The 449,265-nt window shown below is 71.1% G+C and carries 430 protein-coding genes, 4 tRNA genes and 1 pseudogene (2 of these 435 running past the window's edge); 260 read left to right on the top strand and 175 right to left on the bottom strand.

Annotated elements, in window-relative coordinates; all coding sequences use genetic code 11:
• Positions 1-129, bottom strand: the start of a protein-coding gene (locus ACZ32T_RS09140; protein ID WP_467366051.1) for a sigma factor. Its footprint begins 453 nt before the window's first position; the window shows 129 of its 582 coding nt (coding positions 1-129); its start codon is at positions 127-129; its stop codon lies off the left edge, out of view.
• Between the two features lie 290 nt (positions 130-419).
• Here ACZ32T_RS09140 and ACZ32T_RS09135 point away from each other — a divergent pair, with 290 nt between their 5' ends.
• The 3 genes from ACZ32T_RS09135 to ACZ32T_RS09125 all read left to right on the top strand — a co-directional run bounded on the left by ACZ32T_RS09135 (position 420) and on the right by ACZ32T_RS09125 (position 2,468).
• On the top strand, positions 420-794 hold the full coding sequence (locus ACZ32T_RS09135) for an STAS domain-containing protein (protein WP_467270290.1): 375 nt from the start codon (positions 420-422) through the stop codon (positions 792-794).
• Between the two features lie 82 nt (positions 795-876).
• Positions 877-1,413 (top strand): EF-hand domain-containing protein, encoded by a 537-nt coding sequence (locus tag ACZ32T_RS09130; protein WP_467366049.1) that lies wholly within the window; start codon positions 877-879, stop codon positions 1,411-1,413.
• 593 nt (positions 1,414-2,006) lie between these two features.
• On the top strand, positions 2,007-2,468 hold the full coding sequence (locus tag ACZ32T_RS09125) for an ATP-binding protein (RefSeq protein WP_467270294.1): 462 nt from the start codon (positions 2,007-2,009) through the stop codon (positions 2,466-2,468).
• Positions 2,469-2,490: 22 nt separating this feature from the next.
• Here ACZ32T_RS09125 and ACZ32T_RS09120 read toward each other — a convergent pair whose 3' ends face one another.
• Positions 2,491-3,480: a GlxA family transcriptional regulator gene (locus ACZ32T_RS09120; protein WP_467270296.1), complete on the bottom strand. Its 990-nt coding sequence runs from the start codon at positions 3,478-3,480 to the stop codon at positions 2,491-2,493.
• A gap of 76 nt (positions 3,481-3,556) precedes the next feature.
• Between ACZ32T_RS09120 and ACZ32T_RS09115 the strand changes: the two genes are divergently transcribed.
• Together ACZ32T_RS09115 and ACZ32T_RS09110 are read left to right on the top strand one after the other, a co-directional pair.
• Positions 3,557-3,967 (top strand): ribosomal maturation YjgA family protein, encoded by a 411-nt coding sequence (locus ACZ32T_RS09115; protein WP_467270298.1) that lies wholly within the window; start codon positions 3,557-3,559, stop codon positions 3,965-3,967.
• Between the two features lie 66 nt (positions 3,968-4,033).
• Complete coding sequence (locus ACZ32T_RS09110) at positions 4,034-5,353, top strand: MFS transporter (protein ID WP_467366296.1); 1,320 nt, start codon at positions 4,034-4,036, stop codon at positions 5,351-5,353.
• A 10-nt stretch (positions 5,354-5,363) separates the two neighbouring features.
• On the opposite strand, the gene ACZ32T_RS09105 is transcribed toward ACZ32T_RS09110, so the two are convergent.
• The 5 genes from ACZ32T_RS09105 to ACZ32T_RS09085 form a co-directional block, all read right to left on the bottom strand.
• Positions 5,364-6,551 carry a flavin-containing monooxygenase gene (locus ACZ32T_RS09105; RefSeq protein ID WP_467270300.1) on the bottom strand — a complete coding sequence of 396 codons (1,188 nt, stop codon included), beginning with the start codon at positions 6,549-6,551 and terminating at the stop codon, positions 5,364-5,366.
• Between the two features lie 89 nt (positions 6,552-6,640).
• The gene (gene pspAB, locus ACZ32T_RS09100; RefSeq protein ID WP_467270302.1) at positions 6,641-7,231 is read right to left on the bottom strand and encodes a PspA-associated protein PspAB; all 591 of its coding nucleotides are present in this window, start codon (positions 7,229-7,231) and stop codon (positions 6,641-6,643) included.
• A gap of 9 nt (positions 7,232-7,240) precedes the next feature.
• The gene (htpX, locus tag ACZ32T_RS09095; RefSeq protein ID WP_467366046.1) at positions 7,241-8,152 is read right to left on the bottom strand and encodes a zinc metalloprotease HtpX; all 912 of its coding nucleotides are present in this window, start codon (positions 8,150-8,152) and stop codon (positions 7,241-7,243) included.
• A gap of 67 nt (positions 8,153-8,219) precedes the next feature.
• A complete protein-coding gene (locus ACZ32T_RS09090; RefSeq protein WP_467270305.1) occupies positions 8,220-8,885 on the bottom strand; it encodes a pyridoxine/pyridoxamine 5'-phosphate oxidase in 666 nt (221 codons plus the stop codon).
• A gap of 144 nt (positions 8,886-9,029) precedes the next feature.
• A complete protein-coding gene (locus ACZ32T_RS09085; protein ID WP_467270307.1) occupies positions 9,030-9,677 on the bottom strand; it encodes a TetR family transcriptional regulator in 648 nt (215 codons plus the stop codon).
• A gap of 355 nt (positions 9,678-10,032) precedes the next feature.
• Here ACZ32T_RS09085 and ACZ32T_RS09080 point away from each other — a divergent pair, with 355 nt between their 5' ends.
• Both ACZ32T_RS09080 and afsK read left to right on the top strand, forming a co-directional pair.
• Positions 10,033-10,827, top strand: a complete 795-nt coding sequence (locus ACZ32T_RS09080) for a VOC family protein (protein ID WP_467270309.1) — start codon at positions 10,033-10,035, stop codon at positions 10,825-10,827.
• Between the two features lie 194 nt (positions 10,828-11,021).
• The gene (afsK, locus tag ACZ32T_RS09075) at positions 11,022-13,397 is read left to right on the top strand and encodes a protein serine/threonine kinase AfsK (RefSeq protein WP_467270310.1); all 2,376 of its coding nucleotides are present in this window, start codon (positions 11,022-11,024) and stop codon (positions 13,395-13,397) included.
• 4 nt (positions 13,398-13,401) lie between these two features.
• Here the strand turns inward: afsK and ACZ32T_RS09070 are convergent, their stop codons facing one another.
• The gene (locus ACZ32T_RS09070) at positions 13,402-14,073 is read right to left on the bottom strand and encodes a hypothetical protein (RefSeq protein ID WP_467270312.1); all 672 of its coding nucleotides are present in this window, start codon (positions 14,071-14,073) and stop codon (positions 13,402-13,404) included.
• Positions 14,074-14,295: 222 nt separating this feature from the next.
• Here ACZ32T_RS09070 and ACZ32T_RS09065 point away from each other — a divergent pair, with 222 nt between their 5' ends.
• Entirely contained in the window at positions 14,296-14,823 is a 528-nt protein-coding gene (locus ACZ32T_RS09065) for a hypothetical protein (protein WP_467366044.1), read from the top strand.
• Positions 14,824-14,978: 155 nt separating this feature from the next.
• On the opposite strand, the gene ACZ32T_RS09060 is transcribed toward ACZ32T_RS09065, so the two are convergent.
• The 3 genes from ACZ32T_RS09060 to ACZ32T_RS09050 form a co-directional block, all read right to left on the bottom strand.
• A complete protein-coding gene (locus ACZ32T_RS09060; RefSeq protein ID WP_467271341.1) occupies positions 14,979-15,152 on the bottom strand; it encodes a hypothetical protein in 174 nt (57 codons plus the stop codon).
• 193 nt (positions 15,153-15,345) lie between these two features.
• Complete coding sequence (gene afsR, locus ACZ32T_RS09055; protein WP_467271343.1) at positions 15,346-18,312, bottom strand: SARP-family global regulator AfsR; 2,967 nt, start codon at positions 18,310-18,312, stop codon at positions 15,346-15,348.
• Positions 18,313-18,696: 384 nt separating this feature from the next.
• Positions 18,697-18,900 carry a cold-shock protein gene (locus ACZ32T_RS09050; protein WP_003967102.1) on the bottom strand — a complete coding sequence of 68 codons (204 nt, stop codon included), beginning with the start codon at positions 18,898-18,900 and terminating at the stop codon, positions 18,697-18,699.
• A 283-nt stretch (positions 18,901-19,183) separates the two neighbouring features.
• Here ACZ32T_RS09050 and ACZ32T_RS09045 point away from each other — a divergent pair, with 283 nt between their 5' ends.
• The 4 genes from ACZ32T_RS09045 to ACZ32T_RS09030 all read left to right on the top strand — a co-directional run bounded on the left by ACZ32T_RS09045 (position 19,184) and on the right by ACZ32T_RS09030 (position 24,122).
• The gene (locus tag ACZ32T_RS09045) at positions 19,184-20,062 is read left to right on the top strand and encodes a menaquinone biosynthetic enzyme MqnA/MqnD family protein (RefSeq protein ID WP_467271345.1); all 879 of its coding nucleotides are present in this window, start codon (positions 19,184-19,186) and stop codon (positions 20,060-20,062) included.
• Between the two features lie 459 nt (positions 20,063-20,521).
• Complete coding sequence (locus tag ACZ32T_RS09040; protein WP_467366042.1) at positions 20,522-22,195, top strand: serine/threonine-protein kinase; 1,674 nt, start codon at positions 20,522-20,524, stop codon at positions 22,193-22,195.
• A gap of 72 nt (positions 22,196-22,267) precedes the next feature.
• Positions 22,268-23,467, top strand: a complete 1,200-nt coding sequence (mqnC, locus tag ACZ32T_RS09035; protein ID WP_467271349.1) for a cyclic dehypoxanthinyl futalosine synthase — start codon at positions 22,268-22,270, stop codon at positions 23,465-23,467.
• A 7-nt stretch (positions 23,468-23,474) separates the two neighbouring features.
• Positions 23,475-24,122, top strand: coding sequence for an imidazolonepropionase-like domain-containing protein (locus ACZ32T_RS09030; protein WP_467366040.1), 648 nt, complete (start codon positions 23,475-23,477; stop codon positions 24,120-24,122).
• A gap of 68 nt (positions 24,123-24,190) precedes the next feature.
• On the opposite strand, the gene ACZ32T_RS09025 is transcribed toward ACZ32T_RS09030, so the two are convergent.
• Positions 24,191-25,132: a DUF3152 domain-containing protein gene (locus tag ACZ32T_RS09025; RefSeq protein ID WP_467271352.1), complete on the bottom strand. Its 942-nt coding sequence runs from the start codon at positions 25,130-25,132 to the stop codon at positions 24,191-24,193.
• A 296-nt stretch (positions 25,133-25,428) separates the two neighbouring features.
• Here ACZ32T_RS09025 and ACZ32T_RS09020 point away from each other — a divergent pair, with 296 nt between their 5' ends.
• On the top strand, positions 25,429-26,121 hold the full coding sequence (locus ACZ32T_RS09020; protein WP_467271354.1) for a demethylmenaquinone methyltransferase: 693 nt from the start codon (positions 25,429-25,431) through the stop codon (positions 26,119-26,121).
• Positions 26,122-26,133: 12 nt separating this feature from the next.
• Here the strand turns inward: ACZ32T_RS09020 and ACZ32T_RS09015 are convergent, their stop codons facing one another.
• Entirely contained in the window at positions 26,134-26,652 is a 519-nt protein-coding gene (locus ACZ32T_RS09015) for a GNAT family N-acetyltransferase (RefSeq protein WP_467271356.1), read from the bottom strand.
• Between the two features lie 97 nt (positions 26,653-26,749).
• On the opposite strand from ACZ32T_RS09015, the gene ACZ32T_RS09010 reads away from it, so the two are divergent.
• Positions 26,750-28,033: a geranylgeranyl reductase family protein gene (locus tag ACZ32T_RS09010; protein WP_467271357.1), complete on the top strand. Its 1,284-nt coding sequence runs from the start codon at positions 26,750-26,752 to the stop codon at positions 28,031-28,033.
• 49 nt (positions 28,034-28,082) lie between these two features.
• The gene (gene mptB, locus ACZ32T_RS09005) at positions 28,083-29,570 is read left to right on the top strand and encodes a polyprenol phosphomannose-dependent alpha 1,6 mannosyltransferase MptB (protein ID WP_467366038.1); all 1,488 of its coding nucleotides are present in this window, start codon (positions 28,083-28,085) and stop codon (positions 29,568-29,570) included.
• A 64-nt stretch (positions 29,571-29,634) separates the two neighbouring features.
• Here the strand turns inward: mptB and ACZ32T_RS09000 are convergent, their stop codons facing one another.
• Complete coding sequence (locus ACZ32T_RS09000) at positions 29,635-30,462, bottom strand: C40 family peptidase (RefSeq protein ID WP_467271360.1); 828 nt, start codon at positions 30,460-30,462, stop codon at positions 29,635-29,637.
• Positions 30,463-31,364: 902 nt separating this feature from the next.
• Between ACZ32T_RS09000 and ACZ32T_RS08995 the strand changes: the two genes are divergently transcribed.
• The 15 genes from ACZ32T_RS08995 to recQ all read left to right on the top strand — a co-directional run bounded on the left by ACZ32T_RS08995 (position 31,365) and on the right by recQ (position 49,549).
• Complete coding sequence (locus ACZ32T_RS08995) at positions 31,365-31,724, top strand: NADH-quinone oxidoreductase subunit A (protein WP_003992243.1); 360 nt, start codon at positions 31,365-31,367, stop codon at positions 31,722-31,724.
• Between the two features lie 18 nt (positions 31,725-31,742).
• Positions 31,743-32,297, top strand: a complete 555-nt coding sequence (locus ACZ32T_RS08990; RefSeq protein WP_014154689.1) for a NuoB/complex I 20 kDa subunit family protein — start codon at positions 31,743-31,745, stop codon at positions 32,295-32,297.
• A complete protein-coding gene (locus ACZ32T_RS08985; protein ID WP_467366036.1) occupies positions 32,294-33,010 on the top strand; it encodes an NADH-quinone oxidoreductase subunit C in 717 nt (238 codons plus the stop codon). The genes ACZ32T_RS08990 and ACZ32T_RS08985 overlap by 4 nt, the downstream gene beginning before the upstream one ends.
• Positions 33,010-34,344 (top strand): NADH-quinone oxidoreductase subunit D, encoded by a 1,335-nt coding sequence (locus ACZ32T_RS08980; protein ID WP_467271365.1) that lies wholly within the window; start codon positions 33,010-33,012, stop codon positions 34,342-34,344. The genes ACZ32T_RS08985 and ACZ32T_RS08980 overlap by 1 nt, the downstream gene beginning before the upstream one ends.
• Positions 34,345-34,373: 29 nt before the next feature.
• Complete coding sequence (gene nuoE, locus ACZ32T_RS08975; protein WP_467271367.1) at positions 34,374-35,192, top strand: NADH-quinone oxidoreductase subunit NuoE; 819 nt, start codon at positions 34,374-34,376, stop codon at positions 35,190-35,192.
• Positions 35,192-36,565: an NADH-quinone oxidoreductase subunit NuoF gene (gene nuoF / locus ACZ32T_RS08970; RefSeq protein WP_467271369.1), complete on the top strand. Its 1,374-nt coding sequence runs from the start codon at positions 35,192-35,194 to the stop codon at positions 36,563-36,565. The genes nuoE and nuoF overlap by 1 nt, the downstream gene beginning before the upstream one ends.
• On the top strand, positions 36,562-39,069 hold the full coding sequence (locus ACZ32T_RS08965; protein WP_467366034.1) for an NADH-quinone oxidoreductase subunit G: 2,508 nt from the start codon (positions 36,562-36,564) through the stop codon (positions 39,067-39,069). Before nuoF ends, ACZ32T_RS08965 begins: the two co-directional genes overlap by 4 nt.
• Positions 39,066-40,514 carry an NADH-quinone oxidoreductase subunit NuoH gene (gene nuoH / locus ACZ32T_RS08960; RefSeq protein ID WP_467271371.1) on the top strand — a complete coding sequence of 483 codons (1,449 nt, stop codon included), beginning with the start codon at positions 39,066-39,068 and terminating at the stop codon, positions 40,512-40,514. Before ACZ32T_RS08965 ends, nuoH begins: the two co-directional genes overlap by 4 nt.
• Positions 40,507-41,103: an NADH-quinone oxidoreductase subunit NuoI gene (gene nuoI, locus ACZ32T_RS08955; protein WP_467271372.1), complete on the top strand. Its 597-nt coding sequence runs from the start codon at positions 40,507-40,509 to the stop codon at positions 41,101-41,103. Before nuoH ends, nuoI begins: the two co-directional genes overlap by 8 nt.
• Positions 41,100-41,972: an NADH-quinone oxidoreductase subunit J gene (locus tag ACZ32T_RS08950; RefSeq protein ID WP_467366032.1), complete on the top strand. Its 873-nt coding sequence runs from the start codon at positions 41,100-41,102 to the stop codon at positions 41,970-41,972. Before nuoI ends, ACZ32T_RS08950 begins: the two co-directional genes overlap by 4 nt.
• Positions 41,969-42,268: an NADH-quinone oxidoreductase subunit NuoK gene (gene nuoK / locus ACZ32T_RS08945; protein ID WP_014154680.1), complete on the top strand. Its 300-nt coding sequence runs from the start codon at positions 41,969-41,971 to the stop codon at positions 42,266-42,268. Before ACZ32T_RS08950 ends, nuoK (ACZ32T_RS08945) begins: the two co-directional genes overlap by 4 nt.
• Positions 42,269-42,280: 12 nt before the next feature.
• Complete coding sequence (gene nuoL / locus ACZ32T_RS08940) at positions 42,281-44,176, top strand: NADH-quinone oxidoreductase subunit L (protein ID WP_467366030.1); 1,896 nt, start codon at positions 42,281-42,283, stop codon at positions 44,174-44,176.
• A 4-nt stretch (positions 44,177-44,180) separates the two neighbouring features.
• Positions 44,181-45,752: an NADH-quinone oxidoreductase subunit M gene (locus tag ACZ32T_RS08935; RefSeq protein WP_467271379.1), complete on the top strand. Its 1,572-nt coding sequence runs from the start codon at positions 44,181-44,183 to the stop codon at positions 45,750-45,752.
• Positions 45,749-47,413 carry an NADH-quinone oxidoreductase subunit NuoN gene (gene nuoN, locus ACZ32T_RS08930; RefSeq protein WP_467271380.1) on the top strand — a complete coding sequence of 555 codons (1,665 nt, stop codon included), beginning with the start codon at positions 45,749-45,751 and terminating at the stop codon, positions 47,411-47,413. The genes ACZ32T_RS08935 and nuoN overlap by 4 nt, the downstream gene beginning before the upstream one ends.
• 117 nt (positions 47,414-47,530) lie before the next feature.
• Positions 47,531-49,549 (top strand): DNA helicase RecQ, encoded by a 2,019-nt coding sequence (gene recQ / locus ACZ32T_RS08925; protein ID WP_467366028.1) that lies wholly within the window; start codon positions 47,531-47,533, stop codon positions 49,547-49,549.
• 13 nt (positions 49,550-49,562) lie between these two features.
• Here recQ and ACZ32T_RS08920 read toward each other — a convergent pair whose 3' ends face one another.
• From ACZ32T_RS08920 to ACZ32T_RS08905, 4 genes are all read right to left on the bottom strand, one after another.
• Positions 49,563-50,171: a Uma2 family endonuclease gene (locus ACZ32T_RS08920; protein WP_467271384.1), complete on the bottom strand. Its 609-nt coding sequence runs from the start codon at positions 50,169-50,171 to the stop codon at positions 49,563-49,565.
• Positions 50,172-50,323: 152 nt separating this feature from the next.
• Positions 50,324-51,553, bottom strand: a complete 1,230-nt coding sequence (fahA, locus tag ACZ32T_RS08915; protein WP_467366026.1) for a fumarylacetoacetase — start codon at positions 51,551-51,553, stop codon at positions 50,324-50,326.
• Between the two features lie 110 nt (positions 51,554-51,663).
• Positions 51,664-53,658, bottom strand: a complete 1,995-nt coding sequence (locus tag ACZ32T_RS08910; protein WP_467366024.1) for a CocE/NonD family hydrolase — start codon at positions 53,656-53,658, stop codon at positions 51,664-51,666.
• Positions 53,659-53,667: 9 nt separating this feature from the next.
• On the bottom strand, positions 53,668-55,167 hold the full coding sequence (locus ACZ32T_RS08905; protein WP_467271390.1) for a peptide MFS transporter: 1,500 nt from the start codon (positions 55,165-55,167) through the stop codon (positions 53,668-53,670).
• 156 nt (positions 55,168-55,323) lie between these two features.
• Here ACZ32T_RS08905 and ACZ32T_RS08900 point away from each other — a divergent pair, with 156 nt between their 5' ends.
• From ACZ32T_RS08900 to ACZ32T_RS08880, 5 genes are all read left to right on the top strand, one after another.
• Positions 55,324-56,334 (top strand): polyprenyl synthetase family protein, encoded by a 1,011-nt coding sequence (locus tag ACZ32T_RS08900; protein ID WP_356707760.1) that lies wholly within the window; start codon positions 55,324-55,326, stop codon positions 56,332-56,334.
• A 189-nt stretch (positions 56,335-56,523) separates the two neighbouring features.
• Positions 56,524-57,762 (top strand): LolA family protein, encoded by a 1,239-nt coding sequence (locus ACZ32T_RS08895; RefSeq protein ID WP_467366022.1) that lies wholly within the window; start codon positions 56,524-56,526, stop codon positions 57,760-57,762.
• 138 nt (positions 57,763-57,900) lie between these two features.
• A complete protein-coding gene (locus ACZ32T_RS08890; RefSeq protein ID WP_467366020.1) occupies positions 57,901-58,887 on the top strand; it encodes an ABC transporter ATP-binding protein in 987 nt (328 codons plus the stop codon).
• Positions 58,874-59,761 carry an ABC transporter permease gene (locus tag ACZ32T_RS08885; protein ID WP_467271397.1) on the top strand — a complete coding sequence of 296 codons (888 nt, stop codon included), beginning with the start codon at positions 58,874-58,876 and terminating at the stop codon, positions 59,759-59,761. The genes ACZ32T_RS08890 and ACZ32T_RS08885 overlap by 14 nt, the downstream gene beginning before the upstream one ends.
• Before the next feature lie 197 nt (positions 59,762-59,958).
• Complete coding sequence (locus tag ACZ32T_RS08880) at positions 59,959-60,600, top strand: TetR/AcrR family transcriptional regulator (RefSeq protein WP_467366018.1); 642 nt, start codon at positions 59,959-59,961, stop codon at positions 60,598-60,600.
• Here the strand turns inward: ACZ32T_RS08880 and ACZ32T_RS08875 are convergent.
• The 6 genes from ACZ32T_RS08875 to ACZ32T_RS08850 form a co-directional block, all read right to left on the bottom strand.
• Complete coding sequence (locus ACZ32T_RS08875) at positions 60,593-61,138, bottom strand: flavodoxin family protein (RefSeq protein ID WP_467271401.1); 546 nt, start codon at positions 61,136-61,138, stop codon at positions 60,593-60,595. The two genes, ACZ32T_RS08880 and ACZ32T_RS08875, sit on opposite strands and share 8 nt — an antisense overlap.
• A gap of 125 nt (positions 61,139-61,263) precedes the next feature.
• Positions 61,264-62,073, bottom strand: a complete 810-nt coding sequence (locus ACZ32T_RS08870; protein WP_467366016.1) for an HAD-IIB family hydrolase — start codon at positions 62,071-62,073, stop codon at positions 61,264-61,266.
• A gap of 102 nt (positions 62,074-62,175) precedes the next feature.
• On the bottom strand, positions 62,176-62,625 hold the full coding sequence (locus tag ACZ32T_RS08865; protein WP_467271405.1) for a hypothetical protein: 450 nt from the start codon (positions 62,623-62,625) through the stop codon (positions 62,176-62,178).
• 12 nt (positions 62,626-62,637) lie between these two features.
• Positions 62,638-64,260, bottom strand: a complete 1,623-nt coding sequence (locus ACZ32T_RS08860) for an FAD-dependent monooxygenase (RefSeq protein WP_467366014.1) — start codon at positions 64,258-64,260, stop codon at positions 62,638-62,640.
• A 69-nt stretch (positions 64,261-64,329) separates the two neighbouring features.
• Complete coding sequence (gene rarD, locus ACZ32T_RS08855) at positions 64,330-65,319, bottom strand: EamA family transporter RarD (protein WP_467271408.1); 990 nt, start codon at positions 65,317-65,319, stop codon at positions 64,330-64,332.
• A gap of 118 nt (positions 65,320-65,437) precedes the next feature.
• Positions 65,438-66,298: an SDR family oxidoreductase gene (locus ACZ32T_RS08850; protein WP_467366012.1), complete on the bottom strand. Its 861-nt coding sequence runs from the start codon at positions 66,296-66,298 to the stop codon at positions 65,438-65,440.
• 107 nt (positions 66,299-66,405) lie between these two features.
• Here ACZ32T_RS08850 and ACZ32T_RS08845 point away from each other — a divergent pair, with 107 nt between their 5' ends.
• Positions 66,406-66,828: a winged helix-turn-helix transcriptional regulator gene (locus ACZ32T_RS08845; RefSeq protein WP_467271412.1), complete on the top strand. Its 423-nt coding sequence runs from the start codon at positions 66,406-66,408 to the stop codon at positions 66,826-66,828.
• 7 nt (positions 66,829-66,835) lie between these two features.
• Here ACZ32T_RS08845 and ACZ32T_RS08840 read toward each other — a convergent pair whose 3' ends face one another.
• From ACZ32T_RS08840 to ACZ32T_RS08820, 5 genes are all read right to left on the bottom strand, one after another.
• Positions 66,836-67,837 carry a 2-oxoacid:ferredoxin oxidoreductase subunit beta gene (locus ACZ32T_RS08840; protein WP_467271508.1) on the bottom strand — a complete coding sequence of 334 codons (1,002 nt, stop codon included), beginning with the start codon at positions 67,835-67,837 and terminating at the stop codon, positions 66,836-66,838.
• A 55-nt stretch (positions 67,838-67,892) separates the two neighbouring features.
• Positions 67,893-69,848, bottom strand: coding sequence for a 2-oxoacid:acceptor oxidoreductase subunit alpha (locus tag ACZ32T_RS08835; RefSeq protein WP_467271413.1), 1,956 nt, complete (start codon positions 69,846-69,848; stop codon positions 67,893-67,895).
• A gap of 282 nt (positions 69,849-70,130) precedes the next feature.
• Positions 70,131-70,790 carry a LuxR C-terminal-related transcriptional regulator gene (locus ACZ32T_RS08830; RefSeq protein WP_467271510.1) on the bottom strand — a complete coding sequence of 220 codons (660 nt, stop codon included), beginning with the start codon at positions 70,788-70,790 and terminating at the stop codon, positions 70,131-70,133.
• Between the two features lie 212 nt (positions 70,791-71,002).
• Positions 71,003-72,355, bottom strand: a complete 1,353-nt coding sequence (locus ACZ32T_RS08825; protein WP_467366010.1) for a sensor histidine kinase — start codon at positions 72,353-72,355, stop codon at positions 71,003-71,005.
• Positions 72,356-72,542: 187 nt separating this feature from the next.
• Complete coding sequence (locus tag ACZ32T_RS08820) at positions 72,543-73,742, bottom strand: sensor histidine kinase (RefSeq protein WP_467366008.1); 1,200 nt, start codon at positions 73,740-73,742, stop codon at positions 72,543-72,545.
• A gap of 192 nt (positions 73,743-73,934) precedes the next feature.
• Between ACZ32T_RS08820 and ACZ32T_RS08815 the strand changes: the two genes are divergently transcribed.
• The 13 genes from ACZ32T_RS08815 (at position 73,935) to ACZ32T_RS08755 (ending at position 85,981) form a co-directional block, all read left to right on the top strand.
• Positions 73,935-74,336, top strand: a complete 402-nt coding sequence (locus tag ACZ32T_RS08815) for an NADH-quinone oxidoreductase subunit A (protein ID WP_099173887.1) — start codon at positions 73,935-73,937, stop codon at positions 74,334-74,336.
• Positions 74,327-74,962 (top strand): NADH-quinone oxidoreductase subunit B, encoded by a 636-nt coding sequence (locus ACZ32T_RS08810; protein ID WP_467271417.1) that lies wholly within the window; start codon positions 74,327-74,329, stop codon positions 74,960-74,962. The genes ACZ32T_RS08815 and ACZ32T_RS08810 overlap by 10 nt, the downstream gene beginning before the upstream one ends.
• Entirely contained in the window at positions 74,959-76,152 is a 1,194-nt protein-coding gene (locus ACZ32T_RS08805) for an NADH-quinone oxidoreductase subunit C (RefSeq protein WP_467366006.1), read from the top strand. Before ACZ32T_RS08810 ends, ACZ32T_RS08805 begins: the two co-directional genes overlap by 4 nt.
• On the top strand, positions 76,149-77,117 hold the full coding sequence (locus ACZ32T_RS08800; RefSeq protein ID WP_356707743.1) for a complex I subunit 1/NuoH family protein: 969 nt from the start codon (positions 76,149-76,151) through the stop codon (positions 77,115-77,117). The genes ACZ32T_RS08805 and ACZ32T_RS08800 overlap by 4 nt, the downstream gene beginning before the upstream one ends.
• Entirely contained in the window at positions 77,117-77,728 is a 612-nt protein-coding gene (locus ACZ32T_RS08795; RefSeq protein WP_467271422.1) for a NuoI/complex I 23 kDa subunit family protein, read from the top strand. Before ACZ32T_RS08800 ends, ACZ32T_RS08795 begins: the two co-directional genes overlap by 1 nt.
• On the top strand, positions 77,725-78,387 hold the full coding sequence (locus ACZ32T_RS08790) for an NADH-quinone oxidoreductase subunit J family protein (RefSeq protein ID WP_467271424.1): 663 nt from the start codon (positions 77,725-77,727) through the stop codon (positions 78,385-78,387). The genes ACZ32T_RS08795 and ACZ32T_RS08790 overlap by 4 nt, the downstream gene beginning before the upstream one ends.
• Positions 78,387-78,821, top strand: a complete 435-nt coding sequence (nuoK, locus tag ACZ32T_RS08785) for an NADH-quinone oxidoreductase subunit NuoK (RefSeq protein WP_467271426.1) — start codon at positions 78,387-78,389, stop codon at positions 78,819-78,821. The genes ACZ32T_RS08790 and nuoK (ACZ32T_RS08785) overlap by 1 nt, the downstream gene beginning before the upstream one ends.
• Positions 78,818-80,818 carry an NADH-quinone oxidoreductase subunit 5 family protein gene (locus ACZ32T_RS08780; RefSeq protein WP_467271427.1) on the top strand — a complete coding sequence of 667 codons (2,001 nt, stop codon included), beginning with the start codon at positions 78,818-78,820 and terminating at the stop codon, positions 80,816-80,818. Before nuoK (ACZ32T_RS08785) ends, ACZ32T_RS08780 begins: the two co-directional genes overlap by 4 nt.
• 27 nt (positions 80,819-80,845) lie before the next feature.
• Positions 80,846-82,396, top strand: a complete 1,551-nt coding sequence (locus tag ACZ32T_RS08775; protein ID WP_467271512.1) for a complex I subunit 4 family protein — start codon at positions 80,846-80,848, stop codon at positions 82,394-82,396.
• The gene (locus ACZ32T_RS08770; protein WP_467366004.1) at positions 82,393-83,928 is read left to right on the top strand and encodes an NADH-quinone oxidoreductase subunit N; all 1,536 of its coding nucleotides are present in this window, start codon (positions 82,393-82,395) and stop codon (positions 83,926-83,928) included. Before ACZ32T_RS08775 ends, ACZ32T_RS08770 begins: the two co-directional genes overlap by 4 nt.
• A 117-nt stretch (positions 83,929-84,045) precedes the next feature.
• Positions 84,046-84,510, top strand: a complete 465-nt coding sequence (gene mscL, locus ACZ32T_RS08765) for a large conductance mechanosensitive channel protein MscL (RefSeq protein WP_401512964.1) — start codon at positions 84,046-84,048, stop codon at positions 84,508-84,510.
• A 218-nt stretch (positions 84,511-84,728) separates the two neighbouring features.
• Positions 84,729-85,592, top strand: a complete 864-nt coding sequence (gene htpX, locus ACZ32T_RS08760; protein ID WP_467271432.1) for a zinc metalloprotease HtpX — start codon at positions 84,729-84,731, stop codon at positions 85,590-85,592.
• Positions 85,589-85,981, top strand: coding sequence for a YccF domain-containing protein (locus ACZ32T_RS08755; RefSeq protein ID WP_467271433.1), 393 nt, complete (start codon positions 85,589-85,591; stop codon positions 85,979-85,981). The genes htpX (ACZ32T_RS08760) and ACZ32T_RS08755 overlap by 4 nt, the downstream gene beginning before the upstream one ends.
• A 19-nt stretch (positions 85,982-86,000) precedes the next feature.
• Here the strand turns inward: ACZ32T_RS08755 and ACZ32T_RS08750 are convergent, their stop codons facing one another.
• Entirely contained in the window at positions 86,001-87,014 is a 1,014-nt protein-coding gene (locus tag ACZ32T_RS08750; protein WP_467366002.1) for an NADPH:quinone oxidoreductase family protein, read from the bottom strand.
• Between the two features lie 46 nt (positions 87,015-87,060).
• Entirely contained in the window at positions 87,061-87,426 is a 366-nt protein-coding gene (locus ACZ32T_RS08745; RefSeq protein ID WP_467366000.1) for a MerR family transcriptional regulator, read from the bottom strand.
• A gap of 181 nt (positions 87,427-87,607) precedes the next feature.
• Between ACZ32T_RS08745 and ACZ32T_RS08740 the strand changes: the two genes are divergently transcribed.
• Positions 87,608-87,880, top strand: coding sequence for a GlsB/YeaQ/YmgE family stress response membrane protein (locus tag ACZ32T_RS08740; protein ID WP_467271439.1), 273 nt, complete (start codon positions 87,608-87,610; stop codon positions 87,878-87,880).
• Positions 87,881-87,981: 101 nt separating this feature from the next.
• Here the strand turns inward: ACZ32T_RS08740 and ACZ32T_RS08735 are convergent, their stop codons facing one another.
• Positions 87,982-88,470 (bottom strand): YajQ family cyclic di-GMP-binding protein, encoded by a 489-nt coding sequence (locus ACZ32T_RS08735; RefSeq protein ID WP_467271441.1) that lies wholly within the window; start codon positions 88,468-88,470, stop codon positions 87,982-87,984.
• 162 nt (positions 88,471-88,632) lie between these two features.
• On the opposite strand from ACZ32T_RS08735, the gene ACZ32T_RS08730 reads away from it, so the two are divergent.
• Both ACZ32T_RS08730 and ACZ32T_RS08725 read left to right on the top strand, forming a co-directional pair.
• Positions 88,633-88,714, top strand: a tRNA-Tyr gene (locus ACZ32T_RS08730).
• Positions 88,715-88,857: 143 nt separating this feature from the next.
• Entirely contained in the window at positions 88,858-89,151 is a 294-nt protein-coding gene (locus ACZ32T_RS08725; RefSeq protein ID WP_467271442.1) for a hypothetical protein, read from the top strand.
• A gap of 31 nt (positions 89,152-89,182) precedes the next feature.
• On the opposite strand, the gene ACZ32T_RS08720 is transcribed toward ACZ32T_RS08725, so the two are convergent.
• From ACZ32T_RS08720 to ACZ32T_RS08705, 4 genes are all read right to left on the bottom strand, one after another.
• Positions 89,183-90,382: an MFS transporter gene (locus ACZ32T_RS08720; RefSeq protein WP_467365998.1), complete on the bottom strand. Its 1,200-nt coding sequence runs from the start codon at positions 90,380-90,382 to the stop codon at positions 89,183-89,185.
• Positions 90,383-90,497: 115 nt separating this feature from the next.
• A complete protein-coding gene (locus ACZ32T_RS08715; RefSeq protein WP_467365995.1) occupies positions 90,498-91,160 on the bottom strand; it encodes a DedA family protein in 663 nt (220 codons plus the stop codon).
• A 216-nt stretch (positions 91,161-91,376) separates the two neighbouring features.
• A complete protein-coding gene (locus ACZ32T_RS08710) occupies positions 91,377-92,033 on the bottom strand; it encodes an SDR family oxidoreductase (RefSeq protein ID WP_467271448.1) in 657 nt (218 codons plus the stop codon).
• A gap of 34 nt (positions 92,034-92,067) precedes the next feature.
• Positions 92,068-93,291 (bottom strand): amidohydrolase family protein, encoded by a 1,224-nt coding sequence (locus tag ACZ32T_RS08705; RefSeq protein ID WP_467365993.1) that lies wholly within the window; start codon positions 93,289-93,291, stop codon positions 92,068-92,070.
• Between the two features lie 305 nt (positions 93,292-93,596).
• On the opposite strand from ACZ32T_RS08705, the gene ACZ32T_RS08700 reads away from it, so the two are divergent.
• The 8 genes from ACZ32T_RS08700 to ACZ32T_RS08665 all read left to right on the top strand — a co-directional run bounded on the left by ACZ32T_RS08700 (position 93,597) and on the right by ACZ32T_RS08665 (position 98,326).
• Positions 93,597-93,669 (top strand) — tRNA-Thr (locus ACZ32T_RS08700).
• A 45-nt stretch (positions 93,670-93,714) separates the two neighbouring features.
• Positions 93,715-93,787: transfer RNA gene (locus tag ACZ32T_RS08695), tRNA-Met, on the top strand.
• Between the two features lie 89 nt (positions 93,788-93,876).
• On the top strand, positions 93,877-94,041 hold the full coding sequence (gene rpmG, locus ACZ32T_RS08690) for a 50S ribosomal protein L33 (RefSeq protein ID WP_003956487.1): 165 nt from the start codon (positions 93,877-93,879) through the stop codon (positions 94,039-94,041).
• Between the two features lie 110 nt (positions 94,042-94,151).
• Positions 94,152-94,604, top strand: a complete 453-nt coding sequence (locus tag ACZ32T_RS08685; protein WP_467271452.1) for an FAS1-like dehydratase domain-containing protein — start codon at positions 94,152-94,154, stop codon at positions 94,602-94,604.
• A complete protein-coding gene (locus tag ACZ32T_RS08680) occupies positions 94,604-95,032 on the top strand; it encodes a MaoC family dehydratase (RefSeq protein WP_467271454.1) in 429 nt (142 codons plus the stop codon). Before ACZ32T_RS08685 ends, ACZ32T_RS08680 begins: the two co-directional genes overlap by 1 nt.
• Positions 95,033-95,149: 117 nt before the next feature.
• The gene (locus ACZ32T_RS08675) at positions 95,150-95,695 is read left to right on the top strand and encodes a TetR/AcrR family transcriptional regulator (protein WP_467271456.1); all 546 of its coding nucleotides are present in this window, start codon (positions 95,150-95,152) and stop codon (positions 95,693-95,695) included.
• A gap of 80 nt (positions 95,696-95,775) precedes the next feature.
• Complete coding sequence (locus ACZ32T_RS08670) at positions 95,776-97,206, top strand: DHA2 family efflux MFS transporter permease subunit (protein WP_467365991.1); 1,431 nt, start codon at positions 95,776-95,778, stop codon at positions 97,204-97,206.
• A 64-nt stretch (positions 97,207-97,270) separates the two neighbouring features.
• Complete coding sequence (locus ACZ32T_RS08665) at positions 97,271-98,326, top strand: UDP-N-acetylmuramate dehydrogenase (RefSeq protein ID WP_467365989.1); 1,056 nt, start codon at positions 97,271-97,273, stop codon at positions 98,324-98,326.
• Positions 98,327-98,345: 19 nt separating this feature from the next.
• Here the strand turns inward: ACZ32T_RS08665 and ACZ32T_RS08660 are convergent, their stop codons facing one another.
• Entirely contained in the window at positions 98,346-98,981 is a 636-nt protein-coding gene (locus ACZ32T_RS08660; protein ID WP_467365987.1) for an NAD(P)-dependent oxidoreductase, read from the bottom strand.
• Between the two features lie 88 nt (positions 98,982-99,069).
• On the opposite strand from ACZ32T_RS08660, the gene ACZ32T_RS08655 reads away from it, so the two are divergent.
• Positions 99,070-99,651: a TetR/AcrR family transcriptional regulator gene (locus ACZ32T_RS08655; RefSeq protein ID WP_467271463.1), complete on the top strand. Its 582-nt coding sequence runs from the start codon at positions 99,070-99,072 to the stop codon at positions 99,649-99,651.
• Here the strand turns inward: ACZ32T_RS08655 and ACZ32T_RS08650 are convergent.
• Complete coding sequence (locus tag ACZ32T_RS08650) at positions 99,644-100,657, bottom strand: adenosine deaminase (protein WP_467365985.1); 1,014 nt, start codon at positions 100,655-100,657, stop codon at positions 99,644-99,646. The genes ACZ32T_RS08655 and ACZ32T_RS08650 overlap by 8 nt on opposite strands.
• Before the next feature lie 123 nt (positions 100,658-100,780).
• Positions 100,781-102,007, bottom strand: a complete 1,227-nt coding sequence (locus ACZ32T_RS08645) for a pyridoxal phosphate-dependent aminotransferase (protein ID WP_467365983.1) — start codon at positions 102,005-102,007, stop codon at positions 100,781-100,783.
• A 213-nt stretch (positions 102,008-102,220) separates the two neighbouring features.
• Between ACZ32T_RS08645 and ACZ32T_RS08640 the strand changes: the two genes are divergently transcribed.
• The 9 genes from ACZ32T_RS08640 (at position 102,221) to ACZ32T_RS08600 (ending at position 114,631) form a co-directional block, all read left to right on the top strand.
• Positions 102,221-102,293, top strand: a tRNA-Trp gene (locus ACZ32T_RS08640).
• A gap of 106 nt (positions 102,294-102,399) precedes the next feature.
• Complete coding sequence (gene secE / locus ACZ32T_RS08635; protein WP_356707718.1) at positions 102,400-102,687, top strand: preprotein translocase subunit SecE; 288 nt, start codon at positions 102,400-102,402, stop codon at positions 102,685-102,687.
• A 74-nt stretch (positions 102,688-102,761) separates the two neighbouring features.
• Positions 102,762-103,658 (top strand): transcription termination/antitermination protein NusG, encoded by an 897-nt coding sequence (gene nusG, locus ACZ32T_RS08630; protein WP_467271469.1) that lies wholly within the window; start codon positions 102,762-102,764, stop codon positions 103,656-103,658.
• Positions 103,659-103,836: 178 nt separating this feature from the next.
• Positions 103,837-104,271: a 50S ribosomal protein L11 gene (rplK, locus tag ACZ32T_RS08625; RefSeq protein ID WP_467271470.1), complete on the top strand. Its 435-nt coding sequence runs from the start codon at positions 103,837-103,839 to the stop codon at positions 104,269-104,271.
• A gap of 82 nt (positions 104,272-104,353) precedes the next feature.
• Complete coding sequence (gene rplA / locus ACZ32T_RS08620; RefSeq protein ID WP_356707715.1) at positions 104,354-105,076, top strand: 50S ribosomal protein L1; 723 nt, start codon at positions 104,354-104,356, stop codon at positions 105,074-105,076.
• 395 nt (positions 105,077-105,471) lie between these two features.
• Positions 105,472-106,035 carry a 50S ribosomal protein L10 gene (gene rplJ / locus ACZ32T_RS08615; RefSeq protein WP_356707714.1) on the top strand — a complete coding sequence of 188 codons (564 nt, stop codon included), beginning with the start codon at positions 105,472-105,474 and terminating at the stop codon, positions 106,033-106,035.
• A gap of 86 nt (positions 106,036-106,121) precedes the next feature.
• Positions 106,122-106,505, top strand: coding sequence for a 50S ribosomal protein L7/L12 (gene rplL / locus ACZ32T_RS08610; protein ID WP_356707713.1), 384 nt, complete (start codon positions 106,122-106,124; stop codon positions 106,503-106,505).
• Positions 106,506-107,116: 611 nt separating this feature from the next.
• Positions 107,117-110,602, top strand: a complete 3,486-nt coding sequence (rpoB, locus tag ACZ32T_RS08605) for a DNA-directed RNA polymerase subunit beta (protein ID WP_467271473.1) — start codon at positions 107,117-107,119, stop codon at positions 110,600-110,602.
• Positions 110,603-110,731: 129 nt separating this feature from the next.
• Entirely contained in the window at positions 110,732-114,631 is a 3,900-nt protein-coding gene (locus ACZ32T_RS08600; RefSeq protein ID WP_014154600.1) for a DNA-directed RNA polymerase subunit beta', read from the top strand.
• 72 nt (positions 114,632-114,703) lie between these two features.
• Here ACZ32T_RS08600 and ACZ32T_RS08595 read toward each other — a convergent pair whose 3' ends face one another.
• The 11 genes from ACZ32T_RS08595 to ACZ32T_RS08545 form a co-directional block, all read right to left on the bottom strand.
• A complete protein-coding gene (locus ACZ32T_RS08595; protein WP_467271475.1) occupies positions 114,704-114,964 on the bottom strand; it encodes a hypothetical protein in 261 nt (86 codons plus the stop codon).
• On the bottom strand, positions 114,951-115,202 hold the full coding sequence (locus ACZ32T_RS08590; RefSeq protein WP_467271477.1) for a hypothetical protein: 252 nt from the start codon (positions 115,200-115,202) through the stop codon (positions 114,951-114,953). Before ACZ32T_RS08590 ends, ACZ32T_RS08595 begins: the two co-directional genes overlap by 14 nt.
• A gap of 13 nt (positions 115,203-115,215) precedes the next feature.
• Entirely contained in the window at positions 115,216-116,133 is a 918-nt protein-coding gene (locus ACZ32T_RS08585) for a peptidoglycan-binding protein (RefSeq protein WP_467271479.1), read from the bottom strand.
• A 75-nt stretch (positions 116,134-116,208) separates the two neighbouring features.
• Positions 116,209-117,666: a phage tail protein gene (locus ACZ32T_RS08580; RefSeq protein ID WP_467365981.1), complete on the bottom strand. Its 1,458-nt coding sequence runs from the start codon at positions 117,664-117,666 to the stop codon at positions 116,209-116,211.
• 51 nt (positions 117,667-117,717) lie between these two features.
• Positions 117,718-118,434: a hypothetical protein gene (locus tag ACZ32T_RS08575; protein WP_467365979.1), complete on the bottom strand. Its 717-nt coding sequence runs from the start codon at positions 118,432-118,434 to the stop codon at positions 117,718-117,720.
• 3 nt (positions 118,435-118,437) lie between these two features.
• Positions 118,438-119,544: a hypothetical protein gene (locus tag ACZ32T_RS08570; protein ID WP_467365977.1), complete on the bottom strand. Its 1,107-nt coding sequence runs from the start codon at positions 119,542-119,544 to the stop codon at positions 118,438-118,440.
• Between the two features lie 8 nt (positions 119,545-119,552).
• Entirely contained in the window at positions 119,553-120,752 is a 1,200-nt protein-coding gene (locus tag ACZ32T_RS08565; RefSeq protein WP_467271486.1) for a hypothetical protein, read from the bottom strand.
• 49 nt (positions 120,753-120,801) lie between these two features.
• Positions 120,802-121,746: a phage distal tail protein gene (locus tag ACZ32T_RS08560; RefSeq protein WP_467365975.1), complete on the bottom strand. Its 945-nt coding sequence runs from the start codon at positions 121,744-121,746 to the stop codon at positions 120,802-120,804.
• A 42-nt stretch (positions 121,747-121,788) separates the two neighbouring features.
• Positions 121,789-123,072 carry a tape-measure protein gene (locus ACZ32T_RS08555; protein WP_467365973.1) on the bottom strand — a complete coding sequence of 428 codons (1,284 nt, stop codon included), beginning with the start codon at positions 123,070-123,072 and terminating at the stop codon, positions 121,789-121,791.
• The gene (locus ACZ32T_RS08550; protein ID WP_467271492.1) at positions 123,069-124,268 is read right to left on the bottom strand and encodes a phage tail protein; all 1,200 of its coding nucleotides are present in this window, start codon (positions 124,266-124,268) and stop codon (positions 123,069-123,071) included. The genes ACZ32T_RS08555 and ACZ32T_RS08550 overlap by 4 nt, the downstream gene beginning before the upstream one ends.
• Before the next feature lie 47 nt (positions 124,269-124,315).
• Positions 124,316-125,131 (bottom strand): hypothetical protein, encoded by an 816-nt coding sequence (locus tag ACZ32T_RS08545; RefSeq protein ID WP_467365971.1) that lies wholly within the window; start codon positions 125,129-125,131, stop codon positions 124,316-124,318.
• Positions 125,132-125,208: 77 nt separating this feature from the next.
• Between ACZ32T_RS08545 and ACZ32T_RS08540 the strand changes: the two genes are divergently transcribed.
• Together ACZ32T_RS08540 and ACZ32T_RS08535 are read left to right on the top strand one after the other, a co-directional pair.
• Positions 125,209-125,595, top strand: coding sequence for a DUF3592 domain-containing protein (locus tag ACZ32T_RS08540; protein ID WP_467271496.1), 387 nt, complete (start codon positions 125,209-125,211; stop codon positions 125,593-125,595).
• A 148-nt stretch (positions 125,596-125,743) separates the two neighbouring features.
• On the top strand, positions 125,744-126,214 hold the full coding sequence (locus ACZ32T_RS08535) for a DUF3592 domain-containing protein (protein ID WP_467365968.1): 471 nt from the start codon (positions 125,744-125,746) through the stop codon (positions 126,212-126,214).
• 31 nt (positions 126,215-126,245) lie between these two features.
• On the opposite strand, the gene ACZ32T_RS08530 is transcribed toward ACZ32T_RS08535, so the two are convergent.
• The 4 genes from ACZ32T_RS08530 to ACZ32T_RS08515 all read right to left on the bottom strand — a co-directional run bounded on the left by ACZ32T_RS08530 (position 126,246) and on the right by ACZ32T_RS08515 (position 128,172).
• Positions 126,246-126,584 (bottom strand): hypothetical protein, encoded by a 339-nt coding sequence (locus tag ACZ32T_RS08530; RefSeq protein ID WP_467271500.1) that lies wholly within the window; start codon positions 126,582-126,584, stop codon positions 126,246-126,248.
• Positions 126,585-126,649: 65 nt separating this feature from the next.
• Positions 126,650-126,940, bottom strand: a complete 291-nt coding sequence (locus ACZ32T_RS08525) for a hypothetical protein (RefSeq protein WP_467365966.1) — start codon at positions 126,938-126,940, stop codon at positions 126,650-126,652.
• A 79-nt stretch (positions 126,941-127,019) separates the two neighbouring features.
• Positions 127,020-127,622, bottom strand: coding sequence for a phage tail tube protein (locus tag ACZ32T_RS08520; RefSeq protein WP_467271504.1), 603 nt, complete (start codon positions 127,620-127,622; stop codon positions 127,020-127,022).
• 139 nt (positions 127,623-127,761) lie between these two features.
• Positions 127,762-128,172, bottom strand: a complete 411-nt coding sequence (locus tag ACZ32T_RS08515; protein ID WP_356707696.1) for a hypothetical protein — start codon at positions 128,170-128,172, stop codon at positions 127,762-127,764.
• Positions 128,173-128,469: 297 nt separating this feature from the next.
• Between ACZ32T_RS08515 and ACZ32T_RS08510 the strand changes: the two genes are divergently transcribed.
• The gene (locus tag ACZ32T_RS08510; RefSeq protein ID WP_356707695.1) at positions 128,470-128,730 is read left to right on the top strand and encodes a hypothetical protein; all 261 of its coding nucleotides are present in this window, start codon (positions 128,470-128,472) and stop codon (positions 128,728-128,730) included.
• Between the two features lie 80 nt (positions 128,731-128,810).
• On the opposite strand, the gene ACZ32T_RS08505 is transcribed toward ACZ32T_RS08510, so the two are convergent.
• Positions 128,811-129,005, bottom strand: coding sequence for a MerR family transcriptional regulator (locus ACZ32T_RS08505; protein WP_356714153.1), 195 nt, complete (start codon positions 129,003-129,005; stop codon positions 128,811-128,813).
• Positions 129,002-129,754 carry a hypothetical protein gene (locus ACZ32T_RS08500; protein WP_467365964.1) on the bottom strand — a complete coding sequence of 251 codons (753 nt, stop codon included), beginning with the start codon at positions 129,752-129,754 and terminating at the stop codon, positions 129,002-129,004. Before ACZ32T_RS08500 ends, ACZ32T_RS08505 begins: the two co-directional genes overlap by 4 nt.
• A 197-nt stretch (positions 129,755-129,951) precedes the next feature.
• On the opposite strand from ACZ32T_RS08500, the gene ACZ32T_RS08495 reads away from it, so the two are divergent.
• From ACZ32T_RS08495 to tuf, 6 genes are all read left to right on the top strand, one after another.
• Positions 129,952-130,392 (top strand): helix-turn-helix domain-containing protein, encoded by a 441-nt coding sequence (locus ACZ32T_RS08495; protein WP_467266749.1) that lies wholly within the window; start codon positions 129,952-129,954, stop codon positions 130,390-130,392.
• Positions 130,393-130,695: 303 nt separating this feature from the next.
• Positions 130,696-131,316, top strand: a complete 621-nt coding sequence (locus tag ACZ32T_RS08490) for a hypothetical protein (protein ID WP_467365962.1) — start codon at positions 130,696-130,698, stop codon at positions 131,314-131,316.
• A gap of 281 nt (positions 131,317-131,597) precedes the next feature.
• Positions 131,598-131,969 carry a 30S ribosomal protein S12 gene (rpsL, locus tag ACZ32T_RS08485; protein WP_003948652.1) on the top strand — a complete coding sequence of 124 codons (372 nt, stop codon included), beginning with the start codon at positions 131,598-131,600 and terminating at the stop codon, positions 131,967-131,969.
• 2 nt (positions 131,970-131,971) lie between these two features.
• Positions 131,972-132,442 (top strand): 30S ribosomal protein S7, encoded by a 471-nt coding sequence (gene rpsG, locus ACZ32T_RS08480; RefSeq protein ID WP_018101248.1) that lies wholly within the window; start codon positions 131,972-131,974, stop codon positions 132,440-132,442.
• Between the two features lie 38 nt (positions 132,443-132,480).
• Positions 132,481-134,610 carry an elongation factor G gene (gene fusA / locus ACZ32T_RS08475; RefSeq protein ID WP_467266745.1) on the top strand — a complete coding sequence of 710 codons (2,130 nt, stop codon included), beginning with the start codon at positions 132,481-132,483 and terminating at the stop codon, positions 134,608-134,610.
• A gap of 147 nt (positions 134,611-134,757) precedes the next feature.
• Positions 134,758-135,951 (top strand): elongation factor Tu, encoded by a 1,194-nt coding sequence (gene tuf, locus ACZ32T_RS08470; protein ID WP_467266743.1) that lies wholly within the window; start codon positions 134,758-134,760, stop codon positions 135,949-135,951.
• 215 nt (positions 135,952-136,166) lie between these two features.
• Here the strand turns inward: tuf and ACZ32T_RS08465 are convergent, their stop codons facing one another.
• From ACZ32T_RS08465 to ACZ32T_RS08400, 14 genes are all read right to left on the bottom strand, one after another.
• Entirely contained in the window at positions 136,167-136,559 is a 393-nt protein-coding gene (locus ACZ32T_RS08465; protein ID WP_467266741.1) for a hypothetical protein, read from the bottom strand.
• Positions 136,556-137,233: a DUF5825 family protein gene (locus ACZ32T_RS08460; protein ID WP_467266739.1), complete on the bottom strand. Its 678-nt coding sequence runs from the start codon at positions 137,231-137,233 to the stop codon at positions 136,556-136,558. The genes ACZ32T_RS08465 and ACZ32T_RS08460 overlap by 4 nt, the downstream gene beginning before the upstream one ends.
• A 14-nt stretch (positions 137,234-137,247) precedes the next feature.
• Positions 137,248-139,203: a RiPP maturation radical SAM C-methyltransferase gene (locus ACZ32T_RS08455; RefSeq protein WP_467266737.1), complete on the bottom strand. Its 1,956-nt coding sequence runs from the start codon at positions 139,201-139,203 to the stop codon at positions 137,248-137,250.
• A gap of 18 nt (positions 139,204-139,221) precedes the next feature.
• Positions 139,222-140,355, bottom strand: a complete 1,134-nt coding sequence (locus ACZ32T_RS08450) for a hypothetical protein (RefSeq protein ID WP_467365961.1) — start codon at positions 140,353-140,355, stop codon at positions 139,222-139,224.
• A 118-nt stretch (positions 140,356-140,473) separates the two neighbouring features.
• Complete coding sequence (locus ACZ32T_RS08445) at positions 140,474-140,626, bottom strand: thiocillin/thiostrepton family thiazolyl peptide (RefSeq protein ID WP_078651956.1); 153 nt, start codon at positions 140,624-140,626, stop codon at positions 140,474-140,476.
• 102 nt (positions 140,627-140,728) lie between these two features.
• Positions 140,729-140,884 carry a thiocillin/thiostrepton family thiazolyl peptide gene (locus ACZ32T_RS08440; RefSeq protein WP_078651955.1) on the bottom strand — a complete coding sequence of 52 codons (156 nt, stop codon included), beginning with the start codon at positions 140,882-140,884 and terminating at the stop codon, positions 140,729-140,731.
• 93 nt (positions 140,885-140,977) lie between these two features.
• The gene (locus ACZ32T_RS08435) at positions 140,978-141,955 is read right to left on the bottom strand and encodes a lantibiotic dehydratase C-terminal domain-containing protein (RefSeq protein ID WP_467365960.1); all 978 of its coding nucleotides are present in this window, start codon (positions 141,953-141,955) and stop codon (positions 140,978-140,980) included.
• Entirely contained in the window at positions 141,936-144,596 is a 2,661-nt protein-coding gene (locus tag ACZ32T_RS08430) for a lantibiotic dehydratase (RefSeq protein ID WP_467365958.1), read from the bottom strand. Before ACZ32T_RS08430 ends, ACZ32T_RS08435 begins: the two co-directional genes overlap by 20 nt.
• Positions 144,597-144,624: 28 nt before the next feature.
• Positions 144,625-146,544: a YcaO-like family protein gene (locus ACZ32T_RS08425; protein WP_467266728.1), complete on the bottom strand. Its 1,920-nt coding sequence runs from the start codon at positions 146,542-146,544 to the stop codon at positions 144,625-144,627.
• Positions 146,541-148,298: a hypothetical protein gene (locus ACZ32T_RS08420; RefSeq protein WP_467365956.1), complete on the bottom strand. Its 1,758-nt coding sequence runs from the start codon at positions 148,296-148,298 to the stop codon at positions 146,541-146,543. Before ACZ32T_RS08420 ends, ACZ32T_RS08425 begins: the two co-directional genes overlap by 4 nt.
• Positions 148,299-148,326: 28 nt before the next feature.
• Entirely contained in the window at positions 148,327-149,031 is a 705-nt protein-coding gene (locus ACZ32T_RS08415) for a tpaF (protein ID WP_467266724.1), read from the bottom strand.
• Positions 149,032-149,034: 3 nt separating this feature from the next.
• Positions 149,035-150,648, bottom strand: a complete 1,614-nt coding sequence (locus tag ACZ32T_RS08410) for a tpaE (RefSeq protein WP_467266722.1) — start codon at positions 150,646-150,648, stop codon at positions 149,035-149,037.
• A gap of 41 nt (positions 150,649-150,689) precedes the next feature.
• Positions 150,690-151,280, bottom strand: a complete 591-nt coding sequence (locus ACZ32T_RS08405) for a cyclodehydratase (RefSeq protein WP_467365954.1) — start codon at positions 151,278-151,280, stop codon at positions 150,690-150,692.
• A gap of 35 nt (positions 151,281-151,315) precedes the next feature.
• Entirely contained in the window at positions 151,316-152,560 is a 1,245-nt protein-coding gene (locus tag ACZ32T_RS08400) for a YcaO-like family protein (protein ID WP_467266718.1), read from the bottom strand.
• A 541-nt stretch (positions 152,561-153,101) separates the two neighbouring features.
• Between ACZ32T_RS08400 and ACZ32T_RS08395 the strand changes: the two genes are divergently transcribed.
• The 3 genes from ACZ32T_RS08395 (at position 153,102) to nshR (ending at position 156,005) form a co-directional block, all read left to right on the top strand.
• Positions 153,102-153,734, top strand: a complete 633-nt coding sequence (locus ACZ32T_RS08395; RefSeq protein ID WP_467266716.1) for a class I SAM-dependent methyltransferase — start codon at positions 153,102-153,104, stop codon at positions 153,732-153,734.
• A 197-nt stretch (positions 153,735-153,931) separates the two neighbouring features.
• The gene (locus tag ACZ32T_RS08390; protein ID WP_467365952.1) at positions 153,932-155,131 is read left to right on the top strand and encodes a cytochrome P450; all 1,200 of its coding nucleotides are present in this window, start codon (positions 153,932-153,934) and stop codon (positions 155,129-155,131) included.
• Between the two features lie 70 nt (positions 155,132-155,201).
• Positions 155,202-156,005 (top strand): NshR/TsnR family 23S rRNA methyltransferase, encoded by an 804-nt coding sequence (gene nshR / locus ACZ32T_RS08385; protein ID WP_467266713.1) that lies wholly within the window; start codon positions 155,202-155,204, stop codon positions 156,003-156,005.
• Between the two features lie 99 nt (positions 156,006-156,104).
• Here nshR and ACZ32T_RS08380 read toward each other — a convergent pair whose 3' ends face one another.
• The gene (locus tag ACZ32T_RS08380) at positions 156,105-158,243 is read right to left on the bottom strand and encodes a PIG-L family deacetylase (RefSeq protein WP_467365950.1); all 2,139 of its coding nucleotides are present in this window, start codon (positions 158,241-158,243) and stop codon (positions 156,105-156,107) included.
• 184 nt (positions 158,244-158,427) lie between these two features.
• Positions 158,428-159,369, bottom strand: coding sequence for a nitroreductase/quinone reductase family protein (locus tag ACZ32T_RS08375; RefSeq protein ID WP_467365948.1), 942 nt, complete (start codon positions 159,367-159,369; stop codon positions 158,428-158,430).
• A gap of 420 nt (positions 159,370-159,789) precedes the next feature.
• Between ACZ32T_RS08375 and ACZ32T_RS08370 the strand changes: the two genes are divergently transcribed.
• Positions 159,790-160,995, top strand: a complete 1,206-nt coding sequence (locus ACZ32T_RS08370; protein ID WP_467266706.1) for a serine/threonine-protein kinase — start codon at positions 159,790-159,792, stop codon at positions 160,993-160,995.
• Between the two features lie 12 nt (positions 160,996-161,007).
• Here ACZ32T_RS08370 and ACZ32T_RS08365 read toward each other — a convergent pair whose 3' ends face one another.
• The 4 genes from ACZ32T_RS08365 to ACZ32T_RS08350 all read right to left on the bottom strand — a co-directional run bounded on the left by ACZ32T_RS08365 (position 161,008) and on the right by ACZ32T_RS08350 (position 164,095).
• Positions 161,008-161,460: a GNAT family N-acetyltransferase gene (locus ACZ32T_RS08365; protein ID WP_467365946.1), complete on the bottom strand. Its 453-nt coding sequence runs from the start codon at positions 161,458-161,460 to the stop codon at positions 161,008-161,010.
• Positions 161,461-161,493: 33 nt separating this feature from the next.
• Positions 161,494-162,372, bottom strand: a complete 879-nt coding sequence (locus tag ACZ32T_RS08360) for a hypothetical protein (protein WP_467266702.1) — start codon at positions 162,370-162,372, stop codon at positions 161,494-161,496.
• 32 nt (positions 162,373-162,404) lie between these two features.
• Positions 162,405-163,370 (bottom strand): helix-turn-helix domain-containing protein, encoded by a 966-nt coding sequence (locus ACZ32T_RS08355; RefSeq protein WP_467365944.1) that lies wholly within the window; start codon positions 163,368-163,370, stop codon positions 162,405-162,407.
• A 299-nt stretch (positions 163,371-163,669) separates the two neighbouring features.
• Entirely contained in the window at positions 163,670-164,095 is a 426-nt protein-coding gene (locus ACZ32T_RS08350) for an ATP-binding protein (RefSeq protein WP_467266696.1), read from the bottom strand.
• A 163-nt stretch (positions 164,096-164,258) separates the two neighbouring features.
• Here ACZ32T_RS08350 and ACZ32T_RS08345 point away from each other — a divergent pair, with 163 nt between their 5' ends.
• A complete protein-coding gene (locus ACZ32T_RS08345; RefSeq protein WP_467266694.1) occupies positions 164,259-165,140 on the top strand; it encodes a helix-turn-helix domain-containing protein in 882 nt (293 codons plus the stop codon).
• Positions 165,137-165,346, top strand: a complete 210-nt coding sequence (locus ACZ32T_RS08340; protein WP_467266692.1) for a DUF397 domain-containing protein — start codon at positions 165,137-165,139, stop codon at positions 165,344-165,346. Before ACZ32T_RS08345 ends, ACZ32T_RS08340 begins: the two co-directional genes overlap by 4 nt.
• Positions 165,347-165,349: 3 nt before the next feature.
• Here the strand turns inward: ACZ32T_RS08340 and ACZ32T_RS08335 are convergent, their stop codons facing one another.
• Positions 165,350-167,521, bottom strand: coding sequence for an RNA repair domain-containing protein (locus ACZ32T_RS08335; protein ID WP_467365942.1), 2,172 nt, complete (start codon positions 167,519-167,521; stop codon positions 165,350-165,352).
• Positions 167,521-169,191, bottom strand: a complete 1,671-nt coding sequence (locus ACZ32T_RS08330) for an RNA ligase family protein (RefSeq protein ID WP_467365939.1) — start codon at positions 169,189-169,191, stop codon at positions 167,521-167,523. Before ACZ32T_RS08330 ends, ACZ32T_RS08335 begins: the two co-directional genes overlap by 1 nt.
• Positions 169,192-169,695: 504 nt before the next feature.
• On the opposite strand from ACZ32T_RS08330, the gene rpsJ reads away from it, so the two are divergent.
• The 31 genes from rpsJ to truA all read left to right on the top strand — a co-directional run bounded on the left by rpsJ (position 169,696) and on the right by truA (position 186,936).
• Complete coding sequence (gene rpsJ, locus ACZ32T_RS08325) at positions 169,696-170,004, top strand: 30S ribosomal protein S10 (RefSeq protein ID WP_003948644.1); 309 nt, start codon at positions 169,696-169,698, stop codon at positions 170,002-170,004.
• Between the two features lie 14 nt (positions 170,005-170,018).
• Positions 170,019-170,663 (top strand): 50S ribosomal protein L3, encoded by a 645-nt coding sequence (gene rplC / locus ACZ32T_RS08320; protein WP_014154591.1) that lies wholly within the window; start codon positions 170,019-170,021, stop codon positions 170,661-170,663.
• Between the two features lie 4 nt (positions 170,664-170,667).
• On the top strand, positions 170,668-171,318 hold the full coding sequence (rplD, locus tag ACZ32T_RS08315; protein WP_033297600.1) for a 50S ribosomal protein L4: 651 nt from the start codon (positions 170,668-170,670) through the stop codon (positions 171,316-171,318).
• On the top strand, positions 171,318-171,641 hold the full coding sequence (rplW, locus tag ACZ32T_RS08310) for a 50S ribosomal protein L23 (RefSeq protein ID WP_014154589.1): 324 nt from the start codon (positions 171,318-171,320) through the stop codon (positions 171,639-171,641). Before rplD ends, rplW begins: the two co-directional genes overlap by 1 nt.
• 39 nt (positions 171,642-171,680) lie before the next feature.
• On the top strand, positions 171,681-172,517 hold the full coding sequence (gene rplB / locus ACZ32T_RS08305; protein ID WP_099173848.1) for a 50S ribosomal protein L2: 837 nt from the start codon (positions 171,681-171,683) through the stop codon (positions 172,515-172,517).
• Between the two features lie 12 nt (positions 172,518-172,529).
• The gene (rpsS, locus tag ACZ32T_RS08300; RefSeq protein ID WP_015610726.1) at positions 172,530-172,811 is read left to right on the top strand and encodes a 30S ribosomal protein S19; all 282 of its coding nucleotides are present in this window, start codon (positions 172,530-172,532) and stop codon (positions 172,809-172,811) included.
• A gap of 42 nt (positions 172,812-172,853) precedes the next feature.
• Positions 172,854-173,201 (top strand): 50S ribosomal protein L22, encoded by a 348-nt coding sequence (rplV, locus tag ACZ32T_RS08295; RefSeq protein WP_073733141.1) that lies wholly within the window; start codon positions 172,854-172,856, stop codon positions 173,199-173,201.
• Positions 173,201-174,037 (top strand): 30S ribosomal protein S3, encoded by an 837-nt coding sequence (gene rpsC / locus ACZ32T_RS08290; protein ID WP_014047784.1) that lies wholly within the window; start codon positions 173,201-173,203, stop codon positions 174,035-174,037. Before rplV ends, rpsC begins: the two co-directional genes overlap by 1 nt.
• A gap of 5 nt (positions 174,038-174,042) precedes the next feature.
• Positions 174,043-174,462 (top strand): 50S ribosomal protein L16, encoded by a 420-nt coding sequence (gene rplP, locus ACZ32T_RS08285; protein ID WP_014154587.1) that lies wholly within the window; start codon positions 174,043-174,045, stop codon positions 174,460-174,462.
• On the top strand, positions 174,462-174,686 hold the full coding sequence (rpmC, locus tag ACZ32T_RS08280) for a 50S ribosomal protein L29 (RefSeq protein WP_014047786.1): 225 nt from the start codon (positions 174,462-174,464) through the stop codon (positions 174,684-174,686). Before rplP ends, rpmC begins: the two co-directional genes overlap by 1 nt.
• Positions 174,686-174,970: a 30S ribosomal protein S17 gene (rpsQ, locus tag ACZ32T_RS08275; protein ID WP_356714188.1), complete on the top strand. Its 285-nt coding sequence runs from the start codon at positions 174,686-174,688 to the stop codon at positions 174,968-174,970. Before rpmC ends, rpsQ begins: the two co-directional genes overlap by 1 nt.
• Before the next feature lie 100 nt (positions 174,971-175,070).
• Positions 175,071-175,439 carry a 50S ribosomal protein L14 gene (gene rplN / locus ACZ32T_RS08270; RefSeq protein ID WP_003974257.1) on the top strand — a complete coding sequence of 123 codons (369 nt, stop codon included), beginning with the start codon at positions 175,071-175,073 and terminating at the stop codon, positions 175,437-175,439.
• A gap of 2 nt (positions 175,440-175,441) precedes the next feature.
• On the top strand, positions 175,442-175,765 hold the full coding sequence (rplX, locus tag ACZ32T_RS08265) for a 50S ribosomal protein L24 (RefSeq protein WP_014047788.1): 324 nt from the start codon (positions 175,442-175,444) through the stop codon (positions 175,763-175,765).
• Entirely contained in the window at positions 175,765-176,322 is a 558-nt protein-coding gene (gene rplE, locus ACZ32T_RS08260; protein WP_014047789.1) for a 50S ribosomal protein L5, read from the top strand. The genes rplX and rplE overlap by 1 nt, the downstream gene beginning before the upstream one ends.
• Positions 176,323-176,324: 2 nt before the next feature.
• Positions 176,325-176,510 carry a type Z 30S ribosomal protein S14 gene (locus ACZ32T_RS08255; protein WP_003948630.1) on the top strand — a complete coding sequence of 62 codons (186 nt, stop codon included), beginning with the start codon at positions 176,325-176,327 and terminating at the stop codon, positions 176,508-176,510.
• Between the two features lie 221 nt (positions 176,511-176,731).
• Positions 176,732-177,130: a 30S ribosomal protein S8 gene (gene rpsH / locus ACZ32T_RS08250; RefSeq protein ID WP_356714189.1), complete on the top strand. Its 399-nt coding sequence runs from the start codon at positions 176,732-176,734 to the stop codon at positions 177,128-177,130.
• A gap of 21 nt (positions 177,131-177,151) precedes the next feature.
• Entirely contained in the window at positions 177,152-177,691 is a 540-nt protein-coding gene (gene rplF / locus ACZ32T_RS08245) for a 50S ribosomal protein L6 (RefSeq protein ID WP_404107226.1), read from the top strand.
• Between the two features lie 2 nt (positions 177,692-177,693).
• Positions 177,694-178,077, top strand: coding sequence for a 50S ribosomal protein L18 (rplR, locus tag ACZ32T_RS08240; RefSeq protein ID WP_033297607.1), 384 nt, complete (start codon positions 177,694-177,696; stop codon positions 178,075-178,077).
• A gap of 47 nt (positions 178,078-178,124) precedes the next feature.
• Positions 178,125-178,724 carry a 30S ribosomal protein S5 gene (gene rpsE / locus ACZ32T_RS08235; RefSeq protein ID WP_356714190.1) on the top strand — a complete coding sequence of 200 codons (600 nt, stop codon included), beginning with the start codon at positions 178,125-178,127 and terminating at the stop codon, positions 178,722-178,724.
• Complete coding sequence (gene rpmD, locus ACZ32T_RS08230; RefSeq protein WP_003966943.1) at positions 178,724-178,906, top strand: 50S ribosomal protein L30; 183 nt, start codon at positions 178,724-178,726, stop codon at positions 178,904-178,906. Before rpsE ends, rpmD begins: the two co-directional genes overlap by 1 nt.
• Before the next feature lies 1 nt (position 178,907).
• Entirely contained in the window at positions 178,908-179,363 is a 456-nt protein-coding gene (gene rplO / locus ACZ32T_RS08225) for a 50S ribosomal protein L15 (RefSeq protein WP_014047794.1), read from the top strand.
• A gap of 224 nt (positions 179,364-179,587) precedes the next feature.
• The gene (gene secY, locus ACZ32T_RS08220) at positions 179,588-180,907 is read left to right on the top strand and encodes a preprotein translocase subunit SecY (RefSeq protein WP_356714191.1); all 1,320 of its coding nucleotides are present in this window, start codon (positions 179,588-179,590) and stop codon (positions 180,905-180,907) included.
• Entirely contained in the window at positions 180,907-181,566 is a 660-nt protein-coding gene (locus ACZ32T_RS08215; protein WP_467266675.1) for an adenylate kinase, read from the top strand. The genes secY and ACZ32T_RS08215 overlap by 1 nt, the downstream gene beginning before the upstream one ends.
• A gap of 124 nt (positions 181,567-181,690) precedes the next feature.
• A complete protein-coding gene (map, locus tag ACZ32T_RS08210) occupies positions 181,691-182,527 on the top strand; it encodes a type I methionyl aminopeptidase (RefSeq protein ID WP_104788307.1) in 837 nt (278 codons plus the stop codon).
• 189 nt (positions 182,528-182,716) lie between these two features.
• On the top strand, positions 182,717-182,938 hold the full coding sequence (gene infA, locus ACZ32T_RS08205) for a translation initiation factor IF-1 (RefSeq protein WP_003956442.1): 222 nt from the start codon (positions 182,717-182,719) through the stop codon (positions 182,936-182,938).
• Positions 182,939-182,998: 60 nt separating this feature from the next.
• Complete coding sequence (gene rpmJ / locus ACZ32T_RS08200; RefSeq protein ID WP_003956441.1) at positions 182,999-183,112, top strand: 50S ribosomal protein L36; 114 nt, start codon at positions 182,999-183,001, stop codon at positions 183,110-183,112.
• Between the two features lie 197 nt (positions 183,113-183,309).
• Positions 183,310-183,690, top strand: a complete 381-nt coding sequence (gene rpsM, locus ACZ32T_RS08195) for a 30S ribosomal protein S13 (RefSeq protein WP_014154579.1) — start codon at positions 183,310-183,312, stop codon at positions 183,688-183,690.
• Between the two features lie 105 nt (positions 183,691-183,795).
• The gene (gene rpsK / locus ACZ32T_RS08190; protein ID WP_003956432.1) at positions 183,796-184,200 is read left to right on the top strand and encodes a 30S ribosomal protein S11; all 405 of its coding nucleotides are present in this window, start codon (positions 183,796-183,798) and stop codon (positions 184,198-184,200) included.
• Positions 184,201-184,336: 136 nt separating this feature from the next.
• Positions 184,337-185,359 (top strand): DNA-directed RNA polymerase subunit alpha, encoded by a 1,023-nt coding sequence (locus ACZ32T_RS08185; protein ID WP_003966937.1) that lies wholly within the window; start codon positions 184,337-184,339, stop codon positions 185,357-185,359.
• A gap of 140 nt (positions 185,360-185,499) precedes the next feature.
• The gene (rplQ, locus tag ACZ32T_RS08180; RefSeq protein ID WP_031096406.1) at positions 185,500-186,003 is read left to right on the top strand and encodes a 50S ribosomal protein L17; all 504 of its coding nucleotides are present in this window, start codon (positions 185,500-185,502) and stop codon (positions 186,001-186,003) included.
• Positions 186,004-186,081: 78 nt separating this feature from the next.
• Complete coding sequence (gene truA / locus ACZ32T_RS08175) at positions 186,082-186,936, top strand: tRNA pseudouridine(38-40) synthase TruA (protein WP_467365937.1); 855 nt, start codon at positions 186,082-186,084, stop codon at positions 186,934-186,936.
• Here the strand turns inward: truA and ACZ32T_RS08170 are convergent.
• Together ACZ32T_RS08170 and ACZ32T_RS08165 are read right to left on the bottom strand one after the other, a co-directional pair.
• On the bottom strand, positions 186,905-188,791 hold the full coding sequence (locus tag ACZ32T_RS08170; protein ID WP_467365934.1) for a hypothetical protein: 1,887 nt from the start codon (positions 188,789-188,791) through the stop codon (positions 186,905-186,907). The genes truA and ACZ32T_RS08170 overlap by 32 nt on opposite strands.
• Before the next feature lie 70 nt (positions 188,792-188,861).
• Positions 188,862-189,713 carry a hypothetical protein gene (locus ACZ32T_RS08165; RefSeq protein WP_467365932.1) on the bottom strand — a complete coding sequence of 284 codons (852 nt, stop codon included), beginning with the start codon at positions 189,711-189,713 and terminating at the stop codon, positions 188,862-188,864.
• A 67-nt stretch (positions 189,714-189,780) separates the two neighbouring features.
• Here ACZ32T_RS08165 and ACZ32T_RS08160 point away from each other — a divergent pair, with 67 nt between their 5' ends.
• The 4 genes from ACZ32T_RS08160 (at position 189,781) to glmM (ending at position 194,225) form a co-directional block, all read left to right on the top strand.
• Positions 189,781-191,400: an ABC-F family ATP-binding cassette domain-containing protein gene (locus ACZ32T_RS08160; protein ID WP_356714198.1), complete on the top strand. Its 1,620-nt coding sequence runs from the start codon at positions 189,781-189,783 to the stop codon at positions 191,398-191,400.
• Between the two features lie 226 nt (positions 191,401-191,626).
• Positions 191,627-192,070 carry a 50S ribosomal protein L13 gene (gene rplM, locus ACZ32T_RS08155; RefSeq protein WP_401513061.1) on the top strand — a complete coding sequence of 148 codons (444 nt, stop codon included), beginning with the start codon at positions 191,627-191,629 and terminating at the stop codon, positions 192,068-192,070.
• Between the two features lie 46 nt (positions 192,071-192,116).
• On the top strand, positions 192,117-192,644 hold the full coding sequence (rpsI, locus tag ACZ32T_RS08150) for a 30S ribosomal protein S9 (protein WP_356714199.1): 528 nt from the start codon (positions 192,117-192,119) through the stop codon (positions 192,642-192,644).
• A gap of 222 nt (positions 192,645-192,866) precedes the next feature.
• On the top strand, positions 192,867-194,225 hold the full coding sequence (gene glmM / locus ACZ32T_RS08145; RefSeq protein WP_467266664.1) for a phosphoglucosamine mutase: 1,359 nt from the start codon (positions 192,867-192,869) through the stop codon (positions 194,223-194,225).
• A gap of 7 nt (positions 194,226-194,232) precedes the next feature.
• Here the strand turns inward: glmM and ACZ32T_RS08140 are convergent, their stop codons facing one another.
• The 5 genes from ACZ32T_RS08140 to ACZ32T_RS08120 all read right to left on the bottom strand — a co-directional run bounded on the left by ACZ32T_RS08140 (position 194,233) and on the right by ACZ32T_RS08120 (position 199,633).
• Positions 194,233-195,798, bottom strand: a complete 1,566-nt coding sequence (locus tag ACZ32T_RS08140) for a PH domain-containing protein (protein WP_467365930.1) — start codon at positions 195,796-195,798, stop codon at positions 194,233-194,235.
• Between the two features lie 96 nt (positions 195,799-195,894).
• A complete protein-coding gene (locus ACZ32T_RS08135) occupies positions 195,895-196,863 on the bottom strand; it encodes a DUF389 domain-containing protein (RefSeq protein WP_467266660.1) in 969 nt (322 codons plus the stop codon).
• Between the two features lie 18 nt (positions 196,864-196,881).
• Positions 196,882-197,874, bottom strand: coding sequence for a type I pantothenate kinase (gene coaA, locus ACZ32T_RS08130; RefSeq protein WP_467266658.1), 993 nt, complete (start codon positions 197,872-197,874; stop codon positions 196,882-196,884).
• Positions 197,875-198,065: 191 nt separating this feature from the next.
• Positions 198,066-199,037: a CU044_5270 family protein gene (locus ACZ32T_RS08125; protein ID WP_467365928.1), complete on the bottom strand. Its 972-nt coding sequence runs from the start codon at positions 199,035-199,037 to the stop codon at positions 198,066-198,068.
• Positions 199,025-199,633, bottom strand: coding sequence for an RNA polymerase sigma factor (locus ACZ32T_RS08120; RefSeq protein WP_467266654.1), 609 nt, complete (start codon positions 199,631-199,633; stop codon positions 199,025-199,027). Before ACZ32T_RS08120 ends, ACZ32T_RS08125 begins: the two co-directional genes overlap by 13 nt.
• Positions 199,634-199,909: 276 nt before the next feature.
• Here ACZ32T_RS08120 and glmS point away from each other — a divergent pair, with 276 nt between their 5' ends.
• The 8 genes from glmS to ACZ32T_RS08080 all read left to right on the top strand — a co-directional run bounded on the left by glmS (position 199,910) and on the right by ACZ32T_RS08080 (position 207,419).
• Positions 199,910-201,757: a glutamine--fructose-6-phosphate transaminase (isomerizing) gene (gene glmS / locus ACZ32T_RS08115; protein ID WP_356714208.1), complete on the top strand. Its 1,848-nt coding sequence runs from the start codon at positions 199,910-199,912 to the stop codon at positions 201,755-201,757.
• Positions 201,758-201,771: 14 nt separating this feature from the next.
• Positions 201,772-202,140, top strand: a complete 369-nt coding sequence (locus ACZ32T_RS08110) for a holo-ACP synthase (protein WP_467266652.1) — start codon at positions 201,772-201,774, stop codon at positions 202,138-202,140.
• A 4-nt stretch (positions 202,141-202,144) separates the two neighbouring features.
• Positions 202,145-203,590 carry an NAD(P)H-hydrate dehydratase gene (locus ACZ32T_RS08105; RefSeq protein ID WP_467266650.1) on the top strand — a complete coding sequence of 482 codons (1,446 nt, stop codon included), beginning with the start codon at positions 202,145-202,147 and terminating at the stop codon, positions 203,588-203,590.
• A 38-nt stretch (positions 203,591-203,628) separates the two neighbouring features.
• Complete coding sequence (locus ACZ32T_RS08100) at positions 203,629-204,012, top strand: DUF488 domain-containing protein (protein ID WP_467266648.1); 384 nt, start codon at positions 203,629-203,631, stop codon at positions 204,010-204,012.
• Positions 204,013-204,073: 61 nt separating this feature from the next.
• Positions 204,074-205,228, top strand: a complete 1,155-nt coding sequence (gene alr / locus ACZ32T_RS08095) for an alanine racemase (protein ID WP_467365926.1) — start codon at positions 204,074-204,076, stop codon at positions 205,226-205,228.
• Positions 205,229-205,279: 51 nt separating this feature from the next.
• On the top strand, positions 205,280-206,506 hold the full coding sequence (locus tag ACZ32T_RS08090; RefSeq protein WP_467266644.1) for an alpha/beta fold hydrolase: 1,227 nt from the start codon (positions 205,280-205,282) through the stop codon (positions 206,504-206,506).
• A 19-nt stretch (positions 206,507-206,525) separates the two neighbouring features.
• Positions 206,526-207,068, top strand: a complete 543-nt coding sequence (gene tsaE / locus ACZ32T_RS08085) for a tRNA (adenosine(37)-N6)-threonylcarbamoyltransferase complex ATPase subunit type 1 TsaE (RefSeq protein WP_467266642.1) — start codon at positions 206,526-206,528, stop codon at positions 207,066-207,068.
• A 168-nt stretch (positions 207,069-207,236) separates the two neighbouring features.
• A complete protein-coding gene (locus tag ACZ32T_RS08080) occupies positions 207,237-207,419 on the top strand; it encodes a hypothetical protein (protein ID WP_467266640.1) in 183 nt (60 codons plus the stop codon).
• Between the two features lie 5 nt (positions 207,420-207,424).
• On the opposite strand, the gene ACZ32T_RS08075 is transcribed toward ACZ32T_RS08080, so the two are convergent.
• A complete protein-coding gene (locus ACZ32T_RS08075; RefSeq protein WP_467266637.1) occupies positions 207,425-207,982 on the bottom strand; it encodes a hypothetical protein in 558 nt (185 codons plus the stop codon).
• Between the two features lie 168 nt (positions 207,983-208,150).
• Between ACZ32T_RS08075 and tsaB the strand changes: the two genes are divergently transcribed.
• From tsaB to ACZ32T_RS08040, 7 genes are all read left to right on the top strand, one after another.
• Positions 208,151-208,798, top strand: coding sequence for a tRNA (adenosine(37)-N6)-threonylcarbamoyltransferase complex dimerization subunit type 1 TsaB (gene tsaB / locus ACZ32T_RS08070; RefSeq protein ID WP_467266635.1), 648 nt, complete (start codon positions 208,151-208,153; stop codon positions 208,796-208,798).
• Positions 208,795-209,286 (top strand): ribosomal protein S18-alanine N-acetyltransferase, encoded by a 492-nt coding sequence (rimI, locus tag ACZ32T_RS08065; protein ID WP_099173822.1) that lies wholly within the window; start codon positions 208,795-208,797, stop codon positions 209,284-209,286. The genes tsaB and rimI overlap by 4 nt, the downstream gene beginning before the upstream one ends.
• Positions 209,286-210,410, top strand: coding sequence for a tRNA (adenosine(37)-N6)-threonylcarbamoyltransferase complex transferase subunit TsaD (tsaD, locus tag ACZ32T_RS08060; protein WP_467365924.1), 1,125 nt, complete (start codon positions 209,286-209,288; stop codon positions 210,408-210,410). The genes rimI and tsaD overlap by 1 nt, the downstream gene beginning before the upstream one ends.
• Positions 210,407-210,676: a hypothetical protein gene (locus ACZ32T_RS08055; protein ID WP_467266631.1), complete on the top strand. Its 270-nt coding sequence runs from the start codon at positions 210,407-210,409 to the stop codon at positions 210,674-210,676. Before tsaD ends, ACZ32T_RS08055 begins: the two co-directional genes overlap by 4 nt.
• 98 nt (positions 210,677-210,774) lie before the next feature.
• Positions 210,775-211,236, top strand: coding sequence for a VOC family protein (locus tag ACZ32T_RS08050; protein ID WP_467365922.1), 462 nt, complete (start codon positions 210,775-210,777; stop codon positions 211,234-211,236).
• 78 nt (positions 211,237-211,314) lie between these two features.
• On the top strand, positions 211,315-211,587 hold the full coding sequence (locus ACZ32T_RS08045; RefSeq protein ID WP_356714222.1) for a DUF1876 domain-containing protein: 273 nt from the start codon (positions 211,315-211,317) through the stop codon (positions 211,585-211,587).
• 67 nt (positions 211,588-211,654) lie between these two features.
• The gene (locus tag ACZ32T_RS08040; RefSeq protein ID WP_467365920.1) at positions 211,655-212,293 is read left to right on the top strand and encodes a hypothetical protein; all 639 of its coding nucleotides are present in this window, start codon (positions 211,655-211,657) and stop codon (positions 212,291-212,293) included.
• On the opposite strand, the gene ACZ32T_RS08035 is transcribed toward ACZ32T_RS08040, so the two are convergent.
• A complete protein-coding gene (locus ACZ32T_RS08035; protein WP_467365918.1) occupies positions 212,280-213,503 on the bottom strand; it encodes a THUMP-like domain-containing protein in 1,224 nt (407 codons plus the stop codon). The two genes, ACZ32T_RS08040 and ACZ32T_RS08035, sit on opposite strands and share 14 nt — an antisense overlap.
• Before the next feature lie 90 nt (positions 213,504-213,593).
• On the opposite strand from ACZ32T_RS08035, the gene ACZ32T_RS08030 reads away from it, so the two are divergent.
• From ACZ32T_RS08030 to groL, 3 genes are all read left to right on the top strand, one after another.
• A complete protein-coding gene (locus ACZ32T_RS08030; protein ID WP_467266622.1) occupies positions 213,594-214,547 on the top strand; it encodes a polysaccharide deacetylase family protein in 954 nt (317 codons plus the stop codon).
• A 273-nt stretch (positions 214,548-214,820) separates the two neighbouring features.
• Entirely contained in the window at positions 214,821-215,129 is a 309-nt protein-coding gene (gene groES / locus ACZ32T_RS08025) for a co-chaperone GroES (RefSeq protein WP_003966899.1), read from the top strand.
• 98 nt (positions 215,130-215,227) lie between these two features.
• Positions 215,228-216,853: a chaperonin GroEL gene (gene groL / locus ACZ32T_RS08020; protein ID WP_356714226.1), complete on the top strand. Its 1,626-nt coding sequence runs from the start codon at positions 215,228-215,230 to the stop codon at positions 216,851-216,853.
• A gap of 76 nt (positions 216,854-216,929) precedes the next feature.
• Here groL and ACZ32T_RS08015 read toward each other — a convergent pair whose 3' ends face one another.
• A complete protein-coding gene (locus ACZ32T_RS08015) occupies positions 216,930-217,703 on the bottom strand; it encodes an SDR family NAD(P)-dependent oxidoreductase (RefSeq protein ID WP_467266619.1) in 774 nt (257 codons plus the stop codon).
• A 171-nt stretch (positions 217,704-217,874) separates the two neighbouring features.
• On the opposite strand from ACZ32T_RS08015, the gene ACZ32T_RS08010 reads away from it, so the two are divergent.
• Together ACZ32T_RS08010 and ACZ32T_RS08005 are read left to right on the top strand one after the other, a co-directional pair.
• On the top strand, positions 217,875-218,732 hold the full coding sequence (locus ACZ32T_RS08010) for an ABC transporter ATP-binding protein (RefSeq protein WP_467365916.1): 858 nt from the start codon (positions 217,875-217,877) through the stop codon (positions 218,730-218,732).
• Entirely contained in the window at positions 218,729-221,230 is a 2,502-nt protein-coding gene (locus tag ACZ32T_RS08005) for an ABC transporter permease (protein WP_467365914.1), read from the top strand. Before ACZ32T_RS08010 ends, ACZ32T_RS08005 begins: the two co-directional genes overlap by 4 nt.
• Here ACZ32T_RS08005 and ACZ32T_RS08000 read toward each other — a convergent pair.
• Positions 221,225-221,905, bottom strand: coding sequence for an MOSC domain-containing protein (locus ACZ32T_RS08000; protein ID WP_467266613.1), 681 nt, complete (start codon positions 221,903-221,905; stop codon positions 221,225-221,227). The genes ACZ32T_RS08005 and ACZ32T_RS08000 overlap by 6 nt on opposite strands.
• 82 nt (positions 221,906-221,987) lie before the next feature.
• Here ACZ32T_RS08000 and ACZ32T_RS07995 point away from each other — a divergent pair, with 82 nt between their 5' ends.
• On the top strand, positions 221,988-222,878 hold the full coding sequence (locus ACZ32T_RS07995) for a LysR family transcriptional regulator (protein WP_467266611.1): 891 nt from the start codon (positions 221,988-221,990) through the stop codon (positions 222,876-222,878).
• An 85-nt stretch (positions 222,879-222,963) separates the two neighbouring features.
• Here ACZ32T_RS07995 and ACZ32T_RS07990 read toward each other — a convergent pair whose 3' ends face one another.
• Positions 222,964-223,293, bottom strand: coding sequence for a WhiB family transcriptional regulator (locus tag ACZ32T_RS07990; protein WP_356714231.1), 330 nt, complete (start codon positions 223,291-223,293; stop codon positions 222,964-222,966).
• A 424-nt stretch (positions 223,294-223,717) separates the two neighbouring features.
• Here ACZ32T_RS07990 and ACZ32T_RS07985 point away from each other — a divergent pair, with 424 nt between their 5' ends.
• The 4 genes from ACZ32T_RS07985 (at position 223,718) to ACZ32T_RS07970 (ending at position 228,338) form a co-directional block, all read left to right on the top strand.
• Positions 223,718-224,329, top strand: coding sequence for a response regulator transcription factor (locus ACZ32T_RS07985; RefSeq protein ID WP_003948568.1), 612 nt, complete (start codon positions 223,718-223,720; stop codon positions 224,327-224,329).
• Between the two features lie 335 nt (positions 224,330-224,664).
• On the top strand, positions 224,665-225,240 hold the full coding sequence (locus ACZ32T_RS07980; protein ID WP_030123887.1) for a sigma-70 family RNA polymerase sigma factor: 576 nt from the start codon (positions 224,665-224,667) through the stop codon (positions 225,238-225,240).
• A 136-nt stretch (positions 225,241-225,376) separates the two neighbouring features.
• Positions 225,377-226,879: an IMP dehydrogenase gene (gene guaB / locus ACZ32T_RS07975; protein WP_467266608.1), complete on the top strand. Its 1,503-nt coding sequence runs from the start codon at positions 225,377-225,379 to the stop codon at positions 226,877-226,879.
• Positions 226,880-227,213: 334 nt separating this feature from the next.
• Positions 227,214-228,338, top strand: a complete 1,125-nt coding sequence (locus ACZ32T_RS07970; protein ID WP_365934571.1) for a GuaB3 family IMP dehydrogenase-related protein — start codon at positions 227,214-227,216, stop codon at positions 228,336-228,338.
• 70 nt (positions 228,339-228,408) lie between these two features.
• Here ACZ32T_RS07970 and ACZ32T_RS07965 read toward each other — a convergent pair whose 3' ends face one another.
• Together ACZ32T_RS07965 and ACZ32T_RS07960 are read right to left on the bottom strand one after the other, a co-directional pair.
• Positions 228,409-229,050 carry a hypothetical protein gene (locus ACZ32T_RS07965; RefSeq protein WP_467365912.1) on the bottom strand — a complete coding sequence of 214 codons (642 nt, stop codon included), beginning with the start codon at positions 229,048-229,050 and terminating at the stop codon, positions 228,409-228,411.
• A 122-nt stretch (positions 229,051-229,172) separates the two neighbouring features.
• Positions 229,173-230,435, bottom strand: coding sequence for a nucleotide sugar dehydrogenase (locus ACZ32T_RS07960; RefSeq protein ID WP_467266604.1), 1,263 nt, complete (start codon positions 230,433-230,435; stop codon positions 229,173-229,175).
• 255 nt (positions 230,436-230,690) lie between these two features.
• Here ACZ32T_RS07960 and ACZ32T_RS07955 point away from each other — a divergent pair, with 255 nt between their 5' ends.
• The 6 genes from ACZ32T_RS07955 to ACZ32T_RS07930 all read left to right on the top strand — a co-directional run bounded on the left by ACZ32T_RS07955 (position 230,691) and on the right by ACZ32T_RS07930 (position 243,528).
• Positions 230,691-232,397, top strand: a complete 1,707-nt coding sequence (locus tag ACZ32T_RS07955) for a glycerol-3-phosphate dehydrogenase/oxidase (protein ID WP_467266602.1) — start codon at positions 230,691-230,693, stop codon at positions 232,395-232,397.
• 415 nt (positions 232,398-232,812) lie between these two features.
• Positions 232,813-234,897, top strand: a complete 2,085-nt coding sequence (locus ACZ32T_RS07950) for a serine/threonine-protein kinase (RefSeq protein WP_467365910.1) — start codon at positions 232,813-232,815, stop codon at positions 234,895-234,897.
• A 177-nt stretch (positions 234,898-235,074) separates the two neighbouring features.
• The gene (locus ACZ32T_RS07945) at positions 235,075-237,945 is read left to right on the top strand and encodes a protein kinase (RefSeq protein ID WP_467365908.1); all 2,871 of its coding nucleotides are present in this window, start codon (positions 235,075-235,077) and stop codon (positions 237,943-237,945) included.
• Positions 237,946-238,060: 115 nt separating this feature from the next.
• Entirely contained in the window at positions 238,061-239,740 is a 1,680-nt protein-coding gene (locus tag ACZ32T_RS07940; protein ID WP_467365906.1) for a serine/threonine-protein kinase, read from the top strand.
• Positions 239,741-240,011: 271 nt separating this feature from the next.
• Complete coding sequence (locus tag ACZ32T_RS07935; protein ID WP_467365904.1) at positions 240,012-241,646, top strand: succinic semialdehyde dehydrogenase; 1,635 nt, start codon at positions 240,012-240,014, stop codon at positions 241,644-241,646.
• Between the two features lie 46 nt (positions 241,647-241,692).
• Positions 241,693-243,528 carry a GMC oxidoreductase gene (locus ACZ32T_RS07930; RefSeq protein WP_467365902.1) on the top strand — a complete coding sequence of 612 codons (1,836 nt, stop codon included), beginning with the start codon at positions 241,693-241,695 and terminating at the stop codon, positions 243,526-243,528.
• Positions 243,529-243,598: 70 nt separating this feature from the next.
• Here ACZ32T_RS07930 and ACZ32T_RS07925 read toward each other — a convergent pair whose 3' ends face one another.
• A complete protein-coding gene (locus tag ACZ32T_RS07925; protein ID WP_467266590.1) occupies positions 243,599-243,736 on the bottom strand; it encodes a hypothetical protein in 138 nt (45 codons plus the stop codon).
• Between the two features lie 204 nt (positions 243,737-243,940).
• Here ACZ32T_RS07925 and ACZ32T_RS07920 point away from each other — a divergent pair, with 204 nt between their 5' ends.
• Positions 243,941-245,683: a COG1361 family protein gene (locus ACZ32T_RS07920; protein ID WP_467365900.1), complete on the top strand. Its 1,743-nt coding sequence runs from the start codon at positions 243,941-243,943 to the stop codon at positions 245,681-245,683.
• A gap of 304 nt (positions 245,684-245,987) precedes the next feature.
• On the opposite strand, the gene ACZ32T_RS07915 is transcribed toward ACZ32T_RS07920, so the two are convergent.
• The gene (locus ACZ32T_RS07915; RefSeq protein WP_467365898.1) at positions 245,988-246,290 is read right to left on the bottom strand and encodes a chorismate mutase; all 303 of its coding nucleotides are present in this window, start codon (positions 246,288-246,290) and stop codon (positions 245,988-245,990) included.
• A 315-nt stretch (positions 246,291-246,605) separates the two neighbouring features.
• Between ACZ32T_RS07915 and guaA the strand changes: the two genes are divergently transcribed.
• The 5 genes from guaA (at position 246,606) to ACZ32T_RS07890 (ending at position 251,887) form a co-directional block, all read left to right on the top strand.
• Positions 246,606-248,192 (top strand): glutamine-hydrolyzing GMP synthase, encoded by a 1,587-nt coding sequence (gene guaA, locus ACZ32T_RS07910; protein ID WP_467266584.1) that lies wholly within the window; start codon positions 246,606-246,608, stop codon positions 248,190-248,192.
• 259 nt (positions 248,193-248,451) lie between these two features.
• Complete coding sequence (locus tag ACZ32T_RS07905) at positions 248,452-249,207, top strand: SAM-dependent methyltransferase (protein ID WP_467365896.1); 756 nt, start codon at positions 248,452-248,454, stop codon at positions 249,205-249,207.
• 129 nt (positions 249,208-249,336) lie between these two features.
• On the top strand, positions 249,337-250,605 hold the full coding sequence (locus ACZ32T_RS07900; RefSeq protein WP_467365894.1) for a hypothetical protein: 1,269 nt from the start codon (positions 249,337-249,339) through the stop codon (positions 250,603-250,605).
• A gap of 76 nt (positions 250,606-250,681) precedes the next feature.
• A complete protein-coding gene (locus tag ACZ32T_RS07895; RefSeq protein ID WP_467365891.1) occupies positions 250,682-251,191 on the top strand; it encodes a DoxX family protein in 510 nt (169 codons plus the stop codon).
• A 231-nt stretch (positions 251,192-251,422) separates the two neighbouring features.
• Positions 251,423-251,887 carry a hypothetical protein gene (locus ACZ32T_RS07890; protein WP_467365889.1) on the top strand — a complete coding sequence of 155 codons (465 nt, stop codon included), beginning with the start codon at positions 251,423-251,425 and terminating at the stop codon, positions 251,885-251,887.
• 10 nt (positions 251,888-251,897) lie between these two features.
• Here ACZ32T_RS07890 and ACZ32T_RS07885 read toward each other — a convergent pair whose 3' ends face one another.
• Positions 251,898-252,146 (bottom strand): hypothetical protein, encoded by a 249-nt coding sequence (locus tag ACZ32T_RS07885; protein ID WP_467365887.1) that lies wholly within the window; start codon positions 252,144-252,146, stop codon positions 251,898-251,900.
• Positions 252,133-253,467 (bottom strand): PspC domain-containing protein, encoded by a 1,335-nt coding sequence (locus ACZ32T_RS07880; protein WP_467266572.1) that lies wholly within the window; start codon positions 253,465-253,467, stop codon positions 252,133-252,135. The genes ACZ32T_RS07885 and ACZ32T_RS07880 overlap by 14 nt, the downstream gene beginning before the upstream one ends.
• Before the next feature lie 165 nt (positions 253,468-253,632).
• Between ACZ32T_RS07880 and ACZ32T_RS07875 the strand changes: the two genes are divergently transcribed.
• Both ACZ32T_RS07875 and ACZ32T_RS07870 read left to right on the top strand, forming a co-directional pair.
• A complete protein-coding gene (locus ACZ32T_RS07875) occupies positions 253,633-254,931 on the top strand; it encodes a PspC domain-containing protein (RefSeq protein ID WP_467266570.1) in 1,299 nt (432 codons plus the stop codon).
• Positions 254,928-255,623 carry a LuxR C-terminal-related transcriptional regulator gene (locus ACZ32T_RS07870; protein ID WP_033297692.1) on the top strand — a complete coding sequence of 232 codons (696 nt, stop codon included), beginning with the start codon at positions 254,928-254,930 and terminating at the stop codon, positions 255,621-255,623. Before ACZ32T_RS07875 ends, ACZ32T_RS07870 begins: the two co-directional genes overlap by 4 nt.
• 13 nt (positions 255,624-255,636) lie before the next feature.
• Here ACZ32T_RS07870 and ACZ32T_RS07865 read toward each other — a convergent pair whose 3' ends face one another.
• Positions 255,637-256,392, bottom strand: a complete 756-nt coding sequence (locus ACZ32T_RS07865) for a GNAT family N-acetyltransferase (RefSeq protein ID WP_467365885.1) — start codon at positions 256,390-256,392, stop codon at positions 255,637-255,639.
• A gap of 12 nt (positions 256,393-256,404) precedes the next feature.
• Entirely contained in the window at positions 256,405-257,475 is a 1,071-nt protein-coding gene (locus ACZ32T_RS07860; RefSeq protein ID WP_467365883.1) for a C40 family peptidase, read from the bottom strand.
• A gap of 356 nt (positions 257,476-257,831) precedes the next feature.
• Here ACZ32T_RS07860 and ACZ32T_RS07855 point away from each other — a divergent pair, with 356 nt between their 5' ends.
• Complete coding sequence (locus ACZ32T_RS07855; RefSeq protein WP_467266564.1) at positions 257,832-258,185, top strand: hypothetical protein; 354 nt, start codon at positions 257,832-257,834, stop codon at positions 258,183-258,185.
• A gap of 61 nt (positions 258,186-258,246) precedes the next feature.
• Here ACZ32T_RS07855 and ACZ32T_RS07850 read toward each other — a convergent pair whose 3' ends face one another.
• Positions 258,247-259,407: a C40 family peptidase gene (locus tag ACZ32T_RS07850; RefSeq protein ID WP_467365881.1), complete on the bottom strand. Its 1,161-nt coding sequence runs from the start codon at positions 259,405-259,407 to the stop codon at positions 258,247-258,249.
• 326 nt (positions 259,408-259,733) lie between these two features.
• Between ACZ32T_RS07850 and pcrA the strand changes: the two genes are divergently transcribed.
• The gene (gene pcrA / locus ACZ32T_RS07845; protein WP_467365879.1) at positions 259,734-262,172 is read left to right on the top strand and encodes a DNA helicase PcrA; all 2,439 of its coding nucleotides are present in this window, start codon (positions 259,734-259,736) and stop codon (positions 262,170-262,172) included.
• Between the two features lie 51 nt (positions 262,173-262,223).
• On the opposite strand, the gene ACZ32T_RS07840 is transcribed toward pcrA, so the two are convergent.
• Positions 262,224-263,906: a peptidoglycan DD-metalloendopeptidase family protein gene (locus ACZ32T_RS07840; protein WP_467365877.1), complete on the bottom strand. Its 1,683-nt coding sequence runs from the start codon at positions 263,904-263,906 to the stop codon at positions 262,224-262,226.
• Positions 263,907-264,144: 238 nt separating this feature from the next.
• Positions 264,145-265,128 (bottom strand): esterase/lipase family protein, encoded by a 984-nt coding sequence (locus tag ACZ32T_RS07835; protein ID WP_467365875.1) that lies wholly within the window; start codon positions 265,126-265,128, stop codon positions 264,145-264,147.
• A 343-nt stretch (positions 265,129-265,471) separates the two neighbouring features.
• On the opposite strand from ACZ32T_RS07835, the gene ACZ32T_RS07830 reads away from it, so the two are divergent.
• Positions 265,472-265,885 carry a cobalamin B12-binding domain-containing protein gene (locus ACZ32T_RS07830; protein ID WP_356714259.1) on the top strand — a complete coding sequence of 138 codons (414 nt, stop codon included), beginning with the start codon at positions 265,472-265,474 and terminating at the stop codon, positions 265,883-265,885.
• Positions 265,886-265,935: 50 nt separating this feature from the next.
• Here the strand turns inward: ACZ32T_RS07830 and ACZ32T_RS07825 are convergent, their stop codons facing one another.
• Together ACZ32T_RS07825 and ACZ32T_RS07820 are read right to left on the bottom strand one after the other, a co-directional pair.
• A complete protein-coding gene (locus ACZ32T_RS07825) occupies positions 265,936-267,564 on the bottom strand; it encodes a DUF5691 domain-containing protein (protein ID WP_467365873.1) in 1,629 nt (542 codons plus the stop codon).
• A gap of 133 nt (positions 267,565-267,697) precedes the next feature.
• Positions 267,698-269,095, bottom strand: coding sequence for an SWIM zinc finger family protein (locus tag ACZ32T_RS07820; RefSeq protein ID WP_467365871.1), 1,398 nt, complete (start codon positions 269,093-269,095; stop codon positions 267,698-267,700).
• A gap of 136 nt (positions 269,096-269,231) precedes the next feature.
• Between ACZ32T_RS07820 and ACZ32T_RS07815 the strand changes: the two genes are divergently transcribed.
• From ACZ32T_RS07815 to sucD, 6 genes are all read left to right on the top strand, one after another.
• Positions 269,232-269,663 carry a hypothetical protein gene (locus ACZ32T_RS07815; protein WP_467266548.1) on the top strand — a complete coding sequence of 144 codons (432 nt, stop codon included), beginning with the start codon at positions 269,232-269,234 and terminating at the stop codon, positions 269,661-269,663.
• Positions 269,664-269,823: 160 nt separating this feature from the next.
• Positions 269,824-270,936: an ATP-binding protein gene (locus ACZ32T_RS07810; RefSeq protein ID WP_467266546.1), complete on the top strand. Its 1,113-nt coding sequence runs from the start codon at positions 269,824-269,826 to the stop codon at positions 270,934-270,936.
• Positions 270,933-273,242 (top strand): DUF5682 family protein, encoded by a 2,310-nt coding sequence (locus tag ACZ32T_RS07805; protein ID WP_467365869.1) that lies wholly within the window; start codon positions 270,933-270,935, stop codon positions 273,240-273,242. The genes ACZ32T_RS07810 and ACZ32T_RS07805 overlap by 4 nt, the downstream gene beginning before the upstream one ends.
• The gene (locus ACZ32T_RS07800; RefSeq protein WP_467365867.1) at positions 273,239-274,462 is read left to right on the top strand and encodes a VWA domain-containing protein; all 1,224 of its coding nucleotides are present in this window, start codon (positions 273,239-273,241) and stop codon (positions 274,460-274,462) included. The genes ACZ32T_RS07805 and ACZ32T_RS07800 overlap by 4 nt, the downstream gene beginning before the upstream one ends.
• Positions 274,463-274,752: 290 nt before the next feature.
• Entirely contained in the window at positions 274,753-275,934 is a 1,182-nt protein-coding gene (gene sucC, locus ACZ32T_RS07795; RefSeq protein ID WP_356717169.1) for an ADP-forming succinate--CoA ligase subunit beta, read from the top strand.
• A gap of 21 nt (positions 275,935-275,955) precedes the next feature.
• Entirely contained in the window at positions 275,956-276,840 is an 885-nt protein-coding gene (gene sucD, locus ACZ32T_RS07790; protein ID WP_099173770.1) for a succinate--CoA ligase subunit alpha, read from the top strand.
• Positions 276,841-276,985: 145 nt separating this feature from the next.
• Here the strand turns inward: sucD and ACZ32T_RS07785 are convergent, their stop codons facing one another.
• Complete coding sequence (locus ACZ32T_RS07785; protein ID WP_467266539.1) at positions 276,986-278,302, bottom strand: helix-turn-helix domain-containing protein; 1,317 nt, start codon at positions 278,300-278,302, stop codon at positions 276,986-276,988.
• A 131-nt stretch (positions 278,303-278,433) separates the two neighbouring features.
• On the opposite strand from ACZ32T_RS07785, the gene ACZ32T_RS07780 reads away from it, so the two are divergent.
• On the top strand, positions 278,434-280,245 hold the full coding sequence (locus ACZ32T_RS07780) for a cell division protein PerM (RefSeq protein WP_467366294.1): 1,812 nt from the start codon (positions 278,434-278,436) through the stop codon (positions 280,243-280,245).
• 25 nt (positions 280,246-280,270) lie between these two features.
• On the opposite strand, the gene ACZ32T_RS07775 is transcribed toward ACZ32T_RS07780, so the two are convergent.
• Entirely contained in the window at positions 280,271-281,233 is a 963-nt protein-coding gene (locus ACZ32T_RS07775) for a hypothetical protein (protein ID WP_467266537.1), read from the bottom strand.
• A gap of 238 nt (positions 281,234-281,471) precedes the next feature.
• Here ACZ32T_RS07775 and purN point away from each other — a divergent pair, with 238 nt between their 5' ends.
• The 3 genes from purN (at position 281,472) to ACZ32T_RS07760 (ending at position 285,312) form a co-directional block, all read left to right on the top strand.
• Positions 281,472-282,128 carry a phosphoribosylglycinamide formyltransferase gene (gene purN, locus ACZ32T_RS07770; protein ID WP_467266533.1) on the top strand — a complete coding sequence of 219 codons (657 nt, stop codon included), beginning with the start codon at positions 281,472-281,474 and terminating at the stop codon, positions 282,126-282,128.
• Positions 282,115-283,686, top strand: a complete 1,572-nt coding sequence (gene purH / locus ACZ32T_RS07765) for a bifunctional phosphoribosylaminoimidazolecarboxamide formyltransferase/IMP cyclohydrolase (RefSeq protein WP_467365866.1) — start codon at positions 282,115-282,117, stop codon at positions 283,684-283,686. The genes purN and purH overlap by 14 nt, the downstream gene beginning before the upstream one ends.
• A 168-nt stretch (positions 283,687-283,854) precedes the next feature.
• Positions 283,855-285,312, top strand: coding sequence for a DUF2079 domain-containing protein (locus ACZ32T_RS07760; protein WP_467365864.1), 1,458 nt, complete (start codon positions 283,855-283,857; stop codon positions 285,310-285,312).
• Between the two features lie 61 nt (positions 285,313-285,373).
• Here the strand turns inward: ACZ32T_RS07760 and ACZ32T_RS07755 are convergent, their stop codons facing one another.
• Positions 285,374-285,982: a hypothetical protein gene (locus tag ACZ32T_RS07755; protein WP_467365862.1), complete on the bottom strand. Its 609-nt coding sequence runs from the start codon at positions 285,980-285,982 to the stop codon at positions 285,374-285,376.
• Positions 285,983-286,216: 234 nt separating this feature from the next.
• On the opposite strand from ACZ32T_RS07755, the gene ACZ32T_RS07750 reads away from it, so the two are divergent.
• The 4 genes from ACZ32T_RS07750 (at position 286,217) to ACZ32T_RS07735 (ending at position 290,390) form a co-directional block, all read left to right on the top strand.
• Positions 286,217-287,095, top strand: a complete 879-nt coding sequence (locus tag ACZ32T_RS07750) for a bifunctional methylenetetrahydrofolate dehydrogenase/methenyltetrahydrofolate cyclohydrolase (protein ID WP_467365860.1) — start codon at positions 286,217-286,219, stop codon at positions 287,093-287,095.
• A gap of 19 nt (positions 287,096-287,114) precedes the next feature.
• On the top strand, positions 287,115-287,747 hold the full coding sequence (locus ACZ32T_RS07745; protein WP_467266526.1) for a DUF3017 domain-containing protein: 633 nt from the start codon (positions 287,115-287,117) through the stop codon (positions 287,745-287,747).
• 422 nt (positions 287,748-288,169) lie between these two features.
• Complete coding sequence (locus tag ACZ32T_RS07740; RefSeq protein ID WP_467365858.1) at positions 288,170-289,228, top strand: helix-turn-helix domain-containing protein; 1,059 nt, start codon at positions 288,170-288,172, stop codon at positions 289,226-289,228.
• A 172-nt stretch (positions 289,229-289,400) separates the two neighbouring features.
• Positions 289,401-290,390, top strand: coding sequence for a malate dehydrogenase (locus ACZ32T_RS07735; RefSeq protein WP_467266522.1), 990 nt, complete (start codon positions 289,401-289,403; stop codon positions 290,388-290,390).
• 81 nt (positions 290,391-290,471) lie between these two features.
• Here ACZ32T_RS07735 and ACZ32T_RS07730 read toward each other — a convergent pair whose 3' ends face one another.
• Positions 290,472-291,212, bottom strand: a complete 741-nt coding sequence (locus ACZ32T_RS07730; RefSeq protein WP_467365856.1) for an isocitrate lyase/PEP mutase family protein — start codon at positions 291,210-291,212, stop codon at positions 290,472-290,474.
• Between the two features lie 38 nt (positions 291,213-291,250).
• The gene (locus ACZ32T_RS07725) at positions 291,251-291,763 is read right to left on the bottom strand and encodes a carboxymuconolactone decarboxylase family protein (RefSeq protein ID WP_467365854.1); all 513 of its coding nucleotides are present in this window, start codon (positions 291,761-291,763) and stop codon (positions 291,251-291,253) included.
• 46 nt (positions 291,764-291,809) lie between these two features.
• Between ACZ32T_RS07725 and pdxR the strand changes: the two genes are divergently transcribed.
• The 3 genes from pdxR to ACZ32T_RS07710 all read left to right on the top strand — a co-directional run bounded on the left by pdxR (position 291,810) and on the right by ACZ32T_RS07710 (position 294,801).
• Complete coding sequence (gene pdxR / locus ACZ32T_RS07720) at positions 291,810-293,210, top strand: MocR-like pyridoxine biosynthesis transcription factor PdxR (RefSeq protein ID WP_467365852.1); 1,401 nt, start codon at positions 291,810-291,812, stop codon at positions 293,208-293,210.
• Positions 293,211-293,330: 120 nt separating this feature from the next.
• Complete coding sequence (locus ACZ32T_RS07715) at positions 293,331-293,606, top strand: hypothetical protein (protein WP_467266512.1); 276 nt, start codon at positions 293,331-293,333, stop codon at positions 293,604-293,606.
• A gap of 7 nt (positions 293,607-293,613) precedes the next feature.
• The gene (locus tag ACZ32T_RS07710) at positions 293,614-294,801 is read left to right on the top strand and encodes a glutathionylspermidine synthase family protein (protein ID WP_467266509.1); all 1,188 of its coding nucleotides are present in this window, start codon (positions 293,614-293,616) and stop codon (positions 294,799-294,801) included.
• A gap of 24 nt (positions 294,802-294,825) precedes the next feature.
• Here the strand turns inward: ACZ32T_RS07710 and rocD are convergent, their stop codons facing one another.
• Positions 294,826-296,031, bottom strand: coding sequence for an ornithine--oxo-acid transaminase (gene rocD / locus ACZ32T_RS07705; protein ID WP_467266506.1), 1,206 nt, complete (start codon positions 296,029-296,031; stop codon positions 294,826-294,828).
• 294 nt (positions 296,032-296,325) lie between these two features.
• Here rocD and trpS point away from each other — a divergent pair, with 294 nt between their 5' ends.
• Positions 296,326-297,339 carry a tryptophan--tRNA ligase gene (trpS, locus tag ACZ32T_RS07700; RefSeq protein WP_467266503.1) on the top strand — a complete coding sequence of 338 codons (1,014 nt, stop codon included), beginning with the start codon at positions 296,326-296,328 and terminating at the stop codon, positions 297,337-297,339.
• Positions 297,340-297,428: 89 nt separating this feature from the next.
• A complete protein-coding gene (locus ACZ32T_RS07695) occupies positions 297,429-298,019 on the top strand; it encodes a 2'-5' RNA ligase family protein (protein ID WP_467266501.1) in 591 nt (196 codons plus the stop codon).
• Between the two features lie 26 nt (positions 298,020-298,045).
• Here ACZ32T_RS07695 and ACZ32T_RS07690 read toward each other — a convergent pair whose 3' ends face one another.
• Positions 298,046-298,804 (bottom strand): decaprenylphospho-beta-D-erythro-pentofuranosid-2-ulose 2-reductase, encoded by a 759-nt coding sequence (locus ACZ32T_RS07690; protein ID WP_467266499.1) that lies wholly within the window; start codon positions 298,802-298,804, stop codon positions 298,046-298,048.
• Between the two features lie 160 nt (positions 298,805-298,964).
• Between ACZ32T_RS07690 and ACZ32T_RS07685 the strand changes: the two genes are divergently transcribed.
• Positions 298,965-299,897: a YihY/virulence factor BrkB family protein gene (locus ACZ32T_RS07685; RefSeq protein ID WP_467266497.1), complete on the top strand. Its 933-nt coding sequence runs from the start codon at positions 298,965-298,967 to the stop codon at positions 299,895-299,897.
• On the opposite strand, the gene ACZ32T_RS07680 is transcribed toward ACZ32T_RS07685, so the two are convergent.
• Positions 299,845-301,092 (bottom strand): D-alanyl-D-alanine carboxypeptidase family protein, encoded by a 1,248-nt coding sequence (locus tag ACZ32T_RS07680; RefSeq protein WP_467266495.1) that lies wholly within the window; start codon positions 301,090-301,092, stop codon positions 299,845-299,847. The genes ACZ32T_RS07685 and ACZ32T_RS07680 overlap by 53 nt on opposite strands.
• 121 nt (positions 301,093-301,213) lie before the next feature.
• Here ACZ32T_RS07680 and ACZ32T_RS07675 point away from each other — a divergent pair, with 121 nt between their 5' ends.
• The 3 genes from ACZ32T_RS07675 to ACZ32T_RS07665 all read left to right on the top strand — a co-directional run bounded on the left by ACZ32T_RS07675 (position 301,214) and on the right by ACZ32T_RS07665 (position 304,530).
• A complete protein-coding gene (locus ACZ32T_RS07675) occupies positions 301,214-301,459 on the top strand; it encodes an SCO4848 family membrane protein (protein ID WP_356712784.1) in 246 nt (81 codons plus the stop codon).
• 54 nt (positions 301,460-301,513) lie between these two features.
• The gene (locus ACZ32T_RS07670) at positions 301,514-302,842 is read left to right on the top strand and encodes a metallophosphoesterase (protein ID WP_467266490.1); all 1,329 of its coding nucleotides are present in this window, start codon (positions 301,514-301,516) and stop codon (positions 302,840-302,842) included.
• A gap of 134 nt (positions 302,843-302,976) precedes the next feature.
• The gene (locus ACZ32T_RS07665; protein ID WP_467266488.1) at positions 302,977-304,530 is read left to right on the top strand and encodes an ABC transporter substrate-binding protein; all 1,554 of its coding nucleotides are present in this window, start codon (positions 302,977-302,979) and stop codon (positions 304,528-304,530) included.
• Here ACZ32T_RS07665 and ACZ32T_RS07660 read toward each other — a convergent pair.
• From ACZ32T_RS07660 to ACZ32T_RS07630, 7 genes are all read right to left on the bottom strand, one after another.
• The gene (locus ACZ32T_RS07660; RefSeq protein WP_467365850.1) at positions 304,517-305,224 is read right to left on the bottom strand and encodes a TetR/AcrR family transcriptional regulator; all 708 of its coding nucleotides are present in this window, start codon (positions 305,222-305,224) and stop codon (positions 304,517-304,519) included. The two genes, ACZ32T_RS07665 and ACZ32T_RS07660, sit on opposite strands and share 14 nt — an antisense overlap.
• 57 nt (positions 305,225-305,281) lie before the next feature.
• Positions 305,282-305,872 (bottom strand): hypothetical protein, encoded by a 591-nt coding sequence (locus tag ACZ32T_RS07655; protein ID WP_467266484.1) that lies wholly within the window; start codon positions 305,870-305,872, stop codon positions 305,282-305,284.
• Positions 305,873-306,063: 191 nt separating this feature from the next.
• Positions 306,064-306,831 carry a succinate dehydrogenase iron-sulfur subunit gene (locus ACZ32T_RS07650; RefSeq protein ID WP_467266482.1) on the bottom strand — a complete coding sequence of 256 codons (768 nt, stop codon included), beginning with the start codon at positions 306,829-306,831 and terminating at the stop codon, positions 306,064-306,066.
• On the bottom strand, positions 306,831-308,585 hold the full coding sequence (gene sdhA, locus ACZ32T_RS07645; RefSeq protein ID WP_467266479.1) for a succinate dehydrogenase flavoprotein subunit: 1,755 nt from the start codon (positions 308,583-308,585) through the stop codon (positions 306,831-306,833). The genes ACZ32T_RS07650 and sdhA overlap by 1 nt, the downstream gene beginning before the upstream one ends.
• Before the next feature lie 30 nt (positions 308,586-308,615).
• Entirely contained in the window at positions 308,616-309,095 is a 480-nt protein-coding gene (locus ACZ32T_RS07640) for a succinate dehydrogenase hydrophobic membrane anchor subunit (RefSeq protein WP_356712797.1), read from the bottom strand.
• Positions 309,096-309,100: 5 nt separating this feature from the next.
• Positions 309,101-309,481 carry a succinate dehydrogenase, cytochrome b556 subunit gene (gene sdhC / locus ACZ32T_RS07635; RefSeq protein ID WP_356712799.1) on the bottom strand — a complete coding sequence of 127 codons (381 nt, stop codon included), beginning with the start codon at positions 309,479-309,481 and terminating at the stop codon, positions 309,101-309,103.
• A 166-nt stretch (positions 309,482-309,647) separates the two neighbouring features.
• Entirely contained in the window at positions 309,648-310,208 is a 561-nt protein-coding gene (locus tag ACZ32T_RS07630; RefSeq protein ID WP_467366292.1) for a 2-oxo-4-hydroxy-4-carboxy-5-ureidoimidazoline decarboxylase, read from the bottom strand.
• A 371-nt stretch (positions 310,209-310,579) separates the two neighbouring features.
• Between ACZ32T_RS07630 and ACZ32T_RS07625 the strand changes: the two genes are divergently transcribed.
• From ACZ32T_RS07625 to ACZ32T_RS07605, 5 genes are all read left to right on the top strand, one after another.
• Entirely contained in the window at positions 310,580-312,169 is a 1,590-nt protein-coding gene (locus ACZ32T_RS07625; protein ID WP_467266476.1) for a beta-N-acetylhexosaminidase, read from the top strand.
• Between the two features lie 202 nt (positions 312,170-312,371).
• Positions 312,372-312,878 carry a hypothetical protein gene (locus ACZ32T_RS07620; RefSeq protein ID WP_467365848.1) on the top strand — a complete coding sequence of 169 codons (507 nt, stop codon included), beginning with the start codon at positions 312,372-312,374 and terminating at the stop codon, positions 312,876-312,878.
• Positions 312,879-313,006: 128 nt separating this feature from the next.
• On the top strand, positions 313,007-313,597 hold the full coding sequence (locus tag ACZ32T_RS07615; RefSeq protein ID WP_467266472.1) for a hypothetical protein: 591 nt from the start codon (positions 313,007-313,009) through the stop codon (positions 313,595-313,597).
• 264 nt (positions 313,598-313,861) lie between these two features.
• Positions 313,862-314,545, top strand: a complete 684-nt coding sequence (locus tag ACZ32T_RS07610) for an RNA polymerase sigma factor (RefSeq protein ID WP_467266470.1) — start codon at positions 313,862-313,864, stop codon at positions 314,543-314,545.
• The gene (locus ACZ32T_RS07605) at positions 314,545-315,636 is read left to right on the top strand and encodes a hypothetical protein (protein ID WP_467365846.1); all 1,092 of its coding nucleotides are present in this window, start codon (positions 314,545-314,547) and stop codon (positions 315,634-315,636) included. Before ACZ32T_RS07610 ends, ACZ32T_RS07605 begins: the two co-directional genes overlap by 1 nt.
• Positions 315,637-315,837: 201 nt before the next feature.
• On the opposite strand, the gene ACZ32T_RS07600 is transcribed toward ACZ32T_RS07605, so the two are convergent.
• The gene (locus tag ACZ32T_RS07600) at positions 315,838-316,752 is read right to left on the bottom strand and encodes a L,D-transpeptidase family protein (protein WP_467365844.1); all 915 of its coding nucleotides are present in this window, start codon (positions 316,750-316,752) and stop codon (positions 315,838-315,840) included.
• Positions 316,753-317,010: 258 nt separating this feature from the next.
• Here ACZ32T_RS07600 and ACZ32T_RS07595 point away from each other — a divergent pair, with 258 nt between their 5' ends.
• Together ACZ32T_RS07595 and leuE are read left to right on the top strand one after the other, a co-directional pair.
• The gene (locus ACZ32T_RS07595) at positions 317,011-318,591 is read left to right on the top strand and encodes an acyl-CoA mutase large subunit family protein (protein ID WP_467365842.1); all 1,581 of its coding nucleotides are present in this window, start codon (positions 317,011-317,013) and stop codon (positions 318,589-318,591) included.
• A gap of 109 nt (positions 318,592-318,700) precedes the next feature.
• Positions 318,701-319,360, top strand: a complete 660-nt coding sequence (gene leuE, locus ACZ32T_RS07590; protein WP_467274504.1) for a leucine efflux protein LeuE — start codon at positions 318,701-318,703, stop codon at positions 319,358-319,360.
• A 12-nt stretch (positions 319,361-319,372) separates the two neighbouring features.
• Here leuE and ACZ32T_RS07585 read toward each other — a convergent pair whose 3' ends face one another.
• Together ACZ32T_RS07585 and ACZ32T_RS07580 are read right to left on the bottom strand one after the other, a co-directional pair.
• Positions 319,373-319,831 carry a MarR family winged helix-turn-helix transcriptional regulator gene (locus ACZ32T_RS07585; RefSeq protein ID WP_467274503.1) on the bottom strand — a complete coding sequence of 153 codons (459 nt, stop codon included), beginning with the start codon at positions 319,829-319,831 and terminating at the stop codon, positions 319,373-319,375.
• Between the two features lie 18 nt (positions 319,832-319,849).
• Positions 319,850-321,274 (bottom strand): FAD-dependent monooxygenase, encoded by a 1,425-nt coding sequence (locus tag ACZ32T_RS07580; protein ID WP_467365841.1) that lies wholly within the window; start codon positions 321,272-321,274, stop codon positions 319,850-319,852.
• A gap of 38 nt (positions 321,275-321,312) precedes the next feature.
• Here ACZ32T_RS07580 and ACZ32T_RS07575 point away from each other — a divergent pair, with 38 nt between their 5' ends.
• The 6 genes from ACZ32T_RS07575 (at position 321,313) to ACZ32T_RS07550 (ending at position 329,245) form a co-directional block, all read left to right on the top strand.
• The gene (locus ACZ32T_RS07575) at positions 321,313-321,957 is read left to right on the top strand and encodes a TetR/AcrR family transcriptional regulator C-terminal domain-containing protein (RefSeq protein ID WP_467365839.1); all 645 of its coding nucleotides are present in this window, start codon (positions 321,313-321,315) and stop codon (positions 321,955-321,957) included.
• A gap of 128 nt (positions 321,958-322,085) precedes the next feature.
• Positions 322,086-323,051: a glycosyltransferase family 2 protein gene (locus ACZ32T_RS07570; RefSeq protein WP_467365837.1), complete on the top strand. Its 966-nt coding sequence runs from the start codon at positions 322,086-322,088 to the stop codon at positions 323,049-323,051.
• 3 nt (positions 323,052-323,054) lie between these two features.
• The gene (locus ACZ32T_RS07565; protein ID WP_467274494.1) at positions 323,055-324,401 is read left to right on the top strand and encodes a polysialyltransferase family glycosyltransferase; all 1,347 of its coding nucleotides are present in this window, start codon (positions 323,055-323,057) and stop codon (positions 324,399-324,401) included.
• Positions 324,402-324,459: 58 nt separating this feature from the next.
• Complete coding sequence (locus ACZ32T_RS07560) at positions 324,460-325,749, top strand: hypothetical protein (protein ID WP_467365835.1); 1,290 nt, start codon at positions 324,460-324,462, stop codon at positions 325,747-325,749.
• Complete coding sequence (locus ACZ32T_RS07555) at positions 325,746-328,094, top strand: polysaccharide pyruvyl transferase family protein (protein WP_467365833.1); 2,349 nt, start codon at positions 325,746-325,748, stop codon at positions 328,092-328,094. Before ACZ32T_RS07560 ends, ACZ32T_RS07555 begins: the two co-directional genes overlap by 4 nt.
• 56 nt (positions 328,095-328,150) lie before the next feature.
• Entirely contained in the window at positions 328,151-329,245 is a 1,095-nt protein-coding gene (locus ACZ32T_RS07550; RefSeq protein ID WP_467365831.1) for an acyltransferase, read from the top strand.
• Here ACZ32T_RS07550 and ACZ32T_RS07545 read toward each other — a convergent pair whose 3' ends face one another.
• Complete coding sequence (locus ACZ32T_RS07545) at positions 329,246-330,589, bottom strand: polysialyltransferase family glycosyltransferase (protein ID WP_467365829.1); 1,344 nt, start codon at positions 330,587-330,589, stop codon at positions 329,246-329,248.
• Complete coding sequence (locus ACZ32T_RS07540) at positions 330,586-331,569, bottom strand: glycosyltransferase family 2 protein (RefSeq protein ID WP_467365827.1); 984 nt, start codon at positions 331,567-331,569, stop codon at positions 330,586-330,588. Before ACZ32T_RS07540 ends, ACZ32T_RS07545 begins: the two co-directional genes overlap by 4 nt.
• Before the next feature lie 208 nt (positions 331,570-331,777).
• Between ACZ32T_RS07540 and ACZ32T_RS07535 the strand changes: the two genes are divergently transcribed.
• From ACZ32T_RS07535 to ACZ32T_RS07515, 5 genes are all read left to right on the top strand, one after another.
• Positions 331,778-333,163 (top strand): DUF6716 putative glycosyltransferase, encoded by a 1,386-nt coding sequence (locus ACZ32T_RS07535; protein ID WP_467268363.1) that lies wholly within the window; start codon positions 331,778-331,780, stop codon positions 333,161-333,163.
• Positions 333,164-333,183: 20 nt separating this feature from the next.
• Entirely contained in the window at positions 333,184-334,425 is a 1,242-nt protein-coding gene (locus tag ACZ32T_RS07530; RefSeq protein WP_467268360.1) for a cytidylyltransferase domain-containing protein, read from the top strand.
• A gap of 12 nt (positions 334,426-334,437) precedes the next feature.
• Complete coding sequence (locus ACZ32T_RS07525) at positions 334,438-335,373, top strand: N-acetylneuraminate synthase family protein (RefSeq protein WP_467268358.1); 936 nt, start codon at positions 334,438-334,440, stop codon at positions 335,371-335,373.
• 11 nt (positions 335,374-335,384) lie between these two features.
• Positions 335,385-336,425: a hypothetical protein gene (locus tag ACZ32T_RS07520; RefSeq protein ID WP_467268356.1), complete on the top strand. Its 1,041-nt coding sequence runs from the start codon at positions 335,385-335,387 to the stop codon at positions 336,423-336,425.
• 365 nt (positions 336,426-336,790) lie between these two features.
• The gene (locus ACZ32T_RS07515) at positions 336,791-337,702 is read left to right on the top strand and encodes a hypothetical protein (protein WP_467365825.1); all 912 of its coding nucleotides are present in this window, start codon (positions 336,791-336,793) and stop codon (positions 337,700-337,702) included.
• A gap of 84 nt (positions 337,703-337,786) precedes the next feature.
• On the opposite strand, the gene ACZ32T_RS07510 is transcribed toward ACZ32T_RS07515, so the two are convergent.
• The 4 genes from ACZ32T_RS07510 to ACZ32T_RS07495 form a co-directional block, all read right to left on the bottom strand.
• On the bottom strand, positions 337,787-339,496 hold the full coding sequence (locus ACZ32T_RS07510; protein ID WP_467365823.1) for a serine/threonine-protein kinase: 1,710 nt from the start codon (positions 339,494-339,496) through the stop codon (positions 337,787-337,789).
• Between the two features lie 122 nt (positions 339,497-339,618).
• Positions 339,619-340,446, bottom strand: a complete 828-nt coding sequence (locus ACZ32T_RS07505; RefSeq protein ID WP_467365821.1) for an SGNH/GDSL hydrolase family protein — start codon at positions 340,444-340,446, stop codon at positions 339,619-339,621.
• A complete protein-coding gene (locus ACZ32T_RS07500) occupies positions 340,433-341,002 on the bottom strand; it encodes a PadR family transcriptional regulator (protein ID WP_467268348.1) in 570 nt (189 codons plus the stop codon). The genes ACZ32T_RS07505 and ACZ32T_RS07500 overlap by 14 nt, the downstream gene beginning before the upstream one ends.
• Before the next feature lie 88 nt (positions 341,003-341,090).
• Positions 341,091-341,441, bottom strand: a complete 351-nt coding sequence (locus ACZ32T_RS07495; protein ID WP_467365819.1) for a DoxX family protein — start codon at positions 341,439-341,441, stop codon at positions 341,091-341,093.
• A gap of 141 nt (positions 341,442-341,582) precedes the next feature.
• Between ACZ32T_RS07495 and ACZ32T_RS07490 the strand changes: the two genes are divergently transcribed.
• The 12 genes and pseudogenes from ACZ32T_RS07490 (at position 341,583) to ACZ32T_RS07435 (ending at position 354,200) form a co-directional block, all read left to right on the top strand.
• Positions 341,583-342,566, top strand: coding sequence for a LysR family transcriptional regulator (locus tag ACZ32T_RS07490; protein WP_467365817.1), 984 nt, complete (start codon positions 341,583-341,585; stop codon positions 342,564-342,566).
• A gap of 61 nt (positions 342,567-342,627) precedes the next feature.
• A complete protein-coding gene (locus tag ACZ32T_RS07485) occupies positions 342,628-343,512 on the top strand; it encodes an NAD(P)-dependent oxidoreductase (protein WP_467268343.1) in 885 nt (294 codons plus the stop codon).
• 369 nt (positions 343,513-343,881) lie between these two features.
• Positions 343,882-344,862 carry a MarR family transcriptional regulator gene (locus tag ACZ32T_RS07480; protein WP_467365815.1) on the top strand — a complete coding sequence of 327 codons (981 nt, stop codon included), beginning with the start codon at positions 343,882-343,884 and terminating at the stop codon, positions 344,860-344,862.
• A 163-nt stretch (positions 344,863-345,025) separates the two neighbouring features.
• Positions 345,026-346,240 carry an amidohydrolase gene (locus tag ACZ32T_RS07475; RefSeq protein WP_467268340.1) on the top strand — a complete coding sequence of 405 codons (1,215 nt, stop codon included), beginning with the start codon at positions 345,026-345,028 and terminating at the stop codon, positions 346,238-346,240.
• Positions 346,241-346,448: 208 nt separating this feature from the next.
• On the top strand, positions 346,449-347,498 hold the full coding sequence (locus tag ACZ32T_RS07470) for a BMP family lipoprotein (protein WP_467268338.1): 1,050 nt from the start codon (positions 346,449-346,451) through the stop codon (positions 347,496-347,498).
• A gap of 230 nt (positions 347,499-347,728) precedes the next feature.
• Positions 347,729-349,312 (top strand): ABC transporter ATP-binding protein, encoded by a 1,584-nt coding sequence (locus ACZ32T_RS07465; protein WP_467366290.1) that lies wholly within the window; start codon positions 347,729-347,731, stop codon positions 349,310-349,312.
• Positions 349,312-350,430 carry an ABC transporter permease gene (locus ACZ32T_RS07460; protein ID WP_467268336.1) on the top strand — a complete coding sequence of 373 codons (1,119 nt, stop codon included), beginning with the start codon at positions 349,312-349,314 and terminating at the stop codon, positions 350,428-350,430. Before ACZ32T_RS07465 ends, ACZ32T_RS07460 begins: the two co-directional genes overlap by 1 nt.
• A complete protein-coding gene (locus tag ACZ32T_RS07455; protein WP_467268334.1) occupies positions 350,427-351,692 on the top strand; it encodes an ABC transporter permease in 1,266 nt (421 codons plus the stop codon). The genes ACZ32T_RS07460 and ACZ32T_RS07455 overlap by 4 nt, the downstream gene beginning before the upstream one ends.
• On the top strand, positions 351,689-352,087 hold the full coding sequence (locus tag ACZ32T_RS07450; protein ID WP_467268332.1) for a cytidine deaminase: 399 nt from the start codon (positions 351,689-351,691) through the stop codon (positions 352,085-352,087). The genes ACZ32T_RS07455 and ACZ32T_RS07450 overlap by 4 nt, the downstream gene beginning before the upstream one ends.
• 138 nt (positions 352,088-352,225) lie before the next feature.
• A complete protein-coding gene (locus ACZ32T_RS07445) occupies positions 352,226-353,503 on the top strand; it encodes a thymidine phosphorylase (RefSeq protein WP_467268330.1) in 1,278 nt (425 codons plus the stop codon).
• 86 nt (positions 353,504-353,589) lie between these two features.
• A pseudogene (locus ACZ32T_RS07440) lies at positions 353,590-353,801 on the top strand (Uma2 family endonuclease); the annotation flags it as partial.
• A 54-nt stretch (positions 353,802-353,855) separates the two neighbouring features.
• Positions 353,856-354,200 (top strand): STAS domain-containing protein, encoded by a 345-nt coding sequence (locus ACZ32T_RS07435; RefSeq protein WP_467268329.1) that lies wholly within the window; start codon positions 353,856-353,858, stop codon positions 354,198-354,200.
• A gap of 7 nt (positions 354,201-354,207) precedes the next feature.
• Here the strand turns inward: ACZ32T_RS07435 and ACZ32T_RS07430 are convergent, their stop codons facing one another.
• From ACZ32T_RS07430 to ACZ32T_RS07415, 4 genes are all read right to left on the bottom strand, one after another.
• Entirely contained in the window at positions 354,208-354,510 is a 303-nt protein-coding gene (locus ACZ32T_RS07430) for a hypothetical protein (RefSeq protein ID WP_467268328.1), read from the bottom strand.
• A complete protein-coding gene (locus ACZ32T_RS07425) occupies positions 354,507-355,493 on the bottom strand; it encodes a sigma-70 family RNA polymerase sigma factor (protein WP_467268327.1) in 987 nt (328 codons plus the stop codon). The genes ACZ32T_RS07430 and ACZ32T_RS07425 overlap by 4 nt, the downstream gene beginning before the upstream one ends.
• Positions 355,494-355,589: 96 nt before the next feature.
• Positions 355,590-356,306: a L,D-transpeptidase family protein gene (locus ACZ32T_RS07420; protein WP_467365813.1), complete on the bottom strand. Its 717-nt coding sequence runs from the start codon at positions 356,304-356,306 to the stop codon at positions 355,590-355,592.
• A gap of 88 nt (positions 356,307-356,394) precedes the next feature.
• Positions 356,395-357,702 (bottom strand): MFS transporter, encoded by a 1,308-nt coding sequence (locus ACZ32T_RS07415; protein WP_467268324.1) that lies wholly within the window; start codon positions 357,700-357,702, stop codon positions 356,395-356,397.
• 62 nt (positions 357,703-357,764) lie between these two features.
• Between ACZ32T_RS07415 and ACZ32T_RS07410 the strand changes: the two genes are divergently transcribed.
• Positions 357,765-358,718, top strand: a complete 954-nt coding sequence (locus tag ACZ32T_RS07410) for a LysR family transcriptional regulator (RefSeq protein WP_467268322.1) — start codon at positions 357,765-357,767, stop codon at positions 358,716-358,718.
• 16 nt (positions 358,719-358,734) lie between these two features.
• On the opposite strand, the gene ACZ32T_RS07405 is transcribed toward ACZ32T_RS07410, so the two are convergent.
• Positions 358,735-359,493 carry an alpha/beta hydrolase gene (locus ACZ32T_RS07405; protein WP_467268320.1) on the bottom strand — a complete coding sequence of 253 codons (759 nt, stop codon included), beginning with the start codon at positions 359,491-359,493 and terminating at the stop codon, positions 358,735-358,737.
• Between the two features lie 103 nt (positions 359,494-359,596).
• Here ACZ32T_RS07405 and ACZ32T_RS07400 point away from each other — a divergent pair, with 103 nt between their 5' ends.
• On the top strand, positions 359,597-360,751 hold the full coding sequence (locus tag ACZ32T_RS07400; protein ID WP_467268317.1) for an adenosine deaminase: 1,155 nt from the start codon (positions 359,597-359,599) through the stop codon (positions 360,749-360,751).
• A 134-nt stretch (positions 360,752-360,885) separates the two neighbouring features.
• Positions 360,886-361,182 carry a hypothetical protein gene (locus ACZ32T_RS07395; protein ID WP_467268315.1) on the top strand — a complete coding sequence of 99 codons (297 nt, stop codon included), beginning with the start codon at positions 360,886-360,888 and terminating at the stop codon, positions 361,180-361,182.
• Between the two features lie 76 nt (positions 361,183-361,258).
• Here the strand turns inward: ACZ32T_RS07395 and ACZ32T_RS07390 are convergent, their stop codons facing one another.
• The 5 genes from ACZ32T_RS07390 to afsQ1 all read right to left on the bottom strand — a co-directional run bounded on the left by ACZ32T_RS07390 (position 361,259) and on the right by afsQ1 (position 365,124).
• A complete protein-coding gene (locus tag ACZ32T_RS07390) occupies positions 361,259-361,462 on the bottom strand; it encodes a PspC domain-containing protein (RefSeq protein WP_104788518.1) in 204 nt (67 codons plus the stop codon).
• 91 nt (positions 361,463-361,553) lie between these two features.
• Entirely contained in the window at positions 361,554-362,108 is a 555-nt protein-coding gene (locus ACZ32T_RS07385; protein ID WP_467268313.1) for a VanZ family protein, read from the bottom strand.
• 177 nt (positions 362,109-362,285) lie between these two features.
• Positions 362,286-362,930: a hypothetical protein gene (locus tag ACZ32T_RS07380; RefSeq protein ID WP_467365811.1), complete on the bottom strand. Its 645-nt coding sequence runs from the start codon at positions 362,928-362,930 to the stop codon at positions 362,286-362,288.
• Entirely contained in the window at positions 362,927-364,450 is a 1,524-nt protein-coding gene (locus ACZ32T_RS07375) for an ATP-binding protein (protein ID WP_467268309.1), read from the bottom strand. Before ACZ32T_RS07375 ends, ACZ32T_RS07380 begins: the two co-directional genes overlap by 4 nt.
• Entirely contained in the window at positions 364,447-365,124 is a 678-nt protein-coding gene (gene afsQ1, locus ACZ32T_RS07370) for a two-component system response regulator AfsQ1 (RefSeq protein ID WP_176724363.1), read from the bottom strand. Before afsQ1 ends, ACZ32T_RS07375 begins: the two co-directional genes overlap by 4 nt.
• 181 nt (positions 365,125-365,305) lie before the next feature.
• Between afsQ1 and ACZ32T_RS07365 the strand changes: the two genes are divergently transcribed.
• Positions 365,306-366,052, top strand: coding sequence for a SigE family RNA polymerase sigma factor (locus ACZ32T_RS07365; RefSeq protein WP_467268306.1), 747 nt, complete (start codon positions 365,306-365,308; stop codon positions 366,050-366,052).
• A gap of 141 nt (positions 366,053-366,193) precedes the next feature.
• On the opposite strand, the gene ACZ32T_RS07360 is transcribed toward ACZ32T_RS07365, so the two are convergent.
• Positions 366,194-366,898, bottom strand: a complete 705-nt coding sequence (locus ACZ32T_RS07360; RefSeq protein WP_356712905.1) for a uridine kinase family protein — start codon at positions 366,896-366,898, stop codon at positions 366,194-366,196.
• Between the two features lie 63 nt (positions 366,899-366,961).
• On the opposite strand from ACZ32T_RS07360, the gene ACZ32T_RS07355 reads away from it, so the two are divergent.
• Positions 366,962-367,387, top strand: coding sequence for a hypothetical protein (locus ACZ32T_RS07355; protein ID WP_467268304.1), 426 nt, complete (start codon positions 366,962-366,964; stop codon positions 367,385-367,387).
• Between the two features lie 61 nt (positions 367,388-367,448).
• On the opposite strand, the gene ACZ32T_RS07350 is transcribed toward ACZ32T_RS07355, so the two are convergent.
• Genes ACZ32T_RS07350 through deoC form a run of 3 tightly spaced genes read right to left on the bottom strand, consistent with a single transcriptional unit; the run spans position 367,449 to position 370,728 of the window.
• Complete coding sequence (locus ACZ32T_RS07350) at positions 367,449-368,345, bottom strand: aldehyde dehydrogenase family protein (RefSeq protein WP_467268302.1); 897 nt, start codon at positions 368,343-368,345, stop codon at positions 367,449-367,451.
• Entirely contained in the window at positions 368,338-369,774 is a 1,437-nt protein-coding gene (locus ACZ32T_RS07345; protein WP_467365809.1) for an aldehyde dehydrogenase family protein, read from the bottom strand. The genes ACZ32T_RS07350 and ACZ32T_RS07345 overlap by 8 nt, the downstream gene beginning before the upstream one ends.
• Before the next feature lie 6 nt (positions 369,775-369,780).
• Positions 369,781-370,728, bottom strand: a complete 948-nt coding sequence (deoC, locus tag ACZ32T_RS07340) for a deoxyribose-phosphate aldolase (protein ID WP_467268402.1) — start codon at positions 370,726-370,728, stop codon at positions 369,781-369,783.
• 125 nt (positions 370,729-370,853) lie between these two features.
• Between deoC and ACZ32T_RS07335 the strand changes: the two genes are divergently transcribed.
• Positions 370,854-371,492 carry a PH domain-containing protein gene (locus ACZ32T_RS07335; RefSeq protein WP_467365807.1) on the top strand — a complete coding sequence of 213 codons (639 nt, stop codon included), beginning with the start codon at positions 370,854-370,856 and terminating at the stop codon, positions 371,490-371,492.
• A gap of 149 nt (positions 371,493-371,641) precedes the next feature.
• On the opposite strand, the gene ACZ32T_RS07330 is transcribed toward ACZ32T_RS07335, so the two are convergent.
• The 4 genes from ACZ32T_RS07330 to ACZ32T_RS07315 all read right to left on the bottom strand — a co-directional run bounded on the left by ACZ32T_RS07330 (position 371,642) and on the right by ACZ32T_RS07315 (position 375,375).
• Positions 371,642-372,040: a GNAT family N-acetyltransferase gene (locus ACZ32T_RS07330; protein ID WP_467365805.1), complete on the bottom strand. Its 399-nt coding sequence runs from the start codon at positions 372,038-372,040 to the stop codon at positions 371,642-371,644.
• Positions 372,041-372,282: 242 nt separating this feature from the next.
• A complete protein-coding gene (locus ACZ32T_RS07325) occupies positions 372,283-373,926 on the bottom strand; it encodes a phospho-sugar mutase (protein WP_467365803.1) in 1,644 nt (547 codons plus the stop codon).
• An 81-nt stretch (positions 373,927-374,007) separates the two neighbouring features.
• Complete coding sequence (locus tag ACZ32T_RS07320) at positions 374,008-374,832, bottom strand: purine-nucleoside phosphorylase (protein ID WP_356712929.1); 825 nt, start codon at positions 374,830-374,832, stop codon at positions 374,008-374,010.
• Positions 374,833-374,937: 105 nt separating this feature from the next.
• Complete coding sequence (locus ACZ32T_RS07315) at positions 374,938-375,375, bottom strand: gamma-glutamylcyclotransferase family protein (RefSeq protein ID WP_033297850.1); 438 nt, start codon at positions 375,373-375,375, stop codon at positions 374,938-374,940.
• Between the two features lie 251 nt (positions 375,376-375,626).
• Here ACZ32T_RS07315 and ACZ32T_RS07310 point away from each other — a divergent pair, with 251 nt between their 5' ends.
• Together ACZ32T_RS07310 and ACZ32T_RS07305 are read left to right on the top strand one after the other, a co-directional pair.
• Positions 375,627-377,066 (top strand): NAD(P)H-quinone dehydrogenase, encoded by a 1,440-nt coding sequence (locus ACZ32T_RS07310; protein ID WP_467268289.1) that lies wholly within the window; start codon positions 375,627-375,629, stop codon positions 377,064-377,066.
• Positions 377,067-377,189: 123 nt separating this feature from the next.
• Positions 377,190-378,158 (top strand): DeoR/GlpR family DNA-binding transcription regulator, encoded by a 969-nt coding sequence (locus ACZ32T_RS07305; RefSeq protein WP_467268287.1) that lies wholly within the window; start codon positions 377,190-377,192, stop codon positions 378,156-378,158.
• A gap of 23 nt (positions 378,159-378,181) precedes the next feature.
• Here ACZ32T_RS07305 and ACZ32T_RS07300 read toward each other — a convergent pair whose 3' ends face one another.
• Together ACZ32T_RS07300 and ACZ32T_RS07295 are read right to left on the bottom strand one after the other, a co-directional pair.
• Positions 378,182-378,796 (bottom strand): TetR/AcrR family transcriptional regulator, encoded by a 615-nt coding sequence (locus ACZ32T_RS07300; RefSeq protein ID WP_467268399.1) that lies wholly within the window; start codon positions 378,794-378,796, stop codon positions 378,182-378,184.
• Between the two features lie 98 nt (positions 378,797-378,894).
• A complete protein-coding gene (locus ACZ32T_RS07295; protein WP_467268285.1) occupies positions 378,895-380,649 on the bottom strand; it encodes an acetyl/propionyl/methylcrotonyl-CoA carboxylase subunit alpha in 1,755 nt (584 codons plus the stop codon).
• A gap of 381 nt (positions 380,650-381,030) precedes the next feature.
• Between ACZ32T_RS07295 and ACZ32T_RS07290 the strand changes: the two genes are divergently transcribed.
• Positions 381,031-381,468, top strand: coding sequence for a hypothetical protein (locus ACZ32T_RS07290; protein WP_467268397.1), 438 nt, complete (start codon positions 381,031-381,033; stop codon positions 381,466-381,468).
• A 4-nt stretch (positions 381,469-381,472) separates the two neighbouring features.
• On the opposite strand, the gene ACZ32T_RS07285 is transcribed toward ACZ32T_RS07290, so the two are convergent.
• From ACZ32T_RS07285 to ACZ32T_RS07270, 4 genes are all read right to left on the bottom strand, one after another.
• Positions 381,473-382,084 (bottom strand): nucleoside triphosphate pyrophosphatase, encoded by a 612-nt coding sequence (locus tag ACZ32T_RS07285; RefSeq protein WP_467365802.1) that lies wholly within the window; start codon positions 382,082-382,084, stop codon positions 381,473-381,475.
• Positions 382,085-382,112: 28 nt separating this feature from the next.
• Positions 382,113-382,241: a morphogenic membrane protein MmpB gene (gene mmpB, locus ACZ32T_RS07280; protein WP_099174806.1), complete on the bottom strand. Its 129-nt coding sequence runs from the start codon at positions 382,239-382,241 to the stop codon at positions 382,113-382,115.
• 69 nt (positions 382,242-382,310) lie between these two features.
• Positions 382,311-382,517, bottom strand: coding sequence for an acyl-CoA carboxylase epsilon subunit (locus ACZ32T_RS07275; RefSeq protein WP_356712939.1), 207 nt, complete (start codon positions 382,515-382,517; stop codon positions 382,311-382,313).
• 15 nt (positions 382,518-382,532) lie between these two features.
• Positions 382,533-384,113: an acyl-CoA carboxylase subunit beta gene (locus tag ACZ32T_RS07270; RefSeq protein ID WP_467268280.1), complete on the bottom strand. Its 1,581-nt coding sequence runs from the start codon at positions 384,111-384,113 to the stop codon at positions 382,533-382,535.
• A gap of 168 nt (positions 384,114-384,281) precedes the next feature.
• On the opposite strand from ACZ32T_RS07270, the gene ACZ32T_RS07265 reads away from it, so the two are divergent.
• The 5 genes from ACZ32T_RS07265 (at position 384,282) to hutH (ending at position 390,278) form a co-directional block, all read left to right on the top strand.
• Complete coding sequence (locus tag ACZ32T_RS07265; RefSeq protein WP_467268278.1) at positions 384,282-385,151, top strand: biotin--[acetyl-CoA-carboxylase] ligase; 870 nt, start codon at positions 384,282-384,284, stop codon at positions 385,149-385,151.
• A 151-nt stretch (positions 385,152-385,302) separates the two neighbouring features.
• Positions 385,303-386,493, top strand: a complete 1,191-nt coding sequence (locus tag ACZ32T_RS07260) for an adenylate/guanylate cyclase domain-containing protein (protein WP_467268276.1) — start codon at positions 385,303-385,305, stop codon at positions 386,491-386,493.
• Between the two features lie 76 nt (positions 386,494-386,569).
• A complete protein-coding gene (locus ACZ32T_RS07255) occupies positions 386,570-387,382 on the top strand; it encodes an enoyl-CoA hydratase/isomerase family protein (RefSeq protein WP_467268274.1) in 813 nt (270 codons plus the stop codon).
• Between the two features lie 94 nt (positions 387,383-387,476).
• Positions 387,477-388,661 carry a GGDEF domain-containing protein gene (locus tag ACZ32T_RS07250; protein ID WP_467365800.1) on the top strand — a complete coding sequence of 395 codons (1,185 nt, stop codon included), beginning with the start codon at positions 387,477-387,479 and terminating at the stop codon, positions 388,659-388,661.
• A gap of 66 nt (positions 388,662-388,727) precedes the next feature.
• Positions 388,728-390,278: a histidine ammonia-lyase gene (gene hutH, locus ACZ32T_RS07245; RefSeq protein WP_467268270.1), complete on the top strand. Its 1,551-nt coding sequence runs from the start codon at positions 388,728-388,730 to the stop codon at positions 390,276-390,278.
• 55 nt (positions 390,279-390,333) lie between these two features.
• On the opposite strand, the gene ACZ32T_RS07240 is transcribed toward hutH, so the two are convergent.
• Positions 390,334-390,633 carry a hypothetical protein gene (locus tag ACZ32T_RS07240; RefSeq protein ID WP_467268268.1) on the bottom strand — a complete coding sequence of 100 codons (300 nt, stop codon included), beginning with the start codon at positions 390,631-390,633 and terminating at the stop codon, positions 390,334-390,336.
• A gap of 108 nt (positions 390,634-390,741) precedes the next feature.
• On the opposite strand from ACZ32T_RS07240, the gene ACZ32T_RS07235 reads away from it, so the two are divergent.
• The 6 genes from ACZ32T_RS07235 (at position 390,742) to ACZ32T_RS07210 (ending at position 396,856) form a co-directional block, all read left to right on the top strand.
• The gene (locus tag ACZ32T_RS07235) at positions 390,742-391,143 is read left to right on the top strand and encodes a hypothetical protein (protein WP_467365798.1); all 402 of its coding nucleotides are present in this window, start codon (positions 390,742-390,744) and stop codon (positions 391,141-391,143) included.
• Between the two features lie 181 nt (positions 391,144-391,324).
• Positions 391,325-392,590, top strand: coding sequence for a L,D-transpeptidase (locus ACZ32T_RS07230; protein ID WP_467268264.1), 1,266 nt, complete (start codon positions 391,325-391,327; stop codon positions 392,588-392,590).
• Positions 392,591-392,760: 170 nt separating this feature from the next.
• Complete coding sequence (locus tag ACZ32T_RS07225) at positions 392,761-394,221, top strand: ABC transporter permease (protein ID WP_467365796.1); 1,461 nt, start codon at positions 392,761-392,763, stop codon at positions 394,219-394,221.
• A 37-nt stretch (positions 394,222-394,258) separates the two neighbouring features.
• Positions 394,259-394,942, top strand: coding sequence for an ABC transporter ATP-binding protein (locus ACZ32T_RS07220; RefSeq protein WP_467268260.1), 684 nt, complete (start codon positions 394,259-394,261; stop codon positions 394,940-394,942).
• A gap of 294 nt (positions 394,943-395,236) precedes the next feature.
• Positions 395,237-396,616: an NADP-specific glutamate dehydrogenase gene (gene gdhA, locus ACZ32T_RS07215; RefSeq protein ID WP_467268258.1), complete on the top strand. Its 1,380-nt coding sequence runs from the start codon at positions 395,237-395,239 to the stop codon at positions 396,614-396,616.
• Positions 396,617-396,709: 93 nt separating this feature from the next.
• The gene (locus ACZ32T_RS07210) at positions 396,710-396,856 is read left to right on the top strand and encodes a hypothetical protein (RefSeq protein ID WP_467365794.1); all 147 of its coding nucleotides are present in this window, start codon (positions 396,710-396,712) and stop codon (positions 396,854-396,856) included.
• 21 nt (positions 396,857-396,877) lie between these two features.
• Here ACZ32T_RS07210 and ACZ32T_RS07205 read toward each other — a convergent pair whose 3' ends face one another.
• Positions 396,878-397,261 (bottom strand): YrdB family protein, encoded by a 384-nt coding sequence (locus tag ACZ32T_RS07205; RefSeq protein ID WP_467365792.1) that lies wholly within the window; start codon positions 397,259-397,261, stop codon positions 396,878-396,880.
• 137 nt (positions 397,262-397,398) lie between these two features.
• Between ACZ32T_RS07205 and ACZ32T_RS07200 the strand changes: the two genes are divergently transcribed.
• Positions 397,399-397,749 (top strand): helix-turn-helix domain-containing protein, encoded by a 351-nt coding sequence (locus tag ACZ32T_RS07200; RefSeq protein ID WP_467268254.1) that lies wholly within the window; start codon positions 397,399-397,401, stop codon positions 397,747-397,749.
• 49 nt (positions 397,750-397,798) lie between these two features.
• Here the strand turns inward: ACZ32T_RS07200 and msrA are convergent, their stop codons facing one another.
• The 3 genes from msrA to ACZ32T_RS07185 all read right to left on the bottom strand — a co-directional run bounded on the left by msrA (position 397,799) and on the right by ACZ32T_RS07185 (position 399,881).
• Complete coding sequence (gene msrA / locus ACZ32T_RS07195; RefSeq protein WP_467268252.1) at positions 397,799-398,509, bottom strand: peptide-methionine (S)-S-oxide reductase MsrA; 711 nt, start codon at positions 398,507-398,509, stop codon at positions 397,799-397,801.
• Between the two features lie 69 nt (positions 398,510-398,578).
• On the bottom strand, positions 398,579-398,737 hold the full coding sequence (locus ACZ32T_RS07190; RefSeq protein WP_467268250.1) for a hypothetical protein: 159 nt from the start codon (positions 398,735-398,737) through the stop codon (positions 398,579-398,581).
• A 40-nt stretch (positions 398,738-398,777) separates the two neighbouring features.
• Complete coding sequence (locus tag ACZ32T_RS07185) at positions 398,778-399,881, bottom strand: hypothetical protein (protein ID WP_467268249.1); 1,104 nt, start codon at positions 399,879-399,881, stop codon at positions 398,778-398,780.
• A 79-nt stretch (positions 399,882-399,960) separates the two neighbouring features.
• On the opposite strand from ACZ32T_RS07185, the gene ACZ32T_RS07180 reads away from it, so the two are divergent.
• Entirely contained in the window at positions 399,961-401,106 is a 1,146-nt protein-coding gene (locus ACZ32T_RS07180) for a cystathionine gamma-synthase (RefSeq protein WP_467365790.1), read from the top strand.
• A 58-nt stretch (positions 401,107-401,164) separates the two neighbouring features.
• On the opposite strand, the gene ACZ32T_RS07175 is transcribed toward ACZ32T_RS07180, so the two are convergent.
• The gene (locus tag ACZ32T_RS07175) at positions 401,165-401,356 is read right to left on the bottom strand and encodes a DUF1059 domain-containing protein (RefSeq protein ID WP_356712974.1); all 192 of its coding nucleotides are present in this window, start codon (positions 401,354-401,356) and stop codon (positions 401,165-401,167) included.
• A gap of 79 nt (positions 401,357-401,435) precedes the next feature.
• A complete protein-coding gene (locus ACZ32T_RS07170) occupies positions 401,436-401,966 on the bottom strand; it encodes a MarR family winged helix-turn-helix transcriptional regulator (RefSeq protein WP_467268246.1) in 531 nt (176 codons plus the stop codon).
• A 158-nt stretch (positions 401,967-402,124) separates the two neighbouring features.
• On the opposite strand from ACZ32T_RS07170, the gene ilvA reads away from it, so the two are divergent.
• From ilvA to ACZ32T_RS07155, 3 genes are all read left to right on the top strand, one after another.
• Complete coding sequence (gene ilvA / locus ACZ32T_RS07165) at positions 402,125-403,354, top strand: threonine ammonia-lyase (protein ID WP_467268244.1); 1,230 nt, start codon at positions 402,125-402,127, stop codon at positions 403,352-403,354.
• Positions 403,355-403,499: 145 nt separating this feature from the next.
• Positions 403,500-404,504, top strand: a complete 1,005-nt coding sequence (locus tag ACZ32T_RS07160) for an ATP-binding cassette domain-containing protein (RefSeq protein ID WP_467268243.1) — start codon at positions 403,500-403,502, stop codon at positions 404,502-404,504.
• Positions 404,505-404,512: 8 nt separating this feature from the next.
• Complete coding sequence (locus ACZ32T_RS07155) at positions 404,513-405,364, top strand: ABC transporter permease (protein ID WP_467268394.1); 852 nt, start codon at positions 404,513-404,515, stop codon at positions 405,362-405,364.
• Here ACZ32T_RS07155 and ACZ32T_RS07150 read toward each other — a convergent pair.
• The gene (locus ACZ32T_RS07150; protein WP_467365788.1) at positions 405,309-407,306 is read right to left on the bottom strand and encodes a BTAD domain-containing putative transcriptional regulator; all 1,998 of its coding nucleotides are present in this window, start codon (positions 407,304-407,306) and stop codon (positions 405,309-405,311) included. The genes ACZ32T_RS07155 and ACZ32T_RS07150 overlap by 56 nt on opposite strands.
• Before the next feature lie 110 nt (positions 407,307-407,416).
• Between ACZ32T_RS07150 and ACZ32T_RS07145 the strand changes: the two genes are divergently transcribed.
• The gene (locus ACZ32T_RS07145) at positions 407,417-408,295 is read left to right on the top strand and encodes an alpha/beta fold hydrolase (RefSeq protein ID WP_467268239.1); all 879 of its coding nucleotides are present in this window, start codon (positions 407,417-407,419) and stop codon (positions 408,293-408,295) included.
• Positions 408,296-408,366: 71 nt separating this feature from the next.
• Here ACZ32T_RS07145 and greA read toward each other — a convergent pair whose 3' ends face one another.
• Together greA and ACZ32T_RS07135 are read right to left on the bottom strand one after the other, a co-directional pair.
• Complete coding sequence (gene greA / locus ACZ32T_RS07140) at positions 408,367-408,864, bottom strand: transcription elongation factor GreA (protein ID WP_033297886.1); 498 nt, start codon at positions 408,862-408,864, stop codon at positions 408,367-408,369.
• A gap of 191 nt (positions 408,865-409,055) precedes the next feature.
• Positions 409,056-409,457, bottom strand: a complete 402-nt coding sequence (locus ACZ32T_RS07135; RefSeq protein ID WP_467365786.1) for a DUF4307 domain-containing protein — start codon at positions 409,455-409,457, stop codon at positions 409,056-409,058.
• 97 nt (positions 409,458-409,554) lie between these two features.
• Here ACZ32T_RS07135 and mca point away from each other — a divergent pair, with 97 nt between their 5' ends.
• Together mca and ACZ32T_RS07125 are read left to right on the top strand one after the other, a co-directional pair.
• Positions 409,555-410,436 carry a mycothiol conjugate amidase Mca gene (mca, locus tag ACZ32T_RS07130; RefSeq protein WP_467268234.1) on the top strand — a complete coding sequence of 294 codons (882 nt, stop codon included), beginning with the start codon at positions 409,555-409,557 and terminating at the stop codon, positions 410,434-410,436.
• A 1-nt stretch (position 410,437) separates the two neighbouring features.
• Positions 410,438-410,710 (top strand): hypothetical protein, encoded by a 273-nt coding sequence (locus tag ACZ32T_RS07125; RefSeq protein ID WP_467268232.1) that lies wholly within the window; start codon positions 410,438-410,440, stop codon positions 410,708-410,710.
• A gap of 56 nt (positions 410,711-410,766) precedes the next feature.
• Here the strand turns inward: ACZ32T_RS07125 and ACZ32T_RS07120 are convergent, their stop codons facing one another.
• Both ACZ32T_RS07120 and ACZ32T_RS07115 read right to left on the bottom strand, forming a co-directional pair.
• Entirely contained in the window at positions 410,767-411,426 is a 660-nt protein-coding gene (locus tag ACZ32T_RS07120; protein ID WP_467268230.1) for a response regulator, read from the bottom strand.
• Positions 411,414-412,688, bottom strand: coding sequence for a sensor histidine kinase (locus ACZ32T_RS07115; protein WP_467365784.1), 1,275 nt, complete (start codon positions 412,686-412,688; stop codon positions 411,414-411,416). Before ACZ32T_RS07115 ends, ACZ32T_RS07120 begins: the two co-directional genes overlap by 13 nt.
• A gap of 172 nt (positions 412,689-412,860) precedes the next feature.
• Between ACZ32T_RS07115 and ACZ32T_RS07110 the strand changes: the two genes are divergently transcribed.
• Positions 412,861-413,100, top strand: coding sequence for a hypothetical protein (locus ACZ32T_RS07110; RefSeq protein WP_467268225.1), 240 nt, complete (start codon positions 412,861-412,863; stop codon positions 413,098-413,100).
• Positions 413,097-414,014 (top strand): CPBP family intramembrane glutamic endopeptidase, encoded by a 918-nt coding sequence (locus ACZ32T_RS07105; RefSeq protein WP_467268223.1) that lies wholly within the window; start codon positions 413,097-413,099, stop codon positions 414,012-414,014. Before ACZ32T_RS07110 ends, ACZ32T_RS07105 begins: the two co-directional genes overlap by 4 nt.
• On the opposite strand, the gene ACZ32T_RS07100 is transcribed toward ACZ32T_RS07105, so the two are convergent.
• From ACZ32T_RS07100 to ACZ32T_RS07090, 3 genes are all read right to left on the bottom strand, one after another.
• Positions 414,015-417,233 carry a tetratricopeptide repeat protein gene (locus ACZ32T_RS07100; protein ID WP_467268392.1) on the bottom strand — a complete coding sequence of 1,073 codons (3,219 nt, stop codon included), beginning with the start codon at positions 417,231-417,233 and terminating at the stop codon, positions 414,015-414,017. It abuts the gene before it with no gap.
• A 138-nt stretch (positions 417,234-417,371) separates the two neighbouring features.
• Positions 417,372-418,520 carry a GNAT family N-acetyltransferase gene (locus tag ACZ32T_RS07095; RefSeq protein ID WP_467268222.1) on the bottom strand — a complete coding sequence of 383 codons (1,149 nt, stop codon included), beginning with the start codon at positions 418,518-418,520 and terminating at the stop codon, positions 417,372-417,374.
• 185 nt (positions 418,521-418,705) lie between these two features.
• Entirely contained in the window at positions 418,706-419,941 is a 1,236-nt protein-coding gene (locus tag ACZ32T_RS07090) for an ATP-grasp domain-containing protein (protein ID WP_467365782.1), read from the bottom strand.
• Positions 419,942-420,250: 309 nt separating this feature from the next.
• Between ACZ32T_RS07090 and ACZ32T_RS07085 the strand changes: the two genes are divergently transcribed.
• The 6 genes from ACZ32T_RS07085 (at position 420,251) to ACZ32T_RS07060 (ending at position 428,424) form a co-directional block, all read left to right on the top strand.
• Complete coding sequence (locus ACZ32T_RS07085; RefSeq protein ID WP_467365780.1) at positions 420,251-421,414, top strand: SIS domain-containing protein; 1,164 nt, start codon at positions 420,251-420,253, stop codon at positions 421,412-421,414.
• A 13-nt stretch (positions 421,415-421,427) separates the two neighbouring features.
• Complete coding sequence (locus ACZ32T_RS07080; protein WP_467268216.1) at positions 421,428-422,240, top strand: SDR family NAD(P)-dependent oxidoreductase; 813 nt, start codon at positions 421,428-421,430, stop codon at positions 422,238-422,240.
• 36 nt (positions 422,241-422,276) lie between these two features.
• Complete coding sequence (locus tag ACZ32T_RS07075) at positions 422,277-423,578, top strand: ATP-grasp domain-containing protein (protein WP_467268214.1); 1,302 nt, start codon at positions 422,277-422,279, stop codon at positions 423,576-423,578.
• Between the two features lie 22 nt (positions 423,579-423,600).
• On the top strand, positions 423,601-424,863 hold the full coding sequence (locus tag ACZ32T_RS07070) for an MFS transporter (RefSeq protein WP_467268212.1): 1,263 nt from the start codon (positions 423,601-423,603) through the stop codon (positions 424,861-424,863).
• 48 nt (positions 424,864-424,911) lie between these two features.
• A complete protein-coding gene (locus ACZ32T_RS07065; protein ID WP_467365778.1) occupies positions 424,912-426,264 on the top strand; it encodes an MFS transporter in 1,353 nt (450 codons plus the stop codon).
• A gap of 135 nt (positions 426,265-426,399) precedes the next feature.
• Positions 426,400-428,424: a thioredoxin domain-containing protein gene (locus ACZ32T_RS07060; RefSeq protein WP_467365776.1), complete on the top strand. Its 2,025-nt coding sequence runs from the start codon at positions 426,400-426,402 to the stop codon at positions 428,422-428,424.
• Positions 428,425-428,489: 65 nt separating this feature from the next.
• Here the strand turns inward: ACZ32T_RS07060 and trhA are convergent, their stop codons facing one another.
• Positions 428,490-429,173, bottom strand: a complete 684-nt coding sequence (trhA, locus tag ACZ32T_RS07055; RefSeq protein WP_467268206.1) for a PAQR family membrane homeostasis protein TrhA — start codon at positions 429,171-429,173, stop codon at positions 428,490-428,492.
• 207 nt (positions 429,174-429,380) lie between these two features.
• Between trhA and ACZ32T_RS07050 the strand changes: the two genes are divergently transcribed.
• Entirely contained in the window at positions 429,381-431,216 is a 1,836-nt protein-coding gene (locus tag ACZ32T_RS07050; protein ID WP_467268204.1) for a phosphoenolpyruvate carboxykinase (GTP), read from the top strand.
• Positions 431,217-431,400: 184 nt separating this feature from the next.
• On the opposite strand, the gene ACZ32T_RS07045 is transcribed toward ACZ32T_RS07050, so the two are convergent.
• The 5 genes from ACZ32T_RS07045 to ACZ32T_RS07025 all read right to left on the bottom strand — a co-directional run bounded on the left by ACZ32T_RS07045 (position 431,401) and on the right by ACZ32T_RS07025 (position 435,605).
• Positions 431,401-431,799, bottom strand: a complete 399-nt coding sequence (locus ACZ32T_RS07045; RefSeq protein ID WP_467268202.1) for an SCO4983 family protein — start codon at positions 431,797-431,799, stop codon at positions 431,401-431,403.
• 84 nt (positions 431,800-431,883) lie between these two features.
• Positions 431,884-433,095, bottom strand: coding sequence for a pyridoxal phosphate-dependent aminotransferase (locus ACZ32T_RS07040; RefSeq protein WP_104788609.1), 1,212 nt, complete (start codon positions 433,093-433,095; stop codon positions 431,884-431,886).
• Between the two features lie 201 nt (positions 433,096-433,296).
• Positions 433,297-434,109, bottom strand: a complete 813-nt coding sequence (locus ACZ32T_RS07035) for an arylamine N-acetyltransferase family protein (RefSeq protein ID WP_467365774.1) — start codon at positions 434,107-434,109, stop codon at positions 433,297-433,299.
• 219 nt (positions 434,110-434,328) lie between these two features.
• Complete coding sequence (locus ACZ32T_RS07030) at positions 434,329-434,772, bottom strand: hypothetical protein (protein WP_467268198.1); 444 nt, start codon at positions 434,770-434,772, stop codon at positions 434,329-434,331.
• 68 nt (positions 434,773-434,840) lie between these two features.
• Complete coding sequence (locus ACZ32T_RS07025) at positions 434,841-435,605, bottom strand: hypothetical protein (protein WP_467365772.1); 765 nt, start codon at positions 435,603-435,605, stop codon at positions 434,841-434,843.
• 490 nt (positions 435,606-436,095) lie between these two features.
• Between ACZ32T_RS07025 and ACZ32T_RS07020 the strand changes: the two genes are divergently transcribed.
• Positions 436,096-437,064, top strand: coding sequence for an AraC-like ligand-binding domain-containing protein (locus tag ACZ32T_RS07020; RefSeq protein WP_467268194.1), 969 nt, complete (start codon positions 436,096-436,098; stop codon positions 437,062-437,064).
• 79 nt (positions 437,065-437,143) lie between these two features.
• On the opposite strand, the gene ACZ32T_RS07015 is transcribed toward ACZ32T_RS07020, so the two are convergent.
• Positions 437,144-438,769 carry an N-acyl-D-amino-acid deacylase family protein gene (locus ACZ32T_RS07015; protein WP_467365770.1) on the bottom strand — a complete coding sequence of 542 codons (1,626 nt, stop codon included), beginning with the start codon at positions 438,767-438,769 and terminating at the stop codon, positions 437,144-437,146.
• Positions 438,770-438,883: 114 nt separating this feature from the next.
• Positions 438,884-440,215: an alanine racemase gene (locus ACZ32T_RS07010; RefSeq protein ID WP_467268390.1), complete on the bottom strand. Its 1,332-nt coding sequence runs from the start codon at positions 440,213-440,215 to the stop codon at positions 438,884-438,886.
• 108 nt (positions 440,216-440,323) lie between these two features.
• On the opposite strand from ACZ32T_RS07010, the gene ACZ32T_RS07005 reads away from it, so the two are divergent.
• The 5 genes from ACZ32T_RS07005 to ACZ32T_RS06985 all read left to right on the top strand — a co-directional run bounded on the left by ACZ32T_RS07005 (position 440,324) and on the right by ACZ32T_RS06985 (position 445,679).
• Positions 440,324-441,376 carry a sugar kinase gene (locus ACZ32T_RS07005; protein ID WP_467268190.1) on the top strand — a complete coding sequence of 351 codons (1,053 nt, stop codon included), beginning with the start codon at positions 440,324-440,326 and terminating at the stop codon, positions 441,374-441,376.
• Entirely contained in the window at positions 441,373-442,131 is a 759-nt protein-coding gene (locus ACZ32T_RS07000; RefSeq protein WP_467268188.1) for an IclR family transcriptional regulator, read from the top strand. Before ACZ32T_RS07005 ends, ACZ32T_RS07000 begins: the two co-directional genes overlap by 4 nt.
• Before the next feature lie 6 nt (positions 442,132-442,137).
• Positions 442,138-442,548: a RidA family protein gene (locus ACZ32T_RS06995; protein ID WP_104788630.1), complete on the top strand. Its 411-nt coding sequence runs from the start codon at positions 442,138-442,140 to the stop codon at positions 442,546-442,548.
• Positions 442,549-442,683: 135 nt separating this feature from the next.
• Positions 442,684-444,156: a GntP family permease gene (locus ACZ32T_RS06990; RefSeq protein WP_467268185.1), complete on the top strand. Its 1,473-nt coding sequence runs from the start codon at positions 442,684-442,686 to the stop codon at positions 444,154-444,156.
• Positions 444,157-444,374: 218 nt separating this feature from the next.
• Positions 444,375-445,679 carry an Nramp family divalent metal transporter gene (locus ACZ32T_RS06985; RefSeq protein WP_203182199.1) on the top strand — a complete coding sequence of 435 codons (1,305 nt, stop codon included), beginning with the start codon at positions 444,375-444,377 and terminating at the stop codon, positions 445,677-445,679.
• Between the two features lie 75 nt (positions 445,680-445,754).
• On the opposite strand, the gene ACZ32T_RS06980 is transcribed toward ACZ32T_RS06985, so the two are convergent.
• Positions 445,755-447,488, bottom strand: a complete 1,734-nt coding sequence (locus tag ACZ32T_RS06980; RefSeq protein WP_467365768.1) for a chitinase — start codon at positions 447,486-447,488, stop codon at positions 445,755-445,757.
• A 558-nt stretch (positions 447,489-448,046) separates the two neighbouring features.
• Between ACZ32T_RS06980 and ACZ32T_RS06975 the strand changes: the two genes are divergently transcribed.
• Together ACZ32T_RS06975 and cpaB are read left to right on the top strand one after the other, a co-directional pair.
• Entirely contained in the window at positions 448,047-448,913 is an 867-nt protein-coding gene (locus ACZ32T_RS06975; RefSeq protein ID WP_467365766.1) for a hypothetical protein, read from the top strand.
• A gap of 84 nt (positions 448,914-448,997) precedes the next feature.
• Positions 448,998-449,265, top strand: partial view of a Flp pilus assembly protein CpaB gene (gene cpaB / locus ACZ32T_RS06970; RefSeq protein ID WP_467268177.1) — the beginning only. 437 nt of this gene lie beyond the right edge of the window; only the first 268 of its 705 coding nucleotides appear in the window; its start codon is at positions 448,998-449,000; its stop codon lies off the right edge, out of view.

Below are 449,265 nucleotides of genomic sequence, written 5' to 3'. Positions count from 1 at the left end.
CATGCGGTGGGCCTGGCTGTGCACGAGGGCGGCGAACCGGTCGTAGAGCTCACCGAGGGCGGCCGCCTCGCCACGCGCCAGCCGCTGCTGCATCCGGCGGTCCCAGCGCGGTGGTGCGTCCTTCGCCATCCAGCCCCCAGCCCTGTGCCTCTCGTCATGTCGAATGTAGTCGGCGGCCTGGTCCGGGCACGTACCTTTGGGGCAAGTACGTCCCTCAAGTGCCACCGAATGATAAGGAATGCTTCGCCCCTTGCCTTTTCCTGACCGCGTAAACGATCCTGAAGTGATCATTTCTGGATGAATCCTGTGCCAGGCCGGTGGGCGGAAAGGCGTTTCACGAGGCGGGTACGCGGGCAGCCGCGAGGAGGAACGGAAACTTCCGGATCCTCCGGAGCCCCCGGAACGAGAGGCCGAGTCGCGTGACGCTGAAGGTGTACGAGACCGAGCAGGACGCGTGGACGGTGCTGCGGATCCACGGTGAACTCGACCTCGTGAGCTCACCCGTCGTGCGTCAGTCCGTCCACGGGGCGGTGGCCGAGGGCCGGCACGACGTGGTCCTCGACCTCTCCGGAGTCCTCTTCTGCGACTCCAGCGGAGTCGGCGTCCTGATCGCCTCCCGCCGCCTCATGAAGTCCTGCGGCGGCCGGCTGCGGATCGTCCTTCCGGCCCGCGGCGCGGTCGACGGCTCGCACGTCAACAAGGTGCTCGGCGCCCTGGGAGTACGCCGGCTCTTCGAGGTCTACCCCGACTCAAACGCCGCCACCGACGACGAGTCCCAGCCGCTCACCGCCTGACACGCCGGGCCGGGGCGAAATCGTCACACCCCTGCCGACCATCGGTGACACGTGACGCCGCCCGGCGTCGTACGCTCCCCGCATGGACAGCGCAGAGTACGAGCGCAAGATCGCGCACCGCTTCGCCGCCTTCGACCAGGACGGCAACGGCTACATCGATCGCGCCGATTTCAACGCCGCCGCGGCCCGTCTGCTCGCCGAGTTCGGTACGACGGCCCGCTGCGACCGCGGCCAGTCCCTCTACACGGGCGCCGAGGCCTTCTGGCAGGGCATGGCGGGCATCGCCGACGTGGACGGGGACCAGCGCGTCACCCGGGAGGAATTCGTCGGCGGGGCCGTGAAGCGGCTGCGGGACAACCCCGAACGCTTCGCGGAGATCGCGCGCCCCTTCTTGCGCGCGGCGCTCACCGTCGCCGCCGGCAGGGACCCCGAGGGCGCCGGACCCGCCTCGGCGCCGGTCGCCGCGGTGGAGCGCGCCCTGCGGGTGCTGGGCGCCGCGGACGACATCGCGAGCGTCGCGGCCCGGAGCCTGGACACCGACCAGGACGGCCGGATCGCCGAGACGGAGGCGGTCGCCGCCTTCTCCGCGTACTTCACGGTGATCGAGCCCGACGCGTAGCAGCGCGGGCACAACCGGTGCGCGGTCACCGTGATCGCGCGCGACCGTGCGTCAACACGCCCAACGACATGAGCAGTTCGTGCCCTTCCGCGGCCCGGCTCGGGGAGCGCCCCGGCCGGGCCGCTGTGCACCGTCAGGGGTGGTCGTGGCTGACCGGAGGCGTACGGGACGCGCGGGGCGGGTGACGCACCGCATCCGGATCGGGGGTGCGCCGCAGAGGCGGGCTGTCACCGGGCGGAGTCGCGGGCCCGCGCTCGGGTACGCTCCGTTGGATGCGAGTGGTACTGGAACCGGAGGATCCGGGTACGGCCCCTGTGGCCGCCCCGGGCGGTGCGCGGTGCCCTGCTCGTGACCCACGGAGCTGCGACGGGCCTGGCGGGGACTCGGTCCCCGGGGTGCCGCTGCGCTTCTGTTCGACTCTCCGCAGCACGCGTCGCACAGTATGGACCACGCGTACTCCTTCGCGCTGGAATATGCCCGAAGCGCTTGTTGCGGTGACTGTACGTCAACCATGCTGTCTCGCAGTGGAGTCACGTTCCGTGACCCCGAGGAGGCGCTAGGCGATGTGTCCGCCGGTTCGGATGGTGTGAGCGGTGCAGGTGCTTCAGGTTCAGCTGGAGGTCGGGCCGGATCCCGCGGAGGTGGGACGGGCCCGTAGATGGGCGCGGTCGCGGCTGATCGGGTCCGGGATGGAGGACGACGAGCCGCTCGCGGAGACTCTGATCCTGCTGATCTCGGAGCTCGTCACCAACGCGGTGGTCCACACGGGCTGTCCGGCCGTGCTGCGGATGCTCTTCGGCCCGGCGAACCCGGCCGGTTCGGCGGGGACGGTGCGGGTCGAGGTGGCCGACACAAGCTGCCGTCCGCCGCAGCCGCGCCACGCGGAAGGCGAGGACACCAACGGCCGCGGCCTGGAGCTGGTGGACGGTCTGGCGGACCGCTGGGGCTGGCAGCCGGAGGGCGCGGGCAAGCGGATCTGGTGCGAGGTCGACCGGAGCGGCCCGGTGATGGTCCCGGTGATCCAGGAACAGCCCGGCGACCGGGCCAGCGCCTGAGGACACCCGGCCGGGGCGCCGCTCAGCGTCCCGGGACCGCCGAGCGGAACGTCCGCCGGTAGACCGTGGGCGACACCCCCAGCGCGGCCTGCACATGCTGCCGCAGGGAGGTGGCCGTACCGAAGCCCGCGTCCCGTGCCACCTGGTCGACCGACAGACCCGTGGACTCCAGCAGGTGCCGCGCCCGCTCGACCCGCTGCTGCGCGAGCCACTGCCCGGGGCTCACGCCGACCTCCTCGCGGAAGCGGCGGGTGAAGGTGCGCACGCTCATCGACTCCTGCCGCGCCATGTCGCGCAGCAGGATCGGCTGGTCCAGCCGGCCGAGCGCCCAGGTCCGTGCGGCGGTCGTCGTGGCGAGCCCCGCCTCGGGCAGCGGACGCAGGACGAACTGCGCCTGGCCGCCGTCGCGGTGCGGGGGCACGACCGTGCGGCGGGCGATGTCGTTGGCGACGGCGGTGCCGTGGTCGCGGCGCACGATGTGCAGGCAGAGATCGATCCCGGCGGCCACACCGGCCGAGGTCAGGACGTCCCCGTCGTCGATGAAGAGGACGTCCGGGTCGACGCGGACCTTCGGGAAGAGCCGCTGGAAGTGGTCGGCCGACGACCAGTGGGTCGTGGCGGGCCGCCCGTCGAGATACCCGGCGGCGGCGAGGACGTATCCGCCCGTGCAGATGGAGACCATCCGGGCCCCGGGCCTGATGTACGCGAAGGCCGCGGCCAGTTCGTCGGTGAGCCGGCCCTCCTCGTGGACGGGACCGAGTTCGTACGAGGCCGGGACGACGACGGTGTCGGCGGTGGCGAGCGCCTCGGGGCCGTGCTCGGCCAGGATGCTGAAGTCGGCGTCGGTGCGGACCGGGCCCGGCGGGCGCACGGAGCAGGTCACGACGTCGTACAGCCTTTCCTCGGCGCCGGGCGTCTCCGCGCCGCGTGTGCGGCCGAAGATGCGCTGCGGGATGCCCAGTTCGAAGGGGATCACCCCGTCCAGGGCGAGCACGACGACGCGATGGGACATGCGGACTCCTGCTCTCCCGCGGAGAGTCTCCCGCGGATTGGGTGCGGCCGTCTCCGGCCTGATAAACGTAACGGCCATGAAGGAGAAGCCGGCCGTCCGCGCGTCCATTCCCCGGGCCGCCGCCGTCCGCGCGGGGGCCGCCGCTGCCGCGCTCGTGACCGTGGCGGCGGGGCTCGGCGTGCGCTCGGCTGCGAGCGGGGACGTGGCGAAGTACGCGGGCGACGCGCTCTACACCGTACTGATCCACGCCCTGGTGGTCCTCCTCGTGCCCCGCGTGCGGCCGCCGGTGGCCGCGGGCGCCGCGCTGGCCTTCAGCTGGGCGGTGGAACTGGCCCAGCTCACCGGCGTACCGGCCGAGTTGGGCCGGCGGAGCGCCGCTGCACGGCTGGTGCTCGGCTCGACGTTCAACGCCCCGGATCTCCTGTGGTACGGGGTGGGCGCGGCCCTGGCCTGGGCCGTCCAGAGCGGTTTGCGGGCCCGCTCCTGACCCGGTGGCCCGATTCCTGCGATGAGTGGCCTCCCGGCCACTCGTCCGGGGGTGGCCGCCGGCCGGATGCTGGGCGGCGTGACCCCGACAACCGACAGCGTGACGTTCGAGCACGCCCCTCGCCGACGCTCCCGCCCGCGGATCCACCGCGCCTGGATCGTCGCCGCCGTCACCTTCGTGACGATCATCGGCGGCGCGGCCTTCAACTCCCTGCCCGGCCTCCTCATCGGGCCCCTCAACGAGGACTTCGGCTGGACGTACGGCGAGATCGGTTTCGCGGTCTCCCTCGACATGGCGCTGTACGGCCTGTCCGCGCCGTTCGCGGCGGCGCTGATGGACCGGTTCGGTATCCGCCGGGTCGTGGTGGTCGCGCTCAGCACGGTCGCGACCGGGGCGCTGGCGAGCGTCTGGATGACGGCGTCCTGGCAGCTGATGCTCTACTGGGGCCTGCTCGTCGGGCTGGGCACCGGTTCGATGGCGATGGCGTTCTCGGCGACCGTCACCAACCGCTGGTTCGTGGCCAGGCGTGGTCTGGTGACCGGAATCCTGACCGCGGCCGGCGCCTCCGGCCAGCTGGTCTTCCTGCCGCTGTGCGCCTGGATCGTCGACAGGCACGGCTGGCAGCCGGCCTCGGTGACGGTGGCGCTCGCGGCGCTCGTCGTCGTCCCGTTCGTCTGGCTCCTGATGCGCGACCACCCGGCCGACGTGGGCCTCGCCCCGTACGGCGGCACGTATGTGGAGAAGCCGGCACCCGCCACGGGCGCCGCGGCCCGCACCGTACGCGTCCTGTTCGAGGCGGCCCGCACGGGCCCGTTCTGGCTGCTGGCCGGCTCGTTCGCGATCTGCGGCGCCTCCACGAACGGCCTGATCCGCACCCACTTCGTGCCCTCGGCCCACGACCACGGCATGGAGATCACCGCGGCGGCCTCGCTGCTGGCCGCCATCGGTGTCTTCGACATCATCGGCACGATCTTCAGCGGCTGGCTCACGGACCGCTTCGACGCCCGCAGGCTGCTGGCCGTCTACTACGCCCTGCGCGGGATCTCGCTGCTGTTCCTGCCGATGCTGATGGCGCCGACGGTGCGGCCGTCGATGGTCTTCTTCATCGTCTTCTACGGACTGGACTGGGTCGCGACGGTCCCGCCGACGCTGGCCCTGTGCCGGGAGCAGTACGGCGATGACAGTGCGATCGTCTTCGGATGGGTCCTGGCCTCGCACCAGGTCGGGGCGGCCCTGGTGGCGTTCCTCGGCGGCGTGGCCCGGGACGTGACCGGCTCATACGATCTGGTCTGGTACGCCGCGGGGGCCCTCTGCGCGTCGGCGGCCCTGATGGCCCTGGTGATCCGGCGCAAGCGGACGGACCCGGTGCCGGCGGCCGTCCGCTGAGGGGCGGCGGTCAGCCGGTCCTCGCCACGCGGGCGGCGATCTTCCGCGCGTCCAGCGCCATCTCCCGGAGCATCCCGCTGATCGGGTTGGTGAAGCCCGTGAAGTAGAGGCCCGGTGCTCCGGCCGGGGTGCGGGCACCGTGCGCCACAGGCCGGCCCCGCGCGTCCAGTACGCCGAGGTGGCCGACCAGGTCCTCCAGGGCGCGCTCGTATCCGGTGGCCGCGATCACGGCGTCCGGGGTGATGCGGGTGCCGTCGGACAGTGCCACGGCGTCCCCTTCGAACGACTCGACCGCTGCCACCGGCACCACCCGGCCGCGCCTCACCGCGTCGATCAGCCCGACGTCCTGGACGGGGATCGCACCCTCCTTGACCCGGGAGTACAGGCCGGTGTCCGGGCGGGGGAGGCCCTGGGCCGCCAGATCGGGGACGGAGACGCGGCACAGCACGCTCCCCGCCCGGTCGACGAGTCCGACCGGCAGCCTGCGGACGAGGACGGCGGTGGCCTGGGCGGGCCAGCCCGCCGTGGAGCGGCGCACGATGTGCGGGGCCGTGCGGACCGCGATCCGCACCCGGGACGCACCGCCCTCGACCAGGTCGACGGCGATCTCCGCGCCCGTGTTGCCGATGCCGACGACGAGGACGTCCTTGCCGGCGTACGGGGCCGGGCCGCGGTAGCGTGCGGCGTGCGCCAGTTCGCCGGTGAAGTCCTCGCGCCCCGGCCACGGCGGGATCCGCGGGGTGTGGTTGAAGCCGGTGGCCACCACCACCGCCCGTCCGGTGAGCACCCGGCCGCCGGTCGCGCTCAGCTGCCAGCCCGTGCCGTCGGCGGTCCGCTCGATCCGGGAGACCTCGACGCCCGTCACCACCTCCAGCTCGTGGTGCTCGGCGTACTTCTCCAGGTAGCGCACCATGTCGTCGCGCGACACCCAGCGCCCGAACCGGCGGGGCATCGCCAGCCCCGGGAGCGCCGACCAGCGCCGGGTCGTGTGGAGGTGCAGCCGGTCGTAGTGGTTGCGCCAGGACGTCCCGACGCCGCCGGACCTCTCCAGCACCACCGCTCGTACGCCCTGCTCCCGCAGGGCCGCCGCGGCGGCGAGGCCGCCCGGGCCGCCGCCGATCACATAGACCGGCCGGCCGTCGGTGCGGTCGACGGGGGCGGGCGGGGCTTCACCGGGGGCGGGGGTCGATTCGGGCATGGTCCGGAGCGTAATAGGACATGGACATGATGGGTCCCGGTCCGGACGGGAATCGGTTGCGAAATGATCACGAGCCGTGGCGGCGGCCCTCACAGCCCCGGAGCGCCCCACACCGGGAACCAGCGTGAGAGGTCCCCCTCGACCCGGAGGTCGTCGCCGAGCGTGGCACGCACCTGGAGTTCCAGCTGGTTGTCGCGCTTCTCGCCGCCGCCGGGTGCCGGGGCGAAGGGGTAGAACGTCCCCCGCTTGTAGAGGTAGACCAGCGCCAGCGCACGCCCCTCCGCGTTCCGGAACCCGATCATCGAGCAGAGCAGATGGGGGCCGAAGCCGCCGTCCTGGAGCAGGGTGTTGACCGCGTGCAGGTCGTTGACCAGGGCGGCCATGCCGTCGGCACCGGGCTCCCGGCGGGCGAGCAGCCAGGTGTAGCCGTAGGGGTCCCGGCTGAACTCGACCGGGACCCCGCCCCGCCCGGTGTCCGCGTCGAGCAGCTCCCGGACGTCCTGCTGGATACGGGCGAACGTGCCGCCCTCCACCCCGGCGAAGCACACGGACCCGAGCCCGGTCGGCGTGAAACCGGTGCCGGCCTGGAGGGTGAGCGCGGCCGACGGCACGGCGAAGAGCTGGTCGAGGTCGGGGCGGACCGGTTTGCTGCGGCCCAGGATGCTGTCGAGCAGGCCCACGGAAGCTCCTCAGGGGTGGGACAGGCCCGCGGAGATGCGGGCCAGCTGGTCCAGACGCTGTTCGAGGGTCGGGTGGGAGGAGAGCAGCCGGCCCAGGCTCTCCTCGGCGGCGAACGCGGGCACGAAGTAGAAGGCGTTGTACGGCTCCGCCTTCCGCAGGTCCTCCGTCGGGATCCTGGCCATCTGTCCGCTCACCTTGGTGAGGGCGGAGGCCAGCGCCGAGGGCCGCCCGGTGAGCAGGGCGGCCGTACGGTCGGCGGAGAGCTCGCGGTAGCGGGAGAGCAGCCGGGTCAGCAGGAAGCTCAGGGCGTACACCACCGCGCTGATCAGCGGGATGAGCATGAGGATGACGCCCGCGGGGTCGTTGCCCCGGCTGTTGCGGGCGAAGCCGCCCCACAGGGCGACCCGGGTGACGATGCCGGCGAGGACCCCGAGGAACGACGCGATGGTCATCACGGCCACGTCGCGGTGCGCCACGTGCGACATCTCGTGGGCCAGGACGCCTTCGAGTTCCTCGGGCTCCAGTCTGCGCAGCAGGCCGGTCGTGGCGCAGACCAGGGCGGTCCTCTCGCTGCGGCCGGTCGCGAAGGCGTTCGGGACGTCGCTCGGCGCAATGGCCACCCGGGGCTTCGGCATGTCGGCGAGGGCGCAGATCCGGTCGATCGCGCCGTGCAGCGCCGGCGCCTCCTGCGGGGCGACCTCCCTGGCGCCCATGCCGTACGCCGCGATGCGGTCGCTGAACCAGAACTGGGCGACGAACATTCCGCCCGTGATGACCAGGACGACCGGCCAGGAGCCGCGCAGGGCCGCGAGCAGTATGCCCACGAGGACCACGTACAGCAGGCCGATGAAGAACATCGTGCCCACCATGCGGGTGGTCAGACCCCGGTCCGGGGCGTAACGGGAACGCGTGTGCGCCATGGGTGCCTCCAGCAGCTCACCTGCCTCCCATAGTGCCCCTTTCCGGCAGGAACCGTATGAAGAGTGCTCAGGGCCAGAGGAGCTCGCGGGTCCAGCCCGCCCCGTCCCGGCGGTAGCGCAGCCGCACGTGCCGGCGGCGGCCGTCGCCCTGGAAGAACTCCACCTCCCGGGGCTCGACGACATACCTCGTCCAGGTCTCCGCCTCGGCCTCCGGTTCCGCCCGCGCCCGCTCCCAGGCCGCCTCGGAGGCCCGTACGAGGTCCTCGTGGGCGGGCAGCACCTCGCTCTGCGAGCCGGTCAGCGCGGCGGCCAGCGCGCCGGTGGACCGTGCGTGCAGGTCGGCCCGGCTCTCCTCCCGGCTCGCGGGGGCGGCCGCGCCGCGGACGCGCACCTGGCGGCCCTGCGCGGGCCAGTAGAAGCCGAGCGCCGCGTACGGCCGGGCGGCGAGCTGCCGGCCCTTGGCGCTGGTGGCGTGCGTCGCGAAGTGCCAGCCGCGCTCGTCCGCGTCGTGCAGCATCAGCGTGCGTACGTCGGGCAGGCCCTCCGCGTCCGCCGTCGCCAGGGTCATGGTGTGCGGCTCGCTCTGCCCGGCGGCCACCGCTTCGGCGAACCAGGTGCGGAAGAGGGGGAGGGGTGCGGCGGGCGCGGCGGACGGGTCGAAGCCGGGCAGGGGCACGTCCCAGACGCGCTGCGCGTGGAGCAGGTCGCGGAAGTCCTTCTGTGCATCGCTCATGGGCCCATTCCACAGCGTCCCGCGCCGGTGCGGAAACGCCGACGGCGGACCACAGGGGGTGGTCCGCCGTCGGTGAGACAGGACGTGGGGAGCCGCGAAGGGCGCGGCGCCCGGCGTGTGCGGGGGAGGCGGAGCTGCCCGGGCCTACCTGACCGGCTTCTTGCCGGTGATGCCCAGGTGTACCAACAGGGCGAGGGTGGGCCGGACTTCGGCCTGCTTGACGCCCCAGGTGGAGAAGCTCTTCTGGTGCGAGGCGACCCCCGCCATCATGACGACCAGGGAGCCCGCCACCGCGCCGGGGCTGACGTCCTTGTCCACCTTGCCCTTGGACTGGAGCTCCTTGACCGAGTCCGTCAGGGAGTTGGTGACGGAGCTCAGGACCTTCATGCGGATCTTGTAGAACCGCTTGTCGCCCTCGGCCGCGCCGAGCTCGACGACGCGGAGGATCGCGTCATGGCGCCGCCAGAAGTCGAGGAATCCCTCGACGAGTTCCTCGGAGGCCTGCCAGCCGGCCTTGCCGACCCAGGAGCGGTCACCGACCAGTTCGGTCAGTCCGGCACCTTCCTTGGCCATTTCCTCGGCGAGTTCGAGAACGGCGCCCTCGACGTCGGGGAAATACTGGTAGAAAGTCGCGGGTGAAGTCCCCGCCTTCCGTGCGACGTCGATGACTTTGACGTCCCGGTACGGCGAGGAGCTGAGCATCTCGCTGAGGCAGTCGAGCAGCTTCTGCCGCGTCGCCTGACCTCGCCGACCAGCCACGCGGCCGTCGACGGTGCGTACTTGTCCTGTCATGCCGTCAGCTTACCGAGGGGTGATCCGGGCGCGATCTGACCGACTGCAAATGGGGAACGACCCAGTGCGGGCGGGGTGAACAGAGCAATTCCGGGAGCGGCGTGATCCATTTTCCGTGCGGTCTCACCTGTTTATGGAATTGCTCCTCGATCCCGCGCGGCGGGGGTCCGGTGCGATGTTGTTATCAACAGCCTGTGGATAACTTCGGTGGACAACCCTGTCCACGCGGGTCGCAGAACCTTCACGATCCGGGCAAAGGTTCTATTCACCCCCTCGGGGCGCGCTGGAAGGCCCTCGACGCTACGTTGAGTGTGACGGGCGTCACGGCGATCCATGTGAAGGAAGGACCCGGGCCATGGCCGTATTCGCGCACTCCGCGCCGTGCTGGGTGGACGTGCAGCTCTCCGACCTGGAGGCCGGCAAGCGCTTCTACGGAGGGCTCTTCGGCTGGACCTTCCGGGCGGGTGACGGCATGCCCTTCGCGGATGCGTACAGCGAAGGCGAGCTCGTCGCCGCGCTCGCGGCCAAGCGGGACGGCCGCCTGCCCACGACCTGGGGCGTCTACTTCTCGACCGACGACATCCGCGCCACCGTGGCCCTGGTCAGGAAGGCGGGCGGCCAGGTGATCACCGATCCGGTGCGGGCCGGTGGGGCCGGGGTCCTCGCCCAGGCGGCCGACCCGGGCGGCGCGGTCTTCGGCCTCTGGCAGGCGGGGGAGCGCGCGGGTTTCGAGAAGCAGAACAGGCCGGCGGCCTTCTGCTGGACCGAGGTCTACACCCGGCAGCCGGAGCGCGTGGACGCCTTCTACGAAGAGGTCTTCGGCTTCCGGGGGACGGACATCGAACTGCCGGGTGAGACGGGGGCGGCCGAGCCGTTCCGCGTCTGGTCCCCGGCCGGGACCGAGCCCGGCGAGGACACCGCCGTCGGCGGACGCGCGGTCCTCACGGACGCGTTCCCCGCGATGCTGCCCAGCTACTTCCTCAGCTACTTCGCCGTCGTCGACTGCGACGGCACCGCCGATGCCGCCGTGCGACTCGGTGGCCGGATCACGGCCCCTCCCCTGGACATCCCGTACGGGCGCATGGCGGTCCTCCAGGACGATCAGGGTGCGGCTTTCGCCGTGCTCCAGCCGACCGAGCTGTTGCCGTAGCCCTTTCGGGAGGTGTCCTGAAAGGGATGGAGTGCCACACAACACTCCGTTCCGCCCCCGGGTTCGCAACCGGGCCCCGAGCCAGGAAGAATCAGGGTGCGCACCGCCAAGTGGTGCCCAGTGGTGAGACGCTGCACAGGGCGGGATTTCGCGGGCTTCTGTTCCTGAGGTCCGTACGGGGAGGTGGCAGGCAAGTGGAGCAGCTGACGCAGCATGACCCGAGGCGGATCGGCCCGTTCGAGGTGCTGGGACGGCTCGGGGCCGGCGGCATGGGGCTGGTCTATCTGGCGCGGTCGGCGTCGGGCCGACGGGTGGCGATCAAGACGGTCCGTACGGAACTGGCCGAGGACCAGCTGTTCCGGGTCCGCTTCACGCGTGAGGTGGAGGCCGCTCGCGCGGTCAGCGGTTTCTACACCGCCGCGGTGGTCGACGCCGACCCGAGGGCGGCCGTGCCCTGGCTCGCCACCGCCTACGTCCCCGCCCCCTCCCTCGAGGAGATAGTGAATGAGTGCGGGCCGATGCCGACGCAGGCCGTGCGCTGGCTGGCCGCCGGGATCGCCGAGGCCCTGCAGTCGATCCACGGGGCGGGTCTCGTCCACCGCGACCTGAAGCCGTCCAACGTCCTGGTCGTCGAGGACGGACCGCGGGTGATCGACTTCGGTATCGCGTCCGGCGTCTCCAACACCCGGCTGACCATGACGAACGTCGCGGTGGGGACGCCCGCGTACATGTCTCCGGAGCAGGCCCGCGACTCGCGCAGTGTGACGGGTGCCAGCGACGTGTTCTCGCTCGGCTCGACCCTCGTCTTCGCGGCGACGGGACACGCGCCCTTCCACGGGGCGAATCCGGTCGAGACCGTGTTCATGCTGCTGCGGGAGGGTCCGGACACCGAGGGGCTGCCCGACGACCTGCGCCCGCTCATCGAGTCCTGCATGCAGATGGACGCGGCCCGCCGGCCCAGCCCCGCCGACCTGCAGTCGCAGCTGGCCCCGCATCTGTTCGCCTCCGGCGGCGACGACAGCGGCACGGCGTCGGCCTGGCTGCCGGCAGCCGCGACCGCGATGATCGAGCAGCGCCGCGGCGGTGGCCGTGCCGTGGCCGTCGCACCCGCGCCCGTGGTCGTGCCGCCGCCCCCGTCGCAGCCGCCGCCCGGCGCCGACCGGTACGAGGCGTGGCGCGGCGGCGGCGATCTGCGGACCGCGCCGGCCCCCGCGCCGGTGTCGGCGCCCGCACCCGACGGCGGCCCCGTGCGGCTGCCCAACGCCAAGGTGCCGATCGGTCCCGGGCCCCGCCCCGTGGACGTACGGGGCCCCGCGGCCGCGCACGCCGACCCGGCCACCGGGTGGGTCCGGGCGCCCGGGCAGACGTCGGCCGTGCCGGTCGCTCCGGTGCCCGCCCCGACCCAGGCCCCGGACGCGGCACCAGCCGCGCCGGACCGCTGGCGGCCGTGGCGGTTCCGTATGTCGAACGACGTGTGGGGCACGCCCGTCGTGGTGGGCGACCTGCTCTATGTGACGTCCTTCGAGGTCCACGCCCTGGACGTGGGCAACGGCCGCCGCCAGTTCAAGACCCGCGACGTCGCCTGGTCGATGGCGGTCGACGGCGGCCGGATCCACGCCTCGGACGGCCCGTCCCTGTACGCCCTGGACGCGGCGACCGGCACCGAGCGGTGGCGGCTGCGGACCGACGCCTGGGTGTACGCCCTGAAGGCCGACCGGGGAACCGTGCTCACCGCGACGCGAGGCGGCGGCGTACAGGCGTGGGAGGCGTCCGGCGGCGAGAAGCTGTGGGAGACCTCCGGGGTCCAGACGGACTTCGAGACGCCGGAGGCGGGCCCCGTCCTCCACGACGGCACGGTGTTCCTGTGGCAGGACGCCCGGCTGCGCGCCGTCGACGCGCGCACCGGCACGGAGCGGTGGTCGTACCCCATCGGCGACGCCGCCTCCTGCGGCGGGGTCCCGGTCCGGGTCACGCCCGCGCCCGACGGCTTCGTGTACGTCGCGGCGGGGACCCGGGTGCTGGCGGTGGACACGGTCTCGGGCCGGGTGCGCTGGCACTTCGAGTCACCGGCCGCCTTCCTCTCCCCGCCCGCCTTCGCGCCGGGACCGGCGGTCACCGGCGGCGGGGTGTACCTCGCCGACTACCTCGGCACGGTGTACGCCCTGGACGCGTCCACCGGCAAGGACCGGTGGCGGATCGCGACGGAGGCCCGGCAGTCCATCGAGCCCGTGCTGGTCACGGCGGGCAACGTGCACGTCGGCAGCGGCAGCGCGCTCTACACCCTGGACGCGGTGACCGGCACCCCGAAGTGGCGTTTCGCGGCCGGCGGCGACGTCGTCGGCGCACCGGTGGTCGCGGACGGCCGGGTCCACTTCGGCTCGGCGGACCACGTCCTCTACACCCTGGACGCGGCAGGCGGCCAGCTCCGCTGGAAGCTGGCCACGGGCGGCGAGATCACGGGCTCCCCGGTGGCACAGGCGGGCGTCGTGTACGCGTGCAGCAAGGACCGCTGCGTGTACGCCCTGGACGCCCTCAAGGGCACCGGGACGGGGAACAGGGCCCGCGCCTGACGCCTCAGGGGTGGGGCGGGTGATACCGGTCCCGGTCCTGCTGGTCCCCCTCGTCGGGGTGCTGGACGGGGTACGGGGCGGTGTCCTCGTCGGCGGGGGACGCCCGGTGCCGGCCCGGCCCGGTGTACGGATCCGCCTCGGGCTCCGGCCCGGGAGACGTGTACGCGGCCGGGCCCGGCTCCTGCGTCGGCGGCCAGGTGTCCGGGCGGTCGTCCGGCGGCACGGGATACGGCTCGGAGGTACGCCTCGTCCGTGCCGCCGACCGATGCCGCCCCGACATCAGCAGTGCGCCCAGCAGGAGCAGGAGACCGCCCGCCAGCGCCTGCGCCACGCCCCACCCCAGCCCGTTGCCGTCACCGTCGACCGTGAGGCCGCCCGCCTCCTGGCCCTGCCGGACCATCCACAACACGGTGAAGCCGATCACGATCAGGCCTGCGAGGGCCACGACCCAGCGCGAGCGGAACACGACCCCGACGAGGGTGACCAGGGCGGCGAAGAGGAACGGCAGCAGGATCGAGCCCATCACGGACGACGAGACGCCGCTGATGCCGTCGAACAGGTCCTGGATGCGGTAGTCCCGACCGGGACGGCCGTCGAACCAGCTGTGGAAGGGACTCTGCACGGCCGCCGCCGCCCCCACCAGCGCGACGACGGAGCCGAGGACATTGCGGATCATCGACAGCCTCCCGGGCCAAGGCGCACGGCTGTGCGCACCGCTCCCCGCGCTCGACGCTACGCCCGGCCGACGCCCCCTGCCATCGGAGACGACGGAGGCGATGACGAGACCGTGACAGGGTCATGACGGAACCATGGGTGAGCGCCCGGGATGCTGTGCGTTACGGTGTCGCGCGGCCGTGCGACGGCCGGGAAGCCGACTACAGCAAGGGGGGCTGCGTCGATGATGCGGCGACAGATGAGGTTCGCGGCGGTACTGGTCGTGGTGGTGCTCGCGCTCACCGGGTTCTCCACGTCCAGCAGCGGCGGCAAGAGCGGGAAGAGCCGCAGCGGTGGCGGCTCGGACGGGGGCGGCTGCTCCAGCTCGAAGAAGAGCAACGGCAGCTACCACGACTACGACGACGACGACTACGACAGCTCGTCGAGTTCGTCCGGCGGCTCCACGTACGAGTCGGCCACTCCCGCCTCGGAGTCCCCCTCCCTGCGTGTCATCCGCTGCGCCCAGCCCAAGAAGGGCAAGCGCAGGGCGTACACCGCCTCGTCGGTCGAGATCCGCTCGACGACGACGGAGGCGCACACGTACGAGGTGGACGTGACGTTCCTCGACGCCAAGGGTCTGACCGTCGACACGGGCGAGGCCGACATCGATCTCGAGCCCGGCGAGAAGCAGATCATCTCGGTCCCCATGGACAGCCCGCGCTCGGTCTCCCGTGTGAAGCGCTGCCAGGTGACGACGGAGCTGCGCTACTGACGGCGCGTACGGCACGCATGCCATGGAGAGTACGGAGGAGGGCCCGAGCCGACCGGCTCGGGCCCTCCTCCGTGTACGTCCGTGTGCGCGGACATGCCGCGGCCGCGACGGCTCCCCCTCCGCGCCGCCGCGGCCGCTCCCCCGTCCCGGCGGCCTCAGCGAAGGTCGCCCCCGGTCATGTGACTGTCCAGAGTGGTGATCTCGGGCTCGCCCGTCATGTGGCTGTCCGTCGGCTTGATCGCGGGCTCGCCCGTCATGTGGCTGTCCGTCGGCTTGACGTCCCCCACCGAGTCGGCCTTCGGGACCTCGGGCTTCTTGACGTCGCTCATGTGAACTCCGTTTTCCGGTGCATGGATTGGCGGCAAAGCCCGCCCGGCTGTTCCCCCGTGGACTGCCGGGCGGGCTGTTCAGAGCCGTTCACCTTAGTGCGCGGTCCGACCGTCGAATCGTCTGCCCCCCGACGCGACGCTCCGACAGGAACCAGAGTGCAGGGCAGTGATAAACGAACGATGAACGGGGCTGTCAGCGACCGGTGGGCGCCGGAGCGGGCGACAGCAGGAGGCGGACGGCGTCCGCCTCGGGAGCCTTCAGCTGTTCGAGGGTCGACAGTGCCTCGTGCCAGCACACCTTCGCCCGGTCGACCTGCCCGATCCGCATCAGCGCCTTGCCCAGCACGGTCAGGATGTTGGCGCGCCGCCACTCACCACCTATGTGGAGAAGGACCGCGAGTGCCTGCTCGGACAAGGCCGCGGCCTCGCCGGGACGTCGGGCGTCGAGGTGGACCTCCGCCAGCCGGAAGAGCGTCATGCCCTCCCACAGCCGCTGACGGCTCTCCCGGAAGACGGCGAGCGCCTCCTGCAGTCTCTCCTGGGCTTCGTCCTGGCGGCCCGCGCGTGCGAGCGCGAGTCCGAGCGCGTACCGTCCGTTGGCCAGGCGCAGTGTGAGTCCCAGACGGTTGTAGAGAGCGACCCCTTCGCCGGCGAGCTGCACCGCGCTGTCCGTGTGACCGATGGCGAGCTGGATCCGCGAGAGGTTGCAGAGCGCGCTGGCTTCACCGGGCCGGTTCCCGTCGGCCCGGAACGCGGCGATGGTCTGCTGCAGGAGAGGCTCCGCCTCACCGAGCCGGTTCTGGTAACCCGCGATGATCCCGAGCTCGTTCGGGGCGTTGCAGTGCGTCCAGACGTCATCGATCTCCGGCGCCAGCAGCAGGGCGCGGCGCGCCTCGTCCTCCGCCTGTCCGAAGCGGCCGGCGATGCTGTGCACCTGAGCGAGGGTCGTGCGCGCACGCGCCTCGGAACGCGGATCCCGCGCCGCGACGGCGGCGTCTCTCACCGCGATGGCCGCGGACTCGAACTGGCGGGAGTTGGCGCCCGACTCCGCGAGGTCCTTGGCCGCCAGCATGAGATCGACGCCGCGCCGGACCCTCCCCGACACAGCCGCCTGCCGCGCGCAGGCCAGGAGCGAACCCGCCTCGGTGTAGAGCCAGTCCAGTGCGGTCCGCTGCTCGGCGAATCCGAGGCCGGGGTAGTCGGTGGCGTCCAGGTGATCGACCGTCCGGTCCCCCGGCCGCTCCAGCGCGTACACCCCCGCCGCCGTGGCCAGGTAGAAGTCCAGCAGCCGTGACAGCGCCAGCTCCCGTCCCGACGCCGGGTGTTCGTCGCGCTCCGCGCATGCACGCGCGTAGAGCCGCACCAGGTCGTGGTAGCGGTAGCGGCCCGGGGCGGCGGACTCCAGGAGGCTGGTGTCGACCAGGGTCTCCAGGAGGTCCTCCGCCGTGTGGGGGTCGAGGTCGAGGAGGGCGGCCGCCGCGGCGAGGGAGATGTCCGGGCCGTCCGCCAGGCCCAGGAGGCGGAAGGCGCGGGCCTGGGCCGGTTCCAGCTGGCCGTAGCCGAGCTCGAAGGTGGCCTTCACCGCGAGGTCGCCCGCCTGGAGTTCGTCGAGGCGGCGGCGTTCGTCGGCGAGCTTCGCGGCCAGGACCGACACCGTCCAGGTGCGGCGGGCGGCCAGCCGGGAGGCGGCGATGCGGATGGCCAGCGGCAGGAAGCCGCACGCGGCCACCACGTCCAGGGCCGCTTCGCGCTCCGACCGGACGCGTTCGTCGCCGACGATGCGGGTGAAGAGCTGCAGGGCCTCCTCGGGGGACATCACGTCCAGGTCCACGAGGTGCGCACCGGCCAGGTCGACCATGCGTACGCGGCTGGTGACCAGGGCCGCGCAGCCCTCCGTGCCGGGGAGCAGGGGCCGGATCTGGGCCGCGTCGTGGGCGTTGTCGAGCAGGACCAGGATGCGGCGGCCGTCCAGCGTGGAGCGGTAGAGCGCGGACCGCTCGTCCAGGGAGTCCGGGATCGCGGAGTCGGGTGTGCCCAGGGCGCGCAGGAACGCGCCGAGGACGGTCTCGGGTTCGGCGGCCCGCGCGCCCGCGCCCTGGAGGTCGACGTACAGCTGTCCGTCCGGGAAGTGCGGGCGGGCCAGGTGGGCGAGGTGCACGGCGAGGGTCGTCTTGCCGACGCCGCCGATGCCGGCGAGCGCGGAGACCGCCATCACGGAGCCCTCGGCGGTCGCCAGCCGGGCGCCCAGCTCGCGTACGAACGCGGCGCGGCCCGTGAAGTCCGGGACCGTGGCAGGGAGCTGGGCCGGGCGGACGGCGGCGGTGACGGGCGCCGGCTCGTCCTCGGGGCGGGCCAGCTCCTCGTCGGCCCGGAGGATCCGCTGCTGGAGCTGGGCGAGTTCGGGGCGCGGGTCCACGCCCAGCTCCTCCGCGAGGAGGCGGCGGGTGTCGGCGTACACCGCGAGGGCCTCGGCCTGCCGGCCGCTGCGGTAGAGCGCGACCATCAGCAGTTCGCGCAGCCGTTCGCGCAGCGGATGGGCCGCTGTGAGGGCGGTGAGTTCGGAGACCGCCGCCGCGTGGCAGCCGGCCTCCAGGTCCAGGTCCAGCCGGGTCTCGGTGAGCTGGAGGCGCCACTCCTCCAGGCTGGTCCGCTGGTTCTCCGCGTACGGGCCGGGCAGGGAGGCGAGCGCCTCGCCGTCCCAGAGTCCGAGCAGCTTGTTGATCAGGGCGCGGGCCTGACCGCGGTCCCCTCCGCCGCGTGCCTTCTCCGCCTCCGACGCCAGGTCCTGAGCCAGCGTGAGGTCGAGCGCCTCGCGCGGGACCCGGACCGCGTAGCCCCCGGACTCGCTGACCAGGGTGTCCTGGCCCAGGGTCTTGCGGAGCCGGGAGGCGTACGTCCGTACGGTGGCCAGCGCCTGGGACGGGGGGTCGTCGCCCCACAGGGCGTCGATGAGTTCGCCGGCGGTGGCGGTGCGGCCGTCGCGCAGGAGGAGGGCCGCCAGCAGGGCACGCTGCTGCGGGGACCCGGACGGCAGGAGCTCGCTGCCGCGCCAGGCGCGTACCGGGCCGAGTACGGTGAAGCGCAGTGCGGTGCCGGCCGGCCGTTCCCGTGGAGCGCGCTGCTCCGGAACGCGCACACCGGGTCCGTTGTCGCGGTCCATGATGCCCCCTGTCCTGCTTGCCCCGCCGGTCCTGCCGATCGATCCCGCTCTGCTTCATACCGTTGGTATCGCGGTCAACAGTCTGCCTTGTTATGGGCGGGCTCGTCAGTATCGGGTGGTGCTCTGCACAGGCCCTCGACAATGAATGGGGGGCGAGGAGCTGTGCGGGTGGTGAGGCCGGGTCACGGGCCGAGGGGCGGCTGGAGGTCTGTGGCCCTTTTGCCGGGGTTTCTCCCGGCACTCCGCCGTGGCCTCGAGGGTGTGACCGTCGGGACGTCGCGCCTCGAACGCGGAAAAAGGCAGGAGCCCCGTTCCTCCGCCGGAGCGGGGGAGCGGGGCTCCTTGGGTACTGCTCACTCGGCCGCGATCGGCCGACCCGGGCAACTAGGCCGGGGTGACGTTCTCAGCCTGCGGACCCTTGGGTCCCTGAGTGACGTCGAAGTTCACGACCTGGTTCTCCTCGAGGGAGCGGAACCCGGACGCGTTGATCGCGGAGTAGTGGACGAAGACATCCGGGCCGCCGCCGTCCTGGGCGATGAAGCCGAAGCCCTTTTCAGCGTTGAACCACTTGACGGTTCCGGTAGCCATAAGCCCTCCTTGGGCCAAAGGGTTGCCCTGCTCCAGAACCTGCAAACAAGTCTGAAAACTACAAAAGCCTGCGGGTTACATGCTCCGCAGGCTCTGTACTGCAAGGGAAACCAAACTGCAACTTGCGGCGAGCCTAGCACGCACTCTGCGGGGAGCGGTAGAGGGAAAGATCACTTCACCCGGATGTTTGATTGGGCCGTCGGAGAGCTGACGGACAGCCCCCGCGGAGCACTCCGGGAGCCCCGATGGTGCCGGCCGGGAGGGGCGGGTCTAGCCTCGCGATGTGGACAATTCAACCGTCTCTCCCGCAGAAGGCGACGACCGTCGCAGCAGGCCGCGCGTCGGCCACATCCAGTTCCTGAACTGCCTCCCCCTCTACTGGGGCCTGGCGCGGACCGGAACCCTGCTCGACCTGGAGCTCTCCAAGGACACCCCGGAGAGACTCAGTGAGCAGCTGGTCAGGGGGGACCTCGACATCGGTCCCGTCACCCTGGTCGAGTTCCTGCGCAACGCCGACGACCTGGTCGCCCTCCCCGACATCGCCGTCGGCTGCGACGGCCCCGTCATGTCGTGCGTGATCGTGTCCCAGCTGCCCCTGGAGCAGCTGGACGGGGCCCGGGTGGCACTCGGCTCGACCTCGCGCACCTCCGTACGGCTGGCCCAGCTGTTGCTCTCCGAGCGGTACGGCGTCGCCCCCGACTACTACACCTGCCCGCCGGACCTCGGCCTGATGATGCAGGAGGCCGACGCCGCCGTCCTCATCGGCGACGCCGCGCTGCGCGCGAACCTGCACGACGCCCCCAGGCTCGGGCTGCAGGTCCACGACCTGGGCCAGATGTGGAAGGAGTGGACGGGGCTGCCGTTCGTCTTCGCCGTCTGGGCCGCCCGCAAGGACTACCTCGCCTCGCACCCGGACTACGTGGAGAAGGTGCACGAGGCGTTCCTGGCCTCCCGCGACGTCTCGCTGGAGGAGGTCACCAAGGTGGCCGAGCAGGCCGCGCGCTGGGAGTCCTTCGACGCCGAGGTGCTGGAGCGCTACTTCACCACCCTGGACTTCCGCTTCGGCCCGGACCAGCTGGCGGGCGTGCGCGAGTTCGCCCGGCGTACCGGTCCGACGACCGGCTTCCCGGCGGACGTCAAGGTCGAGCTGCTCGGCGGCTGACCCGGGGCCCACGGGAATGGTGCGGGAGAGAAGGTGAATCCCGTACCTTCCCGGGCCTTCCCGCGTGTTCCCCGGACCTTCCCCCACGGGCCTTCCCGCGCGTTCCCGGGGCTTCCCCGCGGGCCCTCCTTCCCCGGCCGCCCTTTCCTCCCGGCGGACCCTGATGCGGGACTGCTCCATTCCGTTCCCTTGAAAGGGCGCGAATGCCCGGAGTTCTGTCGCGGAGGTCCTCTCCGAGGACGCGTGGGGGAATAGCGGACGTCCTCCGTAACGCCTTCCGGTTTCCCTCCGGTGAACCCCCGGGCGGTACGGACGAACGACGTATTCACGCCTTTCCGTGTGGCGAAATCCCTGCTTCGTGCCCATAGGGGCGATATCGGCGGAAGGGGTCTCCGTGACCGTGCGACCCCGGCCGCCTAGGCTGCCGTCCGAGTCCCGGGGACCACAGGGGGAGACCGAATGCAGCCGCTGGAAGCCGGCGAACCGCACACCATCGGCGCCTACCGGCTGCTCGGCAGGCTCGGCGCCGGCGGCATGGGCAGGGTCTATCTGGGCCGCAGCGCGGGCGGACGTACCGTCGCGGTCAAGGTCGTGCACCCCCACTTCGCGCTCGACGAGCAGTTCCGCGCGCGCTTCCGCCGCGAGGTGGACGCGGCCCGGCGCCTCGGCGCGCAGTGGACCGCCCCGGTCCTCGACGCCGACCCCGACGCGCCCGTGCCGTGGGTCGCGACCGGTTACGTGGCCGGGCCGCCGCTCTCCGACGCGGTCACCCGCCACGGCCCCCTGCCCGAATACGCGGTACGGACCCTGGGAGCCGGGCTCGGCGAGGCGCTCGACGCCGTACACGCGCACGACCTGATCCACCGTGACGTGAAGCCGTCCAACGTCCTGCTCGCCCTCGACGGCCCCCGGCTGATCGACTTCGGCATCGCCCGGGCCCTCGGCGCCACGGTCTCCCTCACCTCCACCGGCGTCTCCGTCGGCTCGCCCGGCTACATGGCGCCGGAGCAGATCCGCGGCCTGGACATCTCCGGCGCGGCCGACGTCTTCTCCCTCGGCGCGGTCCTCGCCTACGCCGCCACCGGCACCGCGCCCTTCCCCGGCGACTCCTCCGCCGTACTCCTCTACAAGGTGGTGCACGAGGAACCCGAACTCGGGGAGATGGAAGGCGAACTGCGGGAGCTGGTCGCCGGGTGCCTCGCCAAGGACCCCGCCGACCGGCCCGACCCCGCCGAACTCGCCCGCAGGCTGGCGCCCGGCGGGGCCGCCGCGCTGGTGGCGCCGGGCTGGCTGCCGGGCCCGCTGGTGCGTGAGGTCAGCGCCTCGGCGGTGGCCCTGCTGGACCTGGAACCACAGGACGCCCCGGTGCGGTCAGGGCCGGTGCCGTTCAGCAGCGCCTCGCTGGGGAGCGCGGCGCTCGGCGCCTTCGGCCCGCCGCCACCGCCTCCGCCGGCCGAGCCGCCGGCCACCGCCGGTGCGCCGGGGGAGCGGGACCCCGACGCCCGGATCGCCGTCACCGTGGACACCGGCCGGCAGCCCGGCGCGCGGCGGGGGCGGCGGCGGGTCAGCTGCACCGTCGCGCTGGCCGTCGCCGGGGCTCTCGCCGTGGTGACCGTGGGGGCCGCGATGATGGGGGACCTGTTCCCGGGCGGCGGCGGGAGCAACGACCACGGCAACGACGCCGCGGAGCCCCCGGCGTCCGGCCGGTCGCAGAAGCCGACGGACGCCGCGTCGAAGAGCCCCGCGCCCTCCACACCGGTGAGCGCGCTGCCCAAGGCGTTCGCCGGTACGTGGAAGGGCTCCGCCACCGAACGCAGCGGCGCGCCGCACGGCACGGTGACCGCGGTCTTCGTCGAGGGGAAGAAGAGCGAGGAGGTGGTCCGGCTGTCGTACAGGTTCGACGCGCTGGGAACGACCGTCGTCTGCAAGGGCATCGGCACGCTCGTCTCCGGCACGGCCACCGAGCTGAAGATCCGGGAGCGCGCCGACCCGGACGCCCGCACCGGCGCCCTGTGCACCGGGGGCGAGGCCGACCTCGTCTTCACCCTCACCTCCGACGACACCCTGCGCTACGAGTCCCACGAGGAGGCGGCGGGCACCCCGCGGGGCACCCTCAGCCGGTCCGGCGGCTGACCCCGGCAAGGGCTGGCGTACGCTGGATCGGTCCGTAGATCCGTTGAAAAACCGCCGAAAGGTGACAGCCCGGTGACCGAGAAGGCCGACCTCCAGCCCATCCTCGACCGAGCCGCCGAAGGCGGCCGGATCACTCCGGAAGAGGCCCTCGACCTGTACCGGTCGGCTCCGCTGCACGCCCTGGGATCCGCCGCGGACGCCGTGCGCCGACGCCGTTACGCCGGTACGGAGCACATCGCGACGTACATCATCGAGCGCAACATCAACTACACCAACGTCTGCGTCACGGCCTGCAAGTTCTGCGCCTTCTACGCGCCGCCCAAGGACACCGCCAAGGGCTGGTCCCGCGACCTCGACGACATCCTGCGCCGCTGCGCGGAGACGGTCGAGCTGGGCGGCACCCAGATCATGTTCCAGGGCGGCCACCACCCGGACTACGGCGTCGAGTACTACGAGGAGCACTTCTCCGCGATCAAGAAGGCGTTCCCGCAGCTGGTCATCCACTCGCTCGGCGCCTCCGAGATCGAGCACATGGCCCGCATCTCGGGCGTCTCCGCCGAGGAGGCCGTCAAGCGGATCCACGCCGCCGGACTCGACTCGTTCGCCGGCGCCGGCGCCGAACTCCTGCCCGCCCGGCCGCGCACGGCGATCGCCCCGCTCAAGGAGTCCGGCGAGCGCTGGCTGGAGATCATGGAGATCGCCCACGGCCTCGGTGTCGAGTCCACCTCCACCATGCTGATGGGCACCGGCGAGACCAACGCCGAACGCATCGAGCACCTGCGGATGATCCGTGACGTGCAGGACCGCACCGGCGGCTTCCGCGCCTTCATCCCCTACACCTACCAGCCGGAGAACAACAAGCTGAAGGGACAGACGCAGGCCACCCTCTTCGAGTACCTGCGGATGATCGCCATCGCCCGGCTCTTCCTCGACAACGTCGCCCACATCCAGGGCTCCTGGCTGACCACGGGCAAGGAGGTCGGCCAGCTCTCCCTGCACTACGGCGCGGACGACCTCGGCTCGATCATGCTGGAGGAGAACGTCGTCTCCTCGGCCGGTGCCAGGCACCGCTCCAACCGGCTCGAGATCATCGACCTGATCCGCAAGGCGGGCCGGGTACCCGCCCAGCGCGCCACGACCTACGAGCACCTGGTCGTCCACGACGACCCGGCGAACGACCCGGTCGACGAGCGCGTCGTCTCGCACATCTCGTCGACGGCGATCTCGGGCGGCACGGCGCATCCGGAGCTGAAGCTCCTGAGCGCCAACTGAGCCGACCGTGCTGACCGTTCACGCCGCGCCGCTGGTCCTTCCGGTCGGCGCGGCACCCGTCGCCGGGGGCGCGGTAGCGGTGGACGGCGGCCGGATCGCGGCCGTCGGGCCGTACGAGCGCGTCAGGGACGCGCACCCGACGGCCCGGGTCCGGCAGTGGCCGGGCGTCCTCACTCCCGGGCTGCGCCAGTGGGACTGCGTCCCCCTGCTGACCCGCCTCTACCACCCCGACCCGCGTGAGGCGGACGAGCTCGGCGGACAGCCGCTGACCGGGGCGGAGTTCGCGCGGCTGGCCGGGCGGATGGACGAGACCCGCCGGGCCGGCAGCGTACGCCGCGGGCTGCAGCGCATGCTGAGCCACGGCACCACCCATGTCGCGGGCCCGTTCGACGACCCCGCCGTACGCACCGCCGTGGCCCGTTCGGGGCTCACGGCGGTGGCCGGAGCCCCCGGTGGCCTCCCCGGCTCTCCGGACCTCGATCCGCTCGCCCGCGGAGGCGACCTCCCGGGCTCCGTGCACGCCCCGCTCGCGGTCGGGGGCCGCGCCGACCTCGCGGTCTTCGACGTGCCCGACGAGGCGGCGCTGGTGGCGGCGGGCGCCGGGACCTGCGTCGCCACGGTGCTCGGCGGACGGCTGGTCCACCGGCGGCGGTGAGGACGGCCCCGCGAGGACGGCCCGGGGAGGACGGCCCCGCGATCGCGGGAACGCCGGGCCGACGCGGTCTACGGCACGGACGGGCCGCTCAGGTAGCGGCCGTTCTCGTCGTACGGCCAGGCGTTCGACACACACCCCTTGAGGCCCTTGATCTGCTGCATCATCGCGGGGGCCGGCTTTCCGGCGCCGGGGCAGGTCTCGTGGCCGTGCCCGAGCCAGTGGCCCACCTCGTGGTTGATGATCAGCGCGCGGTACTCGGTCGCCGGACCGTCGAACGTGGGTGAACCCAGCTGCCACCGGTCCAGATTGACCATGACGTTCTTCCCGCCGCGGCAGTTGACCTCGCCCCCGGTGTTCAGCCCGTACTGCCCGCAGAGCCGGTCGGTGGTCTTCGCCGTCCCTATCTTGATCACCAGGCCGGCCGAGTCGTCGTCGACCTGGGTGAAGGTGCGGGTCCCGCCCTTGCTCCAGCCCCGTGGGTCGGCGAGTATCTCCGCCACGTCCTCGGCGGCGCTGTCCGGGTCCACACCGATGCCGTCCTCCACCTCCACCCGGTAGCGGCTGCCGGAGCCGCCGGACGAGACGCCCTCGTCGGCCACGGTGAAGGTGCCGGACCCCGACTTGGGCACCGAGTCCGGATCGACGGACTCCTCGGCGCTCGGTGAGGCCGAGGGGGACTTCGACGCCTCGGGGCTCACCAGGGCCTTCGGCGAGGCGGAAGCCTTCGGTGCGGGCGTGGCCGGCGCGGTCGTCCTGTCCGCCTCCTCGCCTGCCGCGACGGAGGCGCCGTCGTCCTGCCACGGCGGGTCGACGTAGAGGAACGCCGCGGCCGCGGCCACCGCGACCACCGCACCGGCGAAGACCGCGCGCCGTCTCCGGGCCCGTTTTCGGCGGGCCGCGGAGCGCTTGCGGGCCTGCGCGCGCGAGGGCCTGGGTCCTGGAGCGGGTGTCCCGGCCCCCCGCCGGTGGCCGTCGGCGTTCCGTATTCGATGTGTGTCGTCACTGTGCATGTTGTGGTGAGTATCCGTGGTCTCGGTGTGGCCGTCCAGGGCGGCCGATCACCCGCCCCGCACGCTGACCTGCTCATCGAGCACCGCGTGCCCGTCCGCCGTACCGCACGACGTCCAGCGGTCGCTCTCCCGTACGCGGTCCAGGAGTTGCTGGGAGTCACCGGGGCGGAAACCCCTTTCTTCTCGTCGGAAGAGACGCCGATCGAGGCGTTGCTGTTCCCGAATTCGAAAGACCGTTCCACGCGTCGCTCCACGCCGCCGCCGGATACCGGGGGCGGGACTGCTTGAATGGGAGGGTGACCCGAGCATCCCTGGACAAGCAGCCGCACGAAGTCGCCTCGATGTTCGACGACGTGGCGGCGAACTACGACCTCACCAACGACGTGCTGTCGCTCGGACAGGCGCGGCTCTGGCGCAAGGAGGTCGCCCGGGCCGTCGACGCCCGGCCGGCTCAGAAGATCCTCGACCTGGCGGCCGGCACGGCCACCTCCTCGCAGCCGTTCGCCCGGGCCGGCGCCTATGTGGTGCCCTGCGACTTCTCCATCGGGATGCTGCGCGTCGGCAAGGCGCGCCATCCGTGGATGCCGTTCACCGCGGGTGACGGCACGAGGCTCCCGTTCAAGGACGAGACCTTCGACGCCGTGACGATCTCCTTCGGACTGCGCAACATCCAGGACACCGGCGCCGCGCTCAGCGAGCTGTACCGGGTCACGAAGCGCGGCGGCCGGGTCGTGATCTGTGAGTTCTCCCAGCCGACCTGGACGCCCTTCCGGACCGTCTACACCGAATACCTGATGCGCGCGCTGCCGCCGGTGGCGCGGGCGGTGTCGTCCAACCCGGACGCCTACGTCTACCTCGCCGAGTCGATCCGCGCCTGGCCCGACCAGGCCGGCCTCGCGACACTGCTCCAGAAGGCCGGCTGGTCCAAGGTGGCCTGGCGCGATCTCACCGGGGGAGTGGTGGCGCTCCACCGGGGCGTACGCGACTGAGACCGGCCGGGTTCAGAGCTCCAGCCGGAAGCAGTACGCCTCCTGCTTCGACACCGGGGTCGTGTACGTCTCGGCCTGCCGCATGCCGAGGCGTACGGCCACCGCCACCGAGCGGGCGTTCCGCGTGTTGATCATCGCGACGACCTCCCGCACCCCCAGCGCCCGTATCCGCTCCAGCGTGGCGCGCGCGGCGGCGGTCGCGTAACCGTGTCCCCAGGCGGCCCGGCCCAGCCGCCAGCCGATCTCGATCTCGCCCACCGGCCCGAACGACTCGTGCGGCCACGGCTGGGCGCCCGTGAAGCCGAGCACCTTCCCGTCGTCGTCCAGGACCGTCCACAGACAGTGGCCGAGCTCCGCGTCATGGCGTCGCTGGCGCGCGGTCAACTCCTCGTACACGGAGTACTCCGCCGGCCGGCCGCCGTGGAACTCCATGACCTCCGGGTCGTCGAACACCCGGTGCCAGGCCAGGGCGTCCTCATCGGTGGGGACACGCAGACGGACGGACGGGGTCGTGTCAGGCACGTGCGTCATCGGGGAGCCCTTCGGGAGGTTGATCAGCAGGCACCCATAGACTGCACGGGACATGTGCCGCGCGGCACGCGAATTCGAGTCTTCGGGAGATCCGACCGTGACCGAGCCCCTCTCCGAGCACAGCGCGGACGTGATCGTCGTCGGAGCGGGCCCAGCCGGCTCCACGACCGCGTACCACCTCGCCAAGTCCGGACTCGACGTCCTCCTCCTGGAGAAGACGGCCTTCCCCCGGGAGAAGGTCTGCGGCGACGGCCTCACCCCGCGCGCCACCAAGCAGCTGGTGTCCATGGGCATCGACATCTCCGAAGAGGCCGGCTGGCTCCGCAACAAGGGCCTGCGCATCATCGGCGGCGGCGTCCGCCTCCAGCTGGACTGGCCGGACCTCGCCTCGTACCCGGACTACGGCCTGGTCCGCAAGCGCGACGACTTCGACGAGCAGCTCGCCCGCCAGGCCCAGAAGGCGGGCGCCCGGCTGTACGAGCGGTGCAACGTCGGCGAGCCGGTCAAGGACGAGCGCACCGGACGCATCACCGGCGTCCACGCCAAGCTCGGCGAGGAGAAGACCCCGGTCACCTTCCACGCCCCGCTCGTCGTCGCCGCCGACGGCAACTCCACCCGCCTCTCCCTCCACATGGGCCTGCACCGCCGCGAGGACCGTCCGATGGGCGTCGCGGTCCGTACGTACTTCACCTCGCCCCGCCACGACGACGACTACCTGGAGTCCTGGCTGGAGCTGTGGGACCGCCGCGGCGCCGAGGACCGTCTGCTGCCGGGGTACGGATGGATCTTCGGCATGGGCGACGGCACGTCCAACGTCGGCCTCGGCATCCTCAACTCCTCGTCCGCCTTCAAGGAGCTCGACTGGCGCGAGGTGCTGAAGGCGTGGTGCGCCTCCATGCCGGAGGACTGGGGCTACACCCCCGACAACATGACGACGCCGATCCGCGGCGCCGCGCTTCCCATGGCCTTCAACCGCCAGCCGCACTACACCAAGGGCCTGCTGCTCGTCGGTGACGCGGGCGGGCTCGTCAACCCGTTCAACGGCGAAGGCATCGCGTACGCCATGGAGTCGGGCCAGATCGCCGCGGACGTCATCGTCCAGGCCCACGCCCGCGCCACGCCCGCCCAGCGGGAACTGGCCCTGCAGAACTACCCGAAGACCCTCAAGGACACCTACGGCGGCTACTACACGCTGGGCCGGGCCTTCGTGAAGATGATCGGGAACCCGAAGGTCATGAAGATCGCCACGCAGCGCGGTCTGACCCACCCCGTCCTGATGAAGTTCACGCTGAAGATGCTCGCCAACCTCACCGACCCGACCGGTGGCGACGCCATGGACCGCATCATCAACGGCCTCTCGAAGGTCGCGCCGAAGGCCTGAGCGCCCGGACCGGGGGGCCGCCCGGGCCCCTGCGATAGGTTTGCGGACCATGCGGGCAACGGGGACAGGGAACGGCAGGAGACTCCGCCTGCTCGGCGCGGCGGGGGCGACGGCGGCCGTCGCGGGCGGCTGGGCCGTGGGGACGCTGCCCGCGCACGACCCGTGGGGGCTCTGGGTGCCGCACGGCACCGCCGTCACGGCGGTCGGCTACGCCCTGGCGTACGGCGGACTGACGGTGCTCGTCGTCGCCTGGTGGCTGTACGGCAGGACGGGCGCCGGTGTACGCGACAGCCTGGTCACCCTGGGATGGTGGACCGCGCCGTTCGTTGTGGCGCCGCCGCTCTACAGCGCCGACGTCTACAGCTACATCGCCCAGGGCGCGATGGTCCTCGAAGGCCATGACGTCTACGAGGTGGGGCCGTCCGTCCTGGACCCCGCCGGGCCGGGCGGGGACGCCGCCGCGAGCGTCGGCGGCCACTGGACCGACACCCCGGCGCCGTACGGCCCGTTCTTCCTCGTCCTGGCGCGGGGCGTGGCCTGGGCGACGGGCGGCACGATCGTGCCGGCCGTGCTGGGGATGCGTCTGATCGCCCTGGGCTCGCTGGTGCTGATCGTGTGGGCCCTGCGGCATCTCGCCCGGGAGCACGGCCGCGACGAGGGCGCCGCACTGTGGCTCGGGGCACTGAACCCGCTGCTGCTCATCCATGTGGTCGGGGGCGTCCACAACGACGGGCTGATGACCGGCCTCATGCTGGCCGGCGTGCTGCTCGCCCTGCGCGGACGGTGGATCGCCGGATCGGCGCTCGTCGGACTCGCCATGATGGTCAAGTCGCCCGCGGCCGTGGCGCTGCTCTTCGTCGGCGTCATGGTGGGCCGGGCGGCGAGGGGCCCGGTCGTACGGCGGGTGGCCAAGGGCCTGCTGGCGCCGGGGCTGGTCGCCGGGGCGGTCGTGGTCGGGGTGACGTTCCTCGGCGGCACGGGCTTCGGCTGGATCGGGACCCAGAGCGTCGCGGGGCGCATCCACACCGCACTGTCCGTCAGCAGCGACCTCGGCCTGGGGCTGGGCGAACTCCTGCGGCTGCTGGCCGGGACCGACCCGGATCCGGTCAAGTCCGCCGTGCAGAACCTCGGCCTGCTGGTCGCCCTTGTAGTGATCGCCCGCCTCGCGTGGCAGGCGACGACCGGGCGTACGCGACCCGTCCCCGCCCTGGGCCTGGCGCTGCTGGCCCTGGTCGCGCTCTCGCCGATGGTGCAGCCGTGGTACCTGCTGTGGGCGACGGCGGTGCTCGCCGCCACCGTGAGCGGCGGCCGGGCGGTGGCCGCGGTGACGGTGCTGTCGGCCGCGCTCGTCTACGAGACGCAGCCCAAGGGCTCGACCCCGCCGTACGGCTTCGTGCTGGCCGCCGTCGTGTGCGTGGTGGGCCTGGTCCTCCTGCGCAGGGAGGGGGCTGATGCGGCGCGCGGCCGCGTGCCGGGCCAGCGCCTCCCGGCGGGAGCCGGCGTGGAGGCGGACGTGGACATCACCCGGGCACGATGACGGGCCGTCACCCCTGGCGGAGGAGTGACGGCCCGCGGTCGTGCTCGCGTGCGGAGCTTGTGAATCAGAGAACGCGGACGGCGCCCGACGGCGGGTCGTAGTCCAGGGACTTCTGCACGACGCCGGTGCTGGAGTTCTGCGCGCCGACGAACTCGCCGCCGCCCACGTAGATCCCGACGTGGTACGCGCTGCCGGCGCCGCCCCAGTACAGGATGTCGCCGGGCTGGAGGTTGTCGAGCGAGACCTGGGTCCCGGCGGTCGACTGGCTCTGCGAGACGCGCGGCAGGTCGATGCCGACCGAGCCGAAGGCGGCCTGGACCAGGCCGGAGCAGTCCCACGAGTTCGGGCCGGTGCCGCCGGAGACGTACGCGTCACCGACCTGGGACTGCGCGAACGCGATGACGGACGCGGCGGAGCCGGTGGCGTTCGACGACGAAGAGGACGAGGAGGAGGAAGCGGACGACGAGGAGTCGGAGGCCGCGCTGAGCGTGGTGCGCTCGGCGGTGCGGGAGGCGCGCTCGGCGGCCTCCGCCTTGGCCTTGGCGGCTGCTTCGGCCTTCTTCTCGGCCTCGGCCTTGCGGACCGCCTCGGCCTTGGCCTTCTTGGCGGCCTTGGCGGCGGTTTCGGCGGCGGCGTCCTCCTGGGCCTGGGTCTCCAGGTCCAGGGCGACCGCCTGGGTTGCCTGCGCGGACGCGGCGACGGAAGTGGAGAGCCCGGCCGTGATGGTGGGCATCTCGATGGTCTGGGTCACCGGCTCGGCCTGAGCCGGACCGGCGGCACCCGCGACCGCGATGGTGCTGAGGACGCCACCGGCAACTCCTGCCCGCAGCGCCGTCTTCGAGGCACTCTGGCGGGGCTTCCGGTGGCTGGGTATGTGAGCGGTGTGGGACATGAGTACTAGCGCTATCAGGGCCGTAGGGGTCCCATCAAGAAACGTGTGTTGCGACACAGTTACGTTCGGAATCTATGAATCCGCTTGTTACGGGCCTTTATTGACGCCCTAACGGGCAAAACGGGCAGGCCGATGCACAGCTGTGATCACGGTGTTCTTTCAATACGCCCGAATTGCCCGTCGCTTACCATCCGTTCACACGGTTGGCCAAGCCCGCTTGTCTTGAAGCGTCCATGGAGTGATGCAGGTCACGGCATGAGTCTCCCGTGAGAGGCAACCGCGCGGTCGCGCGCCGCGTGAGATCCGGGGCCGGCTGCCATCTCGGGGTGGCGTGCCCCATTGGGGCGTCATGTCCGCTTCCATGGCCGCCCGTCGGTGGCCGCGCGCCCCGTCCGCCGGTGGCCGGCCGAGGGAGGGCTCCGCGGCCCCGCGCATCCGGACGCCCTGCTCCGGGCCGGCCTTCTCCGGCCGTCCGGAACTTCGTGAATGCGTGCACATTGTCCACATCGGTCCCGGAAGCCCCCCGTCCGAGTGTCCGACGCCTGAGGCCGATCCCTATATCACCACTCCGGCGTCCACCGCCAATTTGCTTGTAGGGTCCGTCGATTGATAGAGCCGCGTGCCTTTGACCAGCGGTAACGGCGCGAGATGTCACGTCTCGTAACCGCACGGCCGCTTCGCGTACGAAGATCACCGCTCATCCGACTTCATGATCGTTCGTCAGGTGGTGGAGATCACAAAGACGTTGGCGTACCCCGTGTCGCAGATCACAGGACGGCAGGCATAGGATGCGGGGCAGTCGGGCTTGTGAACTGCCTCACATGTGCACGATCTTGATGAGGTGGCGAGCCGGTCGCCCGATGCGGTCCAACGGTCAAGGACGACTGGAAGGAGCGAGGAGCGTGAATGCCTACGCGCCCATCCTCGTGCTCGGCGCCCTCGGGGCAGGGTTTGCGATCTTCTCCGTGGTCATGGCCACGCTAATCGGCCCGAAGCGGTACAACCGAGCAAAGCTCGAAGCGTACGAGTGCGGTATCGAACCCACCCCCACTCCAGCCGGAGGCGGCCGTTTCCCCATCAAGTACTACCTGACGGCGATGCTGTTCATCGTCTTCGACATCGAGATCGTCTTCCTCTATCCCTGGGCGGTCACCTTCGACGCCCTGGGGATCTTCGGGCTCGTGGAGATGCTGCTCTTCGTGCTCACCGTCTTCGTCGCCTACGCGTATGTGTGGCGCCGGGGCGGCCTGGAATGGGACTGAGGGGCTGAGGGGCACACCATGGGACTCGAAGAGAAGCTGCCGAGCGGCTTTGTTCTGACCACTGTCGAGCAGGCCGCCGGCTGGGTACGGAAGTCGTCCGTCTTCCCCGCCACCTTCGGCCTCGCCTGCTGCGCCATCGAGATGATGACGACCGGCGCCGGGCGGTACGACCTGGCCCGTTTCGGGATGGAGGTCTTCCGCGGTTCGCCGCGGCAGGCGGACCTGATGATCGTCGCCGGGCGGGTGAGCCAGAAGATGGCCCCCGTCCTGCGGCAGGTCTACGACCAGATGCCCAGCCCCAAGTGGGTCATTTCCATGGGGGTTTGCGCGTCATCAGGCGGAATGTTCAATAATTACGCCATTGTTCAGGGTGTTGATCATATTGTCCCGGTAGACATCTATCTGCCGGGATGCCCGCCGCGTCCCGAGATGCTGATCGACGCCATCCTCAAGCTCCACCAGAAGATCCAGGGCTCCAAGCTCGGGGTCAACGCGGAGGAGGCCGCCCGCGAGGCGGAGGAGGCGGCGCTCAAGGCACTTCCCCTGATCGAGATGAAGGGGCTGCTGCGATGAGCGACGAACCCAACAGCAACAGCGGCCAGGTGCCCGTCCCGCGCGACGACGCCGGTGAGGTCATCGGCGTACGCAAGGGCATGTTCGGCGCCGACAACGGCGGTGACACCTCCGGCTACGGCGGACTCGTCCGCACGGTGACCCTGCCGGGGGCCACCTCCCGTCCGTACGGCGGCTGGTTCGACGAGGTGGCGGACGAGCTGGAAGGTGCCCTGGAGGAACAGGACCTCCTCCCGGACAACGCCATCGAGAAGACGGTCGTCGACCGGGGCGAAGTCACCTTCTTCATCGCCCGCGAGCACCTGGTCCAGGTCGCCCGCACCCTGCGCGACGACCCGGCCCTGCGCTTCGAGCTCTGTACGGGCGTCAGCGGTGTCCACTACCTGGGGGACAAGGGACGCGAGCTGCACGCGGTCTACCACCTGCGCTCGCTCACCCACGGGCGGCTGATCCGCCTGGAGGTGTCGGCGCCGGACAGCGACCCGCACATCCCGTCCCTCGTCGAGGTCTACCCGGCCAACGACTGGCACGAGCGCGAGGCGTACGACTTCTTCGGGCTGGTCTTCGACGGGCACCCGGCCCTGACCCGGATCATGATGCCGGACGACTGGCAGGGCTTCCCGCAGCGCAAGGACTACCCCCTCGGCGGCATCGCCGTCGAGTACAAGGGCGCCCAGATCCCGGCTCCGGACCAGCGGAGGTCGTACAGCTGATGACCACTCCCCACGCAACTCCCCGTGCGACGCCCCGCGCCACGACCGAGGGGACTGTATATACAGTCACCGGCGGCGACTGGGACGAGGTCGTCGAGTCCGCCGCGAAGTCGGACGACGAACGCATCATCGTCAACATGGGTCCCCAGCACCCCTCCACCCACGGCGTGCTGCGGCTCATCCTGGAGATCGACGGCGAGACCGTCACCGAGGCCCGCTGCGGCATCGGCTATCTCCACACCGGCATCGAGAAGAACCTCGAATTCCGGAACTGGACGCAGGGCACCACCTTCGTCACCCGCATGGACTACCTGACGCCGTTCTTCAACGAGGCGGCGTACTGCCTCGGGGTCGAGAAGCTGCTCGGCATCGAGGACCAGATCCCGGACCGGGCCACCGTCCTGCGCGTGCTCCTGATGGAGCTCAACCGGATCTCCTCGCACCTGGTGTGCATCGCCACCGGCGGCATGGAGCTCGGCGCCACGACGATCATGATCTACGGCTTCCGGGATCGTGAACTCGTTCTCGACCTGTTCGAGCTGATCACCGGCCTGCGCATGAACCACGCGTTCATCCGCCCCGGCGGCCTCGCCCAGGACCTGCCCATGGGCGCGCTCGACCGGCTCCGCGAGTTCATCAGGACCATGAAGAAGAACCTGCCGGAGTACGACAAGCTCGCCACCGGCAACCCCATCTTCAAGGCCCGTATGCAGGACGTCGGGTACCTCGACCTGACCGGCTGCATGGCGCTCGGCGCCACCGGCCCGGTCCTCAGGTCCGCCGGACTCCCGCACGACCTGCGCAAGACCGATCCGTACTGCGGGTACGAGACGTACGACTTCGACGTGCCCACCGCGGACACCTGCGACGCCTACGGCCGCTTCCTCATCCGGCTCGAGGAGATGCGCCAGTCGCTGAGGATCGTCGAGCAGTGCCTGGAACGGCTGGAGCCAGGGCCGGTCATGGTCGCCGACAAGAAGATCGCCTGGCCCGCGCAGCTCGCGCTGGGACCCGACGGTCTCGGCAACTCGCTCGACCACATCAAGAAGATCATGGGCACCTCCATGGAGGCGCTGATCCACCACTTCAAGCTGGTGACCGAGGGCTTCCGGGTCCCCGCCGGGCAGACGTACACCGCCATAGAGTCCCCCAAGGGCGAACTCGGCGTGCACGTCGTCTCGGACGGCGGCACGCGCCCCTACCGGGTCCACTTCCGCGACCCGTCCTTCACCAATCTGCAGGCCATGGCGGCGATGTGCGAGGGCGGCCAGGTCGCCGACGTCATCGTCGCCGTCGCGTCCATCGACCCCGTGATGGGAGGCGTCGACCGGTGACCGCGTCCAACCAAGAAGTCAGCCTGGGGATGCCGCAGCTCCCCGCCCCCGCCTACCCGGCCGAGGTGCTCGCCCGGCTCGAAGCGGACGCGAAGGAGGTGATCGCCCGCTACCCCGGCAGCCGCTCCGCGCTGCTGCCGCTGCTGCACCTGGTGCAGTCCGAGGAGGGGTACGTCTCCCGTACGGGCATGGCCTTCTGCGCCGACCAGCTCGGCCTCACCACCGCCGAGGTCACCGCGGTCGCCACCTTCTACACGATGTACCGCCGCCGTCCGAGCGGTGAGTACCAGGTCGGCGTCTGCACCAACACCCTGTGCGCGGTCATGGGCGGCGACGCCATCTTCGACCGGCTCAAGGACCACCTGGGCGTCGGCAACGACGAGACGACCGAGGACGGCAAGGTCACCCTCGAACACATCGAGTGCAACGCGGCCTGCGACTTCGCGCCCGTCGTGATGGTCAACTGGGAGTTCTTCGACAACCAGACGCCGGAGAGCGCCACCCGGCTCGTCGACGACCTGATCGCCGGCCGCACCGTCGAGCCCACCCGGGGCGCCCCCCTCTGCACGTACAAGGAGACCGCCCGGATCCTGGCCGGCTTCCCCGACGCACGCCCCGGCGCCGTCGAGGCGAGCGGTGGGGCGGGCGCCGCCTCCCTGGTCGGTCTGAAGCTGGCCAAGGGCGAGGGCGCGCCGCACGCGCGCGTGGTCGGACAGCGGGGCGAGGCGCCCCGGGACGCACAGCCGCAGAAGGGCGCCGAGCACCTCAGCTCGCACGACGCACCGCAGCAGACCTCGGCCTCCGACCCGGAGCACCCGGCCGGGCCCGCAGCCGAGGAGGGGGAGTGATGACCTTGGCAGCCGAGATCGACAAGAACGGGACCAGCCCGGAGAAGCTCCTGGTGCCCGTCCTCTCCTCCTTCTGGGACGAGCCGGAGTCCTGGACGCTGGACACCTACCGCCGTCACGACGGATACGAGGGGCTGCGCAAGGCCCTGGCCATGGACCCCGACGACCTCATCGCGTACGTCAAGGACTCCGGTCTGCGCGGGCGCGGGGGCGCGGGCTTCCCCACCGGGATGAAGTGGCAGTTCATCCCGCAGGGTGACGGCAAGCCGCACTACCTCGTGGTCAACGCCGACGAGTCGGAGCCGGGGACCTGCAAGGACATCCCCCTCCTCTTCGCCAATCCGCACAGTCTCATCGAGGGCATCGTGATCGCGTGCTACGCGATCCGCTCCTCGCACGCCTTCATCTACCTGCGCGGCGAGGTCGTCCCCGTGCTGCGGCGGCTGCACGAGGCCGTGCGGGAGGCGTACGAGGCGGGCTACCTGGGGACGAACGTCCTGGGTTCGGGACTCGACCTGGAACTCACGGTGCACGCGGGCGCGGGTGCCTACATCTGCGGTGAGGAGACCGCCCTGCTCGACTCGCTCGAAGGACGGCGTGGCCAGCCCCGGCTTCGCCCGCCCTTCCCCGCGGTCGCCGGTCTGTACGCCTGCCCCACTGTCGTGAACAACGTCGAGTCCATCGCCTCGGTTCCCGCGATCCTGAACAAGGGCAAGGACTGGTTCAAGTCGATGGGCAGCGAGAAGTCCCCGGGCTTCACGCTGTACTCGCTCAGCGGACACGTCACCAGCCCCGGGCAGTACGAGGCCCCGCTCGGCATCACCCTGCGGCAGCTGCTCGACATGAGCGGCGGCATCCGGGCCGGGCACCGCCTGAAGTTCTGGACCCCGGGCGGCTCCTCCACCCCGATGTTCACCGAGGAGCACCTCGACGTCCCGCTGGACTACGAGGGCGTCGGCGCCGCCGGGTCCATGCTCGGCACCAAGGCGTTGCAGTGCTTCGACGAGACCACCTGCGTCGTGCGCGCCGTCACCCGCTGGACCGAGTTCTACGCCCATGAGTCCTGCGGCAAGTGCACGCCGTGCCGCGAGGGGACGTACTGGCTGGTCCAGCTGCTCCGCGACATCGAGGCGGGCAAGGGCCAGATGGCCGACCTCGACAAGCTCAACGACATCGCGGACAACATCAACGGCAAGTCGTTCTGCGCCCTCGGCGACGGCGCCGCCTCGCCGATCTTCTCCTCGCTGAAGTACTTCCGCGAGGAGTACGAGCAGCACATCACCGGCAAGGGCTGCCCCTTCGACCCGGCCAGGTCGACCCTCTGGGCCGACGACAAAGACGACAAGAACGCTCACCGGGGGGTGAACGCATGACAGTCACCACGAGTGCGCCCTCCGGGGGCGGCGAGGCGGCCCTTCCGCCCGAGGACCTCGTCACGCTCACGATCGACGGCATCGAGATCAGCGTCCCCAAGGGCACGCTGGTCATCCGTGCCGCCGAGCTCCTGGGCATCGAGATCCCGCGCTTCTGCGACCACCCGCTCCTCGACCCGGCCGGCGCCTGCCGGCAGTGCATCGTCGAGGTCGAGGGCCAGCGCAAGCCGATGGCCTCCTGCACCATCACGTGCACCGACGGCATGGTCGTGAAGTCGCAGATCACCTCGCCCGTGGCGGAGAAGGCCCAGAAGGGGGTGATGGAGCTCCTGCTCATCAACCACCCGCTGGACTGCCCGGTCTGCGACAAGGGCGGCGAGTGCCCCCTGCAGAACCAGGCGATGTCGCACGGCGGCGCCGACTCCCGCTTCGACGGGAAGAAGCGCACCTTCGAGAAGCCCGTCCCCATCTCCACCCAGGTGCTGCTGGACCGCGAGCGGTGTGTGCTCTGCGCGCGCTGCACCCGGTTCTCCAACCAGGTGGCGGGCGACCCGATGATCGAGCTGATCGAGCGCGGCGCGCTCCAGCAGGTCGGTACGGGCGAGGGCGACCCCTTCGAGTCGTACTTCTCCGGGAACACCATCCAGATCTGCCCGGTCGGGGCGCTGACCTCGGCGGCGTACCGCTTCCGCTCACGGCCCTTCGACCTGGTGTCGACGCCCTCGGTGTGCGAGCACTGCGCCGGCGGCTGCGCCACCCGGACCGACCACCGGCGCGGCAAGGTCATGCGGCGGCTCGCCGCCAACGACCCCGAGGTCAACGAGGAGTGGCTCTGCGACAAGGGCCGCTTCGGCTTCCGCTACGCCCAGCAGCGCGACCGGCTCACCACACCGCTCGTACGCAACGCGGAGGGCGTGCTGGAGCCCGCGAGCTGGCCGGAGGCGCTGGAAGCCGCGGCGGCGGGACTCTCGGGTGCGCGCGGCAGGACCGGCGTGCTCACCGGAGGGCGGCTGACCGTCGAGGACGCCTACGCGTACAGCAAGTTCGCGCGGGTCGCCCTCGACACCAACGACATCGACTTCCGGGCCCGGGTCCACAGCGGGGAGGAAGCCGACTTCCTCGCCGCGCGGGTGGCCGGGCGCGGCCGTGACCTGGACGGCAGCGGGGTCACCTACACCGCGCTGGAGAAGGCGCCGGCCGTCCTGCTGGCGGGCTTCGAGTCCGAGGAGGAGGCGCCCGGAGTCTTCCTCCGGCTCCGCAAGGCCTTCCGCAAGCACGGGCAGCGGACGTTCGCGCTCGCCTCGCACACCAGCCGGGGCCTGGAGAAGGCGGGCGGCACCCTGCTCCCCGCGGCTCCCGGCACCGAGACCGAATGGCTGGACGCCCTCGCGGGCGGGGTCGGCCTGGAGGCCGAAGGCGCCGCTGCGGCCGAGGCGTTGCGCGGCGAGGGCGCCGTGATCGTGGTGGGCGAACGGCTCGCCGCGGTGCCCGGCGGACTGACCGCCGCCCTGCGCACCGCCACCGCGACCGGTGCCGCACTGGTGTGGATCCCGCGCCGGGCCGGCGAACGCGGCGCGCTGGAGGCGGGCGCGCTCCCGTCCCTGCTGCCCGGCGGCCGTCCCGCGACGGACCCCAGGGCCAGGGAAGAGGTGGCGTCCGTCTGGGGTGTCACCGAACTCCCCGCCCGCTTCGGCCGTGACACCGGCCAGATCGTGGAGGCCGCGGCCACCGGCGAGCTGGGCGCGCTGCTGGTCGCCGGGGTCGACCCCGAGGACCTGCCGGACCCGGCCCGCGCGATCGAGGCGCTGGACAAGGTCGGTTTCCTCGTCTCGCTGGAGCTGCGGCCCGGCGCGGTGACCGAGCGCGCCGACGTGGTGCTCCCGGTCGCGGCCGTCGCGGAGAAGCCCGGCACCTTCCTCAACTGGGAGGGCAGGGCGCGGATGTTCGAGGCCGCGCTGAAGCCCGAGCAGCTGCCGAGGACGCTCTGCCCGACCGACGCGCGGGTGCTGCACATGCTGGCCGACGCCCTCGACGTACCGCTCGGACTGCCCGATCTGAGGGCGGCCCGCCGCGAACTCGACCGCCTCGGCGGCCGGCAGGGCGGTCACGCCGACGACCCGCGGGCGACGTCCCGTCCGGTGCCCCGGCCCGGGGACGGCGAGGCGGTCCTCGCGGGCCACCGGATGCTGCTCGACCGGGGCCGGCTCCAGGAGGGCGACGAGGCGCTGACCGGCACCCGGCACGCCGCCGTCGCCCGGCTCTCCCCGGCCACCGCCGCCGAGTCCGGGGTGAAGGACGGCGACCTGCTGGCCGTCACCGGACCCGCGGGCACCACCGAACTCACGCTGGCGGTCACCGAGATGCCGGACCGGGTGGTGTGGGTGCCGCTCAACTCCGTCGGCCGGGGCGTCCCGGCCGACACCGGCGCCCAGCCGGGCGGACTCGTCCGGATCGGTCCGGCCGCCCCGGGCTCCCACGTCGTGACTACGGAGGTAGGAGAGTGACCGGCCTCGCCCAACTCGCCGCGGCACCGCAGGGCACCGTCCTCGCCGCCGAGGACCTCTCCATGTTCGGCACGGACCCCTGGTGGCTCGTCGTCGTCAAGGCGGTGTTCTGCTTCGCGTTCCTGATGGTGACCGTGCTGTTCTCCATCGTGTGGGAACGCAAGGTCGTCGCCTGGATGCAGCTGCGCATCGGCCCGAACCGGCACGGCCCCTGGGGCATGCTCCAGTCGCTCGCCGACGGCATCAAGCTGATGCTGAAGGAAGACGTCGTCGTCAAGCGGGCCGACAAGGTCGTCTACATCCTGGCCCCGATCGTCGCCGCCGCACCGGCGTTCATGGCGATCGCGGTGATCCCGTTCGGCCCGTCCGGCAACGAGGTCTCGATCTTCGGCCACCGTACGACGATGCAGCTGACCGACCTGCCGATCGCGATGCTGTACATCCTCGCGGTCGCCTCCGTCGGCATCTACGGCATCGTGCTGGCGGGCTGGTCCTCCGGATCGACGTACCCGCTGCTCGGCGGACTGCGCTCCTGCGCCCAGATGATCAGCTACGAGATCGCGATGGGCGCCGCGTTCGCCTCGGTGTTCCTCTACTCGGGCTCGATGTCGACGTCGGAGATCGTGGCGGCGCAGGAGGACCGCTGGTTCGTCCTGCTGCTGCCGGTCTCCTTCATCATCTACATCGTCACGATGGTCGGTGAGACCAACCGCGCCCCGTTCGACATGCCGGAGTCCGAGGGCGACCTGGTCGGTGGCTTCAACACCGAGTACTCCTCGATCAAGTTCGCGATGTTCATGCTCGCCGAGTACGTCAACATGGTCACCGTCTCCGCGGTCTCCGTGACCCTCTTCCTGGGCGGCTGGCGGGCTCCGTACCCGGTCAGCACCTTCTGGGAGGGCGCGAACCACGGCTGGTGGCCGATGCTCTGGTTCGTCATCAAGGTGCAGCTCCTCCTCTTCTTCTTCATCTGGCTGCGCGGCACGCTGCCACGCGTGCGCTACGACCAGCTGATGAAGCTCGGCTGGAAGGTCCTGATCCCGGTCTCCGTGGTCTGGCTGATGCTGGTCGCCACCGTGAGGGCGCTGAACAACGAGGGCTACGACTACTCGAAGATCCTGCTGTACGTCGCCGGAGCCGTGATCGCGGTCCTGCTGATCTCCTTCGTCGCCGACACGTTCCGCGACCGGAAGGCCAGGGCCGCCGAGGAGGCGGCCGGACCGGAGCCGGCGTTCGACCCGATGGCGGGCGGATATCCCGTGCCGCCGCTGCCCGGACAGTCCCTGCCGCCGGTGCCGCGCCGCACGCCGCGACGCGAGCGTGAGCTCGTTGTCAGTGGCGGGCCGGACACTCGGAGTGACGATCAGGTGGGTGCCGGAAGTCCCAGTGCCGGAAGTCCCAGCGCCGGAAGTTCGAGTGACGGAAGGGAGGCTGACGGTGTCTGAGTCATCAGAACCCTCAGGGGAGAAGTTCCAGAATCCTGTGGCCGGCTTCGGCGTGACCTTCAAGGCCATGTTCAAGAAGCGGCTCACCGAGCAGTACCCGGAAACGCAGAAGGTGACAGCGCCGCGCTTCCACGGCCGGCACCAGCTCAACCGCCACCCGGACGGGCTGGAGAAGTGCGTCGGCTGCGAGCTCTGTGCCTGGGCGTGTCCGGCGGACGCGATCTACGTCGAGGGCGCGGACAACACGGACGAGGAGCGCTACTCCCCGGGCGAGCGCTACGGCCGCGTCTACCAGATCAACTACGCACGCTGCATCCTGTGCGGGCTCTGCATCGAGGCGTGCCCCACCCGGGCACTGACCATGACCAACGACTTCGAGCTCGCCAACACCACCCGCGAGAGCCTCATCTACACCAAGGACGAGCTGCTCGCGGGGCTCGAGGACGGCATGGTCGACAGCCCGCACGCGATCTTCCCCGGCATGGACGAACAGGACTACTACCGCGGTCTGGTGACCGAGGCCGCTCCCGGCACGGAGCGCCAGGTCGCCGTCTCCAAGGGAGAAGCGGACAAGGAGGCGGACGTATGAGCGCCACCCTGGCCGCGGCGGCCACCGCCACCTCGACCGGCGAGGCCGTCCAGTTCTGGATCCTCGGCACCGTCGCCGTCGTCGGCGCCCTCTCCACCGTCCTCATGAAGAAGGCGGTGCACAGCGCGCTGTCGCTCGCCGGCACCATGATCGTGCTGGCGGTCTTCTACCTCGCCAACGGTGCCTACTTCCTGGGCATCGTCCAGGTCGTCGTCTACACCGGCGCGATCATGATGCTGTTCCTCTTCGTGGTCATGCTCGTCGGCGTCACGGCGGCGGACTCGCTGAAGGAGACGCTCAAGGGGCAGCGCTGGCTGGCCGCCGCCTGCGGACTCGGCTTCGGCATCCTGCTGATCGCGGGCATCGGGCAGGCGTCCCTCGCGTCCTTCAACGGTCTGGGAGCGGCGAACGCCCGGCACGGCGGAAACGTCGAGGGCCTCGCCAACCTCATCTTCACCAAGTACGTCTTCGCGTTCGAGATCACCGGCGCCCTGCTGATCACGGCGACCGTCGGCGCGATGCTGCTCACGCACCGCGAGCGCACCGAACGCGCCAAGACGCAGCGCGAGCTCTCCCAGGAGCGGGTGCGCAGCAGCCACCTGCCGCCGCTGCCGGCCCCCGGCGTCTACGCCCGGCACAACGCCGTGGACATCGCGGGACTGCTCCCGGACGGCACCCCGTCCGAGCTCACCGTCATGGGGACACTCCGGCAGCGCGGTCAGATCCGCGACGTGTCCGAGAAGTCGCTCGCGGACCTCAAGGCGCTGGAACAGCGCTCCGGCGAGCGGCTCGGCCGTGCCCGCGGGCCGGCCGGAGCCGCCGGACCATCCCGTGACCAGGCGGAAGAAGAGGAGGAGGTCGCCAAGTGAATCCCGTCAACTACCTCTACCTCGCGGCCCTTTTGTTCACGATCGGCGCCTCCGGCGTGCTGATCAGGCGGAACGCGATCGTGGTGTTCATGTGCGTCGAGCTGATGCTCAACGCCTGCAACCTCACGCTCGTCGCGTTCTCCCGGATGCACGGCAACCTCGACGGCCAGATCATCGCCTTCTTCACGATGGTCGTCGCCGCCGCGGAGGTCGTCATCGGGCTCGCGATCATCGTGTCGCTGTTCCGCTCCCGCCACTCGGCCTCGGTCGACGACGCCAGCCTGATGAAGCTGTAAGGGGTCGGAATCGTGGAAAACCTGATTGCGCTGCTGGTCGCGGCGCCCCTGCTCGGAGCGGTGGTCCTGCTCTGCGGCGGCCGCCGGCTGGACCGGGCCGGTCACTGGATCGGCACGGTGCTCGCCGCCGCGTCGTTCGTCATCGGGGCCGTGCTCTTCGCCGACATGCTCGGCAGGGGCGCGGAGGACCGCGCCCTGCACCAGAAGCTGTTCAGCTGGATCCCCGTCGAGGGTTTCCGGGCCGACGTGGCCTTCCAGCTCGATCAGCTGTCGATGACGTTCGTCCTGCTGATCACGGGTGTGGGCACGCTGATCCACATCTACTCCATCGGCTACATGGAGCACGACGAGCGCCGCCGCCGCTTCTTCGGCTATCTGAACCTCTTCCTCGCGGCGATGCTCATCCTGGTCATCGCCGACAACTACCTCCTGCTGTACGTCGGGTGGGAAGGCGTCGGTCTGGCGTCGTACCTGCTCATCGGCTTCTGGCAGCACAAGCCCAGCGCGGCCACCGCCGCCAAGAAGGCCTTCCTGGTCAACCGGGTCGGCGACATGGGCCTGTCCATCGCGATCATGCTGATGTTCACCACCTTCGGTACGTTCGCCTTCGGGCCGGTGCTCGAGGCGACCGGCGACACGGGCGAGGGCAAGCTCACCGCGATCGGCCTGATGCTGCTCCTCGCCGCCTGCGGCAAGTCGGCCCAGGTGCCGCTGCAGTCCTGGCTCGGCGACGCGATGGAGGGCCCGACCCCGGTCTCGGCCCTCATCCACGCCGCCACCATGGTGACCGCGGGCGTCTACCTCATCGTCCGCTCCGGCGCGATCTTCAACGCGGCGCCCGACGCGCAGACGGTCGTCGTGGTCGTCGGAGCCGTCACGCTCCTCTTCGGTGCGATCGTCGGTTGCGCGAAGGACGACATCAAGAAGGCTCTCGCCGGCTCGACGATGTCGCAGATCGGCTACATGATCCTCGCCGCGGGCCTCGGCCCCATCGGGTACGTCTTCGCGATCATGCACCTGGTGACGCACGGCTTCTTCAAGGCCGGGCTCTTCCTCGGCGCCGGTTCGGTCATGCACGGCATGAACGACGAGGTGGACATGCGGAAGTACGGCGGCCTGCGGAAGTACATGCCGGTCACCTTCGTCACCTTCGGCCTCGGCTATCTCGCGATCATCGGCTTCCCCGGTCTCTCCGGCTTCTTCTCCAAGGACATGATCATCGAGGCGGCCTTCGCCAAGGGCGGCACCCAGGGCTGGATCCTCGGCTGCGTCACCCTCCTGGGCGCCGCGATCACCGCGTTCTACATGACGCGCGTGATGCTGCTGACGTTCTTCGGCGAGAAGCGCTGGCAGCCCGACGCGGACGGCCACGAGCCGCACCCGCACGAGTCACCCAGGTCGATGACGATCCCGATGATCGTGCTGGCCTTCGGGTCGGTCTTCGCGGGAGGGTTCTTCTCCATCGGCGACCGGTTCATGCACTGGCTGGAGCCCGTCACCGGACACGACCACGGGCACGCCCCGGTCAGCGCGACCACGGTCACCGCCGCCACCATGGTGGTGCTCGTCATCGGCGTCGCGATCGCCTGGGTGATGTACGGGCGCAAGCCCGTACCCGCCGTGGCCCCCCGCGGCTCCCTGCTCACCAGGGCGGCCCGCCGGGACCTCCTCCAGGACGACTTCAACCACGTGGTCCTGGTCCGCGGCGGCGAACACCTCACCCGCTCCCTGGTCTACGTCGACCACACCCTGGTCGACGGTGTCGTCAACGGCACGGCCGCCTCGATGGGCGGGCTGTCCGGCCGGCTGCGCAAACTGCAGAACGGCTATGCCCGCTCCTACGCGGTCTCGATGTTCGGCGGTGCGGCGGTCCTCATCGCCGCGACCCTGCTGATGAGGGCGGTCTGATCCCATGTCCTTTCCCCTCCTGACAGCGACGGCGGCGCTCCCGGCGATCGGTGCGATCGCCACCGCGGCCGTCCCGGCCGCCCGGCGCACCGCGGCCAAGTGGCTCGCCCTGCTCGTCTCGCTGGCGACACTCGTGCTGGCCGGGATCGTGTTCGCCCGCTTCGAGCCGGGCGGTGACCGCTACCAGCTCACCGAATCACACGCCTGGATCAAGGACTTCGGAGTCCGGTACGAACTGGGCGTGGACGGCATCGGGGTGGCGCTCCTCGCACTCACCGCGCTGCTGATCCCCTTCGTCATCCTGGCGGGCTGGCACGACGCCGACCCCCTGGAGACGAGCTCCTCGCGCTGGCGCCCCACCCAGGGCTTCTTCGCCCTGATCCTGATGGTGGAAGCGATGGTGATCCTCTCCTTCGTGGCCACCGACGTCTTCCTCTTCTACATCCTCTTCGAAGCCATGCTCATCCCGATGTACTTCCTCATCGGCGGCTTCGGGGACCGGGCGCACTCGGGCAGCGACGAGAACGCCGCGGCGCAGCGCAGCTACGCGGCGGTGAAGTTCCTCCTCTACAACCTGGCCGGCGGACTCATCATGCTGGCCGCCGTCATCGGGCTCTACGTCGTCGCGGGGAGCTTCTCGCTCTCGGAGATCGCCGAAGCCCGGGCCAACGGCTCGCTGGACATGGCGACCTCCACCGAGCGGTGGCTGTTCCTCGGATTCTTCTTCGCGTTCGCGGTGAAGGCCCCGCTGTGGCCGCTGCACACCTGGCTGCCCAACGCCATGGGCGAGGCGACCACGCCTGTGGCCGTCCTGATCACCGCGGTCGTCGACAAGGTCGGCACCTTCGCGATGCTCCGCTTCTGCCTCCAGCTGTTCCCGGAGGCCAGCAAGTGGGCGACGCCGGTGATCATCGTCCTGGCGCTGATCTCCATCGTCTACGGCGCCCTGCTCGCCGTCGGCCAGCGCGACATCAAGCGGCTCATCGCCTACGCGTCGATCTCGCACTTCGGCTTCATCGTGCTCGGCATCTTCGCGATGACCAGCCAGGGCCAGTCGGGCGCCACGCTCTACATGGTCAACCACGGGCTCTCGACGGCCGCGCTGATGCTGGTCGCCGGATTCCTGATCACCCGGCGGGGCTCCCGTCTCATCGCCGACTACGGCGGGGTGCAGAAGGTGGCGCCCGTCCTGGCGGGCACCTTCCTCATCGGGGGCCTGGCCACGCTCTCGCTGCCCGGCCTCGCGCCGTTCGTCAGTGAGTTCCTGGTCCTGGTCGGAGCGTTCAGCGCGTATCCGGTGGCGGGCGTCATCGCCACCGTCGGCATCGTGCTCGCCGCGCTCTACGTGCTCGTCCTCTACCAGCGGACGATGACGGGGCCGGTCAGGGAGGGGATCGGGGGCATGCCCGATCTCAGGGTCCGTGAACTGGCGGTGGCCCTTCCGCTGATCGCCCTGCTGATCTTCCTGGGCGTCTTCCCGAAGCCGCTCACCGAGGTCGTCAATCCGGCGGTCCAGCACACCATGCACGACGTACAGAAGAAGGACCCCCAGCCCGAGGTGGAGGCCGCCAAGTGAGCGCAACAGCTGTCCACAGCCTGTGGACGACGGCGGGCGAGGTGACATCGGCTGCCCCGGGCGACAGGTTCACCGCGCCGACCATCGAGTACGCCCAGCTGGCACCCGTCCTGATCGTGGTCGGTGCCGCCGTCCTCGGCATCCTGGTGGAGGCGTTCGTCCCGCGACGGGCCCGCTACACCACCCAGGTGCTCCTGACGGTCGTCGCGATCGCCGCCGCGTTCGCCGCGGTGGTGGGACTCGCCGCCGACGGGTACGCCACGAAGAACGCGCACATCGCCGCGATGGGCGCCGTCGCCGTCGACGGGCCCGCCCTGTTCCTCCAGGGCACCATCCTGCTGGTCGCGGTGGTCTCCGTCTTCACGTTCGCCGAGCGGCGCCTCGATCCGGCCTCGCACGGCAACCGCGTGGACTCCTTCGCCGCCCAGGCCGGCTCGGTGCCCGGCAGCGACGGGGAGAAGGCCGCGGTCAAGGCCGGCTTCACCACCACTGAGGTCTTCCCGCTGGCCCTCTTCTCCGTGGCCGGCATGCTGGTCTTCCCGGCGGCCAACGACCTGCTGACCCTCTTCGTGGCGCTCGAGGTCTTCTCCCTCCCGCTCTACCTCCTCTGCGCCGTCGCCCGCCGCAAGCGGCTGATGTCGCAGGAGGCCGCCGTGAAGTACTTCCTGCTCGGCGCCTTCTCCTCGGCCTTCCTGCTCTTCGGGATCGCCCTGCTCTACGGCTACGCGGGCACCGTCTCGTACGCCGGCATCGCGAACGTCGTGGACGGCAGCGTCCAGCAGATCGACCCGGCGCTGGCCTCCACCATGGGCAACGACGCGCTGCTGCTGATCGGCGGCGCGATGATCCTCATGGGCATGCTCTTCAAGGTCGGCGCGGTCCCGTTCCACATGTGGACCCCGGACGTCTACCAGGGAGCGCCGACCCCGGTCACCGGCTTCATGGCGGCCGCCACGAAGGTCGCCGCGTTCGGCGCGCTGCTGCGCCTGCTGTACGTGGTGCTGCCCGGCCTCACCTGGGACCTGCGTCCCGTCATGTGGGGTGTCGCGATCCTCACCATGTTGGGCGGGGCGATCGTCGCGATCACCCAGACCGACATCAAGCGGCTCCTGGCCTACTCCTCGATCGCACACGCGGGCTTCATCCTCGCCGGTGTCATCGCGGCCAGCCCGGAGGGCGTCTCCTCGGTCCTCTTCTACCTTGGGGTGTACTCCTTCGTGACCGTCGGCGCCTTCGCCGTCGTCACCCTGGTGCGGGACGCGGGCGGCGAGGCGACCCATCTGTCGAAGTGGGCCGGTCTCGGCCGGCGCTCGCCGCTGACCGCGGCGGTCTTCGCCGTCTTCCTGCTGTCCTTCGCCGGTATCCCGCTCACCTCGGGATTCTCCGGCAAGTTCGCCGTCTTCAAGGCGGCGGCGGACGGCGGCGCGGGCGGCCTCGTCGTGATCGGTGTGATCTCGTCGGCCATCGCGGCGTTCTTCTACATCCGGGTCATCGTCCTGATGTTCTTCAGCGAGCCGAAGGCGGACGGCCCCACGGTCGCCGTCCCGTCCCCGCTGACGATGACCACGATCGCCGTCGGAGTCGCCGTGACCCTGGTCCTCGGCCTCGCCCCGCAGTACTTCCTCGATCTGGCGAGCCAGGCGGGAGTGTTCGTGCGGTAGCGGCCCGCGGACGCGCTGCGACGCCGGACGGCCTTGGAAAGTCAAGGCCGTCCGGCGTTGTCGTAGGCGGCGCCTATGGTTGCCGTGACGGGTGAAGACGGACGGACGGGCGCGACCATGAGTGTGACGACCGAGAGCGCTGCACAGCAGACGCTGCACCGGGTGTTCGGTTACGAGGCGTTCCGCGGCGAGCAGGGCGCGGTGATCGAGCATGTCGTCGAGGGCGGTGACGCGGTGGTGCTCATGCCCACCGGCGGCGGCAAGTCCCTCTGCTACCAGATCCCCGCCCTGGTCAGGCCCGGCACCGGCGTCGTGATCTCCCCGCTGATCGCGCTCATGCAGGACCAGGTGGACGCCCTGCGCGCCCTGGGGGTCCGCGCGGGCTTCATGAACTCCACGCAGGACTTCGACGAGCGCCGCTCGATGGAGGCCCAGTTCGTCGCCGGTGAGCTCGACGTGCTGTATCTGGCCCCCGAGCGGCTGCGCCTGGATTCGACGCTCGCGCTGCTGGCCCGCGGCGAGATCTCCGTCTTCGCCATCGACGAGGCCCACTGCGTCGCGCAGTGGGGCCACGACTTCCGCCCCGACTACCTGGCCCTGTCCGTGCTGGGTGAGCGCTGGCCCGACGTACCCCGTATCGCGCTGACGGCCACGGCGACCGACGCCACGCACCGGGAGATCACCCAGCGCCTCGGCATGCCCGAAGCCAGGCACTTCGTGGCCAGCTTCGACCGGCCGAACATCCAGTACCGCGTCGTGGGGAAGTCCGACCCGAAGAAGCAGCTGCTGACCTTCCTGAAGGAGGAGCACGCCGGGGACGCCGGGATCGTCTACTGCCTCTCGCGCAACTCCACGGAGAAGACCGCCGAGTACCTCTGCCGCAACGGCATCGAGGCCGTGCCCTACCACGCGGGCCTGGACGCAGGCACGCGCGCCACCCACCAGTCGCGCTTCCTGCGGGAGGAGGGCCTGGTCGTCGTGGCGACCATCGCCTTCGGCATGGGCATCGACAAGCCCGACGTGCGTTTCGTCGCCCACCTCGACCTGCCCAAGTCCGTCGAGGGGTATTACCAGGAGACCGGCCGCGCCGGCCGTGACGGGGCACCGTCCACGGCCTGGATGGCGTACGGCCTGCAGGACGTCGTCCAGCAGCGCAAGCTGATCCAGGGCGGCGAGGGCGACGAGGCCTTCCGGCGGCGCGCGGCCGCGCACCTGGACTCGATGCTGGCGCTCTGCGAGACCGTCCAGTGCCGCCGGGCCCAGCTCCTGACGTACTTCGGCCAGGAGCCCGGCGCCGAGAGCTGCGGCAACTGCGACACCTGCCTGACCCCGCCGGAGACCTGGGACGGCACCGTGGTCGCCCAGAAGCTGCTGTCCACCGTGGTCCGGCTGAAGCGGGAGCGGAACCAGAAGTTCGGGGCCGGCCAGATCATCGACATCCTGCTGGGCCGCAAGACCGCGAAGGTCATCCAGTTCGACCACGACCAGCTCTCGGTCTTCGGTATCGGCGAGGAGCTCGCCGAGGCGGAGTGGCGGGGCGTGGTGCGCCAGCTCCTCGCCCAGGGGCTCCTCGCGGTCGAGGGGGAGTACGGCACGCTGGTGCTGACCGAGGAGAGCGGTTCCGTGCTCGGACGGGAGCGCGAGGTGCTGCTGCGCAAGGAGCCGAAGAGGCCCACGACGCGGACCGGCGGCTCGGGCGAGCGCAAGGCCAAGTCGGCGGCGGCCGTGGCCGACCTTCCCGCCGAGGCCGTCCCGGTCTTCGAGGCGCTGCGCGCCTGGCGCGGCGCCCAGGCGAAGGAGCTGGGCCTCCCGGCGTACGTGATCTTCCACGACGCGACGCTGAGGGAGATCGCCGCGCTGCGCCCGGGCTCCCTGGCGGAGCTGGGCGGGGTCAGCGGGCTGGGGGAGAAGAAGCTCGCGACGTACGGCGAGGGCGTGCTGGAGGTTCTGGCGGGGCTGGGGGACACGGCCCTCGCCGCGGCTCCGGAACCGAAGGCGACCCCCGCACCGGCGACCCCCGCACCGGCGACCCCCGCACCGGCGACCCGGTCCTCGGTGCCGGCCGCCCGGCCCGCCGCCACTCAGTACGCCGACCCGGAGTTCGGCTGGGACGAGGAGCCGCCCGAGTTCGAGTGAGCCGGGGCCGGGTCTACTCCGGCTTCGCCGCCCGGCGGCGCGAGACGATCGCGCTCAGATCCAGGTCGACGGGAAAGGGCGTGGAGACCTTCATCCGGTCGTGGAAGATCCCCGTGGACGTGTACGCGCCCGTCGCGGGCTCCAGCTCGAAGACGTACACGACCGCCCGGCCGTCCTGGTTCTCCACACGCCAGTAGTGCGGGATCCTCGCTCGCGCGTACTTGACGGGCTTGGTCTCCCGGTCACGGGTGACGGACTCGTCGGAGACGACCTCGATCGCCAGCAGCACACTGCTCGCGGGGAACCGTGTCTGCCGCAAGGTCTCGATCGCGTCCGCGCGCACGACGACGACATCGGGCTCGGGCCGGTTCTGGAAGTCGATGTCGATGGTGAACTCCCGCACGACCTCCAGCTCAGACGGTGCGAGTGACTGCAGCTGCCAGTTGAAGAAGTCGACCGCCCGTGTACGGAACAACGTCTGCGGACTCACGAAAACCAGGCTCCCGTCGATCAGCTCCGTATGCGGAGGCAGATTCGGGAGTGTGTCCAGGTCATCGGCGGTCCAGCCGCCCACGGGCGGGACCGCCCACCGCGGCTGGGGTGCCTCGGGTTCGATGCTCATCAGTGCTCCCATGGGGAGAGTCTCGCGGGCCCGTTCAGCGTATCCGGCGAGAACCGATCATGGCCGCTCACACGTGTGAGCGAGTCACGCGCCGTTGACCACTGCCCCGACCGGTTCCGCCCGCCCCGCGTCCCCCGCCCCGGCCACAGGGTTCACGGCGAGGGCGTGATCCGTCCGGTGACCTCGCCGAGCCCCACCCGCGTGCCGTGCGGGCCGGGCGCCCAAGCGGTCAGGGTGACCGTGTCGCCGTCCTCCAGGAACGTCCGCTTGCCGTCGGCCAGGTCCAGCGGATCGCGGCCGTTCCAGGTCAGTTCGAGCAGGGAGCCGCGCTGCCCGGGCTCCGCCCCGCTGACGGTGCCCGACCCGTACAGGTCGCCCGTGCGCAGCGACGCGCCGTTCACCGTCATCTGCGCCAGCTGCTGGGCCGCCGTCCAGTACATGGAGGCGAACGGGGGCTCGGAGACGGTCTGTCCGTTGATCTCCACCGAGATCCGGATGTCGAAGCCGCCCGGCTCCTCGTCGTCCGCGTCCTCCAGATAGGGGAGCAGCTCGGCGTCACGGGCCGGAGGCGCCGTGCGGGCCGCGTCCAGGGCCTCCAGCGGAGTCACCCACGCCGAGACGGACGTCGCGAAGGACTTGCCGAGGAAGGGGCCCAGCGGCACGTACTCCCAGGCCTGGATGTCACGCGCCGACCAGTCGTTGAGCAGGGAGAGCCCGAAGACGTGCTCGCGGAAGTCACCCAGCGCCACGGGGGAGCCCTGCTCCGAGGGGACACCGACGACGAAGCCGACCTCGGCCTCGATGTCCAGCTTCACCGAGGGGCCGAAGACGGGGGCGGGGTCGGCCGGCGCCTTGCGCTGCCCGGAGGGGCGCACCACGTCCGTGCCGGAGACGACGACCGTGCCGGCCCGCCCGTGGTAACCGATCGGCAGGTGCTTCCAGTTGGGGGTGAGGGCCGCGCCGTCGGGACGGAAGATCCGCCCCACGTTGGTGGCGTGGTGCTCGCTGGCGTAGAAGTCGACGTAGTCCGCGACCTCGTACGGCAGGTGCAGGGTCACCGAGTCGAGCGGGTACAGCAGTGGTTCCAGGTCCGGGCGGTGGGACGGGACCGTCACCCACGCCGTCAGGGCCCGCCGCACGTCCCGCCACGCGGTGCGCCCCGCCGCCAGCAGCGGCATCAGGCTCGGCTGCGCCAGCAGCCGGGCGTACGGCGAACCCAGGGCGTGCGCCGCCGCCCCGGCGTCCAGCACGTGTTTCCCCACACGGACTCCGACCCTTCGGTCCCCGGGGTGTCCAGGGGTGGAGAACACGCCGTACGGAAGGTTGTGCGGACCGAAGGGATCGCCTTCGGCCAGGTCGAGCGGGCTGCTCTGCTCGGGCATCTGTCGCTGCCCCTTTCCAGTCGCTTGAGGAACACGGTACGTGGCCGCCGTCGGCGGGCGGCAGCGCCTCAAGTAGGCGTAATGCCCGGAAAGTTACGCGATAACCCTGGTCAGCCCGCCGTGCGGGGGATCCTCTTCTCCCAGGTCCGGTGGAAGACGATCTCGGCGCCGTCCCTGCACACGACCTCGTTGGACGTGATGAAGTCGTCCGCGTCCGCGCTCGTCTCCGAACGCGTCTCGATCCGCACGTCCCAGGCCATCTCGGGCCGGTGCAGCCGGATCGTCCAGTCCGAACGGGCCCGTGCCGACAGCGGGTCGTCCTCCTGGATCGTGTACGTCTCCAGGGCGTCCTCGGTGAACTCGAGACCGTCCGGGTAGACACGCGTGCCGCCGTAACGCGGATCGACCTCCAGACGCCACTCGCCCTTGGCGACGTCCCGGACCACCAGACGCTCCGGGCGCTGCTCGTCGAGTGTGACCGGGTACACGACGCCGAGCGGCTCCGACTGCTCCGGCTCGCCGAAGGTGATGCCCGGGTCCTCCGTGTGCCGGCGCACCGGGAGCTCGACGAGGCTGCCCTCCGCCTCGAGCGTGAAGCCCGCCGAGCCGGCCTGCGGCCAGATCCACGGCCAGTACGAGGAGGAGAGGGCGACCCTGATCCGGTGGCCGGGCGGGAAGGTGTGCCCGATGCCGTTCAGCTCGAAGGTCACGTACTCGGTCTCCCCGACGGGCCAGTCCTCCGCGCGGTCGCGCCCGTGACGGGTGGCCAGGTTGAGGGTCCCGCGGGTCACCAGGGTGGAGGCGCCGTCCGGGGCCACGTCGCAGAGCCGGGCGATCACCTGGCCGCGCGGCACGTCCATCCGGACCAGGAGCGTCACCCGTGGACGGCCGAGGATCTCGATCGGGGCGTCCTCGACGGGGAACTCGAAGCACACCGATTTGGCGTCCTCGTCCCGCTGGTCGGGCGGCAGGTCGGCGTCGTTGCCGAACGGGAAGAAGCGGCCGGCGTCCAGCCCGGTCTGCTGCGGTGAGCGGACGGTCTGCGCTCCGCCCTCCAGGGCGTACGTCACCGGGGCGACGTTCGCGGACGGCCAGCTCGCGTCGCCGACCCAGCGGCCGGGCAGCGTCTCGTACACCGTGGCGGGAGGGTGCGAGCCGCTGATCCAGGACCTCAGGAGGGGCTCGTTCATCACCCCGGTGTCCTCGTCCTTGAGGTGCTGGTCCCACCAGCGCAGCGTCTCCTGGAGGAAGCCGATCGCGGGCCCCGGGGGGAGCCCCCGGTCCGGGTACTGGTGCGACCAGGGGCCGATCAGTCCGCGTACCTGCCCGGGGTCCAGGTGCTCGACGAGCCTCAGGACGGTGTCGCGGTACGGGTCGTGCCAGCCGCCCACCGCGAGGACCTTCGCCTGGATCGCGCCGTAGTCCTCGCAGACGCTGCCGTGCTTCCAGTAGTCGTCGCGGGTCTGGTGCGCCAGCCACGTGTGGATGAACGGCTCGACCTTCTCGAGCCGCCGCAGCCACATGTCCCGCCAGTCGTCGCCGACGTCCGCCGGGTCCGGGGGCCGGGAGACGAAGGCCAGCATGGTGGAGGCCCAGGCGTGCATGTCCACGCCGAGGACGGAGCCGCCCATGTAGTGGACGTCGTTGTCGTAGCGGTCGTCGGCCGAGCAGACGGTGACGACCGCCTTCAGGGGCTCCGGTGCGAGCGCGGCGATCTGGAGCGAGTTGAAGCCGCCCCACGAGATGCCGAACATGCCGACCCGCCCCGAGCACCACTCCTGCCGCGCCAGCCAGTGCACGACCGCGACCCCGTCGGCGAGCTCCTGCGCGTCGTACTCGTCGCCCGGCATGCCCTCGCTGTTGCCGTGCCCGCGGACATCGACCCGTACGGAGGCGTAGCCGTGGCCCGCGTACCAGGGGTGGCGCTGCCAGTCGCGCGGCGCCGTCCAGTCGCTGAGCCGGTAGGGCAGGTACTCCAGCAGGGCGGGCACCGGTTCGTCGGTGACCGGCCGCCAGATCCTGGCGTACAGCTGGGTGCCGTCCGTCAGGGGGATGTAGAGGTCCTCGTGGGTGGTCTCGTACGGGAAATCGGTGCGGATCTGCATGGCGGTACCTCAGTGGACGGGGTGCATGGTGCGCTTGAGCCAGGGAGCGGCGGCGATGACGGCCACACCGGCCGCCACCGCGATAGCGCCATTGACACCGAAGTAGGCGGGGTTGGAGACCTCGCCGTAGAGCTTCACGATCTGTGCCTGGATGCCGTTGGCGAGGGCCAGCGACAGGAACCACAGCGCCATCGTCTGGCTGGCGAACGCCTTGGGGGCGAGCTTGGTGGTGGCGGACATGCCGGAGGTCTCCAGCAGGATGTCGCCGAGGCCGAGCAGCAGGTAGGAGCCGACGATCCACCAGGCGGCCATCTCGTACGCGTCGTCGGCGTGACCCGAGGTGGGGATGACCATCAGGAGGAAGGACAGACCGCCGAGGATCACCCCGATCGCGATCTTGTTCGAGGCGTGCGGCTGGCGTGGCCCCATCCGGGCCCAGACGGCGGCCACGACGGGCGCCAGCGCCACCTCGAAGGCGCCCAGCGCGGAGGCGTACCAGCTCGCCGGGAAGTGGAAGCCGAAGATCTCCGTACGGGCGTTCGTCGACGCGAGCAGCATCATCGTCGAGTACGCCTGGAAGAGGATGAAGTTGAAGACCACGGAGGCCAGGAACAGCACGACGTACGGCCGGAGCCTGCCGCGCTCCTCCTGGGTGACCCGGGGGCTCCTGAACATCACGGCGAAGTACACGACGGGCGCGATCACCGAGACGAGGGTGAGCACGTCGACGAACCGGTCCATCGTGAGCCAGCCGGCCAGCGCCAGGGCGGTCGCCACCAGGGCGGCCACCACGACGCCGGCCACGATCGTCAGCACGGCCCGGCGCATCGGGCCGGGCGCCAGGGCGTACTCCGCCGTGTGCTTTCGCCCGGCCAGGTGACGCCGGCCGGCGACGTACTGGATCAGGCCGAGTGTCATACCGACGGCGGCGGCCGAGAATCCCCAGTGCCAGCCCGCGTGCTCGCCGAGCCACCCGGTGATCAGGGGGCCGGCGAAGGCGCCGATGTTGATGCCCATGTAGTAGAGCGCGAAGCCGGCGTCGCGGCGCTGGTCCTCCGTGCGGTAGAGCTTGCCGACCATCGAGGCGACGTTGGGCTTGAGCAGGCCCGTTCCCGCGCTGATCAGGCCGAGGCCCACCCAGGTCATCGTGGCGGTCGGCACGGCCATGGCGTAGTGGCCGCAGGCGATGAGGATGCCGCCGTACAGGACGGCGCGGTACGAACCGAGGATCCGGTCGGCCAGCCAGCCGCCCGCGACGGAGACGAGGTAGACGAGGGTGCCGTAGGCGGCGGACACGGACGCGGCGGTGCCCGGGTCCATGCCCATGCCGTCGTTCGCGACCGTGTCGGCGAAGAAGAGGACCAGGATCGCCTGCATCCCGAGGAATGAGAAACGCTCCCAGACCTCCAACCCTGACAGGGTCATCAGGCCCCGTGGCTGGCCGAAGAAGGCCTGATCGTCTCCGGGCGGTGGCTGGGCCGGTTCGGTACCGGTCGGGGCGTGGGACAAAGCGACAACTCCTGATCGTATGAGCTGATGCCGAACATACCGGCGGTGGCGGGAAGGCGCCCACGGTGATCCAAAGGGGACCGGATACGCTGACTTGAGTGAGGACAACGACACATCGACATTCCGTGTGATCGTCAGCAGACAGGAGATCCCCTCGTGACCGTCGTCGGGCCGTTCGGACTGAGCGTGCGGGACCAGGCTCTTGAGGCCGATGTCCAGGCCGGTTTGGCCGCTGTCGAGGCGGGGCTGCTCGATGCCACCAAAAGCGAGGTCCCTTTCATCACGGAGGCGGCGCAGCACCTCGTCAGCGCGGGGGGCAAGCGTTTCCGGCCGCTGCTGGTGATGCTCGCGTCCCAGTTCGGTGACCCCGACGCGCCGGGCGTCGTCCCGTCGGCCGTGGTCGTCGAACTGACGCACCTGGCGACGCTGTACCACGACGACGTGATGGACGAGGCGGACGTGCGCCGCGGGGTGGACAGCGCCAACACCCGCTGGGGCAACTCCGTCGCCGTGCTGACGGGCGACTTCCTCTTCGCCCGCGCCTCGCACATCCTGGCCGACCTCGGGCCGGAGGCCGTCCGTATCCAGGCGGAGGCGTTCGAGCGCCTGGTCACCGGTCAGATCCTGGAGACCGCGGGCCCGCGGGACGGACGCGACCCCGTCGACCACTACATGGACGTGCTGGGCGGCAAGACCGGCTCGCTGGTCGCCGTGTCCGGCCGGTTCGGCGCCCTGATGGCCGGGGCCGACGAGTCGGTCGTGGACATCCTCACCCAGTACGGCGAACGCCTCGGCATCGCTTTCCAGCTCGCCGACGACGTCCTGGACATCGCCTCCGACTCCCACGAGTCGGGCAAGACGCCCGGTACCGACCTGCGGGAGGGCATCCCCACCCTGCCGGTCCTCCACCTGCGCGCCAGGGCGGCGGCCGAGGGCCGTCCGGAGGACAAGGAGCTCGTGGAGCTGCTCGACGGCGACCTCGCCGACGACGCCACGCTCGCGGAGGCGCTGCGCAGGCTCCGCGCCCACCCGGCCCTCGAACAGGCGCGGCGGGACACCGTCCGCTACGCCGAGGAGGCCCGGGCGACACTGGCCCCGCTGCCCGAGTGCTACGCGAAGGCCGCGCTCGAAGAGCTGTGCGACGCCGTGGTGCACCGCGCCGGCTGACCCCTAGGGACTTCTGTCTCGGGTCATCCCCGAGAGGTACGCACAGTTGCTCCCGGGGGCTGACGCTTGTCGCCGCCCGATTTGGTCAGATGGAGAACAACCACTCCTGACCACATCGGGTGAGAATGGCGGCGGGGAGTGGAAACGTGCAACGGGATGGCAGCCGCCGACCACGGAGGTAGAGCACACATGGCACCGAACGACAGCGCAGAGACCAACGGCGAGGCCACGGGCACTGTCGTGGGCCGCCGGAAGGCGGCGCGCTACATCGTCCCGTTCGCGGTGGCGGGAGTGGCGGCGGCGACGATCGGACTCGTCCCGGCACTCGCGGACTCAGGAGACCCGGAGCTCCCGAAGATCACCGCGCAGGAACTCATCGAGAAGATCGCCTCATCGGACCAGGAGCAGCTGTCCGGCACGGTGAAGGTCAGCACCGACCTCGGCATCCCGTCGCTCGGCGGGCTCGCGGGCTCCTTCGCGCCGGACGCCGCGTCCGGACCGGGCGGGTCGAGCGCCTCCCCCGACGCCAAGCTGATGGAGCTCGCCTCCGGGACCCACACGCTCCGGGTCGCGGCCGACGGCCCCGACAAGCAGCGTCTCTCGATCCTCGGCGAGGGCTCCGAGTACAGCCTCGTCCACAACGGGGACGACGTCTGGGGATACGACAGCGAGAGCAACGAGGTCTACCACGCGGAGTCCGACGGGGACGGACGTCCGGGCGGCAAGGCCGGGGACCACAAGGCACCCGAAGGTGTGCCGGCCACTCCGAAGGAGCTCGCCGAGGAGGCACTCGCCGCCGCGGACGACACCACGTCCGTCACCGTCGGCGGCACGGCGCAGGTGGCGGGACGCGACGCCTACAAGCTCGTGATCAAGCCGAAGCAGTCCGGTTCGACGATCGGCTCCGTCACCGTCGCGGTCGACGCCTCGACCGGCGTACCGCTGAAGTTCACGCTGGCCCCGAGCAGCGGCGGGAAGGCGGCGGTCGACGCCGGCTTCACGGAGGTCGACTTCGGGAAGCCCGACGCCTCCTCCTTCTCCTTCACCCCGCCCAAGGGCGCGAAGGTGACCGAGGCCGACGAGCTGAAGACCGAGGCGGAGAAGCAGGGCGCGGCGGACAAGGCGCACAAGGAGCTGGGCGCGCTGGAGGGCTTCAAGGGCCTCGACGTCATCGGCGAGGGCTGGAACGCCGTCGCCGAGATCGAGCTGCCGGGCGGGGCGGGCCTGCCCGCCCAGGGCTCGGGTGACGTACCCCCGCAGGCGCAGCAGTTCCTCGACGCGCTCGGTGACAAGGTCACCGGCGACTTCGGCTCGGGCACGGTCTTCAAGACGCGCCTGGTCAACGCGCTGATGACGGACGACGGCAAGCTCTACGTCGGCGCGGTCACCAAGGACGCGCTGGTCAAGGCGGCCGACACCGCGAAGTAGGAGATACCGCCTGCCCGCCCCGTCGTACGCTCCGTGCGCCCCGCCCCGTCGTACTCTCCGTACGGCGGGGCGGTCCGTGCGACGGGCCGCAGGCGGACGCGGGGTGCCGGGCACGGCGGGAGGGAACCGGGAGTACGCATGACCGACACAGCGGCCGCTACGGCCGGACCGGACACGGGGCGGGAGCCCGGCGCGGTGATCGAGACGCGGGGGCTCACCAAGCGCTACCGCGGCGGACAGCTGGCCGTCGACGGGCTCGACCTCGCCGTCCCCGCCGGAAGCGTCTTCGGCTTCCTGGGGCCCAACGGCTCCGGCAAGACCACCACGATCCGGATGCTCATGGGGCTCATCGAGCCGACCTCCGGCACCGCACAGGTCCTGGGCCGCCCCATGCCGGCGGCCGCCCGGTCGGTGCTCCCGCACGTCGGCGCGCTCATCGAAGGGCCCGCGCTGTACGGCTTCCTGACGGGCCGCGACAATCTCGTACGCTTCGACTCCGCCGACCCGGCCGCCGACCCACGCACCCGGCGCGTGCGCGTGGGTGACGCCCTGGAGCGGGTCGGGCTCGCCGCCGCGGCCGGCAAGAAGGCCAAGGCGTACTCACTCGGGATGAAGCAGCGGCTCGGGCTCGCCGCCGCCCTTCTGCAGCCGCGCCGACTGCTCGTGCTGGACGAACCCACCAACGGCCTCGACCCGCAGGGCATGCGCGAGATCCGCTCCCTGGTGCGGGAGCTGGCGGGCGAGGGCACCACCGTCTTCCTCTCCTCCCACCTGCTCGACGAGATCGAGCAGGTCTGCACCCACGCCGCGGTGATGGCACGCGGCCGGCTCATCGTCCAGGGCCCGGTCGCCACGCTCGCCGCGGGCGCCCGGGGCCGGCTCGCCGTGACCACGCCCGACCCCGGTGACGCGGCGCGGATCCTCGCGGAACAGGGGGCGACGGGCCTCGTGACCGATGGGGACCGGGTGAGCGCCGACGCGCCGCCCGGCGAGGTGGAACCGGCGGACCTCAACGCGGCCCTGGTGCGCGGCGGTGTCCGCGTACGCGCCTTCGGCGTCGAACGGGCCTCGCTGGAGGACGCCTTCGTCGCGCTTACCGGAGAGGGATTCGATGTCGCAGGCTGAACTCACGGCGCGCCCGGTGCCCCCGGCGCCGCGCCGTGCGCTGTGGACCTTCGGGATCCTGCGCTCCGAACTGACCACCACGCTCCGCCGGTGGCGCACCCTGGCCCTGCTCGGGGTCCTGGCGGCCGTGCCCGTCCTCATCGGGATCGCCGTCCGCATCGAGACGGGTGACGGCTCCCAGGCCGGTCCCGGCGGCGGGGGCGGGCCCGCCTTCCTCTCCCAGATCACCAACAACGGACTGTTCCTGGTCTTCGCGGCCCTCTCCGCGACACTGCCCGTCTTCCTGCCGATGGCCGTCGGCGTCGTCGCGGGGGACTCCGTCGCGGGTGAGGCGAGCGGCGGCACCCTGCGCTATCTGCTGGTGGCTCCGGCGGGCCGCACCCGGCTGCTCCTCGCCAAGTACGCGTCCGTGCTGGTGTTCTGCCTGGTCGCCACCCTGGTCGTGGCGGCGTCGGCGCTCGCGGCCGGGGCGCTGCTCTTCCCCGTCGGGGAGGTCACGACGATCTCGGGCACCCGGATCGGCTTCGGCGAGGGTCTCCTGCGGGCCGGACTGATCGCGGTCGCGGTCGCGGTGTCACTCGTCGGTTTCGCGGCGCTGGGTCTTTTCGTCTCGACGCTCACCACCAGCGGGATCGCGGCGATGGCGGCCACGGTCGGGGTGCTGGTCACCGTGCAGATCCTGGACACCATGCCGCAGCTGCACGCGATCCATCCGTATCTCTTCCCGCACTACTGGCTGTCCTTCACGGACCTGCTGCGCGACCCGGTCTACTGGGACGAGATGGTCGGGAACCTGGGTCTGCAGGCGGTGTACGCGGCGGTTTTCGGCTCCGCGGCCTGGGCGCGCTTCACCACGAAGGACGTCACCGTCTGAGGGGCCCGGTACGGGCCGTCCGTACCGTCGGCCGGTCGAGCCGTCCCCCGATCGGCTCGTCGCGGCACGAACGGCACGAACGGTGTACTGCACGGTACGTCACGACACGGTACGTTCCGTTTCCAGCCTGGTCATTGTTCGACTTTTGGCGACGACCTGTCAATAAGCGGTGGGCGGAATACCCCTATGCTCACCGAATGATCACATCGCCGAGTACCCTGCGCCGCAGCGAGAGGTCGCGACGGGCGACGCTGGACGCCGCCCTGGAGCTGTGTACGGAGAAGGGGTACGGCCGGGTCACCGTCGAGGCCATCGCGGCCCGCGCCGGCGTGAGCAAGAAGACGATCTACCGCTGGTGGCCGTCGAAGGTCGCGGTGATGCTGGAGGCCTTCGCCCAGGTGCTCGCCGTCGCCACACCGTTCGTGGAGACGGGCGACATCGAGGCCGACCTCCGCACGCACATCAACGGTCTGGTGAGGCTGATCTCGACGCCGCCGTACGGCCCGGCCTACTCCGGGATCCTGTCGGAGATGCACCACGACGACGCGCTCGCGCTGGCCGTACGCGAACAACTGGTCGATCCCCGCTTCGAGGCCGCCGTGGGGCGCCTGCGGCGCGCCCAGGAGCAGGGGCAGATACCCGCCGGCGCGGATCTGTCGTTCGCGGTGGAGATGCTCTACGGGCCCGTCTACTACCGCCATGTGCTGCGGAAGCCGCCGCAGGACGAGGCGACGGTCGCCACGCTGGTGGCCCATGTCCTGCGCTCCCTGTCCGGCGCCGGTGCGCCCGGGGGCGGACCCGGCGATGGGGGCGCCCCCGGGGCGGGGCGCGTCAGCTGAAGAAGACCTTCGCCCGGGCCGCGGCCTCGGTGTCGGTCAGCACGTCACCGGGCCTGCTGCCGTTGCCCAGCAGCACCCCGCCCCACCGCATGCCGAGGTACCGCGCCGAATTGCGCAGGGTGCCCGTGAGCGGTTCGGCGACCGCCGGGTCGTCGTCCGCGAGCGCGGTGACCCCCCACAGCGTCTTCCCGGCCATCCGCCGCTGGAAATCGACACCGGGGGCCTCCAGCCAGCCCGACCAGTGGTCGAGGTAGCGCTTGGTGGAGGTGGACACGGAGTACCAGTAGAGCGGTGAGGCGACGACCACGTCGGTGGCGGCGAGCGTCGCCTCGAGCAAGGTCGCGGAGTTGCCTGCCGGGACGGGGTGGCCGTCCGTGTGCCGCCGGTCCTCGAAGTCGGGCAGCGGGAGGTCCCGCAGGTCCAGCCACCGCTGCCCGGTGCCGGCCGGGAGCTGCTCGGCCGCGAGCCGGGCCAGGGTCTCGGTGTTGCCGCCGGTGCGGCTGCTGCCGAGCAGGAAGAGGAAGTCGCGCGTGGTCATGCCATGCCCCCAATTGATTGCGTACGGCCTTTACCGGCGTACGCATCATATGCACGTGCATGAAATTTTGGAGAGGTGATTTTCGGCCGCCGGGGGGCGCGAGATCCCCGGGAGCGTGCGTGGTCTCAGCCGAAGAGCCGCTCCAGGACCACCGCGACGCCGTCCTCCTCGTTCGACAGCGTGATCTCGTCGGCGGCGGCCCGCAGCTCCGCGTGCGCGTCGGCCATCGCCACCCGGTGGCCTGCGAGGCGGAACATCGGCAGGTCGTTGGGCATGTCGCCGAACGCCACCGCGCCGACGGGGTCGAGGCCGAGCAGCCCGGCGGCCAGGGTGACCCCCGTGCCCTTGTCCACGCCGAAGGGGGCCAGCTCCACCGTGCCGGGGCCCGCCATCGTGACGGACGCCAGATCGCCCACCGCTCCTCGGGCGGCGGCGGCCAGCTCGTCGTCCGTCAGCTCCGGGTGGCGGATCAGGACCTTGATGACGGGCGCCGCCCACAGCTCCGACCGGTGCCCGGCGCGCTGAGCGGGGAGCGAGGGGTGCGGCATGCGGTAGCCCGGCTCGATCAGGGTCCTGCCGTCGGCGCCGTCCTGGTCCACCGCGGCGAACACCTGCCCCACCTCGGCCTCGATCTTGCCGAGCGCGGTGTCCGCCAGCTCCCGGTCCAGCGTCACCGAGCTCAGCATGCGGGCCGACCCGGCGTCGTACACCTGTGCGCCCTGGCCGCAGACCGCGAGCCCGTCGTAGCCGAGGTCCCCGAGCAGGGCGCGTATGCCGGGCACCGGCCGGCCCGTGACGATCAGATGCCGTGCTCCCGCCGAGGTGGCGCGGGCGAGGGCGGCACGGGAGCGGGCGCTCACGGTGTCGTCGGAACGCAGCAGTGTGCCGTCCAGATCCGTGGCGACAAGGGTGTATGCGGCGGGTGGCGTGACCATGGGGTCAGCCTAGAGAGAACGCCTTCCCGTCGTACGCCGCTGACCTGCGGGGACGGTCGGCTCGGTCGGCGAAGGCCCGATCCGGCGCGTTCCGGGGCCCGCTCACCGCGGCGGGCAGGCCGGGCAGACGTGTCCGGCGCACGCGGTCAGCAGGGTCGCGGCCGCCGCGCTCACCGCCGGATCGCCGTCCATGGCGAGCCGCTCGGCCGTCGTCCGCCCGGCCAGCACCGCGAGATGCGCGTCCCTGGTCCACTCCGGGTGGTGCGCGTGGCCATGGGCGAGGATCGTCCCCAGCAGGCCGAGCACCCCCACGCGGTCCTTCACGGTCTCCATGGCGGCGAGCTCCCAGAGGAACGGCACCGTGGCGGCCGTCGCGTCGAACACGGCCAGGGCGCCGATCCACTGCCCCAGATCGCTCAGGGCGTCCTCGGCCGACTCGCTGTCGCCCCAGGCGATCCGTGACAGCATCCCGGGGACCTGGGACGCGGAGCCCTGGGCGTGGCGCAGCTCATGCCACTGAACGTGCCTCATGTCCTTCAGGATCGTCCCCATCCGGGCACTCAATCAGCCTTTGCGGGTGCCGTCCACCATGCTTGCCACACTCATCGGATCCGGCTCCCGCGCCCCGTCCAGCGCGTCGAGACACCGTCGTACCGCGTCCCCGTCGCGGGCGTCCGCGAGCAGCGCCACGTGGTTGTCGGGCCGGATCACCACGACGGTGTCACCGTCGAGGCCGTAGGCCGCGCGGGCGAGCCCCTCCCGGTCGTGCAGCGCGTCCGGAGCGGCGGTGCGGGGGCCCGGCTCCCCGGCGCCGTACACCCGGAAGGCCCGGACTGCGTCGCCATGGGTGCCCGCCGCCTCCCGCAGCACCCGTTCCGAGCCTGCCCCGAAGCCCAGCACCGTGATGTGCGGGCCGGCGAAGACGCGGAACAGCCGGGTGGGCGCACCGGTCGCGGCCTCGGCGCAGGGGGCGTCCGGCGCGCGGTCGCCCGACCGTACGCCGTCCCCGTCCTCCTTCCCGTTCCCCGGCCGGGCGAGGGAGCTCCACCGGTAGCCGCGGTCGAGCCCCGCCGTCGAGGGGGTGATCGCGGTGTCGAGCCCGCCGCCCGGTTCCCTGATCGCCTCCAGCGTGGCCCGCAGCCGCTCCGAGGTCAGCTCCAGGGTCCAGGCCGCGACCGGCAGCCGCTCCTCCTCGTAGGTGTCCAGAAGCCCCGGCCCTCCCCGTCCCCGCAGTGTCCGGTCGAGCTTCCAGCCGAGGTTGAAGGCGTCCTGGATGCCGGTGTTCATGCCGAGCCCGCCCGCGATGGCGTGCACATGGGCGGCGTCCCCGGCGAGGAACACCCGGCCCACCCGGTAGCGGTCGGCCATGCGCACGTTGACGCGGTACGTCGAGAGCAGCGTGGCCCCGGTGATGCTCCCGGCCGGCAGCCGGGTGTGCCGGGCGAAGAGCCGCCTGAAACCCTCGGGGGAGGGGGCGAGGGGCCGGCCGTCCGCGTCACGCTCCGGGCCCGACTGGAACCACCAGCCCGTCCGGGTGCCGGGAATGGGGCAGAGCATGACGGCTCCGTCCTCGTCGAACCACTGGTGCCAGATGCCCCGGTCCAGGACGCCCGGGGTGATCTCGACGTCGCCGCAGACCATCAGCTGCTCCTCGTCCGTCTTCCCGTCGAACGGGACGCCGAGCAGTTTCCGTACGCGGCTGTGGGCGCCGTCGCAGCCCACCACGTAGCGCGCGCCGGCGGTGGAGCCGTCGGCGAGGGTGACGGTCACCGAGGACCCGTCGTCGGTGAGGCCCACGACCTCGGTGCCGGTCTCCACCGCCACGCCGTACCCGGCGAGGCGCTCGCGCAGGATCCCCTCCAGCCGCCACTGGGCGATCAGCCGGCCCCGGTCGTACGGGGCGTCCGGCGTCGGCGAGGAGCCGGCGTACGGATCGGCGTCCGCGACCGGCACCCCGTCGCGGTACTTGCGCATCGGGAGCGGCGGTGAGCCCGCCGCCAGCACCGCCTCGACGACCCCCAGGTCCTCCAGTACCTCCAGGGAGCGCGCGTTGGGGCCCTTCGACCGCGAACTGCGCGGATGCTCCGGCGACCTGTCCACGATCCGCACCGCGACGCCACGCCTGGCCAGATCGCAGGCCAGCGTCAGTCCGGTCGGGCCCGCGCCCACGATCAGTACGTCGGTCATGCCTGCTCCTCGGTCGTGTCGTCCTGGCGTCCAGGAAAACGCAACCGAGTAAAAAAGGCAACTCGGTAACTATTTTATGGCCGGGGTGTCCGTGTCCGGCGCCGAAGCGGAAGCCGTGCCGACAGGGGCCGAGGCTTCTGCCGCCCGCACCGCCAGACGCAGGGCCTCGGCCCGCGTGCGGCGTGCCGTGCGCAGCGCGTCCCAGGTCAGCAGCATCAGGGCCACCCAGACCAGGGCGAAGCCGGCCCACCGCTCGGGCGGCATCTCCTCGTGGAAGTACAGGATGCCGAGCGCGAACTGGAACACCGGCGCCAGATACTGCAGCAGGCCCAGGACGGAGAGCGGCACCCGGATCGCGGCGGCGCCGAAACAGACCAGGGGGATCGCGGTGACGAGTCCCGTCGCGGCGAGCAGGGCTCCGTGGCCCGCGCCCCCGGCCAGGAACGTCGCGTCGCCGCTCGCCCCGAGCCACAGCAGGAACCCGAGCGCCGGCACGAACAGCACGGCGGTCTCGGCGGCCAGGGACTCCAGGCCGCCCATGTTGACCTTCTTCTTCACCAGGCCGTACGTCGCGAAGGAGAACGCCAGTACCAGCGAGATCCACGGCGGCTGCCCGTAGCCGACCGCCAGGACGAGCACCGCGGCGAAGCCGGTCGCCACCGCGGTCCACTGCACCGGCCTGAGCCGCTCGCCGAGCAGCAGGACGCCCATGGCGATGGTGACCAGCGGGTTGATGAAGTAGCCGAGCGAGGCCTCGACGACGTGGCCGTTGTTCACGGACCAGATGTAGAGACCCCAGTTGACCGAGATCACCGTCGCGGCGATCGCGATCAGCCCCAGCCGCCGGGGCTGCCGGAGCAGCTCCCCGATCCACGCCCAGCGACGCAGGAACAGCAGGGCGATGCCGACGACGCCCAGTGACCACACCATCCGGTGGGCGAGAATCTCCACCGCCCCCGACGGTTCCAGCAGCGGCCAGAAGAGGGGCACGAGGCCCCACATCCCGTACGCGCCGATTCCGTACAGCAGGCCTGCCCGCTGTTCGTTCTTCCCCTTCACGGGCCCTCCCGGCACTCCTGCGTCGGCGGACGGCCGACTGCACGACGGTAGCGCCGGAAGAGGCCTGCTGTCATTGCCGTATCGGCGAAACGGTCGTGACAGGCGCGGGTGCGCCCGTTCAGGCGGCGGCGACCGCCGCGGCGACCGTCTCGGCCGCCGGAGTGGTCGGCCGGCCGATCAGGCGGGCCAGGTCGCCGCTCGTCCCGGCGAGCAGGCCGCGTGCGATGGCCTCGTCGACGTCGACGAGAATCGCGGCGAGGGGTTCGGGCAGCCCGGCGGCGACGAGGATCTCCTGGTGCGCCGAAGCCGGAACGTTTGTGTAGACGATCTCCTCGCCGGTCGCGGCGGCCACCATGGCGGCGTACTCGGCCAGCGACCAGGCCACGTCTCCGCTCAGCTCGTACGCCGCGCCCAGGTGGCCCTCGCCGGTGAGCACGGCGGCGGCCGCGTCCGCGTAGTCGGCCCGGGCGGCTGAGGCGACGCGTCCGTCCCCCGCGTTGGCGACGACGGCGCCGTGCTCCAGGACGGGCGCCAGATTCGCGGTGTAGTTCTCGGTGTACCAGCCGTTGCGCAGGAAGGTGTACGGGAGGCCGGAGTCGAGGATCAGCTGCTCGGTGGCCTTGTGCTCCTCGGCCAGCAGGAAGTCCGCCCCGGGCCCGCCCAGCACCCCGGTGTACGCGAGCTGCGCGACCCCGGCCGCCTTCGCGGCGTCGATCACCGCGGTGTGCTGGGGCACCCGCCTGCCGACCTCGCTGCCCGAGACCAGCAGGACGCGGTCGCCGGCCCGGAACGCGTCGGCGAGGGTCTCCGGGCGGTCGTAGTCGGCGATGCGGAGTTCGACGCCCCGGGCGGCGAGCGCGGCGGCCTTCTCCTTGTCGCGGACGACCGCGACGACCTGGTGGGCCGGGACCGTGTCGAGCAGACGCTCGACGACGAGGCGGCCGAGGGCGCCGGTGGCTCCGGTGACGACGATGCTCATGAGGGTTCTCTCCTGGTGGCGGTGGTTCCTGCTGCGAGTGGAATACAACTCACCCTAGGAGGTGTACTAACTCTGGGAAAGTACCCACTTTGAAGTAAGGTACTGGTATGACAGTAAGCATCCTGGACGAAGTGGGCGGCTGGCGCGCGGACGTCAACCAGCAGAACTGCCCCTCCCGGCTGATCCTCGAACACATCACCAGCCGGTGGGGCGTGCTCGTGCTGGCCGCGCTGCTGGAGCGCTCCTACCGGTTCAGCGAGCTGCGCCGCACGGTCGGCGGCGTCAGCGAGAAGATGCTGGCCCAGACCCTCCAGACGCTGGAGCGCGACGGCTTCGTGCACCGGGACGCGAAGCCGGTGATCCCGCCCCGCGTGGACTACTCGCTCACCCCGCTCGGCGCGGAGGCCGCCGAGCAGGTCTGGGCGCTGGCACGCTGGACCGAGCGGCAGGTGGACGGGGTCGAGTCGGCCCGCGCGGCATACGACGAGGCCCGGAGCCAGTCGGCTCCGGGCCTCGCCGGACAGGCATGACGGCGCGTCAGCCGACCACGGTCCAGGTGTCGTTGCCCGCCAGCAGGGTGCTCAGGTCACCCTTGCCGTGCTGCTCGATCGCGGCATCGAGCTGGTCGGACATGAGCGCGTCGTAGACCGGGCGCTCCACACTGCGCAGCACCCCGATCGGTGTGTGGTGCAGGGTGTCGGCGTCGGCCAGCCGGGACAGCGCGAACGCGGTCGTGGGGCTGGGGTTGTGGGCGTCGTGGACGAGGATCCGCGACTGGTTCTCCTCGGTGACCGCGACGACGCTCAGGTCTCCCGTGAGCGCGTCGCGCACGACGCCCTTCGAGTTGTCCGCGCCGAAGCGGATCGGCTGGCCGTGTTCGAGGCGGATGACCGCCTCCTCGGCCCGCTCCCTGTCCTTGAGCACCTCGAAGGCGCCGTCGTTGAAGATGTTGCAGTTCTGGTAGATCTCCACCAGCGCGGTGCCGGGGTGGTCGGCCGCCGCGCGCAGCACGCTCGTGAGGTGCTTGCGGTCGGAGTCGACCGTGCGCGCGACGAACGAGGCCTCGGCGCCCAGCGCGAGGGAGACCGGGTTGAAGGGGGCGTCGAGCGAGCCCATCGGCGTCGACTTGGTGATCTTGCCGACCTCGGAGGTGGGGCTGTACTGCCCCTTGGTCAGCCCGTAGATCCGGTTGTTGAACAGCAGGATCTTGAGGTTGACGTTGCGGCGCAGGGCGTGGATGAGGTGGTTCCCGCCGATCGACAGCGCGTCGCCGTCGCCGGTGACGACCCAGACGGACAGGTCGCGGCGGGAGGTGGCCAGGCCCGTCGCGATGGACGGGGCGCGGCCGTGGATGGAGTGCATCCCGTACGTGTTCATGTAGTACGGGAAGCGGGACGAGCAGCCGATGCCGGAGACGAACGTGATGTTCTCCTTGGCCAGCCCCAGTTCGGGCATGAAGCCCTGCACGGCCGCGAGGACCGCGTAGTCACCGCATCCGGGGCACCAGCGCACCTCCTGGTCGGACTTGAAGTCCTTCATGGACTGCTTGCCCTCGGCCTTGGGGACGAGCTGGAGGAGATCGTTGGCGTGGGCGTCAGGCACTGATGGCCTCCTTGAGGACGGTGGCGAGCTGCTCGGCCTTGAAGGGCATTCCGTTGACCTGGTTGTAACTCCGGGCGTCCACGAGGTACTCGGCCCTCAGCAGCAGGGCGAGCTGCCCGAGGTTCATCTCCGGGACCACGACCTTGTCGTAACGCCTCAGCACCTCACCGAGATTCCGCGGGAAGGGGTTGAGGTGGCGCAGATGGGCCTGCGCGATCGTCTCCCCGGCCGCGCGGAGCCGGCGTACGGCCGCGGTGATCGGGCCGTACGTCGAACCCCACCCCAGGACCAGGGTCGTGGCGTCGGCCGGGTCGTCGACCTCCAGGTCGGGGACCCGGATGCCGTCGACCTTCGCCTGGCGGGTGCGGACCATGAAGTCGTGGTTGGCCGGATCGTAGGAGATGTTCCCCGTGCCGTCCTGCTTCTCGATCCCGCCGATCCGGTGCTCCAGACCCGGCGTGCCCGGCACCGCCCAGGGGCGGGCCAGGGTCTCCGGGTCCCGCTTGTAGGGCCAGAACACCTCGGTGCCGTCGGCCAGTTCGTGGTTCGGCCCGGTCGCGAACCGCGTCCGCAGGTCCGGGAGGCTGTCGATCTCCGGGATCCGCCACGGCTCGGAACCGTTCGCCAGATAGCCGTCCGAGAGCAGGAACACCGGAGTCCGGTACGTCAGAGCGATCCGGGCGGCGTCGAGCGCCGCGTCGAAGCAGTCCGCCGGGGTCCGCGGCGCCACGATCGGAACCGGCGCCTCACCGTTGCGCCCGTACATGGCCTGGAGCAGGTCGGCCTGCTCCGTCTTGGTCGGCAGGCCGGTGGACGGCCCGCCGCGCTGGATGTCGATGATCAGCAGCGGCAGCTCCAGCGACACCGCCAGACCGATGGTCTCCGACTTCAGCGCCACACCCGGACCCGACGTGGTCGTCACACCCAGCGCCCCGCCGAACGAAGCGCCGAGCGCCGCCCCGATCCCGGCGATCTCGTCCTCCGCCTGGAACGTCCGTACGCCGAAGTTCTTGTGCTTGCTGAGCTCGTGCAGGATGTCGGACGCCGGGGTGATCGGATACGAGCCCAGATACACCGGCAGATCCGCCTGCCGGCCCGCCGCGATCAGCCCGTACGACAACGCCAGGTTCCCCGAGATATTGCGGTACGTGCCCGTGGGGAAAGCGTGCGACGCCGGTGCGACCTCGTACGAGACCGCGAAATCCTCCGTGGTCTCACCGAAATTCCAGCCCGCGCGGAACGCCGCCACATTCGCCTCGGCGATCTCCGGCTTCCTGGCGAACTTCGACCGGAGGAATGTCTCCGTCCCCTCGGTCGGACGGTTGTACATCCAGGACAACAGCCCGAGCGCGAACATGTTCTTCGACCGCTCGGCCTCCTTGCGGGAAAGCCCGAACTCCTTCAGCGCCTCGATCGTCAAGGTCGTCAACGGCACGGGATGCACGTTGTACGCCTCGAGCGAGCCGTCCTCGAGAGGCGATTGCGCGTACCCGACTTTCGCCATCGGGCGTTTCGTGAACTCGTCCGTGTTCACGATGATGTCGGCCCCGCGCGGCACATCGTCGATATTCGCCTTCAGCGCGGCCGGATTCATCGCGACCAGCACATTCGGCGCGTCGCCCGGGGTCAGGATGTCGTGGTCCGCGAAATGCAGCTGGAACGACGACACACCCGGCAGCGTCCCGGCGGGTGCCCGGATCTCGGCCGGGAAGTTGGGCAGCGTCGACAGGTCGTTCCCGAACGACGCGGTCTCCGACGTGAACCGGTCGCCCGTCAACTGCATGCCGTCACCGGAGTCACCCGCGAAACGGATGATCACCCGGTCCAGGCGGCGGATTTCCTTCTCGGTGGCACCCGTGCGATCAATGCGCGGGGCTCGCTGCTCCCCGACGACAGCCTCGTCGGCCTCATCGGACTTTCCGGCTGGGCTACTGACCTGGCTGGTCACTGAACTGGACCTCCCTCGGGGCGGCGGCTCGGGACCGGCCGACCCGCCGGCGGTCCAGGCCCCACCCTACTTCTGTAAGGGTCGCCTTCCTTGGACCGGTCATATGGTGGACGCGTTTTTGAGACATGAATGCGTCACGCTTTGCCATATTTTTCCGGACCTTTCGATCACTGGACGCGTCACTGGACGAGGCCCCCGGTGCTCATCCTTTCGTCCTGGTCCCCAGGTCTCGCTCGGCTACGGGTGGATCATCCAGATCCTCGTGAGTAGATCATCGCGTTGTCACGAGTTCAGATAAGTGAGAACAGCGAGAACACGCCGGTGATCCCCGTCACTGGGTGCCAGGCCGAGTTTCAGGAAGATGTTGCTGACGTGCTTCTCCACCGCTCCGTCACTGACCACCAGCTGCCGGGCGACGGCTGAATTCGTACGCCCCTCCGCCATCAGACCCAGGACCTCCCGCTCGCGCGGCGTGAGCCCCGCCAGCACGTCCTGCTTGCGGCTGCGTCCCAGCAGCTGTGCCACCACCTCCGGGTCCAGCGCCGTCCCGCCCTGCGCCACCCGCACCACGGCGTCCACGAACTCCCTGACCTCGGCGACCCGGTCCTTCAGCAGATAACCCACCCCGCGGCTGCTGCCGGCCAGCAGCTCGGTGGCGTACTGCTCCTCGACGTACTGCGAGAGCACCAGCACCCCGATGTCCGGGTAGTCCTTGCGCAGCCGCACCGCCGCCCGCACGCCCTCGTCGGTGTGGGTCGGCGGCATTCGCACGTCGGCGACCACCACGTCCGGCAGGGCGCCCTGCCCGGCGAGGTCGCCCACCGTCTTGATCAGCGCCTCGGCGTCCCCGACCCCGGCGACGACGTCGTGCCCCAGATCGGTCAGCAGCCGGGTGAGCCCCTCCCGGAGCAGCACCGAATCCTCGGCGATGACGACCCGCACTCTTTCCTCCACGACGTTGTGTCCCCCACTGTCGGTTGTTCCGTGTGTTCACGTGCCCGCGGCGGCCGCGCGGCCGCCCGTGTGTCCAGCATTCCAGCTCCGGCGCCCTGATGGGCCGTACACCAGCGGTTCCGGTCGCACGGACGCGCCGCAGTGCCCCGGCCGCCGTGATGGCGGGCCGGGGCACTGCGGCGTGGGCGGGAGCCGGCTCCTCAGCCCCGCCAGGGCAGCTCGGCCGTGACGGTCGTCGGTCCGCCGGCGGGGGAGTCGACGACGAGGATGCCGTCCACCGCGTCCAGCCGCTCCGTCAGCCCGGCGAGACCGCTGCCCGTCGACACTCCGGCCCCGCCGCGTCCGTCGTCGCTGACCTGGAGCATCAGCCGGTTTGCGGTCCGCCACACGTCGACCGAGGCACGGGTGGCCCGGGCGTGCTTGCTGACGTTCTGGAGGAGTTCGGAGACCGTGAAGTAGGCGATGCCCTCGATGGCCTGCGCGGGCCGCGACTCCAGGTCCACCACGACCTTCACGGGGACGGTGCAGCGGGAGGCGATGGCGGAGAGCGCGGCGTCGAGTCCGCGGTCGGTGAGGACGGCGGGGTGGATGCCGCGGGCGAGGTCGCGGAGTTCCTGGAGGGCGACCTTGACCTCGCCGTGGGCCTCGTCGACCATGCGGGCGGCGGCCTCGGGGTCGTCGGTCAGCTTCTCCTTCGCCAGCCCCAGATCCATGGCGAGGGCGACGAGGCGGGCCTGTGCGCCGTCGTGGAGGTCGCGCTCGATCCGTCGCAGGTCGGCCGCGGCCGTGTCCACGACCACCCCCCGGTCCGACTCCAGCTCCGAGACCCTGGTGGCCAGCCGGGAAGGGCCGAGCAGGCCCGCGACCATGAACCGGTCCACGGTCGCCAGACCCCGGATGATCCACGGCGTGACCAGGACGAGAGCCAGGCCGAACGCGGCGGTGGCCCCCAGCTCGAAGGACGAGTCGAGGTAGAACTGGTGCGTTCCGTCCCCGTACAGCTGGATGCCGTCGACACCCACGTAGGTGGGGAAGATCCAGTGCCACACCGGATAGGTGAACGCCGCCCAGCCGTAGAACCAGAAGGTCACCGCCACGGTGAACGCGAACACCGCCCACGGCATGTGCAGCACCGCGTAGAGCAGATGCCGCCAGGACACCCCGCTCTTCAGCGTCGCGCCGACCCAGGACATCAGGCCGCCCTTGCCGCGCACCGGCGCGGGGTCCGCGACGTCCAGCCGCAGCAGCCCGCGCGCCCGGCCCCGCTCCATGACGCCGAAGCCGCGGCACATGACGAGGCCGGCGGCGAGTATCGGAATGCCGAGGAAGGTGATCAGCATGCCGAGCCCGAGCGACACCGTCGTCACCGCGAAGGAGAACAGCACCACGCTGATCGGCAGGCTCAGGAGCAGATAGGCCAGTTCGCGCCACGTACGCGCCTCGAAGGGCGCGCGGAGCGCCGCGGGGAGGAGGTGCTTCGCCGGCGGGTAGCCCCCCGACCCGGTGCCGGGCCTGTACTGGTCCCGGGTGTCCGGTCCGTATGCCGTGGCCATCAGTGGCGTCCGTCCGTTTCTTCTGAGCGGGATCTCCCCGCGGACCGATACAACGGCTGATATCTCAAGAATGCTGTGCCGGGGGCCGCCTCACCATGAGGGCCGTCTCCGTATCCGGCCGGGGGTTTTCCCCACCACGGGGACGCCCTGTTCCGTACCCGGGACGGGAGCACCCGCTGTCGCCGTCTCACACCGCACCGGCCCGCTCGGCCCCGGTGGCGAGGCGGTCGCGCCAGGGCAGCTCCGCGGTGACCGTGGTCGGTCCGCCCTCGGGGGAGTCCAGGACGAACACCCCGTCGACCGCTCCCAGCCGCTCCGCGAGACCCGACATGCCCGTACCGCCGTCGAGCCGGGCGCCGCCCGTCCCGTCGTCCCGGACCTGGAGCATCAGCCGGTCGCCGGTCCGCCACACGTCGACCGACGCCTGAGCGGCGCGGCTGTGCTTGCTGACGTTCTGGAGGAGTTCGGAGACCGTGAAGTAGGCGATGCCCTCGATGGCCTCGGCCGGCCGGGCCGTCAGCCCCACCGACACGCTCACGGGGACGGTGCAGCGGGAGGCGATGGCGGAGAGCGCGGCGTCGAGTCCGCGGTCGGTGAGGACGGCGGGGTGGATGCCGCGGGCGAGGTCGCGGAGTTCCTGGAGGGCGACCTTGACCTCGCCGTGGGCCTCGTCGACCATGCGGGCGGCGGCCTCGGGGTCGTCGGTCAGCTTCTCCTTCGCCAGCCCCAGGCCCATGGCGAGGGCGACGAGGCGGGCCTGTGCGCCGTCGTGGAGGTCGCGCTCGATCCGGCGCAGGTCGGCCGCGGCCGTGTCCACGACCACCCCCCGGTCCGACTCCAGCTCGGCGATCCGTCGTTCCAGCTCGTCGGAGGGAGAGAGCAGTCCCCGCGCCATCGCCCGGTCCGCGTTCGTCAGCCCGCGCGCGAGGTACGGGAGAACCGGCCAGAGGACGAAGAGGCTCACCAGCGTCACGGCGAACGTCGCCACGCCCCACGGCAGCCGGATGAACGAATACAGCAACGCCCGCCAGCCGACCGGGTCCTTCAGCCCCGACCACAGCCGGCTGAAGAAGCCCTGACCGTGACGGCCACGCAGCCACGGGCTCGGCTCCTCGATCCGCACCCCGAGCATCCTCCGCGCCCGGCCGCGCTCGGCCCGGCCGAGACCGCGCGCGCCCCGCAGCCCCAGCGCGAGCAGCGGCAGCCCGATCACGGTGACGGAGAGCCCCGCGCCCACGGCGACCAGGATCACGGTGTAGACGAACCCGATGATCGACATCGGCAGATTCGCCAGGAGATACGCGATCTCCTTCCACGCCCACCGGTCGAGGGCGAAGCGCGCGGGCGGCGGCCGGTCGTTGTCCGGCAGGGAGGGGCTCATGGTCATACGGCCAGCGTGCCGGGCCGGGCGCGCCCACGCCATGGGGTTCGTGGGTGAGGCCGAGTAGGGATAACCCCACCTCGCGTGGCACCCGCCGCCCCACCTGTTCCGCGACGGGGCTGCTTACCGTCCCTTTAACAGGGCCTAGACTCCCGTGCGTACAGACCGTCGAACAGGTTGAGGGAGCGAGGGGCGGACGTGGCGGACGTGCCGGGACCGACCGTTCTCGCGTCGGACTACTTCCAGAGCTACTCAGTGGTCGGGCTGCTCGCCCTGGTGGGCGTGGTGTTCGTCGCCGTCGCCTTCGGGGCCGGCCGGCTGCTCAGGCCCGTGGTCCCGACGCCGGAGAAACTCCTCACGTACGAGTGCGGCGTGGACCCCGTGGGGGAGGGCTGGGCCCACACCCAGGTTCGCTATTACGTGTACGCCTTCCTGTACGTGATCTTCGCCGTCGACTCCATCTTCCTGTTCCCGTGGGCGACGGTCTTCGCGGCCCCCGGATACGGGGCGACGACGCTGGTGGAGATGTTCATCTTCCTCGGTTTCCTGGCCGTGGGACTGCTCTACGCATGGAAGAAGGGCGTCCTCGAATGGGCGTGACGAGCCGGCCGAACCCCGAACCCCCCGTGTCGCTGCCCGACCCGACGCCGCTGCCCGAGCCGAAGAGGCTCGGCGTGCTGTCCCGGCTCGCGCCCGAACCGATGAAGGTGGTCCTCAACTGGGGCCGCCGCTACAGCCTGTGGGTCTTCAACTTCGGACTCGCCTGCTGCGCCATCGAATTCATCGCCGCGTCCATGGCGCGGCACGACTTCATCCGGCTCGGCGTCATCCCCTTCGCGCCCGGCCCGCGACAGGCCGACCTGATGGTCGTCTCCGGCACGGTGACGGACAAGATGGCCCCTGCCGTGAAACGGCTCTACGAGCAGATGCCCGAGCCGAAGTACGTCATCTCCTTCGGCGCCTGCTCCAATTGCGGCGGACCGTACTGGGATTCGTACTCCGTGACGAAGGGCGTCGACCAGATCATCCCCGTCGACGTCTACGTCCCCGGCTGCCCTCCCCGGCCCGAGGCGCTCCTGCAGGGCATCCTCAAGCTCCAGGAGAAGATCGCCCGCGAGTCGCTGGCCGAGCGGTACAGCACCGAGGAGACGGCCCGCCCGTCGGCCGCCGCCCTGCGCAGCGGTCTCGTCGAGGCCCCGAAAACGCCGGGGGAGGAGGGGAAGTGAGCGCCCCGGACCTCTACAGCACGCTGCCCGACGCCGTCACCGACGTCTTCGGCGCGGACGCCACCGCCGCGCACGCGTACGACCTGCTGACCGTCGACGTCCCGGCCGCCTCCTGGACGGCCGCTCTCGAAACGGCCCGCGACGAACTGGGCTGCACCTACTTCGACTGGCTGAGCGCCGTCGACGAACCGGGCACCGGCTTCCGGGTCTGCGCCCATGTCGCGGCCCTGGGCGGGGGCACGGTCCGGCGCCTGCTGGTCCGGACGACCGTCCCGCACGACGCGGCCACCCTGCCCACCGCCGTCGGCGTCTACGCGGGCGCCGCGTGGCACGAGCGTGAGACGCACGAGATGTTCGGCATCGGCTTCGAGGACCACCCCCATCTGGTCCCGCTGCTGCTGCCCGAGAGCTTCGAGGGCCACCCGCTGCGCAAGGACTTCGTGCTGGCGGCCCGGGTCGCCAAGGCCTGGCCGGGTGCGAAGGAGCCGGGAGAGTCCGAACACGGCGGGCCCAAGCGGCGGACCATGCTGCCGCCGGGGGTGCCCGATCCCAACGAGTGGGGTCCGCTCAAGGGACAGCTCCCGCCCGCACCGGCCCGTCCCGCCCGAGGAGCCCGCGCGGCGGGGGACCGCCCGGTGCGCCGGGCCCGCAGCGCGAGCGAGGGCTCGGCGGCCCAGCGGCCGGACGCGGCTGAGGCCTCGCGGCCGGCGGCGCCACCACGCCGTGCCCGCAGCGCCTCCCAGGGCTCGGCGAGTCAGCAGCCACCGGCTACCCCGGCCCCGGGCACAGCGGCCGACGCCCCGGGCACAGCCGCCGGCGCTCCGGGCACAGCCACCGGCGCTCCGGGCACAGCCGCCGGTGCTCCGGGCACGGCCAAGGACGCCCCCTGGCACGACGCCCGCCCGGCATTCGACGAACCGGCCGGTGAGACTCGTGGCTCCGGCGAACCCGGTGAATCCCAGCCCCTCCGGCGTTCGAGGAGCGGGGGCCCGGAGGCGGAGCCCCCGGTTCGGGAAGGGGCGGGCAGGGGAGAAGCCCCGCGCAGCGGCTCTCCCGACACCACCCCCGACACCCCTGCCCCCGAACCTCCGGCTGAGCAGACCCCCGAGGCGCCGGACACTCCTGAGGCACCGGAGACCCCCGAGGCCCCCCGACCCCCCGACACCCCCGCCGGAGGCGATACCGCGTGAACGACGTACTCGACGTCGCCCTCCGCCTCGTCATCGTCTTCGCCGTGTTCATGGTCGTCCCGCTGGTCGTCGGACAGGCCGAACACAAGGTGATGGCCCACATGCAGGGCCGCCTCGGCCCGATGTACGCGGGCGGGTTCCACGGCTGGGCGCAGCTCGTCGCGGACGGGGTGAAGTTCGCGCAGAAGGAAGACGTCGTACCGGCCGCAGCCGACCGCCGCATCTTCCAGCTGGCACCCGCCGTCGCCCTGCTCCCCTACCTCCTGGTTCTCGTCGCCATCCCGATCGGCCCCAGCGAGGGTGCGGTCGGCCAGGTCGTCGACGCGGGCATCTTCTTCGTGCTCGCCGTCATGGGTGTCGGTGTGCTCGGCTCGCTGATGGCGGGCTGGGCCTCGGCCAACAAGTTCTCCCTCCTCGGCGGTCTCCGCACCGCCGCACAGCTCCTCGCGTACGAACTGCCCATGCTGCTCGCCGCCGCCAGCGTGGCCATGGCGGCCGGCACCGTCTCGCTCCCCGGCATCCTCAACGCCTTCGAGTGGTGGTGGCTGCCCTGGCAGATCGTCGGGGCGCTCGTCTTCTTCGTGGCAGGGCTCGCCGAACTCCAGCGTCCGCCCTTCGACATGCCGGTCGCCGACTCGGAGATCATCTTCGGGGCGTACACCGAGTACACGGGACTCCGCTTCGCACTGTTCCTGCTCGCCGAGTACGCCGGGATCGTCGTCCTGTGCGGTCTGACGACCGTCCTGTTCCTCGGCGGGTGGCACGGGCCGCTCGGCGCGGACGGACTCGGCTGGGTCTGGACCCTGCTCAAGACCGGCGTTCTCGCGTTCGTCGTCATCTGGCTCCGGGTCACCTACCCCCGGCTGCGCGAGGACCAGTTGCAGAAGCTCGCCTGGACCACGCTCATCCCCCTCGCTCTCGCGCAGATCGCGCTCACCGGCATCGTGAAGGTGGCGATCAACTAGTGCCCCCGATCCCCGGCTCAGGCCTGGCCAAGGGCCTCGCCGTCACCCTGCGGACCATGACGAAGCGCACGGTCACCGCGCAGTACCCGGACGTCCAGCCCGAACTGCCGCCCCGCACCCGGGGCGTCATCGGACTGTTCGAGGAGAACTGCACGGTCTGCATGCTCTGCGCCCGTGAATGCCCCGACTGGTGCATCTACATCGACTCCCACAAGGAGACGGTGCCCCCGGCCGCCCCCGGCGGCCGTGAGCGCAGCCGCAACGTCCTGGACCGCTTCGCGATCGACTTCGCCCTGTGCATGTACTGCGGTATCTGCATCGAGGTCTGTCCTTTCGACGCGCTGTTCTGGTCGCCCGAGTTCGAGTACGCGGAGACGGACATCCACGAACTGACCCACGAGCGCGACAAGCTCCGCGAGTGGATGTGGACCGTTCCCGAGCCGCCCGCGCTCGACCCGGGAGCCGAGGAGCCCAAGGAGATCGCCGCCGCCCGCAAGACGGCCGACAAGCTCCGGGCCCAGGAGGACCAGGCCGCGGAAGAAGCACGAGCGGCGCGGGAAGCCGAACAGACCCGGCCGGGCCGGGCACGGGAAGGGGAGGGCCAGGAATGACCCTCGCCGCTACGGCCGCCCACCCCGGCTTCCTCTCACCCACCGGCGTCGAGATCGCCTTCCTCCTGGTCGGGCTCGTCACCCTCGGCGCGGCTGTCATCACGGTCACGACCAAGCAGCTCGTGCACGCGGCCCTCTGGCTCGTCGTCGCGCTCGGCGGCATAGCGGTGGAGTACCTCCTCCTCACCGCCGAGTTCATCGCATGGGTCCAGGTGCTGATCTACGTCGGTTCCATCGTGGTCCTCCTCCTCTTCGGGCTGATGCTCACCAGAGCCCCCATCGGCCGCTCCCCGGACGCCGACTCGGGCAACCGGTGGATCGCCCTCGGCGCTTCCGTCGCCGCCGCGGGCGCCCTCGTCTGGGTCGTCGTGGACGCCTTCCGGACGACCTGGATCGACCTGGACGGCCCCGCCCAGGGCTCCACCAAGGCCTCGGGAGAGTTCCTCTTCCGGCACTGGGTGCTCCCCTTCGAAGCGCTCTCCGTCCTGCTGCTCGCCGCCCTCGTCGGCGCGATCGTCCTGTCCCGCAAGGACCGCCAGGACAAGCCGGGCGGCAACCGCGCGGCCGAGCCGCCGCACAACAGCCGCCAGGACAAGCCGGGCAGCGTGCACCAGGCCGAGCGGCCCCGGCCCGCCACCGACCGGGAGGACAAGAGCTGATGCACCTCGCCTATCCCGCGGTCCTCGCCGTCCTCCTCTTCTGCACCGGCCTCTACGGCGTGCTCGCCCGGCGCAACGCGATCCTCGTCCTGATGTCCGTCGAGCTCATGCTCAACGCCGTCAACCTCAACCTGGTCGCCTTCGACGTCTGGCTCCGCGACGCACTCCACGCCGGCCAGGCCCTCACGCTCTTCACGATCGCCATCGCCGCCGCGGAGATCGGCATCGGCCTCGCCATCGTCCTGGCCGTCTACCGCAACCGCGGCAGCTCGGACGTCGACCGCCTCCGTGACACAGCGGAGACCGACGACGCCGAGACGCTCCCCGACGACGCGGGCGACGCGGACTACGCGGACCGCGACGTCCGGGACACCACCGCAGACCAGGCCACTGCTCCGGCAGGGAAGGCAAAGAAGGCAGAGGCCACCGCGTGACCACCACGACCCTCGCCGTCCTCGTCCCCCTCCTCCCCTTCCTGGGCGCCGCCGCAGGACTCCTTCTGGGCCGGACCGCACCCGGCTTCGTCCGTCCCCTCGCCGTGCTGCCGACCCTCGCCGCCGCCGTCCTCGCCGTCCTCGTCGCCGCCCGCCAGGGAGGCGGCCGGCCCATCGACGCCGCGACCCAGCTGACCCCCACCGGCTCGGTCCCGGTCGACCTGGCCCTGCACCTGGACGGCTTCGCCGTCCTCGTCGCCGTCCTCGTCGGCCTCGTGGCCACCTGCGTACAGATCTACTCGACGGCCTATCTCAAGGACGACGCCCGCTACCCGTCGTACGCGGCCCTCGTCTCCCTCTTCACCTCCGCGATGCTGCTCGTCGTCTACTCCGGCGACCTCATGGTGCTCCTGGTCGGCTGGGAGATCATGGGCATCTGCTCGTACTTCCTCGTCGGCCACTACTGGGAGACCCCCGAGGCGCGCGCGGCCTCCCTCAAGGCCTTCCTCGTCACCAAGCTCGGCGACGTGCCCTTCCTCATCGGCCTGTTCGCGCTCGCCGCCGACACCGGCACCTTCCGGATCACCGGGATCCTGGCCGCCGTCACCAACGGCGGACTCGACCACCCCACCCTCATCGCCCTGCTGCTCCTCGCCGGTGTCGCGGGCAAGTCCGCGCAGTTCCCCCTGCACACCTGGCTGCCCGACGCGATGGCCGGCCCCACCCCCGTCTCCGCGCTCATCCACGCCGCGACGATGGTCGCCGCCGGTATCTACTTCGTGGCCCGGCTCCTCCCCGTCTTCGCGGCCTCCGGCGCCGCCCTGGTCGTCCTGGCCGTCATGGCGGCCGTCACGATGACCGGCTCCGGACTCGCCGCCCTCGCACAGGACGACATCAAGCGCGTCCTCGCCTACTCGACGATCGGCCAGCTGGGCTACATGTCCGGCGCCCTGGCCGTGGGCGACCGCGGGGCCGCCGTCTTCCACCTCCTGTCGCACGGCGCGTTCAAAGCCGTCCTCTTCCTCGCGGCGGGCGTCGTCATCCACGCGGCCGGTACCAACTCACTCGCCGCCATGTCCCGCATGGGCGGGCTGGCGAAGCGCATCCCCGACGCCTACTGGACGATGACCGTCGCCCTCCTCGCGCTCGCCGCCATCCCCCCGTTCGCCGGCTTCTTCTCCAAGGAAGCCGTCCTCGTCGCCGCCGAGCACACCGCCTTCGGTGACCGTGACGTCGCCCCCGCAGCGGCCGGATGGACGATCCTCGTCGCCGGACTCGCCGCCGCGGTCCTCACCGCCGCCTACGCCACCCGGCTGTGGCTCCTCGCCTTCCGCGGCCGCGGCCCCGAGGCCCCCGACCACGGCAGGCAGCCCGCCGCGATGACCTCGGTCCTCTGGGTCCTCGCCGTCCCCACCATCGCCTTCGGCCTCACCACCGGCGTCCTCACCGACTGGTTCGACGGGCACAGCCTCACCCCGTCCCTCACGACCGCAGTCCTCTCCACCGGCGTCGGACTCGTCGGCGGACTCGTCACCTACGGGGCATGGCGCCACACCACGGCGCTCGCCGACCGTCCCCCGGTCGGCGCGGTGGCCGCCCACCCCGACGCCGAACCCGCCCTGGTGGAGGCCGAGGCGATCACCTCGCACACCGCGGCGTACGGCACCATCGCGGACGCCCCCGACCCCTCGGACCCCGGCCGGCTCCTGCTGGGTCCGCTGCACCGCCACGCGGTCACCGGCTTCCACCTCGACGCCCTGTACACGGCGCTGTTCGTCCGCCCCGTGGAAGCCGCCGCACGGCTCGTCCGCTTCCTGGACCGTGAGGTCGTCGACACCTACGTACACGGCTCGGGCGGCATCGCCCGCGGGCTCGGCACCCTGGTCCGCCGCGCCCAGACCGGCAACGTGCAGACCTACCTCGGCGCGCTGCTGGCCGGAACCCTTGTCCTGGCGATCGCCGCCGTCGTCTTTGCCAACGTCTACGCCGGGGCGTGAGTCGTGTTCGATATCAGCGCATCCGTGATGCAGTTCCTTCTGGCGTTCATCGTCGCCGGTCCGCTCCTCGGCGCGGCAGCCGCACTCCTGCCCGCCCCGCCCGGCCTCAAGGGCAGGAACCCCGACCAGGCCGTGCTCCGCCACGGCGTGACCGTCACCGGGGCCGTGCTCCTCGCCGCGCTCGTCCTGGCCGCGGGCTTCGACCACGACCACCCGTCGACGATGCAGGCCACCACGGACATCAGCTGGATCCCGGCCCTGGACGTCCGGATCCACCTCGGCACCGACGGCATCTCGCTCCCCCTCCTCGTGCTGACCGCGCTGCTGACCTTCCTCTGCGCGCTCTACAGCTACTTCAAGCTCCCCGCAGGCCCCTCCCCGAAGGCCTTCGTCGCCCTGGTCCTCGTCCTCGAATCCGGCACCCTCGCGACCTTCGCCGTCCTCGACCTGCTGCTGTTCTTCCTGGCCTTCGAGATGGTCCTCATTCCGATGTACTTCCTCATCGCCCGCTGGGGCGGCGACCGGAAGCAGCCCGCCGCCTGGAAGTTCATCCTCTACACGCTGCTCGGCTCCGTGATCATGCTGCTCGGACTGCTCCTCATCGGACTGAAGAGCGGCACCTTCGACATGGTGGCACTCGCCACTGACAACGGGCGGGGCCTCACCACATCCGTGCAGGTCATCGCCGTACTGGCCGTCGGGATCGGGCTCGCCGTGAAGACCCCGATGTGGCCCCTGCACAGCTGGCTCCCCGATGCCCACACCGCAGCCCCGACCGTCGGATCCGTGCTCCTCGCCGGCGTACTGCTGAAGATGGGCACGTACGGCTTCGTCCGCATCCTGCTCCCCGTCACCCCCGACGGCATGCGGACCTTCGCGCCGTACCTCGCGGCGTTCGCCGTCATCGGGATCATCTACGGTTCGCTCGCCTGCCTTGCCCTCGCACGCCCCGGCGCCAAGGGCGACCTCAAGCGCCTGATCGCCTACTCCTCCGTGGGCCACATGGGCTTCGTGCTCCTCGGCATCGCGACCATGACCCCCACCGGCGTGAACGGCGCGCTCTTCGCGAACATCGCCCACGGCCTCATCACAGGCCTGCTGTTCTTCCTGGTCGGCGCCGTCAAGGACCGCTACGGCACGGCGGACCTCGACACCCTGTCCGGAGCCACCGGAGCCGCTCTCTACGGCCGCGCGCCCCGGCTCGGCGGTCTCCTCGCCTTCGCCGCCGTCGCCTCGCTCGGACTCCCCGGCCTCGCCGGTTTCTGGGGCGAGATGCTCACCCTGTTCGGAGCCTTCGACCCCGCCGAGGGGCTCAGCCGCCCGGCCTTCCTCACCTTCATGTCCATCGGCGCCCTCGGCACCCTGCTCACGGCCGCGTACATGCTGATCGTCGTACGCCGCGTCTGCATGGGCGAGCACCGTGAGCAGCAGCATCCCGTCGCCGACATCCAGCGTTACGAATTCGCCGCCTGGACCCCGCTCGCCGCCCTGACCGTCCTCGCCGGCCTCTGGCCCGCCGTCCTCCTCGGCCTCACCGACCCGGCCGTGCAGAAGCTCCTCGCAGGAGGCAAGTCGTGACCGTGGCAGCCGACAGCGCAACCGGGGCGGCGAGCCTCGTCCAGTCCGTCGACTGGCTCGCGATCGCACCGCCCGTCATCGCGGCGTCCGTGGCCCTGCTCGTCCTGGTCGCCGACCTCTTCACGGACGAACGCCGCAAGCCGCTGCTCGGCTACGGAGCCGTGGCCGGGCTCGCCGCCGCGTTCGCGATGCTCGTCCCGCTGCGCGCCGGGGACCGCTCCACCTTCTGCCTCACCGGCGGGACACAGGCCTGCAGCTACACCGCCGACCACTTCGCCCTCGTCATCCAGGCCCTCGTACTCGGCGGAGCACTGCTCACCGCTCTGCTCTCGATCGGTGACACCCGCAAGCTCCCCGCGGGCGAGTTCTGGTTCCTGCTGCTGTCCTCCGCGGCCGGAGCCGCGCTCCTCCCCGCCGCCCGGGACCTCGCCACCCTCGTCGTCGCCCTCGAAGTCGCGTCGCTCCCCGCGTTCGCCCTCGTCGGGATCAAGCGCGGCGACCGCCGCTCCTCCGAGGCGGCCCTGAAGTTCTTCCTGTCCTCCGTCGTCGCCACCGCCGTGATGCTCCTGGGCGTCAGCTTCGTCTACGCGACCACCGGCACGATGCACCTCACGGAGATCGCCGCCCGCCTCGACGACGTACCGGGCCGGTTCTCCACCCTCGCCGAGGCAGGCGTCGTCCTCACCCTCGTCGGATTCGCCTTCAAGACGGCCGCGGCGCCGTTCCACTTCTGGGTCCCCGACACCTATGTGGGAGCACCGCTCCCCATCGCCGCCTATCTCTCCGTCGTCGGCAAGGCCGTCGGCTTCTCCGGCCTCGTCCTCGTCACGGTGATCGCCTTCCCGTCGTACGCCGACGTCTGGGGCCCCGCCCTGGCCGTCCTCGCCGCGCTCACCATGACCGTCGGCAACGTCGCCGCACTCCGGCAGACCGCCACCCGCGCCCGCAGCGCCGTACGCCTCCTCGCCTGGTCGTCCGTCGGACAGGCGGGCTACCTCCTCGTCCCGATCGCCGCCGCCGCGTACTCCAGTGACGCCCAGATCGGCTCGACCGTCGCCTACGCGCTCATGTACGCCGTGGTGAACCTCGGAGCGTTCGCGGTGGCCGCCCTGGTCGCCCGGAGCCGTCCCGGCAACCGCCTCAGCGACTACCGCGGCCTGTACGCGACCCGCCCCCTGGCCGCGCTCGCCATGGGCTTCTTCCTGCTCTGCCTGGCAGGCCTGCCGCCCGGCATCATCGGCCTCTTCGCCAAGGTCACCGTCTTCTCCTCCGCCGTCGACGCCGGGCTCGGCTGGCTGGCCGTCGTCATGGCCGTCAACGTGGTGATCGCGCTGTACTACTACCTCCGGTGGACCGCCGCGCTCTTCAGCACCCCGGAGCCGGCCCCCGCCTCCGAGGCGGCGCCCGAGGCCCCCGCGCGCCAGGTCCCCGCCCCGCTCACCCTGGCGATCGCCCTCACCGCCGTAGCCGGAATCACACTGTCCGGCGCCCCCCAGCTCATCCTCCGCTTCGCCACCCTCAGCCTCTTCTGACCGGATCCGACCAGCTTGCCCGTGCGGCCACGCACAGGGCATGGTCATGCGTGCACGCATCACGTACCGGAGCGCGCGGGACGAGCACACACGGAAGAGCACAGAGGAGCCAGAGCGGTGCTGAACGGGTTCAAGGACTTCATCCTTCGCGGGAACGTCATCTCCATGGCCATCGGCCTCGCCGTGGGAGCCGCCTTCACCGCGGTGGTCACCGGCTTCAGCAACGCCTTCATCGTGCCGCTCATCGGCCTCTTCACCCGCGGCACCGGCGACTTCAGCAAGGCCTCCTACAGCGTCGACGGCGTGACGTTCCCCTACGGCCTCTTCATCAGCGCCGCCATCGCCTTCCTCATCACCGCCGCCGTCCTCTACTTCCTGGTCGTCCTGCCCATGGCCAAGGTCCAGAACCGCTTCACCACCAAGGAGGAGGAGGAGAAGGCCGACATCAAGGCCGCGCTGCGCGACTGCCCGCACTGCTACAGCGAGATCCCCTCCATCGCCAGCCGCTGCGCCCACTGCACCAGCGAGGTCGAGCCGGACGCGGAGGCCCGCGCGCTCGCGGGGCTCCCCGCCCAGCGCTGACCTGCCGCCGCCGGCCGTCACCGGCCCGCGCAGACGTGCCACCCGTACGGCCCAGGGGCGGATCCGACCGGATCCGCCCCTGCTGCCTGTGCCCCCGGCCACCTCGCACAAGGGAACTAGCTTCCGTCGCCTCGCGTTGACCTGTACGGGAGGCTCCACTGGGGAGTGGAGCACCACCGAGCAAGGGTTCCCCTGCTGCACCACTTGGAGGGCGTACCGTGCACCGCCGGCACAACGGGCTGAAAACCGCTGTACTCCTCGGGGGCCTCTCGGCCCTCATCATCGTCATCGGCAGCTTCTTCGGACGGACCGGCCTGATCGTGGCCCTCCTCGTCGCGCTCGCCACGAACGCCTACGCGTACTGGAACAGCGACAAGCTCGCCCTGCGCGCCATGCGGGCACGCCCGGTCAGCGAATTCGAGGCGCCGCGGCTCTACCGCACGGTCCGCGAGCTCTCGACGGCGGCCCGCCAGCCCATGCCCCGGCTCTACATCTCCCCGACCCAGGCACCCAACGCCTTCGCCACCGGGCGCAACCCGCGCAACGCCGCCGTGTGCTGCACCGAGGGGATCCTGCAGATCCTCGACGAGCGCGAGCTGCGCGGTGTCCTCGGCCACGAGCTCAGCCATGTCTACAACCGCGACATCCTCATCTCGTCGGTCGCGGGCGCCCTCGCCTCGGTGGTCATGTTCCTGGTCAACTTCGCATGGCTCATCCCCATCGGCCGGTCCGACGACGACGACGGCCCCGGCCTCCTCGGGATGCTCCTGATCATGCTCCTCGGTCCGCTCGCCGCCTCCGTGATCCAGCTCGCCGTGAGCCGCTCCCGTGAGTACCAGGCCGACGCGTCCGGGGCTCAGCTCACGGGGGACCCGCTCGCCCTGGCGTCCGCCCTGCGCAAGCTCGACGCGGGGACCAAACAGCTTCCGCTCCCACCCGAACCCCGGATCGAGACCGCGAGTCACATGATGATCGCGAACCCGTTCCGTCCCGGCCAGGGCATGTCCAGGATGTTCTCCACCCACCCGCCCATGGCCGAACGCATCGCCCGACTCGAGCAGATGGCAGGGTACCGACCATGAACGCAATCCTGAACGTCATTTGGCTGGTCCTGTGCGGACTGTGGATGTTCCTCGGCTACCTCGCCGCGGGGCTCCTGCTCTGCATCACGATCATCGGCATCCCCTTCGGCGTGGCCGCGTTCCGCATCGGTGTCTACGCCCTCTGGCCCTTCGGCCGCACCGTCGTCGACCGTCACGACGCGGGCGGCGGTTCCCTCATCGGCAACGTCCTCTGGGTGATCCTGGCCGGTTGGTGGCTCGCCCTCGGCCACATCTTCACCGGCATCGCCCTGTGCGTCACGATCATCGGTATCCCCCTGGGCATCGCGAACTTCAAGCTCATCCCGGTCTCGCTGATGCCCTTCGGCAAGGAGATCGTCCCCACGGACCAGCCGTTCGTCACCCGCTAGACGGAAGCACGTCCGCTCCCTAACGCCAGGGATCAAGGGCGAGCTTGCCGCGGGTCCGGCCCGCTCCGAGTTCCTGCAGCACCCTCGCCCCCTCGGCCAGGGGGTGTACCCGAGGGGCGCCCGGCGTGTACACGCCGTGGGCGATGAGTGCCTCCATCTCGACGAGCAACGACCGGTAGAGGGACGGGGCCGCGACCGCCAGTGCGCCGATGTGCAGACCCTTGACCTGGACCTGGTGGGTGAAGATCAGGTCATGGGTGGTCAGGGTGGCGTCGCCGGAGGCGGCGCCGAACACGATGACGCGTCCGGTGAAGGGCTTGGTGACGGACAGGCTGGTCCGCAACGTGGCCTGTCCCACTGATTCCAGGACCAGATCGACACCGCCGGTCAGGCGGGTGATCTCCTCGGCGAGATCGGGGCGCCGGCTGTCCAGGACCTCGTCGGCGCCGAGTGCTTCGACGGTCTCGTGCTTCTCCGCTGAGGCCGCGGCGATCACGCGTGCCCCGTAGTGGCGGGCGAGGCGGACGGCGGCCTGCCCGACGCCTCCGGCCGCCGCGTGTACGAGGACCACCTCGCCCTTCTCGATCTGGCCCAGCGGTCTCAGTGCCGCCAGGGCGGTGGCCCAGTTCAGCACCAGACCGAGGGCTTCGGCGTCGCTCCAGCCGGACGGCACGGGCAGCACACCCGCGGCCTGCATCGTCATGTACTGCGCGAAGGCGCCCGGGCCCACTCCGACGACGTGCGCGCCGAGCCGCAGCGGGCTGCCGACCTCCGGGCCGACCCCCACGATTTCGCCGGCGGCCTCGAAGCCCGCCACGTAGGGAGCCTGCGGGCCTCCTCCGTAGGTGCCGTGGGTCTGCATGACGTCTGCGAAGTTGACCCCGGCGGCACCGACGCGGATCAGGTACTCGCCCGGTCCCGGGGTGGGGCGTGGATGGGCGTCCGTGAGGGTCAGATCCTGCGGTCCACGGTGCGACCGCTGGACCAGGGCTCGTACCGTCCGCTCAGCGCTGTGCTTGTCTTCGGTCTCCATGCACCGAAAGTAGGAGGCTGACACTTGCGTCAAGGTCAAGCCGCGGTCAGAGACGCGTACGGCCGGCCTCTCCCAGGTAGACGTCGAGCGCCGCCTGCTGACCGCTGAGAACCGAGATGCGAGCAGCCAGCCGATCGCGATAGTTCCGCACCTCGTGCAGGAACTCCGCGCACACCATGTCGGTGCCGGCACCGGACCCGTCGGTGAGGCCGGGCAGGACGTCCCTGATCAACCGCACGGGCAGCCCTGACTCCAGCAGCGAGCGGATGGCGAGCACCCGATCGACGGTGGCCGGGCAGTAGTCGCGGAATCCGTTGCCGAGACGGCCGGGGACGATCAGGCCCTCGTCCTCGTAGTGCCGTAACGATCGCGCGCTCACACCACTGACTCTGGAAGCTTCGCCGATTCTCATACCGCGGCCAACGTCCAGGAGCACCGGGATCTTCCAGGACTCACGGCGGCGGGTCGAGAACCTGCTCAGGCGTCGTCAACGGCATGTCCCGCGACAGCGGGGCCAGCGGCCCGCAGGCAACCGCACCCGTCCCCGCAAGCGTCCTGGCTTGCAGGAACAAGTGACGGGTAGGTACGCGAACATGAGCATCATCAGCTGGATCATCCTCGGGCTGCTGGCCGGAGCAATAGCCAAGTTCCTCCTGCCGGGCCGCGACCCCGGCGGCATCATCGGCACGACCCTCATCGGCATCGTGGGCGCCTTCCTCGGGGGCTGGCTGTCGTCCCGCTTCCTCGACCGCCCCATCAGCGCGGACTTCTACGACACGGCCACCTGGGTGGCTGCCATCGCCGGATCACTTGTCCTGCTGATCGCCTACCGGCTGCTCTTCGGCAACTCCCGCGACCGCCGCTGACCCGGCGCCCGCCGGCCGCTCCGGACACGGCTACGGGGCGGGCCGTGCCGACCGGCACGCCCCGCCCCGCCCGTGACCCGCCGCACACGCCGGCGGACCGTCTACCGGTAGTTGGCGAACTGCACCGCGAAGTCGAGGTCCTTGCCCTTGATCAGCGCCTGCACCGCCTGCAGGTCGTCCCGGCTCTTGGAGCTGACCCGCAGCTCATCGCCCTGGACCTGCGCCTTGACGCCCTTCGGGCCCTCATCACGAATGATCTTCGCCACCTTCTTGGCGTTCTCCTGGGAGATGCCCTCCTCGATCGTGGCGAAGATCTTGTACTCCTTGCCGGAGAGCTGCGGCTCGCCCGCGTCCAGCGACTTCAGCGAGATCCCGCGCTTGATCAGCTTGGTCTGGAAGATGTCGAGGATCGCCTTGACCCGCTCCTCGCCGTTCGCCTCCATGAGGATCTTCTCGCCGGACCAGGAGATCGACGCACCCGTCCCCTTGAAGTCGAAGCGCTGGGAGATCTCCTTGGCGGCCTGGTTGAGGGCGTTGTCGACCTCCTGCCGCTCGACCTTCGAGACGATGTCGAAACTGGAGTCGGCCATGACGTGTGGCTCCTTGCGTCGTATGCGTTGGGGTACGGCACAAAGCCTAGCCACCCGCGCGCCTCCGGTGCTGATCAATCAGGTGGCGGAGCACCCCCGGGCATCAGGTATCGTTTACGACGTCGCCAAGGACCCCCAACCGGGATCCGACGCGTCGTTCCAGGCGGTGTGCCCGAGTGGCCAAAGGGAGCAGACTGTAAATCTGCCGGCTCAGCCTACCCAGGTTCGAACCCTGGCGCCGCCACAGGACGGGAAACCCCGTCCGACCTGCTTAAACCGCAGGTCGGGCGGGGTTTCTGCATGTGCGCACGCAGGGCCCGTGAACCGCCCGTGCCGGGACTGCGTCCTCCCCGCTGACTGCCACGCCGGCCAGAGGGAGCGCTCACCGTGACCGACAAGGACGTCCAGCAGACCGACGAGCGGGCTCACGGCCCTGAGCCCTGGTGGGCGGACCTCGGGACGTGGGGTGCTGTCGGGCTGATCGCCGTGGGCGGTCTCGGCGCGGTGTGGGTCTTCTTCGGGCTGCCGGGCACCTCCGAGGAGGGGACCGGCTACTACCAGGCCGCCAAGTTCGTCGCCATCGGGCTCGTGCTCGTGGGAAGCACCCTGGTGGGCCGGCGTGGTGCCCGGGGCAAAGGCGCAGCCGCCGAGGAGGAGACGGGCGAGGTGGAGAGCCGCTGACGCCGCCGGAGGCTGAGAGCGGGAGCAGGGCTCACGGTCTCTGCCCGGCGGCGGGGCGCCGCAGGAGGTAGAGACCGGCGCAGGTGACCAGGACGGCCATGCACGCGATGAAGACCAGCCCCGCGTCCTGGAGCCCGATGTGGCTCGAGAGGATGCCCACGCCGATCACCGGCAGCGAGATGCCCGCGTACGCCACCACGAACAACGTCGAGATCACCGCCGCCCGGCTGCCCGCGGGCGATGCCGCCGCCACCTGGGACAGCGCCGCCCGGAACGCCAGCCCCTGGCCCGCGCCTCCGAGGAGCGCGCTCAGCACGATCAGGGGCAGCAGTTGCCACCAGAGCGCTGCCGCGAGCAGCGCCAGGCCGCCCAGGAGGCCGGCGCAGCCCAGCGACAGTGACCGCTGCTCCCCGATCCTGCCGACCGCTGACTGACCCCCCACCGAGGCGAAGAAGGCCAGCGCGACGATCAGACCGCTCACGGCGTGGTTCTCCACGTCCAGGAACTCGGAGAGGAACGCGGGACTGACCGAGGTGAACACCCCGAACAGGGCGAACCCCACGAAGGAGGCGAGCGCCGCGGGCCTGAACACCTTCCGGACCTCGGGCGGCAGTCCGGGGCGCTGCGGGCGGACGGTGCTCAGTGGGCGCCGCTCGCCGACACTCTCCTTCAGGCCGAGCAGCAGAACCGCCGAAGCCGCCACCAGCACCAGGTGGACGATGAACGGCAGGTGCAGCGGCCAGGGGGCGTACTGCGCGAGGAGTCCGGCCAGTAGTGGCCCGCAGCCCAGACCGCCCATGTTGGCGGCCGTGGCCACCAACGAGGCTCTGGGGGAGCCCTTGCCGGGGGCCAGCTCCATGACGTACGCGGTGGCCGCCCCGGTGAACAGCCCCGCCGACAGGCCCGACAGGAGCCGCCCCGCGAAGAGCCAGCCCAGGGCGGTGGCGCACAGGAAGCAGACGGCGCTCGCCGCCGCGCAGCCGAGGCCCCACAGCAGCACGGGCCTTCTGCCCACCGCGTCGGAGGCGTTTCCGGCGAGCAACAGCACCCCGATGACACCGAAGGCGTACACGGCGTAGACGACCGTCACCGTCAGCTCGGAGAACCCGAGTTCGTCCTGATAGAGGCTGTAGAGCGGGGTCGGCAGCGTCGTTCCCGCCATGCAGACGGCGAACACCGCCCCGCTGAGGTAACAGGGGAGCCATCCTCGGCCGGCCGGGCCACCGTTCATGTGCCCGACGGTAGCCCGCGGACGCTCCGGCGAGCCGCAACGCCTCGCGGACCCACGGCCCTCGGTGTGCTGCCCCGTGAGGTCGGGGCCGCCGCCCGCGGACGGCCGGGGTGGGTCATGAACCGTGGCGGTGCTGGGCCCGGTCGGTGGAGCGCAGCCTCCGGACGACGTACGTCACGACTGCCACGACCACCAGGACCAGCACGGCCTTGGAAGCGAACCCGACGTAGGTCTCCACCGTCTCCCACCGGTCGCCGAGCCAGTATCCGGCCATCACGAGGACGGAGTTCCAGATCAGGCTGCCGAGGGCGGTCAGCGCGGTGAAGACGTGGAGCGGCATGCGCTCCACACCGGCGGGGACGGAGATGAGGCTGCGGAAAATCGGCACCATACGGCCGAAGAAGACCGCCTTGGTGCCGTGCTTCGCGAACCAGTCCTCCGTGCGCACCAGATCGGAGGCCTTCACCAGCGGCAGCTTCCCCCAGATGGTGTGCATGCGCTCGCGGCCGAAGCCGGCGCCGATCCAGTAGAGGACCACGGCCCCCACGACCGAGCCGAGCGTGGTCCAGAACAGGGCGGACGTCAGGGTGAGAACCCCCTGTCCGGCGGCGAATCCGGTCAGCGGCAGGATCACTTCGCTCGGCAGCGGCGGGAACAGGTTCTCCAGCGCGATGGCCAGACCGGCTCCGGGACCGCCCATGGTGTCGACGAGATCTGTCGCCCAGCCCGCGATACCGCCCGAGGGCTCCTGCGGCGAAGCCGAGTACATGAGATGCATATGAGTCTCCAAGGCGGTGGGCGGGTCGTTACCCCGGGGCGTGTACCCCCGATCACCCTCCACGTCAGAAACCGCAGCTCGACGGCCGGTATGCGGTTGGCCGTCCCGTCCGCTGCGCTTCCCCGCGGGAAGCGGACCTGCGGAGAACCGCACTGTGCGGAGAATCACACCTGCGGGGTCGACAGCCGGACGGGGCCGGCCCGGCGGCCCCCGCGCTCAGTTCCCGGCGATGTCCTTCACCGCCACCGCCACCGGCTTGCTCCCGCTGATCAGTTCCAGCGTCAGACCTGCCGTGGCCGAGGTGTCCAGCAGCTCCATGAGCACCGCCGCCACGTCGTCGCGGGGGACCGGACCGCGGCCCGTCGAGGCGGCGAGCAGGACCTGGCCGGTCCCGGCGTCGTTCGTGAGCATGCCGGGGCGCAGGATCGTCCAGTCCAGGCCGCTCCTGGAACGTACGTACGCGTCCGCCTCGCCCTTGGCCCGCTGGTAGATGTCGAAGACCTCGTCGCCGGTGTGGTCCGGGTCGGCGCCCATCGAGGACACCACGACGTAGCGCCGCACCCCCGCCTGTTCCGCCGCGTCCGCGAAGAGCACGGCCGCTCCGCGGTCCACCGTGTCCTTGCGCGCCGAACCGCTGTTCGGGCCGGCGCCGGCCGCGAAGACCGCGGCGTCCGCGCCCCGCAGGACCTCCGCCGCCTCCTCGACGGACGCCGATTCGAGGTCGAGGACGACGGGCTGGGCGCCCGCCTCCCTCAGGTCGTCGCTCTGGTCCGGGTTCCGGATGACGCCCACCGCTTCGTCACCGCGCGCGGCGAGCAGCCGCTCGAGCCGCAGCGCGATCTGACCATGTCCACCTGCAATGACAATGCGCATGCTTCCGACCGTACGCCGCGCGGAGCGCCCGCGCTCAAGGCCCGCCGCCGGGACCGGAATCGGTGCGTCCCTGACGGGGCAGGTCGAGGGCCGAAGCGGCGGCCCCGGAGTCGCGGTACTCGCGTACGGCACTGGTCCGCGCCACCACGCGCCCACGGTGTACGACGATCCTGCTGTACGCGAGGGAGAGCGCTCCGGCCAGCCCGTCCCCGCGTACGGCGAGGAGCTCGGCGGGGAAGCCGGCCTCGACGCGCACACCGGGCAGTCCCAGGGCCGCTCGGGCCGCGACGGAGACGGCGTCGTAGGCGTGTTCGGGGCGCAGGCCCTCCTGCGAAGCCAGCAGGTACGCCGCCTCCAGGGGGTCGCCCCGGCCGACGGGGTTGGAGGCGTCGCGCAGGGCTCCGCTGCCCGCGGCCACCCGCACCCCGGCGTCGCGCAGCAGCCGTACGGGCGGGGCGCCGCCGAGCCGGGCCTCGGAGCAGCCGCCCTGCGGGAGGCAGACCACGGTCACGGCCGCGGCGGCGAGCCGGTCGGCGGCGCGGGCCAACTCGTCGCCGGGAAGCCGCGAGAGGCCCGCGCAGGGCCCGATGCAGACGCCCGGGCGGAGCCCGCCGGCCATGGCGGTCAGCCGGGCGAGCCGGGCGGAGTCGTCACCGTCCGTGTGCAGGTCGGCGGGGAGCCCGTGGGCGGCGGCGAGATCCAGGACGGCTTCGGTGTGACCGGCCGGATCGGGGTCGAGGTCCGGGCAGCCGCCGACCACGCCCGCCCCCATGTCCACCGCGTCACGGAGCACGGCGAGGCCGTCGGCGCCCGCCACCCCGGTCAGGAGCCGGGGTACGGCGACGGCGGTCAGGTCGGTGAGGCCCCGCAGCGAACGGCGGGCCGCCAGCACGCCCTCCAGCAGACCGAGTTCCCGCGCGCCGCCGACGCGCACATGGGCGCGCAGCGCGGTGGCCCCGTGGCTGAGCTGGAGCAGCGCGGCCTCGGTGGCACGGCGCCGGACGTCCTCGGGGCGGTGGGACGGCGAGCCGCCGGCGGTGGCGGTGAGCGCCGTGCCGGGGTGGGCGTGGGGCTCCGCGGGGGCGGGCAGCAGGAGGTATCCGCGCAGGTCCAGACGGATCCCCGGGGTGGTGAGGCTGCCCGCCGTCCCGACGGCCTCGATGAGCTGCCCGCCGATCCGCACGTCGACGGAGCGCCCGTCCGTGAGCCGCGCCCCGCTGAGGAGGAGCCCGGGCGCCTCGCCGGGACTTTCGGGCATCGCACCGCTCCTGGAAGTCCTGGACGACGTACAAGATCACGCAGAGTGCGCCGAGCCTAGGCCGGGGCCCGGTGCACTCCGAGGAGGAGCCGATTAGTCGTACGAATGTGGCCTCGGGGGGCGGGCGGTGGGAGCGGGGTCACAGGGGTCCGTGGGCCGGCCGGTGGAGAGGGCGTAGGTGCTGATCAAGGGCCTGATCAGGGGGACGGACGCCGGCGCTGTCCGAGGGGCGGGAGGGGGCCCGGTGCGGGCCGCGGAAACGGATTTGGGCGTCGGCGACAGAGCGTGTAATGTCTTCCTCGCTCGCCCCAATAGCTCAGTCGGTAGAGCGTCTCCATGGTAAGGAGAAGGTCTGCGGTTCGATTCCGCATTGGGGCTCTGGTGATCGGGTAACCCCGCTTCGGCGGGGAAGCTCGTCATCAAAGCGGTGTAGCTCAGTCGGTAGAGCAAGCGGCTCATAATCGCTGTGTCACCGGTTCAAGTCCGGTCACCGCTACTAACGGTAGCCGATTGTGGGGTCGGTCCTTCGATCGGCTACTCTTTTTTGCGTTCATCCGTCCATCCGTCCGTCCAAGGAGCACTCACGTGGCTGCCACCGACGTCCGCCCGAAGATCACGCTGGCCTGCGTGGAGTGCAAGGAGCGGAACTACATCACCAAGAAGAACCGGCGTAACAACCCGGACCGTCTTGAGATGAAGAAGCACTGCCCGCGCTGCAACTCGCACACCGCGCACCGCGAAACGCGCTGAAACAGGCTCGTACACGAGGCCGTCCCCACTGGGGGCGGCCTCGTGTCGTTTATCTTGATGACTCGGGTGGTCAACGCCCCATTCGACTTTCACCAGGAGGTACCGGGCTCATGGCGCTCGACCAGTCCTTCGTGGGGCGGACCTATCCGCCCACCCCGGCGTACGAGGTAGGCCGGGAGAAGATCCGGGAGTTCGCGGAGTCGGTGGGTGACACCAATCCCGCGTATGTGGATCCGGAGGCCGCCAAGGCCCTGGGGCACCCCGATGTGATCGCCCCGCCCACGTTCGTCTTCTCCATCACCTTCAAGGCCGCGGGCCAGGTGGTGCAGGACCCGCAGCTGGGCCTGGACTACAGCCGCGTGGTGCACGGCGACCAGAAGTTCGCCTACGTGCGTCCCGTGCGGGCGGGGGACCGGCTGACGGTCACCTCGACGATCGAGGCCATCAAGACGATGGCGGGCAACGACATCGTGGACATCCGCGGTGAGGTGTACGACGAGTCCGGCGAGCACGTGGTGACCGCGTGGACCAAGCTGGTGGCGCGCGCCGCCGAGGAGGCGTGATGACGGCGAGCATCGCCTACGAGGCGGTCGAGGTCGGTGCGGAGCTGCCGGCGCAGTCGTTCCCGGTGACCCGGGCCACGCTCGTGCGGTACGCGGGCGCCTCCGGTGACTTCAACCCGATCCACTGGAACGAGAAGTTCGCGCGCGAGGTCGGCCTGCCCGACGTGATCGCGCACGGCATGTTCACCATGGCCGAAGCGATCCGGGTCGTCACGGACTGGGCCGGTGACCCGGGCGCGGTCGTCGAGTACGGCGTGCGGTTCACCAAGCCGGTCGTCGTGCCGAACGACGACACCGGGGCGCTGATCGAGGTCAGCGGCAAGGTCGCCGCGAAGCTGGACGACAACACCGTCCGAGTCGACCTGATCGCCATGAGCGACGGCAAGAAGGTGCTGGGCATGTCCCGCGCCGTCGTCCGCCTCGCCTGAGCGGCACAGCCACCGAGCGGAGGGGCGCCCACCCGGCACCCCTCCGCAGTCGGCTTCCGCGTGGATACCGCCCTTGACATGTTAGTGAGTGGCCAATAACTTACATACATGGCGAGGATGAGCGCAGAGGACAGGCGGGAGAGCGTCGTGCGGGCGGCGGTCGCCGAGTTCGCCCGCGGCGGGTACAACGGCACCTCGACGGAGGCGATCGCCAAGCGGGTCGGTGTCTCGCAGCCGTATCTGTTCCGGCTCTTCCCCGGCAAGCAGGCCATCTTCCTCGCCGCCTCCGAGCGGTGCCTCGCGGACACCAGGGAGGTGTTCATGAGGGCGGCCGAGGGGCTGGAGGGGGAGGAGGTGGAGCCGGCTCTGGCGCAGGCGTACCAGCGGCTGATCGTGGACGACCCCGACAAGCTGCTGATGCAGATGCAGATGTACGCGGCGGCCGCGGCGGCCGAGGCGGCGGGCGACCACGAGTTCGGTGAGCGGCTGCGACTCGGCTGGGCGGCGATGTGGGACGACCTCCACCTTCTGCTGGGAGCGGACCAGGATCAGACCACGTCCTTCCTGGCCTACGGCATGCTCATCAACACGCTGGCCTCGATGGGCTTTCCGGCCGATCATCGCGTGTGGTCCGGTTTCCATCTCGCGGCCAGGCCGAGCTGACCTGGCGCGGGCCGCCGGCGGCCCGGCCGTTCTTCTGTCGACTTAAGTTAGTCATTGATAACTAACCCTTGGGGGTGGCAGTGAAGCAGCAAGCATCCAGCCGGGGGGGAGCCGTCTGGGCCCTCGTCATCACGAGCGTCGCCGGATTCATGGCGGCACTCGACAACCTCGTCGTCACCACCGCACTGCCGTCCATCCGTGAGAGCCTCGGCGGCCGGCTGGAGGAGCTCGAGTGGACGGTGAACGCCTACACCCTCACCTTCGCGGTGCTGCTGATGACGGGCGCCGCGCTCGGTGACCGCTTCGGCCGGCGCCGGCTCTTCCTCGCCGGCCTCACGGTCTTCACCGCCGCCTCCGCGGCCGCCGCACTGTCGCCGGGGATCAACGAACTCATCGCCTTCCGGGCCGTCCAGGGCGTCGGGGCCGCGGTCATGATGCCGCTCACCCTCACCCTGCTCACCGCCGCGGTCCCGCCCGCCAGGCGCGGCATGGCGCTCGGGTTCTTCGGCGCGGTCACCGGCCTCGCGGTCGCCAGCGGCCCCCTGATCGGCGGGAGCCTCACCGAACACCTCTCCTGGCAGTGGATCTTCTGGCTGAACGTCCCCGTCGGCCTGGTCCTGCTCCCCCTGGCGCGGCTGCGGCTGTCCGAGTCCTACGCCCCCGGGGCGCGGCTCGACGTCCCCGGCACCGTCCTGGTCAGCGGAGGCCTCTTCGGCATCGCCTACGCACTCGTCAGCAGCACGAGCGACGGCTGGAGCGACCCGCTCGTGCTCACCGCGCTGATCGCCGGGACGCTCCTCCTGGGTGTCTTCATCCGCCACGGGTTCCGTGCGGAGAACCCGGTCCTGCCCATGCGGCTCTTCAAGGACCGGGCCTTCTTCGGGATCAACATGGCGAGCCTGCTGATGTTCCTGGGCATGTTCGGCTCGATCTTCCTGCTCAGCCAGTTCCTCCAGAACGCGCTGGGCTACTCGCCGACCGAGGCGGGCCTGCGGATGCTGCCGTGGACGGGGATGCCGATGCTCGTGGCGCCCGTCGCCGGATATCTGGCCGACCGGTTCGGCGGCCGCCCCGTGGTGGTGACCGGCCTCGCCCTCCAGGCGGTGGGACTCGGCCTCTTCGCGGCGGTCCTGGAACCTGACGTCGCCTACTCGGCCCAGCTGCCCGGCCTGATCGTCGGCGGCATCGGCATGGCCCTCTACTTCGCGCCCGCCGCCAGCCTCGTGATGTCCAGCGTCAGGCCGGGGGAGCAGGGCATCGCCTCCGGCGCGAACAACGCCCTGCGCGAGGTCGGCGGAGCCCTCGGGGTCGCCGTACTGGCCGCGGTCTTCTCCGCCCAGGGCGGATACGGCTCCCCGCAGGCCTTCTCCGACGGGACCGTGCCGGCTGTGTGGATCGGCGCCGGTGTGGTGGCCCTCGCCGCGCTCACGGCCCTGCTCATCCCGCGCCGCGGGCGACTGACCGGCCCGGCGCCGGAACCCTCCGAGGAGCGTGTGTCGGCCGCGGCCTGAGCCCCCGCCCTCGTCCGTACGGTCCACGGCCCGCTCCCGGGAAGTGGACCGTACTCTTGTCCCCGTGCAGGAACTCCACGACGCCCCCCTCGCCCCCCTGACCACCTTCCGGCTCGGCGGCCCGGCCAACCGCCTCCTGACGGCCACCACCGACGCGGAGGTGATCGCCGCCGTGCGCGAGGCCGACGACAGCGGCACACCGCTCCTGGTCGTCGGCGGCGGCTCCAACCTGGTCATCGGTGACAAGGGCTTCGACGGCACGGCCCTGCGCATCGCGACCAAGGGCTTCACGCTCTCCGGCACGGCGCTCGAACTGGCGGCCGGCGAGGTCTGGACCGACGCCGTGGCCCGTACGGTCGAGGCGGGGCTGGCCGGGATCGAATGTCTCGCCGGAATCCCGGGGTCCGCCGGGGCGACACCGATCCAGAACGTCGGCGCCTACGGGCAGGAGGTGTCCTCGGTCATCACCGAGGTCGTCGCCTACGACCGGCACACCCGGGAGACGGTCACCCTCCCGAACGAGGCATGCGCGTTCTCGTACCGCCACAGCCGCTTCAAGGCCGAGCCCGACCGTTTCGTCGTGCTGCGGGTCCGGTTCGGGCTCGAGGATGCCGGCGGACAGTCGGCGCCCCTCCTCTACCCCGAGACCGCCAGGGCCATGGGCGTCGGACAGGGTGACCGCGTTCCCGCAGCCTCCGCCAGCGCAACCGTCCTCCGGCTGAGGGCGGGCAAGGGGATGGTGCTCGACCCGGAGGACCACGACACCTGGTCGGCCGGGTCCTTCTTCACCAACCCGGTCCTCGACGAGGCCGGGCACGCGCTCCTCCTCGCCCGCGCCGCCGAGCGCCTGGGCGCGGACGTCACGCCCCCCGCCTTCCCCACGGGCGACGGACGGGTGAAGACCTCGGCCGCCTGGCTCATCGACAAGGCCGGTTTCACCAAGGGGTACGGCACCGGCCCCGCCCGCATCTCCACCAAGCACACGCTCGCCCTCACCAACCGGGGCGGCGCGACCACCGAGGACCTGCTGGCCCTGGCCCGCGAGGTCGTCGCAGGGGTGCACGAGGCCTTCGGGGTCACGCTCGTCAACGAACCGGTGACGGTGGGCGTCAGCCTGTAGCCCGGCGCGGGCCGCAGACTCAGTAGGCGACCCCCACGCCCTGTTTCAGTGCGGCCGGCTCGTCGATCAGCGCCAGCATCGCGTGGGCCACATCGGCCCGCGCGATGGACCGGCCGCTCCGCGGGGTGCCGCCCACGACCGTCCGGTACGTCCCCGTCAGCGGGCCGTTCGTCAGCTTCGGCGGCCGCACCGACGTCCAGTCCGTCGCGCTCGCCGCCAGTGCGGCTTCCATGCGCGTCAGATCCGCGTACACCTCCCTGAGGACCACGCCGATCACCCTGCGGACCGCCCGGTCGAGCAGCGGGTCGTCAGCGGGCTCCGGGCCGACCGGGGCCGCGCTCACGACCAGCAGTCGCCGCACCCCTTCGGCCTCCAGCGCCTCCAGCACCAGCCCGGTGAGCCGCTCGGCGACGTCACCCGCCTTCCGCCCCCGGGCCCCGAGCCCGGAGAGGACGGCGTCCCGGCCCGCGACCGCGGCGCGCACCGCCGCCCCGTCGCCCAGTGGCACGACCGCGTGCAGACCGGCGTCACCGAGCCCGTCCGGGAGCCGGGCGGGATCACGGACCACCGCCGTCACCTCGTGTCCCGCCGTCAGCGCCTGCCGCACGACCTCCTGGCCGACGGCCCCCGTCGCCCCGAACACTGTGAGCCTCATCGCGCACGCCCTCCTGAGTGGGTGAGTATTCACTTACCCATAGGGTGAGTGGACGCTCACCCTTTCGTCAAGCCTTGCTGGAGCATCCATGGACCAGAAGCCGGCCCGCGTCCGCATCGTCGATGCCGCCCATGAGCTCATGCTCGGCATCGGCCTCGCACGGACGACGACGAAGGAGATCGCCAAGGCGGCCGGCTGCTCCGAAGCGGCGCTGTACAAATACTTCGCGAGCAAGGAAGAGCTCTTCGTGACCGTGCTCGGCGAACGCATGCCGAGGCTCGGCCCGCTCCTGGGGGACCTGGAGGCGGGCGAAGGGGATCTCGAACTCAACCTCACCCAGGTCGCCCGCCAGGCCGCGCTCTTCTACGAGCAGACCTTCCCGGTCCTCGCCTCGCTGTACGCCGAGCCCCGGCTCAAGCAGCGGCACGAAGCGGCGATGCGCGAGATGGGCACCGGCCCGCACCTGCCGATCCAGGGCCTCGACGCCTACCTCCGCGCCGAACAGCGGGCGGGCCGGGTCGTCCCCGGCGCCGACACCTACGCGGCGGCCTCGCTCCTGCTGGGCGCCTGCGCCCAGCGGGCCTTCGCCTACGAGATGGGAGGGGCCCCGCAGTCACTGGACGACTTCGCCGCGTCCCTCGCCCGCACCCTGCTGAGCGGCATCAGCTAGCCAGCCACGCGTCGATCCCGCCCAGCAGCTCTTCCCGCACCTCGGCGGGCGCCACCGACCCACGCACGGACTGCCGCGCCAGCTCGGCCAGCTCCTCGTCGGTGAACGCGTGATGACGGCGTACGAGGTCGTACTGCGCGGCCAGCCGGGAACCGAAGAGCAGCGGATCGTCCGCGCCGAGCGCCATCGGCACCCCGGCCTCGAACAGAGTGCGCAGGGGTACGTCGGCGGGCTTCTCGTAGACACCGAGCGCCACGTTGGACGCGGGGCAGACCTCGCAGGTCACCCCCCGCTCCGCGAGCTTGCGCAGCAGCCTCGGGTCCTCGGCCGCCCGCACGCCGTGCCCGACCCGGACCGCGTCGAGGTCGTCCAGGCAGTCCCGGACGCTGGACGGGCCCGACAGCTCGCCGCCGTGCGGCGCCGCGATCAGTCCGCCCTCGCGGGCGATGGCGAAGGCGCGGTCGAAGTCGCGGGCCATCCCGCGGCGTTCGTCGTTGGAGAGCCCGAAGCCGATGACGCCCCGGTCCGCGTACCGCACGGCGAGCCGGGCGAGCGTCCTGGCGTCCAGCGGGTGTTTCATCCGGTTCGCCGCGATCACCACCCGGATCCCGAGCCCGGTCTCGCGGGCCGCACGGTCCACGGCGTCCAGGATGATCTCGATCGCCGGGATGAGCCCTCCGAGCAGCGGGGCGTACGACGTGGGGTCGACCTGGATCTCCAGCCATCCGGAGCCGTCCGCGACGTCCTCCATGGCGGTCTCGCGCACGAGCCGCTGGATGTCCTCCGGAGAGCGGAGGCAGGACCGGGCGATGTCGTACAGGCGCTGGAAACGGAACCAGCCGCGCTCGTCGGTCGCCCGCAGCTGGGGCGGCTCACCGCCGGTCAGGGCATCGGGCAGGCGCACCCCGTACTTGTCCGCGAGTTCGAGCAGGGTCGTGGGCCGCATCGACCCGGTGAAGTGCAGGTGCAGGTGGGCCTTGGGCAACAGCCGTACGTCACGCTCCATCGATCGATCTTGCCGCACCCGAGGGGCGCGGCGGTAGCGGATTCCCATCCGAGTTACCCGTCGAACAAAAAAGTGGCCCCCGGCCGGAGCCGGGGGCCGTACCACTCAGGTGGGTCTCCCGCGTCAGTCGCGGGCCTCGCCCAGCAGCTTCTGGAGCCGGGAGACGCCCTCGACGAGGTCGTCGTCGCCCAGCGCGTAGGAGAGCCGCAGATAACCCGGCGTGCCGAACGCCTCACCCGGCACCACGGCGACCTCGGCCTCGTCCAGGATGAGGGCCGCGAGCTCGACGGAGTCCGCGGGGCGCTTGCCGCGGATCTCCTTGCCGAGCAGTTCCTTCACCGAGGGGTACGCGTAGAACGCGCCCTCGGGCTCGGGGCAGAGCACGCCTTCGATCTCGTTGAGCATGCGCACGATCGTCTTCCGCCGGCGGTCGAAGGCGGTCCGCATCTCGGCGACCGCGTCCAGGCTCCCCGTGAGGGCGGCGATCGCGGCGGCCTGCGCGACGTTGTTGACGTTGGAGGTGGCGTGCGACTGCAGGTTGGTCGCGGCCTTCACGACGTCCTTCGGGCCGATGATCCAGCCGACCCGCCAGCCGGTCATGGCGTAGGTCTTGGCGACACCGTTGACCACGATGCACTTGTCGCGCAGCTCGGGCACGACCGCGGGGAGCGAGGCCGCGGCGGCGCCGCCGTAGACCAGGTGCTCGTAGATCTCGTCCGTCATCACCCACAGGCCGTGCTCGACGGCCCAGCGGCCGATCGCCTCGGTCTCGGCCTCGCTGTAGACCGCGCCCGTCGGGTTGGACGGGGACACGAACAGGACGACCTTCGTGCGCTCGGTGCGCGCGGCCTCGAGCTGCTCCACCGAGACCCGGTAGCCGGTGGTCTCGTCGGCCACGACGTCGACCGGGACACCGCCGGCGAGACGGATGGACTCGGGGTAGGTCGTCCAGTACGGCGCGGGGACGATGACCTCGTCGCCCGGGTCGAGGACCGCGGCGAAGGCCTCGTAGATGGCCTGCTTGCCGCCGTTGGTCACCAGGACCTGGGAGGCGTCGACCTCGTAGCCGGAGTCGCGCAGCGTCTTCGCCACGATGGCGGCCTTGAGCTCGGGGAGCCCGCCCGCCGGGGTGTAGCGGTGGTACTTCGGGTTTCGGCACGCCTCGATCGCGGCGTCCACGATGTAATCGGGGGTCGGGAAGTCGGGCTCGCCGGCGCCGAAGCCGATCACCGGACGCCCGGCGGCCTTGAGGGCCTTGGCCTTGGCGTCGACGGCGAGGGTGGCGGACTCGGAGATCGCACCGATGCGGGCCGAGACCCGGCGCTCGGACGGAGAAGTTGCAGCGCTCATGCCCCCCATGCTCGCAGACCGGAAAACCCCCGGGCACAGGGGTTTCAGGGACCGGACAGGACTCGGACAGCATCCGGACAGGACCGGTCGGTTGTGGTCTGTTCGACGCCGCGCCGCTGAGCACGTACACTCACCTGTCGTTGGCCTTCATCAGCCACACCGTTTTCCCCACCGGCCCACCGGGGAGGATGCGGTAGGTTGGTGAAACCACAAAGGGTCGTAGCTCAATTGGTAGAGCACTGGTCTCCAAAACCAGCGGTTGGGGGTTCAAGTCCCTCCGGCCCTGCTACACACTCCTTCGCCAGGATGTGTGCGCATGTACGTACTTCAATGCACCGCCGTGCGGCTCCACCGGGCGCGGCACGGCCACGACCCGGAATCAGGTGAGTAGCGTGACGGACGCCGTGGGCTCCATCGACATGCCTGATGCCGAGGACGAAACCCCCGAGTCGAAGAAGAAGACCCGGAAGGGCGGCAAGCGCGGCAAGAAGGGCCCTCTGGGCCGTCTCGCGCTGTTCTACCGCCAGATCGTCGCCGAGCTCCGCAAGGTCGTATGGCCGACGCGCAGCCAGCTGTCGACGTACACGGCCGTGGTGATCGTGTTCGTGGTCGTCATGATCGGTCTCGTCACCGTGATTGACTTCGGATTTGCGCGGGTCATCAAGTACGTCTTCGGCTGATCCCCGCGGAGGGCGCCTCATCGGCGCCCCTTTCGCATGTTCCACCCATTTGTATCCAGGAAGAAGCAGCCATCGTGTCTGACCCGAACCTGAACGACGACGCCGAGCCCACGGCGAGCGCCGTCGAGTCCGCCGAGGACGAGCTCGACATCGTCGAGGCGGCGGATGCCGTGGCCCCGGACCAGGTCGACGCTGCTGACGCCGCCGCGGGCGAGCCCGCCGAGCAGGCCGCCGTGCGCGCCGAGTCCGACGAGGACGAAGAGGCCGCCCAGGACGACGAGGAAGCCGCGGAGGAGTCCGACGAGGAGGCCGCGGACGAGTCCGACGAGGAGGAGGCCGAGCCGGCCGCCCCCGTCGACGCCGTCGCCGCCCTGCGCGAGGAGCTCCGCGGACTTCCCGGCGAGTGGTACGTCATCCACACGTACGCCGGTTACGAGAAGCGCGTGAAGGCCAACCTGGAGCAGCGCGCCGTCTCGCTCAACGTCGAGGACTTCATCTACCAGGCCGAGGTGCCCGAGGAAGAGATCGTCCAGATCAAGAACGGTGAGCGGAAGAACGTCCGTCAGAACAAGCTCCCGGGATACGTCCTGGTGCGCATGGACCTGACGAACGAGTCCTGGGGTGTTGTCCGCAACACGCCCGGCGTCACCGGCTTCGTGGGCAACGCCTACGACCCTTACCCGCTGACCCTGGACGAGATCGTCAAGATGCTCGCCCCCGAGGCCGAGGAGAAGGCGGCCCGCGAGGCGGCCGAGGCCGAGGGCAAGCCGGCTCCGGCCCGCAAGGTCGAGGTCCAGGTCCTGGACTTCGAGGTGGGCGACTCGGTCACCGTCACCGACGGCCCGTTCGCGACGCTGCAGGCGACGATCAACGAGATCAACGCCGACTCGAAGAAGGTCAAGGGCCTCGTCGAGATCTTCGGTCGCGAGACCCCGGTCGAGCTCAGCTTCGACCAGATCCAGAAGAACTGACGGCCTTCCGGCCCGTCTCTGGACACATGCCTACCGAGCAGGTCAGACAGGCTTCGCAGCCTGTCTGACCTGCTCGGTTTTTGGTCGCGCAGCTATACCCGTTATCGTTGTGCGGTATGCCTCCGTCCGGATGACCGGAACGGCGGCGAAACACTCTCACTAGGACCCGGAGAGAGCAATGCCTCCCAAGAAGAAGAAGGTCACGGGGCTTATCAAGCTCCAGATCAACGCCGGTGCGGCCAACCCGGCGCCGCCGGTCGGTCCCGCACTGGGCCAGCACGGCGTCAACATCATGGAGTTCTGCAAGGCCTACAACGCCGCGACCGAGTCGCAGCGTGGCATGGTCGTGCCGGTGGAGATCACGGTCTACGAGGACCGCTCCTTCACCTTCATCACGAAGACTCCGCCGGCCGCCAAGCTGATCCTCAAGGCCGCGGGTGTGAACAAGGGCTCCGGCGAGCCGCACAAGACCAAGGTCGCCAAGATCACGGCCGACCAGGTCCGCGAGATCGCCACGACCAAGCTCCCCGACCTGAACGCCAACGACCTCGACGCCGCGTCGAAGATCATCGTCGGCACCGCCCGCTCCATGGGCGTCACGGTCGAAGGCTGAGTCAGCCCCGTAGCCCTTCAGTGGTAGGACCAAGCGCTGGTCCGCACCACGACTCCACACTCTGAAAACCACAGGAGTAGATGTGAAGCGCAGCAAGAACCTCCGCGCTGCGGACGCGAAGATCGACCGGGAGCGTACGTACGCCCCGCTCGAGGCCGTCCGTCTCGCCAAGGACACCGCCGCCACCAAGTTCGACGGCACCGTCGAGGTCGCGTTCTGCCTGGGTGTCGACCCTCGCAAGGCCGACCAGATGGTCCGTGGCACCGTGAACCTCCCGCACGGCACCGGCAAGACCGCCCGGGTCCTGGTCTTCGCGACCGGTGACCGTGCTGCGGCCGCGGAAGCCGCCGGCGCCGACATCGTCGGCTCCGACGAGCTCATCGACGAGGTGGCGAAGGGCCGTCTGGACTTCGACGCCGTCGTCGCCACGCCGGACCTCATGGGCAAGGTCGGCCGCCTCGGCCGCGTGCTCGGTCCGCGTGGTCTGATGCCGAACCCGAAGACCGGCACCGTCACCCCCGATGTCGTCAAGGCTGTCAACGACATCAAGGGCGGAAAGATCGAGTTCCGCGTCGACAAGCACTCGAACCTCCACTTCATCATCGGGAAGACCTCTTTCGATGACACGAAGCTGGTCGAGAACTACGGCGCGGCCCTGGAGGAGATCCTCCGTCTGAAGCCGTCCGCCGCGAAGGGTCGCTTCATCAAGAAGGCGACCATGAGCACGACGATGGGCCCCGGCATCCCGCTGGACGCCAACCGCGTGCGCAACCTCCTCGTCGAGGAGGACCCGGCCGCCGTCTGAGCCTCCGTGCTCACCCGGTGACCGTGTCACGGCACGGGACGGGCCCCGCAGCCTCCTCGGAGGCCGCGGGGCCCGTCCTCGTACGAGCGGGTGCCGCGCAGGCCGTCCGGGAGGCGTTCAAACCTCTCGCACCGGTCGAACCGGGACGGATTTGCTCCGAACGGCTGCGGTCGCGTAAGCTCCTGAAGAAGCCAAAGACCGCTGGTCGTTGCCGCACTCTCGTCAGAGGGGACGGCGACCGAAGGATCCGTCGAGAACGGGCGACCCGCGCAGGTGACTGTGGAAAGCTCCCGGATTCATTCGGTAGAGCTACGCCCTGGCGCCTGCGCTGGGGCGTTTCGTCTTTCCCGGCCCCTTCTGAGCGGTCCTCATCACCCGGAAGGAGGCCGACGCTCATGGCAAGGCCCGACAAGGCTGCCGCGGTAGCCGAGCTGACGGACCAGTTCCGTAGCTCGAGCGCCGCCGTGCTGACCGAGTACCGGGGTCTCACCGTGGCACAGCTCAGGCAGCTGCGCCGTTCGCTCGGTGAGAACGCCCAGTACGCCGTGGTGAAGAACACGCTGACCAAGATTGCGGCCAACGAGGCCGGGATCGACACGCTGGACGACCTGTTCTCGGGTCCGACAGCGGTTGCCTTCGTCACCGGTGACCCGGTGGAGTCGGCGAAGGGTCTTCGTGACTTCGCCAAGGACAACCCCAGCCTCATCATCAAGGGCGGTGTCCTTGATGGTAAGGCCGTGACCGCCGATGAGTTCAAGAAGCTCGCGGACCTCGAGTCCCGCGAGGTTCTGCTCGCCAAGCTGGCCGGCGCCATGAAGGGCAAGCAGACTCAGGCTGCGCAGCTCTTCCAGGCTCTGCCCTCGAAGTTCGTCCGCACCGCGGAAGCGCTTCGTGCCAAGAAGGCCGAGCAGGGCGGTGCCGGTACCCCGGCTCCCGCCGATGCCGAGGTGGCGGAGTAACACTCCGCGTCCACGGCTCGCAGCGGGCCCGTACGCCCGCCTACATATACATCCGGCACCTGCCGAATTAGTGGAAGGACGCCATCATGGCGAAGCTCAGCCAGGAAGACCTGCTCGCTCAGTTCGAGGAGCTCACCCTCATCGAGCTCTCCGAGTTCGTCAAGGCCTTCGAGGAGAAGTTCGACGTCACCGCCGCCGCCGCGGTTGCCGTCGCCGGCCCCGCCCAGGGTGGCCCCGCCGCCGAGGCCGCTGAGGAGCAGGACGAGTTCGACGTCGTCCTCACCGCCGCCGGTGACAAGAAGATCCAGGTCATCAAGGTCGTGCGTGAGCTGACCTCGCTGGGTCTGAAGGAGGCCAAGGACCTCGTCGACGGCGCCCCGAAGCCCGTCCTCGAGAAGGTCGCCAAGGAGGCCGCTGACAAGGCTGCCGAGTCCCTCAAGGCCGCCGGCGCCTCCGTCGAGGTCAAGTGACCCTGCGAGTCATCTGACTCCGCAAGGCAGTCCCTGCCGCAAGGCGGGGGTGTCACATCGCAAAGGGCGATCACCCATCCGGGTGGTCGCCCTTTGGCGTGCCCCCGGAGGCTGCCTTGAACTTCCGTGCGCGACGAGTAGGGTGATCTTCGCCGTGCGTTCCTCCGGGGACGTCGTGAGGCGTCAACCGGCGTCCTCTCGGCGCAGGTGAAGATCGCCGGGCGTCCGCCGGGACCCTCGGGGCCTTGACGAACCGCACGCGGCGCGCAATTCTCAGGACGCGTCGTCATCTCGATCCGCATCCGAGGCATGGATCGAGAGCGAAGAGGGCAGTAAAGAAGAGCGCACACCGCGCGAGGGCTATTCATAGGTGTTGAGAACAGCTGTTGAGAGCAACGTGGGTCTCTGAGAACCCCGACTGGACATCAGTGTGGCGTTTGGCTACACTGACCCTTTGCGCTGCCTGTTAGCTGCCTCCTGCCCGTCACCAGGGGCATGCCCACGCCTAGCATCGATGACCGGACATTCCCTGACCTTGGGATTCCCGTCTCTGTGTGCGGCTTGGGGCCGGTACGCGCGTAGTGAGTCCGAGCCCTCGGAAGGACCCCCTCTTGGCCGCCTCGCGCAACGCCTCGACCTCGAATACGAACAACGGTGCCAGCACCGCCCCGCTGCGCATCTCTTTTGCAAAGATCAAGGAGCCCCTCGAGGTTCCGAACCTCCTCGCGCTGCAGACCGAGAGCTTTGACTGGCTCCTCGGCAACGCCGCCTGGAAGGCTCGCGTCGAGGCTGCTCTGGACAGCGGACAAGACGTCCCCACCAAGTCCGGCCTGGAGGAAATCTTCGAGGAGATCTCCCCGATCGAGGACTTCTCCGGGTCGATGTCGCTGACCTTCCGCGACCACCGCTTCGAGCCCCCGAAGAACTCGATCGACGAGTGCAAGGAGCGCGACTTCACGTTCGCCGCGCCGCTCTTCGTCACGGCCGAGTTCACCAACAACGAGACCGGCGAGATCAAGTCCCAGACGGTCTTCATGGGCGACTTCCCGCTCATGACCAACAAGGGCACCTTCGTCATCAACGGCACCGAGCGTGTCGTCGTGTCGCAGCTCGTGCGCTCGCCGGGTGTCTACTTCGACTCCTCCATCGACAAGACGTCCGACAAGGACATCTTCTCCGCCAAGATCATCCCGTCCCGGGGTGCCTGGCTGGAGATGGAGATCGACAAGCGCGACATGGTCGGTGTCCGCATCGACCGCAAGCGCAAGCAGTCCGTCACCGTCCTCCTGAAGGCTCTCGGCTGGACCACCGAGCAGATCCTCGAGGAGTTCGGCGAGTACGAGTCGATGCGCGCCACCCTGGAGAAGGACCACACCCAGGGCCAGGACGACGCGCTGCTCGACATCTACCGCAAGCTGCGTCCGGGCGAGCCGCCGACGCGCGAGGCCGCTCAGACGCTGCTCGAGAACCTCTACTTCAACCCGAAGCGCTACGACCTCGCGAAGGTCGGCCGCTACAAGGTGAACAAGAAGCTCGGCGCCGACGAGCCGCTCGACGCCGGTGTCCTCACCAGCGACGACATCATCGCCACCATCAAGTACCTGGTGAAGCTGCACGCCGGTGAGGCCGAGACCGTCGGTGAGTCCGGCCGCTCGATCATGGTCGAGACCGACGACATCGACCACTTCGGCAACCGCCGTATCCGTAACGTCGGTGAGCTGATCCAGAACCAGGTCCGCACGGGTCTCGCCCGTATGGAGCGCGTCGTGCGTGAGCGCATGACCACGCAGGACGTCGAGGCGATCACGCCGCAGACCCTGATCAACATCCGGCCGGTCGTCGCCTCCATCAAGGAGTTCTTCGGCACCAGCCAGCTGTCCCAGTTCATGGACCAGAACAACCCGCTGTCGGGGCTGACGCACAAGCGTCGTCTGAACGCCCTCGGCCCGGGTGGTCTCTCCCGTGAGCGGGCCGGCTTCGAGGTCCGTGACGTGCACCCCTCGCACTACGGCCGCATGTGCCCGATCGAGACGCCCGAAGGCCCGAACATCGGTCTGATCGGCTCGCTGGCCTCCTACGGGCGCATCAACCCGTTCGGCTTCATCGAGACGCCGTACCGCAAGGTCGTCGAGGGCGTCGTCACCGACGACGTCGACTACCTGACGGCCGACGAAGAGGACCGCTTCGTGATCGCCCAGGCGAACGCGACGCTCTCCGAGGACATGCGCTTCACCGAGGCACGCGTCCTGGTCCGCCGTCGTGGCGGCGAGATCGACTACATCCCCGGCGACGACGTCGACTACATGGACGTCTCGCCGCGCCAGATGGTGTCGGTCGCCACCGCGATGATCCCGTTCCTCGAGCACGACGACGCAAACCGTGCCCTCATGGGCGCGAACATGATGCGTCAGGCCGTCCCGCTCATCAAGAGCGAGGCGCCGCTGGTCGGCACCGGCATGGAGTACCGCTGTGCCACCGACGCCGGTGACGTGCTCAAGGCGGAGAAGGCGGGTGTGGTCCAGGAGGTCTCCGCGGACTACATCACCGTGACGAACGACGACGGCACGTACACCACGTACCGGATCTCGAAGTTCTCGCGCTCCAACCAGGGCACCTCGGTCAACCAGAAGGTCGTCGTCTCCGAGGGCGACCGTGTGATCGAGAGCCAGGTCCTCGCCGACGGGCCGGCCACCGAGAACGGTGAGATGGCGCTCGGCAAGAACCTGCTCGTGGCGTTCATGCCGTGGGAGGGTCACAACTACGAGGACGCGATCATCCTGTCGCAGCGCCTCGTGCAGGACGACGTCCTCTCCTCGATCCACATCGAGGAGCACGAGGTCGACGCCCGTGACACCAAGCTCGGTCCGGAGGAGATCACCCGGGACATCCCGAACGTCTCCGAGGAGGTCCTCGCCGACCTCGACGAGCGCGGCATCATCCGCATCGGTGCCGAGGTCGTCGCCGGCGACATCCTCGTCGGCAAGGTCACGCCCAAGGGTGAGACCGAGCTGACCCCGGAGGAGCGCCTGCTCCGCGCGATCTTCGGTGAGAAGGCGCGCGAGGTGCGCGACACCTCGCTGAAGGTGCCGCACGGTGAGATCGGCAAGGTCATCGGCGTCCGCGTCTTCGACCGCGAAGAGGGCGACGAGCTGCCGCCGGGCGTGAACCAGCTGGTCCGCGTCTACGTCGCGCAGAAGCGCAAGATCACCGATGGTGACAAGCTCGCCGGCCGTCACGGCAACAAGGGCGTCATCTCGAAGATCCTCCCGATCGAGGACATGCCGTTCCTGGAGGACGGCACCCCGGTCGACATCATCCTCAACCCGCTGGGTGTCCCGTCCCGAATGAACCCGGGACAGGTCCTGGAGATCCACCTCGGCTGGCTCGCCAGTCGCGGCTGGGACGTCTCCGGCCTCGGTGACGAGTGGGCACAGCGCCTGCAGGCCATCGGCGCCGACCAGGTCGCCCCCGGCACCAACGTCGCCACGCCCGTCTTCGACGGTGCGCGCGAGGACGAGATCACCGGCCTCTTCAAGGCCACGATCCCGAACCGCGACGGCGACCGCCTGGTGCAGCCCTCCGGCAAGGCCCAGCTGTACGACGGCCGCTCCGGCGAGCCGTTCCCGGACCCGGTCTCGGTCGGGTTCATGTACATCCTCAAGCTGCACCACCTGGTCGACGACAAGCTCCACGCGCGTTCGACCGGCCCGTACTCCATGATCACGCAGCAGCCGCTGGGTGGTAAGGCGCAGTTCGGTGGGCAGCGATTCGGTGAGATGGAGGTGTGGGCCCTTGAGGCTTACGGCGCCGCATACGCCCTCCAGGAACTGCTGACGATCAAGTCCGACGACGTGACCGGCCGCGTGAAGGTCTACGAGGCGATCGTCAAGGGCGAGAACATCCCCGAGCCCGGTATCCCCGAGTCCTTCAAGGTGCTCATCAAGGAGATGCAGTCGCTCTGCCTCAACGTGGAGGTGCTGTCCTCGGACGGCATGTCCATCGAGATGCGTGACACGGACGAGGACGTCTTCCGCGCGGCGGAGGAGCTCGGTATCGACCTGTCCCGGCGCGAGCCGAGCAGCGTCGAAGAGGTCTGACGGGTTGTCCGGCCGGATCCTCGTGATCCGGCCGGCTCTCCCCGGACCCGTTCAGACCATTGCTGAAGTGCCCCGATTTCTCGCGTGAAGCGAGGGGGCTCGAACCCCCGAAAGAGGGATTGACGACAAGTGCTCGACGTCAACTTCTTCGACGAGCTGCGGATCGGCCTTGCCACCGCGGACGACATCCGGACCTGGTCCCACGGCGAAGTGAAGAAGCCGGAGACCATCAACTACCGCACGCTCAAGCCCGAGAAGGACGGACTCTTCTGCGAGAAGATCTTCGGTCCGACCCGGGACTGGGAGTGCTACTGCGGCAAGTACAAGCGTGTCCGCTTCAAGGGCATCATCTGTGAGCGCTGTGGCGTAGAGGTCACGCGCGCCAAGGTGCGCCGTGAGCGCATGGGCCACATCGAGCTTGCCGCTCCCGTCACCCACATCTGGTACTTCAAGGGCGTCCCGTCGCGCCTCGGATACCTGCTGGACCTCGCGCCGAAGGACCTCGAAAAGGTCATCTACTTCGCCGCGTACATGATCACGTTCGTCGACGAGGAGCGCCGCACGCGTGACCTCCCGTCGCTGGAGGCGCATGTCTCCGTCGAGCGTCAGCAGGTCGAGAACCGCCGTGACTCGGACCTCGAGAACCGTGCCAAGAAGCTCGAGACCGACCTGGCCGAGCTCGAGGCCGAGGGCGCCAAGGCCGACGTGCGCCGCAAGGTGCGCGAAGGTGCCGAGCGTGAGATGAAGCAGCTGCGTGACCGTGCGCAGCGCGAGATCGACCGTCTCGACGAGGTGTGGAGCCGCTTCAAGAACCTCAAGGTCCAGGACCTCGAGGGCGACGAGCTGCTCTACCGCGAGCTGCGTGACCGCTTCGGCACGTACTTCGACGGCTGCATGGGCGCCGCCGCCCTGCAGAAGCGCCTGGAGTCCTTCGACCTCGACGAGGAGGCCGAGCGCCTCCGCGAGATCATCCGCACCGGCAAGGGCCAGAAGAAGACCCGTGCGCTCAAGCGCCTCAAGGTCGTCTCCGCGTTCCTGCAGACCAGCAACAAGCCCAAGGGCATGGTGCTCGACTGCGTGCCGGTCATCCCGCCGGACCTGCGTCCGATGGTGCAGCTGGACGGTGGCCGCTTCGCGACCTCCGACCTGAACGACCTGTACCGCCGTGTGATCAACCGCAACAACCGCCTCAAGCGTCTCCTCGACCTCGGTGCCCCCGAGATCATCGTGAACAACGAGAAGCGGATGCTGCAGGAGGCCGTCGACGCGCTGTTCGACAACGGCCGCCGCGGTCGCCCGGTCACCGGTCCCGGTAACCGTCCCCTGAAGTCCCTCAGCGACATGCTGAAGGGCAAGCAGGGCCGTTTCCGTCAGAACCTCCTCGGCAAGCGCGTGGACTACTCCGCGCGTTCCGTGATCGTCGTCGGTCCGCAGCTCAAGCTGCACCAGTGCGGTCTGCCGAAGGCGATGGCGCTGGAGCTCTTCAAGCCGTTCGTGATGAAGCGCCTGGTGGACCTGAACCACGCGCAGAACATCAAGTCGGCCAAGCGCATGGTCGAGCGTGGCCGCACCGTCGTGTACGACGTCCTCGAAGAGGTCATCGCCGAGCACCCGGTGCTGCTGAACCGTGCGCCCACCCTGCACCGCCTCGGCATCCAGGCCTTCGAGCCCCAGCTGGTCGAGGGCAAGGCCATCCAGATCCACCCGCTCGTCTGCACCGCGTTCAACGCGGACTTCGACGGTGACCAGATGGCCGTGCACCTTCCGCTCTCCGCGGAGGCGCAGGCCGAGGCCCGCATCCTGATGCTGTCCTCGAACAACATCCTGAAGCCGGCCGACGGTCGTCCCGTCACCATGCCGACCCAGGACATGGTGCTGGGCCTCTTCTTCCTCACCACGGACGAAGAGGGCCGCAACGTCAAGGGCACGGACCGCGCGTTCGGCTCCACGGCCGAGGCCACCATGGCCTTCGACGCCCGCGAGCTGTCGCTGCAGGCGAAGGTCGACATCCGCTTCCCGGTGGGCACCATGCCCCCGCGTGGCTGGGTGCCGCCGGTCGCCGAGGAGGGCGAGCCCGAGTACCAGCCGGGTGACACCTTCCGGCTGCGTACGAGCCTGGGCCGCGCGCTCTTCAACGAGCTGCTGCCCGAGGACTACCCGTTCGTCGACTACTCGGTGGGCAAGAAGCAGCTCTCCGAGATCGTCAACGACCTGGCCGAGCGCTACCCCAAGGTCATCGTGGCGGCGACGCTCGACAACCTGAAGGCGGCCGGTTTCCACTGGGCGACCCGCTCCGGTGTGACCGTGGCCATCTCCGACGTCGTCGTGCCCGAGGCCAAGAAGGCCATCGTCAAGGGCTACGAGGAGCAGGACGAGAAGGTCCAGAAGCAGTACGAGCGCGGTCTCATCACCAAGGACGAGCGCACGCAGGAGCTCATCGCGATCTGGACCAAGGCGACCAACGAGGTTGCCGAGGCGATGAACGCGAACTTCCCGAAGACGAACCCCATCTTCATGATGGTCGACTCGGGTGCCCGAGGAAACATGATGCAGATGCGTCAGATCGCGGGTATGCGTGGTCTGGTGTCGAACGCCAAGAACGAGACGATTCCCCGTCCCATCAAGGCGTCCTTCCGTGAGGGCCTCACCGTTCTGGAGTACTTCATCTCCACGCACGGTGCCCGTAAGGGTCTGGCGGACACCGCCCTGCGTACCGCCGACTCGGGTTACCTGACCCGTCGTCTGGTGGACGTCTCGCAGGACGTGATCATTCGCGAGGAGGACTGCGGCACCGACCGCGGCCTCAAGCTGAAGATCGCCGTCAAGGGTGCCGACGGTGTCCTGCGCAAGACGGAGGACGTCGAGACCTCGGTCTACGCCCGCATGCTCGCCGAGGACGTCGTCGTCGACGGCAAGGTCATCGCGCCTGCCAACGTCGACCTCGGTGACGTCCTGATCGACGCCCTGGTGGGCGCCGGCGTCGAGGAGGTCAAGACCCGCTCGGTCCTGACCTGTGAGTCCGCGGTCGGCACCTGTGCCTTCTGCTACGGACGCTCGCTCGCCACCGGCAAGCTGGTCGACATCGGTGAGGCGGTCGGCATCATCGCCGCCCAGTCCATCGGTGAGCCCGGTACCCAGCTGACGATGCGTACCTTCCACACCGGTGGTGTGGCCGGTGACGACATCACGCAGGGTCTGCCGCGTGTCGTCGAGCTCTTCGAGGCGCGTACGCCCAAGGGTGTCGCCCCGATCTCGGAGGCCAAGGGCCGGGTTCGCATCGAGGAGACCGAGAAGACCAAGAAGCTCGTCGTCACCCCGGACGACGGCAGCGAGGAGACGGCGTTCCCGATCTCCAAGCGTGCCCGTCTCCTGGTCGGCGAGGGCGACGCGGTCGAGGTGGGCCAGAAGCTCACCGTCGGTGCCACCAACCCGCACGACGTGCTGCGGATCCTCGGTCAGCGCGCGGTCCAGGTCCACCTGGTCGGCGAGGTCCAGAAGGTCTACAACTCGCAGGGTGTGTCGATCCACGACAAGCACATCGAGATCATCATCCGGCAGATGCTGCGCCGGGTGACGATCATCGAGTCCGGCGACGCGGAGCTGCTGCCGGGCGAGCTCGTCGAGCGCTCGAAGTTCGAGACCGAGAACCGTCGTGTGGTCACCGAGGGCGGTCACCCCGCCTCCGGCCGTCCGCAGCTGATGGGTATCACCAAGGCCTCGCTCGCCACCGAGTCGTGGCTGTCGGCGGCGTCCTTCCAGGAGACGACCAGGGTCCTGACCGACGCGGCGATCAACGCCAAGTCGGACTCCCTGATCGGCCTCAAGGAGAACGTCATCATCGGTAAGCTCATCCCGGCCGGTACGGGTCTCTCCCGCTACCGCAACATCCGGGTCGAGCCGACCGAGGAAGCCAAGGCCGCGATGTACTCGGCCGTCGGCTACGACGACATCGACTACTCGCCGTTCGGCACGGGCTCCGGCCAGGCCGTTCCGCTGGAGGACTACGACTACGGTCCGTACAACCAGTAGGAGTGAGTGAGAAGGGCGCCCATCCCGTCACGTACGGGGTGGGCGCCCTTCTGCGTGCCGTCGTACGGCGGTTCAGCGCATGGTTTCCCACAGGGCGACGCCGAGTCCGGCGGCGGCGGTGAGCGCGCCGATGCTCGCCAGCGGCCAGCGGGAGCGTTCCAGCGTGTCGAGGCGGGCCTCGTGGTCCGCCAGTTGTTTGTCGGTCTGGTCGCTGCGCTGCACCAGCAGCGCGAGCTGGCCGTCGGCACGGGCGAAGCCGGCCTCCAGCGATCCGCGCAGGCGCTCCAGTTCCAGCGCGACGGCGACCGGGTTGTTCGGATCAGTCTCGGTCACGGGCGGCCCCCACGGTCTCGTTCCCCGGCGGTTCGGTGCGGAGCCACGCGGGGAGAAGCACCTGCAGCCCGGGTACGGCCATCACCCGGGTCAGCGCCCCCGCGACGGCCAGGGACCCGGCGACCCAGGGCAGGGCCGCCGGAAGGCCGGCCGCGTCGACGAGAGCGGGCAGGAGCACGGCAAGGGCGAGTCCGGTCTGGACCACGGTGCGGGCGGTGCGGCGGGTGGCATCGGACATGGCTGTGGACTCCTCACTTCGTGTGCGGGACCTTGAGGGCGTTCCAGGAGGTGCGGCCCGGCACCCCGTCGGCGTCGCCGCCCCGGAAGCCGAGCTTGCGCTGCCACGCGGCGTACGAGCGGCGGTCGGCGTCGGTCCAGCGGGGGCCCGGCCCGACGGCGTAGGACGAGCAGCCCTCGGCGACGAGCCGGCGGCCCATGGCGGTGATCACGGGGGAGCTGGTGCGGCCGGTGAAGAACGACGCGCCGGGGAAGGGCTGGTGGCGGGGGGCGGACGTCCCGCCGGACGGTCTGCCCGCCGAACCGCCGCTCGCCGGGCCGCTCAGCCGCGTGGCGACGCGGTCCCGCATCGACGGCATGGTGAAGCCGCGCGGGTCGACCTTCCAGTCGGACCACTCCAGGTGGCCGATGACGCTGCGGGCGGACCAGCCGTGGGCCCGGCAGATGGCGGCGGAGACCCGTTCGATCGCGTCGAGCTGGGCGGCCGGCCAGGGGTCCTCGCCGTCGCCGAGGTTGACGCACTCGAATCCGTAGAAGCGGGCGTTGCCGTCGACGGAGCCGGCGCTGCCGTCGTGTTCGTGCGGGGCGGGCGGGCGGTCGCCGTAGTCCTCCGCGATCACCCGCTGGAGTACGGCCGGGTCGCCGCCGCCCGCGTGGTTGGCGCGGCCGTTACCGACCAGGTGGACGGTGCCCGCCTTGTCGATGACGCCGTGGCAGAGCGGGCCCGGCAGCGAGGCGTGGCCGTTGTAGCAGAGGGCCACGGAGGCGTCGGTGCCGCTGCTGACGGTGTGGTGGATCATGACGCCGTTCAGCGGGCCCCAGGCGCCCTTGTGGTTGCGGTTGTGGGTGCGCCAGTCCGCGTACTCGACGACGGTGACGCCTTCGGCGTGCAGGGCGGCGAGCAGCTGGCCGGCGGTCAGGGGAGTGGCCATGGATGTGTTCCTTTCAGGACAGCCTTTACGGCAGGGGTCCCGCACCGGGTGGCACGGGGCCCCCGCACAGGTGTGTCAGGAGAGAGCTGCCCAGATCGCGTTGGAGTCCGCGACCACCTTGTCGAGGGCGAAGGACGTGGGCAGCGAGGTCTGGCCGGTGGTGCTGAGCCGGCCGTGGCGGATGAACTTGCCCGGCATCCGGGCGCTGCCGCCCGGCGTCTCACCCACATGGGCGCCCCGCGAGAAGGCGGGGCCGTTGCTGCTGGGGCTGGGCCCGTTGATGACGAGCCCGATCCAGTAGTTGCCCGCCTTCGCGTTGTACGGGGCGGACAGCGGGCAGACCACGGTCGTGCCCTCGGTCTTGGGGATCAGGGTGGTGAGGTTGGCGGTCAGCCCGACCCGGGTACCGGCACCGGTGTAGAGCCCGGCGTACGAGGAGGTGCTGAGCGTGCCGCCGACGTAGCCCGGGACGTAGAACACCAGGTTGTTCACGGTGGCGGGCGCGTGCAGCGGGATGCCGATCAGGTACACCCACCCGTTGATGCAGTACTGGGGGGTGGGCGCGGAGGCCGCCGCCGGGTCGAACGCCCAGCCGCTGAAGCCCATCGACGACGGGGTCCAGACGCCCGCCGCCGAGACGGCGTCCACATAGCCGCGCCGGGTCAGGTGGTCCTCGGTGGCCGGTGCGGCCGTGGTGGAGGGCGGGGTCACGAACGTCTTGGCCCCCTCGATCTCCTGGGCACCCGCGAGCAGGACCCCTTCGCCCACCGGCACCGCCGCCACGTCGGACGCGGCCAGGGTCACCTCGCCGGTGAGGCCGTTGACCGAAGTCACGGGGGCGCCGTCGAGTGCCAGGTAGCGGGCGTCACCCGCCGCCTGGGTCAGCGCGCCCAGGTCGTTCGCGGTCAGCAGGACCTCGCCGGTCTGCCCGTTGACGGAGGCGACGGCGCCGCCGCCCGCCGGGAGCTGGGCGGCCGGGACGAGACCGTCGATGCCGAGGGTGGCGACCCCGCCCGGCGCTCCCGCCGACGTGGAGGCGAGGGCCGAGACGTCCGCCGCGCCCAGCACGATGTCGGGCTCGGTGTGCCCGTTGACGGAGTGCACCGCGCCGGCCGGCCCGGCCGGTCCCTGCGGGCCGGGGCCGCCGGCGGGTCCCGGCGGTCCCGGTACGGCGACGTACTGCGGGGTGCCCGGGTCGGCCGGGGCGATGTCGGCGAGGTCCACGGCGGGCACGGCCGTGACCAGCGCGATCTGGTAGACGCGTCCGCCGCGGGCGAGCCCGGCGAGCTTCTCCGTGACGGTGTACGTCCACGCGCCCGGGTTCCAGCCCGGGGCGTCGGTGGCGGGCAGGACGACGCTGATCCTGCCCTCGGCGTCGAGGGTGGCCCGGGTCGGGCCGCCCAGGAAGAGGTCCTCCTCGGCGTGGGTGAGGAGCGCCGGGGGACGGAATTCGACGGTGCCGCTCATCGGGCGGCCGTCGGGGGTCATGTAGCGGGCGGTGACGGTGACGGTGGGGATGTTCTCAGGCAGCACTCGGGTGCCCTCCTCGGTGGTTGTCGGGTGGCCGTCCGGCCCGGCCGGATGTCAGGACTGGACGCCGTACAGGGCGAGCGGACGGCAGCGCACGGTGTCGCCGGTGGCCGCGACCCTGGCCTGGATCTCGAAGGTGACCGTGGTGCCGAAGGCGGCGGGCAGCCGTTCGGTGAACACCAGGCCGTCGGCCGGGGCGCCCACCCCTGCGAGCTGGACGCCGTCGACGAGCAGCCGCACCTCGGCGCCCGTACTGCCTTCGGCGGCGACCGCGCAGTGCAGCCGCGGGTGCTGGACGATGCCCGGGCCCCGGTAGAGCGTCGTCCAGGTGGTCGACCCGGTGGACTCCCAGCGCGCCGCGGCGGCCGGGGCGGGCAGCGGGTAGGGGATGTAGGGGCGGGCCAGACCGCCGTGGGCGGCGTCGTCGGCGACGACCACGTTGCCCCGGCGGTCGAAGACCTGCACCGGCTGGACGGGCAGGGTGTCCGGGGCCGCCGTCCAGATGGTCAGGGCGAGGGATCCGTCGTCACGGCGTACGACGAATCCCTGCTGCGGGTCGTCCGTGCCGCGGTCGGGCTGGACACGGCCCAGGTAGAGCAGGTCCTCGTCGCCGGAGGTGCGGACGCGCAGCCGGCCCTTGTCGCCGATGACGACCTCGCCGCCCATGATCTGGTTCTGCGCCGGTGTGGTGTTGGCGCTGCCCATCAGCTCTCTGACCTGGCGTTCCAGTGCGCGGATACGGTCGAGCAGATCGGTGGGGATGATCGCCACGGCTCAGGCTCCTTCCAGGTAGAGGACGGCGGTCTCGGCCTTGGTGCGCTGGGGCGGGGTGACGGCGATTCCGACGATCCGGTAGGCGGCGTCGAGGCCCTCGTGGTGCCACAGGTCGTGGATCCGCAGCCGGATGCGGGCCCCGAGGAGGGCCGGGGTGATCCGGCCGTCCAGCAGCACGGTCAGCTCCGGGATGACCTCGGGGCGGTTCTGCCGGACCAGTTCGGCGCGGGCCAGCGAGCGCAGCGTCGCCTCGTCGGTGACGCCGCTGTGGTCGGAGGTGAGCTCCAGACGGGGCCAGCCGGCCTCCAGATCGCCGGGGGACTCCTCGCTGACGGTGAGCGGCTGGGACTCCTGGGACTGGTCGGTGTTGTCGGAGTCGCCCCGTGCCACCCAGACGTTCGCCTGCACGGTGGAGTCCGTCGGCAGGCTGTAGGTGAGCACCTGGCCGGGATGGTTCAGGACGATGTCCGTGTGGCCGGTGCGGATCTGCGGGTGGCCGAGCTGGAGACGCTTGACCCGGCGGCCTTCGGCGTCCCGGTAGCAGTAGATGCGCCACTCGAATCCGTCGCTCAGCTGACCCAGGTTGTCGATCAGTTCGCGGACGCGGGCGAGTGCGGAGTAGGCGTAGGCGTAGTCCCGCACCACCCCCGACCTGTCGTGTCCGGTGATGATGCCGATGTCACCGCCGGGCTGTTCCTGCGCGTGGTCGATCAGGGCGCGGGCGATGTCGAACTGGTCCGTGCCGGTGCCCGCCAGGCCGTCGGCGAGGATGCGGTGGTCCAGGTACGAGTCGAAGGTGCCGGCCTGGAACTGCACCATGACCCGGCCCTGTTCGTCGGAGACCGGCGTGCAGGTCCACAGGATCCCGCCCCACCAGATGTCGCCGTCCCGCTCCAGCCAGACCGCGGTGCGGCCGGGCTGGAGGGCGGCCCGTGCGCGGGCGGCCAGTGCGGCCCCGGGCAGCGGGACGTTGGCCGTGAGCGACCCGGGCTTGCCTATGTAGTCGTCGAACTTGGTCTCCGTGAGCGGCAGCACGTCCAGCAAACGGTCGGTGCGCAGGTCGCAGAAGAGCGCCCGGTATACGGGCGTGGTGACGGATGCGGTCATCGGCTGCCTCACACGAGCGGGTCGACGCGGATGAAACGGTTGTCGTACCAGCCGTTGTTGGTGGTCGCGGACGAGCAGTAGGCAGAGACCGCCGTGTAGACCGCGCCCGCCTGGAGCCCCGTGACGCGGAACGTGGTGGACACCGAGGTCAGCGCCTTGGACGAGACGATCGCGGAGCGGGCCTCGTGGGCGTCGACGACCAGGACCCCTTCCTTCCGGATCGTCGCGCCCATCCGGGACCACTGGCCGTCCGACCCGGTGTTGCCCATGAAACCGACGGTCACCAGGACGGCGCCCGTCACCGGCACGGTGAAGGTGGCGGTGACCGTGGGACCGTTCGTGTCGGCCACCGCCTCGACCCAGGCGGTGGTGGCGCAGTAGCCGCCGTCGGTCTGGATCGCGTACGCCGACGAGGGGACGGCCGGACGCCAGACGGTGCCGTCCCAGCGCTGGAGCCGCCCCGCCTCGTCGCGGTACTGGCCGGTGTACTCGCCTGCCGCGAGCGCGCCCTGCGGGGCGATGCCGCCGGTCTGGCGGGGGTAGCTCGTCCAGCGGGTGCCGTCCCAGCGCTGGAGGGTGCTGGAGGTGTCGCGGTACTGGCCCGGGTACCCGCCGGGCGTGTCGCGGTTCCAGGAGTCGGCGAGGATGCCCCCGACGGCGACCGTCGACACCCGCAGGTCGTACAGGGCGCTCGCCCAGGGGATGCCGCCGGTGCCCACCGAGGCGCCGGCGGGCACGGTGACCCGGGCGAGCGGCAGGGAGGCCTCCGGGACCTGCGGCGGCTGGGGGGCGGCCTCCGCCTTGCCCACGACGACCTCCAGGGCGGCCTCCGTGACGCCCTCGCCGTCGGCCTGCGCGTCGCGCACGCGCAGGACCACCAGGTCGATGCGCGGGTTGGAGGCGTCCCCGTCCTCGAAGGTCACCTCGGTGTAGTCGGTGAGGACGACCGGGTAGGCGCCGGCCGACTCGCGGCCCTGGATCACCGCGCGGCCCGGCGAGACGGTGGCCTTCATCCCGGCGTTCTCGCCGAAGACGTAGAGGGCCGACATCAGGTACTCGCCGTCGGTGGAGCCCGGGATCACTCCGCTGGTGGTGGTCAGCGCCCCGCTGGGGGCCATGGTGCCGATGGGGGAGAGCCGGGTGTCGGCCCGGGACTGACCGGTCTCGGTCTCGGTGCGGTTGACGAGCCAGGCACTGCGTACGGGCATGTTGTCCTCCTGATGAGGGATGGGGTGTCGGTCGTGGTTCGCGGGGGGATCACCAGTGGGCGTCGCGCCAGCGCAGGGTGACGGAGGCCCGGGGATCGGGGGTGGCGTCGTCGGAGCGGAAGGCGAGCTCCGTGGTGCCCGGTGCCAGCTGGAACAGCTGCTCGGGCACCGAGGCGGGGGACGCGGTGTAGAGCCGGGAAGCGGTGCCGTTGAGCAGCACCGTGCCGGACTCGGTGTCCACCGACAGCACGTCCTGAGGGCCCAGCACGATCTCGTACTGGAGCTGTCGGCCGTCGCCGAGCCGGGTCAGCGACGGCCGGCGGAGCGGGCCGCGGAACTCGATCACCGGGTGGGCCGCCGCGGTGCCGTCGTTGACGGCGGTGCAGGTGCCGGCGGCGCCGGTCGTCCCCCATTCCAGGGGCCACTCCAGTCCCATCCCGGCGGCCCCGGGCACGGCCGGCCAGTCCAGGCCCGGCTCCATGACGGGCAGGGAGGCCTGGGCCTCCCGGAGGAGGGCCCCGAACCGGCGCGGGTCGGTGGCGGTCCACTGAAGGCTGGTCCTGGCCGCGCCGTGCACCACGAAGGACCGGTCCTGGGGCACGACGCGCCGGCTGACCCTGGCACGTACGGCCAGCGTCTCGCCGTGCAGGCGCACGGCGAGCCACTGCTCGCCGCCGTCGGCGCCGGTGGCGGCGCGGAAGGCGGAGGCGACGCCGAGGGCCTGCCCGGCCGTCCGGGGCAGCAGCCAGACGGACGCGCCGACGAGCCGGGGCTGCGCCCATCGGGCGCCGGGCCAGGCGCCGTGCTGGTCGGGGCGGACGATGTCGCCCGTGTCGAGCACCGGCAGGTCGTCCCAGCCGGTGATCCCGGTGCGGTCGATCTCGTACGGCGTACCGGGGCCCATCAGCAGTCCGGCCCACTGGATCTGCCCGTCGCGGGTGATCAGTGAGCCGGGTGCGGTCTCCAGGGGATATGTGGTTGTGGTCTCGGCCATGAGGGGCCGTCACCTCGTCTCAGTCGTGGGGCGGGTGGGTGCTCATGCCGCCGCCCCGTGCAGGAACAGCAGGTCGGTGGCGACGGCGAGCGGGCCGTTGCCCTCGGTGGCGTGGTACGCGCGCAGCCGGGAGCGGTCCGTCGAGCCGGTGGGGCCGGTCCTGCGTGGTGCCGCTTCGGCGGGGCGGAGCCGGCTGAGCGCGGACAGCGGCTGAACGAGTGATGCGGAGCCCGGCCCGGCGGGCTGGACGACGCCGCCCTCCGCGAGCTGCGGGATCTTCGGGAGGTCGACTCCGAACTTCTTCCCGAAGAAGTTGAAGCTGAGCTTGTTGAGGCCGTCGATGACCCAGTTGGCGAAGGAGATCAGCGCCTTGACCGGCCCGGTGACGGCCGCCATGACGCCCTGCATGCCGGTGCTGAGGAAGCGGCCGATGCCGTCCAGGGTCTTGGACATGGCGTCCTTGACCCGGGTGAACATGCCGGGGATCTTCTTCGTGATCCAGTCCAGGACGGGCTGGATGACCGTACGGAAGCCGCTCCAGGCCCGGCGGATGAGGCCGGACACGGCGTTGGTCGCGGAGGTGACGGTGTTCCGGGTGCCGTCGAAGTCCTTGGAGAGGAGGGCGCCGACCACGGCCAGGACCGTGGTGACGACCGCGAAGGCGGCCTTGAAGTAGGCCGAGATCACGGTGGCGTACGCCTTGAGGACGGGACCGAGGAACTTCCCGATGGTCTGGAACACCTTGAGGACATGGTCGAAGACCTGCTTCATGATCTTCTGGCCGGTCTGCGAGTTGAGCGCGTACTCGATGAGATAGCCGACGAGCGGGGCGACCAGGCCGAGGACGAACCCGAGCGGGTTGGCGCGCATGGCGACGTTGACGGCGGTCATCGCGCCGGAGGCGACGGTGAGTGCGCCGCCGAAGAGGCCCATGAGCTTGGACACCGTGCCGGAGCCCTTGCCCAGCACACCGACGACTCCGCTGAACGCGGCGCCCTCGGTGGCGATGGAGTTGAGGGGTGCGACGGTGGTGCGGGCCTTGTTACCGCCGGTACGGAGTTGGGTCGCCGTACGGCCGGCCGTCCTGCCCGCCTTGGTGAGGGACTTCCCGGCCTTGTCCGCACCGGTTTTGATCTGCCGGAGCTGGGTGCCGGCGGAGGCGGCGGAGCCCTTGATCCGGGCGGCGGCTGACCCGGCCCCGCTGATGCCCCGGGCCGCGGACCGTACGGACCGCGCGGCGCCGGTGAGACTGCCGCGGAAGGAACTCAGCGCGCCGGCGACTCCCGCGAACGGATCCGCGCCCGCACCGATCGCCGCGGCGCTCATCCGCGCGCCTTGGACAGGAAGAGCAGAGCGGTGGCCGTCTCCTGGAGGTCGGCCGTGGACGCCTCGTAGTAGTTCTCGATCTGGAAACCGGAGACCGCTCCGGCCGTGGCGTTGACCGAGTCGGCCCTGGCCCGGCGGGCGGTGTGGCGCAGCAGCCGGTCCAGCTTGGACAGCGGCAGCACGGCCTCGGCCTCACCGGCCTCGGCGACGATCGCGTGCACCCCGCCGTTGCGCGGGGCGACGATGCCGCCGGCCGCCAGCTGCGGGATCTTCGGCAGGCTGATGCCGAAGGTCTTGCCGCCGACGCCCGGGACCCAGCCCGGGATCGAGACCTTGATGCGGTTGAGGCTGCCGATCGCGGAGTTGATGAGCCGGATCACGGAGTTGATCGGGCCCTTCACCGCCCCCGTGATCTTGTCGAAGGCCCGCTTGGCGATGCCCTGCAGTCCGCCCCAGATGCTGGACAGCTTCTCCTTGACCCTGCTGAAGGCCCTGGGGATGACGTCGCGGATCCAGTTGATGACAGGTGTGATGATCTTCTTGATGCCGTTCCAGACGCTGGAGATCACCTTCTTGACGGCGTTCATCACCGTCGTGATGATCTTCTTCCAGGCGTTGAAGTAGGTCGTGACGACCTTGGCGACGGCCTTGATGACGACGGTGATCGCCTTCTTGATGCCGTTCCAGACCGTCTTGATCAGTGCGCCGGCCTTCTTCATGATCGGCCCGACGGCCTTCATGACGGAGCTGATGACCTTCTTGATGGCGGCGAAGGCGACCTTGAGGACCTTCTGCATGGTCTTCGACCGGGTGGCCATCTCGACCACCTTCTCGACGAGCGGGGCGAGCAGGGAGAGCAGCTGGCCGACGAGGTTGCCCTTCATCGACTTGTTGAGCCCCTTCATGCCCTTGGACGCCTTGTCGGCCCCGGACTTGAACTTGCCGACCTGGGTGCCGCTCTTCTGGCCGGTCTTGCCGGCCTTGGACATGGAGCGCTCGGCCTTGTCGGCGGCGCCCTGGATCTTGGTGAGTTCGCGGGCGGAGCCCTGGGCGGAGGTCTTGAGTTTCTTGAGCCCGCGGTCGCCGTTGTTGGAACCGGTGGCGAGTATTTTCGTGGACTTCGCGGCGTTCTCGGCTTCCGACCGGAACTTCCGCAGGGCGCCGGAGGATCTCCCCAGGGCTTGTGTCAGGTTCATTCGATGTCTCCCGTGGATGTGCGCGCCGTCGTAGTGACAGCCGTACTTCAGACGGTCCTGGCGAGATCGGCTGCGGCCCCGTTCGCGTCCCGCAGTCCTGCCGCGGCGCGTCGGCTCTCATCGTTCGTACGGCGCAGTGAGTCCTGGAGGCGTCGTTGCTGCTCAGGGTCCGGATCGGCCGCCCGAGCTGGTGTCGCCCGGCCTCGCCTGGGCCGGGGCTCCGGCGAGGGAGGTGCGGTTCGCCGGTGCCCGGGGGCGGGCTGTCCGGCCGGGCGTGCTGGATCGGCGGGTGTGGGCTGTCCGGCCGGGCGTGCCGGATCGGCGGGTGTGGGCTGCCCGCCCGGGCGTGCTGGATCGGCGGGTGTGGGCTGCCCGTCGCCCGGGTCCTCCGTGGTGGCAGGCCTACGGGTCGGAAGCAGGAACCCGTACTCGTTTCGCGCGATGTGAAATCCGCGCCCTTCCGCATTCGGGAAGAGGTTGATGTTTCCGAGCAGCTTCTCGGTGAATATCTCGAGGTTGAACAGCGTGGGAACCTCAAGCTTCAACGCCTGCCAGGCGACTGCGATGCCCACGAGTTCGGTCGGCTTGATGCCGGTCCAGGTGCTGGACGCCGTTGCTTCCTGAAGCTCCTGTTGTGTAGCCAGGTCCTGCTGGTCCGGTTTGGCCGGAGATGTAGCTGTCTCGCCGGAGTCGGCTGCCTGGCCCGCCGTGACCGCATCGTCCGGTCCGTCGATCAGAGCCTTCGGTCTGACGTCCGATCGTTTGAGGAGGCCCTCGACGGTCGAGTTGTCGGCCTTCTTTTCGAGGTCCTCCCTGATTGCCGCGATGTCTTCGGCGAGCTTTCCATTTGTGGGTTCTGCCATAACCTCTCAACCACCTTGATCAGGGTGTGGTGTGATGTGGTCCATCGCTGTCCGCACTGTCCTCGAAGGAGCTGCACGTGGACTCGGATGTCCTGCTTCTCATACCGCCCCTTTTTGGCCTTGTCGCCATCGTCTGGATAACCCGGCGGCGGTTGCTGGTGCGGGCGCGAGGTGTCGAGGCGGAGGCGCGCTGTTACGAACGTGAGTGGCGCGCCCAGGGGGGCGGCCCCACGTTTCTTCTCAGCTTTTCCCTGCGGGACGGCGGCCGGATGACCTGTTCCGCAGGTGAGGGCGATGTGCCGGCCGGCACCCAGGTCGGTGACACCGTGACGGTCCTCTACGACCCGCAGGCGCCGGGTCGGGTGGAGACAGCCATCGCTGCCCGTAAACCCCTTTGGAAGCGCGTGGATCTGATCACGCTCACCCTGGTCGAGGCCGTTCTCCTTGTCGTCGCCCTCCGGTGAGGCGCAGCCGTGAGGAGGGCCCGGCTCAGGCGAGGAAGCGCATGAGCTCCGCCCGATCGGAGTCCGCGTCCGTGTTGGCGGAGGCGAACATCCAGTTGGCGGTGGCGAGATGGCCCACGGCCGGAGTGCCGGCCGAGCGGTCCACACCGTGGCGCCGCGGCAGGCCGGCTTCGAGAGCCTCGGCGTGTTCCTCTGTCTTCGTGTCGGGAGGTCCTCCGTGCTCGCGGTGAGAATATTTCTCATTGTCATGATCTGTGCCACGTCTCTTGTGCTGGTCACCAACCTCTACGCCTTGCGCAAGGCGCGGCGGCTCGAATCCACCGGTGTGCGGGTGGAGGGTGAATGCGTGAACCACTACTGGCCCAGTGGCGGCTATGTAGGTGCAATCTGTACATATCCCGCGGAGTGCGGGGAGGACCTGTCGGTCCGCTCCTCGCGGTATTCCGTCGCACCCGTGGACGTAGGTGACGTCGTAGAGGTCATCCATGACCGGAAGAATCCGGAGCACTCGATGCTGTCGTTCGAAGTCGGCAGCAGGGTGGGCTACGACACCGCGCTGACGGTTGTCATGGGGACGCTGTGGGCGGCCGCCGTCGTCGGGGCTGTTCTCACCTGGTGAACCGGAGTCCGCTGAGGCGCCACGGGACCGTTCAGACGAAGAAGCGCATGAGCTCCGCGCGTGAGGGCCCTCCGGGCGGCGGGGAGTCCTCCACGGACGGTTCCGCGGGCCCGTCGTCGTCCCCCGGCCTCGGCACGGGCACCGGCGGCTCCGGCGGATCGGAGTCCTCGTCCGTGTTGACGGAGGCGAACATCCAGTTGGCGGCGGCGAGATGGTCCACGGCGGCGGCCAGGAGGTAGTCCGTCACCGTCCATTCGGCACCGTCACCGTGGAGCTCCTGCGCTACGGCGCTGTCGCGTGGCATGTGCTTGACCAGCACCGCGAGCCGGCGTGAGGTCAGCCGGCCGCGGTACCAGTCGAGCAGGTCCACGCCGTAGTGCCGCAGCAGGTCGGCTTCGAGCGCCTCGGCGTGTTCTTCGGCGAACGCGTCGAGGCTCAGCCTTCCCCCAGGCCGAGCCCGGTCTCCTTGCCGTACGCCTCCAGGATCGCGGCGATGTCCTGCATGGTGATGTCGTGCTGCTCGAAGCGCGCGAACTGCTCCTCGCCCAGCAGGAGTTTCAGCAGGCCGTCGACGTCGTTGTCGTCGAGGGAGCGGAGTGACCTGGCGGTGGTGCGGCCGAGTTCCGTCGGCAGTTCGAAGGTGTCGTCGTCCAGGTCGAAGGACCAGGAGCGGCCGAGCGCCTCCATGCGCTGGGCGCGGGCCGCGTTGACGTCGAATGAAGCCATGGCTGGGGAGTCTCCTTGTGTGGTGGTGTGAGCGGGGTGCCGGGCGGGGCCGGGCGGACCGGCCCCGCCCGGCGGGGGATCAGGCCTCGGTCGGCACCGCGTACGCGGCGTCCTTCATGACGAAGGTCGCGAGTGCCTGGCCGTCGCCCGGGGAGAGCGCGGTGAAGGTGACGCCGAGCATCGCGGCGGCCTTGCGGGCCAGCTTGATGTCGTCGGTGGCCGTCACCTGGCCGCGCGGGATGACGAAGCGGTAGGTGACCGCCGTGCCGTCGGTGAACTCCAGGCCGAGGGCGCGCTCGTCGAAGGTCGGGCCGTCCGGCACGTCGAACTGGACGATGTCCGAACCGGCCGAGCCCCGGCGGATGTCACTCCCGGAGCCGCCCAGGAAGAAGGGCAGCGTGTCCTCGTTGAACTGCAGCATCGAGAACTTCAGCGTCAGGTCGCGGTCCGCGTAGACGAACCGGGCCGGGCTGATCGACTGCCACGTCTCGACCGGGTCCAGCTTGTCCTTCTTGGAGAAGGTCACCCCGTCCGTGGAGGTGTAGCCGAGATCGGTCCACTCCGGGCCCCAGTCGGCCGACGGATTGTCGGAGAACGCGTCCGGGAGAGGGGCGTTGAGGTTCGCGACGAGGATGCGGCCGGTACCGGCGACGCGGATCTCGGACGAGTTGTTGCCTGCCATGGATGACTCCTTGGGATGGATTTCCTGGGTGGTGGTGCCTGCCGTGGGTACGGCGAAGGCCCCGCCGGCGGCGGGGCCTCGTCTGTGGGGCGCGGAATCGCGCCGGGTGGGACGCCGTGGGGCGTCCGGGGGCGCCGGGTCAGCCGATGCGCAGGGAGACCCGGAGCACGGTGAGGTAGCGGTTGGCGGCCGGGTACAGGTACTCCGGCAGCCAGCGCGGGCCGTCGGCCTCGACCACGTCGGTGATCACGACGTTCGTGCCGTACGTCCGGCCGACCGCCGAGAGCAGCTCGGCGCGGGCGGCGTTCGCGAGGCGGTGCGCCGTCACCTTGTCCGGCCCGTAGGCCTCCAGTTCGATGAGCGGCTGGTCGAGGTGCAGGTCGTCGATCCAGGCGCCGCCGCGCCGGCTGACGATCACCGCCGGCTGGGTGCCGTCGAAGCCCGCCGGGGGAGTCTCGTCCACGACCGCTTCCGCGAGATCCGGGCGGTCGGAGAGGAGCTCCACGACGATGGCCTCCACGTCGGGGAAGGTGCTCGGGGGTGAACTCATGGCGGGGCATCACTCCTGTTCGCGGCCGTCCGGCCGATGGGCGTACGGGTACGGGAACGGCGGAGCCGCGCCCTGGAGGGAAGGTGGGCGCAGCTCCGCCGCTGCACCAACTGTGACGCATAACGTGCGTGCGCGCAACCACCTAGTGCGGATCGGCAACTTAAGGCGGAGCGCAACTCCCGCATATGACAGGCCAGGTGCGTTAGTCTGCGGCTATCGAACATGCATTCGAGAGGTGGCGGTTCTGAAGCACGGAGCGCCGTTACTGGGCGTGCGGAACAAGGAAGTGGAACAGGTGTGGACGGGAGCGCGATGGTGATCAGTGCCCAGGAGAGGCTGGCCGATGTCATGGCCGCCGTGGTCGAAGTGGCCGCGGAGTCGGGGGAGTCGGGTACGTACACCGCTGACGTCGCCCGGACGCTCACCGCCGTCGTGAGCAAGGTCGGAGCGAGGATCGCCGTGGAGGCGGAGACGCGGGGGTTCCGCAGCGGCTGGGGTGAGGCGGTGGCGCTGACCACCGGGGGCAAGGACGAGGGTGCCCAGGTGTTCCGCATGTAGCCCCAGCGAGGTCCGGACACGGCGACAGGGGGAGGGGCAGGCCCGCACGGGCCTGCCCCTCCCCCTGTCGCCGGTTCTTCTCAGCCGGCCGTACGCGGCTTCCGCCGGGCGGCACGCTCCGCCGCGAAGACGTCCTCCAGCCGGAACAGCTGCGCCCGGCCCTGCTTCCCCGCCGGGGAGAGGCGGCCCAGCTGGACCCACTTGCGGATCGTCGCCGGGGTCACGCCCGCTTCGTCGGCGGCCAGTGCTCCCGTGATCAGGGTCGCGGCCGTCATCGGCGTACCTCCCGCTCCGCGGTGTCCGCCGTCGAGCCGGTCAGTTCCGTGAGGTCTGCGCCGGACTCCGCCGCCAGCCGCGCCCAGGCGCCCTCGCTCCAGGCGTGCCGGTGGGCAGGGTCCGTACGGCAGTCGCACTCCCGGTCGGCGCACCGGCAGGCCGGGTTGACGCACAGCACCGCCCGCCGGGCCGGGAAGGCGCGCAGGGAGACCGAGCCGCACCAGGGGCAGCGCCCGCGGACCCGCACCACCGGCTCGGCCGAGCCCAGGACGCGTGTGCAGCGCCTCGCCATCCGGCGGACCTCGTCCCGGATGTGTGCCGTGAGCAGGGCGTCCCCGGCCGCCTGGCCGAGCAGTGAGGCGACGCGGAGCAGCCGTTCGGCCACCTGGGCGCGGCGGGGGCGCGGCAGGCGGAGCCGGTCGTGCACGGCCTCGTCGAGCTCCACCACGCCGTCGGTGATGTCGCGGATGGCGTCGGAGACGTGCAGCCGCAGCGGGGCGGTGGTGGGGCCTGACGGCGTGAGGCCGTGCAGCTGTTCGGCGCGCAGGGCCTCCTCGCGCTCGGCGCGGGAGCGGCCCTGCGGGGCGGACCGCCCCGGCCCGTCCGACGGCGGCGGCGCGGAGGGGGAGCGGTGGGCCGGCGCCAGCTCGCCGAGCAGCTCGGGGAACTGCTTCAGCAGCAGTTCGATCCAGAGCACGGCGTCACGGGCGGTCGTCTCGGTCTTCTCGTTGTCGGCGCGTGTGGTCATGGGTGGTCCCTTCTCCCCGGCGCAACTTGTTGCGGGATCGCACGTTCGCATGTTGCGCGCTCGCTCGCAAGGGCAATAGGGCGAAGCGGCCTGCCTTTATGTCAACCGAAACTTCACAAACGAGACGGTGCGAGCGGGTAATTCTGTGCGCGCAAGCGCGATACGCTGAAGTCCGCTTCGGAGGGAGGCGACCGCTCATGACCACAGGCGAACTCGACCGCTTCGCGACCTGGATCGAAGAGCTGATCCGCCGGCGCGGCTTCGACATCGACAGCCCGCGCGGTGGCGGAAAATCACGCCTCGCAGACGAGGCCGGAGTCCACCGGGCGGCCATCACGCGGCTGCTCCAGCGCCAGAGCATGCCCGACCTCGAGACCACGCGCCGGCTGGCCCAGGTGCTCCAGGTCCCGGTGCGCGACATGCTCATCCAGTCGGGCCGGCTCACCGAGGAGGACCTGCCGCTGCCGTCGGTCGGCCAGGCCCCCGCGGGCGGGCGGCGCCTCACACTGGAGGAGGCGGCGGACGGCCTCGGGGTCGCGGCGGACCAGCGGGCGATGTTCATCAGGATCGCCGGCCAGTTCCTGCCCCCGGAAGCCGTCAGGGCCTCCGGGAGCCGGACACCGCTCGCCTCCGACTGACCTGCCCCGCCCGCCCCCGGCCTGCCGGGCTCCCGTCGCCCGGCGCCACCGCTCCGCTGCCCGGCCCCTCCGGTGGATCATGAAACGTCCCCGTAGGAGCCGTCGCCGGAACCGGCCCGTAAGCTGAGCCGGCCTGTCCCCCCGCTCCAGCAGGCATGACGCGGCGATGACCCATGTGTCCGCCCGTGTGTGATTCGGGCTGGACGGGAGGGGGCGCGCGTGGTGAGGCGTAACGGGCGATCCCGGGTTCCGGCCGAAGAGCCCGCCGCGGAAGACATCCCCGAGGATTCCCCTGGGGACACCGTGCCCCCGGCGGACGCCGTGGCCGGCCCCGCCGTGCCCCTGGGCGCCCGTGCCGAGGACGCCGCTCCCGCCGCCGAGGACCTCGCTCCGGCCGGACACCGGGCGGACGATGCCCCCGCCGACGCGCCGGACACGCTCTCCGGGCTCCTCGCCGCACTCGGCCGGCACCTGGAGAGCCACGCTCCGGACGAGGTCATGGTGCTGCTGCGGGAGGAGATGGAGCGACGGGAGCTGCGCGCCTACTCCAGTGGGTGGCGCGACGCCGCCGCACACTACGAACCCGCGCTCCAGGAGGCGAGGGCCGCCGGCGGGCGGGCGTTACGTCTGGTGAGAGGCGTGCCCGGGCAGGCGGCCGTGATTCCTCTGCGTCAGCAGGGCCGCGACGCGGCCACCCGCGGCGCGGACGACCGGAACCGGGAGGACGGTGCCGTGGACGAGCGGTCCGCCCGGCCCGGACCCGCGGCCGGCGGCGAAAAGGCGGACCGTCCCCAGGCACCCGCCCCCGCCCTGGTCCCCAAGAGCCGCACCTCCCGCGTGCCCACGATCCCGCGGCTGCGTCCCCCGTCCCGCCGGCCGGCGGGGGGCACGGCGCCCGTCACTCCGGACGGCGAGTCCCTGTGACGCGGGCCGGACCGTCCCGGGCTCGGGGAGAAGGCGGTCGGTCCCGGGGCATTTGTTTTGACCCAGCTCCGTGAGGTAGGTACGCTCAAGCCTTGTGCCTGGGGTGTGCCTGGGCTCGGGTGCGTGTCCTCAACCGCATGGCGAGTCCGTAAGTGGCCACCGCAATCTGTGTTCCGTCTGCCTTCCAGCAGGGGCGTGCAGTGTTCGACACACCCGACCGCGTGGGTCGGTGACTGTTCCAGGTTAGTTTCACCGAACGGCACACAGAAACCGGAGAAGTAGTGCCTACGATCCAGCAGCTGGTCCGGAAGGGCCGGCAGGACAAGGTCGAGAAGAACAAGACGCCCGCGCTCGAGGGTTCGCCCCAGCGTCGTGGCGTCTGCACGCGTGTGTTCACGACCACCCCGAAGAAGCCGAACTCGGCCCTCCGTAAGGTCGCGCGTGTGCGTCTGACCTCCGGTATCGAGGTCACGGCCTACATCCCGGGTGAGGGACACAACCTGCAGGAGCACTCCATCGTGCTCGTGCGTGGTGGCCGTGTGAAGGACCTGCCGGGTGTTCGTTACAAGATCATCCGCGGCTCGCTCGACACCCAGGGTGTCAAGAACCGCAAGCAGGCCCGCAGCCGCTACGGCGCCAAGAAGGAGAAGTAAGAATGCCTCGTAAGGGCCCCGCCCCGAAGCGCCCGGTCATCATCGACCCGGTCTACAGCTCTCCTCTTGTCACCTCGCTGATCAACAAGATCCTCCTCGACGGCAAGCGTTCCACCGCCGAGCGGATCGTGTACGGCGCCATGGAAGGCCTCCGCGAGAAGACCGGCGCAGACCCGGTCATCACGCTGAAGCGCGCGCTTGAGAACGTCAAGCCCTCGCTCGAGGTCAAGTCCCGCCGTGTCGGTGGCGCCACCTACCAGGTGCCGATCGAGGTCAAGCCCGGTCGTGCCGCCACCCTCGCGCTCCGCTGGGTCGTCGGTTACTCCCGCGCCCGCCGCGAGAAGACCATGACCGAGCGCCTCATGAACGAGCTGCTCGACGCCTCCAACGGTCTTGGCGCTGCCGTCAAGAAGCGCGAGGACACCCACAAGATGGCCGAGTCCAACAAGGCCTTCGCGCACTACCGCTGGTAGTCGCTCACCCCATCGAGACCGAGAGAAGATTGAGCCTTATGGCCACCACTTCGCTTGACCTGGCCAAGGTCCGCAACATCGGGATCATGGCCCACATCGACGCGGGCAAGACGACCACCACTGAGCGGATCCTCTTCTACACCGGCGTCTCGTACAAGATCGGTGAAGTCCACGACGGCGCAGCCACGATGGACTGGATGGAGCAGGAGCAGGAGCGCGGCATCACGATCACGTCGGCCGCGACGACCTGCCACTGGCCGCTCAATGATGTTGACCACACCATCAACATCATCGACACCCCCGGTCACGTCGACTTCACCGTCGAGGTGGAGCGTTCGCTCCGCGTCCTCGACGGTGCCGTCACCGTGTTCGACGGTGTGGCCGGCGTCGAGCCCCAGTCCGAGACTGTCTGGCGTCAGGCGGACCGCTACGGCGTGCCGCGTATCTGCTTCGTCAACAAGCTCGACCGTACGGGCGCCGACTTCCTGCGTTGCGTCGACATGATCGTCCAGCGCCTCGGCGCTGTCCCGATCGTCATGCAGCTCCCCATCGGCGCGGAGGCCGACTTCCGCGGCGTCGTCGACCTCGTGACGATGAAGGCCTTCGTGTACCCCGAAGAGGCCGTCAAGGGCGAGATGTACGACACCGTCGAGATCCCGGACAACCTCAAGGAGGCCGCCGAGGAATGGCGCGGCAAGCTCCTCGAGGCCGTCTCGGAGAACGACGACCAGATGATGGAGCTGTACCTCGAGGGCGAAGAGCCCACCGAGGAGCAGCTGCACGAGGCGATCCGTCGGATCACCCTCGCGTCGAAGGGCTCGGCCGACTCCGTCACCGTGACCCCCGTCTTCTGTGGCACGGCGTTCAAGAACAAGGGCGTCCAGCCCCTGCTCGACGCGGTCGTCCGCTACCTGCCTTCCCCCCTGGACGTCGAGGCCATCGAGGGCCACGACGTCAAGGACCCGGAGAAGGTCATCCAGCGGAAGCCCTCGGACGACGAGCCGTTCTCCGGCCTGGCGTTCAAGATCGCGAGCGACCCGCACCTCGGCAAGCTCACCTTCGTCCGGATCTACTCCGGTCGCCTCGAGGCCGGCACCGCGGTGCTGAACTCGGTCAAGGGCAAGAAGGAGCGCATCGGGAAGATCTACCGCATGCACGCGAACAAGCGTGAGGAGATCCCCTCGGTGGGCGCCGGTGACATCGTCGCCGTCATGGGCCTGAAGCAGACCACCACCGGTGAGACGCTGTGTGACGACAAGAACCCGGTGATCCTGGAGTCCATGGACTTCCCGGCACCGGTCATCCAGGTCGCCATCGAGCCCAAGTCCAAGGGTGACCAGGAGAAGCTGGGTGTCGCCATCCAGCGCCTCTCGGAGGAGGACCCCTCCTTCCAGGTGCACTCCGACGAGGAGACCGGCCAGACCATCATCGGTGGTATGGGCGAGCTTCACCTCGAGGTGCTCGTCGACCGCATGAAGCGCGAGTTCCGCGTCGAGGCGAACGTCGGCAAGCCCCAGGTCGCGTACCGCGAGACGATCCGCAAGGCCGTCGAGCGCATCGACTTCACGCACAAGAAGCAGACTGGTGGTACCGGCCAGTTCGCGAAGGTGCAGATCGCCATCGAGCCCATCGAGGGTGGCGACGCGTCCTACGAGTTCGTCAACAAGGTCACCGGTGGCCGCATCCCCCGTGAGTACATTCCCTCGGTGGACGCGGGTGCCCAGGAAGCCATGCAGTTCGGCATCCTGGCCGGCTACGAGATGGTGGGCGTCCGCGTCACCCTTCTCGACGGTGGTTACCACGAGGTCGACTCCTCGGAGCTCGCCTTCAAGATCGCCGGTTCGCAGGCGTTCAAGGAGGGTGCCCGCAAGGCGTCCCCCGTGCTCCTCGAGCCGATGATGGCCGTCGAGGTCACCACACCCGAGGACTACATGGGTGAAGTGGTCGGCGACATCAACTCCCGCCGTGGCCAGATCCAGGCCATGGAGGAGCGCCACGGCGCTCGCGTCGTGAAGGGCCTCGTGCCCCTCTCGGAGATGTTCGGCTACGTCGGAGACCTCCGCAGCAAGACCTCGGGTCGCGCAAGCTACTCGATGCAGTTCGACTCCTACGCCGAGGTTCCGCGGAACGTCGCCGAGGAGATCATCGCGAAGGCCAAGGGCGAGTAACTCTTCCGAGCTCACGCTTTAGGCTTGTCACCGGAGCCCGGTAGGGCATGCGTCGCAGTGCGGCGCATGCCCCCGGCACCGGCATTCCAGCAAAGATCACCTGGCGCCGATGAAGCAAGGCGTACAGAACCACTCAGGAGGACCCCAGTGGCGAAGGCAAAGTTCGAGCGGACTAAGCCGCACGTCAACATCGGCACCATCGGTCACATCGACCACGGTAAGACGACCCTCACGGCCGCCATTACCAAGGTGCTGCACGACGCGTACCCGGACCTGAACGAGGCCTCGGCCTTCGACCAGATCGACAAGGCTCCTGAGGAGCGTCAGCGCGGTATCACGATCTCGATCGCGCACGTCGAGTACCAGACGGAGTCGCGTCACTACGCGCACGTCGACTGCCCGGGTCACGCCGACTACATCAAGAACATGATCACGGGTGCGGCGCAGATGGACGGCGCCATCCTCGTGGTCGCGGCCACCGACGGCCCGATGCCGCAGACGAAGGAGCACGTGCTCCTCGCCCGCCAGGTAGGCGTGCCGTACATCGTCGTCGCGCTGAACAAGGCCGACATGGTGGACGACGAGGAGATCCTGGAGCTCGTCGAGCTCGAGGTCCGTGAGCTCCTCTCCGAGTACGAGTTCCCGGGCGACGACCTTCCGGTCGTCAAGGTCTCGGCGCTCAAGGCCCTCGAGGGCGACGCCGAGTGGGGCAAGACCGTTCTCGACCTGATGAAGGCCGTCGACGAGTCCATCCCGCAGCCCGAGCGTGACGTCGAGAAGCCGTTCCTCATGCCCATCGAGGACGTCTTCACGATCACCGGTCGCGGTACGGTCGTCACCGGCCGCATCGAGCGTGGTGTCCTCAAGGTCAACGAGACCGTTGACATCGTGGGCATCAAGCAGGAGAAGACCACCACCACGGTCACCGGCATCGAGATGTTCCGCAAGCTGCTCGACGAGGGCCAGGCCGGTGAGAACGTCGGTCTGCTGCTTCGTGGCATCAAGCGCGAGGACGTCGAGCGCGGCCAGGTCATCATCAAGCCGGGTTCGGTCACGCCGCACACCGAGTTCCAGGCCCAGGCCTACATCCTGTCGAAGGACGAGGGTGGCCGTCACACCCCGTTCTTCAACAACTACCGCCCGCAGTTCTACTTCCGTACCACGGACGTGACGGGCGTTGTGACCCTTCCCGAGGGCACCGAGATGGTCATGCCGGGTGACAACACCCTCATGGACGTCGCGCTGATCCAGCCGGTCGCCATGGAAGAGGGCCTGAAGTTCGCCATCCGTGAGGGTGGTCGTACGGTGGGCGCCGGCCAGGTCACCAAGATCACCAAGTAGTTCCGACTGCTTGAGGATCGGGTCGTCCCGGTCGCGCTGAACTGAGCGCATCGCACGAAGCAGGGGCCCGTACGACATCACGTCGTACGGGCCCTCTGCCGTGCCCGCAGACACACGGAAGGCCCGTACGAGCCGGCCTCGGCTGAGACCGGGTCCTACGGGCCTTCGGTGCGTGAGGCGTTACGGTGCCCCGGCCGTACGACGTGCCGCCGCGTTCACGCCGGTTCCCCGGCAGGGTCGGCGGCGGGTGCGTCCGGGTCCGCCGCCGGTGCCTCTTCGAAGGCGCGGCCGACACCGGCGAACGACTCGATCACGCTGACGCCCTCCGCGATGGCCTCGACCGCGAAGACGCTGGTGGACGTCGGCGGGTAGCCGATGATGTCGATCGCCTTGCTGACCGACAGCGGGTCCTGCATGTTGACGCCGTCCCAGAGGTACACCGCCCCCCAGTAGCCCCTCTCGGCGTCCGCGAACCAGGTCTTCATCCGCATCCCCTTGAGCGTGGAGAACGCGTCCACCGCGTAGTCACGCAGGTACTCGCGGAGGTCCTCCACCGTGGCCTTGGAGTTCTTCAGGTTCCACAGGACGATGCTGACGTACACGCTCATACCTCCCAGGAGGGCGAAGCCCAGCGCCGCAGGCGGTAGGGCGCCCACCAGACGCCGTCGCCGATCCGGACGACCAGGTGGTGCTTCTCGAACACCTTCATCGCCGTGGCCGGCACGGAGTCGCTCCCGCGGCCGGCCGCCAGCGCCTCGACAGCGGAGACGTAGGCCTCGTCGGAGACGGTGAGCCGGCGCAGACCGGCGTGGCGGCGGTCGCGGATCTGCAGATATCCGGGACCGCGACGGTAGAAGCACCGGCCGATGTGGTACCTGGCCCGCCAGATGGCCAGTGCCTCGGAGCCGCGCGGCCCCTCCACGGCCGACGGGGGGAAGAGGTGGCTGTACACCCACCACTCGGGACCGTCGGGCGTCGTGAGCTGCGCCCGCCAGTCCACTTCCACGCCGTAACTGGTGAGATCGCGGATGAAGGAGAGTATGGGGATGACGTGCTCGGTCCCCACGCGTCCCCCGAGGTCGACGGTCGGCTCGATCGATACGAACCGCCCGCCCGACTGGTAGATCCGGCGGGCCTCGTCCGCGATGTCCGCACCGAGCACGGCGTCGCCGAGGTGCATCCCCGGCAGGACGCGTACCGCCGCGTCTCCGTGGCGCCACATGCTGAACCGGACGTCGGACCCGCCGCCGGGGAGGGTCGTGGTCTCGTGCATCGTCGTCATGGCGGCTTCGCCTCTCACACTGCTGCGGACTGGGCGGACACTGCGGGGCGGTCGGTCTCCGGCCGCGCCGCCAGCGACTGGCCCACCCGGATCTGCATGAACCTCTGGTTACGGTCCCTGGTGACGACGTGGATCAGGCGGCCGTCGTCCGTGAAGAGCAGCCCCAGCTCCATCCACCGGTCGATCACGGAGCTGATGTCGGACGTCCCGAACCGCTTCGTGCACTCGCGCTGGAGGTATTCGAGCTTCCTCGGCTGGTCGAGCATCTGGAAGAGCGCGATCTCGACCTCGGTGGTGAGCTGGACCACGTCCCAGTCGAAACCCGGCCGGGTGTTGGTCAGCGTGATGCCCTCGTCGGTCTCGAAGTACGACAGCTGACTGTGCCAGTGGGCGTCGCGCCACTCGTTCATGCTGGAGCGCAGGGTCCACGCCATCTCGTTCCCGATGCCCTTGTGCGTCGCCTTGAAGATGTAGGCGATGTCGAAGAGTTCCTTCTCGGGCAGGTCGTAGGTGAGTCCGTACTGGGGGGCCGCCCACCGCTCGTCGAAGCCGAGCGAGGGGTTCTCGAAGTACGGGGCGAAGCGCTGGACGGCGAGCCGGTCGTCGCCGCCGGCGGGCTCCAGGTGGTGCAGGACGGGGAACTGCTCGATGATCTTCGAGTAGTCCTCGTCGGTCTCGCCGGGGAAGCCGTAGAGGTACGCCCACGCGACGGTCAGGCCCAGCGACTCGGCATCCCGGAGCACGCGTACGTTCAGGCAGCCGGAGACACCCTTGTCCATGAGCTTCAGCACCTTGCTGTTGAGGCTCTCGATGCCGGGCTGGACGCAGACCACCCCCCCCTTCGCGATGATCTCCAGCTGCTCGTACTTCATGTTCGCCTTCATCTCGTACATCAGGCGCAGGTCGAGGTCCGCCTCGGCGAGCCGGGGGAGGAGGGAGTCCAGGTAGGACATGTCCAGGATGTTGTCGACGATCATCACGTCGAGGATCTTGTGCCGTTCGGTGAGCGTCACGAGGTCGTTGAAGAACTGCTCGGGCCGCTTGCTGCGGAACATCATGCTGGCGCCGTTGAGACCGCAGAAGGTGCAGTGGTGCTTCTCGCCCCACCAGCAGCCGCGGGAGCTCTCCAGGACCAGCCGGGGTTCCAGCCAGAACCGGGCATGCGACTTCCCGAACTGCGCGACGTATTCGTCGTAGTGGGGCATCACCATCGCGGCCGGCGGCAGCGGCTTCTTGCTCACGGGGTTGTGCACCGAGGTGCCGCTCCCGTCCCGCCAGCACAACCCGGGCACGGCCTCGAAGGACGCCTCTTCACCGTTCAGCGCGCGCAGCAGGCCGGGCCAGGCCAGCTCTCCCTCGCCGCGGACCACGTAGTCGACGAAGTCGAAGTTGCGGTGCAGCGCCTCGCCCATCGACCCCTCGCAGTTGGCGCCGCCGAACACGGTCAGCGTCTCCGGTGCGAGTTCCTTGACGCGCCGGGCCACCGCCATCGACGCGGTGAGCGTCTGGAAGGTGGTCGTGAAGCCGACGACTTCGGGCTTGCCCGCGACGATCCGGCGGGCCAGGTCGTCGGTGAACTCCTCGACGTGCTCGTGCAGCCAGAGCGTGGTCCGCATCCGGCGTTCCTCGCTCGTGCCGTGCGCCAGATCCTGTCCCTGGTCGGCCTCCGCCCGGGGGCCGAATTGCTCCAGGAACTCCGGGACCTTCCACTTCGGGTCGTGATAGAGGGCCGAGGAGAACACCCAGTCGCCGGTTCCGATGTAGCAGCTTTCCAGGTCGTAGTACCGGTAGTCCTCGTAATTGAATTCGGGCACACGGGACGTGACCCAGTCCACGAAGTCGAGGTTTCCGTAGATAACATCTACCTCGGCGTCGGGAAATTCCTTGAGAGTGAGGCTTTTGAGCAGACCGAGAGCCACTGAGGGAAACCCGATCGGGCTCCACGGAACATTGACGAGAGTAATGCGCATGGTTCGCCCCCGCAATTTCTATTTCTGCTTGACGATGGCTTCAACGGATTCATGGTGCGCCTGATGAAGGCGGCTGGTGGTGACATCCTGTCGGGTTGCCATCTCCTGGGCGACGGCGTCGAGTCCTTGCGCCAGCTCTTCGGTTGATTTTCCTGCGACTTCCTCGTTGGCGCGCGCGAGGACGTAGCAGAACAGATATCGCTCGGCCAGACCGAATCCCATCGTGTGGAGGCAGCTGTACAGCAGGCTCGCCTGAATGCGGTACGCCAGGAAGTCCGGGCTCCGATGCAGCAGGTCCGACATCTCCGCGGACAGCTTCTGTGCGTGGAAGCTGCTGGGCGACATCTGATCGTCGTGGTTCTCGTTGAAGTCGTCGAGAGTGGGGCCGAAATGGGTGATGCGGCCCGCTCGGCACTCCTCGCGCAGCGCTGCGAAACGAGCGCCCACGATCTCCGCCCAGGCCCGGGCCGGCTCGTCGCCGGGTACGGCCTCCGGTGACGCGGCGCAGCCGCGGATGAACTCCCGGGCGTGCGGGCCGAGCCTGTCGTAGTACGCGGCGCAGCGGCGCTCGAAGGCGTCAGGGTCCTTGGCCATCGCGTTCTTCGCGCCCTCGTAGTGCGAGCGGTAGCTGAGCATCCGCAGGCTGAGCAGTTCACCGAAGCCGCGGGAGGACACCTGCCGCTGTTCGGACTCCCGCACGGTGGCTGCCGCGTTCGCCACCATCAGGTCCAGCGCCAGCGTGTACGCCCTGGCCGTGTCGTCGCCCATCGACGAGACGCTCCGGACGAGAACGGGCGTCACGGCGCGGTACAGGGCCTTCGCGGCGGCGTCGAAACCGTCCCCGCCGATACCGGAGTTCCACAGCGGTGAAGGGATCGCCTCGTAGGGGATCTCCGTCACGGTCGGCCGCAGGCCGCGGGCGTCCGTGGCGCGTCGGACACGGTCACGTGCCTCGTCGGCGCCGGCCGTGTCGGACTGGAGGCTGACCTGGAGACAGTCGACGCCGTCCGTCCGGTCCCAGGTGCGAACGAAGTAGTGGTCGCCGGGCCAGGGCGGTTGCCGCGGCCCGAAGAGGTCGGTGAGGAGACCGCGGATGTTCCGTGACAGAGCCGCGTCACCTCTGTCGAGGGGGATCGTCACGAAGACATGCATGCGTACCTCCATCGGTCACGACGCGCCTGTCCGCGGGGGCAGGAACCGCTGGGTGTGTCACCGCCGACGGGGGGCGTACTGCGCGAGCCCCCCGTCGGCAGTGGTCTCGTGGTCCGGGTCAGGACGACGAGGACGTCGAGCTGCATGCGCAGGCGGTACCCACGCACGATGCCGCCATGACCTGCGACAGGGTTTCGTTGTCGCGGCCCAGCTCGTCGATCAGATCCGAGATTTCCAGAGCGTTCAGGTCGAGCTCTTCCGAAGAATTCATCGGAGTCACTTCCCTTGGGTTTCCAGTTCCCGGGTTGTCACGGCCGGCGGGTGTGCATTCGGTGAATGAAACCCGCCGACCGTGACGAATTTCGTTGTCCGGTCAGGACGACGAAGACGAGCACGAGCTGGTCGTACAGCCCGTGGTCGTGGTCGAAGCTGCCATTGCCTGCGACAGCGTTTCGTCGCTGTAGTTCGAGTCCTCGATGAGGTCCGAGATCTCCAGCGCGTTCAGGTCGAGCGATTCCACTGCGTCCACTTGGAACACCTCCTTATGCGGTTTCTGATACCTAAGCATCGTACCGAGGGACAACGGGATTTGTAGAGGGAAAAGCAATCAGGCCGAAAAGAGTCACGAGTGGAGTCTCGCACTCCGCTCGGTTTCGACAGGGGTATCGATCTTGAGTTCGGATAGTGCCCGGCGGATTATGTACGCCAGGAATGCCTCCGCGACCGGCAGGATCCCGAGACGGTTGTTGGTGGTGTGTATGTAGTTGGCCAGGCAGTGGGCGTACGGAGTTCCTTCCAGGACAAGCTCCGCGACGTCACCGTCCGCTGATCTTGGTTGCGCCTTCCTGGCGGATCTCAGCGCCTGGGCGTAGATGTCGTGAAAGACATCGGTGGATCCGTCGATCCAGACCGCCCGGCACAGCTCCTCCACTTTCGAACGAGTCCTGTCGTAGATTTTTGGCCAGTTCTCGTCGTAGCCGGGCGGCACCCAGCTGCGCCAGTCCTCCTCGTACCGGCCGAGGAAGTCCTGGCTTTGCGCCATGTCCAGCCCGGACCCCTTGAGGGACATGGCCATGACGCGCAGGGCAGGTCCCGTAGGCGAGGACGCGAGCTGGCGGTCCGACAGGGCGGCGAGGAGGCCGAGGGCCGCGTTCGACGTCGAACGGAAGAGCTCCTCGGCGATGCGCAGTCCCGTGGCGCCGCCGTACTTCGCGGACTCGGGTGAGTAGACGGCCGCTTCCACGGTGCCCGCCGCCCTGACCTCTTCGGGTTCCGCCCCTTCGAGTGCGGCCAGTCCGGGCTGGTGGGAGGACTGCTGCGCGTACTCGGCGCGCTGCTCCGCGTCGAAATCCGGCATCGCCGCCGCCAGCCTGCCGCGTACCGACTCCACCACCTGCTCCGACACGTCGTGGAGCCGGAACCTGATGTGCGGGCCCCCCTGCCAGTACCGCAGGTACCAGAAGCGGTCCTGCACTCCGGCCTCGTGGACGACCGGGCGGATCACGTCCCGCAGGAAGCCGGGCTGCAGCGACATCGGCAGGTAGACGTGGAGCGGCGACCACGCGCCGGCGTGGGTGCGTTCAGTCCCTGTAGAGCTCAACGAAAAACTCCTCTGCTGCCGCCGGTCCGGGACCGCCGTACTCGTCGGGGGCCGGAATGCACTCCCGGATGGACACGTAGACGTCGTCCCGCGTCAGCGCGGACTTGGCGAAGCTGCGCACCAGGTACGGGTTGCGGAAGTCGACGTACATGGGCTTGTGGACACTCGCCCGGTGCAGGTGGCTGAAGTCGGCCCAGTCGCGGGGGATCTCCTCGACCAGCCCGGACAGCAGGTTGTACTCGTCCAGACGCTGCGTCAGTACGAACACGTGGCGCGGCAGACCCCTCGCGCGGCGCCACTGGTCGAAGCGCAGCAGCGCCGGGTACGAGTCCTTGCTCAGCTCGGACAGCTCGGGGATCTCGCGGGCGGGCACCGTCCAGGTGCGCCGGCTGGCGACCACGTCGCCGACCATCAGCCGCGGCGACGAGTCCGGGTAGCCGCGATGCCCCATCGCCCGGCCGATGTCGTCCATCGGCGCGTAGTTGTACCGGATCGTCGGACTCAGCACCTCCATCAGGTTGTAGAGGACCGGGACCACGACGGGGAGCAGGAAGTTCATCGGCGCCAGGTGGACGCGCTCGTCGCGCTCGGGGTCCCACAGGAGCAGCCCGCGGTTCTCGTGGTCGATCCGGATCGCGAGCGTGTCGAGGCTGTACGCCTTCAGCTCCGGCGCGGTGGGCCAGGTGCCGGGGTAGTTCAGCACCCGGTCGGTGAGGGGCGGGTGCAGGTTGAAGTTGAGCCCGGCGACCATGTTGAGGTCCACCTGCCCCGGGAAGGCCTTGCGCAGGTGCTCCCTCACGGCGTTCCGCAGCGTCCAGCCCTCGGCGGGGGAGCCCTCGACGAACGACGCGAAACGCGAGAAGTACACGCCGAATCCGGTCAGGACGCCGTTCACGACGACCTCGGGTGAGCGGCCGCCCCCGGCGAACTGCACGCGGAAGGTGATGGAGTCCGGGTCGACGCAGTCCTCCACGCCCGAACACGCCGCGGTGACCGCCTCCGGCGACAGCCGGACCACGCCGTCCTCGGGAACGCACTGCTTGCCCAGGTCGATCAGGGCGCGGGTGCGCTGCGCCACGAAGTTCCCCGCCGCAGGGGAGGCATGGCCCCAGAACACGGCGTCCTGCTCGGTCTCCGACAGCTTCACCAGCTGCTCGCAGAAGGTGAGGAAGGGCACCGTCTCGCGCTCGCCGAAGACGGTGGACGCGAAGTGGTAGACCCCCAGCCGCTTCGTGTGTCCGTAGTCGAGCAGCGACGACAGCCGCCACAGACTCTCCAGCGCCGGGACGTTCTCCGTCACGGCTGACTGGCTCCAGGTGGCGGGCGGGTCCGGCGTCCACAGGTCCTCGTACGCCGGCGCCCGGGAGATGTCCGCGGGCGGCGGGTCCATCTCGCAGACCTCGGCGACGTCGGTGAGGGCCTGCCCGGCGGCGCTCAGCAGCAGTCCCCGCTTCTGCGCGGGGGCGTCGGACAGCTGCGTCTCCAGCTCCCTGAGGGTGTCGAGATGACCGCTCAGGACGGACACCGGCGGGGTCGTCCTGGCGCGCAGGACCTCCGCGAACCGCTCGGAGTAGTCCGGCGCCTGCTCGTCGAAGCCCGGACTGACGTACAGCAGCTCGATCCGCATCATGGCCCGCAGGGCCTTCCGGCTGGTCGCGTCGCTGCCGGTCAGCGTGGTCAGCGCCGCGAGGACCTCGGGCACCGTCGCCGTGCCCGAGGACAGGACGTGCAGCAGGCAGTCGACGACCTTGTCGCGCTTGAGCCGCACGACCGCCTCAGAGAGGCCGTGCTCGGAGGAATCGGGGATCAGCCCGATGAACTCGATCCTGTTCTCGTCCACGCGCAGTGACGAGTTCAGCAGCACCTTGCACAGATCGATGCCGCCGTCGACCCGCCGCAGTCCGGCGGCCAGCCAGTTCACCAGCACCCGGTTCAGGGTGGTGGTCGAGTGCGTACGGGACTCCGGCACGGCGCCCACGGCCTGCGGCAGGTCGGGCGGGAAGGCCCCCACCTCGGTGAACCGGCCGAACGGCGACGGCTTCAGCGCGGCACGGTAGGCGAAGTTGACCAGCGACGATTCGAATACCCGGGCCCGGCTCGGCTTGACCTGGCCCATGTCGCCGGAGGTGTACCGGCGCAGACTTTCGTACAGCTGGTCGCCGGAGAGCTGGATGCTCCGGGCCATCGAGTCGTGGTCGAGGATCCGGGCGAAGCCGGCGCGCGCGACGCGCATCCTGTCCTCGAACTGCGCCTGCGCCTCTTCCTCGCTCCGCCGCGCCCGCCGTACGAGGTCGAGCCACTCCTGTACCGCGGCGAGCGTGTCCGCGTCGAGGTGCGGCTCCACGAGCCCGACCCGCCGGGCCGCAGGCTCCGCGCGCCGGTTGAAGACGTCACGGCGCAGCCGCACCAGCTCGGCTCGCGCGGACGGGGCCACCTGCGGCACGAGCACGGACAGCCGGTCGGACAGTTCGCCCGCCCGCCGCGCACAGTCCTCCTCGAGCAGGCGGCTCTCCTCGATGCGGGCCCAGGGCCCGTCGAACCGCAGGTCCTCCAGCGCGGCCACGGGCAGCCGGCTTCGCCGGAACACCACATAGGGACTGACCCGCGCGGTGGGGTTCAGTGCAGACTCATCCGATCGCACGAAAGGTACTCCTCGTCTCACCAGCGGGCTAGGCAAAGGGGTGGGGCGGAACGCCCGCCGGAGTCATGTCGTCGGGCAGCAGGGAGGCATGGGGCAGCGACCCGTCGTGGAGCCGTGGCAGCCCTTCGAGCCGGCGGGTGCCGTGCCCGAACGTCATGGGCACGCAGCCGGGCACGAAACTGCGGGTGCAGACCAGTCCGCGCCAGCGCAGCTCGGGCGTGGTGACGTCGGCCGCGTACGCGTACGTGCCGGTGGCCTCGATCCGCGCCCGCACATGGTCGAGATCCTTGTCGAGGGTGCCGAACGCCGGGGCGGACGCCGCCAGTTCCGTCAGGGACAGCTCGGGCCTGTCGGGCGTGTCCAGGAACGCGTACCACTCCCGGGACGAGGGCAGCGCACCCAGCAGGCTGTGATCGTCCATCTCGACCAGCGCGTCGAAGTCCTCCGCGAGCCGTTCCCTGTGCACCGGGTCCTTGTCGAACACGTGCCGCAGGGACGCCACCCGCGCGGACACTTCGAAGATCGCCGACTCGGCCGCCGCACGCGGGTACAGGCTGGTCGCGGTCGACACGAGGGTGCAGGGCCCCGTCTCCGCGTCGCGCTGGGCGAGAGCCAGCACCACCGGGATGTCGATGTCCTGCGTCGCCCAGAAGAGACGCACCCGGAACCCCGTCACCACCTCGACGCGGTCCATCAGTTCCCGTAGGTGGCTGTCGCCCGGCCCCAGCACCAGTTCGGGCAGCAGCAGCTTGCGGTACCAGGTGAGCAGGAACGCGTCCCGTTCCACGATCTCGAACAGCCCGTGCAGCGTCGCTTCCTCGTGGCTCTGGCCCAGCGCGAAACCGTTCGACGTGTCGTAGAAGAACGGTTGGCGGGCCCCGATCCGGCGCACCCACGACAGCGCGACCTCGGGCAGGTACCGGGCAGGCCCGTCGCCGAGCGGCGTGAGAGGAACCCACTCCACCGTCTCGGCCGGGCCCAGGGGGGCCCAGAGGAAGCCCTCCCGCGCGTACTGCTCGGCGGAGTGCTGTCCCAGGGTGCGCGGGTCGATGCCCCGCTCCCCCAGCTCCGCGAGCGTGGCCTCCACGGTGCCCTCGACCCGCTGGTGACAGAACCCGGCGTGCCGCTCCAGGCCTTCGAGCACCGCGGTCGTCCGGCTCTTGTCGAAGCTCAGGCTGCGCCCGATCCCGGGCTCCAGCATGCCGTTGCCCAGCGGCAGGCCCACCTGCGCCTGCGGCAGCGGGCCGTCCAGGTCGAAGAGCGGTTCCCGGAACATCGAGTGCGGTCCCAGGTAGTCGGCCGTGAGGGTCGTCGGCAGCGGACGCCGGGCCCGCAGCGCCCCTTCGGACTTCTCCAGCAGCTCGGGCACGGCACCGAAGGCGATCGTGGTCGTCGCCGTGGGGGTGCGCACCGGGCAGCCCGTCCGCGGGGGTACGTGTCCTTGTCGCACCGCGCCGCTCGCCCGGTCGATCGTGGCGAGCGCGCCGCCGGGGGAGGGCGCCCGCAGGAGCAGTACCGCGAGCCGGGTGACACTCGCGCGCAGTGCCGGGCCGAGCTGTTGCCAGAACACGTCGCCGTGCGCGGCTCCCGAGGCCCCGGTACCGGACATCTCCTCGTACGGCAGCTCGGCGGATTCCACGCTCCTGCTGAGGAACCACGCCAGGCACTGCGGGCATCCGCCGTCGCCCTCGTGCGCCAGGTCGTGGACCAGGACGTGAACGCTGCCGCACCACAGCAGTACGGCCAGACCGCGCCCCGACCCGTTCTCGGCCGTGTGTACCCGGGCGGGGCCCGTCAGCGGCCCGAGGAGCACCTCCGCCGGCTGCGGGGTGCCGGGGGCGGCGGACAGGGCGGAGACGAGGTCGGCCGCCTGCGGGCCGCTCCGTCCGGCGGCCGGTGGCACGGGCCGCCCGGTGGCCGGCGGGGCGGTCTGCGGTCGGGCACTCATAGGACCTCCACCAGTCGGGCCTTGCCTTGCGCGAAAGGAACGGTGTGCGCCGTCACCTCGGCGTACGCGGGCCGGTCGATGTGCTGCCACACCTCCGGCCAGGTGCGGAAGTGCGGGTTGAGCGGGACCACGGCGGCGGCGTCGTTGACCAGGCCGAGCAGTGCCATGGAGACCGCCTCCGCGTAGCAGGCGCCCGCGCCCCGCACCTCCGGGCGGCCGTCGGCACGGCCGGTGACCCGGTGGACGCCGTCCGGCAGCCGGGTGCCGGACCACTCCCACACCTCCCCGCCACGGTCGCGTCCGACGGCTCGCAGGATGTACCGGCCGAATCCGGCGCACTCGCCGTGCCCGAGGTCGTCGTCGGTCAGGCGCTGCCACATGACCGCGTCCGCCGACTGTGCCAGCGAACGCTTCAGCAGAGCGCGGTAGAGCGCCTCGTTCGTCGACCACCCGGCGCCTGCCCCGGGGCGCGCGTACCCCTCCAGCGTGTTCAGCGCCGCCTGGTAGATCGCCTCGCGGGGCGACAGGGCGGCGGTGGTCAGCTCGTGGGTCCGGCATGAGCCGGCAAGCCCGACGAGGGACGTGGACGTGGCCCGCCCGAAGGGGACCTGCGAAAGGTCACCACCGTCCAGGTACCGGAAGGGGCCGAGGAATTCGTCGGTCCAGCCGCGCAGGGTGGCGATGATCCGCTCGTGCACGTCGTCCAGGCGGCTGTCGTCCTCGGGGCTGACGATGTTTCTGCGGACCAGCACCTCGCCCGGGTCGTCCGCGTCGTCACCGGCGGCCGGCGGCGCCACCGCGCGGTGGCAGCGGCACCCCGCCGCCGGCCACGCCGGATGCGTCTGCACCGTCGGCACGTCCGTGGTCAGGGGCATCGACAGGGCCGCCGCCGCTTCCGGGTGCCCGCCGAGTCCGGCGCCACGCAGGTAGACCGCGTGGATCAGCGCCGCTGCGAAGGCGTCGTCCACCGCGGGGGACGCGGGGCCGGCGGGCGCGGTACCGCCCGGGGAGGCGGCCTCGGGCGAGGGCGCGGGCGTACGGCCGTACCGGCACAGGCACTCCCAGCAGCCGGTCGTGCTCGCGTCGGACCACAGGAGCCAACGGCGTCCGTGCGCTTCGCCCACGATGCCGTGCGGAACACCGCGTCCGAGCAGCGAGTCCTGCAGCCGCAGGGTGTGCTCGTACGGGAGACCGTCCGCGTCGACCACGACCAGTCCGGCGTTCTCCCACCAGGGCGTCACCTCCGGCGTCTCCTGCGCCGCGACCGGGTGGAACGCGGTCTCGGGGCCGGACAGCGGCGCTGCCTCCAGCAGGCGGCGCAGCCGGTCGAGCCACGCGGGTCGGCCGTGGAGGTGCAGGGAGGTCGCGAGGACGCGGTCCAGTGCGCGCACCGGCTCGTCCGTCAGCTGGGAGAGGTACGGAATCAGCCACTGTGACGCCGGACCCCTGTCGCCGGCCTGCTGCGACAGCGGCGCGTCCAGCACGGTCACGCACCGGCGCGCCACCAGCGCGTGCAGGACGCGCGAGGCCGCGGGGCGAGACCCGGCCGGGAACTCCTCCAGCAGCTCACCTTCGGTACGGCTGCCGTCCGACCGGCTCAACAGCGTCGAGACGACCTGGAAGGCGGACACTCCCTTCACGGTGAACGAGGACGTGCCGACGCCGACCCACGCGCCCTGCTTCGTCCGCAGCGTCGAGACGTCGGGCCGGGTGAGAGGGACACGCCCCGCCGATGTGAGACTCCCAGAGGACATCGATTCACTCACTTTCGGGAGCCGGCGGTCAGGACGCGGGGTGGGCGTAGGTCGCGGACAGCAGCGGGTGTCTCGTCACACCGTCGCTCTGGATCAGGTTCCGGACGGCCGCGCCGATGAAGCCGCCGAAGACGGTGCCGGCGATCCTGTCGGACTGGCAGCGCAGGTGGAAGTCGTAGAGGGCCATCGAGGCGCGCACCGCGCACAGGCGGAAGCCGTGCGATCCCGTCCAGGAGTCCGCGGCGTCGAGATTGGCGCAGACGGTGACGATCCCGGCCCCGTCGGCGAACTCCCGCTGGATGCCGAGGCGCTGCGGGTCGCCGACGGCCGAGGCCGGGGCGATGAACGAGGCCTCCCGCGCGGTGACGCGGTAGACCCCGGCCGGGCGGCCCTCGCTGCGCAGCGCGAAGACGAACGCCTCGAGAGGGCCGCAGGCCTCGTCGAGCCCCCAGTCGTCGGCGTCGCGCACCAGTGCCTCGCGCACCCACCGCAGGATCAGGTCCGTGCGTACGGGTGCCTCGCCGTACTGAAGGGTCGACCGGCGCGCCTGGAGGGTTTCGTGCAGGTCCAGGGCCTGGCCGGAGCCCGTCGCCTGTGCCTCGGCATCGAGATCGACGGGTACGGCGTCCGCGAACGGCAGCAGCGAGCGGTCCGCCGCCAGGCCGTCGCCGGACCGGGTCCGGTCGGCGAAGGTCTCCAGCAGGGGCTCCATCATGGAGGGGTCGGTACGCACGGTTCAGCCCACCTCCATGACGGCCGTGATCGGTTCCTCGGTGGGGGAGAGGCCCAGGTATTCGCTCAGGGCGCGGTCGTCCCAGTCCGTGACGAGCGAACGGGGCAGATTCAGCCGGTCGGCGACCTTCCGGGCTGCGGACAGGGCGACGCCGCCGTCGCAGAAGGAGATACGGAGCCCGAACGTGCCGTACTTGGAGCCCATCTTCGGCAGGTTGGCGGTGACGACCAGCAGGAGCGGCTTCTCGCCCGGCAGCGCCTCGCCGGTCAGCCGGGCGAGGTCGTGGTCCCCCTCGCGGTACGCGTACCCGCCCACCGGCAGTACGGACTCGTCGCGGCTCACCACATAGGCCGTGGCCGAACCGATGTTGCCGCCCGCCGCCGTCCACCGCTGCACCCAGCCGTCGGACCGCCGGCGGATTCCGAAGGCGACCGCGAGCATCAGGGCGAGGTCGGCCGGCCCGCACTCCGCCGGGTCGGCCGTGTGCGCCGGCGTTCCCGCCAGCCGCGACACGTCCGCCGCGGGCAGCGGCACCCGCGGGCAGCTGGGCCAGTCGCGGAACTGCCACTGGAGGTTCATGTTCTTCGAATGGAAGTGGGCCAGGTGCCCGTTGGTGTCGAGGAACTCGCGCACCGGGAGGGCGATCGACGCCTCGTACACCGCGGCGGCGGGCGGCGTGGCCGCCGTGGGACCCTCGCTGAACGAGCAGGTGGGACACCCGGGGCGGGTGGTGCTGGGGCGGTAGCGGGTCGCCAGGGTGGTCAGATCGACGATGCCGGCGTCGAGCGGCAGGTAGGTCCGGACCGAGCGGGAGGAAAGGGCGAGCACGTGGTGGGCGACCATGCCCGCGACGAGGTCGTGCGCCTGGTCGGGGGGCCCGTCCGGCGGCGCGTCCCCTTCGTCCGCGGCGCCGCACTCCAGGCACGGGGTGAACGCGGGGTCCACGTACGGGCCCAGTGTCATCGATGTGCTGTCGGCGCGTACGCGCAGCAGGGGCCGTCGCTCCACCCAACATCGGTGCCGTAGTGCGGCGAGACCGGGGTGGGAGTCGCTGGTCTCGAAGAAGACGACGAGGGAGCTGTCGCCGGCCGGCAGTTCGTCGAGGTCGCCCACCACCTCGCACACGCCGTCCAGACAGTCCGCCGTGGTCTTCGCCAGGACGCCGTCGCCCGCCAGGTGCACGGTGGTACGGCCCAGTCGTGCCGCGGCGTCGGTCCAGGACGGGTTCACCCCGGTGGAGTTGCCGAGCCGCGACAGGAGGCAGGCCAGCTCGGGAGTGATCGCCGAGGCCGGGTATGTGCCGGTGCCCTCCTCCAGGGCGCCGGACGCCCAGAGCAGGGCGAGGGACTTGAGGACGATTCCCTCGGGCAGATCCACCGAGGTGGCGATGCCGGGCAGTGTCGTGGCCCCGTCGCAGGCGGCGACCAGCCGGCCGAGATCCTCGCGCGCGAACCTGCCGGTGAAGGCCTGCCGCTTGTCGGCCCCGTCGAGCATCAAGGACTCTCCTGCCCGGCGCAGCCGGACGCCCTTACGCAGTACGGGCAGTCGCGGGACCGCGATCTGCTTGTCCCGGCCGGCGGCCCGCCCCAGGGCCTCCGCCTTCAGCTCCACACCCATCGAAAAGTTCCTTCCCCCATGGCGATGACGTGACGTACGGCTCAGACGAGGCGTGCCAGTGCGTCGGCGCCCTCCCGCCGGCTGCCCCATCTGGCGCCGCACCTCGGACAGCGGTCCACGGCCACCGTCGCCGCGGTCGAGACCGTTCCCCCGACCAGGTCGAACGTCCTGACCGTCGCGCCGAGTCCGGCCGGCCCCGTGCGCAGTTCGGCCGTGGCGAGGTTCAGCAGACCGTGGGCGACGGCGAGATGCATCCGGCCGAAACCCTCGGGCAGGCCCCGGGTCGCCGCGCCGAGGTCACCGCTCCGCGCGGTGTCCTGGTGCTGTTCGGCGCGGCGCAGATGGCAGGAGTAGCAGGCCGTGGCGCCGGGGATGACGGCAGGGCCGCACACGATCCTGGTCGGGAGCAGTTCGATGCCCACGGTCGGGATGCCCCGCTCGAACCCGAACCGGTCGAGGTCGTCACGCAGTTCCTCGTCCTTCCCGGAGTGCACGGCCACGATCATCGCGGCGCCCGACAGCCGGTCTTCGTCCGGGAGTTCACTGCCGCTCACCCGGATCCAGGACGGGGGCCGGTATGCCTGCGCGTACTGCTCGCCGAAGGTGTCCCGTACCAGGTACAGACAATCCACGAACGGTTGGGACACCTGCTCCTCCTGTACGCCGGCTACGCGGCCGGCTGCGGTTCCGGATTCAGTGACTGCTCGGCGCGGCTCTCGTGTCCCATCGCCGTCGGCGCGGTGTAGAGCCGGGGTGTGCCGAGGTAGCGCTCGCTGTGGATGAACGACAGCGGCATGGCTTCGGGCACGAGCACCTTGACGGCGTGCATCCCCACTTGCCGTGCCTCGTCCGTGGTGATGTCGACGACGAGCGTCTCGGCGCCGCGCGCGGCCAGCTGGGACACGGCGGTCGCCAGCGGGTCGGTCCCGGCGGACAGATCGGGGAGTTCGTCGAGCCGTCGCAGGTCGCGCTCGCCCTCCAGCAGGTGCCGGAAGACGTGCCGTCGCTCCGCCGACGCGTTGTACGCCGCCGAGCCGACGACGCTGACGGTCCCGTCCTCGGGCCGCCGCGCCGGACCGGTGGCCAGGCCGGCGCGCAGCGCCACCCGTACCGAGGCCAGCTCGCGGTAGAGCTTGCCCACGGCGCGCTGCGGATCGATGTCGCACGTCGCGCCGACGATCTGTGCGAGCTGGTCCTCGTGAGGCGACAGCTGTACGGCGTACACCACGGGGATGCCGAAGTCCGTCGTCGCGTCGAAGAGCCGGACGTCGAGGTGACGCCGGGTCCCGGCCGTGTGGCAGGCGCGTGCGGACGGCTCCAGCAGCTCAGGGTCGACCGCGATCTGCGGCAGTCGCAGGCGCTGGAGCCACGCGAGGGTCAGCGCGTCCCGCTCCACCACCTCCAGCAGCCCGCCGAGCACCGCGCTGCGGATGTCGGAGTGGACGGCCGCTCCCGTGGTGATGCCGCGGGTGAAGCGTTCCGAGGGCGACTGCGGTGTCATGTGCAGGTACACCGCGATGGCCGGTACGAGGGTGGGGCGGCGCCGGGTGAGCGACCAGGCCCGTACCCATCTGATCGGGACGGCCGGGTCGTACGGGATAAGGCCGCAGTCGTCCTGGGCGAACTCGTGCGCGGAGCACACGGGCCACCGCGTCGGCGACACGAAGTCCTCGTCGAGTTCGTCCTCGGCGGCGGTGAGCAGGTCGCCGTCGTGCCAGGAGCAGATCGAGTACCGCTCCAGGGCCTCGGCGATCGAGATGAGCCGGGCCCGCTCGCCGGTCAGCGCGCTGCCGGCGCCGTCGAGGTTCCCCGTGTCTCCGCTGCCGCTCCAGCTCCGCATTCCGTGCAGAACTTTCGACAGGTCGCCGATGCGGGAAACACGGACGGCGAAGTCGGGATCGCCGTCGGCCACGGGCAAAGCCGTGGTGCGGGATACCAGGCCGTACGGGGATACCAGAGACGCTATCCGTTGTAATTCAGTCTTCTCGGTATCCACAGTTTCTCCCCAAGTGGTGGGAATCCCCGGGCCCGTCGTCGGCCGCCGTCGTAAAGCGTCACCGAAGGAATCTTGCCTGTCAAGGGTGGTTCGTCACCGGGTAATTCGGTGACTCGGGGTGATTGGCGCAGCTCAGGGCAGGTGCACTCGATAGGGGGGATTGATGTGTGGCTGGCTGGGGAAAGACGCTGTGACCACGGGTTTGATCTGTTGTCAGGGATCTGCCGCAACGACCGCGCATGCCGCGGCACTTCCGCGAGGCCGTCGCACGGACGTCTCGGAGGGGACAAGACGGAGTCTGGCCGATCACGGTTCTTTCTGGCAGAGTCCCTTGGCACGAAGTGAATCCGACTGATCCGCGTGCACTTCACGCCGCATGTCGATGCATGGGAACTGGCCGTGATGGAAAATTTTCGGCCAGCTCGGGCGTGGGGTGAATTGGCAGGGGGAGTACGACGTGATCGACGTGGCCAGGGAGAACGAGCGGCTTCGCCACCTGTGGAAGGAGTACGCGCCCCGCTACGACAGTGACATGGTCCGTCTGGAACGCATGCTGCTGGACGACGGGCGGGCCTGGGCGTGCGGCCAGGCCAAGGGGGACGTCCTCGAAGTCGCCATCGGCAGTGGCCGGAACATGGAGTTCTACCCGGACGGGATCTCGGTGACCGGCATCGATCTGAGCCCGGAGATGCTGGATCTGGCCCGGAGCCGGGCCGCTGAGCTGGGCCGTGAGGTCACGCTGCGGGAGGGCGACGCCCACGCGATGCCCTTCGAGGACGACACGTTCGACACGGTCGTCTGCACGCTCGGGCTGTGCAGCGTGCCCGACTACCGGGTGGTGATCGGCGAGATGTACCGCGTGCTGCGCCCCGGCGGGCGGCTGGTGCTGCTCGACCATGTGGGCAGCCACATCCGGCTGGTCCGCTGGTGGCAGCGCACGCTGGAGAAGGCCATGCTGCGCCAGTGCGGGGACCACCAGACCCGCAGGCCGTTCCCCCTGGTCAAGCAGGCCGGATTCCTCATCGAGCACCGGGACCGGCGCAAGCTGGGCGTCGTCGAGCGGGTCGCCGCGCGCAAGCCCCTGGCATAACGCCCGCGGCACTGCTTCCGTCCGACGGGCAGTGCCCGCTTTTCGGGCAATGAAACGCAATGCCGTGCCGCGCACCGAATGCGACGTGACGTGCGCCGATAACGCATGGCTCGGACCGGGCGGGAAGACCGACTTTGCGCGTGTCCGCTTTTTCGCATGCGGGTCCGTACTTACGTTCTAGCGAAGGATGACCGGACATGACATCCGTGGCAGACACCTGGGGCATTCACGAAGCACAGTTCTGGCTGCGCGGCCAGGCGCCGGAAGCACCGGTGCGCTTTGACCCGCAGGCCGGACTCTGGTGCATTTTCGGTTATCGGGAAGTGCAGCACGTCCTGGCCGACCCCGTGACGTTCTCCTCGAACACCCAGCGCCTCGTGCCCCCGGAAATGCGGGAGGGCGCTGACGAGTTCAGTGAGGGCAACCTCATCCAGATGGACGCGATGGGACACAAGAAACTCCGTGGGCTGATCAGCCACGCCTTCACCCCGAAGGTGGTGGCCGACATGGAACCGCGTATCGCCGCCCTGACCCACGAACTCCTCGACGCCGTGGCCGACGGCGACGGCATGGAATTGGTCAACGACCTGGCGTATCCGCTTCCGGTCATCGTCATCGCCGAACTGCTCGGAGTGCCGGCCTCCGACCGGGACAAGTTCCGGGACTGGGGGACCGCGCTGATGGAGAGCACCCAGGAGTTCTCCTTCGTCGAACGGACCGAAGCACAGAGCCGGCGGCTCCAGGAGGCCATGCAGCAGGTCGGGAAGCTCTCCGCCTATCTGCGCGAACACGTCGTCGACCGCAGGAAGAACCCCCGCGACGACCTCATCACCAAGCTGGTCCAGGCCGAAGTGGACGGTGAACGCCTCAGCGACAACGAGGTCGTCAACTTCTCTAACGTGCTGCTGATCGCCGGGCACATCACCACCACGATGCTGCTGGGCAACTCCGTCCTGTGCCTGGACAGCCACCCGGAGTGGCTCGCCAGGGTGCGCGCGGACCGCGGCCTGGTGCCCGCCGCGATCGAGGAGTCGCTGCGGTACTACAGCCCCTTCGCGGGGACGGCGCGTGCCACGACGGCCGAAGTGGAAATCGGCGGCGAGCGCATTCCGGCCGACTCCCTGGTGGTGACCTTCCTCGGCGTGGCGAACCGCGATCCGAAGGTGTTCACCGACCCCGACACCTTCGACCCGCTGCGCGACCCGAACCCGCACATGGCATTCGGCCGGGGGGCGCACTTCTGCATCGGCGCGCCGCTCGCACGGCTGGAGGGCAGGGTGGCGCTGAACATCCTGCTGGACCGCTTCCCGAACCTGCGCAGCGATCCCGACCGGCCGCCCCGGTTCCTGCCGAGCCTCAGCATGACCGGCCCCAAGGAACTGCCGCTGCTGTTCTGACGTCGAGACCGGTGCGGACGGCCCGTCCGCACCGGGGAGGGGGTGCCGTCGTGCGTGCTAAGTTCGCTTGATGCCCAGTCCTGACCTCATCACGGAACGCTCCGATCCCGCTGTGCAGCGCATCATCGATGTCACCAAGCACTCGCGGGCCGTCGTCAAGACGGTGCTGATCGAGGACATCGAGCCCCTGCTGCAGAGCATCCGGGCCGGAGTCGGGTTCATCGAGGTCTACGGCCTCGACACCGTGACCCTGCCGGACGAGCTGCTCGACCTGTGCGCACAGCGCGAGATCCCGGTCCGGCTGCTCGCGGCCCCCGTCGCCAACCAGGTCTTCAAGACGGAGAAGAAGCCGAAGGTCTTCGGCCTGGCCCGGGTCCCGAAGCCGTCCCGCCTCGCGGACCTCTCCAACACGACCGGTGACCTGATCCTCCTCGACGGAGTGAAGATCGTCGGAAATATCGGCGCCATCGTGCGGACCTCGTTCGCCCTCGGCGCTGCGGGCATCGTTCTCGTGGACAGCGATCTCGGTACCATCGCGGACCGCCGTCTGATCAGGGCGAGCCGGGGCTATGTGTTCTCCCTGCCCATCGTCCTCGCGTCCCGGGACGAGACGCTCCAGTACCTCCAGGACAACGGCGTGCGCCCCGTGGTCTTCGAGGCCGACGGAAAGCTCGCGGTCGGTGATCTGGACGGCATGGACGAGCGCCTCGTCCTCATGTTCGGCAGTGAGAGGACCGGCCCGTCGGGCGAGTTCTCGACCGTGGCCGCCACATCGGTCTCCATTCCCATGAACCCCGCGGCGGAGTCGCTCAACGTCTCCGTCTCGGCGGGAATCGCCCTGCACGCGCGAGCCCGCCGCAACCTCGCCCGGTAGTCCCGGCCGTAGGAAGAGCGTCAAGGGCCCCGGCCCCTTCCGACGAGGGGGACCGGGGCCCTTGACGTGCGCCGCGGCGCCGGGGCACGGGCCGCCCCTCTACCGGGGCCGCCATATCCAGGGCGCCGCATCCGGACCCAGACCGACGACCGAGGGCCGGCCGTCCGGGCCCACGAGGAGCGCCGTCCCGTCCAGGGCGACCGGACCGCCGCTCCGTACGAAGAGGCCGTCGCCCGTGAGCAGTTGGACGAGGCCCTCGGCGGTGCGGCCGAGCAGCACGGGCCCCCGCGGCGACGGGGAGGCGCGCACCGGCCCGTACCCGACGAACCGTGCTGCGGGCACGGCCGCCCCGGCTTCCACACGCAAGGCCGTCCCGGCCTGGACAGACGTCACCCCGCCCGCGGCCGCCGCCCGGTAGTGGAGCGTGACCGACCCGTCGGACGCCGGCAGAGCGGCGGGCGCGTGCGCCGGGACGGGCGCCGCCGTGAGCTGCGTGCGGGCGGAGAGCCCGGCGCCCGGTGCGTCCTGGGTCCAGTGGTGCACCGCGTGGTGGCCGGCGCCGAAGACGTGGACCCGCCCGCCCCCGTCCACGGCTGTGCTCAGGCCGTCCTGCACCTCTCCGCCACCCATGTCCCGCCACGCGCTCCAGCGGCCCGACCCGTCCCGCACCCGGGTACTGAGGCCCTTCTCCGCGTTGCGTACGAAGAGGTGGACCCGCCCGTCCGGGGCGGCGACGGCCACCGGTCCGCCGATGCGACGCCCCTCGTCACGCCCGGGAGAAGGAGTGCCGAGGCCGCGCCAGGGGCGGAAACCCCCGCCCGGGGCGCTCTGCTCCAGCACCACGATCTCGCGCTCGTTGTCGGCGCCGTGCCCGGCGAGTGCGGCGAAGCGGAGCCCGAACAGCAGCAGGCGCCCGTCCCGCGTGGTGACCGATCCCAGCGCGGGGGCGAGCGGCCCGCCGCCGAGGTCATGGGGGAGCCCCCAGACACCGCTGCCGGGACCTGTCTCCTGCCACCGCACCACTCGCAGCCCCAGCACGGCGTAGGCCGCGAGCCGGCCGTCCGGCTCGGCGGCGAGGGCCGTGCGTGTACCCGGGTAGCGGTGGTGGGTGGAGCGGACCCAGCCCTTGCGGTTGGTGAGCGGTCGGTCGCCGCCGACGTTGTAGTCACCGCAGCCGGACGGATTGCCGCAGTCCCATTCGGGTGACCCCCCGTACGGGACGAGGTGGGCGGCCTTCGCCGCCAGCACCCCCGGCGGCAGGTTCTTCGGCCAGTGCCGGTTGTAGTAACCGCGGTAGGCGGCCGTCACGAATCCCGGTATCCGGCCGCCGTCCGCGGTGGCCCGCGCCACCCGGCGGATCATCGCCGCCCAGGCGAAGCAGGCCGCCGCGGTGTGGTCGGCGTGGTCGGAGTACCCGTGCTGCTCGCTGTCCGCCCGTCGCACCGCCTCGGTGCTGTGCTGGATGTCGGGATCCGGGTCCAGGGTGTGGACGACGGTGGGCTCGTAGCGCTCCAGCAGCCCGGTGAGGACGTCGACCAGCCCGTCGTACGTGTACGAGCCGGCGCGCCGCAGCGGTGAACCCTCGGCGACGACCGTGCGCAGCACCAGCCGGCGGTCCTCCCAGAGACTGGGCAGCCCGAGCCGGTGCCGGCCGGTGTGCATGGCCGTGTTGAGGAAGATCAGCTCCACCCGGCGGCCGTCGGCGGCCAGCACGTTCACCTCGGCCCTGTGGCCGCCGTCGAGCTCGGCGACCGAGATCTCCCAGGGCGCGAACGCGTCCAGCCCGAGCAGCGTCGCGTACGCCTGCCGCAGGCCCTGGTGGCGCGCCGAGGAGTACGCGGCCTTGTCCGGCGCAGGGCGGGCCCGGCCGGGGATCTTGTTGACACCGTCGGCCTCGCCCGCCGTGAGGTACACGCAGACCAGGGGCGTCCCGGCGTCGAGGGCGAGCCGGGTGTCCGGGTTCATGAAGTACAGGTCGTCGTCCGGGTGGGCGAGTATCTGCATGAGCAGGGAACGCCGCGCGGTGCTGATGGGCCGGCCGGGCGCCGGATCGGGCGCGGGATCCGTGCGCCGGGGCGCCGGGACGGAGCAGGCGCCGAGGACCGCGGCCCCGGTGCCGGCGGCGAGGGCGGCGACGACCGCGCGGCGCCGCGGACCAGCCGGTGCGTAGTCCGGTCCGGGCACGCCGGTGGCCGCCGGGCCCGGGGCGTGCGGGCGCGCGTGGGATCGATCCGTCATGCCGTGTGCTCCATCCGCTTCCCCCGCAGCGGGTGGCCGACTGCCTCGTGCTGCGTACCCGTCGTCCGACGGGGGACGACGGGTCGGGCCGTCCCGCACGGACAGACGGAGAAGGGGGCGGGCCGGTTGCCTGGACCGTGTGCCGTGTCGGCGTACGGAACGGGCGACCGGCCCCGTGGACGTGTCAGCCGGTGGTCCTCCCGCCGTCCTCCGCCTGGCGCGTGGGAGGCGCCGGCGGCCACGGGACCTCGGCCAGCAGGGGCAGGATCGACTCCTCCTCGTGGTCGAGGTGCGCGTTCAGCTCCGTGGACATCGCCTCCAGTTCGATGCGGAAGCGCTGCGGATCGGCGATGGTGATACCGGCCAGCAGGGCCACCAGCTCGCCCTGGATGCGCGCGACGGTGCGGTGTTCGTCGCGCAGCCGGTCGAAGGTGCCCGTCAGATGGGGGTGGTGGCGGGCGATCCCCGGGAACAAGTGGTCGTCCTCGCTGGTGTGGTGGAACTCCAGGGCCTGGCAGAACGCCAGGCAGCGCTGCCGGATCTGCAGCCCGAGACCGGGCGCGGGCGGATCACCGGGCCCCTGGTGCGCCGCGCGTGCGACGAAGTGGGCGTCGGCCTCCGCCCTCACCTGACGCAGTTGGCCGCGCAGCCAGGTGTGGACCTCCATCAGCTTGTCGGCGAGCGTGACGACGTCACGGGGAGCGTCCCACCCGTCGGGCTCGGCCCGCTCCAGCACCACGACCGGCAGGGTGCGGGTGGTCCGGGCCTGGTAGTCGCCGTACCCGGGGACCTCCCGCACGGCGTGCGCGAACAGCTGCTCACGCCTGAGCCCCTCGGCGGGGACCGCCAGGGCCTCGAAGGTGCGCGTGCCGACCTCCACGCGCACCACGGGGTGGGCCAACAGGTTGTGGTACCAGGCGGGGTGGCGCGGGCCGCCGAGATCGGAGCCGACGACGAGAAGGGTCTCGCCATGGCGGACGTAACCGAGGGGGGTGGTCCGCTCGGCCCCGGACCTGGCGCCGGTGGTCGTCAGCAGGAGCAGGTTCCCGCCTTCGAACGGGCCGCCCACCTTCCCCCCGTTGGCGCGGAACTCCTCGATGACCGATTCATTGAATGATGTGGGCATACGGCTGTGTGTCTCCGGTGTGTACGGGCGCGCACCGCGGTGACCGCGGGTACGGGCCGGGGATGACGTGCGCGGGACGGAGGGCGGCACGGTCTCCGGGGGCGTCGCGGTGCGATACCGGAAGCGTGAGAGGGAGACGACGTGCGGCGGCGCTACGTCAGGTACGGGGCGCGGAGTACGAACTCATGGCGGATCCCCTGACAGAAGGGTGTTCGCCCGATCGCCGGCCGGCCCACTGCTCTTTGGCCGGCGCCACGCGACACCGCGCTCATTACATGTATCCGTCGATCGTCTGTCAACCAGGACGGTGGTCCGGGGGATGCCGTCGCATGACGATCACATGAGCGTCACAGAACGCCCCACACCCTTGCCTGCCGGAGCGTCAGGTAATGAACTGGCGAGGAACAGCATCGCGGGGGAGTGAGCAGCGCAGTGAGCGGGAACGGCAAGCCGTCGGAAGACCGTCCGGACCGGGCCGGGGAGACGGATTCCCCCACCGACGAGCAGTGGGCCGAATTCGTCCGGCAGTCGGAGACCGGGGCCCCCGGAGCTCCGAAGGAGCCCTCGGCCCGTGCGCGTATGGTCACCGACCGTCTGCGCGCACTGGACGAGGACACCGCCCGTGCGCGGGGCGGCGGACGGCCCTGGGGCCGGAAGAGCAAGCCGGCCGAGCCGTGGCAGCCGGAGGGCTGGCGTACGGGGCCTGCCTGGCGGGAGCGCGACGGGCGCGCGCGGAAGCGGCGCCGCCTCCTCGGGATCCTGGGCATGGCCGTGGTCGTGGCGGCCCTCGTGGTCGCGATGCGGCCGAGCCTGCTGACCGACCACCTGCCCGGCGGGGACGACCCTGCGAGCGCCGGCCCGCTGCCCGCCGAGACGGCGCCGCCGACCGCCGCGCCCGCCGACGGGCCCGAGGGTGACCGGCCGACCCGGGCACAGCCGTTCCGGGGCTCGCCCGCCGTCCGTTGGGCGGACGGGGCGAATGGCATCGAGACCCCGGAGGCGAAGGCGGCCGGCGGGATGAGCCGGAGCGAGGTCGAGCAAGCCCTGCGCGCGACCCGGCAGTTGCTCGTCGACGCCAACCTCGATCCCGCCACCCTGCGGGGGGAGAAGCCCGACGAGGCACTGAACCTGCTCGACCCGCTGCAGAAGGGCGAACGGGAACGCCTGGAGCGGTCGCTGGCGGAGCCCGGCGAGGAACAGGACCCGCTGATGCTGTTCAGCCGGTTCGACCCGGCCGAGGCACGTCTCGTGGGTGACGTGGTGAAGACCCGTGGGCGGATGACCTTCGAGGCGGGCCCCGCCGGCTCCGTCGAGGTGCATGCCGACTACACGTTCGTCTATCCGCTGGTGAAGCCGGGCGGCGAGGAGGTGGCGCGCACGATCGTGCGGCGGAAGCTGACGACGGCGCTGCACGATCCGGAGCGGTTCGTGGCGACGCGCGGCAAGCTCTCCGTCGTCAGTTCCGAGCAGAACTTCGGCAACACCTCCTGCGAGGTGAACGACGGCTTCCTGCACCCGTCTTTCCCGAGCGACAGCGCGAACCCTCCGCGCGGGGCCGCCATTGACCCGTACGACCGCAGCGAGTGGCAGCCCGACGGGTCCTGCGGGACGGTCACGCGTACGTAGCTCCGCAGGGATCTACGGGGTCCGCACCATGAACAAGTCCACCGCGTCCTCGTGCTCCAGGACGAATCCGTGGCGTTCGTAGAGCCTGCGGGCCGCGCTGCCCCGGAGGACGTTCAGGCGGACCGGGGCGCCCTCGGCGTCCGTACGGGCCAGGACGCCGGTCAGGACAGCGGTGCCGATGCCCCTGCCCTGGAGCTCCGGGGCGAGGTAGAAGTGCTCCAGGCACCAGCCGTCCTCGGAGGGCCGCAGGGCGACACACCCCGCGACGACCCCGTCCACCTCGACCACGGAGGTGTGCCCGGGGGTGTACGCGTCACGCAGCCGCTGCCGGACCCGGTGCGCGTCGTACCGGCCGAGGCGCACCAGGTCGGGGCGCATCACCACGGCCCGGATGTCGGCTATGGCCTCGACGTCGTCGGGTGTGGCTGGGCGCAGGGACCACGCCTGAGTGGTACGTACAGACATGGCGGGAGTCTCCCACCGCCCGGCCCTGGGCGGTCAGTGGCCCTCGGCGAAGACCTCTTCGGCTGTGGTGGCCGTGGCGGCGCGGTGGAGCCATCGGTGAAGGAGCTGGGGGTCGGCGCAGGTGGTGATCTTCTGGCGGAGCTCGTCGGTGAGGGCGATGCCGCGTGCTTCGAGGAGCAGCAGGAGACCTTCGGCTCGGCCTTCGGCTCGGCCTTCGTCTCGGATTTCTTCGGACATGAAGGACTTGTAGAAAGACGTGTCCACGGCCACCAGGTTCCTCCACTGTTGTGCGGCCGGGCGGTTGCCCAGGCCCTGTGCGGTGAGCTCGACGATGGGGTCGGCGATGTCCTCCGGTGCCTCGCGCAGTGCTGCGGAGAGTGTTTTCAGTATGGCACCGACGTCCGGATCGTCGGCGTGTGTGATGGCCGCGAGAGTGGCGAGTGCGAGGTCCTTGCGGGCCTCGGCGACGTTCTTGATGACGGGCATGTTGTGCGGGCCGGCGACGAGTGGGTTGAGGGTGAGTGTCTGCCATTGGCGGAGGCCGATGGTGATGGGGCGGGCGGCCCATCGGGCGGTGGCGTGGTCCTGGCAGACGACCAGGAGCAGGACGGGCAGGGCGCCGTATCTGTTGTGGAGATAGCTGACGTAGTAAGGCCAGCTTGCGGTCTTGCGTGGGTCCTTCTTGCCCTGGGCCTCGATGGCGAGGAGGAAGGGGCCGTCGTCCTGCGTTTCGATACGCAGGAGGGTGTCGACACGGCGTTCGACGGGGCTGTTCTCGGTGAGGTCGGTGGCAAGGACGGTGGCTGAGGTGGGCGTCGGGATGTTGACGCCGAGGACTTCGGATACGCGCGAGAAGAGGCCGGGGTACTCCTGGAAGATGCGGTGCATCGCCTCGTGGGGTGAGCTGACCATGCGGGTCCGTTCGGGTTGAGGGCGAGTGTGTGTCATGCGGCTCTGTGCATGACGTCTGTCCGTTCGGTTCGGCAGTCGCGGCAGAGTCCTGGTTCGGTGGCGCGGAAGGCGCGGTCGCAGGTGTCGCAGTTCTGGAGCGGGATGACGACGACCTTGCGGCGGGGCGGGGTGAGATCTGCGGTGCCGGGGAGCGGGGGCGGCAGGAGCGTGGTGATGCGGCTGCGCACGAACTTCGCCGGGTGTTTCACGGGCGTCGGGAGGTCGCTGGTGAGGGCTTGGCGGATGGTGTCGGGGTGGGCGTCGCGTTCGAGCCAGGTAGCGACACCGGGGACGAGCGCCACGATGTCCGCCTCGGAGAGCGTGAGTTGAGGCGCGAGGCGCCGGAGGTCTGCTAGGAGTGCTGTGGCGGCTCGGTGAAGTTCCTCGGTGGGTGCGTGGGGGTGGGGGAGCGGCGGCAGCTGTTTTCTCGGGGCCGTGGGAGCCGGTACGTAGGCGGGGGCGGCAGGCGGCGGAGGTGGCGGCTCGGCGGGAGCCGGGTTCGGTGCCGCTGCCTCGCTGGGTGGTGCGGGCGGTGGTGGGACGGCGAGGGCGGTGGCTGATGGCTTGCTGCGGCGTGGCGCGGGAGCCGTGACGCCGGGACGGTTGTACGAGACCGTGCGCGTGACCATCCGGCCGTCGGGGAGGCGTACGCGGCTGCGGTGGAGGTAGCCGGTGGCTTCCAGCTCGCGGAGGGCGGCGGCGATGCGGGCTTCGCTCTCCGGGAAGCGGGCGGTGAGGGCCTTGATACTGACCTTGGCCCCGGCAGGCAGCGACTGGATGTGGGCGGCGAGCCCGATCGCGGTGAGGGAGAGGCCACGGTGCTGGGCGAGGTGGTTGCCGATGACCGTGAAGCCGGAGATGTGGCGGACGGTGACGTGGATGACGCCGGATGTCGGCGTGACGTCGGGCCGGGTGCCGGGCTGGGCGCACGGGGGCGCGATAACCTGCGGGGAAGCCATCGGGAAGCGTCTTCTTCCTCGTGGTCAGGCCCCGGCCGGGATTCGCAGTCCCGGTTGGGGCCGTCTCGTGTCTGTGGTTGTCGCGGCGAGCATATGCCAGCCAACCCGCCCCAAATCCAGCCCTGTTGCGATATGTCACCCGTGTGAGTGATGCAGGTCAGGACGGGGGTCGGGTGGGGTTTGGTCGGGTTTCTTTCCCGAGTTTCTTTAAAAGCCTTGAGACGTCGTGGGTGGCCGCGTCGCGGGACACCGAGGCGTGGCCGACCGGGTCGCGGGTGCCCGCGACCCGGTGGAGTCGGTCACGGTGCGAGGTCGAGCTCCGCCCAGACCGTTTTGCGCGGGGCCGGGCCCGGAATGACACCCCAACGGTCGGCGAGGGCCTCGACGATGAGCAGGCCGCGCCCGCCCTCCGTGTGGTGGTCGGGCGCCGTCGCGACGGGCAGGCGGTCACCCCGGGTGTCGACGACCTCGATCCGCAGTCGGCTGTCCGCGTGCACGGCGAGGCGCAGTTGGAAGTCCCGGCCCGTCACCCGCCCGTGGACCGTGGCGTTCGCAGAGAGCTCCGCGACGATGTGCGCGGCCGAGTCGGAGGGAAGCCCCCAGAGGTCGAGATGGGCCACGGCGAGGAGGCGGGCCAGCCGGGCGCCCCGGCGGGTGGGGGAGAGCAGCACGGTGAACGTGCGTTCGGCGGCTCGGAGTTGGGGGGTGACGGTTTGTTGGTTCACGTCACTCAGCGTGGCCGGGTCTGCGTACCGTGCCCAGTGACTGAGCCCTTGCGTACGGTGATTGTCCCGGGCTTGTCCAGTGCTGTCCCGGCTGTCCGGAGTGACGTGCGGGGAACAGAGGCGGTTGAGGAAGAACGGCACGCACGTCGGAAGTGGGGCACGGATGAGTGTGGACGGGGTCGGTACGGAGCGGAATAGCGACGGCGGGGCGGACGAGCCCGGCTGGGACGTCGATCCGGATGACGAGTCGGGCGTTGCGGTGGTCGCCGCCGTGGGGCGCCAGATCAGGGCGTGGCGGGAGGCCGCCGGTATGCGGGCTTGCGAGTTCGGGGCAGCGATCGGGTATGGGGAGGACCTGGTCCGCAAGGTGGAGGGCGGGCGGAGGATCCCCCGGCCGGAGTTCCTGGACAGGGTGGACGAGGTGTGCGGCGCGGGCGGCAAGATCGCTGCGATGAAGCGGGATGTGGCCCAGGTCCGGTATCCGAAGAAGATCCGGGAGCTGGCCAAGATGGAAGAGCGCGCGGTCGAGATGGGGTTGTACAGCAATCACAACATCCACGGCCTGCTCCAGACGCCGGAGTACGCGCGGTCCCTGTTTGAGATGCGGAGGCCCGCGTACTCGGAGGACGAGGTGGAGAGAGTGCTGGCCGCGCGCATGGCCAGGCGGTGCGTCTTTGAGAGGTCACCTGCACCCGCGCTCGGCTTCGTGCAGGAGGAAGTTACCCTCCGTCGCCCCATCGGGGGTGCGTCGGTATTGCGGCGGCAGCTCGAACACCTGCTGGAGGTGGGGCAGTTGCGGAACGTAGAGATTCAGGTGATGCCGACCAGCCGTGAGGACCACGCAGGAATGGACGGGGGTGTCGAAGTCTTGAAGTTCGAGGACGGTACTGCGGTGGGGCGATCCGACGGAGCGTTCGCAGGCAGGCCGGTGTCCGATCTGAAACAGCTCAGGATCCTTGAACTGCGCTATGGGATGATCCGGGCCCAGGCTCTCGCGCCACGGGAGTCCCTGGCCTTCATCGAGCAACTGCTGGGAGAGACATGATTCGCGAGACCTCTGCCGGGGACGCTTCCGGGCTGGAGTGGTCCAAGAGCAGTTACAGCAGCAGCAGCGAAGGGGACTCTTGCGTCGAGGTCGCGAACGCCCCCGGCGCTACGCACGTCCGCGACTCCAAGAACATCCCCGGCCCGCAGCTCACCTTCGGTGACGACGCGTGGGCGGGCTTCGTCCCGTACGCCGCCGGCCGCTGACCCCTATATACGTACCGGCGCCAACGACGCCCCCCGGATCCCCCGCAGCACCTCCGCCCCGATCTCCGCCAGCCGGTGCGCCGGTGGCGGGGTCGCGCCGAGCCCGATCGCGTACCCCGTGCGGCCTCCGGCCGTGAGAGGACGTGGCCAGACGCGGCAGTCGGCGGCGCCCGCGTCGGTGAGGGCGGCGGCCAGGGCCAGGAGGCGCCCGCGCAACCTCCCCTCGTCCGGGTCGCCCGCAGAGGCGAGGGCCCAGGACGGGTGCAGTTCGGGGAGGCGTGGAGGCGTGCAGAGAAGGGGACGCGGGTCTTCGCCGTCCCCGGCCGACTCCAGGATCTCCCAGGCGCGATACAGCTCGGCGGAGAGGAGATCGCGGCCTGCGGCGGAGACCTGCGTGGTGCAGGAACGTACGGGGACGGTCGGGGTCAGCACGGTGACCGGGGACGTGGTTGCCGCCACCCCGCCCACCGTCTCGTCCCAGTCCCACGCCGCCCAGGTCCCGAAGAAGTGCCGGAGCAGATCGAGCGGGGGCAGGTCGCCCGCCTCGTGTGCGGTACGGGCCGCGAGTACGGCCCAGGCGAGGCCCGGCAGTCCGCCACAGGGCGCGGAGTCCAGGCCCCTCGCCCCTGCCCACGCCTTGACGTCCCGGGCGAGGCCGGCGAAGGCGTCCCGGTGCGGTTCGGCCGCCCCGAGCACCGCGTCGGCGTCGCTCACCGCGCTGAGCGCGATCGCCGCCGCCTCGCCCAGCTCCGTGCGGCGGGCGACCGCTTCGGCGGGGGAGAGGTGGCGGGTCGCCACGGTGACCAGGTCGACCCGGAGGCCGTCCAGGTGCCAGCGCAGGCCGGGCACCCGGGCGCCGGACACCTCGCGCAGGTCGCGGGCCTCCGGGAACGCCGCGGCCAGCCGCTGCCGCACCCCTGCCGGATCGGGGGCGCCGGGCAGCGCCGCCACCAGGTCCAGGTCCGCGCCGGGCAGCGCGCAGCCCATACGCCGCGAGCCGACGACGTGGACCCGGGCGCCGGGGAGGGCGGCGGCGACCCGCTCCGTGACCCCTTCACTCCCCTCGGCCACCGGCAGGGGCGGGCCCAGCTCCACCCGTACTCCGTAGTGGTCGGAGATGAACAGCCCCTCCGGGCCGGGTGTCTCGCCGGTCAGGGCCGCCGACCTGGCGCGCAGCCGTTCCGTGCGCAGCAACACCCTGTCCAGCCGGGAGACGCGGCCGGACAGGGAGGAGACCGCGGCGAGGGGGTTCACGGACGGGTCGAAGGTCGGGGTCAGGTCGGCGGGGCCGTGCACCTGGCTCCAGGCGTCCGTCATCGCCAGGCGGGTCTGTGGGTGGTCGCCGCCGTCGTTGAAGTCTCCGACGAGCAGCAGTTCGCCCTCGACGTTCGCCAACCTCGCCCCCAGGTCCGCCAGTTCGGCATCGCGGCGGCCGGCGCCCTCGGGGGAGTGGTCGCTGCTGAGGTGGGTCACCGCCACCGTGACGGGGCCGTCGGCCGTCTCGACGACGGCCGCGGTCACCGCCTTGTGCCGGCCGAGTGCGTGCAGCCCCGCCTCGCTCACGGGCAGCCGGCTGAGCAGCAGCAGACCGTTGTCCGCGACGTCGCGGTGGGCCGGTGCGGTGGCGATGACGTATCCGTCCCGCACCCACGCGCAGTCCAGCAGCAGGCCCAGCAGCGCGGGCTCCACCTCCTGGAGCGCGATGACGTCCGCGTCCGCCGCGCGCAGGGCGTCGAGCAGGAGGGGACGGCGCCGGGCCGTGTCGATGCGGTCGCTGTCGTACCGGTCCCAGAGCGTGTTCCAGGTGAGCACGGTCAGTGAGGCGGACGGGCCCGGCGCTCCGGGGGAGGCCGGCTCCCAGGTGCCCGTCGCCGGGGAGAACGCGTGCGGGACGCGTGAGGTGAAGTACGGGGACGGCAGGCGGCGCGGGATCCGGACGCGGCCCGCCTCCGACGCGTCGATCCGGTCGAGGCCCGTGGATCGGTCCCACACCACCTCGCCGTCCGCCTCGAAGAACAGCACCCGGTGCCAGGGGATGTCACCGCCGGGCGTGAACCGCTCCAGCGGCACCCGCTTCGGGTCACGGCCGCGCTGGGCGACGCCCAGGAAGAAGCGCGCCATGTCGAACCGGGCGTCCCAGCGGACCCGGTGGTAGATCTCCTCGCTCGTACGCATCAGGTCCGGTCCTCCACGGTTCCGCTCGTCCCGATGTACCAGGTGCGGTGGGCCTGGCCGGGGTAAGGGGGTACGAAGCGGCGCACCTGGGAGGCCAGCACGTCCGGGGGCACCGGATGGGCGCGGCGGCCGTTGCGCGCGGTGAGCTCGTCCGCGTCGACCCAGGCCACCGCGTGGGTGAGCAGGGCGTCCCTGCGGTGGGCGACCGCGTGCACGAGGGAGCGCTGGCGCGGGTTGAGCGAGGTGGCGTCCCAGACCACGGTGGCGCCCGGGACGAGCGCGGCGTCCAGGCGGCGCAGCCCCTCGCGCAGGACGTCCGCGTTGGCGCTCTGGTCGGCGCGCGAACCGCGCGACTCGCGCAGGTCGTCGAGCGAGATGTACGTGGCGGTGCCCGGGAGCCCGCGGCCGAAGGTGCTCTTCCCGCTGCCCGAGGGCCCGACCAGGTGGACCAGGCGCGGGAAGTCCCCGGAGCGCCACCGCCAGGTCGCGGCGACCGCCTCCTCTGCGGTGGTGACGCGGCCCAGCGCGTACGCCTCGCGGGCCTGCGCCAGACAGCGGGCGGCGGCGTCCGGCTCCAGGCCGGCGAAGGCGGCGGGAAGTCCGTCCGGCTCGGCCACGTCCTGGGCGTGCAGGGCCGACCACTCCACCTGTTCGCGGGCCCCGGGCCCGTCGGCCAGCACTCCGGCCAGCGCGTGCAGCACGGTCAGGTCGGCGGCGAGCGCCATCCGTGCCAGGCCGGTGTGGCGGTCGTCGTCCGGGTAGGGGCGGTGCAGCGAGGGATAGAGGCCGACCAGGTCCGCGGTCCGCCGGGCCAGCCGCATCCCGAGCGGTCCGGCGAGCGCGGGTGCGAGCGCGGCCCGGTGGGTGCGGTGCAGCAGGGCGGCGAGGACCCCGGCCAGCCGGTCGTCGCCGGTGCGCTCCCGCGCGTCCAGGGCGTCGGCCGTCGCGAGGGCGGCCGGTGCGTCGCCGGGGCCGGCGCCCGCGGCGACGGCGAGTGCCGCCGGGTCCACGGGGGCGCCCGAACGCACGGCCCACAGGGCGGCGGCCGGGCCCAGCCCGTTCTCCACCACCACCGCGTGCATCCAGTGCGTGTCCGTCGTCACGTGGCCGGGCCGTACCCACTTCGCCACCCGCCGCGCGAACGCCGAAGCGGGAAAGCTCTCGGCGGGCCGGACGACGTACCCCTCCTGGCGTCCCGTGTCCGGCCTCAGCGCGCGCAGCGCCCTCTCGGCCCGGGCGTCGAACACGCCGCGCCACAGCACCGTCGGCGTCGGGATCCCGAGGTCCCGCAGGAAGTCCACGGTCCGGTCCCAGTCCAGGCAGACCCCGCCGTCCCAGACGGAGAAGCCGTAGAAGTGACTCGCGAGGTCCTCGTACGGGATCGAGTGGCGGGCGAACATGTTCTCGCCGCAGATCCGCCACCCCGCCGGGATGCGCGGGCCGACGCGGCCCTGGAGCGCCTTGACCCAGCCGCGGGAGGGGTGGTGCGCCGAGTCGAGGGAGCGGGCGTGCAGCCCGTCGGCGTACAGCGTGGTGTTCTCGCCGTCCAGCTTCTCGGTGACCACGACCTGGGAGCCGGTCAGCCCGGCGAGGTCGGCGAGGCGCACGTCGTCCGAGGTGGCCCCGGGCGACCAGGGGAGATGCGGGGTCCGCGGATAGTGCGTACGCATGTTCCGTGCCCCCGGTGAGTCGCCGTCCCGGCCGGTCACACTAGGGGAGGCGGCGTGCGGCCCTCGACCGAATATCGCGGCAGCGGCGCACGAACCGGCCGTCACGCGTCGTGCCCGCGTTTGACCGGTCCCCCGCAGGGGGTAAGATCCCCGGCCCGATTGGCCAGGGCGCTGAGCCGTGTGGCACACTAGCCAGGTTGCTCGGTTGAGTGTCAATGCTGCGCGCCTCCCGCCGGGAGGACCGGAAGCGAGTCCCACAGTACTCGTCGACCCCTGGGTCGGACGTACGGGAATCTTTCGGGAAGCGTCAGTGGGGCGCTGACCAGGCACCCGGTGGGGTTTCGCCCCCGGCAGCGCGGTTTCGGCCCGCACCCCCTTGGTTGGGAAATCCTTCGGGAGTTCTACGTAGAGGGGATGCGACACGCCCGACCGCGTGGGTCGGAGGCGGAGTTACGAGAACCACGGGTTCCAGAGCGTTATTGAGAGACAGGACTACTAGTAGCCATGGCGGGACAGAAGATCCGCATCCGGCTCAAGGCCTACGACCACGAGGTCATCGACTCCTCGGCGAAGAAGATCGTCGAGACGGTGACGCGCACTGGTGCGTCGGTCGCGGGCCCGGTGCCGCTGCCCACTGAGAAGAACGTGTACTGCGTCATCAAGTCGCCGCACAAGTACAAGGACTCTCGCGAGCACTTCGAGATGCGCACGCACAAGCGCCTCATCGACATTCTCGACCCCACGCCGAAGACGGTTGACTCGCTGATGCGCCTCGACCTGCCGGCAGGCGTCGACATCGAGATCAAGCTCTGAGGGGACGGGCCGAGATGAGCAAGAACATCAAGGGCGTCCTGGGCGAGAAGCTCGGCATGACCCAGGTCTGGGACGAGAACAACCGGGTTGTCCCGGTGACCGTCGTCAAGGCCGGTCCGTGCGTCGTGACGCAGGTTCGCACGAATGACAGCGACGGCTACGAGTCGGTCCAGATCGCCTTCGGCGAGATCGACCCGCGCAAGGTGAACAAGCCCCTCAAGGGCCACTTCGCCAAGGCCGACGTGACCCCGCGCCGCCACCTGGTGGAGCTCCGCACCCCTGACGCCAGCGAGTACACGCTGGGCCAGGAGGTCACTGCCGAGGTGTTCGAGTCCGGCGTCAAGGTCGACGTCACGGGCAAGAGCAAGGGCAAGGGCTTCGCCGGTGTCATGAAGCGTCACAACTTCAAGGGCCTCGGCGCCGGCCACGGCGTCCAGCGCAAGCACCGTTCCCCCGGTTCGATCGGTGGCTGTGCCACCCCTGGGCGTGTCTTCAAGGGCATGCGCATGGCCGGTCGGATGGGTAACGAGCGCGTCACCACCCAGAACCTGACCATCCACGCGGTTGACGCGGAGAAGGGTCTGCTCCTCATCAAGGGCGCGGTCCCCGGTCCGAACGGCGGCCTCGTCCTGGTCCGTACCGCGGCCAAGGGGGCTTGAGGTAATGAGCACCATTGACATCCTTTCGCCGGCAGGCGACAAGGCCGGTACCGTCGAGCTCCCCGCGGAGATCTTCGACGCGAAGACCAGCGTTCCGCTGATCCACCAGGTCGTCGTCGCACAGCTGGCAGCTGCCCGTCAGGGCACGCACAAGACCAAGACCCGCGGCGAAGTCCGTGGTGGTGGGCGCAAGCCGTACCGCCAGAAGGGCACCGGCCGCGCGCGCCAGGGTTCGACCCGTGCGCCGCAGTTCGCCGGTGGTGGCGTCGTCCACGGCCCGCAGCCGCGTGACTACTCGCAGCGCACCCCGAAGAAGATGAAGGCCGCCGCCCTGCGCGGTGCCCTCTCGGACCGGGCGCGTCACTCCCGCATCCACGTCGTCACCGGCGTGGTCGAGGGTGGGATCTCCACCAAGGCCGCCAAGACGCTGCTCGGCAAGATCTCGGAGCGCAGCAACCTGCTCCTGGTCGTCGACCGCGCCGACGAGGCCGCGTGGCTGTCCGCGCGCAACCTGCCCCAGGTGCACATCCTGGAGCCGGGCCAGCTGAACACGTACGACGTGATCGTCTCTGACGACGTGGTCTTCACCCAGGCCGCTTTCGAGTCCTTCGTGTCTGGCCCCCAGACCGCTGAGACCGAAGGGAGCGCCGCCTGATGAGTGAGGCGACCGTTACCAGCAAGACCTACTCGGACCCGCGCGACGTTCTCGTCAAGCCGGTTGTTTCCGAGAAGAGCTACGCGCTGCTCGACGAGAACAAGTACACGTTCATCGTCGCGCCCGGCTCCAACAAGACCCAGATCAAGCAGGCCGTGGAAGCGGTCTTCTCGGTCAAGGTCACCGGGGTCAACACGATCAACCGGCAGGGTAAGCGCAAGCGCACCAAGACCGGTTTCGGCAAGCGCGCCGACACGAAGCGCGCCATCGTGACCCTCGCCGAGGGCGACCGTATCGACATCTTCGGCGGCCCGACCTCCTGACGGAGGTCGAGTCGTCCGGAATCGGACGAGGACTGAGAAATGGGTATCCGCAAGTACAAGCCGACGACCCCGGGCCGTCGTGGCTCCAGCGTCGCCGACTTTGTCGAGATCACGCGGTCCACGCCGGAGAAGTCGCTGGTCCGCCCCCTGCACAGCAAGGGCGGCCGTAACAACGCCGGTCGTGTGACCGTTCGCCACCAGGGTGGTGGCCACAAGCGCGCCTACCGCGTGATCGACTTCCGTCGTCACGACAAGGACGGCGTGCCGGCCAAGGTCGCGCACATCGAGTACGACCCGAACCGCACCGCGCGCATCGCGCTGCTGCACTACGCGGACGGCGAGAAGCGTTACATCGTCGCCCCCCGTGGTCTGTCGCAGGGTGACCGCGTCGAGAACGGTCCGGGCGCCGACATCAAGCCGGGCAACAACCTGGCGCTGCGCAACATCCCGGTCGGTACGACCATCCACGCCATCGAGCTGCGGCCCGGCGGCGGCGCGAAGTTCGCCCGTTCCGCGGGTGCCTCCGTGCAGCTGCTGGCGAAGGAGGGCACGATGGCCCACCTTCGTATGCCGTCCGGCGAGATCCGGCTGGTCGACGCCCGCTGCCGCGCCACCATCGGTGAGGTCGGCAACGCCGAGCAGTCGAACATCAACTGGGGCAAGGCCGGCCGCATGCGCTGGAAGGGCGTTCGCCCGACCGTCCGCGGTGTCGCGATGAACCCGGTTGACCACCCGCACGGTGGTGGTGAAGGCAAGACCTCCGGTGGACGTCACCCGGTCTCGCCGTGGGGTCAGAAGGAGGGTCGTACTCGCTCGCCGAAGAAGGCATCGAGCAAGTACATCGTCCGCCGCCGCAAGACGAACAAGAAGCGCTAGGAGCGGGTTTAGATGCCGCGCAGTCTCAAGAAGGGGCCCTTCGTCGACGGCCACCTCGTCAAGAAGGTGGACGTACAGAACGAAGCAGGCACCAAGAACGTCATCAAGACCTGGTCCCGTCGCTCGATGATCATCCCGGCAATGCTGGGCCACACCATCGCGGTGCACAACGGCAAGATCCATGTCCCGGTGTTCGTCACCGAGTCGATGGTCGGCCACAAGCTCGGCGAGTTCTCGCCGACTCGCACCTTCCGCGGCCACGTCAAGGACGACCGGAAGTCGAAGCGCCGCTAGCGCGGGGTGGAAACGACTATGACTCACACCGAAGGGACAACCATGGAAGCCAGGGCCCAGGCGCGGTACATCCGCGTCACGCCCATGAAGGCCCGCCGCGTGGTGGACCTCATCCGTGGCATGGATGCCACGGAGGCTCAGGCGGTCCTGCGTTTCGCCCCGCAGGCCGCGAGCGTGCCGGTTGGCAAGGTGCTTGACAGCGCCATCGCCAACGCTGCACACAACTACGACCACCCTGACGCCTCTTCGCTGGTCATCAGCGAGGCGTTCGTGGACGAGGGCCCGACCCTGAAGCGGTTCCGTCCGCGTGCTCAGGGCCGTGCCTACCGGATCCGTAAGCGGACCAGCCACATCACCGTGGTCGTCAGCAGCAAGGAAGGAACCCGGTAATGGGCCAGAAGGTAAACCCGCACGGGTTCCGGCTCGGCATTACCACGGACTTCAAGTCCCGTTGGTACGCCGACAAGCTGTACAAGGACTACGTCAAGGAAGACGTCGCCATTCGTCGCATGATGACGAAGGGCATGGAGCGGGCCGGCATCTCGAAGGTCGAGATCGAGCGCACCCGCGACCGCGTCCGCGTTGACATCCACACCGCCCGCCCGGGCATCGTCATCGGCCGCCGCGGCGCCGAGGCCGACCGCATCCGTGGCGAGCTGGAGAAGCTGACCGGCAAGCAGGTCCAGCTGAACATCCTCGAGGTCAAGAACCCCGAGGTGGACGCTCAGCTGGTGGCCCAGGCCGTCGCCGAGCAGCTCTCCTCCCGCGTCTCCTTCCGTCGTGCCATGCGTAAGAGCATGCAGAGCACGATGAAGGCCGGCGCCAAGGGCATCAAGATCCAGTGCGGTGGCCGCCTCGGCGGCGCCGAGATGTCCCGCTCGGAGTTCTACCGCGAGGGCCGCGTGCCCCTGCACACGCTCCGTGCGAACGTCGACTACGGCTTCTTCGAGGCCAAGACGACCTTCGGCCGCATCGGTGTGAAGGTCTGGATCTACAAGGGCGACGTCAAGAACATCGCCGAGGTCCGCGCCGAGAACGCAGCGGCTCGCGCCGGCAACCGTCCGGCCCGTGGCGGCGCTGACCGCCCGGCCGGCCGTGGTGGCCGTGGTGGCGAGCGTGGCGGTCGCGGCCGCAAGCCGCAGCAGTCCGCGCCGGCAGCGGAGGCCCCCAAGGCCGACGCTCCCGCCGCCGCTGCTCCGGCTGAGAGCACCGGAACGGAGGCCTGACCGAAATGCTGATCCCCCGTAGGGTCAAGCACCGCAAGCAGCACCACCCGAAGCGCAGCGGTATGTCCAAGGGTGGCACGCAGGTTGCGTTCGGCGAGTACGGCATCCAGGCGCTGTCCCCGGCGTACGTGACGAACCGCCAGATCGAGGCAGCTCGTATCGCGATGACCCGCCACATCAAGCGTGGCGGCAAGGTCTGGATCAACATCTACCCGGACCGCCCCCTGACGAAGAAGCCTGCCGAGACCCGCATGGGTTCCGGTAAGGGTTCTCCCGAGTGGTGGATCGCGAACGTCAAGCCCGGTCGGGTGATGTTCGAGCTGTCCTACCCGAACGAGAAGATTGCTCGTGAGGCGCTCACCCGCGCTGCTCACAAGCTTCCGATGAAGTGCCGGATCGTTCGGCGCGAGGCAGGTGAGTCGTGATGTCGGCCGGTACCAAGGCGTCCGAGCTGCGCGAGCTGGGCAACGAGGAGCTCCTCAACAAGCTCCGCGAGGCCAAGGAAGAGCTGTTCAACCTCCGCTTCCAGGCGGCGACGGGCCAGCTCGAGAACCACGGTCGGCTCAAGTCCGTCCGTAAGGACATCGCCCGGATCTACACCCTGATGCGCGAGCGCGAGCTGGGCATCGAGACGGTGGAGAGCGTCTGATGAGCGAGAAGACTGTGACTGAGACCAACACTGACCGCGGTTTCCGCAAGACCCGTGAGGGCCTGGTCGTCAGCGACAAGATGGACAAGACCGTCGTCGTCGCTGTCGAGGACCGCGTCAAGCACGCGCTGTACGGCAAGGTCATCCGCCGTACGAACAAGCTCAAGGCCCACGACGAGCAGAACTCCGCCGGCGTCGGCGACCGCGTTGTCATCATGGAGACGCGTCCGCTGTCCGCCACGAAGCGCTGGCGCATCGTCGAGATCCTCGAGAAGGCCAAGTAATTCCTGAGGGGCATCCCCCTCAGGCAAGTTCCGCCAGGCTCGGCGGGGGCACCTTCACCGGCGCCCCCGCCGGGAACCGGCAGACGATCAGGAGATAGACGTGATCCAGCAGGAGTCGCGACTGCGCGTCGCCGACAACACGGGTGCGAAGGAAATTCTCACCATCCGTGTTCTCGGTGGCTCGGGTCGCCGCTACGCGGGCATCGGTGACGTCATCGTCGCCACCGTCAAGGACGCGATCCCCGGTGGCAACGTGAAGAAGGGTGACGTCGTCAAGGCGGTCATCGTTCGCACCGTCAAGGAGCGTCGTCGTCCGGATGGCTCGTACATCCGCTTCGACGAGAACGCCGCTGTCATTCTCAAGAACGACGGCGACCCCCGCGGCACCCGTATCTTCGGCCCGGTGGGCCGTGAGCTGCGCGAGAAGAAGTTCATGAAGATCATCTCGCTCGCGCCGGAGGTGCTGTAAGCATGAAGATCAAGAAGGGCGACCTGGTTCAGGTCATCACCGGTAAGGACAAGGGCAAGCAGGGCAAGGTCATCGTTGCCTTCCCCGCTCAGGACCGTGTCCTCGTCGAGGGTGTCAACCGGGTCAAGAAGCACACCAAGGCCGGTCAGACGGCTCGCGGTTCGCAGACGGGTGGCATTGTCACCACCGAGGCCCCGATTCACGTCAGCAACGTACAGCTGGTTGTGGAGAAGGACGGCAACAAGGTCGTCACCCGCGTCGGCTACCGCTTTGACGACGAGGGCAAGAAGATCCGCGTTGCCAAGCGGACCGGTGAGGACATCTGATGACGACCACCACTGCGCCGCGTCTCAAGACGCGCTACCGCGAGGAAATCGCCGGCAAGCTGCGTGAGGAGTTCTCGTACGAGAACGTCATGCAGGTTCCCGGTCTGGTCAAGATCGTGGTCAACATGGGTGTGGGCGACGCCGCCCGCGACTCCAAGCTGATCGACGGTGCCGTCAGGGACCTCACCACGATCACCGGCCAGAAGCCCGCCGTCACGAAGGCCCGCAAGTCGATCGCGCAGTTCAAGCTGCGCGAGGGGCAGCCGATCGGCTGCCACGTCACCCTCCGTGGTGACCGCATGTGGGAGTTCCTGGACCGTACGCTGTCGCTCGCGCTTCCGCGTATCCGTGACTTCCGTGGTCTGTCGCCGAAGCAGTTCGACGGCCGTGGCAACTACACCTTCGGTCTCACGGAGCAGGTCATGTTCCACGAGATCGACCAGGACAAGATCGACCGGGTCCGGGGCATGGACATCACCGTGGTCACCACGGCGACCAACGACGACGAGGGTCGTGCCCTGCTTCGTCACCTCGGCTTCCCGTTCAAGGAGAACTGACCGTGGCGAAGAAGGCTCTGATCGCTAAGGCCGCCCGTAAGCCGAAGTTCGGCGTGCGCGGTTACACCCGCTGCCAGCGCTGCGGCCGGCCCCACTCCGTCTACCGCAAGTTCGGCCTGTGCCGCGTGTGCCTTCGTGAGATGGCTCACCGTGGCGAGCTGCCGGGCGTGACCAAGAGCTCCTGGTAATCCTCCTTCGCCCTCGGGCGTCGTAGGACCAGAAAGCTCTCGGTAAGTATCCGGTCGGCAGGAGCCCCGCTCTTCATGCCGTAGGCTTGAAGGGTTGGGCGCCTGCCGCCCTGACCGACTTACTACGCCGTAGGTCCCCGCACCGCACCCGTCCCGCCACTGAGTGGGGAGAGGGATGGCGCATACAGGAAACCCCGGCGAGAGAGGCCGAAGGCCAACTCATGACCATGACTGATCCCATCGCAGACATGCTCACGCGTCTGCGTAACGCGAACTCGGCGTATCACGACGATGTTTCGATGCCGCACAGCAAGATCAAGTCGCACATCGCGGAGATCCTCCAGCAGGAGGGCTTCATCACCGGCTGGAAGGTCGAGGACGCCGAGGTCGGTAAGAGCCTCGTTCTCGAGCTGAAGTTCGGGCCGAACCGCGAGCGTTCGATTGCCGGCATCAAGCGCATCTCGAAGCCGGGTCTGCGTGTGTACGCAAAGTCCACCAACCTGCCGAAGGTCCTCGGCGGCCTGGGCGTGGCGATCATCTCCACGTCCCACGGTCTCCTGACCGGCCAGCAGGCAGGCAAGAAGGGCGTAGGTGGGGAAGTCCTCGCCTACGTCTGGTAGTCGGGAAAGGAAGGAAAGCTCATGTCGCGAATCGGCAAGCTCCCCATCCAGGTTCCCGCCGGTGTGGACGTCACCATCGATGGCCGCACGGTCGCGGTGAAGGGCCCCAAGGGTTCCCTCTCGCACACCGTCGCCGCGCCGATCGAGGTCACCAAGGGTGAGGACGGCGTGCTCAGCGTCGTCCGCCCGAACGACGAGCGTCAGAACAAGGCCCTTCACGGCCTGTCCCGCACGCTGGTGGCGAACATGATCACCGGTGTGACCCAGGGATACACCAAGGCGCTCGAGATCAGCGGTGTCGGTTACCGCGTCCAGGCGAAGGGCTCCAACCTGGAGTTCGCCCTGGGCTACAGCCACCCGATCCTCATCGAGGCTCCGGAAGGCATCACCTTCAAGGTCGAGTCGCCCACGAAGCTCAGCGTCGAGGGCATCGACAAGCAGAAGGTCGGCGAGGTAGCCGCCAACATCCGCAAGCTGCGGAAGCCCGACCCGTACAAGGCCAAGGGCGTCAAGTACGCCGGCGAGGTCATCCGGCGCAAGGTCGGAAAGGCTGGTAAGTAGCCATGGCATACGGTGTGAAGATCGCCAAGGGCGACGCGTACAAGCGTGCCGCTCTCAAGCGGCGCCATATCCGCGTCCGCAAGCACATCTCCGGTTCGCCGGAGCGTCCGCGCTTGGTCGTGACGCGTTCCAACCGTCACATCGTCGCCCAGGTCATCGACGACATCGCGGGCCACACGCTCGCGTCGGCGTCGACCCTGGACACGTCGATCCGTGGTGCGGAGGGTGACAAGAGCGCCCAGGCCAAGCAGGTCGGCGCGCTTGTCGCCGAGCGTGCCAAGGCCGCAGGCGTCGAGGCCGTCGTGTTTGACCGCGGTGGTAACCAGTACGCCGGGCGGATTGCCGCTCTGGCTGACGCCGCCCGTGAAGCCGGGCTGAAGTTCTAAGCCCCGGTTCCAACGCACAGCGGACGTAACAGAGAGAGGTAAATCCAATGGCTGGACCCCAGCGCCGCGGAAGCGGTGCCGGTGGCGGCGAGCGGCGGGACCGGAAGGGCCGTGACGGTGCTGCGGCCGAGAAGACCGCGTACGTCGAGCGTGTCGTCGCGATCAACCGCGTCGCCAAGGTAGTGAAGGGTGGTCGTCGCTTCAGCTTCACCGCGCTGGTCGTGGTGGGCGATGGTGACGGCACCGTCGGTGTCGGATACGGCAAGGCCAAGGAAGTTCCCGCGGCCATCGCCAAGGGCGTCGAAGAGGCCAAGAAGAGCTTCTTCAAGGTCCCGCGTATCCAGGGCACCATCCCGCACCCGATCCAGGGCGAGAAGGCTGCGGGCGTCGTCCTGCTGAGGCCTGCTTCCCCCGGTACCGGTGTTATCGCCGGTGGCCCGGTGCGCGCCGTCCTGGAGTGCGCCGGCGTTCACGACATCCTGTCGAAGTCGCTCGGTTCTTCGAACCCGATCAACATCGTGCACGCGACCGTGGCGGCCCTCCAGGGCCTGCAGCGTCCCGAGGAGATCGCGGCCCGCCGCGGTCTGCCCCTCGAGGACGTCGCCCCCGCGGCTCTGCTCCGTGCGCGTGCGGGAGCGGGTGCGTAATGGCTCGCCTCAAGATCACGCAGACGAAGTCGTACATCGGCAGCAAGCAGAACCACCGCGACACCCTGCGTTCGCTCGGGCTCAAGCGCCTGAACGACTCGGTTGTCAAGGAGGACCGCCCCGAGTTCCGCGGAATGGTTCACACCGTCCGCCACCTCGTGACGGTTGAGGAGGTTGACTGACATGGCGGAGAACAGCCCGCTGAAGGCCCACAACCTCCGGCCTGCCCCGGGCGCCAAGACCGCCAAGACCCGTGTGGGTCGTGGTGAGGCGTCCAAGGGTAAGACCGCAGGCCGTGGTACCAAGGGTACGAAGGCTCGTTACCAGGTTCCGGAGCGCTTCGAGGGTGGCCAGATGCCCCTCCACATGCGTCTCCCGAAGCTCAAGGGCTTCAAGAACCCGTTCCGCACGGAGTACCAGGTCGTGAACCTGGACAAGCTCGCGACGCTCTACCCCGAGGGTGGAGAGGTCACGGTGGCCGACCTGGTCGCCAAGGGCGCCGTGCGTAACAACCACCTCGTCAAGGTCCTCGGACAGGGCGAGATCTCCGTGGCGCTGCAGGTTTCGGTTGACGCCGTCTCCGGCTCCGCCAAGGAGAAGATCGCCGCCGCAGGCGGCACCGTCACCGAACTCGTCTGAGACAACTCGGACAGGGCTGTGGCCTGAACACCCGACCGGGGATGCCTCTCATTTGGGGCATCCCCGGTTGGTCGTTCCTAGGGGGGCATGTACGCCGGTAAGGTGGCGTGCACTGTTGCTGTGGTAAGTCCTGGGCAAGAGCCCGGGGTCCTTTGGCTGTTACGTAATCGTCGATCCTCAAGACCGTCACCTCACGCTTTTGCGCGGGGGTCGCAGGAGGCACCGTGCTCACCGCGTTCGCCCGGGCGTTCAAGACGCCCGACCTGCGCAAGAAGCTGCTCTTCACGCTCGGCATCATCGTGCTCTACCGTCTCGGTGCGCACATTCCCGTACCGGGGGTGAGCTACGAGAACGTCCAGACCTGTGTTGACCAGGCCAGTCAGGGCAACAACAGCCTGTTCGGTCTGGTGAACATGTTCAGCGGTGGTGCACTGCTGCAGATCACGATCTTCGCGCTCGGCATCATGCCGTACATCACGGCCAGCATCATTCTCCAGCTGCTGACCGTGGTCATCCCCCGACTCGAAGCCCTCAAGAAGGAGGGGCAGTCGGGCACGGCCAAGATCACGCAGTACACGCGTTATCTGACCGTCGCGCTGGCCATCCTCCAGGGCACCGGCCTGGTGGCCACCGCTCGCAGCGGCGCGCTCTTCAGCGGCTGCTCCGTCGCCGACCAGGTCGTCCCGAACCAGTCGATCTTCACGACCGTCGTCATGGTGATCACCATGACCGCCGGTACCGCCGCCGTCATGTGGCTCGGTGAGCTCATCACCGACCGCGGCATCGGCAACGGCATGTCGATCCTGATGTTCATCTCGATCGCCGCGAGCTTCCCCGGCGCTCTCTGGGCCATCAAGGAGAGCGGCAAGCTGGCCGACGGCTGGATCGAGTTCATCACCGTCATCCTCATCGGCTTCGTGATGGTCGGCCTCGTCGTCTTCGTCGAACAGGCCCAGCGCCGGGTCCCGGTGCAGTACGCGAAGCGGATGATCGGGCGCCGGTCCTACGGTGGTACGTCCACTTACATCCCGCTGAAGGTGAACCAGGCGGGTGTGATTCCCGTCATCTTCGCTTCTTCGCTGCTCTACATTCCTGCTCTAATCGTTCAGTTCTCCAACTCCACCGCGGGCTGGGCGACCTGGATTCAGGATCACTTCGTCAAGGGCGACCACCCGTACTACATCGCGACGTACTTCCTTCTGATCGTGTTCTTCGCATTCTTCTATGTGGCGATCTCGTTCAACCCCGAGGAAGTCGCGGACAACATGAAGAAGTATGGTGGCTTCATCCCGGGTATCCGGGCAGGTCGACCTACTGCCGAGTATCTGAGCTACGTGCTCAACCGGATCACTTGGCCGGGCTCGCTGTACCTGGGTCTGATCGCTCTGGTGCCGACGATGGCGTTGGCAGGCTTCGGTGGCGCTAACCAGAACTTCCCGTTCGGCGGGACGAGCATCCTGATCATCGTGGGTGTGGGTCTGGAGACCGTGAAGCAGATCGAGAGTCAGCTCCAGCAGCGCAATTACGAAGGGTTCCTCCGCTGATGCGAATCGTCCTCGTCGGGCCGCCCGGTGCCGGCAAGGGAACGCAGGCTGCGTTCCTTGCCAAGAATCTGTCGATTCCGCACATCTCCACGGGCGACCTCTTCCGCGCCAACATCAGCCAGGGCACCGACCTTGGCAAGCAGGCCCGCGCCTTCATGGACGCGGGACAGCTGGTGCCGGACGAAGTCACCATCGCGATGGCCAAGGACCGCATGTCCCAGTCGGACGCCGAGAACGGCTTCCTCCTGGACGGCTTCCCCCGCAATGTGGGGCAGGCCGCGGCACTCGACGAGATGCTGCACAGCGAGGGCGTCGAGCTCGACGCGGTCCTTGACCTCGAGGTCCCCGAGGACGAGGTGGTCAAGCGCATCGCCGGCCGCCGTATCTGCCGTAACGACAGCGCGCACGTCTTCCACGTGACGTACAACCCGCCGAAGACCGAGGGCGTCTGCGACGCCTGTGGCGGCGAGCTGTACCAGCGGGACGACGACACCGAGGAGACGGTCCGTACGCGTCTCGAGGTCTACCACACGCAGACCGAGCCGATCATCGACTACTACCGGTCACAGGGCCTGGTCGTGACGATCTCCGCGCTCGGCAAGGTCACCGAGGTGACCGAGCGGGCCATGGAGGCCCTCAAGAAGTCCGACGAGGGCTGACCCGCCCCCGTAGCACCACACAGCCGGCCGCGGCGCCCTCGGGCGTCGCGGCCGACTGTTTTGGCGCCGTATCGTGGAGTACGGCTTCCACCCTTTCCCTTCGTACGCAGAGAGGCGCCGCGCAATGGTGCAGATCAAGACCCCCGAGCAGATCGCGAAGATGCGCGAGGCGGGCCTCGTGGTCGCTGCCATTCACGCCGCCACCCGTGAGGCGGCCGTCCCCGGCGCCACGACGAAGGACCTGGACGAGGTCGCCCGCAAGGTGATCGCCGACCACGGCGCGAAGTCGAACTTCCTGGGGTACGGCGGATTCCCCGCGACGATCTGCACCTCGGTCAACGAGGTCGTCGTCCACGGCATCCCGGACGAGAAGACCGTCCTGAAGGACGGCGACATCATCTCGATCGACGCCGGCGCGATCATCGACGGCTGGCACGGTGACGCCGCGTACACGGCCTTCGTGGGCACCGGTCACGCTCCGGAGCTCGTCGAGCTGTCCCGGGTGACCGAGGAGTCCATGTGGGCCGGGATCGCCGCGATGAAGGTGAACAACCGGCTCGTCGACATCTCGAAGGCCATCGAGTCCTACATCCGCCGCCAGCCCCGCCCGGCGACCGGCAAGTACGGGATCATCGAGGACTACGGCGGCCACGGCATCGGCACCGAGATGCACATGGACCCGCACCTGCTGAACTACGTCTCGCGCAAGCGCGGCAAGGGCATCAAGCTCGTCCCGGGCGTCTGCCTGGCCATCGAGCCGATGGTCTCGCTGGGTACCGCGCAGACGAAGGTCCTCGCCGACGAGTGGACGGTCCTGACGACCGACGGCACCTGGTCCTCGCACTGGGAGCACTCGATCGCCCTCACGGAGCAGGGGCCGCTGGTCCTGACCTCCCCGGACTGCGGCCGGGCCAAGCTCGCCCAGTACGGGGTCGAGGCGGCGCCGGACCCGCTGGCCTGATGGTCCGGCCTGACGCTCACCAGGACTGTCCGGCTGATCCGTGTCTAAGGATCAGAGGAAGTGGGCAAACTTGACGGATTCGTCTTTTGGAGTCCGCTGACGTAGACTGACTCGTCGGCTCTCGTGCATCCGTGTGTCTTCATGCGGCGGGCGTGAGTCGATCAAGGTAGCCGATTCGAAAGGCGAAGCGTGGCCAAGAAGCAAGGTGCCATCGAAATTGAGGGCACCGTGATCGAGTCCCTCCCGAACGCCATGTTCAAGGTGGAACTTCAGAACGGTCACAAAGTCCTCGCGCACATCAGCGGCAAGATGCGGATGCACTACATCCGTATCCTCCCGGATGACCGGGTCGTCGTGGAGCTGTCTCCGTACGACCTGACGCGTGGCCGGATCGTCTACCGGTACAAGTAGATCTTGCCGCCATCCCGCTTCGGCGTGGTGAGGGCACTGACCCGGAGAACCTGACATCCCATGAAGGTCAAGCCGAGCGTCAAGAAGATCTGCGACAAGTGCAAGGTGATCCGCCGTCACGGCCGGGTCATGGTCATCTGCGACAACCTGCGCCACAAGCAGCGCCAGGGCTGACGCACGACCACCTGCATCTCGCAGCTCTTCGCGCGACGCACGTAAACGTACATACGCAGAGCCCGTCCAAGCTTCGGCTGACGACACCTCCGGCGGGGGCCGGGGACCCGGGCGTACCACCTCTTCCCACGCGGACGAGGTCGGCGTTCGGGAGTGGACCTGCGGAAGACCCCCGAAATAACAACTGGAGCCATTGAATGGCACGCGTTTCAGGTGTTGACATCCCGCGCGAAAAGCGCGTGGAGGTTGCCCTCACCTACGTCTTCGGCATCGGGCGCACCCGGTCCAAGGAGATCCTCGCCGCCGCCGGCGTGAACCCGAACACCCGCGTTCGTGACCTGGCCGAAGAGGACCTGGTCAAGATCCGCGAGTACGTCGACGCCAACCTTCGCACCGAGGGTGACCTTCGCCGCGAGATCCAGGGCGACATCCGCCGCAAGATCGAGATCGGCTGCTACCAGGGCATCCGGCACCGTCGCGGTCTGCCGGTCCACGGTCAGCGCACCAGCACGAACGCGCGTACCCGCAAGGGCCCGCGTCGCGCCATCGCCGGTAAGAAGAAGCCGGGCAAGAAGTAGTCCTCAGCGGACGCACCGCGGGGGTCCGGGTCACCGGGCGTTCGCGGAAACCAGCGGTCTTCGCTGTAGGACCGATCACCTCCCCTCTCCATCTGGAGTCAAGACATGCCCCCCAAGGGTCGTCAGGGCGCAGCCAAGAAGGTGCGTCGCAAGGAAAAGAAGAACGTCGCTCACGGGCACGCCCACATCAAGAGCACGTTCAACAACACCATCGTCTCGATCACGGACCCCTCGGGCAACGTGATCTCCTGGGCCTCCGCCGGCCACGTCGGCTTCAAGGGCTCGCGCAAGTCCACCCCCTTCGCCGCGCAGATGGCCGCCGAGTCGGCCGCCCGCCGCGCGCAGGAGCACGGCATGCGCAAGGTCGACGTCTTCGTCAAGGGTCCCGGCTCCGGCCGTGAGACCGCGATCCGCTCCCTCCAGGCCACGGGCCTCGAGGTCGGTTCGATCCAGGACGTCACCCCGACGCCGCACAACGGCTGCCGTCCGCCGAAGCGTCGCCGCGTCTGATCCGCTACGGCCGGTGACGGCCGTGCGTCAGTAGCGTCGGATCCGGGCGGTATGTCCCTTCGGGGCATGCCGCCCGTATCCTTGTTTCATCTGTCGGGCATCAAATAGTGGGTGCCCACGACTGAAGGATCACCACATGCTTATCGCTCAGCGTCCGTCGCTGACCGAAGAGGTCGTCGACGAATTCCGCTCCCGGTTCGTGATCGAGCCGCTGGAGCCGGGCTTCGGTTACACCCTCGGCAACTCCCTGCGCCGTACCCTCCTCTCCTCGATCCCCGGTGCCGCTGTCACCAGCATCCGGATCGACGGTGTCCTGCACGAGTTCACCACCGTGCCGGGCGTCAAGGAGGACGTGACCGACCTCATCCTCAACATCAAGCAGCTGGTCGTCTCCTCGGAGCACGACGAGCCGGTCGTGATGTACCTGCGCAAGCAGGGTCCCGGCCTGGTCACCGCTGCTGACATCGCCCCGCCGGCCGGTGTCGAGGTCCACAACCCGGACCTGGTCCTGGCGACGCTCAACGGCAAGGGCAAGCTGGAGATGGAGCTGACCGTCGAGCGCGGTCGCGGCTACGTCTCCGCCGTCCAGAACAAGCAGGTGGGCCAGGAGATCGGCCGGATTCCGGTCGACTCCATCTACTCGCCGGTGCTCAAGGTCACGTACAAGGTCGAGGCGACCCGTGTCGAGCAGCGCACCGACTTCGACAAGCTGATCGTCGACGTCGAGACCAAGCAGGCCATGCGTCCCCGTGACGCCATGGCGTCGGCCGGTAAGACCCTGGTCGAGCTGTTCGGTCTGGCGCGCGAGCTCAACATCGACGCCGAGGGCATCGACATGGGTCCGTCGCCGACGGACGCCGCGCTCGCCGCCGATCTCGCCCTGCCGATCGAGGAGCTGGAGCTCACCGTTCGGTCGTACAACTGCCTCAAGCGCGAGGGCATCCACTCCGTGGGTGAGCTCGTCGCCCGCTCCGAGGCGGACCTGCTCGACATCCGCAACTTCGGCGCCAAGTCGATCGACGAGGTCAAGGCGAAGCTGGCCGGTATGGGCCTCGCGCTCAAGGACTCGCCTCCCGGCTTCGACCCGACCGCCGCGGCCGACGCCTTCGGCGCGGACGACGACGCGGACGCCGGTTTCGTGGAGACCGAGCAGTACTGAGTCGCCTCCCGGCTGGGGGTGCCCGGATTTCCGGGTGCCCCCGTGCCGCGGCGCATTGAAGAGACTTCCGCGGGGCGACCGCCTCGCGGGAACTGACACCGGTACCTGATACGGCCGGTGCAGCACACAAGGAGAAAACCATGCCTCAGCCCGCCAAGGGTGCCCGTCTGGGCGGCAGCGCTGCGCACGAGAAGCTTCTTCTCATCAACCTCGCGAAGTCGCTGTTCGAGCACGGCCGCATCACCACGACCGAGGCCAAGGCCCGCCGCCTGCGTCCGGTCGCCGAGCGTTTCATCACCAAGGCGAAGAAGGGCGACATCCACAACCGTCGCCTGGTGCTGCAGTCGATCACGGACAAGGGCATCGTGCACACGCTCTTCACCGAGATCGCCCCGCGGTACGAGAACCGCCCCGGTGGTTACACCCGCATCACCAAGATCGGCAACCGTCGTGGCGACAACGCCCCGATGGCCGTCATCGAGCTGGTCGAGGCGCTGACCGTGGCGCAGGCCGCCACCGGTGAGGCCGAGGCCGCCACGAAGCGCGCCGTCAAGGAAGACGCCCTCAAGAAGGACGAGGCTCCGGCCGAGACCGTCGAGGACGCCAAGCCGGCCGACGCCGCTGAGGAGTCCAAGGACGCCTGAGCGTCCTGAGACCCAGGTACGGGCCCGCATCACCCTTCGGGGCGGTGCGGGCCCGTTCGGTTTTGAGAGGATCTTCGGGTGAGTGACGAGGCAGAGCCCGGCTTTGTACGGGTACGGCTGGACCTTTCCTACGACGGAAAGGACTTCTCCGGCTGGGCGAAGCAGACCAGCAGGCGCACGGTGCAGGGCGAGATCGAGGACGCGCTGCGCACCGTGACGCGGTCGTCGGTGACGTACGACCTGACGGTGGCCGGGCGCACCGACGCGGGGGTGCACGCGCGCGGGCAGGTGGCGCACGTCGACCTGCCGGCCGAGGTGTGGGCCGAGCACGAGGAGAAGCTGCTGCGGCGGATGGCGGGGCGCCTGCCGCTGGACGTACGCGTCTGGCGGGCGGCCGAGGCTCCCGTCGGTTTCAACGCGCGCTTCTCCGCGCTGTGGCGGCGTTACGCGTACCGCGTGGGGGACCGGCAGGGCGGGGTGGATCCGCTGACCCGCGGCCATGTGCTCTGGCACGACCGGCCGCTGGACCTGGACGCGATGAACGAGGCGGCCGCCCTGATGGTGGGCGAGCACGACTTCGCCGCGTACTGCAAGAAGCGTGAGGGCGCGACGACCATCCGTACGCTCCAGAAGCTGCACTGGGTGCGGGACGCGGACTCCGGTGTGCTGACGGCGACCGTGCAGGCCGACGCGTTCTGCCACAACATGGTGCGGGCGCTGATCGGGGCGGCGCTGTTCGTCGGGGACGGGCGCAGGCCGGCCGGGTGGCCTGCCGAGGTGCTGGCGGCGAAGGTGCGGGACCCGGCGGTGCACGTGGTGCGGCCGCACGGGCTGACGCTGGAGGAAGTGGCTTATCCGGCCGATGAGTTGCTGGCGGCCAGGGCCCTGGAGGCCCGCAACGTCAGGACGCTTCCGGCGGCGGGCTGCTGCTGACCGGTCTGCGGCGCCGGGCGCGCAGCAGCTTGGCCGCGAAGTACAGGGCGACGGCCGTGGACGCGGTGGAGCGGAACCAGCCGATGTCGGGTGTCCACCAGGCGTAGACCGCCGCCGCGCCGAAGAAGAGCAGTCCGGCCGTGCGCAGGGCCCACCAGCGGGCGGGGTGCGGTTCGTCCGGGGCGGGGGCCTCCGGATGGACGCCGTCCTGGGCGGTCATGGTGTCCCGCATCCCCGCGAGGAAACCGCGCCGGGCCAGCACCCGGGCGCCGGGGAGCGCCGCGAGGATCTCCTGCTGCCCGCCGTATCCGGCGGGCAGCGGCGGGAGGCCGAGGGCGGCGACGAGCTCCCCCTGGTGACGGGCGGGGTCTCCGGTGGCCCGCAGGATGTGGGCCAGGGGGCGCGGGTCGGCCAGCTTGTACACACGGGCCAGAGCGGCGGCCGTCGCGCCCGCCTCGGCGTGGTCGGTGGCGGGTGCGGCGGTCTCCCAGGTGTGGGCCGTCACCTTCTTGCCCCGGTGGAGGAGGGTGAAGCTGCTGCGTTCCGGGGTGCGGTGCAGGACCAGGGCGGGCCACTCCTCGGCCGTGGTGAAGTTGTCGGCCGCCGAGGTGAGCGGGTCCTCCGGGAGGAGGGCCGCGTGTGTGCCGCGTACGGGGTCCGGGACGATCTCGACGTACGTGTGATGGCTGCCGGCCGGGGCCGTCCGCAGGCTGTGGCCGCAGATCAGGGCGGCCTGGGCCACCTCGGTGGGGCCGGTGGAGGCGATGGCGACCGACCGTGGTGCCAGCTCACGCTCCCATTCGGGGGTGCCGGTGGCCGGGGGCCCGGGGGAGGGGCGGAAGAAGGGGACCTTCATCGCCAGCTCGACGCGGGTGTCGGAGCGGGCCTCCAGGAATTCGGCCCGGGGGTCGCCGAAATAGGTCCACGGGAAGGTCGTGGCGTGCACCCCGATGGAGCGGAAGGCCGTGAGGGCCTCCTCGTAGCGGTTCATCGACCACAGGACCAGCGCCAGGTGGTTGCGGAAGCCGGCGGCCTCCCGGTCTCCCGGGGCGTAGCTGTCGGACAGCGCCTGGGCGCGGGTCACCGCGGCTTCGGCGCGGGCGGTGTGGTCGGGGCCGTTCGTCTCCTCGTCGGCGATCAGGTATTCGACGACGGCCTGGAGCGGCAGCGCGTGGAGCCGGGAGCCGGGAGGGGCCTGACCGGCCGCGCGCTCGGCGAAGGCGAACATCTCCTCGTGCGAGCCGTACCACTTGGCGCAGAGGTACTGGAGCGCCTGGACGTGGCAGCCCTCGTGGTGCGGGTCGCGCGCGTTCGCCTCGGCGAGATAGCTGTCGAAGACGTCCCTGGGCGCCTGGATGCCCCGGGCCTGGGTCAGCGCGACGCGCCAGGGCACGGGGTCGTCGGGGTTGAGCTCGGCGGCGGCCGATATCACCGGCACCGAGTCCCTCAGCACCGCGTGGAACGCCCGGAACTGGTCGGCCTCGACGTGCTTCGCCCGGGCCCCCGTCCGTATCTGCCAGGCCTGGCAGATGTACTGGTCGGCCTTGACCAGCACGGCGTCGGGGTCCTCCGGAGACTCCTCCAGCCAGCTGTCCAGCCAGCCCGGGTGGTGCAGCGAGGCCCGTGCGAGGCGGGTGACACAGGTGTCCCTGCGCTCCCACTGGGCGTGCTCGCGGGTGAGGGCGAGCAGTTCGGCGGCAGGGGCGTGGTCACCCGCCGCCGCGGCGGCCAGGACCACCCGCAGCGAGGGGTCGGGGGCGTCGAGGACCACGGCCTCGTCCGGGGGCAGACCGGCGCCTATCGCGTCGCTGTGGCGCAGGACGCGCGGGAGGGTGAAGAGGGTGGTCAGACGCACGGCTGCGGGTCCTCGGTCGAGGGGAGGGACGGGGACTGGTGCGTGGGGGGAGGAGGCACGGCACGGGCGGTCAGACGACGGGGGCCCCTGCGGCCGCCGAAGCCTGGACCTCGCCGCGGTGACGGATCTGGCGGAAGGTGAAGTCGGTCAGGTCGTCACCCACCTTGTACGCGTCCTTGGACGAGGTGGTGACGTTCTTCCCGCTGGTGTAGCCGCCGATCGTGAAGTAGGCGTAACGGCCGTAGGAGTTGGCGGTGCGCCGGCAGACGGATCCGCCGCGGCAGAAGGTGGGGACTCCTGAACCGCTGAGCGAGGCGACTCCGCCGGACGCCTGCTGGGCCGCCTTCCTGGCCTCCGTCTCGGTGCCGAAGACGGCGAGTCCGACGGTGACGGCCACGCCGCCCTTGCTGTACGTCGCGCGGATGACCTGGTCGCAGCCGTTGTTCTCCAGGATCGAGCCGAGCGCGCCCTGGGTCGTCGCGGCGCAGTTCGCCGTACGGGCGGTGGCGCCCTTGGCGTAGACGCGGTCGCCCATGGTCAGTGTCCTGCCGGGGAAGAAGGCGTTGACGTCGACCGGGGCCTTGTCCTTCTTCTCGTCGGCTATGTAGTCCTTCGGGTCCGGCGGGGGCGGCGGTGCCACCGAGGAGAAGGAGGGCTCCGGCGCGGAGGTCTCCGAGGGCAGGTCGGCGGGGGCCGGCAGCTCGCTCGCGTTCTTGTCCGACCCGGAGGCGCCGCCTCCGTCGGTGGTGATGACGGCGGTGGCCACGATCGCGGCCACCGCGGCGGTGGCCAGCGCGCCGCCGCCGATCATCAGCCACTTCTTGCGCCTGCCGCGTGCAGCGGACTGGTCGGCCAGCGCCGCCCAGTCCGGAGTCCGGCTCTCTCCCGGCCCCCAGGAGGACCCCCCTTGCCCAAAGCTCATGCGGCGAATCCTAGACCGACCGTAATCCGGTTGGGTCAACGGTTCGGATGCCGTGACAATGCTGTGCATGGGACATCTTGAAGCGGGCCATCTGGAGTACTACCTACCGGACGGACGGGTGCTGCTCGGCGACGCTTCGTTCCGGGTGGCCGACGGCGCCGTCGTCGCCCTGGTCGGCGCGAACGGGGCGGGCAAGACGACGCTGCTGAAGCTGCTCGCCGGGGAGCTCCAGCCGCACGGCGGCTCGGTATCGGTGAGCGGCGGACTGGGCGTGATGGCCCAGTTCGTGGGCTCCGTACGGGACGAGCGGACCGTCCGCGACCTGCTGGTCTCGGTGGCCCAGCCCCGGATCCGGGAGGCCGCGAAGGCGGTCGACGCGGCCGAGGAGCGCATCCTCACCGTGGACGACGAGGCCGCGCAGATGGCGTACGCGCAGGCCCTGAGCGACTGGGCGGAGGCGCGGGGGTACGAGGCCGAGACGCTGTGGGACATGTGCACCACGGCCGCGCTCGGCGTCCCGTACGAGAAGGCGCAGTGGCGCGAGGTGCGCACGCTCAGCGGGGGTGAGCAGAAGCGGCTGGTCCTGGAGGCGCTGCTCAGGGGCCCGGACGAGGTGCTGCTCCTGGACGAGCCGGACAACTATCTCGACGTACCCGGCAAGCGGTGGCTGGAGGAGAAGCTCAAGGAGACCCGTAAGACGGTCCTCTTCGTCTCCCACGACCGGGAGCTGCTCTCGCGGGCCGCCGAGAAGATCGTGAGCGTGGAGCCCAGCCCCGCCGGCTCGGACGTCTGGGTGCACGGCGGCGGGTTCGGGACGTACCACCAGGCCCGTAAGGAGCGGTTCGCTCGCTTCGAGGAGCTCCTGCGGCGCTGGGAGGAGGAGCACGCCCGGCTGAAGGCGCTCGTCCTGCGGATGCGGCAGCAGGCGGCGAACAGCCCCGACATGGCGAACCGCTACCACGCGATGCAGACGCGCTTCAAGAAGTTCGAGGAGGCGGGGCCGCCGCCGGAGCCGCCCCGTGAGCAGGACATCCGGATGCGGCTGCGCGGCGGGCGGACCGGGGTGCGGGCGGTGACGTGCGCCAACCTGGAGCTGACCGGTCTGATGAAGCCGTTCGACCTGGAGATCTACTACGGGGAGCGGGTCGCGGTCCTCGGCTCGAACGGGTCGGGGAAGTCGCACTTCCTGCGGCTGCTGGCCGGGGAGCCGGTCGCGCACACCGGTGAGTGGAAGCTCGGGGCGCGGGTCGTGCCCGGCCACTTCGCGCAGACGCACGCCCATCCTGAGCTGCTGGGCAAGACGCTCGTCGAGATCCTCTGGACGGAGCACGCCAAGGACCGCGGCGGCGCCATGTCCGTGCTGCGCCGCTACGAGCTGGAGCGCCAGGGCGACCAGGCCTTCGAGAGGCTGTCCGGCGGGCAGCAGGCGCGGTTCCAGATCCTGCTCCTGGAGCTGGCCGGCACGACCGCGCTGCTGCTGGACGAGCCGACGGACAACCTGGACCTGGAGTCGGCCGAGGCCCTCCAGGACGGTCTCGAGGTGTACGACGGGACGGTCATGGCCGTCACCCACGACCGCTGGTTCGCGAAGTCGTTCGACCGCTATCTGGTCTTCGGCTCGGACGGGGTGGTCCGGGAGTCCACGGAGCCGGTCTGGGACGAGCGCAGGGTCCAGCGGCAGCGGTAGGGCCGGAGCGTTTTGACCCGTCCCAGGTGGGGCGGGTACTGTCAGGGGTTGTTATACGTATCGGCTCTGTCGTTCTCACGCGAAGAGCCCTTACGTAGGTTCTCTGGAGCAGTTACCAGTGGCTCGCATACGGGCGTTTCCCGGCATTTGTGGGCCCCAGCTGCATGATCGCTTCAGGGGTGCCATGTGTCTGGACCTCATCCACTGAAGAAGCGAAGGCTACGAAGTGCGTACGTACAGCCCCAAGCCCGGCGATGTCACTCGCCAGTGGCACATCATCGACGCTGAGGACATCGTCCTCGGCCGTCTGGCCACCACGGCCGCGAACCTCCTCCGAGGCAAGCACAAGGCGATCTACGCCCCCCACATGGACATGGGCGACTTCGTCATCATCATCAACGCCGAGAAGGTTCACCTCTCCGGCAACAAGAAGACCCAGAAGATGGCGTACCGCCACTCGGGCTTCCCGGGCGGTCTCCGTTCGGTGCGCTACGACGAGCTTCTCTCCAAGAACCCGGAGAAGGCCATCGAGAAGGCCATCAAGGGCATGATCCCCAAGAACACCCTGGGTCGTCAGATGATCTCGAAGCTGAAGGTCTACGCGGGCGACCAGCACCCGCACGCTGCGCAGCAGCCGGTCCCGTTCGAGATCACCCAGGTCGCGCAGTAGTTCCGGCCTCCCCCCTAAGACGTAAAAGAAAGATCTGAGGAGAATCGTGGCCGAGACCACTGCAGAGACGCCCGTCGAGGGCACCGAGGGCGAAGAGACCTTCGCCGAGGTGACCACCTTCGAGTCGGAGGTCCCCGTCGAGGGTGAGTACACCTCCGAGTCGCTCGCGGGCCGCTTCGGCGACCCGCAGCCCGCGGCCGGCCTGGGCCGCCGCAAGAACGCCATCGCCCGCGTCCGGATCGTCCCGGGCACCGGCAAGTGGAAGATCAACGGTCGCACCCTTGAGGACTACTTCCCCAACAAGGTGCACCAGCAGGAAGTCAACGAGCCCTTCAAGGTGCTCGAGCTCGACGGCCGCTACGACGTCATCGCCCGCATCTCGGGTGGCGGCGTCTCCGGTCAGGCCGGCGCCCTGCGCCTCGGCGTGGCCCGCGCGCTGAACGAGGCGGACGCGGACAACAACCGCGCCACGCTGAAGAAGGCCGGCTTCCTCTCCCGCGACGACCGTGCGGTCGAGCGCAAGAAGGCCGGTCTCAAGAAGGCCCGTAAGGCCCCGCAGTACAGCAAGCGCTAAATCGCCTGCTCGTCCGCGTCACACGTTCGCCCCGGCGGCACACCTCGTGCTGCTGGGGCGTTCGTCTATCAACCCGCGCGGGCGTATAACGGCATAAGACGTTTGCACGTTCATAGGGTCAGCGGCCTCAGGCGCACCCTTCTTTGTTGTGCCTTGCCTCGCTTCGCCCTGTTTTGATTACTTTGGTTTTTTGCGGTTTCGGAGCACCTTCGGAGGACACCAGTGGGACGACTCTTCGGCACGGACGGCGTGCGCGGCGTCGCCAACGCGGACCTGACGGCCGAGCTCGCGCTCGGGCTCTCGGTCGCGGCGGCGCACGTACTGGCCGAAGCGGGCACCTTCGAGGGGCATCGGGCCACCGCGCTGGTGGGACGCGACCCCCGTGCGTCCGGAGAGTTCCTGGAGGCCGCCGTCGTGGCGGGCCTGGCCAGCGCCGGTGTGGACGTGCTGCGTGTCGGGGTGCTGCCCACCCCCGCCGTGGCCTACCTCACCGGCGCGCTGGGCGCGGACATCGGCGTCATGCTCTCGGCCAGCCACAACGCGATGCCGGACAACGGCATCAAGTTCTTCGCGCGCGGCGGGCACAAGCTCGCCGACGAGCTGGAGGACCGTATCGAGACGGTCTACGAGCAGCACCGCACCGGTGAGCCGTGGAGCCGTCCGACCGGCGCCGGCGTGGGCCGCGTCACCGACTACACCGAGGGCTTCGACCGTTACGTCGCCCACCTCATCGGCGTTCTTCCGAACCGGCTCGACGGACTGAAGGTCGTCCTCGACGAGGCACACGGCGCCGCCGCCCGCGTCTCGCCCGAGGCGTTCGCCCGGGCCGGGGCCGAGGTCGTCACCATCGGTGCCGAGCCGGACGGCCTGAACATCAACGACGGCTGCGGCTCCACCCACCTGGAGCTGCTGCGCGCCGCCGTCGTCGAGCACGGCGCGGACCTCGGCATCGCGCACGACGGCGACGCGGACCGCTGCCTGGCCGTGGACGCGACCGGCGCGGAGGTCGACGGCGACCAGATCCTGGCGGTGCTCGCCCTCGCCATGCGCGACGCCGGCCAGCTGCGCAAGGACACGGTCGTCGGTACGGTCATGTCCAACCTCGGCTTCAAGATGGCGATGGAGCGGGAGGGCATCCAGCTCGTCCAGACCGCCGTCGGCGACCGCTACGTCCTGGAGTCGATGAAGGCCGAGGGCTTCGCGCTGGGCGGCGAGCAGTCCGGGCACGTCATCGTCCTGGACCACGCTACGACGGGTGACGGCACGCTGACCGGGCTGATGCTCGCGGCCAGGGTCGCCGCCACGGGACGTACGCTCGCCGACCTCGCGGGTGTGATGCAGCGCCTCCCGCAGATCCTCATCAACGTGCCGGACGTCGACAAGTCCCGCGTGGACACCTCGCCCGAGGTCGCCGCCGCCGTGTCCCAGGCCGAGCACGCGCTGGGTGACACCGGTCGCGTACTCCTGCGCAAGTCGGGCACCGAGCCGCTCGTACGGGTCATGGTCGAGGCCGCCGACCTGGAGCAGGCGCGCGCCGTGGCGGGGCAGCTGGCCGACGTGGTGAAGTCCGCGCTCGGCTGACACGCGCTCAACTCCTGGAGAGACCCGGCCCGGTGGCCGGGTCCTTCCCGCGTCGGGCCCGCTCCAGCTCGGCGGTGACGCGGACCAGGTCGGCTGGTGCGGCCGCCAGACGGACCGGACGCCCCGCGTCGTCGACCTCGGCGATGTGCCAGCTCCGGGGGACGGTGTCACCGTCGCTGCCCCGGACGCGCCGCACGTCCCCGACGGTGAGCCGCTCCACCGGAATCCGTCTCGCCGCGAACCTGCCCCGGCCGGGGGTCACCGAGGGCGGGCCGTCCCCCAGGACGATGTGGGTGCCGAAGCCGTTCGGGTTGTAGTCGGTGTGTTCGAGGAAACGGGCGGCCAGGAACACCTCTTCCTTCTCCCCGGCGCACTCTCCTCCCGTCGCGATGCCCTTGCCCTCTCGGGGCGTACGGACGCGTGTGGTGCGCCAGGCCCAGGTGAGGAGCCCCAGCGTGACCACGGTTCCCGAGGCCGCCCAGGCGATCACCGTGGGGGAGCCGGGCAGGCCCGTGGGGTGCCGGTAGCAGAGCGGCAGCAGCCACAGGGCGGTACCGGTGAGCGCGGCGGCGAACGGCAGGGCCGACGGGAGGACCTCGTCGTCGGGCAGTCGGCGCCCGCGCCGGCGCAGCAGGAACCGGGCGCCGGGGTAGCCCGCGCCGAGGGCGCACAGGGCCGCGACGACGGCCACTTCGCCGGCGCCGGTGAAGTGCTCGCTCCACACGTGGTGTTCGCCGGTGACCTCTCTCACCTGATGCCGCCACAGGGTCACTTCGACGTTGTCGCCGGGCTGGAAGCCCCGGGCGCCCTCTCTGGACACCTCGATGTGGTCCAGCGGCCTGTCGCCGTCGAAGAACAGCTGACTGGCCTGCTTCGCCTGGCCGACCTCGACCCGCGAGATCACCGCACGGAGCGTGGTCAGGCACTCCCCGCGTTCAGCGGCCGGAGTGCCCGCGGCGCACGGCGTGGCCGACGTCCACGCCGCCTTCTCCTCCTCGACGACCGGGACGAACAGCGCGGCCAGTACCGCACCCGCGAGCAACAGCCCGCACAGGACGAGTGACACCGTCGAGCCACGCCCGGCGGTGCGGTACGAGAGGACGGGGACGTGGTCCGACTCCGGGTCTCCGTGGCGGCGGTGGAGCGCGCGGAGCGCGTCCAGCTTCGCGTCGAATTCCGGGCGGTCCTCGGAGGACGCGCTCATCGGCAGGGGCAGCCGCGGCGTGCGTCCGTCGCGCAGCAGCACGCTGACGCGGTGAAACTCCTGGTTCCGCCCGTACTGGACGTAGACGCGCAGGTCGGCGATCTCGGACCACGGCATGTTCCTGCGACGCAGCGGCGTCCAGGAGCGCAGGCCGTAGGAGTCCGCGCCCACCCGGACGCTCGCCGCGTACAGGCAGACGAGGCCCAGCAGCGCGAGCAGTGCTCCCAGGGCCGCCCATACGTCCAGGAGCCCGCCCCCGTACACCGCGCGCACCGCTGCCAGGACCGCCCCGGCCGCACCGAGCCCGACGAGGACCCACAGGGCGCGGCTCCGTGAGGGGCGGCAGATCACTTCCGGGGATTCGGTCATGTGCAAAAGCGTGCCACCGGCCGCACGGTCTCCGCTTGTGCGGTGTGCGGCAGCTTCAGAGCCCCCGAAGCTGCCGGTCCGGCACCTCCCGCGCGGTCACACCCGCCCGGAAGCGCTCGGTGTCCTGCGGTCCACCGGAGTCGGCCGGCGCTTCGTCTTCCACAGCGCCTTCTGGATCAGCAGGGTCAGGGTCCCCGCCACCAGGATGCCGCCCAGGTTGGCCAGCAGTTGCTGCGACGACCCCCAGGTCTGTGCGAAGTCCTGGTAACTGAAGGCGACGGCGGCGTTGGCGGCGGCCGGCACGGTGGTCACCGAGATCGCCACGCCGATCAGCGCCCCGGACTTCGCCGACGTCAGCGAGAGCGTCCCCGCGACGCCGGCCAGGAGCGCCACCACGAACGACATCCAGTCCGGGTGCCAGATGAAGCCCGTGTTGGGCCGGTCCGCGGTGACCATGTCGGCGTCGAACAGCCCGAACGCGTCCATCAGCCAGGCGAACCCGGCCGTCAGCACCATCGCCGCGGCGAAGCCGCCGATCAGCGCCCACAGCGAGCGCGCCACCAGCCGGGGCGCGCGCTGCACCAGAGCCGTGGAGATCCCGGCCAGCGGACCGAACTCCGGGCCCACCGCCATCGCCCCCACGATCAGGATCGCGTTGTCGAGCATCACACCGCAGGCCGCGAGCATCGTCGCGACGGCGAGGAAGGCCACATAGGTGGCGCTGAACGTCGACTCCTCGTGGGTCACCTCGCTCAGCTCTTCCCAGAGCACCGCGTCCGCGCCCTCGCCGGGCGCCGCGCGTTCGGCCTCGTCGGCGCGCCTGGAGAGGGTGAGGTCCATGTTCTCGACCGTGATGGAACCGCAGTCGTCGATGCCCATCTTCCGCAGCGCGCCGATGAGTTCGTCACCGGCCTCCCGCGCCACGTCGCACAGGACCACATCGCCCACCGGACTCCGGGCGGCGCCCGCGAGCACCGCGACATGGGCCGTGCCCACGGTCCCTTCGATCAGCCCGAGGACCTCGTCGGTGCGGTCGGCGGGCACGATGAGGCGCAGATGCAGCACGGTGCACCCTTTCCGGGATCAGAGCTTGCGCAGCGACAGACGCTGGACCTTGTGGTCTGGCCCCTTGCGCAGCACCAGAGTGGCACGGCCGCGCGTCGGCGCCACGTTCTCCAGCAGATTGGGCTTGTTGATGGTCCGCCACATCGTGCGCGCGTAGTCCAGGGCCTCCTCCTCGGAGACCTGCGTGTACTTGCGGAAGTACGAGAACGGGTTCTGGAACGCCGTCTCGCGCAGCCGGCGGAAGCGGTTGAGGTACCAGGCCTCGATGTCCTCGGCCCTCGCGTCCACGTACACGCTGAAGTCGAAGTAGTCGGCGAGCCCGACCCTGGTCCGGCCGTCCTTGCCGGGCAGCGCGGGCTGCAGCACGTTCAGCCCCTCGACGATCAGGATGTCGGGGCGGCGTACGGTCAGCCGCTCACCCGGCACGATGTCGTAGATCAGGTGCGAGTAGACGGGGGCCGTCACCTCGTCCTTGCCGGCCTTGATGTCGGCGACGAACCGGGTCAGCGCCCGCCGGTCGTACGACTCGGGGAACCCCTTGCGCGACATCAGCCCCCGTGACTCCAGCTCCTTCATCGGCAGCAGGAACCCGTCGGTCGTCACCAGCTCCACCCGGGGGTGCTCCGGCCAGCGCGCCAGCAGTGCCTGGAGGATGCGGGCGGTGGTGGACTTCCCCACGGCGACACTTCCGGCGACCCCTATGACGAACGGGGTACCGCGCTGCTCCCCGTGCCCGTTGCCGGCGTCCCCCAGGAACGTGTTCAGGGCGCCGCGCAGGCCCGAGGTGGCCTGGACGTAGAGGTTGAGCAGCCGGGAGAGCGGCAGATAGACGTCCCGGACCTCGTCGAGGTCGATGACGTCGCCGAGTCCCCTCAGCTTCTCGACCTCCTCGGCGGTCAGCGGCAGCGGAGTCCTGTCACGCAGCGCGCTCCACTCGGCCCGGGTCAGGTCGACGTAGGGCGTCGGCGCGTGCTCGGTGCGGCGGGGGCTCCGTGCGGCTGAGGTGATCACCTACTCATTGTTGCGGGAGTTCCGACGGAGTGGAGGGTGGGGTCGGTCACGTGGGTGTGGTCACGCGAGGGCGGAGCGCCCGGGACGGGGCCGGGCACACGGCCGCGCGGCGTCCCGGGCCGGGGGCCGGTGTCCGCACCCCTGTGGCGGACACCGGGCCCCCGGCCGGGAGGAACGGGGCCGTGCGCGGCTCAGGGCTTGGCGCCCTTGGAGTCGACGACGGCTGCGGCCGTGCGGGCCTCGGTGAGGGTGGCGTCGCCTGCGGTGAGTTTCGGGTCGAAACCCTTGGTGCCTTCGGGCAGCTTCATCTCGTGATCCTCCGTGACCACGAAGCGCATGCCCGTGTAGCTGTAGTCGTACGGGGACAGGAGGATCTCGCGGCGCTGGTGGGTGCCCTCCTCGTCCCGGGTGACCGCGATGGCCTCACGGCCCACCACGTCCTTGACCAGGTGGTCGGTGATCTCCACTCCGGGGACCGTGGCCATCGCCCGGTAGATGCGGGCGAGGGCGTCCGGGGCGATCGGGTAGGACCCGACGAGCACACCCAGTCCGCGGAAGGTCTGCGCCGCCTTGCTCTCGGGGGTGTCGGTTCCGGAGGGATAGCGCTCACGGACCTTGGCCAGCAGGGCGGCGGGGTCCTCGGGCAGGTCGTTGGCGAACCGGTAGATCTCACGGGCCGAGAGGTCGTCGTCCGACTGGTCCTTCTCCGCCGCGTCGTTGCCGTACGGAGTCCAGGCAGCGGGCTCGTGCTGGACCTCGACCGCGTGCTTCTCACTGGTCTTCAGGCTCATGGATCCCACAGCGCGCTCGGTGTAGATCCACTGGTCGTCGCGGGGCTCGGGGGGAGGTTTCAGACCTTCCAGATGGTCGGCCGCCCGGCCCAGGGTCTCGGCGGGACCCGACAGATCGAGACTGCCGGCCGTCGTGGCGGGGCCCGCGTCGCGGGGGTCGGAGGTGTCGAGCAGCTGGCTGCCGAGCAGGGCTGCCACGGTGACCGCCACGGCCGCGCCGGCCGAGGCGATCCGCCAGTCGGCCCGCAGCCTGCGGCCCCGCCGCTTGCCCGCGATGGTGTCGGTCAGTCGCTGCCGTCCGGGAGCGAGGGCGGCACGGCCCGGCGTCGGGGCGTCGGCGCGCAGTTCGCGCAGCTGGGTCATTTCGTCCATGAGGGATTCAGCTCCTGGTGGGCCGAAGTGAACGAGGGGTCGATGCGCAGCGCCTCGCGGACCTTGCGGCGGGCGCGGTTGAGACGGGAGCGGACGGTGCCGAGCGGTATGCCGAGCGCCTCGGACACCTCCTGGTAGCCCAGGTCGGCCCAGGCGACCAGCAGCAGCACGTGCCGGTCACCGGGGGAGAGCGCGGCGAGCGCGCCGGCCAGTGGCGCCTGGACGGCGATCCGGTCGTCCGAGCGCTCGCTCCAGGACGCGGCGACGGGGTCCTCACCCGTACGCGCCAGGGCCTTGAGGGCCCGCACCTCGCTGCGCCGGTGCTTGCCGATGAGGTTGGCGGCGATGCCGTACAGCCAGGGACGGGCGAGGCGGTGGGAGGAGTCGTAGCGGGCGCGCGTACGGAACGCGACGAGGAACACCTCGGCGGTGATGTCGTCCGCCACGCCCTCCCCGAGGCGGCGGGCGGTGTAGCGGTGGATGTCCGCCGCGTGGCGGTCGTACAGCCCGGCGAAGAGCTCCGGATCGTCGAGGGATCGGGTGATCACCTCGGCGTCGTCCGGCCCGCCCGGGGGCGGTGGTCGTCTTCCGGGCACAGCGCCTCCAGCGGTCCGGTCGGTGAGTCTGGCACCCGCTGTTACCCGCAGGGGCGGGAAAGGTTCACGGCCCGACGGAAACCAGGGTTCGTTCTCCCGGGCGCCGCAAAGCAGGAGTGGTCACCGCGTGGAGGAGAACGTGCTGCCGGCGTCCCGTCGGCGCTCTCCCGCCCGTAGTCGCCGCCCGGTGAGGCCGGCGGGCGCGCCCCCGCAGCCGGGCCGCTCGGGCATGTCGGAAGCCGGGCAGAGGGGCGGTGCGGGCCTTATGGTGCCGATATGTGCGGAATCGTGGGTTATGTCGGTGCGCAGTCGGCGCAGGATGTCGTTGTCGCGGGGCTGAAGCGGCTGGAGTACCGGGGGTACGACTCCGCCGGGGTCGCCGTCCTCGCGGACGGGGGGCTGGCCTCCGCCAAGAAGGCGGGGAAGCTCCTCAATCTGGAGAAGGAGCTCAAGGACCGGCCGCTGCCGGCCGGGAACACCGGGCTCGGGCACACCCGTTGGGCCACGCACGGCGGGCCCACCGACGCCAACGCGCACCCGCACCTCGACAACGCGGGCCGGGTCGCCGTCGTGCACAACGGGATCATCGAGAACTTCGCAGCGCTGCGGGAGGAGTTGGCCGGGCGTGGGCATGACCTGACCTCCGAGACCGACACCGAGGTGGTGGCGCATCTGCTCGCCGAGGCGTACTCGTCCGGCGGTGACCTGGCGGAGGCCATGCGGCAGGTGTGCCGGCAGCTGGAGGGCGCGTTCACGCTGGTCGCCGTGCACGCGGACGAGCCCGGCGTGGTCGTCGGGGCCCGGCGGAACTCGCCGCTGGTGGTCGGCGTGGGGGAGGGGGAGATGTTCCTCGCCTCCGACGTCGCCGCCTTCATCGCGCACACCCGGGACGCGATCGAGCTCGGCCAGGACCAGGTGGTCGAGCTGGGCCGGGACGGGGTGACGGTCACCGGTTTCGACGGGCTGCCCGCCGACGTACGCGAATACCACGTGGACTGGGACGCGTCGGCCGCCGAGAAGGGCGGCTACGCCTCCTTCATGCTCAAGGAGATCGCCGACCAGCCCAAGGCCGTCGCAGACACCCTGCTCGGCCGGATCGACGGCTCGGGCGCCCTCCACCTGGACGAGGTCCGCATTCCGCAGGGGGTGCTGCGCGAGGTCGACAAGGTCGTCGTCGTCGCCTGCGGGACCGCCTTCCACGCCGGGATGATCGCCAAGTACGCCATCGAGCACTGGACCAGGCTGCCCTGCGAGACGGAGCTCGCCAGCGAGTTCCGCTACCGCGACCCGATCCTGGACCAGCGCACCCTCGTCGTCGCCATCTCGCAGTCCGGCGAGACGATGGACACGCTGATGGCGGTCCGGCACGCCCGTGAGCAGGGAGCGAGAGTCCTCGCCATCTGCAACACCAACGGCTCGACCATCCCCAGGGAGTCGGACGCCGTCCTCTACACGCACGCCGGGCCCGAGGTCGCCGTGGCCTCCACCAAAGCGTTCCTGACCCAGCTCGTCGCCTGCTACCTCGTCGCCCTCTACCTCGGACAGGTGCGCGGCACCAAGTGGGGCGACGAGATCCGCACCGTCGTGCGCCAGCTCTCCGAGATCTCCGGCGCCGTCGAGCGCGTGCTCGGGACCATGGAGCCGGTACGCGAACTGGCCCGCTCGCTGGCCGGCCACGACACCGTGCTCTTCGTGGGCCGGCACGTGGGCTACCCGGTGGCCATGGAAGGCGCGCTGAAGCTCAAGGAGCTCGCGTACATGCATGCCGAGGGTTTCGCCGCGGGGGAGCTCAAGCACGGGCCGATCGCCCTGATCGAGGAGGGCCTGCCGGTCGTCGTCATCGTGCCGTCGCCGCGCGGCCGCTCGGTGCTGCACGACAAGATCGTGTCGAACATCCAGGAGATCAGGGCCCGCGGGGCCCGTACCGTCGTCATCGCGGAGGAGGGCGACGAGGAGGTCGTCCCGTACGCCGACCACCTCATCAGGATCCCGGCTACGCCTACGCTGCTTCAGCCGCTGGTCGCCACGGTGCCGTTGCAGGTCTTCGCCTGCGAGCTGGCGACCGCCCGGGGCAACGAGGTGGACCAGCCGCGCAATCTGGCGAAGTCCGTGACAGTCGAATGAGTGAGTGAGAGCGCGTGATCATTGGGGTCGGGATCGATGTGGCGGAGATCGAGCGCTTCGGCGCCGCCCTGCGGCGTACGCCGCAGCTGGCCGAGCGGCTCTTCCTGGAGCGGGAGCTGCTGCTGCCCGGCGGGGAGCGGCGGGGCATCGCCTCGCTGGCGGCCAGGTTCGCCGCGAAGGAGGCCCTGGCCAAGGCGCTCGGAGCACCGGGCGGGCTGCTCTGGACCGATGCCGAGGTCTGCGTCGAGGAGAGCGGACGGCCTCGGCTGGAGGTCACCGGCACCGTCGCGGCACGGGCGGCCGAGCTGGGCGTGCGCAGCTGGCACGTATCGCTGAGCCACGACGCGGGGGTGGCGTCGGCCGTGGTGATCGCGGAGGGTTGAGCACATGCGACATGCGTACAGCGTTGAGACCGTACGGGCCGCCGAGCAGGCGCTGATGACACGGCTGCCGGAAGGCGCGTTGATGCAGCGCGCCGCCGCCGGACTCGCGGTGGCCTGCGGTGACCTGCTCCGGCGCAACGGGCGGGTGTACGGCTCCCGGGTGCTGCTCCTCGTCGGCAGCGGCGACAACGGCGGCGACACGCTGTACGCGGGGGCCCGGCTGGCCCGGCGCGGAGCCGGCGTACGGGCGCTGCTGACCTCGCCCGACAAGGTCCACCGGGCCGCACTCGCCGCCCTGCTGGCCGCGGGCGGGCAGGTCCTGGACAGCCCCGAAGGGCTGAGCCCCGTCGACCTCGTCGTCGACGGGATCACCGGGATCGGCGGGCGGGGCGGTCTGCGCCCCGAGGCCGCCGAGCTGGTCCGCGCGGTCACCGGCGGCCACGCGCCCGTGCTGGCGGTGGACCTGCCGAGCGGGGTCGAGGCGGACACCGGCCAGGTGCTCGGCGCGGCCGTACGGGCGGACGCGACGGTCACCTTCGGCACGTACAAGCCGGGGCTGCTGATCGACCCGGCCGCCGAACACGCGGGCGCCCTCCGGCTGGTGGACATCGGGCTGGCGGCGGAACTGCCCGCCCGGCCCGACCTGGAGGCCCTCCAGTACGCCGATGTGGCCGCCCTGCTGCCCGTACCCGACGCCGAGAGCGACAAGTACCGGCGCGGGGTCGTCGGCGTGGCCGCCGGCTCGGAGCGGTACCCGGGCGCGGCCGTGCTCGCCGTCGCCGGGGCGCTGCGGGGCGGCGCCGGAGCCGTGCGGTACGCGGGTCCCGGGGCCGACGCGGTGATCGCCCGTTTCCCGGAGACGCTGGTGCACCCCGGGCCGCCGTCGAAGGCCGGGCGCGTCCAGGCATGGGTGGTCGGGCCCGGGCTCGGGGACGGCGCGCAGGCGGCCACCGCGGTGTCCGACGTGCTGGCCGCCGAGGTCCCCGTGCTGGTCGACGCGGACGGTTTGCGGCTGATGGACGCCGGGGCCGTGCGGGAGCGGACCGCCGCCACCGTCCTCACCCCGCACGCCGGTGAGGCCGCCGCGCTGCTCGGCGTGGAGCGCGAGGAGGTGGAGGCGGGACGGCTCGCCGCCGTACGGGAGCTGGCCTCGCGCTACCGCGCCACGGTGCTGCTGAAGGGCTCGACGACCCTCGTCGCGGAGCCCGGGGACACGCCCGTGCGGGTCAATCCGACCGGGACGTCCTGGCTGGCCACGGCCGGCAGCGGCGATGTGCTCTCCGGGCTGACCGGTTCGCTGCTGGCCGCGGGCCTCGCCCCGCGCGACGCCGCGTCGGTGGGCGCCTATCTGCACGGGCTCGCGGCCCGCCGGACCTCCGACGGGGCGCCGGTCACCGCACAGGACGTCGCGGACGCGGTACCGGCCGCGTGGCGGGACGTGCGGGCCTGATCCAGGCTTGGAAACACAGGAACGGAAGGTGACCGGTCGTGGGCAGCGGCAGCGGTATCCGCGTACGCAGGGTCTACGACCCGCCGGAGGAGGACGACGGCACCCGTGTGCTCGTCGACCGGCTCTGGCCACGGGGGATCTCCAAGGAGCACGCGGCGGTGGACCTGTGGGCCAAGGACGCGACACCTTCGAAGGAACTCCGCGGCTGGTACCACGAGGCCCCCGACGCCCGGTACGACGAGTTCGTGGACCGCTACCGCACCGAGCTCGGCGACCCCGCGCACACCGAGGCCGTCCAGCAGCTGCTCGCGCTGCTGCGCCGGGGCGGCGCCGTCACCCTCGTCACGGCGGTGAAGGACGTCCCGGCCAGCCATGTCCCGGTCCTCGTCGAGCATCTGGAGCACGCGCTGGACCACCGCTGACCGCCTCACCGGGCACAGAGGGTCGAGGGCACAGGCGTACGGCTCTGAGACACTGGGCGCGATGAACGAGACAGCGACCCTGAGAGCCCGTGCCGAGATCGACCTCGCCGCGTTGCGCGCCAATGTGCGGGAACTGCGCGCGCGGGCGTCCGGGGCGCAGCTCATGGCCGTGGTGAAGTCCGACGCGTACGGGCACGGGGCGCTGCCCTGCGCCAGGGCGGCGCTGGAGGCCGGCGCGGCGTGGCTGGGCACCGCCACCCCGCAGGAGGCGCTCGCGCTGCGCGCGGCCGGGATCGGCGGCCGGGTGATGTGCTGGCTGTGGACGCCCGGCGGCCCCTGGCGCGATGCGGTCGAGGCCGACATCGATGTCTCGGTGAGCGGGATGTGGGCACTCGACGAGGTCGTCGCCGCCGCCACGGAGGCCGGGGTTCCGGCCCGGGTCCAGCTCAAGGCCGACACGGGCCTGGGACGCAACGGCTGCCAGCCCGCCGACTGGCCGGCACTCGTCTGTGCCGCGCGTGCCGCTGAGGAAGCGGGCATCCTGCGCGTCACCGGCCTCTGGTCGCACTTCGCCTGCGCCGACGAGCCCGGCCACCCGTCGATCGCCGCCCAGCTGGACGTCTTCCGCGACATGGTGGCGTACGCCGAGAAGGAGGGCGTCCGGCCGGAGGTGCGGCACATCGCGAACTCCCCGGCGACGCTGACGGTGCCGGAGTCCCACTTCGATCTCGTGCGCACCGGTATCGCGATGTACGGCATCTCGCCCAGCCCCGAGCTGGGCACCCCGGCCGACTTCGGACTGCGGCCCGTCATGACGCTCGCCGCCTCCGTCGCGCTGGTCAAGCAGGTGCCTCCGGGCCACGGCATCAGCTACGGGCACCACTACACGACCTCCGCCGAGACGACGCTCGCCCTGGTGCCGGTCGGCTACGCGGACGGCATCCCGCGCCACGCCTCCGGCCGGGGCCCCGTCCTCGTCGGAGGCGCCGTACGCAGGATCGCGGGCCGGGTGGCGATGGACCAGTTCGTGGTCGACCTCGGGGGCGACGTCCTCGACGCGGGCGCGGAAGCGGTGCTGTTCGGCCCGGGCGACCGGGGCGAGCCGAGCGCCGAGGACTGGGCGCGGGCGGCGGACACGATCGCGTACGAGATCGTCACACGCATCGGCTCACGCGTCCCCCGCGTCCATCTCCACGAGGACGCGGGCCGGGACTGACACCCCGGCCCGGCGGACCCGACCACATCGACGACGAAGGAGCACGGCACGGTGAGCGAGACCAGCGCCGAGGACGTGGTGGCGACGGCGGCCGTCGCAGCGGCCGGCTGGCGCCGGGCGGGCGTCGCCGGGGCGGCGATAGGCGTCATCGCCGCGGGAGCGGCCGCGGGTGTCGCCGTCGAGCGGCTCACCGTGGGCCGGGGCATGCGCAAGAAGGCCCGCCTCGCACTGGACGCCTCCGGTCCGTACGGCTCGCTGCGCGGGCAGCCCGGCCGGGCGGTCGCGGACGACGGCACCGAGCTGTACTACGAGGTGGACGAGACCGAGCCGGACGGGGTGACGGGCCGCGCGGGCGCGGGCGCCGGGCCGGGCGCCCCCGCGGGCTCCGGTCCGCGCCGGCGCAGGCTCTTCGGCAGCAAGGACCCCGCGCCCCTGACCGTCGTCTTCAGCCACGGCTACTGCCTCGGCCAGGACTCCTGGCACTTCCAGCGGGCGGCGCTGCGCGGCCTGGTCCGCGCGGTCTACTGGGACCAGCGCAGCCACGGCCGGTCCGAGCGGGGCAGGGCGCAGGGCGAGGGCGTGGCGGTCGGCATCGACCAGCTCGGCCGCGATCTCAGGGCGGTCATCGACGCGGCGGCTCCGGAGGGCCCGCTGGTGCTGGTGGGGCACTCCATGGGCGGCATGACGATGATGGCGCTGGCCGACCGCTGTCCGGAGCTGATCCGCGACCGGGTGGCCGCGGTCGCCTTCGTGGGGACGTCGAGCGGCAAGCTCGGCGAGGTGAACTTCGGGCTGCCGGTGGCGGGCGTGAACGCGGTGCGCCGGGTGCTGCCCGGGGTCCTGAAGGCGCTCGGCTCGCAGGCGGAGCTGGTGGAGCGCGGACGGCGGGCGACCGCCGACCTGTTCGCGGGGCTGATCAAGCGGTATTCGTTCGGGTCGCGGGACGTGGACCCGGCGGTCGCGCGGTTCGCGGAGCGGCTCATCGAGTCCACCCCGATCGACGTGGTCGCCGAGTTCTACCCGGCCTTCACGGAGCACGACAAGAGCGAGGCCCTGCCCGCCTTCCGGGGGCTTCCCGTGCTGATCCTGGCCGGTGACAAGGACCTCGTGACGCCGAGCTCGCACAGCGAGGCCATCGCGGACGAGCTTCCGGACGCGGAGCTGGTCATCGTGCCGGACGCCGGTCACCTGGTGATGCTGGAGCACCCCGAGACGGTGACCGACCGGCTCGCGGACCTGCTGGTGCGGATCGGAGCCGTTCCGGCGGAGGAGGTCTGATCCTCTACCGTTGGTCTCCATGGAAGCAGCGCACAACGGCCCCCTGGCCGGCACCGCCGAACCGGGCACCGTCACCCTGGACGTCGCCGTCGAGTCCCCCGAAGAGATGAAGGAGCTGGGCCGCCGGATCGCCGGTGTGCTGGCCCCCGGCGACCTGGTGATGCTCAGCGGCGAGCTCGGCGCGGGCAAGACCACCCTGACCCGCGGCCTCGGCGAGGGCCTCGGGGTACGCGGCGCCGTCACCTCGCCGACCTTCGTGATCGCCCGGGTCCATCCGCCGCTGGGCGAGGGCCCCGCCCTCGTCCATGTCGACGCGTACCGCCTGGGCGGCGGTCTCGACGAGATGGAGGACCTGGACCTGGACGTGTCGCTGCCGGAGTCGGTGATCGTCGTGGAGTGGGGCGACGGCAAGGTCGAGGAACTGTCCGAGGACCGGCTGCGGGTGGTGATCGACCGCGCGGTCGGTGACACGGACGACGAGCGGCGCGCGGTGACCCTGACGGGCATCGGCGCGCGCTGGGCGGGGCTGGACGCGGAGCTGGCGGCGCTGCGGAATCGCTGAGGCGGCGAGGCCGGCCGGGTCCCTGCCTCACGGTGCTTGTTTTCCGACGCTTTCCGACAGGGCGTCGGTAAAATGTTGCGCCGAGGACGCCCGTCGTGGTCACATGGGATACAGGGACTGGTTAGGTCTACCTAACCACGCCTCTCACCGAAGCCCGAGGAGGCATCCATGCCGGGACCCGAGCGTGAAGTGCAGCCACAGCCGCCGCAGGATGAGTCACCTGCGGTGTCCGCCGTGTCGATGAAGGACCTGCTGGCCTCCTGCGCCGCCGCGACGGCGGTGTCGACGCCGCCCCGCGAGGAGCACGCCGACGAGGACGAAGCCGAGGACCTGGGGCGCGACGCCGCCTGAGGCCCTCAGGGGACGACGACGACCTTCACACCGACCGTGGCGAAGGTCCACAGCGCGTTGCCGTCGGCCCGCTTCATCCGCACACCGCCGGTCTTCATCGTGGGGTCGGGGCTCTCCATCGAGTTGTCCTGCGCGGCGCTGAAGCCCACGGAGACGTCGTCGACGTTCGCGAAACGCACCACGTGCTCGATCGGCACGCCGTCCGAGCCCTTGATGCTGCCGGAGCGCGAGGTCACCGCGTAGACGCCGGGGAGCGGGCTCACGGAGCTCGGCATGACGGTGAACGTCCGGAGGGCCTTCTCCTTGTCGTCCACGATCCACACCCTGCGGTCCTTCAGCGCGTACACGACGCGGGTCCCCGTGTCGGAGTCCGCGGGGACCGTGAGCGGGTCCTTCGTCGGCTTGGGCTTCGCCGAGGGGGCGGCCGTCGTCGCGGACGGCTTGTCCGAGGGCGCGGCGACCGAGTCGGGTGCGTTGGCCGACGCCTGGTAGGCGAGGAAACAGACCGCGGCCAACGCCGCGGCGGTGAGCCCGGCCACGATTCCCGAGCTGCCCCTTGCCACCGTGAGGTCCCCTTTCACATGCCGTCCGTCGCATGTCGTACAAGCATTTACGTCGTACACGCGTATACCCGGCGACGGTACCAGCAGCGGCAGGGCGGACCGGGACGTCGTACGGCTGCCGTGACCGGGTCGGCGGAGCCGTAGGCTGTTTGTGTGCTGCTGCTCGCCATGGATACCGCAACCCCCGCCGTCACCGTCGCCCTCCACGACGGGGCCTCCGTCGTGGCCGCGACAGGTCAGGTCGATGCCCGGAGGCACGGGGAGCTGCTGCTGCCCGCCGTCGACCGGGTCCTCGCCGAGGCCGGGGTGAAGCTCGACGCCGTGACCGACGTGGCGGTCGGCGTCGGACCCGGCCCCTACACGGGGCTGCGCGTCGGCCTCGTCACCGCCGCCACCTTCGGCTCCGCCCTCTCCGTGCCGGTGCACGGACTCTGCACGCTGGACGCGCTCGCGTACGCCGCCGGCCTGGACGGCCTCGAAGGCCCGTTCGCCGTGGCGACCGACGCGCGCCGCAAGGAGGTCTACTGGGCGCGGTACGAGGACTCCCTCACCCGGGAGGGCGAGCCCGCCGTCGACCGGCCCGCCGAGATCGCGGACCGGCTCGCCGGACTGCCCGTCGTCGGCGCGGGCGCGCTGCTCTACCCCGACGCGTTCCCCGACGCCCGCGGCCCGGAACACGTCTCCGCCGCCGCGCTCGCCGCCCTGGCCGCCGAGCGGCTGGCCTCCGGCGCCGCGCTGCTGCCGCCGCAGCCGCTCTATCTGCGCAGGCCCGACGCCCAGGTGCCGAAGAACTACAAGGTGGTCACCCCCAAGTGACCACCGCGACCGCTGTGCTGCGCGAGATGCGCTGGTGGGACATCGAGCCGGTGCTTGAGCTGGAACACGAGCTGTTCCCCGACGACGCCTGGTCCGCCGGGATGTTCTGGTCCGAGCTGGCCCGCGCGCGCGGCCCCCGGGCCACCCACCGCTACGTCGTCGCCGAGGACCCCGTCGACGGCCGGATCGTCGGCTACGCGGGCCTCGCCTCGGCCGGCGACCTCGCCGACGTCCAGACGATCGCGGTCAGCCGCGGCCAGTGGGGCGGCGGCCTCGGCTCGGAACTCCTCACCGACCTGCTCCGGCACGCCACGGCCTTCGAGTGCACCGCCGTGCTCCTGGAGGTCCGTGTCGACAACACCCGCGCGCAGAAACTCTACGAACGCTTCGGCTTCGAACCCATCGGCTTCCGCCGTGGCTACTACCAGCCGGGGAACATCGACGCACTCGTCATGCGCCTGACCGTACAAGGAACAGAGACAGACTGATGGCTGACGAACCGCTCGTACTCGGTATCGAGACCTCCTGCGACGAGACCGGCGTCGGCATCGTGCGCGGCACGACGCTCCTCGCCGACGCCGTCGCCTCCAGCGTCGACACGCACGCCCGCTTCGGCGGTGTCGTCCCGGAGATCGCCTCCCGCGCCCACCTGGAATCGATGGTCCCCACCATCGAACGCGCCCTGAAGGACGCCGGGATCAGCGCCCGTGACCTCGACGGCATCGCCGTCACGGCAGGCCCCGGGCTCGCCGGGGCGCTACTCGTCGGCGTGTCGGCCGCCAAGGCGTACGCGTACGCGCTGAACAAGCCGCTCTACGGGGTGAACCACCTGGCCTCCCACATCTGCGTCGACCAGCTGGAACACGGCCCGCTGCCCGAGCCGACGATGGCGCTGCTGGTGAGCGGCGGGCACTCCTCGCTGCTGCTGGCCCCGGACATCACGAGCGACGTACGGCCGCTGGGCGCGACCATCGACGACGCGGCGGGCGAGGCGTTCGACAAGATCGCCCGGGTGCTCGACCTCGGCTTCCCCGGCGGCCCGGTCATCGACCGGCTGGCCAGGGAGGGCGACCCGAAGGCGATCGCGTTCCCCCGCGGACTGACCGGCTCGCGCGATCCCGCGTACGACTTCTCCTTCTCCGGGCTCAAGACGTCCGTGGCGCGCTGGATCGAGGCGAAGCGCGCGGCCGGCGAGGACGTGCCCGTACGGGATGTCGCGGCGTCCTTCCAGGAGGCCGTCGTGGACGTCCTCACCCGCAAGGCCGTCCGGGCGTGCAAGGACGAGGGCGTCGACCACCTGATGATCGGCGGCGGTGTGGCGGCCAACTCGCGGCTTCGGGCACTCGCCGAGGAGCGGTGCGAGAAGGCGGGCATCCGTCTGCGGGTCCCCAGGCCGGGGCTCTGCACGGACAACGGCGCCATGGTCGCCGCGCTGGGCGCGGAGATGGTCGCGCGCAACCGCCCGGTGTCGGACCTGGACCTCTCGGCGGACTCCTCGCTGCCGGTCACGGAGACCCATGTACCGGGTGTCCACGGACACGGACACGGACACAGCCACAGCCACAGCCACGACCATGTGCACGAGGTCAGCAAGGACAACCTCTACTCATGACCGTCGCCTTGATGTGGGAGGCCCGCGCCGCCGAGGGCCGCGGCGCGGAGCTGCTGGAGTGGGCCCGGACCCGGGCGGCCGGGCTGGCCCGGCCGCCGCTGCGCAGCGAGCTCCTGCGGGCCCCGCAGGACCGGGTCCTGGTGCTGACGTGGTGGGACGCGGGATACGGCGACGAACTGCCCGAACTGCCCGAGCCGGAGGCCGGGCTGATCAGCCGCCCGGTGCACCGGTGGCGGTTCGAATCCCTGGGTCCGGCGGCCGGCTGACGGCCGCCCGCACGGCGCGTGTTCCGATGAGTTCCCGGCGCGGAGCCGGTCTACCTTGCACAGCGAACGACGACGTTCCTCGTGCGAGGAGAGAGACCATGCAGAAGATCAGGCCCTGTCTGTGGTTCGACAACCAGGCCCAGGAAGCGGCGGAGTTCTACGTCTCGGTGTTCGGCGGGGACTCCCGCATCGAGGACGTCACCTACTGGAACGAGGGTTCCCCGCAGGCGGGCTCGGTGCTGACCGTCGGCTTCGTGCTCGCCGGCCAGGAGTACCTCGGCCTCAACGGCGGCCCCGAGTTCACCTTCAGCGAGGCCGTCTCGCTCAGCGTGGACTGTGCCGACCAGGACGAGGTCGACACCCTGTGGACGAAGCTCACCGAGGGCGGTGAGGAGAGCATGTGCGGGTGGCTGAAGGACAGGTACGGCCTGTCCTGGCAGATCGTCCCGCGCGCGCTGCCCGAGCTGCTCGCCGATCCCGACCGGGCCAAGGCGGACCGCGTGATGAAGGCGATGACGGGCATGCGGAAGCTGGACGTCCAGGCCCTGCGGGACGCCTGAGGAGCGCGGCGCCGCACGCCGTGCGCGGGCGGGGGATCGGGCGCACCCTGGAAGCAGGATCCCCGGGAGGTGACCGACATGATGGAGACCACGGTCGGCTGGCACATCGAGCTGGAATTCGAGGAGGACACCCACCGGACCCGTGCGGCCGCGATGGTGCGGCTGGGCGACGGGACCGAGGTGCGGGCCCACGGGTACGCCAGCCGCCACCCCTCCGACGCGGAGCAGCCGAGGGTCGGCGAGGAGATCGCCGGCGCCCGTGCCCTCAACGAACTGGCGATGAAGCTGCTCACCAAGGCGCACGACGAGATCGACGAGGCGTCCGGCCGCACGTCGTACCCGCTGACCTGACCCGGACCGGACCCAGTGCCTGTCCCGCCCTCCTCGGCCGGGGTGCGCGCTCGGTAACCTCTGGGCCATGCCCAGTCGTTCACCGCTTCCGCCGCCTCCTCCGCCCGTGGAGATACGTACGTGGCCCGACCGCGACGCCCTGCTGAGAGACCGGGCGGTCGTCCTCGGCGAACTGGTGACGATGTTCATCGGACCGGGGCGGCTCGGAATCCTGTGGATGTGGGCGGGGATCGCCGCGCTCGGCTGGTCCCTGGCGGGTGCGGCGTTCCTCATGTTCGAGGACGCCTACGACACCCTCGGCGTGATTCCGGGGGTCATCTGCCTCGCCGTCGGCGCCGCCGTGCTGGTCCCGGCCGTCGTCCTCATGGCCGTGAACGTGACCAGGGACCTGCGGGTCCACCGCCTGCTCACACAGTGGGGCGCGCTGGACCGCGACCCGGAGGGGGACAGGCTCCTGCGCCGGCCCCGGGCGAGCCTCGCCTGGCTGCTGATGTCGTTCACGCTCTGCGCGGCGGGGCTGTTCGGCTGTGTGGCCGTCCCGGCGACCGCCAGGGCCGGCGAGGAGACGTACGGCCTGGTGGCCTGGCTGATGGGGCTCGGGTTCCTCGCCTGGGTGACGGGACTGGCCGGCCTCGTGAAGGCGTTCGCCCACCGTCGCTGGGTGCTGCGGATGCCGGCTGAACCGCCGCTGGTCAGGGCCGGCTGACCGGCTGCCCGACCAGCATCGTCGGCGCCCCGGCCACCCGCGTCAGGAAGACGGTGGCCGCGTGCGGCCCGTGGAGCTTCATCTTCCGGCGCAGCTCCTCCGGTTCGACGGCCGAGCCGCGCTTCTTCACGGTCAGCACGCCCACCTGGCGCTCCCTGAGCAGGGCTTTCAGCTTCTTCATGTTGAAGGGCAGCTGATCGGTGATCTCGTACGCGGCCGTGGCGTCGGACTCGTACGGCAGGTCGCTCGTGACGTACGCGATCGTCTCGTCGATCAGCCTGCCCTCGCACCGTTCCACGATGTCGGCCACCAGATGGGCGCGGATGACGGCCCCGTCCGGCTCGTACAGATAGCGGCCGACGGGACCGACCGGCGGGGCGGGGAGCGGGCCGTGGGAGGCGAGGGTCGTGCGGGACGGGAGCAGCGTGGCCCGGAAGGTGCCGGGTGCGAAGCCCTCGCCGAACCAGAGCACGGCCTCCTTCACATCGCCGCCGTCCGAGATCCACTCGGCCTCGGCGGCCGGTTCGATCGCCTCGTGAGGGACGCCGGGGGCGATCTTCAGCGCGGCGCGGGGGGCCTTCAGCGCGGCCCCGGTCGCCCAGGAGAGCGGCGGTGAATAGGCCTCCGGGTCGAAGATCCTGCCGCGCCCGCCGCGCCTGGCGGGGTCGACGAAGACCGCGTCGTAGGGGGAGGTGTCGACGTCCGTGACATCGGCGCACCGCACCTCGACGAGGTCCTGGAGGCCGAGCGCCTCGGCGTTGGCACGGGCGACCTCGGCGGTGAGCGGGTCCCGGTCCACCGCCAGGACCGGGATGCCCGCCCTGGCCAGGGCGATCGCGTCCCCGCCGATGCCGCAGCAGAGGTCGGCCACGCTCCGTACGCCGAGCTCCGCGAACCGCCCGGCCCGGTAGCCGGCTACCGAGGTGCGGGTCGCCTGCTCCACGCCGTCGGGGGTGAAGAACATGCGGTACGCGTCGGCCGGCCCGAACTTCGCCACCGCGCGCTGACGCAGCCGCGCCTGCCCGAGCGCCGCCGACACGAGGGCGGCGGGGTGTGTGCGGCGCAGCCGTGTCGCCGTCGCCAGCTCCCGGGCGGGGTCGTGGTCGCGCAGCTCGTCCAGGAGGGCCGTGCCCTCGGGGGTGCGGAGGGCGGCGAAGGCGGCGAGCGGGCCGGCGGGGTCGGCCTGACCGGCGGGGGGAAGGGCGTTCACCCGTCCATTGTGAGCCAGCCGGGGGACCCGGCGGGTCCCCCGGAGGTGTCGGCGGAGGCGGCCGGTGGCCCGGTGGCAGGATGCGGCGCCATGCAGCTAGTACGACAAAACGACAAGAAGGTCCCCAAGCGGCACAGACCGGTCTGCGCGGTCCTGGTCGCCCTGCTGGTCGGTGCCGCCGCCTCCGGGTGCGGCGACGGGGCGGACGAAGGTGCGGCCGGGCGGCAGGAGCCGGTGGCCGGGCAGCCGGGAGCCGCCGCCGCGCAGGCGGGCCCCGCCGCGGCCGAGGCGAAGGCGAAGGCCGAGGCCGAGCGGCTGAAGCGGTCGGTCGCCGCCCGTACCGCCGTCGCGAGGAAGTGGGGCCTGGCCAAGGTCCCGCTCGTCGCGCCGGCGCCGCCGGCCGAGAAGCCGCGCATCACCACCCGTAAGGGCTTCGAGGTCGAGGGCGGGGAGGATCTGCCGCCGGTCTTCACCACCGTGCCGACCGAGGAGCGGGTCGTCTTCCTGACGATGGACGACGGCGCGGAGAAGGACCCCGAACTGCTGCGGATGATGTCGGAGCTGGACATCCCGTACAGCGCCTTCCTCAGCGACTACGAAGTCAGCGACGACTACGGCTACTTCAAGGACATGCAGGCCCGGGGTGTCACCCTCAGCAACCACACGCTCAACCACCGCTATCTCCCGGGGCTCTCCCGGGAGGAGCAGCACCGGGAGATCTGCGGCTCGCAGGACAAGATCGAGAAGCACCTGGGGAAGCGGCCCACCCTCTTCCGCCCGCCGTACGGCAACTACAACGGCGACACCCTGCGCGTCGCCAGGTCCTGCGGCATCAAGGCCGTGCCCCTGTGGGCCGCCGAGGCGTTCCCCGACCACATGGAGTGGCGCGAGTGGGACCAGGACCTGCACCCCGGCGACATCATCCTCACCCACTTCCGGGGCCGTGAGGACTGGAACGGCTCCATGGCCGACATGATCCGCAACGTCATGAAGACGGTCACCGACAAGGGATACGCCGTGGCCAAGCTGGAGGACTACGTCTGACGGGCGGTCGTCCGCCGTACGGAACCCTGTGAAGATCTCCCGCGTTGTCCGGGCGTACGCCGGTCCGACGGCGCCACGCGAGGGTGGTGAATTGGCACTCCGCTTGACCGAGTGCTAATCGCGGCCATAGTGTCAGTGCTGGCACTCCCCGATGGAGAGTGCCAGCACAACCGCGCGACAGGGCAGGTCCGGCACCCGCGACGACGGATCGGTCTGGTCGCCACCCCACAGACTGTTAAACCCCGTGAGATCTCCGAAGGGGGAGACCGGATCGTGTCGACCACCAGCTCCAAGGTTGCGATCAAGCCGCTCGAGGACCGCATTGTGGTCCAGCCGCTCGACGCCGAGCAGACCACGGCTTCCGGCCTGGTTATTCCCGACACCGCCAAGGAGAAGCCCCAGGAGGGCGTCGTCCTGGCCGTGGGCCCGGGCCGCTTCGAGAACGGCGAGCGCCTTCCGCTCGACGTCAAGACCGGCGATGTCGTTCTGTACAGCAAGTACGGCGGCACCGAGGTGAAGTACAACGGCGAGGAGTACCTCGTCCTCTCGGCGCGCGACGTTCTCGCGATCGTCGAGAAGTAATTCACCTAACGTTTGCTTCTGTTCTGCGCCCCTGGCCCCCTGCGAGAAACTAGCCGGGCGGCGAGGGGCGCAGTTCGTTTGAGAGGACAGCTCAGCCCATGGCGAAGATTCTGAAGTTCGACGAGGACGCCCGTCGCGCCCTTGAGCGCGGCGTCAACAAGCTTGCCGACACGGTGAAGGTGACGATCGGTCCGAAGGGCCGCAACGTCGTCATCGACAAGAAGTTCGGCGCCCCCACCATCACCAACGACGGTGTCACCATCGCGCGCGAGGTCGAGCTCGACGACCCGTACGAGAACCTCGGTGCCCAGCTGGTGAAGGAGGTGGCGACCAAGACCAACGACGTAGCGGGTGACGGCACCACCACCGCCACCGTGCTCGCCCAGGCCCTCGTCCGCGAAGGCCTCCGCAACGTCGCCGCGGGCGCGTCCCCGGCCGCCCTGAAGAAGGGCATCGACGCCGCCGTGAAGGCCGTGTCCGAGGACCTCCTCGCGACCGCCCGCCCGATCGACGACAAGGCCGACATCGCCGCCGTGGCCGCGCTCTCCGCGCAGGACCCGCAGGTCGGCGAGCTCATCGCGGACGCGATGGACAAGGTCGGCAAGGACGGTGTCATCACCGTCGAGGAGTCCAACACCTTCGGTCTGGACCTCGAGTTCACCGAGGGCATGGCCTTCGACAAGGGCTACCTGTCCCCGTACATGGTGACCGACCAGGAGCGTATGGAGGCCGTCCTCGACGACCCGTACATCCTGATCCACCAGGGCAAGATCGGCTCCATCCAGGAGCTGCTCCCGCTGCTGGAGAAGGTCATCCAGGCCGGCGCCTCCAAGCCGCTCCTGATCATCGCCGAGGACGTCGAGGGCGAGGCGCTCTCCACCCTCGTCGTCAACAAGATCCGTGGCACCTTCAACGCCGTCGCGGTGAAGGCCCCGGGCTTCGGTGACCGCCGCAAGGCCATGCTCGGCGACATCGCCACCCTCACCGGTGCGACCGTCATCGCCGAGGAGGTCGGCCTCAAGCTCGACCAGGCCGGTCTGGACGTGCTGGGCACCGCCCGCCGCGTCACCGTCTCCAAGGACGACACGACCATCGTCGACGGCGGGGGCAACTCCGACGACGTCAAGGGCCGCGTCAACCAGATCAAGGCCGAGATCGAGTCCACGGACTCCGACTGGGACCGCGAGAAGCTCCAGGAGCGCCTCGCGAAGCTGGCCGGCGGCGTGTGCGTGATCCGCGTCGGTGCGGCCACCGAGGTGGAGCTCAAGGAGAAGAAGCACCGCCTGGAGGACGCCATCTCCGCGACCCGCGCCGCGGTCGAGGAGGGCATCGTCTCCGGTGGTGGCTCCGCTCTGGTCCACGCCGTCAAGGTCCTCGAGGGCAACCTCGGCAAGACCGGCGACGAGGCCACGGGTGTCGCGGTCGTGCGCCGCGCCGCCGTCGAGCCGCTCCGCTGGATCGCGGAGAACGCGGGCCTCGAGGGCTACGTCATCACCTCGAAGGTCTCCGAGCTCGACAAGGGTCAGGGCTTCAACGCCGCGACCGGCGAGTACGGCGACCTGGTGAAGGCCGGCGTCATCGACCCGGTCAAGGTCACCCGCTCCGCCCTGGAGAACGCCGCGTCCATCGCGTCGCTGCTGCTCACGACCGAGACCCTGGTCGTCGAGAAGCCGGCCGAGGAAGAGGCCGACGCCGGTCACGGCGGCCACGGCCACAGCCACTAGTACGGCTCCGCGGGACAGCGAGGCCCGGTACCCCCGTCGCGGGGGCACCGGGCCTCGGTGCGTTCTCCGTGCTCGCCTACTGAGGTCCGTAACTCCGGCCCGCGCGGGAGGTGACCCCGCCGAGGAGACTGCGGGGCGTCAGCTTCACCAGACCCATCAGCGCCTTGTAGCGCGGGTCCGGGACCGACACCGACCTGCCCCGGGCCAGGTCCTCCAGGGCCGCGGCCACCAGCTTGTCCGCGTCGAGCCACATCCAGTCCGGGATGTTGCCCGTCCCCATCCCGGCACGCTCGTGGAACTCGGTCCGTACGAAGCCCGGGCACAGCGCCATCAGCCGCACCCCCGAACCCGCGAGGTCCTTCGCCGCGCCCTGGGTGAACTGGACGACCCAGGCTTTCGACGCCCCGTACGTCCCGCGCGGCAGGAACGCCGCGACGGAGGCCACGTTGACCACCCCGCCGCGACCGCGCTCCCGCATCGAGCCGGCGGCGGCCGAGGTCAGCCGCAGCACCGCCTCGCAGTGGACCTTCAGCATCGTCAGCTCGTCGGCCACCGGGACATCCAGATAGCGGCCCTTGTTGCCGAAGCCCGCGTTGTTGACCAGCAGGTCGACAGGGCTCACACGGTCCGTCAGCCGTGCCGCGACCGCCTCGATCCCGCTGTCCGTGGACAGATCGGCGGTCAGCACCTCGGCCTCGATGCCGTGCCTGTCATGGAGCTCCGTGGCCTGGGCCCGCAGCCGTTCCGTGTCGCGGGCCACCAGCACCAGATTGTGCCCGTCACCCGCGAGCCGCCGCGCGAAGGCGGCCCCGATCCCCGCCGTCGCGCCCGTAATCAGTGCAGTCGTCATAGGCGGCACGTTAGCCGCCCCCCGCCCGGGCGGTGGACCCGGCTTCTTCCAGGTGAAGCCACCCCCTACCCCGGTAGCACCCCATGTCGGCCCCCGGGTATGACGCCCGGCGCGGTGTCGTCCTCGTACGTTCCACCCGTCGGTACGGAGAACATCACGAAAGGGCGGAACATGAGGCTACGCAGCGGCAAACGGCAGAAGGCGGACGACCGGCCGGAGGCCCCGGCCGCCACACCCGGTCTCGCCGTCGAACTGCGCGGTGTCCGCAGGCGTTACGGCCGCGGCCCCGGCACCGTGCACGCGCTCGCGGGCGTCGACCTCGCCCTTCCGCGCGGCACGTTCACCGCCGTCATGGGCCCGTCCGGGTCAGGGAAGTCCACCTTCCTGCAATGCGCCGCCGGGCTCGACCAGCCGTCGGACGGATCCGTGTACCTCGGTGGCACCGAGATCACCGGTATGAGCGAGAACCGGCTCACCGAACTCCGCCGCAGCCGCCTCGGCTTCGTCTTCCAGGCGTTCAACCTGCTGCCGTCGCTGACCGTGGAGCAGAACGTCCTGCTGCCCCTGCGCCTCGCCGGGCAGCGCCAGGACCGCCGCCGGGCGGCCGAGGTGCTCGCGCGGGTCGGGCTCGCCGACAAGGCGCGGCGCCGGCCCGGCGAGCTCTCCGGCGGCCAGCAGCAGCGCGTGGCCGTCGCCCGCGCCCTGGTCACGGGGCCTGACGTGATCTTCGCCGACGAGCCGACCGGAGCCCTCGACACCGGCACCGCCGCCGAGGTACTCGGCCTGCTCCGGCACGCGGTGGACACTCCCACCGGCTCCGGGCCCCACGCGGGCGGGGGGTACGCCCATGGCGCCACCGTCGTCATGGTCACCCACGACCCGGCCGCGGCCGCGTGGGCCGACCAGGTGCTGTTCCTCGCCGACGGCACCTTCGCCGGCGGCCTGGAGCGCGGTTCGGCGGAGCAGATCGCCGCGCGGATGGCGGCGCTGACCGCCCGCACGGGCGCGATGGCGGGGGCCGCCGCATGAGGCGCCCCACCGGACTCGCCCGCGCGGCCGTCCGCTTCAGGCCCGCGTCGTTCGCGGGCACGTTCGTCGCGCTGATGATGGCGGCGCTGATCGTCTCGGCCTGCGGAACCCTGCTGGAGACAGGCATCCGCGCCTCGGTGCCCGCGCAGCGGTACGCGAAGGCACCGGTCGTCGCGGCGGCCGACCAGTCCGCCCGGGTCGTCTCCGACACCGTCGACGGCCCCGAGGAATCCGCCTACCCGCTGCCGGACAAGGCGCGCGTCGACGTGGGCCTCGTGGCGAAGGCGGCCCGGGCGCCGGGCGCCGGGGCCGCGGTGCCGGACTCCACCTTCCCGGTGCGGCAGGACGGCGCGGCGCTCACCGGCCACGGCTGGGGATCGCACGCCTTCACCGGTGCCGCGCTGTCCGCCGGCACAGCGCCCCGAGCGGGCGAGGTCGTGCTCGGCGACGCCGCCGCCCGGGGCGCGAAGACCGGTGTGGGCGGCACCGTCACGCTCGAAACAGCCGCGGGCCGCGCGGACTTCCGGGTCTCCGGACTGGCCGGGCCCGGGACCGCCGGCGACACCACGGCCGCTGCCTATTTCGCCGACGCCGAGGCACCCACGCTGGCCGGGCACCCCGGCAAGGTCGACGCCATCGCCGTACTGGCCGAGGACGGCGCCTCCCCCGCCGACGAATCGGCCCTCGCCGCCGCCGTCGAAGAGGCCCTCGCCGGCTCCGGCGCGCAGGTGCTCACCGGAGACGCCCGAGGCGGCGTAGAGGACCGGGGACTGGCGTACGCCAAGGACACGCTCACCGGACTCGGCGGCTCCTTCGGCGGGATCGCCACACTGGTCGCCGTCTTCACCGCCGCTGGAACCGTCGCGCTCTCCGTCGGCCAGCGCACCCGCGAGTTCGCACTGCTGCGCGCGGTCGGCGCCACCCCGCGGCAGATCCGCCGCGCGGTCGCCGCGGAGGCGCTCCTCGTCGCGCCGCTCGCCGGTCTTGCCGGCTGTCTGCCGGGGATCGGGCTCGCGCACTGGTGGTTCGGGCAGCTGAAGGACCGCGGGGTCATCCCGGACCCGGTCGAACTCCACGTCTCGTGGGTCCCGCTGGTCGTCGCCGTCGGGGCCGGGTTGCTCACGGCGCTCGGCGCCGGCTGGGCGGCCGGGCGCAGGCCCGCCAGGATCAGACCGGGACAGGCACTCGCCGAAGCCTCGGTGGAACGGCTGCGGCCGGGCGTCGTCCGGACCCTCCTCGGGCTGGCCGCCCTCGGCGGTGGCGCGGTACTCGCCGGCGTCGCGTCCTCCTCCGCCGGTGACGACGCGGCAGGTGCCTCCCTCGGCGTCATCATGCTCTTCATGCTCGCCTTCGCCCTGCTCGGCCCGCTGGTGGCCCGGCTGTGCGCGGCGCTCTTCGGCCTGCTGGTGCGCGGCGGCGGGGCCGCGGCGACACTGGCCGCCGCCAACTCCCGCACCAACTCCCGGCGGCTGGCCTCCGCGATCACCCCGATCGTGCTGGCCATGGCCTTCGCCTCGACGCTCGTCTTCATGCACACGAGCGAGAGCAAGGTCGCCTCCGATCAGCTCCGCGCCGGCATCACGGCGGACCACGTCGTCACCGACCCGGCGGGCCTGCCCGCCGACGCCGCCGACCGGGCCGCCCGCGCCCCCGGCGTCGACGCGGCCGTGAGCCTGCTCGACACACAGGTGCTGGTGCCCGTCCGCGCCGTCGGCGAGACGTCGTTGCTCGGGGCGGCGGCCCAGGGCGTCTCGGGCTCCGCCGACCGGCTCGCCCTGGTGCAGGACCTGGACGTGCGCAGCGGCAGCCTGGACCGCGTGGGCGCGGGCCGGATCGCCATCGACAGGACCCTCGCCGCCTCGGCGGGGGTCGAGGTCGGCGACACGCTGCCGCTCTACCTCCCCGACGGCACCGAGGACCGCCCCGAGGTCGTCGCGGTCTACGGCAGGGGCCTGGGCCTCGCGGCGGTGACCATGGACCGCGCGTCCCTGGCCGGTCATGTCACGGCCGGCTTCGACAGCACGCTGCTCGTACACGGCGGGGACGCCGGCTCGCTCGCCGCACTCGGCGAGGTCACCGACGCCTCGGGCTACGCCGTCGAGCAGGACCTGGACCACGCGTACGGCGCCTGGTCGAACTACATGATGGCCGCCGTCCTGGGCGGCTTCGCCGCCGTCGCCGCCGTCAACACCCTGGTGATGACGGTCCTGGACCGCCGCCGCGAACTGTCCACGCTGCGCCTCGTCGGCTCCACCCGCCGGCAGGTGCTGCGCATGCTCCGCTGGGAGAGCCTGCTGGTCTCGGCGACGGGCGTGACCCTGGGCACGGTGATCGCCATGATCACGCTGACGCCGATGATGCGCGGCGTGACGGGCGAGTCCCCGTACGTGCCCCCGCTGCTGTACGCGGCGTTCGCCGCGACCGCCGTGACCCTCGGCCTCGTCGCCGTGACCCTCCCGGCCCGCGCGGCACTGCGCGACCGGGAGGCGGGATCATGACGCGTGACCGGCGCTCCGCTGCGCCACGTACTCCCGTGCCGCGCGCAGGGCCTCCGTGTGCAGCGCGTCACCCGCTTCGAGCAGGCGCGGCAGCAGCTCCCGCTCCGTGGTCGTCGCCCGGAACGCCAGGGCCGTGGTGATCTCGTGGCCGGGTACGTGCACCACCTCGACCGGGTCACCGGAACGGATCGTCCCCGGCTCGATCACCCGGAGGTACGCGCCCGTGGCCCCCTCGCGCGTGAACCGCTTCACCCAGCCCCGCTCGCCCAGGTGACCCGCGAACGTGCGGCACGGGATGCGGCCCGACGTCACCTCCAGGATCACCTCGTCGCCGATCCGCCAGCGCTCCCCGATCCGCGCGTGGCTCACGGTGAGCCCGAGGGTCGTGAGGTTCTCGCCGAACGCGCCGTTGGGCAGGGGGCGGCCGAGCCGCTTCTCCCAGGTGTCGAGCTCCTCGCGGGCGTAGGCGTACACGGCCTGGTCCGACCCGCCGTGGTGCCTGAGGTCGCACACGGCGTCACCGGCCAGGCCGCTGCCGCCGCTGCCCTTGAGGCCGGGGTCGGCGACCCGCACGGGACCGTCGGACGGCTGCTTGCCGATCCCGGTGAGCCCGTCGGCTCCGTCGCTGTGGGGAGAGGGCGTGGGACGGCCGAGATTCACGGTGAGCACCTTCATAACCGGACAGGCTAACGGTGCGGTACTCAAAGTCGCTCGTGATTAATCGCCCGGAGCTGCAAGAGTCGCTTATGGTTGGAGGGTGATCGAAGCCCGTCATCTCCGTGTCCTGCGTGCCGTGGCCACCACCGGTTCCTTCTCCGCCGCCGCACGGGAGCTGGGCTGCACCCAGCCCGCCGTCAGCCAGCAGATGAAGGCCCTGGAGAGCTCGGCGGGTACTCCGCTGCTGATCCGTACGGGACGCGAGATGCGCCTCACCCAGGCGGGTGAGGCGCTGGTGCGGCACGCCTCCGGCATCCTCGCGGGGCTGACCGCCGCCGAGGAGGAGATCGCCGCGATCGCCGGGCTGCGGGCCGGCCGGGTCCGGCTCGTGTCGTTCCCCAGCGGAAGCTCCACCCTGGTCCCCGGTGCCCTCGCCGCGCTGCGCGCCGCGCACCCCGGCACCCGGGTCTCGCTCGTGGAGGCCGAGCCGCCGCGCTCGGTGGAGATGCTGCGCGACGGGGACTGCGACATCGCGCTCGCCTTCCGTTACGGGACGGCCGGCGGCGAGTGGGACGACCTGGTCGTGCGCCCGCTGCTCAGCGACCGGCTGATCGGCCTGGTCCCCGAGGGGCACCGGCTGGCGGACGCCGACGCGGTGGGCATCGGGGAGCTGGCCGACGAGTCGTGGATCGCCGGCTGCCCGCGCTGCCGGCGTCAGCTGGTGGAGGTCTGCGAGGAGTCCGGCTTCACCCCCCGGATCGACTTCGCCACGGATGACTACCCGGCGGTGATCGGCCTCGTCGGGGCGGGTCTCGGGGTCGCCGTCCTGCCCCGGCTGGCCATCGAGTCCGTACGTTCCAAGGGGGCGCGCACCGTGGCGGTGGAGCCCGCCGTGGAGCGGGAGATCGTCGCCCTCACCCTGCCCGACCTCGCGCGGGTGCCCGCCGTGGCAGCGACCCTGGACCAGCTGTCCCTGGCGGCCGCACGCTGAGGGGCGCGGCGCGCGGCACCCGTGGCGCCAGGTGCCGCGACAGGTGTGAGGAAACGTTTCTGCGTTCGATGGGCCGTGCGGAGTGTCAGGTCTGGCCGGCCTCCGGGGCCGGTCCTGAGTGGGCGGAGATCAGACGGTTGCGGGCGCGGCCCATGAGCTCTTCGCGCTCGTCCTCGGTCAGACCGCCCCATACGCCGTAGGGCTCTCGTACCGCGAGCGCGTGCGCCGCGCACTCGGCGCGCACCGGGCAGCGCATGCAGACCTCCTTCGCCGAGGTCTCACGGGCACTCCGGGCTGCTCCGCGTTCCCCTTCGGGGTGGAAGAAGAGCGAACTGTCGACCCCGCGGCAGGCGGCCAGCAGCTGCCAGTCCCACAGGTCCGCATTGGGTCCGGGAAGGCGGGAGAAATCTGCCATTGCGTGTCCCCTCGAAACCTTGCTGGTTCGGAAACGGCTTCCTCGACCGTTGTTGCTCGCCGGTGACCTTGAGTCCCGACGGTACATCTACGGTGTTAGTAGATGTAAATATGACTGATTGCGAATCTAGCCTCAGACGCCAGCAAAAGGGAAGAAAACCCGCTAAATGGGGCAGGTCGAGGAGTGAGAGATCGGTTGACGGGTGAAGAATCCCGTGTCGCTCTCCTCCGTGTGCGAGCCCTCACTTAGAGTGCCGAACCGGATGCTTTGGCCCGTAACTCTTTCGAGTGACCGTCGTTGATGGGGGAGAGGCGGTTGACGGAGAACGAGCTCGGGCAGATGTCCGAGGGGGTCAACCGCACAGGTGACGACTTGTATCAGCCTGGAGGCTCAAGGTGACGCGCATCAGCTGCGGAGGACGGTCATGACATCCGTCCTCGTCTGCGACGACTCCCCGCTTGCCCGAGAAGCGCTCCGCCGCGCGGTTGCGACCGTGCCCGGCGTCGAGCGTGTGACGACGGCGGCCAACGGCGAGGAAGTCCTCCGCCGCTGGGGGGCCGACCGTTCGGATTTGATTCTGATGGACGTACGCATGCCCGGTCTGGGGGGTGTGGAGACGGTCCGGCGGCTGCTCTCGGCCGACCCGGGGGCCAGGATCATCATGCTGACCGTCGCCGAGGACCTGGACGGTGTCGCGCTCGCGGTCGCCGCCGGGGCCCGCGGCTATCTACACAAGGACGCCTCGCGCGCCGAGCTGCGCGCGACGGTGACCCAGGCGCTCGCGGACCCGACGTGGCGGCTCGCCCCGCGCCGGCTGCGGTCCGCCGAGATGGGGGCGGCGCCGACCCTGACCGCACGGGAGATCCAGGTGCTCGAGGGCATGAGCCATGGGCGTTCCAACGCGGAGATCGGGCGTGAGCTGTTCCTCTCCGAGGACACGGTGAAGACGCACGCGCGACGTCTGTTCAAGAAGCTCGGGGCCTCGGACCGTGCGCACGCCGTCGCGCTCGGATTCCGCTGGGGTCTGGTCCGCTGATGCCGCCGCGCGGCCGGTAGCCGTGCGATCCCGTCCGCACGCCGGCGGACGGGGAGGCGGTGGCGGCGGACCTGCGGCCGGGCCCTCCCCACCAGCGCCATGTGACGCTTTCCGGCCGATGCCGCATCCTTGGGGTTGTGGAGTTCCTCGGGGAACATTCGGTCGAGCGGAAGGGGAGGGCGCAGGCCATGACATCCGGCGCACCCGCTCAGAACGCTGGAGCACTCGCTCACGACGCCGACGACACACATACCGGCGCATCCGCTGATAACGCTTCGGTGCACAACTCGGGACGCGATGCATCGGATCGGGCGGCGCCAAGGCACCATGGTCCGATGCGCGAGGACGGGACGACGGTGATCGGTGCTCTGGTGCACCGTGCCGTCGACGGTGACGCGCAGGCCACCCATGACCTGCTGGCCCATGTGCACCCGCTTGCTCTGCGTTACTGCAGGTCACGGCTGAATCGGCTGCCCGGTGATGCCCGTCACTTCGTGGAGGACCTCGCGCAGGAGGTCTGCGTCGCGGTCCTGATGGCGCTGCCGCGGTACAAGGACACCGGCAGGCCCTTCGAGGCGTTCGTCTTCGCCATCGCGGGCCACAAGGTCGCCGACCTCCAGCGCGCCGCGATGCGGCACCCCGGATCGACGGCCGTGCCCTCCGACGAGATGCCGGAACGGCCCGACGACTCGCTCGGCCCCGAGGAGCGGGCGCTGCTCAGCAGCGACGCGGCCTGGGCCAAGAAGCTTCTCGCCAACCTGCCGGAGAACCAGCGCGAGCTGCTGGTCCTCCGGGTCGCGGTCGGACTGACCGCGGAGGAGACCGGGCAGATGCTCGGGATGTCCCCGGGCGCCGTCCGCGTCGCCCAGCACCGCGCGCTGAGCAGACTGCGGGCCCTCGCGGGCCAGTAGAGGCCGGTTCGCCAGGGCCTTCGGGATGTGGAGGAAGCCACAGAACCGTCAGGTGATCTTGCTCGTGGAATGAGACACCCCGTTGGGCCGTTAGCATGGACATCCGCACCGATCAAGGCCATTTGGGGAAGGTGTCATGACTGCAAACGTCGACGGAGTGCCCGAGAAATTCGCGACGCTCGGGCTGACATACGACGACGTGCTGCTGCTGCCGGGCGCATCTGACGTGCTGCCCAACGCGGTCGACACCTCGTCGCTCATCTCGCGGAACGTACGCGTGAACATCCCGCTGCTCTCCGCCGCGATGGACAAGGTGACCGAGGCCCGGATGGCCATCGCCATGGCCCGGCAGGGTGGTGTCGGTGTCCTGCACCGCAACCTCTCGATCGAGGACCAGGTCAACCAGGTCGACCTGGTGAAGCGGTCCGAGTCCGGCATGGTGACCGACCCGATCACCGTGCACCCCGACGCCACGCTCGGCGAGGCCGACGCGCTCTGCGCGAAGTTCCGCATCAGCGGAGTGCCGGTCACCGACCCCGCGGGCAAGCTCCTCGGCATCGTGACCAACCGTGACATGGCCTTCGAGTCGGACCGTTCGCGTCAGGTGCGCGAGGTCATGACGCCGATGCCGCTGGTCACGGGCAAGGTCGGCATCTCGGGCGTCGAGGCCATGGAGCTGCTGCGCCGCCACAAGATCGAGAAGCTGCCGCTGGTCGACGAGGCCGGCATCCTCAAGGGCCTCATCACGGTCAAGGACTTCAAGAAGGCCGAGCAGTACCCGAACGCCGCCAAGGACGCCGAAGGCCGTCTGCTGGTCGGCGCGGCCGTCGGCGCCAGCCCCGAGGCGCTGGACCGCGCGCAGGCGCTCGCGTCCGCCGGGGTCGACTTCCTGATCGTCGACACCTCGCACGGCCACAACAGCAACGCCCTCAACTGGATGGCGAAGATCAAGTCGGCCGTGGACGTGGACGTGATCGGCGGCAACGTCGCCACCCGCGACGGCGCCCAGGCCCTGATCGACGCCGGCGTGGACGGCGTCAAGGTCGGCGTCGGACCCGGTTCGATCTGTACCACCCGTGTGGTCGCCGGCATCGGGGTCCCGCAGGTCACCGCGATCTACGAGGCCGCGCTGGCCGCCCGCGCGGCGGGCGTCCCGGTCATCGGCGACGGCGGTCTGCAGTACTCCGGCGACATCGGCAAGGCCCTGGTGGCCGGCGCGGACACGGTGATGCTCGGTTCGCTGCTGGCGGGCTGCGAGGAGTCCCCGGGTGAGCTGATGTTCATCAACGGCAAGCAGTTCAAGTCGTACCGCGGCATGGGTTCGCTGGGCGCGATGCAGTCCCGTGGACAGGGCCGTTCGTACTCGAAGGACCGCTACTTCCAGGCCGAGGTGTCCTCGGACGACAAGCTCGTCCCCGAGGGCATCGAGGGCCAGGTGCCCTACCGCGGCCCGCTGGCCAACGTGCTGCACCAGCTCGTCGGCGGTCTCCGCCAGACGATGGGGTACGTGGGCGCGGCCTCGGTCGACGAGATGGAGAGCAAGGGCCGCTTCGTCCGGATCACCTCGGCGGGTCTCAAGGAGAGCCACCCGCACGACATCCAGATGACGGTCGAAGCACCGAACTACAGCAGGAAGTAACCCATAGCGCAGGTGAGGGGCGGACCGGGGTTCCCGGGACCGCCCTCGGCCCGCCCGTCGCACGGGGGTGGCGTCGCGGGGCCGGGTGCGTGCAGCTGCGGCGTCGTCGTCGATCCTCCCCAGGGTCTCGGCTTCTCCCCCACTGTCGGCTGCGCTCGAGCGGGGGGACCCCATGACCCGGGGAGACCCCAACCGCTCCGCGTTGCCTCGATCCTCCGCCTTGCAGCCGCACGCACCCGGCCCCGTTCCTCGACCCACCCCCATGCGACGGGCGGGCTCACCCGTGTGTCGGGGATACTGGTCAGCGCAGACGTAGAGGGAAAGGCCACACATCGTGACTGAGATCGAGATCGGGCGCGGCAAGCGCGGCCGCCGGGCTTACGCATTCGACGACATCGCTGTCGTACCGAGCCGCCGCACCCGGGACCCGAAGGAGGTCTCGATCGCCTGGCAGATCGACGCCTACCGCTTCGAGCTGCCCTTCCTGGCCGCCCCCATGGACTCGGTGGTCTCCCCGCAGACCGCCATCCGCATCGGTGAGCTGGGCGGCCTCGGCGTCCTCAACCTCGAGGGGCTGTGGACCCGCCACGAGGACCCGCAGGCGCTCCTCGACGAGATCGCCGAGATGCCCGTCGAGACCGCCACCCCGCGGCTCCAGGAGATCTACTCCGCCCCCATCCAGGAGGAGCTGATCGGGCAGCGCATCAAGGAGGTGCGCGACTCCGGTGTCGTCACCGCCGCCGCGCTCTCGCCGCAGCGCACCGCGCAGTTCTCCAAGGCCGTGGTCGACGCGGGTGTGGACATCTTCGTCATCCGCGGTACGACGGTCTCCGCCGAGCACGTCTCCGGTGCCGCCGAGCCGCTCAACCTGAAGCAGTTCATCTACGAGCTGGACGTCCCGGTCATCGTCGGCGGCTGTGCCACGTACACCGCCGCCCTGCACCTGATGCGCACCGGCGCGGCCGGTGTCCTCGTCGGCTTCGGCGGCGGCGCGGCGCACACCACGCGCAACGTCTTCGGCATCCAGGTCCCGATGGCGACCGCGGTCGCCGATGTGGCCGGGGCCCGCCGTGACTACATGGACGAGTCCGGCGGCCGGTACGTCCACGTCATCGCGGACGGTGGCGTCGGCTGGTCCGGCGACATCCCGAAGGCCGTCGCCTGCGGCGCGGACGCCGTGATGATGGGCTCCCCGCTGGCCCGCGCCACGGACGCGCCCGGCCGCGGCCGGCACTGGGGCATGGAGGCCGTCCACGAGGACGTGCCGCGCGGCAAGCTGGTCGACCTGGGCTCCGTCGGCACGACGGAGGAGGTCCTCACCGGCCCCTCGCACAACCCCGACGGCTCGATGAACATCTTCGGCGCGCTGCGCCGGGCGATGGCCACCACGGGCTACAGCGACCTCAAGGAGTTCCAGCGCGTCGAGGTGACGGTGGCGGACTCGCAGCACCGCCGCTGACGTCGCCCGCACCACGCGGACGGCCCGGACCATTTCCCTGGTCCGGGCCGTCGTGCGTGGTGCGAGGGGGTCAGCCGGCGCGCCTGGCGCCACCGAAGGCGGCCACCGGGCCCAGGAGGAGGAAGAGGTACGTCATGAAGTCGGCCTCCTCCTTCCAGATGTCGAGGACATCGCCGAAGTGGTCGAAGAACACCTCGGAGAAGCCGACGCCCAGACCGTCCGCGAGGATCATCGACATGCCGATGAGCTGGCCGAGGAAGACGGCGACCAGGGAGAAGACGGCACTCGCGCCGAGGACGGCCGGGTTGGCGCCGCCGACCTTGCTCGCGGCGAAGCCGACCAGGAAGCCGACGCCGATGGCCGCGTAGCCGACCTCACGCTCGATGGAGCCGGCCAGGACGCCGTAGAGGATGGCGGCCACGATCGCGGCGCCCAGGGCGGCCAGCACACCGAGGCCGACCTTGTTGCCGCCCGCCTGCGGGGCGGGCGGGAACGGGCCGCCGGCGAACTGGCCCGGCTGCCGGCCCTGCTGGCCCGCGAAGGGGTTGCCCGTCGGCGCCGGCGGCTGCTGGCCGTAGGGGTTGCCCGTCGGTGCCGGCGGCTGCTGGCCGTAGGGGTTGCCGGGCTGCTGATCCGCGTACGGGTTGCCGTCGGCCGGCTGGCCGCCGTAGGGCTGCTGTGGCTGATTCGGCGGCTGCACGGGCTGGCTCATGATGGATCTTCCCCCTGGGACGAATACGCGCACGACTGTGCGAGAAGTGACGCCGCAGGCTAGCAGTCCGGGCCGACATAGCCCACCGCCGATCCTTGGGGGCACTGGCCTCGGAGGCCTTCCTACAGCCGGTGCGCGGCTCCCGCCGGGGTCGCTCCCCGGGTGTCCAGGAGGAGTTGGGCCTTCACGGCGAGGCCCTGGAGGTCGTACGTGCGGTGATGTTGGAGAAGCACCGTCAGATCGGCTCCGGCGGCGGCCTCGTAGAGCGAGTCGGCGCGGGGGACGGGCAGGTCGCGCACCCGCCAGTCCAGTACGTGCGGGTCGTGGTAGCCGATCTGGGCGCCCATGTCCATCAGCCGGGTCGCGATCTCCCGGGCGGGCGAGGCCTCCTGGTCGGCGAGGTCCGGCTTGTAGGTGATCCCCAGCAGCAGGACCCGGGCCCCCCGGACGGACTTGCCGTGCTCGTTCAGCAGGGTCGCGCAGCGCTGGATCACATAGCTCGGCATCCGGTCGTTGATCTCCTTGGCGAGCGAGACCATGCGCAGCGGGTGGCCGGGCGTACGGCTGGTGTAGGGGAAGTAGCCGGGGTCCACGGGGACGCCGTGGCCGCCGACACCCGGCCCGGGGCGGAACGGCTCGAAGCCGAACGGCTTGGTCTCGGCGCACCTGATGACGTCCCAGAGGTCGACACCGAGGTCGTGGCAGAGCACCGCCATCTCGTTGACCAGCGCGATGTTGACGTGCCGGAAGTTGGTCTCGAGGACCTTCGTCATCTCCGCCTCGCGCGGGCCGCGGGCCCGGACGACCTTGTCGGTGAGCCGCCCGTAGAAGGCGGCGGCCGATTCGGTGCAGGCGGGGGTGAGGCCACCGATGACCTTCGGGGTGTTGCCGTAGACGTGGGTGCGGTTGCCGGGGTCGAGACGGCCGGGGGAGTGGGCGAGGTGGAAGTCCCGCCCGGCGCGCAGCCCGGAGCCCTCCTCCAGCAGAGGGCGTACGACGTTCTCGGTGGTGCCGGGCGGCACGGCCGACTCCACCAGGACGGTGGTGTGCGGCCGCAGCCGCGCGGCGAGCGCCCGGGCGGCGTCCGTGACGGCGCGGAGGTCGAGGGCGCGGTCGGGCCCGAGGGGGGTGGGGGCGCAGATCGCGGCGGTGCGCACCCGGCCCAGCTCGGCCGGGTCGGCGGTGGGCCGGAAGCCGCCCGAGACCATCCGCCGGATGTCCGACGCGCTGAGGGATCCCTCGACCGGAGTACGGCCCGCGGAGAGTTCGGCGAAGGGGCGTGGGTCGGTGTCGTAGCCGACGGTGTGGATTCCCACGCCTACGGCTGCCTGGGCGAGGGGCAGGCCGAGGTGACCGAGTCCGATGACGGCGAGGTCTGCGGGCATGTGGGCCGTCCTTTCCCTAAGGCCAAGAGACAGAAAGCGCAACTGCTGGGGACAGCGCTATGTCAGACTAGGCGTAAATATGACCTATATGTCGCATTCTGTGACTCGTGTGGGGCGGGTGTTGTCCACAGGCGGTGGCTGAAGTCGTGGACCGCGGACAGAATCGAGGGGTGGGCACGGGCGCCCGGCCCTCCGGCCGGTATCCGCTCACGTGCCGTACGAGCCCCGATGCACCGGGATTACCGGGAGGCAGCAGTGAGGACAGCGACACTGGGACCCGCGGAGCGCGCCGAAGCGCTGACCGCGATGGCCGAGCGCGAACTGGACGTGCTGGTCGTGGGAGCGGGCGTGGTCGGCGCCGGGACCGTGCTGGACGCCGCCACCAGAGGCCTTTCGACCGGGCTGGTCGAGGCGCGCGACTGGGCGTCCGGCACATCGAGCAGGTCGAGCAAGCTGATCCACGGCGGCCTGCGCTATCTGGAGATGCTGGACTTCGCGCTCGTACGGGAGGCGCTGAAGGAGCGCGGGCTGCTGCTGGAGCGGCTGGCGCCGCACCTCGTGAAGCCCGTGCCCTTCCTCTATCCGTTGCAGCACAAGGGCTGGGAGCGGCTCTACGCCGGCTCGGGCGTCGCGCTGTACGACGCGATGTCGGTCTCCTCCGGCCACGGCCGCGGGCTGCCCGTGCACCGGCACCTGTCCCGGCGCCACGCCCTCCGGGTCGCCCCCGCGCTCAAGAAGGACGCCCTGGTCGGCGCCCTCCAGTACTACGACGCCCAGATGGACGACGCGCGCTATGTGGCGACCCTGGTGCGCACAGCCGCGGGCTACGGCGCGCATGTGGCCAACAGGGCGCGGGTGACCGGCTTCCTCCGCGAGGGCGAGCGGGTCGTCGGCGCGCGGGTGCAGGACGTCGAGGGCGGTGAGGAGTACGAGATCAGGGCCAAGCAGGTGGTCAACGCCACCGGGGTGTGGACGGACGACACCCAGGCGCTGATCGGCGAGCGCGGACAGTTCCACGTCCGGGCGTCCAAGGGCATCCATCTCGTGGTGCCCAAGGACCGTATCCACTCCTCGACCGGACTCATCCTGCGCACCGAGAAGTCGGTGCTCTTCGTGATCCCGTGGGGACGGCACTGGATCATCGGCACGACCGACACCGACTGGGACCTGGACAAGGCCCATCCGGCCGCCTCCAGCGCCGACATCGACTATCTCCTCGAGCACGTGAACTCGGTGCTGAACACCCCGCTGGGCAGGGACGACGTCGAGGGCGTCTACGCGGGACTCCGGCCCCTGCTGGCCGGCGAGTCGGACGCCACGAGCAAGCTCTCGCGCGAACACACGGTGGCGCACCCGGCGCCCGGGCTCGTCGTCGTCGCGGGCGGCAAGTACACGACGTACCGGGTGATGGCGAAGGACGCCGTCGACGAGGCCGTCCACGCGCTGGACCAGCGGGTGGCGGAGTGTGTCACGGAGGACATCCCGCTGCTGGGCGCCGAGGGGTACCGCGCCCTGTGGAACGCCCGCGCCAGGATGGCCGCCCGTACAGGACTGCACGTGGTCCGGGTCGAGCACCTGCTCAACCGGTACGGCTCGATGACCGAGGAACTCCTGGAGCTCGTGAAGGGCGATCCCTCGCTGGGTGAGCCGCTGGCCGGCGCCGAGGACTATCTGCGGGCCGAGGTCGTCTACGCCGCCTCGCACGAGGGCGCCCGGCACCTCGACGACGTCCTGACGCGGCGTACCCGGATCTCCATCGAGACCTTCGACCGGGGCACCCGCTGCGCCCGCGAGTGCGCGGATCTGATGGCGCCGGTGCTCGGCTGGGACACGGACCAGGTCGAGCGGGAGGTGGAGCACTACCGCAAGCGCGTGGAGGCGGAGCGGGAGTCCCAGCGGCAGCCCGACGACCTGACGGCGGACGCGGCACGGCTGGGTGCACCGGACATCGTGCCCCGCTGAGACGGTCTCAGAAAGCCGCGCCGGGAGCCCTGTCCGGGGCCCGGCGCGGTCCGGCGGGGTTCGTGGCGGGGGCAGGGCCCGCCGACGGTGTCGTCGGCCGCGGAGTCGCATTTCTCCTCGCTCCGGGGGGTGTTGCGGGGGTCCGAGGGGCGGCCGTGAGGGCGCCGCTCTCGACGGCGGAACGGGGGAGGGAGGACGATGCGGTCGTGAGGTGTGGTTCGCTTGGCAGGCTCGCGGTTCCGAGGGCGGGCGGAGTCAGCGCCGACGGGGCGGTGGGCGGTGCCCTGTATGTCGGCATGGCAGGGTTTTCTCCCTCCGGCCGAACCAGGGCAGCCCCGGACCCGGGGCCATGACCGGTCCAGGGGTGAGGGACAATGAACGCTCTGCCAGGGCGGGTTGATCGCAGAGGGGACGCATGTCGGAGGCGGAGCAGGCGCGGGAGCCCCAAGGGGACAAGGACGGACGTCTCCTCGCGGGGCGGTACCGGCTCGGGGAGGTGCTCGGCCGGGGCGGCATGGGCACGGTCTGGCGTGCTGCCGACGAGACGCTGGGGCGTACGGTCGCGGTCAAGGAACTGCGGTTCCCGTCGTCGATCGACGACGACGAGAAACGGCGTCTCATCACGCGGACCCTGCGTGAGGCGAAGGCGATCGCGAGGATCCGCAACACCAGCGCCGTGACGGTCTACGACGTGGTCGACGAGGACGACCGGCCGTGGATCGTCATGGAACTCATCGAGGGCAAGTCCCTCGCCGAGGTGATCCGTGAGGACGGGACGCTGACGCCGAGGCGCGCGGCGGAGGTCGGACTCGCCATCCTCGACGTGCTGCGCTCGGCGCACCGCGAGGGCATCCTGCACCGCGACGTGAAGCCGTCCAACGTGCTGATCTCGGAGGACGGGCGGGTCGTCCTGACCGACTTCGGGATCGCGCAGGTCGAGGGCGACCCCTCGGTCACCTCTACGGGCATGCTCGTCGGCGCCCCTTCCTACATCTCGCCCGAGCGGGCCCGTGGCCACAAGCCCGGTCCGCCCGCCGACCTGTGGTCGCTGGGCGGGCTGCTGTACGCGAGCGTCGAGGGCCGCCCGCCGTACGACAAGGGCTCGGCGATCGCCACGCTGACCGCGGTGATGACGGAACCGGTCGAGCCGCCGGCGAACGCGGGCAAGCTGGAGGAGGTCATCTACGGCCTGCTCGCCAGGGACCCCGACGAGCGCCTGGACGACGCCGGGGCGCGTGTCCTGCTCAACGCGGTGATCAACGCTCCGGAAGAGCCCGTCGTGCCGCCGGCCGACTCCACCCAGGTCATGGCGCTGCCCACGATCAGCGACGCCAAGAGCGACAAGAGCGACAAGGGCGCCAGGAGCGACTCCAAGGGCAGCGGCAAGAAGGCCGCTGCTGCCGCTGCCGCCGTGTCCACCCCGGCAGCCGGGAGCGGCGGGCCCGGGTCCTCCACCGGCTCCGGGAGACCGGACGTCGGCGGACCGGCTCCCGCAGGCCGGGCTTCCGGATCCCCGTCCTCCCTCTCTTCCTCCTCCGCGACCACTCCGGTCGGCGTCTCGCAGATCGCCGAGGGCGCGCGGGACCGGCTGCGCGGCGCCCTGCGGTCCGTGCGCAACGCGAAGTCCCCGGCGGCGGGCACCGCCGTTCCCCCGGCGCCCTCGCACGCCCCGGGCACGGCCGCGACGGTCTCCGGGCGTCCGGCCGTGCCCCGCGCGTCGATCACCGATGTCGTGCCGCGCCGCACCCTGGCGGTCATCGCCGGCGTCGTCGTGCTCGCCGTCCTCGGTACGGTGCTGGCGCTCAGCCTCGGCGGTGACGACACGGGCAACGAAGGCGGCGGCTCCAAGGGCGACACCGCCGCGTCCGCCGGTGCGGCGGGCGGCGGCGACACCGAGGCCGGCTCCGGCGGAGGCTCGGGCAAGGGCGACGACAGCGAGAAGGACGGCGGCAAGGAAGGCCAGGGCCAGGACAAGGGCGAGGCGACCGGCGACACCTCCCCCTCGCCGGAGACCGGTGAGGAGACCCCGGACCCGGACGCGCTGCCGGCCGGGTTCAAGGCGGTCACCAACGAGCAGTTCCACTTCTCCATGGCGATGCCGGGGAACTTCAAGTTCGACAAAATAGCGGGACAGAACTCCGGCGCCATCTACAACGCCGACGGTGGTTTCCCCCGCGTCCAGATCGACTACAACTCCTCCCCGAAGGACGACGCGGCGGCCGCCTGGGCCGGGGCGGTCGCGGCGACCAAGAGCCTCAGCAACGGCTACAAGCACATCGGGATAAAGAAGGTCGAGTACAACGGCTACCCGACCGTCGCCGACTGGGAGTTCACACGTGACCAGCAGGGCATGCGGATCAGGGTCCTCAACCGGGGCTTCAAGGTCGACGCCACCCATGGCTACTCGATCATGATCAGCTGCAAGGCGGACACCTGGGACGACGACGAGTGCCGGACACTGCGCGAGACGGCGTTCGCCACGTTCGAGCCGACCGGCTGACCGCCCGGGCGGCCGGGTTGCCGTGACACGGCCGCGCGCCCTCGACTTGCCACGTATTGTGAGAGGCCGAAGACCGTACGCAGCCGGAATGAAGGGTCAATTGCACAGCAAGTGACCGCAATTGACGGATTCATGCGGTCTCGGTGACCGGGGGACAGCGCGCTCTGGGGAGGCGTCGTGGACGACTACGCGGGTCGGGTGCTTGCCGACCGCTACCGCCTTCCGCTGCCCCCGTCCGACGCCTTCGAGCTGGTCGAGACGCGGGCCTTCGACACGTACAGCGGGCAGGAAGTCCTGGTGCGGCAGGTGCCGTTGCCGGAGGTCGTGGACGCGGAGGTGCTCGACGCCGACGGTCTGACCTCCGCCAGGCGGGCCATTGGACGCACGGTGCGACGGCCCACCGACCCCGCGGTCCGGCGGGCGATCGAGGCCGCGCAGGCGGCGGCCCAGGTGCCCGACCACCCCCGCCTGGACCAGGTCTTCGACGTGTTCGCCGAGGCGGGATCGCTCTGGATAGTGAGCGAGCTGGTGGCCGCCCGGCCGCTTGCCGCGCTCCTCGCGGAGCGGCCCCTCAACCCCTACCGTGCCGCCGAGATCGGCTCCGACGTGCTCACGGCGCTGCGGGTGCTGCACGCGCACGGCTGGACGCACCGCAACATCACGGTCCGCACCGTGCTGGTCTGCGACGACGGCCGCGTCGTGCTGACCGGGCTCGCGGCAGGCGCGGCCGAGGAAGCGCTGTGCGGCTACGTTCCGGCGCCTGGCACGGACCCCGACGAGGAGAACGCCTACGGGCCGCCGGCGGTCGAATCGGGCCCCACCGGCCCGTACGAGCCCCCGGCGGCCGAGGCGGACCCGCACGAGGCCCGGGCCATCGAGTCCGGCCTGTACGAACCCTCGGTCGCCGAGGCGGAACCGTACGAGCCCCCGGCGGTCGGGGCCGGTCCGTACGAGCCTCCGGCGGTCGGGGCCGGTCCGTACGAGTCCCCGGGGTCCTTCGGGCAGGGCGCAGCCCTGCCCGGCCCCGACCAGTCGTCCGCTCCGGAGGCCCTGCCCGGCCCCCGGGAATCCACCGAGGGGGTGCCGGCCCCCGGGCCCCGCGGTGAGATCGAGGTGGCGCCGCCCGCCGGCCTGCCCGCGGCGGAGCCCGGCGCCGGGAGCGCCGCGCAGCTCCGCGCCGCCCGTGCCGGAGCCATCGCCGCCTACCGCGCGGGGGCCCGAGCCGCGGCCCGAGCGGGCGAGGACCGCAAGCGCGCCGGACACGGCCGCGACGACGGCCCCGGCGAGGGCCCCGACGCGGATGAGCGGGAGCAGCCCGTCGGGCCTCCCGCGCTCGGGCTGCCGCAGCTGCCCGCCGCCTGGGGCCGGGCGGCGGACGACCCGTACGCCTACGAGGACGACGAGGACGACGAGGACGACGACGAGGGCCCCGGCCCCACGCCCCCCGGCCGGCGCGTCCACCTCGCCGGTACGTGGGGCGACGGCCCCGGCTCCGGCCGGCCCGTGCCCGCGGGCGGCTCCGGAGGATCGGGCGGCTCCGGCGAGGACGCGCTGCGCGCCGACGCGCGGCGTCTCGGCAGCGGGCCCGTGGAACGCCAGGACCGGCTGCCGCAGCCGGTGGCCGCCCGTACGCCCTCCGGAGGGTGGGACGAGGTCGTCGCCGGAAGCGGCACCACCCCCGCCTACCGGGGCCCCGCCACGCCCCTCGCCGCCGAGCGCGCCCGGCAGGCCCGCATCGCCGTGGTCGGCGCGGTCACCGAGCGGTGGGCGCCCGAGCAGGCGGGGCCGGTCCACGACAACTGGCAGCTCGCCCCGCCCATCGGCCCCTCCACCGACCTGTGGGCGCTCGGCGCCCTGCTCTACCGCGCCGTGCAGGGCCACGCGCCGTACCCGGAGGAGAACGCCGCCGAGCTCGTCCAGATGGTGTGCGGCGAGCCGCCCGCCTTCGCGGAGGAATGCGGCCCGCTGCGGCCCGTCGTCGAGTCGCTGCTGCGTCAGGACCCCACGGAGCGGCCCGACTTCGAGGAGCTGCGCGGCTGGCTGCGCTCCCTCGTGCGCTCGGCCCCGGAGCCCGAGGCCGGCGCCGACATCGTCACGCTGCCGCCCGCGGACGCCACCCGCCTCCCGGTCGTGCGCCGCCGGGGCGAGCTGGTGCGCCGCCGTTGGGGCCGCGGAGGCGCCGCGCACGGCCGCCACCGCCAGGGGAAGCCGCAGCGCCGCGAGCAGCCACAGGCGTACGAGCAGCAGGAGGTGTACGAGAAGCCGCCGCGTGCGCCCCGCGAACCCAAGGGGCCCAAGGTGCTGCGCCAGCCGCAGCCGGGCGCCCGGGCACCGCGCCGGCTGGGACGGCTGCTGCTGGTGCTGATCCTCCTGCTGATGGCGGCCGCCATCGCCTACGCCGTGCTGTTCATGCCCGAATCGGATTCAGGGACGGAGACGGGGGCGTCGCCCTCCGGCTCCGCCGCACCGGGCCCGGGAGACAGCCCCTCCGGAGGCGGGACGCCGTCCGGCGGCCCGTCGGAAGCGGCTTCCTCGGGCTCGTCGGGCTCGTCGGGTTCGCAGAAGCCGCAGACCAGCCGATCCGCCGTGGCGCTCGCGGAGGGCTACGAGCTCCGCAAGGACGCCGAGGGCTTCGAGATCGGCGTCCCGAAGGGCTGGCAGCGCGGTGCGACCGGCACCGACCGTCAGATCCGTTACGGCAGCGACGGGTTCACGGTCCTCGTCGTGCCCGGCCGGGACACCGTCAAGGCCAACGGGAGCGACCCGCTGGACTACCAGCGGACCGCCGAGCCCGAGCTGAAGCCCTTCAGGGAGTCCAGCTGGGCCACGTCCACCGGCCTGCGCCGCGTCGACATCGGGCGACAGGCCATGGCGGAAGGGCAGTTCACCTGGCAGGAGAGTGACGGCCGCCAGGTGTACGTCCGCAACCTGGTCATGATCGTGGACGGCAGGTATCACATCGTGCAGGTCATCGGCCCGGAGAACGAGCGTGACAAGGTCTCGGAGATCTACGGACAGGCCATGTCCACCTATCGCGCGGGGTCCTGACGTCCCGTCCGCCTGACGCGACAAGCATCACAGTGCGGTCTCGTGAGCGATGCGAGGTTTCCCGGCGCCACCTCCCGTCCGTACCCTGTCGTCCCGAGGAACGGGGCGAACAGACGTGGAACACGCGCAGGGCACGAACGCGGGGCTCCTCCTGGCCGGAAGGTACCGGCTCGGTGAGGTCCTGGGCCGGGGCGGCATGGGCAAGGTGTGGCGCGCCCAGGACGAAGTGCTCCACCGGACGGTCGCCGTCAAGGAGTTGACCGCCGGACTGTACGTCGCCGAGGCGGACCGGGCCGTGCTGCACGCCCGTACGCAGAAGGAGGCGCGCGCGGCGGCCCGGATCACGCACCCCGGCGTCGTCACCGTGCACGACGTCATCGAGTACGACGACCGCCCCTGGATCGTCATGCAGTACGTCGACGGGCCCTCGCTCGCCGACGCGACGAAGGAGTCGGGTGAGGTCGAGCCGCGAGAGGCGGCCAGGATCGGGCTCCATGTGCTCAGCGCCCTGCGGGCAGCCCACGGCGCGGGTGTTCTCCACCGTGATGTGAAACCGGCCAACGTCCTGCTGGCCCGGGACGGCCAGGTCCTGCTGACGGACTTCGGGATAGCCGCGATCGAGGGCGACTCCACCATCACCAGGACCGGTGAACTCGTGGGCTCCATCGACTATCTGGCTCCCGAACGGGTACGGGGCGGTGACCCGGGCCCCGCGTCCGACCTCTGGTCGCTGGGTGCCACGCTCTACGCGGCCGTCGAGGGCAGCTCGCCCTTCCGCCGCACGTCCCCCATCTCCACCATGCAGGCCGTCGTCACCGAGGAGCCGCCCCCGCCGCTGCACGGTGGCGCGCTGGCGCCCGTGATCACCGCGCTGCTGCGCAAGGCCCCCGCGGACCGTCCCACGGCCGAGGAGGCCGAGCGCATGCTGCTGGACGCGATGGAGGGACGCAAGCCCCGGGCCGCGCAGGCGCACGTGCCGACCCAGCGGGTCTCCGAGGACGACCTGCGCGACTTCTTCGGCCCGGAGGGTTCCACCGCCCAGCTCTCCCCGCCGCCTGTGCCCCCGCCGCCCGTGCCCCCGTACGCCGCGCCGCCCGCCGCCCCGCGCGGCCGGGGCCGCCGGCGGACGGTCCTGCTCGTCATCGCGGTGGCCGCCCTGATCGGTGGGGCCGCCGGACTGGTCGCGATGAAGGCGGACGACGGCGGCGCCGCCACGGGAGGCACGTCGGACGTGAGCACCGCCGGCCCGGCCCCCACGCCCTCCGCCGACGAAGCGGCCGACGACGCGGCCGGTAAGGAGAACGGTAAGGAGGACGGCTCCGCCCGGCCGGCGATACCCGACGGCTGGAAGAAGGTCACCGACCCCGAGGGCTTCAGCCTCGTCGTGCCCGAGGGCTGGGAGCGGCAGCTGAACGCCGGCCAGATCGACTACACCCCGGACGACGGCGCGCACCGCATCCGGATCAGCCTCGATCCGGAGCCCGACTTCAGTAACTCGTACGCGCACATGCAGAGCATCGAGAAGGACCTGGCGGTGCGCCTGCCCGCGTACGAGCGGGTGTCGCTGGAGGAGAACGTCTTCCGCGACCGTCCCGGCTCCCTGTGGGAGTTCACCTGGGTCGAGTCCAAAGACTTCCCCGGCCCGCGCCACGGCATCGACCAGATGTACTTCGCCGAGGAGGGCGGACCGGAGTACGCCTTCTACATGACGGGGCCCGAGGGGGACTGGGCCGAGACGCGGAAGCTCTTCGACACGATGCTCCGGGGCTGGGAACCGCCGGAGGGCACGGGCTGAGGGCGTCCGCCCCGTACGAGCCGCACCCGTACGAGCCGCAACCGTACGACCCGCACCCGTACGAGCCACGCCGAGGCGGCCGAGCGGCCGGAAATTCACGATTCCTGACGCCCGACCCTCTAGGAGGACGGCGGATCGCCCCTGATCAGCGGTTATGTCGCCAGTGATCACTGGCCGTATGACCGGTCGGGGCGCGGGTCCCTGGCGGGGTCTGTGAAAACCTGTTACCCACGGGTACCCAAAGTGGGCGGGTGGACATACTCTCGCCCTCATGACGGACTCGCAGGCCTCCACGACCACCGCCGCCCCCGGCAGCCGCGTCGGCACCAATCCGGTGGCCGCCGCCCCGGCCGGCGCGCGCACCGCCGCCGACGTGGTCACACCCGAGGTGATCGCCCAGCTGACCCGTGACGTCATCGGTTCCGGCCGCACGGCCAACCACAGTCCCTTCACCGGGGAGAAGCTGGCCGACCTGCCCGAGTCCACCCCGGAGGACGTCGCCACCGCCTTCGACCGCGCCCGGGCGGCCCAGCCGGCCTGGGCCGCGACGCCGGTCCGCGCCCGGGCCGCCGTGCTGCTCCGCTTCCACGACCTGGTGCTGCAGCGCCAGTCCGAGGTGCTCGACCTCATCCAGCTGGAGACGGGCAAGGCCCGGCTGCACGCCCACGAGGAGGTCCAGGCCGTCGCCGTCGCGGCCCGGCACTACGGGCGCAAGGCCGTCTCCTACCTCAAGCCGAAGCGGCACACCGGAGTCGTCCCGGCCCTCACCAAGGTCACCGAACTGCGTCAGCCGCGCGGGGTCGTCGGCCAGATCGCACCCTGGAACTACCCGCTCGAACTCTCCGTCGGCGACGCGCTCCCCGCCTTCGTCTCCGGCAACGCCGTCGTGATGAAGCCCGACACGGAGACCGCCCTGACCGCCCTGTGGGCCCGTGACCTCCTGATCGAGGCCGGACTGCCCGCCGAGCTGTTCCAGGTCGTCCTCGGTGAGGGACCGGTCGTCGGCCCCGAGGTCGTCAGCCGTGCCGACTACGTCTCCTTCACCGGCTCCACCCGCACCGGCCGTGAGGTCGCCCAGGGCGCCGCCGCCAGGCTCGTCGGCGTGTCCCTCGAACTCGGTGGCAAGAACGCCATGCTGGTCCTGGCGGACGCCGACGTGGAGAAGGCCGCCGCGGGCGCCGTCCGCGCCTGCTTCTCCTCCGCGGGGCAGCTCTGCATCTCCATCGAGCGGCTCTACGTCCACGAGTCGGTCGCCGACGACTTCGTGGAGCGCTTCGCCGCCCGCACGAAGGCCATGCGGCTCGGCAGCTCACTCGCGTACGGCGCCGACATGGGCTCCCTCGTCGGCGAGCGGCAGCTGGAGACGGTCAGCCGTCATGTGGCCCAGGCCGTCGAGAAGGGCGCCACGCTCGTCGCGGGCGGCGTCGCCCGCCCCGACATCGGCCCGCTGTTCTACGAGCCGACGATCCTCGACGGCGTCGAGGCGCCCATGGCCGTCTGTGGCGAGGAGACCTTCGGACCGGTCGTCTCGATCTACCGTTTCAGCGACGACGACGAAGCCGTGGCCCTCGCCAACGCCACCCCGTACGGCCTCAACTCCAGCGTCTGGACGAAGGACGCCGGACGCGGCCACCGCGTCGCCGCGCGGCTGCGGACCGGCACCGTCAACATCAACGAGGGGTACGCACCCGCGTACGGCAGCGTCCAGTCGCCCATGGGCGGCATGAAGGACTCCGGACTCGGCCGACGGCACGGCTCCGAGGGCATCCTGAAGTACACCGAGGCGCAGACGGTCGCCCAGCAGCGGCTGATGCCCCTCGCGCCGGCCTTCGGGATGGACGACGAGAAGTACGCCGCCTTCATGAGCCGCAGTCTCAAGGCGATGAAGGCCTTCCGGCTGCGCTGATCCCCTCAGCCGTCCCCTATCTGCCCTTTTCGTACCGAGGAGAGCCATGTCCCAGGACAGCCCTGCCCAGAATCAGGCCGCACCGGCCGTTCCGGCGGCGGACGACGACGCGTACGACTACGACGTCCTCGTCGTCGGCTCGGGCTTCGGCGGCGCGGTCTCGGCCCTGCGGCTGAGCGAGAAGGGCTACCGGGTGGGTGTCCTGGAGGCCGGCCGCCGCTTCACACGGGCGACGCTGCCCAAGAACTCCTGGGACATCAAGAACTACCTGTGGGCGCCCGCACTCGGCCTGTTCGGCATCCAGCGGGTGCATCTGCTGGGCAAGGTGATGGTGCTGGCCGGGGCGGGCGTCGGCGGCGGCTCCCTCAACTACGCGAACACCTTGTACGTGCCGCCCGCACCGTTCTTCGAGGACCGCCAGTGGGCGGACATCACCGACTGGAAGGACGAGCTGGCGCCGTACTACGACCAGGCGAAGCGGATGCTCGGGGTGCGGCTCAACCCGACCGTGACCCCGGCCGACGTCCACCTCAAGTCCGTGGCCGAGTCCATGGGCGTCGGCGACACCTTCCACCTCGCCCCGGTAGGCGTCTTCTTCGGCGACGGCCAGGACGCCGACGGCTCGGCGCGCACCGAGCCCGGCGGCCGGACACCCGACCCTTACTTCGGGGGCGCGGGCCCCGACCGCCAGGCCTGCTCCCAGTGCGGCGAGTGCATGACGGGCTGCCGGCACGGCGCGAAGAACACGCTCAACGAGAACTACCTCTACCTGGCGCAGAAGGCCGGAGCCGTCATCCACCCGATGACCTCCGTCGTCGCGGTCACCGACGACCCGGACGGCGGCTACCGCGTCTCGACCGTGCCCACGCACCGCCGCAAGGCGGCACCGTCCGTGCTGCGGGCCCGGAAGGTGGTCGTCGCGGCGGGCACGTACGGCACCCAGACCCTGCTGCACACCATGAAGGACGAAGGGCTGCTGCCCCGGCTCTCGTCCCGGCTCGGCGAGCTGACCCGCACCAACTCCGAGGGCCTCGTGGGGGCGCAGACCAGCGACCGCCGCTACCGCAGGAAGCACGGAACCGCCAAGGCCGACTTCACCCGGGGCGTCGCCATCACCTCGTCGATCCACCCGGACGAGAACACCCACATCGAGCCGGTGCGTTACGGCAAGGGCTCCAACGCCATGGGCGCGCTGACCATCCTCCAGGTGCCCTACAGCACCCACCGGGTGCTGAGCTGGTTCGGCAACGTGGCCAGGCACCCGGTACTCACGATGCGGTCGCTGTCCAACCGGCGCTGGTCGGAGCGGACCATCATCGGCCTCGTCATGCAGTCGCTGGACAACTCCCTGACCGCGTACCGCAAGCCCGGCGGCGTCGGAAAGGGCCTGCTCACCGCCCGCCAGGGCCACGGCTCACCCAACCCGACGCAGATAGCCGAGGCCACCCAGGGCGCGACGCTGCTCGCCCAGGAGATCAACGGTTTCGCGGGATCGAACATAGGGGAGCTGATGGGCACCCCGCTCACCGCGCACTTCCTCGGCGGCTGTCCGATCGGAGCGAGCCCGCAGGAGGGCGTGATCGACCCGTACCACCGGCTGTACGGGCACCCCGGCATCTCCGTGGTCGACGGCTCCGCGGTCTCCGCCAACCTGGGCGTCAACCCCTCGCTGACCATCACGGCCCAGGCGGAACGCGCGATGTCCTTCTGGCCCAACAAGGGCGAGACGGACCCGCGCCCGGCGCAGGACACGGCGTACGAACGGCTCACCGCCGTCGAGCCGAAGGCGCCCGCCGTACCCGAGGACGCCTTCGGCGCGCTGACGCTGCCGTTCCTGGGCATTCCGGCCGTGCCGCCGAGGAAGGCCGCGTCGGACGCCTGATGCCGGGAACGCCAAGGGGCTGCACCCCCCTCCGAGAGCAGCCCCTTCGCGGTCCTACGGGCGACGCGCCTCACGCGGCGGCGTCACCGTTCCTGCGGCGCCGCACGACGAACATCGCACCGGCACCCAGCACCACGGCGGCGCCGTACGGCTGGGAGGAGTGAACGGGCCTGCCGTCGTTCGGCAAGCCGGTGTGTTCGCCATGCATGACCTGTGAAGTGGGACAACGGTTGTCCTGGGATTCACAGAATCCTTGTGTGGTCCACGCCACATCCACGCCACACCCTCGCGACATCCACACACCGTGCTCAATCCGTGATCTTGGCCCGAGCAACCGTTCGCACCGCTGCGTGGTCGAACCCGTACTGCGTCACAGCAGTCACACAGCTCCGCCGATCCCCAGAGGTTCGCGATGACACGCCTTTCCCCGAGAACAGCGCTGCGCCGGACGGCAGGCGGCCTCGCCGCCGCCGGGCTGCTCGCCGCCGGTTCGCTCGCCGTGGCCGCCCCCGCGCAGGCGGACGGCCCGGTCTTCACGCTCGGCGGCCCCGCCGAGACTGCTCTGCATCCCTACCCGGAGACCGGGAGTCCGCAGAGGTCCTCACTCGGACTCACCGTCCACACCCCGGACCCGGACGAGGAAAGCATGGGTTACGAGGGTGAGGTGACGTACACCCTCGACCTCAGCGGCATCGCGGGCGTCGCCGAGCTCTCCCCCGCCGAGGACACCGGATCGGACTGCGAGATCACCGGTTCCACGGCCGTCTGCCAGGACTGGGGCGTCTACGCGGGTCTCAGCTCCATCGCCGACTTCGACCTCGCCGCGGCGAAGGGAAGCAAGGACGGCGCCACCGGCACCATCGAGGTGACCGGCTCGGCGGAAGGGGTCACCTTCACACCCTTCTCGGCGAAGGTGACCGTCGGCGGCCCCGACCTGGTCATGAAGCAGCTCCCCTTCAAGCAGGAACTGAAGCCGGGAGACGTACAGCCCGCCCCGATCACCTTCACCAACAAGGGCACCACCGCCGCCGACGGCGTCCTGCTCACCCTCAGGTACTCGCGTGGCATGGAGATCCCCGAGCGCTACTCCAACTGCGAGTACAACGGAGAGGCCGGGAACGACCCGTTCGAGGGCTTCGTCTGGGCCACAGCCCTGTGCTCGGTCGCGGGTTCCTACGAACCGGGCGCCACGTACACCCTGGCGGAGCCGCTGTCCGTCAAGGCCACCGAGCGCGCGTTCTACGACACCCTCATCTACCGCATCAACGAGGACAGCCCCTCCCAGCGCTCCGCACAGCGCGCGGGCGCGGACTTCACCCCGGGCACCGGCCCCGCACTGACTCTCAAGAAGCTCACCTCCTCGGCCAGGGGCGCGGACCTCAACCCCTGGGACAACCAGCAGGAGATCGACTTCCGTACGGACAACACCGCGAACTTCGTCGCCGTGGGCGGCAAGGCCGACGGTGCCGTGGGGGAGACCGTCACGGCGGACATCGGCTTCCGTAACGACGGACCGGCATGGATCGGCTACATCCGGTCGGGCGAGCCCGTCGCCGCCTTCGACTTCACCGTGCCCAAGGGCGCCGAGGTCACCCGTAAGCCGGAGTCCTGCCGGGGCGTGACGGCGGACGGCAAGTACCGCGAGGACCAGAACCGCGCACCGCGCTACGTCTGCAACACCTCGATGACCGTGCGTGACGGGGCCGACGTCTCGCTGCCCTTCGACCTGAAGATCACCGAAGTGGTCCCGAACGCCGACGGCGCCGTCCGGATCCGCAACACGTGGCTGAGCGAACCCGAGCTGCCCTTCGACCCGAAGCCGGCCGACAACACCGCACGACTGGTGCTCAACGACGACGGTTCCGGTTCCGAGGACACCGGCGGGACCTCGGACGGCACCACCGGAACGGGCGGGGCCACCGAGGGCTCCACCGGCGGCGACACGGCCGGCCAGGACCCGACGCCCGGCACCTCGTCGTCCGGACCGGGTTCGAGCGGGAGCAGTGGCTCGTCCGGCACCGCGTCGGAGAGCACGGACGGCGGCCTCGCCTCCACCGGCTCGGTCGCGCTGATGGCCTCCGGTGCGGCAGCGATCGCCCTGGCCGCAGGCGGCGTGCTGTACGCGACGAACCGGCGCCGCGCCCGGCAGGTCTGAGACCGCCGCTCACGACGGTCCGTAGGCGGCCGGTCCCGGGCGTCCCCGGAACCGGCCGCACATGGGTGTTGACCGGGCCGCTGTCCCCTGCCGCCCGGTCACACGCGCCGGAACGTGGTCCCACGGCGTACCGAGGTACGCCACACGTCCCGGCGGAGCCACGCGTGGATTCCTACCGCTGCCGCCCCTGGCTGGCACGGACACCCGGATCAACGAAGCCGTCCGGGGCCCGGTCACGCGCCGTACGGGTGAGACCCGGACCGAACGCGGGTGCGGCCGTACAGCCTCCCGGCGTCCGTGCCCGTCACGCCCGGCCGCGGCACAGCTCCAGCAGCGTCATGGCGAGGGCTGTGCCCGGCTTGCCCAGGGCATCGCTGTAGTGGTTGAGGACGTCCATCTCCCGGGAGAGGTTCACCCGGCGGCCCCCGGACGTGATCCTCGCCTCCTGGATGACGGCCGAGACGGCCATCCGTTCCTGGACGAGGCCGATGATCCGGTCGTCCAGCGCGTCGATGCGGGTACGGGCGCCCCCGATCAGGGACGCGGCCTCGTCGGTGTGCGCGCCGGTCCGCTCGGCGGCCGTCTTCGTGGGTGTGGTGCTGGTCATCTGTGACTCCCGGTGGGCTGAGGGCCCGGAGCGACAGGTCCCGAACGCCAAGGCGCCCCGGGCCTGTCGGCCCGGGGCGCCTTGGAGAAGTTGCTTGTCAGTTGCTCAAGCAGCACGACCATGGCAGCCGGCGGGCCGGGTGCCATAGGTAAAGACGAAGATCGTGTGCTGACGCATGGAGCCAGTATGAACCCCGCCCCGGGGCGGGGTCCACGCCGGGCCCGGATGGTGAGACGGGAGCCCGGCGGGGTCCTGTCCCACGGCCGGTAGAATTGGGAGGACCGACCCCCTCTCCACCGCCGGAAGGCCGCCCCCGTGCCAGCAGCACCCCCCGCCGCCCCCGACACCACGACCGACGTCGTCCTGGTTGTCGACTTCGGCGCGCAGTACGCCCAGCTCATCGCCCGACGCGTCCGTGAGGCCCGGGTCTACAGCGAGATCGTCCCGTCCACGATGCCGGTGGCCGAGATGCTGGCCAGGAACCCCCGGGCGATCATCCTGTCCGGCGGACCGTCCTCGGTGTACGCGGAGGGCGCGCCCAGCCTCGACCGTTCGCTCTTCGAGGCCGGGGTCCCGGTCTTCGGCATGTGCTACGGCTTCCAGATCATGGCCACCACCCTCGGCGGCACGGTCGACGACAACGGCGCCCGCGAGTACGGCCGCACCCCGCTCACCGTCTCCAAGGCCGGCTCCACCCTCTTCGAGGGCACGCCCTCCGAGCAGTCGGTCTGGATGTCGCACGGCGACGCCTGCTCCGCCGCCCCCGAGGGCTTCACCGTGACCGCGTCCACCGACGTCGTCCCGGTCGCCGCCTTCGAGAACGACGAGAAGAAGCTCTACGGCGTCCAGTACCACCCGGAGGTCATGCACTCGACCTACGGCCAGCAGGTCCTGGAGCACTTCCTCTACCGGGGCGCGGGCATCGAGCCGACCTGGACGACCACCAACGTCGTAGAGGAGCAGGTCGCCCTGATCCGCGAGCAGGTCGGTAGCAAGCGCGCCATCTGCGGCCTCTCCGGCGGCGTGGACTCCGCGGTCGCCGCGGCCCTCGTGCAGAAGGCCATCGGCTCCCAGCTCACCTGCGTGTACGTCGATCACGGTCTGATGCGCAAGGGCGAGACCGAGCAGGTCGAGAAGGACTTCGTGGCCGCGACCGGCGCGAAGCTGAAGGTCGTCGACGCGGAGAAGCGCTTCCTCGACGCCCTGGCCGGTGTGTCCGACCCGGAGCAGAAGCGGAAGATCATCGGCCGCGAGTTCATCCGCGTCTTCGAGCAGGCCCAGCTGGAGATCCTCCAGGAGGACGGCCCCGAGGTCGCCTTCCTCGTCCAGGGCACGCTCTACCCGGACGTCGTCGAGTCCGGCGGCGGCACCGGCACCGCCAACATCAAGTCCCACCACAACGTGGGCGGGCTTCCCGACGACATCGAGTTCCAGCTCGTCGAGCCGCTGCGCCAGCTGTTCAAGGACGAGGTCCGGATGGTCGGCCAGGAGCTCGGCCTGCCGGAGGAGATCGTCCAGCGCCAGCCGTTCCCGGGCCCCGGCCTCGGGATCCGTATCGTCGGCGACGTCACCAAGGAGCGGCTCGACCTGCTGCGCGAGGCCGACGCCATCGCCCGCGAGGAGCTCACGGCGGCCGGCCTGGACCGTGACATCTGGCAGTGCCCCGTGGTCCTGCTCGCGGACGTCCGCAGCGTCGGCGTCCAGGGCGACGGCCGTACGTACGGCCACCCGATCGTGCTGCGTCCGGTCTCCTCCGAGGACGCCATGACGGCCGACTGGTCGCGCCTGCCGTACGAGACGCTGGCGAAGATCTCCACCCGCATCACCAACGAGGTCGCCGACGTGAACCGCGTGGTGCTCGACGTGACGAGCAAGCCGCCGGGGACGATCGAGTGGGAGTAGTACTCCCTGCAGGGTCAATGCCGATGCCGTCGCTCATTCGTTTGGGCGGCGGCATCGGTGCATCGGGTGGGTACGCTGAGTGAAGAGACGAGACTTCGGCGTGCGGAGCAATCATGAGCGCCGCACCCGAGCCCGGGCTTGAGCAGCAGCAGCCGTACCGGTGGCCCGTCCCGCCGGAGGGCGGCTGGACGGCGGACGACCTCGGCTGCCTCCGAAACCCACTGGCACGGTCCCGTCGACCGTGCCAGGGTGCGTCTCCATGTCCGTCGAACAAGTCCGCGCGCTCATGTCCGCCCCCGGCAACGACCGCCTCATCTGGAACACCCCGCTCTCCGAGGAACACGCCGCCCAGCTGATCTCGGCCTGCGCCCCCGATCCGGGCGCCCGGATCGCCGACTTCGGCAGCGGCTGGGGTGAGCTGCTGATGCGCCTGGTCGAGGCGGCGCCCGGCTCCACGGGAGACGGCATCGAGACCGACCCGGAGGCCGTGGCCCGGGGTCGCCGCCTGGCGCAGGAGCGAGAGCTCACCGACCGGGTGCGGTTCCACGAGGTTCCGGCAGCCGAACACCTGGCGACCGGCTACGACCTCGCCGTCTCCATCGGTTCCTCGCACGCCTGGCCCGGCGGTACCCCGGAGGCCCTGAAGGCCCTGCGGGCCGCCGTACGCCCCGGCGGCCGGGTGCTGTTCGGGGACGGGTTCTGGGAGCGGGACCCCTCGCCCGCCGCGCTGGAGGGACTCGGCGCGGAGCCGGACGACTTCGGCCCGCTACTGGAGCTGATCCGGCAGGCCGAGGCGGCCGGGTTCAGGGCGCTCCAGGTGACCGTCGCCGACCGGCGGGAGTGGGACCTCTTCGAGTCCGCCGCCAACATCGGGCGCGGCGAACGCTGGGCGCTGGCCAACCCCGGCCACCCCCTGCACGCCGCGGTGACCGAGGCCGTCGACACCCGCCGCACCGGCTACTACGGGGGTTACCGGGGGACACTGGGCCTCGCCTACCTCGTGCTCAGCGCCTGACAATCGCACATCCGTACAGCGAGCGCCCCCGAGCCGCCCCGATGCGGGACGGAGCGGCCCCGTACGGCACAATTCGCAGAAATCAGAGGCGAGTTGGTTGGACCGGGGCGGGAAAGGACGGCGTTCTCCGTGGCGTTGGACGAGGCGAGGGCGAAAAGCACGCACGGCGGTGGCTGTACGTGCGGCGACTGCCCGCACGGGGCACGCGAAGGGCACCGGCGGGCCGTGGCGGCCTTCCTCGCCAAGCGGGACGAACTCGCCGCAGGCCAGGGCCTGCCGGGAGGTGTCGCCCAGTCGGTGTCCGCGTCCCGGCAGTGGGTGTCGGACGAGCTGACCGAGTCGGCCCGCACCGTCGCCGACCGCGGCCGGGAGGCCGGTGACGCCTGGCTCCACGCCCTGTGGCGGCGCACCCTGACCGTGGTCTGGGGCGGCGTAGCCCTGCTGGTCCTCGGTGAGGCCGTCACCGCCATCGGCGTCGGCTGGTCCACCGCACGCACCGCGGGCCTCCTTGCCGCATTCGTCACCGCCGGCCTGCTGACGGGGGCCGCCCGCGTCCACCGGGCCCGCGGGGGCCTCCTCGCCCCGCTGATCGGTGAGGACAACCGGCTCTCCACCTCACGCACGGTCGCCGCCTCCTGGGTGCTGCTCGCCGTCTTCGCCGTCCTCGTCCTCGCGCTCCAGCTGGCGGGGGCGTCGGCCCACGCCGACCGGGACGCCCTGATCGAGGGCCTGGACCTGGTCCGCTCGGCGGGCGTGCTGTCCGTGCTCGCGCTGGTGTGCGCCGTCGCCGTGGTCGTACGCCGGGTGGTGACCGTACGCGTCCTGGGGCAGCGGCTGCAGAAGCTGCGGGCCGACCGGCCCCGGGCCGCCGACCTGTTGACCGACGACTCCGGACGCGGCAGCTTCACCGATGTGCAGTACGTCCTGGTCAGCACGGTCGCCGTGCTGTTCGCCGCGGTCCGTCTGGCCCGCCGCCCCGAGCAGCTGCCGGATCTGCCGTGGGGCCTGGCGGTCCTGGTGGCCGTCTCGGCGGCGACGTACTTCGCGGGGAAGTACGCGGAGGGCGGCCGGCCCGTCATCCTGTCGGTCGTCCGGGCCAGGGAGGCCGGGGACCTGGACGCCCCGATCCGTACCGGCGACGACATCGAGATCCGGGGCGCCGGATTCGTGCCGCCGGGCGCCGGAAGCCCGGACCGGCTGGCGCGGGTGGTCGTCAGGATCGGCCGGGTGCACGTGCACGTACCGCTGATCCCGGTCACCGGAGGCTTCGCCAACCCGGCGGACACCGTGCTCACCGTGCCGGTACCCGTCGAGGTCGAACCTGGCGAGGTGGAGGTGCAGGTCGTCACGGCCGCGGGTGTGGAGACCAACGCGTGCCGCATCGATGTCACGGACTGAACCGCATACCTGGTGAGCCGCCCCGAACCGGCGTACGTATGGTCTTGTCGGAAGGCCAACGGAAAGCAGGGCAGTGATGCGCGGGTACAGGGGCGGTTCCTACGGGCTCGACGAGCCGAGAAGTCTCCGGGACCGGGCGGGGCGGTACGCGCTCCTTCCCCTGCGGATCTTTCTCGGCGTCACCTTCGTCTACGCGGGGCTCGACAAGCTGACCGACAGCGCGTTCCTGTCCGCGAGCGGCACCGGTTCCCTCGGCGAGATGATGCACGCCGTACGCGACAGCGCGGCGATCCCGGGCCTCGTCGACCTGGCCCTGAACAGCCCCGAAGGCTTCGGCTACGCCATCGCCATCGGTGAACTCCTCGTCGGCCTCGCCACCCTGGCCGGCCTCTGGGCACGGCTCGCGGCGCTCGGAGGAGCGCTGATCTCGCTGAGCCTGTGGCTGACGGTGAGCTGGCAGAGCACGCCGTACTACTACGGCAACGACCTGGTCTACCTCATGGCCTGGCTGCCACTGCTGCTGGCCGGAGCGCCCTACTGGTCGGTGGACGCCCTGCGAGGAGGCCGGCGCCGCGTGCGCGTCTGAGGGCGGAAGGCCGTCACGGCCGGACATACCGGCTGCCGGCCCCAGCGATCCGGATCCGCCGACGCGATGTACGACGCGACCTGCACGGCCGCCATCGAGGCAGGCATCGGTGAAACCCAGGCCAAGGCCATGGCCGGGAGCTCGTCCGAACAGGTGAAGGACAGCTACGGACAGGGCAGGCAATAGTGCGGGAAGGCCGTCTCATGGATGACAACACCTCGGTTCCGGCTCATGGCAGCGGACCTGCTGCCCGAGTACGGAGAGGGTTTCGGGGAGGATGTGTTCGGCTCCTCCTCGGCCACTTCCGTGTCGACTACCTGGAAGTGCGGCCTGAGCGGTGGTGGGCAGTCGGTCCACCTCGAAAAGTTCCTCATCCTGAGCGAAGACGACTACAGCTCTCAGGACATCACCCGGGACGCTGCCGAGCCCGGCAGCACTCCTCTCTCCTGGGGAGCGCAGAAGGGCTACATAGAGGGGGACACGGTCTCCCTCTATGTCGGCTGCGAGAGCAGCGACGGCGGCCCCGTCCTGCTGGAGACGCACACCTCTGTCAGCGGAGGCGGTACCGGACTGAAGGACCGGGCCACCCGGGAAGAGGTCACGGCCCTGGCAGCCGGCTTCGCCCGCTTCATGACCGCCCGCGTGGACCACTGCAAGCCGGTCGGTCTCCCCGACGGCCCTCCGAAGATCGGCTGAATCGCGGCGGTCAGTGCACTCCGGTGGGGCCATGTGCCGACGCCTCCGCCGATGCCTTCCGCGCCCCGCGCCGTCGCCGCAGGCGGTAGCTGATCCACGTCACCGTGGCCGCCAGCCACAGGCCGCCGAGGAACACCGGGGCGAAGAACGTCCACGGGGCGTTCCAGGCGCCCGCCGCGTCCGCCGCGTAGCCCGCCGCCAGGGTCAGCATGACGAGGCCCGCCACCGCGCGGCCCGGGCGGATCTCATGACGCAGCACGGATGACCTCCAGTTGTCCGATGCCGACTCCCATGCCCAGCTCGACGGTGCCGGCGGGCTTGCTGTTCGCTGCGGGGCCGATGGTCTGCCGGGTGCGCCGGTCGGGGGCGATGTCCACGTCCTTGCGCCGGTCGGACGGGAACTGGATGTCGCCGAGGCCCGCCTCGGCGTCCACCTCCACCGTCACCCCTGCCGGTACGACGACGAGCGCGCGGCCCGCGGCGACCTCGATCCGGGTGCGCAGGGTCTCGCCCTCGGGGACGGTGACGCCGGAGAGATCGAGCTTGGCGACCCCGGTGCTCAGCTTGTACGTGTCCTGGACCGTGGCCGCCGTGGCGGGACGCCACTCCTTGCGGACCCAGTCGGTGCCGATGTCGTCCGGGACGACCGAGGCTCCCGCCAGCAGCCCGGCCGTGATCATGGCCAGCAGCACCGTGCCGAAGCCGGTCCTGCCGAGGACGGAGGCGACGAGCAGGCCGAGGCCGAAGACCCCGAGTGCGGCGGCGAGACCGATCTGCAGGCTGGGCCCCAGCGGATGGGTCTCCCAGCTCAGGCCCGTCCCGAGGCCGCCCGCGACCAGGGCGAGCAGAAAGACGAGGCCGCCGATCGACCTCGGGCCCCGGGTGCCCTGCGGGCGGTGGGCCACGCGGTACGGGTCGGCCGGTGTCGGCATGCTCCTGCCGAGCTTCGCCGCCTCCGGCACCGCGTTCTCGGGGCCCCACAGGTAGCCGGTCCCCGCCGGGCCGGTCGTGCCGTCCTTGACGATCGGGTCCCGCCACCAGGACGGGCTGCCCGGTGTGGGCGGCGCCTTCACCTCGGGCGGCGCCCCGTGGCCGGCGGTGTGTGCCGTGGCCCCCGGGGTGTGCGCCGCCGTGCCCGGGCGGTCCTCCGGCGGGGCCGTCCGGCGGTGCTGGCTCCAGACCGAGAAGCCGATCACGGTCAGCGACAGCATCGCGGCGAAGGCGAGCATCCCGCCGTTGTGCAGCATCGACAGCAGCAGCCCGCAGCCCGCCAGGGCCAGCACCAGTGCGACCAGTGAGGCGCCCTCGACCCGGCCCGACAGCAGCCTGCGCGCCTCGTTCTCGTCCTCGCCCTCCACCGGGAGCAGCAGCCACGCGAAGCCGTAGAAGATCAGTCCGATGCCGCCCGTCGCGGCGAGGACACCGAGCACGATCCGGAAGATCACCGGGTCCACGTCGCAGTACCGGCCGAGCCCGCCGCACACCCCGGCCACGACTTTCTGCCGCGGGCTGCGCTGCAGCCGCGGGGCCGGCTCGGGGGGCGGTGTGACGCCGGGGGAGGCGTCCTGGGGAACGGTCATGGCTCCATGGTGACGGCCCGTCCGCCCTTGTGGGAGCCGCGACGACCCTGGCCGATCCCTGATATTGCGTCCCGGGGGCCCCATCCGCACGGCAGCCGGGGCCTCAGGGTCGAGTCCGGGCAGACCCTGATGCCACGGCCCGCCGGAACGTGTGACGATCGGTACATGCCAGCAGCCACGACCCGAGCCCCGAGCTCCCACGCCCCGGACCCGGAGGAGCCGGCGCCGCGCAAGCTCTACCGCAGCGCCGACGGGCGGATGCTCGGCGGTGTCGCGCGCGGGCTCGCCGGACATCTGGGGCTGCCCGTCGCCTGGGTCCGGTTCGTCTTCCTCGGGCTGTTCTTCGCGGACGGCCTCGGCGCGCTGCTGTACGCCGTGTTCTGGATCGTCGTGCCGCTCGGGGTCGGCGGGGGCGGTGGGATGGGCGGGGTGGAGCGGTCCCTCTTCGAGACCGCCCCGGACGGACGGCGCAGACTCCGCAAGCCCGACAAGGGCCAGGTGTTCGCCCTCGTCGCGCTGCTCGTCGGCGCCATGATCTTCGTCGGCAATGTCGACATGGGCAGTGAGGCCGACCGTTACGTCTGGCCCGCGCTGCTGATAGGCGCGGGCTCGGTCCTCGTCTGGCGCCAGGCCGACAACGCGCGCCGGGCCCGCTGGATGGAGGTCGGCCGCCGCCGCCGTGTGCTGCAACTGGCCCGGGGGTTGGCCGGCGTCGCGCTCGTCGGCCTCGGCCTCGCCGCCTTCATGGTGGTGCGGGGCTCGGCGGCCCAGCTCGGCACCGCGCTGACCGCCGCCATCGCCGTGCTCACCGGGATCGCGCTGCTCGCGGGCCCCTATCTCGTACGCATGACCCAGGACCTCTCCGAGGAACGCCTGATGCGCATCCGGGCCCAGGAGCGAGCCGAGGTCGCCGCCCATGTCCACGACTCCGTCCTGCACACGCTCACGCTGATCCAGCGCAACGCGGACGACGGCGGCGAGGTCCGCAGGCTCGCCCGCGCCCAGGAGCGCGAGCTGCGTAACTGGCTGTACAACCCGGAGGGCACCGGCAAGGAGGAGGACGAGGAACCGACGAGCCTCGCCGAGGCGGTCAAGCGGGCCGCCGCCGAGGTCGAGGACAAGCACGGGGTGCCGCTGGAAGTCGTCGTCGTCGGCGACTGCCCGCTCGACGAGAAGCTGGCGGCACAGATGCAGGCAGCGCGCGAGGCGATGGTCAACGCCGCCAAGTACGGTGGCGAGGGCGGCGCCGTCCAGGTCTTCGCCGAGGTCGAGGGCCGCACGGTCTTCGTCTCCGTACGGGACCGGGGGCCGGGGTTCGACCTGGACGCCGTTCCGGACGACAGGATGGGCGTACGGGAGTCGATCATCGGCCGGATGCAGCGCAACGGCGGTACTGCACGGCTGCGTTCGGTGCCCGGCGGGGGCACGGAAGTCGAGCTGGAGATGGAGAGGGCGAGCGAATGACCGAGAACACCGAAGCGACCGGAGGGCCGGAGCGCCGGGTACGGGTCGTCCTCGTCGACGACCACCGGATGTTCCGCACGGGGGTCCAGGCCGAGATCGGCCGCACCGAGGAGACCGGGGTCGAGGTCGTCGGAGAGGCCGCCGACGTCGACCAGGCGGTCACCGTGATCACCGCGACCCGCCCCGAGGTCGTCCTCCTGGACGTCCACCTCCCCGGGGGCGGCGGGGTCGAGGTGCTGCGGCGCTGCGCCCCGATGATGGGCGCCGTCGAGAACCCGGTGCGCTTCCTCGCGTTGTCCGTCTCGGACGCCGCCGAGGACGTCATCGGCGTCATCCGTGGCGGCGCCCGCGGCTACGTCACCAAGACCATCACCGGGACCGACCTCGTCGACTCGGTCTTCCGTGTCCAGGACGGCGACGCGGTGTTCTCGCCGCGGCTGGCGGGGTTCGTCCTGGACGCCTTCGCCTCGACGGACGCCCCGCCGGTCGACGAGGACATGGACCGGCTGACGCAGCGCGAGCGCGAGGTGCTGCGGCTGATCGCCCGGGGGTACGCGTACAAGGAGATCGCCAAGCAGCTGTTCATCTCGGTGAAGACGGTCGAGTCCCATGTCTCGGCCGTGCTGCGCAAGCTCCAGCTCTCCAACCGCCACGAGCTGACCCGGTGGGCGACGGCGCGGCGGCTGGTCTGAGCCCGGCCGGTGCTCAGGCGGGGGCGAGCGAGATGTTGAGCTTCTCGCCCGTCCTGCGGTAGCCGATGCTCGCGTAGATCCTCTCGACGTCGGGGCCGCCCGGCTCCAGCCATACGGTGTGGAAGCCGCGCTCGAAGGCGGTGCGGGTCAGCCAGACGGAGAGCGCCGCGCCGACGCCCCGGCGGCGGAAGGTGTCGGCGACGGCCAGACCGGCCAGTTCGCCGATGCCGTCGGCCGGGGCCGAGCAGCCGCCCGCGCCGGCGGGCAGGCCGTCCACGGTGGCCAGCCCCGAGACGCCGCCGCTCTCCGTCGCCCGGCGCAGCCAGGCGATCTCGCCGTCGTCGGGGCCGCCCTCGCCGCCGAATCCGGTGTGCTGGACGGCGGCCGCTGAGGTGAACTCCGCGTCGGTGACGGGCTCTGCGATGCGGAGGCCGTCCACCGGCTTCGGCGTGAGCAGGTCGGCGGCGGCGCAGGCCATGACCGGAGCGCGGTTCTCGACGGTGAAGCCGGCCGCCAGCAGGGCCGGTTCGACCGCGGGCGCCCAGGCGGGCAGGAACTCCAGCCGGGGCAGCCGGTCGTGCTCACGGAACGCGGTGACCAGGTCGGCGACGTCCTGTGCGGTGGGCTCGGCCCCCTGGTCAGGGATGGCGTAGTTGGCGTACTTCAGCTCCCAGCCCGGATCGTGGCGCACGGTGAACGGACCGACGCGGTAGTGGTCCGGGGAGCTGAGGGCGAGCGTGCGCGCGTAGTTCTGGATGGCAGTGTCCATGGGGACGGGAGCCTATGCGACCCGGGTCGCTCCCGCGTAGGGCATTTCGCTGATCGGCGCGATACGGACGGGGGCACCGGGGCGCGGGGCGTGGATCATCTGGCCGCCGCCGATGTAGAGCCCGACGTGGGTGACCCCGGAGTAGAAGAACACCAGGTCTCCCGGGGCGAGTTCGGAGCGGGACACGCGTTGGCCCGCGTCGATCTGGGTGTATGTCGTACGGGGCAGGGAGACTCCCGCCGCGCGCCAGGCGGCCTGTGTGAGGCCGGAGCAGTCGAAGGAGGAGGGCCCGGTGGCGCCCCAGACGTACGGCTTGCCCAGCGCCCCGTACGCGAAGTCGACGGCCTGGGCCGCGCGGGCGTTGGGCGCGGCCACGGAACCGCGCGGGGCACTCCGGTCGGCCCGGGAGGCACTGCCGCCGTGCGCGGCGTCGGCCGAGCGCTCGTAGTCGGCGCGCTGCTCGGCGGTGAGGGTGGCCAGGAGTGTCCGGGCGTCGGCGAGCTTGGTGCGGACCGCGTCCTTGTGCTTCTTCAGGTCGGCGCGGCGTGAGGTGAGGACCTCCAGCTCGTCCTGTGCCCGGGCGCGCAGCTGGGCGATGTCGCTGACCTGCCTGCGTACGCCCTGGAGCGCACCGGCCTGGCGGTCGCCCGCCCGGTCCTCGTAGGAGGCGCGCTCCAGGTACTCGTCCGGGTCGGAGGAGAGGGCCAGCCGGACGGCGGGGTCGATGCCGGCGCTGCGGTACTGAGCGGTGGCGAACGAGCCGAGGGCGTCGCGCGCGGCGTTGAGGCGCTCGGTCCTGCGGGCGGCCTCGTCCCGCAGGGCTTCGAGCGACTTCTCGGAGGCTGTCGCCTCCTCCTTGGCGCCGTTGTACTTCTCGGTGGCCACCTCGGCGTCGTGGTAGAGCCGGTCGACCTTGGCCTCGACCTGGGCCGGGGTGAGCTGGGGATCGGCCTGGGCGGCGCCCTCGAGGGCGGTCGCGGTCGCGGCTCCGGCAAGGGCGAGGGTGGCTGCTGTGCGGGCAGCAGGCCCGGTGAACAGACGCTGCTTGGGCTTGCGGTGAGCGGCTTCTCGATGGGCGGCCACGGGGGTGGTGCGTCCTTCCGTTCGACTGCCCGTCGGTGGGTGCCGCGGGCCCGCCGGGGTCCGGCGGCGGGTCACCACAGGGGGGAGTGGCCCGCCGCCGGATTCCTGGCGGGGTGATCGGCGAGCCGCCCGGTACGGGGGGCGGTGGTACAGAACCGATCACCTGGAGGGACGGTAAACCCGGCACACGGGGAAGAGGTGTAATGACAGCTATTGCCCTCATATGCTGTTTCGTTTCCGTCGGTTGACCGGAAAAATCAACCGGAGTCCGGCAATTCGCGCTGAGCCCGGGGAAGCTCATCAGTAAGTCGTACCTGGCCGAAGAGTGGTGATATGGCCGCGGTTAGGCTGCGGCCATGGACGTACTCATCAATGTCTTCGTGGCCCTGCACATCATCGGTATCGCCTCCCTGCTGGGTGGCTTCCTGACCCAGATGAAGGCCATGGGGGCAGGCACGGCGCGCTTCGTCCCGGCCATGCTGCACGGCGCGCTCACCATGCTCGTCACGGGTGTCGCCCTGGTCGGGCTCAACCAGGCCGACGACCACAGCGTGAACAACGTCAAGATCGGCATCAAGCTGCTGGTCCTGATCGTGATCCTGGCGCTCGTCTATGTGAAGCGGGACGAGGAGAAGGCCGGCAAGGGCGCGTTCGCCGCCGTCGGCGGGCTGACGGTCGCCAACATCTTCATCGCCACGCTCTGGACCTGATCGTCGCCGGGGCGGGCCCGTGGCCGTCCGCGGGCCCGCCCGCCGGTGGTGCTCCCGCGCCTTACGCGGGGCGCACGCTGCCGTAGATCGGCATGTAGTAGATCGATTCCTCGCGGACGTTCGCCCCCGGCTTCGGCGCGTGGATCATCATGCCGTCGCCCTTGTAGATGCCGACGTGGCTGATGTCGTCGTAGAAGAAGACCAGGTCCCCCGGCCGCAGATCCGCCGTGGCGACCCGGGTGCCCACCTCGACCTGGTCCCAGGTGGTGCGCGGCAGATCGACGCCGGCCTCCTTCCAGGCCGCCTGGGTGAGCCCGGAGCAGTCGTACGAGGACGGGCCCGTCGCCCCCCAGACGTACGGCTTGCCGATCTGGGCGCGTGCGAAGGCCAGGACCTCCTCGGCCTTCGAGGCGTAGCCGCTGCCGGAGCCCGTGCCACCGGTCTCCGTGCCGGTGCCCGATCCGGCCTCGTCCTTGGAGGACGCCTCCTCGGACGCCTCCTCGGCCTTCTCCTTCGTGGCCTGCTGCCGGGCCAGCTCGTCGGCCTTGCGCTTGGCCTCGGCCTCCTTCTTGCGCTCCAGCTCCGCGAGCCGCGCCTTCTCCTCGGCGGTCAGCTCCGACAGCAGCGAGCGGGCCTCGGTGAGCTTCGTCTGCACCTGCTGCTTGCTGGTGCGCAGCGTCTCCTGCGACTCGGTGAGCGTCTCCAGGCTCTTCGTCGCCTCGGCGCGCTTCGCCGCCGCCTCCTTCTGCTGCGTACGGAAGTCGGCGACCGCCTTCTGCTGCTGGCTGGTCATCCTGGCCATCAGCTGGTCCTGGTCGAAGTACGACTGAGGGTCGTCCGCGAGGAAGAACGTCGCCGTCGGTGCGATCGAGCCGCTGCGGTACTGCGCGGCGGCGTAGTTGCCCAGCTCGCGGCGCGTCTCGTTGAGCTTGTCGGCCCGCTTCGCCGCGGCCTCCAGCAGCTCGTCGACCTTGGAGCGCTGCTCGGCCGACGCGCTCTTCGCCTGGTTGTACTGCTGCGTGGCGGAGCCGGCCTGCCGGTAGAGGGCGTCGACCTTCTTCTGCACTTCCTCGATGCTGGGCTGGGGCTGGGCGGGGGCGGCCGTCGCACTCTGCGTGGAGAGCAGGGTGACGGAGGCGAGCGCCGCGGCCGTGAGACCGACGGCGGGGGTCGTGGTGCGCACCCGGGTGCGCGGCTTGCGATGCGACGCCAAGGCCGGCATCTCCTTCCGTGGACCGCCTACCGGGTTAGCGATGGGGGTCCCCCCAGGCCGTTCAGGCACTGGGGGAGGGTTCGGGCGGAACGGACAATGGGGGTACGGGGCACCCGTCGGAGCACGCTAGCCAACCCGTGGTGCCCCTGTGAAGGTTGATGTTCGATATGCCCGATACATTTTCGTGACCTTTTCCGGGCGGTGGCCCACGGGGCGGGAAACCGCCCTGGAATCTCACGTTCCGTGCGTGCGTCGTCTCCTTACGCGCACGGTGCCGGGCCCTTGTCGCCGATGCGGCCCGGGCTGTCGGTGCGGCCGCCTAGACTCGTGAGGCGATGAGCAGCCTCTTTGACGACAGTTTCCTGACCGGCCTCCAGCAAGCGGAGGACGGCCCCCCGCCGCCCCCTGAGGAGCATGCGCCCGAAGCGGTGCCGGAGGGCCTCTTCGAGGACGTCTTCGACGCGCCTCCGCCGCCGCGTGACGCCTACTACCGCGACGGCGCCCCGCGCCCCGTCATCGACTCCGCGGCACTGCTCGAGGGGCTGAACACCGAGCAGCGCGCCGCCGTCGTGCACGCCGGGTCCCCGCTGCTCATCGTCGCCGGGGCGGGCTCGGGCAAGACCAGGGTGCTCACCCACCGGATCGCCCATCTCCTGGCCGAGCGCGGGGTGCACCCGGGGCAGATCCTCGCGATCACCTTCACGAACAAGGCCGCCGGCGAGATGAAGGAGCGCGTCGAGGACCTCGTCGGCCCGCGCGCCAACGCCATGTGGGTCATGACGTTCCACAGCGCCTGCGTGCGGATCCTGCGCCGCGAGTCGAAGCGCCTGGGCTTCACCTCGTCGTTCTCGATCTACGACGCCGCCGACTCCAAGCGGCTGATGGCGCTGGTCTGCCGCGATCTGGACCTCGACCCGAAGCGCTACCCGCCGAAGTCGTTCACGGCGAAGGTCTCGAACCTGAAGAACGAGCTGATCGACGAGGAGACCTTCGCGGGGCAGGCCGCCGACGGCTTCGAGAAGACGCTGGCGCAGGCCTACGCGCTCTACCAGGCGCGGCTCCGCGAGGCCAACGCCCTCGACTTCGACGACATCATCATGACGGCGGTGCACCTGCTCCAGGCGTTCCCCGACGTCGCCGAGCACTACCGCCGCCGCTTCCGGCACGTCCTCGTCGACGAGTACCAGGACACCAACCACGCCCAGTACACCCTGGTGCGCGAGCTGGTGGGCCCGGCCGGCGAGGACGACGCCCCGGGTGAGTTGTGCGTCGTCGGTGACGCGGACCAGTCGATCTACGCATTCCGCGGCGCGACCATCCGCAACATCCTCCAGTTCGAGGAGGACTATCCGGACGCGACCACGATCATGCTGGAGCAGAACTACCGCTCCACGCAGACGATCCTCTCCGCGGCCAACGCCGTCATCGAGCGCAACGAGAGCCGCCGCCCCAAGAACCTCTGGACGAACGCCGGCGCCGGCACCAGGATCTCCGGCTACGTCGCGGACACCGAGCACGACGAGGCGCAGTTCGTCGCCGACGAGATCGACCGGCTGACGGACTCCGGGGACGCGAAGGCGGGCGACGTCGCCGTCTTCTACCGCACGAACGCCCAGTCCCGTGTCTTCGAAGAGATCTTCATCCGCGTCGGGCTGCCCTACAAGGTCGTCGGCGGAGTGCGCTTCTACGAGCGCAAGGAGGTCAGGGACGTCCTGGCCTACCTCCGGGTGCTGTCCAACCCCGAGGACACCGTCCCGCTGCGCCGCATCCTCAACGTGCCCAAGCGGGGCATCGGCGACCGGGCCGAGGCGATGATCGACGCCCTGTCGATGCGCGAGAAGATCTCCTTCCCGCAGGCCCTGCGCAGGGTGGACGAGGCGTACGGCATGGCGGCCCGCTCGGCGAACGCCGTGAAGCGGTTCAACACGCTGATGGAGGAGCTCCGCACGATCGTGGAGTCCGGCGCGGGTCCGGCGGTCGTGGTGGAGGCAGTCATGGAGCGGACCGGCTATCTCGCCGAACTCCAGGCGTCCACCGACCCGCAGGACGAGACCCGTGTCGAGAACCTCCAGGAGCTCGCCTCCGTCGCTCTCGAATTCGAGCAGGAGCGGGCGGAGGACGAGGGTGCGGGCACCCTCGCCGAGTTCCTGGAGAAGGTCGCGCTCGTCGCCGACGCCGACCAGATCCCCGACGAGGACGAGGACGGCTCCGGTGTCGTCACGCTGATGACGCTGCACACCGCGAAGGGCCTCGAATTCCCCGTGGTGTTCCTGACCGGCATGGAGGACGGCGTCTTCCCGCACATGCGCGCGCTGGGACAGGTGAAGGAGCTGGAGGAGGAGCGCCGGCTCGCCTATGTGGGCATCACGCGCGCCCGTGAGCGCCTGTATCTGACCCGGGCGTCGATGCGGAGTGCGTGGGGGCAGCCCTCGTACAACCCGCCGTCGCGGTTCCTGGAGGAGATCCCCGACCAGCACCTGGAGTGGAAGCGCAAGGGGCCGATGGCGGCTCCGGCAGGGCCGACGTCCGGCATCACGTCGTCGTTGTCCTCGTCGCGCTCGAAGTCCGGGCCGTCGGGGTTCGCGACCCGCCGCACCTCCGAGAAGCCGGTGGTCACGCTGGTGGCCGGGGACCGGGTCACGCACGACCAGTTCGGCCTGGGCACGGTGACGGCGGTCGAGGGGTTCGGCGACCAGGCGAAGGCGACGGTCGACTTCGGCGACGAGCGGCCCAAGAAGCTGCTGCTGCGTTACGCGCCGGTCGAGAAGCTCTGACCCCGGCCGGCCGTCACAGGGGGCATCCCTCGGGTGACGGCCGGACCGGACTCAGTTCGGGTTGATTCCGTGGCTGCGGAGCCAGGGCATGGGGTCGATCGCCGAGCCGCCGCCGGGCCGTACCTCGAAGTGCAGGTGCGGGCCGGTGGAGTTGCCGGAGTTCCCCGAGTAGGCGATGACGTCGCCCGCCTTGACCGAACCGGAGCGGATCTTGGTGGTGCTGAGGTGGCAATACCACGTCTCGGTGCCGTCGGCCGCGGTGACGATGGCCATGTTCCCGTAGGCGCTGTTCCACTGGGTGCGGACCGTGCCGTCGGTCGCCGCCATGACGGGGGTGCCGTAGGAGACGGGGAAGTCGATGCCCGTGTGGACGGACATCCAGTTCACACCGGCCTGGCCGTAGGTGGCGCTGAGGCCGTGCTGCTTCACGGGCAGCATGAACTTGGGACGCGCGGCCTCGCGGCGCGCGGCCTCCTTGGCGCGCTCCTTCTTCTCGGCGGCCTGACGCTCCTTCAGGTCGATGCGCTCCTGGGTGCGGCTGGCGCGGTCGGCGAAGTTCTCGGCGTCGGCGCTGAGGTTGGCGAGCTGGGTGTCCAGCTTGTTGTTGGCCACGGCCGGCTGGACCGTGTCGGCGGCCGCCATGGACGCGGTCTCGTCCTTCGTCTCCTCGCCACCGCCGACTCCGCTCACCGAGGCCGCGGCGATGCCCGCGACGCTCATGACACAGGCGGAGGGGACGGCGACGGTGAGGAGCGCGGAGCGCTTCGCGGGGGTACGGCGCCGGCCGCGGCTGCCGCGCGGGGCGCCGGAACGGCCCACGGGGCGGGCGGACGCGGCCACGGAGGCGGACTCCGCGGTCACGTCGACGACGTCCGGCACCGCCTCGCGCTCACCGCGGGCTTCGAGTGCCTCGGCGTAGGGGTCGGAATGCGCGGTCACGTCCTCGGCGTACGGGTCCGCCTGCGTGAGCCCGTCCTCGGCGGTGCCGGCGTGGCCGTGGCCGTGGTCGTGGGAGCCGGGGGAGTCGTGCGTCTCCGGGGAGTCGTGGAGGCCGTGGGTGCCGACGCCGTCGTGGGAGGCGAACTCGGCGGTCCCGTACGGCTCGTAGGACGCCGACGCGTGTTCGTGCGATGGGTGTTCGTACGTCGGGTACGACGTCTGTTCGGGTGCGTACGCGGCGTCCTCGGGCGTGGCGCCGGTGTTCCAGGCGGTGGCGTCGAAGGTGCCGGTGTCGGGGGTCGCGTAGCTCTCGTACCCCGGGGTCTCGAAGGCGGGCACGCTGTACGTGCCGGTCGCGTAGGCCGTGGTGTCGAACGTCGCGGTGGGGAAGGCGCCTGTGTCGCCCGTCGCCCACTGGCCGGCCTGACCGGTGTGGTCCCAGCCCGCGGTGTCCCACTGGCCCGTCACATCGGGGGCGGGGGCCTGGGCCGGGATCCCGGCCTCGGGCATCCAGGTGGCCGCCGTGTCGTAGCCCTGGTGCGCCTGCGGGGGGTGGGCCTGGGCGTCATAGGCGTCGTACGAGGCCTGCTGATGCGCTCCGGTGTCCCACTGGCCGCTGTCGTAGCCGCCGCCGTAACCGCCGTCGTACGCCGGGGCGTAGCCACCGCCGTACGTCGTCGTGGGACTGTTGTCTTGCTGACCCGGCAGGCTTCCGAAGAGCGGGTCGGTGTCGAAGCTGCCGGTGGACTGGCTGTCGTGTCCGGCATACCCGGCGTGGGGGTGCTGGTCGTTCACCAACTTCTCTCTCGCCTCGGCAGCAGGACCTGTTCCGGGGTCCGGTGGGGGGATCCCGGGGTGAGCAGTGGCCGCGACTGTACCCGGCGGTAGGTGAGGACGACAATCTTCGGCGGCTTTCAGCCCCTCAGGAAACGGGCAATCGGCCGCCTTTCGGTGGACCTGAGGGCCAGCCTTGGCTCTATGTTCGACAGTTGTTCTATTCGGTGGAGGTGTGTGGGAGGTTTGAGTCGGGAGATCAGGCGACGGCGGCGGCTCCCGGAGCGGCTCCCCCGGCGCCGAGGGACGCGCCGTCGGACTCGAGTGCCTGACGGATCGCGGACGCGACCGCGGGGTGGACCGGCAGGGCGAGATGGCCGATTCCCGTGACGCGCACATTCACCGCGTCGAGGTCCGGGTGGTCGACACAGGCCGTCTCCACGGGGAGCATCACCCGGTCCAGCTCGCTCCAGAAGCTGATGAACCGCGTCCGGCAGTCCGGGGCGGGGCGGCGCAGCTCCTCGATCAGATCCGATCCGCCGCGCATCTGACGGATGATGGGGTGCGCGCCTGCCAGCGGGACGGCGGCGGTGCCGCTGTGCGGCGTGCCGAGGGTGACGAGGGTGCGGACCCGCCGGTCGCCGCCGAGCCGCTGCACGTAGTACCGCGCGATCAGGCCGCCGAGGCTGTGGCCGACGATGTCGATCTCGCGGTGCCCGGTGCGGGCGCAGATCTCCTCCACATGGCGGTCGAGCAGCTCGGCCGCCGTGCGGATGTCGCAGGTCAGCGGCGAGTAGTTGAGCGATTCCAGGTGGTGCCAGCCGTGCCGGGCCAGGGAGCGGCGGAGCAGGACGAACACGGAGCGGTTGTCGATGAAGCCGTGCAGGAGCACGACGGGCGGGCGGGTGCCGGCCGAGGAGGGCAGTGCGGTGGTGCCGGTCGTGTCAGCCCCGTCAGCTGTCTCAGCTGCGTCGGCCGTCTCCGCCGTGCCCTCCGTCTCCGCCGTGCCCGCTGGGTCCGCCGAACGGGTGAGGCGTTCGGGATGCGCGTCGGGCCCGTCTCCGGTGCCGGGCGGGGGCATGGGGTGCCGGCGCTCCGGGGTGAGGCCGGACGGGTAGATGAGCACGTGCCCCGCGAGGATCACCAACTCCAGCGCGGTGGCTCTGATCAGCGTCGACGACAGCCAGGCGGGGCGCAGGCGCGGCCCGCGCGGCAGTAGGGATAGGAAGGACAGGACCTTCATGGCCGACCTCCTGCACCGGCATGCGGGGGAGGCGGCTCCCTGCCCCGTACGCCCTCACGGGGGTGCCGCGGAGGTGACCGGCGGCCCTGATGCGGCCGGGGCCGTACCACCGTGCCGTGCGGCTGACGGCGCGGTGGTACGGCGACCTCGTCGCGGCTCCCCTGGCGGCGCTCCCCGCGCGGCCGGTGGGCCGCCCGGTGCTGGGAACGACGCCGGCGAACATGTCCCATGTGTGATTTCCCCCTCCCGGTCCACCGCGAAACGACACCGTGCGGGATGCTGTGGATAACGTTCGTTCACATCACCGGCCCTCCGGGCACGGGAAACGCATGTGGAGGCATTGATGGGTGTGACCGGTCCGATCCGTGTGGTGGTGGCAAAGCCGGGCCTCGACGGCCATGACCGCGGGGCCAAGGTGATCGCGCGGGCGCTGCGGGACGCGGGCATGGAGGTCATCTACACGGGGCTCCACCAGACCCCCGAGCAGATCGTCGACACCGCGATCCAGGAGGACGCCGACGCCATCGGTCTCTCGATCCTCTCGGGCGCTCACAACACGCTCTTCGCCAAGGTCATCGAACTGCTGAAGGAGCGCGACGCGGAGGACATCAAGGTCTTCGGCGGCGGCATCATCCCCGAGGCGGACATCGCTCCGCTGAAGGAGCGGGGAGTCGCGGAGATCTTCACCCCGGGTGCGACGACGGCCTCGATCGTGGATTGGGTGAACGCGCACGTCCGCCAGCCCGCGGAGGCCTGAGCCCACCGGCCCGCACAGGTCCGAGGCCGGTGGACCGGCTGCCGCCCCGGTCAGCCCGTGCCGTCCTGGACCAGCTCCGCGTCCATGGCGGCGCGCAGGCGCAGGGTGGAGACCAGGCGCTGGAACGCCTCCGACCAGTAGCCACCCGCACCCGGTGAGGCACCCTCCGGCTCGTCGGGCGTGGTGGTGAGCACCGCGAGCCGGTCCGCCTCGGCAGGGTCCAGGCAGCGCTCGGCGAGGCCCATCACCCCGCTGAAGCTCCAGGGGTAGCTGCCCGCGTCCCGGGCGATGTCCAGGGCGTCGACCACCGACCGGCCGAGCGGCCCGTCCCAGGGCACGGTGCAGACACCGAGCAGCTGGAAGGCCTCGGACAGACCGTGCGCGGCTATGAAACCGGCGACCCAGAGCGCCCGCTCGGAGGAGGGCAGGGTGGCGAGGAGCTGCGAGCGCTCCGCCAGCGACGCCGTCCCCGGGCCGTTCGCCAGGGGCGTCGAGGGGGCTCCGAGGAGCGCGCGCGCCCACTCGGGATCCCGCTGCCGCACGGCCGCCCGGCTCCAGGCGGCGTGCAGCTCACCCGCCCAGCCGTCGGCCACCGGCAGCGTCACGAGCTCCTGCGCCGTCCGGCCGCCGAACCTCTCCCGCCACACACCGAGCGGTGCCGACTCCACCAGCTGGCCGAGCCACCAGGACCGTTCCCCTCGCCCCGAGGGCGGGACCGGCACCACGCCGTCGCGCTGCATCGCGGCGTCGCACTCGTGCGGAGCCTCCACGGCGACGGACACGGTCCCGCCCGTACGGTCCGGGTTCACACAGGAAGTGGCGCGGGCCGCCATCCGCCGGGCGAGCGCCGAATCGGGCAGGGCGGACAGCAGCTCGGCGGCCGTGGAGCGCACGTTGCGGCTGCGGTCCGCGAGGGCCGCCTCAAGGAACGTCTCGTCGCCCCCGGAGAGACCGGAGCGCAGCGAATCGAGGAACATCAGCCGGTCCTCCGCACGCTCCGTGGACCAGGTGGTGGCGAGCAGGGCACGGGCGGCGCCCGGGTCCCGCTCCCGCACCGCCCCGAGCAACGCGACCCGTTCGGCGAAGAGCCCCTCCTCCCAGAGCCGGCGCACCGCCTCCGGATCCGCGGTCTCCGGCCGCTGCGCGCCGCGCGAGGAGGCGCGCAGCGCGAACTTCCACTCGGGGTTCAGCCCGGCCAGCCACAGCCCGCGCGGACCTGCGAACGCCAGCACGTGCGGACGCAGATCCGTACGCGCTCTCGCCGCGTCCAGCAGCGCGGGCAGGAGCTCCGCGGGTGCCCGGTAGCCGTGCGCACCGGCGGAGGCCAGCCACTGGGGGATGAGCTCGGTGAGATCGGGAGCCGATCCGCGCCGTCCGCCGGTGGGCGGCGCCGAGCGGTCGGCGAGCAACTGGGCGAGCCTGCGGCGGGCGGGGGCGGGCAGCGCCGGCCGGGGATCGGCGGGTGCGGGCACGGGCAGGGCGGCCCCGGTGGCCGGCCGCAGGGCCGCCCTGCGGCGCACGGTGTGCACCGCAGCCGTGTCGAGCAGCGCCGCCGGACCGGCCGCGGCGCCGTTGTCCGCCCTGAGGGGGCGCCGGTCCGTGCCGAGCAGCGCCGAGGTGACGAGGTCTTCCCACAGGGCGCTCACGGTGACGTCGTTCGTCGTGACGGTGGTCGGCATCGGGTCCCTTCCGGTGGTCCTGGTTCGGTGGTCGGTCGAGGGGCGAGGGGACGCGGTGGGGCGGATCAACGCGGTGGCGCCCGAGGACGCGGTGGGGCAGCGCCGGGCGGGTTGCAGGGTGAACGCGCTGTGGTCAGGCGAGCGCCACCGCCCCGCTCGGCGCGTCCTCGTCGTCGGAGGTCTCGGCGCACCACGCCGCGAGCGGGTCGAAACCCCGGTGGCCGCACTCGCCGAACACCGTCAGCGGGCGGCCGCCGGAGAGCGCCACGAGCTTCCACAGACCGGGCCGGGAGAGCGCCGCGGGCGCGACCGGCAGGGCGGAGCCGTCCGCCGCGCCGACCAGTTGCCAGCCGTCCCCGGACGGCGCGGGTATGACTCCGCGCAGCGTGACGGGCCAGGCGTCGAGCCACGGGTCGTCGCGCAGCGCGTTCCCGTACGCGGCGACGGCTTCGGCCGTGGTGCCGCCGGGCGGCGGCGCCGTCGTGGCGAGAGGCTCGCCGAACCGCGGTCCCAGCTCGCCCCGCAGCCCGCCACCGCCCGGATACGGCGTCACCTCCGCGTCCATCACCGTGCCCAACGGCAGCGGCGGGGCGGGGGCGCGTCCGGGCGCCCCGTAGGACAGCAGCAGCGTGGTGTGCCCCGAATCCCTGCCGTACAGCCAGGTGCGACGGGTGACGAGCCTGCCGTCCGGTGTGTCGTACTGCGCGAGGACCAGCCAGTGGTCGCGGACGGGAGGCCCTTCGGCCGAGGCCGTCAGCCCCACCCTCGTACGGACCGTCGCCGCCAGCGGGCCGGGCAGCCGGTCGAGTCCGAGCCAGGCCGAGTCCAGCAGACGCAGGAGCGCGCACTCCTCCAGCAGCCGCGCCGGCCAGCCGGGCCCCGAAGCCGCAACCGACCCCAACTCCCGCACACGGGCGGCCAGCCCCGGGGCCTGCGCGTCGACCATGCGGGCCGCGGTCTCCTCCCACAGCCCGTCTCCCGGCCGGTCCGCCGCGGCGAGCCCGCCGCGCAGCAGGTCGACGAGCCGCTGGTCCAGCTCCTGCGCGCCGCCGGTGACGCGCTCGGCCCTGCGGTCGGCGCGCCGGGCGGCCGCGCGCGCCGCGGCCCCCGCAGCCGTCCCCCGCGCCGGGGTCCCCCCGGGCGTCGCCCGCGCACTCCGGTCCGCCAGCCACCGCGCGACCCAGGAGGGCGGCTCCTGCGTCCGGTCCAGGACCGGGGCGCCGGAGGCATGGAGCAGCAACAGCCCCAGGGCATGCCCGCAGGGCGTCTCCTCCCCGTCGGCACAACCGCAGGTGTACGACGCGTCGTTCGTGACCACCGCCGTGCGGTGCGGAGGTCCGTCGCCGGCCTCGCGGATCCCCCACACCGCGCCCTGGCCGCACCCCGCAGCGGACCACGCGCGCTCCGAAGCCCACGCGTGCCCCGCCTCGCGTGACTCGACGTCAGGAACGAGGGCCAGCACCCGCTCCACCGCCTGGCGCTCCACCGGTCCGGCGGAGCGCCAGGGTCCTCCCCCTTGAGACAGCACCATGGACCCGACGGTAGAGCGCATCACTGACAATCGGCCCCGACCTGCGCTCTTGCCCCTGCCGAGGCGTCTTGACCGCTTGGCGTCCGTGCGCTTCTCTGCGAGGGAGGGAGTCCGGCAGACGCATCGGGGGATGCTGATGAACCGCACCATGCGCACCACCCGCCTCGGACGGACCACTCGTGCGGCCGCGTCGGCCTCGGCCGTCTGCGGCCTCGTGCTCGGTCTCGGCGGCTGCTCTCCGGAAGCCGTCGACGAAGTCGTGGACGAGACGTACCAGGTGACCTACGAAGTCACGGGCACGGGCGTCGACGAGATCCAGTTCCACGGCGGTGGTGGCGACGCCATGGATCCGAAGATCGAGACGGTGAGGTCGCCCACGCTGCCGTGGAAGAAGACCGTCACGCTGCGCGGGATCATGCCGGCCGCGGTGATGCCCGTCGCCCTGGACGAGGGCGCGGCGGAACTCGCCTGCACCATCACGCACGAGGGCGAGGTCATCGGGGAGGCCGAGGGCCGGGAACTCCTCACCAGCGGCGGGTGCGTCGCGGTCTCACCCGTCACGGGCTGACCTCCACACCGGGACCGGTTCCGGCCGTGCGCCGGGACCGGTGGCCAGTGGCGCGGTGCGCAGGGACCGGTGAGCGGTGGCACGGTGCGTCAGGACCGACTGTCAGTGGCATGGTGCACCTTGGAAACCGCATCGGATCGACCGATCCGGAGGGGGATCCATGACCGTGTCCGTACAGACCGACGCAGCCGGCGGCGAAGCCCTGAGGCCGCACGCCGAGCATGCTTTCGCCGACGAGCTCAAGGCGCTCGCCGCCGCCGACGACCGCCCCAGGCCCGCCCGTTGGAAGCTCTCGCCCTGGGCCGTCTCCACCTATCTGCTCGGCGGGACACTCCCGGACGGCACGCTGATCACACCGAAGTACGTAGGCCCGCGCCGACTCGTCGAAGTAGCCGTCACCACGCTCGCGACCGACCGCGCGCTGCTGCTCCTCGGAGTTCCCGGCACCGCCAAGACCTGGGTGTCCGAACACCTCGCCGCAGCCGTCAGCGGAGACTCGACCCTGCTGGTCCAGGGCACCGCGGGCACCCCCGAGGAGGCCGTCCGCTACGGGTGGAACTACGCGCGGCTGCTGGCGGACGGACCGAGCCGGGAGGCCCTGGTGCCGAGCCCCGTCATGCGGGCCATGGCCGAGGGGATGACGGCCCGCGTCGAGGAGCTCACACGCATCCCGGCCGATGTGCAGGACGCGCTCATCACGATCCTGTCCGAGAAGACGCTCCCCGTCCCCGAGCTGGGCCAAGAGGTCCAGGCGGTGAAGGGGTTCAACCTCGTCGCCACGGCGAACGACCGCGACCGCGGGGTCAACGAGCTCTCCAGCGCCCTGCGCCGCCGGTTCAACACCGTCGTTCTGCCGCTCCCCGCGACTCCCGAGGCCGAGGTGGACATCGTTTCCCGGCGGGTGGCCCAGACGGGGCGCGCGCTCGACCTGCCGTCGACACCCGACGGAACGGCGGAGATCCGGCGCGTCGTCACGGTGTTCCGCGAACTGCGCGACGGCGTCACCACGGACGGCCGCACCAAGCTCAAGTCGCCGTCCGGGACGCTCTCCACGGCCGAGGCCATCTCCGTCGTCACCGGAGGCCTCGCGCTCGCCGCCCACTTCGGCGACGGCGTCCTGCGTCCCGGGGACGTGGCGGCCGGCATCATCGGGGCCGTCGTCCGCGATCCCACGACCGACCACGTGGTCTGGCAGGAGTACGTGGAGACCGTCGTCCGGGAGCGGGACGGCTGGAAGGACTTCTACCGCGCCTGCCGTGAGGCCGCCGAATGACAGCCCGCGCCGGGGAGACCGCACCGCCGGGGGGACCACTGCTGCTGGGGGTGCGCCACCACGGCCCCGGCTCCGCCCGCGCGGTGCTGGCCGCCCTCGAAGCCGCACGGCCGGCTGCCGTGCTCGTCGAAGGGCCGCCGGAGGCCGACGCGTTGCTGCCGCTCGCCGCGCATCCCCGGATGCGCCCGCCGGTCGCGCTGCTCGCCCACGCCGTGGACGATCCGGGGCGCGCCGCCTTCTGGCCGATGGCCGACTTCTCCCCCGAGTGGGTGGCGATCCGCTGGGCCTCGGCGCACGGCGTCCCCGTGCGGTTCGTGGACCTGCCCGCCGCCCACTCCCTGGCGTTGACCGAGCGGAGTGAGGACGGCCCGGAGGAGTGCAGGGGCATTGATCCGATCGGGATCCTCGCCGGCGCCGCGGGCTACGACGACCCCGAGCGCTGGTGGGAGGACGTCGTCGAGCACCGCGCGGACGGCGGCGGCCCGGCTGATCCGTCCGCGCCGTTCGCCGCGCTCGCCGAGGCGATGACCGCGCTCCGTGAGGCGTACGGGGACGGGGGCCACCCGCAGGACGCCGTCCGGGAGGCCGCCATGCGCCTTCAGCTGCGCGCCGCCCGCAAGGAGTTCGGCGACGGCGTCGCCGTGGTCTGCGGTGCCTGGCACGTGCCCGCCCTCGGCGCGCGGACGACGGTCGCCGCCGACCGGGCGCTCCTCAAGGGGATGCCCAAGGTCAAGGCGGAGCTGACCTGGGTGCCCTGGACCCATCGCAGGCTCGCCCGGCACAGCGGATACGGCGCGGGGATCGATTCCCCCGGCTGGTACGGGCACCTCTTCGGCGCCCCGGACCGGCCCGTGGAGCGCTGGATGACGAAGGTGGCCGGACTCCTGCGTGACTCGGACAGGGCCGTGTCGCCCGCGCACGTCATCGAGGCCGTCCGGCTCGCCGGGACCCTGGCCGCCCTGCGTGACCGCCCGGCCGTCGGCCTGGCCGAGGCCACGGACGCGGTCAGGGCCGTCATGTGCGAGGGATCCGATGTGCCCCTGGCCCTCGTGCGGGACCGGCTCGTCGTCGGCGAGGTCCTCGGCGAGGTCCCGGACACGGCCCCCGCCGTCCCGCTCCAGCGCGACCTGGACCGTCAGCAGCGCACGCTGAGGCTCAGGCCCGAGGCGGAGAGGCGCGAGCTCGACCTCGACCTGCGCAAGGACACCGACGCGGCCCGCAGCAGACTGCTGCACCGGCTGCGGCTCCTCGGAGTGGACTGGGGCGAAACCGTCGCGGGCCGGGGGAGCACGGGGACGTTCCGCGAAAGCTGGCGGCTGCGCTGGGAGCCCGAGCTCTTCGTCCGGATCGCCGAGGCCGGGGTGTGGGGCACCACCGTGCTCGGAGCCGCTACCGCCAGAGCGCGGTCGGAGGCCGTTTCCGCGTCGACGCTGGCCGGGGTCACCGCGCTTGCCGAGCAGTGCCTCCTGGCCGGGCTGCCGGAGGCCCTGCCCGTCGTGATGAGGGCCCTCTCCGACCGGGCCGCCCTCGACGCGGACGTCGGCCACCTCGCGGACGCGCTGCCCGCCCTGGCCCGCTCCCTGCGCTACGGGGACGTACGCTCCACCGGCACCGCGGCTCTGGGAGAGGTGGCCGTCGGCCTCGCCGAGCGCGTCTGCGTGGGCCTGCCGCCCGCCTGCGCGGGCCTCGACGCGGACGCGGCCGCGGAGGCCCGTCGCCGGGTGGAGGGCGTGCACACCGCGGTCGGGCTGCTCGCCGACGCCGTGGGTGCGGACGGGCTGCCCGAGCGGTGGGCCGGAGTCCTGCGCAAGCTCTCCACCAGGGACGCGGTCGCCGGCGTGATCCGGGGCCGCGCCACACGCCTGCTGCTGGACGACGGCCGGCTGGCCGGGAGCGAGGCCGCGCTCCTGATGGGACTCGCCCTCTCGCCCGGCGCCGCACCACCCGACGCGGCCGGCTGGATCGAGGGATTCGTCGGCGGAGCGGCGGGCGGCGGCCTGCTGCTCGTCCACGACGAGCGGCTCCTCGGCCTGGTCGACACCTGGCTGACGGGCATACCGGCCGGCACGTTCACCGACGTGCTGCCCCTGCTGCGCCGGACGTTCTCGGCCTACGAGCCAGGTGTACGCCGCACGCTCGGCGAGCTGGTGCGCCGCGGCCCGGGTTCCGGCGGGGCGCGCGACGAGGGCGTACCCGCCGTACCGGGCTTCGGCGAAGGATTCGACGAGGAGCGGGCGGACGCGGTGGTGCCCGTGCTCCGGCTGCTGCTCGGCCTGGACACCCCGGACAGGGAGGCGGCCGGATGACCACGAGCGGGGCGGACGCGGAGAAGGAGGAGAGGACGATGCGGGCAGCTCCTGCCGAGGACGAGCGGCTGCGGCGCTGGCGCATGGTGCTCGGAGCGGACGCTGCCGAGAGCACGGGGCGCGCCCTCACCGGGCGCGACACGGCGATGGACGGGGCCCTGAGCGCGCTGTACGACGGCGGGAGGAAGCCCGGCGGCCGGGACGGAGCGGAGCGTGCGGCGGGGCTCGGGGCGGCCGCACCGTCGGTGGCCCGCTGGCTCGGCGACATCCGTTCGTATTTCCCGGCCTCCGTCGTCCAGGTCATGCAGCGTGACGCGATCGACCGCCTCGGGCTTGCCGCCCTGCTGCTGGAGCCGGAGATGCTGGAGGCCGTGGAGCCCGACGTCCACCTGGTCGGCACCCTGCTCTCGCTCGGCAAGGCCATGCCGGAGACGACGAGGGAGACGGCCCGTGCCGTCGTCCGCAAGGTCGTCGACGACCTGGAGCGCCGGCTGGCCACCCGCACCAGGGCGACGCTCACCGGCGCCCTGGACCGCTCGGCCAGGGCCTCCAGGCCGCGCCACGGTGACATCGACTGGGACCGCACGGTCCGGGCCAACCTGAAGAACTACGTGCCACTGCCCGGCCGTGAAGGGGCCGGCACGGTCATACCCGAACGTCTCATCGGTTACGGGCGCACCGACCGGTCCGTGAAGAAGGACGTCATCCTCTGCGTCGACCAGTCGGGGTCCATGGCCGCCTCCGTCGTCCACGCCGCGGTCTTCGGGGCGGTGCTCGCCTCGATGCGGACCTTGTCGACCCGGCTGGTCGTGTTCGACACGGCGGTCGTCGACCTCACCGACCAACTCGACGACCCGGTCGACGTCCTCTTCGGCACGCGGCTCGGCGGCGGTACGGACATCAACCGCGCTCTCGCCTACTGCCAGTCGAGGATCACCCGCCCGGCGGACACCGTCGTCGTCCTCGTCAGCGATCTCCACGAGGGCGGGATCCGCGACGAGATGGTCGGACGGGCCGCGGCGATGAAGGCGTCCGGGGTGCAGTTCGTGACCCTGCTGGCCCTCTCCGACGACGGCACGCCCTCCTACGACCGTGAGCACGCCGCGGCGCTGGGCGCGCTCGGCGCCCCCGCGTTCGCCTGCACCCCGGACCTCTTTCCCGAGGTCATGGCGGCGGCGATCGAGAAACGGCCGCTGCCGATACCGGACACCGGGCGCTGACCGGCCCGGGCCCCGGGCCCGCGGCCCGGCCACGGCCGTCCGGCGGGCCGCGCGGAGGTGACGTTTTGTCCCCCGTAACCCGGTCACCAGGGCGGTCTGTGACCGTTATCACCGCTCAGGTGTGATCTGCAATTTAGGGTCCGGTCCGGTGCGGGGGATAACCTGCCGGATGGACATGCCGCGTACCCGGTCACCGTGTGCGCCTCCCCTGTGACCGCGCAGTCACGTTGCCCTCGCGGCACGCCCACGCAGAAAACGAACCGCGAGACCACTAAAAGGGACGGACGCGCGTGGACCTGTTCGAGTACCAGGCGAGGGACCTCTTCGCCAAGCACGGTGTACCGGTGCTGGCCGGTGAAGTCATCGACACGCCTGAGGCAGCCCGCGAGGCGACCGAGCGGCTGGGCGGCAAGTCCGTCGTCAAGGCGCAGGTGAAGGTCGGTGGCCGAGGCAAGGCCGGCGGCGTGAAGCTGGCGGCAGACGCGGACGAGGCGGTCGCTCGCGCGACCGACATCCTCGGCATGGACATCAAGGGCCACACGGTCCACAAGGTGATGATCGCCGAGCTGTCCCCGGAGATCGAGGCGGAGTACTACGTCTCGTACCTCCTCGACCGCACCAACCGCACCTTCCTCGCCATGGCGTCGGTGCAGGGCGGCATGGACATCGAGGAGGTCGCGGAGAAGACCCCCGAGGCCCTCGCGAAGGTCCCGGTCAACGCCGTGGACGGCGTCGACATCGTCAAGGCCCGCGAGATCGTGGCCCAGGCGAAGTTCCCGGCCGACGTGGCCGAGGGTGTCGCCGAGGCCATGGTGACCCTGTGGGACACCTTCGTCGCCGAGGACGCGCTCCTCGTCGAGGTCAACCCGCTGGTGAAGACCAAGGACGGCCGCATCCTGGCGCTGGACGGCAAGGTGTCTCTCGACGAGAACGCCGACTTCCGTCAGCCCGACCACGAGGCGCTCGAGGACAAGGCCGCGGCCAACCCCCTCGAGGCGGCCGCCAAGGCCAAGAACCTCAACTACGTCAAGCTCGAGGGCGAGGTCGGCATCATCGGTAACGGTGCCGGTCTGGTCATGTCGACCCTGGACGTCGTCGCGTACGCCGGTGAGAAGCACGGCAACGTGAAGCCCGCCAACTTCCTCGACATCGGTGGCGGCGCCTCCGCAGAGGTCATGGCGAACGGCCTGGAGATCATCCTCGGCGACGCGGACGTCAAGTCCGTCTTCGTCAACGTCTTCGGTGGCATCACCGCCTGCGACGAGGTCGCCAACGGCATCGTCCAGGCCCTGGAGCTGCTCAAGTCCAAGGGCGAGGACGTCACCAAGCCGCTGGTCGTGCGCCTCGACGGCAACAACGCGGAGCTGGGTCGCAAGATCCTCTCCGACGCCAACCACCCGCTCGTTCAGCGTGTGGACACCATGGACGGCGCGGCCGACAAGGCCGCCGAGCTCGCCGCGGCTGCGAAGTAAGGAAGAGGGACTCAGACCACCATGGCTATCTTCCTCACCAAGGACAGCAAGGTCATCGTCCAGGGGATGACCGGCGCGACGGGCATGAAGCACACCAAGCTCATGCTCGCCGACGGCACCAACATCGTCGGCGGCGTGAACCCGCGCAAGGCCGGCACCTCCGTCGACTTCGACGGCACCGAGGTGCCCGTATTCGGGTCCGTCGCCGAGGCGATCGAGAAGACCGGCGCCGACGTGTCCGTCCTCTTCGTGCCGCCGGCCTTCGCGAAGGCCGCCGTCGTCGAGGCGATCGACGCCGAGATCCCGCTGGCCGTCGTGATCACCGAGGGCATCGCCGTCCACGACTCGGCCGCCTTCTGGGCGTACGCCGGCTCGAAGGGCAACAAGACCCGGATCATCGGTCCGAACTGCCCCGGCCTGATCACCCCCGGTCAGTCCAACGCGGGCATCATCCCGGGCGACATCACCAAGCCCGGCCGCATCGGTCTCGTGTCCAAGTCCGGCACGCTGACCTACCAGATGATGTACGAGCTCCGTGACATCGGCTTCTCGTCGGCCGTCGGCATCGGTGGCGACCCGGTCATCGGCACGACGCACATCGACGCGCTCGCCGCGTTCGAGGCCGACCCCGACACGGACCTCATCGTGATGATCGGCGAGATCGGCGGCGACGCCGAGGAGCGTGCCGCCGACTACATCGCGAAGAACGTCACGAAGCCGGTCGTCGGTTACGTCGCGGGCTTCACCGCCCCGGAGGGCAAGACCATGGGCCACGCCGGCGCCATCGTCTCCGGCTCCTCCGGCACCGCCGCGGCCAAGAAGGAGGCCCTCGAGGCCGCAGGCGTGAAGGTCGGCAAGACGCCGACCGAGACCGCCAAGCTGGCGCGCGAGATCCTCGGCGGCTGACGCCCACCGCGTCACCCGTCGCACCGCCTCACAGCGGGAAACGGCGCGGGCCCGCACCCCTCTCGAAGGGGGTGCGGGCCCGCGCCGTTTCCGTTCCGGAAGCCCGCCGGAGGATCCCCGCCGGAGAATTCCTCCCGGGCTCCGGTCAGGGGATCCGTGGCACCAGCCGCTCGGGGCCGTGCGTCAGTTCGCCCCGCAGCGACTTCTGCAGTTTCAGGTCCTGCGGAGTCAGCTTCTCCGGCCCGCCCAGAGGCGGGACGCCGCCGACGCGCTCGGCGGGTGCCAGCGGCTGCTCGTACTGGGTGGGGGCCGTGTGCAGGGTGAAGGCGGTCGTGCCGATGAGCAGCACCCCGAAACAGAGCGCCGCCCGGGTCCAGAGCTCGGCGACGCGCTCGCCGCCCGCGCGGACGACGGGGGCCGGTGGCGGTTCGGGTACCTCTTCGGCGAGGGCGAGCGCCCCCAGCGGATCGTGGAGTGCCGGTCTGCCACCGGGCTCGGCCGGTTCCACCGTCCCGGGCAGCCGCTCGGCGACGGCGGCCCTGGCGTTCAGCAGTCTGCTCGCCGTGGCGGGAGTGCTCGCCTCCGTCTCCGCCGCCGTCTCGGGCAGTCCGAGCCCCACCCCGTCGTGGAGGAGCAGGGTGCGCCGGTACGCGGGCGGCAGGCCGAGCAGCGCGTCGAGCAGCGCACGCCGCGCCGGGTCGTCGGGCAGCGGGTCGGGCCGGCGGTGGGAGCGGCGCAGCCGGTGCCAGGGCGACATCGCGTACTCGTACGACGCCGCCCGCACCCAGCCCGCCGGATCGCGGTCCCTGGCCACCTCGGGCCAGCGCTGCCAGGCGGTCCGGAAGGCGTGTCCGACGGCTTCCCGGGCGAGCTTCCGACGGCCGGTCAGCAGGTACACCTGACGGGTGAGACCCGGTGCCGTGCGGCTGTACAGAGCGTCGTACGCCTCCTCGGCGCTGAGGACCGGCGGGGACTGCGGGGCAGAGCCGTTCGCGGTCGGCGCCGTGGGCACGGGCGGGCCTCCGTCCTGGGCAGGGACGCCCAGGGCCGGAGCCTTCGGCGTGGGTGACCCGGCGGCCGGAGCCTTCGGCATGGGCGCTTCCGAGGCCGGAGCCTCCGGGGTGAGCACGTCCGAGGCCGGTGTCTTCGGCGTGGGTGCGTCCGAAGCGGTGCCGGTGGCGGGCTCGGACGGGGACGTCGTGCTGCTCCCGGGGGCTTCGGCGGAGGGCGGCGGCGCAGGGCGGCGTCCTTCGCAGCCGATGATCTTGGCGTAGGCCGTGCGCCGCCGGCCCCGCGGGTTCGTGCGCCCCGTCTCCCAGGCGCGGACGGTGGCGGGCGTGACTCCCACGGCCGCCGCGACCTGCTCCTCACTCAGTGCCCTGGCCTCGCGCAGCCTGCGGCGCTCCTTCGGGGAGGGCAGAGGGGCGGCGGCGGGGGCCGGGCCGGTCGTGCTCCGCGTCATGCCCGGCCTCCGTCCCCGAGGGCACTGCACTGGGTGAAAAAGTACATAAACGTATATTGGGCGACACAACGGCCATTCGCCCGTTACACGGAATAAGCGCGTGTCGTTGGCAGCATGGCCGCGTGAGCCAAGTGACCGAACGCAGCCCGATGTTGCCGGCCGAGCGGACCAGGTCCGCCGCGCTGGCCTCCGCCTTCGTGCGCGGGGCACTGGCCGCCGGGCTCGGGCTGGGCGCGCTGGCCGTCCTGGTCATGGTGCTGTGGATCAGCTCTCCGTACCCCGACAGCGGGCCCGGCGGGGCGCTCCATGTGGCGACCGGGATCTGGCTGCTGGCCCACGGCGCAGAACTCGTCAGAGCCGGCACCGTGGGAGGCCACCCCGCGCCCGTGGCGACGGTCCCGCTGCTGCTCGTCGTGCTGCCGGTGTGGCTGCTGCACCGGGCCGCCAGGGAGTCGGCGGAGACCGAGGAGAAGGCTCCGGGCGGACACTCGGCGGTCGGCGCGTTCTGTGCGGTGAGCGCCGGATATCTGCTGGTGGTGCTGGCGGCGGCGGCCTACGCGCGCGAGGGGGCGCTGCCCGCCGACCGGGCCTCGCTCGCCTTCCCCGTCGCCTTCGTGGTGGCCGGCGCGTCCGCCGCGGGGGTGTGGGCGGCCCGGGGGCGCCCGCTGACCCCGCTGCTGGTCTGGGCGCCGCTGAGCCTGCAGGAGGCCGCCGCCCGCTCCCGTTTCCGGTCCGGGGCGGGGGTGGCCCTGCGGTCGGCGGCCGCGGGTGTGCTCACGCTGCTCGGCGGCGGGGCCCTGCTGATCGCCGTCGCGCTGGCGTGGCACTCGGGGGCGGCACGGGAGTCGTTCGTGGGGCTGTCGGGTGACTGGGCGGGCCGGATCTCCGTCCTTCTGCTGGCGGCGGCGCTCGTGCCGAACGCGGCGATGTGGGGCGCCGCCTACGGCCTCGGGCCGGGATTCGCCCTCGGCACGGAGTCCGTGGTCACCCCGCTCGCGTTCACCGGGCCTCCCGCACTGCCGGACTTCCCCCTGCTCGCGGCGGTGCCGGCCCACGGCCCGGGGACGGTGGCGAACTGGGCGGCGGTCGCGGTGCCGTCCGTCGCGGCCCTGGCCGTCGCCCGGTTCGTCGCCCGGGGGGCGGTCGCGGAGCGAGGGGCGCGGGAGGATGCCTGGGGGCAGGCGCGTACCGCTCTGGTGGCGGGGGCGGCGGCCCTGGGCTGCGGGGGCGGCGCTGCGGTACTGGCTGCGGTCTCGGGCGGCCCGCTGGGCACCGGGGCGCTCGCGGAGTTCGGCCCCGTGTGGTGGCTGGTGGGCCCGGCCGCTCTCGCGTGGACGGCCGTGATCGGCGTACCGGCGGCGCTGATGCTCAGGGCATGGCGGCTGAGGGAACACCGGTGGGGATGGCGGTGGGACGCGGTGAAGGGGGACCGGGCGGAGGCGGAAACGGGGCAGAAGCCGGAGCCGGGTACGCAGGAGAGGCCCGGGGGAGCGGGGGAGGGCGCGGAGCCGTACGACTTCCTGTCGGCAGATCCCTGGCACGAGGAGGGGGCGAGGGAGGCACGCTGGGCCGCGCTGAAGAAGAAGTCGGGCGGTCTGATGGCGGACTTCGCGGCGGACGCGGTCACGGAGCCCGCACCCGGCCCCGCACCCGGCCCCGCACCCTGCCCCGCACTGGCCCCCGCACCGCCGTCCACGCCGGCCCCCGCACCGGGCGCCGCGCCCGCGCCCGCTCCGGCGACCGTGCCCGCTCCGGCCCCTGTGACCCCACCCCCACCGGCGTCGGCCCCGGCCCCCGTTCCCGAGCCGAAGCCCGAGGCCGAAACGGGGACGGGGACGGCCGCGGAGCCCACGCCCGCGTCCGCTGCCGGCCCGGATACGCCGAACGGCCGGACCCCGGATGCCGAGCGGCATCAGGAACCCGGCCGGGAAGCTGCTCCGTGACGAGCGTTCCAGCGCGGCGCGGTAGCTACTTCTTCACGCCGAAGAAGGGCTCCAGCGGGTCGGGCAGCTTGTCGTTGCAGGCGATGGCGCCGGTCTTGGTGAGCGCGTCGTTCACGCAGGTGTAGTAGTCGCGGTAGACCAGCTGGACCGTATAACCGGTGGCCACGATCGCCAGGGCCAGCAACGCCGTCACCAGGCCGCTGACGGCCGCCGTCGTCTGCTGGCGGCTGCTGATCTGCGTGACGGCGGGCGCGGCGCCCGGCTGCGGGGGTGTGGTGGCCCGGTCCGGACTGCTCGCGCCGGACACCGCCGCCTGCCCCGCGCCGGCCGCCTGGTTCTTCCGAGGCCCGCCACGGAGGGCGCTGATCGACCAGTACACGGCGAGGGCGCCGAGGAGCATCGCGATCTCGGGAAAGTCGAAGAGGGCGAAGAAGAACGCCCACATGCCGCCCAGCACCGCGTAACGCGCCCGCCGCTGGGCGGGGTCGGTCGGGTCCCAGCGCAGCCCGCCGGGGCGGCCGCCCTCCGGGCCACCGCCCTGGCCGCCCGGTCCACCGGTGCCGCCGGGCCGGCCGCCGAAGCCGCCGCTCTGCCGGCCTGGCTGCCGGTCGCTCCACTGGCTGCCCCAGACGGGGCGGTCGTCGGACGGACCCTCGCCGCCGTCACCGCTCCCGCCGTTGCCGCCGTGGTTTCCCGGCGCGTGCGGAGGGTGGCGAGGCTGCCAGGGCTGATCGGGCCGGTCCTCGGGCGGCGCCGCGAACGGATTGTCGTCGGACGACCCGGAGGAGGACCCCGAACCCGACGAGGACCCCGAACCCGACGAGGACCCCGAACCCGAAGAGGACCCCGAACCCGAAGGGGACCCCGAACCGGAGGAGGACCCCGAACCCGAGGAGGAGTCCGGCGATGAGGACTGGCGTTCCCGCATCAACGTGGATGCCCGCTCGGGCAGCGGGTGGCCAAGGGCGGTGCGGAGGCGGTCCGGCATGTGGTGAACGTCTTCCCCATCTCGTCATTTCCGCCCGGGGGCGGTTCCCTGTCCCCTGACGCTACCTCCCGGCTACGCCCCCGTCCCGTGGGGGCCGCCGGGTGTGCCGGTATCGTTGCTGACGGTCGGACCGTTCGTAGAGTTCCCCGTATCCCGGGGCGAGCTTCTTTCGTACGACCATACAAACGCACCTCCTGTACATCGCGTACTGCCGCACCACGCGAGAAAGGGCCCCGCCGTGGCCTCCCCGCCCCCTTCCGCCGCTCCGGCCCGTGTGGTCGTGCTCGTCTCCGGCTCAGGCACGAACCTCCAGGCACTCCTCGACGCGATCGGTGACGACCCCGATGGCTACGGCGCCCGGATCGTCGCGGTCGGCGCGGACCGTTACGGCACCCTCGGCATCGAGCGTGCCGAGAGCGCCGGGCTTCCCACCTTCGTGTGCAAGCTCGGTGAGTACGCGAGCCGCGAGGAGTGGGACGCGGCCCTGACGGCGGCCGTGGCGGAACACCGTCCGGACCTCGTCGTGTCCGCGGGGTTCATGAAGATCGTGGGCAAGGAGTTCCTCGCCGGGTTCGGCGGACGGATCGTCAACACCCACCCCGCCCTGCTCCCCAGCTTTCCCGGTGCTCACGGCGTCCGCGACGCGCTCGCGTACGGCGTGAAGGTCACCGGGTGCACCGTCCACTTCGTCGACGACGGCGTCGACACCGGTCCGATCATCGCGCAGGGCGTGGTCGAGGTGACCGAAGAGGAAACGGTGGAGGGCGAAGCCGCCCTCCACGAACGCATCAAGGAAGTCGAGCGCAAGCTGCTCGTCGAGGCCGTGGGGCGGCTCGCCCGCGACGGCTATCGCATTGAGGGACGAAAGGTTCATCTCGGTCATGTCGGTGAATAACCCCACCCCGGTGAATAAGCCCATCCGCCGCGCCCTGGTCAGCGTCTACGACAAGACGGGGCTCGAAGACCTCGCCCGCGGTCTGCACGAGGCGGGTGTCGAGCTGGTGTCCACCGGCTCCACCGCCGGCAAGATCGCCGCCGCCGGGGTACCGGTCACCAAGGTCGAGGAGCTCACCGGCTTCCCCGAGTGCCTCGACGGCCGCGTCAAGACGCTGCACCCCCGCGTGCACGCCGGCATCCTCGCCGACCTGCGCCTGGACGCCCACCGCGAGCAGCTCGCCGAGCTCGGTGTGGAGCCGTTCGACCTCGTGGTCGTCAACCTGTACCCGTTCACGCAGACCGTCGAGTCCGGCGCGTCCGACGACGAGTGCGTGGAGCAGATCGACATCGGCGGCCCGTCGATGGTCCGCGCCGCCGCCAAGAATCACCCGTCCGTGGCGGTCGTGACCAGCCCGGAGCGTTATGCCGACGTCCTCGCGGCGGTCGAGGCGGGCGGCTTCGACCTGACCGCCCGCAAGCGGCTCGCCGCCGAGGCCTTCCGGCACACCGCCGCCTACGACGTGGCCGTCGCCTCCTGGTTCGCGGCCGACTACGCGGCGTCCGGAGACTCGGGCCTGCCCGAGTTCCTCGGTGACACCTTCACGCGCAAGAACGTCCTGCGCTACGGCGAGAACCCGCACCAGTCCGCCGCCCTCTACACCGAGGGTGCGGGCGGCCTCGCCGAGGCCGAGCAGCTGCACGGCAAGGAGATGTCCTACAACAACTACACGGACACCGACGCCGCCCGCCGCGCCGCCTACGACCACGCCGAGCCGTGCGTCGCGATCATCAAGCACGCCAACCCGTGCGGCATCGCCATCGCCGACGACATCGCCGAGGCCCACCGCAACGCGCACGCCTGCGACCCGCTCTCCGCCTACGGCGGCGTCATCGCCGTCAACCGGCCGGTCACCGTCGCGATGGCCGAGCAGGTCGCCGAGATCTTCACCGAGGTCATCGTCGCCCCGGCCTACGAGGACGGCGCGGTCGAGATCCTCGCCCGCAAGAAGAACATCCGCGTGCTGCGCTGCCCCGAGGCCCCGACGTCCGCCTTCGAGGTGAAGCCGATCGACGGCGGCGCTCTCCTCCAGGTCACCGACCGGCTCCAGGCCGACGGCGACGACCCGGCCAACTGGACGCTCGCCGCGGGTGAGGCACTGTCCGCCGAGGAGCTCAAGGAGCTCTCCTTCGCGTGGAAGGCCAGCCGCGCGGTCAAGTCCAACGCCATCCTGCTCGCCAAGGACGGCGCCTCGGTCGGCGTCGGCATGGGACAGGTCAACCGCGTCGACTCGGCGAAGCTCGCGGTCGAGCGGGCGGGCGAGGAGCGGGCCCGGGGCGCGTACGCCGCGTCCGACGCCTTCTTCCCCTTCCCCGACGGTCTGGAGATCCTGATCGCCGCCGGCGTCAAGGCCGTCGCCCAGCCGGGCGGCTCGGTCCGTGACGAGCTCGTCGTCGAGGCCGCGCAGAAGGCGGGCGTGACCATGTACTTCACGGGCACGCGCCACTTCTTCCACTGACCGGACCCGCAGTGACGGACCGCAGGCCGCACCCGGATGGGGTGCGGCCTGCGGCGCGTCCCGGAGTACGGAGACCATTCGTCCCTCTGTTCTAATGAATGGCCTTGTCGGGCCGTGCGGCACCGGTGCGACCGGCAGACCAGTGAGGGATTCCGTTGCGGGGGCACCGTGCTTGACCTGAACAAGAGCGAGACCGGGACGCCCGGAGAGCAGGCCCAGGAGCCTGCCGTCCATACGCGCCCGGTGCCCCTGCGCCCGTATCTGATCGCCGCCGCGGTGCTCTGCGCGCTCTACTTCCTCTACGCCTACCTGCGGTACAGCCACTTCCAGTCGCCCTCCTGGGACCTCGGAATCTTCGAGCAGGAGGTGCGGGCGTACGCCGGATTCGACGCGCCGGTCGTCGACATCAAGGGCCCGGGCTATCTGATACTCGGCGACCACTTCAGCCCCGTGGTGGCCCTCCTGGCCCCGCTCTACTGGATCTGGCCGTCCGCCGCCGCCCTGCTGTTCGCCCAGGCCGCGCTCTTCGCCGGCTCCGCGGTCGTCGTCGGGCGCACCGTCCAGCAGATGCTGGGCGGCCGCTCCGGTCTCTGCGTCACCGTCGCGTACGGGCTGTCGTGGGGGCTCCAGGAAGCGGTGAAGGCCGACTTCCACGAGATAGCGTTCGCCGTCCCGCTGCTGGCCCTGGCCTGCCGGGCCCTGCTCATGGAGCGCCGGCGGGCCGTCGTCCTGTGGTCGCTGCCGCTGGTCCTGGTCAAGGAGGACCTCGGGATCACCGTCGCCGTCGTGGGCCTGCTCCTCGCGCTGTACGGGCGGCGGCTCCAGGGCTTCCTGCTGGCGGCCTTCGGCGTGTTCGCCTTCGCGCTGACCGTGCTGGTGCTCATTCCGGCGGCCAGCAGCGCGGGCACGTACGACTACTGGAAGAAGATCGAGGAGAACGGCGGGCAGGAGGTCTCTCCGCTCGACTCCGTCCTCGGGGTGCTCGACTCGTCCGTCAAGCTGGAGATGCTGGTCTTCCTCATCGGCATCACCGCCTTCATGGCGCTCCGCTCGCCTCTGGTCCTGCTCGTCCTGCCCACGATCGGCTGGCGCCTGCTCTCCCAGGACTCGAACCACTGGGGCATGGTCTGGCACTACAGCGCGATCCTGATGCCGGTGGTCTTCCTGGCCATGGCCGACGGCATCCGTCGCAGCCAGGACTCGAAGCGGCCCTGGCTCGTCTCGTACGCGAACGTCGCCGTCCCCGTCGCGGTGGCGATCGCGGTCGCCCTCACCCAGCACCTGCCGCTCCGCGACCTGCTGCGCCCGGAGACGTACCGCGCCGACGCCCGCACCCACGCCGCCGAAGCGGCCCTGGAGGCGATCCCCGTGGGCGCGCGGGTGGAGACGGACATCACGCTGATGGCGCACCTGACGGGGGACCGCACGGTCTACTGGGTCGGCGGGGCCCCCGGCACCGCGCCCGACGTCGTCGCGATCAACCTGGACTTCGGCTGGTCGCGCCCGATCGACGACCCGGTGAAGTACGCCCAGCAGCTGCACCCCGAGGCGCGCTACCGGGTCACCCGCGAGGTGGGCTCCTTCGTCGTCATGGAACGGACCACGCCGGCGCCCGGAAACGGCTGAAGGCCGCGCGCCCGCCGGTGAGCGGGTGCTACGGCCTTCACGCGGACGTGTGCGCGGCGGGTCAGTACTGCGGCTGCCGCTGGCGGTTGAACCATGCGCCGCCGTCGGACTTCGCCACGAAGACGACGACCAGGATGGCGAGAATCGTGTGGACGAGGCCCATCACGATGAAGGGGTAGATGCCGAGGATCGCGGTGATGACGCCGAAGACGATGGTCGCGATGCGGATGCCGTTGTGCCCCTTGCCGAACTTTGCGGCGAAGACGACCGCGAGGATCCCCCACAGCACGGCGAAGACGACGATGCCCCACAGCGCGTTGCCCGAGTAGTCGGCCAGCTCCTGGAACTGGACGTCCTCCTGCAGCGTCGGGTCGTCCTTTGCGGCGTTCACGGCCACGGCGGCGAGGGCGACGAAGATCGTCCCGATGACCTGGAGGCCGGCGATCACGTAGAGCATGACGCGCGCGGCCTTCACACCGCCGGGCATCTCGGTGGGTCCGCCGGGGAAGCCGTAACCGCCCTGGACCGGCGGCGCCTGCGGGTAGCCGTAACCCTGCTGCGGAACGCCCTGGGGGGCCTGCTGCGGATAGCCGTAGCCCGGCTGCTGCCCGCCCGGCTGCTGACCACCCTGCTGCTGGCCGTAGGGGTTGTTGGGGTCGCCGAAGCTCATGGCGGGTTTCCTCCGTATGCGATGTGGGGACGACGCGGTCCTGGCGGAGGAAAGCTGTGCGATCCGAACGGTTGGTCCCCCCGACACTGCCCGCGGTGATGCGGGCCTTATCGTCGTCGTGACATCCACCTTTTGTCCAGCCGATCGCCGAATGTGTTGTGCAAGTGCAATCTCGCGTCCACGTGGCAAGCCAGGATTGGTACGGGGGCGGGGTCATCCGCGAGGATGGGTGTCATGAGCGCCCAGATTCTCGATGGCAAGGCCACCGCAGCTGCGATCAAGTCCGATCTGACCGTCCGCGTGGCGGCCCTCAAGGCACAGGGCGTCACACCCGGCCTGGGGACCCTGCTCGTCGGCGACGACCCGGGCAGCCGCTGGTACGTGAACGGCAAACACCGTGACTGCGCCCAGGTCGGCATGGGCTCGATCCAGCGCGAACTCCCCGACACCGCCACCCAGGAGGAGATCGAGGAGGTCGTACGGGAGCTCAACGCCGACCCGGAGTGCACGGGCTACATCGTGCAGCTCCCCCTGCCCAAGGGGATCGACACCAACCGCATCCTGGAACTGATGGACCCGGCCAAGGACGCGGACGGCCTCCACCCGATGAGCCTGGGCAAGCTCGTGCTGAACGAGAGCGGCCCGCTGCCCTGCACCCCGCAGGGTGTCGTCACCCTGCTCCGCCGCCACGGCGTGGAGATCAACGGCGCCCATGTGGTCGTCGTCGGCCGGGGCGTCACCATCGGCCGCCCCCTCCCGCTGCTGCTGACGCGCAAGTCCGAGAACGCGACCGTCACCCAGTGCCACACCGGTACCCGTGACCTCTCGGCGCACCTCAGGCAGGCCGACATCATCGTCGCGGCCGCCGGTGTGCCCCACCTGATCAAGCCCGAGGACGTGAAGCCGGGCGCGGCCGTGCTGGACGTCGGCGTCAGCCGGGACGAGAACGGCAAGATCGTCGGCGACGTCCACCCCGGAGTGGCGGAGGTGGCCGCATGGGTCGCCCCGAACCCGGGTGGCGTCGGCCCCATGACCAGGGCCCAGCTGCTCGTCAACGTGGTCGAGGCGGCCGAGCGCGCCGTCGCCGAGGCCTCCGCCGCAACCGCCGGCTGACCCGGACCGGAGGAACGTCATGGGCGCTGGTACGAGTCCGGCGGGCGGTACGCACGCGGACGGGCCGGCCGAGGAGGCAGACACGGCCGAGGAGGCCCGGGTGTCCGAGAAGGCCCAGGTGACCGGGGAGACCGGTGCCGCGGGAGAGACGGTGCGGGACGAGGCCGGTACCCCTGTGGAGGAGGGGGCGTCCGTCACCGCCGGCGCGGACGGGGCCTCCGGGGAAGCGGCAGCGGGGGAGAGCGGTTCGACCTGGGCGCCCTCGCGCCGCTTCTCGCTGACCCGGGACACCGCGCGTCCCGAGGGCGGCGGCCGGGCGGCTCCGGGGGACGCCCCCGCCCCCGCCCGGCAGTGGCCGTTGCTCACGGTGCTCTGCACCGCCGGGATCGGGTTGCTGATCGTGGCGGTCGACCCCTTCGCCGAGGCGTTCAGGGTCGGTGCCATGGTCATGGGCGTCGCCCTGCTCGTGGGAGCGGTGCTGCGCTGGACGGTCCCCTCGGTCGGCATGCTGGCCGTACGGTCCCGCTTCACCGACCTGGTCACCTACGGCCTGATGGGGGCGCTGATCGTGCTGCTCGCGCTGATGACGCAGCCCGGCCCGTGGCTGCGGGTGCCGTTCCTCCAGGACGTGGTCCACTTCACGATCCGCTGAGGGGTGTCCGTCCCCTCCCCCGAGAAGGGACGGACACCGGACAGGGCACCGGTGCAAGAAGCACCGGGATGCGGTGACTTGAGCGGCCTTGCCCTGTCCTGAATCAAGCGTCATGGACATGAGGTGCCGGGTTCAAGGGATGCCCGGCGCCTGTGGCACGGAAGTGACCATTCCGCCATCGTGTGATCGTCACGCAACGAGGGAACAACCCTGAGCGGTGGGCGCTACGGCGTACAACGGAGCCCGCGCTCATACCGAATGCCCCTGTGCGCCCCTCTGTCCGGAACTGCCGCCCTGCGTCCGTGCATCCTTCCGGTAGTCCGGAGCGCAGGACCAGACGTTCCGACGGCGGGGGGAAGGGCCCGGTGCCGGGACCGGGCGGGCGTGCCGGGGACGTCGGGGGAATCGACTGGGGGGAAGCAATGCCTCGTTGGAAGGCGCTACCGGAAGAACTCGATCCGCAGGTGCGGGAGTTCGCGGTCCAGCTGCGCGGACTCGTGGACCGCGGCGGCCTGAGCCTGGCCGCGGTCGCCGACCGCACGGGGTACAGCAGGACGTCGTGGGAGCGTTATCTCAACGGCAGGCTGCTCGCCCCCAAGGGCGCTGTCGTCGCGCTCGCCGAGGTGACGGATGTTCAGCAGCACCATCTGACGGCCATGTGGGAGCTGGCCGAGCGGGCCTGGAGCCGCTCCGGGATGCGCCACGACATGACGATGGAGGCCATCAGGATCTCCCAGGCGCGTGCGGCGCTCGGCGAGGCGGGCGTGGCCGCAGCTCCCGTGGTGAGCGGGCGGACGGCCGGCGGCGGTACGAAGGTCTCCGCCGCCGCGGAACCGGCGGGCGGAGGGCACGACAGCGGCCGTGCGTCGTCCGTACCCCTCCGGCGCGGCACGGTTCCGCGGATTCCGCGGCAGCCGCAGGCGGGGCCGGTCCCGGACTCCACCGGCGGGGGACAGGCTCCGGGCGGCGGCCCCGGGGGACGGGAGGGCGGCCGGCGCAGGCTGCCGCTCTTCCTGGCGGGGCTCGTGGGCGCGTTGCTGCTGATATCCGGGGCCGTGCTGCTCACCGATCTGGGCGACGACGACACAGGCGCGGCCGCCGCGACACCGTCCGCCGAGCCGGCCGCAGACGCGCCCCGGCTGCCCGCCGGGGTCGGGTGCACCGGTGCCGACTGCACCGGGCAGGACCCGGAGACCATGGGCTGCGGAGGCCAGTTCGCCTCCACGGTGGCCAGGGAGACCGTCGGCGGCGGTCTCGTCGAGGTCCGCTACAGCGAGACCTGCGGCGCCGCGTGGGCCCGGATCACCCAGGCGTCCCCGGGGGACACCGTGAAGATCACCGTCGGCGAGTCGGAGCAGGACGGCACGGTGGACGCCGATGCCGAGGCGTACACCCCGATGGTCGCCGTGAGGAAGGCGTCCGACGCCGAGGGCTGCGCGACCCTCGCCTCCGGGACGACCGGCTGCGCCACGCCCGAATGAGGCCGGCCGCTGCGCTGTGTGACCGACTGTGCGCGGTCCCACAGGGGGCCGGGCGGCTCCTGCGGCGACGGTCGGATAGCCTGACCGCTGGATATCTCTTCACGTCAAGATTCAGAGGTGTCCAGCACCAGGGGCAGGGACCCCTACCGCCAGCTGTCTAACGGAGACCGCCATGACCCGCACTCCCGTGAATGTCACCGTGACCGGCGCAGCCGGCCAGATCGGCTACGCGCTGCTCTTCCGCATCGCCTCCGGCCACCTGCTCGGCCCGGACGTGCCGGTCAACCTGCGACTCCTCGAGATCCCGCAGGGCCTGAAGGCCGCCGAGGGCACCGCCATGGAGCTCGACGACTGCGCCTTCCCGCTGCTGCGCGGCATCGAGATCACGGACGACGCCAACGTCGGCTTCGCCGGCGCCAACGTCGCCCTCCTGGTCGGCGCCCGCCCGCGCACGAAGGGCATGGAGCGCGGCGACCTGCTGTCCGCCAACGGCGGCATCTTCAAGCCGCAGGGCAAGGCCATCAACGACAACGCCGCGGACGACATCAAGGTCCTCGTCGTCGGCAACCCGGCCAACACCAACGCCCTCATCGCGCAGGCCGCGGCCCCGGACGTGCCGGCCGAGCGCTTCACCGCGATGACCCGTCTGGACCACAACCGCGCGATCTCGCAGCTGGCCGCGAAGACCGGTGCCGCCGTCTCCGACATCAAGCGGCTGACGATCTGGGGCAACCACTCGGCGACCCAGTACCCGGACGTCTTCCACGCGGAGATCGCCGGCAAGAACGCCGCCGAGGTCGTCAACGACGAGGCCTGGCTGGCCGACACCTTCATCCCGACCGTCGCCAAGCGCGGCGCCGCGATCATCGAGGCCCGTGGCGCGTCCTCGGCCGCCTCGGCCGCCAACGCCGCCATCGACCACGTGCACACCTGGGTCAACGGCACCGCCGAGGGCGACTGGACCTCGATGGGTATCCCGTCGGACGGCTCCTACGGCGTCCCCGAGGGCATCATCTCCTCCTTCCCGGTCACCACGAAGGACGGGAAGTACGAGATCGTCCAGGGCCTGGACATCAACGAGTTCTCCCGTGCGCGCATCGACGCGTCCGTGCGGGAGCTCACCGAGGAGCGCGACGCGGTCCGCGAGCTCGGCCTGATCTGACCGGAGCCCGGCCACCGGCCGGCCCCGAGGTCGTACGAGGGCGCCCCCGCAGCAGCTGCGGGGGCGCCCTCCTGCGTCCGCTCAGTCGCCCCCCAGCAGCCGCCCGGCCAGGTCCCGCACGGCGTCCGCCGCCCTGCGCTGCAACTGCGGGCCGAAGGTGATCCGTGCCGCGCCGAGCTCGCCGAGCCGGCGGGTGGCGGCCGGGCCGTCGGGTGCGCCGAGCGCGTTGAGCGGGACCGGGACCGCCGCGGCCAGAGCGGGCAGGGTGTCCGGCGGGGCCATGATCGGGTAGACGCAGTCGGCGCCGGCCCCGGCGTAGAGCAGGGCGCGGGCCACCGTGTCCGCCTCCACGTCCGTGGCGGCGGGGTCCCCGTGGACGTACGTGTCGATGCGGGCGTTGACGAAGAGGCGTCCGCCCGCCGCCTCACGCACCTCTGCGAGCCGGTCGGCCTGCCACCGCGGGTCGACGAGCACGCCGTCCACCGAGTCCTCCAGGTTGCAGCCGACGATTCCGGCCTCCAGGAGGCGGTCGACGAGCTCGTCCGGGGCCAGACCGTAACCGGCCTCGACGTCCGCCGAGACGGGGACGGACACCGCCCGGGCGATCCGCGCCACCGCCGCGAACATCTCGTCCGCCGGCGTCTCCCCGTCGGCGTGACCGAGGGAGGCGGCGACACCCGCGCTCGGAGTGGCCAGGGCCGGGAAACCGGCCTCCTCGAACACGCGGGCGCTCGCGGCGTCCCACGGACCGGGCAGGACCAGGGGGTCGCCGGGGAGGCGGCCGTGGTGCAGCGCCCGGAAGACGGACGCGGGGTCGTTCATGGGGGCTCCGGGGTGGGAGGTGCGTACGGGGGCCGTGGTCAGTGCTTGATGTCGCCGGGCGTGTAGTGCCCCGGGGCCATCCGGCAGGTCACACCGAACCGGTTCCAGGCGTTGATCACCGTGATCGCGGCGATCAGCCGGGCGAGCTCGGCCTCCTCGAACTGCTTCGCCGCCTTCGCGTAGACCTCGTCCGGCACGAACCCGTTGGTCAGGACCGTCACCGCCTCGGTCAGCTGGATCGCGGCGATCTCCTTCTCCGTGTAGAAGTGCTGTGACTCCTCCCAGGCGTCGAGCTGGATGATCCGCTCGACGGACTCGCCCGCCGCGAGGGCGTCCTTCGAGTGCATGTCCAGGCAGAGGGCGCAGTGGTTGAGCTGCGAGGCGCGGATCTTCACCAGTTCCAGCAGGGTCGGGTCCACTCCCTGGCGGGACGCGGCGTCCAGCCGGACCATGGCCTTGTAGACGTCGGGGACGAGCTGCGCCCACTGCAGGCGGGCGGGGTGCTCGGGGGCGTTTCCGGTGACCGTGTGGTGCTGTGTGTGCGTCGTCATGCTTCGAAGCTAACGGTCGGGTGGCGCACCGGTATGGTCCATTTCCATGACAGATTCCTGGGCCGCTTTCGGCGCCGACCTGCACATCGAACCGGTCGGCACGGGCCTGCGCAGCGGGCTGATGAACGCGTTGCGAGAGGCCGTGCGTACCGGACGGCTGACGCCGGGCACCCGGCTGCCCTCGTCCCGCACGCTCGCCGTGGATCTCGGGATCGCCCGCAACACCGTCGCCGACGCCTACGCGGAACTCGTGGCCGAGGGCTGGCTCACCGCACGGCAGGGTTCGGGGACCAGGGTCGCGCGGCGGGCCGACGCGCCAGGACCGGCCGTCCGGAGCGCCGGCGGGCGGCAGGCGCGACGGCGCCCCGTCCACAACCTGATGCCGGGGTCGCCGGACCTCTCCGCGTTCCCCCGAGCGGAGTGGCTCAAGGCCGCCCGGCGCGCCCTCACCGCCGCCCCCGACGCGGCCTTCGGCTATGACGACCCGCAGGGCCGCTCCGAGCTGCGGAGCGTGCTTGCGGACTACCTGGCACGGGCACGCGGGGTGTACGCCGACCCGGAGCGCATCGTGATCTGCTCAGGGTTCGTCCACGGGCTCACGCTGATGGGCAAGGTGCTGCGGCGCCGCGCGGTGCGGGCCGCGGCCGTCGAGTCGTACGGGCTGGACATCCACCGGAACCTCCTGGCCGACGCCGGCCTGCGCACCCCGTGCGTCCCGGTGGACGCGCTCGGGGCCAGGACCGGCGAGCTCGGCGGGGCACCGGGTGTGGGCGCGGTGCTGCTGACCCCCGCCCACCAGTTCCCCACGGGTGTCCCGCTCCATCCCGACCGGCGGGCCGCGGCGGTCGACTGGGCGCGGTCCTCGAACGGTCTGATCCTGGAGGACGACTACGACGGCGAGTTCCGCTACGACCGTCAGCCGGTGGGCGCCCTCCAGGGCCTCGACCCGGAACGGGTGGTCTACATGGGGACGGCCAGCAAGTCCCTGGCGCCCGGGCTGCGGCTGGCCTGGATGGTACTGCCGGAGGGTCTGGTCGACGAGGTCTGCGACGCGAAGGGCGGCTTCGACTGGATGTCCGCGGCACCGGACCAGCTGACCCTCGCGGAGCTCATCGCCTCAGGAGCGTACGACCGGCATGTGCGGGCGATGCGGCTGCGCTACCGGCGCCGTCGCGACCAGCTCGTCGAGGCGCTCGCCGGGCGCGCACCGGACTCCGAGGTGAGCGGCATCGCGGCGGGACTGCACGCCGTGCTCGAACTCCCGGAGGGGACGGAGCAGTCGGTCGTCCAGGCGGCCACCTGGCAGGGGCTCGCACTGGAGCGGCTCTCGCGCTTCCGGCACCAGGACGCGGCCCCCGGCCGCGACGGGCTGGTCATCGGTTACGGCACGCCGTCGGAGAGCGGCTGGGCGGGTGCGCTGGACGCGCTCTGCCGGGTCCTGCCGTAGGCGTGATGCCGGGCATTGGGCGGCACCGGGTTTCAGTCGGGGGAGTCGTGCATCTAATCTGACTGGCAGTTGGCGGGTGGGCGTACACCGGCCCGTGGGTACGACGGGGGAGAACAGAACATGGACAGGCGCAAGCTGAGGTCGGGCACCGTCGTGCTCGGCGGCATGGGAATGCTCGCGGCGACGCTGACCGCGTGCGGCTCGGAGCCGGACGAGCGGTGCGTCGACCGGGTCACCCAGGAGATCCTGCCGGAGTACGAGTGCGAGGACGGCAACGGCAGCGGGAAGTACTACTACGGCGGCAGCAGCCACAACAACCGCGTCTCCGGCGGCAGTTTCGACAAGTCCGCGGTCGAACGCGACGGATTCGGCTCCTCCGGCTCCAGCGGCGGCTGAGCCCCTCATGGAACGCCGCACCACACAGCCGCGCCCCGGCTGGCAGGAGACCGTCGAGGAGCAGGGGCTGATCTACCCCCTCACCCGCTACCCGGACGGCTCCCTGCGCCCCTACTGGGACGAGAGCGCCTACTACGTCTTCTCCCTGCCCGAGGTCGAGGCGCTGGAGGAGGTCGTGGAGGAGCTCCACACGATGTGTCTGGCCGCCGCCGCGCACATCGTGGAGCACGACCGCTTCGCGGATCTCGGCATCACGGACCCCCGGCTGGCGGGCCTGGTCGCCGAGTCCTGGCGGCGCCGCGCCGAACTGCCCTCGCTGTACGGCAGGTTCGACCTGCGCTACGACGGGACCGGCCCGGCCAAGATGCTGGAGTACAACGCCGACACCCCCACCTCCCTGGTGGAGGCCGCCAGCCCGCAGTGGTTCTGGATGGAGGAGCGCTTCCCCGGCGCCGACCAGTGGAACTCCCTGCACGAGCGCCTCGTCGACGCCTGGAAGCGGCAGGCCCCGCTGCTGCCGCCCGGCCCCCTCCACTTCGCCCACTCCGACGGCGACGAGCTGGGCGAGGACCTGATGACGGTCGCGTATCTGCGGGAGACCGCCGAGCAGGCCGGGATCGAGACCCGGGCGCTCTCCGTCGAGCGGATCGGCTGGGACCGGCTGTCCCGCCGCTTCGTCGACGAGCGGCTCCGCTTCATCCGCAGCTGCTTCAAGCTGTACCCGTGGGAATGGCTGACGACGGACCGCTTCGGGCCGCATGTGCTGGAGACCCTGGACAACGGCGGGGGCACCGGCAGCACCTGCTGGATCGAACCCGCCTGGAAGATGCTCCTCTCCAACAAGGCGCTGCTGCCCGTCCTCTGGGAGCTCTATCCGGGCCACCCCAACCTCCTCCCCGCCTATCTCGACGGACCCCGCGAGCTGGCCGGCCCGGACGGCGCTGGTTACGTCGCCAAGCCGCTGCTCGGCCGGGAGGGCGCCGGGGTCACCGTCCACGAACCGGGCACCGGCCCGGTCCTGCGCGAGGAGCCCTGCTGCTACCAGGAACTGGCCCCGCTGCCCGACTTCTCGGGCAACCGCGTGGTGCTCGGCGCCTGGGTCGTCGAGGACGAGGCCGCCGGGCTCGGCATCAGGGAATCGGCGGGGCTGGTCACGGACGAGTACGCGCGCTTCCTGCCCCACGTCATCCTCTGACCGGCGCCCCGCCGGACGGGGCTCTCAGCCGGCCAGTACGCCGCGGAGCTGGTCCAGGCCCCAGTCCAGGTCCTCCTTGCTGATCACCAGGGGCGGGGCGATCCGGATCGTGGAGCCATGGGTGTCCTTGACCAGCACCCCGCGCTCCATCAGCTTCTCCGAGATCGCCCGGCCCGTCCCGAGGGCGGGGGAGACGTCGACCCCCGCCCACAGGCCCCGGCCCCGCACGGCCTCCACCGCGCCGCCGCCGGCCAGCAGCCCCAGCTCGTGGTGGAGATGGTCGCCCAGCTCCGCCGCCCGCTGCTGGAACTCACCGGTGCGCAGCATCGCGATCACCTCCAGGGCGACCGCGCAGGCCAGCGGGTTCCCGCCGAAGGTGGACCCGTGCTCCCCCGGCCTGTACACACCGAGGACGGCGGAGGACGACACGACGGCCGAGACGGGCACCACGCCACCGCCCAGCGCCTTGCCCAGCACGTACATGTCGGGGACGACGCCCTCGTGCTCACACGCGAAGGTCCGGCCCGTACGGCCCAGACCCGACTGGATCTCGTCCGCGACGAACAGCACGTTCCGCTCCCGGGTCATCTCCCGCACCCCCGCCAGATAGCCCGGCGGCGGGACCAGCACCCCGGCCTCGCCCTGGATCGGTTCCATCAGCACCGCGACGGTGTTCTCCGTCATCGCCTCCGAGAGCGCGGTGAGATCCCCGTACGGCACGATCTCGAACCCCGGGGTGTACGGCCCGTAGTCGGCCCGCGCCTCCTGGTCCGTGGAGAAGCTGATGATCGTGGTCGTCCTGCCGTGGAAGTTGTCGGCGGCGACGATGATCTTCGCCATGCCGTCCGGGACGCCCTTGACGCGATAGCCCCATTTGCGGGCCGTCTTCACGGCGGTCTCCACGGCCTCGGCCCCCGTGTTCATGGGGAGGACCATCTCCATGCCGCAGAGCTCGGCGAGCCGCGTACAGAACTCCGCGAACCGGTCGTGGTGGAAGGCGCGGGAGGTCAGTGTCACGCGTTCGAGCTGAGCCTTGGCCGCGTCGATCAGGCGCCTGTTGCCGTGCCCGAAGTTGAGCGCCGAGTAGCCGGCGAGCATGTCGAGGTAGCGGCGCCCCTCGACATCGGTCATCCAGGCGCCGTCCGCCGAGGCGACGACGACGGGCAACGGGTGGTAGTTGTGCGCGCTGTGCGCCTCGGCGGAGGCGATTGCGGTTTCCGTGGTCGACACGGGATCTCCGTTCGTCGTGCGGCGGGGGCGGGGGTATTGCCCACTTTGTATCGTCGGTCGGATTCAGGACCTGGAAACCTTCCGCGCGCGGCGCGCCTCGCGGGCGCCGCGCGCACGCCCCGCCCGGCAGGACCGTGTTTCTCGTCTCATCCGTCCCGGCGCCCCGGCGCGCGCACGGCTGATCACCAGGGGCCCCGCCGCCGCGGTGGCCCGCGACAGGACCCCTTCCCGCGTCCTCACATCTTTCCTACACCGGTTGCCGGAGATCGGTTCCGCACCTGAGACAATGGCTCCATGGCCTCTGATCGACCCCGCGTGCTCTCCGGAATCCAGCCCACCGCAGGCTCGTTCCACCTCGGCAACTACCTCGGTGCGGTCCGCCAGTGGGTGGCGCTCCAGGAGTCCCACGACGCCTTCTACATGGTGGTGGACCTGCACGCGATCACCGTGCCGCAGGACCCGAAGGAGCTCCGGGCCAACACCCGGCTCGCCGCCGCGCAGTTGCTGGCGGCCGGGCTCGATCCGGAGCGGTGCACGCTCTTCGTCCAGAGCCACGTCCCCGAACACGCCCAGCTCGGCTGGATCATGAACTGCCTCACCGGCTTCGGTGAGGCGTCCCGCATGACGCAGTTCAAGGACAAGTCCGCCAAGCAGGGCGCCGACCGGGCGACCGTGGGCCTCTTCACCTACCCGGTCCTCCAGGTCGCCGACATCCTGCTCTACCAGGCCAACCAGGTCCCGGTCGGTGAGGACCAGCGCCAGCACATCGAGCTCACCCGGGACCTCGCCGAGCGTTTCAACGGCCGCTTCGGCGAGACGTTCACCGTCCCGGCGCCGTACATCCTCAAGGAGACGGCGAAGATCTTCGATCTCCAGGACCCGTCGGTCAAGATGAGCAAGTCGGCGTCCACGCCGAAGGGCCTGATCAACCTCCTCGACGACCCGAAGGTCACCGCCAAGAAGGTCAGGAGCGCGGTGACCGACACGGACACGGTGATCCGCTTCGACACGGAGAAGAAGCCCGGGATCAGCAACCTCCTCGGCATCTACTCCACCCTCACCGGCGCCGCCGTGACCGATCTTGAACGGAAATACGAGGGCAAGGGCTACGGCGCCCTCAAGACCGACCTCGCCGAGGTCATGGTGGAGTTCGTCACCCCGTTCCGGACCCGGACCCAGGAGTACCTGGACGACCCGGAGACCCTGGACGCCCTGCTGGCCAAGGGGGCCGAGAAGGCCAGGACCGTCGCCGCCGAGACGCTGGCGCGGACCTATGACCGGATGGGCCTTCTGCCTGCGAAGCACTGAGTCCAAGGACCCTGGCCGGACCACGGCCGAAGGGGCCACACTGGCGTCGGCACGGCCGAAGAACGGCCTTCGAAGATGAGGAGAACGATGTGGGGACCGTAACGCTTGGCGTTTCGATCGCGGTCCCGGAGCCGTACGGCAGCCTGCTCCAGGAGCGGCGCGCGAGCTTCGGGGACCCTGCCGCCTACGGCATCCCCACCCACGTCACCCTTCTTCCGCCCACCGAGGCCGAGGCGGCCGACCTGCCGGCGATCGAGACCCACCTCTCCCAGATCGCCACGGCCGGTCGTCCCTTCCCGATGCGGCTGTCGGGCACGGGCACCTTCCGCCCGCTCTCCCCGGTCGTCTTCGTCCAGGTCGTCGAGGGCGCCTCGGCCTGCTCCTGGCTCCAGAAGCGGGTCCGGGAGGCGTCCGGGCCGCTGGTGCGCGAGCTGCAGTTCCCGTACCACCCGCATGTGACCGTGGCGCACGGCATCGGCGAGGAGGCCATGGACCGGGCGTACGAGGAGCTCTCCTCGTACGAGGCGGCCTGGACCTGTGGTTCCTTCGCGCTGTACGAACAGGGCACGGACGGCGTCTGGCGCAAGATCAACGAGTTCCCGTTCGGCGGGGGCGGCGCCGCCCCCGCCGTGCCCGCCCAGGGCGGCAGCTCCATGGACCAGCCGTCCCTGCGCCCCTGAACCCGGCCTGACCCGGACGCGGCGCCCTACCGCACCGGAAGCAGCCGGAACAGTGGACGCGGCACGTGCCGCAGGGCCGACATCACCACCCGCAGCGCCCCGGGGACCCACACCGTCTCCGAGCGCCGCCCCAGTCCCGTCACGATCGCGTCCGCGACCGCGCCCGGGGTCGTGGCCAGCGGAGCCTCCTCGCGCCCGGCGGTCATCCGCGACCGTACGAAACCGGGGCGTACGACCATCACGTGCACCCCCGTCCCGTGCAGCGCGTCGCCGAGCCCCTGCGCGAAGGCGTCCAGGCCCGCCTTGCTCGAGCCGTAGATGAAGTCCGCGCGCCGGGCGCGCTCGCCCGCCACCGAGGAGAGCACCACCAGCGACCCATGGCCCTGCGCCTGGAGCGCGCCGGCGCACACCAGGCCGGAGGAGACCGCTCCCGTGTAGTTGGTCTGCGCCACCCGGACCGCGGACAGGGGCTCCTCCTCGTCGCGCGCCTGGTCGCCCAGGACCCCGAAGGCCAGCAGCACCATGTCGATGTCCCCGTCGGTGAAGAGCTTCCCGAGCACCTCCTCGTGGGAGGCGGAGTCGAGCGCGTCGAAGGCGACGGTACGGACGTCGGCGCCCAGCTCGCGCAGCTCGGCCGCGGCGCGCTCCAGGGCGGGGGACGGCCGTCCGGCCAGCTGGACGGTCCTGGTCCGGCGGGCGATCAGCCGCCGCGCGGTGGCCAGCCCGATCTCCGAGGTGCCGCCGAGGACGAGCAGGGACTGCGGGGCACCGAAGGCGTCCTTCACGGGATAACTCCTAGCACGGTGTCGACGGACATCGTCGTGACCGTATCGCCCGGGAAAACCCTTTTGAGGGATTCGTTACAACACTCACCGAAATGGATGATTGCTGATCCGGGCGGCCCCTGACGACGGTTTTCCGCGCCCGCGAGGGTACGCGTAGTTCATGGACTGGCTGAAGAAACTCCCCGTCATCGGGCCGTTCGCCGCACGGCTGATGGAGACGCACGCCTGGCGCTCCTACGAGACGCTGGAACGGGTCCACTGGGCCAGGCTCGCCGCCGCGATCACCTTCCTCAGCTTCCTGGCGCTCTTCCCGCTGATCGCCGTCGGTGCCGCCGTCGGCGCCGCGCTGCTCTCCCCCCAGCAGCTCGACACGATCGAGGACAAGCTCGCCGAGCAGGTGCCCGGCATCTCGGACCAGCTCGGCATCGACAGCCTCGTGGCCCACGCGGGCACGGTGGGGGTGGTCGCCGGTGTGCTGCTGCTCTTCACCGGCATCGGCTGGATCGGCTCGATGCGGGACTGCCTGCGCGCCGTGTGGGAGAAGGACGACGTGGACGAGGGGAACCCGGTCGTCCGCAAGCTCAAGGACGCCGGTCTGCTGCTCGGCCTCGGGGGAGCGGCGCTCGCGACCCTCGCGGTCTCCACCGTCGCGTCCACGGCCATCGGCTGGACGGCCGACCGCCTCGGCATCCCCGAGGACGGTGTGGGCGGGGTGCTGCTCCAGGCGGCCGCCGTGGTCGTCGCCGTCCTCGCCGACTTCCTGATCCTGCTCTACCTGCTGACCCTGCTGCCCGGGGTGGAGCCGCCGCGCCGGCGGCTGATCGTGGCCGGGCTGGTCGGCGCGGTCGGCTTCGAGCTCCTCAAGCTGCTGCTCGGCAGCTACATGAGGGATGTCGCCTCCAAGAGCATGTACGGCGCCTTCGGCGTGCCGATCGCCCTCCTCCTGTGGATCAACTTCAGCGCGAAACTGCTGCTGGTCTGTGCCGCCTGGACGGCGACGCCGAGCAAGGACGGCACAGCGCAGGTGGAGGGCGCGGAGGTCAGCGACGGGGGAGGCGACGCACCAGGTCGGGCAGCGGCCAGCGCCGGTTGACCAGGAACACCGCGGCCGCCAGGGCCACCAGCACCCCGCCGGCGACCGACAGTGCGGTCCAGACCCCGCTGGAGCCGGCGGCGGCGGCGTGGGCCGTCGTGGCCGCCTGCTTCTCCTTCGCGGCGCCCTTGCCCGTGCCCGCCGGTTCCGAGCCCTTGGAGACCACGGCGGACTTCGGCGGCACCAGTTCGCCGACCGGGGTCACCTTGCCGCCGGCGGAGAAGCCCCAGTCGAGCAGGCCGGCGGCCTCCTTGTAGACGGCGTGGCTCTCCTCGGACGACGGGTTCATCACCGTCACCAGCAGCACCTTCCCGTCGCGCTCGGCGATCCCCGTGAAGGTGTTGCCCGCGTGGGTCGTGTAGCCGTTCTTGACGCCGGCGATGCCCTTGTACGGCTCCACCCCGAGGTCGCCGGTGATCAGCCGGTTGGTGTTCTGGATCTCGAAGCTCTCCCGCTTCTTGCCCTTCTTCCGCTCGCCGGGGAACTCGGCCGTCGCCGTCGCGGCGTACTCGCGGAAGTCGGCCTTCTGCATCCCGCTCCGGGCGAACAGCGTCAGGTCGTAGGCGCTGGAGACCTGGTGCGGGGCGTCGTAGCCGTCGGGCGAGACGACCGTGGTGTCCAGCGCCTGCAGCTCCTCGGCGTGCCGCTGCATCGCGGCGACCGTCGCGGGCACGCCGCCGTACATCTCGGAGAGCACGTGCACCGCGTCGTTGCCGGAGCGCAGGAAGACGCCGAGCCACAGGTCGTGGACCGTGTAGGAGTGGTCCTCCTTGACGCCCACGAGGCTGCTTCCCTCACCGACGCCGGCCAGTTCGTCCTCGGTCACCAGATGGGTGAGGGACTTCGGCTGCAGGGCGGGCAGGACCGTGTCGGCGAAGAGCATCTTCAGGGTGGAGGCGGGCGGCAGCCGCCAGTGCGAATTGTGCGCGGCGAGCACCTGCCCGCTCTCCGCGTCCGCGACGATCCACGACCGTGCGGTGAGGTCCTTCGGCAGGGCCGGGGCACCAGGGCCCAGATCGACCTGCGTGCCCACCTCGCCCAGCCGCTTGCCGCCCACGGTCGACATCGGACCGGTCGGCTTCGGCAGTTTGTCGTCGGTCTTGTCCTTGTCGGCCGCCCCGGCGGGACTGACGACACATACGGACAGCAACGCGGCAGAGAGGACCGTCATTACGGTCTTTTTCAGAGCAGGCACGGTCGGAAACGTACATGGCGTGACTGGGGATGGGGACCCGGATGGCCTGACCCGCCGTGCATACCGCCGGGACAGCCCACCCCGGGCGATCGGCCGGGCGTGCGGCGGCGATACTGATCCCATGAAGCTCAGCCGCCCCGTCTCCTGGTTCCTGCTCGTCTTCGGAGTGTGGAGCTGGGTCATCTGGGTCACCTTTGTCAAGAATCTCTGGAAGGACGGCAGCGGGCTCGCGTTCGACGACGCGGGCGATCCGACCGCGTACTTCTGGGTCCATCTCCTGCTCGCCATCACCTCGTTTCTTCTGGGGACGGCTGTGGGGGTCATCGGGTTCCGTGGTGTCAGGGCTTTGCGTCGCGAAGGAAGATGACGGCCCGGACGTGGGCCGCCGTCCGTACAGAATCGTTTCAGCGGGGGAGCGTACGTGGTTGTGGTCTTCGTACTGACGGCGGTCGCGGTTCTCGCGCTGCTCGCGGCAGTACACCGGTATGTGTGGCGCCGGCTGATCGGTGACACGACGGCGCGCGGCAGTCTCGCGCGCCGGACGGGCACCGTCGCGGCCTTCGTGCTGCCGCTGCTGAGCGTCGGGGCCCTGGTCTCCAGCCGCGCCGGGGTCCCCTTCCCGGTGCAGCAGGTGCTCGCCTGGCCGGGTTACCTCTGGCTGGCCGCGCTGCTCTATCTGACACTGGCCCTGCTGGTGGGCGAGGCCGTCCGGCCGCTGCTGCGCCGGCTGCTCGCCCGCCGGGCCGGCGGGACGCCCACGGTCGCGGCCACCACGGCCGAGGACCGGACCGAGGGCCAGGAAGCTCCGGCCGCCGAGCGCCCTCACCGGGCCACCGCCACCGCTTCCGATACCGGCCAGGGCGGCGGCAGCACCCGTACGGACCTCGCGCCGCGCCCCGAGACCCCCGCCCCGTCCGTCGCCGACCCCTCGCGCAGGCTCTTCGTCGCCCGTGCCGTCGGCGGAGCGGCCGCCGTCGCCGGACTCGGCACCGTCGGTTACGGCACCTACGGGGTGCTGCGCGGCCCCCGCACCAAGCGGATCACCGTGCCCCTCGCCGGACTCCCGCGCTCCGCCCACGGCTTCCGCATCGCCGTGGTCAGCGACATCCATCTCGGCCCCGTCCTCGGCCGCGCCCACACCCGGCGGATCGTCGACGCGATCAACGCCACGAGCCCCGACCTGGTGGCCGTCGTCGGAGACCTCGTCGACGGATCCGTCGCCGATCTCGGTCCCGCGGCCGAGCCGCTCGCCGGGCTCGAAGCCCGCCACGGCAGCTACTTCGTCACCGGTAACCACGAGTACTTCTCCGGTGCCGCCGAGTGGGTCGACCACGTACGCGAGCTGGGTCTGCACCCCCTGGAGAACGCCCGCGTCGAGATCGCCGGCTTCGACCTCGCCGGAGTCAACGACGTGGCGGGCGAGAGCGAGGGCCAGGGCCCCGACTTCGCCCGCGCGCTCGGCGACCGCGACCGCAGCCGTGCCTCCGTCCTTCTCGCGCACCAGCCCGTCGTCATCGACGAGGCCGTCGAGTACGGAGTCGGCCTCCAGCTCTCCGGCCACACGCACGGAGGCCAGCTCTGGCCGGGGAACCTCCTGGCGGAGCTCGCCAATCCCACCGTCGCCGGATACGAACGCTACGGAGACACGCAGTTGTACGTCTCGCGGGGTGCGGGTGCCTGGGGACCGCCCGTGCGCGTCGGCGCCCCCTCCGACATCACCGTGGTGGAGCTCGCTTCCCCGCAGGCCTGAGGCCGAAACCTGTGAGCGCCCACCCTGGCCTTCCATATGTGAATATCGTGTGATTGGGTGAGGGCGATCATGCGGCGATGATGTGCCTCTCTGTGCACGCGAGCCGGGGTGGGGTTGGCAAGGGAGCACGGCACATGCGGTTCATCCGTCTACGGATTCTCGCGATTCTGGCGGTATTGGTCATCGCGGGCGTCGGCGCCTGGCAGCTGCTTCCCTCGGACGAGGTGGACGGGACCCCGATCACGGTCGGTACGTCCGACGAGGTCACCTCGCTCGACCCGGCCGGTGCGTACGACGCCGGCTCCTGGGCGATCTACAGCAACCTCTACCAGTCCCTGATGACCTTCAGGTCCGGAGCGGTCGTGCCGGAGCCGGACGCCGCCGAGAGCTGCGGCTTCATCGGCCAGAAACTCCAGACGTACCAGTGCAGGCTGCGGGACGACCTGACCTTCTCCAACGGCCGCAAGGTCACGGCCGAGGACGTCAAGTACTCCTTCGACCGCATGCTGAAGATCAAGGCGGACGCCGGTCCCTCGGTGCTGTTCCCCAGCCTCGACACCATCGTGACCGAGGGCCGCACGATCACCTTCAACCTCTCGGCCAGGGACGCGACGTTCCCGCAGAAGCTGGCCACCGGCGCCGGGTCCATCGTCGACCCCACCAAGTACCCGAAGGACAAGCTCCGCACGGGCAGCCAGGCCGACGGTTCGGGCCCGTACACGCTGAAGTCGTTCGAGTCCGGTGTCCAGGCCGAGCTGGTGCCCAACCCGGCGTACAAGGGCGCGCTGAAGAAGACGGGTGTCGCGGTCGACATCCGCTACTTCGAGGGATCCGAGGCGCTCCAGGCGGCCTGGAAGGCCGGGGACGTCGACGTCACGCACCGTCAGCTCCCCTCCGAGCAGCTCGCCGAGCTCGACCCGGCCGCCGACGACCAGCGGGTCACCGAGGCGGACAGCGCCGAGATCCGCAACCTCGTCTTCAACGTCCGGGACGGCGCGCCGCTCGCCGACAGGAAGGTCCGCCAGGCCATCGCCTGGATCATCGACCGGGGCCCGCTGGTCACGAAGGCCTACCGGAGCACCGTCGAACCCCTGTACTCGCTGATCCCGCAGGGCTACATCGGGCACAGCACCCCCTTCTTCGACTCCTACCCGGAGTCGGACCCGGAGCGGGCCAGGGCGCTGATGGAGGACGCCGGTGTGGACCTTCCGCTGCACATCACCTTCGCCCACCGCGACGACGACGCCAACAAGGCGGAGTCCGCCGAGCTGGTCCGTCAGCTGGAGAAGGACGGGCTCTTCGAGGTCGAGGAGAAGGCCGTCGAGTGGCAGGCCTTCCAGAAGGGCTACGCGGCCGGTGAGTACGACGCGTACACCCTGGGATGGCTCCCCGACTACCCGGACCCCGACACCTTCAGCCAGCCGCTGGTCGGCAGCGAGAACTCCCTCCACAACGGCTACAGCAGCGAGAAGATGGACGCGCTGATCGCGGCCACGCAGCAGTACAGCGACCGCGGCCGGACCTCGGACGACTTCAAGGAGATGCAGAGGCTGGTCGGCGAGGACGTTCCGCTGGTCCCGCTGTGGCAGAAGAAGGACTACGTCGTCAGCAAGCAGTCCGTGTCCGGCTCCCAGTACCTCTCCGACGGCACCGGCATCTGGCGGCTGTGGGAGCTCAGCTGGATCTGATGTCCTGGGCGCCGCGCGCCCCGGGCATGAACTCCACCAGGACGTCGTGGATCTGCCGCACGAGCGGCCGCAGCACCCGGAAGCGGGAGAGCGCGATCGCCCGGGCGGCGATCGGCGCGGTGCGCTCGACGAGCCGGCGGCTGCGGCCGGTGCCCTCGGACCGGTCGTAGACCCAGAACAGCACCAGGCCCATCTGCATCAGCCACATCAACTGCGGCAGTATCCGGCCCAGCTCCTGGTCGTACCTGGTGCTCGATCCGGCCAGGCAGCGTTCGTGCACGGAGATCACCGCCTCGCGGGCGCCCACGGAGTCCTCCGAGAAGGGGGAGAGCGGGCTCTCGGGGTCGGCGGCGTTCTTGAAGAACTGGGCGGCGAAACGGTGGTACGGCTCGGCCACGTCCAGCCAGCGGAGCAGGACGCCCCGGATGCGCAGGGCGAGATCCGTCTCGTCGGCCAGGACCGGCCGGACCGCCGCCTCGTGCTCGGCGGCGATCCGGTCGTAGAAGCCCTGGACCAGGTGCTCCTTGGAGGAGAAGTAGTAGTAGGCGTTCCCTACGGAGACGCCGGCCTCCTGGGCGATGGCCCGCATCGTCGTCCGGTCGTACCCGCGCTCCTCGAAGAGCCGGAGCGCGGTCTCCAGGATCAGGGTGCGGGTCTGCTCGCTCTTCGGGGCCTTCTTCTCTTGCTTCGCCACGGTCCCAAGGCTATCGGGGCGAGGTGGAGCGACCGCCCCGGACTCAGGCGCTCGTCCTCAGGCGCTCATCGAACGCGCGGTGTTGACCTGCGACATGACCCACTGGAAGGTCTCGGGGCCCGTCGCCGGGATCATCGTCTGGTGGTGCCGGCCGCCGCTGGTGACCGTGATCTGCACGAAGCCGGTCGTGCGCTTCTCCTTCATCAGGAGGAACAGCAGGCCGATGAGGCAGAACAGCGCGAAGACGATCGCGAGCACGATGCCCACGGTCGGGATCTTCTCCTCCGTGCGCGACATGTCGGTCGCCGTCCACACCGCGCCCTTGAGCGGCAGGGTGCCGGACGGGGTGACGATCCCGTCGTTCATCACCGTGATGTCACCGAGCGAGAGCACCGGGACCCCCGTGCCGCCGTGTTGCACCGGAAGGTTGAAGCCGGGCTCCGTCGGCTGTCCGGGGCCCGGATAGCCGTAACCGGGGCCGGGCTGCGCCGCGCCGTCGGGCAGCGGCTGCGGATAGCCGTACGCCGGAGCGGCGCCCGGCGCCGGATAGCCGTAACCCTGGCCGTCCGGCATCGTGGGCGGGTTGCCCGGCGGCTGGGGCGGGCCCCACTTGTATGAGTCGTCCGCGTACGGATTCGGATCGCTCACGACGTTCCCCGTTCTCCATCAAGCCGTCTGCTCCCGTGCTGTCGCGCACCGGGAGAGGGTGAGCCGGTCGACGGCTCCGCACGACCGTACCGTCCCGGCCCGGTCCCCCGCACCAAGAGGCCCCGCACCAAGAGGCCCCGTTTCCCGCACGGACCGTGCGGGAAACGGGGCCTCTCGGTGTGACGCGTCGGTCAGAAGCGACGGGTGATCAGCGCGCGCTTCACTTCCTGGATCGCCTTGGTGACCTCGATGCCACGAGGGCAGGCGTCCGTGCAGTTGAAGGTCGTGCGGCAACGCCACACACCGTCACGGTCGTTGAGGATCTCCAGGCGCTGCTCCCCGGCCTCGTCACGCGAGTCGAAGATGAAGCGGTGCGCGTTGACGATCGCCGCCGGGCCGAAGTACTGGCCGTCGTTCCAGAACACCGGGCACGAGGACGTGCACGCGGCGCACAGGATGCACTTGGTGGTGTCGTCGAAGCGCTCGCGGTCCTCGGCGGACTGCAGGCGCTCACGCGTCGGCTCGTTCCCCTTGGTGACGAGGAAGGGCATGACATCGCGGTAGGCCTGGAAGAACGGGTCCATGTCGACCACGAGGTCCTTGAGGACCGTGAGGCCCTTGATGGCCTCGACCGTGATCGGCTTGTCCGGGTTGATGTCCTTGATCAGCGTCTTGCAGGCGAGCCTGTTCTTGCCGTTGATCCGCATCGCGTCGGAGCCGCAGATGCCGTGCGCGCAGGAACGGCGGAAGGTGAGGGTGCCGTCCTGCTCCCACTTGATCTTGTGAAGGGCGTCGAGCACACGCTCCTTCGGGTCGATCGAGATCTGGAAGTCCTGCCACTGGACCTCGTCGGAGACCTCGGGGTTGAAGCGGCGGATCCGGAACGTGGCCGTGATGTACGGGGTGTCGGCGAAGCCGGCCTCGGGCTTGTCGGTCTTTTCCAGGGTCGGGGTAGCCATCAGTACTTACGCTCCATCGGCTGGTAGCGGGTCGTGACGACCGGCTTGTAGTCGAGCCGGATCGACTCGGTGCCGTCGTCCGCGACCTCGCGGTACGCCATGGTGTGGCGCATGAAGTTGACGTCGTCGCGGTTCGGGTAGTCCTCGCGGTAGTGACCGCCGCGGGACTCCTTGCGGGCCAGGGCGGAGGTCGCCATGACCTCGGCGAGGTCGAGCAGGTTGCCCAGCTCGATGGCCTCCAGCAGGTCCGTGTTGAACCGCTTGCCCTTGTCCTGGATGGACACGTTGAGGTAGCGCGCCCGCAGTTCGGCGATCTTGTCGACCGCCGTCTTGATGGTCTGCTCGGTGCGGAACACCATCACGTTGGCGTCCATGCACTCCTGCAGCTCCGTGCGGAGCGCGTGGACCCGCTCGGTGCCCGTGCCGTTGCGCAGCCGCTCGACCTGCTCCTGGACCAGCTGCCCCGGGTTCTCGGGAAGCTCGACGAAGTCGTTCTTCGCGGAGTACTCGGCGGCGGCGATGCCCGAGCGGCGTCCGAAGACGTTGATGTCGAGCAGCGAGTTGGTGCCGAGGCGGTTGGCGCCGTGCACGGAGACACAGGCGACCTCGCCGGCGGCGTACAGGCCCGGGACGACGGTGGTGTTGTCGGCCAGCACCTCGCCCTCGACGTTGGTCGGGATGCCGCCCATGGCGTAGTGCGCGGTCGGCTGGATCGGGATCGGGTCCGTGTAGGGCTCGATGCCGAGGTAGGTGCGCGCGAACTCGGTGATGTCCGGGAGCTTCGCGTCCAGCTGCTCCGGCGGGAGGTGCGTGAGGTCGAGGTAGACGTGGTCGCCCTCGGGACCGCAGCCGCGGCCCTCACGGATCTCCGTGTAGATGGAGCGGGACACGACGTCACGGGACGCGAGGTCCTTCATGACCGGCGCGTACTTCTCCATGAAGCGCTCGCCGTCCTTGTTGCGGAGGATTCCGCCCTCACCGCGGGCGCCCTCCGTCAGCAGGATGCCCATGCGCCAGATGCCCGTCGGGTGGAACTGGAAGAACTCCATGTCCTCCAGCGGCAGACCGCGGCGGTAGGCGGCGGCCTGGCCGTCACCGGTCAGGGTGTGGGCGTTGGACGTCACCTTGAAGAACTTGCCGGTGCCGCCGGAGGCGAAGATGATCGCCTTCGCCTGGAAGATGTGGATCTCGCCGGTCGCCAGCTCGTAGGCGACGACACCCGCGGACTTCTTGACGCCGTCCACGTCCTGGAGCAGGAGGTCCAGGACGTAGAACTCGTTGAAGAACTCCACACCCTCCTTGACGCAGTTCTGGTACAGCGTCTGGAGGATCATGTGACCGGTGCGGTCCGAGGCGTAGCAGGAGCGGCGGACCGGGGCCTCGCCGTGGCTACGGGTGTGACCGCCGAAGCGGCGCTGGTCGATACGGCCCTCGGGCGTGCGGTTGAACGGCAGGCCCATCTTCTCGAGGTCGAGGACCGCGTCGATGGCCTCCTTCGCCAGGATCTCGGCGGCGTCCTGGTCGACCAGGTAGTCGCCGCCCTTGATCGTGTCGAAGGTGTGCCACTCCCAGTTGTCCTCCTCCACGTTGGCCAGCGCGGCGGCCATGCCGCCCTGCGCGGCGCCCGTGTGGGAGCGGGTGGGGTAGAGCTTCGTCAGCACGGCGGTGCGGCTGCGCTTGGTCGACTCGATGGCCGCGCGCATGCCGGCGCCGCCGGCGCCGACGATGACGGTGTCGTACTTGTGGATCTGCATGGTTTCCCTCTGGTCCCTCTGTCCCGGCGCCTAGCGGATGTTCGGGTCGAAGGTGAAGATCACCAGCGTGCCCAGCAGGACGGTGAACACCGTGGCGGTGTACAGGAGCATCTTCAGCCAGAAGCGGGTGTTGTCCCGTTCGGCGTAGTCGTTGATGACCGTACGGAGGCCGTTGGCGCCGTGCAGCATGGCGAGCCACAGCATCGCCAGGTCCCAGACCTGCCAGAACGGCGAGGCCCAGCGGCCCGCGACGAAGGCGAAGCCGATCTTGGACACGCCGCCGTCGAGCACCAGCTGGATCAGCAGGTGGCCGATGACGAGGACGACCAGCACGATGCCCGACAGGCGCATGAAGAGCCAGGCGTACATCTCGAAGTTCGTGCGCGAACCCTTGGGGGTCTTGCCCGTGCGCTTGCGCGGGGGCTCGATCACCGGGGCCGGGTTGTCGACGTCGAACAGGCTTACGCCCTCGACGTCACCGATCGCGGAAGAAGGAGTCTCGGTGGACATCGGCCTCAGCTCCCGAAGACTTCACGTACGGCGTGACCGAGGACGGGGTACAGGGCCCCGACCATCAGCACGATCCAGATACCCAGGACGGTCCAGAGCATCTGCTTCTGATAGCGCGCGCCCTTGGACCAGAAGTCCACGGCGACGATGCGGAGACCGTTCAGCGCGTGAAACAGGATCGCGGCCACCAGGCCGTACTCGAGCAGCGCTACGAGCGGGGTCTTGTAGGTGGCCACGACCTCGTCGTACGCCTCGGGGGAGACACGCACGAGAGCGGTGTCCAGGACGTGTACGAACAGGAAGAAGAAAATGAGGACACCGGTGACTCGATGAGCCACCCAGGACCACATGCCTTCCCGGCCGCGGTACAGCGTTCCAGCCGGCACGGAAGAACCCTCCGGGAGCGGGGATTGGGGCCGGCCGGCTTGACTGTCGGTCTGACCCGGCCGGGTACGGTCCACCGGCCCTGGCCATCGTAGCGACGCTTTGTCGGTTCCATCGCGGCGGGGCCTCCGGTGTGATCAAAGCGGCAGGCAAACAGGCACGGACGGGCTACCGCGGGTCATATGCCACCGGGGGGAACGGGTCGGGCGCCAGGGCCGCCTCCGTCAGGAGCTCGACGATCCGGCCCCGGGCGAGTCGCCGCATCTCCTCCGCGGTCAGGGAGCGCTCCTCGTCCGGTTCGTGCGCCAGCCGGGTGCGGATGGCGGCCAGCACCTGGTCGACGTGCTGGGAGGGGCGCAGACCGTCGAGGCAGATCACGAAGGCGTGGCCGAACCGGCTCTCGTACGCCGCGTGGGCGGCGCGCAGGGCCAGATGGGCGGCCCGGGGCGCGTCGTGGCGCAGGCAGGGGGCGCTCTCCGCGGCGAGCGCCTCGGAGAGATCGGCGGGTGAGAGGTCGTATCCCGCCTCGTCGGAGGCGGCGAGCAGCGTCTCCAGGTCCGGATAGGGGCGGTGGGCGGCCAGCCGCTGCGCCCAGCGGCGGCTCCCGCAGCACTCCAGCAGGGTGGCCTCGGCCAGGTCCCGGGGCCAGGCGTTGAAGCGGCCGAGGCCGCTCGAGTGGGCACCGGGGCGCCGGCTCACCGACACTGGTTCCGGAACGGGGGCCTCCACCGGGGCCTCGCGAAGGGCCGGGGCAGGGCCGCGGTTCTGGACGGGTACGGCCGCCTGCCCGGTCTGCTGCGGTGGTTTCGGCAGGCCGGCGTGGGACTCGCTGGACCTGGACAGCGGGACTCCTCGAATGAATGACATCTGTGACCCTGGAGAGGGGCCGGAGAGCGACGAGGTTGCGCGAAAGGTGGAGTGAGGCTTGGAGTTATGTGCCGCCACGCTATCGAGGGCGGGCGACGCGCAGCCGAATGATGCGAGAAATTCACCCGGACGGGAGAGTTTCGGAACGCTTGATGGACGAATCAGCGGGGGAAATGCCCGACTTTCTCATCTTCTTTGAACTGTTTCTCCCCCGATCCGGAGGTTTCTGACCGATGTCGCCCTCACGTGCACCCCTGGTGGCCGGCGCCGCCGTCGCGGTGGCAGCCGCCGTCACCCTCACCGTCGTCGTCTGGCCCGAGGACTCCGGCCCCGGAGCGGGGAACGGCGCGTCGGCCTCGTCCCGCACGTCCGCCGCCCCGTCACCCAGCCGGTCCTATCCGCTCTCCACGACGCCGCGGACCATACCCGCGGTCCGGGAGCACACCGCCGCGCGCGGGCCCGGCTGGAAACCGGCCGAGGACAGCGCGGTCGTCGCGGCCGACCCCCAGCTGGCCGACGAGGCGAAACTGCTCGCCAAGGAGCTGAAGATCGGCTACCGCGGCGAGAAGGCCGCCCGCTCCGGCGACGTCGAGCTGGCGCTCGGGGGCAAGGGAGGCCAGGAGTCCTACACCCTGAGGGCCGAGGGCAACCGGGTCACGATCAGCGGTCCCGGCCAGGCGGGTGTCTTCTACGGGACCCGGACCCTCAAGCAGTCGCTGAGCGCCGACAGCACCGTCCCGGAGGGCGTCGTGCGCGACACGCCCGACCGCCCGCAGCGCGGACTCAACCTCGACATCGCGCGCAAGCACTACGACGCGGACTGGATCGAGACCCGGCTGCGCGAGATGGCCGACCTCAAGCTCAACCAGCTCGGTCTCCACTTCTCCGACGACCAGGCCTTCCGGATCGAGTCCGACTCGCACCCCGAGGTCGTCTCCGACGAGCACCTCACCAAGGCGGAGGTCCGCCGGATCGTGAAGCTCGCGCAGAGCCTCCACATCACGATCGTCGCCGAGATCGACTCGCCCGGACACCTGGGCGCGGTCCTGGAGGCCCACCCCGACCTGCGGCTGCGGAACACGCAGGGGGTCGTGCGGGAGGGCGCGATCGACATCTCGAAGCCGGAGTCGGCACAGATCGTCGACGACCTGATCGAGGAGTACGCGGAGCTCTTCCCCGGCGACTGGTTCCACGTCGGCGCGGACGAGTACCAGGCGCTCACCGTGAGCGATCCGGCCGCCTCCTACCCGCAGCTGGCCGCCGCCGCACGGGAGAAGTACGGCGCCGACGCCACCGTCCAGGACCTGGCGGAGGGCTGGCTGAACGACCGCGCCGCGGTCGTCACCAAGGCGAAGAAGATCCCCAAGGCGTGGAACGACGGCTTCTTCAGCGGAGGGACGGTCACCGGCGACAAGGGCATCGAGGTCGAGTACTGGACGGGCAAGGAGATCGGCGCCCGGCCGCCGCAGGACTACCTCGCCGAGGGCCGCAAGGTGATCAACCTCAACGACGAGTACCTCTACTACGTGCTCGGCGAGCCCAACGACTTCACGTACCCGACGGGTGAGCGGATCTACGAGCAGTGGACCCCGCTCGTCCTGCGCGGGACCGAGCCGGTGGCCGAGCGCTACTCGAAGCAGATCCTGGGCGGCCGGTTCGCGGTCTGGGGAGACTTCCCGAACGCGCAGACGCAGGCGCAGGTGGCCGAGGGGATCCGGATGCCGCTCAACGCGGTCTCCCAGAAGCTGTGGGACCCCCGGGAGCCGAAGCTGACCTGGGCGCAGTTCGAGCGGCTCGCCGACGAGGTCGACGCCTCGAACTGACCGGAGCTCGGAGGCTCCGGGGCCTCGCCGTCCTCTTCGTGCGGAAGCCGACCCGGATGCAGGGCGAGCGCGCGGCCCTCGGCGCGACCCCGCTGTCCGCCCCCTCCCCGGCCGGCCCGGCGCCCGTCTGAGTTGACCCGTTTTCGCGCTTCCCCGTGGTTCCGGGCGGGAAGGATGGCCCGGACCGCGGGGGGAGCACGGCGTGGGTTTCTGGGGCTTGTATCTGGTGGGCCGCAGCGGGGAGCCGCTCATCGGCCACCCCGCGCTGCGCGACGCGCGCGAACGGCTCACACTGCGGGAGTACCGCGCGGACGGCTGGCAGGTCTGGTCCCACCCCACCGAGCCCTCGCCCGGCAGCATGACCGCACTCGCCGACGCCGCACGCGCGCCGGTCCTCCTCGGCTACGTCATGGACGGCGTCTGTGTGGCCGTCGAGGCGGCGGCGCCGCACAGCGGGCCCTGGTACGCCTGCCTCGGCAGGGCGCCGATGGCCGAGCGCATCGGCCGGGCCGGCCTGACGCCGGAGGACCTGTTCCTGCCACCGGAGGACGCCGCGGCACGGGCCGTCGCCTGGGCGGCCGAATCCGGCCAGGCCGTCCGAGAGGGCCCCCTGCTCGAACTGCTGCGCGTCGAGCGGCCCGAGTGGTCCGCGGAGGAACTTTTCTTCACTTTTCTGGACCGTCTGGGCATCCGGAGTCTGTCCGACTGAGTCCCGCTGTGATCTTCTGTGTCGGAAGAGTGACGCTTTTCGGCCATCGGACGCTGTACGCGGTAGCGGGAAGCGGCGTGCTCCCCGACGACCACCGAGTGACCGGTGTACCGATGGGGGAGGCGTCGATGACTCTGCTGGAGCTGATCGCTCGTGCCGACGAGCGGGGGCTGGCGGCGAGCGCGGTCGCCTGTCTGGACCGCTGTCTTCCGCCGCAGGAGGACGGGGAGGACCCGGAGCCGCTGCGCCCGCTCTGGGCCGGTTGCGAGAGCGGCGCGGAGTGGGCCGCCCGGCTCGACGCCGCGCACGCGGCACTGGAGGGCGGGCCGGGCCGGGACGCCGCGACCCGCGTCCGGGAGCTGCTGGCCGCCGCACCCCGGGACTTCGACGCCGGGCCGTTGCGCGCCTGGGCGGACGCCTGCTCGCTCCTCGCGCTGGACATCCACCGGGAGTGGGACTTCCCGGCCGGTGACGCCGCACGGACGGCCGAGGCCTGCCGGGCCGACGGCGCCGTGGGCGACGGCCCTCTCGTCGCGGGAGAACTCCGCAGGCAGACCGCGATCCTGGAGGGCCTCGCCGGGACCGCCGCGTCGCCGGGCGGCGCGACGGGACTGCGACGGGCCCTGGATCTGTCGACCGAGGGCCGGCGGGTGCTGCGCGCGGTGATGTCCCGCCGCGCTCGTGGCCGTGACAGGCCCGGCGGCGTGCCCCTGACGTGACGTCATGAGGGAGGGGACGACGACCGGGGCCGCCACCCCCCACAGGAGAGGCCCCGGCCGTCTTCCACGGGGCCGCAGAACGACCCCGTACTCATCTCAGCGCCACGGGTGCGTTTTCTGTCACACCGCCCTGAGTCAGGAGACAGTTGCGGGTTGTACAAGTCATGGACGGGGCGCCGTCCGACCACGTAGCGTGCTGAGTCGCGCAGCGTGGCGCAGTAGTGGTGACCAGCTACGATTCGGATCAGCAGGGCGGGTTGGGGAGTGCTGGGGGACGACGCGGAGCTGACCGCCGCGGTGCTCGCGGCACAGGACGGGGACGAGGACGCCTTCCGGACTGTGTACCGCGCCGTGCACCCGCGGCTGCTCGGTTACATACGGACGCTGGTCGGTGAACCGGACGCCGAGGACGTGGCGTCCGAGTCCTGGCTGCAGATAGCGCGCGACCTCGACCGCTTCAGCGGGGACGCCGACCGGTTCCGCGGCTGGGCGGCCCGGATAGCGCGCAACCGCTCGCTCGACCACATACGGATGCGCAGCAGGCGCCCCGCGATCGGCGGCGACGAGAGCGAACTGGCCGGTGAGGCCGCCGAGTCCGACACCGCGGGCGAGGCCCTGGAGTCGCTGGCCACCGGGCGCACCATGTCCCTCATCGCCCAGCTCCCCCAGGACCAGGCCGAGGCCGTCGTGCTCCGGGTGGTGATCGGCCTCGACGCGAAGAGCGCGGCGCTGACACTCGGCAAGCGCCCCGGCGCGGTGCGCACCGCCGCACACCGGGGTCTGAAACGGCTGGCGGAGCTCGTCCGCGCCGACAACGGCCCGGAGGGCGAGATTCCGGCGGCGGGAGCGGAGCTCGGCGCCGTACCCCCGCAACGCCCCGGCCGTCAGGGCGCGGTGGCGCCCGCCGGTGTGACGCATTCGCGTCCGTGGACGCAGAAGGACATGTGATGGCCGACGAGCAGCACGAGTGGCTTGACGCGGACGCGGCGGAGATGTTGCTCCGTGGCGAGCCCGTCGAGCCCGTCGGCGATCACGCGAAGACCGAGGCCCACCGGATGGAGGCGGCGCTGCGCGCGCTGCGGGCACCCGGCCCGGCCGGTGACGAACTGCCCGGTGAGGCCGCGGCATTGGCCGCCTTCCGTGAGGCGTCCCGGAGCGGGAAACGGGCCGCAGCGGCGAGCCCCACCGTAAGCGCGCGGCAGCCGGACGCCCTGCACACCGTACGGATCGGAGCCGCGCGCACCGCCCCGCTCCGGCGCCCGCGATGGACCCGCCCGCTGCGCTACGGCCTCGCCGTCTCGCTCGCCGGGTGCGCGCTCGGCGGCGTGGCGGTCGCCGGGGGCACGGGCATGCTGCCCGCACCGTTCGGCGGCACGGACTCGCCCCTCCCGGCCGCGTCCGTCTCGGTGTCCGCGTCTCCCGAGGAGCTGGGCGCCGAGGTGCCCGACGCAGGTGGACCGCCTTCGCCGCTGCCCTCCGGCACGCCCGGTGCGACCGGCTCTCCGTCGCCCCCCGACCCACCGGACGGCGGGGTGCCCGGCGGCGATCCGGACACCGGGCAGGACGGGGGTGGTGCGCCGGACCGCGAGGAGACCGGCCGGGACGGCGCGACCGGCGGCACCCAGGACGACACGGCCGTACCCGAGAAGCCCGGACGCTCCCCGGCCGAGGTGCTCAAGAAGTCGGTCAAGGCCTGCCGCGCCTACCGCGAGGACACCCTGAGCCAGGAGGACAGGTCCCGGCTCGTGAAACTGGCCGACGGGGAACGCAACCTGGACCGCTTCTGCGACCGCCTGCTCGGCACGGACGACCGTGACGGCGGGAGCGGTGAGGACGGCCAGGACGGCGACGGGAACAACGGCAAGGGCGACGGCACGGACGGCGAGAGCTCCCTGCCCGCGATCACCTTCCGTACGCCGCCCGAGGAGACCGCGCGGGACGGCGCGCGGCGGGCCGGCGCGCCGCAGGACGGCACCGGGCGGCCGACGGCTGAGCCCACCCCCAGCTCGTCGTCCGCGCCTCTGTCGGCAACGCGCTGACCTGCGAGGACAACTCGCCAGTAACACTCTCCGGCGGTCCGGCGCAGTAGTAAGTGCCGACTGGTCATCGGCCGCGCGACGAGCCGGGGTTCCCCCCGTACCTTCGGCTCAGCGCATCCGGCGCGGGCGGGACACGTTCCCCCGGTCCCGCCCGCGCCTCTCATCCGCTCGCACCGCCCACCGGGATCCGGGTGGGCCGGACTACCGGTGGACGACGACCTTGTCGCCGTTCTCCACCTGGGCGAAGAGCGACGCGATCTTCCCTTCGTCCCGCACGTTCACGCAGCCGTGCGAGGCGCCGTCGTAACCGCGTGCCGCGAAGTCGGACGAGTAGTGCACCGCCTGGCCGCCGCTGAAGAACATCGCGTACGGCATGGGCGAGTCGTAGAGCGTCGACACGTGGTGACGGGACTTCCAGTACACCGAGAAGGTGCCTTCACGGGTGGGTGTGTACTGCGAGCCGAACCGCACGTCCATCGTCGATACGACCCGGCCGTCGATCATCCAGGACAGCGTCCGGCTGTTCTTGCTGATGCACAGGACACGGCCCTTCATGCAGCGGGCGTCGGGCTTCGCGGCCGCCGGTGTGGAGGTGGCAGGCGGGTCGAGCTCCTTCGCCGTCGGCCGGCGCGTCATCGCGAGCAGCCGGTCCCAGGTCACCGTGTCGGTTCGCCCCGTACGGTCCAGGCCCCGCTTGCCCTGGAAGGACTGCACGGATGCGACGGTCACCGTGCCGTAGTAGCCGGTGGGGCTGCGGTCGAAGTGGCCGATCTGACGCAGCCGGGCCTGGAGCTCGCGTACGCGCTTGCTGCGGTCGCCGACGGACATGAGGGTGCTGGGCCCCGGAGTGGGGCGCGCGCTCGGTGTCCGGGAGGGCGTGGCGGAGGGGGCCGCCCGGTCGCCGCCCGGCTTGGCGTCGTCCGGTGGGGCCGAGGACGCGGGGGCTGAGGGGGCGTGGGCCGAGGGGGCCTCCACCGGGCCGGCGGTGGGCTCGGCCGCTCCCACCGTCTCGACCTTGCAGCCCGCCGTCAGCGTGGCCAGCGCGAGTAGGCCGACGGCTGCCGCGCCCGCCGTGCGCGCCCGCCGCGCGTATCCGTCCGTCCGTGTGCGCCTCATCCTCGGCCCCCCTGCTTCTCGCCCGTCACCGCCCCGGTCGCGCATGACCTTCGCGCGGCACGGATATCCCATGAGACGGATTCCCGTTCTGCCCGGTTGCCGAATCCTGTCCATGATGGGGACACGCGTCCAGTCCTCCGGGCGCGGGCTGTGAGCAAGGTCCCAGCAGAGAGGGGCCGCAAGGGCCCGGGCGCCGGGGCTAGAGTCCGTCGCGAGGTCGTTACCGGTAAGTAAGTAGCTTGAGCGGGAGGCACAGCAATGACGCGTGAGTCCGAGTCGGGACTGCCCATCGAGCCGGTCTACGGGCCGGAGGCGCTCGACGGCTGGCGGGCCGAGGAGAAGCTCGGCGACCCGGGCGCCTTCCCCTTCACGCGTGGTGTGTACCCGTCGATGTACACGGGCCGGCCGTGGACGATGCGGCAGTACGCGGGCTTCGGCACCGCCACCGAGTCCAACGCCCGCTACAAGCAGCTGATCGCCAACGGCACGACCGGGCTCTCCGTCGCGTTCGACCTGCCCACCCAGATGGGGCACGACTCGGACGCCCCCATCGCCGCCGGTGAGGTCGGGAAGGTCGGCGTGGCGATCGACTCGCTCGACGACATGCGTGTCCTGTTCGGCGGGATCCCGCTGGACGAGGTCTCCACCTCGATGACCATCAACGCACCGGCCGCGCTCCTCCTCCTGCTCTACCAACTGGTCGCGGAGGAGCAGGGCGTCCCGGCGGACCGGCTGACGGGCACCATCCAGAACGACGTGCTCAAGGAGTACATCGCCCGGGGCACGTACATCTTCCCGCCGAAGCCCTCGCTGCGGCTGATCGCCGACATCTTCAAGTACTGCCGGGCCGAGATCCCGAGGTGGAACACGATCTCCATCTCCGGCTACCACATGGCGGAGGCCGGTGCCTCGCCCGCGCAGGAGATCGCCTTCACCCTCGCGGACGGCATCGAGTACGTCCGCACCGCCGTCTCGGCCGGCATGGACGTGGACGACTTCGCGCCCCGGCTCTCCTTCTTCTTCGTCGCCCGTACGACGATCCTGGAGGAGGTCGCCAAATTCCGTGCCGCGCGCCGGATCTGGGCGAAGGTGATGCGGGAGGAGTTCGGCGCCAAGAACCCGAAGTCCCTGATGCTGCGCTTCCACACCCAGACCGCCGGGGTCCAGCTCACCGCCCAGCAGCCGGAGGTCAACCTGGTCCGGGTCGCCGTGCAGGGCCTGGGCGCGGTCCTCGGCGGCACGCAGTCGCTGCACACCAACTCCTTCGACGAGGCCATCGCCCTGCCGACGGACAAGTCGGCCCGCCTCGCGCTGCGCACCCAGCAGGTCCTGGCGTACGAGACGGACGTGACGGCGACGGTCGACCCCTTCGCCGGGTCGTACGTCGTCGAGAAGATGACCGACGACGTCGAGGCGGCGGCGCTGGAACTGATGCTCAAGGTCGAGGACATGGGCGGCGCGGTCGACGCCATCGAACGCGGCTTCCAGAAGGGGGAGATCGAGCGCAGCGCCTACCGCATCGCCCAGGAGACGGACAGCGGGGAGCGCGTCGTCGTCGGCGTCAACCGCTTCCGCCTCGACGAGGAGGAACCGTACGAGCCCCTCCGCGTCGACCCGGCGATCGAGGCCCAGCAGGCGGCCCGTCTGGCGAAGCTCCGCGCCGAACGCGACCAGGAAGTGGTGGACGCGGCGCTGAGGGAACTGAAGAAGGCCGCCGAAGGTACGGATAACGTGCTCCACCCGATGAAGGACGCGCTCAGGGCCCGGGCCACGGTGGGCGAGGTCTGCGACGCGCTGCGGGAGGTCTGGGGGGCGTACGTCCCCACGGACGCGTTCTGAGGGGCCGCCACGGCTGTGGCGCGGCAAGGGCTGGACGGCGACGAGGACCGACCGGCCGCATTCCGGACCGCCCTGCCGGGGTGTCGTACTCGCGTGCGACACTCCGTTCATGCTGGGCGTCACCGATCTTCCGACCTATCTCGCCGGCCTCGTGCTGATCATTCTGCTGCCGGGGCCGAACTCGCTGTACGTGCTCTCCGTCGCGGCCGGACGCGGGGTGCGCACCGGTTATGTGGCCGCCGCCGGGGTGTGGACCGGGGACACGATCCTGATGACGCTGGCCGCGCTGGGCGCCGCCTCGCTGCTGCAGACGACGCCCCTGCTCTTCGCGGTCGTCAAGTTCGCCGGCGCGGGCTATCTGACCTGGATGGCGATCGGGATGATGCGGACGGCCGTGTCGATGTGGCGCGAGCGGCACCAGCACATGGCCGAGCTGGCGGTGGAGGACGAGGCGCCCGCGAAGAACGCGGAGCATCCCTACCGGCGGGCGCTCGTGGTCAGTCTGCTCAATCCGAAGCTGATCCTCTTCCTCATCTCCTTCTTCGTGCAGTTCGTCGATCCGGGGTACGCCTACCCGGCGCTCTCCTTCCTGCTGCTGGGCACGCTGCTGCAGATCGGCAGCTTCCTCTACCTCTCCGCGCTCATATTCGGCGGCACCCGCCTGGCCGCCGCCTTCCGCCGCCGTAAGCGGCTGTCGGCGGGGGCCACGTCGGCGGCGGGTGTGCTGTTCCTCGGGTTCGCCGCGAAGCTGTCGTTCAGCAGCGTGTGAGCCCGTCCGGGCTCAGTGGTGCCACGCCTTGCCGCCCACGTTGTGGATCATGCGCTGGAGCACCTTGAGCGCGGCGACGAACTCCTCGTCGGGGATGCCCGCGTGGATCTCCGCGATGGCCCTGCCGACCCGTTCGGCCGCCTTGTCGCGCAGGGCGTGTCCCTCGGGGGTCAGCCGCAGGCGGGCCGTGGGGTCCTCGGTGACGAGGCCCTGGGTGATCAGGGTGTCGATCTCGGGTTCCAGGGAGCCGCCGGCGTTCAGGTAGCCGCTGAGCATCGCGACCACCTCCGCGCGCGGACGGCCCCGCTCGTCCGCGTCGGTGAGCTGGTTGAGGACCCACCAGGGGGGCTGGGTCAGGCCGTGTTCGGCCAGTGCGGCCCGGATGTGGGTCACGGTCGCGTCGTGGGCCGCCCAGCTCCAGTAGCCGATGGGCTGCCGTGCCAGTCCGGCGTCGTCATGTGAGTAGTCCATGTCCTGGACCGTAGGACCTCAAGCAAAGTTGAGGTCAAGGCCCAGTGGTCCGGCGTACTCCGCGAGCCCTGTGGTGTCCTCGCCCGCCCAGCCGACGTAGCCGTCGGGCCGGACCAGGAACAGGCCCTTGCCGTAGGCCCCGGGCGTTTCCGTGCGGAAGGTCACCAGCGGCTCGCCGTCGTGCGCGGGCAGTGCGGCGTCCGTGGCGACGGCGAGCAGGGTGAAGTGCGGGCCCCGGAAGACGTCGAAGAGCCGCCTGCCCTCGCCGGCCGGCCCGTCCGGCGCCCGGTCACCGGCCTCCAGGGTTCCCGCCCGGCCGGATGCCAGCGGACCCTCGCGGTAGCCGAGTCCCAGCTGCTGGGCCGCTGAACCCCGTTCCTGCTGGCCCCGGTGGATGCGGGTCGAGAGGCCCAGCATCTCGGCGGCGACCGGGCGGCGTTCCTGCTCGTAGGTCTCCAGCAGGGCGGCGGGCGCACCGTGCCGCAGCACCTGGCCGAGCTTCCAGCCCAGGTTGTACGCGTCCTGGACGCTGGTGTTCAGTCCCTGGCCGCCGGCCGGGGAGTGGACGTGCGCGGCGTCGCCCGCGAGGAAGACCCGGCCGTCACGGAAGCGCCCGGCGAGCGCGGCGCGCGGCCGGAAGTCCGACGACCAGCGCACCTCGGTGACGTCGTCCGCCTTTAGATGGGTGCGGGCGGCGACGAGGGCCCGTACGCCCTCCGGGGTGGTGTCGGGCGCCCCTTCCTTGAACTGGGCGACCAGCTGGAAGTCCGGTGTGCCGGGCAGCGGGCAGAGCGTGAGCGGGCCCGCCTCGCCCAGGAAGATGTGCCAGTTGTTCCTGTCGAGGGCCGCCTCCGTGATCCGTACGTCCGCCACCAGGCTGGGCGACGGGTCGACGGTCTCGCCCTCCATCGGGATGGAGAGCAGACGCCGGACCGTGGAGCGTCCGCCGTCCGCCGCGACCAGGTAGGAGGCGCGCACCTCGCCGGTGGTGAGCCGTGCCGTGACTCCGTCGGCGTCCTGCGACAGATCCGTGAGCGCGGCCGAGAAGAGGACGTCGCCGCCCAGCTCGCGCAGGCGGCCGATCAGGATCTCCTGGGTGCGCCACTGCGGCATCCCCCAGGGCTCCCCGTACGGCTCCGCCTCGGTGGGCGCGGCGCGGCGGAACATGTCGTACTCGCCCTGACGCTCGCCGTCCTTCCAGGTCATTCCGACAGGCGCGGGGCCGCCGTGCTCCAGCACCGCGCCGCCCACTCCGAGGTCGTCGAGGACCTCCAGGGTGCGCGGCTGGATGCCCTTGCCTCGCGAGCCCGGGAAGAGCGTGGGGGCCTGTTCGACGACGAGGGCGCGCACTCCACGGCGCGCGAGGTCGCATGCCAGGGCGAGGCCACAGGGCCCCGCGCCGACGACCAGGACCCCGGTTTCCTTAACGCTGTTAAGTTCCATGATTGGGAGTGTGTGCTTAACGCTGTTAAATTGTCAAGGTGGGTACGACGAAGATCGACCGGGCGCGCGTCGCGGACACCGCCCTGGAACTGCTGAACGAGGTGGGCCTCGACGGCCTGACCCTGCGCGCCATCGCCAGGGAGCTGGACGTCAAGGCGCCCGCGCTCTACTGGCACTTCAAGGACAAGCAGGCGCTGCTCGACGAGATGGCCACGGTGATGTACCGCCGGATGCTGGCTCAGGAACTGCCCGGGCCCGCGCCCCGCACCTGGCAGCAGCAGATGGTCGCCCACCAGAGCGCGCTGCGCGACGCGCTGCTGCGCTACCGCGACGGCGCCAAGGTATACAGCGGGGCCCGGTTCACCGCGAGCGACTACGCCGACGGCATGGAGGACCACCTGCGCACCATGGTCGACGCCGGGTTCGAGCTGTGGCAGGCCGCGCGCGCCACCGTGACCGTGACCGCGTACACGATGGGCTTCGTCACCGAGGAGCAGGGCGTCCAGCCCATGCGGGACGAGCGTCGCGAGGGCTACGACATCGAGGAGCGGGCCGGACGTCTGGAGCGCTATCCGCTCGCGGCGGCGGCCGGGGCCGAGATCTTCGCCAACTACGACGAACGCTTCGAGGACGGCCTGTGGATCGTCGTCGCCGGCATCGAGGCGCGGTACGGCGTGAGGTAGGGCCCGGACGACCCGGTCCGGGTCACTTCGGCGACGCCCAGAGTTCACCGTTCGTCGGGCCGTGCGACACCCGCCCCTTCATCCGCGTCACTAGCGTGTGCGGACCATGATCGAAGGTGAGGGCCCGCGTGCCGAAGCTGTCCGTTGTCGTTCCGTTCCACAATGTCGGTGCCTACGCCGACACGACGCTGGGCAGTCTTGCCCGTAACGCGGGCCCGGACATCGAGTTCCTGCTGGTCGACGACTGCTCCACGGACGAGACGCCGGCCGTCGTCGACCGCTGGGCCGACAGACTCCCGCACGCGGAGGTCATCCGGCACGAGGAGAACGTGGGCATCGCGGCGGCCCGCAACAGCGGCATCGACGCGGCCCGGGGCGACTTCGTCACCTTCCTCGACGGCGACGACTGGTACGCCCCCGGCCACCTGGGCCGGCTGCTGCACGCCGCCGCCGAGCTGGACTGCGACTTCGCCCGCACCGACCACGTCCAGGCCACCGGGACCAGCCGCGTCGTGAAGCGGGCGCCCGCCCGGCTCCGTGACACCGTGCTGGATCCGCGCGAGGGCATCGCGGCCCCCGAATGGGAGACCATGGTCGACTACCCCTTCGTCTGGGCGGGCGTCTACCACCGGCGGCTCTTCGAGGACGGCGGCCACCGCTTCACCACCCGGCTGCGCACCGCGGAGGACCGGCTGTGGATCTGGCAGCTGCACCTGCGGGCCCGCACCTACGCCGCGCTCAACCTGTACGGCGTCTTCTACCGGCGCGGTGTCACCACGTCCCTGACGCAGATCAAGGACTCCCGCCAGCTGGACTTCTTCCCCGCCTACGACACGCTGATCGACGAGATACTCCAGGACCCCGACGCGGAGATCCTCCTTCCCAAGGCGGTCCGCACCTACTGCGCGATGATCGCCTTCCACAACGAGAAGGCGGACGCCTACGAACCCGCGACGTTCCGGCGTCTGCGCCACGAGTCGGCAGCCGCCCTGCACCGCATGCCGCAGCAGGTGCTCGACCACACCCTGACGATGATGGACACCAGGCGCAGCACCCTGCTCAACCGCCTGCGTGACAAGCAGAAGGCCGCCTGACCCATGCCCACGCGCACCCAGATCTTCCAGGTGTCGACCCTCTACGGGGCGGCCACACTCGCGGCGGCGCTGGACGCCGGACAGTTCGGACCCGGGCAGGACAGCCACCGCGTCCTGCTCGTGACCAACAACGCCGCGATCCCCGAGACCGCCCTCCGGCTGGAGGAGATGCGGGGCTACGGGGACATCGCCGCCCGCTTCGACTCCGTCGTCGACTGGAACGAGGCCATCAGCCCGCACCACCCGAGCGGCTGGGGGCCGCGCGCCGAGGAGACCGAGCTCTGGCAGCGCGCCTTCCGCCTCGCCTGGGGCATCGACCCCGAGGCCCCCGTCGACCTCGCCGTCGAGTCCATCCAGGTCAACCCGGCCCGCGCGCTGGCCGCGATCTTCTCCGAGAGCGCCGTGCACGTCTACGCGGACGGGCTGATGAGCTACGGCCCGACCCGCAACAAGGTGCCGCGGTCCATCGCCTGCCGCGTCCAGCGAGTGCTCCACCTGGATCTCGTACCGGGACTGCGACCGCTCCTCCTCGCCGAATCCGGTGTCGAACCCGAGCTCGTCCCGGACGACGCCTTCCGCAAGGTCCTCGGCGAGATCGCCGGCGCGGCGGACGGCGACCGCAGGCTCGCGGAGGCCGAGGCCGAGGCGCCCACGGCCGTGCTCCTCGGTCAGTACCTCGCGGCGCTGAACATCCTCACGGCCGAGGAGGAGGAGGACCTGCACCTGCGCATGCTGCGCGGCGCGGCGCGGGCCGGCCACACCTCCGTCCTCTTCAAGCCCCACCCCACCGCACCGGCCCGCTATTCCAGGGCCCTGGACGACGCGGCCACCGCACTGGGGATACGGCTGACCACCCTCGACAGCCCGCTGCTCGCGGAGACCCTCTACGAGCGGTGCGCGCCCACGCTCGTCGTCGGCTGCTTCTCGACCGCGATGTTCACCGCCGCCGCCTACTACGGCATCCCCGTCGCCCGTGTCGGCACCCGCCTCGTCCTGGACCGCATCACCCCGTACGAGAACAGCAACCGCATCCCGCTGACGATCGTCGACCACCTCGTGCCCGACCTGGACGAGATGGCCGGCGAGCCCGTGCCCGGACTCCCCTCCACAGCACCGAAAACCCTCGCGCCGCTGGTCAGGACCGTCGGCTACTGCATGCAGTCCGGGCTCCACCCCACGCTGCGCGCCGAGGCCGAGGCCTGGCTGCGGGACCACCTCGGCACGGGCACGCAGCACTACTTCAAACGGCGCCGCCTGCAGAAGCTCACGCTGCCCGGCGGCGGCCCGCGAGGAGCGGCGATCCGGTTGCGCCGCACCGTGCGGCGCACCCGCACCAGCCTGGGCCTCTGACCCCGGAACCGGGGCGCGCGCCCCGGCCGGCCACTGATGACAGAACGGCGGAACGAGCATGGGCCAGACCTTCACGGGGCTGCTCAAGGCAGTGCGGGCGAGAACCGGCCAGGGGTCAACGACGCGGCCCGCCCCCACGGCCGCACTGCGCCTGTGCGGCGACTACCTCACGGGGCTCACCGCGGGCGGTCCCACGGGCGACGCCCCGCAGACCCGGCTCCTCGCCGCCATCGGCGGCCTCACCACGGCCTGCGGAAGCGACGGGGACGACCTCTTCGACGCCCTGCTCCGCACCGGGCAGCGAGCCCTGGAGGCCGGCGGGGAGAAGGAGACGCACCTCGCCCTGGACATCGCCGTCGAGGCCACCACGCTGCGCGCCAGGTCCAAGGGCGCGTGGCGGCTGCGTGGAAGCGCCCTGGACGCGCTGGGCCGCCGGGACGAGGCGGAGCAGGCGTACGGGGAACACCTGGCGCTTCAGCGGAACCCGGCGGCGGCCGACGACATCGTGCGCCGTGTCGCCACGCTCCAGGACCTCCGCGCCTGCCTGGACGAGGCCGCCGTGCTGCTCCCCGGCGAGGACGGCGCGGCCCTGCGGGCGCTGCACAACGCCCCCGCCGGACAGGCCCGTACGGTCTTCGCCGAGCTCGTGCGCCGGCACACCGCCGAGCGCGGCGGCACGGCCGACCCGGCCGTCCGCCGCCTCACCGCGCGGTACGCCGCCTACCGCCGGCTCCTGGACCGGGACCGGATGGCCGACCCGCTGCTCGGCGGCGCGGAACCCGCCGGGGCCGGCGCCCTGCGCCGCACGATCGACGGCCGCTCCGTCTGCCTGGTCGCCGGCACGGCCCGGATCGCCGACGAGGAACGGGACCCCGGCAGCGCGCTCGCCAAGCTGATCGACGGTTACGACCTGGTGGTGCGCTGCGACACCCTCCCGCCCGCCGCCCCGCGCACCGACCTGCACGCGGTCACCCTGCGGGGCGACGCCCCGTGGACCGGTCCCGCCTGGGACCGCCCGGCGGGCACTCGGCTGGTCTTCGGCGACCCGCTGTCACAGTGGCGCCGCTCGCTGCGCGCCCGCCTGGTCGCCGGCGCGCAGGACCGGATCGGGGACGCCTCGCTGCGGCGTCCCCTGGACGATCCGGCGCTGCTCGGCGAGGACGGCTGGGGGGCCCGGACCACCACCGCGTTCACCGTGCTCAGGCTCCTGGACTTCCTGGACGCGGCCGACCGCCTGGACCTCATCGGCTTCGGGCTGCCGGGGCAGCTCCTGCCGCGCGAGCGGGAGTGGGTCGCCGCCCGGGCCACACACCAGGACGAGACCGAGATGAGGACCGAGCTGCGATGAACAGCCCCGCCGAGCCCACCGAGGACAGACGGCCCGCCCCGGCCCTGCCCCTGCCCGAGGCCGACGACCGGAGCGCCGTCACCGGGAAGCGGAGGATCGCCTTCGCCGCCTACGCCGACGAGGAGCGGATGCCCGGCCTCCTGGTGCTGCTGCGCAGCCTCGCGCTGGCGGACCCGGCGGTCTGCGAGGACTTCCTCCTCCTGCACCCCGGACTGCCCGACTCCGCGCTCGCCGCCGCCCGCAGGCTGCACCCGCGCCTCGTCCCCCGTATCGCGGAGAGCCGCCTCGACGCCTTCAGGGCGACCGGTTACGACACCGTCATCGCGCTCGGCCCCGGCATGGTCGTCCTCGGCTCCCTCCGCCCGCTGCTGGCCCGGCGCACCGGAGTGGCCGCCGTGCCGCAGCCCGCCCCCGGCGGCGGACGGACCGTGCGGGACGAGGGGCTGCTGGTCATCCAGCGCCAGGACGTGACGGACGACCTGCTCGACACCCTCGCCCGAGGCGGCGAGGACGTGGTGCACCGCGCGCTGACGCAGGCGGGAGTCCTCGAACCGCTCGGCACCCCCTACGACTTCCCGGCCGGACAGCTGTACGACGGCATCCCCGTGCCGGGGAGCACCGTCGTCCTGCACCTCGGCGAGGACCCCGTCCCCGGCACACCGGCACACGAGGCGCGCGCACGATTCGAGCTGGACGACGCGGCATTCCGCGCCGCCTACTGCGCCCTCCCGGGCACCACCCACCCCGAAATGCTTCTGCACTGCGCCCTGCCGTTCCCCGAGGAGGGGCGTGCGCCGGTGGACCTGGTCCGCCGGGTCGCGGAGGTGCACCGGCAGCAGGGCCGGTACGACGAGGCCGTCGCCCTGCTGACCGCCGCCGTCGCGGACCGGCCGGACCTGCCGCGCTGCCAGGAGACGCTGGGCATCAGCCTCATGGCCCTGTCCCGCTACGAGGAGGCCGAGGCCCATCTCCTCCTGGCCACCGTGTCACCGGACTTCGCCGCCCGCGCCTACGGCCAGCTCGCCCGGCTCGCCTGGCTGCTGGGCAGGACCGAGGACGCGGCCGCGTACGCGCGGGAGGGCCTCGACGCCGACCCCACCGACGGCAACTGCCACGCCTGGCACGTCCGTACGCGCACCGCCGCGGCCCCCGCCGAGGGCCCCGCGGCCGAACAGCTCGCCCATGTCGCCCTGTTCGCCGACGGCCAGGAGAACGCGGGTGACAAGGTGCTCCCCGAAGCGGTGCGCATGTGTTTCGGCCCGGACACCGGGCCCGCCCGCTGGCACGAGCGGTCCGTGCACCGGCTGGTCGACGAGCCCGCCCTGGACGAGCTCAACGCCCGGCGCGGCATCGTCGTCGGCGGCGGCGGGCTCTTCCTCCCGGACACCGCGCCCAACAGCAACAGCGGCTGGCAGTGGAACATCCCCGACGACGTCCTGGCCCGGATCACCGCGCCGCTCGCCGTCTTCGCGGTCGGCTACAACGTCTTCGACGGCCAGCGCTACCGCAGGGAGCGCTTCGCGGAGAGCCTGCGCGCCCTCGTCGGGAAGTCGGCCTTCTTCGGCCTGCGGAACCACGGTTCGGTGGACCGGGTCAGGGAACTCCTGCCCGAGGAGCTACGGGACCGGGTCCGCTACCAGCCGTGTCCCACGACCGTGGCCCGCCACCTCGGCCCCGGCCTGGACGACGGCGTGAGCCGGGACGACACCGTGCTGGTCAACTGCGCCTACGACCGCGCCGGCCTGCGCTTCGGCCATGACTACGGCCACTTCCTGGCCGAGACGGCCGCCGCCGTGCGCGCCATCGGTGAGCGCGCCGAGGTCCGTTACGCGGCCCACATGCCGGCCGACGAGAAGTTCGTCCACGACCTGCGCAGGGAACACGGCATCGCCCTCCCGGTGGAGCCGCTGTACCTGTTCTCCAACGACCGCATCCGCGAGCTCTACCGGCGTACGCGCCTGGTCATCGGCATGCGCGGGCACGCGGGCATGATCCCGTTCGGCTGCGGCACGCCGGTCATCAGCCTGGTCTCGCACCCCAAGCTCGCCTACTTCCTCGCCGACATCGACCGCCCCGACTGGGGGGTCTCCGTCCACGACCGTGCGCTGGGCGCCCGCCTCGCCGAGCGTGCGGCGGCCGTGCTCGACGACCACGGTGCCGCCGTGGCCGACGTACACGGCAGGCAGGAGCACCTGTGGTCGGTCACCCGCGCCAACCTCGCCGAGCTGCGGGAGGTCTTCGGCCTGTCCGATCCGTTCCCCGGACCCCCGCTCCCGCGTCTCCCGGGACCTCGCACCGCCGAGCCGGCACGGGGCCTTCACCTGCCGGACACCCGGACGAAGTGACTGTTCACCTGACCGGAGTTCACCCGGGACCCGCCCGTTCATAGCCTTCGTTGACCATGTCTTCCTCTGTCTCCCCGGCCGGCCCGCCTGCCCCCGCGCAGTCCCCGGAGCCCGCCCCCGCACCCCGCCCGCGCCGCGAACACCGGTACGACATCGATCTGATCCGGCTGCTCTGCTCCGTCGGTGTGATCCTCTGCCACACGGGCTCCGCCTTCGTGAGCACGGCGGGCCGCGACGCCGCCAACGGGCCCGGCACCTACTGGGCGGGCCTCGCGGCGGACTCGGCGGGCCGCTTCGCCGTCCCGCTGTTCTTCGCGATCGCCGGATGGGTCGTCCTCGTCGGCGCCCCCGTCCGCGACGGCCGGCAGCTGTGGCAGCGCATCGTGCGGATCGTGGTGCCGCTCGCCGTGTGGACGCTGCTCTACGTGGCATGGGGCCGGCTGCGCGGCACCAACGACGCCCCGGCCGGAGAGCTGGCGTTCGACGCGCTGTTCGCCTCGGTGCGCCCGGCGTACCACCTCTGGTACCTGTACGCCTACATCCCCGTGATCCTGCTGCTGGCCTTCGCCGCCCTGGTGAAGTCCGGCAAGCGCCCCTGGGGCCTCGGCATCGCCCTCCTCGTCCTGGGCGCCGCCCCGACCCTCTTCGGCGACCTGGGGAAGGTCACGGACCTGGAACTGCCGCGCTTCGGCTGGAGCTTCGGCCCCTACCAGCTGATCTACGCGGTCCTCGGCGCGCTGGTCCTCGCCCTGCCCGCCGGGACGTTCGGCAGGCGGAGCCTGTGGTGGCTGCTCCCGGCGGGGGCGTTCCTGGCCGCGATCATCGCGTACCAGCACGAGGTGCACTACGCGATCCCGTACGCGAGCATCCTGGTGGCCCTGTTCAGCGCGGGTGTGCTGGTCTCCCTTCACCGGCTGCGCGTCCCGGAGCGTCTGCGCCCGGCGCTGACCCGGCTGGCGGGCGCCTCGTTCGGCGCGTACATGATCCACGTGCTGGTGCTGGGTGTCCTCACCGACGTACTCGTCGACGCCGACCTCTCGCTGCCGGTCGCGGCGGCCCTGGTCGTCACTGTGACCGCCGCGACGACGGCCCTCTCCTTCGGCGCGGCCATGCTGTGGACCCGGCTCGGGCTGACGCGGCTGCTGGGCTGATCAGCGGCGCGCGCCCCGCTTCAGGGCCCGTGCGCGCCGCGCGAGCCGGCGCAGTGTGGCGTTCCTGCGGACGAAGGCGAGCCGGGCGGGTACGACGCCGGGGAGGGCCAGCGAGGCGAGGCGGCGGCGTTTGAAGTAGCGCCAGGTCCGGGCGTTCAGGTGGGCCGACAGGAAGCGCTCCGCCGCCGGGCGGAGGTCCGGACGGACGCGTGGCCGCATGGCGAAGGCGACGGCCGGCAGCAGGCCGTAGAGAGCCTCGGCCACGGTCTCCTCCGTCAGCGGCGGCCGGTCCGCCACGGCGGCGGGGCCGGCCAGGTCGGTCAGGTCGGGCAGCAGGGCGTCGACGATCGTGACCGGGATCCTCGCAGGGTTCTCGTACGGGGTGAGCCGCTCCAGGAGGGTGCCCGTCCCGGTCCTCGCCACCGGCAGGCCGTAGTACACGGCCGCGGTGAGCAGCGCCGTCGAGAACGTGCCCACGACGAGCGCGGGCCGCAGCCTCTCGTAGAGGACCTCGGCCGGGAGGGCGGAGTCCGCGACGGTCAGCTCGACACCGAGGCGTACGGCTTCCGCCCGCAGGGCCGCCAGGGAGGGCGCCGGGCCGCTGGGGTGGGGCCGCAGGACGAGGTGGGGGTGGCCGAGGGCGGCCGTGCCGCGGACCATCCGCAGGAGGAGCTCCGTCTCCTCGGCGGCGGGGAGCGTCCCGGCCCGGGAGAGGAGCAGCACCGCGGCGCCCTGCGGGGCCCCCGGCTCCGGCGCGGCCTCCGCGAGTTCCGCGAAGACCTTGAGCAGGGCCGGAGCGGGCAGCGGGCGGGGTACGGCGTCGAACTCACCGAGCAGCAGCGGGGACAGGCCGGGGAGCAGGTCCGGGTGGAGCACCTGCCGGACGCGGGTGCCGATCAGCGGTGGGATCTTGCCCCCGGTCGGGCCGTAGCCGGTCAGCCCGTCCGCGTACACGGTCACCGGCCCGCCGGTGAAGATCTGGGCGACGGCCTGGGAGGGGGAGGCGTGCGGGGATTCCAGGGCCAGCTCGACCTCCTCGTCCCCCAGTCCCCACAAGCGCCGCAGGTGGCGTTCCCACAGGGGCACGTCGTCGGGCCTGGGGGTCCAGGCGCCCGGGTGCAGCGGGAAGACGGCGTCGTTCCACGAGAGCACCTCGTCGAAGCGGCCGCGCAGCCGGTCGAACCCGGGTGCCGCGTCGGCCGGCGGTGCCGCCTCGGGGACCGCCGAGTCGTCGCACAGCAGGAGGATGCGGCGTCCGGCGCTCTCGAAGCAGCCCGAGTCGAGTGCCGCGGCGAGCACGGCCGTGCCGTGGACGCCGGTGGCGACGAAGATCTGGACGGTCACGCGGCGGTCGCTCCCTCGGTGTCGGCGGACCGGCGGCGCAGCTTGCGCAACACGGTCGCCCTTTCGGTGTCCATCGAGTCCAGGACGTCGTCGAGCACGCGCCGGGGCATGCTTCCGAGCGCCGCCGACGCGAGTGATTTCAGCCTGCGTGCCACCGGCGGTTCGAATTTCTCCATCGATCCGACGTGATGCGAAATAACGGCGCAGTAGGTCCGGACGGCTTTCGGCATCAGGATGCCGGCATCGCGGTCCGCCGCCGTATCGGACACCACCTGGTCATAGGCCCGGATGAAATCCAGCTGGCGTTCGTCGCCGATCTGCGTGAGGGACGAGGCGACGCCCCGCCGGTAGAAATGGCCCAGCGTTCCGAGAACCGCGAAGGATTCCGCCTCCCGGTGCAGCCGCCAGATCCACGGCCGGTCCTCCGCGGTGCGCAGTCCGTCGGTGAAATGCAGCAGCCCCCGGTCCAGCAGGCCGCGGTGGTAGAGCCCCGCCCAGGCGAAGGCGTAGTCGACCGAGGTCGTCCGGCCGGCCGGCAGGATCGCGTCCCGGGGGTCGCTCACCACGCCGCGCAGGCCGTGCGGGACACGGCGCACCGTGCGGGACGTGCCGGTGACCTGGACGTGGTCCGTGCGCACGAACGCGCAGCCCAGAGCCTCGGTCCGGGCGAGCAGGCGCTCGTAGTGGCCGGGTGCGAGCCAGTCGTCGCCGTCCAGGAAGGCGATGTACTCGCCCCTGGCGGCGTCCAGACCGGTGTTGCGGGCGGTGGCCAGACCGGCGTTGCGCTCATGCCGGTGCACGACCACCCCCTCGATCTCGTCCCGGGCCCGGCGCAACAGTTCCGGCGTCCCGTCGGTCGAGCAGTCGTCGACGAGGATGAACTCGAAATCCTCACGGGTATTGGCCCGCAGACTTCTGAGTGTGTCGGGTGCGTATGCCTGGACGTTGTAGAACGGCACGATGACGGAGAGCTTGACCACCCGCTTCACGCTAGGGGCGGCCCCGGCATTCGCCCTGACTCCCGCCCGTACGGAAAGTGAACGGCGCGCATCGGAAAGGTGAACCAGTCGTCCTACGGGGCCGATTCGGCCCTTCGGAGGGGCGAATCCCCAAGCGTCGACCGGCTGTTAACCATCTGTTGCCATCACGTTGGGCCGCGGATCGAAATGGCTTCCTAACTTTTACGACGTGCCCCCCCGTACCGATGACGCGGCCGCTCCGGCCGCCACACCAGCAGCCGGCCGTACGGCCCTCCGCATCGCCGTGCTCGCCGACTCCGACACCCGGTGGAAGTGGGGCGCGCTCACCGCGCGCCGCCTCTCCTCCGCCCCGGAGACCGGAGCGGCCGGGCGTCCCGTGGAGATCAGCGGACTGCTGCTGCGCGGCCGGGCCACCCCGACGCCCCGCCAGCTCGCCGAAGTGGGCGAGGTCGGCGTCGACGCCGACCGGGTGCGCGAGGTGACAGCGGTCGAGTTCCTGCACACGGTGCGGGACGAGGCGTACGACGTCGTCGTCCTCGCCCTCGTGGGCGGCGCGGTCCAGGCGATGCTGCACGGCCTGGCCGCCCTGGACCTGCCCCGCAGGCCCGTCGTCGTCACCGGCTACGTCGGGGTCGTCTACGAGAAGCTCGCCGACGGACTTCTGCTGCGCCACGGCGCGGACGTCGTCCTCGCCAACTCCCGCCACGACGGGGAGCGGTTCCGCGCGGTGTACGAAGGGGTCGGCGCCGACGCGTCGTCCGTCACGGAGGCCGCCCTGCCGTTCCTCGGCGGGGAGCCGCACCGGGCGGAGGAGGGGCGCGACACCGTCGTGTTCGCCGCCCAGCCGTCCGTGCCGGCCTCCCGCGCCGACCGCACCTACCTGCTGCGCCGGCTCGTCGAGCACGCCCGGCTGCACCCCGCCCGCGAGGTGCTGCTGAAGCTGCGCTCCAAGCCCGGTGAGCACACCACGCACATCGAGGAGCTGCCCTACCAGCGGCTCGCCGAGCGGATCCCCGGCGGCCTGCCGCCCAACTTCCGCCTCGTGTACGGGCACATGGGCGAGGTCCTGGACCGCACCGACCTGCTGGTCACCGTGTCCTCGACCGCCGCACTGGAGTCCCTGCACCGGCGGATCCCGACCGCGATCCTCTCCGACCTCGGCGTACGCGAGGCACTCGGCAACCACCACTTCATCGGATCGGGACTCATCACGTCCTGGGACCACCTCGACGGGGGCCTGCGCCCCGAGCCCGACGAGGAGTGGCTCTCCGGCCAGGGCGTCGCCGCCGACGGCACCTACGGGACGGCCTACGACACCGCCCGCGCCCGGGTGGCGGGACTGCTCGCCGCCGGGCCGCTTCCCCGCCTCGCCCCCTACTACACGCCCGCCACCGCGCCCGGATACCTCCCCGGCATCCTCGCCCGCTACCACCTGGGCCCCGACGGCCACCCGCTTCCGGGCGCCGTCACGCCCAAGGAGACGGGACGGGTCCGGGGCGCGGTCCGCGAAACCGTACGCAACGCGGCGCGCGGCGCCTACCGCCACGGCGTCCAGCGGGTCGCCCCCGTGATCCGGCGGATGGGCGAGCTGTGACCACCGATTCAGGAGCATCCATGACCCCGCCCCCCACCGTGCTCGCCGTGATCCCCGCCCGCGGCGGATCCAAGGGCGTGCCCGCGAAGAACCTCGCCCGTGTCGGCGGCGTACCGCTCGTCGCCCGTGCCGTCCGCGCCTGCCTTGCCTCGCCCGAGGTCACGGACGTCGTCGTCACCACCGACGACCCGGCCATCTCCGCGGCGGCCGTCGCCGCCGCGGAGGCCCTGGGGGAGGACTCCCGGCTGCTCTGCGTGCAGCGCCCCGCCGCCATCGCGGGCGACACCGCCACCAGCGAGGACGCGGTCCTGCACGCCCTGCACAGCTACGAGACGACGACGCACGGCCGGAAGGCCGACGTGGTGCTCCTGGTCCAGTGCACGAGCCCCTTCATCACCCGCGAGGACATCGACGGCGTCGCCACCGCGGTCGCCCGTGACGGCGCCGACACCGCCGTCACCGTGGCGCCCTTCCACGGCTTCGTGTGGCGCGACGGCAGCGCGGTCGAGGAGGACACCTACGGCGTCAACCACGACAAGGCCGTACGCCCCCGCCGCCAGGACCGGCCCCAGGACTACCTGGAGACCGGCGCCGCGTACGCCATGGACGTCGAGGGCTTCCGCACCCACCGCCACCGCTTCTTCGGCCACACGGCGCTCGTGCCGACCGACCCGGCCCGGGTCCTGGAGATCGACGACCCGCACGACCTGGCCCGTGCCCGCGCCCTCGCGCCGCTCCTGGACCCCTCGCCCTTCCCCACCCGGGCGGACATCGACGCCGTCGTCCTCGACTTCGACGGCACGCAGACCGACGACCGCGTCCTCATCGACTCCGACGGACGCGAGATCGTCTCCGTGCACCGGGGCGACGGCCTCGGCATCGCCGCCCTGCGCCGGGCCGGCGTACCGCTCCTGATCCTGTCGACGGAACAGAACCCGGTCGTCGCCGCCCGCGCCCGCAAACTCCAGGTCCCCGTCCTGCACGGCATCGACCGCAAGGACCTGGCACTCAAGCAGTGGTGCGAGGAGCAGTCCATCGCTCCCGACCGCGTGCTCTACGTCGGCAACGACGTCAACGACCTGGCCTGCTTCGGCCTGGCGGGCTGGCCCGTCGCCGTCGCGAGCGCCCACGACTCGGTACGCGCCGCCGCGCGCGCCGTGACCACCAACCCCGGCGGCTCCGGCGCCATCCGCGAGATCGCGGCCTGGCTGCTGGGCCCCACCCTCACCACCGATACCCCTGCCACCACCCCCACCAAGTAAGGACGCACCACCATGAGCAACACCTCCCGTCTGCGCACGTTCGGCTCCCGCACCGCCGGTCCCGGCCGCCCCGTCTACGTCACCGGCGAGATCGGCATCAACCACAACGGCGACCTCGACAACGCCATCGCGCTGATCGACGTGGCCGCCGAAGCCGGCTGCGACGCGGTCAAGTTCCAGAAGCGCACCCCGGAGATCTGCACCCCGCGCGACCAGTGGGACATCGAGCGCGACACCCCCTGGGGCCGGATGACGTACATCGACTACCGCCACCGCGTCGAGTTCGGCGAGGCCGAGTACACCGCCATCGCCGAGCACTGCGCCGAGCGCGGCATCGACTGGTTCGCCTCCCCGTGGGACACCGAGGCCGTCGCCTTCCTGGAGAAGTTCGACGTCCCCGCGCACAAGGTCGCCTCCGCCTCGCTCACCGACGACGAGCTGCTCCGCGCCCTGCGCGCCACCGGCCGCACGGTCATCCTCTCCACCGGCATGTCGACGCCGAAGCAGATCCGTCACGCGGTCGAGGTCCTCGGCAGCGACAACATCCTGCTCTGCCACGCCACCTCGACGTACCCGGCGAAGGCCGAGGAGCTCAACCTGCGGGTCATCAACACCCTTCAGCAGGAGTACCCGAACGTCCCGATCGGCTACAGCGGCCACGAGACCGGGCTGCAGACGACCCTCGCCGCCGTCGCGCTGGGCGCCACCTTCGTCGAGCGCCACATCACCCTGGACCGCGCCATGTGGGGCTCCGACCAGGCCGCCTCCGTCGAGCCGCAGGGCCTCACGCGCCTCGTCCGCGACATCCGCACCATCGAGGCGTCGCTCGGCGACGGAGTCAAGAAGGTGTACGAGTCCGAGCTCGGCCCGATGAAGAAGCTCCGCCGGGTCGCGGGCGTCGTAGCCGAGGGCGAGAACGCGCCGGCCGCCGAGCCGGTCGCGGTCTGACGGGCCGACCGGTGAACCTCGCCTTCGTCGAGAGCCCGGTCCAGCTCCTGAACGTCCTGGAGTGGACCCACACCCGGGGAGGAACCGACACCACGGTCGTCGTCCTCCCCCCGGTCGACCCGATGTCGCGCGGACAGCTGCGCAGGATGGCGGAGCTGGCCCGCGACGAGGGCATCACCGTCCGCTGGCAGGAGGCGCGCGGGGAGACCGGCGCGCCTCTGAAGGCCCTGCGGGCGCTGACCGGCCTGATCCGCAAGGCCGACCGCATCGTCATCGGTGACCCCTTCTCCCGGTACGTGCAACTGCTCCTCTCCCTGGTCCGGGCCCGCCGGGTCACGGTCGTCGACGACGGCACGGCCACCATGGAGTTCGTCGCCCAGCTGGCCCGCGGCGAACGCCTGGTGCGCTGGCACCGCCGGGGGAGCGGCGGCCCGCGCGAGCTGCTCCTGGCCCCGGTCACCACCGCGGCGCGCCGCAGCTTCACCCCGTCGGCGTCCCGCACCGTCGAGGTGTTCACCGCGATGCCGGTGGACGCCCCCGAGGGCATCGAGGTCACGGCCAACACCTTCGCCTGGACGCGGGAGCGCTTCGGCCCGCCCCTCATCACCAAGGGCGCCGACCTGGTCGGCACCTCCCTCGTGGAGACGGGCGTGGTCGACCCCGTCCCGTACGAGGAGGCGGTCGCCTCGCTGGCCCGTGCCCACGGCGCGACCCGCTACTTCGCCCACCGCCGCGAGTCGGCGGACAAACTCCACGCCCTGGAAGCCGCCACCGGCCTGGAGATAGTCCGCCCCGATCTGCCGCTGGAACTCATCGCCCGCAGAGGCCCGATCGGCCACACGGTGCTGAGCTTCCCGTCCACCGTGGTCCACACCCTCCCGCTGGCCCTGGCGGGCACCGGCGTGAAGGTCGCGGTGTGTGACATAGCGCCGGAGTGGCTCCGCGACACGGCGTCCCCTCGCGCCCAGGGCTTCCTGAGCGGAGTCACGGAGACGGCCAAGGACGTGCAGCGGCTGGCCCCTTGGCGGGCCACGGCGGTGGCGAAGGGCTGACATGGGGCGGTTGCCGACGGCCGGGCCGCCCCTTGCCGGGGGCTGCCCCGACCGGGTCCCGTCCGGTGTCCGGTGACCCGCTCGGATGACCTTTCGGGCAGCGACGACGGCGGTCCCGGCCGTGTCCACGGGCTTCCCGAGCTGCCCGGCAGAGCCCCAGGGGCAGACTTTCTGTCCGAACGGGTGCAGGGACGTCCGTGGCGGCCCTGCGGCCTGATCGTCCAATAGAGTGACGGCACTGCACATGGGCATGTACATCGGAGGTGGATGGATGGTCCACGTTCCACGGCCCGGACGCTCGACCACGAGCGGGCCGCCTGCCTTCCTGCCCGATTTCGGCGCGGTCCGACCTGGAGCCTGAGCGGATGCCCCACTCGCTGACACCCCGTGACACGGGAAACCTGCCCGCGATCGGTGCGCCACCGCTGATCCGTCTCGACGCGTACGTGGCCGAGGACGGGTCCACGGTGGTCAACGGCCATCTGCTGGACATGGGCGGCACGCTGCCGCCCAACGAGGCGATCCTCGACGCCGTAGCCATGTTCGCCCGCGCGGTGGGGGCTCCGGTGGCGGCGACCGTCATCGACCGCAGCGTACGGCAGGTGGCGCGGCTCCGGGTGTACCCCGACGGCTCCAGCCGGACCATCGCCGAGGAGGAGGACCTGCCGCCCGGGCACGAGCGGACCGCCGCCGAGGAGGAGGCGTTCCCTCCGCTCGCCCGCGTGGAGCGGATCATCGGGCACGCTCGGCGCGAGGAGCTGCACGTCGCGTTCGTCCTCGCCAGCGCCCTGCGGGAGCATCTGACGCTGCGCCGGGGCGCGGAGGACGAACTGTCACTGGAGGCCCGGGCGATCGAGGCGTACATCGCCTACCTCCGAGGCGACTACATGATCTCCACCGCCCTCGCGCTGACCGTCGCCCGCATCCGCTGTCGCACCGACCTGAGCCGGTCAGTGCCGGAGGTGGTCCGTGCCACGGCCGCGTGGCAACGGATGCGGGACGAGAGCCAGATAGCGACCCGGGGGAAGGAACTGCTCAACATGTGGGAGCGGTTGTCCGCGGAGGGCCTGTTGCGCGAACCGTCCCACCACGCCATGGCCCAGGCCGTCCGGAGCCGGATCGAACGGGGCAGCCAGTACGTGGGAGGGCCGGCCCCCGTGCCCACGCCGGTCCTGACGGCGGCCCAGGGACCGGCCGCCCCCGAGGACGAGCCCCTCAAGCCCACCCGGCGGGGACTACGCCGATTCACCAGGCGGCCCGGCCGGTCACACGACTGAACGGGCCGGGGACCAGGGCCACTCGGGCGCCGCGCGCCCTGGTCCTCCCGGTCGCGGTCACGGGGACGGAGGAGGGCGTGCGGCCTACCGGTCCGCGTTCCGCCAGACGGTCAGGTCTCCGGTGAGGAAGGCGATGTCCGGCAGGGCGGTCGACTTCGTCTGGATCACGTACAGCCCGATGTTGCCCTCGTCGTCCTTCATGCAGAATTCGGTACCGGCCGCCGCTCCGGCCAGTGTCCAGCTGTGCTTATCGGCGCTCTCGAGCATGAGGCGGCACTCGTCGAGGGTCGTGCCGTGTGCTCCCATCATCTGCATGAACACGACGCTGTCGCTCTTCAGTTCGCAGCCGTTCGACTCGCAGCCGAAGCGGATGTCACCCTTCCGGCCCTTCAGCTCGGGCGCGGAGCTCTTGAGGCTCAGCGAGTTCTTCGCGTCCAGCCAGACCCCGGCGAACCCCTCGGGCCGCGGATCCCGGGGCGAGCCCGACGGGAACACGGGGTCCTCGGACGCGTCGTCGTCGGCCCCCACCGCGGACGGATCCGAGCCGTTCGCCTGATCCGAGGCGCCGGACGCAGCCGGGGTGGGGCCCGTCGCCGCTCCCGGAGCGGAAGCCGATGACCGCGCGGCCGGTCCCGTCGCGGAGACCGTGGGGCCGGTCGTGTTCCGGTCGCCGAACCGGTCCACGGCGTCCATGAGCGACCAGGCCAGTGCCACCACGGCCAGCACCCCTCCCGCCACACCGGCGGTCGCGATCAGCGCTGTGCGACGCCTGCGGGCCTTACGTTGCTCCGGCGTCGGCGTCGGCGGTGTCGGCCACACGGACTGTGGCTGCGCAAGCGCATGGGCGAGCGTCGGCGCGGGAACCGGCGGCTGCGGGCGGGTCGGTTCCGGCACCGGTGCCGGAACCACAGGCTCGGGCCCGGTGATCTCCCGCCACACGGCAGGCCCACCACCCGCGTCGGTGTCCGCCCCGAGCCGGGCCCGGCACCATTCCACGATCTCCTCCGGCGTGGCCCGCGCGGCCGGGTCGGCGGCCAGACACCGGGTGAACAGCGGACGCAGCGACTCGGGGAGCGAGGACACCTCGGGTTCGGAGTGCACGATCCGGTACAGCACGTTGACGGCCGGACCGTCGCCGTAGAGCGGCCTTCCGAGCAGCGCGAACGCCGCGGTCTGGGCGAGCGCGAAGACATCGGTCGCCGCCGTGATCTCACCCCCGGACGCCTGTTCCGGCGACATGAAGGAGGGCGTGCCGATCGTGCCCCCGGTCGCCGTGTACGCGGTCCCGTCGGCGGCCAGCGCGATACCGAAGTCGATCACCCGTGGGCCGTCGGCGGCCAGCAGCACGTTCGACGGCTTCAGATCGCGGTGCACGATGCCCTCGGCGTGAATGGCCTGCAGTGCCTCGGCCACCCCCGCCATCAGCCACAGCGCAGCGGGCACCGGCAGTGGTCCGTCGCGGGTCACCGCCTCCGTCAGCGACGGCCCCGGCACGTACAGCGTGGCCAGCCACGGCGGTACGGCGTCCGCGTCGGCGTCGATCAGCTCGGCGGTGTACGCCCCCCGGACCCGCCGGGCCGCCTTGATCTCCCGGCCGAACCGACGCCGGAAGTCCGGATCGTCGGCGAGCTCCGGCCGCACGACCTTGATGGCCACGGGACGGCCGCCCTGGGTGTGCGACAGGTAGACCCGGCCCATGCCACCGGCCCCCAGCCGCGCGGCGAGCCGGTAGCCCGCCACCACGGGCGGGTCGTCGGCCTGAAGTGGTTCGAAGGCATCCCTCGCATGGCTCATCGGCCCTGTACCCCCCACAGTGATGCGTTGGCCAACGGCAGCAGCCTATGCGGACTGCGGGCGCACCCCGCCACGGGATCTCCCCGACCGTCCACCGAGGAGGGGGCGAGGGGCGCCCTCTCCTACGTCAGTTGCTCCTGACCGGTGTCCGAGGGTGAGCCGGGCGGGTCGGGTGTGACGCGCAGGGGCTGGAGCAGGGGGCGTTTAGCGGTGCGGCCGTCGCCGGAGGACCGGCCCCGCAGCCGGCGGCCGAGCCAGGGGCCGAGGAACGCTGCGGCCCAGCGCACTTCGGCGCCCGCGGCTTGCCGACGGGAAGGAACCTGCTGGGCCGGCAGGGGGCGGGTCCAGGCGTCGTCGCTTCCGGGCAGGTGCAGGGCCTGGGCGACGGCGGCGGCGATCCGCTCGTGACCCAGGGGGCTGGTGTGGAGTCGGTCCGTACTCCACAGACGCGGGTCGGACGCGGTGGCGTGCAGGTCGATCTCGGCGACCGCGACCCCATGGCGGGCGGCCGCGGCGCGGATCCGGGCGTTGAGCTCGAACACCCGGCCTCGGACCGGCCGGGCGAGGGGCGCGATCTTCCCCACATCGGGGAAGGTCATCGTCGCCACCCGGGCCCCGGCGGCCGTGAGCGCGGCGAACATCTCCTCCAGGTGCCCGGCCACCTCCGCGGCGTCGAACCGGGGCCGGAGCACGTCGTTGACCCCGGCGACGACGGTGGCCAGATCGGGCCGCAGAGCCAGGGCGGGCCCCAGCTGCCCGTCGCGGACCTGGGCCGCGACACGGCCGCGTACGGCCAGGTTGGCGTACTGGAGACCGGGATCGACGGCTGCGAGCTGCTCGGCGAGCCGGTCGGCCCAGCCGCGCAGGCCGGTGGCGTCGTCCCCGTCCCCGACACCTTCGGTCTGACTGTCGCCCAGCGCGACGTAACGCACGTACTCACCGCTCGGCACGGGTGGACTGCCTTTCCTTGAGGACGGACGCGATCCGCAGGCACCAGTCCCGGTGCTCCCGCTCGAAGGAGAGGCCGCGCAGACACGTCAGGTACGGTCCGATCCGCTCGCCGTGGCGGAGGAACTCCTCCTCGTCCACGTCACCGCGGAGCTGCCGCAGGAGCTTGCCGAGGAGCTCGATCTTGCCTTCGGCCGCGGACGCCCGCTCCGTGAGCTGACCGATCACCGACGCCGTGCCGACGCGGTCGGCGACCTGCACCTTGACGAGCAGATCGTCGCGGATGGACGAGGGCTTCGCGGAGGCCGCGGCGAAGCCCTCCAGCTCGGCCCGGCCGGCGTCGGTGACCTGGAACAGGCGTTTGTTGGGCCGGGTCTCCTGGACCACCTGCCGGCCCGCGATCAGCCCTTCCCTCTCCAGCTTGGTCAGCTCGGCGTAGAGCTGCTGCGGCAGGGCGTGCCAGAAGTTGGCGACGCCGATGTCGAACGCCTTCGCCAACTGATATCCGCTGTACTCGCCGTCCAGCAGCGCCGCCAGCACGGCATGTCGCAGGGCCATCGAGGCACCCCCCTTTCCCTCGGCTCGCCGCATCTTACCCAAGAAGATGACTAATCAATTCCTTGAGTATCGAAGCGGCCCGACGACATCATCGGCCGACGACGAGTCCGAGGGAAGCGACGGACAGCGCAAGGTAGATCCCGGGGAAGGCGATGTTGTGAAACACCCGGGCCCGGACATGGACGCCCATGGCGGCGCCGAAGAAGAGAACGAGTCCGATCGCGGCGGCGATGCCGATGGACCGGACGCCCAGAAGCCCGAGAAGGAGCCCGACGGCTCCGCAGGCCTTCAGTGCGCCGAGCGTGGGGATCCAGGACGGCGGGGTGCCCACTTCGGCCGAGTTGGCAAGGACGAACGGCGCCTTCGCGAAGTCCGCGACGGCGATCCCGGCGTTGGCGGCGATCGTGACGACGGTGACGACCAGGTGCAGGACGTGCATCACGGGCGCCGTTCGGGAATCGTCCGGACAGGCATGGCATCTCCCTCGTCTCGCGGCTCGGCAGGCAGCCGCTCCTGTGCTGTACCGACTCTCAGCGCGTTTCCGGCACGCGTCCAATACCTGCGTCCATAACCTCATGGCATGGATGTCGACACCCGGTTGTTGCGTTACTTCGTCGCTGTGGCGGAGGAGGGGAACCTCACCAGGGCCGCGGAACGGCTGTTCGTCTCCCAGCCGGCGCTGACCAAACAGATCAAGCGCCTGGAGGCCCAGCTCGGGGAGCCGTTGTTCGTACGCTCCCGGGCGGGCATGGCCCTCACCGCACCGGGCCAGGCGCTGGTGGCGCGGGTCCCGGCCCTGCTGGACTCCTGGGACGGTGCGCTGCGGGAGACGAAGAGCACGGCCCGCAGGGCAGCCCGTGTGCTGCGGGTCGGATTCGTGGCCAGCGCCGCCAACGAAGCCACCCAGCAGATCATCGAGATGTTCGCCGGCCGCCGCCCGGGCTGGAGAGTCGACATGCGGCAAGCCGCGTGGTCGAATCCGACCGCCGGACTCGCCGCCGGAGACGTCGACGCCGCCCTGCTGAGGCTGCCCTTCCCCGGCCAGGAAAGTCTGAGGGTGGAGCCGCTGTTCACCGAGCCGCGCTGGATCGCGCTCCCCACGGCGCACCCGCTCGCCACGCGTGACGAGATCCCTTTCCGGGACCTGTGGGAGGAGCCGTTCGTGGCCGCCCCACCTGAGACGGGCTCGTGGCAGAGGTACTGGCTGGCCGCCGACGAACGCGAGGGCCGCCCGGTCCGTATCGGCGTCGTCACCGAACAGCCCGACGACTGGCTCAGCGCGATCGCCAACGGGTACGGCATCGCGCTCACCCCCGAATCCTCCGCCCGCTACTACGCCCGTCCAGGCATCACCTACCGGCCCGTCACCGGCGTCAGCCCCAGCCGGGTCGGCGTCGCCTGGGCTCCCGCCGACGACACGGAGCCCGTCATCCAGGACTTCGTCCGCTGCTGCCTGGACACGCGTGAAGGCCGAGCGCGGCGGCCTGTGCACCGTAAAGCTGACAGGCCGGATGATCCATGCCGGACGGAGTGCTTACCCACGGGTGCGTATCCCACTAATTAGTCCGTTCTGGTCAACTTCCCAGGCGCCGACGAGGATTCAGGAGAAGCCGACAGGAAGGGAAGTGACGGAAGTGACAGGCGACAGCAGACCCCCGGTGAGTGTTCTCGGGCTGGGTGCGATGGGTGGAGCCCTCGCAGGAGCCCTGGTGAAGGCCGGATACGCGACAACGGTCTGGAACCGCTCGCCGGGAAGGGCGGACGACCTCGTCGGGCAGGGCGCGGAGGAGGCTCCCACGGCCGGCGACGCGGTCCGGGCGGGCGGTCCGGTGATCGCATGCCTGCTGGACCACGCGTCGGTCCACGAGGTGCTCGACCCGCTCGTCGGCGAGCTGGCCGGGCGAACCCTGATCAACGTGACCACGACGTCACCGGCGCAGTCGCGGGAGCTCGCCGCCTGGGCCGCCCGGGCCGGGGTCGCGTATCTGGACGGCGGCATCATGGCCGTGCCGTCCATGATCGGCGGGGCCGGGTCCTCGGTTCTCTACAGCGGTTCGGCCGAGGTCTTCGGGCAGTGCGAGCCGATGCTCGACGAGTGGGGAACCAGCACCTACTTCGGTGAGGACGCCGGGCTCGCTTCCCTGTACGACCTCGCGCTGCTCGCGGGCATGTACGTCATGTTCGCGGGATTCATGCACGGTGCCGCGATGGTCGCGCCGGCCGGTGTGACGGCGGGGGAGTTCGCCGCCAGTGCCGCTCCGTGGCTGAGGGCGATGACCGACAGCTTCCAGGAGTACGCCGCTGTCATCGACGGCGGGGACTACACCGTCGAGGGGCAGCAGAGCCTCACGTTCTCCAGCCTCGGTCATCTCCTCGACGCCAGTTCCGACCAGGGCATCAGCACGGAGGTGGTCGCCATGGTCCAGGGGCTCGTCCAGCGTCAGATCGACGCGGGCCACGGCGACGAAGGCTTCGCCCGGATCATCGAGAGCATCAGACGGCCGGTCTGAGGGCCCGCACCGCTCCGGGCGGAGGCCCGAGGCTCGACACCCGAAGCTCGACACCCGAGCGCCGGGATCGGACGGTTCACTCGTCCGGGGGTACGGAGAGGGGTGCGGGCCCGGAGCTCGAGCTTCGGGACCCGGGGGCCGGGCTTCGAGGGCCGGGATCCGAGACGTGTGGTCAACCGGTGGGAAAGGAAGGTAAGGAAGAACCTCTCCACCCTCCCGGACCCGTCACGGCCAGCAAGTATGACTAATCGTGACTAGCTTGCGGCGAAGCGTCACGAGTGCTTACGGTGCCCACAACTGAACGACCCCGACGTGGTGTTGGAGCACCGTGCCGGGGTCTCACCCCAAGATCGACAAGGACCCGATCTCGTGGCTACCCAGCACATTAACTCCGCACTGCGCGCCCCCGCACCCCCCTCCCGCCCGTACGCGAAGGCCAACCCGGGCTTCGGCAAGCGCTCCGCGCCGGACCAACGCCCGCCCCGGCCCGACGATTTCGCGCTGCTGCCGGAGCGTGAGCGGTACGTCGCCGGATACGTCGACCACCTGCCCGACGGTGCGGCGATGGACATCAAGTCCCTGGCCAAGTCCCTCCCGCTGTACGGGCAGATGGCCGTCGGCAGCGCGCTGAGGGCTCTGGGGGTGGCCGGGCACCTGCGCCACGTGCGGTGCCCCGCGGACGCCGGGGGCGGCCGGATCCGCTGGATCACCCGCACCTACTGGTCCCGTACCGCCCGCGACAACGAGTGGTGGGCCACGTTCCTCGGCGGCGCCCCGGCCGCCCCCTCGGTGGCGCAGCACCCGCCTGCGCCCGCCGTACCGCAGCAGCGGACCCAGGAGCCCGAGCCGGTTCTCACCAGGGAGGAGGCTCCGCGGGAGCCCCCGGCCGACGTGCCCTCGCCCGCGTACCTCGCTCTCGCCCGTCTCGGCCGTGCCGACGCCCGTCTCGCCCTGTCCGCCGCGGACTGCGCCGCGCTGGAGGAGGCTGCCGCAGCCTGGCTCGCGCGGGGCGTGGACGCCGAGTACCTGGTCCGGGCGCTCACGGCAGGGCTTCCGGCGGTCGTCGAATCGCCGGTGGGGCTCGTCAGGCGACGGCTCCGCGACAAGCTCCCGCCGCTGCCTCCCGCCGTCGCCCCGGCCCCCGCGACGGGCGTCCTCGGACACCGCCCGATGGTCGAGTGCACGGAGTGCGGCACACCGGGCCGCCCCGAGGCGCTTCCCGACGGCCTCTGCCGCGCCTGCCGCACCCCCGGCCCGGCCGCCGACGCGGCAAGCGACCCCGAGCTGCCCGCCGATCGCGATGTCGCGGCGTATGTCGGCACCCTCCGCGATCTGCTCAGGCTGCCATGAGCGCGGGGACCTCGCGCGGCCTCGCACCGGAGCGGCGAATGGGGGAGCATACCCACCCCAACCTCCCGTCACACGCCGCAGCACCGCTTTTTGTTCCCCTGAGCGGCTGAACTTTTGTCGATCAGTGGCCAGTTGTGGGTACCAGGGGCCTACCCTTGACTGGGTGAACCAGTCGAAGTCCCGCGCGCCCCACGCCGAGGCCGCCCTGCCCGGCGCCCTGCCCGACGACCTGCGTGCCGAGCTCATCGCCTTCCGCCGTGATCTGCACATGCACCCGGAGCTCGGGAACCAGGAGTTCCGCACCACCGCGGCCATCAAGGCGAGGCTGGAGAAGGCCGGCCTGGAGCCGCAGGTGCTGCCCGGGGGCACGGGGCTCGTCTGTGACGTCGGGGAGTGGGACGGCGTGACTCCGATGCTGGCGTTCCGGGGCGACATCGACGCGCTGCCGATCCCGGACACCAAGGCAGGGGTCTCCTACCGGTCCACCGTGCCCGACCGTGCGCACGCCTGCGGGCACGACGTCCACACGAGCTGTGTCCTGGGCGCGGGGCTCGTCCTCAGCGACCTGGACCGCCAGGGGCTGCTGCCCCGCCCGGTGCGGCTGCTGTTCCAGCCCGCCGAGGAGGTGCTGCCCGGCGGCGCGGCCGACGCGGTGGCGGCCGGGGTGCTGGAAGGAGTGGGCCGGATCATCGGGGTGCACTGCGACCCGAAGGTGGACGTGGGCAGGATCGGGCTCCGGATCGGGCCGATCACCTCCGCCTGCGACCGCGTGGAGATCTCCCTCGACGGACCCGGCGGACACACCGCCCGGCCGCACCTCACCACGGACCTGGTCACCGCCGCGGCCCGGGTGGCCACCGACGTGCCCGCGCTGCTCGCCCGGCGCGTCGACGCGCGCGCCGGACTCGCGGTCACCTGGGGCCGGCTGCAGACCGGTCACGCGCCCAACGTCATCCCGCAGCACGCCGAGCTGTCCGGGACGGTCCGCTGCCTCGATCTGGCGAGCTGGCGCCAGGCTCCCGACCTGGTGCACGCGGCGATCGACGAGGTGGCCGGAATGTACCGGGCCAAGACGGTGATCGACTACGTCCGAGGTGTGCCGCCCGTGGTGAACGAGGCGGAGACGATCGGCCTGCTCGACGCCGCGATGACCATCCGCCGCGGATCGTATGCGATCGAGGACACCGAGCAGAGCCTGGGCGGCGAGGACTTCTCCTGGTACCTGGAGAAGATCCCCGGTGCCATGGCGCGGCTCGGCGTCCGGACCCCGGGTGACACCCGTGGCCTGGACCTGCACCGGGGCAACTTCGACGTGGACGAGGAGGCGATCACGGTCGGCGTGGAACTGTTCACCGCCGCCGCGCTGCTGGACGCCTGAACCCAGGGGCCGGCCCGCCGGCGACTGTCCGGCGTGTGGCCACGCGTCACCTTCGTGTAGCCGCACGTAACCGGACAGGACACCTCCTGTTCGCGACGATCCGATAACGGCTTCCGTAGGGGTCCTTATCTGACATCTACGCGCGTTACGATCGCCGCGAAACCAGCGCCGGAAGAGGCGCTTCGGTCAGGTTTGAAGGAGCCTTCCCTTGCGCCGGATCACCAGGATTGCCACCGTGGGCGTCATGTCCGCGGCACTCGCGCTCAGCGTCACGGCGTGTGGCGAGTCTTCCTCCTCGAGCAGCAGTTCCGACTCCAAGGCCGACAAAGCGGCTATTGCCTACGACATCGGTGGCCGCGGCGACCAGTCGTTCAACGACGCCGCCTACGCGGGCCTGGCCCGGGCCGAGAAGGACCTCGGTGTCAAGGGCACCGAGGCCGAGCCGTCGGACGGCGAGGCGGACGCCGACAAGGTGCAGCGCCTCACCGCGCTGGCTCGCGCCGGCAACAACCCGGTGATCGGTGTCGGCTTCGCCTACGCCCCCGCCATCAAGAAGGTCGCGCCGAAGTTCCCGAAGATCACCTTCGGCATCATCGACGACGCCTCCGTGACCGGCGAGAACATCGCCAACATCGTCTTCAACGAGGAGCAGGGCTCCTACCTCGCCGGCGTCGCCGCCGCCAAGGTCACCAAGACCAAGACGGTCGGCTTCATCGGTGGCGTCGAGACCCCGCTGATCAAGAAGTTCCAGGCGGGCTTCGAGCAGGGCGTCAAGGAGACCGACCCCTCGGTCAAGGTCGTCCCGCAGTACCTCACGCAGCCGCCGAACTTCGACGGCTTCTCCAAGCCGGACCTCGGCAAGGCCGCCGCCCAGGGCCAGCTCGACAAGGGCGCCGACGTGGTCTACTCGGCAGCCGGTCTGGCCGGTTCCGGTGCGATCGAGGCCGTCTCCAAGGCCGGCAAGTGGAACATCGGCGTCGACTCCGACCAGTACAAGCAGGCGGGTCTGGCCGACTACAAGGAGTCGATCCTGACCTCGGTCACCAAGGACGTCGAGGACTCCGTCTTCAACCTGATCAAGTCCGTCCAGGACGGCAAGCCGCAGTCCGGTGAGGTCCGCTACGGCCTCGACAAGGACGGCGTCGGCCTGGCCATGTCCAACCCGGCCTTCACCAAGATGACCGATGTCATCGCCGCCGTGGACAAGGCGAAGAAGGAAATCATCGACGGCAAGATCACCGTCAAGGCCACCCCGTAACGATCCCGGTCGTCACGCTGGTTTCCCGTGGGCCCGGAGTGCGCGCAGTCGCGCTCCGGGCCCGTGGGATGCTCATCGAAGAAGTTGTGCCCATCGAAGTCCTTGCCCGCCCAGGTCCGGAGTTCGGGCCGTGTCGTGTGCCTACGCTTCACGATTCGGCAGCGCTACGCGCATAGACAGCCCTCAGGCGCGATAACTTCACCCCGCCCCCTGCCCCTGTGCTCCCGCTCCTGTCCGGCCAAGGAGAGTGCGTCATCAACGCGTCCAGCAGTCCCCCTGCCGTAGAACTGCACGGCATCACCAAGCGCTTCCCCGGTGTCGTGGCCAACCACGACATCGGCATCACCGTTCGCAAGGGCACGGTCCATGCCCTCGTCGGTGAGAACGGCGCCGGTAAGTCCACCCTGATGAAGATCCTCTACGGCATGCAGAAGCCGGACGAGGGCACCATCGCCGTGGACGGCGAGCAGGTCTCGTTCGGCAACCCCGGTGACGCCATCGCGCGCGGAATCGGCATGGTCCACCAGCACTTCATGCTCGCCGACAACTTCACCGTCCTGGAGAACGTCGTGCTGGGCGGCGAGAAGCTGCACGGCATCGGCTCCGCCGCCCGCAAGAAGATCAAGGAGATCTCCGACGCGTACGGCCTGGGGGTCAGGCCGGACGCACTCGTCGAGGACCTCGGCGTCGCCGACCGTCAGCGCGTGGAGATCCTCAAGGTCCTCTACCGCGGTGCCCGCATCCTGATCCTGGACGAGCCGACCGCGGTGCTGGTCCCGCAGGAGGTGGACGCGCTCTTCGCGAACCTCCGCGAGCTCAAGGCGGAGGGTCTCACCGTCATCTTCATCTCGCACAAGCTCGGCGAGGTCCTCTCCGTCGCCGACGAGATCACGGTGATCCGGCGCGGCACCACGGTGGGTACCGCCGACCCCGCGACCACCACCTCCAAGCAGCTCGCCGAGCTGATGGTCGGCAGCGAACTCCCCTCGCCGGAGACTCGCGAGTCGACGGTGACGGACGTGCCGATGCTGCACGTCGAAGGGCTCACCCTCAGCGTGACGGATCCTGACGGGGCCGTGCGTGACGTCCTGTCCGATGTGGGCTTCACGATCAACAAGGGCGAGGTCCTGGGCATCGCGGGCGTCGAGGGGAACGGGCAGACGGAGCTGATCGAGACGCTCGTCGGCATGCGGAACCCGGACAGCGGCGTCATCACGCTGGACACCGACGACATCTCGCGGTTCCCCACGCGCAAGAGGCGGGAGGGCGGCATCGGTTACATCCCCGAGGACCGCCACCGTCACGGGGTGCTGCTGGACTCCCCGCTCTGGGAGAACCGCATCCTCGGCCACGTCACCGAGAAGCCCAACAGCAAGGGCTGGCTGCTGGACCCGAAGGCGGCGCGAGCCGACACGGAGCGGATCGTGCGTGAGTACGACGTCCGCACCCCGGGCATCGAGGTCACCGCGGCCTCTCTCTCCGGCGGCAACCAGCAGAAGCTGATCGTCGGCCGCGAGATGAGCCACAACCCGAAGCTCCTGATCGCCGCCCACCCCACCCGCGGGGTGGACGTGGGCGCACAGGCGCAGATCTGGGACCAGATCCGCGAGGCGCGGCGCGAAGGGCTGGCGGTCCTGCTGATCTCGGCGGACCTGGACGAGCTCATCGGACTCTCCGACACCTTGCGCGTCATGTTCCGAGGACAGCTGGTCGCAGACGCCGACCCCGCCACCATCACACCCGAGGAACTGGGCTCGGCCATGACCGGCGCCGCCGCCGGTCACCTCGAAGCAGCACCGGAGGACGAGGCCTGATGAAGAAATTCGACAAGGACCGGCTGATCCTGGGCTTCGCCGGCCCGGCACTCGCCCTGGTCGTGGCCCTCGTGCTCAGCACCCTGGTGCTGCTCGTCTCGAACCGCGACCCCTTCGAGCTGTACCGGCTGCTGTTCGAGCAGGTGTCGTACAGCGACGTACAGGTCCTGATCATCAACCAGGCCGGGACGTACTACCTCGCCGCTCTCGCGGTCGCGGTCGGCTTCCGTATGAACCTCTTCAACATCGGTGTCGACGGGCAGTACCGGCTCGCGGCGATGATGGCAGCCCTCGTCGGCGCCAGCGTCAGCCTCCCCGGGCCGCTCCAGATCGCGCTGATCGTCGTCGTGGCGATGCTCGTGGGTGCCTTCTGGTCGGGAATCGCCGGCATCCTCAAGACGACGCGCGGCGTGAGCGAAGTCGTCTCGACGATCATGCTCAACTCCATCTCGACCTCCCTGATCGCCTGGCTGATCCTGCCGAAGAACTTCGGTGAGCAGGCCGCGGGATCCAACAACCTGACGACGGGCGACATCCCGGAATCCGGCTGGTTCCCGGGCCTGCCCCTGAGCCCCGACGCCGGTGAGATCTACGGCTTCACCTTCGTCGCCGCCGGCTGCGGCCTCGTCTACTGGCTCGTACTGAACCGCACCCGCTTCGGCTTCGACCTCCGTGCCACCGGCGCCAGCGAGAGCGCGGCCCAAGCCTCCGGTGTGGACGCCAAGAAGATGATCCTCACCTCGATGCTGATCTCCGGCGCGGTCGCGGGTCTCGTCGGGATGCCGACGCTGCTGGGAGACACCCACACCTACAGCCTCGACTTCCCCGTCGGCCTCGGCTTCACCGGCATCACCATCGCCCTGCTCGGCCGCAACCACCCGGTCGGCATCGCGCTCAGCGCGCTGCTCATCGCGTTCCTGGACAAGGCGTCGTCACCTCTCGACCAGTTCGGGTTCGAGAAGGAGATCGCCACGATCATGCAAGGCCTGATCGTGATCTCGGTCGTCGTCAGCTACGAGCTCGTACGGCGCTACGGGACCCGCCGCCAGCAGCAGAAGGTCGGCGAGGAACTCGCCGCCGGCCACGCCCTCACCACCGAGAAGGAGGCGGCCCTGTGAGCACCAGCAAAGTCTCCGCCGCACGCGTCGCCGCCCCGAAGGGCGGCGGACGGCGCAAGCTGTCCCTGCCCGTGGTCCTCCTGATCATCGCCGGTGCGCTCGCCCTCGTCTCGCTGGTGCGCCTCATCAGCGGCGCCGACGACGTGACCTCCGTGGGCCAGGTCAGCGGCGCCCTCGAACTCGCGGTCCCGATCGGTCTGGCAGGTCTCGGCGGTCTCTGGGCCGAGCGGGCCGGTGTCGTCAACATCGGCCTCGAGGGCATGATGATCCTGGGCACCTGGTTCGGCGCCTGGGCCGGTTTCCAGTGGGGCCCGTGGGTGGGCGTCCTCTTCGGCATCATCGGTGGCGCGCTCGGGGGACTGCTCCACGCGATCATCACCGTCACCTTCGGCGTGAACCACATCGTCTCCGGTGTGGCCATCAACATCCTCGCCGTCGGCGTCACCCGCTACCTCTCCAACTTCACCTTCGCCGACGAGCCCGGTGGATCCTCCAAGCAGTCCCCTCGTCTCGAGGAGATCGACAAGATCACCATCCCAGGGCTCTCGGACTGGATGCAGGACCTGCAACAACACCACTGGTTCTTCGTGTCCGACCTCGCCGGCATCATCGGAGGTCTGGTCACCGGACTGTCGTTGCTCACCGTCGTCGCCCTGCTGCTCATCCCCGTCACCTGGTACGTGCTGTGGCGCACGGCCTTCGGGCTGCGACTCCGCTCCTGCGGTGAGAGCCCGGTGGCGGCCGAGACCCTCGGCGTGAACGTCTACAAGTACAAGTACATCGCCGTGACGATCTCCGGCGGTCTGGCCGGACTCGGCGGTGCGTTCCTGGCCATCGTCGCCACCAGCATCTACCAGGAGGGTCAGACCGGTGGCCGCGGCTACATCGGTCTCGCCGCGATGATCTTCGGTAACTGGATGCCGGGCGGCATGGCGCTGGGCGCGGGGCTCTTCGGCTTCACCGACAGCCTCAAGCTCCGCGGCGGCGCCGAGAACGTCCACGCCATGCTGCTGCTCCTGGCGATCCTCCTGGTGATCGTCGTCTTCTGGCAGCTGTACCGGAAGAAGTACGTGAGCGCGCTGATCTCGGCGGTCGTCTCCGGCGTGCTGTTCACCTGGTACTTCCTCACCGACCAGGTTCCCAGCCAGTTCGTGGACGCCGCGCCGTACGTCACGACGCTGCTGGTGCTCGCCCTCTCCGCGCAACGGCTGCGCATGCCCAAGGCGGACGGCCTGCCGTACCGCAAGGGCGAGGGCAAGTGACGACGCCCTCCCCCGTCGACTGGGACGCGCTCCGCGAGGCCGCCCGGGACGCGATGTCCCGGGCGTACGCCCCGTACTCGGGCTACCCGGTCGGCGTGGCCGCCCTCGTCGACGACGGACGCATGATCACCGGGTGCAACGTCGAGAACGCCTCGTACGGCATCGGCCTGTGCGCCGAGTGCGGGCTGGTCTCGCAGCTGGCCGCCACGGGCGGCGGCCGGCTGACCCACTTCACCTGCGTGGACGGGACCGGCGCCGCGCTCGTGCCGTGCGGGCGGTGCCGGCAGCTGCTGTACGAGTTCGGGGGCCCCGGCCTCGTCCTGGAGACACCGGACGGCCTCCGTACGCTCGACGAGATGCTGCCGCAGGCCTTCGGCCCGCAGCACCTGGGGTAGTGCCCCGCCGGCGCTCCGTTCGTCCCCGGCGGGCCCGACGGCCCGCCGGGGGAACGCGGCGGCGGAACGTTCCCTCTCTATGCGCGTAGAGTCAACAGGACTCTCGCCCACCCCTCCGGCCGGAAGGACTCCCCTCCCATGGACGCCATCTCCGTCATCCGCACCAAGCGGGACCGAGGCGAGCTCAGCCCCGAGCAGATCGACTGGGTCATCGACGCGTACACCCGCGGCGAGGTCGCCGACGAGCAGATGTCCGCACTGGCCATGGCGATCCTGCTCAACGGCATGAACCGCACCGAGATCGCCCGCTGGACCGCCGCGATGATCGCCTCCGGCGAGCGCATGGACTTCGGCGCGCTCTCCCGCCCCACCACCGACAAGCACTCCACCGGCGGCGTCGGCGACAAGATCACCCTGCCGCTCGCCCCGCTGGTCGCCGCCTGCGGCGCCGCCGTGCCGCAGCTCAGCGGCCGGGGCCTCGGCCACACCGGCGGCACCCTCGACAAGCTGGAGTCCGTCCCCGGCTGGCGCGCCCACCTCTCCAACGCCGAGATGCTGGACGTCCTGGACACCACCGGCGCCGTGATCTGCGCGGCCGGCGACGGGCTCGCCCCCGCCGACAAGAAGCTGTACGCGCTGCGCGACGTCACCGGCACCGTCGAGGCGATCCCGCTGATCGCCAGCTCGATCATGTCCAAGAAGATCGCCGAGGGCACCGGGGCGCTCGTCCTGGACGTCAAGGTCGGCTCCGGCGCCTTCATGAAGACGATCGAGGACGCCCGCGAACTGGCCTCCACCATGGTCGCGCTGGGCACCGACAGCGGCGTACGCACCGTCGCGCTGCTCACCGACATGGCGACCCCGCTCGGCCTCACCGCCGGGAACGCCCTCGAGGTCCGCGAGTCCGTCGAGGTCCTCGCCGGGGGCGGCCCGAAGGACGTCATCGACCTGACCCTCGCGCTCGCCCGCGAAATGCTCGACGCCGCCGGACTCAAGGACGCCGACCCGGAGAAGGCCCTGGCCGACGGCTCCGCCATGGACGTCTGGCGCCGCATGATCGCCGCACAGGGCGGCGACCCGGACGCCCGGCTCCCCGTCGCCCGCGAGCAGCACGTGATCAGCGCGCCGTCCTCGGGCGTGCTGACCCGCCTCGACGCGTACGACGTCGGCGTCGCCGCCTGGCGCCTCGGCGCGGGCCGTGCGCGCAAGGAGGACCCGGTGCAGGCGGGCGCGGGCGTCGAGCTGCACGCCAAGCCGGGGGACACGGTGACCGAGGGCCAGCCGCTGCTGACCCTGCACACGGACACCCCGGAGAAGTTCGAGTACGCCCTGAAGGCGCTGCCCGGCGCGTACGACATCGCGCCGGCCGGCACGTCCTTCACCGCCACGCCGGTGGTGCGGGAACGTATCGCCTGACCTGCGGCTTTCCCTTTCGGGTGAACGGGACCGGTGGACCACCACCGGTCCCGTTCCGCATCCTGGGATCGGTGACGCACCGATAAGAGGAGACGGACGCACCCGAGGGCCGCAAGGTGGAGATCATCGAGGCGATCGTCACCGTGTCGCCACCGCCGTCCAAGGACCACAACACCACTGCCGAGCTGCTCCGGCGCAGGCTCCACACCGTCATCCCGGAGGAGTGGGGGATCTACCGGACGCTCGGTGTCTCCGTGCCCGGACGGGCCGGGCTCACATCCCCGATCTCGTCGTCCTGGACCTGGACACCGGGGCGTTCCCCGTCAGCTGAGTCACAGGTGCGCCCGCCCCGATGAGTTTCGGGCATCCCGCCGGTCTCTCTGGTGTGGATGCCAACACTCCGAACGTCCTCGTCCTCACCGGCCGTGTCGCCCGCGCCGATGTGCCGGGCCTCTGCGCCCGGCTGGAGGCGCTGCTCAGCGGCGCCCCGGAGGCCGCCGTGGTGGACTGCGACGTGGGCGGGACCGTGCGCCCGGACCTGGCCCTGGTCGAGGCCGTCGCCCGGCTGGGGCTCGTCGCACGCCGGGCCGGGGGCGTCGAACTGCGGCTGCGTAACGTCCCGGCCGAACTCGGCGCGCTGCTCGACCTGGTGGGGCTGACCGACGTGGTGGGCAACATCCGGGCGGTCCCGGAGTGACCCGTGTTCAGCGGGCCGTGGCGCCGTCGCGGATCACGAGGGTCGAGCAGTAGACCTGCACCGCACGCCCGTCCCTGATCGCGTCCGGCACCTTCGCGATCGACGACGGGTCGCTGCTCTCCGTAGGCGACGGTTTCGCGCACGACCCCTCCGGCTGCGGCCCGGGCTCGGGGTTGTCGTCCCGGACCCCGGCGGCAGGGGCCGGGGCCGGCCCCGCCGTGGCGGACGGCTCGCCCAGCCACAGCGTCGCCGCCCAGCCACCCGCCACCAGCAGGGCCCAGCCGATCACCACAGGACGTCCCACACTCACGCGGCGTCGTCCAGGTGGTCCGGCAGCCCGAACAGCGGGAACCAGCGCGGGGTGTCCAGGAAGCAGTGCATCCCCGTGATCGCACCGTCCGAGATGTCGATGATCTGCACCGCCCACGGGACGAACCCCGGTCCGTCCGGATTCGGCTTGTAGTGCGCGAAGGCCGGGGACCCGTTGGCCTCGGTCGCCACCAGCCGGGAACCCGCGCAGCCCGCGCCGATGCTGAGCATGAAGCCGGTGATGTCGTCGTGTCCCCGGAGCCAGAGGTCGAACGGCGGCATGGTCATCACGGCGTCCTCATGGAGCAGCGCCGTCAGCGCCGCCATGTCGTACCCCTCGAACGCCGCCACATAGCGGTCCAGCAGCGTGCGCTGCTCGTCGTCCAGGGGGTTCGCGGTGTCCGGCGCCGTGGTCTCCGCGTCGGACAGGGTCGCCCGGGCGCGCTGCAGGGCGCTGTTGACCGAGGCGACGGAGGTGTCGAGCAGCTCGGCGACCTCACTCGCCTTCCACGCCAGGACCTCACGCAGGATGAGCACCGCACGCTGCTTGGGAGGCAGGTGCTGGAGCGCGGCGACGAACGCGAGGCGCACCGACTCGCGGGCCACGGCCGCCTCCGCCGGGTCGGCCACCGAGGGCAGGATGCGCCCGTCCGGCATCGGCTCCAGCCAGGTGTTCTCCGGGAGAGGGTTCAGCGCGGCCTGGGCCAGCGGTGTCGGGCCGGTCAGGTCCACCGGTCTGGCCCGCTTGTTGCCCGCCTTCAGCATGTCGAGGCAGACGTTCGTCGCGATGCGGTAGAGCCAGGAGCGAAGGGAGGAACGGCCCTCGAATTTGTCCAAGTTGCGCCAGGCACGCACCAGCGTGTCCTGGACCGCGTCCTCCGCCTCGAAGGCCGAGCCGAGCATCCGGTAGCAGTAACCCGTCAGCTCGACCCGGTGTCCCTCCAGGCGGCTGTCGATGTCCGCTGTCGCTGTCTGTTCACTCATCGCTCACCCCTGTTGCGCTGTGGCACCGCTCACTCAGCACTGTGGAAGCTACCGCAGGGCACTGACAACCGGGGCGGGAAGCGTGGAAACCGCTGCTCAGGTGCCGGGCTTGCGTCCGTAGACGAAGACGTCGTCGCCGTTCTTCAGCAGCTTCCAGTATGACTTCGCGTCCGCGGGGCGCATGTTGACGCAGCCCGCCGATCCAGGGTTGTTGTACATGGACTTGGTGACGGAGTGGAACGCCTGCCCGCCGTCGAAGAACTGGGCGTACGGCATGCGGACATCGTAGAGCGTCGACCAGTGGTCGATGTTGCGCCAGTAGATCTTCTTGGCGCCGGTCCGCGTCTCGTCGCCGTTACGGCCCGTGCGCACCGGCACCGGACCGAACTTGAGCTTGGACCCGTCCTGGATCCAGCTCAGCTGCCTGGTCAGGTCCACGCAGGCGATGCGCCCCTTGTTCGTGGGGCACTTCTTCGCCTTGTTCGGGGTCTTGCCCGCGGCCTTCTGCGCGGTGATCGTCTTCATCGTGCGCCAGGTGACCGGCCCGGCGTACCCGATGTTCGGTGTGATGCCCCTTGCGGTCTGGAACGAGCGGGTCGCCTTGCAGTCGGCCGTCGACTGCCGGCCGTCGGCCGTCCGCCCCAGCCACTTCTCGACCTGCTTCTGGTACGGCCCGGTGGAGGCCGTGCAGGACGCCGCCTGGGCGCCCGTACCCGTGCCCAGGACCAGGGCCGGCGCGGCCACCAGCCCGGCGACGGACAGGACGGCCCCGCGCCGCACCCGTATGCCGCGTATGTTCCCCATGATCGTCATGTACGCCTGCTCCCCTTCGCGTTCGCCCGCGGTGTGACTCCGCTTGTTGGGACGTGCGTCGGGGAGCTGCGGTTGTGCCGGGAAGGTCTCAGTTGTGCACCGGTGCCGGGGCCGCGGCGCGGAGCCGCTCGGTGCGGGCCGCGCGGCTCCCGAAGAGGGTGATCGACAGGACGCCGAGGACCGCCAGGACACCCAGCACGACCGTGCCGGCCCAGCCTCCGGCGTGGAAGGCGACGGCACCGAGCGTGCCTCCCGCACTGGAGCCCAGGTAGTACGCCGACTGGTAGAGCGCCGAAGCCTGAGCGCGGCCCGACGTCGCCGTACGGCTCACCGAGGAGGAGGCGACCGCGTGTCCGGCGAAGAAGCCCGCCGTGATCAGGACGAGGCCGGCCAGGACGGCGGCGATCTGGTCCGCCAGGGAGACCAGCAGACCCGCGGCCGTGGTGGAGACGGCGAGGTAGAGCGCCCCCCGGCGGCCCAGCCGGGCGACCAGCCGGCCCGCGGCGGCGGAGGAGACCGTACCGACGAGGTAGACGAGGAAGACCGAGCCGACGATGCCCTGCGGAAGGCTGAAGGGCTCCTCGACGAGCCGGTAGCCGATCACGGTGTAGACCGCGCCGAACACCGTCATGAACAGGGCGCCGATCGCGTACAGCCTGCGCAGCAGCGGGTCGGAGAGGTGGCCGGTGACCGTCTTGCCCAGCGCCTTCGGGTTGAGCGACGCGGGGCTGAAGTGCCGGGCCTTGGGGATCAGGAAGTGGAAGACCACCGCGCAGGCCACGGCGAGCAGCCCGATCGCGCCGAGCGCCATCCGCCAGCCCCACAGCTGGGCGACCCAGCCGGCGAGGATGCGGCCGCTCATGCCGCCGATGCTGTTGCCCGCCACGAACAGTCCGATCGCGGCCACCAGCGCCTTGGGCCGCACCTCCTCGGCCAGATACGCCATCGCTGAGGCGGGCAGCCCCGCCAGGGCCGCGCCCTGGATCGCGCGCAGCGCGATCAGCCAGCCGAGCGACGGGGCGAAGGGCACGAGCAGCCCGATCACCACGGCGACCGACAGGGAGGCGGTCATCATCTGGCGCCGCCCGAAGCGCTCGGAGAGCGCGCTCAGCGGCAGCACGCAGAGGGCCAGCGCACCCGTCGCCGCGGAGACCGTCCAGCTCGCCTGGCCGGCCGTCGCGCCGAAGGACGCGGAGACGGCGGGCAGCAGGGCCTGGGTGGAGTAGAGGAGGGCGAAGGTCGCGATCCCCGCCGCGAAGAGCGCGAAGCTCATCCGGCGGTAGCCGGGACCGCCGGGCGCCAGGCGGTCCGGGACGGGCTGGGGGACGGCGGCGGTGGATGACGGAACGGCGGCGTCCAGCACGGTGGTGGACGCCCCGGTACTGGCAGGAGGCATGCGTCGAACGTAGACCGCGGCGTTTCATGCGTCCAATGCATGAAACCCTCATAATCGTTCCCATGGCGCATCAATACAGCTCACGGCCGCGGCTGTCACCGAGCAGTTACGAAGAAGACATCCGGGCCGTGCTCGCGCCACGCCTCGCGTACTTCGAGGCGGTGGCCCGCCACGAGCACGTCACGCGTGCCGCGCACGAGCTCGGCGTCCCGCAGTCGACGCTGTCACGGGCCATGGTGAGGCTGGAACAGGACCTGGGTGTCGCCCTGTTCGCCCGCAGGGGCCGCACCGTCTCGCTCACCCCCGCGGGCCGCACCTTCCTCGGCTCCGCCGAACGCGCCCTGGCCGAAGTGGAGAAGGCCGCCGACTCGGTGCGCGCCGACGCCGACCCCACGGCCGGCAAGGTCGCCTTCGGCTTCCTCCACACGATGGGCTCCGAGACGGTGCCGGCCCTGATCCGCGCCTTCCGCGCCGACCACCCCCGGGTCCGCTTCCAACTCGTCCAGAACTACGGCGAGGCGATGATCGACCGCCTGCGGGCGGGCGGCCTCGACCTCTGCCTCACCTCGCCCGTCCCGGACGCCCCGGACCTCGTCGCCATGCGCCTGGACGAGCAGCGGCTCCGCCTCGTCGTCCCCGACGACCACCGGCTGGCGGGACGCCGGCGCATCCGCCTCGCCGAGGCCGCCGACGAAACGTTCGTCACCCTCGAACCCGGCTACGGACTGCGGCGGATCACGGACGACCTCTGCGCCGAGGCGGGCTTCACCCCGCGCGTCGCGTTCGAGGGCGAGGAGGCGGAGACCCTGCGCGGGCTGGTCGCGGCCGGACTCGGGGTGGCGCTGCTGCCGCCTCCCGCCGTCGCCCGGCCCGGCGTGGTCGAGCTGACGGTGACCGCGCCGCGCGCGGCCCGCGAGATCGGTGTCGCCTGGCTGGACGGCCACCCCGACACGCCGCCGGTGGCGGCTTTCAAGCGCTTCCTGCTCTCGCGCCGGGGCAGCCTGCTGCCGGACTGAGCCGCAGGCTGCCCCCTCAGTGCCGCAGCGACCGCCCGAACCCCGCCGCGAGCGGCATCCGCAGCCCCAGCGGCGGGGGAGCGGCGAAGGCGTCGGCGACCGGGCGCGCGTACGACCGGGCGAACAGCGATCCCCGTACGAAGTCCGAGGCCAGCGCCAGTACTTCGGACCGGTGCTGACGCAGGGCGTGCCCGTCCGAGTGGACCTCGAAGCGGCAGGTGTCCCGGTTGGCCTTCTTGGCCCGCTCGGCCAGCCGGTAGGAGAGCTCCGGATTCGTCCGCGCGTCGTTCGTGCCGTGGACGATCAGCACCCGGCGCCCCGCCAGATGCTTCACCGGTTCGGGTGCGGGCTCTCCGTCCTCCGGGAGCCAGGGTGCCATCGCCAGCACGGAGTTGACGGCCGTGTGCCCGGCGCCCCGCAGGGCGGCCCGGCCCCCCATGCCGTGCCCCACGAGACACACGGGGATGTCGCCGTAGCGGCGTACGACCTCGTCGGCCGCCCAGTGGGTGTCGGCCGCCGGATCGGCGTCGGCGTTCCACCCCCGGGTGCGGTAGCGCACGACGTGCACCGCGAGTCCGTCGTCCTGCCCGGCGCGGGCCAGCGTCCGGGCGAACGGCAGCTGTGCCGCGTACGAGAAGGCGGAGGGACGGCGCCGTGAATCGGTCTCGCCGTCCGGGAGCAGCAGGACCACGCCGCTGACCTCGGGTGCTGCTCCGGCCGTGAGGACGGCCCGTCCCAGCCTGGCGGCAGGCAGGGGAAGTGCGCGCTGTGCCATGACAGAACAGTGTCAGAAGGGCGGGTGTATTCCACCCGGCTTCGCGGTCACTGTTACGCATCGACAGCCAGCGCTCTACGCGCGTAGGCGCTAGAGTGCCCCAATGACGAGCCAGACCCTGAACGTCCCCGGTCCCGACCAGATCCGCCGCGCGCCCAAGGTGCTCCTCCACGACCATCTCGATGGCGGCCTGCGTCCCGGCACCATCGTCGACCTGGCGCGGGAGCAGGGCTACGACGCCCTGCCGGAGGCCGAGCCCGACAAGCTCGGCGTCTGGTTTCGCGAGGCCGCCGACTCGGGCTCGCTGGAGCGCTACCTGGAGACGTTCGCCCACACCTGCGCCGTGATGCAGACCCGTGACGCGCTGTTCCGGGTGGCGGCGGAGTGCGCCGAGGACCTGGCCGAGGACGGTGTCGTCTACGCCGAGGTGCGGTACGCGCCCGAGCAGCACCTCACCGCGGGCCTGTCCCTCGAAGAGGTCGTCGAGGCGGTCAACGAGGGTTTCCGGGAGGGTGAGCGCCGGGCCCGTGCCGCCGGCCACCGCATCCGCGTCGGCGCACTCCTCACCGCCATGCGGCATGCCGCCCGCGCGCTGGAGATCGCCGAACTCGCCAACCGCTACCGCGACCTGGGCGTCGTCGGCTTCGACATCGCGGGCGCCGAGGCGGGCTTCCCGCCCACCCGCCACCTGGACGCCTTCGAGTACCTCAAGCGCGAGAACAACCACTTCACCATCCACGCGGGCGAGGCCTTCGGTCTGCCCTCGATCTGGCAGGCCCTGCAGTGGTGCGGTGCCGACCGGCTCGGCCACGGTGTCCGCATCATCGACGACATCGAGATCGCCGACGACGGCAGCGTGACGCTCGGCCGCCTCGCCTCCTACGTACGCGACAAGCGCATTCCGCTGGAGCTCTGCCCGACCTCCAACCTGCAGACCGGCGCCGCGGCCTCGTACGCCGACCACCCCATCGGGCTGCTGCGGAAGCTGCATTTCCGCGCCACCGTGAACACGGACAACCGGCTGATGAGCGGGACGAGCATGAGCCGGGAATTCGAGCGGCTGACCGAGACCTTCGGATACACGCTCGACGACATGCAGTGGTTCACAGTCAATGCGATGAAATCAGCGTTCATTCCTTTCGATGAACGTCTGGCGATGATCAATGACGTGGTGAAGCCCGGATACGCGGAACTGAAATCCGAGTGGCTTTTCCGTCAGACGTCTGTGACCAGCGCTTCTTCCTCCGTCGCAGGCTGAGGAAAGCGGAAACGGAACGGCCGGGAGCGCGAGATCCCGGCCGTTTTCCGTGTCCCGGCATGTTTGCGGCACGGGTGGGGAGCTGACTACGTTGCAGAGCCGCTCACATCCCCTTCCCCAAGGATGAATTTCCCATGAAGCAGTCTGCCGTCAGGACCCTCGGTGTCGCCGCTCTCGGTGCCGCTTTCGCCGCCGCCGGCGCGGGCAGCGCCTCCGCCGTCGCCGTGCCCGTCGACTCCCTGGCCGGTGCCCTGCCCGCCAACGTGGCGCTCGACTCCGTCACCGACGCGCTGCCCGCCGTGCAGAAGGCGGCCGGCGGTCTGCTCGACCAGCAGCAGCGCGGCAGCGGCGACCTGTCGACCCCCGGCACCAACCTGCTCGGCGGACTGCCCGCCGGCGGCCTGACCGGCGCCCTGCCGATCGGCGGCTGAGTCACCGCACACGCGTGTGGGGCGCACACCCGGTCCGGGTGTGCGCCCCACAGCTTTCTCCCCGTGGTCCCTGCGGTCACCAGGCCGTCGCGGCCGGGCTCTTCTCCGACGGCAGCAGTGCCCACAGCGCCAGGTAGAGCAGGAACTGGGGGCCGGGGAGCAGACACGACACCAGGAAGATGACGCGCATCGTTCCCGCGGAGGTGCCGAAGCGCCGGGCCAGCGCCGCGCACACCCCACCGATCATGCGTCCCTCACGGGGGCGGACAAGTGCGGCCATGGTGACTCCTTCGCGAACCGTTTCGGGAAGCAGCTCCGTCGTGCTCCCGGTACCTCCATAGTGGCTCCGCCAAGGGGGACGAAGCGTCGCTCTACGGTGCGATACCGACCCTGGTAATCGTCGGGGTGGATCCCTGAGGGGCCTCGCCCAGCGACGACCAGGCCCCGTTCCCGTACCCGATCCGGGACAGGTCACCCGCCCCCGCCCGGTTGCCCCGGCGCAGCCGTGACCGTGACAGCGGGACGACCAGCAGATGGGCCAGCGCGACGCCCGCGGTGTTGAGCAGCAGCGAGTCGACGTCGACGACCTGACCGGGCACCCCCGTCTGCGCCAGTTCGATGGCCATCGAGATCAGCGCGCCCGCCGCGACCGTACGGGCCAGCGAGGCCCACGGGGAGACGAGCAGCCTGCCGCCGGCCATCGGGAGCAGTATGCCCAGCGGCGCCAGCAGCAGCAGGCCCTCACCGATGCGGCGCACCGCCTCGGCCGTGCCGAGGGCCAGGTCCGCCCTGATGCCGGCGAACGGCTGGAAGTTCGCGGCCGTCATCCAGGGCACGTCCAGCGGGCGCAGCGTCAGCCAGCCGACGAACAGAAGATGCGCGAGGAGGAGGGTTACCCCCGCCGCACGGAAGCGGATGACGGCCATGCCGTCCGAACTGTGACGCACGCACCCCAAGACGCCCCCACCCCCGCTGTCGGTTCCCCCGACCCCGGGCCCTCCCTGTGACGCCGGGCACCCCCCGGCCGACGCCCCCGGCACGGCGGGGCCAGGGCCTGTCTGACCATTCGCGTCGTCGCCCGCAGGGCGGCCGCGCGGCAGGCCCTAGGGGAGCTTCAGGGTGCTCCGGGTGGGCACCTCGGCGGGGAGGCTCTTCGTCTCCGATGTGCACAGGTATCCGCGCGGGGCATAGTCGCCCGGCCCGCCCAGCGGCACCGAGCCCCCGGAAGTCAGGGACTCGCTCTCCGCGTACGTGCACACCAGCTGCGCGAGCGCCTCCGCCGGCAGGTCGTCCGGCTGCCCGCTGAGGCGCAGCGTGCCCTTCGGGTCCCCCTTGCGGGGCTCGGTGACCCGCAGGCCCGCCGGGACGTCGGTGGAGAAGCCGGCACGCCGCTCATCGGCGTCCGGGTCCCGCTGGAGCTCGCTCAGGAGCGCCTGGGCGACCAGGAGGGGGCCGGAGCGCGACTCGTCGACCTCGACCGTGCGCTCGACCGTCACCAGCTGCGAGGCGCAGACCAGGTACACCCGTACGGAGACGCTCCCCTGCGGTGGCGCGGTCGTGTCCGCCGGCGCCGTACGGCACGGCATCCGGGACGGTGCCGCCCCCGCGTCGACCGGCACCGAGGTGCTGCGGATGCCGCAGCCCGCGGCCAGCGCCACGCAGGCCGCGACGGCGGCCAGCGCGGCGACCGTCCGGCGACCGGGCCCGCCCCCGCGCGGTGCGCCGTACGCCTGCTCGCTGCGCGTCACGTGGCGTCGCCCTTCTCGTTCGGGTCCGGTTCGTCCGGCCCCGTCAGTCGCTCCGCGTCCCTCGGAAGCCGCAGTACGAACACCGCGCCCTCGCCGTCCGGCAGATTGGAGGCCGTGATGTCACCGCCGTGGATGTGCGCGTTCTCCACCGCGATGGAGAGGCCGAGACCGCTTCCCTCGGAGCGCGGCCGGGAGGCGCTCGCCTTGTAGAAGCGGTCGAACACGTGCGGCAGGACCTCTTCGGGGATGCCGGGACCGTGGTCGCGTACCTCGATGACCAGATCGTCCTCGTCGGTCCGCACGGAGACCCGCACCGGCGACCCGCCGTGCTTGAGGGCGTTACCGATCAGATTCGCGAGGATCACGTCCAGCCGGCGCGGGTCGAGCCGCACCATGATGCCGCGCTCCGCGTCCAGATCGACCGCGTCCAGCCAGGCGCGGGCGTCGATGCAGGCGGTCACCTGATCGGCCACGTCGACCGTGTCCAGCACCAGGCGGGCCGTACCGGCGTCGAAACGGGTGACCTCCATGAGGTTCTCGACCAGGTCGTTCAGCCGCCGGGTCTCGCTCACCACCAGGTGCACGGCCGGAGCGATCATCGGGTCGAGGCTGTCCGCCTCGTCCTCCAGCACCTCGGCGACCGCCGTGATCGCGGTCAGCGGGGTGCGCAGCTCGTGCGACATGTCGGCGACGAACCTGCGGCTCGACTCCTCCCGGGCGCTCATGTCCGCGACCTTCTTCTCCAGGGAGCTCGCGGCCTTGTTGAACGTGTGTGACAGATCGGCGAGTTCATCGGTCCCGGAGACGACGAGACGGGTGTCGAGCTTGCCCTCGCCCAGCTTGCGGGCCGCGTCACCGAGCCGCTGCACCGGCCGCAGCACGGTCGTCGCCGCGGCCTGGGCGAGGAGCGCCGAGCCGACGAGGGCCAGCGCGGTGGCGATACCCAGGGACCACGCCAGTGAGTTGAGGTCCTCGCGCTCCTGGTCGAGCGACTTCAGCATGTAACCGGCGGGGCCACCGCCGATGATCTTCGTCCCGGCCACCAGGTACGGGGTGCTGCCGAGGGTCGTGCGCTGCCAGAACAGGTGGTACTCAAAGGTGTTGGCCGACGTCAGCGGCTGCTTCTTGTCCACCTGCTTCTGCAGCGAGGCGGGCACGTCCGCCTTGGTGAAGGAGTCGAGGTCGGAGGAGCCGGTGACCGGTTTGCCGTCGTTGGTCCCTATCAGCAGCACGTGGTAGCCGGGACCGCTGGTGGCCATCTGCTCGGCGGCGTCCCGCAGCTCGGCCGCCGTGGGCTCCAGCGGCAGCGAGGCCGCGCGGTTCTGCATCTGGCGGCGGAAGTCGCCGAGCGCCGTGTCCTGCGTGCGCGTCAGGACGGCCTCACGGTTGAGCCAGTAGGCGATGCCGGAGGCGGACACCGCCGCCGTCAGGGCCACCAGCGCGAACACGATCAGGAGCCGGAGCCGCAGGCTGGTCCAGCGAAGACCCGCGAGTATGGAACGCTTCGCGGTATCGCTCACTGAGGAGTGTCCAGCCGGTAGCCCACACCCCGCACGGTACGGATCAGGGTCGGCGAGGACGGCACGTCCTCCACCTTCGCCCGCAGCCGCTGTACACAGGCGTCCACCAGCCGTGAGTCACCGAGGTAGTCGTGCTCCCACACCAGGCGGAGCAACTGCTGCCGGGACAGGGCCTGTCCGGGACGGCGGCTCAGCTCCAGCAGGAGCCGCAGCTCGGTCGGCGTGAGCTGCAGGTCCTCCCCGTTCTTCGTGACGGTCATCGCCGAACGGTCGATGACGACACTCCCGAAGGTCGCCGAGTCGGTCGACTCTCTCTCCCCGCGGCGCAGGACCGCGCGGATACGGGCATCGAGCACCCGGCCCTGGACAGGTTTCACGACATAGTCGTCCGCGCCGGACTCCAGTCCCACCACGACGTCGATGTCGTCGCTGCGCGCGGTCAGCAGAATGATCGGCAGCTGGTCGGTACGCCGGATGCGCCGGCACACCTCGAAACCGTCGATACCGGGCAGCATCACATCCAGCACAACCAGGTCCGGCCGCTGCTCCCGGAGCAGCTCCAGGCCGTCCTCTCCCGTCGCCGCGGTGGCCACACGGTGGCCCTGGCGTGACAGTGAGAGTTCGAGGGCCGTGCGGATGGCGTCATCGTCCTCGATCAGCAACAGGAAAGGCACGGGGGCCATTCTGGCCCATGGCGGTGCCACGTTTCGACAATCCCCCCGACTTGATCCGCCGACGCGGGCCCCGACGTGCCCTGTGACAGCTCTGTGACAGTCGGGGGACAGGGTCATGAAACTGCCCCGGCAAGCTCGTTGGCGTACCGAACGAACGGACTCCACCGATGGGGGGCGCCAGATGAACGCACTGCACAGCACCACCTCAAGCGCAGTTGTCACGCGCCTCCACGACGTCGGGCGGAGCCCGGAGAAGTCCGGCGCCGGAACACGGGGGTGTGTACGTGGCGCCGGGCGTCAGCACTCGTCGTACCTGACGATGGTTGACGCGACCACGGGGGAGCACGGGGGAAGCGCGTACGGGGAGGGCTCGGGGGAGCGGAAGCCCCCGGCGCGGACGGAGGACGCCGAAGCGGCGTTCACCGCCTACGTCCGGGAGCGCCGCGCCTCCCTGTACGCGACCGCCTACCACCTGACCGGCGACCGGTTCGAGGCCGAGGACCTGCTGCAGAGCGCCCTCTTCTCGACGTACCGGGCGTGGGACAGGATCAGCGACAAGGCGGCCGTCGGGGGATATCTCCGCCGCACCATGACCAACCTGCACATCAGCGCATGGCGCAGGCGCAAGCTGAACGAATACCCGACCGAGGAGCTGCCGGAGACGGTGGGCGACACGGACGCGATGCGGGGCACGGAGCTGCGGGCGGTGCTCTGGCAGGCGCTCGCGCGGCTGCCGGAACTCCAGCGCACGATGCTGGTGCTGCGCTACTACGAGGGCCGCACGGACCCGGAGATCGCGTCCATCCTCGACATCAGTGTCGGCACGGTGAAGTCGAGCATCTGGCGGTCACTCCGCCGGCTGCGCGAGGACGAGGTCCTCAGCTTCGGCCGTGACGAGGAGGAGTCCTTCGGCGAGCTGGTGGCCTGAGGTCTACGGGGGACACGGGGTACGGGGGACACGGGGGAAAGGCCGCGGCTTCGGGGGAGGCGGCGGCACGGGGGAAGCGCGCAGCGGGGGCGGACAGGCCGGGGGGTCCTGTCCGCCCCCGCCGCGTTGTCCGGACACAGCTCAGTTCGGCACGCGGCTGCGCGGGGTGCGGCAGCGTCCCGCCGCTGCCGCGGCCAGGCGGCCCAGGGCCTCCTGCCTGGCGCAGGGATACGCGCCCAGGGCCTTCTGGCGGGCCACGATGCCCCGCTCGGCCCGCATCAGCCGCCAGCCGCGCCGCAGCAGGAACGGCACCGACTTGCGGCCCTCCCGCAGATCCCGGACCAGGCGCCGGCGGAACGTCGTCGAGGGCCGGCCGCGCAGGCACAGCGCGTCCGCGAGCAGGCCCAGTTCCTGGCAGCGCTCCACGATGTCCGCCGCGAAGATGCCCTCCGCCACGAAGAGGGGCGTGCGCTCGATGTCGAGCGTCTCGCGGCCCGTCCGTGAGCTGGTGGCGATGTCGTACAGGGGTACGGACGTGCGACCCGTACGGCACAGCTCCGCTATGGCCGCGACCGCGCCGTCCGCGTCCCAGGAGAGGGCCGAGTCCCAGTCGATGTCCGAGCTGCCGGTGACCCGCGGCAGTGTCGGGTCGTTGGCCTCCTTGTAGAAGTCGTCCAGGCGTAGCACCGGGAGACCGCTGCGGGCCGCGAGGGACGACTTGCCGGAGCCGGACGGACCGGCGAGCAGCACGACGCGCGTGGGGATCGGTTGGGAACTCACAGAACAGAAGTGTGAGGCATTGACCCGCGTAGGGGATCCCCGGGAGGTCCTGTTGGTATCGAGCATCACACCTCAACTACTCTGCGCGCACGGATGATTACCCGACACGTCCCGATCAGGTGGGAAAACATGGCACGTCATGCACTGTCCAAGCCCCGGAAACGCGCACTGCTGCGTGCCGGTCTGACCCTCACCGCGCTGGGCGCGGCCCTCGGCGCGGGAGGCGCGGCGGCCCAGGCCACGCCGCTGCCCGCACCGCCCGCGACCGGCGCGGACACCGCGGACAGCACCCTGGGGGCGGTCAACGCCGCGGCGGAACCCGCACTGAACAGCGTGCTCGGCTACGGGATCGTGGGCGCCGTCAAGCCCATCACCGACCTGCAGCTCGACCCGTTGGCCGGGACGGGTGTGGACCCGCTGGACAACGCGGTGGGTACGCAGATCGCCGACTTCAAGCCCGTGACGACGGCGGTGGTCACGGACCCGCTGACCAGCGGCGCCGCGCTCGGCGATCTGCCCGTGGTCGGAGAGGTGACCGGTCTGATCACCGGCTGATCGACGGCAGACGTGCGTGTGGGGCCGTCCGGAGGGCGGCCCCACACGCGTGCGCCGGAGGTCAGTACGAGGAGCCCGAAGCCCCCAGGGCGCCCGTCGGGTGCCAGACCGTCTTGGTCTCCAGGAAGGCCGTCAGGCGGTGTGTGCCGGGGTCGGTGGACCAGTCGGCTCCGTCCGCGGGGTGTGGACGGCTCACGCGCTTGAGGTTGTCCGCCGCGGCGATCTCCAGCTCCTTCGCCAGAGCCGCGTCGGCCCCCGTGAGGTCGATGGCGTTGACGTCCTGGTGCGAGGCCAGGGGGGCGGCCAGCTCCGCCGTCTTCCCCGACAGGATGTTCACCACGCCGCCGGGCAGGTCCGAGGTCGCCAGGACCTCGCCCAGCGAGAGCGCGGGCAGCGGTGCGTCGGCCGAGGCGATCACGACGGCCGTGTTGCCCGTGGCGATCACCGGGGCGACCACCGACACCAGGCCGAGGAACGAGGACTCCTGGGGAGCCAGGACCGCGACCACACCCGTCGGTTCCGGGGTGGACAGGTTGAAGAAGGGGCCCGCGACGGGGTTCGCCCCGCCCACGACCTGGCCGATCTTGTCCGTCCAGCCCGCGTACCAGACCCAGCGGTCGACCGCCGCGTCCACGACGGCCGCCGCCTTGGACTTCGACAGCCCCTCGGCGTCCGCCACCTCCCGTACGAACTGCTCCCGGCGGCCCTCCAGCATCTCCGCCACGCGGTAGAGGACCTGACCGCGGTTGTACGCGGTCGCGCCCGACCAGCCGCCGAACGCCTTGCGCGCGGCCACGACGGCGTCACGCGCGTCCTTGCGGGAGGACTGCGGGGCGTTCGCCAGCCACCTGCCCTTCGCGTCGCTCACCTCGTACACCCGGCCGCTCTCGGAGCGGGGGAACTTGCCCCCGACGTACAGCTTGTAGGTCTTGAAGACACTCAGTCGCCCGTCAGACATCGAGGTAGGCCTCCAGACCGTGACGGCCGCCCTCGCGGCCGAAGCCCGACTCCTTGTATCCGCCGAACGGCGAGGTCGGGTCGAACTTGTTGAACGTGTTGGCCCAGACGACGCCGGCCCGGAGCTTGTTCGCCACCGCGAGGATGCGGGAGCCCTTCTCCGTCCAGATGCCCGCCGAGAGGCCGTACTGACTGTTGTTGGCCTTCGCCACCGCCTCGTCGGGCGTGCGGAACGTCAGCACCGACAGCACCGGGCCGAAGATCTCGTCGCGGGCGACCGTGTGCGCCTGGGTGACACCCGTGAAGAGCGTCGGCGCGAACCAGTATCCGGCGGAGGGGAGTTCGCACGGCGCGGACCAGCGCTCGGCGCCCTCCACCTCGCCCGTCTCGACGAGCGCGCTGATCCGGGAGAGCTGCTCGGCGGAGTTGATGGCACCGATGTCGGTGTTCTTGTCCAGCGGATCGCCGAGCCTGAGCGTGGACAGCCGGCGCTTGAGGGCGTGCAGCACCTCGTCGTGCACGGACTCCTGGACGAGGAGCCGCGAGCCCGCGCAGCAGACCTGGCCCTGGTTGAAGAAGATGCCGGTGACGATGCCCTCGACGGCCTGGTCGACCGGGGCGTCGTCGAAGACGATGTTGGCGCCCTTGCCGCCCAGTTCGAGCGTGGCCTTCTTGTCCGTGCCCGCGATCTGCCGGGCGATGGCCTTGCCGACCGCGGTGGAACCGGTGAAGGCGACCTTGTTCACGTCGGGGTGCTCGACGAGGGCCGAGCCCGCGTCGCCGTACCCGGTCAGGATGTTGACGACGCCCTTGGGCAGTCCCGCCTGACGGCAGATGTCGGCGAAGAAGAGCGCGGAGAGCGGAGTGGTCTCCGCCGGCTTCAGCACCACGGTGTTGCCGGTGGCGAGCGCCGGGGCGATCTTCCAGGCCAGCATCAGGAGCGGGAAGTTCCACGGGATGATCTGGCCCGCCACGCCCAGCGGGCGCGGATTCGCGCCGTAGCCCGCGTGGTCCAGCTTGTCGGCCCAGCCGGCGTAGTAGAAGAAGTGCGCGGCGACCAGCGGGAGGTCCGCGTCGCGGGTCTCCCTGATCGGCTTGCCGTTGTCCAGGGTCTCCAGGACGGCGAGCTCGCGGGAGCGCTCCTGGATGATCCGGGCGATGCGGAAGAGGTACTTGGCGCGCTCGGAGCCGGGCAGCGCCGACCACTTCTCGAACGCCCTGCGGGCCGCCTTCACGGCGCGGTCCACGTCCTCGGCGCCTGCCCGCGCGACCTCGGAGAGCACCTCCTCGGTGGACGGGCTGACCGTCTTGAAGACCTTGCCGTCGGCCGCGTCGGCGAACTCGCCGTCGATGAACAGGCCGTACGAGGGGGCGATGTCGACGACGGAGCGGGACTCCGGAGCCGGTGCGTAATCGAATGCGGAAGCCATGGCGTATCAGTCCACCGTCACGTAATCGGGGCCGGAGTAACGGCCGGTGCTGAGCTTCTGGCGCTGCATCAGCAGGTCGTTCAGCAGGCTGGAGGCGCCGAAGCGGAACCAGTGGTTGTCCAGCCAGTCCTCGCCCGCGGTCTCGTTCACCAGGACGAGGAACTTGATCGCGTCCTTCGAGGTGCGGATGCCGCCCGCGGGCTTCACGCCGATCTGGACGCCCGTCTGCTCCCGGAAGTCGCGTACGGCCTCCAGCATCAGCAGCGTGTTCGCCGGAGTGGCGTTCGTCCCGACCTTGCCGGTCGACGTCTTGATGAAGTCCGCGCCGGCCAGCATACCGAGCCAGGAGGCGCGCCGGATGTTGTCGTACGTGGACAGCTCACCCGTCTCGAAGATCACCTTGAGCCGCGCGGAGCCGCACTCGGCCTTCACGGCGACGATCTCCTCGTAGACCTTGAGATAGCGGCCCGAGAGGAAGGCGCCGCGGTCGATCACCATGTCGATCTCGTCGGCCCCGGCCGCCACGGCGTCGCGGACGTCCGCGAGCTTGACGTCCAGCGCGGCGCGTCCGGCGGGGAAGGCCGTCGCGACGGACGCCACCTTCACCCCGGAGCCGGCCAGCGCGGCGACGGCGGTGGCCGCCATGTCGGGATAGACGCAGACGGCCGCGGTGCGCGGGGTCGTGCGGTCGGTCGGGTCGGGGTGGACGGCCTTGGCGGCGAGAGCCCGGACCTTGCCCGGGGTGTCCGCGCCTTCAAGCGTCGTCAGGTCGATCATCGAGATGGCGAGATCGATCGCGTACGCCTTGGCGGTCGTCTTGATCGAACGGGTGCCGAGGGCGGAGGCGCGCGCTTCGAGGCCGACGGTGTCGACGCCGGGCAGCCCGTGCAGGAAGCGGCGCAGCGCACTGTCGGACGCCGTCGCGTCGGAGAATGCCGGAGCAGTGGTGGGCATGGTCACCACATGAGCATATCTACGCGCGTAGCGACCTGTACAGGGCCCTCCCCCTTTCCGTGCCTTTCCCAGGCCGTACGAGCCTCCGGGCACCCCGGCGGATCCCGTCAGGCAGAATCGGGAGCATGACGAGCCCCACACCCCCCGCCGAGCCCGCCCACGCCGACCGGACCTTCCGGTCGGGCGCCGGGCTGGTCAGCGGCGTGCTGCTGATCCTGCTGGTCGGCTGGATCGGCGGTGACGCGGTGGTCCGGGGCAAGGGATGGGTGCCGTGGCTGTCGCTGGCCGCGCTGCTGACGGTCATCCCGCTGATCGTGGCCTTCACGCTGCGCCCGGCCGTGTTCGCCGACGAGGAACGGCTCCGGATCCGTAATCCGTTCCGCACGGTCGTGCTGCCGTGGACGGACGTCTCCACCGTGCGCGCCGTGTACTCGAGCGAGGTCTTCACCCACAGCGGCGACAAGTACCAGCTGTGGGCGGTGCCCGTCTCGCTGCGCGAGCGCAAGCGGGCGGCCAGGAAGGCCATGCAGCGGGCGCACGACGACCCGTACGGCCGGACCTCCGTGCACGCCGACGTCCGCGACAGCCAGGCCCGTGCGGCCGCCGCCGATCAGACGGTGAGCGACCTGAGAGAGCTCGCCGAGCGCGCCGCCGCCCGCAAGGAGCAGGGCACGATCACCGCGTCGGTCCGCTGGGCCTACGAGGTGATCGCCCCGGCCGTGGTCGGCGCGGTGCTGCTGGCGGTACTGCTCGCGATCGGCTGAGCGGATCGACCCGTGCGGTTGCCGTGACGTTGGGGCAGAAGCCGCAACGCGTCGTTGACGGGTGGGAAGGAAACCGGATACGTCGCTGCCGTGTGGGGGTCCCTCTTCGCCGTCCCTGGCTTCCAGGGGTGATGCGGTCCGGCACCGGACTACGAGAGCGCGAGCAGACCCGCGTCGGTCGACTCGAAGCCGCAGGCGCCGAAGTAGAACGCTCGCAGGTGACTCTCGAAGTCGACGTGCAGCCATGCGCACCCCGCCGAGCGGGCGCCTTCGGCGGCAGCGGTCACGAGGCCGGTACCGATCCCCGTCCCGCGATGGCCCTCGGCCACCATGGTGTCCAGGATGAAGGCGTGGACGCCGCCGTCCCAGGCGACGTTGACGAAACCGACGAGTGCGCCGTCCTGCCGAGCGCAGACCCATCCCAGGCTGTGACGGTGCGTACGGGCGCGCCAGTCGATCACCTCGGGTGGGTGCTCGAAGCTCTGCGCGTGGAGGGCGTCGACCGCCTCGTTGTCGAAGTCGCCTCGCCACTCGTACGTGATCGTCACGGCCGCATCGTAGTGCCGGCCGGTGGCGTCGAAGACGCACGGACGCCCCGGGGGTGCGGCCCCCGGTGGGGTGGCCACAGCGGGAGGGCCCGCGCGTCCTCGCCTACGCGCGCTGCTCCGGCCGGCCGCCCCCGCGTGCGGGGTGCGGCAGGCTCAGCGTTCTTCGTCGCGGGTCGTGGGGGACACCGGGATGCCGTCGGAACGGCGATTCCAAGTCCCCGACTGCCCGATGCCGGAGGGTGTCAGATCCCCGCCGCGGCCGCCAGGTCCCGCTTGATACCCGCCAGCAGCTCCGTCGCCCGCTGCCTTGCCTCGGGGAGCCCGGCCGCGTCCGTGACCGGGATGACGACCTCCAGGTAGCACTTGAGCTTCGGCTCGGTGCCGCTCGGGCGGACGATGACCCTGGCTCCGGCGAGGTGGTAGCGCAGGCCGTCCGTGGGCGGCAGCGTGGCCGTGCCCCGCGAGAGGTCCTCGGCCGAGGTGACCGGGAGGCCCGCCAGGGTCGTCGGGGGCGTCTCGCGCAGGCGACGCATGGCGTTCGCGATGACCGTCAGGTCCTCGACCCGTACCGACAGCTGGTCCGTGGCGTGCAGGCCGTGTGCGAGCGCCAGGTCGTCCAGGAGGTCGAGGAGGGTGCGGCCCTTCTCCTTGAGAGCGGAGGCCAGCTCGGCGATCAGCAGGGCCGCCGTGATGCCGTCCTTGTCGCGTACGCCCTCCGGGTCCACGCAGTAGCCGAGGGCCTCCTCGTAGCCGTAGCGCAGGCCGTCGACGCGGGCGATCCACTTGAAGCCCGTCAGCGTCTCCTCGTGACCGAGGTTCGCCTTCTCCGCGATACGGCCTAGGAGGGACGAGGAGACGATCGACTCGGCGAAGACGCCCGTGACGCCTCGGTCCACCAGGTGGGCGGCGAGCAGCGCGCCCACCTCGTCGCCGCGCAGCATCCGCCAGCCGCCGTCTGCCGACGGGTCCGGCACGGCGGCGGCGCAGCGGTCGGCGTCCGGGTCGTTGGCGATGATCAGGTCGGGCTGTGCCCGGCGCGCGGTCGCGAAGGCGAGATCCATGGCGCCGGGCTCTTCCGGGTTGGGGAAGGCGACGGTGGGGAACGCCGGGTCCGGCTCCGCCTGTTCGGCCACGAGTACGGGCTCGGGGAAGCCCGCCCGCGCGAAGGCCGCCGTCAGGACGGAGGTGCCTACGCCGTGCATCGCCGTGTAGACGGTCCGCGCGGTGCGGGGGGAGCCGGGGCTGAGGACGGCGTCCGTACGTTCGAGGTACGCGGCCAGGACATCGTCTCCGAGGACCTTCCAGCCGGACTCCGGGCGCGGTACGCCGTCGAGCGGGCCGACCGCCTCGATCGCGGCGGCGATCTCCGCGTCGGCCGGGGGCACGATCTGCGAGCCGTCGCCGAGGTAGACCTTGTAGCCGTTGTCGCGCGGCGGGTTGTGGCTGGCCGTGACCTCCACGCCCGCGACGGCCCCCAGATGCCGTATGGCGTACGCGAGGACGGGGGTCGGCAGGGGGCGGGGAAGGACGGCCGCGCGCAGGCCCGCGCCGGTCATCACCGCCGCGGTGTCGCGGGCGAAGTCGGCCGACTTGTAGCGGGCGTCGTAGCCGATGACGACGAGCCCGCCGGTGTGGCCCCGCGCCCTCAGGTACGCCGCGAGTCCCGCGGCCGCGCGGATGACGACGGAGCGGTTCATGCGCATCGGGCCGGCGCCGATCTCGCCGCGCAGGCCGGCGGTGCCGAACTGGAGCGTGCCCGCGAAGCGGTCCTCCAGGGCGGCGAGGTCCCCCGCGTCGATGAGCCCGGCGAGCTCCGCGCGGGTCTCCGGGTCCGGGTCCTCGGCGAGCCAGGTCCTGGCCCGCGTGAGGAGGTCGTCCTGCTGCACGATGTCCGCCTTTCTGCGGTACGGGGGACTGAGATGGAGCCGCCGCGCGGGGCTGCCGGGGGCGCTGGGGCGGAGCCCCTGCTAGATCCGGTCCAGCACCCGTGCGAGCAGCGCGCCCATCCGGGTCGCCGAGTCGCGGCCGGCCTGGAGGACCTCCTCGTGGTTGAGGGGTTCGCCGCTGAGGCCCGCCGCGAGGTTCGTGACCAGGGAGATGCCCAGCACCTCGGCACCCGCCTCACGCGCCGCGATGGCCTCCAGGACGGTGGACATGCCGACCAGGTCGCCGCCCATGGCCCGGACCATCCCGATCTCGGCCGGGGTCTCGTAGTGCGGGCCGGGGAACTGCACGTACACGCCCTCTTCGAGCGACTCGTCGATCTCCTTGCACAGCGCGCGCAGCCGCGGCGAGTACAGGTCCGTCAGGTCGACGAAATTGGCGCCGATGATCGGCGACGCCGCCGTGAGGTTGATGTGGTCGCTGATGAGGACCGGCTGGCCGGGGCGCATGCCGGCGCGCAGGCCGCCGCACCCGTTCGTGAGGACGACGGTCCCGCAGCCCGCCGCGGCGGCGGTACGGACGCCGTGCGCGACCGCCGCGACCCCCTGGCCCTCGTAGTAGTGCGTACGGCCCAGGAAGACCAGGACGCGCTTCGCCCCGATCCGGTACGAGCGGATCATGCCGCCGTGGCCCTCCACGGCCGGAGCCGGGAATCCGGGCAGGGCGGTGACCGGGAACTCGGCTTCCGGGACGCCGAGCGCATCGCCCGCGGGGGCCCACCCGGAGCCCATCACCAGGGCGACGTCGTGGGTATCGGCGCCGGTCAGCTCGCGCAGGCGGGCGGCGGCGTCGGCAGCGGCGGCGCGGGGGTCGCCCTGGATGTGGTCCGGAATAACAGATGCGTTCACGCGGATGAGGGTAACCGCTGATTCCCTACGCGCGTAGATGTGACGGCGGAGAGTCTGGCCGGTCACATTCGTATCTTCATACAGAGGGCGCCCGCGGGGCCCGGCTCAGCAGGGTCGTTTGCGCAGGTTCATCACGTAGTCGTGCGGCGCGCCCGCGGACTCGGCGGCGTCCGCCACCTCGCCCAGATAACGCGCGGAGGGCAGCCCGCCCTCGTAGCCGTTGAGGACGTACATCCAGGCCGGCTCCTCGCCGTCCAGCGTGTGCACGCGCACCCGCATGCGCCGGTAGATGTCGAGGCCGACACCCTCCCAGCGGTCCATGGAGTCCTCGTCCATCGGAGCCAGGTCGTACAGCGCGACGAACACCTGGGAACGGGGTGCCTCCACCACCGTGGCCAGCGCGCCCTCCCAGCCCATCTGCTCCCCGCCGAACGTCAGCCGCCAGCCGTTCAGCCAGCCCGTGCCGCGCAGCGGGGAGTGCGGTGCGCGGCGCGTCATCAGCCGCGCGTCGAGGTTGCCGGCGTACGCGGCGTAGAGCGACATGGGGTCGAGGGTACGGGAGGCGGCGGGGAGTGTGCCGGTTCCGGCGAGGAAAAGGCCCGGTCGTGGGTGGTCCCGCGGAGCCGGAGGCCGTGGCCCGGCCAGGCCCGTTCCCGTATGGAGGGCCCCGGGGCGAAGCAGCTTGGCGCGTGCGGGACAATGAATTACGTACTGCATACGCCGGGGCGATCCCCCGGACCCCCGGCCGGGGCGGCAGACGGCCGTGGGATGACACCACGCGAGGCGGACTTTTCGTGACCCGGATCGTGATCATCGGCGGCGGCCCCGGCGGCTACGAGGCGGCACTGGTCGGCGCCCAGCTCGGCGCGGAGGTGACCGTCGTCGACTGCGACGGCCTCGGCGGCGCGTCGGTCCTCACCGACTGCGTGCCCTCCAAGACCCTGATCGCGACGGCCGAGGTGATGACCACCTTCGACTCCTCCTACGAGGAACTCGGCATCATCGTCGCCGACGACACCCCGCACGTCGAGCAGGCCGCCCGGGTCGTCGGCGTGGACCTCGGCAAGGTCAACCGGCGTGTCAAGCGCCTCGCGCTCGCCCAGTCCCACGACATCACCGCCTCCGTCACCCGCGCGGGCGCCAGGGTCATGCGCGGCCGCGGCCGGCTGGAGGGCCTCCAGGCCGCCGACGGGTCACGGCAGGTCGTGGTGACCGCCGCCGACGGCACCGAGGAGCGGCTCACCGCCGACGCCGTGCTGATCGCGACCGGTGGCCACCCCCGGGAGATCCCGGACGCCCTGCCCGACGGCGAGCGCATCCTGAACTGGACCCAGGTCTACGACCTCGACGAGCTCCCCGAGGAGCTCATCGTGGTCGGCTCGGGTGTCACCGGCGCCGAGTTCGCCGGCGCCTACCAGGCGCTCGGCTCGCGGGTCACGCTCGTCTCCTCCCGCGACCGGGTGCTCCCCGGCGAGGACCCGGACGCCGCCGCCGTCCTGGAGGACGTCTTCCGGCGCCGCGGCATGAACGTCATGGCCCGCTCCCGCGCCCAGTCCGCCAAGCGCGTCGGCGACCGCGTCGAGGTCACGCTGGCCGACGGCCGTGTCATCACCGGCACGCACTGCCTGATGGCGGTCGGCGCGATCCCGAACACCGCGGGCATGGGCCTGGAGGAGTCCGGGGTCCAGCTCAAGGAGTCCGGGCACATCAGGACCGACCGGGTCTCCCGCACCAGCGCGCCCGGTGTGTACGCCGCCGGTGACGTCACCGGCGTCTTCGCGCTGGCCTCGGTCGCCGCGATGCAGGGCCGGATCGCGATGTACCACTTCCTCGGCGACGCGGTGGCGCCGCTGAACCTGAAGACGGTCTCCGCGAACGTCTTCACCGACCCCGAGATCGCCACCGTCGGTTACAGCCAGTCGGACGTCGACTCGGGCAAGATCGACGCCCGTGTCGTGAAGCTGCCGCTCCTGCGCAATCCCCGCGCCAAGATGCAGGGCATCAGGGACGGCTTCGTCAAGATCTTCTGCCGGCCCGGCACCGGCATCGTGGTCGGCGGCTGCGTCGTCGCGCCGAGGGCCAGCGAGCTGATCCACCCGATCGCGCTCGCCGTGGACAACAACCTGACGGTCGAGCAGATCGCCAACGCGTTCACCGTGTACCCGTCCCTCTCCGGCTCGATCGCCGAAGTGGCACGGCAGCTGCACACCCGTAAGACCGAGGGCGACGCGTAGCGCCCACTGCTCGTACCGACGACGGGGCCTCTTATACCACCAAGGGGCCCCGTCTGTGCGCAACTTCTCTTATTCGGCGCAAACTGCTGAAAAGCAACCTACGGCCAGGTTACTGTCAGTTTCGTGTTCGCTGCAGAACGTCGTCAATTGATCCTCGAAATGGTGCGCGCCAACGGGGCGGTATCGCTCCGTGAGCTCGCCCGCGTCGTCCAGACCTCCGAAGTGACCGTACGGCGGGACGTGCGGGCACTGGAGGCAGAAGGACTCCTCGACCGCCGGCACGGCGGTGCGGTCTTGCCGGGCGGTTTTACGCGGGAGTCCGGCTTTCCGCAGAAATCCCATCTCTCCACCGCGGAGAAAACGGCCATCGCCGACCTGGCGGCCGGCCTGGTCGGTGAGGGCGAGGCCATTGTGGTCGGCGCCGGAACGACCACGCAGGAGCTGGCCCGCCGGCTCGCGCGGGTGCCGGGCCTGACCGTGGTCACCAACTCGCTGCTGGTGGCCCAGGCGTTGGCCCATGCCAACCGGGTGGAAGTGGTGATGACGGGCGGCACCCTGCGCGGGAGCAACTACGCGCTCGTGGGCAGCGGCGCCGAGCAGTCCCTCCAGGGGCTGCGCGTGAGCCGGGCTTTCCTCTCCGGCAGCGGGCTGACCGCGGAGCGCGGGCTCTCCACGTCCAACATGCTCTCGGCGAGCGTGGACCGGGCCCTGGTGCAGGCCGCGGCCGAGGTGGTGGTCCTCGCGGACCACACGAAGCTCGGCTCCGACACCATGTTCCAGACGGTGCCCACGGAGCTGATCACCCGCCTCGTGACGGACGAGCCGCCGGTGCACGACGAGCGTGCGGCCACGGAGCTCCAGGCCCTGGCCGACCAGGGCGTGGAGATCACGGTGGCGGGGCCCGGCACGGAGGCCGGGGGCGGCGAGCCTCTGCCGCCGGGACGGCAGACACGGCCGGACATGCCGCTGCCGGGCCAGCGGCGTACGCAGGGCGGGCACGGCGGGCCGGGAGGGCTCGGCCCGCAGCTGCGGAGCGCCGCGGCGCTGGCGGAGGGGCCGGTGGGCCGGGTCGCGGACATGCGGCGCCGGTAAGGCCGTAGCGGGCGGCGGCCCGGTCAGCCGCCCTGCGGACCGGACGGCGCGGGGTCGGCGGGGTCGGCCTTCAGACCACGGAGCGTCAGTCGCAGCAGCCGGTCGGCCAGGGCGGGGTCCGCCGGGGTCTGTTCCGCGGCCAGCGCGATCGCGTTGGTCAGCTGGAGAAGGTCGTCGATCGACACGTCCGCCCGCACCGAGCCGCTGGACTTGGCACGCGCCAGCAGCCGGTCCCCGGCCTGACGCAGCGGCACATGGCAGGACGTCAGTGCAGAAGTCGTGTCTCCCGAGGCGGACATGAGTGCCTGTGCCAGCCCGTGGTACTCGCCCGCGTGGGTGACGATCGCGCCCAGCCACTCCACCAGCGCGGCGCAGGGCCGGTCGGACCGTGCCAGTTCGCGGGAGCGGTCGAGCAGTGCGGTCAGGGCCTCCTGGAAGACCGCGTTCATCAGGGCCTGGCGGTTGGGGAAGTGCCGGTACAGCGTGCCGATGCCGACGCCCGCCCGCCGGGCGATGTCCTCCAGCGAGGCATCCGTGCCGTGGGCGGCGAAGGACACCCGGGCCTCGCTCAGCAGCCGGTCGTAGTTGCGGCGCGCGTCGGCGCGCATCGGCCGTGCCGGCGTCGGTGCCGTTCCCATCGCACTCACCCCGTCCTCCCTGGTATCCGCTCCGCGTCACAAGGATGCCACTGGGGGCCCGGCGGTCGCCGGGCCCCCAGTGGCGGAGGAGCGGGTGCTCAGTCCTTGATCTCGCAGATCGCGGCGCCGGACGACACCGAGGTGCCGACCTCCGCCGCCAGTCCCTTCACCGTGCCGGAGCGGTGGGCGTTGAGGGGCTGCTCCATCTTCATCGCTTCGAGGACGACGACGAGATCGCCTTCCTTGACCTCCTGGCCCTCCTCGACGGCGATCTTGACGATCGTGCCCTGCATCGGGGAGGCGAGGGTGTCGCCGGAGGCCGCGGAGCCGGACTTCTTCGCGGCGCGGCGCTTGGGCTTGGCCCCGGCGGCCAGACCCGTACGGGCCAGGCTCATGCCGAGCGAGGAGGGCAGGGAGACCTCCAGGCGCTTGCCGCCGACCTCGACGACGACGGTCTCGCGGCCGGACTCCTCGTCGGCCTCCGTGTCCGCGGGGACCGTGAAGGGCTTGATCTCGTTGACGAACTCCGTCTCGATCCACCGGGTGTGGATCCGGAACGGGTCGGCGGTGAACGCCGGGTCGGCGACGACCGCGCGGTGGAAGGGGATGGCGGTGGCCATGCCCTCCACCTGGAACTCGGCCAGTGCACGCGCGGCGCGCTGCAGGGCCTGCTCACGGGTCGCGCCGGTCACGATCAGCTTGGCCAGCAGCGAGTCCCACGCCGGACCGATGACGCTGCCCGACTCGACACCCGCGTCCAGGCGGACACCGGGGCCGGCGGGCGGGGCGAAGAGGGTGACGGTGCCGGGGGCCGGCAGGAAGCCACGGCCCGGGTCCTCACCGTTGATCCGGAACTCGAAGGAGTGCCCGCGCACCGCCGGGTCGCCGTAGCCGAGCTCCTCGCCGTCGGCGATGCGGAACATCTCGCGCACGAGGTCGAGGCCGGTGACCTCCTCGGTGACCGGGTGCTCGACCTGGAGGCGGGTGTTGACCTCCAGGAAGGAGATCGTGCCGTCCGCGCCGACGAGGAACTCCACCGTGCCGGCGCCGACGTAGCCGGCCTCCTTCAGGATCGCCTTCGACGCCGCGTACAGCTGCTCGTTCTGCGCCTGGGACAGGAAGGGGGCCGGGGCCTCCTCGACCAGCTTCTGGTGGCGTCGCTGCAGCGAGCAGTCACGCGTGGACACGACCACGACGTTGCCGTGGGTGTCGGCCAGGCACTGCGTCTCCACGTGCCGGGGCTTGTCGAGGTAGCGCTCCACGAAGCACTCCCCGCGGCCGAACGCCGCTACCGCCTCACGGACCGCGGAGTCGTACAGCTCGGGGATCTCCTCCAGGGTGCGGGCAACCTTCAGCCCGCGCCCGCCGCCACCGAAGGCGGCCTTGATCGCGATCGGCAGGCCGTTCTTCTCCGCGAACTCCACGACCTCGGCCGAGCCGGACACCGGGTCGGGTGTGCCTGCCACCAGCGGGGCACCGGCGCGCTGGGCGATGTGCCGGGCGGCGACCTTGTCACCGAGGTCCCGGATGGCGTGCGGCGGCGGACCGATCCAGGTCAGTCCCGCGTCGAGCACCGCCTGCGCGAACTCCGCGTTCTCCGACAGGAAGCCGTAACCGGGGTGGACCGCGTCCGCACCCGAGTCCTTGGCCGCCTGGAGCACCTTGGCCATGTCCAGATAGCTGGCGGCCGGAGTGTCACCGCCCAGAGCGAAAGCCTCGTCGGCCGCGCGCACATGCAGAGCATCCCGGTCCGGATCGGCGTAGACGGCTACGCTCCCGATTCCGGCATCCCGGCAAGCCCGAGCAACACGGACAGCGATTTCGCCACGGTTGGCGATGAGCACCTTGCGCACGATGACTCCCTCCTTGAGAACAAGCTGAGTTTAGGGACTACCAACACGGCCGTACGACCCGTCCCCCATAGTGAACTTGCCCACACGGAGTGTGATTCGAGGCTTGCTCGAGTCGCGAAATCCCTTGTCGCACCACGTTACGCCGCGATCCTCAACCGCACAGTAGCCACGAAGTGTGGCCCAAGTCTCTGTTCGTACGGTTAACGCCACGCGGCGTTTCTTTGTGGACTCCCTACGAACGGACGAGGGAATCTTTGCCGCCGTCCGGGGGAGGTGCCACGGTCGGCGGAAGCGTGCGCGCACCCTTGTCCACGGCGTTACCGGTTAGTAGGGTCCGCGCTGTACCGGACGTACTACAGGTAACAGGGGGTGGGAGCGGTGGTGCGCAGACCAGTGGCGTTCGTGACCGCGGTCGTTCTGTTCGTGGAAGCCGTGGGCATCGTGCTCGTCAACGGCGTCCTCGCGACGGTCGCCGGCAACCAGCGCATGTCCCTGGCCGGGATGGACCCGGACGCCATGGTCACCGGCACGTGGGTGATGGGCGGCGTCTCCGGCGTCCTGCTGGTGCTCTGCGGGCTGATACCACTCCTGGCCGGGATACGCGACCGGGCTCCGGGCCGCGTCGGCAGGATTGCCCTGATCGCCTGCGCGGTCGTCCACGGGGTGCTGGGCGCCCTCGCGGTGGGGCTGATCGGCTGGGCCGCCTTCGTGTTCCTGATGGCCGTCCTGGCACTGATCGTGCTGACCCTGGTGGCGTTCGACCGGAGCGAGCCGGAAGCGGTGGGAAGCGGTACGGCAGCGGCTCCCGAGCCGGTGTGAGGGCTCAGACCCACAAGTCGGTGACGGAGACGTCCAGTTCGCCGAGCAGGCGGCGCAGCAGCGGCAGCGAGAGCCCGATGACGTTGCCGTGGCTGCCCTCGATCCCCTCGACGAACGGCGCCGAGCGGCCGTCCAGGGTGAACGCCCCGGCGACGTGGAGAGGCTCACCCGAGGCGACGTAGGCCGCCACCTCGGCGTCCGTCGGCTCGCCGAACCTCACGAGGGTGGACGCCGTCCGTGACACCGTGCGGCCGGTGGCCGTGTCGACGACGCAGTGCCCCGTCTGCAGGATGCCCGAACGGCCGCGCATGGACTTCCAGCGGGCGGTGGCCTCCTCGCTGTCGGCGGGCTTGCCGAGCGCCTCGCCGTCCAGCTCCAGCACCGAGTCGCAGCCGACGACGAGTGCACCCGAGGCCTCGGGGCGGGCCGCCACCGCGGCGGCCTTCGCCTCGGCCAGCACGAGCGCCAGCTCGCCCGGCGTCGGAGCGGTCAGGGCGTCCTCGTCCACACCGCTGACGATCACCTCCGGGGCGAAACCCGCCTGCCGCAGCAGGCCGAGACGGGCGGGGGACGCGGAGGCGAGCACGAGGCGGCGCTGGTCAGTCATACCGCTCATCGTAGGCGGGGCGGCAGGCGGCGAACCCTCAGCGGGTGCCCAGGACGAACATCGCCACGACCATGGCCAGGGCGAGCAGCAGCCCCGCACGGCGCATCATGTCCTGGGCGTCGCGCAGTTCCTTCGGGGGCTTGTTCTCGGGGTCGGACCACAGCATGGATCCGATGGTGCTCCGGAGACGGCTGCGGCGCCTGAGTACGCGTACTCAAGCGCCGCCCGGCCCGCCTCAGGAGGGCCAGTACGTCCGTGCCCAGGACCGGGGCCCCGGCCGGAGTGCGCCCCGGCGCGCGATCCGCCCCGGGTCCGACCACTGCTCGGGCGGCAGCGGGGCGCCGGACGGCACATCGGTCACCGCCGCGGCGCGCGCCCGCACCACCGCGAGGGCGGCGGCGAGCTCCTCCGGGGTGGGATTGCCCCGTACGACCTTGATCATGGTGCCTCCCGGTGGCTAGAGGGGGATGTTGCCGTGCTTCTTCGGCGGCAGCGACTCGCGCTTCGTACGGAGCTGGCGCAGGCCCTTCACGAGGTGCGCCCGGGTGTCGGACGGCATGATCACCGCGTCGACGTAGCCGCGCTCGGCAGCGACGTACGGGTTGAGGAGCGCGTCCTCGTAGTCGGCCATCAGCTCGGCGCGGACGGCGTCCTGATCGTCGGCGGCGGCGATCGTGCGGCGGTGCAGGATGTTCACCGCGCCCTGCGCGCCCATGACCGCGATCTGCGCGGTCGGCCAGGCCAGATTCAGGTCGGCGCCCAGGTGCTTGGACCCCATGACGTCGTACGCGCCGCCGAAGGCCTTGCGGGTGATGACCGTGATCAGCGGGACCGTCGCCTCGGCGTACGCGTAGATCAGCTTGGCGCCGCGGCGGATGATGCCGCCGTACTCCTGGTCGACACCCGGCAGGAAGCCGGGCACGTCGACGAAGGTCAGGACCGGCACGTTGAACGCGTCGCACGTACGGACGAAGCGGGCGGCCTTCTCGCTCGCGTTGATGTCCAGACAGCCGGCGAACTGCATCGGCTGGTTGGCGACGATGCCGACCGGGTAGCCCTCGACGCGGCCGAAACCGGTGAGGATGTTCGGCGCGAAGAGGGCCTGCGTCTCCAGGAACTCACCGTCGTCGAGCACGTGCTCGATCGCGGTGTGCATGTCGTACGGCTGGTTCGCCGAGTCCGGGATGAGGGTGTCGAGCTCGCGGTCCTCGTCCGTGGTCTCCAGATCGGCCTCCTCCGGGAAGGCGGGGGCCTCGGAGAGGTTGTTCGACGGGAGGTAGGACAGCAGGGACTTGACGTACTCGATGGCGTCCTTCTCGTCGCCCGCCATGTGGTGGGCCACGCCGGACGTGGTGTTGTGCGTGCGGGCGCCGCCCAGCTCCTCGAAGCCGACGTCCTCACCGGTGACGGTCTTGATGACGTCAGGCCCGGTGATGAACATGTGCGAGGTCTGGTCCACCATGACCGTGAAGTCGGTGATCGCGGGGGAGTAGACCGCGCCGCCCGCGCACGGCCCGACGATCAGGGAGATCTGCGGGACGACACCCGAGGCGTGGACGTTGCGGCGGAAGATCTCGGCGAAGAGTCCGAGGGCGGCCACACCCTCCTGGATACGGGCGCCGCCACCGTCGTTGATGCCGATGACCGGGCAGCCGGTCTTCATCGCGAAGTCCATGACCTTGACGATCTTCTCGCCGTAGACCTCACCGAGCGACCCGCCGAAGATGGTGAAGTCCTGCGAGTACACGCAGACGGGGCGGCCGTCGACCGTGCCGTAGCCGGTGACGACGCCGTCCCCGTACGGGCGGTTCTTCTCGATGCCGAAATTGGTGGACCGGTGCCGTGCGAACTCGTCGAGCTCCACGAAGGAACCTTCGTCGAGCAGGAGATCGACACGCTCCCGGGCGGTCAACTTGCCCTTCGCGTGCTGCTTTTCGACCGCACGGGCGGAACCTGCGTGTGTGGCCTCTTCGATACGGCGCTGCAGGTCCGCGATCTTGCCCGCGGTGGTGTGGATGTCGCTCTGCGGCTCGGACATCGGGTGGCGGCTCCCTGCCTTGTCACGGGGACGGCTGGTACATCCAGTACGTGTGCTGGACCGTGCGTGCTCGACGGCTAGCTGCTCGTCGGCCGGCTACTGATCCGTAGCGTATCGGCGCGGATACGGTTCAGCAGTGCGTCGTTGGCCACACCTAATGTGGGTTGCATGACTCCTCCCGATGCGCCGCACAACCGCTGGTCGGACCTCGACAGGCCGCCCCTGAACGCCACGGCGCTCCGCCGCGGGCTGCTGAGGCCCGAGGGCCTGTGGACCTCGCTCGACATCGTCGAGGCGACCGGGTCCACCAACACCGACCTCGCGGCACGGGCCGCCGAGGGAGGTCTGGCCGAAGGCGCGGTGCTGGTCGCGGAGGAGCAGACCGCGGGCCGCGGGCGTCTCGACCGCAGCTGGTCGGCCCCGCCCCGCTCCGGCCTCTTCCTCTCCGTCCACCTGGTCCCCGGCGGCGTACCCGTCGAACGGTGGGGATGGCTGCCGCTGCTGACCGGTGTCGCGGCCGCCACGGGTCTCGCACAGGCCGCGGGCGTGGACATGGCGCTGAAATGGCCCAACGACCTCCTGGTGACGATCGGGGGCACGGAACGCAAGACCGGCGGCATCCTCGCCGAGCGCGCCGGGGACGGTGTCGTGATCGGCATCGGACTCAACGTGTCGCTGCGCGCCGCCGAGCTGCCCGCCCCGCACGCCGGCTCGCTGGCGCTCGCCGGAGCCGTCTCCACCGACCGCGAGACCCTGCTCAGGGCAGTCCTGCGGTCACTGGAACAGTGGTACGGCCGGTGGCGCGACGCGAACGGCGACGCCGCGGAGAGCGGGCTCCAGGCGGCCTACGCGGCGGGCTGCGCCACGCTGGACCGGACCGTGCGGGCCGAGCTGCCCGGCGACCGGTCCCTCGTCGGCGAGGCCGTCGCGATCGACGGCGACGGACGGCTCGTGCTGGCCACGGCCGACGGACTCCAGGAACCCGTGTCGGCCGGAGACATCGTCCACCTGCGCGGGGAGGAGGGCGGTCTCACCTGATCCCGCGCCCCGCACATACGGGTGATGTCACGTATGACGGAGCCGGAACCGCCCACCACGGACGTGAGCCAGGGCACACCTGCCGTATCGTTGAGGCGATCCAGCGACAGATCGGCAGGGCAGTGCGCAGGGAACGGGCAGGAGGCGGCCGGTGACCGTCGACGACACGAACTCCGACGACGGCGCGGAGCCCTCGTCGGGACCGTCCGTCCACTCGACACCGCATCACGAGGTCGACCACACGGCCGAACCGACGGACGACCCGCTCGCCATCCGGCTGGAGGCCCTGATCCTGGGGGCCGACCGCCGCTACACGCCGTTCCAGGCGGCCAGGACGGCCGGGGTCTCCATGGACCTGGCGTCCCGCTTCTGGCGGGCGATGGGCTTCGCGGACATCGGGCAGGCCAAGGCGCTGACCGAGGCCGATGTCCTGGCGCTGCGGCGCCTGGCCGGGCTCGTGGAGGCCGGGCTGCTCAGCGAGCCGATGGCGATCCAGGTGGCCCGGTCGACCGGGCAGACCACCGCACGGCTCGCGGAATGGCAGATCGACTCGTTCCTGGCGGGGCTGACCGAGCCCCCCGAGCCCGGGATGACCAGGACCGAGGTCACCTATCCGCTGATCGAGCTGCTCCTGCCCGAGCTGCAGGAGTTCCTGGTCTACGTCTGGCGGCGCCAGCTCGCCGCGGCCACAGGACGTGTCGTGCAGACCGGGGACGACGAGGAGATGGTCGACCGACGGCTCGCCGTGGGCTTCGCCGACCTCGTCGGCTTCACCCGGCTGACCCGGCGGCTGGAGGAGGAGGAGCTCGGCGAGCTGGTCGAGGCCTTCGAGACCACCTCGGCGGACCTGGTCGCCGCGCACGGCGGACGGCTCATCAAGACCCTGGGCGACGAGGTCCTCTTCGCCGCTGACGACGCGGGCACGGCCGGCGAGATAGCGCTCCGGCTGGTGGAGGCGATGGCCCAGGACACGACGATGCCCGCGCTGCGGGTCGGCATCGCGTTCGGCACGGTCACCACGCGCATGGGCGACGTGTTCGGTACGACGGTGAACCTGGCCAGCCGGCTCACGTCGATAGCGCCGAAGGACGCGGTGCTGGTGGACGGCGCGTTCGCCGAGGAACTGATCCGGAACGGCGACGCCCCCGCCTCCGAGGCCGAGGAGACCGCCGCGGCGGCCGAGCGGGCACGGCTGGCGGAGAAGGAGGACCGCCGTCCGGACGAGGAGCCGCCGTCACCGGCGTACCGCTTCGGGCTGCAGCCGATGTGGCAGCGGCCGGTCCGCGGGCTGGGCGTGGTGGAGCCGTGGCTGCTGGCCCGGCGGGGCAAGGCGTCGACCTGACGCGAAGGGGCCCCGCCCGGTCCGGACGAGAGACCCTAGGATCCCGGTAACGCTCGTTAACCGGAGGGGTGCAGGCATGGGTGTCACGTCGGAGCAGAGGTTCGGGGAGTTCGTCGTCGTACGGCGGCACGAGGGCCAGGACCACGTCGCGGAGCTGGTGCTCGACCGGCCCGCTGCCATGAACGCGGTGAGCACCGCGATGGCCAGGTCCGTCGCCGAGGCCTGCGCCGCGCTCGGCGCCGACCAGGGGGTGCGGGCGACCGTGCTCACGTCCAGCCACGACCGGGCCTTCTGTGTGGGCGCGGACCTCAAGGAGCGGAACTCCTTCACCGACGCCGAGCTGGTGCGGCAGCGGCCCACGGCCCGGGCCGCCTACACCGGTGTGCTGGAGCTCCCGATGCCGGTCGTCGCCGCCGTGCACGGCTTCGCCCTCGGCGGCGGTTTCGAGCTCGCGCTGGCCTGCGACGTGATCGTGGCCGACCGCACGGCCGTGGTCGGGCTGCCCGAGGTGTCCGTCGGCGTCATCCCGGGCGGCGGCGGTACGCAGCTGCTGCCCCGCCGGGTCGGCGCGGCGCGCGCCGCCGAGCTGGTCTTCTCCGCCCGGCGGGTGGAGGCCGCCGAGGCGCGTGAGCTGGGCCTGGTCGACGAGCTGGTCGAGGCCGGCCGGGACCGCGAGGAGGCGCTGGCACTCGGCGGCCGGATCGCGGCGAACTCGCCGGTGGGGCTCCGGGCGGCCAAGCGGGCCCTGCGGCTGGGGCAGGGGCTCGACCTGCGGGCCGGACTGGAGGTGGAGGATGCGGCCTGGCGTTCCGTGGCCTTCTCCGGCGACCGGGCCGAGGGTGTCGCCGCGTTCAACGAGAAGCGGAAGCCCAACTGGCCCGGAGAGTGATCCGCGAGGCGGCCGGGGCGCTCCGGGGAGCGATCTGAAGATCATCAGCGCCGCCAACTGATCACATCGTCACATTTCTACCTAAGCTGGGGCGATGGGCGATGATGCGCGGCTGCGCGCCGTGGTTGCGCTGGCACAGACGATGGCGGCGGCCTCCACCCCGCGCGAGTCCTGGCACGCCGCGGCGGTCGGGGCGTGCGAGGCGCTGGCCGGCAGCTTCGCCGCCCTCTCCGTGTGGGAGCGGGAGCAGGGCAGGCTGCGCGTGCTGGTCAACGCCGGGGAGCGTGCGGAGGGGGAGGAGGAGTTCCCCGAGGCCGAGGCCTACCCCGTGCACCAGTTCCCGGAGATCACCGAGTTCCTGCACGAGCGCTGGGCGGGCGGCGGCGAGCCCGACGCCTGGGTGGAGACCGCCGACGGCGCTGCGGCCGCCGGGGCGCCGACCCAGTCGAACGCCAGTGCACGCCCGTACTGCCACCAGCGGGTCGCCGCGCTGCGCCGGCGCGGGCGGGGCTGCTGCGTGGTGGCACCGATAGTGCTGCACGGGCGGGCCTGGGGGGAGCTCTATGTGGCCCGTCCGGCGGGGGCTCCGGTCTTCGGCCGGGACGACGCGGACTTCGCGACCGTGCTGGCCGCCGTCGTCGCGGCGGGCCTCGCGCAGACCGAGCGGCTGGAGGAGGTCCGCAAGCTGGCCTTCACCGACCCGCTGACCGGCCTCGCCAACCGCAGGGCCGTCGATCTCCGCCTGGACGAGGCGGTGGACCTGCACCGCACCGAGGGGGCCGTGGTCAGCCTGGTCGTGTGCGATCTGAACGGCCTCAAGGCGGTCAACGACACGCATGGCCACGCGGTCGGCGACCGCCTGCTGGAACGTTTCGGCTCCGTGCTCTCGCTCTGCGGCGCGATGCTCCCCGGCGCCCTCGCCGCGCGCCTGGGCGGGGACGAGTTCTGCCTGCTGGCCGTGGGCCCCGAGGCGGACGAAGTGGTCCGGGTCTCCGAGGAGCTCTGCGCGCGGGCCGTATCCCTGGAGCTCGGGGACGGGGTCGCCTGCGGGGTCGCGTCCACCGGTGACGACATCGGCCCGGTCCCGTCCGCGCGCCGGCTCTTCCGGCTGGCGGACGCCGCCCAGTACCAGGCGAAGGCCGCGCACTCCCGGCGGCCGGTGGTCGCCGGGCGCGACGGTGACGTGATCCGGCTCGCCGACTCCCCGCCCAGGTCCCCCCACGACCGCCGCAGGCTCCGCGGTAATCCGCCCGGCGGTGACGCCGACGGCCACGGATGAGGGCGTAAGGGGTCAACCGCACGACCACTGGTGACATGACGGGTTTCAGTCCGTACGCTTCTGAATATGGATATGCATACAGTCGTGGTGGGGACGTCCGGAACGACCGCAGAGGACGTCGTCGCCGTGGCCCGTCAGGGTGCCCGGGTCGAACTCTCCGCAGCCGCCGTCGAGGCGCTCTCCGCCGCACGGCAGATCGTCGACGCCCTCGCCGCCAAGCCCGAACCGGTCTACGGCGTCTCCACCGGCTTCGGGGCCCTGGCCAGCAGGCACATCAGCCCGGACCTCAGGGCCCAGCTGCAGCGCAACATCGTCCGCTCGCACGCGGCGGGCATGGGCCCCCACGTCGAGCGCGAGGTCGTCCGCGCCCTGATGTTCCTGCGGCTGAAGACGCTCGCCTCCGGCCACACCGGCGTGCGCCCCGAGGTCGCGCAGACCATGGCCGACGTGCTCAACGCGGGCATCACCCCCGTCGTCCACGAATACGGCTCGCTCGGCTGCTCCGGCGACCTCGCCCCGCTCTCGCACTGCGCCCTGACCCTGATGGGCGAGGGTGACGCGGAGGGCCCGGACGGTGTCGTGCGACCCGCCGGCGAGCTCCTCGCGGCGCACGGCATCACCCCCGTCGAGCTGCGCGAGAAGGAGGGCCTCGCGCTCCTCAACGGCACCGACGGCATGCTCGGCATGCTCGTGATGGCCCTGGCGGACCTGAAGAACCTCTACACCAGCGCGGACATCACCGCCGCGCTCTCCCTGGAGGCACTCCTCGGCACCGACCGGGTCCTCGCCCCGGAGCTGCACGCGATCCGCCCGCACCCCGGCCAGGGCGTCTCCGCCGACAACATGCTGCGGGTGCTCGCCGGGTCGGGCCTGACCGGCCACCATCAGGACGACGCGCCCCGGGTCCAGGACGCCTACTCCGTGCGCTGCGCGCCCCAGGTCAACGGCGCCGGGCGCGACACCCTCACGCACGGTGCGCTCGTCGCGGACCGTGAGCTGGCCGCGGCCGTCGACAACCCGGTGGTGCTCGCGGACGGCCGGGTGGAGTCGAACGGGAACTTCCACGGCGCCCCCGTCGCCTACGTCCTCGACTTCCTGGCCATCGTCGCCGCCGACCTCGGGTCGATCACCGAGCGCCGCACGGACCGGCTGCTGGACAAGAACCGCTCGCACGGCCTCCCGCCGTTCCTCGCCGACGACGCCGGGGTGGATTCGGGGCTGATGATCGCCCAGTACACGCAGGCCGCCCTGGTCAGCGAGCTGAAGCGGCTCGCCGTGCCCGCCTCCGTCGACTCGATCCCGTCCTCCGCGATGCAGGAGGACCACGTCTCCATGGGCTGGTCGGCCGCCCGGAAGCTCCGTACCGCCGTCACCGGACTCGCGAGGATCGTGGCCGTCGAGCTGTACGCCGCCACGCGCGCCGTCGAGCTGCGGGCCGCCGAGGGGCTGACCCCCGCGCCCGCCTCGCAGGCCGTCATCGCGGCACTGCGCGCCGCCGGGGTCCAGGGCCCGGGCCCCGACCGCTTCCTCGCCCCGGACCTGGCCGCCGCCGACACCTTCGTGCGGGAGGGGAAGCTGGTCGCGGCCGTCGAGGCGGTGACCGGGCCGCTGGCCTGAGCACATACGCGTGAGGGCTGCCGCACCCCGCGGGGTGCGGCAGCCCTCACGCGGCTCAGAAGCCGGTGGAGCCCCGGCGCACCGAGTACACGACGAACCCCGCGCCGACGCACAGCGAGGCCGTCCCGCCGATCAGGTACGGAGTCGTGTCGACGCCCGCCCCGGTGTCGGCGAGCGTGTCCCCGGAGGCGAACTCCGCCGTGGCGGGGGCCTGCCGGGCCCCGGCGGACGAGCCGGCGGAACCGTTCTGTGTGTCTGCCTCACCGCTCGCGTTGGCGGAGGGGACGAACCAGAGAGCACAGAGCAGGGTGCCTGCCGCTGTGGTGGTCAGCAGCGTGCGACGAGCGATGGACACAGAATCGATCCCCTTGCGACAGCCATCAGTTAGCCCCGTGCGCCGATGCTAAGCAAAGCAGCGGGTCGGTGGAAAGCCACAGGTCCCGGGAGCCTTACGCTCCGGCGTATGAGCACTTCGAAGACACCCTCATTTGTTCGGCTTCGCGTGGAGATGGTGCTGGAGGTCAGCGACGCGGACGCCCTGACCGGCACCGCCCTGGAGAGCATCGCCGCCGATTTCACCGCGTCGGGGGCGTCTGCCGACGAGTCCGCCGAGGAACGTACGCATGCCGAGGAGACGGTCAGGGAAGACGCAGCGGAAGCCCTCGCCTCGCTGATCGACCCGTTCGATCTGGTCAGCCAGGTGCCCGGGGTCGAGCTCGCCCAGGCCTCCTGGAGCAGCGAGACGATCGACTACGACCCCGGCGCCGAGGACTGGGCCGCCGGAGAGGACGGGGACGAGGCGTACTACGGGATCGAGGACAATGAGACGGACGACGAAGAAGGCGGCGGGAATACGGAACGCTGACGCTCGCGGAGCACTCCTCCCAGGTGGCGGGAACCGCCGTGGCCCCGGGTGCGTCGATGAGTGGTGTTCCCCACATCCACGGCGGATGTGGAACGGAAGACCCGGTCACGGTGTTCTTGGAACATTGACGGGGAATCGCCGTCGGGCGACCCTGTCCGGGGATCTTGGGGAATCGGCAACGATGGAGAAGCGTGTGATGACGGACAGCAAGCGGCGCAGGGGCCTCATGGCCGCGTCCGCACTGCTCGGCGGCGTTCTGGTGCTTTCTGCCTGCAGCGACGACGGCGGTACGAACTCGGGCGCGAGCGCCGACAGCTCGAAGAAGTCACAGGCTCAGGTGGACGAGGCGGCGGCCAAGGACGCCTCCGAGGCGCAGATAACGATCGCGCCGAAGAACGGTGCGACGAACGCGAGCATCAACAACGCCGCGATGGTCACCGTCGCCAAGGGCAAGCTCACCGAGGTCACCATGACCACGGCCGAGGGCGACGCCGTCGAGGGCACCCTCGCGGCCGACGGCTCCAGCTGGAAGCCCGCCGGCCAGCTCGAGCGCTCGACGACGTACAAGATCAGTGCGACCGCGACGGACTCCAAGGACCGTGAGGCGCACGCCAACAGCTCCTTCACGACCGTCTCGCCCGAGAACAGCTTCATCGGCAACTTCACCCCCGAGGACGGCTCCACCGTCGGCGTGGGCATGCCGGTCTCGATCAACTTCAACAAGGCGATCACCAACAAGAAGGCCGTCCAGGACGGCATCAAGGTGACGTCGAGCAGCGGCCAGGAAGTCGTCGGCCACTGGTTCAACAACCAGCGCCTCGACCTGCGCCCCGAGGACTACTGGCAGGGCGGTTCCACCGTCACGCTGAAGCTGGCGCTGGACGGCGTCGAGGGTGCCGACGGTGTCGTGGGCGTGCAGCAGAAGACGGTCACCTTCAAGGTCGGCCGTAACCAGGTCTCCACCGTGGACGCCAAGGCGCACACCATGACCGTCACCCGGGACGGCAAGACGATCAAGACCATCCCGATCTCCGCCGGCTCCCCGGAAAACCCGACGTACAACGGCCAGATGGTGATCTCCGAGAAGTACAAGGAGACCCGCATGGACGGTTCGACGGTCGGATTCACGGACGACGACGGCAAGGGTGAGTACGACATCAAGGACGTCCCGCACGCCATGCGGCTGTCCACGTCGGGCACCTTCATCCACGGCAACTACTGGGGCAAGGGCATCTTCGGCAGCGCCAACACCAGCCATGGCTGTGTCGGTCTGGCCGACGCAAAGGGCGCCGACGACCCGAACACGGCCGGTGCCTGGTTCTACAACAACTCCATGATCGGCGACGTGGTCGTCGTCAAGAACTCCCCGGACAAGACGATCGCTCCCGACAACGGCCTCAACGGCTGGAACATGAGCTGGTCGGAGTGGACGGCGAACGCCGCCTGATCTCCTGACCGCACCTCTTTCCCCTCCGAAGGCGGCGGCACCCGGATCCTTCCGGGCGCCGCCGCCTTCGGCGTGTGCGGGTCCGGAGACCTGTGCGCGCCGGCAGCGTTCTCATGCTGCTCTCATCGCGGACTTAACTCCTCATCACGCCCGCTCCATATCTTCGCGCCATGTTCTTCACCTACCTCCGGCGCGAACTGCGCCGCCGCAGAAAGGCGGCGCTCGTCGTCGCCTCGGGGCTGGCCCTCGGCATCGCGCTGGTCATCGTCGTCAGTTCGGTCTCCTCGGGCATGGGCAAGGCCCAGGACAAGGTTCTCGAATCGCTGTACGGCCTGGGCACGGACATGACGGTGACCAAGGCCGCCGCCGCCCCGGGGGCCGGGGGCACCGAGCGGCCCAGGTTCAACTTCGACGCCAAGGAGGACGAGGACGCCACGCAGAGCACGGACCGCGTCATGGTCCAGGGCTTCCAGACGCTGGCCTCCAGCACCGTCGGCAAGGTCGGCGAGCAGAAGGGCGTCGCGGACGCCGTCGGCGGGCTGAGCCTCTCGGTCATGAAGGTCGACGGCCAGTTCGAGCGCGGTGAGTTCAAGCAGGACGAGAGTGCGGGCGGACCCGGTGGCGGCCAGGGCGGCGGTGACGGCCGGCCGCAGGGTGAGGTCCAGGGCGGCGGAGCATCCTTCGACGTCGACTCCTTCACCGTGTACGGCACCGACGTCACCCGGCAGAACCTCGGCCCGCTGACCTCCTCCAAGATCACCAAGGGCCGTACGTTCAAGGCCGCCGAGACCGACGCCGAGGTCGCGGTGGTCGACTCCGCCTACGCCCAGGAGAAGGAACTCGCGGTCGACGGGACCGTCACCATCTCCGGCACGAAGTACACGATCGTGGGCATCTCCACCGCGGACAGCGGTGACGCGGCCGCCAACGTCTACATCCCGCTGAAGCAGGCGCAGACCGTCTCCGAATCCGAGGACAAGGTCACCACGGTCTACGTCCGGGCCGCGGACTCGCAGCAGATCGACACCGTCAAGGCCGCCATCCGGAAGAACATCTCCGACACGACGGTCACCACCTCCGCCGATCTCGCCGACACGGTGTCCGGCTCCCTCTCCACCGCCTCCGACCTGGCCGCCGGCGTCGGAAAGTGGCTCTCCGTCGCGGTCCTGACCGCCGCCTTCCTCGTCGCGGGTCTGCTGACCTCCTCCGCGGTCAGCCGGCGCGTGCGCGAGTTCGGAACCCTCAAGGCCCTCGGCTGGAAGAGCGGGCGCGTCACCCGCCAGGTCATCGGCGAAGCCCTCGTCAACGGTCTGATGGGCGGAGTCCTCGGGATCGCCGTCGGCGTCGCCGGCGCCTACGCCGTGACCGCGGTCAGCCCCACCCTCAGCGCCCAGCTCGGCTCCACCGGCGGGGGCGGAGGCATGGGCGGCGGTGGCCCGATGGGCGGTGGCGGACCCGGGCGTCAGACCGCGTCCAAGACCCTGGACATCGCGCTGACCGCGCCGGTCTCGCTCGCCACGATCCTCATGGCAGTCGCCCTGGCGGTGGCGGGCGGACTGATCGCCGGCGCCTTCGGCGGCTGGCGCGCCTCCCGGCTGCGGCCGGCCGACGCCCTGCGCCGCGTCGCGTAGCCCCCCTTCCGTAAGTACGTACAGCAGGAGTCCACACGTGTACCAGCTCAAGGGCGTCACCAAGCGCTACATGCGCGGCAAGAACCCCGTCGACGCGCTCGCCGGTGTCGATCTGACCATCGAGGACGGCGGAAGACTCGTCATCCAGGGACCGACCGGCGGAGGGAAGTCCACCCTCCTGCAGATGCTCGGCGGGCTCGACCGGCCCACCTCCGGCACCATCGAGCTCGACGGTGTCGACCTGGCGAAGCTCCCCGAGTCCCGGCTCACCAAGGTCCGGGCCGAGTCCATCGGATTCGTCTTCCAGAGCTTCAACCTGATCCCGACGCTCACCGCCCAGGAGAACGTCGAGACCGCCCTCGTCCCTCTCGGTCTCGGTGCGAGGACCCGTCGCGAACGCGCCGCCGAAGCGCTGGAGTCGGTGGGCCTCGGCGACCGGCCCACCCATCTGCCGAGCGAGATGTCCGGCGGCCAGCAGCAGCGCGTCGCGATCGCCCGGGCTCTGGTGAAGCGGCCCAAGGTGCTGCTCGCCGACGAACCGACCGGCAACCTCGACGAATCCATGCGCGACGAGATCATGGACCTGCTCGACGGGCTCTGGAAGGAACACGGACTGACCTTCGTGATGGTCACCCACGACAGCTCCCTCGCCCGCAAGGCGCCCCGGGTGGCGACCATCCGCAAGGGAAAGGTCACCGTCACGGAGAACGCCACGGCCTGATCCGCGGCGGCACGGACCTCACGGCCGTCCTCCTCCGGCTGTGAGGTTCGCCACCCGTACGGCCCCGCGACGGGGGCGCCGTACGGGCCCTCCGCCCTTGCGGGAGCGGGGTGTACGGGTACGGAAGAGCCCCTACCGGGACGAACCGCCGTGGCCACTATGTGGATGTCGCCGGGGTGGTGCGGGGCCGCGCTGCGAGACTTGCCGGGTGCAACGGCTCCCACGGGCCGGTGGCGCCTCCGGGGACAGGGAGCGCCGACGCGCAAGAGCCCACCCATGGAAGGTCTTGATCAGATGCCGGCCAGCTCCGACTCCCTCACCCCGCGCACCGCCGAGAACCGGATCATCGAGCCGCTCTACGCGGAGATCCTGCGGCGCAACCAGGGCGAGGGCGAGTTCCACCAGGCGGTGCGCGAGGTCCTCGAAACCCTGGGCCCCGTGCTGGCGAAGCGACCGGAGTTCGTCGACGCCCGCATCATCGAGCGAGTCTGCGAGCCCGAACGGCAGCTCATCTTCCGGGTGCCGTGGTCGGACGACGCCGGCGACATCCACGTCAACCGCGGCTTCCGCGTGGAGTTCTCCAGCTCGCTCGGCCCGTACAAGGGCGGACTGCGCTTCCACCCCTCCGTCAACCTCGGCATCGTGAAGTTCCTCGGCTTCGAGCAGATCTTCAAGAACGCCCTCACCGGCATGCCGATCGGCGGCGGCAAGGGCGGCGCCGACTTCGACCCCAAGGGCCGGTCCGACGCCGAGGTCATGCGCTTCTGCCAGTCGTTCATGACCGAACTCCACCGCCATCTGGGCGAGTACACCGACGTCCCCGCCGGTGACATCGGCGTCGGCGGCCGCGAGATCGGTTACCTCTTCGGCCAGTACAAGCGGATCACCAACCGCTACGAGTCCGGCGTGCTCACCGGGAAGGGCCTCGGCTGGGGAGGTGCCCAGGCCCGCACCGAGGCCACCGGCTACGGCTGCGTCCTGTTCACCGCCGAGATGCTGCGCGTGCGCGGCGAGTCCCTCGAAGGCCAGCGCATCGCGGTGTCCGGCTCCGGCAACGTGGCCATCTACGCCATCGAGAAGGCCCAGCAGCTCGGCGCGACCGTCGTGACCTGCTCCGACTCGGGCGGCTACGTCGTGGACGAGAAGGGCATCGACCTCGCGCTGCTCAAGGAGATCAAGGAGGACGGCCGCGGCCGCATCTCCGAGTACGCCGAGCGGCGCGGCGACCATGTGCGCTACGTCGCCGGCACGGGCGTCTGGAGCGTTCCGGTGGACGTGGCCCTGCCCTGTGCCACCCAGAACGAGCTCCACGAGGCCGACGCGCTCGCCCTCGTACGCAACGGGGTCAAGGCGGTCGCCGAGGGCGCCAACATGCCCACCACCCCCGACGCCGTCCGCGTCCTCCAGGACGCGGGCGTGGCCTTCGCCCCCGGCAAGGCGGCCAACGCCGGCGGAGTGGCCACCAGCGCCCTGGAGATGCAGCAGAACGCCTCACGCGACTCCTGGACGTTCTCCCACACCGAGGAGCGCCTGGCGGAGATCATGCGCCACATCCACGACTCCTGCCACACGACGGCCGAGAAGTACGGCAGCCCGGGCAACTACGTCGTGGGCGCCAACATCGCGGGCTTCGAGCTCGTCGCGGACGCGATGCTGGCGCAGGGGCTGATCTGACACTGCAGCGGCACATGGCCCGGGGCGACAGAGCCCCGGGCCATGTGCCGCTGCGGAAACAGGCGTGTGTACATTTTCCGTACGGCTGACACCGTGACCGTACGTGAGGCCCGCACCTACCTGACCGACGTCATCGGCATGGCCGAGCTCCTCGCGGACCTGTTCGAGGGTGGAGACCCGCGGCGACGACCCATGGCGGGAGGACGCCGTCACGGGAGCGACGTGTACCGCAGGTTCTGACGGCGGGACGCCGCAGGGGCGTCACCGGCGCCGGAAGTACTCCGCGCAGCCCGTGTTCGCCACCAGCACCAGGGCGAGGACGACGGCCGCCACCGGGTGGCCCGTCCCGTACACCGCGGCGGCGGCGGCGCCCAGAACCACGGTCTTCACCACCAGCACCCCGGCCGGCGTCAGCGGGAAGCGGGCGCGGGGCGCGGCGAACAGGCCCCACAGCACGACGGCCGCCGCCGGTACGCCGACCCCCAGGACCACCGACGCCGCCACGCCCTCCGGAGCGGTGAAGCCCCACCAGGCGAGTGCGCCGAACGCGACGACTTCGAGCACGAACGCGAGCACCTCGTTCGCGGCGACCCAAGGCCGGCCGCGCGAGGCGGTGAGATGTCCGTGGTCCTCGTTCGCCGTCATCGGTTCCGGACTCCTCATCTGCGGACGTCCCGCCAGCATGCCGGTCCGCAGGCGACTTCGTTCTGCCTTCAGCAGATCCGCCCGGCGCGGAAGGCTTTCCCCTCCCGCGCCGGGCGCACCGCTCCTAGGCTGGGGCGATGAGCAGCCACGCGCCGAACCGTGCCCGCGTCATCCCCCTTCGCCCCGCCCCTGCCGCCAAGGAGCCCCTGTGGCGGGACGTCGTCGGTGACGTCCTGCGCCGCGAGCGCACCGCCCAGGAGCGGACGCTCAAGGACGTGGCCGAGGACGCCCGGATCTCCGTGCCGTACCTCTCCGAGATCGAGCGCGGCCGCAAGGAGGCCTCCTCCGAGGTCCTCGCGGCTGCGGCCCGCTCGCTCGGCCTCGGGCTGGCCGATGTGCTGTCCCTGGCCCAGCGGGACCTCGCCCGTCACACCAGCGGGCCCGCGCCCTCCCGGCCCTCCATGGGCGAGGTGCGGCTGGCCGCCTGAGCCGACGGGACAGCGCTCGGACGTCATGCAGCGGCGCGGCGCCGGACGGTCACTCCGCGGCGCTCGGCGCCGGGGCGATGCCCGTCGGGCAGGCGCGGCCCCAGTTGGTCTCCGAGGGGGACTCCAGGGTGGCGCCCGTCCCGCCGATGCCGCAGTAGCCGTCGGGGTTCTTGTCGAGGTACTGCTGGTGATACGCCTCGGCAGGCCAGAAGGTGCGGCCCTCCGCCGGGAGGATCTCCGTGGTGATCTGCTTGAATCCGGCGCCCGTGAGCACCTGCTGGTAGGCCTCGCGGGAGGCCTCCGCGGCCTCCGCCTGCTCGGGGGAGTGGGTGTAGAGGGCCGAGCGGTACTGCGTACCCACGTCGTTGCCCTGGCGGAAGCCCTGGGTCGGGTTGTGGGACTCCCAGAAGAGCTTCAGCAGATCCGCGTAGCTCACGACCTTCGGGTCGAAGACGACCCGCACGGCCTCCGTGTGGCCGGTCAGGCCCGAGCAGGTCTCCTCGTACGACGGGTTCTCGGTGTACCCGCCCTGGTAGCCGACGAGCGTCGTCCAGACGCCCTCCGTCTGCCAGAACTTGCGCTCGGCGCCCCAGAAACAGCCCAGCGCGAAGTCGGCGACCTCCAGGCCCTGCGGGTACGGGCCGGTCAGCGGGTTGCCGAGGACCGTGTGGCGGGACGGCACCGTGAATTCGGGGGTGGGGCGACCGCGCAGGGCCTCCTCCGGGGTGGGGAGCTGCGGGGTGCGGTGGGTCAGGAACATGCGGGGGCTCCTCCGGGGGTCGGGGTTCGCTCCGTACAACGCCGCGGGGGCGCCGGGGATTCCGGGGTCTCAGGCCGCCGGGGTCCGGGGATCGCGGCGCTCGTCACTCCCGCGGTCCCCGCCCGCCGGTGACTCGTAGGAGGCCATGTAGGCGGCGGTCTTCCTGCGCGCCCGCAGCCAGAACCAGACGGCGAGGGCTATCAGGATCAGCGGGATCAGTCGTGCCATGGGTGTGCCGGTCCAATCCGGAGGGGGCGGGTGTGCCGGGTCAGTGGAGCAGCGTCGCGGGGCTGCCGCCGTTCGCCTCGTAGCCCGCGACGGCCAGGGCCCGGTAGACGGTGTACTCGGCGGCCGGGTCCGGATTCTGGGTCCAGGGCAGCGCGCCCACGTGGCCGTCGATGTGGACGAGCTGGTGCATCGCCTCCGACCAGCGTTCCATGCGGACCAGGAAGAGGACCAGCAGATGCCGGACGTGGGCGAGCATCGGGTCGTCCGCGCGTGCCGAGTGCACCGCGAACATCGCGCCCTCGACCGCCTTGGTCACGACGAGGCCGCGGTAGAAGCCCTGCACCAGATTGACCTCGGGGAGATGCTCGTACACCGCGAACAGCGGCAGTGCGGCGAGCAGCGAGCCCTGCGGGGCCCGGGCGGCGGCCGTCGTCGCGAAGCGGTCGGCCTCCTCGCGGGAGCCGTGCCACTTCTCGCACCAGAAGTGCAGGGCCGCGATGTGGGCGCCCATGTGTGCCGGGGCGCGGTCGATGATCTTCGCCCAGAGCTGGTCGAACTGCTCGTGGGAGTAGCCCAGTCCACGCGCGACGGCCAGTTCCACGATGTACGGGACGGGGTCGCCCGGGGCGAGCAGGGCCGCCTCGCCGCAGACCGTGCGGGCCTCCTCCAGGATGATCCGGAAGTCGTCCGTGCCCACGGTGCCGGTGCGCCACGCCTGCTGCACCAGGAACTCCGCGTGCACCGCCGCGGCCCCCGCGTCCTTCGGGGCCTCGGCCCGCCACGTCCTGAGCCACGCCCCTCCGGCACCGGGCCGCTGGGCCAGCTCCAGGGAGGCCGCACCGGCGAACGCCTGGACCCGCTGCCAGCGGATCTCGCTCTCCTTGGGCGTACCCGCCAGCAGCTGGGAGGCGGCCCGCCAGCTCCCGGTGCCCTGGACGACGTCGAGGACGTCCAGGAGGTCCTGGTCGGGGCCCGGCATCCGGATGTCCAGCTCCTCCTGGCGTGCGAAGCCGTACGTGTCCGGGTCGGCGGCGTCGGGCGAACCGGGCGCCACCTGGCGGATACCGCCGCGGCGGCGCAGCATCATCGGGCCGACGACGGCCACGAGCATGCACAGGGCGAGCAGGAACCAGAGAATCTCCATGCGGCCCATTGTCCCCGGACGGGTAACCGGGCGGCGAGTGGCCTGTAACTCCCCTTCCGACGAACTACGCTCGGGCCCCATGAGCGACCAGCACAGCTTCGAGACCCTTGCGATCCACGCCGGCAACACGGCGGATCCCCTCACCGGCGCCGTGGTCCCGCCGATCTACCAGGTGTCCACGTACAAGCAGGACGGCGTCGGCGGACTGCGCGGCGGCTACGAGTACAGCCGCAGTGCCAACCCCACCCGCACCGCGCTGGAGGAGAACCTGGCGGCGCTGGAGGGAGGCCGGCGCGGCCTGGCCTTCGCGTCGGGCCTCGCCGCGGAGGACTGCCTCCTGCGTACGCTGCTGACCCCCGGCGACCACGTGGTCATCCCGAACGACGCCTACGGCGGCACCTTCCGGCTGTTCGCGAAGGTCGCCTCGCGCTGGGGCGTGGAGTTCTCGGTCGCCGACACCTCGGACGTGACCGCGGTGCGGGCGGCGCTCACCCCGCGTACCAAGGCGGTCTGGGTGGAGACGCCCTCGAACCCGCTGCTCGGCATCACCGACATCGCGGCCGTCGCCGGGGTGGCCCGCCAGGCCGGCGTCCGGCTGGTCGTCGACAACACCTTCGCGAGCCCTTACCTCCAGCAGCCGCTCTCGCTCGGCGCCGACGTCGTGGTGCACTCCACCACGAAGTACATGGGCGGCCACTCGGACGTCGTCGGCGGCGCGCTCGTCACCGGCGACCCGGAGCTGGCCGAGGAGCTGGCGTACCACCAGAACGCGATGGGCGCGGTCGCCGGGCCGTTCGACGCGTGGCTGGTGCTGCGGGGCATCAAGACGCTCGCGGTCCGGATGGACCGGCACGACGAGAACGCCACCAAGGTCGCCGACCTGCTGACCCGGCACCCGAAGGTGACCCAGGTCCTCTACCCGGGGCTGCCGGAGCACCCGGGCCACGAGGTCGCCGCCAAGCAGATGAAGGCGTTCGGCGGCATGGTGTCGTTCCGCGTCACCGGCGGTGAGGAGGCGGCGGTCGAGGTCTGCAACCGCGCGAAGCTCTTCACGCTCGGTGAGTCGCTGGGCGGGGTGGAGTCGCTGATCGAGCACCCGGGCCGGATGACGCACGCGTCCACCGCCGGCTCCCTGCTGGAGGTGCCGGCCGACCTGGTCAGGCTGTCCGTCGGCATCGAGAACGCCGACGATCTGCTGGCCGACCTGACGCAGGCGCTGGGCTGACACGGCTCCGCCCGGCGGCCGGGACCGCCCCGGCCGCCGGACGGCGTGCGTGGTGACGTCAGACAGCGGCCTTCTCGTCCTCCAGGGATGCCCGGATCTGCTCGCGCATCTCCGGACCGTCCGTGTGCTCGTGGACCGAGACGGCGTGCTCGGCGGCGGCGCGGACGACTTCGTCCTCCTCACCGGAAATGGTGAGTGTGCAGTTCGAGACGCTCGGATACTTACGGCAGTCGGCGACCTTGCGTGTCATGGCGGGCCTCCTCGACTCGCGAGTGCAGGCACTTCCAGCGTAGATCCGACGGCGCGGACGAACCGGCCGGGAGCGGCGGTCAGCCTTCCTGCACCGGCTGGCTCGCCGCCTGCCTGGCCGCCAGCGAGCCGTTGAACCGGGTCAGCAGGGCGCAGAAGGTGTCGCGCTCCTCCTCGGTCCAGCCGTCGGTGACCTGGGACATCAGTTCGCGCCGAGAGGCGCGGACCTCCTCCAGACGGGACTGGCCGCGCGGCGACAGCTGCAGCACGACGGCGCGCCCGTCCTCCGGATGCGAGGTGCGCTTGACCAGTCCGGTGTCGACGAGCGGCGCGACCTGCCGGGTCACGGTCGAGGAGTCGATCCCCATGCCCGCGGCGAGCGCCTTGACGCCCATGGGGCCTTCCACGTCGAGCCGGTTGAGCAGCAGGTAGGCCGCCCGGTCCATCGAGTTGCGGACCTGGCCGACACCGCCGAGGCGGGTCTGCTCGGCACGGCGGGCGAAGACGGCCACCTGGTGCTGGAGAGAGTCGAGCAGGTGGTCCGTTCCCGGATGTCCGGGGGTCGCGCCCCCGGAAGGAGACGCAGCAGTCGTCATGTCCTGAGGGGGCATGGCCGGGGGCTCTCTTCGTGCGAGTGTCGGATGGGTGGGGGACAGAGTACGCGGCCACGGGGCAACGTGTACCAGCACTGCACAAACCTGTGGACACCACCGCAGGCCGCCATGAGATGCGACGGCTTCGGCCGCTCCGAGCTGCAAGACTTGCTGTCATGACCTTCCGTACGTCAGGACCCTTTCCTCCGCTGATCCTCGACGACGTCCGAGGGGCGCAGAAGATGCTGTCCGGGGTCGCCAGAACGACCGGGATGGAGGGCAGCCGTCATCTCAGCTCCCTCGTCGGAGCGCCGGTCCACCTCAAGTGCGAGAACCTGCAGCGCACCGGGTCGTTCAAACTGCGCGGCGCGTACGTACGGATCGCGGGGCTCAGCCCCGTCGAGCGGGCGGCCGGGGTGGTGGCCGCGAGTGCCGGAAACCATGCGCAGGGTGTCGCACTCGCCTCTTCGCTGCTCGGCGTACGCTCCACGGTCTTCATGCCGGTCGGCGCGCCCCTGCCCAAGGTCGCCGCGACCCGGGAGTACGGCGCGGAGGTCCGGCTGCACGGCCACGTCGTCGACGAGACGCTCGCCGCCGCCCAGGAGTACGCCGAGGAGACCGGGGCCGTCTTCATCCACCCCTTCGACCACCCGGACATCATCGCGGGGCAGGGCACCGTGGGCCTGGAGATCCTCGAACAGTGCCCCGAGGTCCGCACGATCGTCGTCGGTGTCGGCGGGGGCGGGCTCGCCGCGGGGATCGCGGTCGCGGTGAAGGCGCTGCGCCCCGACGTCCGTGTCGTCGGCGTCCAGGCGGCGGGCGCGGCCGCCTTCCCGCCCTCGCTGTCCGCCGGGCATCCGGTGGCGCTCGGCTCCGTGCAGACCATGGCCGACGGGATCAAGGTGGGACGCCCCGGCGATCTCACGTTCCCGCTGGTCCAGGAGCTGGTGGACGAGGTCCGCACGGTCTCCGAGGACGAGCTCTCCAGCGCGCTGCTGCTGTGCCTGGAGCGGGCCAAGATGGTCGTCGAGCCCGCCGGCGCGAGCCCCGTCGCGGCGCTGCTGAGCGATCCGGAGTCGTTCCGCGGGCCCGTCGTCGCCGTGCTGTCCGGCGGCAACGTCGACCCCCTGCTGATGCAGCGCATCCTGACGCACGGCATGGTCGCGGCGGGCCGCTACCTCAGCCTGCGGCTGCGGCTCACCGACCGGCCGGGGGCGCTGGCCGCGATGCTCGCCACGCTGTCGGTCGCCGACGCGAACGTGCTCGACATCAGCCACGTACGGACCGATCCCCGGCTCGGGCTCACCGAGGCGGAGGTGGAACTGCACCTGGAGACCAAGGGTCCGGAGCACTGCGAGGAGGTCGCCTCCGCGCTGCGCGCCGCGGGTTACCTGGTACGGACCTGAGCGGCGGTTCCCGTAAACCCGTTGCCCATCGCGATATATCGCGATACCGTGCATCGCCGAACAATCCGGTGTTCCCGGCCCGGAGGGACCGGGAACCCTACGATCCGTTCAGGAACGCACGCGGAAGCAACTGGGGGAATTTCGTATGCCAGGCGCCATTTACGCCGAAGGCCTGGTGAAGACCTTCGGCGATGTACGAGCACTGGACGGCGTCGACCTCGACGTACCCGAGGGCACCGTCCTCGGGCTGCTGGGTCCCAACGGCGCGGGCAAGACCACCGCCGTACGCGTCCTGACCACCCTGCTCCAGCCGGACAGCGGGCAGGCTGTCGTGGCGGGCATCGACGTCCTGAAGCACCCTGACGCGGTGCGCCGCTCGATCGGCCTCTCCGGCCAGTTCGCGGCCGTCGACGAATACCTCACGGGCCGCGAGAACCTCCGGATGGTCGGGCAGCTCTACCAGATGAGCGCCCGGGACGCGAAGAGGCGGGCCGGCGAGCTCCTGGAGAGGTTCAACCTCGCCGACGCGGCCGACCGCACCGCGAAGACGTACTCCGGAGGCATGCGCCGGCGCCTCGACCTGGCGGCGGCGCTCGTCGTCTCGCCGCCGGTGATGTTCATGGACGAGCCCACCACCGGGCTCGACCCGCGGAACCGGCAGCAGCTGTGGGAGGTCATCGAGGAGCTCGTCGCCGGCGGTACGACGCTGCTGCTGACCACGCAGTACCTGGAGGAGGCCGACCACCTCGCCCACGACATCTGCGTCATCGACCACGGCAAGGTCATCGCCCGCGGCACCTCCGACCAGCTCAAGGCCCGAACGGGCGGCGAGCGCGTCGAGGTCGTCGTGCACCAGCCCGACCAGATCGGGCCCGCCCGCTCGGTGCTCGCCGCGTACGGCAAGGGCGAGATCTCCGTCGCCGAACACACCCGCAAGCTGACCGTCCCGGTCACCGGCGGGGCCAAGCTGCTCGCCGAGGTCATCCGCGACCTCGACGCCCGGGGCGTGGAGATCGACGACATCGGGCTGCGCCGCCCCACCCTCGACGACGTCTTCATCTCGCTCACCGGCCACACGGCCCAGCTGGAGCAGAACGGCGAGAACACTTCGACCGAGGCCGCAGAGGGCCGGAAGGAGGACGGGCAGTGAGCGCCGTCATGGACGCGAAGAACCCGGCACCGCTCAAGTCGCGCGGGGCGCTCAGCCGCTCGGTGGCCGACTCCCTGGTGATCACCCGCCGCAACCTGATCCGGATGAGCCGGATTCCGGAGATGCTGCTCTTCGGGGTCATCCAGCCGGTCATGTTCGTGGTGCTGTTCACGTACGTCTTCGGCGGCTCGATCAGCATCGGCGGCTCCACCGACCCGCAGCTGTACAAGGAGTTCCTGATGGCCGGGATCTTCGCGCAGACCGTCACCTTCGCCACGGCGGGCGCCGGTGCGGGTATCGCGGACGACATGCACAAGGGGCTGATCGACCGCTTCAGGTCGCTGCCCATGGCGCGGGGCGCCGTCCTCACCGGGCGGACCCTCGCCGACCTCGTCCAGACCACCCTCACCCTCGTGGTGCTCGCCGGGGTCGCCCTGATCGTCGGCTGGCGTACCCACGAGAACATCGGCAAGGTGCTCTGCGGCTTCCTGCTCCTGCTCCTGCTCGGCTACGCGTTCTCGTGGATCGGAGCCCTGATCGGCCTGACCGTGCGGACCCCGGAGGCGGCCACCTCCGGCGGGCTGATCTGGCTGTTCCCCCTGACGTTCATCTCGAACGCCTTCGTGCCGGTCACCGGCATGCCGACGTTCCTCCAGCACGTGGCCGAGTGGAACCCCTTCAGCGCCACGGTGGCCGGCGCCCGTGAACTCTTCGGGAACACGATGCCGGGCGTGCCGACTTCGGTCACCGGTGCGTGGCCGATGGAGCACCCCATCTGGGCCTCGGTCATCTGGTCGGTCCTGATCATCCTGGTCTTCCGGACCCTGGCGGTCCGTAAGTACCGCCAGGCGGCCGTCTGACGGCCGCGCGCTGCCCGGCGCAGGCCTCCGCCTCCGCCAGGTAGCGCGCCACCGGGCCCAGGGTCAGCATCCCGCTCGCGCCGCCGGCGTCCTCGTCACGGGCGTCGCGCAGTGCGGTCGCCGCGCGTGCGGCGGTCCCGCGCTCGCCGAGGAGGGCGGCGGCGTGGGCGGTCAGACACCACAGCGCCTCCTGCATGTGGTCGGGCGGGGGCTCGGGCACCGCGTCGAGGGCCCTCCGGGCCTCCTCGGGCCGGTCCCGGGCGAGCAGGACGAGAGGGCGCGCCCAAGGTGCGTACGGGCCCCAGTCGAGGCTCCCGTCGGTGGGCGCGGGCCGGTCGTGCAGCAGGCGCAGCCCCAGGAGCGCGAGCGGGAACAGACCGCGGTGCAGCCCCGGCATACCGGCCGTCCGCAGGGCGTCCTCCGCGGCGCGGTAGTGCTCCGCGGCCTCGGCGGCGGTCGGGCCGCCGGGTCCGGCACTGCGGGCGGCCGTGACCCGGGCCCGGAACCATCCGGTGAGGACGGGGACGAGGTGCGCCTCGGTCGTGGCGGCGAGCTGTTCGGCCGCGTCGGCGTGCGCGGCCGCGGCGTCGAGGTCACCGAGGGCCGAGGCGGACTGCAGGCGGACGAGCCGGCCGAGCACGGCGAAGTCCGGCAGACCGTGGCGGGTGGCCAGGGCGAGGATCTCGGCGCCGGTCCGGTCCCGCACGGGAGCGAGCCCGGGGCGGGTGAAGGACTGCAGGAACACTCCGTTGAGGGCGAACGCCAGCAGGGCGGGATCGGCCTGCTCCCGTGCCAGCGTCCCGGCCCGCCGTGCCGCCTGCCGGGCGCGCTCCAGCTCGGACCGGGACAGACCGGCGCTGCGGCTCTCGACGGCGATCGTGGCCAGGAGACGGGCGAGGAGGTCGGCGGGGCCGTCGGGGCCGAGCGCGGCGAGCGTGCGCTCGGCGGCCGCGACGACGGCGCGGGACTGCTCGGGGTCGTCGGCCCGGCTCCAGACGGCGGGCACGTCGTAGGCGCCGATGATCCGGGCGGTCAGGGCGAGGTCCCCGGTGCGTTCCGCCGCGCGGACGGCGGCGAGGCGGTCGCGCCGCGAGTGGACGAGGGCGTCACCGCCCGCCAGTGCGAGGGTGCGTGCCAGGTCCACGGTGGTGCGCGGGCCGAGCCGGACCCCGTGGCCGGTCCACGGGGCAGGCGCGGCGTCCGAGGGCTCGTGCCCGTTGAGGATGTCCGCCTCCAGCCGCCGGAGGCCGGCGCCGGGGTCGAGCCCGAGCTGACCGACGAGCATGGCACGGGCGCGACGCAGGGTGGCGAGCGCGTCGGCCTGGCGGCCCGCCCGGTGGAGCGCCCGGGCGAGCAGTTCCCAGGCCGGCTCGCGCCACGGATGCGCGGCGGCATGGGCGCCCAGTTCGGCGACGAGGGCGGCCCCCTCCCCGGAGCCGAGAAGGACGCGGGCACGCAGCTCCACGCCCTCCAGCCGCAGCTCCTCCAGCCGGGCCCGTTCGCGCTGCGCCCACAGGGAGCCCGTCACATCGGCGTAGGCGGGACCACGCCAGGCCGCGAGCGCCGCGCCGAGGCCCGTCACCTCACCGGGGCTGTGCCGGGCGCGGGCCAGGGTGTCCTCGAACCGGTGGACGTCCACGTCCTCGCGCGGCAGACGCAGCGCGTAGCCGGGGCCCTCGGTGACGAGCAGGCGTGGGGGCTCGCGGGGCGGCCGGTCGGGTTCGACGGCGCGGCGGAGCGCGGCGACGAACGTACGCAGGGCGCCCACGGCGCGGGCCGGCGGATCGGTCCACAGATCGTCGACCAGGGTGTCGGTGGTGACCATCCGTCCCTCGGCCGCCACGAGCCGGGCGAGCACCTCACGATGGCGGGGCCCGCCCAGGGCGACCGGGCTCCCGTCGTCGTGGAAGGCCCGCACGGCACCGAGCGCGTCGATTCGCATGCACCCATCCTCCGTGCCGGCGGCGGCGGCGCCCAACCGTACTGATCGGCTGCTGATCGCTGTCGCCCACGGTGGCCGCATCAGCCCCCGACCCGACAGGACGGTCCCTCATGACGCTCACCCTTCCCGGCTTCGACCACATCCGCCTCCCCGGTGCGGACGGGGTGGAGCTGGCCGCCGCGGTCGGCGGCAGCGGCACCCCGGTCGTGCTGCTGCACGGCTTCCCCCAGACCCACCTGATGTGGCGGCACGTCGCCGAGCGGCTCGCCGGCGAGCACACCGTGATCTGCCCCGACCTTCGGGGCTACGGCGCCAGCGACAAGCCGGAGGCCACCGGCCCCGACGTCTACGCCAAACGCGCCATGGCCGCCGACGTCGTCGCCCTGGCGGCGGCGCTCGGCCACGAGCGCTTCGCTCTCGTCGGCCACGACCGGGGTGCCCTGGTCGCCTTCCGTGCGGGCCTGGACCACCCCGAGACCGTCACACACCTGGGCATCCTGGATGTCGTGCCGACGCTCGACATGTGGAACGTCCTGCACGGCGTCCCGGCCGCGGTCGGGTACCACCTCTTCCTGATGGCGCAGCCGCCCGGTCTGCCGGAGACGATGATCGCCAACAGCGCGGACGCGTTCTTCGGCTCGTTCCTGGACGCCTGGGCCGCCGACCCGGCCGCCCTGCCGCCGGAGGTGCGAGCCGAGTACCTGCGGGCGAGCGCCGCGGCGGTGACGTCGATCGTCGCCGACTACCGGGCCTCCGCGGACATCGACGTCACCCACGACCAGGCCGATCTGGACGCCGGGTCGCAGCTGGCCATGCCCGTGACCGTCATCCAGCAGGACTGGGGCACGCGGCTGGGCTACGACGCCGCCGGGGTGTGGAAGGTCTGGGCGCCCGATCTCGACCACCGGCTGACCCGGGCGGGGCACTTCATGGCCGAGGAGGCACCCGACGAGATCGCCGCGGCGGTGCGGGAACTGCTGGCCCGCTGATCCCCTCGGCCCCCGGGCACGACGGAGCCCCGGCCGCACCCGCGGCCGGGGCTCCGTACGTGTGGGGCGGGTCAGCCCTGGTAGGGCTTCGCCGAGACGATCTTCACGGTGGCCTTCTTGCCGTTCGGGAGCTCGTACTCCGCGTCGTCGCCCACCCGCTTGCCGTTCACGCCCGTGCCGAGCGGGGACTGCGGGGAGTAGGTCTCGATGTCGGTGCTCGCGTACTCACGGGAGGCGAGCAGGAAGGTGACCGTGTCGTCGGGGTCGCCGTCGAAGGCGATGGTCACGACCATGCCGGGCTCGACCACGCCGTCGTCGGCGGGGGCTTCGCCGACCTTCGCGTGCTCCAGGAGCTGGGTCAGCTGACGGACCCGGAGCTCCATCTTGCCCTGCTCCTCCTTGGCCGCGTGGTACCCGCCGTTCTCGCGGAGGTCACCCTCCTCGCGGGCCGCCGCGATCTTGACGGAGATCTCCGTGCGCGCGGGACCAGACAGGTACTCCAGCTCCGCCTTCAGCTGGTTGTACGCCTCCGGCGTGAGCCAGGTGACGTTATCGCTGGTCTGGGTCACAGGGTGCTCCTCGTCGGTGCTGGGAATACAAAGCAACGCCCTACCCCAAGCATGCGCTGCCACGGGTGGGCGAAACAACGAGCCTAACAATTCCGCGCGAAAAGGGGGAGAAGGTAAAACGTCACACGCCCATCCACGCAGGTCAGCACCGGAGCGCGGGCATCAGGGGCGGCGCGCGCCCCGGGGCGCGGTCAGCCGGCGGCGCACCCCTTCAGTTCCACCGCCGTCGCCCTGGAGGTGGTGCGCAGGGAGACGACCTGGTCGATCCGCTCCGAGCGCTCGTCGAACCGGAAGTCCGCCCGGCCGACCTCGCCGCCGTCCTCGCTCAGGGCGCGGAGCGTGCAGTGCCCGTCGGCGTCCCGCTCCTTGCGGACCTCCAGATGGGCCTCGGCACGGCCGTCCGAGACGATCTTGGACTTGATGAGTTCGGCGCTGACGTCCTGACCGGCCACGTAGTCGTAACCGAACCAGCCGATCATGGCGAGGAAGAGCACGCCCAGCACGGAGCCGGTGATCCTCAGCTTGCGGTCCGCGCGCTGATCCTGCGACCGGCCGTAACGCCCCTCGGGCAAGGCCTCGCGTACCGCTGCCATGATCGTCCCTCCCGTGCCGGGGATCGAGGAATTTTCCACCCCCCGGTTCAGTCACTATAGAAGCCGACCACCGCGACCAATCACTGAGGACCGAGTCTTGACCGAGCAGCTGAGACTGATGGCCGTGCACGCCCACCCCGACGACGAGTCGAGCAAGGGCGCGGCCACCATGGCCAAGTACGTGTCCGAGGGGGTGGACGTCCTGGTCGTCACCTGCACAGGGGGCGAGCGGGGATCCATCCTCAACCCGAAGCTCCAGGGGGACGCGTACATCGAGGCGAACATCCACGAGGTGCGCAAGAAGGAGATGGACGAGGCCCGGGAGATCCTGGGCGTCAAGCAGGAGTGGCTGGGCTTCGTCGACTCGGGTCTGCCCGAGGGCGACCCGCTGCCCCCGCTGCCCGAGGGCTGCTTCGCACTGGAGGACGACGAGACGGCGGCGGGGCGTCTCGTCGCGAAGATCCGCGCGTTCCGGCCGCAGGTGATCACCACCTACGACGAGAACGGCGGGTACCCGCACCCCGACCACATCAAGACCCACACGATCTCGATGATCGCGTTCGAGGCGTCGGCGGACACCGAGAGGTTCCCCGAGGCGGAGTTCGGCCCGGCCTGGCAGCCGCAGAAGCTCTACTACAACCAGGGCTTCAACAAGCCGCGCACGCTCGCCCTGCACGAGGCCCTGCTCGCCCGCGGGCTGGAGTCCCCGTACGGCGACTGGCTGGAGCGCTGGAAGGAGTTCGAGCGCGCCGAACGCACGCTGACCACGCACATCCCGTGCGACGACTTCTTCGAGATCCGCGACAAGGCACTGATCGCGCACGCGACGCAGATCGATCCGGACGGCGGCTGGTTCCGCGTCCCGATGGACGTCCAGCGGGAGGTCTGGCCGACCGAGGAGTACGAGCTCGCCAAGTCTCTGGTCGATACCTCCCTCCCCGAGAGCGACCTCTTCGCGGGCATCCGCGACAATGCCTGATATGTACGCGACCCAGGCACTGACGCAGCTCGTTCCGCTCGCCGCCGACGAGCTCGACAAGAACAAGGTGACTCCCGGCGTTCTCGGCTTCCTCGTCTTCGCGGCGCTCGCCGTCGGGGTGTGGCTCCTGATGAAGTCGATGAACCGCCACATGGGCAAGGTCGACTTCGAGGAGGCCCCCGACCCGGCGGCGGAGCCCGCGGGCACCGAAGGCGCGGAGAAGGCGGGCGCCTCCGCCGCGGGGACGAAGGCGGCCGCTCCGGGCAAGGGCTGACGCCGCTCGGCCACTTCCCCCGCGGGGCGGGACGGAGGTGGCCGTGCCCGGCGGGCTCAGGCCCGGCGGCGCGCGTCGTCGAGATGGCGCAGCACGGCCGCGACCCGGCGGTCCGTACGGTCCGTCGGCGCCAGGTCCAGCTTGGCGAAGATGCTCCGGATGTGCTTGTGGACGGCGCCGTCCGTGACGAAGAGACGTGCGGCTATCGCCGTGTTGCCCAGGCCCTCCGCCATCAGTGCCAGCACATCGCGCTCGCGCGGGCTCAGCCGGTCCAGGTGGGCGTCGGGGCGGGTGCGTGCGAAGAGCTGCGCGACGACCTCCGGGTCGATGGCCGTCCCGCCGGCGGCGACGCGCTCCAGCGCGGTCAGGAACTCCTCGACCCGGCCGACCCGCTCCTTGAGCAGGTAGCCGAGCCCCGCGCTGCCCTCGGCGAGCAGGTCCGTGGCGAAGGCCTGCTCGACGTAGGCGGAGAGTACGAGGACCGGCAGACCCGGTTGGCGGCGCCTTGCCTCCACGGCCGCCCTGATCCCCTCGTCGGTGTGCGTCGGCGGCATCCGCACGTCGACGATCGCCACGTCGGGCCGGTGCTCGTCCACCGCGTCCAGGAAGGTGCCGGGGCCACCCGTGGTCGCCACGACGTCGAGCCCCTCCGCGCGCAGCAGCAGCGCGAGTCCTTCCCTCAGCAGCGGATCATCCTCCGCGATCACGATCCGCACGGCAGTTCGGCCTCCAGTGTCGTGGGCCCGCCCGGTGGGCTGGCCAGAGTGAATACGCCGTCGAGTGCCTCGACGCGCTTGCGGATGCCGGCCAGGCCGGACCCGCCGTGTTCGTCCGCCCCGCCGCGCCCGTCGTCGGTGACCCGGACCCGCAGCCGGCCGTCGTCGTGGCGGACCGCGACGGTGGCGTGCGCCGCCCCGCTGTGCTTGGCGACGTTGGTCAGCGTCTCCGCCACCACGAAGTAGGCGGTCGCCTCGACGGACGCGGCGAAGCGCCCGTGCACGTCGGCCTCGACCCGGCAGGGCACCGGGCAGTTGGCCGCCAGACCCGTGAGCGCGTCGCCGAGGCTCCGGTCGGCCAGCACCGGCGGCAGGATGGCGCGCACCACGGCACGCAGCTCCGCCAGTGCCTGCTCGGCGGCGCCCTGCGCACGTTCCAGGAGGGCGTCGGCGCCGGCCGGGTCACGGGCCACCGCCCGGCGGGACGCCCCGAGCAGCACGGTGACGGCGACCAGACGGTTCTGGGCGCCGTCGTGCAGCGCCCGCTCGATCCGCCGGAGCTCGGCGGCGTGCGCGTCCAGGGCGGCCGCGCGCGTCGAGGTGAGCTGGGCGACACGCATCACGAGGTCCGTGCCGGGCGGAGGGGCGAGCAACCGCCGCCCCGGCCATCCCTGGAGCCACGCCATACCCGGTACGACGGCCAGGGTGACGGCCAGCCAGCCGACGCCGAGCAGACTCACGGCGAAGGCACCCGGCCAGTCGCGCACCGTCCACAGGCCGATCGAGCCGGTGGCCTCCGCCGGCGGGACGAGACGCCACCACAGCGGGAACGACGCGTCGGTCACCGAGGTGAGGGGGAGCGTCATCCCGACCAGGCCCAGGGCCGTCCCCAGGACCGCGTGGGAGGCGACCCAGCCCACCTCGCGGCGGGTGGCCGGGTCGGTGAGCGCCTCGCGCAGCCGGGTGGGCCCGGGCCCACGGCCGATGATCTCGGGGCCCCACCGGGACAGCCGCGCACGCTCGCGGCCGGCGACGGCGCGCAGTGCCCGCAGGGTGCCGGGCACCAGGAGCAGCCCGACGCCGAACAGGCAGGCCACCGCGGTGAACACCAGCCACAGCAGCATGACCAGAGCGAGGATCGCCGTGCCGATGCCGCCGACGAGGTGCTCGAAGGAGTCCAGCGCGGTACGGGCCCGTGCGAGGACGTCCCAGGGGCGGGCCGGTCGCGGACCGGCCACCGGTGACGTGTCGTGTGCGGGCATCCCCACCTCCAGTGCGACGCCACTATGGCACCCGGCGCGGGGCGGGGGAGGGCCGGGGAACTTCGGTACAGCCTGCTGTACCCCCGCCCTCCCCCTGGCCGGATCGTCCGCCGCACGCGGCGTCCGTAGCGTCCTGTCCGTGCCCAACTCCCCCTCGGACAAGGAGAAGACCATGACCGATCCCCTTCCCGGCCGCACGGCGGCGAGCCCCTCCCGTGGCGCGCTGCGCCCCGTGCTGTGGGCGCTGCTCCTGGTCTTCGCCGCCTGCAACGCGGTCACCTCGATGATGGGCGGGGCCGCGGTCGTCGTCTCCCTCGTCTTCGGGCTCGCCACGCTCGCCTGCGGCGTCGGCCTCGTCGTGCACCACCGTCGGACCGTGTCCGCCGAGAGGGCCGCGAGGGCCGCCCTGTGACCGTCCAGCAGCAGCTCGGCACCAGCCCTCCGCCGCCCGCCGACGTCGCGCCCCCACCGGGCGGCGGCGTGCGGGGGAGTATCCGCCGCAGGCCCCTGGTCTGGTTCTTCTCGCTCGCCTTCCTGATGAGCTGGGTGGCCTGGGTGCCGTACATCCTGTCCGGGAACGGCCAGGGCGTCCTCGACTTCACCTTCCCCGGGGGCGACACCGGCGGCAGCCAGCTGCTGGGGGTCCTTCCCGGCGCCTACCTCGGCCCGATCCTGTCGGCGTTCCTCGTCACGGTCGTCACCGAGGGACGCCCGGGGCTCCGCGCCTGGGTGGGCCGGATGACCGCCTGGCGGGTCAGCTGGCGCTGGTGGGCCGGCGTCATCGTCGCCGTCCCCCTCGTGCTCGTGCTCACCCTGTACGCGCTGGGCGGCCGGAGCCCCGTCATGCCGAGCGCCATGGTGCTCGCCGCGTTCCTGCCCGGGCTGCTCCTGCAGATGCTCACCACCGGCATCGCCGAGGAGCCGGGCTGGCGCGACTTCGCGATGCCCCGGCTCCAGAACGCGTACGGGCCGGTCGTCGGCACGCTGATCCTCGGCCCGCTGTGGGGTGTCTGGCACCTCCCGCTGTTCCTCACCGACTGGGGCGGCACCGTCCTCTGGTACACCCCGTTCGAATTCGTGGCCACCACGATCGCCTTCAGCTTCGTCATGACGTGGCTCTTCAACCACACCCGGCAGAGCCTGCTGCTGGCCATGCTGCTGCACACCGGCGTGAACAACTTCTTCTCCGTCGCCTACTCGGACGTCTTCCCGACCCTGGGCGACTCGTACGCGACCCACGCCTTCCTGGTCAGCTCCACCGTCGTGGCGGCCGTCCTGCTCGTCGCCACCCGCGGCAGGCTCGGACTTCCGCCGGACAGGCCCTAGCTAGGGCCGTATGCCCACCGGCACCCCCATCACCTCGCGGGCGTGCCGGGACGGCGTCAGGCCCAGGCGCCAGGCCTGCCAGCCGCCGTCCAGGTCCACCCCGCGGTTCAGGACGACCCGGAAAGCCTCCGCACAGTCCTCCAGCTTGGCGTCCCGCAGCGGGTGCGAGGCGTCCAGCAGGTCCGCGAGTTCCTGCTGGGCCACCGCCGTGCCCACCTCACTGCCGCCCGGTGAGGCGTACGGCAGCAGCGTGCACCGCAGGAACGCCGCCCAGTCACCGCCGCGGGCGTCGCCGTACGAGGCGAACAGCGTGATCGCCTCGCCGCAGAGCTCCAGGGCCTGCGCCGCCCGGTTGTTCCCGCCGTCGACCAGCGCCAGCTCCAGGCACGTCCATGCCTCGCCGTGGGCGACCCCGATCCGCCGGAAATCCGCACGGGCGTCCACCAGGAGCTGCCGGGCGAAGCCCGAGTTGCGCAGGTTGCCCGTCTGCGCGGCCCGCTGGTCACGGGTGACACGCCCCGAGTGGTGGCGGGCGCACGCCAGCCCGTACACGTCCCGCATCCGGGAGAACATCGTGCGGGACCGCTCCAGCTCCCGTACCGCCTGGTCGGTGTCGCCGTCCTCCTCCAGCGCCTGCCCGAGGTAGTACCGCGTCCACGCCTCGCCCCGCGCGTCCTCGTTGCCCCGGTGCCGGGCGAGGGCCTCGCGCAGCTGCTCCACCGCGGTCGCGGGGTCGCCGTCGAGCAGCCGGGCGCGGGCCAGCTGGGTCAGGGCCCAGGCCTCCCCGCGCTCGTCCCGGGTGCGCCCGTACAGGTCCAGGGCGGCGGCCAGCTCCTCCTCGGCCCGGGACACCTCGCCGAGGCGCAGACAGACCTGGCCGAGCTGGAAGTGCGACCACGCCTCGCCGTGCAGGGACTCGCCCTCGCGGTGCAGGGCCAGCGCGGTGTCCAGCAGGGTCAGGGCCTCGGACAGATTCGCCCGGTCGCGTTCGACGGCAGCCAGGGCGTGCAGCGACCAGGCCCGGTCCTCGGCCTGCTCCTCCGAGGCCTGCAGCGCGATCGCCTCCCGCAGCCGGGCCGACGCCTCCGACAGATTGCCCTGGTGGTGCAGGGTGATGCCCAGCGAGCAGAGGGCGAGGGCGGCGCCCGCGTCGTTCTGCGCCTCGCGGTAGAGCCCGACGACGGAGGACAGCGTCGTACGGGCCTTGTCGAGCTCACCGAGCTGCCGGGCCGCGATCCCCGTACGCCACTGCACCGACCGCTCCAGGAGCCCCTGGTCGACGGCCTGGGTCAGCTCGCTGATCTCACCGAGCCGGTAGAGGTCACCGCGCAGCAGGCAGTAGTCGCACAGGGCGCCCAGCAGATGGAGCACCGCCGCCTGGTCGACGCCCTCGGCGTGCCGCAGCGCCGAGGTGATGAAGCTCGACTCGTCGTCCAGCCAGCGCAGGGCGGCGTCCAGCGAGCTGAAGCCGTGCGAGCCGAACTGCCCCGCACGGGTGGACATCTTGCCGTCGACCATGCGGATCACCGCGTCCGCGAGCTCCGCGTAGTTCTGGATCAGGCGTTCCTGCGCGGCCGTACGGTCGGCCGCCGGCTCCTCGTCCAGCAGCCTGGCCAGGGCGAAGTCCCGTACGAGGTCGTGCAGCCGGTAGCGGGCGCCCCGCACATGCACCAGGAGCCCGGCTCCCGCCAGGGTCTCCAGCAGCCGCCCGGCCTCCTGTTCGTCCGAGGACAGCAGCGACGCCGCCGCGGCGGCCCCGAGGCTGGCCCGCCCGGCGAGGGCGAGCCGCCGCAGCAGCCGGCGGCCGGCCTCGGACTGGTCGGTGTAGCGCAGCCACAGGGCCCGCTCGACGGGCGCGACCGGACCGTACGCCCCGAGGGCCTCGGCGAGCTCGGCCCGGTTGCGCGCGCCGAGAGCCGATCCGGCGACACGGAGGGCGAGCGGCAGCCCGCCGCACAGCCCGACGACGGTCTCGGTCGACGGGTAGTCGTACGGGCCGGCCTCCTCGTCGAGGGCCGACTCCCGCAGCAGCTCCTCGGCGCCCGCCGCCTCCAGACCGCCGACGGGCAGGTGGTACACCCGGGCCGGGATGTCGTCGGGCAGGGCGAGCGGCTCGCGGGCCGTCACGAGGACCAGGCTGTCGGAGCGCTCGGGGACGAGCGTGCGGACCTGGGCGGCGTCCGTGGCGTCGTCCAGGACGATCGTGACCGCAGTGCCCGTCAGGTGCTGGTGGTAGAGCTCGCTCAGCCGTCGCACCTGCTGCTCGGCGGAGGACCTCTCCCGGAAGAGCAGCTGCTCGCGCGGCGCGCCCAGCCGGTTGAGCAGGTGCAGCAGGGCGTCCCGGGTCGGCAGCGGGGTCTCGCCGGAGACATCACCCCGCAGATCGACCACGCACGCCCCGCGGAACTGGTCCTTGAGCGCGTGCGCGGCCCGTACGGCGAGTGTGGTGCGCCCGGAGCCCGGGGCGCCGTGCAGGACGACGACGGTCGGCCTGGTCTCGGTCGCGGCACGGGCCGCGTGCACCCACTGTGCGATCTGCGCCAGTTCACCGCGGCGGCCCGCGAACGGGCCCTGTGCGGCGGGCAGATGACCGAAGGACTGCTCCAGGACCGACCGGGCGCGCGCGGCCGCGCTGCGGTCACCGCCGCGCAGCTGCGCCACCACCGAGGCGCCCGCCTTCTTCGGCGGCCGGGCGGAGGCCGTCAGCATCCGCTGCTGGTCGAGGTACGGGCGGATGCCCCGTACCTCCAGGGCCGTCAGCCACTCCAGGCGCAGCTGCTCGGGGCCGCCGGGCTGGTTGCGTTCGCCCGCACGGCGGTGGGCGGCCGGCCAGTGCGAGGCGGTCACCCGCGCCACCGTGACCGTCGTCCCTGCGGCGGCGACGACCGCGCCCGCGCCCAGGGCGAGACCGGTCGCGGTGCCCAGCGCCAGATCCGCGCCGAAGGCCGCCGCGGCGGCAACACCGGTCACCAGCAGCGGTGTTCCCAGCGTCGCTCTGCTGAACCGCGCGGACAGCGGCTGCTGACCGGCGCCCGCCGCGTCCAGCGCCCGGGTGTAGGCGGCGTACTCCTCGGCCGCGCCCGCCGCCATGGTGTCGAGCGCGCCGCGCGCACGGGCCAGCAGCGCGCCCGAGTCCGTCCGGCCGCCTGTCCGACGTGCCTCTTCCTCCACGGCACGTACCAACAGCCTTTCGGCTTCCGCCCGGTGGCTGTCCCGCATCCCCATGCGTCCCCCTCGTTCCCGACCCTGGCCAGGGTGCGGCGGGACCCGCCGCGTCGGCCTTCCAGTGTCCTCGGTCCGGCGCCCCGGCGACAGGGAGTCCGCGAGACTGTCCGCCGGCGGGGGCCACCCCGCGCCCTACGCCGTCGCGCCGCCGTTCAACGCGGCGATGCGTGCGGTGAGCTCGGCGTCCGTGACGGCCAACAGGGGGGCCAGCGGGCTCTGTGCGGGCACTGCCGAGACGAGCGGCTCGAACCGCGCGCCGCGGCGGCGCTTGGACTCCAGGGTCCCGGGACCCAGGAGGAGCCGGGAGATCCCGCGTTCGTAGGCGTATTCCATCGGCAGGTAGTAGGCGGCGTTGAAGTACCCCGCGACCTCACGCGCGTACTCCGGATCCAGACCGACGAAATACAGGAGCAGGGCACCGTGCCCGGCCACCAGGCAGGCGGTGGCCACAGGCCGGCCGGCCACGGACACCATGCTCAGGAGGAAGTCGTCGCCGAACGTGCCGTGCAGCCGCCTGAAGATCGAAGCGACCTTCTCGGCCTCCATGCGCTGACCGCGCGCCGCGTAGGCCACGGAGACCAGCTGTGCCGCCTCGTCGATGCGCCGGCCGGCCTCGTCGCCCTGGAGCAACCGGCAGTCGCCGCGGGAGCGGGCCTTGAGCTCCCGGCGGACCCCGGACCGACGCTGTGTGGGGAGGGCGGCGACATAGTCGTTGATGCCGCTTCCGGGGAGCCGGATGACCGGGTAGAGGTCGGTCACGCCGCTCACGAAGCCGTGCGCACGGGCGGCCGCTGTCAGCGGGTCGTCCTGCGGGCAGTGGAGCACGGCCGGCAGCCGCCGGTCGCTCTCGGCGGCATGCACGGCGGCCTCGAACAACCGGGCGGTCTGCCGGGACTCCGGCGTGCCCCGGGTGACGAGGGGGGACATGTATCCATTCGCGGCCAGCACCAGTTGGCGGCCGGCCTCGGTACGTGCGAGTTCGAGTGCCCCCGGGTCCTGGACCACGTCGCGGCCGGTTCCGGCACAGACGTCGACGGCGTTCATGCGGACGAAACCGCTGTGCCCCGTCGTCAGGCGCAGCCACGCGGCAGGCCCGCCGGGTGATCCGAGGAAGCCGATCCCGTCGCCCGCCCAGCGCGCGCCCTCGGCCCAGGCCAGCCGGTGCCGCGGATCGGCGGCCTCCCGCGGCCACCGGTCCGACCGGGCATCTGCGTCCGAAGTGATGAAGAACGGCGCCGGTACGCTCAGTTCAGTGACGGCTGCCGGACCGGTGGTGGTCACTGGCGGACCCTTTCTGTCGCGGACCCCGGAAAGGGGTCCATGGCTGGATGCCCGTGAGAGCCGGGGTTCGGCCCGCGGTGGTCGCCTTCCGGGCAGCATGGCGCTGCCGCCCCGGTCTGCTGCGGATCAGTCGTCCGGCGCCAGCGGGACGCACCGTGGAGCGCCGGTCGGTGACTGCCCGGGGTTCACACCTGAGGGGCGATGCGGAGCGTGACGTGCTCGGCCGCTTCCGACATCCTGGCCTCGCACTCCGGCACCGAGTCGGCGGTCACGACGGCGAAACCCACCCGGGAGAACCAGCGTCTGCCGGGCTCGGGGCGGACCTCGGTGCCGGGTCCCGCCAGCCACTCGACCCGTTCCAGCCACGGGGCATCGGCCACCTTGTCGTCGATGCCGCGGGATTCTATGACGCCGGGGGTGTCGGCGTAGAAGAACCGGATCCCGGCGACACGGTCCCGGTCGGGAACCAGCGGCCGCGCCCGCCCGGCCGCGACGTCGGCGGAGGCCAGCGCGATGTCCATACCGGTTGCGAGCAGCGCGAGTTCGGCGATCAGGCCGCCCCCGGGCCGGCCGTTGAGCTCGATGATCCGTGGGCCCTCCGCGGTGAGCCGCAGCTCCGTGTGGGTGACGGTGCCGCTGACGTCCAGCGCCTCGTGTGCGGCCCTGACGACCTTCCGCACGGCCTCGGGATCCGCTGTGATCTTCTCGGGGGCCGCCACGATGTGGCCGACCTCCTCGAAGGAAGGCGGGTAGCCGAGCACCTTCTTCGCGAAGACCGGGGAGTCGATCAGACCGCCGACGGCCGCACTGTCCACGCTGATCTCGTCCCCGTCGAGGAACTCTTCGACCAGCACGCCCTGATGGTGCTCCCAGGCCCGCTTCGGCCTGCTGCCGTACGCCCGGCCGAAGGCCTCCGCCAGGCCCGCGGGGCCGGAGACCCGGGTCACGCCGAAGCTGGCGGACATCGCCTGCGGCTTGACCACGACGGGGTACCCGATCCGGCGCGCGGCGGCCTCCGCCTCCGACGCGCTGAGCACCAGTTCCGAACCGGCCGACGGTACGCCCCCGTTGCGGAGCGCCTCGCGCGAAGCCCACTTGTCGCGGCAGCGCACCGCCGCCTCGGGGCTGCACTGCGGCACGTCGAGCAGTTGACCGATCCGCGCCGCCTTCTCCACGCACCACTCGTCGAACGTGAACACACCGGCCACCGGATACGTGGCGGCGAGGCGGAGCGCCGCTTCGACGAACCCCTCCGAGTCGGCGGGGTCGACGGTGACATGGTCGATGACGTACGGAATTTCCCAGGTCACGGGCTCGGGGGAGATAAGCACGAGTCGGTAGCGGGCGGCGATTCGAGCGAGTGCGAATTCCCGGTACTCCCTCTGCCCGGCGGACAGGACAATCAGGACGGCTTTCAACACTACCCCTCCTCGGTGTCGGACATGGAGCAGTACACCATGTCCGACACCGGCCGCCCGGCCGTCTCGCTATGTAAGATCCCGCGAAAGGTGTTCTGAATCCGAGAGCAACGGCCTGATCAGCTGATACGTCGTCGGCCGAACCTTTCTCGGCTGGTCATCGCGGCTCCGACACCTTGTGTCGCCAAGATCTCTCTGTCTACGGTCACCTCGTTTCGCGTCGCCGTAACGGCGGCGCCACAAACGGCATTTCTGTCACAAGCCCTGACGGGGGCGTCCCCAAACCGGCTACAGCCTGATGAGGAGATAGCAATGCAAGGGCGTCTGGAACGACTCGAAGGAATGCTTGGCGACCCGCTCTTCGAGAGCATTCTCTGGGGTCATGAGTACGACCTCGGCGGCCTTGACGAAGGGTTGCGGAAGAGGATCGAGGAGGGCCAGTTCAAGCGGATCGTCTTCTACGGAATGGGTTGCTCGTCCGTAGTGTCCGACATCGTCAAGGGTTTCTTCCTGGCGGAAGACATTCCGATCCGGGTCGACGTCGTCAATGACTACGACCTCGAATGGTTCGTCGACCCCGACGTGCTCAAGGACGACGCCACGCTCACGATCATCGTCTGTTACAGCGGATGGTCGGTCGAGCCTTGCCTGTTCTTCGACCGTATGCGCGAAATGACCGGGAACCGGAACCTGATCGTGCTGTCGGGCGGCGGGAAGATCGCCTCCATGTGCGAGGAGCAGAACACCTCGCTGATCCAGTACAAACTGCGGCACGCGGACCGTGAGTACCCGCTCTACCACGTACAGCAGTTCTTCTCGATCTTCCTGGATCTGTTCCACAAGCTGAAGATCACGAAGAGCACGTACCGGGACGAGCTGGAAGAGTCCGTCAGGTTCCTCAAGGAGGAGTTCCACGAGGGAACCCTCAGGCGGGCCGCGGAGATCGCAGGGCGGCTGCGCGACAGCAGGATCGTGCTGCTCGGCACCGCGGGGTGGTACGTGACGCTGCTCAAGCAGACCACCATGTTCTTCAACGAGATCGCCATGGTGCCCACACACCGCAACTTGCTCCACGAGTTCAGCCACACCGAGGTGGCGGCGTACTCGGATCCGGGCAACAAGCAGGCCGTCATCACCTTCGAGGACTCGGACGCGGACGACTACACGCGGGACAAGATCAAGACCCTGGAAGGGCTGTTCGGCGACAAGAGCGTGCCGCAGAACAGCAACATAGAGTTCGTGAACATCCACCTGGACCAGGAGAACTTCTTCAAGAAATTCTTCTTCGGCCACTTCTTCACGGTCTACATCGCCTACTACCTGGGTCTCCACGCCGATGTGACCGGCCGGGACCTGATCTCGATCGCGGCGAAGAACCCGTGGTGGAGCCAGCGCTCGATCGAGCGCTTCCCCGAGTGCGTCGACATCCCCGCGGACCTCGAGGCGAGCGACGAGCCCGCGCCGGCCGCCGGGTGACGGGCAGCGCACCATGAAGAAGAACCTGACCGTGGTCACCGGAGGCAGCCGTGGCATCGGACACTGTCTGGTGCAGTCGTTCATCCAGGACACGGACGTGCTCAACGTGTCGCGCAAGCCTGCCCGGATCAGCGATCCGCGGGCGGAGCACGAGCTGCACAATCTGAACCTGGACCTCGACGAGGTGACGCTCATCGAGCCGCGCCTGGGCGCATGGCTCGATGAGCACCCCGAGTACCAGGTGACGACTCTCGTGCACAACGCGGCCGCCTCGGTCGTCGGCTGGTTCCACGAGGTGTCGGCCGGGCAGGTGGAGCAGGTCTTCCGGGTGAACGTGCACGCTCCGCTGGCCATCACGGCGACGCTGTTCTCGGCCGGACGCTTCGCCCGGAGCGGGGCACGGGTCGCCTATGTCGTCTCGTCCCTGGGGCGACCGCTGCCCGAGCTCTCCTTCGCGGGTCTCGGCCTCTACAGCACGACGAAAGCGGCGCTGGGGCGGATGGCGCTGGTGCAGGCCCGCGAATTCGACATCGCGGCACCGCACATCAAGGTGCTGCGCGTCCATCCCGGAATCGTTGACACCGATATCCAGCGCGAACTCCGCCGGGACCCGAGGCTGGACCCCGGGTTCGCCGTGAAGACGGACGGCCTTCCGCGGTACCAGGAAGGGGAATGGCGGGGCAAGGCGCCGAAGGACCACATGCGGACGGTGTCCGCCGAGTTCTCCGCGGAATTCATCCTCTGGGCGGTGCAGCGCCCAGAACTGAGCTCCGAGGAGTACGACTTCTACCATGCGCAGGAATTCCATGACGTACGGGGAAGCTGAACCATCAACGAGCCGCCGTGGTCGACAAGGACGGGAATGAGTCACCTAGTTTTCGTGGAGACATCGGGCTCCGGTGTCAATGCGCTCGAGTACGCCAAGCAGGCCGGGCACACCGTGACCTATCTGTACTCGACGCTGTACGACTTCACCGCGTCACCGGATCAGCGGCAACGCGCCAGGAAGCTGGCCGACCACGCCGTCGAGGTACCCGACATGAGCAGTACGGCCAATTTGCTCGAGGCGGTACGCGCAGCGGACATCCGGGAGTCCGAAATCGACGCCGTACTCTCGACACTGGCCTTCTGTGCGGCCCAGGCGGCGGAACTCGCCGACGCGATCGGGGCCCGCGGCACACCCATTGGAGCCGTCGCCGCCGCACGCGACAAGGGCCGGTGCCGCGAGGTGCTCCGAGATGCCGGAATTCCGAGCCTTGAGTTCTCCGTCGTACGCACGGAGGAGGAAGCGCTCGCCGCGGCCGCCGATATCGGCTATCCCGTCATCATCAAACCCGTACTGGGCGTCGCCAAGGCGGCCACGGCGATCGTCCGCACACCGGACGAGGTGCGCGAGCACTTCGCCGGCCTCGACGTCAACCTGCGGGGCATGGCCACCGGTATGGCTGCGCACTTCGACGAGCGCTTCATCGTCGAGCAGCTCGCGGTCGGTGACCTGTGCTCCGTCGAAGTCGCGGCGGGTAACGGGGTGTTCGTGGCTCTGGCCTCGACCCTGCAGAAGACCGGGGCGGACAATCCCGTACTGGAACTGGGCTGTACGACCCCCGCCGGCTTCGCCCCGGCACAGCAGGAGGAGCTGGGGGCGTACGCGGTGCGGGTGTGCCGTGCCCTCGGCCTCGACCTCGGAATCTTCCACACCGAGGTGATGTACACCGCGGACGGGTTCCGGCTCACCGAGGTCAACCCGCGCATGGCCGGCGGCGCGCTGCCGGAGACGGTGAACGCCGTCGCGGACCGGAACATGTTCGAGATCCTGGTCGACCTGTACGCCGGCAGTCCGGTGCCCCCGGCTCCGCTGCGGCTCGACGGTGCGGCGTCGCACTCGGTCCTGGGCGCCGCCGAACCGGGGGTTGTGCGCGAGGATCTGCCGGCCGACTGGTTCGGAGCGTTCGACGACCGGCTGCACTCCGGATGGGCGAGCGTCGAACCCGGTGGCCCGCTGGTCGCCATGCAGGGCAACTTCGACCGCTTCGGAATGATCCGGACCGTCGCCGGGAGCACCGAGGCCGCGCGGGCGGCGTGCGTGGAGGTGAAGAAGGACATCGAACGGGAGCTGAGGATTCCCCTCGTGCCGGAGAACACCAGCACGCTGATCCGCTCCTGACCGGGTCGAGGTGGACGCTCCGGTGAAGACTGGCGCCGTGGTCGGTTCCCTCGGCGGTAACCGCACTCTGAAGGTCCGGATCACGGTCAGCTTCGTCAACCGGCTGCTCGATTCGATGATCACGTCGTTCATGGCGGTCTACCTGGCCTTCACCTTCGGTGCGGCGCAGGCCGGCGCGCTGCTGTTCACCGTGGTCTGCCTCGGCGTGGTCGCCATGCTCATCGGCGGGCACGTCTCCGAGAAGTACGGCCGGCGGTGGACGCTGATGCTGGCCGAGATCGGGGTGTTCGCCACGTTCGCCCTGATGGCTGTGGCCCACTCCGGCCGGCTGTCGAGCCCGATGCTCGTCTATCTCGGCTATCTGCTCAACCGGTTCGCGGCCAGCATGGCGCTGCCCGCGAGCGAAGCGCTGATCGTGGACGTCACCACGCCGGAGAACCGCAAGGAGGTCTACACGGTCAACTACTGGGCGGTGAACCTGGGACTGGCGCTGGGTGCGCTGCTCGGAGCCTGGCTGTACGACGGACACTTCGGCCTGATGCTGGGCGGGGCGGCGGTCTGTACGTCCGGTGTCGTCCTCACCACGGTGTTCCTGATCCGGGAGACCCGTCCTCCGGACACGGACCGGGCGCAGCCGTCCCGGTCCGTGCTGCGCGAATTCGCCTCCGGGTACCGCCTCGTGCTGCGGGACGGACGGTTCATGCGGCTGATGACGGCGGCGGCGCTCACCCTCGCCATCGAGTTCCAGCTGATCAACTACGTCGGTGTACGGCTGGCCGCGGACCTGCCGGCACAGGATCTGGTCTCCCTCGACGCCCTGACGGTGCATGTGAACGGCGTACAGATGCTGGGCATCCTGAGGGCGGAGAACACCGCCCTCGTGGTCCTGCTCGCGCTGTTCTCCCGCCGCCTCTTCCGGCGGCTCTCCGACCGGGGAGGGCTGTACCTGGGCATCACACTGTTCACGGGCGGCTACATGGTGCTGGCGGTGAGCAACTCGGGCTGGGTGCTGATGGTGGCCGGACTGGTGTACACCACAGGCGAGTTGATGAACGTCCCCATCAAGCAGGCGCTGCTGGCGGACATGGTCCCGGACACGGCCCGCCCCCGCTACATGGCCGTGTACAACCTCAACATCAGGGTGGCCCAGATGATCGCCGCCCTGTTCGTCGCCCTGGGCACGCTGGTGCCGCCGTGGGGGATCGCGCTGCTGTACGGCTTGATCGGCGCGGTGATCATCAGCCAGTACAGGGTGGTTCTGCGCGACGGGGCGTCCTCGTCGTGACGGGGCCGAGAGGCAGGCACTGTTCAGCCGGATCCGAAAGGCTCTTCCATGTGGAACCCACCCCGCTCGGGACGGCCGGCATCGGTCGGCCAGGTCACAGCCGCCAGCGGGATCGGCGCCGTCATCGAGTGGTACGACTTCTTCCTCTACGCCACGATGGCGGCGCTGGTCTTCAACCAGGAGTTCTTTCCCAGCTTCGACGCGCTCACCGGCACCCTCGTCGCTTTCGGCACCTTCACCGCGGGCTTCGTCACCCGGCCCATCGGCGGGATCATATTCGGCCACTACGGCGACCGCCTGGGCCGCAAGAAGATGCTCGTCGTCACCATGATGGTCATGGGCGGGGCGACCTTCGCGATGGGGCTGCTGCCCACGTACGACTCGATCGGTGTCTGGGCGCCGGTCCTGCTGCTGATCCTGCGCATGCTCCAGGGCATCGGGCTCGGAGGTGAGTGGGGCGGGGCGGCGATCCTCACCTTCGAGCACGCCCCGAAGCGCCGGCGCGGCATGTTCACCAGTTGGCCGCAGACCGGGGTTCCGATCGGGCTGCTGCTGTCGACCCTCGCGGTCAACGGTGCCGGTGCGTTCGGCGACGAGGCGCTGAAGTCCTGGGCGTGGCGCCTTCCGTTCCTGTTCAGCATCGTGCTGGTCGCGGTGGGCTTCGTCGTACGGGTGCGAATCAGTGAACCGCCCGTCTTCGAGCAGCTGGTGGAGCGCGAGAACCGGTCCCGCGTGCCGTTCTTCGAGGTGTTCCGGAGCTACCCGAAGCTCACGATGCTGGCCATCGGCGTCCGGTTCTGCGAGAGCCTGGTCTTCATCCTCTACAACACCTTCATCCTCACCTACACCACCACCGTCCTGGATCTGCCGAAGAGCGTCGCGCTCAACGGCCTGCTCATAGCCGCAGTGGTCGGTTTCCCCGTCATACTCCTCACCGGCCGACTGTCGGACCGGGTCGGGCGGCGGCCCGTCCTCGCGCTGGGCGCGATGATCTCGGGGGTGGCGGCCTTCCCGGTGTTCGCCATGATCGACACCGGGAACACCCTGCTCGTGTGGGTCGGCATCCTCATCGGCTGGGGGATCGGGGCCTGCACCATGTTCGGCCCGGAAGCAGCATTCTTCGCCGAGCTGTACCCGGCCCGGGTGCGCTACACGGGGATGTCCGTCGTCTACCAGATCGGCGTACTGCCCGCCGGTGCCATCGCGCCCGCGGTCGCCACCGCGCTCGTCGCCCACTTCGACGGCAGCTCGTGGCCGGTGGCCCTCTACGTCGTCGTCTTCGCCGTCATCGCGCTCGTCGCCCTCGCGTTCACCCCGGAATCCTCGCGACTGCTCAGGGACGAGGAGCCGGACCGGCCTGACGCCGTCAGCCCCCCGCCCGTGTCCGCAGTCAAGCCCTGACCGCCGTCGGAGCGACTGGTGGCCGTGGTCGCCCGGCTTCGGAAGGGCGTGGTTCCCGCCCCCGCCACCTGCCCGTTCCCGCTCCCGACCCGTGGCGCGCGAGTGTGGTGGGGGAGGGTGCGCAAGGATTGGGGTATGGCCAACCGACTTGCGCAGACCACCTCCCCGTACCTCCTCCAGCACGCCGACAATCCCGTCGACTGGTGGCCGTGGTCGCCCGAGGCGTTCGAGGAGGCCCGTCGCCGCGGCGTCCCGGTGCTGCTCAGCGTCGGGTACGCCAGCTGCCACTGGTGCCATGTGATGGCTCACGAGTCGTTCGAGGACCCTGCCGTCGCCGGCTACCTCAACGCGCACTTCGTGCCCGTGAAGGTCGACCGCGAGGAGCGGCCCGACGTCGACGCCGTGTACATGGAGGCCGTCCAGGCCGCGACCGGCCAGGGCGGCTGGCCGATGACCGTCTTCTTGACCGACGAGGCCGAGCCCTTCTACTTCGGCACGTACTTCCCGCCCGAGCCCCGCCACGGCATGCCCTCCTTCCAGCAGGTCCTCGAAGGCGTCGTCGCCGCCTGGACCGACCGGCGCGAGGAGGTCGCCGAGGTGGCCGGGCGCATCGTCCGCGACCTCGCGGGCCGCTCCCTGGCCGCCGGTGAGGGCGCCCTGCCCGGCGAACCGGAGCTGGCGCAGGCCCTGCTGCGGCTGACCCGCGACTACGACGAGAGGCACGGCGGCTTCGGCGGCGCGCCCAAGTTCCCGCCGTCGATGGTCATCGAGTTCCTGCTGCGCCACCACGCCCGTACGGGATCCGAGGGCGCCCTGCAGATGGCCGCCGACAGCTGCGCGGCCATGGCGCGCGGCGGGATCTACGACCAGCTCGGCGGCGGCTTCGCCCGTTACGCGGTCGACGGGGAGTGGACCGTCCCGCACTTCGAGAAGATGCTCTACGACAACGCCCTGCTGTGCCGCGTGTACGCCCACCTGTGGCGGGCCACCGGCTCGGACCTGGCCCGCCGGGTCGCCCTGGAGACGGCGGACTTCATGGTCCGCGAGCTGCGGACCACCGAGGGAGGCTTCGCCTCCGCGCTGGACGCCGACAGCGAGGACGAGCGGGGACGCCACGTCGAGGGGGCCTTCTACGTGTGGACGCCCGCGCAGCTGCGCGAGGTCCTGGGCGAGGAGGACGCCGCCTTCGCCGCCGACTGCTTCGGGGTGACCGAGGAGGGCACCTTCGAGGAGGGGTCCTCCGTCCTGCGGCTCGTGCGGACCGGGGAGGAGGACACCGACGCCGGCCGGGTCGCCGACGTACGCGCCCGGCTGCTCGCCGCGCGCGAGCTGCGGGTGCGCCCCGAGCGCGACGACAAGATCGTCGCGGCCTGGAACGGCCTCGCGATCGCCGCGCTCGCGGAGACCGGTGCGTACTTCGACCGCCCCGACCTGGTCGAGCGGGCCACCGAGGCCGCCGACCTGCTCGTACGGGTGCACATGGGCGACGTCGCCCGGCTCTGCCGCACGTCGAAGGACGGCCGCGCGGGGGAGAACTCCGGGGTCCTGGAGGACTACGGCGATGTCGCCGAAGGCTTCCTCGCACTCGCCTCCGTCACCGGTGAGGGCGCCTGGCTCGACTTCGCGGGCTTCCTGCTGGACATCGTGCTGGAGCGCTTCACCGGCGAAGGCGGACAAATGTTCGATACCGCTGACGACGCGGAGCGGCTGATCCGCCGGCCCCAGGACCCCACCGACAGCGCGACCCCGGCCGGCTGGACCGCCGCCGCGGGCGCGCTGCTCTCCTACGCGGCCCACACCGGCTCCGAGGCGCACCGTACGGCGGCCGAGGGCGCCCTCGGGATCGTCGGGGCGCTCGGCCCGAAGGCCCCCCGCTTCATCGGCTGGGGACTCGCGGTCGCCGAGGCGCTGCTGGACGGCCCGCGCGAGGTCGCGGTGGCCGGGCCGGTCGGCGGGGAGCTGCACCGGACGGCGCTGCTGGGACGGGCGCCCGGCGCGGTCGTCGCGGCGGGCGAGGCGGCGGACGCGGGCACGGAGTTCCCGCTGCTGGTGGACCGGCCGATGGTGGGCGGCGAGCCGACCGCGTACGTCTGCCGGCACTTCGTGTGCGACGCGCCGACGACCGACACGGAGGAGCTGGCCGGGAAGCTGGGCGGCTGACGCCGGCGGGACAGGGCGAAGGGCCCGGCCGTGGTGGCCGGGCCCTTCGCCGTACGGGGAGCCGCCTACTGCTGGTAGGCGACCAGCGAGATGCCGACGTAGTGCACGATGAACGCCGCCAGTGTCAGCGAGTGGAACACCTCGTGGAAGCCGAACCAGCGCGGTGACGGGTTCGGGCGCTTCAGGCCGTAGATGACGCCCCCCGCGCTGTAGAGCAGCCCGCCGACGACGACGAGGACCAGCACCGTGATGCCGCCGGTGCGCATGAAGTCCGGCAGGAAGAACACCGCGGCCCAGCCCATGGCGATGTAACACGGCGTGTAGAGCCAGCGCGGGGCGCCGACCCAGAAGACGCGGAAGGCGATGCCGGCGGCCGCGGCGCCCCAGATCGCCCACATGAGCGGCCGGCTGGTGGACTCGGGCAGCAGGAGCAGCGTCAGCGGCGTATAGGTGCCCGCGATGATCAGGAAGATGTTGGCGTGGTCGAGCCTGCGCAGCACGGCCTCCCCGCGCGGGCCCCAGGTGCCGCGGTGATAGACCCCGCTCACACCGAACAGCAGGCAGGCGCTGAGCACGTAGACGGCGCAGGCGATCCGTGCGCGCGTGCTGTCGGCCAGGGCGATCAGCGTGATGCCGGCGATGACCACCGCGGGGAACATTCCGGCGTGCAGCCAGCCGCGCATCCGTGGCTTGACCGGGACGGGGTCGGTGAGCTCGACGGGTCCTGACCCGGAGGCGGCAGAAGTCATATCGGCATGCTACCTACGCTCCCGTAGGTAACTCATATCAGTGGCGATGCTCACGTGGGCGGTCCTCTGGACATATGGGCGCGATGGTCGGATGATCAAATGAGTGCGGTCGGCACCGGATGAGCGCCAGGGGAATTCGAAGGGGTCAGCATCCGGGTCGCAGCCCCCACGGGGCCTGACAACACACCCTCTCTACAAGGAGCGATCGTGGCGCGAGACATCGCGGCTCCCCTCACAGTTCCCACTCGTCACCAGGAGCTCGTCTCCTGGGTGGACGAGATCGCGGCCCTCACCCAGCCGGACCGCGTGGTCTGGTGCGACGGCTCCGAGGCCGAGTACGAGCGCCTGTGCGAGGAGCTCGTCGCCAAGGGCACCTTCACGAAACTCGACCCGGTCAAACGACCCAACTCGTACTACGCCGCCTCCGACCCGAGCGATGTCGCCCGCGTCGAGGACCGCACCTTCATCTGCTCCGAGAAGGAGGAGGACGCGGGCCCGACCAACCACTGGAAGGCTCCCGCCGAGATGCGGGAGATCTTCACCGGGGAGAACGGGGTCTTCCGCGGCTCCATGCGCGGACGCACGATGTACGTGGTCCCGTTCTGCATGGGACCCGTCGGCTCGCCGCTCTCCGCGATCGGTGTCGAGATCACCGACTCCGCGTACGTCGCCGTCTCGATGCGCACCATGACGCGCATGGGCCAGGAGGTCCTGGACGAGCTCGGCACCGACGGCTTCTTCGTCAAGGCCGTCCACACCCTCGGCGCCCCGCTGGCCGCCGGCGAGCAGGACGTCCCGTGGCCGTGCAACTCCACCAAGTACATCTCGCACTTCCCCGAGGACCGCGAGATCTGGTCGTACGGATCCGGCTACGGCGGCAACGCCCTGCTCGGCAAGAAGTGCTACGCCCTGCGCATCGCCTCCGTGATGGCGCGGGACGAGGGCTGGCTCGCCGAGCACATGCTGATCCTCAAGCTCACGCCGCCGCGCGGGGGAGTCGAGGCCGTCAAGTACATCGCGGCGGCCTTCCCGAGCGCCTGCGGCAAGACCAACCTCGCCATGCTGGAGCCCACGATCTCCGGCTGGACCGTCGAGACCATCGGCGACGACATCGCCTGGATGAGGTTCGGCGAGGACGGCCAGCTGTACGCGATCAACCCCGAGGCCGGATTCTTCGGTGTCGCGCCCGGCACCGGCGAGCACACCAACGCCAACGCCATGAAGACCATGTGGGGCAACTCCGTCTTCACCAACGTGGCGCTCACCGACGACGGCGACGTCTGGTGGGAGGGCATGACCGAGGAGCTCCCCGCGCACCTCACGGACTGGAAGGGCAACGACTGGACCCCGGAGTCCGGCACGCCCGCCGCCCACCCCAACGCCCGCTTCACCGTCCCGGCCGGCCAGTGCCCGATCATCGCCCCGGAGTGGGAGGACCCGAAGGGTGTGCCGATCTCGGCCATCCTCTTCGGCGGCCGCCGCGCCTCCGCGGTCCCGCTGGTCACGGAGTCCTTCACCTGGCAGCACGGCGTCTTCCTCGGCGCGAACGTCGCCTCCGAGAAGACCGCCGCCGCCGAGGGCAAGGTCGGCGAGCTGCGCCGCGACCCGTTCGCCATGCTGCCGTTCTGCGGCTACAACATGGGCGACTACATGAAGCACTGGGTCGAGGTCGGCGCCGACAAGGCGGACCAGTCGAAGCTCCCGAAGATCTACTACGTGAACTGGTTCCGCAAGAACGAGGCCGGCACGTTCGTGTGGCCCGGCTTCGGCGAGAACAGCCGTGTCCTGAAGTGGATCGTCGAGCGGCTGGAGGGCAAGGCCGAGGGCGTCGAGACCCCGATCGGCATCCTGCCGGCCAAGGGCTCCCTGGACACCGAGGGCCTGGAGCTCTCCGAGTCCGAGCTCGACTTCCTGCTCACGGTCGACAAGGAGGTCTGGCGCGAGGAGGCCGCGCTGATCCCCGAGCACCTCAACACCTTCGGCGATCACACCCCGAAGGAGCTGTGGGACGAGTACCGCGCGCTGGTCCGGCGCCTGGGCTGACCACCTCGTGAACCCCGCGGCCGGGCCCTTCCGGCATCCGCCCTGACCTGTGGGGTCCACGGGCCGGCCGCGGCACGGCACCCGGAGCCGCCCTCAGGCTCCGGGTGCCGCTCTGCGTCCGGCGGCACCCGGAAGGTGTGTGGCACCCGGTCCACGCGTCTTCGCGACCCGTGGACCGGGGCCGTCAGGGGGCGCCGACCAGAGCGGTCGGCGCGGCGGCGGCGGACAGGGCCTCGGCGTGCGCGTCCATCGCCTGGGCCGCGAGGATCGCCACGGCGGTGTCCGCGCGGGACGCGGCCACCAGCAGGGCGCGCCCGGCCAGGGCGTGGGCGCGGCGGTGCAGGGCGGCCGGGGAGGCGTCGCTCCGGCCGGCGTGCCGGGCGGGCGGCGCGGAGCGCAGCCGGGCGATCTGCCCGGCGATGCGGTCACCCATGGCGTCGAGGCCCAGCTCGTCGGTGACGGCGAGCAGGGACGCGAGGTGTCCGGCGAGCTGGATGTCCAGCTCGTCCTCGCGGCTGCGGTGCGGGAAATCGGCGTTGTCGGCCGATGTGTGGACCGACTTGGTGCGGATCGGCTCGTACATGGGTGGCCTCCTGGAGCGTGCGGTAAGGCCATCCTATCTTGGATTCAGTCTAAAGTTGTGCAGGATCTGAGAGATGTTGGTCGCTCAGGGCTGGCTGTAGCCGTCCAGGAAGTTCCCGATACGCGTCACCGCGTCGGTCAGGTCCTTGGCCGGCGGCAGCGTCACCACCCGGAAGTGATCGGGCTCCGGCCAGTTGAAGCCGGTGCCCTGGACCACCATGATCTTCTCGGCCCGCAGCAGATCGAGGACCATCTGACGGTCGTCCTTGATCTTGAAGACCTTGGGGTCGAGCCTCGGGAAGAGATACAGCGCCCCCTTCGGCTTCACGCAGGTCACCCCGGGGATCTGCGTCAGCAGGTCGTACGCCACGTCCCGCTGCTCCAGGATCCGCCCGCCCGGCAGCACCAGCTCGTTGATCGACTGCCGCCCGCCGAGCGCGGTCGCCACCGCGTGCTGCGCGGGCATGTTCGCGCAGAGGCGCATGTTGGCCAGGATCGTCAGCCCCTCGATGTACGAGGAGGCGTGGGCCTTCGGGCCGCAGACGGCCATCCAGCCGGAGCGGTACCCCGCGATCCGGTAGTTCTTGGAGAGCCCGTTGAAGGTGAGCACCATCAGGTCGGGGGCGATGGCGGCGGTCGGGGTGTGCGTCGCGCCGTCGTAGAGGATCCGGTCGTAGATCTCGTCCGAGCAGACGACCAGGTTGTGGCGGCGGGCGATCTCCGTCAGCCCGCGCAGCATCTCGTCGTCGTAGACCGCGCCGGTCGGGTTGTTCGGGTTGATGATCACGAGCGCCTTGGTGCGGTCGGTGATCTTCCGCTCGATGTCCGCGAGGTCGGGCATCCAGTCGGCCTGCTCGTCGCACCGGTAGTGCACGGCCGTGCCGCCGGCCAGGGAGACCGAGGCCGTCCACAGCGGGTAGTCCGGGGCGGGGACGAGCACCTCGTCGCCGTCGTCGAGCAGGGCCTGCATCGACATCTGGATCAGCTCGGAGACACCGTTGCCCAGGTAGACGTCCTCGACGTCGAGGTCGATCCCCTTGGTCTGGTAGTGCTGCATCACCGCGCGGCGCGCGGACAGCAGGCCCTTCGCGTCGCCGTAGCCGTGCGCGCCCGAGAGGTTGCGCAGGATGTCCTCGAGGATCTCCGGCGGGCACTCGAAGCCGAACGCCGCGGGATTGCCCGTGTTGAGCTTGAGGATGCGATGACCTGCGGCTTCGAGCCGCATCGCTTCCTCGAGCACGGGGCCGCGGATTTCGTAACAGACGCCGGCGAGCTTCGTGGACTGGATGACCTGCATGTCAGCGAGCTTACGACCGTGTTTCGAGCGCTGCGCCCGGTTCGCGCGGTGGTTGCTCCCTCCGGGGGGTGCGCCACGGCCCGCCGGACTTCCATCGCCATGCCGCCCCCGCCGCGGACCGTGGGAACGCCCGGTCCGGGCGGGGCCTCGGCTTGGAAAGCGGGCGTGGGCCGCCCCACCGGGTGAGATGCGCCACCCCGGTCAGCCGGGCAGGACGGTCCCCTCCGGGAGGCGTACGCCGAAGTCCTCGGCCAGCACCCGCAGCACCTCGGCGGAGTCGCTCAGCTCCCGCTCCGCGACCGTGCCGTCGTCGGCGGTCTCCACCAGCGTCCGCCCGGACAGGGCGCGGTGCAGGCCCGGCAGGGTGCGCTGGGCGTACACCGCCTGCCGGAACGGCGAGCGCGGGTTCGTCGCCATGTGCCAGTTGATGACCTCGTAGTCCGGGGCCTCGAACGGCTCCAGGGTGAATTCGTACTGCGGCTCCCAGTAGCCGCCCTTGTCCGTCTGCAGCTCCCACATCTCCAGCGGGCCGTCGTGGGGGGCGTGCACGAGCCGGTGGCGGCGCGGGGTGTCGAGCAGCTCGGTGTCCACCACCAGCGGGATCGGCTCCATCAGCGCGCCGTGCGAGCCGAAGCCGACGTCGGCCAGCCAGGGGACGGGCTCACCCTCCACGTCCACCCGCATCAGCATGTGCGTACGGGGCCGGACGTCACCGGGCGCGGCGCCCAGCACCACCCGTGCGGTCAGCAGCGTCACCTGGAACCCGAGCTGGGTCAGGGCGGCGGTGAGGAGGGTGTTGTGCTCGTAGCAGTACCCGCCGCGCTCGCTGTGGACGAGCTTCCTCTCCAGGTCCGGGAGCGCGAGGGAGGGGGCGCTGCCGAGGAGGGGCTCCAGATTCTCGAGCGGGATGCCCAGCAGGTGGGCGCGGTGCACGGACCGCAGCACCTCCACGGTGGGGCGGCGCTCCCCGGACCAGCCGATGCGGGCGAAGTAGGCGTCGAGGTCGAGTGTCATACCCCGACACTACGCAGAGACCTCAGAGGTTTCCCAAGTGCGATGACGGCACAGGAGATACGGGGAACACGGCCTCCGTGTGTCCTGCGACCGGTGCGGTCCGTCCGTCCGGCCGGCGGCGGGACGCGCCCCGGCCCGCCGGGAAGAGGCGGGCGGGCCGGGGTGGTCAGATGCGCGGGAGGCGTGGTGTGCCCACGCGCGCGGAGGGGCCGGGAGGGATCAGACCGCCCACCTGCTGCAGTTGGAGGCGGAGGACCAGGCGTGGCCGCTGATGCTGTTGTTCGCCGCGGCGCCGGTGGTGAAGGAGTCGCCCAGGAGGCTGGAAGCCCAGCCCTCGGACCGGCTGAGGCAGATGTGCCCGCCGCTGCCGCCGGTGCCGTTGTAGAACTTGACCTCGTAGCTGTTGCCGTTGTTCAGGACCGATGAGGCCTTGTTGGTGTCGCCGCCCTGGAAGCTCAGCGCGGAGTCACCCCAGTTGGAGTCGTCGCCGGACGCGTGGCCGAGGTGGCCGTTGCAGTTGGTGCTGTCGTACGCGTACATGTAGCCGGAGAGCGCGCCGGCCATGGCGTCGGAGCAGTCCGCCGCCTGCGCGGAGGTGGCGGGGACAAGGGCGCCGAGGGATGCCACGGCGACGGTCGTGAGGGCAGCGAAGGCCTTACGCATGAGGTGGTGCTCCTTCATGTGTCGGTGTGAATTCATCCGCGACCAACTGGGACGCGGAAACCTGTGAGTCACTTTTCGGTGAGATCCCGGGCGCGGGAGAGCGCGGCCAGTCCCATGCGCTGGTAGGCGGCATTCTCCTTGCCGTACTTCTTCAGCAGGGTGGACCGGTATTCCCGCTCGAGTCGGCGCGCGGTCTTTCCGAGATCGGTCTTCGCGGCGCACGTGGCCTCGGCCACCGCCAACTCGACCTCGTAGGCCTGTGCCTCTCGCGAGCTCATTCCCGCAGTGTTCGCGATTCGCTTCTCGCGGATCTCGTCCGGCGAGGAGAAAGGGCGGCCGGCTTGCTTCATGCAGTGCGACCAGGCACTGATCGCCTTCTTCATGCGCTCGTCCGCCAGGATGCGCGGAACGTAGAGCGGGGTCAGGCTCGTGACGGTCTTCTTTGCCTTGAACCAGTCCGCGAGGTCTCCGTAAAGATGGGCCCGGGCCCCGGCCCAGCAGCCTTTCCGGGGGGTCTCGACGGTGCCGCCCGCGGGCAGGTCCACGCGCAGGACGTCGTCGTAATCGCCGTTGAGAGCCGTGTTGTAGCGGATGCGGTCCTTCTTCGGGAGCGCGTTGGGGAACCGGACGTTGGGGTGCTCGCCGCGCTCCTTCTCGGCCGCCTCGTCGAAGGGCCGGCCGTAGCCGTACTTCTTCGCCCATGAGATGTCGTCGAGCACATAGCGCCCCGCCTTACGGGCGTCGACACCCGCCACCGGTCCCACCCAGTACGAGAACCCCTTGTTCTCCATGCACTTCTTGACGAGTGCGTACTCGGCGTACTCGATTTCCATCTCCTCGGGGGCGGTCAGATCCCGGAGTTCGCGGTCCGAAATCGTGACGGTGTCCCTCTTCGGCGGCTTTGCCGAGTCCGTCGTGACATCTGTCCCCGCACCACAGCCCGCCGTGATGCAGGCAACCGCCAAGGCGGCAGCGGATATGGAGAATGTCCGCCTCATGTGATGCACGCTCCCTGGGGGACGAGCCATTTTCGGCCTCGGGTATCTGCGGTTGTGTGACGCCCTGTCATCCGGACTCACTCAAGGACCATAAGGTCGTCGCGGGATCCGAGATGTGTCGTCCGCGCAGGGGACTTTGTCAGTTGTGCAAGGGCGTCGCGGCAGCGAGGAACGGCCCGGCGTGTCGCCGGCGAACCCGTTGCACGGCGCAAGGGACCCCCGACACACTGACGTCAGGAACGACGCGCCGAGGGGGAGACATGGGGCAACGGACCGAAGCGTCACCGGGGCGGCTCTTTGATCGGGGCGGACGCAGGTCTGCCGCATGAGCCCGGTCCTGGACACGGCGTACGTCCCGTCGCGGGACCGGGAGGAAGTGGTCCGGAACGCGGTGTGGGAATCCGTGGTGGCGGTCGACATCGACCACGGTCCTGCGGCTGAGGACATCTCCGTCCGCATAGGACTCGGTACCGTCGGGCCCCTCCGGATCTGCTCGGCGCGGGCGACCGCGGTCACGATCCGTCGGACGGAGCAACTGGCCCGGGAGGACGAGGAGCCGGCCGTCTTCCTCGGCCTTCAGGTGTCGGGCACCAGCCTGGTGGCGCAGAACGGCCGCGAGTGCGTACTGCGGCCGGGCGAACTCGCCGTCTACGAATCGATCGCCCCCTACACACTCCTCTTCGACGAGGGGGTCGACCACCACTTCCTGCGTTTCCCCCGCGCCGCACTCGCGCTCCCCGACCGGCTGTTACGGGACGGGAGCACGGTCGCCATGGGAGCCGACAACCCCGTCGCGCGCCTCGCCTTCACCTACTTCTCGCAACTGGCCCTCAGCGACGATCTGCACCTGGGTGCGCGGGCCGACGCCGTGGTGACACCCAGCGTCGAACTGCTCCGCGCCGTCCTGATCACGCAGCAGGGCGACACCGCTCTGGCCAGAGGGCCGATGGAGGCGAGCCTCAGCCTGCGGATCACGCACTTCATCCAGGAGCATCTGGCTGAGCCCGATCTGTCGGCGGCATGGATCGCCGCCGCACACGGCATCTCCGTACGTCATCTCTACGCCGTGCTGTCCCGGTCGGGGATCAGCCTCGGAGACTGGATCCGTACACGCCGTCTGGCCGAGTGCAGGCGGGAGTTGGCAGGCCCGAACGGGCGGCTGCGGACCATCGCGGCGATAGGCCGGAGTTGGGGCTTCGTGGACGCGACCCACTTCAGCAAGGTGTTCAAACGGGCATTCGAGGTCTCACCCCGTGCCTGGCGCGACCAGCACCACCCCCGCCCCCGCGCGTGAGGGCCTCCGCGCGTCGGCACACGCCCTCAGCCGGCGCGCACCTCGCGCCGGCTGAGGGGCGTCGTCCCGCACCAGGCCGTCAGCCCGTCCGGGCGCGGCCCGTGCCCCGTACCGACCGGCCGGCCAGGACGGACGTCCGCTTGCCGTCCTCGATGACGAAGCGTCCGTCGATCAGGACGTGCGGGAGGCCCACCGGGAGGGTGCGCGGCTCGTCGAAGGTCGAGCCTGCCGCCACCGTGGCCGGGTCGAAGAGGGCCAGGTCCGCGCGGTAGCCCTCGCGGACGTACCCGCGGTCCGGCAGGCGCAGGCGGGCGGCCGGCCGGGACGTGAGGTGGGCGACGCACTCCTCCAGCGTGAGGATGCCGAGTTCCCGTACGTACCGGCCGAGGTACTGGGGGAACGTGCCGTACGCGCGGGGGTGCGGCTTGTCGCCCTGGAGGATGCCGTCGCTGCCCCCGGTGTGCACCCGGTGGCGCATGATCTGCCGGACGTTCTCCTCGTGGCCGACGTGCTGGAGGATCGTCGTGCCCAGCCGGTCCCCGACGAGCAGCCGGCGGGCCGTCACCCAGGGCTCCTCGCCGTGCAGCCGGGCGGACTCGGCCACCGTGCGGCCGACGTACCCGGACAGCTCCGGTGTGCCGACGCCGGAGATCTCGATCCTGTCCCACTCGATCGGGACGCCGTGGCACCCGTCGGACCCCACGACCTCGACGTCATGACGGATCCGCTCGGCCGTCGCCCCGTCGGCGAGCCGGGTCAGGACCGACTCGGGCCCGCCCTCGTTCGCCCAGCTCGGCAGCATCGCCACGAGCGTCGTGCAGCCGGGTGTGTAGGGATAGGTGTCGAGCGAGATGTCCGCGCCCGCCGCGAGCGCCTCGTCCAGGAGGGAGAGGAGCTCGGGGGCCTTGCCCTTGTTCACGCCGAAGTTCATGGTGGCGTGGGCGAGATGCAGGGCGCAGCCCGCGTCACGGGTGAGCTGCACCATCTCCTTGTACGCCTGGAGCGCCCCGGCCCCGTACGAGCGGTGGTGCGGGCAGTAGTAGCCGTCGTGCGCGGCCACCACCCGGCACAGTTCGGTGAGTTCGGCGTCCTTCGCGTACATCCCGGGGGTGTACGTCAGGCCCGAGGACATGCCGACCGCGCCCTCGGCCATGCCCTGGGCGACGAGCTCCTTCATGCGGACCAGCTCGGCGTCGGTGGCGGGGCGGTCGTCCCAGCCGACGGCGAGCATCCGGACGGTGCCCTGCGGGATGAGATAGGCGGCGTTGACGGCGATGCCCTCGCCGCCGAAGTTGCGGTCGAGGCGGTCCAGATAGCCGCCGACGGTGCGCCAGTCGAAGTCGATGTCGCTGCCGTCGCCGTTCCAGCCGGCGATGGAGCGGCGGACCTCGGTGAGGGTGCGGTCGTCGGCGGGGGCGTACGACAGACCGTCCTGGCCGAGCACCTCCAGGGTGACGCCCTGGGCGGCCTTCGCGCTGTGGTCGGGGTCGCGCAGCAGCGCGAGGTCGCTGTGCGCGTGCATGTCGATGAAGCCCGGCGAGAGCGCGAGGCCGTCGGCGTCCAGGGTGCGGGCGGCGGAGAGGCGGGGGCCGTCGCCCTCTCTGCGGATCTCGGCGATCCGGCCGTCCGTGATGCCGATGTCGGCGCGGTAGGAGGGTGCACCGGTGCCGTCGACGACGGCCGCGCTGCGAATGACCAGGTCCATGGTGTAGCTCGCCTTTCAGGAGCGAATCCGGCCTCGCAGGCGTTTGAGGCGCGGGGCCCGGGGGCGGATCCCCCGGCTACGGGAGGAGGCGGGGCGGGGGAAACCCCCGGAGGATCAGAAGAACGTGCGGATGTACTCCGTGACCGTGCCGTCCGCCTCCACCAGCGGGATCAGCTGCCACTTGTCGAACGACGTGCAGGGATGCGACAGGCCCATCCCGATCCAGTCGCCGACCTCCAGCTCGGCGCCCTCCTCGGTACGCACCCAGCCGTGCTGGTCCGACAGCCCGCTGACGGTGATTCCGGTGGCCGGCCGCACCGAGCCGTCGCGCGCGGAGCGGACGACCTGCGCCTCGGGCAGGTCCAGGTCGTAGGCCGCGTCGCGCTTGCCGGCGTTGACGAACGCCTGTCCGGGCGCGGGGCGGGAGACGACCTGGGCCCACAGGCGGAAGGCGGGCTGCAGCGCGCCCTCCCCGGGGATCCGGTTGAAGGGGGTGAGGTGGCGGTAGTGGCCGTCGTCGTGGCTGACGTACGCCCCGGAGCGCAGCAGCTTGAGGACGGGCCGGCTCAGCGCGGGGATCTCGGTGAAGACATCGGCGACCGCGTCGAACCACGCGCTGCCGCCCGCGCTGACGAGGATCTCCTCACCGTCGGCGAGCGCGGCGAAGCGGCCGGCCGCGTCGAAGTCCGCGGCCAGCGCGACGAGTCGGCGCAGCCACTCCCGTACGCGCTCGGGGGAGGCGTCCGGCACCTCGCCCTCGTAGCCCGCGACGCCCACCAGCCGCAGGGTGGACGTGGCCGCCACCGCGTCGGCGACCGCCGCGCAGTCGGCCTCCGTGCGGGCGCCGGTGCGGGCGCCCTCGCCCGCGCCCAGCTCCACCACGACGTCCACCGGGCGCACGGCACCGGCCGCGCGCAGGGCCTCGTCCATCAGCTCGACGCCGCGCACGGAGTCCACGTAACAGGCGAACGTGAAGTCCGGGTCGGCGTCCAGCTCACCGGCCAGCCAGCGCAGCGCCACCGCGTCGACGAGCTCGTTGGCCAGAAAGATCCGGGTGATGCCGTAGGCCCGGTACACCCGCGCCTGGTGGGGCACGGCGGCGGTGATGCCCCACGCGCCGTGCTCCAGCTGACGGGCGAAGAGCTGCGGGGACATCGACGTCTTGCCGTGCGGCGCGAAGGCCAGGCCGTGCCGCTCCGCGTACGTCTCCAGCAGGGCGAGGTTGGCCTCCGTCGACTCGGCCGACAGGGCCAGCACCGGGGTGGTGAAGCCACCGGTGAACAGATTGCGGCGCTCGGCCGCCAGCTCGCCCACCGTGAGGCCCTCCGCGTCCGGCGGCAGCGCCTTGAAGCGGTGGTCGACCCGTTCGCCGGCGAGTGCCGTCACGGACTGTTCGGGGGACTGCTCGGCGGCCAAGGGGATCTCCTCGGGGATTAGTCGTTGCATCATGTGCAACAGGCGTTGCGTATATCGCTCAAGGCTGTCTAACATCCGAGCCGATGCCGGGTCAATGGTGACCAGCGGCGCCCGACGACCGACCACGAGGAGCCCAGAGTGCCCGGATCCGCAGCCAGGACAGCCACCGCGGACGTCGTCTGCCTCGGCGAGTCCATGGTGACGTTCCTGCCCTCGCAGCCGGGCCGCCTCGCCGACGTCCCCTCCTTCGGCCGGGGCATCGGCGGTGCCGAGTCCAACGTCGCCTGCGCGCTCGCCGCGGCCGGCCACCGGGCGAAATGGGTCGGCCGGGTCGGCGCCGACGGCTTCGGCGACCACCTCGTCGACACGATCACCGGCTACGGCGTCGACACCTCCGCCGTCCGCCGGGACCCGTCCCGCCCCACCGGCGTCTACTTCCGCACGGCGACGGACCGGGCCACCGACACCCACGAGGTCGCCTACTACCGGGCCGGCTCCGCCGCCTCCGCGATGTCCCCGCACAACGTGCCGTACGAGGACCTCCTCGACACCCGCGTCCTGCACCTGTCCGGGATCACCGCCGCGCTCTCCGCCGACTGCCTGGCCCTCCTCCACGACCTCACCGCCCCCCGCGACGGCCGCCCCCTGATCTCCTTCGACGTCAACCACCGCCCCGGCCTGTGGCGTGACGGCGAGGCCGGCCCGGAGATCCTGCTCGACCTCGCCCGCCGCTGCGACCTCGTCTTCGTCGGCGAGGACGAGGCGGAGGAGGCCTGGGGTGTCCACGGCACCGAAGCCGTCCGCGCCGCCCTCCCCGAGCCGGACGTCCTCGTCGTCAAGCGGGGCCCGGACGGCGCCACGGTCTTCTCCAGGACCGGGAGCGGCACGGACACCGTCACCACCGTCCCCTCGCTGCGCGTCGACGTCGTCGCCGCCGTCGGCGCGGGCGACGCCTTCGCCGCGGGCTTCCTCTCCGCCACCCTGCGCGACCTGCCCGTACGCGACCGCGCCCGGCACGGCCACCTCATGGCCGCCGCCGTCCTCACCGTCCCCGGCGACCTCACCGGCCCCCCGCCCAGGGCGTACGCCGACCGGCTCGCCGCCCTGGACGACGAGGCCTGGGGCACACTTCGTCTCGGCCCCGGCTGGACAGCCGCCGGCGGGGCGAACGAGGAGGTACGAGTCACATGAGCCAGACCGTCGACCGCGCGCTGAGCATCCTGCCGCTGCTCGCCCAGGGCCCCGCCGACCTCGGCCAGGTCGCGGTACGCCTGGGCGTCCACAAGTCCACGGCGCTGCGCCTGCTCCGTACGCTCCACGAGCACGGACTCGTCTACCGCCAGGAGGACCAGCGCTACCGCCTCGGCGCCCGGCTCTTCGCGCTCGCCCAGGAAGCCGTCGAGAACCTCGACGTCCGCGAGATCGCCCACGGCCACCTCGTCGCACTCAACGAGCAGTGCGGGCACACCGTCCACCTCGCGGTGTACGAGGAGAACGAGGTCCTCTACATCGACAAGGTCGAGAGCCGCTACCCCGTGCGGATGTACTCACGGATCGGCAAACCCGTCGCGATCACCGTCGCCGCGGTCGCCAAGCTGCTCCTCGCCGACCTCACCGAGCCCGAACGGCGCGCCATCGCCGAACGGCTCGACTACCCCATGTACACGTCCCGTTCGCTCCCGAACGCCGGCGCCTTCCTCAAGGAACTCGCCGTCGTACGCGAACAGGGCTGGGCCACCGACCTCGGCGGCCACGAGGAGTCCATCAACTGCGTCGGCGCCCCCATCCGGGGCGCGGACGGGCGCGTCGTCGCGGCCATGTCGGTGTCCGCGCCGAACGTGGTCGTCACGGCCGAGGAACTCCTCACCCTGCTCCCCCTGGTACGCCGCACCGCGGAGACCATCAGCCGGGAGTACTCCGGCACCGCCCCCACCAAGAAAGCCTGAACCACCATGACCGAGAAGACCGCCCTCACCCCCAGCACCCACACCGCCCCGCCCGCCAAGTTCTCGCACGGCGTGAAGAAGGGGAACATCCTCCAGGTCGCCGGTCAGGTCGGCTTCCTCCCCGCCGTGGAGGGCCAGGCCCCCACCCCGGCCGGCCCGACGCTGCGCGAGCAGACCCTCCAGACCTTCGCCAACGTCAAGGCGATCCTGGAGGAGGGCGGCGCGAGCTGGGACGACGTGATGATGATGCGCGTCTACCTCACGGACGTCGACCACTTCGCGGAGATGAACGCCATCTACAACGAGTACTTCGAGGAGCAGGGCCTCAAGGCCCCCGCCGCCGCGCGTACGACGGTGTACGTCGGCCTGCCCAAGGGCCTGCTCATCGAGATCGACGCGCTCGCGGTCCTCGGCTGATCACCGGCCCCCCGGCCCCGCCGGCCGGCTGAACCGCTCGCCCCACGGCACGGCGCCCCACCCCTCCTCCGAGGGGCGCCGTGCCGCGCTCCCCCCTGCCTTGAAGGACCCTGTCACCAACGGAGTTGACCGCTCATGCTGCTCGCCGCCGCCCCCGCCCCCGAGGCGCCACCCCACACGGGTGGGCTGCTCCTCCTGATCGGCGGTACGCCCGGTCTGCTGACCGTCGCCGCCCTCGGGATCGCACTCCTGCTCGTCCTGATCATCAAGGTCAGGCTGCAGCCGTTCGTCGCGCTGCTCGCCGTCTCCATAGCCGTCGGCCTGGGTGCCGGACTCTCCGTCACCGAACTCTTCGGCACGGTCCAGAAGTCGGCCGCCGTCTCGGTCATCGAATCCGGCATGGGCGGCATCCTCGGACACGTCGCGATCATCATCGGCCTCGGCACGATGCTCGGCGCCATCCTGGAGGTGTCCGGCGGCGCGGAGGTCCTCAGCGCCCGCCTGCTGAACCTCTTCGGCGAGAAGCGCGCCCCGCTCGCCATGGGCCTCACCGGCCTCATCTTCGGCATCCCGGTCTTCTTCGACGTCGGCATCTTCGTCCTCGCGCCGATCGTCTACGCCGCCGCCAAGCGCTCCGGCAAGTCGGTCGTCCTGTACGCGATGCCTCTGCTGGCCGGCCTCTCGATGACCCACGCGTTCCTGCCCCCGCACCCCGGGCCGGTCGCCGCGGCGGGCCTCTTCAACGTCTCCCTCGGCTGGGTCATCCTGATGGGCGCCGTCGTCGGCATCCCGTCCGTCCTCGCCGCCTGGGGCTACGCCGCCTGGATCGGCAAGCGCATCTTCGTCGAGGTACCGCAGGACATGGTCGAGGCGGCCGCCGAGGCCAAGGCCGCGGTCGTCGCCGAACAGCGCGCCGCCGGTGTCACCCCCCACGAGAAGCCCGTCCCGCTCTCCACCGTGCTCGCGATCATCGGTACGCCGCTGATCCTCATCCTGGCCGCGACGTTCTCCTCCATCGCGCTCGACCCGTCCACCCTGCGCTCCGTCGTCGAGTTCTTCGGCAACCCCTTCGTCGCGCTGACGATCGCCCTGCTGCTCGCCTACTACCTGCTGGGTATCCGCCGGGGCTGGTCCCGCAAGTCCCTCGAATCGGTCTCCACCTCCTCGCTGAAGCCCGTCGGCAACATCCTGCTGGTCGTCGGCGCGGGCGGCATCTTCGGAGCCGTGCTGAAGGGCAGCGGCATCGCCGACGCGCTCGCTGACACCTTCAACGACGTGGGTCTGCCGGTCATCCTGCTCGCCTGGCTCATCTCCGTCGTGCTGCGGGTCGCGCAGGGCTCGGCGACGGTCGCGATCGTCACCACCGCCGGCATCGTCGTCCCGCTCGTCGAGGGCCAGGACATGTCGCAGGCCCACCTCGCGCTGATCATCATGGCGATCTCGGCGGGCTCCATCTTCGCCTCGCACGTCAACGACGGCGGGTTCTGGATGGTCTCGAAGTACTTCGGCATCTCCGAGCGCGACACCCTGAAGACCTGGACGGTCCTGGAGACGGTCCTCTCGGTCGCCGGGTTCGTGGTCGCCGCGGCGCTCAGTCTGGTGATCTGAGGCCGTCGTCCTCGTCCCCGCACCCGGGGGCTCGGCCGACAGCGCCGAGCCCCCGGTGCCCTTCCGATCACCGCCCCGTGGGAAGAGCCGGGGCTACGGGACGGCACCGGGCTGTGACGCGCGCACACCGCGGCGGTGCCCGACCCGAAAGGCGCCCGACCCGAAAGGCGCGACGCGCCCCCTTGTGCGATCGGGCATGATGCGCTTCGTTGATCGACATGGCGGAGACAAGCGAGACCACAGGGGCGGGGGAGCTCGGCTCCCGGCCGCGTAAATCCAGCTGGCGCTACATCGGGCCCGGCATCGTCGTCGCGGCCACCGGTGTGGGAGCGGGGGACCTGGTCGCGACGCTCATCGCGGGCAGCAAGTTCGGCTACACCCTCATGTGGGCGGCCGTGATCGGCTGCCTCGTCAAGATCTCCCTCGCGGAGGCCGTGGGCCGCTGGCACCTCGCGACGGGCCGCACCCTCTTCGACGGGTGGCGCACCCTCGGCGGGTGGACCACGGGCTACTTCGCCGTCTATGTCGTCATCTGGGGCTTCGTGTACGGCGCGACGGCCATGTCCTCCAGCGCCCTGCCCATCGTGGCGCTCTTCCCCGACGGGCCCGGCCTGAAGACCTGGGCGATCATCACCGGGCTGGTCGGCCTGGTCTTCGTCTGGTTCAACCAGTACGCCGTCTTCGAGAAGGTCATGACCGTCCTGATCGGCGTGATGTTCGTCGTCGTGGTCTACGTCGCGATCAGGGTGTCGCCGGACATCGGCGCCTCCTTCGCGGGCCTGCTCCCCGTCCTCCCGGACGGCTCGCTGGTCTACACCCTCGGCCTGATCGGCGGGGTCGGCGGCACCATCACCATGGCGGCGTACGGGTACTGGGTCAACGCCAAGGGATGGTCCGACACCTCCTGGATGAAGGTGATGCGGATCGACAACCGGGTCGCCTACATCACGACCGGCATCTTCGTCGTCGCGATGCTCATCGTCGGCGCGGAGCTGCTGCACTCCTCGCAGATCGCGCTGACGAAGGGCGACCAGGGGCTGATCGACCTCGGTGACATCCTGGAGGACCGCTTCGGGGCGGGCACCGCCAAGCTCTTCCTGGTCGGGTTCTTCGCCGCCTCGTTCTCGTCGCTCATCGGCGTGTGGCACGGCGTGAGCCTGATGTTCGCCGACTTCGTGGAGCGGATCCGGGCCGCTCGCGGCGTCACGGGCGAGGAGAAGGCGACCCGTGAGACCGTCAGCCGGCAGGAGCGGTCCGTGCCCTTCCGCGCGTACCTGCTCTGGCTGACGTTCCCGCCGATGACGCTGCTGTGGCTGGACGAGCCCTTCGGGCTGGTCATCGGCTACGGGGTCCTGGGCGCGTTCTTCATGCCGTTCCTGGCCCTGACCCTGCTGTGGCTGCTCAACTCCTCCCGCACGCCGCGGGAATGGCGTAACGGCTGGCTGAGCAACGGGATGCTCGGCGCCGCGGGGCTGCTGTTCATCGTGCTGTGCGTCAAGCAGGTGATCGACCTGCCCTGGTGACGTCCGCGCGTCCGAGGACACGCAGCAGCGCCGCCGGGGGAGCGGCGGCGCTGCTGGACCGTAGGGGCCCCGGTGTTACGGCAGGCCGTGGACGTGCGGGCCGACCGCCTTGGACCAGGCGTTGCCCGCCGTGGCGTCCCAGTTCGTGGACCAGGTCATCGCGCCGCGCAGGTCCGGGTAGGTCCTGGACGGCTTGAAGGAGCCGCAGCTTGTGCCCTTGGCCAGGCAGTCGAGTGCCGCGTTCACGACGGACGGGGCGACATAGCCGCTGCCGGCGCCGCGCGTGGAGGCGGGGACGCCGAGGCCGACCTGGGACGGGGCGAGGCCGCCTTCCAGCTGGATGCAGGCGAGCGCGGTGAGGAAGTCCACCGAGCCCTGCGAGTAGACCTTGCCGTCGCAGCCCAGCATCGAACCGCTGTTGTAGTACTGCATGTTCACGACGGTCAGGATGTCCTTGATGTTGAGCGCCGTCTTGAAGTACTCACCGGACGTCGACTGCATGTCGATGGTCTGCGGGGCCATCGTGATGACGAGGCCGGAGCCCGCCTTCGACGACAGGGAGCGCAGGGCCTTCGTCATGTAGGTGGAGTTGAGGCCGTTCTCCAGGTCGATGTCGACACCGTTGAAGCCGTACTCCTGGATGAGCGCGTACACCGAGTTCGCGAAGGCGGTGGCGGAGGCGTCGCTGTTGACGGCGACGGACCCCTTCTCGCCGCCGACGGAGATGATGACGTTCTTGCCGGCGGCCTGCTTGGCCTTGATGTCGGCCTTGAACTGGTCGACGGTGTAGCCGTTCAGCCCCGCCGAGTCCAGGTTGAAGGTGACGGCGCCGGGCGTGGCCGTGGCGTCCGCGAAGGACACCGCGATGATGTCGTAGTCGGCCGGGACGTCGCTGAGCTTCTGGACGGTGGCGCCGTTGTCGAAGTTCTGCCAGTAGCCGGTCACCGCGTGCTTGGGGACCGACGTCACCGGGCCGGGGCCCGGGTCGGTGGCCTTCGCCGTACGTCCGCTGACGGTCGCCGACCTGACGGACTCACCGGCGGCGTTCGTCGCGCTGACGGAGAACTGGTACGCGGTGTCCGCCGCGAGACCGGTCACCGTCGCGGAGGTGCCGGTGGAGGTGGTCGCCTTCGCGCCGTTCCGGTAGACGGTGTAGCCGCTGGCGCCGGAGACGGCGTTCCAGTTCAGGGTGACGGAGGACGTCGTCGTCGTGGCGACGGCCAGTCCGGCGGGGGCCCCGGGGATCGCGGGCCCCGGGTCCGTGCCACCGCCGCCGTCGGGCCCGCTCACCTCGACGTCGTCCGCGACGTAGGCGGCCTGGCCGTACCAGCCGTGGGTGTAGACGGTCACCGAGGTGGTGGAGGGGCCGGTGGTGAAGGTGGTCCTGAGCTGGGTCCAGCTGCTGGAGCCGGGCGACCAGGTGGAGACGTCCGTCGTACCCGTGCCGCTCGCGCCGAGGTAGGCGTAACCACCCTGTACCCAGGAGCTCAGCGTGTAGGTGGAGCTGGGCTTCACGGCCACGCTCTGGGTGCACTTGGCGTTGTCCTGGCCCGCCGGGGTGGCCTTGAGCGCGGACGATCCGCCGTGCACGGGGGAGGTCACGGTGGTCCCGCTGCCCCCGGAACAGGTCCAGTTGGCGAGCCCGGACTCGAATCCGGCGTTCCTGGCCACGTTGACATCGGCTGCCTGCGCGGTGCTCGCGAGCCCGGTGACGCCCAGCGCCCCCGCCGCGACCACGGCGACGGCCCCGCCGAGGAGCGGCCGGATCCGGCGTCTTCTGTGCCTGCTGCTGCCTGCGGAGCGTTCCACTTGCTGCCTCCGGTGGGGGAGTTGAGGGTGCTGGCGGGAACGGTGGCCACCGTTGGCCGATAAACTGGTCCAGACCAATCAAGTTGTCAAGACCTCTGGCGCCCCTGATGCGTACGGCGGGTGCGTCGGGAGGGCGGGACAAGGGTGCGCTCACCTTCGAGTGACGGCTCCCGCTCGCGCGGGCCCACTCGCACGGGTGACTCGGCCGGAAGGCGTCGAGCGTGACGGAGTGGATATCGCGGAGGTGCGGGGTAACCGGCCGCAATCCGGGCTGACGTGGGCGGACGAATTCCACCGGATTTCAAACCCGGTGGGCCGGGGTAACTCTGCGCAGTGGTGCAGGAGTTAACCAGCTTGCCTTTCGTCCGATTTCGTACGGAGGTGTAGCGAACGCCTGTGCCGTACCGTCTTCGTACCGGGTTCCGATATCTGTTCTCTGCCTGGTCCGACGTGGCTAAAGTGCTGGGGAAGAAGCGCGGAGCAGGAGCGATTACGGCCGGAGTCCCCCCGACTACGGCCGGAGCCGGAACGGGGAAGAGCGTGCCGACCGCAATAGCAGTGACCAGTGCTGATCTCGTGCTACCGCCGACCGATCAGCAGACACCCACGGCGGCCCTGCTGCAGGCACCCGAAGCCCAGCCCCTCGATCTCGCGATCGGTGACATGAACCTGCTCCTGGAGCAGCACGGTTATGTGATCGCCGTCTATCCCGCCGGCATCAGCCCCGCACACGAACGCAGACTGCATGCCATCCGCTCGGTCCTGGAGAGCGACCGCATCGCCCTGCTGAGGACGGACCTGCCCCCACTCGGTGTGGCCGTCCTCGTTCGGCAGCTGCGCCAGCTCTCCATCTGCGATTTCAGCCCGGGAGTGGTGGCGTCGGCGGCCCGGCTGCTCGCCCACTACATTTACGCCGGAGCCCTGCTGAACTCGGTGGCCAGGCTCGACAGGGTCCCCGTCAGCCTCAAGACCCACGCCAAGTCCTGGCTGCCGGGATCCCAGTTCGCCGTGCTCGCCGGCCCCAGCCCTCAGCTGATCAGGATCGGCCCCTCGGCCGAACTGCCGGCCGGTCCGCCGTTCGCCACCCAACTCCTGGTCGCCAAAGGGCAGTTGTCGTCGGAATGGGTGCAGCAGACCCTGGCCCCGGCATGGGGGGTACAGGCCGTTGGGGAGTGTGCGCTGCCTTCCGGATCGCCACGCTGGTGGGGCACCGGGAAGCTGGTGGAATTCGCCTCCTTCCTTCCGGACATCTCCGTGATCTACCAGCTCGTTTCCTCCGTGCGCCGGGAAAGCTGCCACTGGTGCGGAATGGAGCTCATCGGCGACCGCTGCGGGTTCTGTTCCTCCCCGCTGGCACCGCCGGAGAACCGAATGCGCTCCCCGGGTGTCCTGAGCCTCGGCGCGGCCGCGCCACCGAGCACCTAGCATGCCCGGGGCTCTCCGCGGACACCGCGCATCCCTTTCCGTCCGCCCCTCCACGCATCCGAATCGAACGAGGTTGTCCGGCCCATGAACTCCCGCCAGCGCCGCGGCGTGATACTCCTGCTCCTGTCGGTCCTGTGCGCCTTCGGTGCGTTCGCCGGGGTGCTCTCGGTGATCAGCGACGTCAACTCGAAGGTCGGGCCCGAGGTCGACGCCTACCGGCTCAAGGAGAACGTGGCCCCGTACACGGACCTGACCGCCGGGCAGTTCGAGAAGGTCTCCATGCCGAAACGCTGGCTGTCGGACAACGCCGTCACGGAGATCGACGAGATCGACGGCAAGATCGCCGTCACCG

Source organism: Streptomyces sp. NPDC023573, from assembly GCF_055559735.1.
The sequence above is the reverse complement of the archived record's forward strand: the minus strand, read 5'-3'. Positions and strand labels throughout refer to the sequence as shown.

Excerpts from the sequence above, each read along its gene's own strand:
- ACZ32T_RS07710 (WP_467266509.1), top strand. The coding sequence starts at position 293,614 with ATGGAACGCCGCACCACACAGCCGCGCCCCGGCTGGCAGGAGACCGTC.
- rpsS (WP_015610726.1), top strand. The coding sequence starts at position 172,530 with ATGCCGCGCAGTCTCAAGAAGGGGCCCTTCGTCGACGGCCACCTCGTC.
- ACZ32T_RS07150 (WP_467365788.1), bottom strand. The coding sequence starts at position 407,306 with ATGCGAATCGACGCGCTCGGTGCCGTGCGGGCCTTCCACGACGACGGG.
- ACZ32T_RS08345 (WP_467266694.1), top strand. The coding sequence starts at position 164,259 with ATGAGTGTGGACGGGGTCGGTACGGAGCGGAATAGCGACGGCGGGGCG.
- leuE (WP_467274504.1), top strand. The coding sequence starts at position 318,701 with ATGCTGGGCGTCACCGATCTTCCGACCTATCTCGCCGGCCTCGTGCTG.
- ACZ32T_RS08985 (WP_467366036.1), top strand. The coding sequence starts at position 32,294 with ATGAGCGACGAACCCAACAGCAACAGCGGCCAGGTGCCCGTCCCGCGC.
- sucD (WP_099173770.1), top strand. The coding sequence starts at position 275,956 with ATGGCTATCTTCCTCACCAAGGACAGCAAGGTCATCGTCCAGGGGATG.
- rplP (WP_014154587.1), top strand. The coding sequence starts at position 174,043 with ATGCTGATCCCCCGTAGGGTCAAGCACCGCAAGCAGCACCACCCGAAG.
- ACZ32T_RS07270 (WP_467268280.1), bottom strand. The coding sequence starts at position 384,113 with ATGTCCGAGCCGCAGAGCGACATCCACACCACCGCGGGCAAGATCGCG.
- ACZ32T_RS08330 (WP_467365939.1), bottom strand. The coding sequence starts at position 169,191 with ATGCGTACGCACTATCCGCGGACCCCGCATCTCCCCTGGTCGCCCGGG.
- ACZ32T_RS09090 (WP_467270305.1), bottom strand. The coding sequence starts at position 8,885 with ATGAGCGATGCACAGAAGGACTTCCGCGACCTGCTCCACGCGCAGCGC.
- ACZ32T_RS09000 (WP_467271360.1), bottom strand. The coding sequence starts at position 30,462 with ATGTCCCACACCGCTCACATACCCAGCCACCGGAAGCCCCGCCAGAGT.
- ACZ32T_RS08125 (WP_467365928.1), bottom strand. The coding sequence starts at position 199,037 with ATGGACGAAATGACCCAGCTGCGCGAACTGCGCGCCGACGCCCCGACG.
- fahA (WP_467366026.1), bottom strand. The coding sequence starts at position 51,553 with ATGCCCGAGCAGAGCAGCCCGCTCGACCTGGCCGAAGGCGATCCCTTC.
- ACZ32T_RS07640 (WP_356712797.1), bottom strand. The coding sequence starts at position 309,095 with ATGTCCACCGAGACTCCTTCTTCCGCGATCGGTGACGTCGAGGGCGTA.
- rpsG (WP_018101248.1), top strand. The coding sequence starts at position 131,972 with ATGCCTCGTAAGGGCCCCGCCCCGAAGCGCCCGGTCATCATCGACCCG.
- ACZ32T_RS07160 (WP_467268243.1), top strand. The coding sequence starts at position 403,500 with ATGCCAGGCGCCATTTACGCCGAAGGCCTGGTGAAGACCTTCGGCGAT.
- ACZ32T_RS08380 (WP_467365950.1), bottom strand. The coding sequence starts at position 158,243 with ATGACGGATCGATCCCACGCGCGCCCGCACGCCCCGGGCCCGGCGGCC.
- ACZ32T_RS07850 (WP_467365881.1), bottom strand. The coding sequence starts at position 259,407 with ATGCCGGCCTTGGCGTCGCATCGCAAGCCGCGCACCCGGGTGCGCACC.
- ACZ32T_RS08565 (WP_467271486.1), bottom strand. The coding sequence starts at position 120,752 with ATGCCCGTACGCAGTGCCTGGCTCGTCAACCGCACCGAGACCGAGACC.
- rpmD (WP_003966943.1), top strand. The coding sequence starts at position 178,724 with ATGGCTCGCCTCAAGATCACGCAGACGAAGTCGTACATCGGCAGCAAG.
- pdxR (WP_467365852.1), top strand. The coding sequence starts at position 291,810 with ATGACAGATTCCTGGGCCGCTTTCGGCGCCGACCTGCACATCGAACCG.
- ACZ32T_RS07730 (WP_467365856.1), bottom strand. The coding sequence starts at position 291,212 with ATGAACGACCCCGCGTCCGTCTTCCGGGCGCTGCACCACGGCCGCCTC.
- ACZ32T_RS07020 (WP_467268194.1), top strand. The coding sequence starts at position 436,096 with ATGAGCCCGGTCCTGGACACGGCGTACGTCCCGTCGCGGGACCGGGAG.
- ACZ32T_RS08655 (WP_467271463.1), top strand. The coding sequence starts at position 99,070 with ATGGACCAGAAGCCGGCCCGCGTCCGCATCGTCGATGCCGCCCATGAG.
- ACZ32T_RS08860 (WP_467366014.1), bottom strand. The coding sequence starts at position 64,260 with ATGACCGACGTACTGATCGTGGGCGCGGGCCCGACCGGACTGACGCTG.
- ACZ32T_RS07265 (WP_467268278.1), top strand. The coding sequence starts at position 384,282 with ATGACTCCTCCCGATGCGCCGCACAACCGCTGGTCGGACCTCGACAGG.
- rpsM (WP_014154579.1), top strand. The coding sequence starts at position 183,310 with ATGGCACGCGTTTCAGGTGTTGACATCCCGCGCGAAAAGCGCGTGGAG.
- rpmJ (WP_003956441.1), top strand. The coding sequence starts at position 182,999 with ATGAAGGTCAAGCCGAGCGTCAAGAAGATCTGCGACAAGTGCAAGGTG.
- fusA (WP_467266745.1), top strand. The coding sequence starts at position 132,481 with ATGGCCACCACTTCGCTTGACCTGGCCAAGGTCCGCAACATCGGGATC.
- rpsQ (WP_356714188.1), top strand. The coding sequence starts at position 174,686 with ATGAGCGAGAAGACTGTGACTGAGACCAACACTGACCGCGGTTTCCGC.
- ACZ32T_RS08365 (WP_467365946.1), bottom strand. The coding sequence starts at position 161,460 with ATGTCTGTACGTACCACTCAGGCGTGGTCCCTGCGCCCAGCCACACCC.
- rplX (WP_014047788.1), top strand. The coding sequence starts at position 175,442 with ATGAAGATCAAGAAGGGCGACCTGGTTCAGGTCATCACCGGTAAGGAC.
- ACZ32T_RS07650 (WP_467266482.1), bottom strand. The coding sequence starts at position 306,831 with ATGGCTACCCCGACCCTGGAAAAGACCGACAAGCCCGAGGCCGGCTTC.
- gdhA (WP_467268258.1), top strand. The coding sequence starts at position 395,237 with ATGCCGGCCAGCTCCGACTCCCTCACCCCGCGCACCGCCGAGAACCGG.
- tsaB (WP_467266635.1), top strand. The coding sequence starts at position 208,151 with ATGGATACCGCAACCCCCGCCGTCACCGTCGCCCTCCACGACGGGGCC.
- ACZ32T_RS07360 (WP_356712905.1), bottom strand. The coding sequence starts at position 366,898 with ATGCTCGATACCAACAGGACCTCCCGGGGATCCCCTACGCGGGTCAAT.
- ACZ32T_RS09040 (WP_467366042.1), top strand. The coding sequence starts at position 20,522 with ATGCAGCCGCTGGAAGCCGGCGAACCGCACACCATCGGCGCCTACCGG.
- ACZ32T_RS07805 (WP_467365869.1), top strand. The coding sequence starts at position 270,933 with ATGACAGCCCGCGCCGGGGAGACCGCACCGCCGGGGGGACCACTGCTG.
- ACZ32T_RS06995 (WP_104788630.1), top strand. The coding sequence starts at position 442,138 with ATGACCGAGAAGACCGCCCTCACCCCCAGCACCCACACCGCCCCGCCC.
- glmS (WP_356714208.1), top strand. The coding sequence starts at position 199,910 with ATGTGCGGAATCGTGGGTTATGTCGGTGCGCAGTCGGCGCAGGATGTC.
- ACZ32T_RS08450 (WP_467365961.1), bottom strand. The coding sequence starts at position 140,355 with ATGCATGTCTTCGTGACGATCCCCCTCGACAGAGGTGACGCGGCTCTG.
- ACZ32T_RS07460 (WP_467268336.1), top strand. The coding sequence starts at position 349,312 with ATGAAGAAATTCGACAAGGACCGGCTGATCCTGGGCTTCGCCGGCCCG.
- mptB (WP_467366038.1), top strand. The coding sequence starts at position 28,083 with ATGCGGGCAACGGGGACAGGGAACGGCAGGAGACTCCGCCTGCTCGGC.
- ACZ32T_RS07980 (WP_030123887.1), top strand. The coding sequence starts at position 224,665 with ATGCGCGAGGACGGGACGACGGTGATCGGTGCTCTGGTGCACCGTGCC.
- ACZ32T_RS07425 (WP_467268327.1), bottom strand. The coding sequence starts at position 355,493 with ATGAGTGAACAGACAGCGACAGCGGACATCGACAGCCGCCTGGAGGGA.
- ACZ32T_RS09025 (WP_467271352.1), bottom strand. The coding sequence starts at position 25,132 with ATGCACAGTGACGACACACATCGAATACGGAACGCCGACGGCCACCGG.
- ACZ32T_RS08015 (WP_467266619.1), bottom strand. The coding sequence starts at position 217,703 with ATGACGACTGCACTGATTACGGGCGCGACGGCGGGGATCGGGGCCGCC.
- ACZ32T_RS07830 (WP_356714259.1), top strand. The coding sequence starts at position 265,472 with ATGGGTGTGACCGGTCCGATCCGTGTGGTGGTGGCAAAGCCGGGCCTC.
- ACZ32T_RS07905 (WP_467365896.1), top strand. The coding sequence starts at position 248,452 with ATGTCCGTCGAACAAGTCCGCGCGCTCATGTCCGCCCCCGGCAACGAC.
- ACZ32T_RS07400 (WP_467268317.1), top strand. The coding sequence starts at position 359,597 with ATGACGAGCCAGACCCTGAACGTCCCCGGTCCCGACCAGATCCGCCGC.
- ACZ32T_RS07255 (WP_467268274.1), top strand. The coding sequence starts at position 386,570 with ATGGGTGTCACGTCGGAGCAGAGGTTCGGGGAGTTCGTCGTCGTACGG.
- ACZ32T_RS08185 (WP_003966937.1), top strand. The coding sequence starts at position 184,337 with ATGCTTATCGCTCAGCGTCCGTCGCTGACCGAAGAGGTCGTCGACGAA.
- ACZ32T_RS08500 (WP_467365964.1), bottom strand. The coding sequence starts at position 129,754 with ATGACCACACGCGCCGACAACGAGAAGACCGAGACGACCGCCCGTGAC.
- rplQ (WP_031096406.1), top strand. The coding sequence starts at position 185,500 with ATGCCTCAGCCCGCCAAGGGTGCCCGTCTGGGCGGCAGCGCTGCGCAC.
- map (WP_104788307.1), top strand. The coding sequence starts at position 181,691 with ATGGTGCAGATCAAGACCCCCGAGCAGATCGCGAAGATGCGCGAGGCG.
- ACZ32T_RS07225 (WP_467365796.1), top strand. The coding sequence starts at position 392,761 with ATGTTCTTCACCTACCTCCGGCGCGAACTGCGCCGCCGCAGAAAGGCG.
- deoC (WP_467268402.1), bottom strand. The coding sequence starts at position 370,728 with ATGCCCACCACTGCTCCGGCATTCTCCGACGCGACGGCGTCCGACAGT.
- rpsE (WP_356714190.1), top strand. The coding sequence starts at position 178,125 with ATGGCTGGACCCCAGCGCCGCGGAAGCGGTGCCGGTGGCGGCGAGCGG.
- ACZ32T_RS07110 (WP_467268225.1), top strand. The coding sequence starts at position 412,861 with ATGACCGATCCCCTTCCCGGCCGCACGGCGGCGAGCCCCTCCCGTGGC.
- ACZ32T_RS09070 (WP_467270312.1), bottom strand. The coding sequence starts at position 14,073 with ATGATCCGCAATGTCCTCGGCTCCGTCGTCGCGCTGGTGGGGGCGGCG.
- ACZ32T_RS07550 (WP_467365831.1), top strand. The coding sequence starts at position 328,151 with ATGTCTTCCTCTGTCTCCCCGGCCGGCCCGCCTGCCCCCGCGCAGTCC.
- ACZ32T_RS07170 (WP_467268246.1), bottom strand. The coding sequence starts at position 401,966 with ATGCCCCCTCAGGACATGACGACTGCTGCGTCTCCTTCCGGGGGCGCG.
- ACZ32T_RS07395 (WP_467268315.1), top strand. The coding sequence starts at position 360,886 with ATGAAGCAGTCTGCCGTCAGGACCCTCGGTGTCGCCGCTCTCGGTGCC.
- groL (WP_356714226.1), top strand. The coding sequence starts at position 215,228 with ATGGCGAAGATTCTGAAGTTCGACGAGGACGCCCGTCGCGCCCTTGAG.
- ACZ32T_RS07490 (WP_467365817.1), top strand. The coding sequence starts at position 341,583 with ATGGATGTCGACACCCGGTTGTTGCGTTACTTCGTCGCTGTGGCGGAG.
- ACZ32T_RS07755 (WP_467365862.1), bottom strand. The coding sequence starts at position 285,982 with ATGAGCTTCGGCGACCCCAACAACCCCTACGGCCAGCAGCAGGGTGGT.
- ACZ32T_RS07345 (WP_467365809.1), bottom strand. The coding sequence starts at position 369,774 with ATGGCTTCCGCATTCGATTACGCACCGGCTCCGGAGTCCCGCTCCGTC.
- ACZ32T_RS08550 (WP_467271492.1), bottom strand. The coding sequence starts at position 124,268 with ATGAACCTGACACAAGCCCTGGGGAGATCCTCCGGCGCCCTGCGGAAG.
- ACZ32T_RS07665 (WP_467266488.1), top strand. The coding sequence starts at position 302,977 with ATGCGGTTCATCCGTCTACGGATTCTCGCGATTCTGGCGGTATTGGTC.
- rplF (WP_404107226.1), top strand. The coding sequence starts at position 177,152 with ATGTCGCGAATCGGCAAGCTCCCCATCCAGGTTCCCGCCGGTGTGGAC.
- ACZ32T_RS06985 (WP_203182199.1), top strand. The coding sequence starts at position 444,375 with ATGGCGGAGACAAGCGAGACCACAGGGGCGGGGGAGCTCGGCTCCCGG.
- ACZ32T_RS07895 (WP_467365891.1), top strand. The coding sequence starts at position 250,682 with ATGCGCGGGTACAGGGGCGGTTCCTACGGGCTCGACGAGCCGAGAAGT.
- rpsJ (WP_003948644.1), top strand. The coding sequence starts at position 169,696 with ATGGCGGGACAGAAGATCCGCATCCGGCTCAAGGCCTACGACCACGAG.
- ACZ32T_RS07015 (WP_467365770.1), bottom strand. The coding sequence starts at position 438,769 with ATGGACCTGGTCATTCGCAGCGCGGCCGTCGTCGACGGCACCGGTGCA.
- ACZ32T_RS08735 (WP_467271441.1), bottom strand. The coding sequence starts at position 88,470 with ATGGCCGACTCCAGTTTCGACATCGTCTCGAAGGTCGAGCGGCAGGAG.
- ACZ32T_RS08465 (WP_467266741.1), bottom strand. The coding sequence starts at position 136,559 with ATGAGCGTGTACGTCAGCATCGTCCTGTGGAACCTGAAGAACTCCAAG.
- ACZ32T_RS08965 (WP_467366034.1), top strand. The coding sequence starts at position 36,562 with ATGACAGTCACCACGAGTGCGCCCTCCGGGGGCGGCGAGGCGGCCCTT.
- ACZ32T_RS08935 (WP_467271379.1), top strand. The coding sequence starts at position 44,181 with ATGTCCTTTCCCCTCCTGACAGCGACGGCGGCGCTCCCGGCGATCGGT.
- ACZ32T_RS08215 (WP_467266675.1), top strand. The coding sequence starts at position 180,907 with ATGCGAATCGTCCTCGTCGGGCCGCCCGGTGCCGGCAAGGGAACGCAG.
- ACZ32T_RS08545 (WP_467365971.1), bottom strand. The coding sequence starts at position 125,131 with ATGGCAGAACCCACAAATGGAAAGCTCGCCGAAGACATCGCGGCAATC.
- ACZ32T_RS08460 (WP_467266739.1), bottom strand. The coding sequence starts at position 137,233 with ATGACGACGATGCACGAGACCACGACCCTCCCCGGCGGCGGGTCCGAC.
- ACZ32T_RS07200 (WP_467268254.1), top strand. The coding sequence starts at position 397,399 with ATGAGCAGCCACGCGCCGAACCGTGCCCGCGTCATCCCCCTTCGCCCC.
- rplD (WP_033297600.1), top strand. The coding sequence starts at position 170,668 with ATGAGCACCATTGACATCCTTTCGCCGGCAGGCGACAAGGCCGGTACC.
- ACZ32T_RS08560 (WP_467365975.1), bottom strand. The coding sequence starts at position 121,746 with ATGGCCGAGACCACAACCACATATCCCCTGGAGACCGCACCCGGCTCA.
- ACZ32T_RS08410 (WP_467266722.1), bottom strand. The coding sequence starts at position 150,648 with ATGGGTGTGGAGCTGAAGGCGGAGGCCCTGGGGCGGGCCGCCGGCCGG.
- ACZ32T_RS07390 (WP_104788518.1), bottom strand. The coding sequence starts at position 361,462 with ATGGCCGCACTTGTCCGCCCCCGTGAGGGACGCATGATCGGTGGGGTG.
- ACZ32T_RS08890 (WP_467366020.1), top strand. The coding sequence starts at position 57,901 with ATGACCGACACAGCGGCCGCTACGGCCGGACCGGACACGGGGCGGGAG.
- ACZ32T_RS07560 (WP_467365835.1), top strand. The coding sequence starts at position 324,460 with ATGGGCCAGACCTTCACGGGGCTGCTCAAGGCAGTGCGGGCGAGAACC.
- ACZ32T_RS07915 (WP_467365898.1), bottom strand. The coding sequence starts at position 246,290 with ATGACCAGCACCACACCCACGAAGACGGCCGCCGAGCGGACCGGCGCG.
- ACZ32T_RS08010 (WP_467365916.1), top strand. The coding sequence starts at position 217,875 with ATGAGGCTACGCAGCGGCAAACGGCAGAAGGCGGACGACCGGCCGGAG.
- ACZ32T_RS08045 (WP_356714222.1), top strand. The coding sequence starts at position 211,315 with ATGATGGAGACCACGGTCGGCTGGCACATCGAGCTGGAATTCGAGGAG.
- ACZ32T_RS09060 (WP_467271341.1), bottom strand. The coding sequence starts at position 15,152 with ATGAGCGACGTCAAGAAGCCCGAGGTCCCGAAGGCCGACTCGGTGGGG.
- ACZ32T_RS08375 (WP_467365948.1), bottom strand. The coding sequence starts at position 159,369 with ATGCCCACATCATTCAATGAATCGGTCATCGAGGAGTTCCGCGCCAAC.
- rplL (WP_356707713.1), top strand. The coding sequence starts at position 106,122 with ATGGCGAAGCTCAGCCAGGAAGACCTGCTCGCTCAGTTCGAGGAGCTC.
- trpS (WP_467266503.1), top strand. The coding sequence starts at position 296,326 with ATGGCCTCTGATCGACCCCGCGTGCTCTCCGGAATCCAGCCCACCGCA.
- ACZ32T_RS08820 (WP_467366008.1), bottom strand. The coding sequence starts at position 73,742 with ATGACCATGAGCCCCTCCCTGCCGGACAACGACCGGCCGCCGCCCGCG.
- sdhA (WP_467266479.1), bottom strand. The coding sequence starts at position 308,585 with ATGCAGATCCACAAGTACGACACCGTCATCGTCGGCGCCGGCGGCGCC.
- rplE (WP_014047789.1), top strand. The coding sequence starts at position 175,765 with ATGACGACCACCACTGCGCCGCGTCTCAAGACGCGCTACCGCGAGGAA.
- recQ (WP_467366028.1), top strand. The coding sequence starts at position 47,531 with ATGAGTGTGACGACCGAGAGCGCTGCACAGCAGACGCTGCACCGGGTG.
- ACZ32T_RS07810 (WP_467266546.1), top strand. The coding sequence starts at position 269,824 with ATGACCGTGTCCGTACAGACCGACGCAGCCGGCGGCGAAGCCCTGAGG.
- ACZ32T_RS07285 (WP_467365802.1), bottom strand. The coding sequence starts at position 382,084 with ATGAGCGGTATGACTGACCAGCGCCGCCTCGTGCTCGCCTCCGCGTCC.
- nuoE (WP_467271367.1), top strand. The coding sequence starts at position 34,374 with ATGCCGCAGCTCCCCGCCCCCGCCTACCCGGCCGAGGTGCTCGCCCGG.
- ACZ32T_RS08755 (WP_467271433.1), top strand. The coding sequence starts at position 85,589 with ATGAACGCAATCCTGAACGTCATTTGGCTGGTCCTGTGCGGACTGTGG.
- ACZ32T_RS08885 (WP_467271397.1), top strand. The coding sequence starts at position 58,874 with ATGTCGCAGGCTGAACTCACGGCGCGCCCGGTGCCCCCGGCGCCGCGC.
- ACZ32T_RS07530 (WP_467268360.1), top strand. The coding sequence starts at position 333,184 with ATGACCCCGCCCCCCACCGTGCTCGCCGTGATCCCCGCCCGCGGCGGA.
- rplV (WP_073733141.1), top strand. The coding sequence starts at position 172,854 with ATGGAAGCCAGGGCCCAGGCGCGGTACATCCGCGTCACGCCCATGAAG.
- nuoF (WP_467271369.1), top strand. The coding sequence starts at position 35,192 with ATGACCTTGGCAGCCGAGATCGACAAGAACGGGACCAGCCCGGAGAAG.
- ACZ32T_RS07180 (WP_467365790.1), top strand. The coding sequence starts at position 399,961 with ATGAGCGACCAGCACAGCTTCGAGACCCTTGCGATCCACGCCGGCAAC.
- ilvA (WP_467268244.1), top strand. The coding sequence starts at position 402,125 with ATGACCTTCCGTACGTCAGGACCCTTTCCTCCGCTGATCCTCGACGAC.
- rplJ (WP_356707714.1), top strand. The coding sequence starts at position 105,472 with ATGGCAAGGCCCGACAAGGCTGCCGCGGTAGCCGAGCTGACGGACCAG.
- ACZ32T_RS07890 (WP_467365889.1), top strand. The coding sequence starts at position 251,423 with ATGGCAGCGGACCTGCTGCCCGAGTACGGAGAGGGTTTCGGGGAGGAT.
- ACZ32T_RS08340 (WP_467266692.1), top strand. The coding sequence starts at position 165,137 with ATGATTCGCGAGACCTCTGCCGGGGACGCTTCCGGGCTGGAGTGGTCC.
- ACZ32T_RS07735 (WP_467266522.1), top strand. The coding sequence starts at position 289,401 with ATGACCCGCACTCCCGTGAATGTCACCGTGACCGGCGCAGCCGGCCAG.
- ACZ32T_RS07405 (WP_467268320.1), bottom strand. The coding sequence starts at position 359,493 with ATGGCACAGCGCGCACTTCCCCTGCCTGCCGCCAGGCTGGGACGGGCC.
- ACZ32T_RS07415 (WP_467268324.1), bottom strand. The coding sequence starts at position 357,702 with ATGCCTCCTGCCAGTACCGGGGCGTCCACCACCGTGCTGGACGCCGCC.
- ACZ32T_RS07350 (WP_467268302.1), bottom strand. The coding sequence starts at position 368,345 with ATGTCTGACGGGCGACTGAGTGTCTTCAAGACCTACAAGCTGTACGTC.
- ACZ32T_RS07835 (WP_467365875.1), bottom strand. The coding sequence starts at position 265,128 with ATGAAGGTCCTGTCCTTCCTATCCCTACTGCCGCGCGGGCCGCGCCTG.
- ACZ32T_RS09015 (WP_467271356.1), bottom strand. The coding sequence starts at position 26,652 with ATGACGCACGTGCCTGACACGACCCCGTCCGTCCGTCTGCGTGTCCCC.
- rplO (WP_014047794.1), top strand. The coding sequence starts at position 178,908 with ATGGCGGAGAACAGCCCGCTGAAGGCCCACAACCTCCGGCCTGCCCCG.
- ACZ32T_RS07355 (WP_467268304.1), top strand. The coding sequence starts at position 366,962 with ATGGCACGTCATGCACTGTCCAAGCCCCGGAAACGCGCACTGCTGCGT.
- ACZ32T_RS09115 (WP_467270298.1), top strand. The coding sequence starts at position 3,557 with ATGAAGGAGAAGCCGGCCGTCCGCGCGTCCATTCCCCGGGCCGCCGCC.
- ACZ32T_RS08390 (WP_467365952.1), top strand. The coding sequence starts at position 153,932 with ATGACATCCGTGGCAGACACCTGGGGCATTCACGAAGCACAGTTCTGG.
- ACZ32T_RS07775 (WP_467266537.1), bottom strand. The coding sequence starts at position 281,233 with ATGCCGGACCGCCTCCGCACCGCCCTTGGCCACCCGCTGCCCGAGCGG.
- ACZ32T_RS08720 (WP_467365998.1), bottom strand. The coding sequence starts at position 90,382 with ATGAACGGTGGCCCGGCCGGCCGAGGATGGCTCCCCTGTTACCTCAGC.
- ACZ32T_RS08715 (WP_467365995.1), bottom strand. The coding sequence starts at position 91,160 with ATGCATCTCATGTACTCGGCTTCGCCGCAGGAGCCCTCGGGCGGTATC.
- ACZ32T_RS07585 (WP_467274503.1), bottom strand. The coding sequence starts at position 319,831 with ATGGACTACTCACATGACGACGCCGGACTGGCACGGCAGCCCATCGGC.
- ACZ32T_RS08165 (WP_467365932.1), bottom strand. The coding sequence starts at position 189,713 with ATGAGCTTTGGGCAAGGGGGGTCCTCCTGGGGGCCGGGAGAGAGCCGG.
- ACZ32T_RS07960 (WP_467266604.1), bottom strand. The coding sequence starts at position 230,435 with ATGCCCGCAGACCTCGCCGTCATCGGACTCGGTCACCTCGGCCTGCCC.
- ACZ32T_RS08880 (WP_467366018.1), top strand. The coding sequence starts at position 59,959 with ATGATCACATCGCCGAGTACCCTGCGCCGCAGCGAGAGGTCGCGACGG.
- ACZ32T_RS08455 (WP_467266737.1), bottom strand. The coding sequence starts at position 139,203 with ATGCGCATTACTCTCGTCAATGTTCCGTGGAGCCCGATCGGGTTTCCC.
- ACZ32T_RS07745 (WP_467266526.1), top strand. The coding sequence starts at position 287,115 with ATGGGCGCTGGTACGAGTCCGGCGGGCGGTACGCACGCGGACGGGCCG.
- ACZ32T_RS09080 (WP_467270309.1), top strand. The coding sequence starts at position 10,033 with ATGGCCGTATTCGCGCACTCCGCGCCGTGCTGGGTGGACGTGCAGCTC.
- ACZ32T_RS07685 (WP_467266497.1), top strand. The coding sequence starts at position 298,965 with ATGGACTGGCTGAAGAAACTCCCCGTCATCGGGCCGTTCGCCGCACGG.
- rplW (WP_014154589.1), top strand. The coding sequence starts at position 171,318 with ATGAGTGAGGCGACCGTTACCAGCAAGACCTACTCGGACCCGCGCGAC.
- ACZ32T_RS07565 (WP_467274494.1), top strand. The coding sequence starts at position 323,055 with ATGCCCACGCGCACCCAGATCTTCCAGGTGTCGACCCTCTACGGGGCG.
- ACZ32T_RS08080 (WP_467266640.1), top strand. The coding sequence starts at position 207,237 with ATGCCGGGACCCGAGCGTGAAGTGCAGCCACAGCCGCCGCAGGATGAG.
- ACZ32T_RS08710 (WP_467271448.1), bottom strand. The coding sequence starts at position 92,033 with ATGCGCATTGTCATTGCAGGTGGACATGGTCAGATCGCGCTGCGGCTC.
- ACZ32T_RS08590 (WP_467271477.1), bottom strand. The coding sequence starts at position 115,202 with ATGTCCGATGCCACCCGCCGCACCGCCCGCACCGTGGTCCAGACCGGA.
- rpsH (WP_356714189.1), top strand. The coding sequence starts at position 176,732 with ATGACCATGACTGATCCCATCGCAGACATGCTCACGCGTCTGCGTAAC.
- alr (WP_467365926.1), top strand. The coding sequence starts at position 204,074 with ATGAACGAGACAGCGACCCTGAGAGCCCGTGCCGAGATCGACCTCGCC.
- ACZ32T_RS07080 (WP_467268216.1), top strand. The coding sequence starts at position 421,428 with ATGAAGAAGAACCTGACCGTGGTCACCGGAGGCAGCCGTGGCATCGGA.
- ACZ32T_RS09065 (WP_467366044.1), top strand. The coding sequence starts at position 14,296 with ATGATGCGGCGACAGATGAGGTTCGCGGCGGTACTGGTCGTGGTGGTG.
- ACZ32T_RS07025 (WP_467365772.1), bottom strand. The coding sequence starts at position 435,605 with ATGGAAATCGAGTACGCCGAGTACGCACTCGTCAAGAAGTGCATGGAG.
- rplB (WP_099173848.1), top strand. The coding sequence starts at position 171,681 with ATGGGTATCCGCAAGTACAAGCCGACGACCCCGGGCCGTCGTGGCTCC.
- ACZ32T_RS07580 (WP_467365841.1), bottom strand. The coding sequence starts at position 321,274 with ATGGAACTTAACAGCGTTAAGGAAACCGGGGTCCTGGTCGTCGGCGCG.
- ACZ32T_RS07495 (WP_467365819.1), bottom strand. The coding sequence starts at position 341,441 with ATGCACGTCCTGCACCTGGTCGTCACCGTCGTCACGATCGCCGCCAAC.
- ACZ32T_RS07060 (WP_467365776.1), top strand. The coding sequence starts at position 426,400 with ATGGCCAACCGACTTGCGCAGACCACCTCCCCGTACCTCCTCCAGCAC.
- ACZ32T_RS08005 (WP_467365914.1), top strand. The coding sequence starts at position 218,729 with ATGAGGCGCCCCACCGGACTCGCCCGCGCGGCCGTCCGCTTCAGGCCC.
- ACZ32T_RS06990 (WP_467268185.1), top strand. The coding sequence starts at position 442,684 with ATGCTGCTCGCCGCCGCCCCCGCCCCCGAGGCGCCACCCCACACGGGT.
- ACZ32T_RS07040 (WP_104788609.1), bottom strand. The coding sequence starts at position 433,095 with ATGCAGGTCATCCAGTCCACGAAGCTCGCCGGCGTCTGTTACGAAATC.
- ACZ32T_RS07510 (WP_467365823.1), bottom strand. The coding sequence starts at position 339,496 with ATGAGCCATGCGAGGGATGCCTTCGAACCACTTCAGGCCGACGACCCG.
- ACZ32T_RS07925 (WP_467266590.1), bottom strand. The coding sequence starts at position 243,736 with ATGCATGGCGAACACACCGGCTTGCCGAACGACGGCAGGCCCGTTCAC.
- ACZ32T_RS07525 (WP_467268358.1), top strand. The coding sequence starts at position 334,438 with ATGAGCAACACCTCCCGTCTGCGCACGTTCGGCTCCCGCACCGCCGGT.
- ACZ32T_RS07250 (WP_467365800.1), top strand. The coding sequence starts at position 387,477 with ATGGGCGATGATGCGCGGCTGCGCGCCGTGGTTGCGCTGGCACAGACG.
- ACZ32T_RS08745 (WP_467366000.1), bottom strand. The coding sequence starts at position 87,426 with ATGAGAATCGGCGAAGCTTCCAGAGTCAGTGGTGTGAGCGCGCGATCG.
- rplC (WP_014154591.1), top strand. The coding sequence starts at position 170,019 with ATGAGCAAGAACATCAAGGGCGTCCTGGGCGAGAAGCTCGGCATGACC.
- ACZ32T_RS07605 (WP_467365846.1), top strand. The coding sequence starts at position 314,545 with ATGGCCGACGAGCAGCACGAGTGGCTTGACGCGGACGCGGCGGAGATG.
- ACZ32T_RS07930 (WP_467365902.1), top strand. The coding sequence starts at position 241,693 with ATGTCCCAGGACAGCCCTGCCCAGAATCAGGCCGCACCGGCCGTTCCG.
- ACZ32T_RS08000 (WP_467266613.1), bottom strand. The coding sequence starts at position 221,905 with ATGAAGGTGCTCACCGTGAATCTCGGCCGTCCCACGCCCTCTCCCCAC.
- ACZ32T_RS08865 (WP_467271405.1), bottom strand. The coding sequence starts at position 62,625 with ATGGGGACGATCCTGAAGGACATGAGGCACGTTCAGTGGCATGAGCTG.
- ACZ32T_RS07335 (WP_467365807.1), top strand. The coding sequence starts at position 370,854 with ATGACGAGCCCCACACCCCCCGCCGAGCCCGCCCACGCCGACCGGACC.
- ACZ32T_RS08495 (WP_467266749.1), top strand. The coding sequence starts at position 129,952 with ATGACCACAGGCGAACTCGACCGCTTCGCGACCTGGATCGAAGAGCTG.
- ACZ32T_RS09085 (WP_467270307.1), bottom strand. The coding sequence starts at position 9,677 with ATGACAGGACAAGTACGCACCGTCGACGGCCGCGTGGCTGGTCGGCGA.
- tsaE (WP_467266642.1), top strand. The coding sequence starts at position 206,526 with ATGGAAGCAGCGCACAACGGCCCCCTGGCCGGCACCGCCGAACCGGGC.
- ACZ32T_RS08335 (WP_467365942.1), bottom strand. The coding sequence starts at position 167,521 with ATGCGTACGAGCGAGGAGATCTACCACCGGGTCCGCTGGGACGCCCGG.
- ACZ32T_RS08520 (WP_467271504.1), bottom strand. The coding sequence starts at position 127,622 with ATGGCAGGCAACAACTCGTCCGAGATCCGCGTCGCCGGTACCGGCCGC.
- ACZ32T_RS08950 (WP_467366032.1), top strand. The coding sequence starts at position 41,100 with ATGAGCGCCACCCTGGCCGCGGCGGCCACCGCCACCTCGACCGGCGAG.
- htpX (WP_467366046.1), bottom strand. The coding sequence starts at position 8,152 with ATGGCGCACACGCGTTCCCGTTACGCCCCGGACCGGGGTCTGACCACC.
- ACZ32T_RS07820 (WP_467365871.1), bottom strand. The coding sequence starts at position 269,095 with ATGGTGCTGTCTCAAGGGGGAGGACCCTGGCGCTCCGCCGGACCGGTG.
- ACZ32T_RS08990 (WP_014154689.1), top strand. The coding sequence starts at position 31,743 with ATGGGACTCGAAGAGAAGCTGCCGAGCGGCTTTGTTCTGACCACTGTC.
- ACZ32T_RS07010 (WP_467268390.1), bottom strand. The coding sequence starts at position 440,215 with ATGCAACGACTAATCCCCGAGGAGATCCCCTTGGCCGCCGAGCAGTCC.
- ACZ32T_RS08160 (WP_356714198.1), top strand. The coding sequence starts at position 189,781 with ATGGGACATCTTGAAGCGGGCCATCTGGAGTACTACCTACCGGACGGA.
- ACZ32T_RS08685 (WP_467271452.1), top strand. The coding sequence starts at position 94,152 with ATGGCGCTCGACCAGTCCTTCGTGGGGCGGACCTATCCGCCCACCCCG.
- ACZ32T_RS07865 (WP_467365885.1), bottom strand. The coding sequence starts at position 256,392 with ATGGACACTGCCATCCAGAACTACGCGCGCACGCTCGCCCTCAGCTCC.
- ACZ32T_RS07555 (WP_467365833.1), top strand. The coding sequence starts at position 325,746 with ATGAACAGCCCCGCCGAGCCCACCGAGGACAGACGGCCCGCCCCGGCC.
- nshR (WP_467266713.1), top strand. The coding sequence starts at position 155,202 with ATGCCCAGTCCTGACCTCATCACGGAACGCTCCGATCCCGCTGTGCAG.
- tsaD (WP_467365924.1), top strand. The coding sequence starts at position 209,286 with ATGGCTGACGAACCGCTCGTACTCGGTATCGAGACCTCCTGCGACGAG.
- ACZ32T_RS08355 (WP_467365944.1), bottom strand. The coding sequence starts at position 163,370 with ATGGCTTCCCCGCAGGTTATCGCGCCCCCGTGCGCCCAGCCCGGCACC.
- ACZ32T_RS07800 (WP_467365867.1), top strand. The coding sequence starts at position 273,239 with ATGACCACGAGCGGGGCGGACGCGGAGAAGGAGGAGAGGACGATGCGG.
- ACZ32T_RS07135 (WP_467365786.1), bottom strand. The coding sequence starts at position 409,457 with ATGGCAGCGGTACGCGAGGCCTTGCCCGAGGGGCGTTACGGCCGGTCG.
- ACZ32T_RS08875 (WP_467271401.1), bottom strand. The coding sequence starts at position 61,138 with ATGACCACGCGCGACTTCCTCTTCCTGCTCGGCAGCAGCCGCACCGGC.
- ACZ32T_RS08750 (WP_467366002.1), bottom strand. The coding sequence starts at position 87,014 with ATGGAGACCGAAGACAAGCACAGCGCTGAGCGGACGGTACGAGCCCTG.
- ACZ32T_RS07445 (WP_467268330.1), top strand. The coding sequence starts at position 352,226 with ATGGACGCCATCTCCGTCATCCGCACCAAGCGGGACCGAGGCGAGCTC.
- ACZ32T_RS07030 (WP_467268198.1), bottom strand. The coding sequence starts at position 434,772 with ATGCGTAAGGCCTTCGCTGCCCTCACGACCGTCGCCGTGGCATCCCTC.
- ACZ32T_RS08445 (WP_078651956.1), bottom strand. The coding sequence starts at position 140,626 with ATGAATTCTTCGGAAGAGCTCGACCTGAACGCTCTGGAAATCTCGGAT.
- ACZ32T_RS08420 (WP_467365956.1), bottom strand. The coding sequence starts at position 148,298 with ATGTCCTCTGGGAGTCTCACATCGGCGGGGCGTGTCCCTCTCACCCGG.
- ACZ32T_RS09050 (WP_003967102.1), bottom strand. The coding sequence starts at position 18,900 with ATGGCTACCGGAACCGTCAAGTGGTTCAACGCTGAAAAGGGCTTCGGC.
- ACZ32T_RS07920 (WP_467365900.1), top strand. The coding sequence starts at position 243,941 with ATGACACGCCTTTCCCCGAGAACAGCGCTGCGCCGGACGGCAGGCGGC.
- ACZ32T_RS08920 (WP_467271384.1), bottom strand. The coding sequence starts at position 50,171 with ATGAGCATCGAACCCGAGGCACCCCAGCCGCGGTGGGCGGTCCCGCCC.
- ACZ32T_RS07235 (WP_467365798.1), top strand. The coding sequence starts at position 390,742 with ATGAGCACTTCGAAGACACCCTCATTTGTTCGGCTTCGCGTGGAGATG.
- ACZ32T_RS07125 (WP_467268232.1), top strand. The coding sequence starts at position 410,438 with ATGTACGCGACCCAGGCACTGACGCAGCTCGTTCCGCTCGCCGCCGAC.
- ACZ32T_RS07190 (WP_467268250.1), bottom strand. The coding sequence starts at position 398,737 with ATGGCACGACTGATCCCGCTGATCCTGATAGCCCTCGCCGTCTGGTTC.
- ACZ32T_RS07825 (WP_467365873.1), bottom strand. The coding sequence starts at position 267,564 with ATGCCGACCACCGTCACGACGAACGACGTCACCGTGAGCGCCCTGTGG.
- ACZ32T_RS08895 (WP_467366022.1), top strand. The coding sequence starts at position 56,524 with ATGGCACCGAACGACAGCGCAGAGACCAACGGCGAGGCCACGGGCACT.
- msrA (WP_467268252.1), bottom strand. The coding sequence starts at position 398,509 with ATGTTCCTGACCCACCGCACCCCGCAGCTCCCCACCCCGGAGGAGGCC.
- ACZ32T_RS07435 (WP_467268329.1), top strand. The coding sequence starts at position 353,856 with ATGAGTTTCGGGCATCCCGCCGGTCTCTCTGGTGTGGATGCCAACACT.
- ACZ32T_RS08055 (WP_467266631.1), top strand. The coding sequence starts at position 210,407 with ATGACCGTCGCCTTGATGTGGGAGGCCCGCGCCGCCGAGGGCCGCGGC.
- rpsK (WP_003956432.1), top strand. The coding sequence starts at position 183,796 with ATGCCCCCCAAGGGTCGTCAGGGCGCAGCCAAGAAGGTGCGTCGCAAG.
- ACZ32T_RS07715 (WP_467266512.1), top strand. The coding sequence starts at position 293,331 with ATGGACAGGCGCAAGCTGAGGTCGGGCACCGTCGTGCTCGGCGGCATG.
- pcrA (WP_467365879.1), top strand. The coding sequence starts at position 259,734 with ATGAGCAGCCTCTTTGACGACAGTTTCCTGACCGGCCTCCAGCAAGCG.
- afsR (WP_467271343.1), bottom strand. The coding sequence starts at position 18,312 with ATGGACCGCGACAACGGACCCGGTGTGCGCGTTCCGGAGCAGCGCGCT.
- ACZ32T_RS07675 (WP_356712784.1), top strand. The coding sequence starts at position 301,214 with ATGAAGCTCAGCCGCCCCGTCTCCTGGTTCCTGCTCGTCTTCGGAGTG.
- ACZ32T_RS07410 (WP_467268322.1), top strand. The coding sequence starts at position 357,765 with ATGGCGCATCAATACAGCTCACGGCCGCGGCTGTCACCGAGCAGTTAC.
- ACZ32T_RS07275 (WP_356712939.1), bottom strand. The coding sequence starts at position 382,517 with ATGATCAAGGTCGTACGGGGCAATCCCACCCCGGAGGAGCTCGCCGCC.
- ACZ32T_RS08775 (WP_467271512.1), top strand. The coding sequence starts at position 80,846 with ATGCAGTTCCTTCTGGCGTTCATCGTCGCCGGTCCGCTCCTCGGCGCG.
- ACZ32T_RS07740 (WP_467365858.1), top strand. The coding sequence starts at position 288,170 with ATGCCTCGTTGGAAGGCGCTACCGGAAGAACTCGATCCGCAGGTGCGG.
- ACZ32T_RS07515 (WP_467365825.1), top strand. The coding sequence starts at position 336,791 with ATGCCCCACTCGCTGACACCCCGTGACACGGGAAACCTGCCCGCGATC.
- purH (WP_467365866.1), top strand. The coding sequence starts at position 282,115 with ATGTCGGTGAATAACCCCACCCCGGTGAATAAGCCCATCCGCCGCGCC.
- ACZ32T_RS08675 (WP_467271456.1), top strand. The coding sequence starts at position 95,150 with ATGAGCGCAGAGGACAGGCGGGAGAGCGTCGTGCGGGCGGCGGTCGCC.
- ACZ32T_RS08650 (WP_467365985.1), bottom strand. The coding sequence starts at position 100,657 with ATGGAGCGTGACGTACGGCTGTTGCCCAAGGCCCACCTGCACCTGCAC.
- rplR (WP_033297607.1), top strand. The coding sequence starts at position 177,694 with ATGGCATACGGTGTGAAGATCGCCAAGGGCGACGCGTACAAGCGTGCC.
- ACZ32T_RS07385 (WP_467268313.1), bottom strand. The coding sequence starts at position 362,108 with ATGGCCGTCATCCGCTTCCGTGCGGCGGGGGTAACCCTCCTCCTCGCG.
- ACZ32T_RS08825 (WP_467366010.1), bottom strand. The coding sequence starts at position 72,355 with ATGGCCACGGCATACGGACCGGACACCCGGGACCAGTACAGGCCCGGC.
- ACZ32T_RS08910 (WP_467366024.1), bottom strand. The coding sequence starts at position 53,658 with ATGCAGATCCGCACCGATTTCCCGTACGAGACCACCCACGAGGACCTC.
- ACZ32T_RS08680 (WP_467271454.1), top strand. The coding sequence starts at position 94,604 with ATGACGGCGAGCATCGCCTACGAGGCGGTCGAGGTCGGTGCGGAGCTG.
- ACZ32T_RS08845 (WP_467271412.1), top strand. The coding sequence starts at position 66,406 with ATGACAGTAAGCATCCTGGACGAAGTGGGCGGCTGGCGCGCGGACGTC.
- ACZ32T_RS07985 (WP_003948568.1), top strand. The coding sequence starts at position 223,718 with ATGACATCCGTCCTCGTCTGCGACGACTCCCCGCTTGCCCGAGAAGCG.
- ACZ32T_RS07965 (WP_467365912.1), bottom strand. The coding sequence starts at position 229,050 with ATGAGCCAGCCCGTGCAGCCGCCGAATCAGCCACAGCAGCCCTACGGC.
- ACZ32T_RS07185 (WP_467268249.1), bottom strand. The coding sequence starts at position 399,881 with ATGGAGATTCTCTGGTTCCTGCTCGCCCTGTGCATGCTCGTGGCCGTC.
- ACZ32T_RS08790 (WP_467271424.1), top strand. The coding sequence starts at position 77,725 with ATGACCCTCGCCGCTACGGCCGCCCACCCCGGCTTCCTCTCACCCACC.
- ACZ32T_RS08645 (WP_467365983.1), bottom strand. The coding sequence starts at position 102,007 with ATGAGCGCTGCAACTTCTCCGTCCGAGCGCCGGGTCTCGGCCCGCATC.
- ACZ32T_RS09130 (WP_467366049.1), top strand. The coding sequence starts at position 877 with ATGGACAGCGCAGAGTACGAGCGCAAGATCGCGCACCGCTTCGCCGCC.
- ACZ32T_RS07115 (WP_467365784.1), bottom strand. The coding sequence starts at position 412,688 with ATGCCCGCACACGACACGTCACCGGTGGCCGGTCCGCGACCGGCCCGC.
- rpsC (WP_014047784.1), top strand. The coding sequence starts at position 173,201 with ATGGGCCAGAAGGTAAACCCGCACGGGTTCCGGCTCGGCATTACCACG.
- ACZ32T_RS07075 (WP_467268214.1), top strand. The coding sequence starts at position 422,277 with ATGAGTCACCTAGTTTTCGTGGAGACATCGGGCTCCGGTGTCAATGCG.
- ACZ32T_RS07785 (WP_467266539.1), bottom strand. The coding sequence starts at position 278,302 with ATGACGCGGAGCACGACCGGCCCGGCCCCCGCCGCCGCCCCTCTGCCC.
- ACZ32T_RS08840 (WP_467271508.1), bottom strand. The coding sequence starts at position 67,837 with ATGAAGGACTTCAAGTCCGACCAGGAGGTGCGCTGGTGCCCCGGATGC.
- ACZ32T_RS07615 (WP_467266472.1), top strand. The coding sequence starts at position 313,007 with ATGACTCTGCTGGAGCTGATCGCTCGTGCCGACGAGCGGGGGCTGGCG.
- ACZ32T_RS07175 (WP_356712974.1), bottom strand. The coding sequence starts at position 401,356 with ATGACACGCAAGGTCGCCGACTGCCGTAAGTATCCGAGCGTCTCGAAC.
- ACZ32T_RS07725 (WP_467365854.1), bottom strand. The coding sequence starts at position 291,763 with ATGACGACGCACACACAGCACCACACGGTCACCGGAAACGCCCCCGAG.
- ACZ32T_RS08505 (WP_356714153.1), bottom strand. The coding sequence starts at position 129,005 with ATGACGGCCGCGACCCTGATCACGGGAGCACTGGCCGCCGACGAAGCG.
- ACZ32T_RS08040 (WP_467365920.1), top strand. The coding sequence starts at position 211,655 with ATGCCCAGTCGTTCACCGCTTCCGCCGCCTCCTCCGCCCGTGGAGATA.
- ACZ32T_RS07035 (WP_467365774.1), bottom strand. The coding sequence starts at position 434,109 with ATGACACTCGACCTCGACGCCTACTTCGCCCGCATCGGCTGGTCCGGG.
- ACZ32T_RS07990 (WP_356714231.1), bottom strand. The coding sequence starts at position 223,293 with ATGGCAGATTTCTCCCGCCTTCCCGGACCCAATGCGGACCTGTGGGAC.
- ACZ32T_RS08030 (WP_467266622.1), top strand. The coding sequence starts at position 213,594 with ATGCAGCTAGTACGACAAAACGACAAGAAGGTCCCCAAGCGGCACAGA.
- ACZ32T_RS08425 (WP_467266728.1), bottom strand. The coding sequence starts at position 146,544 with ATGAGTGCCCGACCGCAGACCGCCCCGCCGGCCACCGGGCGGCCCGTG.
- ACZ32T_RS08360 (WP_467266702.1), bottom strand. The coding sequence starts at position 162,372 with ATGGTCAGCTCACCCCACGAGGCGATGCACCGCATCTTCCAGGAGTAC.
- ACZ32T_RS07315 (WP_033297850.1), bottom strand. The coding sequence starts at position 375,375 with ATGTCGCTCTACGCCGCGTACGCCGGCAACCTCGACGCGCGGCTGATG.
- ACZ32T_RS07085 (WP_467365780.1), top strand. The coding sequence starts at position 420,251 with ATGCAAGGGCGTCTGGAACGACTCGAAGGAATGCTTGGCGACCCGCTC.
- ACZ32T_RS08570 (WP_467365977.1), bottom strand. The coding sequence starts at position 119,544 with ATGACCGCATCCGTCACCACGCCCGTATACCGGGCGCTCTTCTGCGAC.
- ACZ32T_RS08705 (WP_467365993.1), bottom strand. The coding sequence starts at position 93,291 with ATGCCCGAAAGTCCCGGCGAGGCGCCCGGGCTCCTCCTCAGCGGGGCG.
- ACZ32T_RS07500 (WP_467268348.1), bottom strand. The coding sequence starts at position 341,002 with ATGGCCCTGCGACATGCCGTGCTGGCGGCGCTGCTGGACGGCGAGTAC.
- ACZ32T_RS07595 (WP_467365842.1), top strand. The coding sequence starts at position 317,011 with ATGACGCGTGAGTCCGAGTCGGGACTGCCCATCGAGCCGGTCTACGGG.
- ACZ32T_RS07420 (WP_467365813.1), bottom strand. The coding sequence starts at position 356,306 with ATGACGATCATGGGGAACATACGCGGCATACGGGTGCGGCGCGGGGCC.
- trhA (WP_467268206.1), bottom strand. The coding sequence starts at position 429,173 with ATGACTTCTGCCGCCTCCGGGTCAGGACCCGTCGAGCTCACCGACCCC.
- ACZ32T_RS08515 (WP_356707696.1), bottom strand. The coding sequence starts at position 128,172 with ATGAGTTCACCCCCGAGCACCTTCCCCGACGTGGAGGCCATCGTCGTG.
- ACZ32T_RS07000 (WP_467268188.1), top strand. The coding sequence starts at position 441,373 with ATGAGCCAGACCGTCGACCGCGCGCTGAGCATCCTGCCGCTGCTCGCC.
- rpmC (WP_014047786.1), top strand. The coding sequence starts at position 174,462 with ATGTCGGCCGGTACCAAGGCGTCCGAGCTGCGCGAGCTGGGCAACGAG.
- ACZ32T_RS07145 (WP_467268239.1), top strand. The coding sequence starts at position 407,417 with ATGACGCTCACCCTTCCCGGCTTCGACCACATCCGCCTCCCCGGTGCG.
- ACZ32T_RS09105 (WP_467270300.1), bottom strand. The coding sequence starts at position 6,551 with ATGCCCGAATCGACCCCCGCCCCCGGTGAAGCCCCGCCCGCCCCCGTC.
- ACZ32T_RS08740 (WP_467271439.1), top strand. The coding sequence starts at position 87,608 with ATGAGCATCATCAGCTGGATCATCCTCGGGCTGCTGGCCGGAGCAATA.
- ACZ32T_RS07625 (WP_467266476.1), top strand. The coding sequence starts at position 310,580 with ATGTCGCCCTCACGTGCACCCCTGGTGGCCGGCGCCGCCGTCGCGGTG.
- ACZ32T_RS08585 (WP_467271479.1), bottom strand. The coding sequence starts at position 116,133 with ATGGCCACTCCCCTGACCGCCGGCCAGCTGCTCGCCGCCCTGCACGCC.
- ACZ32T_RS07300 (WP_467268399.1), bottom strand. The coding sequence starts at position 378,796 with ATGGGAACGGCACCGACGCCGGCACGGCCGATGCGCGCCGACGCGCGC.
- ACZ32T_RS07750 (WP_467365860.1), top strand. The coding sequence starts at position 286,217 with ATGAGCGCCCAGATTCTCGATGGCAAGGCCACCGCAGCTGCGATCAAG.
- ACZ32T_RS07365 (WP_467268306.1), top strand. The coding sequence starts at position 365,306 with ATGAACGCACTGCACAGCACCACCTCAAGCGCAGTTGTCACGCGCCTC.
- ACZ32T_RS08105 (WP_467266650.1), top strand. The coding sequence starts at position 202,145 with ATGCGACATGCGTACAGCGTTGAGACCGTACGGGCCGCCGAGCAGGCG.
- ACZ32T_RS08555 (WP_467365973.1), bottom strand. The coding sequence starts at position 123,072 with ATGAGCGCCGCGGCGATCGGTGCGGGCGCGGATCCGTTCGCGGGAGTC.
- ACZ32T_RS07950 (WP_467365910.1), top strand. The coding sequence starts at position 232,813 with ATGTCGGAGGCGGAGCAGGCGCGGGAGCCCCAAGGGGACAAGGACGGA.
- ACZ32T_RS07875 (WP_467266570.1), top strand. The coding sequence starts at position 253,633 with ATGCCAGCAGCCACGACCCGAGCCCCGAGCTCCCACGCCCCGGACCCG.
- ACZ32T_RS09120 (WP_467270296.1), bottom strand. The coding sequence starts at position 3,480 with ATGTCCCATCGCGTCGTCGTGCTCGCCCTGGACGGGGTGATCCCCTTC.
- ACZ32T_RS08870 (WP_467366016.1), bottom strand. The coding sequence starts at position 62,073 with ATGGTCACGCCACCCGCCGCATACACCCTTGTCGCCACGGATCTGGAC.
- guaB (WP_467266608.1), top strand. The coding sequence starts at position 225,377 with ATGACTGCAAACGTCGACGGAGTGCCCGAGAAATTCGCGACGCTCGGG.
- ACZ32T_RS07065 (WP_467365778.1), top strand. The coding sequence starts at position 424,912 with ATGTGGAACCCACCCCGCTCGGGACGGCCGGCATCGGTCGGCCAGGTC.
- ACZ32T_RS07935 (WP_467365904.1), top strand. The coding sequence starts at position 240,012 with ATGACGGACTCGCAGGCCTCCACGACCACCGCCGCCCCCGGCAGCCGC.
- ACZ32T_RS07600 (WP_467365844.1), bottom strand. The coding sequence starts at position 316,752 with ATGAGGCGCACACGGACGGACGGATACGCGCGGCGGGCGCGCACGGCG.
- ACZ32T_RS08850 (WP_467366012.1), bottom strand. The coding sequence starts at position 66,298 with ATGAGCATCGTCGTCACCGGAGCCACCGGCGCCCTCGGCCGCCTCGTC.
- ACZ32T_RS08980 (WP_467271365.1), top strand. The coding sequence starts at position 33,010 with ATGACCACTCCCCACGCAACTCCCCGTGCGACGCCCCGCGCCACGACC.
- ACZ32T_RS07815 (WP_467266548.1), top strand. The coding sequence starts at position 269,232 with ATGAACCGCACCATGCGCACCACCCGCCTCGGACGGACCACTCGTGCG.
- ACZ32T_RS07045 (WP_467268202.1), bottom strand. The coding sequence starts at position 431,799 with ATGTACGAGCCGATCCGCACCAAGTCGGTCCACACATCGGCCGACAAC.
- ACZ32T_RS07155 (WP_467268394.1), top strand. The coding sequence starts at position 404,513 with ATGGACGCGAAGAACCCGGCACCGCTCAAGTCGCGCGGGGCGCTCAGC.
- ACZ32T_RS08810 (WP_467271417.1), top strand. The coding sequence starts at position 74,327 with ATGGGCGTGACGAGCCGGCCGAACCCCGAACCCCCCGTGTCGCTGCCC.
- ACZ32T_RS07100 (WP_467268392.1), bottom strand. The coding sequence starts at position 417,233 with ATGCGGGACAGCCACCGGGCGGAAGCCGAAAGGCTGTTGGTACGTGCC.
- ACZ32T_RS07205 (WP_467365792.1), bottom strand. The coding sequence starts at position 397,261 with ATGACGGCGAACGAGGACCACGGACATCTCACCGCCTCGCGCGGCCGG.
- nuoK (WP_467271426.1), top strand. The coding sequence starts at position 78,387 with ATGCACCTCGCCTATCCCGCGGTCCTCGCCGTCCTCCTCTTCTGCACC.
- ACZ32T_RS07880 (WP_467266572.1), bottom strand. The coding sequence starts at position 253,467 with ATGACCGTTCCCCAGGACGCCTCCCCCGGCGTCACACCGCCCCCCGAG.
- ACZ32T_RS07230 (WP_467268264.1), top strand. The coding sequence starts at position 391,325 with ATGGAGAAGCGTGTGATGACGGACAGCAAGCGGCGCAGGGGCCTCATG.
- ACZ32T_RS08660 (WP_467365987.1), bottom strand. The coding sequence starts at position 98,981 with ATGAGGCTCACAGTGTTCGGGGCGACGGGGGCCGTCGGCCAGGAGGTC.
- ACZ32T_RS07870 (WP_033297692.1), top strand. The coding sequence starts at position 254,928 with ATGACCGAGAACACCGAAGCGACCGGAGGGCCGGAGCGCCGGGTACGG.
- ACZ32T_RS08050 (WP_467365922.1), top strand. The coding sequence starts at position 210,775 with ATGCAGAAGATCAGGCCCTGTCTGTGGTTCGACAACCAGGCCCAGGAA.
- ACZ32T_RS09110 (WP_467366296.1), top strand. The coding sequence starts at position 4,034 with ATGCTGGGCGGCGTGACCCCGACAACCGACAGCGTGACGTTCGAGCAC.
- ACZ32T_RS08525 (WP_467365966.1), bottom strand. The coding sequence starts at position 126,940 with ATGGCTTCATTCGACGTCAACGCGGCCCGCGCCCAGCGCATGGAGGCG.
- mmpB (WP_099174806.1), bottom strand. The coding sequence starts at position 382,241 with ATGCTGTGGTCCGACCCCGAGAACAAGCCCCCGAAGGAACTGCGCGAC.
- ACZ32T_RS08140 (WP_467365930.1), bottom strand. The coding sequence starts at position 195,798 with ATGACCGAATCCCCGGAAGTGATCTGCCGCCCCTCACGGAGCCGCGCC.
- ACZ32T_RS07855 (WP_467266564.1), top strand. The coding sequence starts at position 257,832 with ATGGACGTACTCATCAATGTCTTCGTGGCCCTGCACATCATCGGTATC.
- hutH (WP_467268270.1), top strand. The coding sequence starts at position 388,728 with ATGGATATGCATACAGTCGTGGTGGGGACGTCCGGAACGACCGCAGAG.
- rplK (WP_467271470.1), top strand. The coding sequence starts at position 103,837 with ATGCCTCCCAAGAAGAAGAAGGTCACGGGGCTTATCAAGCTCCAGATC.